At 66.3% G+C, this 445,580-nt stretch carries 448 protein-coding genes, 2 tRNA genes, 1 pseudogene and 1 riboswitch (2 of these 452 only partly in view); of the genes and pseudogenes, 227 read left to right on the top strand and 224 right to left on the bottom strand.

The window, feature by feature from the left end; translation table 11 throughout:
* Both HHL13_RS16375 and HHL13_RS16370 read right to left on the bottom strand, forming a co-directional pair.
* Positions 1-350 carry the 5' end (the start) of an MFS transporter gene (locus tag HHL13_RS16375; RefSeq protein WP_169556662.1) on the bottom strand. It extends 961 nt beyond the left edge of the window, so 350 of the gene's 1,311 nt are visible here — the first part of the coding sequence; it begins with the start codon at positions 348-350; its stop codon lies beyond the left edge, outside the window.
* A complete protein-coding gene (locus HHL13_RS16370) occupies positions 347-667 on the bottom strand; it encodes an antibiotic biosynthesis monooxygenase (protein WP_169556661.1) in 321 nt (106 codons plus the stop codon). The genes HHL13_RS16375 and HHL13_RS16370 overlap by 4 nt, the downstream gene beginning before the upstream one ends.
* A gap of 221 nt (positions 668-888) precedes the next feature.
* Between HHL13_RS16370 and HHL13_RS16365 the strand changes: the two genes are divergently transcribed.
* From HHL13_RS16365 to HHL13_RS16355, 3 genes are all read left to right on the top strand, one after another.
* Positions 889-1,401: a methyltransferase gene (locus HHL13_RS16365; RefSeq protein ID WP_240953877.1), complete on the top strand. Its 513-nt coding sequence runs from the start codon at positions 889-891 to the stop codon at positions 1,399-1,401.
* A 50-nt stretch (positions 1,402-1,451) separates the two neighbouring features.
* Positions 1,452-1,856, top strand: a complete 405-nt coding sequence (gene msrB, locus HHL13_RS16360) for a peptide-methionine (R)-S-oxide reductase MsrB (RefSeq protein ID WP_169556659.1) — start codon at positions 1,452-1,454, stop codon at positions 1,854-1,856.
* Between the two features lie 76 nt (positions 1,857-1,932).
* A complete protein-coding gene (locus HHL13_RS16355) occupies positions 1,933-4,101 on the top strand; it encodes a PBP1A family penicillin-binding protein (RefSeq protein ID WP_169556658.1) in 2,169 nt (722 codons plus the stop codon).
* On the opposite strand, the gene HHL13_RS16350 is transcribed toward HHL13_RS16355, so the two are convergent.
* Genes HHL13_RS16350 through HHL13_RS16340 form a run of 3 tightly spaced genes read right to left on the bottom strand, consistent with a single transcriptional unit; the run spans position 4,098 to position 5,829 of the window.
* Positions 4,098-4,772 (bottom strand): SprT family zinc-dependent metalloprotease, encoded by a 675-nt coding sequence (locus tag HHL13_RS16350; RefSeq protein ID WP_169556657.1) that lies wholly within the window; start codon positions 4,770-4,772, stop codon positions 4,098-4,100. The genes HHL13_RS16355 and HHL13_RS16350 overlap by 4 nt on opposite strands.
* Entirely contained in the window at positions 4,769-5,215 is a 447-nt protein-coding gene (locus tag HHL13_RS16345; RefSeq protein ID WP_169556656.1) for a YcgN family cysteine cluster protein, read from the bottom strand. Before HHL13_RS16345 ends, HHL13_RS16350 begins: the two co-directional genes overlap by 4 nt.
* Positions 5,203-5,829, bottom strand: coding sequence for an SCO family protein (locus HHL13_RS16340; protein ID WP_169556655.1), 627 nt, complete (start codon positions 5,827-5,829; stop codon positions 5,203-5,205). Before HHL13_RS16340 ends, HHL13_RS16345 begins: the two co-directional genes overlap by 13 nt.
* A gap of 131 nt (positions 5,830-5,960) precedes the next feature.
* Here HHL13_RS16340 and HHL13_RS16335 point away from each other — a divergent pair, with 131 nt between their 5' ends.
* Positions 5,961-6,572, top strand: coding sequence for an ankyrin repeat domain-containing protein (locus tag HHL13_RS16335; RefSeq protein ID WP_169556654.1), 612 nt, complete (start codon positions 5,961-5,963; stop codon positions 6,570-6,572).
* A 4-nt stretch (positions 6,573-6,576) separates the two neighbouring features.
* On the opposite strand, the gene HHL13_RS16330 is transcribed toward HHL13_RS16335, so the two are convergent.
* The 11 genes from HHL13_RS16330 to HHL13_RS16280 all read right to left on the bottom strand — a co-directional run bounded on the left by HHL13_RS16330 (position 6,577) and on the right by HHL13_RS16280 (position 13,426).
* Positions 6,577-7,071, bottom strand: coding sequence for an MmcB family DNA repair protein (locus HHL13_RS16330; RefSeq protein WP_169556653.1), 495 nt, complete (start codon positions 7,069-7,071; stop codon positions 6,577-6,579).
* A 61-nt stretch (positions 7,072-7,132) separates the two neighbouring features.
* On the bottom strand, positions 7,133-7,693 hold the full coding sequence (locus HHL13_RS16325; protein WP_240953728.1) for a cell wall hydrolase: 561 nt from the start codon (positions 7,691-7,693) through the stop codon (positions 7,133-7,135).
* Between the two features lie 234 nt (positions 7,694-7,927).
* A complete protein-coding gene (locus HHL13_RS16320) occupies positions 7,928-8,269 on the bottom strand; it encodes a DUF1491 family protein (RefSeq protein ID WP_169556651.1) in 342 nt (113 codons plus the stop codon).
* Positions 8,266-8,751, bottom strand: a complete 486-nt coding sequence (locus tag HHL13_RS16315) for a PaaI family thioesterase (RefSeq protein ID WP_169556650.1) — start codon at positions 8,749-8,751, stop codon at positions 8,266-8,268. Before HHL13_RS16315 ends, HHL13_RS16320 begins: the two co-directional genes overlap by 4 nt.
* The gene (locus HHL13_RS16310) at positions 8,738-9,205 is read right to left on the bottom strand and encodes a PTS sugar transporter subunit IIA (RefSeq protein WP_169556649.1); all 468 of its coding nucleotides are present in this window, start codon (positions 9,203-9,205) and stop codon (positions 8,738-8,740) included. Before HHL13_RS16310 ends, HHL13_RS16315 begins: the two co-directional genes overlap by 14 nt.
* A gap of 54 nt (positions 9,206-9,259) precedes the next feature.
* Positions 9,260-9,853 carry a ribosome-associated translation inhibitor RaiA gene (gene raiA / locus HHL13_RS16305; protein ID WP_169556648.1) on the bottom strand — a complete coding sequence of 198 codons (594 nt, stop codon included), beginning with the start codon at positions 9,851-9,853 and terminating at the stop codon, positions 9,260-9,262.
* 55 nt (positions 9,854-9,908) lie between these two features.
* Positions 9,909-10,601, bottom strand: a complete 693-nt coding sequence (gene dnaQ, locus HHL13_RS16300) for a DNA polymerase III subunit epsilon (RefSeq protein ID WP_169556647.1) — start codon at positions 10,599-10,601, stop codon at positions 9,909-9,911.
* 11 nt (positions 10,602-10,612) lie between these two features.
* Positions 10,613-11,206, bottom strand: coding sequence for a dephospho-CoA kinase (coaE, locus tag HHL13_RS16295; RefSeq protein WP_169556646.1), 594 nt, complete (start codon positions 11,204-11,206; stop codon positions 10,613-10,615).
* On the bottom strand, positions 11,203-12,012 hold the full coding sequence (locus tag HHL13_RS16290; protein WP_169556645.1) for a shikimate dehydrogenase: 810 nt from the start codon (positions 12,010-12,012) through the stop codon (positions 11,203-11,205). Before HHL13_RS16290 ends, coaE begins: the two co-directional genes overlap by 4 nt.
* Positions 12,009-12,605 carry a nucleoside triphosphate pyrophosphatase gene (locus tag HHL13_RS16285; protein WP_169556644.1) on the bottom strand — a complete coding sequence of 199 codons (597 nt, stop codon included), beginning with the start codon at positions 12,603-12,605 and terminating at the stop codon, positions 12,009-12,011. Before HHL13_RS16285 ends, HHL13_RS16290 begins: the two co-directional genes overlap by 4 nt.
* Positions 12,602-13,426 (bottom strand): pyruvate, water dikinase regulatory protein, encoded by an 825-nt coding sequence (locus HHL13_RS16280; protein WP_169557018.1) that lies wholly within the window; start codon positions 13,424-13,426, stop codon positions 12,602-12,604. Before HHL13_RS16280 ends, HHL13_RS16285 begins: the two co-directional genes overlap by 4 nt.
* Positions 13,427-13,725: 299 nt before the next feature.
* Here HHL13_RS16280 and hemE point away from each other — a divergent pair, with 299 nt between their 5' ends.
* The 5 genes from hemE (at position 13,726) to HHL13_RS16255 (ending at position 17,939) form a co-directional block, all read left to right on the top strand.
* Positions 13,726-14,766, top strand: coding sequence for a uroporphyrinogen decarboxylase (hemE, locus tag HHL13_RS16275; RefSeq protein ID WP_169557017.1), 1,041 nt, complete (start codon positions 13,726-13,728; stop codon positions 14,764-14,766).
* Positions 14,763-15,215, top strand: coding sequence for a CopD family protein (locus HHL13_RS16270; RefSeq protein ID WP_169556643.1), 453 nt, complete (start codon positions 14,763-14,765; stop codon positions 15,213-15,215). Before hemE ends, HHL13_RS16270 begins: the two co-directional genes overlap by 4 nt.
* A 17-nt stretch (positions 15,216-15,232) precedes the next feature.
* Positions 15,233-15,580 (top strand): hypothetical protein, encoded by a 348-nt coding sequence (locus tag HHL13_RS16265; protein ID WP_169556642.1) that lies wholly within the window; start codon positions 15,233-15,235, stop codon positions 15,578-15,580.
* 158 nt (positions 15,581-15,738) lie between these two features.
* Positions 15,739-16,995, top strand: a complete 1,257-nt coding sequence (gene rho / locus HHL13_RS16260; protein ID WP_169556641.1) for a transcription termination factor Rho — start codon at positions 15,739-15,741, stop codon at positions 16,993-16,995.
* Positions 16,996-17,255: 260 nt separating this feature from the next.
* Complete coding sequence (locus tag HHL13_RS16255; RefSeq protein WP_169556640.1) at positions 17,256-17,939, top strand: TerC family protein; 684 nt, start codon at positions 17,256-17,258, stop codon at positions 17,937-17,939.
* A gap of 57 nt (positions 17,940-17,996) precedes the next feature.
* Here HHL13_RS16255 and HHL13_RS16250 read toward each other — a convergent pair whose 3' ends face one another.
* Together HHL13_RS16250 and HHL13_RS16245 are read right to left on the bottom strand one after the other, a co-directional pair.
* A complete protein-coding gene (locus tag HHL13_RS16250) occupies positions 17,997-18,689 on the bottom strand; it encodes a dienelactone hydrolase family protein (protein WP_169556639.1) in 693 nt (230 codons plus the stop codon).
* Positions 18,686-19,162 (bottom strand): methylated-DNA--[protein]-cysteine S-methyltransferase, encoded by a 477-nt coding sequence (locus HHL13_RS16245; RefSeq protein WP_206376944.1) that lies wholly within the window; start codon positions 19,160-19,162, stop codon positions 18,686-18,688. The genes HHL13_RS16250 and HHL13_RS16245 overlap by 4 nt, the downstream gene beginning before the upstream one ends.
* Before the next feature lie 40 nt (positions 19,163-19,202).
* On the opposite strand from HHL13_RS16245, the gene HHL13_RS16240 reads away from it, so the two are divergent.
* Genes HHL13_RS16240 through HHL13_RS16215 form a run of 6 tightly spaced genes read left to right on the top strand, consistent with a single transcriptional unit; the run spans position 19,203 to position 24,905 of the window.
* A complete protein-coding gene (locus HHL13_RS16240; RefSeq protein ID WP_169556638.1) occupies positions 19,203-19,433 on the top strand; it encodes a DUF6489 family protein in 231 nt (76 codons plus the stop codon).
* An 11-nt stretch (positions 19,434-19,444) separates the two neighbouring features.
* A complete protein-coding gene (gene mnmE / locus HHL13_RS16235; RefSeq protein ID WP_169556637.1) occupies positions 19,445-20,722 on the top strand; it encodes a tRNA uridine-5-carboxymethylaminomethyl(34) synthesis GTPase MnmE in 1,278 nt (425 codons plus the stop codon).
* A gap of 58 nt (positions 20,723-20,780) precedes the next feature.
* Positions 20,781-22,613, top strand: coding sequence for a tRNA uridine-5-carboxymethylaminomethyl(34) synthesis enzyme MnmG (gene mnmG, locus HHL13_RS16230; RefSeq protein WP_169556636.1), 1,833 nt, complete (start codon positions 20,781-20,783; stop codon positions 22,611-22,613).
* Entirely contained in the window at positions 22,610-23,230 is a 621-nt protein-coding gene (gene rsmG / locus HHL13_RS16225; RefSeq protein WP_169556635.1) for a 16S rRNA (guanine(527)-N(7))-methyltransferase RsmG, read from the top strand. The genes mnmG and rsmG overlap by 4 nt, the downstream gene beginning before the upstream one ends.
* The gene (locus HHL13_RS16220; protein ID WP_169556634.1) at positions 23,227-24,012 is read left to right on the top strand and encodes a ParA family protein; all 786 of its coding nucleotides are present in this window, start codon (positions 23,227-23,229) and stop codon (positions 24,010-24,012) included. Before rsmG ends, HHL13_RS16220 begins: the two co-directional genes overlap by 4 nt.
* Positions 24,009-24,905, top strand: coding sequence for a ParB/RepB/Spo0J family partition protein (locus tag HHL13_RS16215; RefSeq protein WP_169556633.1), 897 nt, complete (start codon positions 24,009-24,011; stop codon positions 24,903-24,905). Before HHL13_RS16220 ends, HHL13_RS16215 begins: the two co-directional genes overlap by 4 nt.
* A 25-nt stretch (positions 24,906-24,930) precedes the next feature.
* Here the strand turns inward: HHL13_RS16215 and holA are convergent, their stop codons facing one another.
* From holA to HHL13_RS16195, 4 genes are all read right to left on the bottom strand, one after another.
* On the bottom strand, positions 24,931-25,950 hold the full coding sequence (gene holA / locus HHL13_RS16210; RefSeq protein WP_169556632.1) for a DNA polymerase III subunit delta: 1,020 nt from the start codon (positions 25,948-25,950) through the stop codon (positions 24,931-24,933).
* The gene (lptE, locus tag HHL13_RS16205) at positions 25,947-26,468 is read right to left on the bottom strand and encodes an LPS assembly lipoprotein LptE (protein ID WP_169556631.1); all 522 of its coding nucleotides are present in this window, start codon (positions 26,466-26,468) and stop codon (positions 25,947-25,949) included. The genes holA and lptE overlap by 4 nt, the downstream gene beginning before the upstream one ends.
* A complete protein-coding gene (leuS, locus tag HHL13_RS16200) occupies positions 26,465-29,038 on the bottom strand; it encodes a leucine--tRNA ligase (protein ID WP_169556630.1) in 2,574 nt (857 codons plus the stop codon). The genes lptE and leuS overlap by 4 nt, the downstream gene beginning before the upstream one ends.
* Positions 29,039-29,138: 100 nt before the next feature.
* Positions 29,139-29,570, bottom strand: coding sequence for a DUF3576 domain-containing protein (locus tag HHL13_RS16195; RefSeq protein ID WP_169556629.1), 432 nt, complete (start codon positions 29,568-29,570; stop codon positions 29,139-29,141).
* 186 nt (positions 29,571-29,756) lie between these two features.
* Here HHL13_RS16195 and HHL13_RS16190 point away from each other — a divergent pair, with 186 nt between their 5' ends.
* Positions 29,757-30,461, top strand: a complete 705-nt coding sequence (locus HHL13_RS16190; RefSeq protein WP_346775576.1) for a hypothetical protein — start codon at positions 29,757-29,759, stop codon at positions 30,459-30,461.
* A 59-nt stretch (positions 30,462-30,520) separates the two neighbouring features.
* Here the strand turns inward: HHL13_RS16190 and HHL13_RS16185 are convergent, their stop codons facing one another.
* The 3 genes from HHL13_RS16185 to HHL13_RS16175 all read right to left on the bottom strand — a co-directional run bounded on the left by HHL13_RS16185 (position 30,521) and on the right by HHL13_RS16175 (position 31,861).
* On the bottom strand, positions 30,521-30,952 hold the full coding sequence (locus tag HHL13_RS16185; RefSeq protein ID WP_169556628.1) for a VOC family protein: 432 nt from the start codon (positions 30,950-30,952) through the stop codon (positions 30,521-30,523).
* Positions 30,953-30,962: 10 nt separating this feature from the next.
* Positions 30,963-31,499, bottom strand: coding sequence for a hypothetical protein (locus HHL13_RS16180; RefSeq protein WP_169556627.1), 537 nt, complete (start codon positions 31,497-31,499; stop codon positions 30,963-30,965).
* Positions 31,500-31,561: 62 nt separating this feature from the next.
* Positions 31,562-31,861, bottom strand: coding sequence for an alkylphosphonate utilization protein (locus tag HHL13_RS16175; RefSeq protein WP_169556626.1), 300 nt, complete (start codon positions 31,859-31,861; stop codon positions 31,562-31,564).
* A gap of 61 nt (positions 31,862-31,922) precedes the next feature.
* Here HHL13_RS16175 and HHL13_RS16170 point away from each other — a divergent pair, with 61 nt between their 5' ends.
* Positions 31,923-32,534 (top strand): DUF6445 family protein, encoded by a 612-nt coding sequence (locus HHL13_RS16170; protein ID WP_169556625.1) that lies wholly within the window; start codon positions 31,923-31,925, stop codon positions 32,532-32,534.
* 10 nt (positions 32,535-32,544) lie between these two features.
* Here the strand turns inward: HHL13_RS16170 and HHL13_RS16165 are convergent, their stop codons facing one another.
* A complete protein-coding gene (locus HHL13_RS16165) occupies positions 32,545-33,762 on the bottom strand; it encodes a UbiH/UbiF/VisC/COQ6 family ubiquinone biosynthesis hydroxylase (RefSeq protein WP_169556624.1) in 1,218 nt (405 codons plus the stop codon).
* Between the two features lie 118 nt (positions 33,763-33,880).
* Here HHL13_RS16165 and HHL13_RS16160 point away from each other — a divergent pair, with 118 nt between their 5' ends.
* From HHL13_RS16160 to ribA, 4 genes are all read left to right on the top strand, one after another.
* A complete protein-coding gene (locus HHL13_RS16160; protein WP_169556623.1) occupies positions 33,881-36,178 on the top strand; it encodes a DNA translocase FtsK in 2,298 nt (765 codons plus the stop codon).
* Positions 36,179-36,267: 89 nt separating this feature from the next.
* Positions 36,268-36,882 carry an outer membrane lipoprotein carrier protein LolA gene (locus HHL13_RS16155; protein WP_346775575.1) on the top strand — a complete coding sequence of 205 codons (615 nt, stop codon included), beginning with the start codon at positions 36,268-36,270 and terminating at the stop codon, positions 36,880-36,882.
* Between the two features lie 230 nt (positions 36,883-37,112).
* Positions 37,113-37,901 carry an exodeoxyribonuclease III gene (locus HHL13_RS16150; protein ID WP_169556622.1) on the top strand — a complete coding sequence of 263 codons (789 nt, stop codon included), beginning with the start codon at positions 37,113-37,115 and terminating at the stop codon, positions 37,899-37,901.
* Positions 37,898-38,944, top strand: a complete 1,047-nt coding sequence (gene ribA / locus HHL13_RS16145; protein ID WP_169556621.1) for a GTP cyclohydrolase II — start codon at positions 37,898-37,900, stop codon at positions 38,942-38,944. The genes HHL13_RS16150 and ribA overlap by 4 nt, the downstream gene beginning before the upstream one ends.
* On the opposite strand, the gene HHL13_RS16140 is transcribed toward ribA, so the two are convergent.
* From HHL13_RS16140 to HHL13_RS16130, 3 genes are read right to left on the bottom strand one after another with little or no spacing between them, the layout of a single operon-like run.
* Positions 38,941-39,615: an HAD family phosphatase gene (locus HHL13_RS16140; RefSeq protein ID WP_169556620.1), complete on the bottom strand. Its 675-nt coding sequence runs from the start codon at positions 39,613-39,615 to the stop codon at positions 38,941-38,943. The genes ribA and HHL13_RS16140 overlap by 4 nt on opposite strands.
* Positions 39,612-39,845, bottom strand: coding sequence for a hypothetical protein (locus tag HHL13_RS16135; RefSeq protein ID WP_169556619.1), 234 nt, complete (start codon positions 39,843-39,845; stop codon positions 39,612-39,614). Before HHL13_RS16135 ends, HHL13_RS16140 begins: the two co-directional genes overlap by 4 nt.
* A gap of 7 nt (positions 39,846-39,852) precedes the next feature.
* A complete protein-coding gene (locus HHL13_RS16130) occupies positions 39,853-40,521 on the bottom strand; it encodes a YggS family pyridoxal phosphate-dependent enzyme (RefSeq protein ID WP_169556618.1) in 669 nt (222 codons plus the stop codon).
* Between the two features lie 22 nt (positions 40,522-40,543).
* Here HHL13_RS16130 and HHL13_RS16125 point away from each other — a divergent pair, with 22 nt between their 5' ends.
* The 3 genes from HHL13_RS16125 (at position 40,544) to HHL13_RS16115 (ending at position 43,759) form a co-directional block, all read left to right on the top strand.
* Entirely contained in the window at positions 40,544-41,050 is a 507-nt protein-coding gene (locus HHL13_RS16125; RefSeq protein ID WP_169556617.1) for a thiamine phosphate synthase, read from the top strand.
* A gap of 50 nt (positions 41,051-41,100) precedes the next feature.
* Positions 41,101-42,261: a GGDEF domain-containing protein gene (locus tag HHL13_RS16120; RefSeq protein WP_169556616.1), complete on the top strand. Its 1,161-nt coding sequence runs from the start codon at positions 41,101-41,103 to the stop codon at positions 42,259-42,261.
* A 91-nt stretch (positions 42,262-42,352) separates the two neighbouring features.
* Positions 42,353-43,759 carry a S41 family peptidase gene (locus HHL13_RS16115; RefSeq protein WP_240953874.1) on the top strand — a complete coding sequence of 469 codons (1,407 nt, stop codon included), beginning with the start codon at positions 42,353-42,355 and terminating at the stop codon, positions 43,757-43,759.
* Here the strand turns inward: HHL13_RS16115 and HHL13_RS16110 are convergent.
* The 10 genes from HHL13_RS16110 to HHL13_RS16065 form a co-directional block, all read right to left on the bottom strand.
* Positions 43,756-44,322 carry a hypothetical protein gene (locus HHL13_RS16110; protein WP_169556615.1) on the bottom strand — a complete coding sequence of 189 codons (567 nt, stop codon included), beginning with the start codon at positions 44,320-44,322 and terminating at the stop codon, positions 43,756-43,758. The two genes, HHL13_RS16115 and HHL13_RS16110, sit on opposite strands and share 4 nt — an antisense overlap.
* 13 nt (positions 44,323-44,335) lie before the next feature.
* Complete coding sequence (locus HHL13_RS16105) at positions 44,336-44,758, bottom strand: nuclear transport factor 2 family protein (RefSeq protein WP_169556614.1); 423 nt, start codon at positions 44,756-44,758, stop codon at positions 44,336-44,338.
* Between the two features lie 130 nt (positions 44,759-44,888).
* A complete protein-coding gene (locus tag HHL13_RS16100) occupies positions 44,889-45,293 on the bottom strand; it encodes a VOC family protein (RefSeq protein WP_169556613.1) in 405 nt (134 codons plus the stop codon).
* A 2-nt stretch (positions 45,294-45,295) separates the two neighbouring features.
* Positions 45,296-46,219, bottom strand: a complete 924-nt coding sequence (locus HHL13_RS16095; protein WP_169556612.1) for a hypothetical protein — start codon at positions 46,217-46,219, stop codon at positions 45,296-45,298.
* Positions 46,220-46,227: 8 nt separating this feature from the next.
* On the bottom strand, positions 46,228-47,262 hold the full coding sequence (locus HHL13_RS16090) for a hypothetical protein (protein ID WP_169556611.1): 1,035 nt from the start codon (positions 47,260-47,262) through the stop codon (positions 46,228-46,230).
* Position 47,263: 1 nt separating this feature from the next.
* Positions 47,264-47,710, bottom strand: coding sequence for a hypothetical protein (locus HHL13_RS16085; protein WP_169556610.1), 447 nt, complete (start codon positions 47,708-47,710; stop codon positions 47,264-47,266).
* A 98-nt stretch (positions 47,711-47,808) separates the two neighbouring features.
* Complete coding sequence (locus HHL13_RS16080) at positions 47,809-48,273, bottom strand: DUF1579 domain-containing protein (protein WP_169556609.1); 465 nt, start codon at positions 48,271-48,273, stop codon at positions 47,809-47,811.
* 51 nt (positions 48,274-48,324) lie between these two features.
* Positions 48,325-48,831, bottom strand: a complete 507-nt coding sequence (locus HHL13_RS16075) for a 2'-5' RNA ligase family protein (RefSeq protein ID WP_169556608.1) — start codon at positions 48,829-48,831, stop codon at positions 48,325-48,327.
* A gap of 47 nt (positions 48,832-48,878) precedes the next feature.
* Positions 48,879-49,100, bottom strand: coding sequence for a hypothetical protein (locus HHL13_RS16070; protein ID WP_169556607.1), 222 nt, complete (start codon positions 49,098-49,100; stop codon positions 48,879-48,881).
* A 160-nt stretch (positions 49,101-49,260) separates the two neighbouring features.
* A complete protein-coding gene (locus tag HHL13_RS16065) occupies positions 49,261-50,283 on the bottom strand; it encodes a beta-propeller fold lactonase family protein (protein ID WP_169556606.1) in 1,023 nt (340 codons plus the stop codon).
* 415 nt (positions 50,284-50,698) lie between these two features.
* On the opposite strand from HHL13_RS16065, the gene HHL13_RS16060 reads away from it, so the two are divergent.
* The gene (locus tag HHL13_RS16060; protein ID WP_277346995.1) at positions 50,699-50,971 is read left to right on the top strand and encodes a Txe/YoeB family addiction module toxin; all 273 of its coding nucleotides are present in this window, start codon (positions 50,699-50,701) and stop codon (positions 50,969-50,971) included.
* A gap of 17 nt (positions 50,972-50,988) precedes the next feature.
* Here the strand turns inward: HHL13_RS16060 and HHL13_RS16055 are convergent, their stop codons facing one another.
* The 8 genes from HHL13_RS16055 to HHL13_RS16020 all read right to left on the bottom strand — a co-directional run bounded on the left by HHL13_RS16055 (position 50,989) and on the right by HHL13_RS16020 (position 58,986).
* Complete coding sequence (locus HHL13_RS16055; protein WP_169556605.1) at positions 50,989-52,305, bottom strand: putative sensor domain DACNV-containing protein; 1,317 nt, start codon at positions 52,303-52,305, stop codon at positions 50,989-50,991.
* Positions 52,302-54,197 (bottom strand): phosphomethylpyrimidine synthase ThiC, encoded by a 1,896-nt coding sequence (thiC, locus tag HHL13_RS16050; RefSeq protein ID WP_169556604.1) that lies wholly within the window; start codon positions 54,195-54,197, stop codon positions 52,302-52,304. The genes HHL13_RS16055 and thiC overlap by 4 nt, the downstream gene beginning before the upstream one ends.
* A 37-nt stretch (positions 54,198-54,234) precedes the next feature.
* A riboswitch (TPP riboswitch) is annotated at positions 54,235-54,345 on the bottom strand.
* A gap of 41 nt (positions 54,346-54,386) precedes the next feature.
* Positions 54,387-55,544: a tetratricopeptide repeat protein gene (locus tag HHL13_RS16045; protein ID WP_169556603.1), complete on the bottom strand. Its 1,158-nt coding sequence runs from the start codon at positions 55,542-55,544 to the stop codon at positions 54,387-54,389.
* A 30-nt stretch (positions 55,545-55,574) separates the two neighbouring features.
* Positions 55,575-56,069 (bottom strand): DUF2569 family protein, encoded by a 495-nt coding sequence (locus HHL13_RS16040; RefSeq protein WP_169556602.1) that lies wholly within the window; start codon positions 56,067-56,069, stop codon positions 55,575-55,577.
* Between the two features lie 76 nt (positions 56,070-56,145).
* Positions 56,146-57,009 carry a MipA/OmpV family protein gene (locus HHL13_RS16035; RefSeq protein WP_346775574.1) on the bottom strand — a complete coding sequence of 288 codons (864 nt, stop codon included), beginning with the start codon at positions 57,007-57,009 and terminating at the stop codon, positions 56,146-56,148.
* 102 nt (positions 57,010-57,111) lie between these two features.
* The gene (locus HHL13_RS16030; protein WP_169556600.1) at positions 57,112-57,492 is read right to left on the bottom strand and encodes a DUF2141 domain-containing protein; all 381 of its coding nucleotides are present in this window, start codon (positions 57,490-57,492) and stop codon (positions 57,112-57,114) included.
* Positions 57,476-58,246, bottom strand: coding sequence for a sterol desaturase family protein (locus tag HHL13_RS16025; protein WP_169557012.1), 771 nt, complete (start codon positions 58,244-58,246; stop codon positions 57,476-57,478). Before HHL13_RS16025 ends, HHL13_RS16030 begins: the two co-directional genes overlap by 17 nt.
* Before the next feature lie 149 nt (positions 58,247-58,395).
* The gene (locus tag HHL13_RS16020) at positions 58,396-58,986 is read right to left on the bottom strand and encodes a DUF2585 domain-containing protein (protein WP_169556599.1); all 591 of its coding nucleotides are present in this window, start codon (positions 58,984-58,986) and stop codon (positions 58,396-58,398) included.
* A gap of 100 nt (positions 58,987-59,086) precedes the next feature.
* Here HHL13_RS16020 and HHL13_RS16015 point away from each other — a divergent pair, with 100 nt between their 5' ends.
* Positions 59,087-59,485 carry a hypothetical protein gene (locus HHL13_RS16015; protein WP_169556598.1) on the top strand — a complete coding sequence of 133 codons (399 nt, stop codon included), beginning with the start codon at positions 59,087-59,089 and terminating at the stop codon, positions 59,483-59,485.
* Positions 59,486-59,564: 79 nt separating this feature from the next.
* Here HHL13_RS16015 and HHL13_RS16010 read toward each other — a convergent pair whose 3' ends face one another.
* On the bottom strand, positions 59,565-60,170 hold the full coding sequence (locus HHL13_RS16010; protein WP_169556597.1) for a TetR/AcrR family transcriptional regulator: 606 nt from the start codon (positions 60,168-60,170) through the stop codon (positions 59,565-59,567).
* Positions 60,171-60,238: 68 nt separating this feature from the next.
* Between HHL13_RS16010 and HHL13_RS16005 the strand changes: the two genes are divergently transcribed.
* The 6 genes from HHL13_RS16005 to HHL13_RS15980 all read left to right on the top strand — a co-directional run bounded on the left by HHL13_RS16005 (position 60,239) and on the right by HHL13_RS15980 (position 65,553).
* Positions 60,239-60,850 (top strand): glutathione binding-like protein, encoded by a 612-nt coding sequence (locus tag HHL13_RS16005; RefSeq protein WP_169556596.1) that lies wholly within the window; start codon positions 60,239-60,241, stop codon positions 60,848-60,850.
* Between the two features lie 241 nt (positions 60,851-61,091).
* Positions 61,092-62,255 (top strand): lycopene beta-cyclase CrtY, encoded by a 1,164-nt coding sequence (gene crtY, locus HHL13_RS16000; protein WP_169556595.1) that lies wholly within the window; start codon positions 61,092-61,094, stop codon positions 62,253-62,255.
* Positions 62,252-63,730 (top strand): phytoene desaturase, encoded by a 1,479-nt coding sequence (locus HHL13_RS15995; RefSeq protein ID WP_169556594.1) that lies wholly within the window; start codon positions 62,252-62,254, stop codon positions 63,728-63,730. The genes crtY and HHL13_RS15995 overlap by 4 nt, the downstream gene beginning before the upstream one ends.
* Positions 63,727-64,308 carry a TIGR00730 family Rossman fold protein gene (locus HHL13_RS15990; RefSeq protein ID WP_169556593.1) on the top strand — a complete coding sequence of 194 codons (582 nt, stop codon included), beginning with the start codon at positions 63,727-63,729 and terminating at the stop codon, positions 64,306-64,308. Before HHL13_RS15995 ends, HHL13_RS15990 begins: the two co-directional genes overlap by 4 nt.
* A gap of 5 nt (positions 64,309-64,313) precedes the next feature.
* A complete protein-coding gene (locus tag HHL13_RS15985) occupies positions 64,314-65,249 on the top strand; it encodes a phytoene/squalene synthase family protein (protein WP_169556592.1) in 936 nt (311 codons plus the stop codon).
* 91 nt (positions 65,250-65,340) lie between these two features.
* Positions 65,341-65,553: a hypothetical protein gene (locus HHL13_RS15980; protein WP_169556591.1), complete on the top strand. Its 213-nt coding sequence runs from the start codon at positions 65,341-65,343 to the stop codon at positions 65,551-65,553.
* Positions 65,554-65,565: 12 nt separating this feature from the next.
* Here the strand turns inward: HHL13_RS15980 and HHL13_RS15975 are convergent, their stop codons facing one another.
* On the bottom strand, positions 65,566-65,958 hold the full coding sequence (locus HHL13_RS15975; protein WP_169556590.1) for a hypothetical protein: 393 nt from the start codon (positions 65,956-65,958) through the stop codon (positions 65,566-65,568).
* Between the two features lie 89 nt (positions 65,959-66,047).
* Positions 66,048-66,281, bottom strand: a complete 234-nt coding sequence (locus HHL13_RS15970; RefSeq protein ID WP_169556589.1) for a hypothetical protein — start codon at positions 66,279-66,281, stop codon at positions 66,048-66,050.
* Between the two features lie 92 nt (positions 66,282-66,373).
* Here HHL13_RS15970 and HHL13_RS15965 point away from each other — a divergent pair, with 92 nt between their 5' ends.
* From HHL13_RS15965 to HHL13_RS15955, 3 genes are all read left to right on the top strand, one after another.
* Positions 66,374-68,194: an ABC transporter ATP-binding protein/permease gene (locus HHL13_RS15965; protein WP_169556588.1), complete on the top strand. Its 1,821-nt coding sequence runs from the start codon at positions 66,374-66,376 to the stop codon at positions 68,192-68,194.
* A gap of 8 nt (positions 68,195-68,202) precedes the next feature.
* On the top strand, positions 68,203-69,144 hold the full coding sequence (locus HHL13_RS15960) for an alpha/beta fold hydrolase (protein ID WP_169556587.1): 942 nt from the start codon (positions 68,203-68,205) through the stop codon (positions 69,142-69,144).
* Positions 69,145-69,236: 92 nt separating this feature from the next.
* On the top strand, positions 69,237-70,214 hold the full coding sequence (locus tag HHL13_RS15955; RefSeq protein ID WP_169556586.1) for a right-handed parallel beta-helix repeat-containing protein: 978 nt from the start codon (positions 69,237-69,239) through the stop codon (positions 70,212-70,214).
* A gap of 46 nt (positions 70,215-70,260) precedes the next feature.
* On the opposite strand, the gene HHL13_RS15950 is transcribed toward HHL13_RS15955, so the two are convergent.
* The 3 genes from HHL13_RS15950 to HHL13_RS15940 form a co-directional block, all read right to left on the bottom strand.
* Positions 70,261-71,142, bottom strand: coding sequence for a hypothetical protein (locus HHL13_RS15950; RefSeq protein ID WP_169556585.1), 882 nt, complete (start codon positions 71,140-71,142; stop codon positions 70,261-70,263).
* 43 nt (positions 71,143-71,185) lie between these two features.
* On the bottom strand, positions 71,186-72,646 hold the full coding sequence (locus HHL13_RS15945; RefSeq protein WP_169556584.1) for an ATP-binding protein: 1,461 nt from the start codon (positions 72,644-72,646) through the stop codon (positions 71,186-71,188).
* A 95-nt stretch (positions 72,647-72,741) separates the two neighbouring features.
* Positions 72,742-73,017, bottom strand: coding sequence for a GNAT family N-acetyltransferase (locus tag HHL13_RS15940; RefSeq protein WP_169556583.1), 276 nt, complete (start codon positions 73,015-73,017; stop codon positions 72,742-72,744).
* 40 nt (positions 73,018-73,057) lie between these two features.
* Here HHL13_RS15940 and recQ point away from each other — a divergent pair, with 40 nt between their 5' ends.
* Genes recQ through HHL13_RS15915 form a run of 5 tightly spaced genes read left to right on the top strand, consistent with a single transcriptional unit; the run spans position 73,058 to position 76,574 of the window.
* Entirely contained in the window at positions 73,058-74,830 is a 1,773-nt protein-coding gene (recQ, locus tag HHL13_RS15935; protein WP_169556582.1) for a DNA helicase RecQ, read from the top strand.
* Positions 74,827-75,357: a hypothetical protein gene (locus HHL13_RS15930; RefSeq protein ID WP_169556581.1), complete on the top strand. Its 531-nt coding sequence runs from the start codon at positions 74,827-74,829 to the stop codon at positions 75,355-75,357. Before recQ ends, HHL13_RS15930 begins: the two co-directional genes overlap by 4 nt.
* The gene (locus HHL13_RS15925; RefSeq protein ID WP_169556580.1) at positions 75,354-75,779 is read left to right on the top strand and encodes a hypothetical protein; all 426 of its coding nucleotides are present in this window, start codon (positions 75,354-75,356) and stop codon (positions 75,777-75,779) included. Before HHL13_RS15930 ends, HHL13_RS15925 begins: the two co-directional genes overlap by 4 nt.
* A 10-nt stretch (positions 75,780-75,789) precedes the next feature.
* Complete coding sequence (locus HHL13_RS15920; protein ID WP_169556579.1) at positions 75,790-76,218, top strand: TIGR01244 family sulfur transferase; 429 nt, start codon at positions 75,790-75,792, stop codon at positions 76,216-76,218.
* Positions 76,215-76,574: a hypothetical protein gene (locus tag HHL13_RS15915; protein WP_346775573.1), complete on the top strand. Its 360-nt coding sequence runs from the start codon at positions 76,215-76,217 to the stop codon at positions 76,572-76,574. The genes HHL13_RS15920 and HHL13_RS15915 overlap by 4 nt, the downstream gene beginning before the upstream one ends.
* Here the strand turns inward: HHL13_RS15915 and HHL13_RS15910 are convergent.
* Both HHL13_RS15910 and HHL13_RS15905 read right to left on the bottom strand, forming a co-directional pair.
* A complete protein-coding gene (locus tag HHL13_RS15910) occupies positions 76,571-76,966 on the bottom strand; it encodes a DUF1761 domain-containing protein (protein ID WP_169556578.1) in 396 nt (131 codons plus the stop codon). The two genes, HHL13_RS15915 and HHL13_RS15910, sit on opposite strands and share 4 nt — an antisense overlap.
* 15 nt (positions 76,967-76,981) lie before the next feature.
* Complete coding sequence (locus HHL13_RS15905; protein WP_169556577.1) at positions 76,982-77,596, bottom strand: TetR/AcrR family transcriptional regulator; 615 nt, start codon at positions 77,594-77,596, stop codon at positions 76,982-76,984.
* 127 nt (positions 77,597-77,723) lie between these two features.
* On the opposite strand from HHL13_RS15905, the gene HHL13_RS15900 reads away from it, so the two are divergent.
* The 4 genes from HHL13_RS15900 to HHL13_RS22755 all read left to right on the top strand — a co-directional run bounded on the left by HHL13_RS15900 (position 77,724) and on the right by HHL13_RS22755 (position 80,727).
* Positions 77,724-78,638 (top strand): sterol desaturase family protein, encoded by a 915-nt coding sequence (locus tag HHL13_RS15900; protein ID WP_169556576.1) that lies wholly within the window; start codon positions 77,724-77,726, stop codon positions 78,636-78,638.
* Entirely contained in the window at positions 78,635-78,928 is a 294-nt protein-coding gene (locus tag HHL13_RS15895) for a hypothetical protein (RefSeq protein ID WP_169556575.1), read from the top strand. The genes HHL13_RS15900 and HHL13_RS15895 overlap by 4 nt, the downstream gene beginning before the upstream one ends.
* A gap of 87 nt (positions 78,929-79,015) precedes the next feature.
* The gene (locus HHL13_RS15890; RefSeq protein WP_169556574.1) at positions 79,016-80,602 is read left to right on the top strand and encodes a GMC family oxidoreductase N-terminal domain-containing protein; all 1,587 of its coding nucleotides are present in this window, start codon (positions 79,016-79,018) and stop codon (positions 80,600-80,602) included.
* A complete protein-coding gene (locus HHL13_RS22755; protein ID WP_277346994.1) occupies positions 80,599-80,727 on the top strand; it encodes a hypothetical protein in 129 nt (42 codons plus the stop codon). Before HHL13_RS15890 ends, HHL13_RS22755 begins: the two co-directional genes overlap by 4 nt.
* Before the next feature lie 235 nt (positions 80,728-80,962).
* Here the strand turns inward: HHL13_RS22755 and HHL13_RS15885 are convergent, their stop codons facing one another.
* Both HHL13_RS15885 and HHL13_RS15880 read right to left on the bottom strand, forming a co-directional pair.
* Positions 80,963-82,414 carry an ammonium transporter gene (locus HHL13_RS15885; protein WP_169556573.1) on the bottom strand — a complete coding sequence of 484 codons (1,452 nt, stop codon included), beginning with the start codon at positions 82,412-82,414 and terminating at the stop codon, positions 80,963-80,965.
* Positions 82,415-82,428: 14 nt separating this feature from the next.
* Positions 82,429-82,767, bottom strand: a complete 339-nt coding sequence (locus HHL13_RS15880; RefSeq protein WP_169556572.1) for a P-II family nitrogen regulator — start codon at positions 82,765-82,767, stop codon at positions 82,429-82,431.
* 210 nt (positions 82,768-82,977) lie between these two features.
* Between HHL13_RS15880 and HHL13_RS15875 the strand changes: the two genes are divergently transcribed.
* On the top strand, positions 82,978-83,928 hold the full coding sequence (locus HHL13_RS15875; RefSeq protein ID WP_169556571.1) for a hypothetical protein: 951 nt from the start codon (positions 82,978-82,980) through the stop codon (positions 83,926-83,928).
* 3 nt (positions 83,929-83,931) lie between these two features.
* On the opposite strand, the gene HHL13_RS15870 is transcribed toward HHL13_RS15875, so the two are convergent.
* Entirely contained in the window at positions 83,932-84,486 is a 555-nt protein-coding gene (locus HHL13_RS15870; protein ID WP_169556570.1) for a pyridoxamine 5'-phosphate oxidase family protein, read from the bottom strand.
* Positions 84,487-84,495: 9 nt separating this feature from the next.
* Positions 84,496-85,431: a DUF5996 family protein gene (locus HHL13_RS15865; RefSeq protein WP_169556569.1), complete on the bottom strand. Its 936-nt coding sequence runs from the start codon at positions 85,429-85,431 to the stop codon at positions 84,496-84,498.
* A gap of 62 nt (positions 85,432-85,493) precedes the next feature.
* Between HHL13_RS15865 and HHL13_RS15860 the strand changes: the two genes are divergently transcribed.
* Positions 85,494-85,739, top strand: coding sequence for a type II toxin-antitoxin system CcdA family antitoxin (locus tag HHL13_RS15860; RefSeq protein ID WP_169556568.1), 246 nt, complete (start codon positions 85,494-85,496; stop codon positions 85,737-85,739).
* On the top strand, positions 85,739-86,035 hold the full coding sequence (locus HHL13_RS15855; protein WP_169556567.1) for a CcdB family protein: 297 nt from the start codon (positions 85,739-85,741) through the stop codon (positions 86,033-86,035). The genes HHL13_RS15860 and HHL13_RS15855 overlap by 1 nt, the downstream gene beginning before the upstream one ends.
* A gap of 7 nt (positions 86,036-86,042) precedes the next feature.
* On the opposite strand, the gene tldD is transcribed toward HHL13_RS15855, so the two are convergent.
* The 3 genes from tldD to HHL13_RS15840 are packed head-to-tail and all read right to left on the bottom strand — an operon-like array spanning position 86,043 to position 88,287.
* Positions 86,043-87,470 carry a metalloprotease TldD gene (gene tldD, locus HHL13_RS15850; RefSeq protein WP_169556566.1) on the bottom strand — a complete coding sequence of 476 codons (1,428 nt, stop codon included), beginning with the start codon at positions 87,468-87,470 and terminating at the stop codon, positions 86,043-86,045.
* Positions 87,471-87,524: 54 nt separating this feature from the next.
* The gene (locus HHL13_RS15845) at positions 87,525-88,067 is read right to left on the bottom strand and encodes a hypothetical protein (protein WP_169556565.1); all 543 of its coding nucleotides are present in this window, start codon (positions 88,065-88,067) and stop codon (positions 87,525-87,527) included.
* Positions 88,051-88,287 (bottom strand): zinc-finger domain-containing protein, encoded by a 237-nt coding sequence (locus HHL13_RS15840; RefSeq protein ID WP_169556564.1) that lies wholly within the window; start codon positions 88,285-88,287, stop codon positions 88,051-88,053. Before HHL13_RS15840 ends, HHL13_RS15845 begins: the two co-directional genes overlap by 17 nt.
* A 65-nt stretch (positions 88,288-88,352) precedes the next feature.
* On the opposite strand from HHL13_RS15840, the gene HHL13_RS15835 reads away from it, so the two are divergent.
* Positions 88,353-89,276 (top strand): ABC transporter ATP-binding protein, encoded by a 924-nt coding sequence (locus HHL13_RS15835; RefSeq protein ID WP_169556563.1) that lies wholly within the window; start codon positions 88,353-88,355, stop codon positions 89,274-89,276.
* A complete protein-coding gene (locus HHL13_RS15830; protein ID WP_169556562.1) occupies positions 89,269-89,766 on the top strand; it encodes a hypothetical protein in 498 nt (165 codons plus the stop codon). The genes HHL13_RS15835 and HHL13_RS15830 overlap by 8 nt, the downstream gene beginning before the upstream one ends.
* 10 nt (positions 89,767-89,776) lie before the next feature.
* Here HHL13_RS15830 and HHL13_RS15825 read toward each other — a convergent pair whose 3' ends face one another.
* Positions 89,777-90,820, bottom strand: coding sequence for a hypothetical protein (locus HHL13_RS15825; protein WP_169556561.1), 1,044 nt, complete (start codon positions 90,818-90,820; stop codon positions 89,777-89,779).
* A 47-nt stretch (positions 90,821-90,867) separates the two neighbouring features.
* Between HHL13_RS15825 and nadB the strand changes: the two genes are divergently transcribed.
* The 3 genes from nadB to HHL13_RS15810 all read left to right on the top strand — a co-directional run bounded on the left by nadB (position 90,868) and on the right by HHL13_RS15810 (position 94,374).
* Positions 90,868-92,463 carry an L-aspartate oxidase gene (nadB, locus tag HHL13_RS15820; protein ID WP_169556560.1) on the top strand — a complete coding sequence of 532 codons (1,596 nt, stop codon included), beginning with the start codon at positions 90,868-90,870 and terminating at the stop codon, positions 92,461-92,463.
* Entirely contained in the window at positions 92,460-93,896 is a 1,437-nt protein-coding gene (locus HHL13_RS15815) for a mannosyltransferase (RefSeq protein ID WP_169556559.1), read from the top strand. The genes nadB and HHL13_RS15815 overlap by 4 nt, the downstream gene beginning before the upstream one ends.
* Positions 93,897-93,960: 64 nt before the next feature.
* Complete coding sequence (locus tag HHL13_RS15810; RefSeq protein WP_169556558.1) at positions 93,961-94,374, top strand: DUF6326 family protein; 414 nt, start codon at positions 93,961-93,963, stop codon at positions 94,372-94,374.
* Here HHL13_RS15810 and HHL13_RS15805 read toward each other — a convergent pair.
* Positions 94,371-94,844, bottom strand: coding sequence for a DUF3828 domain-containing protein (locus HHL13_RS15805; protein ID WP_169556557.1), 474 nt, complete (start codon positions 94,842-94,844; stop codon positions 94,371-94,373). The two genes, HHL13_RS15810 and HHL13_RS15805, sit on opposite strands and share 4 nt — an antisense overlap.
* 184 nt (positions 94,845-95,028) lie before the next feature.
* On the opposite strand from HHL13_RS15805, the gene bla reads away from it, so the two are divergent.
* A complete protein-coding gene (gene bla, locus HHL13_RS15800; RefSeq protein ID WP_346775572.1) occupies positions 95,029-96,216 on the top strand; it encodes a class A beta-lactamase in 1,188 nt (395 codons plus the stop codon).
* 15 nt (positions 96,217-96,231) lie between these two features.
* On the opposite strand, the gene HHL13_RS15795 is transcribed toward bla, so the two are convergent.
* Complete coding sequence (locus HHL13_RS15795; RefSeq protein ID WP_169556556.1) at positions 96,232-97,842, bottom strand: type IV secretory system conjugative DNA transfer family protein; 1,611 nt, start codon at positions 97,840-97,842, stop codon at positions 96,232-96,234.
* Entirely contained in the window at positions 97,839-98,519 is a 681-nt protein-coding gene (locus tag HHL13_RS15790; RefSeq protein WP_169556555.1) for a hypothetical protein, read from the bottom strand. The genes HHL13_RS15795 and HHL13_RS15790 overlap by 4 nt, the downstream gene beginning before the upstream one ends.
* 128 nt (positions 98,520-98,647) lie before the next feature.
* Here HHL13_RS15790 and HHL13_RS15785 point away from each other — a divergent pair, with 128 nt between their 5' ends.
* The 5 genes from HHL13_RS15785 to HHL13_RS15765 all read left to right on the top strand — a co-directional run bounded on the left by HHL13_RS15785 (position 98,648) and on the right by HHL13_RS15765 (position 104,912).
* A complete protein-coding gene (locus HHL13_RS15785; RefSeq protein WP_169556554.1) occupies positions 98,648-99,340 on the top strand; it encodes a 2OG-Fe(II) oxygenase in 693 nt (230 codons plus the stop codon).
* Between the two features lie 76 nt (positions 99,341-99,416).
* Complete coding sequence (locus HHL13_RS15780; RefSeq protein ID WP_169556553.1) at positions 99,417-100,034, top strand: hypothetical protein; 618 nt, start codon at positions 99,417-99,419, stop codon at positions 100,032-100,034.
* Between the two features lie 57 nt (positions 100,035-100,091).
* The gene (polA, locus tag HHL13_RS15775; protein ID WP_169556552.1) at positions 100,092-102,875 is read left to right on the top strand and encodes a DNA polymerase I; all 2,784 of its coding nucleotides are present in this window, start codon (positions 100,092-100,094) and stop codon (positions 102,873-102,875) included.
* 12 nt (positions 102,876-102,887) lie between these two features.
* Positions 102,888-103,355, top strand: coding sequence for a hypothetical protein (locus HHL13_RS15770; RefSeq protein ID WP_169556551.1), 468 nt, complete (start codon positions 102,888-102,890; stop codon positions 103,353-103,355).
* A 60-nt stretch (positions 103,356-103,415) separates the two neighbouring features.
* Entirely contained in the window at positions 103,416-104,912 is a 1,497-nt protein-coding gene (locus HHL13_RS15765; protein WP_169556550.1) for a lipopolysaccharide biosynthesis protein, read from the top strand.
* Between the two features lie 51 nt (positions 104,913-104,963).
* Here the strand turns inward: HHL13_RS15765 and purH are convergent, their stop codons facing one another.
* Entirely contained in the window at positions 104,964-106,553 is a 1,590-nt protein-coding gene (gene purH / locus HHL13_RS15760) for a bifunctional phosphoribosylaminoimidazolecarboxamide formyltransferase/IMP cyclohydrolase (protein WP_169556549.1), read from the bottom strand.
* Between the two features lie 119 nt (positions 106,554-106,672).
* Between purH and HHL13_RS15755 the strand changes: the two genes are divergently transcribed.
* From HHL13_RS15755 to HHL13_RS15735, 5 genes are all read left to right on the top strand, one after another.
* A complete protein-coding gene (locus tag HHL13_RS15755) occupies positions 106,673-107,800 on the top strand; it encodes a CaiB/BaiF CoA-transferase family protein (protein WP_169556548.1) in 1,128 nt (375 codons plus the stop codon).
* Between the two features lie 10 nt (positions 107,801-107,810).
* Positions 107,811-108,974 carry an acyl-CoA dehydrogenase family protein gene (locus tag HHL13_RS15750; RefSeq protein WP_169556547.1) on the top strand — a complete coding sequence of 388 codons (1,164 nt, stop codon included), beginning with the start codon at positions 107,811-107,813 and terminating at the stop codon, positions 108,972-108,974.
* Between the two features lie 164 nt (positions 108,975-109,138).
* Positions 109,139-109,411 carry a hypothetical protein gene (locus HHL13_RS15745; protein WP_169553748.1) on the top strand — a complete coding sequence of 91 codons (273 nt, stop codon included), beginning with the start codon at positions 109,139-109,141 and terminating at the stop codon, positions 109,409-109,411.
* Positions 109,412-109,544: 133 nt separating this feature from the next.
* Positions 109,545-109,913: a hypothetical protein gene (locus HHL13_RS15740; protein ID WP_169556546.1), complete on the top strand. Its 369-nt coding sequence runs from the start codon at positions 109,545-109,547 to the stop codon at positions 109,911-109,913.
* Between the two features lie 113 nt (positions 109,914-110,026).
* Positions 110,027-110,350 (top strand): hypothetical protein, encoded by a 324-nt coding sequence (locus HHL13_RS15735; RefSeq protein ID WP_169556545.1) that lies wholly within the window; start codon positions 110,027-110,029, stop codon positions 110,348-110,350.
* 39 nt (positions 110,351-110,389) lie between these two features.
* Here HHL13_RS15735 and HHL13_RS15730 read toward each other — a convergent pair whose 3' ends face one another.
* Complete coding sequence (locus HHL13_RS15730; RefSeq protein WP_169556544.1) at positions 110,390-111,871, bottom strand: aldehyde dehydrogenase family protein; 1,482 nt, start codon at positions 111,869-111,871, stop codon at positions 110,390-110,392.
* Positions 111,872-111,948: 77 nt separating this feature from the next.
* On the opposite strand from HHL13_RS15730, the gene HHL13_RS15725 reads away from it, so the two are divergent.
* Genes HHL13_RS15725 through pdeM form a run of 3 tightly spaced genes read left to right on the top strand, consistent with a single transcriptional unit; the run spans position 111,949 to position 114,564 of the window.
* Positions 111,949-113,361, top strand: a complete 1,413-nt coding sequence (locus HHL13_RS15725) for a M20/M25/M40 family metallo-hydrolase (protein WP_169556543.1) — start codon at positions 111,949-111,951, stop codon at positions 113,359-113,361.
* Between the two features lie 56 nt (positions 113,362-113,417).
* Positions 113,418-113,870 (top strand): hypothetical protein, encoded by a 453-nt coding sequence (locus tag HHL13_RS15720; RefSeq protein ID WP_169556542.1) that lies wholly within the window; start codon positions 113,418-113,420, stop codon positions 113,868-113,870.
* Between the two features lie 31 nt (positions 113,871-113,901).
* Positions 113,902-114,564, top strand: a complete 663-nt coding sequence (gene pdeM / locus HHL13_RS15715; RefSeq protein WP_169556541.1) for a ligase-associated DNA damage response endonuclease PdeM — start codon at positions 113,902-113,904, stop codon at positions 114,562-114,564.
* On the opposite strand, the gene HHL13_RS15710 is transcribed toward pdeM, so the two are convergent.
* From HHL13_RS15710 to HHL13_RS15685, 6 genes are all read right to left on the bottom strand, one after another.
* Positions 114,561-115,256, bottom strand: coding sequence for a DUF2807 domain-containing protein (locus HHL13_RS15710; RefSeq protein WP_169556540.1), 696 nt, complete (start codon positions 115,254-115,256; stop codon positions 114,561-114,563). The genes pdeM and HHL13_RS15710 overlap by 4 nt on opposite strands.
* Before the next feature lie 144 nt (positions 115,257-115,400).
* On the bottom strand, positions 115,401-116,162 hold the full coding sequence (locus tag HHL13_RS15705; protein WP_169556539.1) for a head GIN domain-containing protein: 762 nt from the start codon (positions 116,160-116,162) through the stop codon (positions 115,401-115,403).
* A 115-nt stretch (positions 116,163-116,277) separates the two neighbouring features.
* Complete coding sequence (locus tag HHL13_RS15700) at positions 116,278-116,811, bottom strand: CarD family transcriptional regulator (RefSeq protein ID WP_169556538.1); 534 nt, start codon at positions 116,809-116,811, stop codon at positions 116,278-116,280.
* 275 nt (positions 116,812-117,086) lie between these two features.
* On the bottom strand, positions 117,087-117,425 hold the full coding sequence (gene fdxA / locus HHL13_RS15695; RefSeq protein WP_169556537.1) for a ferredoxin FdxA: 339 nt from the start codon (positions 117,423-117,425) through the stop codon (positions 117,087-117,089).
* Between the two features lie 231 nt (positions 117,426-117,656).
* On the bottom strand, positions 117,657-117,920 hold the full coding sequence (locus HHL13_RS15690) for a S4 domain-containing protein (RefSeq protein ID WP_169557009.1): 264 nt from the start codon (positions 117,918-117,920) through the stop codon (positions 117,657-117,659).
* An 11-nt stretch (positions 117,921-117,931) separates the two neighbouring features.
* Entirely contained in the window at positions 117,932-120,409 is a 2,478-nt protein-coding gene (locus HHL13_RS15685) for a helicase-related protein (RefSeq protein WP_169556536.1), read from the bottom strand.
* A 247-nt stretch (positions 120,410-120,656) separates the two neighbouring features.
* Here HHL13_RS15685 and HHL13_RS15680 point away from each other — a divergent pair, with 247 nt between their 5' ends.
* On the top strand, positions 120,657-122,123 hold the full coding sequence (locus HHL13_RS15680) for a M23 family metallopeptidase (protein WP_169556535.1): 1,467 nt from the start codon (positions 120,657-120,659) through the stop codon (positions 122,121-122,123).
* Positions 122,124-122,490: 367 nt separating this feature from the next.
* Here HHL13_RS15680 and HHL13_RS15675 read toward each other — a convergent pair whose 3' ends face one another.
* The 5 genes from HHL13_RS15675 to HHL13_RS15655 all read right to left on the bottom strand — a co-directional run bounded on the left by HHL13_RS15675 (position 122,491) and on the right by HHL13_RS15655 (position 128,467).
* Positions 122,491-124,158, bottom strand: a complete 1,668-nt coding sequence (locus HHL13_RS15675; RefSeq protein WP_169556534.1) for a DUF87 domain-containing protein — start codon at positions 124,156-124,158, stop codon at positions 122,491-122,493.
* 162 nt (positions 124,159-124,320) lie between these two features.
* Positions 124,321-125,085 (bottom strand): TIGR02186 family protein, encoded by a 765-nt coding sequence (locus HHL13_RS15670; protein ID WP_169556533.1) that lies wholly within the window; start codon positions 125,083-125,085, stop codon positions 124,321-124,323.
* Between the two features lies 1 nt (position 125,086).
* Positions 125,087-126,001 carry a sulfite exporter TauE/SafE family protein gene (locus HHL13_RS15665; protein WP_169556532.1) on the bottom strand — a complete coding sequence of 305 codons (915 nt, stop codon included), beginning with the start codon at positions 125,999-126,001 and terminating at the stop codon, positions 125,087-125,089.
* Positions 126,002-126,047: 46 nt separating this feature from the next.
* Positions 126,048-127,076 (bottom strand): hypothetical protein, encoded by a 1,029-nt coding sequence (locus HHL13_RS22570; RefSeq protein ID WP_240953727.1) that lies wholly within the window; start codon positions 127,074-127,076, stop codon positions 126,048-126,050.
* Positions 127,073-128,467: a glycosyl transferase family protein gene (locus HHL13_RS15655; RefSeq protein WP_206376941.1), complete on the bottom strand. Its 1,395-nt coding sequence runs from the start codon at positions 128,465-128,467 to the stop codon at positions 127,073-127,075. Before HHL13_RS15655 ends, HHL13_RS22570 begins: the two co-directional genes overlap by 4 nt.
* 243 nt (positions 128,468-128,710) lie before the next feature.
* Between HHL13_RS15655 and HHL13_RS15650 the strand changes: the two genes are divergently transcribed.
* Together HHL13_RS15650 and pbpC are read left to right on the top strand one after the other, a co-directional pair.
* Positions 128,711-134,479, top strand: a complete 5,769-nt coding sequence (locus HHL13_RS15650; protein ID WP_169556531.1) for an MG2 domain-containing protein — start codon at positions 128,711-128,713, stop codon at positions 134,477-134,479.
* Positions 134,480-134,627: 148 nt separating this feature from the next.
* Positions 134,628-136,724 (top strand): penicillin-binding protein 1C, encoded by a 2,097-nt coding sequence (pbpC, locus tag HHL13_RS15645; RefSeq protein WP_346775581.1) that lies wholly within the window; start codon positions 134,628-134,630, stop codon positions 136,722-136,724.
* 268 nt (positions 136,725-136,992) lie between these two features.
* Here pbpC and HHL13_RS15640 read toward each other — a convergent pair whose 3' ends face one another.
* Positions 136,993-137,478, bottom strand: a complete 486-nt coding sequence (locus tag HHL13_RS15640) for an RcnB family protein (protein ID WP_169556530.1) — start codon at positions 137,476-137,478, stop codon at positions 136,993-136,995.
* A gap of 119 nt (positions 137,479-137,597) precedes the next feature.
* Positions 137,598-138,077, bottom strand: a complete 480-nt coding sequence (bamE, locus tag HHL13_RS15635) for an outer membrane protein assembly factor BamE (protein WP_169556529.1) — start codon at positions 138,075-138,077, stop codon at positions 137,598-137,600.
* A 153-nt stretch (positions 138,078-138,230) separates the two neighbouring features.
* Between bamE and HHL13_RS15630 the strand changes: the two genes are divergently transcribed.
* Both HHL13_RS15630 and HHL13_RS15625 read left to right on the top strand, forming a co-directional pair.
* A complete protein-coding gene (locus tag HHL13_RS15630) occupies positions 138,231-138,743 on the top strand; it encodes a ubiquinol-cytochrome C chaperone family protein (protein ID WP_169556528.1) in 513 nt (170 codons plus the stop codon).
* Positions 138,740-139,285, top strand: a complete 546-nt coding sequence (locus HHL13_RS15625; protein ID WP_169556527.1) for a DUF177 domain-containing protein — start codon at positions 138,740-138,742, stop codon at positions 139,283-139,285. Before HHL13_RS15630 ends, HHL13_RS15625 begins: the two co-directional genes overlap by 4 nt.
* 169 nt (positions 139,286-139,454) lie before the next feature.
* On the opposite strand, the gene HHL13_RS15620 is transcribed toward HHL13_RS15625, so the two are convergent.
* On the bottom strand, positions 139,455-140,138 hold the full coding sequence (locus HHL13_RS15620; RefSeq protein WP_169556526.1) for a TetR/AcrR family transcriptional regulator: 684 nt from the start codon (positions 140,136-140,138) through the stop codon (positions 139,455-139,457).
* A 114-nt stretch (positions 140,139-140,252) separates the two neighbouring features.
* On the opposite strand from HHL13_RS15620, the gene HHL13_RS15615 reads away from it, so the two are divergent.
* Together HHL13_RS15615 and HHL13_RS15610 are read left to right on the top strand one after the other, a co-directional pair.
* Entirely contained in the window at positions 140,253-142,577 is a 2,325-nt protein-coding gene (locus tag HHL13_RS15615; protein ID WP_169556525.1) for a TonB-dependent receptor, read from the top strand.
* Positions 142,578-142,662: 85 nt separating this feature from the next.
* Positions 142,663-143,925, top strand: a complete 1,263-nt coding sequence (locus HHL13_RS15610; RefSeq protein ID WP_240953726.1) for an MFS transporter — start codon at positions 142,663-142,665, stop codon at positions 143,923-143,925.
* A gap of 76 nt (positions 143,926-144,001) precedes the next feature.
* Here the strand turns inward: HHL13_RS15610 and HHL13_RS15605 are convergent, their stop codons facing one another.
* The 10 genes from HHL13_RS15605 to rpmI all read right to left on the bottom strand — a co-directional run bounded on the left by HHL13_RS15605 (position 144,002) and on the right by rpmI (position 154,655).
* Complete coding sequence (locus HHL13_RS15605) at positions 144,002-145,573, bottom strand: peptide chain release factor 3 (RefSeq protein WP_169556524.1); 1,572 nt, start codon at positions 145,571-145,573, stop codon at positions 144,002-144,004.
* Between the two features lie 17 nt (positions 145,574-145,590).
* Positions 145,591-146,475, bottom strand: coding sequence for an aldose 1-epimerase family protein (locus HHL13_RS15600; RefSeq protein WP_169556523.1), 885 nt, complete (start codon positions 146,473-146,475; stop codon positions 145,591-145,593).
* Positions 146,454-147,836: a pyridoxal-dependent decarboxylase gene (locus HHL13_RS15595; protein ID WP_169556522.1), complete on the bottom strand. Its 1,383-nt coding sequence runs from the start codon at positions 147,834-147,836 to the stop codon at positions 146,454-146,456. Before HHL13_RS15595 ends, HHL13_RS15600 begins: the two co-directional genes overlap by 22 nt.
* A 54-nt stretch (positions 147,837-147,890) precedes the next feature.
* Positions 147,891-148,637, bottom strand: coding sequence for an SDR family NAD(P)-dependent oxidoreductase (locus HHL13_RS15590; protein WP_169556521.1), 747 nt, complete (start codon positions 148,635-148,637; stop codon positions 147,891-147,893).
* 132 nt (positions 148,638-148,769) lie between these two features.
* Positions 148,770-151,181 carry a phenylalanine--tRNA ligase subunit beta gene (gene pheT, locus HHL13_RS15585; protein ID WP_169556520.1) on the bottom strand — a complete coding sequence of 804 codons (2,412 nt, stop codon included), beginning with the start codon at positions 151,179-151,181 and terminating at the stop codon, positions 148,770-148,772.
* Positions 151,178-152,266 (bottom strand): phenylalanine--tRNA ligase subunit alpha, encoded by a 1,089-nt coding sequence (gene pheS / locus HHL13_RS15580; protein WP_169556519.1) that lies wholly within the window; start codon positions 152,264-152,266, stop codon positions 151,178-151,180. Before pheS ends, pheT begins: the two co-directional genes overlap by 4 nt.
* 57 nt (positions 152,267-152,323) lie before the next feature.
* Positions 152,324-153,328 (bottom strand): hypothetical protein, encoded by a 1,005-nt coding sequence (locus tag HHL13_RS15575; protein ID WP_169556518.1) that lies wholly within the window; start codon positions 153,326-153,328, stop codon positions 152,324-152,326.
* A 34-nt stretch (positions 153,329-153,362) separates the two neighbouring features.
* On the bottom strand, positions 153,363-153,986 hold the full coding sequence (locus HHL13_RS15570; RefSeq protein WP_169556517.1) for a LysE family translocator: 624 nt from the start codon (positions 153,984-153,986) through the stop codon (positions 153,363-153,365).
* 84 nt (positions 153,987-154,070) lie between these two features.
* Complete coding sequence (gene rplT / locus HHL13_RS15565; protein WP_169556516.1) at positions 154,071-154,436, bottom strand: 50S ribosomal protein L20; 366 nt, start codon at positions 154,434-154,436, stop codon at positions 154,071-154,073.
* 15 nt (positions 154,437-154,451) lie between these two features.
* Entirely contained in the window at positions 154,452-154,655 is a 204-nt protein-coding gene (gene rpmI / locus HHL13_RS15560) for a 50S ribosomal protein L35 (protein WP_044334398.1), read from the bottom strand.
* A 161-nt stretch (positions 154,656-154,816) separates the two neighbouring features.
* On the opposite strand from rpmI, the gene HHL13_RS15555 reads away from it, so the two are divergent.
* Positions 154,817-156,919, top strand: a complete 2,103-nt coding sequence (locus HHL13_RS15555) for an AsmA family protein (protein WP_169556515.1) — start codon at positions 154,817-154,819, stop codon at positions 156,917-156,919.
* Here HHL13_RS15555 and HHL13_RS15550 read toward each other — a convergent pair.
* Entirely contained in the window at positions 156,916-157,284 is a 369-nt protein-coding gene (locus HHL13_RS15550) for a DUF2809 domain-containing protein (protein ID WP_206376939.1), read from the bottom strand. The two genes, HHL13_RS15555 and HHL13_RS15550, sit on opposite strands and share 4 nt — an antisense overlap.
* Positions 157,281-158,063, bottom strand: coding sequence for a histidinol-phosphatase (gene hisN, locus HHL13_RS15545; protein ID WP_169556514.1), 783 nt, complete (start codon positions 158,061-158,063; stop codon positions 157,281-157,283). Before hisN ends, HHL13_RS15550 begins: the two co-directional genes overlap by 4 nt.
* 233 nt (positions 158,064-158,296) lie before the next feature.
* Here hisN and HHL13_RS15540 point away from each other — a divergent pair, with 233 nt between their 5' ends.
* The 4 genes and pseudogenes from HHL13_RS15540 to HHL13_RS15525 all read left to right on the top strand — a co-directional run bounded on the left by HHL13_RS15540 (position 158,297) and on the right by HHL13_RS15525 (position 162,571).
* Positions 158,297-159,364 carry a phospholipase A gene (locus tag HHL13_RS15540; RefSeq protein ID WP_169556513.1) on the top strand — a complete coding sequence of 356 codons (1,068 nt, stop codon included), beginning with the start codon at positions 158,297-158,299 and terminating at the stop codon, positions 159,362-159,364.
* Between the two features lie 79 nt (positions 159,365-159,443).
* Positions 159,444-159,992, top strand: a complete 549-nt coding sequence (locus HHL13_RS15535) for a redoxin domain-containing protein (protein WP_206377091.1) — start codon at positions 159,444-159,446, stop codon at positions 159,990-159,992.
* Between the two features lie 192 nt (positions 159,993-160,184).
* Positions 160,185-161,159: a diguanylate cyclase gene (locus tag HHL13_RS15530; RefSeq protein WP_346775571.1), complete on the top strand. Its 975-nt coding sequence runs from the start codon at positions 160,185-160,187 to the stop codon at positions 161,157-161,159.
* Between the two features lie 561 nt (positions 161,160-161,720).
* A pseudogene (locus tag HHL13_RS15525) lies at positions 161,721-162,571 on the top strand (SDR family oxidoreductase).
* A 204-nt stretch (positions 162,572-162,775) separates the two neighbouring features.
* Here HHL13_RS15525 and HHL13_RS15520 read toward each other — a convergent pair.
* The 7 genes from HHL13_RS15520 to argH are packed head-to-tail and all read right to left on the bottom strand — an operon-like array spanning position 162,776 to position 168,700.
* Entirely contained in the window at positions 162,776-163,390 is a 615-nt protein-coding gene (locus HHL13_RS15520; protein WP_169556510.1) for a YbhB/YbcL family Raf kinase inhibitor-like protein, read from the bottom strand.
* Between the two features lie 4 nt (positions 163,391-163,394).
* The gene (locus HHL13_RS15515) at positions 163,395-164,066 is read right to left on the bottom strand and encodes a glutathione S-transferase family protein (RefSeq protein ID WP_169556509.1); all 672 of its coding nucleotides are present in this window, start codon (positions 164,064-164,066) and stop codon (positions 163,395-163,397) included.
* Positions 164,067-164,087: 21 nt separating this feature from the next.
* Positions 164,088-165,041 (bottom strand): zinc transporter ZntB, encoded by a 954-nt coding sequence (locus HHL13_RS15510; protein ID WP_169556508.1) that lies wholly within the window; start codon positions 165,039-165,041, stop codon positions 164,088-164,090.
* Positions 165,038-165,799: an NAD(P)-dependent oxidoreductase gene (locus HHL13_RS15505; protein WP_169556507.1), complete on the bottom strand. Its 762-nt coding sequence runs from the start codon at positions 165,797-165,799 to the stop codon at positions 165,038-165,040. Before HHL13_RS15505 ends, HHL13_RS15510 begins: the two co-directional genes overlap by 4 nt.
* Positions 165,800-165,802: 3 nt before the next feature.
* Positions 165,803-167,065, bottom strand: coding sequence for a diaminopimelate decarboxylase (lysA, locus tag HHL13_RS15500; RefSeq protein WP_169556506.1), 1,263 nt, complete (start codon positions 167,063-167,065; stop codon positions 165,803-165,805).
* A 7-nt stretch (positions 167,066-167,072) separates the two neighbouring features.
* Complete coding sequence (locus HHL13_RS15495; protein ID WP_169556505.1) at positions 167,073-167,324, bottom strand: hypothetical protein; 252 nt, start codon at positions 167,322-167,324, stop codon at positions 167,073-167,075.
* Positions 167,321-168,700, bottom strand: a complete 1,380-nt coding sequence (gene argH / locus HHL13_RS15490) for an argininosuccinate lyase (RefSeq protein WP_169556504.1) — start codon at positions 168,698-168,700, stop codon at positions 167,321-167,323. Before argH ends, HHL13_RS15495 begins: the two co-directional genes overlap by 4 nt.
* Positions 168,701-168,716: 16 nt before the next feature.
* Between argH and HHL13_RS15485 the strand changes: the two genes are divergently transcribed.
* Positions 168,717-169,307, top strand: a complete 591-nt coding sequence (locus HHL13_RS15485) for a TlpA disulfide reductase family protein (protein WP_346775570.1) — start codon at positions 168,717-168,719, stop codon at positions 169,305-169,307.
* 2 nt (positions 169,308-169,309) lie between these two features.
* Here HHL13_RS15485 and HHL13_RS22750 read toward each other — a convergent pair whose 3' ends face one another.
* On the bottom strand, positions 169,310-169,435 hold the full coding sequence (locus HHL13_RS22750) for a hypothetical protein (protein ID WP_277346993.1): 126 nt from the start codon (positions 169,433-169,435) through the stop codon (positions 169,310-169,312).
* A gap of 102 nt (positions 169,436-169,537) precedes the next feature.
* Positions 169,538-169,611: transfer RNA gene (locus tag HHL13_RS15480), tRNA-Gln, on the bottom strand.
* Positions 169,612-169,787: 176 nt separating this feature from the next.
* On the opposite strand from HHL13_RS15480, the gene HHL13_RS15475 reads away from it, so the two are divergent.
* Positions 169,788-170,822, top strand: coding sequence for a Ppx/GppA phosphatase family protein (locus HHL13_RS15475; RefSeq protein ID WP_169556503.1), 1,035 nt, complete (start codon positions 169,788-169,790; stop codon positions 170,820-170,822).
* The gene (locus HHL13_RS15470) at positions 170,819-171,505 is read left to right on the top strand and encodes an RlmE family RNA methyltransferase (RefSeq protein WP_169556502.1); all 687 of its coding nucleotides are present in this window, start codon (positions 170,819-170,821) and stop codon (positions 171,503-171,505) included. Before HHL13_RS15475 ends, HHL13_RS15470 begins: the two co-directional genes overlap by 4 nt.
* On the opposite strand, the gene HHL13_RS15465 is transcribed toward HHL13_RS15470, so the two are convergent.
* Positions 171,502-172,578, bottom strand: coding sequence for a transcriptional regulator (locus tag HHL13_RS15465; protein WP_169556501.1), 1,077 nt, complete (start codon positions 172,576-172,578; stop codon positions 171,502-171,504). The two genes, HHL13_RS15470 and HHL13_RS15465, sit on opposite strands and share 4 nt — an antisense overlap.
* A gap of 117 nt (positions 172,579-172,695) precedes the next feature.
* Between HHL13_RS15465 and HHL13_RS15460 the strand changes: the two genes are divergently transcribed.
* On the top strand, positions 172,696-173,106 hold the full coding sequence (locus HHL13_RS15460; RefSeq protein ID WP_169556500.1) for an EF-hand domain-containing protein: 411 nt from the start codon (positions 172,696-172,698) through the stop codon (positions 173,104-173,106).
* A 73-nt stretch (positions 173,107-173,179) separates the two neighbouring features.
* Here HHL13_RS15460 and rpoZ read toward each other — a convergent pair whose 3' ends face one another.
* A complete protein-coding gene (rpoZ, locus tag HHL13_RS15455) occupies positions 173,180-173,524 on the bottom strand; it encodes a DNA-directed RNA polymerase subunit omega (protein WP_169556499.1) in 345 nt (114 codons plus the stop codon).
* 121 nt (positions 173,525-173,645) lie between these two features.
* On the opposite strand from rpoZ, the gene HHL13_RS15450 reads away from it, so the two are divergent.
* From HHL13_RS15450 to gltB, 10 genes are all read left to right on the top strand, one after another.
* On the top strand, positions 173,646-174,815 hold the full coding sequence (locus tag HHL13_RS15450; protein ID WP_169556498.1) for a phosphatidylserine/phosphatidylglycerophosphate/cardiolipin synthase family protein: 1,170 nt from the start codon (positions 173,646-173,648) through the stop codon (positions 174,813-174,815).
* On the top strand, positions 174,812-175,288 hold the full coding sequence (locus tag HHL13_RS15445) for a lasso peptide biosynthesis B2 protein (RefSeq protein ID WP_169556497.1): 477 nt from the start codon (positions 174,812-174,814) through the stop codon (positions 175,286-175,288). The genes HHL13_RS15450 and HHL13_RS15445 overlap by 4 nt, the downstream gene beginning before the upstream one ends.
* Positions 175,289-175,301: 13 nt before the next feature.
* Positions 175,302-176,213: a DMT family transporter gene (locus tag HHL13_RS15440; RefSeq protein WP_169556496.1), complete on the top strand. Its 912-nt coding sequence runs from the start codon at positions 175,302-175,304 to the stop codon at positions 176,211-176,213.
* An 87-nt stretch (positions 176,214-176,300) separates the two neighbouring features.
* Positions 176,301-176,852: a hypothetical protein gene (locus tag HHL13_RS15435; RefSeq protein ID WP_169556495.1), complete on the top strand. Its 552-nt coding sequence runs from the start codon at positions 176,301-176,303 to the stop codon at positions 176,850-176,852.
* An 81-nt stretch (positions 176,853-176,933) separates the two neighbouring features.
* Positions 176,934-177,866: a complex I NDUFA9 subunit family protein gene (locus HHL13_RS15430; protein WP_169556494.1), complete on the top strand. Its 933-nt coding sequence runs from the start codon at positions 176,934-176,936 to the stop codon at positions 177,864-177,866.
* Between the two features lie 71 nt (positions 177,867-177,937).
* Positions 177,938-178,738, top strand: a complete 801-nt coding sequence (locus tag HHL13_RS15425) for an undecaprenyl-diphosphate phosphatase (RefSeq protein ID WP_169556493.1) — start codon at positions 177,938-177,940, stop codon at positions 178,736-178,738.
* Between the two features lie 122 nt (positions 178,739-178,860).
* A complete protein-coding gene (locus HHL13_RS15420; protein ID WP_169556492.1) occupies positions 178,861-180,300 on the top strand; it encodes an NAD(P)-dependent oxidoreductase in 1,440 nt (479 codons plus the stop codon).
* Between the two features lie 12 nt (positions 180,301-180,312).
* Positions 180,313-181,092 carry a DUF2059 domain-containing protein gene (locus tag HHL13_RS15415; RefSeq protein WP_169556491.1) on the top strand — a complete coding sequence of 260 codons (780 nt, stop codon included), beginning with the start codon at positions 180,313-180,315 and terminating at the stop codon, positions 181,090-181,092.
* Entirely contained in the window at positions 181,092-181,778 is a 687-nt protein-coding gene (locus HHL13_RS15410; protein WP_169556490.1) for a hypothetical protein, read from the top strand. The genes HHL13_RS15415 and HHL13_RS15410 overlap by 1 nt, the downstream gene beginning before the upstream one ends.
* Before the next feature lie 5 nt (positions 181,779-181,783).
* On the top strand, positions 181,784-186,301 hold the full coding sequence (gltB, locus tag HHL13_RS15405; protein WP_169556489.1) for a glutamate synthase large subunit: 4,518 nt from the start codon (positions 181,784-181,786) through the stop codon (positions 186,299-186,301).
* Positions 186,302-186,305: 4 nt separating this feature from the next.
* On the opposite strand, the gene HHL13_RS15400 is transcribed toward gltB, so the two are convergent.
* The gene (locus HHL13_RS15400) at positions 186,306-186,662 is read right to left on the bottom strand and encodes a hypothetical protein (protein WP_169556488.1); all 357 of its coding nucleotides are present in this window, start codon (positions 186,660-186,662) and stop codon (positions 186,306-186,308) included.
* 50 nt (positions 186,663-186,712) lie between these two features.
* On the opposite strand from HHL13_RS15400, the gene HHL13_RS15395 reads away from it, so the two are divergent.
* Positions 186,713-187,411, top strand: coding sequence for an NAD-dependent deacylase (locus HHL13_RS15395; protein WP_169556487.1), 699 nt, complete (start codon positions 186,713-186,715; stop codon positions 187,409-187,411).
* Here the strand turns inward: HHL13_RS15395 and HHL13_RS15390 are convergent.
* The 6 genes from HHL13_RS15390 to lepB (HHL13_RS15365) form a co-directional block, all read right to left on the bottom strand.
* Positions 187,408-188,574, bottom strand: a complete 1,167-nt coding sequence (locus HHL13_RS15390; protein ID WP_169556486.1) for a low temperature requirement protein A — start codon at positions 188,572-188,574, stop codon at positions 187,408-187,410. The two genes, HHL13_RS15395 and HHL13_RS15390, sit on opposite strands and share 4 nt — an antisense overlap.
* A gap of 159 nt (positions 188,575-188,733) precedes the next feature.
* The gene (locus HHL13_RS15385; protein ID WP_169556485.1) at positions 188,734-189,711 is read right to left on the bottom strand and encodes a nitrilase-related carbon-nitrogen hydrolase; all 978 of its coding nucleotides are present in this window, start codon (positions 189,709-189,711) and stop codon (positions 188,734-188,736) included.
* Positions 189,708-190,613, bottom strand: a complete 906-nt coding sequence (gene era / locus HHL13_RS15380; RefSeq protein ID WP_169556484.1) for a GTPase Era — start codon at positions 190,611-190,613, stop codon at positions 189,708-189,710. Before era ends, HHL13_RS15385 begins: the two co-directional genes overlap by 4 nt.
* A 10-nt stretch (positions 190,614-190,623) precedes the next feature.
* Positions 190,624-190,935: a GIY-YIG nuclease family protein gene (locus HHL13_RS15375; RefSeq protein WP_169556483.1), complete on the bottom strand. Its 312-nt coding sequence runs from the start codon at positions 190,933-190,935 to the stop codon at positions 190,624-190,626.
* A gap of 54 nt (positions 190,936-190,989) precedes the next feature.
* Positions 190,990-191,667 carry a ribonuclease III gene (gene rnc / locus HHL13_RS15370; RefSeq protein WP_240953725.1) on the bottom strand — a complete coding sequence of 226 codons (678 nt, stop codon included), beginning with the start codon at positions 191,665-191,667 and terminating at the stop codon, positions 190,990-190,992.
* Positions 191,664-192,482, bottom strand: coding sequence for a signal peptidase I (gene lepB, locus HHL13_RS15365; protein WP_169556482.1), 819 nt, complete (start codon positions 192,480-192,482; stop codon positions 191,664-191,666). Before lepB (HHL13_RS15365) ends, rnc begins: the two co-directional genes overlap by 4 nt.
* 138 nt (positions 192,483-192,620) lie before the next feature.
* On the opposite strand from lepB (HHL13_RS15365), the gene pgi reads away from it, so the two are divergent.
* A complete protein-coding gene (pgi, locus tag HHL13_RS15360; RefSeq protein ID WP_169556481.1) occupies positions 192,621-194,114 on the top strand; it encodes a glucose-6-phosphate isomerase in 1,494 nt (497 codons plus the stop codon).
* Between the two features lie 143 nt (positions 194,115-194,257).
* Positions 194,258-195,601: a glutathione-disulfide reductase gene (gene gor, locus HHL13_RS15355; RefSeq protein ID WP_169556480.1), complete on the top strand. Its 1,344-nt coding sequence runs from the start codon at positions 194,258-194,260 to the stop codon at positions 195,599-195,601.
* Positions 195,602-195,605: 4 nt separating this feature from the next.
* Here the strand turns inward: gor and HHL13_RS15350 are convergent, their stop codons facing one another.
* Together HHL13_RS15350 and HHL13_RS15345 are read right to left on the bottom strand one after the other, a co-directional pair.
* Complete coding sequence (locus HHL13_RS15350) at positions 195,606-195,998, bottom strand: response regulator (RefSeq protein WP_169556479.1); 393 nt, start codon at positions 195,996-195,998, stop codon at positions 195,606-195,608.
* 76 nt (positions 195,999-196,074) lie between these two features.
* Positions 196,075-197,424, bottom strand: a complete 1,350-nt coding sequence (locus HHL13_RS15345; protein WP_240953724.1) for a dicarboxylate/amino acid:cation symporter — start codon at positions 197,422-197,424, stop codon at positions 196,075-196,077.
* 56 nt (positions 197,425-197,480) lie between these two features.
* Between HHL13_RS15345 and glmM the strand changes: the two genes are divergently transcribed.
* The 4 genes from glmM (at position 197,481) to HHL13_RS15325 (ending at position 200,999) form a co-directional block, all read left to right on the top strand.
* Entirely contained in the window at positions 197,481-198,824 is a 1,344-nt protein-coding gene (glmM, locus tag HHL13_RS15340; RefSeq protein WP_169556478.1) for a phosphoglucosamine mutase, read from the top strand.
* Positions 198,824-199,048, top strand: coding sequence for a DUF1272 domain-containing protein (locus HHL13_RS15335; protein ID WP_169556477.1), 225 nt, complete (start codon positions 198,824-198,826; stop codon positions 199,046-199,048). The genes glmM and HHL13_RS15335 overlap by 1 nt, the downstream gene beginning before the upstream one ends.
* Before the next feature lie 153 nt (positions 199,049-199,201).
* Positions 199,202-200,395, top strand: a complete 1,194-nt coding sequence (thiD, locus tag HHL13_RS15330) for a bifunctional hydroxymethylpyrimidine kinase/phosphomethylpyrimidine kinase (protein WP_169556476.1) — start codon at positions 199,202-199,204, stop codon at positions 200,393-200,395.
* A complete protein-coding gene (locus tag HHL13_RS15325) occupies positions 200,388-200,999 on the top strand; it encodes a ribonuclease HII (protein WP_169556475.1) in 612 nt (203 codons plus the stop codon). Before thiD ends, HHL13_RS15325 begins: the two co-directional genes overlap by 8 nt.
* Here HHL13_RS15325 and HHL13_RS15320 read toward each other — a convergent pair.
* On the bottom strand, positions 200,996-201,721 hold the full coding sequence (locus tag HHL13_RS15320; RefSeq protein WP_169556474.1) for a folate-binding protein YgfZ: 726 nt from the start codon (positions 201,719-201,721) through the stop codon (positions 200,996-200,998). The genes HHL13_RS15325 and HHL13_RS15320 overlap by 4 nt on opposite strands.
* Positions 201,722-201,765: 44 nt before the next feature.
* Between HHL13_RS15320 and HHL13_RS15315 the strand changes: the two genes are divergently transcribed.
* Together HHL13_RS15315 and HHL13_RS15310 are read left to right on the top strand one after the other, a co-directional pair.
* Entirely contained in the window at positions 201,766-203,091 is a 1,326-nt protein-coding gene (locus HHL13_RS15315) for a dihydroorotase (protein WP_169556473.1), read from the top strand.
* Positions 203,088-203,564, top strand: a complete 477-nt coding sequence (locus HHL13_RS15310) for an SRPBCC family protein (RefSeq protein ID WP_169556472.1) — start codon at positions 203,088-203,090, stop codon at positions 203,562-203,564. Before HHL13_RS15315 ends, HHL13_RS15310 begins: the two co-directional genes overlap by 4 nt.
* Here the strand turns inward: HHL13_RS15310 and HHL13_RS15305 are convergent, their stop codons facing one another.
* Together HHL13_RS15305 and HHL13_RS15300 are read right to left on the bottom strand one after the other, a co-directional pair.
* The gene (locus HHL13_RS15305) at positions 203,565-203,825 is read right to left on the bottom strand and encodes a DUF1294 domain-containing protein (RefSeq protein ID WP_346775569.1); all 261 of its coding nucleotides are present in this window, start codon (positions 203,823-203,825) and stop codon (positions 203,565-203,567) included.
* 11 nt (positions 203,826-203,836) lie between these two features.
* Positions 203,837-204,577, bottom strand: coding sequence for a DUF1134 domain-containing protein (locus tag HHL13_RS15300; protein ID WP_169556471.1), 741 nt, complete (start codon positions 204,575-204,577; stop codon positions 203,837-203,839).
* A gap of 206 nt (positions 204,578-204,783) precedes the next feature.
* Here HHL13_RS15300 and HHL13_RS15295 point away from each other — a divergent pair.
* The 3 genes from HHL13_RS15295 to HHL13_RS15285 all read left to right on the top strand — a co-directional run bounded on the left by HHL13_RS15295 (position 204,784) and on the right by HHL13_RS15285 (position 207,343).
* Positions 204,784-204,873, top strand: a tRNA-Ser gene (locus HHL13_RS15295).
* Between the two features lie 49 nt (positions 204,874-204,922).
* Positions 204,923-205,666 carry a FadR/GntR family transcriptional regulator gene (locus tag HHL13_RS15290; RefSeq protein ID WP_346775568.1) on the top strand — a complete coding sequence of 248 codons (744 nt, stop codon included), beginning with the start codon at positions 204,923-204,925 and terminating at the stop codon, positions 205,664-205,666.
* A gap of 102 nt (positions 205,667-205,768) precedes the next feature.
* Positions 205,769-207,343 (top strand): aldehyde dehydrogenase (NADP(+)), encoded by a 1,575-nt coding sequence (locus HHL13_RS15285; RefSeq protein ID WP_169556470.1) that lies wholly within the window; start codon positions 205,769-205,771, stop codon positions 207,341-207,343.
* A 55-nt stretch (positions 207,344-207,398) separates the two neighbouring features.
* Here the strand turns inward: HHL13_RS15285 and HHL13_RS15280 are convergent, their stop codons facing one another.
* Genes HHL13_RS15280 through HHL13_RS15265 form a run of 4 tightly spaced genes read right to left on the bottom strand, consistent with a single transcriptional unit; the run spans position 207,399 to position 213,195 of the window.
* Positions 207,399-208,409 (bottom strand): aldose epimerase family protein, encoded by a 1,011-nt coding sequence (locus tag HHL13_RS15280; RefSeq protein WP_169556469.1) that lies wholly within the window; start codon positions 208,407-208,409, stop codon positions 207,399-207,401.
* On the bottom strand, positions 208,406-210,853 hold the full coding sequence (locus HHL13_RS15275) for a glycoside hydrolase family 3 protein (RefSeq protein WP_240953723.1): 2,448 nt from the start codon (positions 210,851-210,853) through the stop codon (positions 208,406-208,408). The genes HHL13_RS15280 and HHL13_RS15275 overlap by 4 nt, the downstream gene beginning before the upstream one ends.
* Positions 210,854-210,910: 57 nt before the next feature.
* The gene (locus tag HHL13_RS15270; RefSeq protein WP_169556467.1) at positions 210,911-212,434 is read right to left on the bottom strand and encodes an ABC transporter permease/substrate-binding protein; all 1,524 of its coding nucleotides are present in this window, start codon (positions 212,432-212,434) and stop codon (positions 210,911-210,913) included.
* Positions 212,431-213,195, bottom strand: coding sequence for an ATP-binding cassette domain-containing protein (locus HHL13_RS15265; RefSeq protein WP_169556466.1), 765 nt, complete (start codon positions 213,193-213,195; stop codon positions 212,431-212,433). The genes HHL13_RS15270 and HHL13_RS15265 overlap by 4 nt, the downstream gene beginning before the upstream one ends.
* Positions 213,196-213,247: 52 nt before the next feature.
* Between HHL13_RS15265 and HHL13_RS15260 the strand changes: the two genes are divergently transcribed.
* On the top strand, positions 213,248-214,027 hold the full coding sequence (locus tag HHL13_RS15260) for an SDR family oxidoreductase (protein ID WP_169556465.1): 780 nt from the start codon (positions 213,248-213,250) through the stop codon (positions 214,025-214,027).
* 3 nt (positions 214,028-214,030) lie between these two features.
* On the opposite strand, the gene HHL13_RS15255 is transcribed toward HHL13_RS15260, so the two are convergent.
* Positions 214,031-214,318, bottom strand: a complete 288-nt coding sequence (locus HHL13_RS15255) for a 4a-hydroxytetrahydrobiopterin dehydratase (protein ID WP_240953866.1) — start codon at positions 214,316-214,318, stop codon at positions 214,031-214,033.
* Between the two features lie 47 nt (positions 214,319-214,365).
* Here HHL13_RS15255 and HHL13_RS15250 point away from each other — a divergent pair, with 47 nt between their 5' ends.
* From HHL13_RS15250 to HHL13_RS15240, 3 genes are all read left to right on the top strand, one after another.
* Positions 214,366-214,758 (top strand): metallopeptidase family protein, encoded by a 393-nt coding sequence (locus tag HHL13_RS15250; RefSeq protein WP_169556464.1) that lies wholly within the window; start codon positions 214,366-214,368, stop codon positions 214,756-214,758.
* A complete protein-coding gene (gene ccmA, locus HHL13_RS15245) occupies positions 214,755-215,312 on the top strand; it encodes a heme ABC exporter ATP-binding protein CcmA (RefSeq protein WP_169556463.1) in 558 nt (185 codons plus the stop codon). The genes HHL13_RS15250 and ccmA overlap by 4 nt, the downstream gene beginning before the upstream one ends.
* A 115-nt stretch (positions 215,313-215,427) precedes the next feature.
* Entirely contained in the window at positions 215,428-216,072 is a 645-nt protein-coding gene (locus HHL13_RS15240) for a heme exporter protein CcmB (RefSeq protein ID WP_169556462.1), read from the top strand.
* Here the strand turns inward: HHL13_RS15240 and HHL13_RS15235 are convergent.
* The 12 genes from HHL13_RS15235 to coxB form a co-directional block, all read right to left on the bottom strand.
* Positions 216,069-216,206: a hypothetical protein gene (locus tag HHL13_RS15235; protein ID WP_169556461.1), complete on the bottom strand. Its 138-nt coding sequence runs from the start codon at positions 216,204-216,206 to the stop codon at positions 216,069-216,071. The genes HHL13_RS15240 and HHL13_RS15235 overlap by 4 nt on opposite strands.
* Positions 216,206-217,078, bottom strand: coding sequence for a class I SAM-dependent methyltransferase (locus HHL13_RS15230; protein WP_169556460.1), 873 nt, complete (start codon positions 217,076-217,078; stop codon positions 216,206-216,208). The genes HHL13_RS15235 and HHL13_RS15230 overlap by 1 nt, the downstream gene beginning before the upstream one ends.
* A gap of 9 nt (positions 217,079-217,087) precedes the next feature.
* Positions 217,088-218,479, bottom strand: coding sequence for a threonine synthase (thrC, locus tag HHL13_RS15225; RefSeq protein WP_169556459.1), 1,392 nt, complete (start codon positions 218,477-218,479; stop codon positions 217,088-217,090).
* Positions 218,480-218,541: 62 nt separating this feature from the next.
* Positions 218,542-219,180 carry an SURF1 family protein gene (locus HHL13_RS15220; protein WP_169556458.1) on the bottom strand — a complete coding sequence of 213 codons (639 nt, stop codon included), beginning with the start codon at positions 219,178-219,180 and terminating at the stop codon, positions 218,542-218,544.
* Complete coding sequence (locus HHL13_RS15215) at positions 219,180-219,539, bottom strand: DUF983 domain-containing protein (RefSeq protein WP_346775567.1); 360 nt, start codon at positions 219,537-219,539, stop codon at positions 219,180-219,182. Before HHL13_RS15215 ends, HHL13_RS15220 begins: the two co-directional genes overlap by 1 nt.
* A 30-nt stretch (positions 219,540-219,569) precedes the next feature.
* On the bottom strand, positions 219,570-220,451 hold the full coding sequence (locus HHL13_RS15210; protein WP_169556457.1) for a cytochrome c oxidase subunit 3: 882 nt from the start codon (positions 220,449-220,451) through the stop codon (positions 219,570-219,572).
* Positions 220,452-220,494: 43 nt separating this feature from the next.
* Positions 220,495-221,034: a cytochrome c oxidase assembly protein gene (locus HHL13_RS15205; RefSeq protein WP_169556456.1), complete on the bottom strand. Its 540-nt coding sequence runs from the start codon at positions 221,032-221,034 to the stop codon at positions 220,495-220,497.
* Positions 221,031-221,177 (bottom strand): hypothetical protein, encoded by a 147-nt coding sequence (locus HHL13_RS15200; protein WP_169556455.1) that lies wholly within the window; start codon positions 221,175-221,177, stop codon positions 221,031-221,033. Before HHL13_RS15200 ends, HHL13_RS15205 begins: the two co-directional genes overlap by 4 nt.
* Entirely contained in the window at positions 221,174-222,070 is an 897-nt protein-coding gene (locus tag HHL13_RS15195) for a heme o synthase (RefSeq protein WP_169556454.1), read from the bottom strand. Before HHL13_RS15195 ends, HHL13_RS15200 begins: the two co-directional genes overlap by 4 nt.
* A 72-nt stretch (positions 222,071-222,142) precedes the next feature.
* Positions 222,143-222,733, bottom strand: coding sequence for a hypothetical protein (locus tag HHL13_RS15190; protein WP_169556453.1), 591 nt, complete (start codon positions 222,731-222,733; stop codon positions 222,143-222,145).
* Between the two features lie 108 nt (positions 222,734-222,841).
* Positions 222,842-224,515: a cytochrome c oxidase subunit I gene (ctaD, locus tag HHL13_RS15185; protein ID WP_169556452.1), complete on the bottom strand. Its 1,674-nt coding sequence runs from the start codon at positions 224,513-224,515 to the stop codon at positions 222,842-222,844.
* A gap of 4 nt (positions 224,516-224,519) precedes the next feature.
* On the bottom strand, positions 224,520-225,611 hold the full coding sequence (coxB, locus tag HHL13_RS15180) for a cytochrome c oxidase subunit II (protein ID WP_240953721.1): 1,092 nt from the start codon (positions 225,609-225,611) through the stop codon (positions 224,520-224,522).
* Here coxB and HHL13_RS15175 point away from each other — a divergent pair.
* The 8 genes from HHL13_RS15175 (at position 225,610) to HHL13_RS15140 (ending at position 232,355) form a co-directional block, all read left to right on the top strand.
* On the top strand, positions 225,610-225,774 hold the full coding sequence (locus tag HHL13_RS15175) for a hypothetical protein (RefSeq protein WP_169553747.1): 165 nt from the start codon (positions 225,610-225,612) through the stop codon (positions 225,772-225,774). The two genes, coxB and HHL13_RS15175, sit on opposite strands and share 2 nt — an antisense overlap.
* Before the next feature lie 33 nt (positions 225,775-225,807).
* Positions 225,808-226,389: an orotate phosphoribosyltransferase gene (pyrE, locus tag HHL13_RS15170; protein WP_169556450.1), complete on the top strand. Its 582-nt coding sequence runs from the start codon at positions 225,808-225,810 to the stop codon at positions 226,387-226,389.
* Entirely contained in the window at positions 226,386-227,114 is a 729-nt protein-coding gene (locus tag HHL13_RS15165) for a pyridoxine 5'-phosphate synthase (protein WP_169556449.1), read from the top strand. Before pyrE ends, HHL13_RS15165 begins: the two co-directional genes overlap by 4 nt.
* Positions 227,111-227,512: a holo-ACP synthase gene (gene acpS, locus HHL13_RS15160; protein WP_169556448.1), complete on the top strand. Its 402-nt coding sequence runs from the start codon at positions 227,111-227,113 to the stop codon at positions 227,510-227,512. The genes HHL13_RS15165 and acpS overlap by 4 nt, the downstream gene beginning before the upstream one ends.
* Positions 227,512-228,396: a signal peptidase I gene (gene lepB, locus HHL13_RS15155; RefSeq protein WP_169556447.1), complete on the top strand. Its 885-nt coding sequence runs from the start codon at positions 227,512-227,514 to the stop codon at positions 228,394-228,396. Before acpS ends, lepB (HHL13_RS15155) begins: the two co-directional genes overlap by 1 nt.
* On the top strand, positions 228,393-229,541 hold the full coding sequence (locus HHL13_RS15150) for an AI-2E family transporter (RefSeq protein ID WP_169556446.1): 1,149 nt from the start codon (positions 228,393-228,395) through the stop codon (positions 229,539-229,541). The genes lepB (HHL13_RS15155) and HHL13_RS15150 overlap by 4 nt, the downstream gene beginning before the upstream one ends.
* 67 nt (positions 229,542-229,608) lie before the next feature.
* Positions 229,609-230,229 carry a maleylacetoacetate isomerase gene (gene maiA, locus HHL13_RS15145; RefSeq protein ID WP_206376938.1) on the top strand — a complete coding sequence of 207 codons (621 nt, stop codon included), beginning with the start codon at positions 229,609-229,611 and terminating at the stop codon, positions 230,227-230,229.
* A gap of 98 nt (positions 230,230-230,327) precedes the next feature.
* Positions 230,328-232,355 carry a TonB-dependent receptor gene (locus HHL13_RS15140; protein ID WP_169556445.1) on the top strand — a complete coding sequence of 676 codons (2,028 nt, stop codon included), beginning with the start codon at positions 230,328-230,330 and terminating at the stop codon, positions 232,353-232,355.
* On the opposite strand, the gene HHL13_RS15135 is transcribed toward HHL13_RS15140, so the two are convergent.
* Positions 232,337-233,434, bottom strand: coding sequence for a glycosyltransferase (locus tag HHL13_RS15135; RefSeq protein WP_169556995.1), 1,098 nt, complete (start codon positions 233,432-233,434; stop codon positions 232,337-232,339). The genes HHL13_RS15140 and HHL13_RS15135 overlap by 19 nt on opposite strands.
* A 269-nt stretch (positions 233,435-233,703) precedes the next feature.
* Between HHL13_RS15135 and HHL13_RS15130 the strand changes: the two genes are divergently transcribed.
* Complete coding sequence (locus HHL13_RS15130) at positions 233,704-234,543, top strand: hypothetical protein (RefSeq protein WP_346775566.1); 840 nt, start codon at positions 233,704-233,706, stop codon at positions 234,541-234,543.
* Between the two features lie 7 nt (positions 234,544-234,550).
* Entirely contained in the window at positions 234,551-235,753 is a 1,203-nt protein-coding gene (locus HHL13_RS15125) for a glycosyltransferase (RefSeq protein ID WP_169556444.1), read from the top strand.
* A 1-nt stretch (position 235,754) separates the two neighbouring features.
* Here the strand turns inward: HHL13_RS15125 and HHL13_RS15120 are convergent, their stop codons facing one another.
* Positions 235,755-237,221, bottom strand: a complete 1,467-nt coding sequence (locus tag HHL13_RS15120; protein WP_169556443.1) for a hypothetical protein — start codon at positions 237,219-237,221, stop codon at positions 235,755-235,757.
* Positions 237,222-237,347: 126 nt separating this feature from the next.
* Between HHL13_RS15120 and HHL13_RS15115 the strand changes: the two genes are divergently transcribed.
* Positions 237,348-238,970, top strand: a complete 1,623-nt coding sequence (locus HHL13_RS15115) for an alkaline phosphatase D family protein (protein ID WP_169556442.1) — start codon at positions 237,348-237,350, stop codon at positions 238,968-238,970.
* Between the two features lie 124 nt (positions 238,971-239,094).
* Here the strand turns inward: HHL13_RS15115 and pepN are convergent, their stop codons facing one another.
* On the bottom strand, positions 239,095-241,695 hold the full coding sequence (gene pepN / locus HHL13_RS15110; protein ID WP_169556441.1) for an aminopeptidase N: 2,601 nt from the start codon (positions 241,693-241,695) through the stop codon (positions 239,095-239,097).
* 122 nt (positions 241,696-241,817) lie between these two features.
* Here pepN and HHL13_RS15105 point away from each other — a divergent pair, with 122 nt between their 5' ends.
* The 4 genes from HHL13_RS15105 to HHL13_RS15090 all read left to right on the top strand — a co-directional run bounded on the left by HHL13_RS15105 (position 241,818) and on the right by HHL13_RS15090 (position 246,879).
* On the top strand, positions 241,818-243,500 hold the full coding sequence (locus HHL13_RS15105; protein WP_169556440.1) for a M28 family metallopeptidase: 1,683 nt from the start codon (positions 241,818-241,820) through the stop codon (positions 243,498-243,500).
* Between the two features lie 72 nt (positions 243,501-243,572).
* Entirely contained in the window at positions 243,573-245,183 is a 1,611-nt protein-coding gene (locus HHL13_RS15100) for a M28 family metallopeptidase (RefSeq protein ID WP_169556439.1), read from the top strand.
* 111 nt (positions 245,184-245,294) lie between these two features.
* Complete coding sequence (locus HHL13_RS15095) at positions 245,295-246,074, top strand: uroporphyrinogen-III synthase (RefSeq protein WP_169556438.1); 780 nt, start codon at positions 245,295-245,297, stop codon at positions 246,072-246,074.
* A 1-nt stretch (position 246,075) separates the two neighbouring features.
* Complete coding sequence (locus HHL13_RS15090; protein ID WP_169556437.1) at positions 246,076-246,879, top strand: NAD(P)-dependent oxidoreductase; 804 nt, start codon at positions 246,076-246,078, stop codon at positions 246,877-246,879.
* Here the strand turns inward: HHL13_RS15090 and HHL13_RS15085 are convergent.
* The 5 genes from HHL13_RS15085 to HHL13_RS15065 all read right to left on the bottom strand — a co-directional run bounded on the left by HHL13_RS15085 (position 246,789) and on the right by HHL13_RS15065 (position 253,576).
* A complete protein-coding gene (locus HHL13_RS15085) occupies positions 246,789-247,703 on the bottom strand; it encodes an EamA family transporter (protein WP_169556436.1) in 915 nt (304 codons plus the stop codon). The genes HHL13_RS15090 and HHL13_RS15085 overlap by 91 nt on opposite strands.
* 22 nt (positions 247,704-247,725) lie before the next feature.
* Positions 247,726-248,727 (bottom strand): beta-eliminating lyase-related protein, encoded by a 1,002-nt coding sequence (locus tag HHL13_RS15080; RefSeq protein WP_169556435.1) that lies wholly within the window; start codon positions 248,725-248,727, stop codon positions 247,726-247,728.
* Positions 248,728-248,769: 42 nt separating this feature from the next.
* Complete coding sequence (locus HHL13_RS15075) at positions 248,770-251,121, bottom strand: transglycosylase domain-containing protein (RefSeq protein WP_240953719.1); 2,352 nt, start codon at positions 251,119-251,121, stop codon at positions 248,770-248,772.
* Between the two features lie 106 nt (positions 251,122-251,227).
* Positions 251,228-252,820, bottom strand: coding sequence for a serine hydrolase (locus HHL13_RS15070; protein WP_169556434.1), 1,593 nt, complete (start codon positions 252,818-252,820; stop codon positions 251,228-251,230).
* 189 nt (positions 252,821-253,009) lie between these two features.
* A complete protein-coding gene (locus HHL13_RS15065; RefSeq protein ID WP_169556433.1) occupies positions 253,010-253,576 on the bottom strand; it encodes an HNH endonuclease in 567 nt (188 codons plus the stop codon).
* A gap of 101 nt (positions 253,577-253,677) precedes the next feature.
* Between HHL13_RS15065 and gluQRS the strand changes: the two genes are divergently transcribed.
* The 5 genes from gluQRS (at position 253,678) to egtD (ending at position 257,796) form a co-directional block, all read left to right on the top strand.
* Positions 253,678-254,646 (top strand): tRNA glutamyl-Q(34) synthetase GluQRS, encoded by a 969-nt coding sequence (gene gluQRS, locus HHL13_RS15060; RefSeq protein ID WP_169556432.1) that lies wholly within the window; start codon positions 253,678-253,680, stop codon positions 254,644-254,646.
* 9 nt (positions 254,647-254,655) lie between these two features.
* On the top strand, positions 254,656-254,886 hold the full coding sequence (locus HHL13_RS15055; protein ID WP_240953718.1) for a twin transmembrane helix small protein: 231 nt from the start codon (positions 254,656-254,658) through the stop codon (positions 254,884-254,886).
* Positions 254,887-254,896: 10 nt separating this feature from the next.
* Positions 254,897-255,463 carry a cob(I)yrinic acid a,c-diamide adenosyltransferase gene (locus HHL13_RS15050; protein WP_169556431.1) on the top strand — a complete coding sequence of 189 codons (567 nt, stop codon included), beginning with the start codon at positions 254,897-254,899 and terminating at the stop codon, positions 255,461-255,463.
* Between the two features lie 61 nt (positions 255,464-255,524).
* The gene (gene egtB / locus HHL13_RS15045; protein ID WP_169556430.1) at positions 255,525-256,817 is read left to right on the top strand and encodes an ergothioneine biosynthesis protein EgtB; all 1,293 of its coding nucleotides are present in this window, start codon (positions 255,525-255,527) and stop codon (positions 256,815-256,817) included.
* Between the two features lies 1 nt (position 256,818).
* Positions 256,819-257,796, top strand: coding sequence for an L-histidine N(alpha)-methyltransferase (gene egtD / locus HHL13_RS15040; protein WP_169556429.1), 978 nt, complete (start codon positions 256,819-256,821; stop codon positions 257,794-257,796).
* 15 nt (positions 257,797-257,811) lie between these two features.
* Here egtD and HHL13_RS15035 read toward each other — a convergent pair whose 3' ends face one another.
* Positions 257,812-258,783 carry a DUF1176 domain-containing protein gene (locus HHL13_RS15035; protein ID WP_169556428.1) on the bottom strand — a complete coding sequence of 324 codons (972 nt, stop codon included), beginning with the start codon at positions 258,781-258,783 and terminating at the stop codon, positions 257,812-257,814.
* A 39-nt stretch (positions 258,784-258,822) separates the two neighbouring features.
* A complete protein-coding gene (locus tag HHL13_RS15030; RefSeq protein ID WP_169556427.1) occupies positions 258,823-259,863 on the bottom strand; it encodes a DUF1176 domain-containing protein in 1,041 nt (346 codons plus the stop codon).
* 67 nt (positions 259,864-259,930) lie between these two features.
* On the opposite strand from HHL13_RS15030, the gene HHL13_RS15025 reads away from it, so the two are divergent.
* Together HHL13_RS15025 and HHL13_RS15020 are read left to right on the top strand one after the other, a co-directional pair.
* Positions 259,931-260,800, top strand: a complete 870-nt coding sequence (locus HHL13_RS15025) for a 3-hydroxybutyryl-CoA dehydrogenase (protein ID WP_169556426.1) — start codon at positions 259,931-259,933, stop codon at positions 260,798-260,800.
* A gap of 25 nt (positions 260,801-260,825) precedes the next feature.
* Complete coding sequence (locus HHL13_RS15020) at positions 260,826-261,308, top strand: hypothetical protein (RefSeq protein WP_169556425.1); 483 nt, start codon at positions 260,826-260,828, stop codon at positions 261,306-261,308.
* Between the two features lie 45 nt (positions 261,309-261,353).
* On the opposite strand, the gene HHL13_RS15015 is transcribed toward HHL13_RS15020, so the two are convergent.
* Both HHL13_RS15015 and HHL13_RS15010 read right to left on the bottom strand, forming a co-directional pair.
* Positions 261,354-262,238, bottom strand: coding sequence for a PilZ domain-containing protein (locus HHL13_RS15015; RefSeq protein ID WP_169556424.1), 885 nt, complete (start codon positions 262,236-262,238; stop codon positions 261,354-261,356).
* A 262-nt stretch (positions 262,239-262,500) separates the two neighbouring features.
* On the bottom strand, positions 262,501-263,802 hold the full coding sequence (locus HHL13_RS15010) for a nucleoside transporter C-terminal domain-containing protein (protein ID WP_169556423.1): 1,302 nt from the start codon (positions 263,800-263,802) through the stop codon (positions 262,501-262,503).
* Positions 263,803-263,963: 161 nt separating this feature from the next.
* Between HHL13_RS15010 and HHL13_RS15005 the strand changes: the two genes are divergently transcribed.
* The 7 genes from HHL13_RS15005 (at position 263,964) to HHL13_RS14975 (ending at position 268,510) form a co-directional block, all read left to right on the top strand.
* Positions 263,964-264,641 carry a queuosine precursor transporter gene (locus HHL13_RS15005; RefSeq protein WP_169556422.1) on the top strand — a complete coding sequence of 226 codons (678 nt, stop codon included), beginning with the start codon at positions 263,964-263,966 and terminating at the stop codon, positions 264,639-264,641.
* A gap of 148 nt (positions 264,642-264,789) precedes the next feature.
* Entirely contained in the window at positions 264,790-265,689 is a 900-nt protein-coding gene (argB, locus tag HHL13_RS15000; protein WP_169556421.1) for an acetylglutamate kinase, read from the top strand.
* Between the two features lie 96 nt (positions 265,690-265,785).
* Positions 265,786-266,079, top strand: a complete 294-nt coding sequence (locus HHL13_RS14995) for a YggT family protein (RefSeq protein WP_169556420.1) — start codon at positions 265,786-265,788, stop codon at positions 266,077-266,079.
* Positions 266,080-266,083: 4 nt separating this feature from the next.
* Positions 266,084-266,395, top strand: a complete 312-nt coding sequence (locus HHL13_RS14990; protein ID WP_169556419.1) for a DUF167 family protein — start codon at positions 266,084-266,086, stop codon at positions 266,393-266,395.
* Complete coding sequence (gene folD / locus HHL13_RS14985) at positions 266,392-267,267, top strand: bifunctional methylenetetrahydrofolate dehydrogenase/methenyltetrahydrofolate cyclohydrolase FolD (RefSeq protein WP_169556418.1); 876 nt, start codon at positions 266,392-266,394, stop codon at positions 267,265-267,267. Before HHL13_RS14990 ends, folD begins: the two co-directional genes overlap by 4 nt.
* Positions 267,268-267,272: 5 nt before the next feature.
* On the top strand, positions 267,273-267,869 hold the full coding sequence (locus HHL13_RS14980; RefSeq protein ID WP_240953717.1) for a hypothetical protein: 597 nt from the start codon (positions 267,273-267,275) through the stop codon (positions 267,867-267,869).
* A complete protein-coding gene (locus HHL13_RS14975) occupies positions 267,866-268,510 on the top strand; it encodes a MarC family protein (protein WP_169556416.1) in 645 nt (214 codons plus the stop codon). Before HHL13_RS14980 ends, HHL13_RS14975 begins: the two co-directional genes overlap by 4 nt.
* Here HHL13_RS14975 and HHL13_RS14970 read toward each other — a convergent pair.
* Positions 268,452-270,332 carry an AcrB/AcrD/AcrF family protein gene (locus HHL13_RS14970; protein ID WP_240953716.1) on the bottom strand — a complete coding sequence of 627 codons (1,881 nt, stop codon included), beginning with the start codon at positions 270,330-270,332 and terminating at the stop codon, positions 268,452-268,454. The genes HHL13_RS14975 and HHL13_RS14970 overlap by 59 nt on opposite strands.
* Positions 270,333-270,396: 64 nt before the next feature.
* On the opposite strand from HHL13_RS14970, the gene HHL13_RS14965 reads away from it, so the two are divergent.
* Both HHL13_RS14965 and HHL13_RS14960 read left to right on the top strand, forming a co-directional pair.
* Entirely contained in the window at positions 270,397-270,825 is a 429-nt protein-coding gene (locus HHL13_RS14965) for a GtrA family protein (protein WP_346775565.1), read from the top strand.
* 1 nt (position 270,826) lies between these two features.
* Positions 270,827-271,558, top strand: coding sequence for a methyltransferase domain-containing protein (locus HHL13_RS14960; RefSeq protein WP_169556415.1), 732 nt, complete (start codon positions 270,827-270,829; stop codon positions 271,556-271,558).
* 48 nt (positions 271,559-271,606) lie between these two features.
* On the opposite strand, the gene HHL13_RS14955 is transcribed toward HHL13_RS14960, so the two are convergent.
* The gene (locus tag HHL13_RS14955) at positions 271,607-272,707 is read right to left on the bottom strand and encodes a glycosyltransferase family 2 protein (RefSeq protein ID WP_169556414.1); all 1,101 of its coding nucleotides are present in this window, start codon (positions 272,705-272,707) and stop codon (positions 271,607-271,609) included.
* 124 nt (positions 272,708-272,831) lie between these two features.
* Here HHL13_RS14955 and HHL13_RS14950 point away from each other — a divergent pair, with 124 nt between their 5' ends.
* Both HHL13_RS14950 and HHL13_RS14945 read left to right on the top strand, forming a co-directional pair.
* Positions 272,832-273,581 carry a GDSL-type esterase/lipase family protein gene (locus tag HHL13_RS14950; protein ID WP_169556413.1) on the top strand — a complete coding sequence of 250 codons (750 nt, stop codon included), beginning with the start codon at positions 272,832-272,834 and terminating at the stop codon, positions 273,579-273,581.
* Between the two features lie 4 nt (positions 273,582-273,585).
* A complete protein-coding gene (locus tag HHL13_RS14945; RefSeq protein ID WP_169556412.1) occupies positions 273,586-274,704 on the top strand; it encodes an acyltransferase family protein in 1,119 nt (372 codons plus the stop codon).
* Between the two features lie 5 nt (positions 274,705-274,709).
* On the opposite strand, the gene HHL13_RS14940 is transcribed toward HHL13_RS14945, so the two are convergent.
* The 3 genes from HHL13_RS14940 to HHL13_RS14930 form a co-directional block, all read right to left on the bottom strand.
* Positions 274,710-276,506: a DUF885 family protein gene (locus tag HHL13_RS14940; protein WP_169556411.1), complete on the bottom strand. Its 1,797-nt coding sequence runs from the start codon at positions 276,504-276,506 to the stop codon at positions 274,710-274,712.
* 106 nt (positions 276,507-276,612) lie between these two features.
* Positions 276,613-278,703, bottom strand: a complete 2,091-nt coding sequence (locus HHL13_RS14935) for a bifunctional (p)ppGpp synthetase/guanosine-3',5'-bis(diphosphate) 3'-pyrophosphohydrolase (RefSeq protein WP_169556410.1) — start codon at positions 278,701-278,703, stop codon at positions 276,613-276,615.
* Between the two features lie 127 nt (positions 278,704-278,830).
* The gene (locus HHL13_RS14930; protein ID WP_169556409.1) at positions 278,831-279,145 is read right to left on the bottom strand and encodes a hypothetical protein; all 315 of its coding nucleotides are present in this window, start codon (positions 279,143-279,145) and stop codon (positions 278,831-278,833) included.
* Between the two features lie 149 nt (positions 279,146-279,294).
* Between HHL13_RS14930 and HHL13_RS14925 the strand changes: the two genes are divergently transcribed.
* Entirely contained in the window at positions 279,295-279,780 is a 486-nt protein-coding gene (locus HHL13_RS14925; protein WP_169556408.1) for a helix-turn-helix domain-containing protein, read from the top strand.
* 4 nt (positions 279,781-279,784) lie between these two features.
* On the opposite strand, the gene HHL13_RS14920 is transcribed toward HHL13_RS14925, so the two are convergent.
* From HHL13_RS14920 to HHL13_RS14910, 3 genes are all read right to left on the bottom strand, one after another.
* Positions 279,785-280,198 (bottom strand): thioesterase family protein, encoded by a 414-nt coding sequence (locus tag HHL13_RS14920; RefSeq protein WP_169556407.1) that lies wholly within the window; start codon positions 280,196-280,198, stop codon positions 279,785-279,787.
* Between the two features lie 155 nt (positions 280,199-280,353).
* Positions 280,354-282,111 (bottom strand): sensor domain-containing diguanylate cyclase, encoded by a 1,758-nt coding sequence (locus HHL13_RS14915; protein ID WP_169556406.1) that lies wholly within the window; start codon positions 282,109-282,111, stop codon positions 280,354-280,356.
* A gap of 122 nt (positions 282,112-282,233) precedes the next feature.
* Positions 282,234-283,439 carry an LL-diaminopimelate aminotransferase gene (locus HHL13_RS14910; RefSeq protein WP_169556405.1) on the bottom strand — a complete coding sequence of 402 codons (1,206 nt, stop codon included), beginning with the start codon at positions 283,437-283,439 and terminating at the stop codon, positions 282,234-282,236.
* 128 nt (positions 283,440-283,567) lie between these two features.
* Between HHL13_RS14910 and phaC the strand changes: the two genes are divergently transcribed.
* From phaC to clpS, 7 genes are all read left to right on the top strand, one after another.
* On the top strand, positions 283,568-285,289 hold the full coding sequence (gene phaC, locus HHL13_RS14905) for a class I poly(R)-hydroxyalkanoic acid synthase (RefSeq protein ID WP_169556404.1): 1,722 nt from the start codon (positions 283,568-283,570) through the stop codon (positions 285,287-285,289).
* A 119-nt stretch (positions 285,290-285,408) separates the two neighbouring features.
* Positions 285,409-286,203 (top strand): phasin family protein, encoded by a 795-nt coding sequence (gene phaP / locus HHL13_RS14900; protein WP_169556403.1) that lies wholly within the window; start codon positions 285,409-285,411, stop codon positions 286,201-286,203.
* Between the two features lie 124 nt (positions 286,204-286,327).
* Positions 286,328-287,008 (top strand): TetR/AcrR family transcriptional regulator, encoded by a 681-nt coding sequence (locus tag HHL13_RS14895; protein ID WP_346775564.1) that lies wholly within the window; start codon positions 286,328-286,330, stop codon positions 287,006-287,008.
* A 71-nt stretch (positions 287,009-287,079) separates the two neighbouring features.
* Positions 287,080-287,892, top strand: coding sequence for a TauD/TfdA family dioxygenase (locus tag HHL13_RS14890; protein WP_240953715.1), 813 nt, complete (start codon positions 287,080-287,082; stop codon positions 287,890-287,892).
* On the top strand, positions 287,889-288,749 hold the full coding sequence (locus HHL13_RS14885) for an SDR family NAD(P)-dependent oxidoreductase (protein WP_169556401.1): 861 nt from the start codon (positions 287,889-287,891) through the stop codon (positions 288,747-288,749). Before HHL13_RS14890 ends, HHL13_RS14885 begins: the two co-directional genes overlap by 4 nt.
* A gap of 11 nt (positions 288,750-288,760) precedes the next feature.
* The gene (locus HHL13_RS14880; protein ID WP_169556400.1) at positions 288,761-289,321 is read left to right on the top strand and encodes a nuclear transport factor 2 family protein; all 561 of its coding nucleotides are present in this window, start codon (positions 288,761-288,763) and stop codon (positions 289,319-289,321) included.
* 228 nt (positions 289,322-289,549) lie between these two features.
* Positions 289,550-289,885, top strand: coding sequence for an ATP-dependent Clp protease adapter ClpS (gene clpS / locus HHL13_RS14875; RefSeq protein ID WP_169556399.1), 336 nt, complete (start codon positions 289,550-289,552; stop codon positions 289,883-289,885).
* Positions 289,886-290,158: 273 nt separating this feature from the next.
* Here the strand turns inward: clpS and HHL13_RS14870 are convergent, their stop codons facing one another.
* Entirely contained in the window at positions 290,159-290,893 is a 735-nt protein-coding gene (locus HHL13_RS14870) for a Crp/Fnr family transcriptional regulator (protein WP_169556398.1), read from the bottom strand.
* Between the two features lie 122 nt (positions 290,894-291,015).
* Between HHL13_RS14870 and murA the strand changes: the two genes are divergently transcribed.
* The 4 genes from murA to HHL13_RS14850 all read left to right on the top strand — a co-directional run bounded on the left by murA (position 291,016) and on the right by HHL13_RS14850 (position 296,258).
* Positions 291,016-292,299, top strand: coding sequence for a UDP-N-acetylglucosamine 1-carboxyvinyltransferase (gene murA, locus HHL13_RS14865; RefSeq protein ID WP_169556397.1), 1,284 nt, complete (start codon positions 291,016-291,018; stop codon positions 292,297-292,299).
* A gap of 33 nt (positions 292,300-292,332) precedes the next feature.
* Positions 292,333-293,886: an MFS transporter gene (locus tag HHL13_RS14860; protein ID WP_169556396.1), complete on the top strand. Its 1,554-nt coding sequence runs from the start codon at positions 292,333-292,335 to the stop codon at positions 293,884-293,886.
* A gap of 88 nt (positions 293,887-293,974) precedes the next feature.
* Positions 293,975-295,177, top strand: coding sequence for a diguanylate cyclase (locus tag HHL13_RS14855; protein ID WP_169556395.1), 1,203 nt, complete (start codon positions 293,975-293,977; stop codon positions 295,175-295,177).
* 31 nt (positions 295,178-295,208) lie between these two features.
* Positions 295,209-296,258: an SGNH/GDSL hydrolase family protein gene (locus HHL13_RS14850; protein ID WP_169556394.1), complete on the top strand. Its 1,050-nt coding sequence runs from the start codon at positions 295,209-295,211 to the stop codon at positions 296,256-296,258.
* Positions 296,259-296,643: 385 nt separating this feature from the next.
* On the opposite strand, the gene HHL13_RS14845 is transcribed toward HHL13_RS14850, so the two are convergent.
* From HHL13_RS14845 to lgt, 5 genes are all read right to left on the bottom strand, one after another.
* Positions 296,644-297,960 carry a cystathionine gamma-synthase family protein gene (locus HHL13_RS14845; RefSeq protein ID WP_169556393.1) on the bottom strand — a complete coding sequence of 439 codons (1,317 nt, stop codon included), beginning with the start codon at positions 297,958-297,960 and terminating at the stop codon, positions 296,644-296,646.
* 240 nt (positions 297,961-298,200) lie between these two features.
* The gene (gene pgeF / locus HHL13_RS14840) at positions 298,201-298,968 is read right to left on the bottom strand and encodes a peptidoglycan editing factor PgeF (protein WP_169556392.1); all 768 of its coding nucleotides are present in this window, start codon (positions 298,966-298,968) and stop codon (positions 298,201-298,203) included.
* On the bottom strand, positions 298,965-299,477 hold the full coding sequence (locus HHL13_RS14835; protein ID WP_169556391.1) for a GNAT family N-acetyltransferase: 513 nt from the start codon (positions 299,475-299,477) through the stop codon (positions 298,965-298,967). The genes pgeF and HHL13_RS14835 overlap by 4 nt, the downstream gene beginning before the upstream one ends.
* Positions 299,474-300,493, bottom strand: coding sequence for an SAM-dependent methyltransferase (locus tag HHL13_RS14830; RefSeq protein WP_169556989.1), 1,020 nt, complete (start codon positions 300,491-300,493; stop codon positions 299,474-299,476). Before HHL13_RS14830 ends, HHL13_RS14835 begins: the two co-directional genes overlap by 4 nt.
* 73 nt (positions 300,494-300,566) lie before the next feature.
* Positions 300,567-301,436: a prolipoprotein diacylglyceryl transferase gene (lgt, locus tag HHL13_RS14825; protein WP_169556988.1), complete on the bottom strand. Its 870-nt coding sequence runs from the start codon at positions 301,434-301,436 to the stop codon at positions 300,567-300,569.
* Positions 301,437-301,581: 145 nt separating this feature from the next.
* Between lgt and HHL13_RS14820 the strand changes: the two genes are divergently transcribed.
* The 4 genes from HHL13_RS14820 to HHL13_RS14805 all read left to right on the top strand — a co-directional run bounded on the left by HHL13_RS14820 (position 301,582) and on the right by HHL13_RS14805 (position 306,911).
* Positions 301,582-303,858, top strand: coding sequence for a molybdopterin cofactor-binding domain-containing protein (locus tag HHL13_RS14820; RefSeq protein WP_169556390.1), 2,277 nt, complete (start codon positions 301,582-301,584; stop codon positions 303,856-303,858).
* On the top strand, positions 303,855-304,856 hold the full coding sequence (gene hemH / locus HHL13_RS14815; protein ID WP_169556389.1) for a ferrochelatase: 1,002 nt from the start codon (positions 303,855-303,857) through the stop codon (positions 304,854-304,856). Before HHL13_RS14820 ends, hemH begins: the two co-directional genes overlap by 4 nt.
* A 34-nt stretch (positions 304,857-304,890) precedes the next feature.
* On the top strand, positions 304,891-305,613 hold the full coding sequence (phbB, locus tag HHL13_RS14810; RefSeq protein WP_169556388.1) for an acetoacetyl-CoA reductase: 723 nt from the start codon (positions 304,891-304,893) through the stop codon (positions 305,611-305,613).
* Positions 305,614-305,936: 323 nt separating this feature from the next.
* The gene (locus HHL13_RS14805; RefSeq protein WP_240953714.1) at positions 305,937-306,911 is read left to right on the top strand and encodes an esterase-like activity of phytase family protein; all 975 of its coding nucleotides are present in this window, start codon (positions 305,937-305,939) and stop codon (positions 306,909-306,911) included.
* Positions 306,912-307,040: 129 nt separating this feature from the next.
* Here the strand turns inward: HHL13_RS14805 and rpmB are convergent, their stop codons facing one another.
* Positions 307,041-307,337: a 50S ribosomal protein L28 gene (rpmB, locus tag HHL13_RS14800; RefSeq protein ID WP_169556386.1), complete on the bottom strand. Its 297-nt coding sequence runs from the start codon at positions 307,335-307,337 to the stop codon at positions 307,041-307,043.
* A 171-nt stretch (positions 307,338-307,508) separates the two neighbouring features.
* Between rpmB and HHL13_RS14795 the strand changes: the two genes are divergently transcribed.
* The 5 genes from HHL13_RS14795 to HHL13_RS14775 all read left to right on the top strand — a co-directional run bounded on the left by HHL13_RS14795 (position 307,509) and on the right by HHL13_RS14775 (position 310,443).
* Positions 307,509-307,796: a hypothetical protein gene (locus HHL13_RS14795; RefSeq protein WP_169556385.1), complete on the top strand. Its 288-nt coding sequence runs from the start codon at positions 307,509-307,511 to the stop codon at positions 307,794-307,796.
* Positions 307,796-307,978 (top strand): YqaE/Pmp3 family membrane protein, encoded by a 183-nt coding sequence (locus HHL13_RS14790; protein ID WP_169556384.1) that lies wholly within the window; start codon positions 307,796-307,798, stop codon positions 307,976-307,978. Before HHL13_RS14795 ends, HHL13_RS14790 begins: the two co-directional genes overlap by 1 nt.
* A 52-nt stretch (positions 307,979-308,030) precedes the next feature.
* The gene (locus HHL13_RS14785) at positions 308,031-308,462 is read left to right on the top strand and encodes a nucleoside deaminase (RefSeq protein WP_169556987.1); all 432 of its coding nucleotides are present in this window, start codon (positions 308,031-308,033) and stop codon (positions 308,460-308,462) included.
* Positions 308,463-308,540: 78 nt separating this feature from the next.
* Entirely contained in the window at positions 308,541-309,848 is a 1,308-nt protein-coding gene (locus tag HHL13_RS14780; RefSeq protein ID WP_169556383.1) for a hemolysin family protein, read from the top strand.
* 37 nt (positions 309,849-309,885) lie between these two features.
* Positions 309,886-310,443, top strand: coding sequence for an STM3941 family protein (locus HHL13_RS14775; RefSeq protein WP_169556382.1), 558 nt, complete (start codon positions 309,886-309,888; stop codon positions 310,441-310,443).
* A 3-nt stretch (positions 310,444-310,446) separates the two neighbouring features.
* Here HHL13_RS14775 and HHL13_RS22565 read toward each other — a convergent pair whose 3' ends face one another.
* Together HHL13_RS22565 and HHL13_RS14765 are read right to left on the bottom strand one after the other, a co-directional pair.
* Positions 310,447-311,592, bottom strand: a complete 1,146-nt coding sequence (locus HHL13_RS22565; RefSeq protein WP_240953713.1) for a helix-hairpin-helix domain-containing protein — start codon at positions 311,590-311,592, stop codon at positions 310,447-310,449.
* Between the two features lie 66 nt (positions 311,593-311,658).
* On the bottom strand, positions 311,659-313,425 hold the full coding sequence (locus tag HHL13_RS14765) for a VWA domain-containing protein (protein WP_169556381.1): 1,767 nt from the start codon (positions 313,423-313,425) through the stop codon (positions 311,659-311,661).
* A 138-nt stretch (positions 313,426-313,563) separates the two neighbouring features.
* Here HHL13_RS14765 and HHL13_RS14760 point away from each other — a divergent pair, with 138 nt between their 5' ends.
* Both HHL13_RS14760 and HHL13_RS14755 read left to right on the top strand, forming a co-directional pair.
* Positions 313,564-313,938 (top strand): ribonuclease HI, encoded by a 375-nt coding sequence (locus HHL13_RS14760; protein ID WP_169556380.1) that lies wholly within the window; start codon positions 313,564-313,566, stop codon positions 313,936-313,938.
* On the top strand, positions 313,935-314,474 hold the full coding sequence (locus HHL13_RS14755) for a pseudouridine synthase (protein ID WP_169556379.1): 540 nt from the start codon (positions 313,935-313,937) through the stop codon (positions 314,472-314,474). The genes HHL13_RS14760 and HHL13_RS14755 overlap by 4 nt, the downstream gene beginning before the upstream one ends.
* A 106-nt stretch (positions 314,475-314,580) precedes the next feature.
* On the opposite strand, the gene purD is transcribed toward HHL13_RS14755, so the two are convergent.
* Positions 314,581-315,843 (bottom strand): phosphoribosylamine--glycine ligase, encoded by a 1,263-nt coding sequence (gene purD / locus HHL13_RS14750; protein ID WP_169556378.1) that lies wholly within the window; start codon positions 315,841-315,843, stop codon positions 314,581-314,583.
* Here purD and xseA point away from each other — a divergent pair.
* The 3 genes from xseA to HHL13_RS14735 are packed head-to-tail and all read left to right on the top strand — an operon-like array spanning position 315,842 to position 318,362.
* Positions 315,842-317,221, top strand: a complete 1,380-nt coding sequence (xseA, locus tag HHL13_RS14745; protein WP_169556377.1) for an exodeoxyribonuclease VII large subunit — start codon at positions 315,842-315,844, stop codon at positions 317,219-317,221. The two genes, purD and xseA, sit on opposite strands and share 2 nt — an antisense overlap.
* 23 nt (positions 317,222-317,244) lie before the next feature.
* The gene (locus HHL13_RS14740) at positions 317,245-317,442 is read left to right on the top strand and encodes a DUF2093 domain-containing protein (RefSeq protein ID WP_169556376.1); all 198 of its coding nucleotides are present in this window, start codon (positions 317,245-317,247) and stop codon (positions 317,440-317,442) included.
* Positions 317,442-318,362 carry a M23 family metallopeptidase gene (locus HHL13_RS14735; protein ID WP_169556375.1) on the top strand — a complete coding sequence of 307 codons (921 nt, stop codon included), beginning with the start codon at positions 317,442-317,444 and terminating at the stop codon, positions 318,360-318,362. Before HHL13_RS14740 ends, HHL13_RS14735 begins: the two co-directional genes overlap by 1 nt.
* 59 nt (positions 318,363-318,421) lie before the next feature.
* Here HHL13_RS14735 and HHL13_RS14730 read toward each other — a convergent pair whose 3' ends face one another.
* A complete protein-coding gene (locus tag HHL13_RS14730; protein ID WP_169556374.1) occupies positions 318,422-318,934 on the bottom strand; it encodes a hypothetical protein in 513 nt (170 codons plus the stop codon).
* A 198-nt stretch (positions 318,935-319,132) separates the two neighbouring features.
* Here HHL13_RS14730 and HHL13_RS14725 point away from each other — a divergent pair, with 198 nt between their 5' ends.
* The 5 genes from HHL13_RS14725 to HHL13_RS14705 all read left to right on the top strand — a co-directional run bounded on the left by HHL13_RS14725 (position 319,133) and on the right by HHL13_RS14705 (position 328,443).
* Positions 319,133-322,213, top strand: a complete 3,081-nt coding sequence (locus HHL13_RS14725) for a TonB-dependent receptor (RefSeq protein WP_169556373.1) — start codon at positions 319,133-319,135, stop codon at positions 322,211-322,213.
* Positions 322,214-322,299: 86 nt separating this feature from the next.
* A complete protein-coding gene (locus HHL13_RS14720; RefSeq protein ID WP_169556372.1) occupies positions 322,300-323,931 on the top strand; it encodes a sulfotransferase in 1,632 nt (543 codons plus the stop codon).
* Positions 323,928-325,082: an aspartyl/asparaginyl beta-hydroxylase domain-containing protein gene (locus tag HHL13_RS14715; RefSeq protein WP_240953712.1), complete on the top strand. Its 1,155-nt coding sequence runs from the start codon at positions 323,928-323,930 to the stop codon at positions 325,080-325,082. The genes HHL13_RS14720 and HHL13_RS14715 overlap by 4 nt, the downstream gene beginning before the upstream one ends.
* A 14-nt stretch (positions 325,083-325,096) precedes the next feature.
* The gene (locus tag HHL13_RS14710; RefSeq protein WP_169556371.1) at positions 325,097-326,584 is read left to right on the top strand and encodes a tetratricopeptide repeat protein; all 1,488 of its coding nucleotides are present in this window, start codon (positions 325,097-325,099) and stop codon (positions 326,582-326,584) included.
* A complete protein-coding gene (locus tag HHL13_RS14705) occupies positions 326,581-328,443 on the top strand; it encodes a tetratricopeptide repeat-containing sulfotransferase family protein (protein ID WP_169556370.1) in 1,863 nt (620 codons plus the stop codon). Before HHL13_RS14710 ends, HHL13_RS14705 begins: the two co-directional genes overlap by 4 nt.
* 37 nt (positions 328,444-328,480) lie before the next feature.
* Here the strand turns inward: HHL13_RS14705 and clpB are convergent, their stop codons facing one another.
* Positions 328,481-331,060, bottom strand: a complete 2,580-nt coding sequence (gene clpB, locus HHL13_RS14700) for an ATP-dependent chaperone ClpB (RefSeq protein WP_169556369.1) — start codon at positions 331,058-331,060, stop codon at positions 328,481-328,483.
* 104 nt (positions 331,061-331,164) lie between these two features.
* Between clpB and HHL13_RS14695 the strand changes: the two genes are divergently transcribed.
* Positions 331,165-333,294, top strand: coding sequence for an acylase (locus HHL13_RS14695; RefSeq protein WP_206376937.1), 2,130 nt, complete (start codon positions 331,165-331,167; stop codon positions 333,292-333,294).
* Positions 333,295-333,327: 33 nt separating this feature from the next.
* Here HHL13_RS14695 and HHL13_RS14690 read toward each other — a convergent pair whose 3' ends face one another.
* On the bottom strand, positions 333,328-334,977 hold the full coding sequence (locus tag HHL13_RS14690; RefSeq protein WP_169556368.1) for a M20/M25/M40 family metallo-hydrolase: 1,650 nt from the start codon (positions 334,975-334,977) through the stop codon (positions 333,328-333,330).
* A 169-nt stretch (positions 334,978-335,146) separates the two neighbouring features.
* On the opposite strand from HHL13_RS14690, the gene HHL13_RS14685 reads away from it, so the two are divergent.
* Together HHL13_RS14685 and HHL13_RS14680 are read left to right on the top strand one after the other, a co-directional pair.
* Entirely contained in the window at positions 335,147-338,011 is a 2,865-nt protein-coding gene (locus HHL13_RS14685; protein ID WP_346775563.1) for a pitrilysin family protein, read from the top strand.
* Positions 338,012-338,031: 20 nt separating this feature from the next.
* A complete protein-coding gene (locus HHL13_RS14680) occupies positions 338,032-338,334 on the top strand; it encodes a hypothetical protein (protein ID WP_169556367.1) in 303 nt (100 codons plus the stop codon).
* A 90-nt stretch (positions 338,335-338,424) separates the two neighbouring features.
* On the opposite strand, the gene HHL13_RS14675 is transcribed toward HHL13_RS14680, so the two are convergent.
* The 7 genes from HHL13_RS14675 to HHL13_RS14645 form a co-directional block, all read right to left on the bottom strand.
* Positions 338,425-339,492, bottom strand: coding sequence for a 5-(carboxyamino)imidazole ribonucleotide synthase (locus HHL13_RS14675; RefSeq protein ID WP_169556366.1), 1,068 nt, complete (start codon positions 339,490-339,492; stop codon positions 338,425-338,427).
* A gap of 10 nt (positions 339,493-339,502) precedes the next feature.
* Positions 339,503-339,985 (bottom strand): 5-(carboxyamino)imidazole ribonucleotide mutase, encoded by a 483-nt coding sequence (purE, locus tag HHL13_RS14670; protein WP_169556365.1) that lies wholly within the window; start codon positions 339,983-339,985, stop codon positions 339,503-339,505.
* A gap of 52 nt (positions 339,986-340,037) precedes the next feature.
* Complete coding sequence (gene gpmA / locus HHL13_RS14665; RefSeq protein WP_169556364.1) at positions 340,038-340,724, bottom strand: 2,3-diphosphoglycerate-dependent phosphoglycerate mutase; 687 nt, start codon at positions 340,722-340,724, stop codon at positions 340,038-340,040.
* An 88-nt stretch (positions 340,725-340,812) separates the two neighbouring features.
* Positions 340,813-341,268 (bottom strand): GNAT family N-acetyltransferase, encoded by a 456-nt coding sequence (locus tag HHL13_RS14660; RefSeq protein WP_169556363.1) that lies wholly within the window; start codon positions 341,266-341,268, stop codon positions 340,813-340,815.
* A 101-nt stretch (positions 341,269-341,369) separates the two neighbouring features.
* Positions 341,370-341,828, bottom strand: a complete 459-nt coding sequence (locus tag HHL13_RS14655) for a GNAT family N-acetyltransferase (RefSeq protein ID WP_169556362.1) — start codon at positions 341,826-341,828, stop codon at positions 341,370-341,372.
* Positions 341,828-342,946, bottom strand: coding sequence for a carboxypeptidase family protein (locus HHL13_RS14650; RefSeq protein WP_169556361.1), 1,119 nt, complete (start codon positions 342,944-342,946; stop codon positions 341,828-341,830). Before HHL13_RS14650 ends, HHL13_RS14655 begins: the two co-directional genes overlap by 1 nt.
* Complete coding sequence (locus HHL13_RS14645; protein WP_169556360.1) at positions 342,943-343,551, bottom strand: DUF4136 domain-containing protein; 609 nt, start codon at positions 343,549-343,551, stop codon at positions 342,943-342,945. The genes HHL13_RS14650 and HHL13_RS14645 overlap by 4 nt, the downstream gene beginning before the upstream one ends.
* A gap of 148 nt (positions 343,552-343,699) precedes the next feature.
* Between HHL13_RS14645 and ykgO the strand changes: the two genes are divergently transcribed.
* Complete coding sequence (gene ykgO, locus HHL13_RS14640; RefSeq protein WP_169556359.1) at positions 343,700-343,825, top strand: type B 50S ribosomal protein L36; 126 nt, start codon at positions 343,700-343,702, stop codon at positions 343,823-343,825.
* Positions 343,825-344,439 carry an HAD family phosphatase gene (locus HHL13_RS14635; RefSeq protein ID WP_169556982.1) on the top strand — a complete coding sequence of 205 codons (615 nt, stop codon included), beginning with the start codon at positions 343,825-343,827 and terminating at the stop codon, positions 344,437-344,439. Before ykgO ends, HHL13_RS14635 begins: the two co-directional genes overlap by 1 nt.
* Before the next feature lie 9 nt (positions 344,440-344,448).
* Here the strand turns inward: HHL13_RS14635 and pyk are convergent, their stop codons facing one another.
* A complete protein-coding gene (gene pyk, locus HHL13_RS14630) occupies positions 344,449-345,921 on the bottom strand; it encodes a pyruvate kinase (RefSeq protein WP_169556981.1) in 1,473 nt (490 codons plus the stop codon).
* Positions 345,922-346,008: 87 nt separating this feature from the next.
* Between pyk and HHL13_RS14625 the strand changes: the two genes are divergently transcribed.
* From HHL13_RS14625 to ruvC, 5 genes are all read left to right on the top strand, one after another.
* Positions 346,009-346,383, top strand: coding sequence for a DUF1244 domain-containing protein (locus tag HHL13_RS14625; RefSeq protein WP_169556358.1), 375 nt, complete (start codon positions 346,009-346,011; stop codon positions 346,381-346,383).
* Between the two features lie 62 nt (positions 346,384-346,445).
* A complete protein-coding gene (locus HHL13_RS14620; protein WP_169556357.1) occupies positions 346,446-347,780 on the top strand; it encodes an amidohydrolase family protein in 1,335 nt (444 codons plus the stop codon).
* Between the two features lie 160 nt (positions 347,781-347,940).
* On the top strand, positions 347,941-348,180 hold the full coding sequence (locus tag HHL13_RS14615) for a DUF2312 domain-containing protein (protein ID WP_169556356.1): 240 nt from the start codon (positions 347,941-347,943) through the stop codon (positions 348,178-348,180).
* Between the two features lie 26 nt (positions 348,181-348,206).
* Complete coding sequence (locus tag HHL13_RS14610) at positions 348,207-348,950, top strand: YebC/PmpR family DNA-binding transcriptional regulator (RefSeq protein ID WP_169556355.1); 744 nt, start codon at positions 348,207-348,209, stop codon at positions 348,948-348,950.
* Positions 348,947-349,441 (top strand): crossover junction endodeoxyribonuclease RuvC, encoded by a 495-nt coding sequence (gene ruvC, locus HHL13_RS14605; RefSeq protein ID WP_169556980.1) that lies wholly within the window; start codon positions 348,947-348,949, stop codon positions 349,439-349,441. Before HHL13_RS14610 ends, ruvC begins: the two co-directional genes overlap by 4 nt.
* Here the strand turns inward: ruvC and HHL13_RS14600 are convergent.
* Positions 349,438-349,884, bottom strand: a complete 447-nt coding sequence (locus tag HHL13_RS14600; protein WP_169556354.1) for a hypothetical protein — start codon at positions 349,882-349,884, stop codon at positions 349,438-349,440. The genes ruvC and HHL13_RS14600 overlap by 4 nt on opposite strands.
* A gap of 95 nt (positions 349,885-349,979) precedes the next feature.
* Here HHL13_RS14600 and ruvA point away from each other — a divergent pair, with 95 nt between their 5' ends.
* The 3 genes from ruvA to ruvB are packed head-to-tail and all read left to right on the top strand — an operon-like array spanning position 349,980 to position 351,945.
* The gene (gene ruvA / locus HHL13_RS14595; protein ID WP_169556979.1) at positions 349,980-350,576 is read left to right on the top strand and encodes a Holliday junction branch migration protein RuvA; all 597 of its coding nucleotides are present in this window, start codon (positions 349,980-349,982) and stop codon (positions 350,574-350,576) included.
* On the top strand, positions 350,573-350,929 hold the full coding sequence (locus tag HHL13_RS14590) for a hypothetical protein (protein ID WP_169556353.1): 357 nt from the start codon (positions 350,573-350,575) through the stop codon (positions 350,927-350,929). The genes ruvA and HHL13_RS14590 overlap by 4 nt, the downstream gene beginning before the upstream one ends.
* The gene (gene ruvB, locus HHL13_RS14585; RefSeq protein WP_169556352.1) at positions 350,926-351,945 is read left to right on the top strand and encodes a Holliday junction branch migration DNA helicase RuvB; all 1,020 of its coding nucleotides are present in this window, start codon (positions 350,926-350,928) and stop codon (positions 351,943-351,945) included. Before HHL13_RS14590 ends, ruvB begins: the two co-directional genes overlap by 4 nt.
* Here ruvB and HHL13_RS14580 read toward each other — a convergent pair.
* Together HHL13_RS14580 and HHL13_RS14575 are read right to left on the bottom strand one after the other, a co-directional pair.
* Positions 351,942-353,384, bottom strand: a complete 1,443-nt coding sequence (locus HHL13_RS14580) for a hypothetical protein (protein ID WP_169556351.1) — start codon at positions 353,382-353,384, stop codon at positions 351,942-351,944. The genes ruvB and HHL13_RS14580 overlap by 4 nt on opposite strands.
* Positions 353,381-354,121, bottom strand: coding sequence for an ABC transporter ATP-binding protein (locus HHL13_RS14575; RefSeq protein WP_169556350.1), 741 nt, complete (start codon positions 354,119-354,121; stop codon positions 353,381-353,383). The genes HHL13_RS14580 and HHL13_RS14575 overlap by 4 nt, the downstream gene beginning before the upstream one ends.
* An 85-nt stretch (positions 354,122-354,206) precedes the next feature.
* Between HHL13_RS14575 and HHL13_RS14570 the strand changes: the two genes are divergently transcribed.
* From HHL13_RS14570 to HHL13_RS14525, 10 genes are all read left to right on the top strand, one after another.
* Positions 354,207-354,665, top strand: a complete 459-nt coding sequence (locus HHL13_RS14570; RefSeq protein ID WP_169556349.1) for a YbgC/FadM family acyl-CoA thioesterase — start codon at positions 354,207-354,209, stop codon at positions 354,663-354,665.
* Positions 354,666-354,672: 7 nt separating this feature from the next.
* A complete protein-coding gene (gene tolQ / locus HHL13_RS14565; RefSeq protein ID WP_169556348.1) occupies positions 354,673-355,359 on the top strand; it encodes a protein TolQ in 687 nt (228 codons plus the stop codon).
* Between the two features lie 6 nt (positions 355,360-355,365).
* Positions 355,366-355,821: a protein TolR gene (tolR, locus tag HHL13_RS14560; RefSeq protein ID WP_169556347.1), complete on the top strand. Its 456-nt coding sequence runs from the start codon at positions 355,366-355,368 to the stop codon at positions 355,819-355,821.
* 64 nt (positions 355,822-355,885) lie between these two features.
* Positions 355,886-356,632: a hypothetical protein gene (locus HHL13_RS14555; RefSeq protein ID WP_169556346.1), complete on the top strand. Its 747-nt coding sequence runs from the start codon at positions 355,886-355,888 to the stop codon at positions 356,630-356,632.
* A 13-nt stretch (positions 356,633-356,645) separates the two neighbouring features.
* Positions 356,646-358,025 carry a Tol-Pal system beta propeller repeat protein TolB gene (tolB, locus tag HHL13_RS14550; protein WP_240953711.1) on the top strand — a complete coding sequence of 460 codons (1,380 nt, stop codon included), beginning with the start codon at positions 356,646-356,648 and terminating at the stop codon, positions 358,023-358,025.
* 69 nt (positions 358,026-358,094) lie between these two features.
* Complete coding sequence (gene pal / locus HHL13_RS14545) at positions 358,095-358,601, top strand: peptidoglycan-associated lipoprotein Pal (protein WP_169556344.1); 507 nt, start codon at positions 358,095-358,097, stop codon at positions 358,599-358,601.
* 119 nt (positions 358,602-358,720) lie between these two features.
* Positions 358,721-359,629, top strand: a complete 909-nt coding sequence (locus tag HHL13_RS14540; protein WP_169556343.1) for an SPFH domain-containing protein — start codon at positions 358,721-358,723, stop codon at positions 359,627-359,629.
* A 10-nt stretch (positions 359,630-359,639) separates the two neighbouring features.
* A complete protein-coding gene (locus HHL13_RS14535) occupies positions 359,640-359,849 on the top strand; it encodes a toxin-antitoxin system HicB family antitoxin (protein WP_169556342.1) in 210 nt (69 codons plus the stop codon).
* Between the two features lies 1 nt (position 359,850).
* Positions 359,851-360,063, top strand: coding sequence for a PF20097 family protein (locus HHL13_RS14530; protein WP_169556341.1), 213 nt, complete (start codon positions 359,851-359,853; stop codon positions 360,061-360,063).
* Between the two features lie 129 nt (positions 360,064-360,192).
* Positions 360,193-360,429: a hypothetical protein gene (locus HHL13_RS14525; protein ID WP_169556340.1), complete on the top strand. Its 237-nt coding sequence runs from the start codon at positions 360,193-360,195 to the stop codon at positions 360,427-360,429.
* Here HHL13_RS14525 and HHL13_RS14520 read toward each other — a convergent pair.
* The 3 genes from HHL13_RS14520 to HHL13_RS14510 all read right to left on the bottom strand — a co-directional run bounded on the left by HHL13_RS14520 (position 360,426) and on the right by HHL13_RS14510 (position 363,572).
* Positions 360,426-361,271 (bottom strand): S1/P1 nuclease, encoded by an 846-nt coding sequence (locus HHL13_RS14520; protein ID WP_169556339.1) that lies wholly within the window; start codon positions 361,269-361,271, stop codon positions 360,426-360,428. The genes HHL13_RS14525 and HHL13_RS14520 overlap by 4 nt on opposite strands.
* 142 nt (positions 361,272-361,413) lie before the next feature.
* Positions 361,414-362,361: an isoaspartyl peptidase/L-asparaginase gene (locus HHL13_RS14515; protein ID WP_240953861.1), complete on the bottom strand. Its 948-nt coding sequence runs from the start codon at positions 362,359-362,361 to the stop codon at positions 361,414-361,416.
* Positions 362,362-362,396: 35 nt separating this feature from the next.
* Complete coding sequence (locus HHL13_RS14510; RefSeq protein ID WP_169556337.1) at positions 362,397-363,572, bottom strand: acyltransferase family protein; 1,176 nt, start codon at positions 363,570-363,572, stop codon at positions 362,397-362,399.
* Between the two features lie 86 nt (positions 363,573-363,658).
* Here HHL13_RS14510 and HHL13_RS14505 point away from each other — a divergent pair, with 86 nt between their 5' ends.
* Positions 363,659-364,489: a LytTR family DNA-binding domain-containing protein gene (locus tag HHL13_RS14505; RefSeq protein WP_169556336.1), complete on the top strand. Its 831-nt coding sequence runs from the start codon at positions 363,659-363,661 to the stop codon at positions 364,487-364,489.
* On the opposite strand, the gene HHL13_RS14500 is transcribed toward HHL13_RS14505, so the two are convergent.
* Positions 364,436-365,644: an acyltransferase family protein gene (locus HHL13_RS14500; protein WP_169556335.1), complete on the bottom strand. Its 1,209-nt coding sequence runs from the start codon at positions 365,642-365,644 to the stop codon at positions 364,436-364,438. The two genes, HHL13_RS14505 and HHL13_RS14500, sit on opposite strands and share 54 nt — an antisense overlap.
* A 129-nt stretch (positions 365,645-365,773) precedes the next feature.
* Here HHL13_RS14500 and HHL13_RS14495 point away from each other — a divergent pair, with 129 nt between their 5' ends.
* From HHL13_RS14495 to HHL13_RS14465, 7 genes are all read left to right on the top strand, one after another.
* Entirely contained in the window at positions 365,774-367,051 is a 1,278-nt protein-coding gene (locus HHL13_RS14495) for an EAL domain-containing protein (protein WP_169556334.1), read from the top strand.
* Positions 367,052-367,123: 72 nt separating this feature from the next.
* Positions 367,124-368,248, top strand: coding sequence for a flavodoxin-dependent (E)-4-hydroxy-3-methylbut-2-enyl-diphosphate synthase (gene ispG, locus HHL13_RS14490; RefSeq protein ID WP_169556333.1), 1,125 nt, complete (start codon positions 367,124-367,126; stop codon positions 368,246-368,248).
* Positions 368,245-368,499 carry a hypothetical protein gene (locus HHL13_RS14485; protein WP_169556332.1) on the top strand — a complete coding sequence of 85 codons (255 nt, stop codon included), beginning with the start codon at positions 368,245-368,247 and terminating at the stop codon, positions 368,497-368,499. Before ispG ends, HHL13_RS14485 begins: the two co-directional genes overlap by 4 nt.
* A 53-nt stretch (positions 368,500-368,552) precedes the next feature.
* Positions 368,553-368,870: a hypothetical protein gene (locus tag HHL13_RS14480; protein WP_169556331.1), complete on the top strand. Its 318-nt coding sequence runs from the start codon at positions 368,553-368,555 to the stop codon at positions 368,868-368,870.
* Complete coding sequence (locus HHL13_RS14475) at positions 368,867-369,763, top strand: DMT family transporter (RefSeq protein ID WP_169556330.1); 897 nt, start codon at positions 368,867-368,869, stop codon at positions 369,761-369,763. The genes HHL13_RS14480 and HHL13_RS14475 overlap by 4 nt, the downstream gene beginning before the upstream one ends.
* Positions 369,760-370,233, top strand: a complete 474-nt coding sequence (locus HHL13_RS14470; protein WP_169556329.1) for a GNAT family N-acetyltransferase — start codon at positions 369,760-369,762, stop codon at positions 370,231-370,233. The genes HHL13_RS14475 and HHL13_RS14470 overlap by 4 nt, the downstream gene beginning before the upstream one ends.
* Complete coding sequence (locus HHL13_RS14465; protein WP_169556328.1) at positions 370,233-370,592, top strand: TfoX/Sxy family protein; 360 nt, start codon at positions 370,233-370,235, stop codon at positions 370,590-370,592. Before HHL13_RS14470 ends, HHL13_RS14465 begins: the two co-directional genes overlap by 1 nt.
* Here the strand turns inward: HHL13_RS14465 and HHL13_RS14460 are convergent.
* The 4 genes from HHL13_RS14460 to HHL13_RS14445 are packed head-to-tail and all read right to left on the bottom strand — an operon-like array spanning position 370,589 to position 374,428.
* Positions 370,589-371,239, bottom strand: a complete 651-nt coding sequence (locus HHL13_RS14460; RefSeq protein WP_206376936.1) for a DUF1345 domain-containing protein — start codon at positions 371,237-371,239, stop codon at positions 370,589-370,591. The genes HHL13_RS14465 and HHL13_RS14460 overlap by 4 nt on opposite strands.
* Positions 371,240-371,249: 10 nt before the next feature.
* Positions 371,250-372,032: a hypothetical protein gene (locus HHL13_RS14455; protein WP_169556327.1), complete on the bottom strand. Its 783-nt coding sequence runs from the start codon at positions 372,030-372,032 to the stop codon at positions 371,250-371,252.
* Positions 371,942-372,496 carry an inorganic diphosphatase gene (ppa, locus tag HHL13_RS14450; RefSeq protein ID WP_169556326.1) on the bottom strand — a complete coding sequence of 185 codons (555 nt, stop codon included), beginning with the start codon at positions 372,494-372,496 and terminating at the stop codon, positions 371,942-371,944. Before ppa ends, HHL13_RS14455 begins: the two co-directional genes overlap by 91 nt.
* Before the next feature lie 30 nt (positions 372,497-372,526).
* Positions 372,527-374,428 carry a collagenase gene (locus HHL13_RS14445; protein WP_169556325.1) on the bottom strand — a complete coding sequence of 634 codons (1,902 nt, stop codon included), beginning with the start codon at positions 374,426-374,428 and terminating at the stop codon, positions 372,527-372,529.
* A 141-nt stretch (positions 374,429-374,569) separates the two neighbouring features.
* On the opposite strand from HHL13_RS14445, the gene HHL13_RS14440 reads away from it, so the two are divergent.
* Positions 374,570-375,871, top strand: a complete 1,302-nt coding sequence (locus tag HHL13_RS14440) for an isoprenylcysteine carboxylmethyltransferase family protein (protein WP_169556324.1) — start codon at positions 374,570-374,572, stop codon at positions 375,869-375,871.
* Between the two features lie 3 nt (positions 375,872-375,874).
* Here HHL13_RS14440 and HHL13_RS14435 read toward each other — a convergent pair whose 3' ends face one another.
* From HHL13_RS14435 to HHL13_RS14410, 6 genes are all read right to left on the bottom strand, one after another.
* On the bottom strand, positions 375,875-377,248 hold the full coding sequence (locus HHL13_RS14435; protein ID WP_169556323.1) for a glutamate--cysteine ligase: 1,374 nt from the start codon (positions 377,246-377,248) through the stop codon (positions 375,875-375,877).
* Between the two features lie 95 nt (positions 377,249-377,343).
* A complete protein-coding gene (locus HHL13_RS14430; protein ID WP_169556322.1) occupies positions 377,344-378,087 on the bottom strand; it encodes a 16S rRNA (uracil(1498)-N(3))-methyltransferase in 744 nt (247 codons plus the stop codon).
* Positions 378,087-378,482 (bottom strand): acyl-CoA thioesterase, encoded by a 396-nt coding sequence (locus HHL13_RS14425; protein WP_169556321.1) that lies wholly within the window; start codon positions 378,480-378,482, stop codon positions 378,087-378,089. The genes HHL13_RS14430 and HHL13_RS14425 overlap by 1 nt, the downstream gene beginning before the upstream one ends.
* Before the next feature lie 17 nt (positions 378,483-378,499).
* Positions 378,500-379,009 (bottom strand): MliC family protein, encoded by a 510-nt coding sequence (locus HHL13_RS14420; RefSeq protein ID WP_169556320.1) that lies wholly within the window; start codon positions 379,007-379,009, stop codon positions 378,500-378,502.
* Positions 379,010-379,117: 108 nt separating this feature from the next.
* The gene (locus HHL13_RS14415; protein ID WP_169556319.1) at positions 379,118-379,534 is read right to left on the bottom strand and encodes a biopolymer transporter ExbD; all 417 of its coding nucleotides are present in this window, start codon (positions 379,532-379,534) and stop codon (positions 379,118-379,120) included.
* Between the two features lie 161 nt (positions 379,535-379,695).
* Positions 379,696-380,835, bottom strand: a complete 1,140-nt coding sequence (locus tag HHL13_RS14410) for a GNAT family N-acetyltransferase (protein ID WP_169556318.1) — start codon at positions 380,833-380,835, stop codon at positions 379,696-379,698.
* 97 nt (positions 380,836-380,932) lie between these two features.
* Between HHL13_RS14410 and HHL13_RS14405 the strand changes: the two genes are divergently transcribed.
* On the top strand, positions 380,933-381,838 hold the full coding sequence (locus tag HHL13_RS14405; protein WP_169556317.1) for a hypothetical protein: 906 nt from the start codon (positions 380,933-380,935) through the stop codon (positions 381,836-381,838).
* 228 nt (positions 381,839-382,066) lie between these two features.
* Here the strand turns inward: HHL13_RS14405 and HHL13_RS14400 are convergent, their stop codons facing one another.
* The 3 genes from HHL13_RS14400 to HHL13_RS14390 are packed head-to-tail and all read right to left on the bottom strand — an operon-like array spanning position 382,067 to position 385,334.
* Positions 382,067-383,338: a mechanosensitive ion channel domain-containing protein gene (locus HHL13_RS14400; protein ID WP_346775562.1), complete on the bottom strand. Its 1,272-nt coding sequence runs from the start codon at positions 383,336-383,338 to the stop codon at positions 382,067-382,069.
* Complete coding sequence (gene metC, locus HHL13_RS14395) at positions 383,335-384,516, bottom strand: cystathionine beta-lyase (protein ID WP_169556315.1); 1,182 nt, start codon at positions 384,514-384,516, stop codon at positions 383,335-383,337. The genes HHL13_RS14400 and metC overlap by 4 nt, the downstream gene beginning before the upstream one ends.
* A complete protein-coding gene (locus HHL13_RS14390; RefSeq protein ID WP_169556314.1) occupies positions 384,513-385,334 on the bottom strand; it encodes a sulfurtransferase in 822 nt (273 codons plus the stop codon). The genes metC and HHL13_RS14390 overlap by 4 nt, the downstream gene beginning before the upstream one ends.
* Before the next feature lie 53 nt (positions 385,335-385,387).
* Between HHL13_RS14390 and queF the strand changes: the two genes are divergently transcribed.
* From queF to HHL13_RS14375, 3 genes are all read left to right on the top strand, one after another.
* Positions 385,388-385,834, top strand: coding sequence for a preQ(1) synthase (gene queF / locus HHL13_RS14385; protein ID WP_169556313.1), 447 nt, complete (start codon positions 385,388-385,390; stop codon positions 385,832-385,834).
* 140 nt (positions 385,835-385,974) lie between these two features.
* Positions 385,975-388,245, top strand: a complete 2,271-nt coding sequence (locus tag HHL13_RS14380; RefSeq protein ID WP_169556312.1) for a glycosyltransferase family 4 protein — start codon at positions 385,975-385,977, stop codon at positions 388,243-388,245.
* Positions 388,246-388,294: 49 nt separating this feature from the next.
* On the top strand, positions 388,295-389,578 hold the full coding sequence (locus tag HHL13_RS14375; protein WP_169556311.1) for a glycoside hydrolase family 130 protein: 1,284 nt from the start codon (positions 388,295-388,297) through the stop codon (positions 389,576-389,578).
* 267 nt (positions 389,579-389,845) lie between these two features.
* Here HHL13_RS14375 and HHL13_RS14370 read toward each other — a convergent pair whose 3' ends face one another.
* Positions 389,846-391,792, bottom strand: coding sequence for an oligopeptide transporter, OPT family (locus tag HHL13_RS14370; RefSeq protein WP_169556310.1), 1,947 nt, complete (start codon positions 391,790-391,792; stop codon positions 389,846-389,848).
* Between the two features lie 226 nt (positions 391,793-392,018).
* On the opposite strand from HHL13_RS14370, the gene HHL13_RS14365 reads away from it, so the two are divergent.
* Entirely contained in the window at positions 392,019-392,927 is a 909-nt protein-coding gene (locus HHL13_RS14365; protein WP_169556309.1) for an MBL fold metallo-hydrolase, read from the top strand.
* On the opposite strand, the gene HHL13_RS14360 is transcribed toward HHL13_RS14365, so the two are convergent.
* From HHL13_RS14360 to HHL13_RS14345, 4 genes are all read right to left on the bottom strand, one after another.
* Positions 392,924-394,585 (bottom strand): helicase HerA-like domain-containing protein, encoded by a 1,662-nt coding sequence (locus HHL13_RS14360; RefSeq protein WP_169556977.1) that lies wholly within the window; start codon positions 394,583-394,585, stop codon positions 392,924-392,926. The genes HHL13_RS14365 and HHL13_RS14360 overlap by 4 nt on opposite strands.
* 134 nt (positions 394,586-394,719) lie before the next feature.
* Positions 394,720-396,243, bottom strand: coding sequence for a Do family serine endopeptidase (locus HHL13_RS14355; protein ID WP_169556976.1), 1,524 nt, complete (start codon positions 396,241-396,243; stop codon positions 394,720-394,722).
* A 113-nt stretch (positions 396,244-396,356) separates the two neighbouring features.
* Positions 396,357-397,217: a protease modulator HflC gene (locus HHL13_RS14350; RefSeq protein ID WP_169556308.1), complete on the bottom strand. Its 861-nt coding sequence runs from the start codon at positions 397,215-397,217 to the stop codon at positions 396,357-396,359.
* Entirely contained in the window at positions 397,214-398,365 is a 1,152-nt protein-coding gene (locus HHL13_RS14345; RefSeq protein WP_169556307.1) for a protease modulator HflK, read from the bottom strand. The genes HHL13_RS14350 and HHL13_RS14345 overlap by 4 nt, the downstream gene beginning before the upstream one ends.
* Before the next feature lie 71 nt (positions 398,366-398,436).
* Between HHL13_RS14345 and HHL13_RS14340 the strand changes: the two genes are divergently transcribed.
* Both HHL13_RS14340 and HHL13_RS14335 read left to right on the top strand, forming a co-directional pair.
* On the top strand, positions 398,437-399,402 hold the full coding sequence (locus tag HHL13_RS14340; RefSeq protein ID WP_169556306.1) for an Mrp/NBP35 family ATP-binding protein: 966 nt from the start codon (positions 398,437-398,439) through the stop codon (positions 399,400-399,402).
* 1 nt (position 399,403) lies between these two features.
* Complete coding sequence (locus HHL13_RS14335; protein ID WP_169556305.1) at positions 399,404-399,835, top strand: CoA-binding protein; 432 nt, start codon at positions 399,404-399,406, stop codon at positions 399,833-399,835.
* Positions 399,836-399,875: 40 nt separating this feature from the next.
* Here the strand turns inward: HHL13_RS14335 and HHL13_RS14330 are convergent, their stop codons facing one another.
* Positions 399,876-401,456, bottom strand: coding sequence for a winged helix-turn-helix domain-containing protein (locus tag HHL13_RS14330; protein WP_169556304.1), 1,581 nt, complete (start codon positions 401,454-401,456; stop codon positions 399,876-399,878).
* Between the two features lie 176 nt (positions 401,457-401,632).
* Between HHL13_RS14330 and HHL13_RS14325 the strand changes: the two genes are divergently transcribed.
* Positions 401,633-401,926: a UrcA family protein gene (locus tag HHL13_RS14325; RefSeq protein WP_169556303.1), complete on the top strand. Its 294-nt coding sequence runs from the start codon at positions 401,633-401,635 to the stop codon at positions 401,924-401,926.
* A gap of 58 nt (positions 401,927-401,984) precedes the next feature.
* On the opposite strand, the gene HHL13_RS14320 is transcribed toward HHL13_RS14325, so the two are convergent.
* Together HHL13_RS14320 and HHL13_RS14315 are read right to left on the bottom strand one after the other, a co-directional pair.
* On the bottom strand, positions 401,985-403,130 hold the full coding sequence (locus tag HHL13_RS14320; protein ID WP_169556302.1) for a class V aminotransferase: 1,146 nt from the start codon (positions 403,128-403,130) through the stop codon (positions 401,985-401,987).
* Complete coding sequence (locus tag HHL13_RS14315) at positions 403,127-403,879, bottom strand: tryptophan 2,3-dioxygenase (protein ID WP_169556301.1); 753 nt, start codon at positions 403,877-403,879, stop codon at positions 403,127-403,129. Before HHL13_RS14315 ends, HHL13_RS14320 begins: the two co-directional genes overlap by 4 nt.
* Before the next feature lie 143 nt (positions 403,880-404,022).
* On the opposite strand from HHL13_RS14315, the gene HHL13_RS14310 reads away from it, so the two are divergent.
* Entirely contained in the window at positions 404,023-405,870 is a 1,848-nt protein-coding gene (locus tag HHL13_RS14310) for a DUF885 family protein (protein ID WP_169556300.1), read from the top strand.
* A 22-nt stretch (positions 405,871-405,892) separates the two neighbouring features.
* Here the strand turns inward: HHL13_RS14310 and HHL13_RS14305 are convergent, their stop codons facing one another.
* From HHL13_RS14305 to HHL13_RS14295, 3 genes are read right to left on the bottom strand one after another with little or no spacing between them, the layout of a single operon-like run.
* The gene (locus HHL13_RS14305; protein ID WP_169556299.1) at positions 405,893-406,555 is read right to left on the bottom strand and encodes a hypothetical protein; all 663 of its coding nucleotides are present in this window, start codon (positions 406,553-406,555) and stop codon (positions 405,893-405,895) included.
* 4 nt (positions 406,556-406,559) lie between these two features.
* On the bottom strand, positions 406,560-407,360 hold the full coding sequence (gene dapD / locus HHL13_RS14300) for a 2,3,4,5-tetrahydropyridine-2,6-dicarboxylate N-succinyltransferase (RefSeq protein WP_346775561.1): 801 nt from the start codon (positions 407,358-407,360) through the stop codon (positions 406,560-406,562).
* A complete protein-coding gene (locus HHL13_RS14295; RefSeq protein ID WP_169556297.1) occupies positions 407,357-408,028 on the bottom strand; it encodes a pyrimidine 5'-nucleotidase in 672 nt (223 codons plus the stop codon). Before HHL13_RS14295 ends, dapD begins: the two co-directional genes overlap by 4 nt.
* A gap of 215 nt (positions 408,029-408,243) precedes the next feature.
* Between HHL13_RS14295 and HHL13_RS14290 the strand changes: the two genes are divergently transcribed.
* Both HHL13_RS14290 and HHL13_RS14285 read left to right on the top strand, forming a co-directional pair.
* A complete protein-coding gene (locus tag HHL13_RS14290) occupies positions 408,244-410,514 on the top strand; it encodes a S8 family peptidase (RefSeq protein ID WP_346775560.1) in 2,271 nt (756 codons plus the stop codon).
* A gap of 49 nt (positions 410,515-410,563) precedes the next feature.
* The gene (locus HHL13_RS14285; RefSeq protein ID WP_169556296.1) at positions 410,564-411,547 is read left to right on the top strand and encodes an LLM class flavin-dependent oxidoreductase; all 984 of its coding nucleotides are present in this window, start codon (positions 410,564-410,566) and stop codon (positions 411,545-411,547) included.
* On the opposite strand, the gene HHL13_RS14280 is transcribed toward HHL13_RS14285, so the two are convergent.
* Entirely contained in the window at positions 411,544-413,322 is a 1,779-nt protein-coding gene (locus HHL13_RS14280; RefSeq protein WP_169556295.1) for an ATP-binding cassette domain-containing protein, read from the bottom strand. The two genes, HHL13_RS14285 and HHL13_RS14280, sit on opposite strands and share 4 nt — an antisense overlap.
* Before the next feature lie 202 nt (positions 413,323-413,524).
* Between HHL13_RS14280 and HHL13_RS14275 the strand changes: the two genes are divergently transcribed.
* The 3 genes from HHL13_RS14275 (at position 413,525) to HHL13_RS14265 (ending at position 415,942) form a co-directional block, all read left to right on the top strand.
* On the top strand, positions 413,525-413,839 hold the full coding sequence (locus HHL13_RS14275; RefSeq protein WP_346775559.1) for a hypothetical protein: 315 nt from the start codon (positions 413,525-413,527) through the stop codon (positions 413,837-413,839).
* Positions 413,840-413,874: 35 nt separating this feature from the next.
* Entirely contained in the window at positions 413,875-414,543 is a 669-nt protein-coding gene (locus tag HHL13_RS14270; RefSeq protein ID WP_169556293.1) for a response regulator transcription factor, read from the top strand.
* Positions 414,544-414,634: 91 nt separating this feature from the next.
* Complete coding sequence (locus HHL13_RS14265; RefSeq protein ID WP_169556974.1) at positions 414,635-415,942, top strand: HAMP domain-containing sensor histidine kinase; 1,308 nt, start codon at positions 414,635-414,637, stop codon at positions 415,940-415,942.
* Here the strand turns inward: HHL13_RS14265 and HHL13_RS14260 are convergent.
* The 5 genes from HHL13_RS14260 to HHL13_RS14240 form a co-directional block, all read right to left on the bottom strand.
* Entirely contained in the window at positions 415,939-416,748 is an 810-nt protein-coding gene (locus tag HHL13_RS14260; RefSeq protein ID WP_169556292.1) for an ATP-binding protein, read from the bottom strand. The two genes, HHL13_RS14265 and HHL13_RS14260, sit on opposite strands and share 4 nt — an antisense overlap.
* 112 nt (positions 416,749-416,860) lie before the next feature.
* On the bottom strand, positions 416,861-418,963 hold the full coding sequence (locus HHL13_RS14255; protein ID WP_169556291.1) for a tetratricopeptide repeat protein: 2,103 nt from the start codon (positions 418,961-418,963) through the stop codon (positions 416,861-416,863).
* Positions 418,947-420,323, bottom strand: a complete 1,377-nt coding sequence (prsR, locus tag HHL13_RS14250; RefSeq protein ID WP_169556290.1) for a PEP-CTERM-box response regulator transcription factor — start codon at positions 420,321-420,323, stop codon at positions 418,947-418,949. Before prsR ends, HHL13_RS14255 begins: the two co-directional genes overlap by 17 nt.
* Positions 420,320-422,359: an XrtA/PEP-CTERM system histidine kinase PrsK gene (gene prsK / locus HHL13_RS14245; RefSeq protein WP_169556289.1), complete on the bottom strand. Its 2,040-nt coding sequence runs from the start codon at positions 422,357-422,359 to the stop codon at positions 420,320-420,322. Before prsK ends, prsR begins: the two co-directional genes overlap by 4 nt.
* On the bottom strand, positions 422,359-423,744 hold the full coding sequence (locus tag HHL13_RS14240; RefSeq protein ID WP_169556288.1) for a TIGR03013 family XrtA/PEP-CTERM system glycosyltransferase: 1,386 nt from the start codon (positions 423,742-423,744) through the stop codon (positions 422,359-422,361). Before HHL13_RS14240 ends, prsK begins: the two co-directional genes overlap by 1 nt.
* Positions 423,745-423,943: 199 nt before the next feature.
* On the opposite strand from HHL13_RS14240, the gene HHL13_RS14235 reads away from it, so the two are divergent.
* Entirely contained in the window at positions 423,944-425,002 is a 1,059-nt protein-coding gene (locus HHL13_RS14235; RefSeq protein ID WP_169556287.1) for a mannose-1-phosphate guanylyltransferase/mannose-6-phosphate isomerase, read from the top strand.
* On the opposite strand, the gene HHL13_RS14230 is transcribed toward HHL13_RS14235, so the two are convergent.
* Positions 424,980-426,197: a sulfotransferase gene (locus tag HHL13_RS14230; protein ID WP_169556286.1), complete on the bottom strand. Its 1,218-nt coding sequence runs from the start codon at positions 426,195-426,197 to the stop codon at positions 424,980-424,982. The two genes, HHL13_RS14235 and HHL13_RS14230, sit on opposite strands and share 23 nt — an antisense overlap.
* 34 nt (positions 426,198-426,231) lie before the next feature.
* On the opposite strand from HHL13_RS14230, the gene HHL13_RS14225 reads away from it, so the two are divergent.
* Complete coding sequence (locus HHL13_RS14225) at positions 426,232-426,861, top strand: aspartyl/asparaginyl beta-hydroxylase domain-containing protein (RefSeq protein ID WP_206376932.1); 630 nt, start codon at positions 426,232-426,234, stop codon at positions 426,859-426,861.
* On the opposite strand, the gene HHL13_RS14220 is transcribed toward HHL13_RS14225, so the two are convergent.
* On the bottom strand, positions 426,858-428,990 hold the full coding sequence (locus HHL13_RS14220; protein ID WP_169556285.1) for a TonB-dependent receptor: 2,133 nt from the start codon (positions 428,988-428,990) through the stop codon (positions 426,858-426,860). The two genes, HHL13_RS14225 and HHL13_RS14220, sit on opposite strands and share 4 nt — an antisense overlap.
* Before the next feature lie 150 nt (positions 428,991-429,140).
* Between HHL13_RS14220 and HHL13_RS14215 the strand changes: the two genes are divergently transcribed.
* Entirely contained in the window at positions 429,141-429,866 is a 726-nt protein-coding gene (locus tag HHL13_RS14215) for a response regulator transcription factor (protein WP_169556972.1), read from the top strand.
* 2 nt (positions 429,867-429,868) lie between these two features.
* Entirely contained in the window at positions 429,869-431,185 is a 1,317-nt protein-coding gene (locus tag HHL13_RS14210) for an ATP-binding protein (RefSeq protein ID WP_169556284.1), read from the top strand.
* A 19-nt stretch (positions 431,186-431,204) separates the two neighbouring features.
* Here HHL13_RS14210 and pepF read toward each other — a convergent pair whose 3' ends face one another.
* Positions 431,205-433,064, bottom strand: coding sequence for an oligoendopeptidase F (gene pepF / locus HHL13_RS14205; protein WP_169556283.1), 1,860 nt, complete (start codon positions 433,062-433,064; stop codon positions 431,205-431,207).
* 231 nt (positions 433,065-433,295) lie between these two features.
* Between pepF and HHL13_RS14200 the strand changes: the two genes are divergently transcribed.
* A complete protein-coding gene (locus tag HHL13_RS14200) occupies positions 433,296-434,801 on the top strand; it encodes a winged helix-turn-helix domain-containing protein (RefSeq protein ID WP_169556282.1) in 1,506 nt (501 codons plus the stop codon).
* Between the two features lie 66 nt (positions 434,802-434,867).
* Here the strand turns inward: HHL13_RS14200 and groL are convergent, their stop codons facing one another.
* Positions 434,868-436,511 carry a chaperonin GroEL gene (gene groL / locus HHL13_RS14195; protein WP_169556281.1) on the bottom strand — a complete coding sequence of 548 codons (1,644 nt, stop codon included), beginning with the start codon at positions 436,509-436,511 and terminating at the stop codon, positions 434,868-434,870.
* A gap of 81 nt (positions 436,512-436,592) precedes the next feature.
* Positions 436,593-436,880: a co-chaperone GroES gene (gene groES, locus HHL13_RS14190; RefSeq protein WP_169556280.1), complete on the bottom strand. Its 288-nt coding sequence runs from the start codon at positions 436,878-436,880 to the stop codon at positions 436,593-436,595.
* Between the two features lie 244 nt (positions 436,881-437,124).
* Here groES and sppA point away from each other — a divergent pair, with 244 nt between their 5' ends.
* The 3 genes from sppA to HHL13_RS14175 are packed head-to-tail and all read left to right on the top strand — an operon-like array spanning position 437,125 to position 440,020.
* On the top strand, positions 437,125-439,020 hold the full coding sequence (sppA, locus tag HHL13_RS14185) for a signal peptide peptidase SppA (RefSeq protein WP_169556279.1): 1,896 nt from the start codon (positions 437,125-437,127) through the stop codon (positions 439,018-439,020).
* The gene (locus HHL13_RS14180; protein ID WP_169556278.1) at positions 439,017-439,580 is read left to right on the top strand and encodes a GNAT family N-acetyltransferase; all 564 of its coding nucleotides are present in this window, start codon (positions 439,017-439,019) and stop codon (positions 439,578-439,580) included. The genes sppA and HHL13_RS14180 overlap by 4 nt, the downstream gene beginning before the upstream one ends.
* A gap of 41 nt (positions 439,581-439,621) precedes the next feature.
* Positions 439,622-440,020, top strand: coding sequence for a hypothetical protein (locus HHL13_RS14175; protein ID WP_169556277.1), 399 nt, complete (start codon positions 439,622-439,624; stop codon positions 440,018-440,020).
* Between the two features lie 29 nt (positions 440,021-440,049).
* Here HHL13_RS14175 and HHL13_RS14170 read toward each other — a convergent pair whose 3' ends face one another.
* Entirely contained in the window at positions 440,050-440,967 is a 918-nt protein-coding gene (locus tag HHL13_RS14170; RefSeq protein WP_169556276.1) for an SRPBCC domain-containing protein, read from the bottom strand.
* A gap of 55 nt (positions 440,968-441,022) precedes the next feature.
* A complete protein-coding gene (locus HHL13_RS14165) occupies positions 441,023-441,652 on the bottom strand; it encodes a trimeric intracellular cation channel family protein (protein WP_169556275.1) in 630 nt (209 codons plus the stop codon).
* A gap of 62 nt (positions 441,653-441,714) precedes the next feature.
* Here HHL13_RS14165 and HHL13_RS14160 point away from each other — a divergent pair, with 62 nt between their 5' ends.
* A complete protein-coding gene (locus tag HHL13_RS14160) occupies positions 441,715-442,407 on the top strand; it encodes a YoaK family protein (protein ID WP_346775558.1) in 693 nt (230 codons plus the stop codon).
* Here HHL13_RS14160 and HHL13_RS14155 read toward each other — a convergent pair.
* The 5 genes in view from HHL13_RS14155 to odhB are tightly spaced (at most 29 nt apart) and all read right to left on the bottom strand, a layout consistent with a single transcriptional unit that may run on beyond the window.
* Positions 442,395-442,895, bottom strand: a complete 501-nt coding sequence (locus HHL13_RS14155) for a DUF2314 domain-containing protein (RefSeq protein WP_169556274.1) — start codon at positions 442,893-442,895, stop codon at positions 442,395-442,397. The two genes, HHL13_RS14160 and HHL13_RS14155, sit on opposite strands and share 13 nt — an antisense overlap.
* Before the next feature lie 28 nt (positions 442,896-442,923).
* Positions 442,924-443,424 (bottom strand): DUF2314 domain-containing protein, encoded by a 501-nt coding sequence (locus HHL13_RS14150; protein ID WP_169556273.1) that lies wholly within the window; start codon positions 443,422-443,424, stop codon positions 442,924-442,926.
* A 29-nt stretch (positions 443,425-443,453) separates the two neighbouring features.
* Complete coding sequence (gene lpdA, locus HHL13_RS14145; RefSeq protein ID WP_169556272.1) at positions 443,454-444,848, bottom strand: dihydrolipoyl dehydrogenase; 1,395 nt, start codon at positions 444,846-444,848, stop codon at positions 443,454-443,456.
* Between the two features lie 29 nt (positions 444,849-444,877).
* The gene (locus HHL13_RS14140; protein ID WP_169556271.1) at positions 444,878-445,222 is read right to left on the bottom strand and encodes a hypothetical protein; all 345 of its coding nucleotides are present in this window, start codon (positions 445,220-445,222) and stop codon (positions 444,878-444,880) included.
* Positions 445,223-445,232: 10 nt separating this feature from the next.
* Positions 445,233-445,580: the final stretch of a 2-oxoglutarate dehydrogenase complex dihydrolipoyllysine-residue succinyltransferase gene (odhB, locus tag HHL13_RS14135; protein WP_169556270.1), read on the bottom strand. The gene runs 855 nt beyond the window's last position; only the last 348 of its 1,203 coding nucleotides appear in the window; its start codon lies off the right edge, out of view; it ends in the stop codon at positions 445,233-445,235.

The following is a 445,580-nucleotide window of genomic DNA, read 5'->3' as shown; positions in this document are numbered from 1 at the left end:
ATCGCGCGCGCGCAGATGAACCCGGCAAAGGTCGCGAACGGCGCCAGCCAGCCATTGATTCCCGCAAAGAGGAACATGCCGCACAGAAACAGCGAGATGGTGAAACCGCCGATGCCGAGCAGCACCATCGCGCGCCGCCCCTGCCGGTCCGACCGGTTGGCCCAATAGGGCGCAGCGACCACCCACAGCAGCGCCGATACCGAAAAGACCCCGGCCACCACCGTATCCGGCGCGCCGAGCCGCCGGCCGAGCGCGGGCAGCACCGTCTGCAACGCAGTGTTCCCCATCGCGATGGCCAGCATCACCATGAACAGCAGCGCGAAGGTCAGATCGGTGCGGACCGGCTTCATGGCCGCCGCCAGTCGTAACCCCGGACCACTTCGGTCACGAAGAGATCATAGCTTGCGTACCAGATTCCGCGCCCGCGATCGCGAATCTGCGCATGTTCGGCATCGTTGCGCCACGCAACCGCGCTTTCGTGATCGGCCCAATAGCTCACGGTGATGCCCAGGCCGTCGCCATCCCGCACACTGTCCACCCCGCAATAGCCCGGCTGGGCCGCGGCGAGCGTTGCCATCGCTTCGGCGGCGTCGGCATAGCCTTCGGGATCCGCCCCGGTGCGCTGCGAGACGAAGATGACCGCAATCTGACCCTTGCGCAGTTCCATGCGACCTCCGACCTTGGTACGAATCCCGGTTAATCGCTTTGCAGCCCGGCGCAACCGGGCGCGCATTTACCCGTTACCTCTCGACGTGCGCCGCAACATCCTGCAATGGAACCGTCATGAATTCGTCGACCCGTTCGATCGGCCGCTCCAAGCGCCGCGCCTCCGCCGCCAGCCCCTCCTCACGCGGGCTGTTCCTGCGGAACTTCATCAAGCACCCGGCAATGGTCGCCTCGATCGTGCCGTCCTCGGGACGGACGATCCGGCGGATGCTTGCGCCGGTGGACTGGGCGAACACCAACGTGTTCGTCGAATATGGTCCCGGCGTCGGCACCTTCTGCCAGGCGGTGCTCGACCGGCTGAAGCCCGACGCGACCTATATCGCGATCGATCCGAACCCCGATTTCGTCCAGCATCTGCGTCAGATGATCCATGATTCGCGATTCGTGCTGGTGCAGGGATCGGCCGAGGATGTGATGGAAATCCTCAAGGAACGCGGCTTCGATCACGCCGATTACGTCCTGTCGGGTCTGCCCTTCTCGACCCTGCCGCCGGGCGTGGGCGATTCGATCGCGCGCGAAACGGCCAAGGCGCTCCGTCCTGGTGGCGCGTTCCTCGTCTATCAGTTCAATCCCAAGGTCCGGAACTTCTTCGAACCGCATATTCCCAAGATCGACGCCGCGATCGAATGGTGGAATGTTCCCCCCGCCCAGATGTGGTGGGCCTGGAAGGAATAGGACTCACCTGGATCATTGACGGCACGGCCGCCGCATCACACATCCCCGTCATGGACCATATCAATCTCCCCGAATCCGAGTGGCGCAAGAAGCTCACCGCGGACCAGTTCCACGTGTTGCGCGAAGCCGGTACCGAGGCACCGTTTTCGGGGCGTTACGACAACAACAAGGCCGATGGCGTCTATCGCTGCTCGGGATGTCAGCTCGAATTGTTCGATTCGATCGACAAATATGATTCGGGATCGGGCTGGCCCAGCTTCACCCAGCCGGTTGCGGCCGATCATGTCAGCGAGCATCACGATGTGAGCCACGGCATGCGCCGCGTCGAGGTGCGCTGCGCCCGTTGCGATGGACATCTGGGTCACGTGTTCCCTGACGGCCCTCCGCCGACCGGCCTGCGCTACTGCATCAATTCGGTCAGCCTGGACTTCCGTTCACGCGGCGCTAACGGCTGAAGCGGTAGCAGGAACGGGCGCAAGGCTCTCGAATTGCTTGTGAGCCGAAGGATCAGGGCGTAATCCACACCCACCCATGGCGACCATCAAAAGCTATCTTCCGAAACGCTGGCCCACCAAGGCCGAGTGGAAACGCTACGGCCTGTGGACCGCGGGCGGCGCGGGCGCGCTGGGCCTGCTGGCCTTCATCGCGCTGCTGATCGCGGTCTTTTCGACCAAGGGGTCGCTGCCCAGCTTCGGCGAACTCCAGCGCTCGCCCAACGGCCAGATGATCCGCGTCCATGCCGCCGACGGCACGGTGCTGGTCTCGCTCGGGCCAAGCTATGGCGAATGGGTCTCGTACGAGCAGATTCCGCAGGTGATGAAGGATGCGATCATCGCCGTCGAGGATCGCCGGTTCGAATCGCACTGGGGCATCGATCCGCGCGGCATGCTCCGCGCGGTTCGCCTCGGCATCGCCAACAGCGGCAGCGACCGGCGCCTGCAAGGCGCATCGACCATCACCCAGCAGGTCGCACGCACCATCTTCCTGTCGAACAAATATGATTTCGGCCGGAAAATGCGCGAAGCCGTGCTCGCGCTGGCGATGGAGCAGAAATTCTCGAAGGAGCAGATCCTCGAGCTGTACCTGAACAAGGTCTATTTCGGCGGCGGCGCCTATGGCATCGATGCCGCATCGCGCCGCTTCTTCGGCCATCCCGCAACCAAGCTGACCCTCTCCGAAGCCGCGATCATCGCCGGCCTGGTCAAGGCGCCGTCGCATTATTCGCCCACCGCCGACGCGCAGGCCGCGATCGATCGCGCCGCCGTGGTGCTGCGGGTGATGGAGGAAACCGGCAAGATCACGGCAGCGCAGGCTGCCGGGGCCGATCCGAAGATGGTCAAGCTGGCGCCCGAGCCCAAGCAGAACAGTATCCGCTATTTCACCGACTGGGCACTGCCCCAGCTCGAAGTGCTGATCGACGAGACCGAAGCACCGCTGGAAGTGTGGACCACGCTCGACCTGGGGATGCAGCGCGCCGCCGACGATGCGATCCGCGCCAATACGCCGGGTTCGGCGCAAGGCGCGCTGGTGAGCCTCGACCGCGACGGCGCGGTGCGGGCGATGGTCGGCGGCAAGGATTATGTCGCGTCGATCTACAATCGCGCGACCAAGGCCGAGCGTCAGCCCGGTTCGGCGTTCAAGCTGTTCGTCTATCTCGCAGCCCTCGAAGCCGGGCACCGCCCCGACGATCTGGTGATCGACGAGCCGGTTACGATCCGCGGCTGGACCCCGCGCAACAATAGCGGGCGCAACAGCGGCGAAATGACGCTGCGCGCGGCCTTCGCCTATTCGATCAACACCGTCGCGGCGAAGCTGGGACAGGAAGTCGGGTTCGGTACCGTCGCCGACATGGCGCGCCGTTTCGGCATCACGACTCAGATCAACACCCAGCCGGCGATGGTGCTGGGCACGTCCAACGTCCGCCTGATCGACATGACCCGCGCCTTTGCCTCGGTCAGCCAGCGCGGCGTGGCGGTGACGCCCTATGGCATCACCCGCGTCACCGCGAACGGCGCGGTGATCTATCAGCACGAAGTCGATACCAGCCGCGTGCTGGTGGGCGAGCATGTCGCGGCGCAGATGATCGATCTGCTGCAGACTGCGGTGAATACCGGCACCGGCAAGGCCGCCCAGATCGGCCGCCCGGTTGCGGGCAAGACCGGCACGACGACGTCGAACAAGGATGGCTGGTTCCTCGGCTTCTCCTCGGGTCTCACCACCGGCGTGTGGATGGGCCGCGACGATGCGAAGGCCGTTCCCGGCCTGCAGGGCGGCACCGCCCCGGCGCGCGCCTTCTCGGCCTATATGCGCAAGGCAGTCGCCGGCCGGGCGGTCGAGAATTTCGATACGCAGGTCACGCTGCCGGAATGGCAGGGCGACAACGAGACCGAATATTTCTCCGGCCCCGACAACAGCGTATTCGTCGACGAGGACGGCAATCCGATCGAGCCCGATGCACCCGCGCCGGGTTCGAGCGAGAACGAGAAGCTCGATCAGGAGTGGCTCGACCGGGTGACCGGCAACGATCCGCCGCAGCAACAGCCGCAGCAACAGCAGCAGCCCGCCCCGGGGCCGCGCGATATTCCTCGTCCGCCCGCGACCGCGCCGTCGCCGCGTCCCGATAGCGGTGGGCGTGACGATCGGAGTGACCGGGATCGGGGCGAGCGCCTGGCTGATCCGGCGCGGCGTCCGGCAAACTAGGCCGCGCGCCCGATCCAGTGCAGCGCCGAGCCGTGGCTGCGCAGCCAGGCTCTTGCGGGATCGGGATCCGCATCGAACAATTCGCGCACCACGCGGTGGAACGCGGGGCTGTGGTTCATGTGCACCCGGTGCGCCACTTCATGCGCCACCGTCGCGCGCCGCACGAAACTGGGCGCTAGAATCAACCGCCAGCTATAACGGATTTCGCCCGATGCGGCGCAGCTGCCCCAGCGGCCGCGCGGATCGCCGATGCTGACGCCGGTGACGCGGACCCCGGCCTTTTCGGCATATTCGGCGGTCTCCTCGCTCAGGATGCGCAGCGCCTCGGCGCGGAACCAGCGTTCGATCCGCTTCTCCAGCCCTTCGCGTGGCCCGCCGCAGAGCAGCCGGTCGCCGTCGAGCCGTGGAACCCGGCCCACCGTGGTCGGCCACACGATCTCGATCTCGTCATCCTCCAGCGGCACCCGCGCGCCGGGCTCGAACGGCCGTCCGTGCGGCAGCTTGGCCTGTTGCCGCTCGATCCAGCCGCGCTGCTCCTCGGCCCAGGCCAGCGCGGTACGCAGCGACGCGCGCGGCGGGATGGTCAGGCGCACCCGTCCGCTGCGCGGATCGACCGCCAGCCGCATCCCGCGCGACCGGGCGTTACGCACCACATCGACATCGACGCTCAAAGCTCGCGGTCCACGATATGGTGCTCGAAATCGCCGGCATCGTCTTCGGAGATGGTCCAGCCGCGCGTCGATTCGCCCGCGCGGTGCACCGCCTCGCGATCGCCGCACACCAGATAATGCCACTCGGGCAGCTGCTCGCCCGCCGCGCGCAGGCGATAGGCGCAGGTGCGGGGCAGCCACTCGATCGTATGGACGTTGCTGTTGGTCAGCCGCACGCATTCGGGGACATAGGCGCGGCGGTTGCGATAGTCCTTGCACTGGCCCATGCGCCGGTCGAGCATCCGGCAAGCGATGTTGGTCGCCATCAGCTCGCCGGTTTCGTCATCCTCGAGCTTGTGGATGCAGCATTTGCCGCAGCCGTCGCACAGCGCTTCCCACTGCGCGCGATCGAGCTTGTCGAGCGGCGTGTCTTCCCAGAATTTGCCCGAGCTCATTTCGCCCATTTTCGGATTTCGGCGATCATCTCCGCCTCGGTCATTTCGCGCGGCATGATCACCAGCGGTTCACCCCTGGGGCCCATCAGATAGACCATCGCGGCGTGATTCATCAGATAGGCGCCACCCGGCTGGGCCGGCGGCACCTTGGCGAAGAACGCCGCATAGCCCTTTGCGACGGCGGAAATCTGCGGGAGCGGGCCGGTGAGGCCGATCAGGCGCGGATGAAAGGCCGAGACGAACTGTTTCAACACCGCCGGCGTATCGCGCTCGGGATCGATGGTGATGAAGATCGGCTGCACCTTCGCCGCCAGCTGCGGATCTTCCTTGTCGAGCGTCCGCATCACCAATCCGATCTTCTGCACGTCGGTCGGGCAGATGTCGGGACAAAAGGTGTAGCCGAAATAGATCAGCCGGTATTTTCCGGCGAAATCCGTATCCCTTACGGTCTTGCCGTCCTGATCGGTCAGCGCGAACGGCGCGCCGATATTCGTCCTGCCGGCGATGTCGATCGCATTGTGGCGTCCGCTGTTCGCGGCCGGTCCCGCCGGAGCGTTCAAGGCCTGCCAGCCGAACGCCGAGGCCAGCACCAGCACGATGAGGGCGATCAATCCCCACAGCATCAGGCGGAGGCGACGAAGCGGAGCAGGGGGGGGCACTGTATTCATGGCGTGGCCAGCCTTGATCTGATAGGGGGCAGCTTGCAAGGTTTCGCGCCGTTTCCGGCGTATTCTAAGGGTGTGTGCTTACCATGATGCTTCGTTCCGCTCTCGCCGCGGCTACCGCGGCCGCCGCGCTGCTGATCACCGCTGCACCCGCCAGCGCGCAGAGTTTCTCCGACAGCTACCAGTTTCTGGAAGCGGTGCGGAAAGGCGACGGCAGCAAGGTGATGAAGCTGATCACCGATACCAATGGCAGCATCGTCAACACCAAGGAGCGCGACAGCGGTGAAGCCGCGCTGCACATCATCGCGAAGAACGGCGATACGGTCTATCTCCGCTATCTGCTGCAGAAGGGCGCCAACCCCAATATCCAGGACCGCGCCGGCAACACGCCGATGATGATCGCGGTCAATGCCAATTTCGTCGAAGGCGTGCTGATCCTCATCGCCTACAAGGGCGATGTGAATGTCCGCAATTCGAGCGGCGAGACCCCGCTGATCCGAGCGGTGCAGCTGCGCAATGCGGAAATGGTGCGCGAGCTGCTGAAGGCTGGCGCGGATCCGGACCGTCCCGACAATATCGCCGGCCTTTCCGCGCGCGACTATGCCAAGGCGGACCGGCGCTCGCCGACGATCCAGAAGCTGCTGGCCGATGCGCCGCGGCTGGGCGCCCGCACCACGACTACGGCGGGCCCGGACCTCTGACGCCCTAGAAGCCGGGTTCGGCTTCCGGATCGAGCATGGTGATGACCCGCCGCGCGGCGCGGCGGGCAAAGGCGAGGGTGCATTTCTTGCGCGTGGCCGCCGCCAGCGGCACCGTGTTCGCTTCGCGCAGCACCGCGGCGTCGTAGCGATCGGCGACGATCAGGCCCGCGCGATCGGGCAGGAATCCCTGCTGTTCGAACGGGCGCAGATCGAATCCCTCGGGCACCGCCCAAAAGAAGCGGTCGCAATGGGCGAGATAGTCGTTCCATTTGGCGTCGCCCAGCAGATCGGCGCGTGACACCTTGATCTCGACGATGATGATGTTGCCGCGCGCATCGAGCGCCATCAGGTCGGCGCGGCGGCCGTCGCTGAGCGGCACTTCGGCGATCGCGACGCAATCGTGGCGCAGCAGCATCCGGCAGACGCCGCGCGCCACATCCGCCGCCATGAGGGGGAGGTCAGCCAATATGGGCGCGGCGGGGGACAGCTGTGTAGCCATCCCCGTTCTTTAGAACATTAAGCGAACGAACAAAAGGCCCGGAAAGGCCTTTCGTCTCATTTCAGCGGTAGAAGATGTGGTTGCCCACAGCGCCGACGCGCGGACGCTTCCAGCCCGGCGAGACGTAGCGCGCGTGGAAATAGAGCGCGTTCTCGACGGGGCTGTCCCACAGATCCTTCTGCGCGACCTGGGCGACCGCCATTGCGCGACGCCACTGGGCGTTTTCGGGCGGAGTGGGGATCACGCCGCCGCGAACGAACGAGAACTGGCCGCGCTGGGTCAGCACGCCGCACACCGAGCGGGCGAAACGGCCCGATTCAGCGCGGTTGAGAATGACTTCGGCAACCGCGAGCTGGCCGGCCAGCGGCTCGCTCTTGGCTTCGTAATAAACGCCCACGGCCAGGCAATGCAGCTCGCGATCCACCGCTTCGGGGTGGTCCTGCGCAGCGACAGCGGCGGAAAGGCTGGAGAATTCGGCGGTCTCGCTCTCGTCGGCCGGAAGCGGCTGGACGATCTCGCCGGCTTTGGCCAGCGGCGCCACCGGAGCCGGCGGCATCGGAACAACATGATGTTCCTGCGAGTTGATATCCTGAACTTCCACGTCGGGAAGCACGTCGCTCATTTCGAGCGTAGCGGCGTTGGCAATCGCGCCAGCGCAAAAAGTCACAGCCGCGAGAAACGCGGCGCGTGGCAAGAACTTCATTCCGAATAACTATTATGCGGTTGGTGTGCGGCCGGCCCTTGGAAATGATGGGCCGCCGGACTTCCCCCCGACTGCGTAACCGTTCGACTTCACACCCCGAACGACACAACGCGGTTTATCGTGCGCGGCCTTTCGGGACCACGCGGTTAAAAGTCAATGAAAACCCATCGTTTCGGCGATGAACCGTTCTGCCTGCGCGATATCCAGTTCAACGACCCATAAGTCGGAATCGCGATCGCGGCGCCGTTTCCAGTACGCCGAGACCTCGCTTTCGTCGGCGATCGCCGCCGGTCCCGACGCAACCAGTGCGGCTTCTCCGTCCGGTCCGATGCCGCGCTCGAAAAAGCGCGGATTGGCGGCTTTCTCATAGGTTATCAGCAGGATGGCGCCCGCGGTGGGATCGCCTTTCGCGAGGATCATCGCGGACCCGCCTTGCTGATTCACCCGGCGAACCAGCGCATTGACCATGATGGCGCTGGTGACCCGGGCGGTCATGCTTCGGGGCTGGCCGACCGGTAGCCGGGCAAGCCCGCCAGGGGGATGCGGGATCGCATGAAGGTGCCGGTGCCGCGCGCCGCTTCCTCGCCGGTCACATCGATCAGCCGCGCCTCGGCCACGAACACCCGGCGCTGGCCGCTCACCCAGCGCCCTTCCGCGATCACCGGTCCGGCCTTTAGCGGCTTGGTGAGCAGCAGGTTGAAGGCCGTGGTCAGCAGGAAACGATCGGTGACGAGGCTGTTCGCCGCATAGAAAGCGGCATCGTCGAGCATCTTGAAATAGCTGGTGCCATGCGCCGCGCCCGCCGCGTGATAATGGCGATCGTCGATCTCGAAATGGATCCGCGCGACGCCGGGCGCGGGGATTTCCAACCGCGAATGGAACAGCTGATTAATCGGCGCGGCAGCGTAGAGCGATTCCAGCGCGCGGAAATGCGCCGCCTCGCCCGACGCCTCGGGCGTCGCGTCAGGCTGCGTCACGCGCTTCGACGCCGGTCAGCAGCACGTAAAGCGCATCGGGCGAACCCGCGCCGCGAAGCTTGGCCGCAAAGTTGCGATCACGCAGCCGGCGCGAGACGCGAGCCAGCGCCTTGAGGTGCTCGCCCCCCGCATCGACCGGAGAGAGGAGGGCGAACACCAGGTCGACGGGAAGTTCGTCCACTGCGGCGAACTCGATCGGCTGGGGCAGGCGAGCGACGATCGCCACCACCTGCCGCAACCCGTCGATCTTGGCATGGGGGATGGCGATGCCGCCGCCAAATCCGGTCGATCCCAGCTTCTCGCGCGCCGCCAGCCGCTCGGCGACCAGCTTGGCGTCGAGGTCATAGGCGCGCGCCGCCACCGCTCCCAGTTGCTGAAACAAGGTCTTCTTGTTGGCAACAGGGAGCGCGGAGACGGTCGCCTCCGGCGTGAGCAGGTCACTGAGATCAGTCATGTAGCATCCGGATTGGCGTCCCCCCGAACCGCCATTGAGTCAGGCCACCTAAATTCAGGCGGCCCGGTTCGGTTCCACCCAGCCGATCGTCCCGTCGCCGCGGCGATAGACCATGTTGAACGCGCCGGTGCCGGTATTGCGGAACAGCAGCGCCGCGGTGTTGCGCAGATCGAGCATCATCACCGCGTCCGAAACCGTGGCTTCGGGCACATCGACTCGCGTCTCGGCGACTATCAGCGGCGCGTCGGCTGCTTCTTCCTCGTCCACCGGCTCGGCGAACAGCGTGTAGCCTGCATTGTCATAATCGTCATAGGCGCCGTTCTGCTGCGCCGCGATGGCCGCGCTGTTGTTGCGGTCCTTCAGCCGGCGCGTGTAGCGGCGCAGCTGCTTCTCGATCTTGTCGGCGGCGCCGTCGAAGGCGCCATTGGCTTCGGTGCCCGAGTTCGAGGATTTGAGCACCAGCCCCTGCATCACATGCGCGACGATGTCGCAGGTGAAGCCGTAATCATGCGGTCCCTTGCCGAAGGTGACGTGAGCGGAGATGGCTCGCGAGAAATATTTGTTCGCGATGCCCTGGAGCCGGTCGGAGACCAGCTGATTGAGCGCTTCTCCGGTGTCGACCTGGTGGCCGGAAACTCGGATATCCATCGATTTTACCTCCGCACTAAACGAGGCGTGGACCTAGGGATGGGCCTGCCAAGCGTCAACCGGACGCGGCCTGGCCCCAGATCGGCTCCTCCAACTTCTTCAGAAACGCTGCGTGGCGCTCAAGTTCCGCTTCGGACGGCGCGAAATGGCGCGCCGGCCGCACATGAACCCGGCTCGTCGCTTCGGCCGCCGTCTCGCGCATGACCGGCACGTCGACCGCGAGGCCCATGCTGATCTGGCGGCCGCCGGTCAGCTCGACATAGACCTGCGCAAGCAGCTGCGCATCGAGCAATGCGCCGTGCAGCGTACGCGCCGACAAATCGATTCCATATCGGCTGCAAAGCGCGTCGAGCGTGTGTTTCGCGCCCGGATGCCGGGTCCGCGCGATCACCAGCGTATCGACCATCCGGTCGAGAGACACGATGGGACGGCCGCACCGGGTCATCTCGCCATTGATGAAGCCGAAGTCGAAATTGGCGTTATGGGCGATCATCGGGCTGTCACCGATGAAATCGATCAGATCCTCGACCACATCCCGGAACAAGGGCTTGTCCGACAGGAACACGTCGCTGAGCCCGTGCACGCGAAACGCCTCGACCGGCACCGGCCGTTCGGGATTCAGATAGACGTGGTAGTGACGCCCGGTCATCACCTTGTTGACCAGCTCGACGCAGCCGATTTCGACTAGACGATCCCCGCCGGAGAAACTGAGCCCCGTCGTTTCGGTGTCGAAAACAATCTCGCGCATATGTGAGTCGCTTATCCTCCCGCCGGAGCCGAGAGGCAAGCGATGACCGCACGAACCGCGTCCCGCGTCTCCGCAAGCGAGCCGCCGGTGGGGATGACGAAGTCGGCCCGGGCCCGCTTTTCCGCGTCGGGAAGCTGTTTCGCCAGAATCGACTCGAAACGCTCGACCGTCATGCCCGGCCGCGCCAGCACCCGCGCGCGCTGCACCTCGGCAGGGGCGGACACGACGGCAATCTTGTCCACCTGCCGCCAGCCGCCAGCTTCGAACAGCAGAGGCACGTCGAGCACCACCAGCGGACGGCTGCCACTCCGCTCGAGGAACAGGTTTCGCTCATGCGCCACCGCGGGATGAACGATCGCCTCCAGCCGCTTGAATGCTTCCGGCTTCCCGAACACCGCTTCGCCCAGCAGGGTGCGGTTCACGCCCAGATCGCTGGTCGTGTCGGGAAACTCGGCTTCGATCTCCGCAACGATCCGGCCGCCCGGACCCTGGAGCTTGTGGACTTCGGCATCGGCATCGAACACCGGCACGCCTTCGTCGGCGAACATCGCCGCAACGGTCGATTTGCCCATGCCGATCGACCCGGTAAGGCCCAAGACGATCATACGGTGAGCATTGCGCGGAGTTCGTCGTCGCGATCCCGCGGCGGGGCAGCGTCGAAGAAGAGTTCGAACGCCAGCGCCGCCTGCCCGATCAGCATGTCGAGCCCGTCCACCGTATCCAGTTCGCGCGCATCGGCCTGCAGCAGCAGATCGGTCTCCAGCGGCGAATAGACGATGTCGTAGACCACCGCGTCGTCCGGCAGTGGCGTCAGGTCGATATCGAGCGGCGGCTGACCGCCCATCCCCAGCGCACTGGCATTCACCAGCAATTTCGCTTCGGGCAGCTTCGTCCCCAACGGCACCGCATCGCCCTTGATCCCGAAGCTCGACAGCAGCGCCGCAGCCTTCAGCACGTTGCGGTTCTGGATCGTCACCCGGCCGATCCCGACCTTCGACAGCGCGAACAGGATGCCCCGGGCGGCGCCGCCCGCGCCGATCACCACCGCATGGGCCCCCTCGAGATCGAGGCCCGCGATCGGCGCATAGAAGCCGCCGGCATCGGTATTCGTCCCGATCAGCACGCCGTCATCGGCGCGAAACACCGTGTTGATCGCGCCGATCGTCGCGCGGACGCCACCGCGATCCTCGATCAGATCGAGCGCGGCCTGCTTGTGCGGAATGGTGATGTTGCACCCGCGCCAGGCGGGATCGCTCCGCCGCGCGTCGAAATAGGCCGCGAGGCCATCGGGCGTGACATGGGTCGCGCGATATTCGGCGTCGATATCGAGCGCTTCGAGCCAGAATCCGTGGATTGCCGGGCTTTTCGAATGGCTTATCGGATCGCCGATAACTTCGGCATAAGGCGTCATGACGTCATAATCCCACGTGTGCGCAGATAATCGAGGATCGGGAGCAAGGGCATACCGAGGATGGTGAAATGGCTGCCGGTGGTCTGGGCGAAAAGCTGGACGCCCGGCCCCTCGATCCGGAAACAGCCGACGCACCACGAAATGGCGGGCCATTCCTTGTCGAGATATTCCTCGATAAAGGCTTCGGATAACGGACGCACCACCAGCCGCGCGCGTTCGACATGGCGCCACACGGGGCGGCCCCCTTCTGCAATCACCGCGGCGCTGTAGAGATCGACATTGGTTCCCGACATCATCCGCAGATGTTCGGCGGCATTCTCCCGGCTCACCGGCTTGTCGAGCAAGGTGCCGTCGGCCAGCGCCACCAGCGAATCTCCACCCAGCACCAGCGCGGTCGGATCGAGCTGCGAAAGCTTGAGCGCCTTCAGTTCGGCCAGCGCATCGGCCAAGTCGCGCGGCGCGACTCCCTCGGCCTTCAGCGCGGCCTTGGCCGAGTCCTCGTCGACCTGGGGCGAAACCGCTTCATAGGGGACGCCCGCCGCATCGAGCATTGCCCGCCGCGACGCGCTTTGCGACGCCAGAACCAGTTTCATTCGTCCGCCTTCGCCAGGGTTCGCTCGTTGCACAACTGGATGATCGCCGCCGCGGTCTCTTCGATCGATCGCCGGGTCACGTCGATCACCGGCCACCCATTATCGGCGAACATGCGCCGGGCGAAGGCGATCTCGCGGCTGACCGATTCCTGATCGACATAGGCGGTCTCGGGGTGCTGGTTGAGCGACAGCAGCCGGTTGCGGCGGATCGCGACCAGCCGGTCGGCGCTGGTGGTCAGCCCCACCACCAGCGGGTGCTTCAGCCGGAACAGTTCGGGCGGGGGCGGGGATTCGACCACGATCGGGATGTTCGCGGTCTTGTAGCCCCGGTTCGCCAGATAGATCGAGGTCGGCGTCTTCGACGATCGAGACACGCCCGCCAGCACGATATCGGCTTCCTCCCAATCCTCGGCGGCGATGCCGTCGTCATGGGCAATGGTGAACTGGATCGCATCGACGCGCGCGAAATAGGCAGCGTCGAGCATATGCTGGCGCCCGGGCCGCGCCTTGGCTTCCTGTCCCAGCAACTGCGACAATGCATGGTTCACCGGATCGAGCGGAGCGATCGCCGGCAAGCCCATCGCGCGACAGCGGCTCTCCAGCGTCCGCCGGGTATCGGGGTTCACCAGCGTGAAGAGCACCAGCCCCGGATTCTGGGCGATCTCGCGCAGGATCCGCTCGAGATGCGCTTCGCTGCGGACCATCGGCCAGAAGTGACGCAGCGTCTCGACATCGTCATATTGGGCAAGCGCGGCCTTGGCGATATTCTCCAGCGTCTCGCCGGTGGAATCGGAGAGGAGATGAAGGTGCAGCCGCATCAGCGGGATGGATCTGTGGAAAACATCAGGGACAAGCGCTAGCGCAACACCGGGCACGGGCCAAGCATCCGAAAACCGGCCGAGTCAGCCGCGGAACATCCACAACCCCGTCCCCAGCCCCGGGTTTCCCATCGGGTCCTGTGGAAAACGGGGATGACGGACTCGAATCCTGGGGAGTCCGCGGGGCCGGACGAGTCAAGCTGTTGGCAGAATCCGGATGAGCGAATAAGCCCCGGCATCCACGCGCCAACAGACTCCATCAATCCTTAGATTCTCTTCTTTATAGTAATAGGAATCGTCCGCTGACCCGTTCCGATGCCCCCAAGCCGCTGCTCGAAACGCTGAAAGGCGTGAAGCAGTCCGTCCCTCCGATCTGGCTCATGCGCCAGGCGGGACGCTATCTGCCGGAGTATCGCGCGCTTCGGGCCGAGAAGGGCGGGTTTCTCGCACTGGTCAACGATCACGACGCCGCGGCCGAGATCACGCTTCAGCCGATCCGCCGCTTCGGCATGGACGGCGCGATCCTGTTTTCCGACATCCTGATCGTGCCGATGGCGCTGGGCCAGGATCTGTGGTTCGAAACTGGCGAGGGCCCGCGTCTCGCGCCCAAAATCGAGAACCGTGCCGTTCTCGACGCGCTCAACCCATCGCCAGAGCCGCTCAAACCCATCTACGAGACCGTTAAGCGCGTCGCGGCAGCCTTGCCCGCGTCGACGACCTTTCTGGGCTTTGCGGGCAGCCCCTGGACCGTCGCGACCTATATGATCGCCGGACAGGGCAGCCGCGAACAGGCCGAGGCGCGCCGCCTCGCTTATGCCGATCCGGGGATGATGAGCGAGCTGGTCACGCGGATCGCCGATGTCACGATCGACTATCTGGTCGGCCAGATCGAAGCCGGCGTCGAAGCGGTCCAGCTGTTCGACAGCTGGTCGGGCAGTCTTTCTCCCGCGCAATTCGAGCAATGGGTGATCGCGCCGACTGTCCGGATCGTCGCGGGGTTGCGCGCCCGCGCGCCCGGCGTGCCGATCATCGGTTTTCCGAAAGGCGCCGGGGGCAAGCTCGCTGCCTATGCGCGTGAGACCAAGGTCGATGCGATAGGGCTGGACGAGAGCGTCGATCCGGTCTGGGCCAATGACGCGCTGCCGAAGGATTTGCCGGTGCAGGGCAATCTTGATCCGCTGGCGCTGATCGCCGGCGGCGACGTGCTGGCCAGCGCTGTGGACCGCATCCTTGCCGCCTTTGCCGAGCGCCCTCATATCTTCAATCTCGGTCACGGCATCCAGCAGGATACGCCGATCGTGCATGTCGAAGCGCTTCTGGCACAGGTGAGAGGCACGAAATGACGGGGTTCCTCGGTCTCGCCTATCTGTGGGTGAAGGCCGCCCATATCATCTTCGTGATCTTCTGGATGGCGGGCCTGTTCCTGCTGCCGCGCTATCTCGTCCATCATCAGGAATCGCTCGGCACGCCCGAGGCGGAAAAATGGGTTCATCGCGAAGCGCTGCTCCGCAAGATGATCCTGACGCCTTCGATCGGCGCGGTCTGGCTGCTCGGCATCGCGCTTGCGCTCAATGTCGGGCTGTTCGACGGCCAGCCGGGGCTGGGCTGGCTGCATGCCAAGCTGGCAATCGTGTTCGCGCTTTCGGGCTTTCAGGGCTGGGCTGTGGGCTATTCGAAGAAGCTGGCGGCAGGGCTGGGCAGCATCGCCCCGCGCAAGCTGCGGATGATCGGCGAAGTGCCTGCGCTGGCGGTCATCGCGATCGTCATTCTGGCTGTCGTGAAACCCTTCTGATTCGGGTATAAACGGAGATGTCGCTTCTAGCTCTGGCCCTTGCCGCTACGCTTGCCGGCCAATCCGCACCCGATCCCAATACTGACGATGCGCGATGCATCGCGGTTGTCGCGTTGATGATAGCGCAAGCGAAGGATGATCAGGAAAAGACACGCTTCTCAGCTGGCCTGATGTATTTTCTGGGAAGGATCGATACCCGGACGCCGGGTTATGATCTGGAGGCTGCGCTGCGTCGCATTCTGGACGCGGTCGAAAAGGGCGATAGCCTCAGTGACGATGCAATCCGTTGTGGGGGAATCCTGCGGCAGCGTGGTCAATATATGATAGAATTCGGCCAGCGGATGCAGAACGGCCCCAAGAACTAGCTTCTTCCTGCCTCAGGCTGGTTGACTTGGTGATGGCCGCCACCTAATTCGCGATCATACCCCGGTCCTCCGGGCGTATCCCTCCTGTCAGCACCGTCCGAGCAGATATTTCGCCGGCCATCGCTCTCCCCATATTCCGCCAAGACCGGACTCCCAAAATGCATCTCAAAGACCTCAAGAAAACGCCCCCCGCACAGCTGGTCGAAATGGCCGAGGAGCTCGGTGTCGAAGGCGCCTCGACGCTCCGCAAGCAGGACCTGCTGTTCGCCATTCTCAAGGCCCAGGCCGAAAATGGCGAAATGATCATGGGCGAAGGCACGATCGAAGTGCTTCAGGACGGCTTCGGCTTCCTGCGCTCGGCTCAGGCGAACTATCTCGCCGGCCCCGACGATATCTACATCTCGCCGAACCAGGTCCGAAAGTTCGGCCTGCGCACCGGTGACACCGTCGAAGGCGAAATCCGCGGACCCAAGGACGGGGAGCGCTATTTCGCGCTGACCCGCCTCGTCTCGGTCAATTTCGACGATCCCGAAGCGGTCCGTCACCGCGTCAATTTCGACAATCTCACGCCGCTTTACCCAGAGAGCAAGCTGACGCTCGATCCGTCGGATCCGACGATCAAGGACAAGTCGGCTCGCGTGATCGACATCGTCTCGCCGCAGGGCAAGGGCCAGCGCACGCTGATCGTCGCGCCGCCGCGCGTCGGCAAGACGGTGATGTTGCAGAACATCGCCAAGGCCATCACCGACAATCATCCCGAGGTGTTCCTGCTCGTCCTGCTCATCGACGAGCGGCCCGAGGAAGTCACCGACATGCAGCGCAGCGTGAAGGGTGAGGTCGTCTCCTCGACCTTCGACGAACCCGCCACGCGCCACGTGCAGGTCGCCGAAATGGTGATCGAAAAGGCCAAGCGCCTGGTCGAGCACAAGAAGGACGTGGTGATCCTGCTCGACTCGATCACCCGCCTCGGCCGCGCCTACAACACCGTGGTCCCCAGCTCGGGCAAGGTGCTGACCGGCGGTGTCGACGCCAACGCGCTACAGCGGCCGAAGCGCTTCTTCGGTGCCGCGCGCAATATCGAGGAAGGCGGCTCGCTCTCGATCATCGCAACCGCGCTGATCGATACCGGCAGCCGCATGGACGAAGTCATCTTCGAAGAATTCAAGGGCACCGGTAACTCGGAAATCGTCCTCGACCGCAAGGTCGCCGACAAGCGCATCTTCCCGGCGCTCGACGTCGGCAAGAGCGGCACCCGCAAGGAAGAGCTGCTGGTCGACAAGGCCAAGCTTTCCAAGATGTGGGTCCTGCGCCGCATTCTGATGCAGATGGGCACGATCGACGCGATGGAGTTCCTGCTCGACAAGATGAAGGATTCGAAGACCAACGAAGACTTCTTCGACAGCATGAATCAGTGACCGAGCATGGCCTGAATTAGAAAAGCCAATTCAGGACAAGCGCTGGTCCGGCCGGCGGGTCGGCAAAGCCGAACCCGACCGACGGCATGGGCTTTGCCCATGCCCGGCCAGAAACGAAAAAGAGCCGTATCCCCCAGGGTTGCGGCTCTTTTCGTATCCACCATCCGGCGCCATTCGCGCGAGTTGCGGAGACTGACTCTCGCAGCACTTGACCCGCGCGGGGCAAACCGCTTTGGCAAGTGCCGGAATGAGGGAACGCGATGACTGAGATCTGGGCGCATATCGTCAACGACTTTGCCGGCCTCTTTTCGGGCAGCGGCTCGGCCTGGCTGGCCTTCGGACAGGTGATCCTGATCGATATCGTGCTGGCCGGCGACAATGCGATCGTCATCGGCGCGCTGGCGGCGGGTCTGCCGGCGGATCAGCGCAAGAAGGTCATCCTGATCGGCATCGTCGCGGCACTGGTGCTGCGCATCGGCTTCGCGCTTGTCGTGACTCAGCTTCTTCAGGTGGTCGGCCTCGTGTTCGCGGGCGGCGTGCTGCTGCTGTGGGTGGGCTGGAAGATGTACCGCGAGATCGTTCAGGTCCCCGCGGGCCACAGTCCCGGCTCGCCCGAGATCGAAGGCGACGAGCATAGCGGCGTCCGTCCGGCCAAGAGCTTTGCTGCGGCTGCCTGGGCAGTCGCGATCGCCGACGTGTCGATGAGCCTCGACAATGTGTTGGCGGTCGCCGGCGCGGCGCGAGAGCATCCCGGCATCCTGATGGTCGGTCTGGTGATCGCCGTCGCGCTGATGGGCATCGCTGCCAACATCATCGCCAAATATATCGAGCGCTATCGCTGGATCGCGTGGATCGGCTTGCTGGTGATCCTCTATGTCGCCGGATCGATGATCTATACCGGCATTATCGATCACGACGTGGGGCTGCTTCAGCTGTTGAGCTGATCGGCTTCGGAGCGCCAAAAAAGGGGCTGTGCCGAGAGGCGCGGCCCCTTTTTTCTGTCAGGCGAGATTGCCGGCAAAGAATTCCGCCGTCCGTTCGTCCGCAAGATCGGCCGATTCCGGCGAGCGGCGCTTGCCCATCTCGGTGGCGAAGCCGTGATCCTCGCCGGGATAGTCGTAGATCGTCACGCGCGGGTGATCGTCCAGGCCTTCATGGATCGCGGCCTGTGCGGTCTTGTCGACGAAATGATCCTCTTCCGGGATGTGGAGCAATAGCGGGTTGGCGATCCCGTGCTTTTCGCCGAGCAATCCGTTGAGCCCGACGCCATAATAGCCGACGCTCGCGTCCACATCGGTGCGCGCCGCAGTCATATAAGCGAGACGCCCGCCGAGGCAGTAGCCAACCACGCCCACCTTGCCGCCGCTCTTCTCGCGCGCGAGGCGGATCGTCGCTTCGATGTCGCGGATGCCGGCGTCCTGGTTGAACTTGCCCATCCAGCCCAGCGCCGTCTGGAACTCTTCGGGCACGTCGGGATCGAGCTGGATGCCGGGCTGGAGCCGCCAGAAGAGATCGGGTGCGAGCGCGAGCCAGCCATCGGCGGCAAGGCGATCGCATTTTCGTCTAATCCCTTGATTAACCCCGAAAATCTCCTGAATCACGATGATCGCGCCACGCGGTGCGCCTTCGGGTTCGGCACAATAGGCCTCGAAGCTGGCATCGCCTTCGAGCGTCGTAACCGAAATCATCGTCATGCTTTGCCTCCGTGGCGGCGCTCATGGTCGAGCAGCCATTGCTTGGTGGAAACGCCGTCGCCGGCGGAATAGTGCCCGATATTGCCGGTGCCGAGCACGCGGTGACACGGCACGACGATAGGGAAGAGATTGCGCGCGCAAAGCTGGCCGATCGCGCGGGCGCTGGACCCCAGACGTTCGGACAAGCCGCCATAGCTGATCGTCTCGCCATAGCCGACTGCGATCAGCCCGTCGCGCAGCACCAGCCCGCGTGGCGTGCCGGGCGGATTCAGCGCCAGATCGAAGGCCTTGAGTTCGCCTTCGAACCAGGATTCGAGCTGCTCCGCCGCGGCCAGCACCGCGGGCCGGTCCGGCCGCCGCGATTCCTCGCGTTCGCGCAGGACGTTGATGCGATGGATCGTTCGATCATCGCCTTCGATCCGGATCGATCCGATGGGCGTTGTCACCACGCCCCAGTCGCGCGCATAGATCATGGTTCGGACCCTAGCACAGCCGGGCCGGTGGAGAAGCGCCATGAAGATCAATGTCGAAGTCGATTGCACGCCCGAAGAAGCCCGCCGCGCGATGGGCCTGCCTGATCTCACGCCGCTCCATGACCGCTATATCGCGATGATGACCGAAACGATGGAGAAGGGCGTGAGCCCCGAATTGTTCGAGACGATGACGCGCGCCTGGGCACCGATGGGCGAGGCGGGCATGAACATGTGGCGCGGCATGTTCGACGCGGCGACCAAGAAAAGCTGAACCCACCGGCGATGGATACGATCTTTGCGGTCTCGAGCGGCCAGCCTCCTGCCGCGATTGCGATTCTTCGCCTGAGCGGGGCAGGGGCGCTCGACGCGGTTCGCGCGCTTGCCGGCGACGTGCCTGCACCGCGCCGGGCAGCCTTGCGGGCGCTTCGCCAAGACGGCGAGCTGCTCGATCGGGCGCTGGTGCTGATCTTTCCGGGCCCGGACAGCGCGACGGGCGAGGATCTCGCCGAGCTGCATCTTCATGGCGGCCGCGCGGTGGTTCGCGCGGTAGAGGCGGCGCTTGCATCGATACCGGGTCTCCGTTCGGCAGAACCGGGCGAGTTCACCCGGCGCGCGCTGGCCAATGGCCGAATCGACCTGAGCGAAGCCGAGGGACTGGGCGATCTGCTGATGGCGGAAACCGAAGCCCAGCGCCGCGCGGCGATCCGATCGGCCGAAGGCGCGGTTCGCCGCGAAGTCGAAGGCTGGGCCAGCCGCACGCTGGGGGTGGCCGCGCAGATCGAAGCGATGCTCGATCACTCGGACGAAGAGGATGTCGATGCCGAAGCCGAGGTGATGCCGGGAATCCGTGCCGCCGCGCTGGCGTTGGCGGCTGAGATCGAAGCGATCGTCGCGCAGCCCCCGGTCGAGCGGCTGCGCGATGGGATCCGCGTGGTCCTTTCCGGGCCGCCCAATGCGGGCAAGTCGACGTTGCTCAATGCGATGGCCGATCGAACCGCGGCGATCGTGTCGCCGATCGCAGGGACGACTCGCGACCGGATCGAAGCCCCGGTGGTCCGCGACGGGATCGCGTGGCTGTTGATCGACACGGCTGGACTGACCGAGACCGAGGATGTCGTCGAGCGGATCGGCGTGGGGCTGGCGCGTGATGCGATGGACGAAGCCGATATCGTGTTGTGGCTTGGCGACGACGCACCGCCCGAGCATCCGGCGCTGATCCACGTGAAACCGCGCAGCGATCAGCCGGGCAGGGGAGAGGGCGGTGATCGGCTTCCCGTGTCCGCGGCCACGGGGGCGGGGATGGAGCGGCTTTGGCAGGCGATGCGCGAGCTGGGTGAAGACCTGTTGCCGCGTAGTGATCGGCTCGCACTGAATCGCCGCCAGCGCGATCTGACGGCAACCGCCGGGCGCGCGCTTCGCGCTGCTGCATCGGAAGGGGATATGCTGCTTACCGCCGAGCAGCTCCGCACGGCATTGCGAGCTTTCGACGCCATTACTGGGCGGGCGGACGTCGAAGCGATGCTCGATGCGCTGTTTTCGCGCTTCTGCATTGGCAAATAGGCGCTGTTCCACGTGGAACAGTTTTGACGTGAGCGGCGCGCTCCAGTAGCGGGCGGGCATGGAATTCGACGTTATCGTCATCGGCGGTGGCCATGCCGGCACCGAAGCGGCCGCGGCCTCGGCGCGGCGTGGTGCGCGCACGGCATTGCTCAGCTTCGATCTGGCGAAGGTCGGCGCCATGTCGTGCAATCCGGCGATCGGCGGATTAGGCAAGGGCCATCTGGTTCGCGAGACCGATGCGTTCGATGGCCTGATTGCGCGCGTCGCCGATGCTGCGGCGATCCACTACAGAATGCTCAATCGGAGCAAGGGAACGGCGGTACAGGGGCCGCGCGTGCAGGCGGACCGGGTACGCTATGCCGCGGCGATCCAGGCGATGCTGCGTGCGCAGCAGCGGCTGACGTTGATCGAGGGCGAAGCGGCGTCGCTGATCCTTGAGGGTAGCGCGATCGCCGGGGTCGAGCTGGCCGATGGCACCCGCCTTGCTGCTCGGGCGGTCGTGCTGGCAACGGGCACCTTCCTCGGCGGCCGTATCTTCCGTGGCGAAGAGCGGCTCGACGGCGGCCGGATCGGGGAAGCGTCGTCGCATCGGATGGCGGAGCAGCTCCGCGCGCTCGACCTGCCGATGGCGCGGCTGAAGACCGGCACCCCGCCGCGGCTTGATGGGCGGACCATCGATTGGGCCAATGTTGCGGAGCAGCCGTCGGACCAAGAGCCGTGGACCATGTCGCCGCTCTCGACAGGCCGTCTGCTCCCCCAGCTCCATTGTGGCGTGACGCGCACCAACGAAGCGACGCACGACGCCATTCGGGGCGGGCTCGATCGTTCGCCCTTGTTCACCGGAGCAATCGACGCGCAGGGGCCGCGCTATTGCCCGTCGATCGAGGACAAGATCCACCGATTCGGCGATCGCGACGGGCATCAGATTTTTCTCGAGCCGGAGGGGCTGGATACGCATCTGGTCTATCCGAACGGTATGTCGACCTCGCTGCCGGTCGATATCCAGGTTGCGATGGTGAATTCGATTCCGGGGCTGGAGCGAGCGGAGATCGTCACGCCGGGCTATGCAGTCGAATATGACCATATCGATCCGCGCGCGCTGGCATCGACCCTGGGTCTTCCCGCGCTGCAGGGTCTGTTTTGTGCCGGGCAGATCAACGGGACGACCGGCTATGAGGAAGCGGCGGGGCAGGGACTGATCGCGGGGCTGAACGCGGCGGCGCACGCCTGTGCGCTAGCGCCGCTTATCCTGGATCGTGCGACGAGCTATCTTGGCGTCATGATCGACGATCTCGTGCTGCAGGGGGTGACCGAACCCTATCGCATGCTGACCGCACGGGCCGAGTATCGCCTGCGCTTGCGCGCCGACAATGCCGAGACGCGGCTTGGGCCTATCGCCGAGGCGCTGGGATGCCTTGGCGAGGTACGCACGGCCCGGCTAAAGGCGCGGCGCGACGAACGGGCGCGCCTGGACCAGATTTTCTCCGAACAGATCACTGCGAGCGCGATCCATGCGCGTGGCGCGCCGGTCGGCCTCGATGGCGCGCGACGGCCTGCACGGGAATGGCTGCGCTTCTCGGGCGTCGACCTGAGCCATGTCGCGGGTCCGATCGATACCGATCCGGCGCTCCTGGCCGAATATGTCGAAGATCAACGCTATGCGCCTTATCTGGAGCGCCAGGAAAGCGAAGTCAGCCAGCTCCGCGCCAACGATGCGGTGCGTCTTGACGTCAATCTGCAGTTCTCAGCCGTTCCGGGCTTGTCCAACGAGATGGTAGAGCGGCTCACTATCGCGCGCCCGGAAACGCTGGGCGCAGCGTCGCGCATCCGGGGGATAACGCCGGCGGCGCTGTCCGCCATTCTGCTCCACGCCCGCAAGAGCGCCGCATGACCGAAGATGAAGCCAGAAACTGGCTGCGCGAACGCTTCGATGTTTCACGTGAAACGCAATTATCGCGCTTCGCAGATATCCTGACCAGAGGAGCCAGCGAGCAGAACCTGATTGCCGCATCCACGTTGGCGGAGCTGTGGGCACGCCATCTGGTCGATTCCGCCCAGCTGATATCCCTTGCGGGCGACGGAGAAGGAACATGGCTCGATATCGGTTCGGGAGCCGGTTTGCCGGGTCTCGTGGTCGCCGTGCTTACGGATCGGCCCGTTATTCTCGTCGAACCCCGAGGGAAGCGCGTTGAATTCCTGCGGTCGGCCGCCGATGAGCTGGGTATAGCCGATCGCGTTGAAGTGATCGGCAGCAAGGTGGAATCCTACAAGCCGGAGCGACCCGCGGCGGTGGTTTCGGCCCGAGCGGTGGCTGAACTCGGCAAACTGTTCGCCGGGGCACAACATTGCACGGACTCATCCACAGTCTGGGTGCTGCCAAAGGGTCGAAATGTGCAATCGGAGGTGGAAGCGGCGCGCCGCGCATGGCAGGGTGCGTTTCACGTGGAACCGAGCATCACCTCCCCGGATTCCGGTATCGTGGTCGCCAAAAGGGTACGCCCGAGATGATCTGCATCGCAATCGCCAATCAGAAGGGCGGGGTGGGTAAGACCACCACGGCGATCAACGTCGGCACGGCACTCGCTGCGATCGGCAAGCGCGTGTTGCTGGTCGATCTCGATCCGCAGGGCAACGCGTCGACCGGCCTCGGTATCGCCCGCGCCGATCGCGAGCGTTCGAGCTACGATCTGCTGGTTACCGACGACATCACCTTGGAAGAAGTTGCGATTCCTACCCGGGTGCCGGGCCTCGACATCATCACCGCGACCCAGGATCTTTCGGGTGCGGAGATCGAACTGATCGAGTTCGAAGCGCGCACTCATCGGCTCGATGCGGCGCTTTCGCGCGGTAATGCCGCGCGATGGGATGTGATCCTGATCGATTGTCCGCCCTCGCTGGGTCTGCTGACGATCAACGCGATGGTCGCTTCACACGCCTTGCTGGTACCCCTCCAGTGCGAGTTCTTCGCGCTCGAGGGGCTCAGCCAGTTGCTCAACACCGTCGAGCGGATCCGCAGCCGGTTCAATCCCGGCCTGTCGATCCTCGGCGTGGTGTTGACCATGTATGACCGGCGCAACCGGCTGACCGATCAGGTATCGGACGATGTCCGCGCCGTGCTCGGTCGCGTGGTGTTCGACACGGTGATCCCGCGCAACGTTCGCTTGTCGGAAGCGCCCAGCCACGGACTGCCGGCGCTGATCTACGATTATAAATGTCCCGGCTCGGAAGCCTATATCGCGCTCGCCCGCGAAGTGATCGAGCGTCTGCCCAAGCTCAAGAAGGCCGCATGACGGAAGAAACGCCCGCAAACCCCGCCGCTGCCCGCAAGCCTCGCCCTGGCCTTGGCCGTGGTCTCAGTTCACTGCTCGGCGATAATGTTGCCGAAGCGCCGGTTTCCGGTACGCCTGATGCGGGTTCGGGCATTCGTATGCTGCCGGTCAGTTCGCTGACGCCGCATCCCGATCAGCCGCGCCGCCATTTCGACGATGATGCGTTGGAAGAGCTGGCGAAGTCGATCGCATCGCGCGGGCTGATCCAGCCGATCTTCGTGCGCCCGCACGGCCATAACTATCAGATCGTTGCCGGTGAGCGCCGCTGGCGGGCGGCGCAGCGGGCGCGGCTGCATGAAGTGCCGGTCATCATCCGCGAGCTGAGCGACGCCGATACGTTCGAAATCGCGCTGATCGAGAATATCCAGCGGCAGGATCTCAACGCGATCGAAGAAGCCGAGGGCTATTCGCGACTGATCAAGGAATATGGGCATACCCAGGAAGCGCTGGGCAAGATCGTTCACAAATCGCGCAGTCATGTCGCGAACCTGCTGCGCCTGCTCGATCTGCCGGGCGGCGTGCGCGAGCTGCTCGTCGCGGGCGCGATCGAAATGGGGCACGCCCGCGCGCTGATCGGTGCACCGGATGCGGAGAAGCTCGCGCGGCTCGTGGCGGACAGGGGACTGACCGTACGCGAGGCCGAGAAGCTGGCGCGCGACGCCAAGCCGAAGCGCAAGGGCGAGGCTCCCGCGCGCGATACCGACATCCAGGCGCTCGAACATCAGCTCGGCGATGTGCTGGGGCTCAATGTGCGGATCAATCATGGGCCGAAGGGCGGCACGCTGATGCTCAGCTATTCGACGCTCGACCAGCTCGACATGGTTTGCCAGAGGCTGAGCGGCGAGCGGATCTGAACCGCTCGTTTCACGTGGAACGGCGTTAGCGCATCCGCGCCGAAGCGCGCGCGATCGCGACGCATTCGGCTTCCGCCAGCACTTCTCCGGCGCTTGCCGAACTCATCATCGCCCGCTCGGCAAGCCGGGTGCGTTCGATCGCCCGGGCAAGCTGCTGCGCGTTCCAGCGGCGCAGCGCACGGCTGGTCGAGCCGCGCTCCTTGAAGAATATACGATGTTTTTCAATAACATCGTCTACTCTAGCGCCTGCATCGACTTCGGCGCGGAGTTCCGCGAGCGTGACAAGACGGCGAGCCAGGCTGCGGAGCAGGGGGATAGCGGAGGCGCCGCCTTCGCCGATCCCGGCCAGCTCCGCGCCGATTTCGGCAACGCGGCCGTCGATCACCGCTTCGATCGCACCGAACATGTCGTCCTCGCCGATATCCGCGCCGATCTCGTCGATCGCATTGGCATCGGCGTCGCGCGGGCGATCGGGCGCTGCGTCGAGGTAGAGCGCCAGCTTCTCGATTTCCCGGCTCAGAATGGCGCGATCGCCGGCGCAAGCCGTTGCGAGGCGCTGCGGCACATCGCCCATCAGCCGCAACCCATGTTCGCGCGCGACCATCTGGACGAGCTGAACCGCGTTGGCGCCTTCCGGAACGTAACAGGCGTGCGCCATTGCCGAGGAAGAAGCGATGGCCAGCTTGACCAGCTTGCCGCTGGCCTTGAGGCCGGGTCCGATCGCGACGACCGGATTGCCGGCGCGCTCGGCGCTCAGCAGCAACGTCATCGCTTCGACGGTGAATTCGTCGGCGCCGATGACCCGGATCAGCCGGGCGCCGCCGAACAGCGACATCGAGGCGGCTTCGTCGGCGAGGCGGCCCGGATTGGTGCGCAGTTCCTTGCCGTCGATGTCGATCCGTTCGGCATCGGGGCCAAGCGCGCGGGCGAGGCGCGTGGTCAGTTCCGCCGCGCCGGATTCGTCCGGCCCGTGGAGCAGATAGAGGCGCGTTTCCGGCTTGGGCGCATCCATTGCCGCGCGAATCTGCGGCGCGGTCGCCTTCACTTGGCGGCCGGAGCCGGAGGATTCTGTGCGAAGCGCGCGACCCGCGCGACGATCTGGTCGGCGACGATGTCGGAAAGCCGTTCGAGCGCCGAACGCTCGGCCGCGATGGTGGCGTACTCGGAACCGACCACGTCGATACCCGCGTCCGAGCCTGCCGTGGCGTCGAGCACCACCGCACCGGTCGACAGATCGATCAACTGATAGCGCGCGCGCAGCGTCCGGCGTTCGCGGGCAACCGAATCGTCGCGGCGAACGCCCAGGCCGGCGATGCGATCGTCGAGCCGCACATCGAGCCGGTAGCGGGGCGTCGCGTTCTGGCCGCGATCCAGCCGGTCGCGCAGCGCGTTGGAAACGAACCAGCCCGATTCACCTTCGATCGGCGAGACCTGCACCGCGGCGAGAGTCGACTGGACCGGCCCGGCGGCGCCGCCGCCATAGAGCGGCCGCAGCCCGCAGCCCGAAAGGGCGAGGGCGGAGACGGCGAGCAGCGCGACGCCAAGGACCGGGGGGCGGATCACGCGACGATATTCACGAGACGATCGGGAACGACGATCACTTTCTTCGGCGCCTTTCCTTCAAGCGCGCGCTGGACGTTGGGAGACGCCAGCGCAGCGGCTTCGGCGACATCCTTCGCCGTGCCCTTCGCCAATAGCAGCGTGTCGCGCAGCTTGCCATTCACTTGCACGGCCATCGTCACCTCGTCATCCACCAGCAGCGCCGGATCGACCTCGGGCCAGGGTGCGTCGGCGATCAGGCCGGCATTCCCCATCATCGCCCAGGCTTCCTCGGCAAGATGCGGAACCATCGGCGCGACGATTCGTGCCAGAGTGCGGATCGCATTCGTACGCGAAGCGCTGGGCGCCGCCTTCTCGATCGCCGCGGTCAGCTCGTAGAGCTTGGCGACCGACTTGTTGAAGGTCAGCGCCTCGATATCCACGGCAACGCCAGCGATGGTGCGGTGGAGCTTCTTGTCGAGCGCGGTGTCGGTGCCTTCGTGGCTCGCCGTTTCGCCCGAGGCGACCGCTTCGAACAAGCGCCAGAGCCGCTGGACGAAGCGCCATGCGCCGTCGATGCCGGCTTCGCTCCACTCCAGATCGCGTTCGGGCGGAGAATCGGAAAGCATGAACCAGCGCGCGGCGTCCGCGCCATACTGATCGACGATTTCGGTCGGATCGACGGTGTTCTTCTTCGACTTCGACATCTTCTCGATGCGCCCGACGATCACATCCTCGCCGGTATCGGTGAGATAGGCAGTCCCGTCGGCGCGGCGCGAGATCTGCGCGGGCTCGAAATAACGCTTCCGCTCCACGCCATCGACCGATTCCCGGCTATAATAGCTGGCGTGCGTCACCATGCCCTGGGTGAACAGGCCGGCGAACGGCTCCGCCACGTCGAGCATCCCCATATGATTGAGCGCGCGCGTCCAGAAGCGGGCGTAGAGCAGGTGCAGGATCGCGTGCTCCACGCCGCCGATATATTGCGCCACCGGCAGCCACTGTTCCGCCACGGCCTTGTCGAACGGCTTGTCCTTGGGCTGGCTGGCGAAGCGGATGAAGTACCAGCTCGAATCCACGAAGGTGTCGAGCGTGTCGGTTTCGCGCCGGGCCGCAGCGCCGCACTTCGGGCAATCGACATTTTTCCAGGTCGGATGACGGTCCAGCGGGTTGCCGGGAATGTCGAAGCTGACATCCTCGGGCAGCACGATCGGCAGCGATTCGCGCGGGGCGGGGACCACGCCGCAGCTTTCGCAATGGATGATCGGGATCGGCGTGCCCCAGTAACGCTGGCGGCTCACGCCCCAGTCGCGCAGGCGCCATACGGTGGTGCCGTTGCCCCAGCCGCCATTCTCGGCGCGGACGATCACCGCGCGCTTGGCATCGGCCACGTCCATCCCGTCGAGGAAGTGCGAATTCACCAGCGTGCCGGGACCGGTATAGGCCTCGGAATCGGTGAATTCGGAGGCTTCCTTGTCGCCTTCCGAAACCACGCGGCGGACCGGCAGCTTGTACTTGGTGGCGAACTCGAAATCGCGCTGGTCGTGTGCCGGCACGCCGAACACCGCACCGGTGCCATAATCCATCAGCACGAAATTGGCGATATAAACCGGCAATTCCCAAGCTGAATCAAAGGGATGTGCCGCACGGATGCCAGTGTCGAAGCCAAGCTTCTCCTGCGTCTCCAGCTCGGCGGCGGTGGTGCCGCCCTGCTTGCACAGCTCGATGAACGCCGCGGCTTCGGGGTTCGAAGCAGCCAGCGCCTGCGCGATCGGGTGATCCGCCGCGATCGCGACGAAGCTCGATCCGAAGATCGTGTCGGGCCGCGTGGTGAAGACTTCCACCTCACCGGCGCCCGAATCATTGGCGCTCAGCTTAAACCGGAACTGCAGCCCCTCGGACTTGCCGATCCAGTTTTCCTGCATCAGCTTCACCTTGTCGGGCCAATGCTCGAGGCCCTGTACGCCTTCCAGCAGCTCGTCGGCGAACTGGGTGATCTTGAGGAACCACTGGCTCAGCTTGCGCCGTTCGATCAGGGCGCCCGAACGCCAGCCGCGCCCGTCGATCACCTGCTCGTTGGCCAGCACGGTCATGTCGACCGGATCCCAGTTGACCGCCGATTCCTTGCGATAGACCAGCCCGGACTCAAGCAGATCAAGGAACAGCGCCTGCTCATGCCCATAATATTCGGGCTCGCAGGTCGCGAGTTCGCGCGTCCAGTCCAGCGCGAAACCGAGGCGCTTCAGCTGCGCCTTCATCGTCGCGATATTCTCGCGGGTCCAGCCGCCGGGATGGACCTTCTTTTCCATCGCCGCATTCTCGGCAGGCATGCCGAACGCGTCCCAGCCCATCGGATGGAGCACTTCCATGCCCTGCATCCGGCGGAACCGCGCCAGCACGTCGCCCATCGTGTAGTTGCGGACGTGACCCATATGGATGCGCCCCGAAGGATAGGGGAACATCTCGAGGACGTACGACTTGGGCTTGGGCGAATCGTCGCGCGCGGCGAAGGTGCGGGCATCGTCCCACACCTTCTGCCAGTGGCTATCGGCTTTCAGCGCGTTGAAACGCGACACGGGTTTTCCTTCGGTCATGGGCTCGAATCACTAGGGGAGGGCATGGGACCCGATCAAGCAAAAGGGGCGGACTCCGTCTCCGGAGCCCGCCCCTCGAAAATTCGGGTTACGGCGCCGGTCAGTCGGCGATCGCGGCGCGACGAAGGTCGCGGGCGCGGGTAAGGATGATGTCTTCGAGCTTCTGCACCGTCGCGGCCTGCACCGGGGCAGTCACCCATGCGCCGTTGCGGTTCACTTCGCGCAGTGCGGCGACGCGCAGCGCATCGGCGCGCAGATCCTGGTCGAGGATGGTAACGGTCACCTTCATCCGCTCGGTCGGGACGTTCGGGTTCACATACCAGTCGGTCACGATCACGCCGCCGTTCGAATCGGTCTGCAGCAGCGGCATGAAGCTCAGCGTGTCGAGGCTGGCGCGCCACAGATAGGAATTCACGCCGATCGTGGTCACCTTCGAAGCGGCGATATCGGTCTCGGGACGTTCACGGCCACCGCATGCGGCGAGGGGAAGAATGAGCGACCCCAGGATCGCAGTGCGCAACAGGCGGTTCATCAACAGCTTCCTAAAGGCAGAATAAGGCAAGGCCAGCATCTATAGAGGGAGATATGGCCGGAGCAAGGCGGGCCGCGCGCGCGGCGATTCTGTGGGTACTGTGCAACACCTGACTCGGAAAATGGCTGCCCATGTGGAACCACTCTTCCGAATCGTGGTAGAAGCCCCCAATTGGGAGGGATGAAGATGCGACTCGGACGCGTTGTGACGGGACTGGGACTGGGGGCGCTGTGCGCTGCCGGCCTTTTCGTTGCGCCCGCGCTCCAGGCGCAGGAGAATCGCCAGGTCGTCCAGGCCAAGCGCGCGCCGCTCCGGACCGGAATCGGTATCTTCACCCCGGCGGCCGCCGATCCGAAGCTCGCCGCCGTTCTGTCGCGCAGCGGCCTGTCGGAAACCGGCTTCCGCTTCACGCCTTCGGCCAATCGCAATGGCAACAATCGCGCGGTGATGGTCGCGGTTCGCGCCAATTCGACGCGCAATGCGGTTGAGCGCAACGCGGCGCCGACGGTCAACGTCGCGCCGATCGCCTATAATCTGGGCGTGTCGGTCGGCTGGAAGCGCTTCGCCGTTTCGGGCGATGTGACTCGCGTCGATCTGGTGTCTCAGCCCGGCGGCCGCGAAACCACCGATCTGAACCTCAGCTATTCGGGCAAGAAGGCCAGCGGCCGCGTCTCGGCGATCGCCGATCGTCCGCTGACCAACACGCCGGCGCTGATCGGCGACAAGCCCAGCTATTCGATCGACGTGGGCGGCAGCTATTCGCTGACTCGCAACCTCGATGTCACCGCAGGCGTCCGCTACAAGAGCGAGCGTGAGCGGATCGACCCGAGCCTGACCGACAACCGCCGTGACAGCCAGGCGGTCTATGTCGGCACGGCGTTCCGCTTCTAAGCTTCGATACGCATTGTAGGCCCGTACCCCCGGATCGCTCCGGGCCCGTCGCTTTGCGTTCAGATCCAGCCCGGCGCGTGGACCAGTTCGAGCTTCATCCCGTCGGGATCCTCGAAGAACACCGCATAATAGTCGCCCGAATATTGCGGATAATGCGCCGGCGGATCGAGCACCGGGATTCCATGTCGGATCAGCAGCGCGTGGAGCCGGTCGACATCCTCGCGGCTCTCGGCGCGCCAGGCCAGATGATGCAGGCCCGGTGCATAGCGGCGATGGCGATGCCCGGCTTCGGCCGGATCGCAGGCGCGCAATCCGATCGACGCGCCGCGACCGTCGCCGGGCTCCTTCAAGTCCCATTCGTATCCGTCGCTATCCTTGACCTGCTCATAGCCGAGGAATTCGAGCACCGGCCCATAGACTCGCCGCGACGCTTCCAGATCGGTGACGTTGAGGTCGATATGATGGACGGCGCCGCGGATCGATCGGGGCATTGCTATCGCCTCAGTGCGCCCAGCGCTCGGTCAGCACCTCGGCCTTGCCGTCCTTCACCCGCACTTCCATCGCCGGTTCCTTCGGCTCGCCGGGCTTGAACAGCTCGTAGATCACGCTGCCGTCGGTCTGGGTGCTTTCGATCACGCGCGCCGGAGCGAAAACACCGGTCTTGGCCTTTGCCGCGGCCTGCGCGATCAGCGGCGCGTCCTTCCACGCGATATCGCGCTGGATCTCGACGACGCGGAACGCGCCCTTCTCCTCGATAATGTCGATTTCGATCTCGCTGCCGTCGGGTTTCGTGCCCTCGACGTCATAATAGACCCGGCCCTCACGTTCCTTACGCTCGGCTTCGTTCACCTTCATGCCGGGCACCGCAGCTTCGATCACCGGCGCGAGGCCCGCGGGCAGGTTGACCGCGGCAACGGCATCGATGTTGGTGATCGGCCCCGCCGCCAGCACGCCATTGTCCGCAGCGGCTTCGTTTGCCGTTTCCGGACCGTTGCACGCCGCGACCGCCAGTCCGGCAACGATGATGAAGCGCTTCATATGTCTCTCCTGTCCACCGGTTACCGCACCTATGCCGCAGACGGTGGCGCTCCGTCGAGGGTTCAGCGTTTGCGGACGAATTCGGCGCGCAGCACCAGCCCCTTGATCCCTTCGTAGCGGCAATCGATCTCCTGCTCGTCGCCGGTCAGCCGGATCGACTTGATCAGCGTGCCGCGCTTCAGCGTCTGTCCCGCGCCTTTCACCTTCAGATCCTTGATCAGCGTCACCTGATCGCCATCGGCCAGCAAATTGCCCACCGAATCGCGGACTTCCACCGCAGGCGCGCTGGCGGCTGCATCTTCGGCGCTGATCCATTCGCCGGTCGCTTCGTCATAGACATAGGAATCGTCGCCGCCGCTCATTCGGTCCTCCGTTGCGCCGCGCTATTCCAAGCCGCGGCCAAAACTGCCAATCCTTGCCGCCATGCTCCCTTCGCTGATCATCGTCGACGATTTCCTGACCGACCCGCACGGCTTTCGCGCCCATGCGCTGGCGCTCGATTACGATCCGCAGTTCAAACAGGGCAATTATCCGGGTCTGTTATCCACCCGGCCGCTGCCTGTGAACGGCCTCGATGCCGAAGCGGGCGCGCGTGCCGGGGTGAAGCTTCAGCCCGCCGCCGGGACGACGCACCAGCATTGCCGCCTGACGCTGAAGGGCGACAAGGGCATCAGCGGGGTCCATATCGATCCCTGCTATTATTCCGGCATCCTCTATCTCAGCCTGCCCGAGCATTGCCGGGGCGGTACCGAATTCTTCCGTCACAAGCCGACCGGGCTGGATCGCGTGCCGCTGACTCCGCTCGAGCTGGCGAAAAGCGGCTATTCGGACGTCAACACGCTGATCGAGGACGTCGTCAATCGCGACACGCTGAAGCCTGCGCGCTGGGAACGGACGATGACCGTGCCGATGCGCTTCAACCGGCTGATCCTGTTCAGTCCGTGGATGTTCCACAACAGCGCGCCGGGGTTCGGTGACCGGCCCGAAAATGGCCGGCTGGTGCATCTGATGTTCTTTGCCGGGGCGTCCGCCTGAACCGCAGGCCCTAGACCATCAACCCCTGCAGCAGCTTGGGCACATCCCCGCTTTCGCCGCGCGCTTCGCTCATGAAGGCGCGCTTGAGCGGAGGCAGGCGATCGACTGCCGACAGGCCGAAGCGGCGCGCCGCCGACACGGTCTTGCCCGGCATGCCGAACAGGCGGGTCAGGCCATCGGTCGCGGCGGCGACCATGAAGGTGTCGAGCCCGCGCCAGCGCTGGTAGCGCGCCAGCAATTGGGGATCGCCCATGTCGAGGCCGACGCGTTTGCCCTCGACCAGCACTTCGACCAGCGTCGCCACGTCGCGGAAGCCGACATTGACGCCCTGTCCCGCGATCGGATGGATGCCGTGCGCCGCGTCGCCGACCAGCGCCAGCCGGTCGCTCGTGATCCACGCGGCGTGATGGAATCCAAGCGGATGGCTGAACCGGGCGGTCAGCCGATCGAGCTTGCCCAGGAACCCGCCCATCCGCTTTTCCGCTTCGTGCAGATAGGCGCGGTCGGACAGCGCCATCATCGCGGGCGCATGTTCGGTCTTCACCGTCCACACGATCGCCGACCGGTGACCATGTTCGTCATCGACCAGCGGCAGGATCGCGAACGGCCCTTCGGGATAGAAAATTTCGTAGGCGATGTTCTCGTGGGGACGCTCGTGATGAAGCGAGATCACCATCGCGACATGATCGTAGCTCCACCGCGCGACCTTAAGCCCGGCGGCCTCGCGAGTCGGCGAATTGCGGCCCTCCGCGGCGATCAGCAGTTCGCCGCGTACCGTCGCGCCCGAATCGAGCAGCGCCGTGACGCCATGCGGCCCGCGTTCGACCGAAACCGCGCGCGTTTTCATCCGCACGTCTGCCAGCGGCGCGGCCTGCGCAGCTTCGAGCAGCGCGCGGCGCAGTTCGCGATTCTCGAACATATAACCCAGCGCGCCGTCGTCATCGGCCGGTGCGAAGTCGAGCTTGCCCGGCGCCAGCCCGTCCGACACGCGGATGCCCTGGATCGGGCAGCCCAGCCCTGCCAACCGTTGCGAAACGCCGATCGCTTCGAACATGCGATGGGGCGCGCTGGCGATCGCAGAGGCCCGGCCGTCGAAGGAGGCGGCGAGAATCTTTTCGGGATCTGCGGTGTCGATCACGATCGACGAGAGGCCATGCGCATCGAGCGCCGTCGCGAGCGCGCTGCCGACCAGCCCGCCGCCGAGGATGATAAGGTCCGCGCGGTCCATGCGTTGCCCGTAGCGGTTCGCTGCGGACCGCACCAGCCCACACCCTCCAACCCTTGACGCGGGACTCGCGAGACGCGATGATTCCCGCGCACCCCCTGCAAATTCCGGAGGCTGGACGATGGCGTCCCGCGCAAAGGCGCCGCAATGGCGCGACACGATGAAGGCTGGCGCGCGCCGTAGCGGCGCACTGATCGGGGGCGTTGCGCTCTTTCTCGGCGTGCTGCTGCTCAGCCTCGCGCTGATCAGCTATCACGCGCAGGATCCTTCGCTGAACACTGCGGCCGCCGGCCCCGCCCGCAACATGGTCGGCGGACTGGGCGCGTGGGTGTCGGACATCCTCTTCTCGTTGCTCGGCGCGCCGGTGTGGCTGTTGATGCCGGTTGGGCTGATCGCGGCGAATCGACTGTGGCAGGATCGCCCGCTCACCGGGTTCGGCACGATGCTGCGCTGGGGCACGTTCGGCGCCGTGCTGTTCGGCGCGTCACTGGCGTTCGTGCCGGTCGATTCGACCCTGCCGGCGGGCCGCGCCGGTCTTGCCGGCATGATGATCGCCAAGACGCTGAGCTCGGGCCTCGAATATATCGCGGATGCCGGCGTGGCGTTGTGGATCGGCCGCGGCATAGCGCTGGTGCTGGGTTTTGCCGGCCTGTGGATCTGGGCGCGCGCGCTCGACTTCACCTTGCCCGAACGCAATTGGGCCATCCCGCAAATCCCGTTCAAGCCCAAGACGGCGGAGCGCGAACGCGATTATGACGAGCCGGCCCGCGCCGACGATTCGCCCAAGCCGCAGCCGCGCAAGGTGGCGATGCCCGATGCGCGTCCCGGCCCGGTTATCGCCGATCGCCAGATCTCGCCCAGCCCGGCGCGCAGCAAGCCGCCGAGCCAGACCAGCCTCGATTTCAAGGACAGCTACAAGCTGCCGCCGCTCGATCTGCTCAAGGCCGCGCCGCCCAACAGCAACGCCGCGATCGACAAGGCGGCGCTCGAGCGCAACGCCCGCCTGCTCGAAAGCGTGCTCGACGATTTCAACGTGAAGGGCCAGATCGTCGAGGTCCGCCCCGGCCCGGTCGTCACCATGTACGAACTGGAACCTGCGAGCGGCATCAAGGCCAGCCGCGTGATCCAGCTCGCCGACGATATCGCGCGCAACATGTCCGCCATCTCCGCCCGCGTCGCGACCATCCCCGGCCGCAGCGTTATCGGCATCGAACTGCCGAACGCGAAGCGCGAGGGGGTGAACCTCCACGAACTGATCGGCAGCGAGACGTTCGAGGATCAGGGTGCGTCGCTCCCGCTGGTGCTGGGCAAGAATATCGCTGGCGAGCCGATCATCGCCGATCTCGCGCCGATGCCGCATTTGCTCGTCGCCGGCACCACCGGTTCGGGCAAGTCGGTCGGGCTCAACTGCATGATCCTGTCGCTGCTCTACCGGCTCACCCCGGATCAGTGCCGCATGATCATGATCGATCCCAAGATGCTCGAACTGAGCATGTACAAGGGCATCCCGCACCTGCTCGCCGAAGTGGTGACCGAGCCGCCCAAGGCCGTCCGCGCGCTCAAATGGGCGGTCGAGCAGATGGAGGACCGCTACCGGATGATGGCTTCGGTCAACGTCCGCAGCCTCGCCAGCTTCAACGACAAGGTGCGCCAGGCCAAGGCAAAGGGCCAGAAGCTCGGCCGCAAGGTGCAGGTCGGCTATGACGAGAATGGCCGCCCGATCCATGAGGAAGAGACGCTCGACCTCTCGCCGCTGCCGCAGATCGTGATCATCGTCGACGAGCTCGCCGATCTGATGATGACCGCGGGCAAGGAAGTCGAATTCCTGATCCAGCGCCTTGCGCAAAAGGCGCGCGCGGCGGGCATCCACCTGATCATGGCGACGCAACGCCCCTCGGTCGACGTCATCACCGGGGTGATCAAGGCCAATCTGCCGACCCGGATCAGCTTCCACGTCACCTCGAAGATCGATTCGCGCACGATTCTGGGCGAACAGGGCGCCGAACAGCTGCTGGGCAAGGGCGACATGCTCTACATGCCCGGCGGCAAGCAGCTCACCCGCGTCCACGGCCCCTTCGTCAGCGATGACGAAGTGCAGGCGGTGTCGGACTTCTGGCGCGGCCAGGGCGAGCCCGATTACATCACCGCCGTCACCGAGGAACCCGAGGATGGCGGGTTCGCGCTCGAGGGCAGCCCGGAGGGCGACGACAGCCCCGAGGAACAGACCTATCGCCGCGCGACCCAGCTCGTCGCGGAGAGTCAGAAGGCGTCCACCTCGTGGCTCCAGCGCCAGCTCCGCGTCGGCTACAACACTGCCGCGCGCCTGATCGAGCGAATGGAGAAGGATGGCCTCGTTTCGCGTCCCGACCATGTCGGCCGCCGCGAAGTGCTGATGGATACCGACGGCCGGCCGCTCTAGACGGGATCGAAACGACCCGCTCGCGGGTTCACGGGGCATTCAAGCCGCGGGCTTTAGGGCCGCCGGCCAAGACAGATTCGGAGAATTACGTGTTTCGACTGCCGACCCTACTGACCCTCGCCGTGGCGACGCCGCTGCTGGTCGCCGCAGCGCCCGAGAATGATCTGGTGAAGGTGCAGGGCCATCTTCAGTCGGTCAGCAGCATGACCGCCAGCTTCAGCCAGGAAGACCGCAACCGTCGCGTCCTCACCGGCACGATGACGCTCAAGCGTCCGGGCAAGATCCGCTTCCAGTATCAGAAGGGCGTACCCCAGCTGATCGTCGCGGACGGCAGCTCGCTGTTCTTCATCGATTATCAGGTGCGCCAGGTCCAACGCTGGCCGATTGGCAACTCGCCGCTCGCGGTGCTGCTCAACCCGAAGCGCGACATCACCAAATTCGCGAAGCTGGTGCCGACCGGCGATTCGCGCGTCGTCTCGGTCGAGGTGCATGACAAGGCGCATCCCGAATATGGCCGGATTACCTTGATCTTCCAGCGCTCCGAATCCGCGCCGGGCGGGCTGATGCTTCAGGGCTGGGTCGCGCTCGATTCGCAGAACAATCGCACCACGATCCGGCTGTCGAACCAGAAGTTCAACGCGGCGATCGCCGACGGAGCGTTCCGTTGGAACGACCCGCGGAGGAGTGGCGCCAACCGTCCCTGAATTTCGTTCATGTAGCGTGCAGGAAGCCGACACTAGAACGGTTGTTGCGGAAGTGAGGCGTACCCGGGATTTTCCCCCTGTTGCCTGGGATCTCACCTCCCGCCTGCGTGACGAACGCCAGGTCGGCCCTCGCTCCAATGCCCCCGGAGCGGGGGCCTTTCCTTTTTCGACCGGCTCGCACCGTAGCCGCTGGGCTGGAACCGCGCCGTAAACGCGCTACATGCGCAGCGATGACGACGACAATCGCTTCCTGGAACATCAATTCGGTCCGCTTCCGGATCGACATCGTTCAGCAATTCCTCCGCGAGGAAGCGCCCGACATTCTCTGCCTTCAGGAAACCAAGGTGATCGACGGCGATTTCCCCGCCGCGCCGTTCCGCAAGCTCGGCTATGATCATGTGATCATCCACGGCCAGAAGATGCATCACGGCGTCGCGATCATCAGCCGGATCCCGATCGTCGAGGATGACCGGCTCGACTGGCAGGCCAATGGCGAGGCGCGCCATGTCGGCGTTCGGCTACCCAACGGGGTTCGGCTCGAGAATGTCTATGTTCCCGCCGGCGGCGACATTCCGAACCGCGATCTGAACCCCAAGTTCGGCCAGAAGCTCGATTTCGTCCAGCGCATGACCGAATGGTCCGCCGGCCTCGACGTGCCGACGATCCTCACCGGCGATTTCAACATCGCCCCGCTCGAATGCGATGTGTGGAGCCACAAGCAGCTGCTCGACGTGGTCAGCCACACGCCGATCGAAGTCGAGGCGCTTGCCCGGCTTCAGGCCGCGCACGGCTGGGTCGATCTCGGCCGCCGGTTCATCCCGGCTCCCGAGCGGAACTTCACCTGGTGGAGCTATCGCGCGAAGGATTGGGAAGCCTCGGATCGGGGCCGCCGGCTCGATCATATGTGGGCCAGCCCCCCGCTCGCCGAAAAGGCGCTGTCGCACCGCGTGTGCGAGCCGTGCCGCAGCTGGCTCAAGCCCTCGGATCACGTGCCGATCGTCACCGAGTTCGACTTTTGAGCGATCCGCGCGCTGCTGCCCGCGCCATCGACGCGCTGCGCCGCGGCTGGCCGGTCGCGATCGAAGGGCTGGCGCTGCTCGCGGTCGAGACGGCCGATGCCGGGCGGCTGCGTGCGTTCGATCCCGGGAACCAGGCCCCTTTGCTCCTGTCCGCCGGCCGGGCCGCGACGCTCAAGCTGGCGAACCAGCGCGACGCCGCAACGCCCGATGGCCCGGTGTTGGTCGAGCGCGTCGCATGGCTCGATTTCGATACCGCGACTGCGCTCGCCGATCCTCAGCTCGATCTGGCGACGCCGCTGAAGGGGCCGTTCCGCGCGATCCCGGTCGTGCAGCCCGATGCCGCCGCCGCCGCGCTGCGCCTCGCGCGGATCGCGGGGGTGCTTCCGGCCTTTTTCGCGCGCCCTGCGGCTGGGGAGGATGAGATCTCCATCGCCGATATCGACGCGCACGAGGATGCCGATCGCCTCCGCATCGTCGCGCGCGCACACCTGCCGGTGGCGGGCGCCGAAGACAGCGAGATCGTCGCCTTCCGCACCGACGAGATGCCCGGCGAGCATGTCGCGCTGCTGATCGGCCAGCCCGATGGCAATCCGCCTCTTGTCCGGCTGCACAGCGAATGCCTGACGGGCGACGTGCTCGGCAGCCTGAAATGCGATTGCGGGCCTCAGCTTCACGCAGCGGTCCGCGCGATCGAGGCGAGCGGCTGGGGCATCCTGCTCTATTTGCGTCAGGAAGGGCGCGGCATCGGCCTGATCAACAAGCTGCGGGCCTATGCGCTGCAGGATCAGGGGTTCGACACGGTCGACGCCAATACCCGTCTCGGCTTCGCGATCGATGCGCGCAATTTCGCCGTTGCCGGACGCATGTTGACCCTGCTCGGCCAGCGCACGGTGCGCTTGCTGACCAACAATCCGGAAAAGGTCGCCGCGCTCGAAGCGGCTGGCGTCAAGGTTGCCGAGCGGGTCGCACACAAGCTGCCGCCCAATCCGCACAACGAACGCTATCTGGCGACCAAGCGCGACCGCACCGGGCACCAACTCTAGGCGATCAGCCGAGCCACTTCGTCGAAATCATGCGCGATCTCGGTCACGCCCAGCGCACGCAGGCGATCGGCATGGTCCAGCGCGCAATGCCGTCCCGCGCACAGCCCGATGACATGCGCGCCCGACGCGACGGCGCCGGTCACGCCTACCGGCGAATCCTCCAGAATCACGCAGCGGCGAATATCCGCGCCGATCGCCTGCGCGGCGTGGAGATAGATGTCCGGCGCGGGCTTGCCGTTGGCCACATGCTCGCGGCCGGAGAAGATCCGCCCCTCGAACGCATCGCGAATGCCGAGATGGTCGAGATGCGCGCCGATCCAGCGCGTCGTGCTCGACGAAGCGATCGCGCGGGGCAGTTCGGGCGGCATCGACCGGACGAAGGCGATCGCGCCGAGCACTTCCTCCAGCCCTTCCTCGATCGCGCGCTTGTCCTCGACCGCTCGGGCATCGTGGAAGTCGTCGGGGATGGCGCGGCCGATCCAGCGCTCGATCGCGGCGAGGAAATCGCCCCCGGCCAGCCCCATGAAGTTCGCCATCGATTGCTCGGGCGTGGTCGGATGGCCGATCCCCGTCAGATATTCCGCGATCTGGCGGTTCCCCGCGAACTCGCTTTCAAGCAGCACGCCGTCGAAATCGAACAGGATGGCGTCGAACCGGGTCGTCAGGGTCATGCGTCACTCCGCCGGCGATAGATGCGCCCGATGCTGGTGGTACGGCACGACCTGCAACGGATCGGGACGCGGGGCTCACCGCTCGCACGATAGCGCACGCCGCCCGTGTCCCACACCGATCGCTCGCCGCCGCAGCGGACGCAGGCGATCTTCCATTCGCGCGATTCGCGTTCGATCGCCCCGGCCCAGCGGCGCGGCAACAATCGGACGAGGCGTTGGGTCAGGCCCATCCGCGCCTCAACTCCGCTGACCGAACAACGCGGTGCCGATCCGCACATGCGTTGCGCCGAGCCAGATTCCGGCTTCGAAATCGCTCGACATGCCCATGCTGAGGCCCGTGACGTCATGATCACGCGCCAGCTTCGCCAGCAGCGCGAACCACGGCGCGGGTTCGAGATCGAGCGGGGGTACGCACATCAGCCCGGCGAGCGGCAGGCCGGCGGCGCGAGCTTCGGCCAACAGGGCGGGCAGATCGGCAATCGCACAGCCGCCCTTCTGGTCTTCCTCGCCGATATTGACCTGGATGAAGCAGGCGGGCCGCTTGCCGGCCTTGTCCATCGCTTTCGCCAGCGCCGTCACCAGCGAAGGCCGGTCGACCGAATGGATCGCGTCGAACAGCGCAACGGCTTCCTCGGCCTTGTTCGACTGGAGCTGGCCGACGAGGTGGAGTTCGATGTCTGAAGTCGTCTCGCGCAACTCCGGCCATTTCGCCGCGGCCTCCTGGACGCGGTTCTCGCCGAATACGCGTTGCCCCGCCGCGATCAGCGGGCGGATGGCGTCGGCGTCATGCGTCTTGGAGACGGCGATCAGCGTGACGTCGGCGGGATCGCGGCTCGCGGTCTTCGCGGCGCGGGCGATCTGGTCGCGAACAGTGGCGAGGCGAGAGGCGGCATCGTCGGACGGCATGGGGGCCGCTATAGGAGGGGCCATGCCGCGCCGCCACCCCCCGATTCCGACCCGCTGGCTGATGACCGACGCGCGGATGGGCAATGGCCTGTGGACCGCGCTCGAACGCTTGCCGCGCGGTGGCGGCGTGGTCTTTCGCCACTATGGCGCGCCGGACCGCGCGACTCTGCTCCGGCGAGTGGAGAAGGTCGCGAAGCGGCGGGGGCTGATCCTCGTCGTTGCCGGCGGCGGCACCGCGAACGTCCATAATGCGCGCCCGAGCGGGCGGGGGCTCACCACCGCGTCGGCCCATTCGCGGCGCGAAGCGATCGGCGCGATCCGGCGCGGCGCCGACGCGTTGTTCGTCTCTCCGGTCTTCGCCACCCGCTCGCATCCCGGTGCGCGCGCGCTAGGCCGGGTCCGCTTCGGTCTGCTGGTTCGCGATCTTGGCGTGCCGGTGATTGCGCTGGGAGGCATGGATGCCAGGCGGCTGCGTGGCCTGCCGGCGCATGGCTATGCCGCGATCGACGCCTGGCTAACCCGATCTTAAGCCAGGGGGCTCAGTATTATCCCCGAGACACCGCTCGGGGGGACGGACGCTTGGGATCGACGCGCGACACGATGCTGCCGCAAGTGCCGCCCGAGGTGCGCGACTCGCTGTCCGCCTTCCAGTTCGACAGCACCCGGCGTCAGATTCCTATCCTCCACGGCATTGCGCTCACCAACGTCCTGATCGTCGATTTCGTGCTGTGGCACGACGGGCAACCCGTCGGCGCCTATGCCTGGACGCCGATCATCGCATTGTTCAGCCTGTGGCGGCTGATGCTGTGGCGGCGGCGTAATCATCGCGAGCGGCCCTCGCTCGAGATCATCCGCCGCCAACTTGAGGGTACGCATGTCGCCGCGCTCGCGTCGGTCGGGCTGGTCAGCGCCTTCACCGTCCTCACCTTCCTGATGGGCGGCTTCGGCCATCCGATCCTGATCCCGGTCAGCTTCGCCTTCGGAACCTTCAGCATCGCGCATTGCTTGGCGTCGCTGCGCCGCACCTCGGTTGCGGTGCTGGTGATCGGCATCGCACCGAGCGGCATCGCGATGTTGGCCGCCGGCGATTTCACCGAGCGGGCGATCGCCTTCAGCATGCTGACCGTGGCGGCGCTCAAGATCGGCTTCCTGCGCGATTCGCAACGCCACATCATCGGGATGCTGACGCTGGAAAAGCAGATCCGCGATCTCGCCACCTTCGATCCGCTCACCGGCCTGCACAATCGCCGTGCGTTCGAGGAAGCGGTGGAGGCGCGCATTGCCGGCGGCTCGGCCCGGACGCGCGATCGCTTCGCGCTGGCGCTGGTCGACCTGGACGATTTCAAGGGGATCAACGACACGCACGGCCACCATGCTGGCGACGCCGTGCTCAAGGCAGTCGCGGGCCGATTGAAGGAACATGCCGGCGGCGACGGCACCGCCGGACGGCTCGGCGGCGACGAGTTCATCGCAATGCTTCCGGCGCCGCCTGCCCGCAGCGCGCTCGACGGACGGATGACCGCGCTGGTCACCCGATTGTGCCTGCCCGCCGCCATCGACAGCGGCGTGGTGCCCGTGGGCGCCAGCCTTGGCTTCGCGGTGTTTCCCGACGATGCCGACAGCTATGACGGTCTCGTCCGGCTGGCGGACCAAGCGCTGTACGCGGCGAAGCGCGACGGCAAGGGGCGGGCGCTGGGCCGGAGGACGCCGCCGGTGCTGGAAAAATCCCGCGCTGCGTGAGACACTTACGGCGATAGACGCAGGCCCCGTTCTTCCGCTAGGTTATACGCCAGGTGGGAGAAATCACGTGAAGCCAGGTCGTTTCGGAGCCTTGTTGAGTCTGGCCGCAATGCTGTCCGCTTGTGGCGGCAGCGGAGGCGGCACCGTTGCCGGTGGCGGAGGAACCGGAGGCTCGACTCCGACGCCGACCAGCAGCGCCTGTTCGCTGGCCGATCGCAAGGCCTGGGTGCTTGCCCAGATGAACGAATGGTATCTCTTCCCCGAGACGCTGCCCGCCAGCCTCAATCCCGCCGGCTATGCGACCGTCCAGGACTATCTCGACGCGCTTACCGCCACCGCGCGCAGCCAGCGGCGCGATCGCTATTTCACCTATATCACCTCGATCGCCGAGGAAGATGCCTATTACAATTCGGGTTCGAGCGCCGGATTCGGTTTCCGGCTGAGCTACGATACGGTCAACCGCCGCGTCTTCGTATCGGAGACGTTCGAAGGCACGCCGGCGCTGACCGCGGGGATCGATCGCGGGGCGGAAATCTACTCCATCGGCACCAGCGTGGCCACGCTGCAGACGGTTTCCGATCTCATGGCGTCGGGCGGGCCGCAGGCCGTGGTCGATGCGATGGGGCCGAGCACCCCGGGCACCACGCGTGTGCTGCGGGTCCATGATTCCAGCGGGCAACGCAACCTGACGGTGGCCAAGGCGGACTATTCGCTGACGCCGGTCTCGTCACGCTATGGCGCGCAGATCATCACCGAAGGCGGCCAGCAATATGGCTATGTGAACCTGCGCACCTTCATCAACACCGCCGATCCGGCGCTGCGCAGCGCCTTCGCCAATTTCCGGGCGGCCGGCATCACCAACATCATCGTCGACTTCCGCTATAATGGCGGCGGGCTGGTCTCGATTGCCGAGTTGATGGGCGACCTGCTGGGCCGCAATCGTTCCACCTCGGATGTCTTCGCCTACACCACCTTCCGGTCGAGCAAGTCGGCCAACAACGAGACCGACTATTTCGGCGTACAGTCGCAATCGATCGCGCCGACGCGAGTCGCGTTCATCGGCACCGGGGGTACGGCATCGGCCAGCGAACTCGTGATCAACGCCTTCATCCCCTATCTCGGGACCAATTCGGCGCTGATCGGCACGAACACCTATGGCAAGCCGGTCGGCCAGATTGCGCTCGACCGTTCGGCCTGCGACGACCGGCTGCGCGTGATCGCCTTCGCCGTCGAGAATCGCGACCATCAAAGCGCCTATTTCGATGGCCTGGCGACGGTGATGCCGCGCACCTGCCGGGCGAGCGACGACCTGACCCGGCCGATGGGCGATCCCAATGAAGCATCGACTCGCGCGGCGATCGACTTCCTTGCCGGGCGCAGCTGCACCGCGATCAGCTCGGGCGGCGGGATCGGCACCCTGTCGGTGACCGGACGGCAGGAACTGCTCCAGCCCGAGCGGCCGAGCACGGTGCAGCGCGAGACGCCGGGGGCGTTCTAACCCTTCGGCACCGGGCAGAGCCCGAGCCACTCGATCACTGCGCTCGCCGCACCGGCATCACCGCCGATCGCCGCGTCGATCCGGGCCCCGGTGGCGGCCTGCTCCGCCGCGAGATCGGCTTCGGACACGCCCTTCGGCTTCAGCGCGGCAAGCCAGCCCTGCGCAGTCTTCTGTGCCGCTGGCAAGCGCACCGCCGTGGGCAGCGGCCGGAGGTCGGCAGCCGAGAGCCGGTTGGCCTTCAGCGCCTTCGCCCAGTTCGTCCAATAGGCCGCGCAGGTGGCATATTCGCCGCGCGTCTGGGGCGAAGTGCCCGAGGTGCGGGCGCGTTGATACGCCGGAGCCGCCGTTGCCCAGTGCGCGGAGGGCGCCGACAATTCCTGTCCTCCGCCGCCGTCGAACGGCTTGACGTGCGGCCGGCCGCCACCGCCCGAGGGCTTTGGCGTCGGAGTCGGTTTGGGCGTCGGATAGACGTCGGGCAGCGCGGCAGGCGCCATCGCAGGAAGACCGGTAGCCAGCGCCGCGACCGATGCGGCGGCCAGGGTGGTCAGGGCAGTGAGGCGCATGACTCTCTCCTGTTCAGATCATCCGGTTGAGCCGGGCGAAGCCGAGCGTGTCGAACATTTCGAGGATGGTGACGGCCTTGCCGTCGCGGAAACGCCAGACATCGACCTTGACGGTCTCGGTCTCCTTGCCCGAGGCACGATCGCGCCAGCGGCAGCTGCCGATCCAGACCACCGTATCGCCGCCATCGACCACTTCGTCGGTGGGAAAGGCAAGCATGTCGAGATTGAGCGGCAGCGATTCGAGATAGTCGCGGGCGAACGCCTTGCCCACGCGCTCCCGCGCCATCGGATGATCCTCCAGCGGCGAGAGCGCGGTGGCGGCGCGGACATCGTCGGCCATCAGGTCGAGGAAGCAATCGGCGCTGGCGCCCTTCGTCGCTTCCCATTGGACATAGGCCCGGCGGACGCGTTCGGCTGGGCTCTGCGCTTCGCTCATGGACCGGCTCTCCTCGGAACAGGGGCTAACATGGATCAAAGTCGTAACGCCAGCGGAACAAGATCGATCGCGCCATTGGTGATGCGATCATGAAGATACGGTCCGCGATTGTCACGTCGCGCGAGGCGGGTCAGCCGGGTTCGGCGAATTCGATCAGGTCCCAGCGATTGCCGTAGAGATCGAGAAAGACCGCGACCTTGCCATAGGGCTGGACTTGCGGCGGGCGAATGAACTCGACGCCGGCGGCGGCATATGCGGCGAAGTCGCGATCGAAATCGTCGGTGGCGAGGAACAGGAAGACGCGGCCGCCGGCCTGATCGCCGATGAAGCGTTCCTGGTCGGGCGTCGCGGCGCGGGCGAGGAGGAGGGTAGTGGCGTGCTCCGGCGCGCCGGGCGGGCGGATGAGCACCCAGCGCTTGTCCTGCTCGGGCTGATATTCGTCGGCGACGAGCGTGAAGCCGAGCTTGTCGCGATAAAAGGCAATGGCGTCGTCATAGTCGCGGACGACCAGGGCGATATGAGCGAGCCGGGGCATGTTCAGGGCGCTGGCCGGTCGCCTGTTTCGCTTCCGGCGTTTGTCCCTTGCTTCAAATCCCGCGCAATCCGCCCGCGCTGCGCCGGCGCGCGCAGATTGGGCGGCGCGGCGTACAGGCCGCGGAGGAAGCCCAGATCCCACGCCGTCATGCTGTTCGGGATTTCGCTGCCGATCGGCGCTTCGACAATGGTGAGGATCGTGGGGACGCCGGCATTGCGGACGCGATCGGGGTTGGCGCCGGTGAAGGCGCGCATCGCGGCATAGTCGGCGATCTGGGTAATGGTGAGACCCTCGACCGCAGCGATCTCGATCACCAGCACCGACATGCGGTAGATCGGGCGCATCGGGTTGGTGAGGCGCGAGACCGAGCCGGAGGATTCGAGGACATACTGCCCCGTCTCGGTATCGATCGGTACGGCCACACCTTCGCTGTCGACGAAATCGCTGATCACCCATGAGGTGACCGGCTCCTTCTTGTCGCGCAGGCGGACCGGGGCGCCGGTCGGCTGGTAGAAGAGCTGGGGATAGCCCTTGCGCAATGCGCGGATCGTCGCGTCCTTGTCGGCGGCGAAGATGACCAGCGCATTGGCGCGGCACCCTTCGCGCGCGACGCGGATGTTCGCGGCCATCGCCACGCGGCGCAACCGGGTCGTGATCGCGGCGTCGAAGGCGGGGGTGAGGCCGAGCGAGACCGGGCACAGCTCGGCATCGACGAAACGCGGAAGCGGATCGCTGCCGATATTGCCGGTGAGGCCCGAGACGAAATCGCGAACCTGATCGTCGCGGACCTCACGACCGGTAACGACGATCTCGCCATTGTCTTCGGCGGCGGGCGGCGCGGTAGCCGGCTTGTCCTGCGCGGCGGCGGGGCACGCGAAGAGCAGGGCGGTTGCGAGCAGGGCGAGGGCGAGAGGGCGGGGACGCATGGTGGCGCTCAATTGTCGAAAGGGAAGATTTGCGGGATCTGGTCGACCGAGTTCAGGTCGGGAACGTCGCGAATCCGGTCGACCATCGTCTTCCGTTCGACGCGGCCGACCTTGTAAACCGCCTGCCATGAGCGGCCTTCCAGCCCATGCTCGCGCACTTCGCGGACGAGCCGGTCCAGCGCGTCGTCCTCGCCGAATACCGCACGCGCGGCCGAGGTGCCGGGACCATGCAGGCCGCCGACGATCAGCACACGCTTGATCCTGCTGTCGTCCGACGCGGCGACCAGCCTGTCACGCTCGCGCTGATAGGCTTCGGTCTGGCGCTCCTCGCGAGGGCCGTTGACGAGCTGCTTCAGCGCCGCGCGCGCGCGCAGGCAGGCTTCGGTCTCGGACGAACACATATTGGGCACGTTGGAGACGACGAGATAATCCTCGAGCAATTGCCCGTCGCTGTTCAGCCGGGGTGTGCGGATCTCGCGCTCGCCCTTGTGGTTCTCGATCTCCAGCGTCCAGTTGGCTTCCCGATAGCCGAGCGAGCCGAGACGCTCCACCTGCGTCTCGTCGCCTTCGCTGCCATTGCCGAAGACGACGCGGGCGCGGCCGTGGGTGAGCGGCTCGGGCCTGAGCTCCATGTCCTTCGCCTCGAGTGCGTAGCCGAGCGAGCTGCGCGAGACGAAATTGGAATGCGGGCTGCCGAAGGTGACGGCGTGGGTGAGGATATCCTCGCTGACGATCTGGTCGACGACCTGGAGGCTGTTCGGACCGCGGACGTTGCGGATCGCCGACTGGAACACGCTCCACGCGTCGCTCATCGACGGGCCGTAGCGCGGCAGTTTGGGTTGTGCCTCGTACGCCGAATGGGCGATGCCGTGCTGGAACGAGGTTTCGCCGAACAGATCGAAGCCCAGCGCATTGTGGATATTGCGCAGCCGGGCTTCGAAATCGGCCCGGGTGACGAAGCCGTCGTCGATCTGGCCGCTCTTCCCCTTCCCCTTGAGCCAGGCGATCAGGTGGAATTTCTTCTTGGCCGTCTCGATCGCCATCTCAACTCTCCACGCGCCGGCAGAGCCGGCCGGCCAATGCATAAACGACGCACCAGACCAGCATCAACACCGTGGTGGGGATCAGCAGTCCGGCTTCCTTTCGCGCCGTGAGATGATGCGAATAATGGCAATAGTCGAAGGTCGCGAACGGGATGAGGACCAGCGCGATCTTGACCAGCTGCAGGGCCATCTGGGCGCGGCGCTGGGGCGTGCTTTCGTACATCAGGCAGGCCGCGAGCTTCCGGCACGACCAGATATAATACATGAAGAAGACGATCGCGCTGGCGAACCATGCCGTCGATCGCGACGCGGCGGCGAGGTCGCGCCAGTCGATCCGCATGTCGGTAAAGAAGCTGTACTGGATGAACGACGCCAGGACGAGATTCACGACGATCTCGACCGCGAGGAAGATTCGCAACTCGACATCGTCAAGATAGCCCCGCGCCATCGCTCTCCCCCGGCAGAACCTGCACCGGCGCGCAGTCTAGGGGCATCCGGATCGCGGGTGGAACAAAAATATTCCGGTCCGGCACGATGCGGCGCGGGTCAGGCCCGGGTGAAGTCCATCGTCCAGTTGGTCTCCCAGCTCTCTCCGCCATCGGCCGACAGCGCCTGTTCCCAGCGTGGCGCGCCGGTATCGGTGCCGAGCCAAAGGAAGCGCATCCGCACCGGGCGGCCTTCATGCACATCGTCGGCATGGAAGCTGCCCGCGCCACCTTCGAACCGGCCGATCACCGGCACGTCGATGGCATGGGGATTGCGCCCGTCGAGCCACCAGATCGCCCAGGCGCCGCCGGCGGGATCGAATGAGCGCAGCGCGACCGCGCGATAATCGCCATCGGGCAAGTGGAGGAGATTATCCTCGATATTGCCCGCGCCGCCGAGGATCGGGCGCTGTTCGCACGTGCCGTCGAACTCGTCCCAATCGGTGCACCCGGCCAGCCGCGCGCGGAGGCGGCGGTGCTTCACCTGCCAGCGGCCCTGCTGGAAATCGAAATCGCTGGCGGGCATCGGACTCTCCGGGTTGCTGGCGGATCAATGTTCCTTTTATGTTCCGACGTGTCAAGCGCCGCGCAGGGGCCAGCGGCCATGCTCGACATGAGTCGTCTTGCCGACCACGCTTTCGACCAGAAGGATCTCGGTCACGGTCCAGCCGATCGCCGGCATCTTCTGCGCGCGGAGGCGGTCGCCATGATAGTTGATCGTCACATGCGGCTCGGGCGTGGTGCCGAGCATCATCGGCGCACGCCGTTCGAGCAGATGGCGAACGAGCGCGGCCTGGAAGGCGCGGGCCTGCGCCAGCGGATCGCGGGTGCGCAGCGTGACGGCCTTGCGGTTCTCGATCCGGTCGAAGGCGAGCGGAAAGGCCGGAGCGTCGAACCCGTCGAGCGCGGCGATCACCTGAGGCAGCCATTCGGGCGGGGCGTAGTGGAGATCGAACAGCGAAAGTAACGTAACGTGCAACAATTCCGGGGGCCGGCCGGGATCGTTGCGGGGCAGCGCGGCGATCAGCGCCTGCGCCTCGGGCGGCGGCTTGGCCATGACGTAGAGCGGGTTGCGGGCGCGCATGGGCGGAGCCTAGCAGCGGTGCGGGCGCGGCGCGAAAGTTGACACCATCACGCCCCCTGCCGGCGGCCCCGTGCGCAGGCGCGGACGGCGGCGGACGGGGACCCAGCGATAGTCGGCGGGGGCGTAGGGTCGGGCGGGGCGTCGTCGGGGTCTTCGGTGACGACGAGCGCATTGGCGCTTGCGGGCGCGGGCGCCGGATCGGCGAGGGTGGCGGGATCGCTGAGGCCGGTGGCGCGCGCGAAGCCTTCCGGATCTGGTCGCTTGCTCATCTGTGAGTGCGGAGCAGGTGAAATCCTACGTTGAAAGGGTTTTTTGGGGCCGCTCTGTCGAGCGCGGGAGTGGCGCATTGCGGCGCGAGGCGAAGCCGCCTCCCGGCCGCAGCCGGGAGGCGGACGCCAAATCCGTGAGAATCAATGCTGGCTGGCAAGCCTAGCTGGCCGCCACGATCGCGATGCCGAGGATATCCGCGGCCCGGTCGGTCGAGACGATGATGAGCTCTCCCAGCGTGTTGTCCGCAACCGTGATGGGGGTCAGCGTGCCGTTGCCGTTACCCACGATATAGGCCCTGGCACCGTCGGGCGTGAAGGCGATCCAGTGCGGTTGGGTCCCCGCGACAACATTGATTGCCGGCCCGGCAGTGGCGGGCCTGGACGTCAGATCCAAGGGAACCACTGCGTCGATAGCGTTCCCCGCAACATCGGTCCCCGCAACCGCGATGTACGCCAGCTTGCCGTCGGGGCTGATCTCGATCTGGATCGGCTGTCCGGTCAATTCGATTGGGGTCCCGGCGGTGTTCGTGGCGACATCGATCGGCGTGACGCTGCGGCTGCCCTTGTTGGCGACATAGGCCGTGGCGCCGTCCCTGGTGATGGCAACCCAGTTCGGATTGAGCCCGACCGTGATCGACGGCTGGACCGTGCCCGACGCGCCATCTCCGGTCACCTGAATCGGCGTCACGATGTTACCGGCCGCGCTGTCCGTCCCCCAGTCCGCGACGTAGCACGTCTTGCCATCGGGCGTGAAAGCGACCGTGTTGGCGCCCGACCCCGGAACCGAAATCGTAGTGCCCACCTTGCCGTCGGCCAGGTTCACCGTCGTGACCGCACCGCCCTTGTAATTCGCGACCCAGGCCCATGTTTCATTGGTGTTCGGGACGAACTCGATGTCGACCGGCTCAGCGCCGACGGTGACCGACCACAGGACCGTGCCTGAAGCCAGGTCGATCTTGGAGACCGTGCCATCCGAAGCATTCGAGAACTCGTTGCTGACGAAGGCGGTTTTGCCATCCGACGTGACGATGATGCAGTTGGTCCCCGATCCTTCGCCCATCGGGATAGGCGCCAGCGCCTTTCCCGTCGCGAGATCGACCGGAATGACCGATCCGACGCCGGCCGAAGCACCATTGTCCTGCGCGTTCGTCACATAAGCCAAGAGACTGGCGGAAGTCGTCATTACAGTCGCTTTCATGAAATGGGTTGATGGAAATCCTTTGAAACCCAAATCAGTCCGCGATGCAAAGCCTTGTTGCGATCGATATCGAAATTCTCTGCCATGTGTCTGACAGCGGAGGATGAGAACAGAATCCAGCCGCTAAAGTCATTGGTCTCGTTCGGGTGCAGGACACCACACTAAAAAGCCGACCCACATGTTTCCGGTAATTCGAAGGAATTTGAATGTGTCGGTCCTCAAACTGCCATCAACGCAGCGACGTGCGTCCGAGCATATGATGCAGGCCCGGAAGCGGAATATGGCGCCGTAAAACCAGCGCATTGTCTCTCGCGTAAAAAAGGCGTCCAAGATAATCCAGCCACGGTGTGCTTTAGCGTCGTGGCAATCATTCTCGCGTGCGAGCGGACACTTCCAACTGTTGGCAATAGGCTGTTGCAACCACCCTCAGGCGTGCTCGCGGCCGCGGCTGTCCGAGAAGCTCAATGCGCTGATTGAGGACTGTCGGCGCTTTCCGTTCACGGGCACCGGCAAACCCGGGCCGTTGGGCGGCAACCTGTCAGACTGGTGGTCGCGGCGGATCAACCATGAGTATCGGTTGGTGTATCGGGTGACAGGACCGGGAAGGATCAGACGCTGCAGGTGGCGAAGTGCCGGTATCATTATTGAGGGCCAGAATCGATCGATTCGGTAACCGTCCCACCAATATTCTTATGCCCACGGGATGTTCATGTTCCCCAGCGGCACACCTTTTCGGACCATAATTGATTTCTCACCAGCCCATACCGCACTGACAGGTCCATCCTGTGAAACAGCTAGCACACAAGTCTTCGGCAACTTGCTGACGAGCTTTATTGCCGATCTGTGGCGCATTCCGAATTGTTCGATGTCACACGGGATGCACGATTGGCTGAGTTCATTCGTTACTTCAGATACCGAAAAATCGCTAGCCATCTCCGCTCGAATTTCGGCGCCGAAGCCGAGGAGCTTGAGGTCCGTAGTAAGCAGGATTGCCCCATCGCAACCAGATAATTGCGCGACAAATCTGATGGCTTCCACCAAACGCTCTGTGGCATTTGCCAATATTAGTTCCGCACCCTGCGCGTCCCCCGGCCTGGGAAGCCCACTTTCGACCGCGCACCAGAAATCAGCAGTTGTGTTTCGAGCATTAATGAACTGAACAAAGGCGTCACGTAGAGCTGAAGATTCACATGGATACTTCATTCTTACGTGATCAAGAGGATCTTCACTATCAACAGAAATAATAACTAGTAACCCACCATGCTCTAGGGCGCTTATAGAATTAGCTATAGCTGAGAACACGTTGCACAGCGCGGTAAACCAAAAATCTTCAAATTCCCTCGGTTCTTCTATTTCAGGTACAGTAAAATGCCTGGCAATATTTTCAAAACCATCGTGCGCTGCTGTGTGAAGAAAAAATGGTATATCAATGCGCGAGGTTACGAGTTTCCCATCGGTCAGAGAGGCTATTGCAAACTCTCCCTGATACACTTTGATCTTACCAGGCCGATCAACTTGGACAAGTAGCGCAGGCGGCACTTGATAGCTATAACTCAAACCGAGTCGCGCTCGATGCCAAGATGTTCCAAGATCGCATACGCCAGCTACGTAGCACTCTTCTGTATTGAACATTATCCAAATTGCAGACTTTTTAAAATCCGTCGCGGGTGCCAGCCGCCTTATCTCCTCTGCGCAAACGGCTCTATTTTTCGAAAATCTATAATAAATCGCGCCTTTGCGGTCATCGTCTGAAAAATTCTCTTCCGTAACCATCACGTTGAACCGCGGGTATCGACCCTCGTCCGGAGACCCTGCAGCAATATAGCAAGCCTCTAATATTTGTTTCAGAAGGCTCTGGGACGGACATACGGGTGCAACGTATTCGCCGCTGACGATATTATCCCAGCTTTCAAAGACTGACTTTGCAAGGTCTTTAGGGAATTTGGCCATATCAATCTGCTTCGCAGTTTTCTTGCTTTCACGCTCTACAAGAAAACCCTCTCTCAATCCCGCTCCCGTCCCCCACTCCCCATATACAGCTCGCTGCCCGTCTCCTTGAACACCTTGCTCATCTCCGCCATCCCGGCGAGCGCAGCCGCCTTGCTCGCGGCGGCGGTCTCCGCAGCGCTCGGGCCGGTCGCCAGGAACCCTTCGACGCCCTGATTCTGCTTGCCGGCGAAGTCGCGGACTTCCTGGGTGATCTTCATCGAGCAGAATTTGGGGCCGCACATCGAGCAGAAATGGGCGGTCTTGGCGCCTTCCGCCGGTAGCGTCTGGTCGTGATACTGCTCGGCGGTGTCGGGATCGAGCGACAGGTTGAACTGGTCGCGCCAGCGGAATTCGAAGCGGGCGCGCGACAGGGCGTCGTCGCGGACCTTGGCGGCGGGGTGGCCCTTGGCGAGATCGGCGGCGTGGGCGGCGAGCTTGTAGGTCACCACGCCGACCTTCACATCGTCGCGGTCGGGCAGGCCGAGATGCTCCTTGGGCGTGACGTAGCAAAGCATCGCCGTGCCGTACCAGCCGATCTGGGCCGCGCCGATGCCGCTGGTGATGTGATCGTATCCCGGCGCGATGTCGGTGGTGAGCGGCCCGAGGGTGTAGAAGGGCGCTTCGCCACAGACTTCGAGCTGCTTGTCCATATTCTCCTTGATCTTGTGCATCGGGACGTGGCCCGGGCCTTCGATCATCACCTGCACGTTCTGCTTCCACGCGCGATGGGTGAGCTCGCCAAGGGTGTAGAGCTCGGCGAACTGGGCTTCGTCATTGGCGTCGGCGATCGAGCCGGGGCGCAGGCCGTCGCCGAGCGAATAGGCGATGTCGTACGCCTTCATGATCTCGGTGATCTCGTCGAACCGCTCGTAGAGGAAGCTCTCGCGGTGATGCGCGAGGCACCATTTGGCCATGATCGATCCGCCGCGGCTGACGATGCCGGTGACGCGCTTCGCGGTGAGCGGAACGTAAGGCAGGCGGACGCCGGCATGGATGGTGAAATAGTCGACGCCCTGTTCGGCCTGCTCGATCAGCGTGTCGCGGAAGATTTCCCAGGTGAGGTCCTCGGCGATGCCGCCGACCTTCTCCAGCGCCTGATAGATCGGGACGGTGCCGATCGGCACGGGCGAGTTGCGCAGGATCCATTCGCGGGTGTCGTGGATGTTGCGGCCGGTGGAGAGATCCATGACCGTGTCCGCGCCCCAGCGGATCGACCAGACCATCTTGTCGACTTCGGACGCGACGTTCGAAGCGACGGCGGAATTGCCGATATTGGCGTTGATCTTGACCAGGAAATTGCGGCCGATCGCCATCGGCTCGGATTCGGGGTGGTTGATGTTGTTCGGAATGATCGCGCGGCCGCGGGCCACTTCGTCGCGGACGAATTCGGGGGTGACGTAATCGGGGATCGACGCGCCGAACGACTGGCCGTCGCGGACATATTCGGCGAGGCGGGCTCGGCCGAGATTCTCGCGCTCTGCGACATATTCCATCTCGGGCGTGATGATGCCCTTGCGCGCATAGTGCATCTGGCTGACGTTCGCGCCGGGCTTTGCGCGGAGCACGCGCTTGCGGACATTGGGAAAGGGCTGGACGCCGCCGGAGCGGTCCGGGCCGAGCTGGCCGTTATCCTCCGGGCGAACCTCGCGCTGGGCGATTTCCTCGACATCGCCGCGATCGCGGATCCAGTCGCGGCGCAGCTCGGGGAGGCCCGCCATGATGTCGATGCGGGCGTTCGGATCGGTATAGGGGCCCGACGTGTCATAGACGCGGATGGGAGGCTCGCCCGACGACGGCTCGAGATCGATCTCGCGCATCGCGACCCTGAGCGGGCCGACATGAATCTTGCGGCTGCCGCGGATGGCGCCGGTGGTGACGGCGAGTTCGGTGCGCGCGGGGATGTCGGCCATGTGTCTTCTCCAATCATCGCGGGAGAAAACGGACCTCGGATGAAGCCACGCCCACTCCCTACGCCGGTGTCAGCCGGATCAGGTTCAGCGGGTCGAAGGCTGCTGCCTCCCTCTCAACCGCGCGTCAGCGGTCCCCCGGGGATGGCCCTTGTTAGCCGCGAAGGCGGCGCGGGGGAAGGGTCAAGCGCGTCAGGGCGCGACACCGAGCCGCTTGAGCGCATCCACGGCTTTCGTGTCGCCCTTGGCAGCGGCCTTGCGATACCAGCCGATCGCGTCGTCACGGGTGCCCGGGACGAAGCCGCGCTCGATCGATCCGGCGAGCAGGAACATGGCCTGCGGATTGCCCAGATCGGCCGACTTTTGCAGCCAGACATAGGCTTCCGCCTGCGGCACCGCCTTGCCCTGGCTCCGCGCGAAGGCATAGACCAGCTCGAGCATGGCGGCTGCGTCGCCCTTTTCCGCCGCCGGGCGCAGCCAGCGCACCGCTTCCTCATGGTTCACCGGCGTGCCGATGCCGTTCAGGTGCATCACGCCGAAGATCGCCATCGCATCGCTTTCGCCGCCCGCCGCGGCGATCCCGGCATAATGGAAGGCCAGCTTCGGATCCTGGTCCGTGCCGGTCAGCAGAAGCAGCGCGGCGCGCGTGGCCGACAGGTTGCTGCCCTTGTCGGCGGCGGCACGGTGAAGCTGGAGCGCGCGCGCCGGATCGCGGGGCACGCCGTCGCCGCGCTCGTACAGGAAGCCGAGCATGGTCATCGCCGCCCGGTCCCCGCCCTCGGCGGGCGGAGTCAGCCAGCGGACGGCGGCGGCGTGATCGAGCGGCACGCCGCGCCCGCTGGCGAGGACGATGCCGTACCAGGTCATTCCTTCCTTGTCCCCGGCCTCGGCCGCGATCTTGAGCAGGCGCGCCGCTTCGGCATCGTCCCGGGCGACGCCTTCGCCGCGCATGTAGTAAGTGCCCAGCGCCGCCGCCGCCCCGCCGCGCCAGGGCGAACCCGGACGGGCGCCGTCGAACAGTCGGCGATACCAGCGGATGTTCTCCGCCGAGTCGCGCGGGACGCCATAGGCGCCGTCGCCATAGATGGCGCCGAGCAATATCGTCGCCAGTTCGTTGTTCTTCCCGGCTTCTTCGCGCAGCAGGCGAAGGCCGCCGGCGGTATCCCGCGCGCCCTTGCCCCCGCCGAGCTTCTCCAGCGCGACCAGCACGGGCCCGGCTTCGCGTTCGGTCGCGGCGAGAAGCTCGGGGCTCATGCGCGCGGCCGAAGGCACGTCGGCGGATAGCGGCGCGGTCTGCGAAAGAGCGGGCCCGGCCCAGGCGAGCGCGGCGGCGGCGGCGAGATATTTCATGGGAGTCCTTTTGGGAGATTGCCGGCGGGATCAGCGGAACACGCGCGCCAGCTCGGCCTGGTCGGCGTCGGGATCGCCATAGGTGTTCGCGACGCGGCGGGAGCGGAGCAGATAGGCGGTCCAGATCGCGCTGTAGAGGATCGGACGGATCAGCGCGGGGATCATCTGACTGACCAGCGCGCGGAACGGGATGTTGCCGAACAGCGAGACCAGCAGCGGCGCGACGAGGATGCTGAGCGCGCACAGCAGCCACAGGCCGGCGACGCCGATTCGCACCGTCCGCCAGTTGCGGACCAGCAGGAACCGGCCGACGATGAACCAGCCGATCAGGATGCCGGCGGCGGACAGCGCGACGGCGCTGGTGCGGACCGCAGGCCAGCGGGCGCCATAGGCGCGGGCGATGTCGGGGTTGGTCAGCTGTGCGACGATGCCGGCGATCTCGAGCAGAGGCCCGAACACGGCCAGCGTCAGGAGGAAGAAGGCCAGCCATCCGCCGACCCCGCGCGGGCCATCCGTATACGCCATCCTAATCCCCCCTTTTTGGTTCAGCAAGCTGAACCGTAAACCCTAGCGGGGACTCACGGGCAGGGGAACGGCGTCGTCAGAAGGCGTAGGCGAGGCCCGCCATGCCGGTCCACTGATTGCGCGATCCGGCGATGCTGACGATCGGCGTCTCGGCGAAATCGTTGAGCATCCGGCGGTACGAGCCCGCGACCATCAGCGAGAGGCCGCCGGTCAGGTCGCCGGTCAGCGCGTGGAGGCCGAAGGCGCTGAGCGTCCAGTCCTTCCACCCCTTGCGTGCGCGATAGGCGGGCAGGCCGCTGGCGATGCTGTCTGCGGGCGTGACGGTGAAATAGGCGTCGGCAAAGCCCTGGCCCTCGTAATTGGCCTGGAGATTGAAGCCGACATAGGCCTTTGTGCTGAGCGGCGTGCCGTAATCGATCGCGGGGGTGATCGACTGGCTGCTGTGCACGCCGTTGATGTCATAGGTATAGGCGACGCTGACGCTGAGCTTGTCATAGTCGCTGGTGATCACGCCCTGCTTGCCGATCCCGACGAACCCGCCGACTTCGACCGCGATGTTGCGCAGGGGCAGGCGGCGGACCTGCGGATCGGTGACCGTGCCGCGATATTTGCGGTTGAAGTTGAGGCTGACGATCGGGCCGAGCTGGACGTCCCAGCCGGGGCCGCCGCTGGTGGGAATGACATCGGCCCAGAGGCGGTTGCCGCGCAGCGCGAAGTTGATGCCCGAGACGCGGCCCTGGATGCCGGGCACGGCGGTGAGCACCAGATCGTCGGACCCGTCATAGCTTGGGGTGAAGCCCACCGCCGCGCCGATGCGCAGCGAATCGCCTTCGAGCTTGGCGGGATCGATCAGCGGCGCCGGAGCGGGTGTGGCGTCGTCCTGCGCGAAGGCGGGGGTGGCGAGCAGCAGGGGGAACAGGAACGCGGCGCGATACGACACTGGCGGCCTCCGACGGGATATTGCAACTGCGAAACGCCGCTCAGGTCTATTGGCTCCCCGGGCGATTACAACCGGTAACGAACGCAGCCCCGCCGCCATGCCCTAGAGCAGATATTTCATGCGGACCTGCTGATGCTCCACGGTGGCGCCGACCGTGAAGCTGGTCGATTTGAACTTGGGCGGGCCGAAGCCGATGCCGGGGTTGTTCGAGAAGCCGAAGCCTTCCTTGGGCATCCCCAGCACGGTGTCGAGCTTCGAATTGCCGTTCTCGTCATGGATGACGGCTAGGCCATAGGTGCCGGGCGGCAGCCCTTCGAAATTGATGCGCGTCGTGGTGGCGGGAACGCTGTGCTTGACCGCATTGGCGCCCTTGCAGTCGGGGAAGTTCTTCGGATCGGTGGTCAGGCAGAGGCGGATGATACCCTTGTTCGAGCGCAGCTTGACGATCTCGACCTGCAGGCTGCCGCTATGCCCCGGGGCCATCCCGGGTAGCAGGAGCAGTGCGGCGCCCAGAAGCGCGGCCCTGGAAGCTGCCGATGCCGCGATCCGTGCCGCAGATGCGGTCCCAGAAACGGAAATAGAGGCCATAGTTGCACCTGTACTCGTCATGGTGCCGCTGATGGTGGCTCGCCGTGATCAGCCAGCCCCCCAACACCCCCCGCCACATGAAGCGCGGGAACAGCTCCCAGCCCATATGATTGGTCACACCCATAACCGTCATGATCGTGAGGACCAGCCCGAGTGCGGCGACATGGATCGGAATCGCGAAGACCAGTAGCGGAATTACCACAGCGCCGGTGATTGCTTCCCAGGGGTGGAAGCTCATCGCTGCCCATGCCGTCGGCGGACGGCTGGCGTGATGGACGGCATGCGCGACGCGGAACAGCGCCGGCCGGTGCATCCAGCGATGCGTCCAGTAGAACCAGGTATCGTGCGCGAAGAGATAGAGCAGCACCGACAGCGGCAGATACCAGAGCGGATATGCCGAAGCGTCGGTGTAGATCAGCGTCCAGCCGCGATTCTGCCAGCCCCAGGCGACCAAGCCCGCGGGCACGCCGTAGATCGCGGCGCTGGCGAGGCTCCATCCGATCTCCTTGCGGATCTGCGGCGCTAGGCCGCGATAAAGGCCGGGAACGCGCGCGCGGGTGGCGAGATCGAACGCGCCGCTGACAATCAGATAGCGCACCCCGACGATCAGCGTCATCGCGATGGCGGAAAGGAGGATGGCGAGGGCGATGCTCACCGGGTTGCTCTAGCCCCTGCATCTGCGACCGTCACCCCGGACTTGTTCGCGTTTATCCCTCTCGCGCACGAAAACGACCACCTGGTCGAAAGGGATATGCACCGAACAAGTCCGGGATGACGGGTGGGAGCGTGACGAAGCGGTCAGCTCAACAGGGCCGCGCCCTGCCACACCTTGATCGCTTCGACCGGCCAGACGAGCATTAGCACGTTGAGCGTCAGATTGTCGCGGATCAGGATCAGTGTCATCAGTTCGAACGCGATGGCGATGCCGATGGTGACGCGCGCGGAAAGGCGCGTGGCGAGCCAGAAGCCGAAGCTCATCCAGCCGATATCGGCCATAGAATTGACGATGCTGTCCCCCGAATAGCCCAGTGCCATCGTCGCTTCGCGATAGCGGTTGATGATGATCGGGGAGTTCTCCAGCACTTCCCACGCGCCTTCGGTCAGCACCGCGGCGGGAAAGGCCCATCGTCGCGCATCGCCCTTCAGCCAGAAATGTGCGGCGGCGTAGAAGATGAAGCCGTGGATGATGTGGCTGAAGGTGTACCAGTCGGCGAGATGCTGGCTGTTCTCGCTGCTATGGACGACGCCGTGCCAGAGCTTGACCGTGCCGCACGCGCAGATCGGCGGGCGCTGCATGAGGATGAGGACGACTGCGAAGATGGCGGCGAGCGCCAGCGCAGCGTAGAGGGCGGGGCGTGGGATACGGAGCGGCTGACGGAGGGAAGTCATCGGCTGTGTATAGCCACCTCCCGCCTTCGCGGGAGTGGGCGATTGCGATCCATCGCGCAAACGCCTGTAAACCTGACGGCTGGCAGCTTATCGTATCGACATGACGAGACTTGTCGCCCTTTTTGCTGCGGTGGGACTTTGCGCCTGTGATCAGACTCGCACCGTCGACCACGGCCTCAACCTGGAACGGAAAGACGAAACCGCGCGCCTTCCGTTCGAAAATTCTATCGAGGTTACCGGCGGCTTTTCTCTGAGAGTATCGCGCGAAGGTAATCTCTTTTGGAATGAAGTACCTGTCAGCGAGGCGGTGTTGAAAGACTATATCCGTCAGTTTTCGGCGTTATCGCCGGAAGCTGACCGCCTCTTTGTTGCATTCGAGCCTGGTGTCTCGCGCACCCGCTCCGATTGGGTTCGACGGCAAGTGACCAGCAGCGGCCTCTGCGAGCAACGGCGCTGTGCGGAGGTCAGCTGGAGTGCAAAATGGCCCGTGGTGAACTGACCGCATCCCGCGAGTGACGTGCGAAGGGCAGGTCGCCGAACCGTTCCGCTTCCTTCCCCGTAAAATCGGCGAAGGGAGGTTATCTCGGACCCGCCACCAGATCGACGCAGCTTGCCGCGATCGCTTCCATCTCTTCGCGCGGGCGGCCGGTGCGGGCGCGGATGCTCAGCGCCTGGATGACCGAGGTGACCAGATGGGCATGGGCTTGTGGGGTGGGGCTGCCGGCCTGGACCATCAGCGCGCCGATCGCGCGGTCTTCGAGATCGAGGACGCGGGCGAGCATCGCGCGGATCTCGGGATCGACCACGGCTTCGACCACGGCGGTGTTGAGCGCGATGCAGCCCGAGGGGCCTTCCTCGCCGCCGAGATAGACGTTGATCGTGTAGCGGAACATGCGTTCGAGCGTCTCGCGCAAGGGCAATTTCGCGTCGATCAGCCCGGCGAAACTCTGTTCGAGCCATGCATAGGTGCGTTCGAGGGAGGCCAGGTACATGTCGCGCTTGTCGCCGAACGCCGCGGCGAGGCTGGGGCGGTTGACGCCGGTCGCCTGCGACAATTCGTCGAGCGACGTCCCTGAAAACCCACGGGTGCGGAACCGCGATGCCGCTGCCTGCAACGCTTCGTCGCGATCGAAGGCGCGCGGACGGCCGCGCGGCTTTTTCGATATTTCTGTGCGATTCTGCATAAAATTCCTTGACGCTCTTATTTCTATGCGGGATTGTATAAAAATCAAGTGTGAGGGAGTCGCGTGCTGTGAAGTTGTATTTCAAGCCCTTCGCCTGCTCGCTGGCCGCGCGGATCGCGCTGGAGGAAGCCGAGCTCGACGCCGAATTCATCGAAGTGCCCGCCGATGGCCGCTTGCCCGACGGACGCCATTTCACTGCGCTGAGCCCGATGGGCTATGTGCCCGCGATCGAAACGCCGGGCGGGTTCGTGCTGAGCGAGGGGCCGGCGGTGCTGACCTATATCGCCGAGCTGGCGCCCGAAGGCGCGCTGTCCTTCACCAATTTCTCCGACGCGCATTACCGCATGCTGGCATGGCTGAACTTCGTGTCGACCGAGCTGCACAAGGCGGTGTTCATGCCGCTGCTGGGCTATGCGAGCGACGCCGAGCGCGAGGCGGCGAAGGCGCGGGCGGGCAAGCCGCTCGGCGTGCTGGAGCGGCAGCTGGCGGGCCGCGAGTTCCTCGAGGATCACTTCACCGTGGCCGATGCCTATCTGCTCGCGGTGCTCAACTGGTGTGAACATGCCGGAGTGGCGATCGCCGACTATCCCGCGCTGAAAGCCTATCGCGCGAAGCTGCGCAGCCGCCCCTCGGTGGCGCGGGCGATGGCGCAGGAATGGCCGCTGCTGAAGGCGGCGTAACGAAGGCCACCGTCATCCCGGCCTAAGTGCCGGGATCCACCGGGAGGCATGGGACGGGCAAGAAGCCTGAGGGCTGCCCAAGATGCCTGGTGAGCTCCGGCACAAGGCCGGGGTGACGAACGATTTTGAATTGGAAGTGGAGTGGGGCCGCATCACGCCTCCCTCCCACCACCCTGCCCCTCCGGCACTCGTGTCGGAGGGGGCATTTGTCAGCGACGAATCGTTGCGCTAGTCGCTTGACATGCCATCCATTCACCATTGCGACGTTGCGATCGTAGGCGGTGGACTCGCGGGCGCGCTGATCGCGCTGGGGCTGGCGAAGAAGCGGCCCGATTGCACCGTGCGGGTGATCGAAGGCGGGCCGCGGATCGGGGGCAATCATCTCTGGTCGTTCTTCGGCAGCGACGTGTCGGCGGCGGACCGCTGGCTGGTCGCGCCGCTCGTCTCCTATGGCTGGTCGCAGTACGACGTGGCCTTTCCCGCGCACGAGCGGACGCTGCGTTCGCCCTATTATTCGATCGAGTCCGAGCGGCTCGACGCGGTGATGCGCGAGACGCTGCCGCCCGAAGCGCTGATGACGAAGCGCAAGGTGCTGGCGGCGAGCAGCAAGGCGGTGGTGCTGGCGGATGGCGACCGGGTCGAGGCCGGGGGGGTGATCGATTGCCGGGGGCCGGCGGATCTGGGGCTGCTGGAGTTGGGCTGGCAGAAATTCCTTGGCCGCGAATTCCGGCTGCACGAGGCGCACGACGTCGCCCGGCCGATGGTGATGGATGCGACCGTCGAGCAGATCGACGGCTATCGCTTCATGTACGCGCTGCCCTTTGCCGCGACGCGGCTGTTCCTCGAGGATACCTATTACAGCGACGATCATGTGCCCGACATCGAAGCGATGAAAGGGCGGATCGACGATTATGTCGCGGCGCGCGGCTGGCAGGTCGAGCGGGTGCAGCGCGAGGAAGCCGGGTCGATCGCAGTGGTGTTGGGCGGCGATTTCGACGCCTATTGGCAATCGGGCGGCAACAAGGTGGCCAAGGCGGGGATTCGCGCCGGGCTGTTCCACCCGCTGACCAGCTACTCGCTGCCCGACGCGGTGCGCACTGCGGCTTTGGTGGCGAAGGCCGGGGACCTGAGCGGCAACGCGCTGCACGACCTGCTCTATCGCCATGCGAAGCGGACGTGGAAGGCGCGCGGATTCTACCGGATGCTGGCGGCGATGCTGTTTCACGCGGCCGAGCCGGATCAGCGCTATCGCGTGCTCGAACGCTTCTATAGGCTCGACCCGAAGCTGATCGCGCGATTCTATGCGGGACAGTCGACCCATTTCGACCGGCTGCGCGTATTGAGCGGAAAACCGCCGGTGCCGATCGGCCGCGCGGTCGCAGCGATACGAAGGAATGCGAAGTGAGGCGTGCGATTGTCATCGGTGCGGGATTCGGCGGGCTGGCGCTCGCGATCCGGCTGCAATCGGCGGGCGTCGATACCGTGCTGATCGAGGGCCGGGACAAGCCGGGCGGGCGCGGATACTATTGGGAGCGCGACGGCTTCACCTTCGATGCCGGGCCGACGGTGATCACCGCGCCGGATACGCTGCGCGAGCTGTGGCGTCTGTCGGGCCGCGACATCGGCGAGGATGTGAAGCTGGTGCCGGTTTCGCCCTTCTATCGCCTCAGCTGGCCGGACGGGACGGTGTTCGATTACACCAACGACGATGTGAAGCTGCGCGGCGAACTGGCGCGGCTCGCGCCGCACGATATCGAGGGCTATCGCCGCTTCCTCGGCTATTCGGCGGGCGTCTATGAGGACGGCTATGTCAAGCTGGGGCAGGTGGCGTTCCTCGACTTCATGTCGATGGTGAAGGCCGCGCCGGCGCTGGTGCGCAACCAGGCGTGGCGATCGGTCTATTCGATCGTGTCCAGTTACGTGAAGAACGAGAAGCTGCGCGAGGCGCTGAGCTTTCACACGCTGCTGATCGGCGGCAATCCGATGAAATCCTCGGCCATCTATGCGCTGATCCACAAGCTGGAGCGCGATGGCGGCGTGTGGTGGGCGATGGGCGGCACCAACCGGCTGATCGCAGGCATGGTCGCGCTGTTCGAGCGGCTGGGCGGCGTGGTGAAGCTGGGCGATCCGGTGACCGCGATCGATACGCTGGGCGACCGGGTGACGGGCGTGCGGACGAAGAGCGGCGCGGTGTATGAAGCCGATGCGGTGGCGAGCAACGCCGATGTGGTCCACAGCTATCGCGACCTGCTGAAGGGATCGCGCAGCGCGCAACGGACCGCGGCGAAGGTCGAGCGCAAGCGCTTCTCGCCCTCCTTGTTCGTGCTGCACCTGGGGCTGAAGGGGAGCTTCCCCGACATTCCGCACCATTCGATCCTGTTCGGGCCGCGCTACAAGGGGCTGCTCGAGGATATTTACGATTCCGGCGTGTTGAGCGAGGATTTCTCGATCTATCTCCACCATCCGACCGCGACCGATCCGGCGATGGCGCCCGAGGGGCATTCGACGATGTACGCGCTGGTGCCGGTGCCGCATCTGGGCAAGTTCCCCGCGGACTGGAACCAGGTCGCGCCGGTGCTGGAGCAGCGCATCCTCGACGTGCTGGCCAAGCGGGTGGCGCCCGATATCCGCGAGCGGATCGTGACGCAGTTCAGCTTCGCGCCGCCCGATTTCAAGAGCGAGCTCAACGCGCATCTCGGCTCGGCCTTCAGCCTCGAGCCGATCCTGACCCAGAGCGCGTGGTTCCGGACGCACAATCGCGACGACGCGATCTCGAACCTGTATTTCGTGGGTGCGGGAACGCATCCCGGCGCCGGTATTCCCGGCGTGGTCGGCAGCGCCAAGGCGACGGCCGATTTGATGCTTGGAGAATTAAAGTGAAGCGCATCGCAGTCTATTGCGGGTCGGCGACCCCGGCAGACCCCGTCTATATCGAAGCTGCGCGGATGGTGGGGCATGGCCTCGCCAAGCGCGGGCTGGGGCTGGTCTATGGCGGCGGCAAGCTGGGGCTGATGGGCGCGGTGGCCGATGCCGCGCTGGAGGCCGGGGGCGAAGTGATCGGGATCATCCCGACCTCGCTGGTCAATGCCGAAGTGGCGCATCAGGGGCTGACCAGCCTCGAAATCGTCAACACGATGCACGAGCGCAAGGCGCGCTTCGTCGAGCTGGGCGACGGGTTCATCAACCTGCCCGGCGGCACCGGAACGATGGACGAATTGTGGGAAGCGCTGAGCTGGGCGCAGCTGGGCTATCACACCGATCCGATCGGGCTGCTCAACATCGCCGGCTATTACGACAAGCTGGTCGAGTTCTGGGAGCATATGGGCAATGTCGGCTTCGTCCGGCCGCAGCATCAGCCGCTGTTGCTGGTCGACGACGATCTCGACGGGTTGCTGGAGAAGATGGCGAACGCCCAGCCGATCGTGCCGATCATCAATATGAAGAGGGAAGATCTCTGAGCGGGATGCTCCCCTCGCGCGCGGCGATCGTCGCGACGGCGGGCGAGTCGATCGCGCGGGGCTCGAAGAGCTTTGGCGCGGCGAGCAAGCTGTTCGACCGCAAGACGCGCGAGCGGGCGTGGCTGCTCTATGCCTGGTGCCGGGCGTGCGACGATCTGGCCGATGGGCAGGATCACGGGCACGGCATGACGGCGGTCGAGGATGCCGATGCGCGGCTGGCGGTGATGCGCGAGAAGACGCAGGCGGCATTGGACGGGCATTGGGTCGGCGATCCGGCGTTCGACGCGCTGCGGATCGTGGTGACCGAGACCGGAATTCCGCACCGGTTCGTGTGGGACGTGATCGAAGGGTTCGCGCTCGATGCGGCGGACTGGCACCCGCGTTCGGAGAACGACCTGTACCGTTATTGCTACCATGTCGCCGGCGCGGTCGGCTGCATGATGGCGGTGGTGATGGGCGTGAAGCCCGACGACGAGGCGGTGCTCGACCGCGCCTGCGATCTCGGGCTGGCGTTCCAGCTTTCCAATATCGCGCGCGATATCGAGGAGGATGACCGCGCCGGGCGCTGCTATCTGCCCGACGAATGGCTGGTCGAAGTCGATATGCCGCCGGGGCAGCATATGAAGCCGCCCTTCCGCCAGCGGCTGGCGATGCTGGCGCGGCGGCTGGCGACCCATGCCGGCGAATATGAGGAAAGCGCGCGGGCGGGGACACCTGCGCTGGGCTTTCGGTCGGCATGGGCGGTGCTGGCGGCGGCGGGCATCTATGGCGACATCGCGCGCAAGGTGGCCGAGCGCGGCGAACATGCCTGGGATCACCGGGTGAAGACCAGCGCGTTCGAGAAGATCGGCTGGATCGCGCGATCGTTCGTACAGGCGGCGCGGCGCAAGTCGCTTTATCCGCCGGTCAGCCGCAACGGATTGTGGAACCGGCCGAGATAGGTTGAGCTGCGTTAACCGCGTCCGGCAGGATTTCGGAAAGGCGGCGCGGGGCATTTTAGGGAAGGCCCCCCGACCCCAAGGTTATCGCCCAGTGACGCTTCTTTCGGTCCAGCTTTCCCGCGCCATGTCGCGCGGCCGTGCAACCCCCGCTCCGCCGCAGACCCGCGCCGACCTGCTGGTCACGCTGCTGCGCAAGCGCGCGGCGGCGCACAATGCCGGCGCCGAGAATCTCGAATCGCTGCTGCGCGACCAGATCCGCTGGGCGCTGCCGATCGTGCGCGAGCCGGTGCCCGCCAACGACTGACCCGCTCCGGCGTCAGGCCGGACCCGTCGTGCCCTTCACGATCAGCCCGGCGAGAAGCGGGGCTACGACCCCGGCGACCCACATCCAGACCGGCAGGCCCGGAATCAGCGCCGCATTGGCGACGCAGGCGAGTAGGATCAGCCCGGCGACGATCCAGCCCGATAGCGGCCAGTTCGAAATCTGCGTCGCGACCAGCCCGCCAATCAGCGGCGCGAGAAACCAGCCGCAGGCGAGGATCACTTTCGCGGTGAGCGGCGCGGCGGCGATCGCGGCCGCGATATCGGCATAGTCCATCGACCGCGCGACGCTTTCCGGAAACAGAGTGTGGCTGAGCGCGTCCATGCCGGTGACCACCAGCATCGCGACCAAGATGCCCGCTAGCGTGCCCAATATCTTCCTCAACATCGGAATGCCCCTCCGTGTTTTCGTTACGAAGGCGGAAAGATACCGGAAATAAAAGGGTTAGGCCAGCATCGTGCGGTTTGTCGCGCGGTTCAGCTGCCGGGACGGACCGGAGGGCGATTGTCCGCGAGGCGTCCCGCCTTGGCCTGGCACGATGCGCCGACCACGGGGAAATCGAGATCGGTGTGCTTGGGGAGGACACCGCCGACCGCTGCGTTGCACTGGGCGGCGCTTTCGTAGCGGACCGGCTCGATACGCGCCTGTTGGCACGACATGCCATCGTCGCTGCATCCCAGGATCGCCATCACGAAATAGACCGGGTCCATCGCTCGCTCCTCTCGAAGTGTTAACGGATGGAAGCGGTCCCTGTTCCGCCGAAGCGTTGCATCCGCGCGCCAGCCGCCCCAAATGCGGCTTGATGCCTCCGCAAACTTCTGAATCTGCACCCGAGCGGCCGCTCTGGGCCACCATGAAGCGCTTCCTGCCCTATCTGTGGCCCGCCGATGCGCCGGGCCTGAGGGCGCGGATCGCGATCGCGATGCTGCTCGTCGTCGCATCGAAGCTGGTGCAGGTCTATGGCGCGCCGTTCGCGTTGCAGGGCGCGATCGACCGGATGGCGCTGGGGTCTCGCGACGCGGTGTGGCTCGTGGTGGCGCTGGTGGTCGGCTATGCCGCTGCGCGGTTGGGCAGCACGGTGTTCGACAATCTGCGCAACGTGGTGTTCGAGCGGGTCGGGCAGGATGCGACGCGGCGTCTGGCGGCGGACGTGTTCCGCCATCTCCACAATCTCTCGCTGCGCTTCCATCTGGAGCGGCGCACGGGGGCGGTGACCAAGGTGGTCGAGCGCGGGACCAAGAGCATCGATACGATGCTGTATTTCCTGCTGTTCAACATCGCGCCGACCATCCTCGAGCTGGGGCTGGTCGTCGGCATCTTCTGGACGCGGTTCAGCGGTTGGCTGGTGGCGGGCACGCTGGCGATGGTGGTGGTCTATATCGCCTTCACCCGCTGGGTTACCGACTGGCGGGCGAAGCTGCGCCAGCAGATGAACGATCTCGACACCGGCGCCGTGGCGCACGCGGTGGATTCGCTGCTGAATTTCGAGACGGTGAAATATTTCAACGCGGAGGCGCGCGAAGCGAAGCGCTACGAGGATGCCGTGACCGCCTATGCCCGCGCGGCGACGGTGAGCGAGAATTCGCTGGCGTGGCTCAATATCGGGCAGAGCCTGATCACCAATGCGATGATGGGCGCGGGCATGGCGCTGATCGTGTGGGGATGGAGCACGGGCCAGTTCACGCCGGGCGATGTGGTGCTGGTATCGACGCTGCTTGCCCAGCTGTTCCGTCCGCTCGACCTGCTCGGCATGGTCTATCGCACGATCCGGCAGGGCGTGATCGACATGGGCAGCATGTTCGACCTGATCGATACCGACGCCGAAGTGAAGGATGCGCCCGGCGCGCCCGCGCTGGCGGTCGGCAGCGGCCATGTGCGGTTCGAAGGCGTGCACTTCGCCTATGATCCCGAACGCGAAATCCTCAAGGGGATCGATCTGGACGTGCCGCCGGGGAGCACACTGGCGGTGGTCGGGCCATCGGGCGCGGGCAAGTCGACGCTCGCGCGGATCCTCTACCGTTTCTACGACCTGACCGGCGGACGGGTGACGATCGACGGGCAGGACATCAGCCAGGTGACGCAGAGCAGCCTGCGCGCGGCGATCGGGATCGTGCCGCAGGACACGGTGCTGTTCAACGATACCATAGGCTACAACATCGCCTATGGCCGCGAAGGCGCGACGCCCGAGCAGGTCGCCAATGCCGCGCGCGGGGCGGCGATCGCCGGGTTCATCCAGGCGCTGCCCGAAGGGTTCGACACGCGCGTCGGCGAGCGCGGGCTGAAGCTGTCGGGCGGCGAGAAGCAGCGCGTGGCGATCGCGCGGACGCTGGTGAAGGATCCGCCGATCCTGATCCTCGACGAAGCGACCAGCGCGCTCGACAGCCGGACCGAGGCCGATATTCAGGCGACGCTGGAAGCGATCGAGCGCGGACGCACGACCATCGTGATCGCCCATCGCCTGTCGACCGTGGTCCATGCCGATCAGATCGTCGTGCTGGAAAGCGGCCGGGTCGCCGAGAAGGGGACGCATGGGGAATTGTTGCGTCTTGGCGGGCTTTATGCCGAGATGTGGGCAAGGCAGGCTCAGGAAGCCGAGCAGGGAGGCGATGTCGCTTCCGGATAGGAGAGGCGATGTCGATCTTGTTGTGGGTGCTGGTGGCGCTGGCGGTGCTGATCGCCGGGCTGGCATGGTGGGCCGGGTTCATCGCGAAGGGCGTGGAGAAGCTCGTTCCCGCCGACGGCCAGTTCGCCGAGGTGATGGGCGGGCGGATCCATTATACCGACAAGGGCGAGAGCGCGCCGGGCGCGCCGGCGATCGTGATGATCCACGGCATCCTTGGCGGGATGCGCAACTTCGCCGATCTGGCCGAGGCACTGGCGAAGGACCATCGCGTCATCGTGATCGACCGGCCCGGCTGGGGCCATTCGAGCGTGTACCGGCCGCGCCCCGATATCCAGTTGCAGGGCGAGATCGTCGCCGGGCTGATCGAGCGGCTGGGGCTCGACCGGCCGGTGCTGGTCGGCCATTCGATGGGCGGTGCGGTGGCGCTGGCGGTGGGGCTGGCGCATCCCGACAAGGTGCGCGGGCTGGCACTGATCGCGCCCTATACCCAGCCGATCGACCGGCCGCCCGAAGCCTTCAAGGCGATGAACGTGCCCCCGGCAATCAGCGGACTGATCGGCTGGACGCTCGCGACCCCGATCGGGATGCGCACCGGCAAGACCAAGACGGTGCAGGTGTTCGCGCCCGATCCGGTGCCCGCCGATTTCGCGACGCGCGGCGGCGGTGCGCTGGTGCTGCGCCCGCGCGGCTTCCAGTCGGCGGCGTTCGAGCTGAGCATGGCGAAGGAGTCAATGACGCGGCAGGCGGCGCTCTATGCGGGGATGAAGGCGCCGGTCGCGATCCTCTATGGTCATGGCGACGCGATCCTCGCGCCCGCGCTGCACGGCACCGATACGGCTGCGGCGATCCCCGGCGCGACGATCCGGCTGATCGACGGCGGACACATGCTGCAGGTCGTCTATTCCGAAGCGACCGAGGCGTGGCTGCGCGAGACCATCGCGGCTTGGTGACTGGCCCCTATTTTCCGTTCGTCGCGGCGTATTTAAGGGAGTAGTTACGCCCCCGGTTCGCTGGACTCGAACCGCGAATAGGGGATTTTGAAATGGCTATCACGAGCAAGCGCATTGCGCTGACTACTGCCGCGTTCATCGGCTTCGGCATGTTGAGCGCGCCGGCCTATGCGCAGGCGACGCGCACCTGGGTCTCGGGCGTGGGCGACGACGCCAATCCGTGCAGCCGCACCGCACCGTGCAAGACCTTTCAGGGCTCCATCTCGAAGACTGCCGCTGGCGGCGAGATCAACTGCCTCGATCCGGGCGGCTTCGGCTCGCTGACGATCACCAAGTCGATCAGCATCATCTGCGACACGACCGAGGGCGGCGTGCTGGTGGCGGCGACCAATGCGTTCGTCATCAACTCGACCACCGCGCATGTGCAGATCAGCGGCCTCGATTTCGAAGGCCTGGGCCAGACGGGTTCGTCGGGCATCAACGGCATCAACATCCTCAACGCGGCATCGGTGACGATCCGCAACGTCAAGATTCGCGGCTTCCGCAACGGCTATGGCATCAATGTCCAGCCGCAGAATGTCTCGACCAAGGTGTTCATCGACAATGTCCAGATCAGCGAAAGCGGCGGCAGCGGCAATGCCCTGACCGGTGGGATCGGCTTCTTCCCCGCATCGGGCTTTGGCGCGCAGGCGACGATCACCAATACCCAGGTGATCAACAATCTGAACGCCGGTGTCCGGATCGAGGCGCTGGCCGCTGCATCGTCGCCGATCAGCGTGACCATCCGCAACAGCGTGATCGATCAGAATGCCAGCGGCATCCTCGTCAAGGGTCCGGCGGGCGCCGTGGCCAAGCTGCTGGTGACCGATTCGAGCGTGTCGGGGAATACGACCTTCGGCATCGTCGCCAATGGCGCCGGCGTGGTCGGTCAGGTCGGCGATACCGCGATCGGCCAGAACGGCACGGGCGTGCTCGTCGCCGGCGGCGCGACGCTGAACAGCTTCGGCACCAACGAAGTGGCCGGCAACACCAGCGACGGCGCGTTCAGCGCGGTGATCGCACCCAAGTAAGGCACACGGCACCCGCCGCCTGCCCGTTGCGGGCGGCGGGCGACCGTCAACGGCAGCTGAGCGTGAGCAGCTTGGCCGGCTTGTCGAACAGGATCGACGAGCAGCGATCGAGATGATCGCGGCCGATCACGAGCCCGAGATCGCTTTTCTTCGCCTTCTTGCCGCCGGTCACGACGATCTCGTCGGGATCGGGTTCGGGCTGGGGGCCATCGGGAATGCTCGCGGCGCTGCCGAAATCGCCGGTGCGCACGAACAGGCCGGTGATCGACAGCGGGCCGATCGTCAGCGGACTGGCCAGCGCCAGATGGCGCACCGGGCGCTGGACGCCGAGATAGACGATCCGGGTTTCGGCGGGCCGGTCGAACGATCCGCGATGATTGGCGGCGATCACCGCGCCCGCGCTGGCGGTGGCGAGGCTTTCGGCGCGGTCGAGCGAGAAGCGGATGGTCACCGGCCGGTCGCCGACCATCACCCGCACGCCCATCCCGGCCCAGCGCATGTCGAGCAGCGGCAGCGACACGGTCCGCTCGCCCGGTTGCGGCGCGCGCAGATCGAAGCGGACGACATCGGCGGGCATCCCGCCCGGGCCGATCGCGCCATCCACGTCATCGGCCCAGTTCGCTTCGAACCAGGTGGCGCGGCGCTTGAACGGGCCGCTGCCGGCCAGATCGAGCGTGGAGATCGAGGATTTGCCGCTCAGCCGGATCGGTCCGATCGCGACGCGAGTGCCGATCAGGCTGCCGTTCAGCCCGATCCGCGCGGCAAGGCCGGGATTGATCACCGGCATCGACGGCGCGCCGGGATCGATGCGGAGCCGTGCGGGGACGCCATCGATCACCGCGTCATAGATGCGATCGCCGCTGACGGTCAGCGGGGCCGCGGCGTCGGCGGCGAGGAGGAGCGGGGCGAGAGCTGCGAAGCGGATCATGCCGCGATCGTGAAACGCGATACGGGCAGGATCGCGGCGAAACTCAGGCCGCTTCGGCGGGCTGCGTCGTCCAGCCGAGGCGCGGAATCGTGATCGAGCGCTTGCCTGCCAGATCGACGCGGCACACGAACAGCTCGCGGCTTTCGATATAGGCGATCAGGCGGCGGGCGCGGCCGAGCGAGCTGGTGCCGTAGGTCGCGGCGATCTCCGCATCGCTCGGGCAGGGCAGGCCTTCGCGCGCGGCGCGGGCGACGAGCAGGAACGGGCCCAGCATGTCGTCAGGCAGCGCGCGGGCGGCGTCGAGCGCTTCGCCCCATTCGCCCGAGGGCTCGCCGTGAATGCCCGCGCGCGCGGCCGAGAGGCGGCGGACGAAGCCCGACAGGTCGAGCTGGGGCCGGGGGAAGCCGGCCATGCGGCAGCGGACGAGAAAGTCCTGATACAGCACCGACGCCGAGCGGAAGGCGGACTCGTCATCCTCGACGATCGCGCGAAGTACGTCGGCGACGGCAGCGGCGGCTTCCTCGGGATCGCGTTCGGGCTCGGCTTCGGCGCGGGCCGGGACCGTGGCGGCGAGCGCTTCGAGCAGCGATTCCGAGGCGAGCTTGGGCGCGGCCGGAGCGGCGGGCGGCGCGGGCGGGCTCCATGTCGGCTCGGCCGGCGCGAGCAGAAGGTCCTTCAGATCCTCGCTCGGCGCGCTGGGCAGGGGGACCAGCTTGGGGCTGCCGCTGCGCGCGCTGGTTTCGACCGCGCCGATGCGGATCGAGACGGGACGGCGCGACACGGCGGGGCCGAGCGCGAGGAATACGCCGCGATCGAGGTCGCGGATCGCTTCGGCCTGCCGCCGCTCCATGCCGAGCAGATCGGCGGCGCGGGCCATGTCGATGTCGAGAAAGGTGCGGCCCATCAGGAAGTTCGACGCTTCGGCAGCGACATTCTTGGCGAGCTTGGCGAGGCGCTGGGTGGCGATGACGCCGGCAAGGCCACGCTTGCGGCCGCGGCACATCAGGTTGGTCATCGCCGAGAGGCTGGCGCGGCGGACTTCCTCGGCCACTTCGCCGCCGCCCGCCGGCGCGAACAATTGCGCTTCGTCGACCACGACGAGCGCGGGATACCAGTGATCGCGCGGGGCATCGAACAGGCCCGAGAGGAAGGCGGCGGCGCACTTCATCTGGCCTTCGGCTTCGAGGCCCTCAAGGCTGAGGACCACCGAGGCGCGATGCTCGCGGATGCGCTGGGCGAAGCGGGCGACTTCGCGTTCCGAATAGTCGACCGCTTCGATGACGACATGGCCGTAGCGATCGGCGAGGGTGACGAAATCGCCTTCGGGATCGATCACGACCTGCTGGACATGGCCGGCGCTGCGTTCGAGCAGGCGGCGCAGCAGGTGCGACTTGCCCGAGCCCGAATTGCCCTGGACGAGCAGGCGCGTGGCGAGGAGCTCCTCGAGATCGATCGGGACGACCGCTCCCGATCCGTCCTGCCCCATGTCCACGCTTACCGTCATCGCGGGAATCCTTGGGCAAGCGGTGTTGCAGGGGCAAGACCGGAAATGCCCGGTTGGTCGATTAGCTGGGGATTAGCGGGGTGACGGAAGGGGGATCACGCCAGCAGGTCGCGTTCCTCGGGATGCTTTTCGATATAGGCCGCCACGAACGGGCATTGCGGGATCACTCTCAGCCCTTTCTCGCGGACATCGGCCAGCGCGAAGCCGATCAGCTTCGTGGCGATGCCGCGCCCGCCCAGTTCCTTGGGCACGATGGTGTGGGTGAAGGTGATCACCGCGTCATGCAGTTTGTAGGCGGCATAGGCGGTGCGGCCTTCCACCTGCATCTCGTAGCGGTTCTCGGCGGGGTTGTTGGCGGGTTCGCTGCTCATGGGGCTGGCTAACACGGGCGAGGCGAACTAGGCCAGCCGCGTGACTGCCGACCCGCTCGATCTCCTGCACAAGATTTTCGGTTTCCCCAATTTTCGCGGGGTGCAGGCGCGCGTCGTCGATCGGGTGATGGCGGCGCAGAACACGCTGGCGGTGATGCCGACCGGGGCGGGCAAGTCGCTCTGCTATCAGCTGCCGTCGGTGGCGCTGGACGGAACCTGTCTGGTCGTGTCGCCGCTGATCGCGCTGATGCACGACCAGTTGCGCGCCGCCGAAGCGGTGGGCATTCGCGCCGCGACGCTGACCAGCGTGGACGAAAATCGCGACGAGACGATCGCGCGGTTCCGCGCGGGCGAGCTCGACCTGCTGTATGTCGCGCCCGAGCGGGCGTCGGGCGAGGGGTTCCGCAACCTGCTTCGCCAGTCGAAGCTTGCGCTGTTCGCGATCGACGAAGCGCATTGCGTGTCCGAATGGGGGCATGATTTCCGCCCCGACTATCGCCTGCTCCGCCCGATGCTCGACGCGTTTCCGGAGGTGCCGCGGCTCGCGCTGACCGCGACCGCCGATGCGCATACCCAAGCGGATATTCTCGATCAGCTCGGCATTCCGCGCGACGGGCTGATCGTCGCCGGGTTCGACCGGCCCAACATCCGCTACGACATCAGCCCCCGCGAGAACACGACCGCGCAGGTGGTGGATTTCATCGCCGGGCAGAGCGGGCCGGGCATCGTCTATGCCCAGACGCGCAACGGGGTGGAGAAGCTGGCCGAGAAGCTGGCGTCCACCGGGCGGCGGGTGCTGCCCTATCATGCCGGGCTCGATCCCGACGTGCGCCGGCGCAATCAGGCGGCGTTCGTGGCGAGCGAGGATATGGTGATCGTCGCGACGGTCGCGTTCGGGATGGGGATCGACAAGCCCGATGTGCGCTTCGTCGTCCATGCCGGGCTGCCGAAATCGATCGAAGCCTATTATCAGGAAACCGGCCGCGCGGGCCGCGATGGGGATCCGGCGGTAGCGCAGCTTTACTGGGGCGCCGACGATTTCGCGCGGGCGCGGCAGCGCATCGCCGAAGTCGAGCCGCACCGGCAGACGGGCGAGCGGACGCGGCTGACCGCGCTGGGTGCGCTGGTCGAGACCGCGACGTGCCGCCGGCGGATTCTGCTCAGACATTTCGGCGAGGACGCGCCCGAGACCTGCGGCAATTGCGACAATTGCCTCAGTCCGCCCAGCGCGATCGACGCGACGGTGACCGCGCAGAAATTCCTCTCGGCGGTGTTCCGCACCGGCATGAGCTTTGGCGTGGGCTATATCGAGAGCATATTGCTCGGCCAGTCGACCGAGCGGAGCATGACCAACGGGCATGAAGCGCTGTCGGTGTTCGGGATCGTCCAGGGCGACGAAGCGGCCCTGATCAAGCCTGTGGCGCGGGCGCTGCTGCTGAAGGATGCGCTGCGCGCCAATGAATTTGGCGGGTTGGAGTTCGGCCCGGCTGCCAAGGCGATCCTGAAGGAAGGTGCGACCGTATCGCTGGTGCTGCCGCCCAAGCGCGAGCGGAAGCGGCGGGGCAGCAAGGCAGGCGGTGCGCCCAATCCCGTCGGCGATCCGCTGTTCGAGGCATTGCGGGCGAAGCGGCGCGAGCTGGCGATGGAAGCGCAGGTGCCGCCCTATGTCATCTTCCACGATTCGGTGCTGCGCGACATGGCGACCGAGCGGCCGGGGTCGATCGATGCGCTGGGCCGCATCTCGGGCGTTGGCGCGCGCAAGCTGGAGGCGTATGGCTCGGCCTTTCTCGACGTGATCCGGGAGGCGGCGTGAGAGGATTGGCCTATCTGGCAGCGGCAGCGATGCTGGCGAGTTGCGCGCCCGCGAGCCGGGTACCGGTGGCGGCGGAAGCGCCCGTGCCGGTTTCGGCCGAGATGCGCAGCTGGGGCACGGTGGTCTTCCTGTGGCAGGTCAGCCCTTCGGGCGAAGTGCAGCATACCAGCGCCGAGCGGCCCGCGGGGCAGCAGAGCATGTTCGCTTACTGGGCGGTGACGCGGCGCGCGCAGGTGGGGCCCGAAGGCTATGTGAAGATCCGCGCGCTGTTCGATCCGGTCGCGCGGCTGCGGCCCGGCGCGTGGACGTGCGGGCAGGGCTATACCGATGGGCCCTATGGCATGGCGCGCTGGGGCGCGGGGGAGCGCGCGACCGCCAGCTACCATTCGGGTTGCCCCTCGCGCGGCGCGACGGCGTTGTTCGCCGCGCTCGATCCGGCGACGAAGCAGGTCGAGGCGTGGACCGCGAACGGCGAAGTGATTTCACGCGAATGGATGGGGCCGCCGGGCGAGGAGCCGAAGCGGTGAAGCCGGGAATGGTCCTTCTCGCGCTGGCCTGTGCCGGGTGCGGCGGTGGCGGCAGCGTGGTCGTGGAGAATGTCGCGGCGACGCCGGTCGCGGTGACGAACAGCGCGCCGCTTGTGACGCGTGTCGTCCCGCCGGAGCCGGTCGCAGCGGTCGAACCGGCGCTGACCGAGAATGAGCTGGCCGTCTATCCCGAGGCGCGCGGGATGCCTGCCGATGTGCAGCGCTATCTGGTGAAGCGCGCCGATTGCGAGCATTGGGCGGGCGAAGAGCCCTATGATGCCGATCGCAAGGCGGAGATCGAGCGCAACGTCGCCGAAAGCTGCACCGGGATCGACGCGCAGACGGCGGCGCTGCGCACGCGCCATGCGAACGATTCCGTCGTTGCCGGCATGCTCGGCGAGCTCGACCCCATCGGAATGTGAAGGAAGACCCATGATCCGCACCATCGACGACAGCATCTCGGTTGCTCCCCAGATTTCGCCCGAGGATGTGGCGGGGCTTGCCGCGGCGGGGTTCACCGGCATCGTCAACAACCGCCCCGAAGGCGAGGAAGCCGGCCAGCCCGAAGGCGACGCGGTCGCGGCGGCGGCGAAGGCCGCGGGACTGAGCTATGTCGCGATCCCGATCACCCATGCCGGCTTCTCCGCGCCGCAAGTCGAAGCGATGGCCGCCGCGCTTGCGAGCGCATCCGGGCCGGTGCTGGCCTATTGCCGCTCGGGCACGCGCTCGTGCAACCTCTGGGCGCTGGCCGCGGCGAGCACCGGCGGCGATCCGGATACGCTGACCGCCAAGGCGGCCGGCGCGGGCTATGACATTTCGGGCATCCGGCCGCTGCTCGACGCGCTGTCGTCGCGGGCGTGAAGATCGCGATCGTCCTTGGCGGGTCGCTGGTTGCCATCCTGTTGCTGGCGCTGGCGGCGAAGCTGCTCCGGCTGGGTGGCGGGCGGATCGCCGGTGAGGACGAAGCGATGCGGGCGGCGGAGGATATCCTGTCGGGCTTCGACGCGGTGCGCGCCGTGGTTGCGTCGGACGGTCAGGCGGCGATCGTACATGGCCGCGACGGCGGCATCGCGCTGCTCAAGGTGCATGGCGCGCGGGTCGCCGGGCGGCGGCTGCCCGCGCCGGTCGATGCGATTGCGACCGGCGACGGGCTGCGCGTCGCGAGCGGCGAAGCGCGGTTCGGAACCGTATTGGTGCGCGGAGTCAGCGCACTTTAGTGCCACACCCCGAGGATCGCGCCGATCAGGGTGAACTGCACCGTGTGATAGCCGCCGTTGATCAGGGTCAGCGCGATCGGTTTGCGTTCGAACAGGCCGTTGATGCCGAAGCTGGTGGCGACCCAGCACAGGCCGGCCGAGAACCCCGCCGCGGTGGCCGGGCCGGCCGTCATCGGGCCGATGAACATCGCGAACATGGCCGACGCTATAGCCGCGAGGACGAACGATCCGCCGAAGATGATCGCGGGATTGCCTGCCTTGAGCGTTTCGTCGGAAAGCCCCGCGGCAGCCTGCCATTTCTTCCCGAACAGGACCGGCGAATACCATAATCCGCCAAGGACGAACGAAGCCAGTGTCGCGGCGAGGACCGCGAGCCAATTCACGTCGGGCATGTCACTTCCCCCAGGTTAAGCTGGCATCCGCTCCGTTGCGGCCTTGGCCAGCAGCATGTCGAAATGATCGCGCAGCGCGGCGATGCTGCGGTCGAATGCGCCGACGTCGCGATGCGTTCGCGCCTGCATCACCCCGCCTTCCATCGTGGTCAGCACGAACTCGCCCAGCGCGCGGCGGTCGAGAGTCTGCGGCAGCCGGTCGGCCGCGTCGCTCAGGCAGCGCTCGATCGCGCCGACCCATGCGTTGAAATTCGCCGCGAGCAGGTCGCGCACCACCGGATCGGCTTCGTGCAGCTCGAGCGCGAGACTGCCGATCGGGCAGCCATAGGTGCATTCGGTTTCGAGGATCATCGCCCGATAGGCGGCGAGCAGCGCGAAGATGCGCTCGATCGGATCCTCCACCCCATCCCATGCCGGATCGATCAGCATCGGATAGATGCCGTCGCGATACGCTTCGAGCACCGCGACGAGGATGTCCTGCTTGCCGGGAAAGGCGTGGTAGAGGCTGCCCGAATTGAGCTGGGTACGGCTGAGAATGTCGGAAACCGAGGTGGAATTATACCCCTTCGCCCAGAACAGCTCCATCGCCGCCATCACGATCCGCTCCTTCGCGCTGCGCCCGCTACTCATCTCGTCCTCGATTCCTCGGTTACTTGATTGATCATTCAATCAACGTCGTCAAGCGGATTCTTGATCGATCGTTCAACAGTATGATTTGGCTTTTGCGGGCAACTTACATTGATGTAAGGAATGGCCAATGGAGAGGCTGCCCAACCCGGTCGATTTCGCGATCCCGGCGTTCGTCCTGCTCGTGCTCGCCGAGATGGTCGTGGCATGGGCGAAGGACCGGACGCGCTATTGCCCGCGCGATACGCTGACCTCGCTGGCGCTGGGACTTGGCAGCACGGTGGCGGGCCTGATCACGGGCGGCGCGGTCCTTGCGCTGGGCGTGTGGCTCTACCAGTTCCGCCTCTTCGACATCGGCTATGCCTGGTACTGGTTCGCACTCTGCTTCGTGATCGACGATCTGGCCTATTACGCCTTCCACCGCTCGGCCCATCGCGTGCGCTGGTTCTGGGCGAGCCATGTCATCCATCACAGTTCGCAGCACTACAACCTGTCGACGGCGCTGCGGCAGACCTGGACCGGGTTCATCTCGATCGCCTTCATCTTCCGCATCCCGCTGTTCCTGATCGGCTTCCCGCCGGCGATGGTGTTCTTCGTCGGCGGGCTGAACCTGATCTACCAGTTCTGGATCCATACCGAGGTGATCAAGCGGATGCCGGCATGGTTCGAGGCAGTGATGAACACGCCTTCTCATCACCGCGTCCACCACGCGACCAACCCGCGCTACCTCGACAAAAATTATGCAGGCGTCTTCATCGTGTGGGACAAAATGTTCGGAACCTTCGTGTCCGAACGCGATGACGACAAGCCGCGTTATGGCATCGTCAAGGATCTCGGCAGCTTCAACCTGATCTGGGCCGCGACGCACGAATGGGTCGGCATCGCCAAGGATGTGTGGAAGGCGCCGGGGCTGCGCGCCAGGTGGTACTATATGGTGAAGCCCCCGGGCTGGAGCCATGACGGCAGCCGCGACACCAGCGAGACGATCAAGGCGCGCTGGGAAGCGAAGCAGGCGAACCTCCCGCAGGCTCAGCCGGCCGAATGAGCGAGACGCATCCCGGACAGGTGGCGCTGGGATTGGCGGCGGCGTGTGCGATGCTGATGGCCGTGGTTGCGATATTCGATCCGCGGCAGGCGTGGCTGCTGCCGGTGCCGGCATTCGGGGTTGCCTCCTTATTCTACTGGCTGGGAGCGATCGGGGCGGCTGGCTTTTCGGTTGCGGCGCTGTGGCGGCGGCAATGGGCGTGGGCGCTGGGTGCGCTGGCGACGATCGCCGTGACGCTGATCCCCAGCGGGGCGCTGGTTTACGAATGCGCGCGGGGGAACTGCCTCTGAGCGGCACAGCGCGGTTGGAATAACGCTTGGACGCAAGGATCAAGCGGCTAGTCTGGAGAGGGACAAAGCGTGGATCAGGGGCGCCCGGTGGAAGAATCCGATATCGTCGTCATCGGTTGCGGCTCCGGGGGGAGCGCGGCGGCGGGGCGGCTGAGCGAGGACGGCAAGTACAAGGTCACCGTGCTCGAAGCGGGCGGGCGCAACACCAGCCTCAAGACGATCATGCCCGGCATGATGCCGTTCCAGCCCGACAAGGTGAACTGGCGCTTCGAGACGGTGCCGCAGCCGGGACTGAACGGGCGGCGCGGATACCAGCCGCGCGGGCGCGGGATGGGCGGCTCGTCGGCGATCAACGCGATGCTCTATCTGCGCGGCCATCCGCAGGACTATGACCAGTGGCGCGATCTGGGCTGTACCGGCTGGGGCTGGGACGAGGTGCTGCCGGTGTTCAAGCGCGCCGAGCATAATGTGCGCGGCGCGGACGCATTCCACAACGATAGCGGACCGCTCTGGGTCAGCGACCAGGACTGGGCCAATCCCGGCGCCCATGCCTTCGTCCAGGCGGGCGCGGCGTTGCAGCTTCCGGTCAACGAGGATTTCAACGGCGCGCGGCAGGACGGCGTCGGCATCTATCAGGTGACCCAGCGCAATGGCGAGCGCTGGACCGCGGCGCGCGCCTATCTGGGCGACGCGAAGAATCGCGACAATCTGGAGATATTGACCGACGCGATGGTCGAGCGCGTGCTGTTCGAGGATGGCCGCGTATGGGGCGTGGCCTATCAGCGCGACGGCCAGCAGAAGATGATCCGGGCGAAGCGCGCGGTGGTGATGGCCGGGGGCGCGTTCCAGACGCCGCAACTGCTGATGCTCTCGGGCATCGGGCCGGCGGCGCATCTCAAGGAAATGGGCCTAGCGGTGCAGGTCGATGCGCCCGGCGTCGGCGCGGACCTGCAGGACCATATCGATTATGTCGCGGCGTTCGAGACGAAGGGGACGGCGTTCCTCGGCAGCTCGCTGACCGGCACGTTCAAGTCGATCGGTGCGATCTTCCAGTGGCTGGCGACGCGCGAGGGAGCGATGACCACGCCCTATGCCGAGGCCGGCGGATTCCTCGCCACCGATCCCAATTCGGACGTGCCCGATATCCAGTTCCACTTCGTCGTCGCGATCGTCGAGGATCACGGGCGGGCGAAGGTGAAGAGCCACGGCTATTCTTGTCATGCCTGCGTGCTGCGGCCCGAGAGCCGGGGGACGGTGCGGCTGCAATCGCTCGATCCCAACGTGCCGCCGCTGATCGACCCGAACTTCCTGGGCGACCAGCGCGACGTCGAGACGTTGAAGCGCGGCGTGCGGGCGATGTACCGCATCCTCGAGACGCCGCCGATGACCGGGTTCCACGGCAAGGACCGCTATCCGATCGACCTGAACGACGATGCCGCGCTGGAGCGGCTGATCCGCGCGCGATCGGACACGGTGTACCATCCGGTGGGCACCGCGCGGATGGGATCGGACGCCGGTTCGGTCTGCGATCCGCGGCTGAAGGTGCGCGGGGTCGAGGGGCTGTACATCGCCGACGCTTCGATCATGCCGCGGCTGGTGGGCGGCAACACCAATGCGCCGAGCATCATGATCGGCGAGCGCTGCGCGGACTTCGTGCGCGAGGATCTGGCATGACGTTGTGGCTTTTCGGGTTCGCTGCCGCGACGCTCTGCTGTGCCGTCCGCGCGATTTGGGACCTGAAACAGAGGCGTTATGGCTGGGCGCTGGCCGGCTTGCCAGCGCGGCGGCACTGGCGCTGATGCCCTTCCCGACGCACGCCGTGAAGACCGATATTCCCATCACCGACGCGCGCTGACGTTCAGCCTCACGCCTGCCGCCTGCGATCCCCCCTTTCGCGGGGATGCGTGGCGCGGCTGCGCCGCCGTTACGCAAAAAAAGGGCCGGTGGATCGCCACCGGCCCAGTGTGTCCGCAGGAGGAACCTGGGGAGGACGCCGCACCTGTTCGGAGAGGTGCGGTGCGGCGTCCAAACTTGTCAGTAGTTGTAGGCGCGCTCGCCGTGGGCGTTGATGTCGAGACCTTCGACTTCGACTTCCACGCTGGGGCGCAGGCCGATGGTGTACTTCAGCACCAGGAACAGCACGAGCGAGACGGTGCCGGTCCACACGATGGTGAGGCCGACTGCCCATGCCTGGGTGATCACCTGGCCGACCAGATCATAGACGCCTGCCTTGGCGACCGGAGCGGTGTAGTCGATCCAGCCCTGGCCGCCGAGGGCCGGGTCTGCGACGATGCCGGTGCCGATGGCGCCGACGATGCCGCCGACCGCATGGATGCCGAAGACGTCGAGCGTGTCGTCATACTTCAGCAGCTTCTTCACCGTGGTGACGAAGAAGAAGCAGACCACGGTAGCGACTGCGCCTAGGATGATCGCAGTGCCGGGGTGAGCGAAGCCCGCCGCCGGGGTGATCGCGACCAGGCCGGTGACCACGCCCGAAGCCGCGCCCAGCAGCGAAGGCTTCTTGTGGACGATCTGCTCGATCAGCGCCCAGGTGGCACCTGCCGCCGCCGTCGCGGTGAGGGTGTTGATGAAGGCCAGCGCGCCGAACGCATTGGCTTCGAGACCCGAGCCGGCGTTGAAACCGAACCAGCCGATCCACAGCAGCGAAGCGCCGATCATGGTCATCACCAGGCTGTGCGGCGGCATCGGTTCGCTGTTGAATCCGGTACGCTTGCCGATCACGAGGCAGCCGATCAGACCGGCGATGCCCGCATTGATGTGCACCACGGTGCCGCCGGCGAAGTCGAGTGCGCCCCAGCTCCAGATCTTGCCGGTATCGGTCGGCGCGGCGTGCAGGAAGTCTGGGCCCGGCCAGTACCAGACCATGTGCGCGATCGGGAAATAGGCGAGCGTGAGCCACAGCACCGTGAAGATGATCAGCGGGGTGAACTTCACACGCTCCGCGAACGCCCCGACGATCAGCGCCGGCGTGATGCAGGCGAAGGTCATCTGGAAGATCACGAACACATATTCGGGCAGATAGACGCCGTTCGAGAAGGTCGCGGCGAAGGTCGAAGGATCGACGCCCTTCAGGAACGCCTTGTCAAGACCGCCGAACAGCGACGGATAGGGGCTGCCGGTCGAGGTGAAGGCCATCGAATAGCCCCAGGAGAACCAGACAAGCGCCGCAACGCAGACGATGGTGAGCACCTGCATCAGCACCGACAGCATGTTCTTGGTGCGGACCAGGCCGCCATAGAAGAGGGCGAGCGCGGGTACCGACATCATCAGCACCAATGCCGACGCGACCAGCATCCAGGCGACGTCGCCCTTGTTGACCATGTCGGCGGTCGGCACGAACGGCGCGGCGGCGGCGGGTGCCGCTTCGGCGACGGTGGCGGCCGCTTCGGCCACATTGGCCCATGCGGGCATTGCCGCGAGCATCGCGACTCCCGCTCCGGCCGCAAATTTCAATGCGTGCTTCATGTTGCTCCCCTTGCTCACAGCGCCGTCTCGTCGGTCTCGCCGGTGCGGATCCGCACCGCCTGACCCACGTCGAGGACGAAAATCTTGCCGTCGCCGATCGCGCCGGTGTTTGCCGAAGACTGGATGGCCTCGACCGCGCGGTCGACCAGATCGGCCCCGCACGCGATCTCCAGCTTGATCTTGGGCACCATGTTGGTGCTGTATTCCGCGCCGCGGTAAATCTCGGTCTGGCCCTTCTGGCGGCCGAACCCCTTCACCTCGGTTACGGTCATGCCGGTGATGCCGACCCCCGTCAGCGCTTCACGGACATCATCCAGTTTGAATGGCTTGATGATGGCGATGATCAGTTTCATGCCGCCCCCTCTTCTCGCGAGTTTAACCCGGGCGGCAGAGCAGCAATTGCCGTGCCAGAGGCAAGAATCGCGCATTTCTGCGGGTTTCGGGCGCAATCAAATGTTACCCGAAGGTAAATTTTTGTGCAGTTGCGAAAGGGTGCCTAAAAATCAGGCAGAATTGACGCTGTGCGCGGGATCGGCCAGTTGCCGGGGCAAGGGGGGCAGATCATGGCCTATGCGCGCGATCATCTGGATTACGACGCGGAGGATGGCTGGTCGATGGGCCGGGCGGTCTTCGCGCTGCTGGTCGCGGTATTGGTCATTGGCGGCGTGGCTGCGTCCGTGCCGCCGGGCGATCGCATCGCGATCGTGATCGGTCAGGCGGCGGGCACGGCCGCGCTGGTCTATGCCGTGGTCTATCTGGTCGCGTTGCGCGGCGCGACGGCCGGGTGGAAGATCGGGGCGTTTCTCTTCCTCGCGGTGATCGCCGGCGGCTTTCAATATGTCCGCGGCCTCGACGCGCGCAATGCGCGCGAACAGGCCGAATTCCTGCTGGTCCGGCAGGATGCCGAGGCGATGCTGGCAGGCCGCGAGATGCCGCCGGCTCCGGGTCTGAAGCCGGATACGCCCGTAGGCGTCATCCGCGTCATGCTCCGTTCGTTGCAGCGCGAGCAGCGCGCCTATGAGAAATCGATGACCGACAGCGGCATCCATGCGTTGCTCGATCCGGCGAAGCTGGGCGTGAACTCGGCAATCCTGCGGGATTGCACGGCGACCGAACGGCAGCGCGGCCGTGTGAAACAGTATCGCACGGCGACCGAGCGGCTGATGAACGACACGCGCGCGGCATTGAAGGCGATGAGCGGGATGTCCGACACGGCTACGGCGATGGACGTGCTGGATGGGCTCGAGCGCGGCATGGCCGATAACGGCGCCGAGAATGCCCGGCGCTGGGAACTGGGCGATCAGGCGCTGGTCGAGCTGGGCGCGATGTGCCGCGTGCTGGCGCGCCGCAACTGGCGGATGGAAGGCGAGATGGTGGGCTTTACCAGCGACGCCGATCTCTCGGCATTCCAGGCGGTGACCACCCGCTACAATCGCATTTTCGACGAGCAGTCGGCATTGGAGCAGGCGATGCAGGCCCGCGCCCAGGCATCGTTGCGGAAACTGCCGCGCTAAGGCTCAGCCGGCGACGGGCACCGTGGGATTGCGCACCGGCAGGCCGTCGATGCTCTTTGTGCGGACGGCATATTTGCCGAAGCGCTCGGCGTCGTTGGACTTCGCGTGATATTTGCTGAGCGTCGTGCGCTCGCGGTCGAAATTCATATGGGGCACGCCCCAGCCGCAAGAGGTCTGCACCTGATCGAGTTCGACCACGAAGATCTGGCGGGTGCCGGGCAGCAAAGTGAAGTGCGGGGCGAGTTCGGCCCAGCGATCGTCCTGCGGCAGCACGGGGACACCCCGGCCATAGACGCGGAAGATCAGCGCCGGACTTTCGAACGCGCAGAACATGATCGTGATGCGCCCGTCGGCCAGCAGGTGCGCGTTGGTCTCGTTGCCCGATCCGGCGACGTCGAGATACGCCACTGTCTTGTCATCGAGCACCCGGAAGCAATCCATCCCCTTGGGGCTGAGGTTGATCCGCGCGCCCTCGGCTGCGGTGGCGACGAAGAAGACCGGCTGCTTCGCGATGAAGGCGCGGTGGTCGTCGGTGAGCGCGTCGAAGAATTCGGCCATGTGCAGATGCTAGACCTTGCGGGGCCTTCCGGGAACACCCGGTTCGCAATCGAGCGCAGCGCGGTCCCACTGCGCGAGATCGGCGGCGGCGTCATAGGTGGATTGCAGAAAGTCGGCGATCGCGGCTTGCGGATCGGCGGCCGTGCGGACGGCGTCGTAATCGAGGATGAATTCGCCCAGTGCTGAATCGAACCGCGCGTCGTCGGGGCAGACCTGCGCTTCGGCGAACCCGGCGGGCGCGGGATAGGCGTAGGAATAGAAGGCGGCCTTGGGGTAGGCGTCGCTGCCAGGCCAGAAGCCGGCGCTGGACACTTCATGGCTATAGGCTTCGCGCGTCACGTCGTCGGGCAGGCCGGGAACACCGCCGGGGTGCGGCGGGGCGACGCGGCCGGAGAAGCGAGTGACGGCGAGATCGAAGCTGCCCCAGAAGAAATGGACCGGGCTGGCCTTGCCGAGAAAACCGGTGCGGAAGGTCTTGAAGGCGTGATCGACATGGGCGAGCGCGGTGTGGAACGCTTCGACCGCGGCGGGGTCATAGGGGCGGACCGCATGATCGTCGGGGAAGCGGACCGGATCGGGCATCTCGTTGGGCAAAGTGGCGATCTTCACCGAAACGCCGAGCTCGGCCAGCGCCGCCATCACAGCTGCATAGAAATCGGCGATGCTGCCCGCCGCCAGCGGCAGGCTGCGCGTTTCGCCGCCAATGCAGGCGATGCGCAGCTGGTGCGCCTGAAAGTCGAAATCCACCTCGAATGCACCTGCGCCCGAAGGGATCGGCGAACTGCCGAGGCCGCGCGGGGTGACGTAGAGCGGCACGTGCCAGCCGTGGTTGAGCCACGGTGTCAGCGCGATGCGGACCTTGCCGACGATCTGCGTCATCAGCTGGAGATGGATCGCGGTTTCGCGCCACTGCGGCCAGTCGAGGCGGGGCCAGTCCTGCGCCATGCGTATCACTCCTTCCAAATGGCCAGATTGACGCGCATTAATCATGCGCATAATTTCCGCGTATGAAACACGACTCCATCGTCTCGGGCAAACGCAAGCCGGTCAATCTGTCGATCGATACCGGCGTGGTCGAGGCGGCCCGAGCGCTGGGAATCAACTTGTCGCAAGTGTGCGAGGCGGCGCTGCGAACCGCAACCGCCGTCGAGCGCAGCCGGAAGTGGCAGGAAGAGAATCGAGCGGCCATCGAAGCGAACAACGCCTGGGTCGAGAAGAACGGCCTGCCGCTCGCCAAATATCGCATGTTCTGATGGCGAAGTTCGACATTTACCGGACGACGGACGGCACGATGCTGCTCGATTGCCAGAGCGACGTGCTGGCGCATCTCAATACCCGCTTCGTCGTCCCGCTCGCTTCACCCGACAATGCCGTCCAGGTCGATCAGCGCCTGACGCCACTGCTGCATGTCGCCGGCGAAGAACTGCTGATGCTCACCCATTTCGCGGCTGCCCTGCCCGTCACGGCGCTGGGCAGACTGACCGGATCGGCGGCGGATCAGGATTTCACGGTATCGAACGCGCTCGACATGCTGATCAGCGGCTACTGACGGCCTCTCAGGCCGCAGTTCCGCCCACCGTCAGCCCCTCGATCAGCAAAGTCGGCTGGCCGACGCCAGCGGGGACGCTCTGCCCGCCCTTGCCGCACATGCCGACGCCTTCGTCGAGGGCGAAGTCGTTGCCGATGCCGATCACCTTTGTCAGCACGGTCGGGCCGTCGCCGATCAGGGTCGCGCCCTTGATCGGGGCCCCGATCTTGCCGTTTTCGATGCGGTACGCCTCGGTGCAGGAGAAGACGAACTTGCCCGAGACGATGTCGACCTGACCGCCGCCGAAGGATTTGGCGAAGACGCCCTTCTTCACGCGGCTGAGCAGCTCGGCGGGATCGTCGTTGCCGCCCTTCATGAAGGTGTTGGTCATGCGCGGCATCGGGGCGTGCTGGAAGGATTCGCGGCGGCCGTTGCCGGTCGGCGCGACGCCCATCAGCCGGGCGTTGAGCCGGTCGTGGATATAGCCTTTCAGGATGCCGTCCTCGATCAGGATATTCTCCTGCGTCGGCGTGCCCTCGTCGTCGATCGACAGCGAACCGCGGCGGGCGTCGATCGAACCGTCGTCGATGACGGTGACGCCGGGCGCGGCGACGCGCTCGCCGACGCGGCCCGAAAAGGCGCTGGTGCCCTTGCGGTTGAAATCGCCTTCGAGGCCGTGGCCGACGGCTTCGTGGAGCAGCACGCCGGGCCAGCCGGGGCCGCACAGCACGGTCATCTCGCCCGCCGGAGCATCTTCCGCATCGAGATTGACCAGAGCCTGCGCCAGGGCTTCGTCGATCGCGCGGTTCCAGGTCTCGGGCTGGAAGAGATTGTCGTACAGGGTGCGGCCGCCAAGGCCGAAGCTGCCGGTTTCGCGGCGGCCGTTTTGCTCCACGACAATGGACACGTTGAGGCGGACCAGCGGGCGGACGTCGGTGGCGACGAAGCCGTCGGGGCGGACGACTTCGATCACGCTCCACTGGCCGGTCAGGCTGGCCGAGACCTGCACCACACGCGGATCGCGAGCGCGCGCCGCGGCGTCGATCGTCTGGCACAGGTTCACCTTGTCGGCGAAGGGCACCAGATCGAGCGGATCGGCAGCGGTGTAGAGATGGCGGTTGTTCTTGCGCGGTGGCGCGGCCTTCGCGCCCTTGGCCGGATCGATCAGCGCCATCGTTTCCGCCGCGCGGCGGATCGCCTCGGGCGTGATCTCGTTGGCATGGGCAAAAGCAGTCGTCTCGCCCGACACGGCGCGCAGGCCGAAGCCCGATTGCGTGTCGAAGCTCGCGGTCTTCAGCCGCCCGTCGTCGAAGCCGAACGCTTCGGTCTTGCGATACTGGAGATAGAGTTCGCCATCCTCCGCCTTGCCCAGCGCCTCGGCGGTCAGCTTCAGCGCGGTGTCGGGGTCAAGCGTGTCGCGGTACAGGAAGCCGCGCGGATCGGTGAACTGGCTCATGCCCCCGGATATAGGAGGCTTCGCGCGACCGTACACCCCGCTCGCGACCGGACGTCAGTCTTCCGCGCCCACCTCATGCGCGATCGACAGGGTAATGTACTGATAGGTCGGATAGGCATCCGAAGGCGCGGATTCGATCAGGACCAGATCGACTTCGGTCTTGCCACCGGGAACGGCGATCGTGCTGGTGCTCCGGCGAAGCGCGGTCGCGCCACCATAGTTGGACGGGCCGGCATAGGGCTGGATTCCGTTCAGGCAGATGCTGAATCGCGCGAACAGCGCGTCATAGGCCGTGGCGGTCGCCGCCGGATCGCCCGGGCGCCAATAGCAGGTGAAGCCGACCGACTCCTCGTCGGCGTTCATGTCGCAATTCTCGGGAGTCGGCAGCGCGATATTCTTGCCGGTGCGGATCGTCAGCCGATAGGGCTTGCGCGTGATGCCGAACGACAGGCCGACGAAATTGCGGCCATCGGCGTTGGTCAGCGCGCGAAGATCGTCGCATTGCGCCCCGGCTTGTGCCGCCGGCGCAGCTGCAAGCGACATCAGGAGCAGCGCCGGCGCGAACCGGCGCGTGAACCCCTTATTGCGGGCTGGCACCGGACGCGATGTCGGGCAGGCCCGCCTGGTCCACACCATCGGCAGGCCCGCCGATCAGCACGAAGCGGCGATCGCAATAGCCGCAATCGACATAGCCATGCTCATCGATCTGCAGGAACACGCGCGGGTGGCCGAGCGCCGCGCCGCCGGGAATGTCGGTCGCGCCATCGCAGGCGACGCGGGCGGTGGTGACGCGGGAGAGTTCGGGCGGTGCGATCATGGAGTCGCCGTTAGCAAAGGCAAATGCGGCTCGCAATCACAGTCACACGGTCCTAATGGGCGAACATGACCAATGCGGCGATAGCGATCGAGGGTCTTTGCAAGACCTATTCCGGCGGCAAGCGGGCGCTGGACGGGGTGAGTTTCGACGTGCCCCAGGGTTCGGTGTTCGGGCTGCTCGGGCCAAACGGCGCGGGCAAATCGACGCTGATCAACATCCTCGCGGGGCTGGTGAACAAGACCGACGGGCGCGCGTCGATCTGGGGCTTCGACATCGACCAGCATCCGCGCAACGCCAAGGCGAGCATCGGGATCGTCAATCAGGAAATCCTGTTCGATCCCTTCTTCTCGCCGCTGGAGACGCTGGAGATCCAGGCGGGCCTGTACGGCGTGCCCAAGGCGAAGCGGCGTTCGATGGAGCTGCTCCGCGCGGTGCATCTGGAAGACAAGGCTCATGCCTATGCCCGCACGCTTTCGGGGGGCATGAAGCGCCGGCTGATGGTCGCCAAGGCGATGGTCCATTCGCCGCCGGTGCTGGTGCTCGACGAGCCGACCGCGGGCGTCGATGTCGAGCTTCGCCAGCAGCTCTGGGCCTATGTCCGCGAGCTCAACCAGCGCGGCGTGACGGTGGTGCTGACGACGCATTATCTGGAGGAAGCCGAGGAGCTTTGCGACCGGATCGCGATCATCAATCACGGCAAGCTGATCGCCAACCAGCCGACCCGCGAGCTGGTGGGCATGGCGCAGGAAAAGGTGGTCGAAGTGACCGTCGACCGCGACGTGCCCGCGACGCCGCAGAACGCCTGCTTCCAGAAGATCGAGCTGAAGGGCGAGCGTACCCTGGTCATCACCTATCGCAAGGATCAGGCGAATGCCGGTCAGGTGCTCGATGCGGTGCAGAAGGACGGCTACGGCATCGTCGATGTGAGCACGCGCGAAGCCGATCTGGAGGATGTGTTCCTCAATCTGACGCGGGCGGCGAATGGGTGATATGCTGGCCCTCGCCGCGCTGATGCTGGCGGCACCGGCCAAGCCGATCATAGTCGACGATCTGGTCAAATTTTCCGATCGCTCGCGTTGCGAACCCGCCGAGCCGTTTCGCCGGATGCTGGACCAGCTCTGGGCGATGCGGGGAGATAGTCGCCTGAGCTTTCGCGGGGCGGTATCGCGAGCCTATCAACCGGCGTTCGGCGCGACCTGGAGCGCGATCGGCAATAATGGCGCGACCGATATGGTGGTGGAAACCAACGCGACCTGGCATGGCTTGCCGCTGACGAGCATCGCACTGATCACGCGCTACGGCGTGCCGGGGATCAGGCTGGAGCTGACCGTTGACGCCACGGCCAGACGGACGCGCAGCATGCTCAATCCGCTGGGGTTCAGGTTCGCCGGGCGCGACGAGGGCGTTGCCGCGCCGTGGGACTTGAAGCACGGTGAGCGCGTCAAGACCGTCCTGAGTTGCACCTTGCCGCAAGACTGACGTGGCGGCGTTACCCGATTCCGCGCATCATCACCGGACCGATGTCGAGCAGCCATTCGGCGCCTTCGGGCCGGATCATGAAGGGGCGGCGGAAGGTGTCGAGCACCGCTTCGGACCGGTCGAGGAACGCCTGACGGCGGATTCGGACGTCCGGCACGCGGCACTCGCTGGTCGAGCGATAATGGAGCTGGATGCGCAGCCAGCCGGTGGGGCAGGGCCGCGCGGCCACGAAATCGCGGGCGGTCGCGTCGCGCGCTTCGGCTTCGCCGCGCATGTCGAGGCGCAGCGTTTCGGTGATGTGATCCCAGCGCGGGCGGAACGGACCCGGGCCGGGCCAGCGCGCGAAGGCGGGGTCTTCGGGATAGTCGAGCCGGTAGCGGATCCCGGCGGCGGCGATCCGGCGCAGTTCGGACAGCAGCGCGTTCCGCCCGGCGCGGCAGGCGGCGCGCGCGGCTGTCCGTTCGGCGGGCGTGGCGGGCTGGCCCTCGAACGCGTCGATCACGCCGGTCATGTCGAGCCGGATGATCCAGTCGTGCGGCGGGGAGAGGATCCACACGTCGCGATATTCGGGCATCGCTGCCAGCGCGGCGGGCAGATGGCGCAGCGCGACCGGCTTCGACACGCGCAGCGCCATCCAGTAATCCTGATAGACGATCAGCGCCGGCGCATTGTCGTTCGCCAGTTCGTCGAGCCATTGCCGGGCGGTGGCGTCGCGCAGCGCGATGTCCGGCTCGGGGGAGTCGTGCGGCCACCAGCGCAGCCCGCGCACGACCGGGGCGAGATGCCAGGGCATTTCCGACCAGCCCCACGGCACCCAGCCGGGGATCCAGTCATGAACCTGCGACATGTCGACCAGCTCATATGGGTCTCCGGCTGCTTCGAGCGGATCGAGGACCGGCGTCAGCGATGCGCGCAGGCCGGTCTTCCATTCCTGCTTCGCCTGCGCCCGTTTGCGGGCTTCCATCTCGGCGAGGCGGCGAGCGAGTTCGGCGCGGCGGGCTTCGGTCATCCGCGCCTGATAGCAGCCCTGCGCGCCCGAGAAGAAGCGTACCATTGCGAAGCCGCGCGGCAAGCGCGATAGCCGGGGCCAAGGAGACGGACTTGGCCGGTAGCGAACAGCGCAACAGCGACATCCTCATCATCGGCTCGGGCGCGGCGGGGCTGACCGCGGCGCTCAACCTGGCCGACCGGTTCAAAGTGACCGTGCTGGCCAAGGGCGCGTTGAACGAAGGCGCCACGGCATGGGCGCAGGGCGGGATCGCTGCGGTGCTGGAACCGGGCGACACGTTCGAGAGCCATATCGAGGATACGATGATCGCCGGGGCCGGGCTGAACGACCGGGCGATCGTGGAATTCGTGGTCGAAAGCGCGCCGGCGGCGATCGCGCAGCTCGAGAAGCTGGGCGTGCCGTTCAACCATGAACAGGACACGCTGCATTTGACGCGCGAGGGCGGGCACAGCCATCGCCGGATCGTGCATGTCAACGACGCGACCGGCTGGGCGGTGCAGGAAGCGTTGCTCAACGCCGCGCGCGCCAATCCGAACATCACTTTGGTGCCCGACATGGTGGTGGTCGATCTGGCGACCAGCCGCCACGAGACGCGCTATTCCGGGGCGGGCAATGTGTGGGGCGTCTATGCGTTCGACCGCACGACCAGCCGCGTCGAGCTGTTCACCGCGCGGGCGACGATCCTGGCGACGGGCGGGGCGGGGCGGACCTATCTCTTCTCCACCGCGCCGCGCGGGGCGACCGGTGACGGGATCGCGATGGCGTGGCGCGCGGGGGCGCGCATCTCGAACATGGAATTCATGCAATTCCATCCGACCTGCCTCTACAATCTTGAGGTCAAGAACTTCCTGATCACCGAGGCGGTGCGCGGCGAAGGCGGACATCTGATCAACCCGCAGACCGGCAAGCGCTTCATGACCTTCTATGATGCGAAGCGGATGGAGCTGGCGCCGCGCGACGTGGTGGCCCGCGCGATCGACGCCGAGATCAAGCGCTACGGTCTCGATTACGTCCATCTCGACATCAGTCATATGCCGGCGGAGTTCGTGAAGGGGCATTTCCCCAACATCCATGAGAAGCTGCTGGGTCTGGGCATCGACATGACGACCCAGCCGATCCCGGTGGTGCCGGCGCAGCATTATACCTGTGGCGGGATCGTGATCGATCGCGACGGGCGCACCGACCTGCCCGGGCTGTACGCGGCGGGCGAATGTACCCAGTCGGGCCTGCACGGCGCGAACCGGCTTGCCAGCAACAGCCTGCTCGAATGTTTCGTGTTCGGCGAGAGCGCGGCCAATCACATTGCGGCGCATTGGGAAACTTTCCCAAATCCACCCGCGATCCGGCCGTGGGACGAGAGCCGGGTGACCGATTCCGACGAGGAAGTGGTGATCAAGCAGAACTGGACCGAGATCCGCCGGTTCATGTGGAACTATGTCGGCATCGTCCGGTCGACCAAGCGGCTCGAGCGCGCGGCGCACCGGATCAAGATGCTGCGCGACGAAGTGAACGACTATTACGGTCATTTCCGCGTGACCGCCGACCTGATCGAGCTGCGCAACCTGCTGGAGAGCGCCGACCTGATCGTCCGCTCTGCGCTCCACCGCAAGGAAAGCCGGGGGCTGCATTACACGATCGACTATCCCGAGACGCTGCCCGACGCGATCGATACGATCCTCGTCCCGTGATCGCTCGCCTGCGCACCGTCGACCGGGCGCTGCTCGGCATTCTGCTGCTTGCGCTGGCGCTGCGCGTGGCGATGGCGTTCTGGCCGACGATCCACCACGCCGACGAGCTGTGGCAATATATGGAGCCGGCGCGGCGCGTGCTGGGGCTGGACTGGGTTCATAGCTGGGAAGCGGAATCGGGCACGCGATCGTGGATGATCCCCGCGTTCCTCGCGGTGCCGATGGGTGTGGGGCAGGCCGCGCCGGGGTTGTGGCTCGATCTGCTGCTGCCCCGCCTGTTGTGCGCCGGGATAGCGATGATCGGTGTGGTGGGCGTGGCGAAGCTGGGCTGGCGCATCTCGCGCACCCACGGGCTGGTCGCGGCGTTCGTCGCGGCGATCTGGTTCGAGCTGGCCTTTTTCGGCGCGCGGACCCTGTCCGAGCCGCTGGCGACCGCGCTGATCCTCGGCGCGGCATGGCTGTTGCTCGACCCGGGCAGCTCGCGGCGGCGCATCGTGCTGGTGGGGCTGATGCTCGGCCTCGCCTGCCTTGCGCGATTCCAATATGGCCCGGCGATCGCGGTGCTGGCGATCGGCGCGGTGCGCGGCGATTTCGAACGCTGGAAATGGCTGGTCGCGGGCGGCCTCGGCGCGGCGGCGATCAGCGGGTTTTCCGAACTGGCGATGGGCGCGCCGCCCTTTCTGTGGATCTGGAATGCGGTCCACGCGAACCTCGTCGAAAATCGCAGCGCGGCGTACGGCGTGTCGCCCTTTTGGGGATTCCTGACCGAATATTGGAAGCTCTGGGGACTGGCCGGGCTGCTGGTGATCGGCTTCGCGGCGCTGGGTGCGCGGCGCTATCCGCTGTTGCTGGCGGTGGCGCTGACCAATCTCGCGGTCCATTCGCTGATCCCGCACAAGGAATATCGCTTCATCCTGCTGACGACGGCGATCCTCGTGGCGCTGGCGGCGATCGGCAGCGTCGATCTGCTCCAGCGGCGGTACGCGTCGAAGCGCGCGGTGATCGTGCTGTGCGCGGGCTGGCTGATGCTGTCGGGCGCGACCGCGGCGCTGGGCGCGCAGGCGAAGCTGTGGGGCACCAACACGCGGATGATCATGGCGTGGCGCAGCGCGGGCGCGCAGCCCGGCCTGTGCGGCGTCGGCGTCTATCGCAGCCGGGCGACCCTGATGGCGAGCAAGGCGCTGCTCGGCCACGACGTGCCGATCTATCAATATGACGACGCCACCGCGCCCCGCGCGCTCCAGTCGCGCGCGTTCAACGTCGCGATCGCGCCGCGCGCGTTTGGCGGCGAACTGACCGGCTATCGCTTCGCCGAATGCGGCAGCGCGAAGGAGCGCAACTACTGCGTCTATGTGCGCGAGGGCGGCTGCACCACGGCGCCGGGGGACGCATCGGACGCGATCCAGCCCTTCCTGAAGCGCGCGGGCAAATAGCGCCGTCCACTTGCCAGAACCTGCATGTGTATTATACAGGCAATACACAAAGGGGAGGCAATCGATGGCGGGCAAGCTCGAGGATTTCAGGCCACCGGCAAAGCTGAAACTGTCGGCGCTGTGGGCGGCGACGATGTTCTGCTACGTCTATGGCGACTTTTTCGGGCTGTTTCGCCCGGGCAAGCTGATGGCGATGAATGCGGGGAATATCGGCCCGCTGGGCGAAGCGACGCCGGGGGTGCTGGTCGGCGTATCGATCCTGATGGCGATCCCGGCGCTGATGGTCGCGCTGTCGCTGCTGCTGCCGCCCTTCTTCTCGCGATGGCTCAATATCCTGTTCGGGCTGGCCTATACCGGGATCATGCTGCTGACCATGCAGGGTGCGCAGCCCTTCTATGTCACGCTCGGCGTGATCGAAGTGATGCTGACGCTGGGCGTGGTGTGGGTTGCGGCGAGCTGGCCGAAGACGGCGGATTAACGTCGCGGGAAATACATCGCCCGGGTCGATCCGCCTTCGGGATAGCGCTGGTCGAAGATCCGCCAGCCCTGGCCGGTCCAGACGAGCGTATAGCCGATCGTCATCTCGTCCCCGCCGAAATCGAAGGTGACCGATGCGGTGGCGCGATCGCCGGTGATCGTCACGTCATGAACGCGTGCCGCCCTTAGCCCGATGAAATCCTGACAATAGCAGAAGGGATCGGCGTCCATCTTCTGGATGTCGCCGCGCTTCTCGGCTTCCTCGGCGTCGCTCCTTATCGCGCGGGCCAGCACGGGTTCGTAATAGCGTTCGGGCCGGGCGAGCGAGACGCCGTTGCCGTCCTTGTTCTCATATTGCCTGTAGATCGACAGGAGGAAGGCGCGGACCGAGGCTTCGTCGCGGGCAGCGAAGGCGGGCGCCGGCGCGTGGATCGCGGGAACCGCGAGCAAGGCGAGAACAAGTGCGGGCATCGAAGCGTTTACTCCCCGGAATTGTCCCGAAACGATAGCATGAGGGGAAATCCGGTGCTTGGCATTTCCGCTGCGTTCACGCTTCATCGCTACAAAAGGGGGAATCGTCGCAATGCGGCAATTGCGGACTTTTGTACCGAGTCCGATCGCCGCATGGTCGAATGCGGGGCAAGGGGCGGATAACGTGACGAATTTTTCGCGACTCGCGAACATGAAAGAACATGCGGTGCTTGAGGCCGCCAAGATGCGGTACGAGTTTGGCCGCTGGTGGATGGCGCAACCGCCCTTCACGCGGGTGCAGCGCGCGGTGACGCTCGGCGGACTGGGCCCGGCGATGCTGATGGGTTGCGCGGTGCATGACGGCTCGCGCACCTCGCTGCTGGTTCCCCCCGCAATGGCCTCGACGGTTTCCGAAGCGCCGGTGGTGAAGCGCGCGCCGACCGCGCCTGCGCCCGATGCGCTGGTCAGCATCATCGAATCGCTGACGAAGAATTTCAGCGGCACCGTCGGCGTGTCGGTGATGAGCATCGACGATGGCTGGACCGTCGCCGCGAACGGCGATCTCAAGCTGCCCCAGCAGAGCGTGAGCAAGCTGTGGGTGACGATGACCGTGCTCGACGCGATCGACCAGGGCCGCATCCGTCTCGACGATCCGATCACCATCACCGAAGCCGATTTCACCGTGTTCCACCAGCCGGTGGCGTCGCTGGTGAAGGATGGCGTGGGCTATACCGCCACCGTGGGCGAGATCATGCGCCGCGCGATGACGATGAGCGACAATACCTGCAACGACAAGCTGCTCCGGCTGGTCGGCGGTCCGCAGGCGGTGCGCGACTTCATCGCGCGCAAGCAGCTTGGCGCGATCCGCTTCGGTCCGGGCGAGAAATTGCTGCAGGCGGCGACCGCCGGTCTCCAGTGGAAGCCCGAATATTCGCGCGGCAACGCTTTTGCCCAGGCGCGCGCCCAGCTGGCGCCCGGCGTCCGGCTGGCGGCATTCGAAACCTATGTGTCCGATCCGCCCGACGGCGCGGCGCCCAATGCGATCGCCGGCGCGCTGGCGCGGCTGCATCGCGGCGAACTGCTGTCGCCCGCTTCGACGGCCTGGCTGATCACCACGATGCAGAGTTCGCACACCGGCAAGCAGCGCCTGCGCGGCGCGGTGCCGCCGGGCTGGCAGTTCGGCCACAAGACCGGCACCGGGCAGGATCTGCGGGGGCGCACCGCCGGCTATAACGATGTCGGCATCCTCGTCGCGCCCGACGGCCGTTCCTATGCCGTCGCGGTGATGATCGGCGACACACCGCGTCCGATCAAGGAACGGCAGGAGCTGATGCAGGCAGTGGTCGCCGCCGTGGTCGCCAACCACCGCTGACCGTTTCGCGGCCCGTCAGGGCTTGGCGTCGTGATCTCCCTTGCCGGGCGTGCCGCTCACGCGCCGGGCCAGATCGTCGAGCGCGCCGTTGCGCCGCTCGCGGCGCTTGGGCGGGTTGGTGAAGAAATTCTCGAACGGCGGCAGCGGCGTTTCCTCCGGTGCGCTCGTCGCGAGCTGGGCTTCGGGGCGGCTGGGCGTGCCATCGGGCAGGCGCTCGAACAGCTTGATGCGCGGACTGGGCGGCGGCAGCACCGGCCGCGCCTTGTCGTGGAACGGATTGGTATCGAAGGCGCCGCGGAACGCCGGATCGTTGAGATAGTCGGGTTTGCGCGCGACCACCACCTGCTCGCCCGCGATCTGCAGCAGCATCTCGTCGTCGGTCAGGTCGAGCACCGCTCCGGGCAGGCCATAGCCGGTGATTTCCGCCATCGTCCCGGCGGCGCGCATGTTGAGCGCGCCGAAGCATTGGACGACCTCGCAATTGTTGAGCATCGTCTCCCAGTCGCGCGGGTAGAGCAGCTGGAGCTGGCTGACGTCCTGCCAGAAGCTCCAGGTCTGCACTCCATAGCCGCGCAGCAGCGTCACCGCCTGGCGAAGCTGGGCCAGCGTGCCGAGCTGGGCGGCTTCGTCCAGCAGGAACAGGGTGGGCCGCGCCGGCCGCGCGCGGCGCCGGGTGATCAGCGAGATCAGCGCCATCACCCATAGCCGCAGCAGCCGGCCATGACTCTCCATCATGTGCGGCGGCAGGACGAGATAGATGGACAGCGGATCGCCGCGCGTTACCGCGTCGATGTCGAAATCGCTCGATGCGGTCGCTTCGGCCACCTGCGGCCCGCGCAGGAAATCGATGCCGTCCTGCGCCATCGAGAGGATCGAGCCGAGGCCCTGCTGGACGCCGATGCCGAGGATCGTCGCGGCCATCCGCGCTTCGGGATGGGGCGAATTCTCCAGATCGTGGCGCATCGATCCGGGGATGGCGAAGGGTTCGCCGGCTTCGGACACCAGCTTCGCCAGCGCCTCGCGCACGGCGGCGAAGTTGCGCGCCTCGCGCGGCGCGGTGGTCACGACGTGCAGGATCACGCCGATCAGCAATTGCTGGCCGCGCTGATACCAATAGGTATTCTCGGGATCGTCCTTGCCGTCGATCATCGCCGAAGCGAACATCGCCGCCAGATCGACGCCGTCGACGCTTTCGCCGTCGATCAGGTCGAGCGGGTTGAACCGCCCGGCGCCATCCGAAGCGACGCACATCGGATCGAGCACGACGACCTGCTGGCCCAGTTCGCGCCGCCGCCGGGCGGTGACCTGGACATTCTCGCCCTTGGGATCGATCACGATCACCGGGCCGTCATGGCGCAGCAGCGCGGGGATGATGCAGCTGCGGCCCTTGCCCTGTCCGGTCGGGGCGAAGGTGATCAGATGCCCCTCGCCGTCGAGCAGGATCGGATCGAGGAAGCCGGCGCCGGCATTGGGAAGCGGGCTGCCATAGCCGAAGCCGACGCGCGGCTCGCGATGATTGCGTTCCAGCGACCAGGCGACGAGCAGGCCGGGCTCGGCCACCGCGTCGGGCAGGCGGATCGTGCGATCGTCGCTGGCGCTGCTGCCGAAGGGAAGCTTCGCGCTCATTGCGTGCCTCCCGCCGGAAAGCGGTAGGGCGTGCCCCAGTCCTCGGGCAGGACCTCGACCTGATCGACCGGCTCGTCGTCGACCATCTCCATCATGCCGTTCGGCGCGATCTGGAACTTCGCGTAGAACAGGGTCGTGCCGTAGAGGACGGGCGCTTCGCTCTTCCACCCGCCTTCGGCGTTGCGGCTGAGCCTGATCGGGTGCGAGATGGTGGCGAGCACCGCATCGTCGGGCGTCGCGCCGGGCAGCCAGGGCAGCGGCTCGGGCATGGTCGCGATCTGGAACCGGCCGTCGCCGCCGCGCACGGTATTGCAGAACAGCAGCTGATAGTCGCGCACCTGCGCTTCGGTCTCGAGCGACAGCGTGCCTTCGGTCTCGTTGAGGCTGTGGAGCACCGCGCTGGCCCCGTCGAGCGTCACCAGACCCCAGCGGCCGTAGAGATGGTTGGAAAGGCCGCGCCGCTCGCCCACCAGGGCCTGCGCCTCGATCAGCATCGCGCCGGGATAGCAGGCGATGTCGCGCACCCGCAGCCGCTCGATCCGCGCGTCGGTGGTCAGATCGTCCCGTCCGCCGGTCGCCGCGCCGATCTCATAGGCCAGGGTCAGCGCCTCGGCGCCTTCGAGTTCGATCCAGTCGCCGCCGAAGACCGGCGGACCGCACCATGCGGGAATGTTCATGGCCAAAACCCCTCCCTGCAACGTCTTGCAGGGTGAAGTTAGGAAGTCCGGGACGGTTGCGCAACGATTCCCGGTTCGGGCGCAAGCGGCGGGATGCGGCGGCGGGCCCGGGGCCGCATTGCGTCGGCATGACCTTCGATCGCCATGACTGGACCGCCGTTGCGCGGGACCTCGACGCTTCCGGCCATGCGGTGCTGCCTCGCCTGCTCGATGCCGCCGCCTGCACGGATATGGCCGCGCGCTACGATTCGCCCGGACAGTTTCGCAGCCATGTGGTGATGGCGCGGCACGGCTTCGGGCGCGGCGAATATCGCTATTTCGCCTATCCGCTGCCCGATCCGGTGCAGCGGCTGCGCGAAGCGCTCTATTCGCGGCTGGTGCCGGTGGCGAATGGCTGGAACGCCCGGATGGGCATCGACCGGCGCTTTCCGGAACGTCATGCCGATTTTCTCGGACAATGCCGCGCCGACGGGCAGTCGCGGCCGACGCCGCTGCTGCTGCGCTATGGCGCCGGAGACTATAACTGCCTCCACCGCGACCTTTATGGCGAGCATGTCTTCCCGTTCCAGATGGCGGTCCTGCTGTCGCGGCCGGGCGAGGATTTCACCGGGGGCGATTTCGTGCTGACCGAACAGCGCCCGCGAATGCAGTCGCGCGCCGAGGTGGTACCGCTTAGCCAGGGAGATGCGGTGATCTTCGCGGTCAACCAGCGTCCGGTGCGCGGGACGCGTGGCTATTATCGCACCGCGATGCGCCACGGCGTCGGCACGATCCGCTCCGGAAGCCGCCACTCGCTGGGAATCATCCTTCACGACGCCTAATGATTCGAGTCCGCAATGATCTGGATTCAGCCCGCCATGCGCCTAGCATCGCGGCAAACCGGCGGAGAGGACGGACATGGATATCCAGCTCAACTTCATCAACAATTCGAACGACGCCAACAATTCGCAGATCGTAATCTTCCAGAAGAATGTCGCGGCGAATTATGGCGAACTCGCCGTGGCGTGGCACGTCATCCAGAATTGCGGCCAGAACGAGAATCATCCGTTCGTCTTCCCGATGTCGATGCAGGTCGGATCGAGCGACAGCTGGGGCAATTACACGCCCCAGCTGCCCGCGGCGCACGGCCAGGCCTTTTCGGTGGGCATGACGGCCGCGGGCGATGTGCTGAAGGCTTCCGGCGCGGCGACGTCCCAGAACGAGGTGCAGGTGCTCAATGCGCTGCCGCAAGGATCGGTCAGCGCCGGCATCTACAAGATGGGCAGGTTGCTTGCGACCAAGCCCAGCGTCGCGCCTGGCCAGACGGCGGCGTTTCAGTTCAAGCCGACGATCTGGATCGGCGTCGCGTCGCAGGTGGTGCAAGGCGAGGTGATGAATTCGGCGATCCTGTCCGAGATCAATACCGAGATTTCGCTGCTCGGCATCGCCAGCGCCGATATCGTCATGTCCGGCGGCGGTGCCGGCCCGACCGCGACGCCGTTCACCTTCTCGCTCCAGAATGTCGTGATGGCCTGAAGACCGCCTGTGCCGGGGGGCTTTGTTCCGTCCCCCGGCTCGGCTATCCCCTCGCCGATGCCACATCTCTATCTCGTCGACGGCTCCGGCTATATCTTCCGCGCCTATCATCAGCTGCCCCCGCTGACGAACCGGCATGGCACCCCGGCGGGTGCAGTCTATGGCTATACCGCGATGCTGTGGAAGCTGGCCGACGCGCTCGACAAGGCGGAAGGACCGACTCACCTTGCGGTGGTGCTCGACAAGGGATCGCACACCTTCCGCAACGATCTCTACGACAAGTACAAGGCGCAGCGCCCGCCGCCCCCGGAAGACCTGATCCCGCAATTCCCGCTGATCCGCGAGGCGACCCGCGCCTTCTCGCTGCCGTGCATCGAGGAGGAGGGGTTCGAAGCGGACGATATCATCGCGACTTACACCTGCCGCGCGGTCGAGGCTGGATGGAGCGTCACCATCGTCAGTTCGGACAAGGATCTGGCCCAGCTGATCCAGCCCGGCGTCGACATGCTCGACACGATGAAGAATGAGCGGCGCGGGCCGGAATATGTCGAGGCCAAGTTCGGGGTGCAGCCCGAGCAATTGGGCGACGTCCTCGCGCTGATGGGCGATACGGTCGATAACGTCCCCGGCGTGCCCGGCATCGGCCCCAAGACCGCCGCCAAGCTGATCGGCGAGTTCGGCAATCTCGACGCGGTGCTCGAAGCCGCGCCGGGGATGAAGCCGAGCAAGATGCGCGACAATCTGATCGAGCATCGCGACATGGCGTTGCTTTCGCGCAAGCTGGTCGCGCTCCATACCGACACCGCCGTGCCGATGACGCTCGACGAGCTGAAACTCGACGGCATCCCGCCCGAACCGCTGCGGGCTTTCCTCGAGGATCAGGGGTTCAAGACGCTGCTGTCGCGCATGGCCGCACATGCACCGGGGCGTGAGACCGCCGATCCGGTCGCGGCTGCGGTGGCGCTTTCCGCGTCGGACGCGCCGAACTTCGTCGAGCTGCCCCCGATCGACTGCAATGCCTATGAAACGGTGACCAGCATCGAGCGGCTGGAGGCATGGATCGCCGAGAGCCGTGCCAGCGGCACCATCGCGATCGATACCGAGACCGATTCGCTCGATGCCATGAACGCGGCGCTGGTCGGCATCTGCCTCGCGACCAAGCCCGGTCGGGCCTGCTACATCCCCATCGGCCACAAGAGCGGCGACGACATGTTCGCCGAGGCGCCGCCGCAGCTGCCGCTGAACGATGTGGTGCGGCTGCTCCGCCCGCTGCTGACCGATCCGAGCGTGCTCAAGATCGGGCACAACATCAAATATGACATCAACGTGCTGATCCGCCACGGCCTCGACGTGACGCCGATCGACGACACGATGGTGATGAGCTTCGATCTCGACGCGGGCCAGTCGCTCGCCGGGCACGGGATGGACGAAGTCGCGCATGCGGTGCTCGAACATAGCTGCATCGCATTCAAGGATGTGACCGGGACCGGCAAGAAAGCGATCAGCTTCGCGCAGGTGCCGCTCGACGCGGCCACCCAATATGGCGGCGAGGATGCCGACGTCACCTGGCGGCTGTGGACCCGGTTCAAGCCGCGGCTGGCCTATGAGGGCGCGACGCGCGTCTATGAGATGGTCGACCGGCCGCTGATCCCGGTGGTCGCGGCGATGGAGCGCGCGGGGATCAAGGTCGACCGCGATCAGCTGTCGCTGCTGTCGAGCCGCTTCGCGCAGGAGATGGCACGCCTGGAGGAAGAGATTCAGGCCGAGGCGGGCCAGCCCTTCCAGATCGGATCGACCCAGCAGCTTGGCGCGATCCTGTTCGACAAGATGGGCCTCAAGGGGGGCAAGAAGGGCAAGTCCGGCGCCTATTCCACCGACGTCACCGTGCTGGAGAAGATGAAGGCCGAGGGTGTCGCCATCGCCGGCCTCGTCCTCGAATGGCGCCAGCTGTCGAAGCTGAAGTCCACCTATACCGACGCGCTGCAGGCGCAGATCGACCGCGACACCGGGCGGGTGCATACCAGCTACTCGCTGACCGGCGCGCAGACCGGGCGGCTGAGTTCGACGGATCCCAACCTCCAGAACATCCCGATCCGCACCGAGATCGGCCGCCAGATTCGCGACGCGTTCGTGGCGGAGCCGGGCAACGTCATCCTCGCGGCCGACTATTCGCAGATCGAGCTGCGGCTGGCGGCGCATATGGCCGACGTGCCCCAGTTGCGCGAAGCGTTCCTGCGCGGCGAGGACATTCACGCCGCGACCGCCAACGAGCTGTTCGGCGAGGTCAATCGCGATACTCGCGGGCGGGCGAAGACGATCAACTTCGCGATCCTCTACGGCATCTCGCGCTGGGGTCTGGCGAGCCGGCTGGAAATCGACGCCGACGAAGCGCAGGCGATGATCTCGCGCTATTTCGAGCGCTTCCCCGGCATCTCGGCCTATATCAACGAGACGCTGGAGGGGGCCCGCCAGCGCGGCCACACCACGACCCTGTTCGGCCGCAAGACCTGGTTCCCGCAGATCAAGGCGCCGATCCAGCATGTCCGTCAGGGGGCCGAGCGCGCCGCGATCAACGCGCCGATCCAGGGCACCAGCGCCGACATCATCAAGCGCGCGATGGCGCGGATGGGGCCCGCGCTGGCCGAAGCCGGGCTGCCGAACGTGCGGATGCTGCTTCAGGTGCATGACGAACTGGTGTTCGAACTGCCCGAAGGCGATGTCGAAGCCGCCAGGCCCGTGATCGAACGCGTGATGGCGACCGCTGCCGAACCGGCGGTGAAGCTCAGCGTGCCGCTGGGCGTCGAGATCGGTGTGGGTTCCAGCTGGGGCGCGGCGCACTAAGGAGAGACGCAGATGCGGACGGGTTTGATGGCGTTCGGCATGGTCGTGGCATCCGTCGTCGCCGTGCCTGCGATGGCGCAGGAGCAGGCTCCGGATTTCGAAGCCGATGCCGCGATGGCGAGCAGCGCGCAGTTCTTCGCGTCGGTCACGCCCGCCGGTTCGGCCCCCGGCGGCCGCACACTCTATCTCGGGCGCGACGCGAAGGGCGAAGCGATCCTGGTCGGCATTTCGGCGGGGGCGCCCAATGCGGAGGTGGCGGCGCGCGACGAAGTCGTGGCGCTCGTCTGGATCCGCTCCGGCGGCAAGCCGCCTACGGCCGCGGACGGCACGCTGGCCGGACAGCTGGGCCGCAGTCTGTTCATCGTCGATGGCCCGCGTGCCGCGACGATGTGGGAGATCGGCCGCCGCGGCGGGACGATGCAGTATCGCAAGAGCGGCAAGAAGGCATCGGACTGGCAGGGCTGGAGCACGGAGCGTTGATTCCATTGGCTTTTGGCCGTCTTGGGCCTAATCCCGGGGCACGATGGGCAGCGACCGCGCGTGACTGAGAAACCCGACGACATCGCCCAGCTCGCCAAGGGCGGGCGGACCAATATCCTCGGATTCGTGATCCGTCTCGCGGGGCGCTTGCCGTTCCTGTTCATCGCCGGGCGCTGGTATGGTCCCGAAGTGGTCGGGCGGTTCGCGCTGGCGGTGCTGGTCATCGAGATCGCGGCGTTGCTGTCCACGCTCGGGCTCAAGCGCGGGCTGGCGCAAGCGCTGTCCACCACCAGCCGGCCGCACAACCACGTCGTCGCCGATGCGCTGGTGGTCGCGCTGATCGCATCGGTCTGCGCCAGTTTCGTGCTGGGGCTGTTCCCGCAGATCATGTTCCCCAACAGCCAGGCGACGGGGCTCGAATGGCTGCTGCCCAGCATCGTCTTCGCGCTGGCATGGTGCGACGTGGCCTTTTCGGCGCTGGCGTACCGGCACAATGTCGGCGCGTCGGTGACGGCGCGGGCGATCGTCGAGCCGTGGACGATCAGCGGCGCGGCGTTCGTGCTGGCATGGTATTCGTCGCGCGACGGGCTGATCATCTCGTACGTGCTGGCCACCTTCGCGATGCTGATCGCAGCGATGGTGCCGCTGATCCGCATGTATGGCGTGCCGCATGGCTGGCGGCCCCATCCGGTGAAGCTGTGGCAGATGGCGCGCGCCAACGCGCCGCTGGCCGGAGCCGATGCGCTGGAGTGGGGATCGCGCAACATCGATCGCTTCATCCTGGGCGTGCTGTTCTCGCCCGCCGTGGTCGGCATCTATTATATGGCGCAGCAGCTCGCTTCGCCGGCACAGCGGCTCAAGACCACCTTCGATCCGATCCTCGGGCCCGTCGTCACGCGCAGCCTTGCGGCGGGCGACATGGGCGCCGTCGCCAAGCAGGTGCGGCAGGTCGCCTTCTGGGTGATCGCGGTGCAGGCGGCGATCGCGATCACCATCGGCATCACTTCGGACGGGGTGCTCGGCTTGCTCGGGCACGGCTTCGTCGCGGGTTCGGCGGCGCTGTGCATCCTGCTCGCGGCCGAAGTGTTCGCGGCACCCGGTGCGATCGCCGAGGGCGGGCTGGTCTATATCGCGCGCCACCGCAATCTGATGATCTCTACGGGCATGCTGTGCCTTCAGGCCGTGCTCAGCTTCGTGTTCGTCATCATCATCCGCGATCTGGGCTATCCCATCGCCTATCAGGCCGTCGGCCCGGCGCTGGCGCTCGCCTTCTCGCTGCTGGTCGGATCGGTGATCAAGAGCTGGCTGCTCTCCAGCCTGCTCGGCCAGCGCGTGTCGGGGCTGCGCTGGGGCCTGTTCGCGGCGATGATCGCCTGTGCGGGGACCGGCGTGCTGATCAGCAAGCTGCCCGAATGGCTCCAGCTGACCGCGGGCATCCCGCTGATGCTGGCGGCCTATTTCGCGGTGCTGCTCAAGCTGGCCTTCGGCCCCGAGGACCGGGCGCTGTTCCAGAAGATGCCCAAGGAACAGACGCCGCGGATCGACGGCACGGTGTGATACCGTACCCCTCTCCCTCTCCCGCGAAGGCGGGAGAGGGAGAGGAAGCACTTAGTGCCGGAAGTGGCGCATTCCGGTGAAGATCATCGCGAGGCCCGCTGCGTCGGCTGCGGCGATGACTTCCTCGTCGCGGATCGATCCACCCGGCTGGATCACGGCGGTGGCGCCGGCTTCGACCGCCGCCAGCAGGCCATCGGCGAAGGGGAAGAAGGCGTCCGAAGCGACCGCCGAGCCGATCGTGCGCGGGGTTTCCCAGCCGGCCTTTTCGGCAGCGTCCTTGGCCTTCCACGCGGCGATGCGCGCGGATTCGAGGCGGTTCATCTGGCCCGCGCCAACGCCGGCGGTGCTGCCGCCCTTGGCATAGACGATGGCGTTCGACTTGACGTGCTTGGCGACCTTCCACGCGAACAGGCAGTCGGCGAGTTCGCTCGGGGTCGGCTGGCGCTTGGTCACAACCTTGAGATCGCTCTGCGCAACCGCGCCATTGTCGCGCGACTGGATCAGCCAGCCGCCGGTGATCGACTTGGCGGTGATCCCGCCGCGCGCCGGATTGGGCAGCTCGCCGGTCAGCAGCAGGCGGAGATTCTTCTTCGCGGCGAACACGGCAAGCGCCGCTTCGTCGGCGTCGGGTGCCACCACCACTTCGGTGAAGATGCCCGCGATCGCCTTGGCAGTCGCTTCGTCCAGCGTGCGGTTCAGCGCGATGATCCCGCCGAACGCCGACACGGTGTCGCAAGCAAATGCCGCGGCATAGGCTTCCTCCAGCGTCGCCGCGGTCGCAACACCGCAGGGATTGGCGTGCTTGACGATCACCACCGACGGATCGGCATCGCGGAACTCGCTGATCAGTTCGAGCGCGGCATCGGCGTCGTTGAGGTTGTTGTAGCTCAGCTCCTTGCCCTGCACCTGCCGCGCCTGGCCGATGCCGGGCGTCGAGGGGCCGGTCGCGGCATAGAAGGCCGCCTGCTGGTGCGGATTCTCGCCATAGCGCAGCGTGGCATTGTGCTTCAGCGTGATCGGCAGCGTTTCGGGGAACAGCTGTTGCTGATCGGCAAAGCCGAACCAGCTGGCGATCATCCCGTCATAAGTCGCGGTGGCGGCAAAGGCGCGCGCGGCGAGGCGCTTGCGGAAATCGAGGCTCGTCGCGCCACCATTGGCGTCCATCGCCGCGATCAGCTCGGCATAGTCGGCCGGATCGGTGACGATCGTGACGAAGGCGTGGTTCTTCGCCGCCGAGCGGACCATCGACGGGCCGCCGATATCGATATTCTCGATGATCGTGTCGCGGTCCGCGCCCTTCGCGACGGTAGCGGCGAAGGGGTAGAGATTGACCACGACCAGATCGATCATGCCGATCGCATGCTCGTTCGCCGAAGCCATGTGCCCGGCGTCGTCGCGCACCGCGAGCAGGCCGCCATGAACCTTGGGGTGGAGGGTCTTGACCCGGCCATCCATCATCTCGGGAAAGCCGGTCAGGTCGGAAATGTCGCTGACCGTCAGCCCCGCATCGCGCAGCGCAGTGGCGGTGCCGCCGGTGGAGACGAGTTCGACACCGTGGCGGGCGAGTGCCTGGCCGAGTTCGATGATTCCGCTCTTGTCGGAGACCGAGAGCAGCGCGCGGGCGATTTTGACCTGATCCATGAGCGCGCTCCTCTACGGATCATGGCCGCGCGCGCAACCCCATCCGTGACGGATTGCGGGGAAAGCCATGCTCACTTACACCGATGTAAGCGAGCGGTTCCACGCTCCGGGAGAGGATGATGGCCGGGGCGCTTGCGGGATTGCGCATCGTCGAATTCGCCGGGATCGGGCCGGGCCCGTTCTGCGCGATGATGCTGGGCGATCATGGCGCCGAAGTGATCCGGATCGAGCGGCACGGCGGCGGCTTCGGCCCGCGTTCGCTGGCCCGCTCGCGCCGGTCCGCGGTGATCGACCTCAAGACACCCGAGGGGGTGTCCGTGGCGCGCGACCTGTGCCGCAGCGCCGATGGCGTGATCGAGGGGTTCCGTCCGGGCGTGATGGAACGGCTGGGGCTGGGGCCGGAGCTGCTGATCGGCGACAATCCGAAGCTGGTCTATGGCCGGATGACCGGATGGGGGCAGGAAGGGCCGCTGGCGGACGCGCCGGGGCACGACATCAATTACATCGCCATAGCGGGTGTGCTGGAAGGGATCGGCATCCCCGGTCAGCCGCCCGTACCGCCGTTCAACTATGTCGCCGACTATGGCGGCGGGGGGATGATGCTCGCCTTCGGGATGCTCGCGGCGCTGCTGTCGGTGCAGCGCGGCGGCGCGGGGCAGGTGGTCGATGCCGCGATGACCGACGGCGCGGCGATGATCGCGGCGATGAGCTGGGGGATGCGTGCCGCCGGGCTGTGGCGCGACGGGCCGGGCGCGACGATGCTGAGCGGCGCGGCGCCCTTCTACCGCACCTATGCCTGTAGCGACGGCAAGTTCATCTCGGTCGGCGCGATCGAGCCGCAATTCTGGGCGGTGCTGGTCGAAGGGCTGGGGCTGAAGGACGATCCCGATTTCGCCAGCCAGCTCGATCCGTCGGGCTGGACGCGGCAGATCGCGCGGCTCGATGCGCTGTTCGCCACGCGCCCGCGCGACGAATGGGTCGATGCGTTCGATTCGACCGGCGCCTGCGTCGCGCCGATCCTGACAATGGCCGAGGCTGCGGCGCATCCGCACAACGCCGCGCGCGGCACCTTCATCGAAGTGGGCGGCAAGACCGAGCCTGCCCCCGCGCCGCGCCTGTCGGGCACGCCTGCCGATCCGCCCACGCCGCCGCGCGAGGTAGGCGAGGATACCGAGGCTTTGCTCGCCGGGCTCGGCTATTCCCCGGAGCGGATCGCCGAACTGCGCGCCGCCGGCACCTTTCGATAAGGAGACTCGCATGCCCGTACTCGACGTGCCGCCGCCTGCCTGTATGCGCGATCCCGAGATCGAATTGCTGGCCGACAGCGCTGCGCGCTTCTTCGAACGCGAAGCGACGCCCGAACGCATCCAGAAATGGCGCGACGAAGGGCAGGTCGATCGCAGCTTCTGGCGGCAGGCAGGCGAGGCCGGGCTGCTCGGCGTCGCGATTCCCACCGAATATGGCGGCGCGGGCGGCGATTTCCGCCACGATGTCGCGCTGGTCGAGCAAGTCGCGAAGCACGGCGTCGAGGGGTTCGCCCTGTCGCTGCACAATGTGATCATCCTGCCCTATGTGCTGGCGCACGGCACCGAGGAGCAGAAGCGGCGCTGGCTGCCCAAACTCTGTTCGGGCGAGAGCGTCGCGGCAATCGCGATGAGCGAGCCGGGCGCCGGATCGGACCTGCAGGCGATCCGCACCACCGCGCTGAAGGACGGCAACGGCTATCGCATCAACGGCGCGAAGACCTTCATCTCGAACGGCCAGATCGCCGACTTCATCATCGTCGTCGCCAAGACCGATCCGGCGCTGGGCGGCAAGGGCGTGTCGTTGCTGGTGGTCGAAGCGGACCAGGCCGAGGGATTCCGCCGGGGCAAGGCGCTCGACAAGATCGGGCAGGATGCGCAGGACACCAGCGAGCTGTTCTTCGACGATGTGTGGGTGCCCGCCGACAATCTGCTGGGCGACCGCGAAGGGCAGGGCTTCCGCCAGCTGATGGCCGAGCTGCCGCGCGAACGGCTGATCATCGCCGTCGGCAGCGTCCAGACGATGGAACGCGCGCTCGAAACCACCACCGACTATGTCAAGGAACGCGAGGCGTTCGGCCAGCGCATCTTCGATTTCCAGAACACCCAGTTCAAGCTGGCCGAATGCAAGGCCAAGGCGACGGTGGCCAAGGTCTATGTCAACGATTGCGTCCAGCGCTATGTCGACGGCACGCTCGACCTGACCACCGCCGCGATCGCCAAGCTGTGGGTGACCGAGACCGAGTGGGAGATCGTCGACGCCTGTCTCCAGCTCCACGGCGGCTATGGCTATATCAACGACTATCCGATCGCGCGGATGTTCCGGAACAGCCGCGTCCAGCGCATCTATGGCGGATCGAGCGAGATCATGAAGCTGCTGATCGCGCGGTCGCTTTAGTAAGCATCCAAGATAAAATACTGATAGATCGAAATAAACACGAGAACTATATTTTGATACATCCAATTCCGACCGAATAGTCTGCCGAATATCGCGATGGTGTGGAACTAATTAACGATTCCGCCACTTCTGACTGGAGGCGCAATCTGGCAGGGATGAAACTCATGCGGAGCGGATTTGGACGGATCGACGACGACATCCAGCGGCGGGCAAGGCGTATTCGGCACGAGCAGGGCGAACAGGCCGCTCAGGAATTCGAGGCGCGCGAATATGAGCGTGCGGCAGGCGGCCTGGTGCCGATCGGTACGGGCGCGGCGATCGGCGCGGCTGTCGGTTCGATCGTTCCGGGCATCGGCACGGCCATCGGCTTCGCGATCGGGGCGTATCTCGGTGGCGGCGCCGCGATCTACAAGGATCATCTCGACAGCAAGAAATAAGCGCTGCCGTCCTTGATAGGGGCGACGTGACCGGTGGCTTCCGCTCGCGCAGATCGAGCGGCTGCTTGCCGGTCATGTCCGTTCGACCGCTGCCCGGGTCGCTTTTTCGGCCCCGATACCCTATAGTCCGAGCGTGACCCTCGAACGCTTCCGTTCGGCAGGCACCGCGTTGCTTTGCTTCGCGGTCGCGCTGTTCCTTGCCGTCCTGCCCGATCCGGGCGGGGCGCCGGGCAGCAATGGCGTCACGATCGTCAGCGCCCAGTCGCCGGCTCCCCATGCGCTGCAATCGCAGGACCGCCATGTCGATGCGCGGCGGACCGTTCATGGATCGAAGCCCGGTTCGGGCCGCGATTTCGACGATGGTCCGGCGCTGCTTCCGCTGGCGCCGGCGCTTGTCCATGTCGCGAGCGCCCCGGTCGCTCCGGTCGCCGCGGCCGGGACGATCCAGCAGCCGCTGCGCTGGCGCATCGCCGCGCAGCCGCGCGCGCCGCCACTGGCCTGATCCTTCCCCATTTCAAGCAATTCGCCTGCCCGGCCTGATCGGGCGGGCGCTCAATACGATGCGTGCGCCGGGCTGCCACGGGCAGCGGCGCGCGCCATGCAAGGCAGTATCCGATGATTATCGAACATGAATCCAACCCCGAATGGACCGTTCCGCGCGACGCGGCCGACACCACCGTCGCGGCGGTCGAGGACATTCTCCGGCGCTATCCCGATGTGATGCCCGCCGAAGTCGAACGCGCATTGCTGTTCATGACCAGCGCCCCGATCCTCCAGCGCGGCTCGCTGTCCTCGCGGCCGGGGATGCAGGCGAAGATGGACCAGCTTCGCGCCGATCATCCCAAGGCGTTCAAGCCGTCGATGACCGGCTATGCCATCGCCGCTTTGCTGGTGGTCACCGTGGTGGTGATCGCCTTCCTGATCGCCGATATCGGCTGAAGCGAGGGGCGGGGTGCTTCGGCGCCCCGCCCTTTCCCGTCACAGGTCGAATTCGACGCCCTGCGCCAGCGGCAGGGTGCGGCCGTAATTCACGTTCTGGGTCTGGCGGCGCATATAGGCCTTCCAGCTGTCCGATCCGGACTCGCGCCCGCCGCCGGTTTCCTTCTCGCCGCCGAACGCGCCGCCGATCTCGGCGCCGCTCGTGCCCATATTGATATTGGCGATGCCGCAATCGGAGCCCGTGGCCGACAGGAACGCCTCGGCTTCGCGCAGATCGTTGGTCAGGATCGACGAGGACAGGCCCTGCGGCACGTCGCGCTGAAGCGCGATCGCTTCGTCGAACTCCGAATAGCGCAGGACATAGAGGATCGGGGCGAAGGTCTCCTCGCGCACCAGATCGCTCTGGCCCGGCATCTCGGCCAGCGCCGGCGCGACATAGCAATCGCCCAGCCATTCGCCGCCGGTCACTTCGCCACCTTCGGCGCGCGCGCGTTCCAGCGCCGCGCTCATCGCCTTGACCGCGCCGGCATCGATCATCGGACCGATCAGCGTGTCGCCCTTGCGCGGATCGCCGATGCGCAGCGATCCGAACGCCTTTTTCAGGCGCGGCAGCAGCGCGTCGTAGATGCTGTCATGCACGATCAGCCGCCGCATCGTGGTGCAGCGCTGGCCGGTCGTGCCCGCCGCGCCGAACGCGATGGCGCGCAACGCCAGTTCCAGATCGGCGGTGGGGGCGACGATCGTCGCGGCATTGCCGCCCAGTTCGAGCAGGCTGCGGCCCAGACGCCCGGCGACGACCGTGGCGACCGCGCGGCCCATCGGCACGCTGCCGGTCGCCGAGACGAGCGGGATGCGCGGATCGCGGGCAAGCGCCTCGCCCGCATCGCGTCCGCCGGTGACGAGTTGCGACAGGCCCTCGGGGGCGCCGAAGTCCTTCACCACCCGATCGAACACCGACTGGACGGCCCATGCGGTGACAGGCGTCTTCTCGCTCGGCTTCCACAACACGCTGTCGCCGCAGACCAGCGCGAGGCAGGCATTCCATGCCCAGACCGCGACCGGAAAGTTGAACGCGCTGATCACCGCGACCGGCCCCAGCGGGTGCCACATCTCGCGCATGTGATGGCTCGCGCGCTCGCTGGCGATGGTCAGGCCGTAAAGCTGGCGGGAAAGGCCGACCGCGAATTCGCAGATGTCGATCATCTCCTGCACTTCGCCGACGCCTTCGGAAAGCGGCTTGCCGGTCTCGATCGTCACCAGCCGGCCCAGCGCGTCGCGATGCTCGCGCAAGGCTTCGCCGAACAGCCGGACGAGCTGGCCGCGCACCGGGCCGGGCACCGAACGCCACGCTTCGAACGCAGTGACCGAGCGGGCGATGGCGGCATCGACCGACTCGCATTCGGGAACGGCGGGCATGGTCGATCCGTCGACCGGCGAGGTGCGCCCGGCGGCGGTGAGGGGGCAGCCGAGCGCGGCCAGGATGTCGGCGGCTTCGGTGCCGGCGGGGGAAAGACTGGTCATGGGCAGGGTGGTGGATCAAGCGTCGTGCGGAGGCAAGCGGGGTTGTTCGCCCCCGTCGTGAGGCCTATTTCCCGGCGATGAAAAACAGCGACACCGCAGCGCTCGATTATATCGAGACGCATCTCGACGACACGCTCGAACGCCTCTTTGCGCTGATGCGCGTCCAGTCGGTTTCGACCGACCCCGCTTATGCCCGGGAATGCCAGAAGGCCGCCGCGCTGCTCGCCGCCGAGCTGTCCGATATCGGTTTCGACGCGCGTGTGGCGCAGACGCCGGGGCATCCGATGGTGGTGGCGCATCATGATGGACCCGGCCCTCATGTGCTGTTCTATGGCCATTACGACGTCCAGCCGGTCGATCCGATCGAGCTGTGGCGGCGCGATCCGTTCGATCCCTCGCTCGAGGATGGCGCGAATGGCGGCGAGATCATCGTCGGCCGCGGCGCCAGCGACGACAAGGGCCAGCTGCGCACCTTTGTCGAGGCGTGCCGCGCCTGGAAGGAAACCACGGGCGCGCTGCCGTGCAAGGTCACGATCCTGTTCGAAGGCGAGGAGGAATCGGGTTCGGTCAGCCTCGAGCCGTTCCTGCGCGAACATGCCCAAGAGCTGAAGGCCGATTTCGCGCTGATCTGCGACACGCTGATGTGGGATGCCGACACGCCCGGCCTGACCATCGGCCTGCGCGGCATGGCCGCGGGCGAAGTGACGATCAAGGCGGCGCGGCGCGATCTCCACTCCGGCCTGTATGGCGGGGCGGCGCGCAACCCGATCCAGCTGCTCGCGACGATCCTCGGCGAGATGAAGGACAAGGACGGCCGCGTGACGCTCGACGGCTTCTACGATGGCGTCGATCCGGTGCCCGCCGGGGTGCGTCAGTCGTGGGACGCGCTCGGCTTCGACGATGCCGAATTCCTTGGCGATGTCGGGCTGCGCGTGCCGGCGGGCGAAGCGGGCACGGACGCGCTGGAACAGATCTGGGCGCGGCCGACCGCCGAAGTGAACGGCATCTGGGGCGGCTATACCGGCGAAGGCTTCAAGACGGTGATCCCGGCCGAAGCGCATGCCAAGATCAGCTTCCGTCTCGTCGGGCGGCAGGATCCGGACAAGGTGTGGGCGGCGTTCGAACGTCATGTCCGCGACCGGCTTCCCGCCGATTGCGAAGCCGTCTTCACCTCGCGTGGCCCCGGCAGCCCGGCGGTGACCGTGCCGAGCGACAGCCCGGCGGTTGCGGCGACGCGCGGCGCGCTCGATGCAGAATGGGGCAAGGCGGCGCTGATCGGCTGCGGCGGCGGCATCCCGGTGGTGACTTCGATCCGCTCGATCCTCGACATGGATACGGTGCTGGTCGGCTTCGCGCTGGCCGACGACAATATCCATTCGCCCAACGAGAAATACGAGTTGAAAAGCTTCCACAAGGGGATGCGCAGCTGGGTGCGAATCCTTGGCGGACTGGGCGAAATGGCACAGGCGAAGCAGGTCGAGGCCGCCTGATCCGTCTACCGCGCGCCGTCCCGATCGGTTAGACGGGCGGCAAGGGAGTGGGGATCATGGTGAAGCGGGTTCTGCTGGCGGCGACGGTTCTGGTTGCCCTGTCCGCGTGTCAGGAACAGGCCCCCCAGCCGAAGAACGAAGCGGTGACGCCCACTGCGCCCAATGCACCGCCTACCGGTGAGCCGGATGGGAACAGCATGGCGCCCGCGGGTGACCTGGCGAGCTGGATGATCGGCACCTGGTCGTTCGCCGGCGAATGCTCGACCGATCTGGTCGTCACTTACGAAGCCGATGGGCGGCTGGAGAATGCCGGCAATATCGGCACGTGGAAGCTCGACGGCGATACCGTGACCGAAACGATCCATGAGCGCGTCGCACTGGACAGCGAATATGGCGGAGTCGAAAAGCTGAAATCGCCTGAGCAATTGCGCTACACCGTGTCGCGCACTGATCAGAAGCATGGCGTACTGACGATCAATGGCCGCGCGGTGCCGATCCAGCGCTGTTGACGTGAGCGGTAGCGGCGACGATAGCGGGGAAATGGTTCCCCTTTCGTTCGCTGGCCACGAGTTGATGGCGCTGCCTCAGGGCGCGCTCTACTGGCCGGCGCGGCGCGCCTTGCTCGTCGCCGATCTCCATTTCGAGAAAGCCAGCTGGTTCGCCGCGCGCGGGCAGATGCTACCGCCCTATGATTCGATTGCGACATTGAGCGCGGTCGCCGATCTGGCGGACCGTACCGGCGCGGCAGAGCTGTGGTGCCTCGGCGACAGCTTCCACGATTCGGGCGGCGCCGAACGCTTGCCCGAAGCCGCGCGCGACCTGCTGCTTGGGCTGACCGCGCGGCTCGATTGGCGCTGGATCACCGGCAACCATGATGTGGCGCTCGACGATCCGTTCGGCGGCACGATCCATGAGGAAGCCGAAGTCGAAGGCCTGTTGCTGCGCCACGAAGCCGATCCGCGCGAGGTGCGGCCGGAGCTTTCGGGGCATTTCCACCCCAAGCTGCGCGTGCAGGTGCGCGGGCGCAGCGTTGCGCGGCGCTGCTTCGTCGCGACGCGGACCAAGCTGATCCTGCCGGCGTTCGGGGCGCTGACCGGGGGGCTGGATGCGCACCATCCGGAGATCGTTCGCGCAGTGGGTCCGGACGCGCAGGCGCTGATTGCGGTCGAAGGGAAGCTGCTGCGCTTCCCGATTGCTGCCTAGCGCCGAACCACTTTGCCTTGGCATAGCACCGGGCCATTGCCGCTGATCCGGCATTCGGGCGTGCCGAGGATCTGCACCGTGCCGAGGCCCATAGCGAAGATCTGGCTGGTGTAGCGCACGCCGATCCTGAGGCCGCCGGCGCTTTCCCACAATAAGGTGGCGTCTCCGGCGGTCAGGCCGCTCGCGTCGATCCCGCCCGCGCCGTTCGACCGGATGCGCGCGCGCCGCGCCGTGCCGCCCAGCGTCATCGCGCCGGTGCCGCTCAGCGTGACGTTGAGGTCCTCGGTCTGGATCGCGCCGACCGTCACCGTGCCGCCGCCGTTCAGTCCGATCTCGACTCGCGCACCCTTCATCGCCGCGGCGCGCACCCGCCCGCCGCCATTGACCAGCAAGGCGCGCAGGGCAGGGGTGGCGACGATGATCCGGGGCGTGGCGATCTGCTGGCCGGTCGGCTGCGTCCAGCCCTCGGCGCCCGCGCTGACGACCAGCGTTCCGCCATCGACGCGCAGCGACAGCCGCTGAAGCGCCTTGGTATCGCCGATCGCGACCGCGCGGGTCGATCCGGTCCGGACTTCGACTTCGAATGGCCCGTCGATGCGGACGCGGTCGAAGCCGGAGACAAGGAACGTTTTCTCGTCCGGCGCGGCCGACGCCGTCAGCAGGAACAGAAACAGGGAGGCGAGCCAGCGCATGCCGCAGACTCGCACTTCGTGGTTTTCGGCGCAATGACTTGCGCAAACGGTGCCGGCCCGCTCCCCACCCGGCCACCCAAACTGTTTACGCTCGTGGGTGGCCGGGTGGGGGAGCGGGCCGGCACCGCCCAAATCAAGGACCTGTCAGCTGCACTTGGCTTCGCCGGACCCCATGATGCTGCTGTTGCACTTCGCGCCGCCGCTCAGCTCGGCGTCGCCCGATCCCATGATCGAGACCTTCGCCTCGCCCTTGACCGTGCCATAGACGCTGCCCGATCCCATGATGTCGACCTTGGCGGCGGTCGCCGCGAGGCCGCGCGCGTCGATGTCGCCCGATCCCATCACATCGGCTTCGATGCGGGTCGCGGTGCCCGAGATCTTGATGTCGCCCGATCCGGTCGCTTCGAGATCGACATTGCCGCCGGTCAGCGCCGCGATGGTCAGATTGCCCGAACCGGTCAGTTCGGCGTCGAAATCGCCTTCGCCCTTGTCGGCGTTCAGGTCGCCCGATCCGGTCAGCTTGGCGCCGGTCAGCTTGGGCAGGGTCACCGTCACGCGCACCGCGGCGCCGTCCGACCGGTTCCAGCCCCAGCCCTGGCTCTTGCGGCCGATGCGCAGCGTGCCGTTGCGGACGGTGATGTCGAGTTCGTCGAGCATCTTCGCATCGCCCTCGGCGCGGACCGAGAAGGTTTCGCCGTATTTCACGTCGACATTGTCGGGGCCGAACAGCTCGACTTCGGTGAAGTCCTTCGCGGCGAAGGTGCGCGCGCCGCCGGTGCCCTGCGCCGGAATCGCGTCGCGGCTGGCATGGCTGGTGCCGTTGCCCTGGCTCGCGCCGTCATGATCCCAGCTCGCATGGCAGCCGGCCAGCGGCACGAGCGCGGCGGCGAGAAGCAGAATGCGCATGGTCGATCCTCCCGTTTCAACTGTATTGCATAACCAATACACTTGTTCGCGGGCAAAGAAAAGGGGCGGCGGATCGCTCCGTCGCCCCTTTCCGGAAAGTCCGGTGAAACCGCGCTTATGCGGGCACCTTGTCCTTGTTCCAGGTCACCGCGGCCTTGCGCAGGATTTCCAGGAGCTTTTCGAGCGCGGCCGGCTCGTCAATCTCTTCCATCGCCGCGAGTTCGCGGGCGAGGCGGCTCGCGGCCGCTTCGAAGATCTGGCGCTCCGAATAGCTCTGCTCGGGCTGGTCGTCGGCGCGGAACAGGTCGCGGACCACTTCGGCGATCGACACGAGGTCGCCCGAATTGATCTTCGCTTCATATTCCTGGGCGCGGCGCGACCACATGGTGCGCTTGACCTTGGGCTTGCCCTTGAGCGTGTCGAGCGCTTCGCGAAGCGTCTTGTCGCTGGAGAGCTTGCGCATGCCGACGCTTTCCGCCTTGTTGGTCGGAACGCGCAGGGTCATCTTTTCCTTTTCGAAGCGCAGCACATACAGCTCAAGCTGCATGCCCGCGATTTCCTGTTTCTGAAGCTCGATCACACGGCCAACGCCGTGCTTGGGGTAAACGACATAATCGCCGACGTCGAAGGACAGCGCCTTGGCAGCCATAATGCGTACAGCCTTTCCGTGAATTTACAGGCCCCGGGTGAATGCGGCAAAGCCCGGACGCGGCAGGCGCGGCGAGCTTGCTGAACGGGGCATATGTATTGCGTTCTCCGGGCGGAGGGCGAATCTACCTCCGTCTCAGGGTATTTAACACGATTGCAATAAAATTACCAGCGTTACGACGCTGATACACACAGAAATCTGCGCATTCCGGCGGATTTATCGCCGGGCCTCGGAGGATTCGACCGGATCGGGGGCGCGCCGCGAGCGCGCGCGGATCAGCTGCCGGTGCCGGGCTCGGGCGAGAAGAACTTCTCGAACTTGTCCTTCACGTCCTTCATTTCGTCGGCATCGGCGGGAACGTCGCCCTTCTGGGTCACGTTCGGCCATTCCTCCGAATAGGTCTTGTTGAGCTCCAGCCACTTTTCCAGGCCGTTCTCGGTATCCGGAAGGATCGCCTCGGCGGGGCATTCGGGCTCGCACACGCCACAATCGATGCACTCGCTGGGATTGATGACGAGCATGTTCTCGCCTTCATAGAAGCAGTCGACCGGACACACCTCGACGCAGTCCATATACTTGCAGCGGATGCAGGCATCGGTGACGACGTAGGTCATGGAGAAAGGCCCCTAAAGCGCGAAAATCAGGCTCCTGCTATGCCTGCGATTCCGACGCGTCAATCAATAGGACCTTCCTGCGAGACGTTCTCAGCTTTAGCGTCTTGTCGGCTATGCCGTGTCGGCACCGGCCCGCTCCCCCACCCGGCCACCCATAGAATAGCCTTCCGTCGGGTGGCCCGATGGGGGAGCGGGCCGGTGCGGGCCCCGTTTCGGCAACGCTGAAACGGCTCAGGACTCGCCGGTTACGAGTTGCTGATAGCAGGCCTGGGCTTCCGCCGGTGGTCCACGACGGGCGGGAAGCGCTTCGACGCGGATCACTTTCACCCGCCGGTCGTGCCCGACGAACGCGATGATATTCCCCACGCGCACCGGCGCATGGGCGCGATCGATGCGGCGGCCGTCGATGCGCAGACGACCGCCCTCGGCCAGATCCTGCGCCCAGTTGCGCGTCTTCGCCAGCCGGACGAACCACAGGAAGCGGTCGATCCGCATCGTCTCGCCGCTCACTTGCCGATCCCGAGTTCGGCCAGCGCGGCGAAGGCATTGTCCTTCGGCGCGGCCTTGGGCGCGGCCTGTGGCGTCAGGCCCTGCCAGATCCAGCGTGGCGGCTGTCCCTCGGCGCCGCGCGCGGTGCGGAAGCCGAGCTGCGCCATCAGCCGCGCGAACGTCTCGGGCTGAAGCCCCATCGACGTGGCCAGCGCCGGATCGGGGGCGAAGGGCTTGCGGCCCCTCCTGCTGTCATGGGCGGCGCGGGCGATGCGCTCGACCAGATCGACGCGCACCGCCTGCGCGCCCAGCGGCCGGTAGCCATGATCGAGGCCGGCACCCGGCGCATTGCGCGGCAACACCGTCGCCCCGTCGCGCGGCGCCACGCCAAGACCCATCAGCATCCGCCGCCAGCGCGCCGCGGCGGGCTTGAGCAGGGCCGGGGCGAACAGGTCGAGCGTCCCGATGGTGACGCCCATCGCGCGCAGCGCCTTGCGCGCCTGCGGATCGAGCGCTTCGACCATCTGCCCCGCTGCGCGGCGCGGCAACAGCCCGCCCGCTTCGATCAGCGCGCCTGCGATGGCGCGCAGCGGCGCCCCGGCTTGCGGGTCGCGGGTCGCGGCGTCGAGCTTGGCGAGCACCGGCAGATGGCGCGCGAGATGCGCCGCAAACCAGCGGTCGAGCCGCGCCTGGATCGCCGATCGCGCCTGCGCGTCGAGCACGTCCAGGGCGCGGTCGAGCAGGATCTTCGGACGGACCAGGCTGGGCCCGGGGGTGAGCCGGGCGACCGCGACGCCGCGCCACACCAGCGCTTGCCCGTCGAACGACAGTTCGCGGTCCTCCGCCTCCAGCAACGCTGCGCCGCGCTTGCGCAATTCGCTCGCCAGCCGTTTCTCCGCTGCCGCCAGCAGCATCCTCTTGTCGCTGGCGCGAGCGTCGGGCGTCACCGTGAAGCGAAATCCCTCCAGCGTCCCCAGCACATGCTCCTCGACGCTGACTTCGCCCTCGGGCCCGATCTCGACCGGCAGGTTCGACGCGTCCGCGCCGATCTGGCGCAGCAGCACCGTGGTCCGCTTGTCGACGAAGCGCTGGGTCAGGCTGGCGTGGAGCGCGTCGGACAGTTTCTCCTCGATCGCGCGGGTGCGCTCGGCCCAGTGGAACGGGTTCTCCAGCCAGTCGGCGCGATGGGCGATATAGGCCCAGCTGCGCGCCGCGGCGATCCGCCCGGCCAGCGTCTCGACATCGCCGCCCATATTGTCGAGCCGGGCGATCTCGTCGGCGAACCATTGGTGCGGGATATGGCCGCGCCCTTCGCTCAGATGGCCGAAGATGCGCCCGACGAAGCGGGCATGGGGGTCGGCGCCCAGCTTGCGGAAATCGGGCAGGCCGCATGCCGACCAGAGCCGCGCGACCATGCGCGGATCGCGCACCCGCTGGCGCACCCAGTCCTCGCCCGCCAGCCGCTTGAGCACGGCGAGATCGACTGCTTCGGGCGCGGCGCGCAACACGGGGCTGTCGGGCTTGCGCTCCAGGCTGCCGATCAGATCCTCGATGCTGGCGAAATCGGGCTCCCCTTCGCGCCAGTAGAGATGCTCGAGCCGCGGCACCTGATGCGCTTCGATCGCCAGCACTTCCTCGGGCGTGAAGCTGTCCGGCCCCTGTTCGTTTAGCGCGCCGAAGCTCCCGTCCTTCTGGTGCCGCCCCGCCCGCCCGGCGATCTGCGCCATCTCGGCGATGGTCAGGCGGCGCTGGCGGCGCCCGTCGAACTTGTGGAGGCTGGCGAAGGCGACATGGTGGACGTCCATGTTCAGCCCCATGCCGATCGCGTCTGTGGCGACGAGATAATCGACTTCGCCGGCCTGGAACATCTCGACCTGCGCGTTGCGGGTGCGGGGGGAAAGCGCGCCCATCACCACCGCCGCGCCGCCGCGCAGCCGGCGCAGCGTCTCGGCCACGGCATAGACTTCCTCGGCGCTGAACGCGACGATCGCCGAACGGCGCGGCAGGCGGGAAATCTTCTTCGCCCCGGCATAGCTCAGCGTCGAGAAGCGCGGCCGCCCGACGATCTCGGCATCGGGGACCAGCGCCTTGAGCATCGGGCGCAGCGAATCCGAACCGAGGATCATCGTCTCCTCGCGGCCCCGCGCACGCAGCAGCCGGTCGGTGAAGACATGCCCGCGCTCGGGATCCGCGCCGATCTGCGCCTCGTCGAGGGCGACGAACGCCGTTTCCCGCTCCAGCGGCATCGATTCCGCGGTGCACAGGAACCAGCGCGCCTTGGGCGGTAGTATCTTCTCTTCGCCGGTGATCAAGGCGACCTGCTCCGCGCCCTTGATCCGCACCACCCGGTCATAGACTTCGCGCGCCAGCAATCGCAGCGGGAAGCCGATCATGCCGCTGGCATGACCGCACATCCGCTCGACCGCGAGATGGGTCTTGCCGGTGTTGGTGGGACCAAGGACCGCAGTGACGGGAGAACGCGCGAACCGACTCATAACTAAGCGGAACATCGTTCCGAGTCGTCCCTTACGCAACACCCCTCTGTTGCCGAATCGCTCTAAGCATATGAGATTGGTTAGCGAATTTGGTGAAAGCTTCCCTTCATCTTTGCTGTGGCACAAGTCGTCGCACGGGAGCGCGCCCAAGGGGCTACTTAATTTGACTTTAAACCCTGCCTTACACAGTGATCGCACCCGTGCCGGGGGTGTCGGCATCACTGACGACTTTTGGGGGCAGCGCGCCTTGTTCCTGCGCAATGACCATGAGCTGGATGTCGGCGGCGGATCGGTTGCGATTCCGTATGCGGCTGCCCCTGCACCTGCCGCAAAGTCGCGCTTCGCCGATTTCGATTTCACGCCGGACCTCGGTTCGCGGATCGGTTCGGTCACCTGGTTCCGCGGCGCCGCCACCTGCATCGGTCTGTGCGCGCTGACATTCCTTGCTTCGCCCGGCTTCGAGAACCCGATCTACGGCTATGTGCCCGCCGCGCTGCAGGGCGCCGAACGCGAAGCCGCCAAGGCTCAGGCGATCGCGCCGCTGGCGCAGGGCGCCAAGAGCGGGCGTCACATGGCCGCGACCGGCCTGGTTGCGCCGCTGAGCGACACGCCCGAGCGCCCGGAGATCAATACCGTCGCCAAGCTCGCTTCGGGCGGCACGCTGATGGGCGCGCTCCAGCGCGCCGGAGTCGGCGGCGGCGACGCCGACCGCGTAGTCGATCTGCTCGGCGATGCGATCACGCTGGCCGATATTCCTGTCGGCACCCCGCTCGACATCACCCTGGGCCGTCGCGAGAACAAGTCGCAGCCGCGACCGCTCAAGGAAGTCGAGTTCCGTGCCCGCTTCGACCTGAGCGTCAAGGTCGTGCGCAACAATGGCGAGCTGGCGCTGATCCAGACGCCGATCGCGATCGACAATACCCCGCTGCGCATCCAGGGCGCGTTCGGCCCCAGCCTCTATCGCTCGGCCCGCGCGGCCGGTGCCCCGGCCAAGGCAGTCGAAGCCTATATCCGCTCGGTCAACACTCGCATTCCCGTCGGCCGCATCGGCTCGGGCTGCAAGTTCGACATCATCGTCGAGCAGGCCCGCGCCGCCACCGGCGAAGTGAAGATGGGCAATCTTCTCTATGCCGGCGTTGCGGGATGCTCGAACCAGATGCAGCTGGTGCGCATGGAAGTCGACGGGCGCGACAGCTGGTTCGACGGATCGGGCCGCGGCGCGAAGACCGGCATGATGGCGATGCCTGCCGCCGGCCGTATTTCCTCGGGCTTCGGCATGCGCCGCCACCCGATCCTGGGTTATGCCCGGATGCACAAGGGTCTCGACGTGGCTGCGCCGTGGGGCGCGCCGGTCTATGCCGCGACCGACGGCGTGGTGGTGATCGCCGGCCGTTCGAGCGGCTATGGCAATTTCATCAAGCTCAACCATGCGGGCGGCTATGGCACCGGCTATGGCCATCTGAGCCGCATCCTTGTCCGTTCGGGCCAGCGCGTGCGCAAGGGCCAGCAGATCGGCGCGGTCGGATCGACCGGCATGTCGACCGGCCCGCACCTCCATTACGAGCTGTACCGCAATGGCGTGGCGGTGAACCCGCGCTCGGTCAGTTTCTCGGTGGTGCAGCAGCTTGGCGGCAACGATCTCGCCACGCTCCGCTCGCGGCTTGGCCGCCTGATGGCAGTCCCGGTCGGCGGCTCGCGCGACGACGACGAATAGTCGAAATTCCCCTCCCGCTCCGGGAGATGCCTGGCTGAATGTCGATACGGGTCAGGGCCGGTCTATCCGGTCGGCGATGGCCGGTCGCAGCTTGCAATGTAGGATTTCGGCTGCTTGGCTGGGGAGGCCGGGGGAACACCCGCCGCTCTTTGACTTGTCGTAAGCCTCATTTTTCGCGGGAAGCCGGTTTTTCGCGATATTGGTGTCAACCGTGTCAACCAGCACTGTCCCAAGTGCCTGTTTTTGAACGACACACGCAATCTCCGCCCAGACCGCGACTGTCGATCAACCTGGGCTGGGCCTTTCCTCCCCCCGCAGCACAGTCCCTCCCCGACCCCTCGCGCAGGCGGAGGGGGAGGAAGAAGAATTACTTCCCCTGCGAACGCCAGCGTTTGATCGTGCGCTCGAGGATACCTTCCTCGCCGCCGGTCTCGCGCCACAGCTGCGAGAAGAGCGGATCGGCCGAGGCCGGGCGCTTATTCTCGTCGAGATTATCGAACAGCAGGCGGATCGGCGTCGCCACGCCTTCGCCCACCGCGATGCATTCGCGGTTCCGCAGCGCGGGAATCGAATCGAGAAAGCCGCGCGCGCCTTCGGGCATCGCCGCCTTCACGAAGGCCTGGTCGCGTTCGTTGTTCAGGCGCATCGACAGGATCGTGCCGCACTGGGAAAGCACGCCTTCGGCCAGATCCGACGGGCGCTGGGTGATCAGGCCGAGGGAGACGCCGTATTTACGGCCTTCCTTGGCGATCCGGCTGAGGATGCGGCCGACCGACGATCCATCGGCGTTGCGCTCGTTGGGGACGTAGCGATGCGCTTCCTCGCAGACGAGCAGGATCGGGCGCTTGGGCTCGTTGCGCGACCAGATCGCGAAATCGAACACCATGCGGCTGAGCACCGCGACCACCACCGAAGTGATTTCGCTCGGCACGCCGGACACGTCGATGATCGAGATCGGCTTGCCGTCGCCGGGCAGGCGGAACACGCGCGCCAGGAACTGCGACATGGTGTCCGCCACGAGCATGCCCGAGAACATGAAGGCGTAGCGCGGATCGGCCTTGATCTCGTCGATCTTGGAACGGAGGCGGAGATAGGGCGCCGTGTCGGTCGCCTTGTCCATCTTGCCCATTTCGTTCTGCAGGATCGTGGTCAGGTCGCTCAGCAGATAGGGGATCGGCGCATCGACGGTCAGCTTGCCGACTTCCGCGGCGAGCCGGTTCTTCTGCTTCGCCTGAAGGATGCACTTGGCGAGGATGTCCGCATCCACCTGACGCGCCGAACCCTCGGTCGTCAGGAAGACTTCGCAATGCTCCTCGAAGTTCATCAGCCAGTACGGCATCTGCAGGTTCGACACGTCGTACAGCGCACCGTTCGATTTGAACGCGCTGCCATATTCGCCGTGCGGGTCGATCATCACGATGTGACCCTGCGGCGCGAGGTCGCAGATGCGGTGGAGGATCAGCGCGGCGCTGGTCGATTTGCCGGTGCCGGTCGATCCGAGCAGCGCGAAATGCTTGCCCAGCATCGCGTCGATATACAGCGCGGCGCGGATGTCCTTGGTCGGATAGACATTGCCGATCTCGATATTGGCCATGTCCTGCGCAGCGTAGATCTGCTTGAGGTCGGCGGTCGAGACGGGGAACACCTCGGTTCCGGGCGTGGGATAGCGGGTGACGCCGCGGCGGAACTTGTAGAGCTTGCCGGTGAGCTTCTCTTCGTCGCCTTCGCCGAGGAAATCGATCTGCGCCGCGATATGGCCGTCATCGGCGAGCTTCAAAGCGCGGACGTTCGCGATCAGCCAGGTGCTGCCGACGCGCAGTTTGACCTGGCTGCCGACCTGCCCGGCATGGGCCACGGCGACGTCGCTGCTGGTGCTCAGCGCTTCGAGCGCCGCAGCGTCGAGCATCACCTGGCTCGACGAACCGGCGATCTCGATCACCCGGCCGATCACGCGACTATGCGCGGGCGGGGAAAAATTCTCTCCCGAAACTGGCGCCGCGTTTTCGAAACCCCGCGCGCCGAACTGGCCTTCCATCGGAAACTCCCCGTTGCCCGTCGGCCTTATTGCGCCCCGAGGAGTAAAGAATATGTGTGTTTGAAGGCTCTTATCGACGGCGCCGACCCGCTCCCCCGCCCGGCTTCCCGCCAGGATATGCCTTGGGAGGCAGGGCGGGGGAGCGGGCCGGCGCCGTAGCCTTCAAAAGCGCCGCCAGATCGCGCCTGCGCCCCAGCCGAACAGGACTGATAACGCTACCGCAACAAGGCCATAGAGGATGGAATTGCGTTCGGCGGAGCGCGCGACGAACCGTTCGAATCCCGACTTTCTGATGTCGATCGGGCGTACCGCGGCGGCGAGGACGCGGCCATCGCGAATCAGGAAGGTCTCGGCGGTGAAGCGTCCCACGGGCACGCGCGCCGGGATGTTCAGCCGCGCGCGATACAGCACGCCATCGGTGATCTCCACCGTGCCGGGCGATTCGTAATAAAGGCCGCGCCGTTTGAGCAGATCGACCAGTCCCGCGTCGAACCGCTTCTGCACCTCGGGCACCGCGCCCGATGCGGGCGAGAGCTGCAGGCTGTCGACGCCGAGTTCGTAGATGTCGCGGGTGCGCTGATCGACCAGCTGGCTGATCGGCTTCGACGATGCGATCGCGTAGAAGCTGGGAGCCGAACGATAGCGCATCCGGTCGGCATTGACCCAGATGCCCGCCACCTTCTCCTTTTCGCGCACCAGCACCGATTGCGTCGGGCCCTTCACCACCACCACGATATCGGCGGGCTTGTCGCCCTCGGCCGGGGCGCGGCCGCCGGGATAGACGATCGCGCCGAACAGCAGCAGGTCCGCGCCGGTGAAGGAATAGGCGATCTGGATGTCGCGCTGCGACACGTCGGGGACCAGCACCGGCTTGGCCTGTCCCAGCAGCAGCGGGGCGATCAGGAGCAGGGCGAGAGCTTTCCTCACCTCACAACAACTCGACCGAATAGATTTCGTCCGGCCGCCAGGCGAGGCCGAGCAGCATGCGCGCGCCGACCAGCAGCACGATCACCGCGAGCGCGAGGCGGAGATGCTCGGGCCGCGCCTTCGACGCCATCCGCGCGCCCAGCTGCGCGCCGACCACCGATCCGAGCAGCAGCAGCGCGGCGAGGACGATGTCGACCGCCTTGGTGGTGGTCGCATGGACCATCGTCGCCCAGGCGGTGACGATCATGATCTGGAACAGCGACGTGCCGACCACCACCTGCGTTCCCATGCCGAGCAGATAGAGCATCGCGGGGACGAGGATGAAGCCGCCGCCGACGCCCAGCAGCATCGTCAATATGCCGGTGAAGAAGCCGAGGATCAGCGGGGCGAGCGGCGAGATGTACAGGCCCGAACGATAGAAGCGCCAGCGGAAGGGCAGCATCGCGATCATCGGATGATGCCGCCGCTTGCGCGCCCTGATCGTGACGCCGGCGCGCTGCGCCCGCAGCGTCTGAAGCGATTCGGTGAGCATCAGCCCGCCGATCGATCCGAGCATCAGGACATAGAGGATCGCGATCACCGTATCGATCGCGCCGGTCGATTGCAGCCAGGCGAAGATGCCCGCGCCCGCGAAACTGCCGATCACCCCGCCCGCGACCAATACGCCGCCCATCTGCATGTCCACCCCGTCGCGGCGCAGATGCGCGAACACGCCCGAGACGCTCGCGCCGGTCACCTGGCTGGCGGAGGATGCCGCGGCGACGGTCGGCGGGATGCCGTAGAAGATCAGCAGCGGGGTGGTCAGAAACCCGCCGCCCACGCCGAACATGCCGGAGAGCAACCCCACGCCGAGCCCCAGCGCGACGATCACCAGCGCATTGACCGAGAGATTGGCGATGGGGAGGTACAGGTCCACGGCTTCGCCGATACCCTGCCTTGCCGTGCAGCAAAAGGCAGGCGCGTCAGAAATCGCTTCCCAAGGTTAGCGCCAATCCCGAACCCGGTCGTGCGTCGCCCGCGACCCGCTGCCGCCAGTCGAGCGCGACGCGCAGATTCTGTCCGGCAAGCGGCACTTCCAGCGTCGCCGACGGCCCCACATCGAGCCGCTGCGCATCGCGTTGCGCAGCGCCCCATACGCCGCCGCCCAGCGCCAGCCGGGCCGGGCCGAGATGGGCGACGGTGCGTGTCGCGCGGGCTGCGCCATCGGCATAGGGTTCGATCCGGTCGCGGCGGATCGCACCGGCCTGCGCATAGGTTTCGAGGCGGAACCCGGCGGGGATGCGGCTGTCGGTGCCCGCGACCAGCCCCAGGCCGGGTCCGCTTCGCCCGCCGTCGATGGCGAAGCGATATTCGGCGACGAGCCGGACCGGCGCGCGGCCGGGCTGCCATTCGACGCCAAGTGCAGCTTCGCGGCCCTTGCCCTGGAGCGGTGTCACCGCGCGTCCGAACAATGCGATGCGCCGGTCGGGGTCGATCAGCCAGGCGATCCGCAGTCCCGCTTGCCCGCCGCCGATCTGCCCGCCGGGCGCGGCGCCGAGGCCGTTGCCCGGGCGAGCCACCAGCCATGCGCTGCCCGACCAGCGCGAGACCATCGGGCGAAACGGCTGTTGCGCCACCGCCGCCGGTACGGGCAGCGCGAAGGGCGTGGCGGCGCGCGGCTTGTCGACATATTCGGCTGGGCCGAACCGGATCGTGCTGAGCAGCGCCATTTCGAGGCGTTCGCGATCGGCGCGCGGCTTCGGCGGAGCGGCCGCGCGGGCCGCCGGAGCGGTGCGGGGCAGGGGCGGCGGGCGATGCTTCGCGGCCGGCGCGGGTTCGGGAGGCTCCCGTGGCGGCAGTGACGGCAGGCCGGCCGGGACGAACTCGCGGATCGCTTCGGGCAGGGATCCGGTCTGCAGCCACAGGAAAGCGATCCGCACGCCCACCCAGACGACGCAGACCAGCGCGAGGAAACGTAGCGGCCGGCCGCGTCCGGTGACGAAGGCGGTCACGCGGCTGCGCGCTCGGGATCGTCCGGGAAATGATGCGCGGTCTTGTCCCATTTCGGGACGGAGCCGCCGAGCATCCGGACATAGGCGAAGATCGCCCGCCGCGCCGCAGCCAGCGCGATGGCATTGCCAACCGCCAGCCGCGCGGGCGCCCAGCAGGCTTCGCGCCAGCCATAAGCGCGCGCCACGAACAGCGCACGCACCGCGATCCGCCACCCGAGCAGCGCGAAGTTCACGATCAGCAACCAGCCGATCCACGCTGGATAATCGGGTGTCGGAGAGTTCGCGATCAGATGCGCGCCGAGCGAGGTGACCCACATCACCAGCGCCAGATAGGCGGTCGCCAGCACCGGGATTTCGAGGATCGCGCGCCGGTCACGCATCCGCATCCAGTGATCGCCGAACGCACCTGCGCGGCCCCAACCGGTCCGGTCCCACCCCGCCAGCGCGATGCCTGTCATCCAGCGCGCCTTCTGCTTGGACGCGGCTTTGAACTCATGGGGGAAATAGGCGCGTACCGCGACCGGCGGCCCACCGGCCGTTTCAGAGATCCGCGCGAAGACCGTCCGTCCACCCATCGCCGAAACGGTCAGCCCAAGCTCATAATCTTCGGTCAGGCTGTCCTTATCAAACGGCGCGCCGCCTCGCGCCTCGGCGATCCGCCCGATCATATCGCGCCGGATCGCGCAGCCGACACCGGCAAAGGGCAGCCCGGCGCGCAAAGTCTGGCGCACGAGCATCTGCTTCCCGTGTGCTTCCGCGAATTCGTCGAGATAGTGTCCCGAGACGAGCGGAGACCCCGCGCTGCGCAGTGGTACCACAGGCAGTTGCACCGCCTCGTGACGCATCAGCTCATGCGCGAAGACTCTCAGCTCGAGCGGGTGGACCAGATCCTCCGCATCGTGGAGCGCCACCGCCAGCACCTTGCTGCCGTCGCGGATTTCGTCGCGCAGCAGCGCGCGCCACAGGGCGTTGAGGCAATCGGCCTTGGTCGTCGGCCCCGGTTTCGGCCCGATCACCAGCCGTATCCGGCGATCATGCTCGGCGACGCCGGCCACGGCATCGATCGTCGCTCGGTCGTTTGGATAGGTGCCGATATAGATGCGGTAGTCGGGATAATCGAAGCGCGCGAGCGCGGTGCGCAGCATGTCGCCGATCACATCGGATTCGTCCCATGCCGCCACGAACACCGCGATCCGCCCCGGCGCCGCCGCGTCGGTCACGGTCTCCTGTTCTGGGGGACCGGCCCACCAGATCCGCAGCCGCCGCCAGCCGTAGACGAGATCGACCATCGCATCGTCGAGGCCGCCGATCAGGAACCAGATCGCCGCGAACAGCATCGCTTCGCGCGCAACGGCATCGATGCCGGCGATGATGAACGCCGCAGCCCCCAAGCGACCCCTCCGATTCGGATGGGCGACTATCCGTTCGCCTTCCTGAAGGTTCAAGGATCGTCAGGGACTTAGCCCGACTATTCAGTCCATTATGGAGTCTATTGACCATGATCGGACGAGGCCCCGGCGCCGCGTCCGGCAACGGTTCCCGATGTCCGCAAGGGAACCATGACGCCAAAATGTTCGCTGGACACGGCAGGGCGCGCGGCTATCGTCACGCGCTGCCTGTAGGGGGAAGATGCCATGAAGCTCGGTGCTCGTGTCGCGTTGCTGGCTCTGGCGCTCGCGCCAATCGGTGCGGTCGCTGCGTTCGGAGACAACAGCCCGCAGGTCGAAATGGCCACCCCCGGCATCGGCGACGGCGCGATCGAGCGCTTTACCGTCCGCTTCACCCATCCGATGGTTCCGCTGGGCGATCCACGCGCCGAGGGACCGTTCAAGGTCGAATGTCCGGTCGCGGGCGAGGGCCGCTGGGTCGATCAGACGACCTATGTCTATGAATTCGCCAATCCGCTCCCCGGCGGCGTCACCTGCAAATTCGCCTTCCGCGACAAGCTGAAGACCCTGTCGGGCTATGACGTGGCCGGCCAGCGCGAATTCACCGTCGATTCGGGCGGCCCGATCGCCCGCGCGGTGCTGCCCAGCCGCTATGGCAGCGAGATCGAGGAGGATCAGGTCTTCCTCGTCGCCGCGAACATGGGCGTCGATCGCGCGTCGGTCGCCACCGGCGCCTATTGCTCGGTCGACGGCGTGGGCGAGAAGATCCCGGTCGAGGTGCTCGGCGCGGACGTGGCCGCCAAGCTGCTGACCGATCTCGGCACCGATCGCTGGGAAGTGCGCAGCTTCCTGACCGATGCCGGCTTGCCCCAGACGCTCCCGGCCAAGCCCGAGGACCGGGCGAAGGCGACCCAGAGCCTCGTCGCGCTGAAGTGCGGCCGTCCGCTGCCCGCGGGCAAGGACATGGCGCTGATGTGGGGCAAGGACATCAAGAGCCCCACCGGCCGCCTCGCCGGGGCCGATCAGCGCTTCGACTTCACCGTGCGCAAGCCGTTCACCGCGCGCTTCGAATGCTCGCGGGTCAATCCGCAGGCCGGGTGCAGCCCGGTGCAGGAAGCCTGGGTCCGCTTCTCCTCGCCCATCCCCAAGGCGCAGGCCGAGGCGATCCGCATCACCCTGCCCGATGGCAAGCAGCTGACTCCGACGCTGAACGACAGCGACAAGAACAACGCCAATGTCAGCGACGTGAAGTTCAAGGCGCCGCTGCCCGCCGACATGACCGCGAAGCTGATCCTGCCCGCGGGCATCGCCGACGAAAGCGGCCGCAAGCTGAGCAATGGCGAGCGCTTCCCGCTCGAGGTGCGCTTCGATTCCCCGCCGCCGCTGGTGAAGTTCGCCGCGACCTTCGGCATTCTCGAGGCGAAGGAAGGCGGCACGCTGCCCGTCACCGTCCGGAACGTGGAACCACAGCTGGCGACCAGCCGCCTCGCCTTGTCGGGCCAGACGCTCAAGGTCGAGAGCGACGGCGATGTCGCCAAATGGCTGCGCACCATCGACGACGCCGACGATTACAAGAGCGACGAGGTCAAGCGCGGCAAGGAAAGCGTGCGGATCAACCAGACGGGTGCGAAGTCGATCCTCGCCGGCGTCGCGGGCGCCTCGAATTATCAGTTCGGCCTGCCCAGCGCGGGCAAGGAATTCGAAGTCGTCGGCATCAATCTGGGCAAGCCAGGCTTCTATGTCGTCGAGATCGCGTCCCCGCGCCTCGGCGAAGCGCTGCTCGGCCGCAAGGCGCCGCGCTATGTCGCCGCCGGCGCGCTCGTCACCAACCTGTCGGTCCATTTCAAATGGGGTCGCGAAGGCTCGCTCGTCTGGGTGACCGCGCTCGACAGCGGCGCGGGCGTGGGCGAAGCCGACGTCCAGATCACCGACAGCTGCACCGGGCAGTTGCTGGCCAAGGGCAAGACCGACGCCTCGGGCCGCCTCGGCGTGCCTGCCGGGCTGCCTCAGCCCGAAACCTGGGAAAGCTGCGACGATGGCGGCGCGCATCCGCTGATGATCTCGGCGCGCAAGGCCGATGATTTCAGCTTCAACCTTACCAGCTGGGGCAACGGCATCCGCCCGACCGATTTCGACCTGCCCTATGGCTGGGAAGCCGCGGGCGAGATTTTCCACACTGTGTTCGATCGCTCGCTCGTCCGTCAGGGCGAGGCGATCCACATGAAGCACATCGTCCGCAAGCCGGTGGCCAAGGGCTTCGGCGCGGGCAGCCCGATCACCGGCACGCTGCGCCTGTCGCATCGCGGTTCGGACACCAAGTTCGAACTGCCGGTCACGATCGACGCCAACGGCAATGGCGAGACCGACTGGACCGCGCCGCAGGGCGCGCCGATGGGCGATTACGACCTGCAGGTCGTCTATAAGGACAAGGCGGGCGACGAGAAGACGATCTGGACCGACCAGTCGTTCAAGATCGACGAATATCGCCTGCCGACGATGCGCGCGAGCGTGAACGGGCCGAAGGATGCGCTGGTCCGCCCGGCCAGCGTGCCGCTCGACCTGTTCGTCGGCTATCTCGCGGGCGGCGGCGCGTCGAACCTGCCGGTCGAGATCCGCGTCGGCTATTTCCCCGGCTATCGCACCCCCTCGGGCTATGAAGGCTACACCTTCGGCGGCCAGCCGATGACCGAAGGCGTCAAGCCGATCGACGGCAATGACGAGGAATATGATGCCGGGCCGACGCTCCCGCCGACCCAGACGCTGCCCTCGACGCTGAACGCCGAAGGATCGGCGCGCACCAGCATCGACGTGCCCCAGACGCTCACCGACACCACCAACATGGTGGTCGAGATGGATTATCAGGACGCGAACGGCGAGATCCTGACCGCGTCGAAGCGTATCCCGATCTACAGCTCGGCGATCCAGCTTGGCGTGAAGACCGATGGCTGGCTGATGAAGCAGGACGATCTGCGCCTGCGCTTCGTCGCGCTCGATACCTCGGGCAAGCCGATCGTGGGGCAGGCCATTTCGGTCGAGCTGTACAGCCGCGAGATCCTGACCGCGCGGCGCCGCCTGATCGGTGGCTTCTACGCCTATGACAATCAGATGCGCACCACGCGTCTGGCGGCGACTTGCTCGGCGACCAGCGACGCGCAGGGCCTCGCCACGTGCCAGGTCGATCCGGGCGTGTCGGGCGAAGTCTATGCCGTCGCCACCGCCAAGGACGCCAACGGCAATGTCGCGCGCGCGGTCCAGTCGGTGTGGCTGGCGGGCGAGGACGAATGGTGGTTCGGCGGCGACAATGGCGACCGGATGGACGTCATTCCCGAGAAGCAGGAATACAAGGCGGGCGAGACCGCCAAATTCCAGGTCCGTATGCCGTTCCGCGAAGCGACCGCACTGGTCACCGTCGAGCGCGAAGGCGTGCTCAACAGCTTCGTCGTGGGCCTGACCGGCACCGATCCCGTAATCGAGGTGCCGATGCCGGGCGACTATGCGCCCGACGTCTATGTCTCGGTCATGGCCGTGCGCGGCCGCGTCGACGGCTGGCAGACCTGGCGCGCGGACATGGCGCGCGACTGGGGCACCAACATCTTCTCCAAGGATGGCGGCAAGCCGACCGCGACGGTCGATCTCGCCAAGCCGAGCTACCGCGTCGGTATCGCCAAGGTGAAGGTCGGCTGGGATTCGCATCGCCTCGGCGTCGCGGTGAAGGCCGACAAGGAGAAATATGCCGCGCGCGACACCGCGACCGTCGAGGTCCAGGTGAAGACGCCCGACGGCAAGCCCGCCGCGCAGGCCGACGTCGCCTTCGCCGCGGTCGACGAAGCGTTGCTCCAGCTTTCGCCCAACGACAGCTGGGACGTGCTGACCGCGATGATGGGCAGCCGCCCGCTCTCGGTGCTCACCTCGACCGCGCAGATGCAGGTCGTCGGCAAGCGGCACTACGGCAAGAAGGCCGTCGAGGCAGGCGGTGGCGGCGGCGGCGATCTCTCGGGGTTGAACCGCGAGAATTTCCAGCCGGTGCTGCTGTGGAAGGGCAAGGTCGATCTCGACGCCAATGGCCGTGCCAAGGTGCAGGTGCCGCTGTCGGATGCGCTGACCTCGTTCCGCCTCGTCGCGATCGCCACCAACGGCGCGGCGCAGTTCGGCACCGGCGAAGCGGTGATCCGATCGGCGCAGGATCTCAGCATCTTCTCGGGCATCCCGCCCTTGGTCCGCACCGGCGACCGGTTCGGCGCGACCTTCACGCTGCGCAACGGCTCGGACAAGCCGATGAAGGTCACCGCGACCGTCAAGCTCGATCCGCAGGTCGCCACCGGCAATCCGCTCACCGTCGATATCCCGGCGGGCGGCGCGGTGCCGGTCGCGTGGAACCTCACCGCCCCGGCCAATGAAGGCAATCTCAGCTGGACGGTCGAAGCGAAGAGTGCCGACGGCAAGTCGGTCGACAGGGTCACGGTGACGCAGGAAGTCGTGCCCGCCGTGCCGGTCGAGACCTGGGCCGCGACGCTTGCCCGCGTCGGCGGCAATACCAGCTTCACCATTGCGCCGCCCGCCGGGGCGTTGCCGGGCCGCGGCTCGGTCGACGTGCTGCTCGCCGATACGCTCGCGCCGCCGCTCACCGGGGTGCGCGACTATATGGCGCGCTATCCGTATAATTGCCTCGAACAGCGCACGTCGCGTGCGATCGCGACGGGGGATAGCGGGGCGTGGACGCTGATCGCATCCGAACTGCCGGCCTATCTCGATGGCGACGGTCTGGCGCGTTATTTCACCAACAATGCGCTGCCGGGATCGGAAGCGCTGACCGCCTATATCCTGTCGATCACCGCCGAGGCCGGGCTGCCCTTGCCCGACGCGCCCAAGGCCAAGATGATCGAAGCGCTCAAGTCCGTCCTCGATGGGCGCCTGCGCCGCGAGGATTATGGCGATGTCCGGCTCCAGCGCGTCGCGGCCTTCGCCGCATTGGCGCGCAACAATGCCGCCACGCCGGCGATGCTCGGCCAGCTCGGTATCACCCCGGCCGACATGCCCACTGCGACGCTTGCCGACTATATCGGCGGGCTGAACCGGGTTCCGGGCCTTGCCAACGCCGCGGCGCTGCGCGCCGATGCAGAGAAGGTGCTGCGCACCCGCCTGGTCTATGAAGGCACCCGCGTCGACCTGTCGGACAAGGGCAACAGCCCGTGGTGGCTGATGTCGTCGGACGACGAAGCCGCGCTGAAGGCCGTGCTGGTCACGCTCGGCCGCCCCGGCTGGGAGAATGACTCGGGCAAGATGATGGTCGGCGTGGCGATGCGCCAGACGCGCGGCCATTGGGACACGACCACCGCCAATGCTTGGGGCACGGTCGCGGCGCGGCGCTTCATGGCGCTCTATCCCGCCGAAGCGATCGCCGGCGTCACCAACGGTACGCTGGGTGGCCAGTCGATCCTGCGCAACTGGCCGTTGGCCGAGCCGGAGCGCAGCTTCAGCTTCGCGCTGCCCGCCGCCAGCACCCCGCTGGTGATGACCCAGTCGGGCGGAACGGGCCCCTGGGCGTTCGTCTCGGTCAAGGCGGCGGTGCCGCTCACCCAGCCGCTCCATGCCGGTTACAAGATGACGAAGACGACCGAAGTGATCCAGGCGTTCAAGCCCGGCACCCTCTCGCGCGGCGATGTCATCAAGGTGACGATCACGGTCGAGGCCAGCGCCGAACGCAACTGGGTGGTCGTCAGCGATCCGGTGCCCGCGGGTGCGACGGTCGTCAGCAATCTCGGCGGCCAGTCGCAGATGCTCGGCGAAGCGGCCGGATCGGGTTCGGGCGTGCAGCCGAGCTATATCGAGCGCGGACGCGACAATTGGCGCGCCTATTTCGGCTGGGTCCCGCGCGGCAGCTTCACCGTCTCTTACGTGATGCGCCTGAACGCGGCGGGCACGTTCAGCCTGCCGGCAACCCGGGTCGAGGCGATGTATTCGCCCGAGATCCGTTCGCAGGTGCCCAACCAGGCGGTGACCGTGGCGCAACGGTGAGTGTGGTGTGAACTGGCTTGAAACGGTTCGAAGCCATCCGCTTGCGCTGAAGGCCGGACGTGCGGCCGCTGCGGTTCGCGGATGGGGCGATCGGCTGCGCGATGACTGGGACGAGCGCGGCTGGCGCGGGCTGGCCACGCCGCCGCGCATCGTCGCCTCGGTCGCGGCGCTGTTGATCGCCGGCTACGCCACGGTCGACTGGATCACGCTGCCGCCGCATCTGCCCGACTATGCCGGGCAGCGCGCGCGCTACACCGCGTCCGAAGCGTGGCTCTACGATCGCAACGGCGTGCTGCTCGACAGTTCGCGCGTGGACTATCAGGTCCGCCGCCTCGGCTGGACGAATCTGTCGGACATTTCGCCTGACGCACGCGAGACGATCCTCGCCGCCGAGGATCGCCGCTTCCGCGATCATGGCGGGGTGGACTGGCTGTCGCTCGGCGGCTCGATCCGTGACCGGTTCGAGGGAAAGCGCTCGCGCGGGGCCTCCACCCTGTCGATGCAGGTGGCGGGATTTCTCTCGCCCGATCTTGCCGCGCCGGGCCAGCGCGGCAATCTCGACAAGCTGCGCCAGATGCGCGCGGCCTGGGCGCTCGAATCGCGCTGGAGCAAGGATCAGATTCTCGAGGCCTATCTCAACCTCGCCGGGTTTCGCGGTGAGGCGCAGGGGATCGGCGCCGCCGCGCTCGGCCTGTTCGGCAAGACCCCCTCGGCGCTGACTCGCGACGATGCGCTGCTGCTCGCGGCGTTGCTGCCCGAACCCGGCGCGCCCGCGCCCAAGGTCGCGCAACGCGCTTGTGCGCTGTCGAAGGAAAAGGACTGCACCCGCTTCCTCCCCGCCGCCACCACGATGCTCGGTCCCGCGCGCAGCCTGGCGCTCGATCCCGGCCTCGCGCCGCATCTGGCCGACATGCTGCTGCGCAAGCCCGGCGCGAAGGTCACCACGACGATCGACGTCCGCATCCAGCGCGCGGCGATCGCGGCGCTGCGTCGACAGTTGCAGGGCCTTGGCGGAACGCGCGCGCGCGATGGCGCGGTGGTGGTGGTCGACAATGCGACCGGCGACATATTGGCGATGGTCGGCGGGATCGGCGGCGCATCGACCGCGCCCGCGGTCAACGGCGCGACGGCCTATCGCCAGGCCGGATCGACGCTGAAGCCGTTCCTCTACGCGCAGGCGATAGAGAAGGGCTATCTCACCGCCGCGTCGATCCTCGACGATTCGCCGGTTCAGCTCGACACCGCTTCGGGCCTCTACGTCCCCCAGAATTACGACAAAGGCTTCAAGGGACCCGTCTCCGCTCGCGTCGCGCTGGCGGGCTCGCTCAACGTGCCCGCGGTGCGCACCCTGCTGCTTGTCGGGGTCGATGCCTTCCGCGACCGGCTGTTCGACACTGGCTATGCGGGGCTGGTCGAGGACGGCCAATATTATGGCTTCAGCCTCGCACTGGGGTCGGCCGAAGTGACCTTGGTGGAGCAGGCCGCCGCCTATCGCAGCCTGGCCCTTGGCGGCCGATGGACGCCGGTGCGCATGATCCTTGGCGAGAAGCTGGGGAGCAGCCGCCGCACCACTACGCCCGAAGCGGCATGGATCGTCGCCGACATGCTGGCCGATCCCAACGCCCGCGCCGCCACCTTCGGCCTCGATTCGGCACTGCGCCTGCCCTTTTGGGCTGCGGTGAAGACCGGCACGTCGAAAGCGATGCGCGACAATTGGTGCGTCGGCTTCTCCGATCGCTTCACCGTGGCGGTGTGGGTCGGCAACATGGAAGGCGATCCGATGCGCGCGGTCTCGGGCACCAGCGGGGCGGCGCCGGTGTGGCGCGACGTGATGATGGCGCTCCATGCCGGGTCGCCGGGCAAGGCGATCGCGCGTCCGGGCGATGTCGAGGAACGCCAGATCCGTTTCACCGGCGGGCTGGAACAGCCGCGCCGCGAATATTTCCTCCGGGGCACGGGGATGACCCTTGTCGCCAGCGCCCCGCCCGAATCGCGGCGCCCGCGCATCGTCAATCCGGCCTCTGGCGCGGTCTATGCGCTTGATCCCGATATCCCGCCCGATCGCCAGAAGCTGTCGATCGCGGTGTCGGGCGATGTGCTGGGGCACCGGCTGGTGCTCGACAAGACCGATCTGGGGCTGGCGAGTTCGGGGCCGATGATCGCCGCCGGACGGGGCCAGCATCGCCTTCGCCTGATCGATCTCGGCGGGCGTGTCGTCGATCAGATCGTCTTCACGATCCGTTGATTGCGCTTTGATCTTGCCGCGCCGGCCCGCTCCCCCACCCGGCCACCCATAGAATAAACTTCCGTTGGGTGGCCGGGTGGGGGAGCGGGCCGGCACCGCATCCGCGCGAGCGGATCAAGCCAATTGCACACATACTGAACCAAAGTGATTCTGCCGCGTTTCGCGATTCGGTCCCACCCCCTTTCGGGACCCGTGGCCGATCGTCCGGACACGACGAGGCCCCGGCCGGCGCATGCCGTCCGGGGCCTCTTTTCTACTGGGTTATCGCTTACCAGTAGAAGCCGCGGATCACCCGGATGACGCGGCCGCGGCGGGTATCGACCAGCAGCAGATCGTCATAGTGGCGCACCCAGGCCTGGTTGTAGCCCGGCTGGGGCAGGCGATAGCGCCACGGATCCGAGATGCGATAGCGCGGGCCGTAGAAGCTCACGCCGATGCTCACGCCCGGGCGGAACGAGTTGTAGCGGAACGGCGCACGCCAGTTGCCGCGCGAATAGAGGCCGCGGTTGCTGTTGCGCCAGCCGCGCCAGTCGTCGTCGCCCCAGCGGCGATCGCGGCGGTCATCGCGATAGTCCCGACGGTCGTTGCGGCGATCGTTGCGATAATCCCGGCGGTCGTCCCGGCGATCCTGACGATAGTCCCGGCGATCGTCGCGATAATCGCGGCGCTGTTCGCGCGACTGGGCCTGCGCCGCCGGAATGGCCACCGGCATGGCGACGGCTGCGAGCAGCGCGGCGGTGATAAACTTTTTCATTGTCCGTCCTCCTGACATTTCCCGACCGGAAGCGCGGGAGCACTTGCCGGTTGATGCCGTTCTAGGAGGGGCAGACTGAACCGCGCGGGAACGCGCGCTTCATGCGCCAGACAGGAAGGTTACTGGCCGCCGCCGGCCGGACCGCCGGTGCCCGGCGCGCCGACCTGACCGATATTGCCGAACAGATCCTGCAGGAAGCTGCGGTGACGGCCCAGCGTCGGGGTCTTCTTGCCGGTCGGATCGACATTGGCGACCAGCTCGACGCCGCTGCGGTCCACCGCGGTGACGTTGCCTGCGCCGTCGAAGCGGACACGCAGAGTCAGCTGTTCCTTCACGCGCGGCGAATTGAAGCCGTAATTGCGGCTGTCGCGCGACACATAATACCAGTCGCCCTTCTGGCCTTCGAACTGGCTGGTCAGCGTCGGCTGGCCGAGCGTCTTGAGCACCGAATCGCGGTTGTCGATGCCCGGCTGGATCGAATCGACCAGTTCCTTGTCGACGATATAGCCCTGATGCGTGCGCACCGGCGCGCAGGCCGACGTGCCCAGAAGAGCGAGCACCGCGGCCGAAGCCAGCGCGCGGACAGGAAACATCGACATCAACTTCTCCAGGCAATAACGCCGCACACGCGCGATTGCATCGCGCACCGATCGTCTCAATATGCGCGGAATTGCGGCCAAACAAGGTCGAGGAACGCCAGAGTGCGGCGCCGCGACCCCTCGGTGCCGCCGAATCAGGAATTGGAACCCGTTATGAGCCTGCTTCAGCGTCTGTTCGGCAAGCCCGATCGCGGCACCGCGCCGGTGCTGTACGCGGCGATCGTCGCGCGCGCCCGCCAGCCGCACTGGTATGTCGAGGGCGCCGTGCCCGACACGGTCGACGGCCGGTTCGATATGATCGCGGTGGTCATGACGCTCGTGCTGCTGCGGCTCGAAGGGGAGCCCACTGCCACCTTGCCCAGCACTCAGCTCGCCGAAGTGTTCATCGACGACATGGATGGCCAGCTGCGCGAATGGGGCGTGGGCGACATCGTCGTGGGCAAGCGAATCGGCAAGATGATGGGGATGATCGGCGGCCGCCTCGGCGCCTATCGCACCGCGCTGGAGGCCGGCGACCTCAAGCCCGCGCTGGTCCGCAACCTCTATCGCGGCGCGGCGCCCGATCCGGCCGAACTGGCGCATGTCGAATCGGCGCTGCTCGAGTTGCGCCATTGCCTTGCCGCGACTCCGGTCACGACCCTGCTCGACGGGGAACTGCCCGCGTGACCACGCCCGAATTTCACCGGCCCCATCGGCTCGACCAGATCGGCGCGGGCGACAGCAATGTGAGCGTCACCGCCGCCGCCGCCGAGCGCGTGGCGCTGGCCGAACGCTTCGATCTCCAGTCGATCGGCGCGCTCGAGGCATCCTATAAATTGCGCCGCGATGCCGCCGGCGTGCGTGCAGCGGGCCATCTTTCGGCGAGGGTCGTGCAGAGCTGCGTCGTCACCGGCGATCCGGTGCCCGCCACGGTCGATGAGGATTTCGACATCCGCTTCGTGCCCGAAGGCGAGGCCGGAGACGAGGTCGAACTGTCCGAGGACGAGTGCGACATCGTATTCTACACCGGCGGCGCGATCGATCTGGGCGAAGCGGCGGCGGAAACCCTCGCGCTCGCGCTCGATCCCTTTCCGCGCAGCGGGGGGGCGAGCGAGACGCTGAAGGCGGCCGGCGTCATCAGCGAGGACGAAGCCGAAGCGCTCGCGGCAAGGAAGGAATCCAGCCCGTTCGACGCGCTGGCGGCGCTGAAGGACAAGCTGGGGAAGTAAGCCTTTCCTTCCCGTCACCCTGGGCTTGTTCGGCGTCCATCCCTTTCGAACACCTAAGGGTGCTCCGGCCTTTGCCCGAGCACGAAAACGCCTATTTGGTCTACAGGGATATGCCCCGAACAAGTCCGGGGTGACGATCGATATGGACCGGACGGGAAATTCCGATGCCTCAGCCCTTCGCGGCAATCCCCCGCGCCAGCATTGATGCGATCGTATCGGCGATCGCTTCGGGATCGCTATCGTCGGCCCATACCGAATAGCGCAGCCCCAGAAACACGTTCATGCCCATGATCGCCCAGGCATGGACCTCGGAAATGTCGTCGCGCACTTCGCCGCGATCGGCGGCGGCGCGAAGGCGGGCCGCGATGCGATCGGCGGTGGTCGCATAGTGCATGCGGAAGCTCTCGGGATCGACGAACTCGGCTTCGTCGATGATCCGGTAGATTTCCTTGTGCGAGCGGGCGAACTTGATGAACTCCAGCAGACCCGCGCGCTCGGCATCGATCTGGCCGGTCGCGGCGCGGATCGCGGGGCCGACATGCTCCTTCACCTGCTCGGACATGTCGCGGACGAGGGCGCGGAACACGTCGTCCTTCGAATCGAAATAGGTGTAGAAGCTGCCCAGCGCGACGCCCGCCCGGCGGGTGATCCCCGCGATCGAGCCTTCGTGGAATCCCTTCTCGCCGAATTCGACCGCCGCCGCGTCGAGAATCGCGCGCAGCGTCTTGCGGCCGCGCGCGGTGCGCGGCTCCTTGCCCGCGCTCGCTTCGCTGTGCGGCACGCTGGTCGAATCGGTCGGATCACTCGCCCCCGGCGCCGGTGATGTGGCCGCGATGCCACGCCCGTCTGCCATTTTTCACTCTCCCGCTCGATCCAAGTTGAAACTTGGTTCAGGTTTCAGTATTGCATCCTCCAACAACCTGCAACCCGTACGTAAGCACGGGTCATAATTGGGGAGGAACACCTGATGTCACGCATGATTCCGTCCGTTCGCACGATTCTCTACGCCGGCGCCGCCTTCACCGCGCTGAGCGCCGTTCCCGCTTATGCGCAGGACGCGGCCGGCGACGCGACCGTCGCCGAGGATAATGGCGAGATCGTCGTCACCGCCCGCCGCCGCGAGGAATCGCTGCTCGACGTGCCGATCGCGGTCACCGCGTTCAGCGGCGAGCAGCTCGAAAAGAACGGTGCGATCGACATCACCGATATCGGCCAGACCACCCCGAACGTTACCGTCGAAGTCTCGCGCGGCACCAATTCGACCCTGTCGGCCTTCATCCGCGGCGTCGGCCAGCAGGATCCGGTCGCCGGCTTCGAAGCAGGCGTCGGCCTCTATCTCGACGACGTGTACCTCAATCGTCCCCAAGCCGCGGTCCTCGACATCTATGACGTCGAGCGGATCGAAGTGCTGCGCGGCCCGCAGGGCACGCTCTATGGCCGCAACACGATCGGCGGCGCGGTGAAGTATGTCACGCGCCGCATCGGCAACGATCCCACGATCAAGCTGCGCGGCACCTATGGCACGTACAACCAGGCCGACATCGTCGTCAGCGCCTCGGCCCCGATCGGCGATACCGGCCTGAAGGTCGGCGGCGCGTTCGCTCGCCTGTCGCGCGGCGGCTTCGGCGAGAACCTCACCACCGGGCAGGACAATTACAACAAGGACATCTGGGCCGGCCGCGCCACGATCGAGTTCGAGCCTGCGACCAGCGCCTATTTCCGCGTCAGCGGCGACTATACCAAGGACAAGAGCAACACGCGCGGCGGCCATCGCCTGATCCCGGGCATCGCCAGCGGCACCCCGGTGCTTGCCGATGTCTATGATTCGCGCGGCGGTCTCGTCAGCCCGACGCAGGATGTCGAGAGCTGGGGCATCACCGGCCTTGCCGAGCTGAAGCCCGCCGACTGGCTGACCTTCCGCTCGATCACCGGCTATCGCAAGGACGACAGCGCCTCGCCGATCGACTTCGACGCGCTCGCCGCGGTGCAGGTCGACGTGCCGGCCTATTACAACAACGAACAGTTCAGCCAGGAAGCGCAGTTCCTGATCGACACCGGGTCGTTCTCGGGCCTGGTCGGCATCTATTATCTCGACGCCAAGTCGCGCACCGTGTTCGACGTGCGCCTGCCCGGCGGCGTCACCGCGCTGACCTTCGGCAACGTCTCGACCGACACCACCGCCGTGTTCGGCGACTTCACCTACGACTTCAACGACATGTTCAGCGTGTCGGCCGGCGGCCGCTACACCTGGGATACGCGCCGCGCGACCGTGATCCGCAACACCTATCTCGGCGGCGGATCGCCCTATTTCGGCGGCACCGGCACGTTGTTCGCACAGACCTCGAACTTCTCGGGCATCGGCAGCTTCGAGGAATTCACCCCGCGCGCCTCGCTCAGCTTCAAGCCGACCGCCGATCACCAGCTCTACGCAAGCTGGTCGAAGGGCTTCAAGGGCGGCGGCTTCGATCCGCGCGGCCAGTCGAGCGCGTGCCGTACTCCGCTGGGCGGCGCCTGCAACGACCAGCAGGTCTATGACTTCATGTCGTTCGATCCCGAGAAGGTCACCACCTACGAAATCGGCTGGAAGGCTTCGATGTTCGATCGCCGCCTCAGCTGGGCGCTCGCGGTGTTCAATTCGGACTATACCGACGTGCAGGTTCCCGGCTCGATCGGCACCACCGTCGGCGGCATCCAGACCTTCATCGGCGTCACCACCAATGCCGGCAAGGCGCGCATCCGCGGCGTCGAGTTCGAAGGCAATGCCGTTCTCGCCCGCGATCTGGGCGCGACCGGCGGCCGCCTGAACCTCAGCTGGTCGCTGGGTTACATGGACGCCAAGTATCTGCGCTTCATCGACGCCCGCGGCATCGACGTCGCCAGCCGCCGCAAGATCCAGAATACCCCGGACCTGACCGCCAGCGCTACGCTCGGCTATTCGGTGCCCGTCGGTGACGGATCGATCAGCGTCAGCGGCACCTGGTCGTACCGCAGCGACTCGCAGCAGTTCGAACTGCGCACGCCGATGCTCGACCAGCCGGCCTATTCGCTGTTCGACGCCAACTTCGTCTGGGAGATCAACGACAATTTCTCGATCGGCGTCCACGGCAAGAATATCTTCGACAAGCGCTACATCGTCGCTGGCTACAACTTCCTCAGCCAGAATCCGGACACCGGCAATTTCAACCTGACCGGCGCGGGCGCCTATATCCCGACGCTGGGCACCGAAGGCGTGCTGACGGCCTATTACGGCAATCCGCGCCAGGTGTTCGTCACGGGCACGATCAAGTTCTGATCTGACGCGGAAACTCCCACGTAACGCGTAAACTCCGGGCCGGGCGTCTCACGACTCCCGGCCCTTTTCCTGCCAGGGAAGTTCGATGACCCAGACCGCCGAAACTGCCTCGCCTCCCACGCCCGTCTATCGCGGGGTGGTCCTTGCGATGCTGCTGCTGGTCTATACGTTCAACTTCCTCGACCGGCAGATCCTCAGCATCCTCGCCCAGCCGGTGAAGGCGTCGCTCCAGCTGACCGACACCCAGCTGGGCCTGCTCGGCGGGCTGGCTTTCGCGGCGCTCTATTCGACGTTGGCGATCCCGCTGGCGCTGCTGGCGGACAAGACCAGCCGGACCTGGGTCATCACCATCTCGCTCGGCGTGTGGAGCGGCTTCACCGCCTTGTGCGGCGTGGCCCAGAATTTCACCCAGATGTTCCTGTTCCGCCTCGGCGTCGGCGTCGGCGAAGCGGGCGGGGTCGCGCCTTCCTATGCGCTGATCGGCGACTATTTCCCGCCCGAGAAGCGCGCACGGGCGCTTTCGATCTATTCGCTCGGCATCCCGCTGGGCGCAGCCGGCGGCGCCCTGCTCGGCGGCTATATCGCGCAGACGGTCGAGTGGCGCACGGCGTTCATCGCCATCGGCCTTGCCGGCGTCGCGATCGCCCCGATCTTCCGCCTGATCGTCAAGGATCGTCCGCGCCCCGCCACCCCGCAGGCGCAGATCCCGGTGGCTCAGGTGTTCGGCATCCTCGCGGCCAAGCCCAGCTTCTGGCTGATGGCGTTCGGCGCGGCGGCGGGATCGATGTGCGGCTATGGCGTCGCCTTCTGGCTGCCCAGCCTGCTGATGCGCAGCTTCGGGCTGAACCTGATCCAGGTCGGCCAGTTCTTCGGCGCGCTGCTGCTCACCGGCGGCGTGTTCGGTGTGCTGTTCGGCGGCTGGATCGGCGACCGGATGGGCCGCCGCGACCGCAAATATTACGCGCTGATCCCGGCCATCTCGTACATCGTCGGCACGCCCCTGTTCATTGCGGGTGTCATGTCGAGCGGCTGGGCGATGGCGCTCGCGCTGTTCATCGTGCCGCAGGCGCTGGTCTATGTCTGGCTCGGCCCGGTGCTGACCGCGGTCCAGCACCTCGTCCCGGCCCATATGCGCGCGACCGCTTCGGCCAGCTTCCTGCTGATCAACAATCTGATCGGGCTGGGGCTGGGCTCGACGGTGATCGGCCTGATCTCCGACCAGCTCGCGCCGACCTATGGCGTGGACGCGCTGCGCTACGCCATTGCGATCGGGCTATGCTCCTATCTCGTCGCGGGCCTACTGATGATCTTCGCGAGCCGGACGCTGCACAAGGATTGGGTGGAGTAAGCCGCAGCCGTCATGCCGGCGAAAGCTGGCATCTCAGGCAGATGGAGACCCCGGCTTTCACCGGGGTGACGGCCTTCTACCGCTCCCGCGTCGCCATGAACTTCACCTTGGAATAGCGATCGGCAATATAGCCGACTTCCCAAGCGGATTTCGCCATGAACACCGGGTTGCCGTCGCGATCCTTGGCCATCGCGCCGCGATTGAGCTCCACGAACTCCTTCATCGCCGCCGGGTCCTCGCTCGAAATCCAGCGCGCGGTCTCGAACGGCGCCATCTCCAGCGCCGCCGCGACCTTGTACTCCGCGTCCAGCCGGCTGAGCAGTACGTCGAGCTGGAGCTGGCCGACCACCCCGATCACCCAGTTCGATCCGATGTCGGGATAGAAAACCTGCGTCACGCCTTCCTCGGCCATGTCGTCCAGCGCCTTGCGCAGCTGCTTGGTCTTGGTCGGGTCTTTCAGCACCACGCGGCGCAGGATTTCGGGCGCGAAGTTGGGCAGCCCGGTGAAGCGCACGTCCGCACGCTCGCTCAGCGTATCGCCCACGCGCAGCACGCCATGATTGGGAATGCCGATGATGTCGCCGGGAAAGGCTTCGTCGGCCAGTTCGCGTTCGCGCGCGAAGAACAGGATCGGCGAATGGATCGCGATCGGCTTGCCGTGGCCGGTCGGCGTCAGCTTCATGCCGCGCCGGAACGTCCCCGACACCAGCCGCATGAACGCGATGCGGTCGCGATGGTTGGGGTCCATGTTCGCCTGCACCTTGAACACGAAGCCGGTGACCTGCGATTCGCCGGGCGAGACGGGCGCGGGTTCGGCGGGCAGGGCGTGCGGCGGCGGCGCGTGCTGCGCCAGCGCGTCGATCAGCGAATCGACGCCGAACTCCTTCAGCGCCGATCCGAAATAGACCGGCGTGAGGTCGCCGTTGCGATACGCCTCGGCATCGAACGGGACATAGCCGACGCCCGCCAGCTCGATCTCCTCGCGCAGCTTCGCTGCATTCTCGGCCGAGACCAGGGCATCGAGCTGCGGATCGTCGAGCCCGGAAAGCTGCACAACCTTGCCCTGAAACTCACGGCTGTCGCCTTCGGCCAGCAGCAGGCGATGGTCGACAAGGTCGTAAATGCCCTGGAAGGTACCGCCCATGCCGACGGGCCAGGTCATCGGCGTCACGTCGAGCGCGAGCAGATTGGCGATCTCGTCGAGCGTCTCGAACACTTCGCGGCCTTCGCGATCGACCTTGTTGACGAAGGTGATGATCGGCACGCTGCGCAGGCGGCAGACTTCGAACAGCTTGCGCGTCTGGCTTTCGATGCCCTTGGCGACGTCGATCACCATCACCGCGGAGTCGACCGCGGTCAGGGTGCGGTACGTGTCTTCCGAAAAGTCTTCGTGGCCCGGCGTGTCGAGCAGGTTGAACGTCACGTTGTTCCGCTCGAACGTCATCACGCTCGACGTCACCGAAATGCCGCGCTGCTGCTCGATCTTCATCCAGTCCGAACGCGCGCGCCGTGCGGCGCCGCGCGCCTTGACCTCGCCGGCAAGATGGATCGCGCCGCCGAACAGCAGCAGCTTTTCGGTCAGCGTGGTCTTGCCCGCGTCGGGGTGGGAAATGATCGCGAAGGTGCGGCGTTCGTTCGGGGAAGGCATCGCGGGCCTCTAGCGAGTTATGCGGCCAACGTCACCCGCATCGTCGCGCGCGCTTCGCCGCCCGGTTCGACGCTGAAGACACCATGCTTGCCGGCGAAGTCGCCGGTGAAGCCTTCGCTGTCGGCGATTCCCCGCCAGGGCTCGATGCACACATAGCGCGCGCCCGGTTTGGTCCAGATGCCGAGCATCGGCATGTCGGGGAAGTCGACCACCAGCTGCGGCCCGTCGCTCGCGCCATAGGTGACGCGGCGCGACGCCACGGGATCCCAGATCAGCGCGTCGTCGGTGAACAGCGAATCGGCGAGGTGCAGCGTCCTTCCGTCGAGCGGGGAGGGGCGCTCGCCCGGCGCGATCAGCCCGCCGGGCGTCAGCGCGCGCAATGCGCCGGGCTCGTCGGCGTCGAAGCGGATGCGATGATCCGCGCGGTCGCGGCCATAGGGCAGGGGCCATGCGAAAGCCGGATGGAAGCCGAAGCTGGCAGGCATTGCGGCCTCGCCCCGATTGCCGATCCGGGCCTCCATGCTCAGCGTCGCGCCCGAGAGTTCGAAGCCGATGTCGAGCGAGAAGCGCCAGGGATAGGCTTTCAGCGTCTCCGCATCGGCTTCCAGCCGGCAGCTGGCGCGAGACGGTGTCGCTTCGGTCACCGCGAACCCCATCCGCCGCGCAAAGCCGTGCTTGGGCAGGCTGTATTCGCGCCCGTTCGCTCGCAGCACATCGCCGTTCAGCGCGCCGACGACCGGGAACAGCAACGGTGCTCGGCCGGTCCAGAAGGCCGGATCGGCATCGGTCATCAGTTCGCGGCCTTCGCCATCGCGCAGGCTGGAAAGCTCCGCCCCGAACGGGTTGATGGCCGCGCTCAGCGTCCCGCTGGAGATTTCGATCATCCGCGTATCGTCCGCCATGCGTCGATCACGGCGTCCACCGCGACATCCGCTTCCGCCATCGTCGTCGCGATCGACGTGACCGACACGCGCATCACCCAATTGCCGCGCCATAGCGCCGGTCCGATAAAGGCGATCTCGTCGTCCTGAACCCGCTTCACCGTGGCCAGAGTCGCATCGTCGCGGCCGCCGAAGCGGACCATGAGCTGGTTCAGCTCGACCGGCGCGATCAGTTCGATCCCGGCTTCGTCGGCCAGCCGCTCGCCCATGTGCCTTGCGATCTGGCAATGGCATTCGACCATATGTGCGATCCCCTCGCGTCCCAGCTGGCGGATCATCGCCCAGGTCGCAAAGCCGCGCGCGCGCCGCGACAGTTCGGGCACATAGGCCGAAGGGTCACGCTCGGATCCCTCGGCGGGCGGCAAATAGCTCGCGGAGATCGCCATCGCCCGCCGGTGCGCCTCGGCATTGCGCACGATCGCGAAGCCGCAATCATAGGGCGTCTGCAGCCATTTATGCCCATCGGTCGCCCAGCTGTCCGCCGCTTCGACCCCTGCGGTCAGGTGCGCCCGCGCCGGCGCGGCCTGCGCCCACAGCCCAAATGCGCCATCGACATGCAGCCAGGCACCGGCCGCCGTCGCGATGGGGGCGATTTCGGCAAAGGGATCGCACGCCCCGGTGTTGATCTGCCCCGCCTGCGCGATCGCGATCACCGGCCCGGTACAGGTCTTCACCACCCGCTCGAATTCGCTCGCGATCATCCGCCCGGAGGTATCGGCAGGCACGATCTTCACCCGCTTCGCGCCGAGCCCGAGATATTTGAGGCCCGAATAGACCGTCGCATGCGCGTCCGCGCCGATCACCACCTCGATCGGCGGCGCGCCGAACATGCCGTCCGCTTCGACATCCCATCCCGCGCGCGCCAGTACCTCGCTGCGAGCCGCCGCCAGACATACGAAATTGGCGACCGTCGCGCCGGTGACGAACCCCACCGAAGCCTCGCCCGGCAGCCCGAGCAGGTCGAGCAGCCAGTCGGCCGCGACCTTCTCCACCGCCGACGCGGCGGGCGCGGCGATCAGATTGCCGCCATTCTGCCCCCAGGCCGAAGTCAGCCAGTCCGCCGCGACCCCGGTGGGATGCGAATTGCCGATCACCCAGCCGAAGAAGCGCGGGCCGGTCGAAGCGCGGATGCCGGGGGTCGCCTTGCCGATCAGCTCCGCGATGATTGCGTCCGCCTCGCCACCGGTTTGGGGTACCGGCCCCGCGAATGCCGCCAGCATCGCGGCATAGTCCGCCACCGGCGTGGTCTCCGCTCCCGCAATTCCGCGGCGATAGGCGATGGCGGCATCGGCCGCGCGGCGCATGGCTTCATAGTCGCTCATGCTCGCCTTTTAGCCGGAGGTGGAGCGATCCGCATCCCGCGACGTGCGGTGAAACTAGCCCTCGCGGTGGACGAGGAAGGGCGAGAAGGCCTGATTGACCGGCATCAGCTCGATCGTGTTGATGTTCATGTGCGGCGGCAGCGTCGCGACCCACAGCATGGTCTCGGCAATGTCGTCGCCGGTCATCGGGTTCACGCCGCCATAGAGCTTGTCCGACGCGGCCTGATCGCCGCCGGTGCGCACCACGGTGAATTCGGTCTCGACCATGCCCGGCTCGATCGAAGTGACGCGCACCCCGGTGCCGTTCAGGTCCGATCGCAGGTTCAGGCTGAACTGGCGGACGAACGATTTGGTCGCGCCATAGGCGTTCCCGCCCGGATAGGGATAGCTGGCCGCCACCGACGAGAGGTTGATGATCGCCCCCTTCCGCTCGATCAGCCCCGGCAGCAGCTTGTGGGTGATCGAGACGAGCGAGGTGATGTTGGTGTCGATCATCGTCTTCCACTGATCGAGCGACGCTTCCTGCGCGGGCTTGAGCCCCAGCGCGAGCCCGGCATTGTTGATCAGCAGGTCGATGCCCCGAAAGGCTTCCGGCCGCGCATCCAGCGCAGCATCGCGCGCCGCTTCGTCGCGCACGTCGAACACCGCCGCGTGGAATCGCTCGCCCAGCTCGGCCGAAAGCGCCTCGAGCCGCTCGGCCCGCCGCCCGGTGCCGATCACATGCCAGCCGGCATCGACGAACGCGCGCACGGCCGCTTCGCCGATCCCCGCGGTGGCGCCGGTGATGAGGGCTACGGGCATAGATCCATCCTTCCAAACGTCACCCCGGCCTTGTGCCGGGATCCACTCAGCTTCACGCACGGCGCAGCAGGCTCAAGTGCAGCCCTTGCCTCCCGGTGGACCCCGGCACAAGGCCGGGGTGACGGAAGGGGTTCATCCCCGCAACACCGCCCCGATCTTCGCTGCCGCCGCGACGACCTTGTCGGCCAGGGCCTTCAGCTCCGCGTCGGTGAAGCTCTTCTCGCCCGGCTGCAGTGTGACTTCGATCGCGACGCTCTTCTGACCCTCGGGCACGCCCGCGCCGGTGAAGATGTCGAACAGTCGCGCATCGACGATCGCCGCCTTGTCCGCGCCCTTCGCCGCGCGCACCAGATCGCCCGCCGCCATTTCGGCGGGAACGAGGAAGGCGAAGTCACGCGTCACTGCCTGCAGCGCCGGGGGCGTATAGGCCGAGCGCATGAAGCCGGTGCCGCCGCGCCTGGCGGGCAGGGCGTCGAGATAGAGTTCGACCGCCGCGACATCGCCGTCGAGATCGAACGCCTTGAGCACGCTGGGGTGCACCATCCCGAACGCCGCCAGCACCGTCTTTGGCCCCAGCCGCAGCGTGGCGGACTGGCCCGGGTGATAGACTTCGCCCGCTTCGCCCATCACTTGCAGGTTGGCGACCGGCGCCCCCGCGGCTTCGAGCAGCGCCAGCGCTTCGGCCTTGGCGTCGAATGCGGTGAAGCCCTGTGCCTTGCCGCCCTGCCAGCCGCGCGGGGTCTTGGATCCCGCCAGCACCACGCCCAGCGTCGGCCGCTCGACATCGGCGAGGTAACGCCGCCCGATCTCGAACAGGCGAACCCCGCTCGCGCCGCGCTTCAGGTTGCGCTCCGCCGCCGCCAACAGGCCGGGCAGCAGCGAGGGCCGCATCACCTTCATGTCCTCGCTGATCGGATTGGCGAGAGTCCATGCTCCGCCGCCGAAGGGCGCGGCTTCGGCTTCGGAGATGAAGCTCCACGTCACCGCTTCGTTCAGCCCGCGCGACGCGGCGGTGCGGCGCACCTTGCGTTCCAGCTTCTGCTCGGGCGTCGCGGTCGGCCGCGCCACGCCGGGCGCGCGGTCGAGCGGGGTCGAGGGCACATTGTCGATGCCTTCGATGCGGATCACTTCCTCGACCAGATCGGCCGGACCTTCCACATCGCCGCGCCAGCTCGGCGCGGTCACGCGGAAGGCATCGAAGCCGCGTCCGATCTCGGTCGGATCGCCATTCGCGTCGAGCGCGCCGACGGTGAAGCCCAGGCTCTCGAGAATGTCCTTCTGACGTTCAGCGGGAATAGCCAGCCCGCCCAGCGTCTCGGCCATCGCCGGATCGTAACCGGTGGTGATCCCGACATGCGGCGCCTTGCCGACGCGGGTCACTTCGCTCGCGGTGCCGCCGCAAATCTCGGTCACCAGCCGCGTCGCGATGGCCAGGCCGTCGTCGAGGAAGGCGGGATCGACACCGCGTTCGAAGCGGGTGCGCGCATCGCTGGTCAGCGTCAGCTTCTGGCCGGTGCGGGCGATATGGTCGGGATCGAAATAGGCGCATTCGATCAGCACGTCGGTGGTGGTCTCGCTGCACCCCGAATGTTCGCCGCCCATGATGCCGCCGATATCGTGCGCGCCTTCGTCGTCGGCGATCACGGTCATCGTGGCGTTGAGCGTATAGGTCTTGCCGTTCAGCGCCAGTGCCTGCTCGCCATCCTTCGCCTTGCGCGCGACCAGCCCGCCCTTGAGCTTCGCCCGGTCATAGACGTGGAGCGGGCGGCCAAGGTCGATCATGATGTAATTGGTGATGTCGACCAGTGCCGAGATCGGCTTCTGCCCGATCGCGGTCAGGCGACGGCGCATCCATTCGGGCGCCTCGCCATTGGTGACGCCCGACACGGTCTGGCCGTGATAGGCGGGGCAGCCTTCGCTGTCCTCGATGCGGATGTCCGGCCCCGGGCCTTCGCCCGCTACCGGTTCGATGTTCAGGGGCTTGAGCGTGCCCAGGCCCGCTGCCGCCAGATCGCGCGCGATGCCGCGCACGCCCATGCAGTCCTGACGGTTCGGCGTGATCGACACATCGATCACCGGATCGTTGAGGTCGGCATAGTCGGCGAAGCTCGTGCCGACCGGCGCGTCGCCGGGCAGCTCGATGATCCCGTCATGATCGTCGCCCAGCTCCAGCTCGCGCGTCGAGCACATCATGCCGTTGGATTCGACCCCGCGCACCGCCGCGACCTTCAGCACCATGCCATTGGCCGGAACGACGGCACCCGGCGTGCCCAGCACGCCGACCAGCCCCGCGCGCGCATTGGGCGCGCCGCACACGACCTGCAGCACTTCGCTGCCGGTATCGACGGTCAGCACCTGCAGCTTGTCCGCTTGCGGATGCGGATCGGCGGTCAGCACCTTCGCCACGCGGAACGCGGCGAGCTTCTCGCCCGGATTTTCCACGCCTTCGACTTCGAGGCCGACCTTGGTCAGCGTCTCGACCACCTGATCGAGCGTCGCGTCGGTCTCCAGATGCGCCTTGAGCCAGTTCAGGGTGAACTTCATGCGCCGACTCCTCCGCTGAGCGTGGGCACATCCAGCGCCGAGAATCCGTAATGCTTGAGCCAGCGGATATCGCCGTCGAAGAACGCCCGCAGGTCGTCCATCCCGTATTTGAGCATCGCGAGGCGATCGATCCCGCAGCCGAATGCAAAGCCCTGCCACTCGTCGGGATCATAGCCGCCGGCTTCCATCACGCTGCGATGGACCATGCCGCTGCCCAGCACTTCCATCCAGCCTTCCGACCCGCCGATCACGCGCTTGCCGTTGACGAGGGTGTAACCGACATCGACTTCCGCGCCCGGTTCGGTGAAGGGGAAATAGCTCGGGCGCAGGCGCAGGACGATGTCGTCGCGCTCGAAGAACGCCTTCAGGAAGGTCTCCAGCGTCCATTTCAGGTGACCCAGCGTGATCCCCTTGTCGATCACGAGGCCCTCGACCTGATGGAACATCGGCGTGTGCGTCGCGTCGCTGTCGCTGCGATAGGTGCGGCCCGGCGCGATGATGCGGATCGGCTGCTTGCCGCCCGCTGCCTTCATCGCGCGGATCTGCACCGGGCTGGTGTGGGTGCGCAGCAGCATCTTGCGCTCCGCGCCTTCTTCCTCGGGGAAGTAGAAGGTGTCGTGCATCGCCCGCGCCGGATGGCTCTCGGGAATGTTGAGCGCAGTGAAATTATGCCAGTCGTCCTCGATCTCCGGGCCGGTCGCCACGGCGAAGCCCAGATCGGCGAAGATCTCCGCCAGCTCGTCCATCACCTGGCTCACCGGATGGACGCTGCCCGCGCCCGCGCCGTCGACCGGCAGCGTCATGTCGAGCGTCTCGCTCGCCAGCTTCGCGTTCAGCGCGGCGGATTCGAGCGCCGCCTTGCGCGCGCCCAGCGCCTCGGTCACCGCTTCGCGCAGGCTGTGGATGCGCGGACCCTGCACCTGACGCTCCTCGGGGCTCATACCGCCCAGCGTCTTGAGCAGGCCGGTGATCGCCCCCGCCTTGCCGAGCGCATGGACGCGCAAGCTTTCGAGTGCGTCGAGCCCGGCGGCGGCATCGATGGAGCCGAGCAGGTCGGCGCGAAGTTGGTCGAGATCGGTCGTCATGCGCGTTCCCCAAGCAGAAGCACGGCCTTGCCGCAACCTGCGCGATCATATGGTGGCCTAATCATGGACGGCGGCGTCCCTCAAACTGCGGCGGCCCAGTCGGAACCGCGTCCGGCGTTCCCATCCGATGAGCAGGAACACTGCCCCTGCAAACCCCGATATGAGGAATGCGACAAACCCTTGCTTCGTGACGGACAAGTAGAGCGCGATCAGGTTGAGCGTCAGGCCCAGGGCAATCATGCCGTACGCCATGAACGCTTCGGTTACCGGATTTGGCTTGGGCGTGGCTTCGGCGCCAGCCAATAGCGTGGTTTGCCGATCGGCCTTACGCCACGCCTCCAGAGCCTCATTCGAACGCTCAAAACGCGCGAGATCGACATCGTCGAACAAGCCGGGGCGCTGATACTGTATGATGCCGAGCAATGTCGACATCGACGCGGGATGGATTGCATCGAAATCCACACCGCCGTCGGTGAGCGCTGCCCATGCCGTTCGATAGTGCGGATTGATGGCCTGAAGCGATTGAAGATACTCAAGGTCCGCCAGTCGATCGACTGCAATGGTGATCGGATAGGGACAATTGTGATCCTCGGCCCGCTCGCCCCACTGAAAGCCGGAAACCGCGGGTCTCAACATTCCGTTGGATCGCGGGACGCCGTTGAGAATTGTCGTGGCGATCGAGGACTCGATCGCGATGGACCCGGCGATGTCGCTCGCATGAGCGCGGGCCACCAGTTGCTCGGTCAAGGCTGCGAGCGGAGCGAAGATCGTCTCTCGGCTCTGTTCGCCGAAGATCAAGGTTTCGAAAGCCCCCATGTCGATGTGCTGTACGGGTGCCGCGATGGGAGACTCCGCATTGAAGACGGCATCATCCCACGTTTCAACCGGTCGATACGGTGCCACACCCCGGGCCGCGTCATAGGCGGCCCGAAGCGCGATAAAGGCTTGCGGATCCGCCTGGACGTCGATTGCCTTCAGCTTCGCCGCATAGGCGCGCCGGATCACCGCCAGCTCGTCGGTCGGTGCGATCTCCAGAACATTCCAGTAATCCGAACCGTCCATCCGCCTTCCCCCGAAAGCCACAAGGCAAGACAGCCTATACCTTGCTGCCGAGCAACGCCGCACCGAAGCCGAAGAACAAGGTGCCCGATACGCGGTTGAACAACAGCTTGCGATTGGCCGGGGCCAGCCAGTGCGACAGCGATCGCCCGCCCAGCGCATAGACGCTGAACCAGAACAGTTCGATCACCATGAAGCTGCCGGTCAGGATCGCCAGCTGTGTCCCGAACGGGCGGCCGGTGTCGATGAACTGCGGCAGCAGCGCAGTGGCGAACAGGATCAGCTTGGGATTGGACAGGCCGGTGCCGAGGCCGGTCAGGTACAGCGCACGGATCGATCGCCGCGCATGCGGCTCGATCGCGCCGTCGCCGCTGCTCACCGGCGCGCGCCATGCCTTGATCCCCAGCCACACCAGATAGCCGACGCCGACATAGCGCAGCACTTCGAACAGCATCGGCGATGCCTTGAGCAAGGCGCCCAGACCCGCGGCGGAGGCGATCAGACAGGTCAGGTTCGCGGTCATCAGCCCGGCCATCGACGCCGTGGTGCGCCGCGCGCCCTGCTGAATGCTCTGTACCATCACGTGCAGCATGTTCGGGCCGGGCGTGGCCGCGATCAGGAATACGGCGGTGACGTAAAGCCACCAGGTCTTCATCGCCATTCGGATGGTCCGTGCGGGAGGAGGAAAAGAAAAGGGCGCCGGTGTTGCCACCGACGCCCCTTGTTTCTTGCGCTACAGGTCGCCTCAGGCGGCCTGGGGCAGAGCCGCCTTCGCCTGAGCGATGATGGCGGTAAACGCCTCGCTTTCGTTCATGGCGATGTCGGCCAGGACCTTCCGGTCCAGTTCGATGCCGGCGAGCTTCAGCCCGTGCATGAACTGCGAATAGGTCAGGCCTTCGGCGCGAACGCCGGCGTTGATGCGCTGGATCCAGAGACCACGGAAGGTCCGCTTCTTAACCTTGCGGTCGCGATACGCGTACTGGCCGGCCTTTTCGACGGCCTGCCGCGCGACGCGGATCGTGTTCTTGCGACGGCCGCGATAGCCCTTCGCCTGTTCGAGGATGTTCTTGTGCTTTGCGCGGGTGGTAACACCCCGTTTGACGCGTGCCATGTGTCCTGGCCCTCCTTACTTCAGGCCGTACGGCGCCCACTGGCGCACGTGGGCAACATCGGCATCGGCGAGCACAGACGTGCCGCGATTCTGGCGGATATACTTCGCGTTGTGCGAAATCAGGCGGTGGCGCTTGCCGGCGACTCCATGCTTCACCTTGCCAGTGGCGGTGAACTTGAAGCGCTTCTTCACGCCGCTCTTCGTCTTGAGCTTGGGCATTTTGGTCTCCTTTATAGCTCGAACAGACAGATTGCCGCGGCAGCCCTTGATGGCCGGGCGATCCCAGATGTCCGAGGAAAGGCGGGCGCTTAGACGAAGCGCCGGGGCTTTGCAACCTGAGTCGCGGGGAACTTCGCGTGGTTACCGCGCTTTAGACCCCGATGGCAGAAGAAACCGCCCCCGCGCACCCGGTGCGAGCGCTGGGCAAGCCGTTGGCCGCCACGATTTCGGTCGTCGCATCGCTGATCGGCCTGATCGTCCTCGCATGGGCGATTCTCTTCGTGACCAAGGGGCGATTCCTCAAAGGGCCGTTCGAACGCATCGTCAGCTCTCAGACCGAGCGTCAGGTGAAGGTCGGCGGCGATTTCCAGCTCTATTTCGCGCCGTTCAACGTCAAATTCCTCGCCGAAGACATCAGCGTCACCAATCCGGCATGGGCCAAGGGCCGGTTCTTCGAAGCCAGGAAGGTCGATTCGGTCATCTCCACCTGGTCGCTGATCACCGGCAACCGTCGGATCAACTGGCTCTCGCTCGATGGCGCGCATCTCGATCTGGCGTGGGACGAGAAGCACCGGCGTAACACCTGGACGCTGGGCAACCCGGACAAGAAGGGTGAGCCGCTCGATCTGCCGTTGATCCGTGCCGCGCGCGCGGCGGGCACCGAGATTCGCTACAGCGATCCGGCAATGGCGCTGATGGCGGCGATCGGGCTCGAGCCGGTCGAGGCAAGCCAAAGCAAATTCTCCACCGCGATCCGTTTCGAGGGGCGCGGCCTCGCGCGCGGCACGCGCTTCACTGTCAGCGGTGGGCTGTTGACGCCGAATGCGACGGCGGGCGGCGGCGAAAACAAGCTCGAACTCCATATCCGCGGCGCCAACACCGTCGCCGACGTCACCGGCACCTTGCCCGGCGCGACCGAGATCGAAGGCGCGAACCTCCATGTCGACGTGCGCGGCGGCAATCTCGCCGATCTGTTTTCGGTCCTCGGCGTCGCGGTGCCCGATACGCGCAGCTACCGGATGCGCTCGGCGCTCACCAAGCGCGGCCCCGAATGGCGCTTTACGGGCATGAAGGGCCGGTTCGGCGCGAGCGACTTGTCGGGCAAGTTCACGATAGAGAACAGGCAGCCCCGGCTGATGATCACCGCCGCGCTCGACACGCGCGTGCTCGACATCGTCGATGCCGGACCGTTCATCGGCTACAATCCGAACCGGCTGGCGGCGCAGGGCGCGATCACCACCGTCAACGGCGCGCCGCGCGTCCTGCCCGATGCGCCGCTGCGCGCCGAAGCGCTGAAGAATTTCGATGCCAGGGTCGACTGGCACGTCCGCGCGGTGCGCGCCCCGGGTCTGCCGTCGATCTCGGATATCACGCTCGGGCTGGCGCTGGACGACCGGTTGCTGACGCTCAGTCCGCTCAACTTCGCGCTGTCGCGCGGCCGGATCAGTTCGGACATCGTCATCAACGCCCGCGATCCGCGCGTCCTGACCGATTACGACATCCGCTTGTCACCGACGCCGATGGGAACGCTGCTCGCGGGGTTCGGCGTGGCCGAAGCGGGCACCAGCGGCACGATCAAGGCGCGCGCGCAACTCAAGGGCACTGGCGACACCGTGCATGATTCGCTCAGCACCGCGAACGGCCGCATCGCCTTCATCATTCCCAAGGGGTCGCTCTGGACCCGCAACGTCCAGCTTTCCGAGCTCGATATCGGCGTCTTCATCCAGAAGATGTTCGAGAAGAAGCTGAAGGAGCCGGTACAGATCAATTGCGGCCTGATCGCCTTCACCGTGCGCAACGGCATCGGCGCGGCGGATCCGATCCTGATCGACACCGCCGGCAATGTCGTCGCCGGGCGCGGCGGATTCAGTTTCAAGAACGAGTCGCTCGATCTCGCGATCGAAGCCGATTCGAAGAAGTTCAGTCTGTTCTCGGGCCAGTCGCCGGTGGGCATCGGCGGCTGGTTCGCTGCGCCCAGGATCAACCCGATCAGCGGCGAACTGGTGGCGCGTGCCGGGATCGGCCTCGGCATCGGCGCCTTGGTCAGCCCGATCGGGGCGATCATCTCGTTCGTCGATGTCGGCGATGCGAAGGCGGCCGATTGCGGCCCGGTCCTCGCCGGCGCCTCGGCCCACCGCCAGCGCGACACCAAGGGCCGCCCGCGCGACGATGTGGGGAAGGGCACCACCGCCAAGTCGGAAAGCGGCAAGCAATCGAAGGGCGAGCGCCGCGAACAGCGCAAGAAGTTCCTCGGGATCTTCTAGGCGCGGCGCATCCGCTCGACGATCAGGACGATGGCCGCGCCCGCGCCATAGGCGGCGAAATCCTGCCATTCGAACGATCCGCCCAGCACCACGCGCCCCACGCCATTGCCTCGCAGTCCCAGCAGATCGAGCAGCCCGATCAACTGCCCCAGTTCGACCAGCACCGCGATCCCGAACGCAATCGCCACCGCCGGACCCACGCGCAGCACCGTCACTGCCCGCAATCCGCAATAGACCAGGATCACCGCCAGCACGTCCCCGCCATAGGGCCGCACGAACGCGTCCCGCACGAACAGCGCAATGCAGATTTCGACCGCGAACAGCGCCAGCGTGGCCAGCGCATAGCCCGGCCGGACCGCGATCAATGCCCCCGGCACGCCATTGCTTCGAGGATTTCCTCCACCCGCGCCGGATCGCCAGCCGCGATCACTTCGCCGTTGCTCCCGGCGTGGAGCGGATCGCCCGACCAGTCGCACATCCGTCCGCCGGCTCCTTCGACCACCGGCACCAGCGCGGCGAAGTCGTGCAGCTTCAGCCCGGCCTCGACCACGATGTCGAGCCAGCCGCTCGCCACCGCGCCGTAATTATAGCAATCGCCGCCCAGCACCGTGCTGCGCACCTGTGCGTCGAGATGCTCGAACGCGTGGAGCTGATCGTCTTCGAACAGGGCAGGGGAAGTCGTGCCGAGCAGCGCATCGCCCAGCTCGCGGCACCGTTTCGTGGTCGCAGGCGCGCCGTTGAACAGGGTCTGCTGCCCGACCACGCCGACCCAGCGTTCCTTCAGGATCGGCTGATCGATGATCCCCAGCACCGGCCAGCCATCCTCGATCAGCGCGATCAGCGTGCCGAAGATCGGCCGCCCGGCGATGAAAGCGCGGGTGCCGTCGATCGGATCGAGCACCCATTGCCGCCCGCTGCTGCCTTCGCGGACGCCGAATTCCTCGCCGATGATCCCGTCCATCGGCCGCTCGGCAACGATCAGCCGCCGCATCGCGTCCTCGGCCTCGCGATCGGCCAGCGTCACCGGCGACTGGTCGCCCTTGGTCTCCAGCCCATAATCGGCGCGGAAACGGGGACGGATCGCCGCGCCCGCCGCATCGGCGAGGCGTTCGGCAAGGTCGATATCGGTCTGGGAGACGGGCATGGGCTGGCCCTAGCCAGTTGTTTGGCGCGGTGCCACCCTCCGCAGCCATTCCAACGATGCTTCGCATCGCCGGAACCGGGGGCCGCTCCGCCCCCTCTCCCACCCGGCCACCCATGGAGTGAACTTCCGTCGGGTGGCCGGGTGGGGGAGCGGGCTGGCACCGCCTGTTTCAGCTCTGCCGAAACCAACAAATTGACTCGCAAACGTCATGAACCGCTGCCAAGCCCCGCTCAATGCGCCCGCTGATCCTCGCCGCCGCCCTTCTCGCCGCAACGCCTGCCGCCGCACAGCTGCGCGCGGTGCCCGAGCAGGTCGCCGACGAGCGAGAGGCGCTGAACGGGGTCGAGGTCTTCCTGATCAACGAAGGCGCCGAACCGCTTGAGGCGGAGGGTCCGCGCGAAATCGAGCTGACCGCCACCGACGGCACGCGCCTGATCCTCCAGCGTATGCCCGCGCCGAAGCGCAGCGTCGCGCCGGGCGGCTTCGTCAAGGCGCGCTACGTCCCGGTCGGCCTCGCCGGCGTGGCGATTCCACCCAACGCCGCGCATCCGCCCGCCGACATGCCCGGCCCGGGCGAAGTCGCGGTCAGCAGCTCGACCGTCTCCTCCTCGGCCTTTCTCGACCGGTTCGCGCCGCACGAGCCGATCTATGCCGCCGCCGGCCTCAACGATTCGGGCGCCAAGCTGCAGGTCAGCTTCGCCTTCCGCCCGTTCGCCGAAGACGCGCCGCTCAAGCTCGGCAATCTGCGCTTCGCCTATACCCAGACGATGTTCTGGGCGCTCGACAAGCCGTCGGGTCCGTTCCGTTCGACCATCTACAGCCCCGAAGTCTATGCCGATGTGCCCGTCGGCGAGGACACCGTCTTCGCGCTCGGCTATCGCCACGACAGCAACGGGCGCGGCCTGCCCGGCTCGATCGACGTCAACCGCCTGTTCGTCCGCGCGCAGCACAGCTTCGATCTGGGCAACGACTGGCGGCTCGACGTCGCGCCGATGGGCTGGATCTATGTCGGCAACGAAGGCCCGTGGGGGCGCAATGTGCGCCGCACCTGGGGCAACAGCGCGATCACTGCCGCGATCCGGCAGCAGGACGGGCTCAAGCTCTCCGCCACCGCGCGCGGCAGCTTCGAGACCGGCCGCTATTCGGGCGAGCTCTTCGCCAGCTATCCGATCGGCCGGATCACCGGCGGGGGGCTGGGCATCTATCTCTTCGGCCAGGCCTTTACCGGCTGGGCGGAGACGCTCGACGATATCGACGTGCGCGACACCCATGCCCGGATCGGCATCGCCCTCACGCGTTAGGCTTCTCTCGCTGACGCTTCCGTTAGACTTCGCAGCGCCGCCCGCCTAAAACTCGGACAAACATATCGGGAGAGACATGATGCGCCCCTATGCCTTCGCTGCGATTGCCCTGACGCTTTCCCTGCCCGCTTCGGCCGCGCTCGCGCCCGGCGTGAAAGCGCCCGATTTCACCGCCAACGGCGCGATGGCCGGCAAGCCGTTTCAGGTGAAGCTCAGCAACGCGCTGAAGAAGGGGCCGGTCGTGCTCTATTTCTTCCCCGCAGCATTCACCGGCGGCTGCAATATCGAGGCGCAGGCCTTCGCGAAGGCGATTCCCGATTTCAAGGCAGCCGGCGCCACGGTGATCGGCATGACCGCGGGCAATGTCGACAAGCTGGTGGCCTTTTCCAGCGAACATTGCGCGGGCCAGTTTCCCGTCGCGGTGGCCGATGCGGCGATCGTGAAAGGGTATGATGTTGCGCTGCCAAATGCCGGGGGGCGTACTGCGGGCTGGACCAGCCGGACCAGCTACGTCATCGCGCCCAACGGCAAGATCCTGCTCGCGCATACCGACATGAATCCCAACGATCACATACAGATGACCCTGCAGGCAGTGCGCGATTACAAGAAGGGCCCGGCCCGGCGCTGATCCTCACGCGGCGGTGAACCTTCTCTTTACTGAAGGTGAATCCCGTACAAACCGGATATTAGCAGTTCGGCCTTAACCCTTCCGGCGGATATGGATGCGGCGTCCTCTTGCGCTGCTGCTCTGGGGGTTGTTGAGGCTATGGCCGCTGTTAGGGCCGTTCGGGCTGTTGGCGAGGGTGAAACCCCCCGGCGCTTGTACGACCGAATCGGAAATTTCCTGATCGATCAGCGGCTCGAGATCGACCCGGCCAACTTCGCGTTCGCCTATCATCTGCTGAGCGATCCGAACGGCGCGCTCGCGCGGGCGGTGGCATCGCTAACCGATGGCGGCGTGCGTCTTACCCAGCGCGACATCGAGACGCTCGGCTGCGAGATGAAGCCTGTCTCCGGTGTTGCCGCCGCCAAGGAAAAGGCCGACGGCCTCGTCGCCCAGACGCAGATGCAGGTCGAAGGGTTCGAGGACATGGTCCACGCCATGCGCGCCGAGACCGAAGGCTTCGGCCGCGATCTCGCCGCCAGCGCCGAAGCGATCACCCGCTCGGCCGGCGACAATGCCGTGGCGCTGGGCGAAGTCGCGCGGATCACCGCCGAGATGCTCGAACGCGTCCGCACCGCCGAAAGCCGGCTGGAAAGCGTAACCAACGAAGCCAGCGAACTGCGCACCAAGCTGGAGGAGGCGCGCGACAATGCCCGTCGCGATCCGCTGACCGATCTGCCCAATCGCCGCGCGTTCGAGGAAGCCTTCGCCGCGCATTCGGATGCCGATCAGCCGGTCTGCCTCGCGGTGTGCGACGTCGATCACTTCAAGTCGGTCAACGACCGCTTCGGCCATGCCGTGGGCGATCGCGTGCTCAAGGCGATCGCCGAATCGCTCACCAAGACCTGCGGCGAACATATGGTCGCCCGCTATGGCGGCGAGGAATTTGCGGTGCTCTTTGTCGGCGTCGATCTCGAAACCGCCAAGGCCACCCTCGATACCGCGCGCGCCACCGTGTCGGCCAAGAATTACCGGCTGCGCGAAAGCGACGCGCCGCTCGGCGCGGTCACCTTCTCGGCCGGGATTTCGCCCTCGCGCGGGGGCGAAATGTGCTCGACCGTGTTCCAGCGCGCCGATCGCCTGCTCTATGCGGCGAAGGAATCCGGAAGAAACTGCGTTCGCGTAGGATAATTCGCCGGATAGTGGTGAAATTCACTGCGCAACTTCCCAATATTTCCGGTCTCCGTATTTGCCCTTAGGCACGGTTTGTTGTTTTTCAATAACTTAGAGAAACTGGCACGCTCCCTGCAATCCAGTCTGGCATCGGCAGCCGGATGGTCCGGCCAGACCGAACAGACCAGGGAGTAATTACAATGACCGTCACCAACACGCTTCAGCAGACCGTCGCCGTCTTCGGTGCGCTTCTCTTCACCACCATCCTCGTGATCGCTTCGACCCCCGTTCTGCCGATCGCCTGATGCAGCCCGAACAGAAGACAGGAGACAAAGACATGGCACGCCAGATTGCCTTCGGCATCACGTCCTTCGCGATGACCGCCTTCCTCATCGTCGTCACCAGCGCGCACGGTTCGAGCCTGATCGCTTGAACCGTCGCCCTGGGGCGGCGCCCCAGGCCGGAATGCGCGGCGAGAGCCGCCGCCAGGAATGAAGTGCGGTGAGAAGCCGCCCGGTTTAGCGGAACCCCGGAAGGTCCGCAGCGGTTGACTGGCCAAGCAAATTCAGGAGCTTGGTCATGGTCGACACCGCCGAAATGATCCACGAGGACGCGCTGCCGGGAGAGGAGCGCACCCTGGACCCCCAGCCCGAATATGAACCGCGCTATCCCGGTTCCGGCCGCCTCAAGGGCAAGGTCGCGCTGGTCACCGGCGCCGACAGCGGCATCGGCCGCGCCGTCGCCGCGCTCTATGCCCGCGAAGGCGCCGATATCGGCATCCTCTATCTGCTCGAAGACGCCGACGCCGAGGAAACCAAGCGCATCGTCGAAGCCGAGGGCCGCCGCGCGCTGCTGATCAAGGCCGATGTGGGTTCGAAGAAGATGTGCGACCGCGCAATCGAACAGTTACTGTCCGAATTCGGACAGATCGACATCCTCGTGAACAATGCCGGCGAGCAGCATCCCGACAAGGACATCACCGACATCACGAGGAGCAATTGGTCCGCACCTTCCAGACCAACATCTTCGGCATGTTCTATCTGACGCAGGCCGCGCGCCCGCACCTCAAATCCGGCGCGGCGATCGTCAACTGCACCTCGATCACCGCCTATCAGGGATCGAAGGAGCTGCTCGACTATAGTTCGACCAAGGGCGCGATCGTCGCCTTCACCCGCAGCCTCTCGGAAAATCTGGTTGGCGAAGGCATCCGCGTAAACGCCGTCGCGCCCGGCCCGATCTGGACTCCGCTCAATCCCTGCGGCGGCGCGTCGCCCGAAAAGCTCGAGACGTTCGGCGAAAACACCCCGATGGGCCGCCCCGGCCAGCCCAACGAAGTCGCCCCCAGCTTCCTGTTCCTCGCCTGCGACGACGCCAGCTATATGAGCGGGCAAGTGCTCCACCCCAATGGCGGGACGGTGGTGAACGGGTGAAGCTCACCCGAACCGTCACCCCGGCCTTGCAATGTTGGATTTCGCCTGCTTCGCTCGCACGGGCCGGGAAAGCCCGCCGCTCTTTGAACGGATCCGAAAAATCCTGCTTTTGCCGGAAACCGGCTTTTCCCGATCCAGGTGTCAACCGTGTCAACCAGCGCCACACCAGGCGCCTGTCTCAAACGCCATATTCCGGTCCGGCGGTCAGGCGGGCACGGCAGCCCCCACCAGCCCGGTCGGCGCTTCCTCGCCGCGCGAATAGGTTCCGGTCAGCAGTCCCGCAGCGATCACGCGTCCGGCCATCGCCTTCAGGATCGCATTCTTTCCCGGCGTGCCGCTGACATCGGGTCCGGGGCCCAGCGCGAACAGCTGGAAGGCGTAGTGATGCACGCCATGCCCGGTCGGCGGATCGGGGGCGAGCCAGCCTTCGCCGAAGAAGCTGTGGCGGCCCACATCGCTGCCATCCGCGCCGCCATCGCCATCGGCGCGGATCGCGCCTTCCTTCAGCTCGCCTTCGATCGGCAGGCCCCACACCACGGCATGCACCGTCGGCGCGGGCGTCATCGCGTCGGGATCTTCCACGATCAGCACCAGCCGCTCGGTCCCCTCGGGAACCTGCGTCCAGAACAAGGGCGGGGAGACGCCTTCGCCATCGGCGGTGAAGCGTTCGGGCAGCCGGTCGCCATTGCCGAAGGCCATGCTGGCGAGGTGCAGCGATTCGAAGCTGCCCAGTTCGGGCTGGACGATGGCCAGCTTGTGCTGCCCCGCGCGCAGCCCTTTCAGCGCCGCCCCAAGCCAGTGCGGGACGTGCTCGAGCATCGGATCAGAGGTCCAGCTTCTCGTAATCGGCGGGCGGGGCGATCCCGTCCATCCGCTCGGTCAGCAGCATCCGGAAGCTCGGCCGGCTCTTCATGCCGACATACCAGCGCTTGGCCTGCTCGTGGCTCTTCCAGTCGATTCCGCCCAGATAGTCGGCGACCGAAATCTGCGCCGCCGCGGCAAGGTCGGCGAGGCTCATCATCGGCCCGGCCAGCCAGGTCCGGTGGTCGAGCAGATAGTCGATATAATCGAGATACTCGACCGCGGCCTTCATCGCGGTGCGCAGCGCGGTGCCGTCGGGCGCCTGCTTGTACACGATCCGCTTGAGCATCCGCTCCTGCAGCAAAGGCGCAGTGATGTCGCGATAGAAGTACGTGTCGAACCAGATCACCAGCCGGCGGATTTCGGCGCGGTCCGGCGCGGTGCCGTTGAGCATCGGCGACTTGGTCACCGTCTCTTCGAAGAACTCGCTGATCACGGTCGAATCGATCAGCGTCACGCCGCGTTCGCTGTCGACCATCACCGGCACCTGGCCCGTCGGGTTCAGATCGAGAAACTCGTCGCGCCGTTCCCACGGCGATTCGCGCACGGGCTCGTAACCGACGCCCTTCTCGCTCAGCAGCAGGCGAACCTTGCGGGAGAAGGGGCAGAGGGGGAACTGGTAAAGCTGCCACATGGGCTCAGCTTTAGGCTCAGCTTATTTCGGAAACCAGTGGCGCTGGAGGAAATAGCCGGTGATCGACACCGCAATCGCGACGCACAGCCAGAACACGCCCCAGAAGGCCCAGGGCGCATGGGCGAAGGGGATGCCCGCGACGTTCATGCCGAGCAGCCCGGTGATGAAGGTCAGCGGCAGGAACACCATCGCCGCCACCGCGATGATCAGGGACCGCTGGTCGATCAGCTCGGCGCGCAGATCGGTCAGCGTCTCGTGGATCAGCGCCGATCGCTCGCGGATGCTCTCCAGTTCCTCGGCCATGCGCGCGGCGCGGTCGGCGGCGGAATTGAGGTGCAGCCGATCGTCGTCGCGCAGCCAGTCGCCGGGCAGCGCCGCCAGCTTCTCCAGCGCGATCCGCTGGGGATAGAGGAAGCGGCGATAGCCGATCGCGGTGCTCCGGGTGAGGTTCACCTTGCGGCGCAGCTCGAACGCATGATGCGCCGCGATCTGCGCCTCGCAGTCGTCGAGCGAATCGCCCAGCTCGGCGACGACCGGATCGAGTTCCTCGGTGATCTCCTGTGCCAACGCGGCGATCAGGTCGCCCGGATCGAGGATCTGCCCGGCCTCGACGCGCTTCTGCACCGGATCGAGCGCGCTGAACGGCTTGCGGGTGACCGAGAAGACGCAGCCGCCCAGCGCATACATCCGGATCGAGGCGAGCGGGTCGGACGCGGTCATCTCCTCGGTCGAAAGCCCGCGAAGGTTGATCACCGCGCCATCCTCCACCGGATCGCAGCGCGGCCGCGTCTCGGCGGCGGTCAGCGCTTCGGTGACATAGGGCGACAGGCCAGCCTCGCCGCCCAGCCAGGTCTTGGCGTGTTCGTCGGTGGTGGTCAGGTGGACCCAGACGAGGCTGCCGGGCCGCCCGATCGCCTGCTTGATCCCGACCGGTTCGGCCTTTCCGTCGCGGACGACCCAGGCGAAGCCGCTCATGGCGCCATCTCCAGATCGACCGACAGGCCGGGGCCGGGAGCGGCGGGCGGCGTGTCGCAGGCGATTCGGGCGGCGTCGGCGCGGGCACGGTTGAGGATCTGGGTCGGCACGCCGCTACGATGATAGATGCGATCAGCCGCGGCAAGCGCGCGCGCCTGCCGCAGGGTCAGATCGTCGGGATCCGGCGAGGTCAGGGTGAAGCGGAGCAGTTCGTCGCCGCGCTTCGCTTCGGGCGCGGCCAGCCAGATGGCGACGGCTTCGCCATCATGCTCGTTCAGCGGATCGAGCAGCCCGCCCTCGGCCAGCACCGCGCCGATCGCGCGCCGCCGGTCGGCAATGTCGGGCCAGCGCTGGCGGATGGCGCCACGCGCGGTATTGAGCGCCCAGGCGAGCTTGCCGAGCTTCACCGGCAGCATCGCCTCGAACCGCTGGCGCAGCGCCGCCGCCAGCCCCGCCGATGCGCCGCCAGTGCCGATCGCGATCAGCACCGGATCGCGATCGATGATCGCGGGCAGGGTGAAGTCGCACAGTTCGGGCCGGTCGACGGTGTTGACCAGCACGCCCTCGGCCCGCAGCCGCGCGACGGTTTCCTCGGGCTCGGGCAGGGCGACGATCGCCAGCGCCGCGCCGCGATCGACGATGCGCGCGCCGGCGCGTTCGAGCAGGCGGCGCTTGGCTTCGGCCGCTTCGCCGCTGCCGATCAGGATCACCGGCCGCCCGGCCAGCTTCACGAACAGCGGCAGGGCGGCGAGGCTCATCGGTCAGTCCGCGAGCCAGTCGGGGATCGGTTCCTGATCCATGATCGATTCGGCCGAGATGCGCGGTGCGACCACCGCATATTTGTCGCCCGAGACGAGCACTTCGGGCACCAGCGCGCGGCTGTTGTAGGTGCTGGCCATCGTCGCGCCATAGGCGCCGGCGGAGTGGAGGACGATCAGGTCGCCGCTCTTCACCAGGTCGATCTCGCGATTCTTGGCGAACACATCACTCGATTCGCACACCGGGCCGCAGACATTGGCGACGAAGGTCTCGCCGCTCGGCTTCACCGCCGAAATGTCGTGATGCGCATCGTACAGCGCGACGCGAGCCAGGTCGTTCATCGCCGCATCGACCACCACCCAGGGATTGGTCACGCCGGGCTTCACCCACAGCACGTCGGTGACGAGCACCCCGGCATTGGCCGAGAGCACGCGGCCGGGCTCGAACATCAGCTCGACGTTCCAGTCCTTGGTCACCCGGGCGACCATCGCGCCATAGGCGTCCATCGTCGGCGGCACGTCGCCATCCTTGTAGCGCACGCCAAGACCGCCGCCGAGATCGACATGGGTGATCTGGTGGCCGCGCGCGCGCAGTTCGGCGACGAGTTCCCCGATGCGCGCGAACGCCTTTTCCAGCGGATCGAGGCTGGTGAGCTGGCTGCCGATATGGATCGCCACGCCGCGCAGGTTCAAGCCTTGCAGCTTGCCCAACCGGTCGAAAATGTCGGGGGCCTGATCGATCGGCAGGCCGAACTTGTTCTCGGCCTTGCCGGTCGAGATCTTCTCGTGCGTGCCCGCGTCGACATCGGGGTTCACCCGCAGCGTCGCAGGCGCGATCATGCCCTTGGCGCGAGCGATCTCGGCAAGGACGACGCCTTCTTCTTCCAGCTCGAGGTTGAACTGGCCGATCCCGGCATCAAGGCCCGCCGCCAGCTCGGCGCGGGTCTTGCCGACGCCCGAGAAGACGATGTCCTTCGCCGCCATGCCCGCGGCCAGCGCGCGCGCCATCTCGCCGCCCGACACCACATCGGCGCCATAGCCTTCATTGGCCAGCAGGCGCAGCACCGCGAGATTGGGATTGGCCTTGATCGCGAAGGCGAGGTGGACGCGGCCCGCCTGCTCCACGCCCTTGCGGAAGTCGCACGCGCGCTTTCGGAAGGCTTCGGCCGAATAGACATAGACCGGCGTGCCGACTTCGGCGGCGATGCGGGCGAGCGGGGTGGCTTCGGCGTGAAGTTCGCCGTCAATCAGAGCAAATTCGGTCACATGAAACTCAGTTCGGAGGAGGCAGGTCGTAATCGTCGCTGCGGCGTTCCTGGGAGCTTTCGATCAGGTCGTCGCTGCGCGCGGGGCGGGTCTGGGGCGGCGCCGCGAGGAGGTCGGCCGCTTTGGGCTCCTCTTTCGCGGCGTAAGGTTTGACCGGCAGCGCTTTGCCCGAAGGCGGGATCAGCGCCTCGCGCGCACCGCAGCCGGCAAGGGCAGCCGACGCGACTGCCATCAGGCCCAGCACCACGATCCGCTTCATCGCCCTTCCTCCTCGCGCAGCGCTCGTGCCGCCGCGATCGCCTGACGCACCTGCGCCGGAGCCGTACCGCCGAAGCTGGTCCGGCTTGCGACCGACGCATCCACGCTCAGAACGCCGTACACCCGGTCATCGATCCTGTCGTCGATTTCCTTGAGCGCGCCAATATCGAGTTGATCGAGGCGTATGCCCTGCGACTCTGCCTTCGCCACCGCGCGGCCGGTAATGTGATGCGCCTCGCGGAACGGAATGCCGCCCTCGCGCACCAGCCAATCGGCCAGATCGGTCGCGGTCGAGAAGCCTGCTTCGGCCGCGGCGCGCATCCGTTCCAGCCGGAAGGTCGCGCTGTCGATCATGCCGGTCATCGCGGCGATGCTGAGCCCCAGCAGGTCGTGCGCCTCGAACACCGGCGGCTTGTCGTCCTGCATGTCCTTCGAATAGGCGAGCGGCAGGCCCTTCATCGTGATCATCAGGCTGACGAGGCTGCCAGTGATGCGGCCCGAATGCCCGCGCACCAGCTCGGCGGCGTCGGGATTGCGCTTCTGCGGCATGATCGAGCTGCCGGTCGACCATTGGTCGCTGAGCGAGACGAAGCCGAAGGGCTGGCTGGCCCAGATCACGAACTCTTCCGCCAGACGGCTGAGGTGCAGGCTGCACTGGGTCGCGCTGGTCAGATACTCGATCGCGAAGTCGCGGTCGGAGACCGAATCGAGCGAATTGCGTGTCGGACCGTCGAACCCAAGGGCCGCGGCCGTCGCTTCGCGATCGATCGGGAAGCCCGTGCCGGCCAGGGCCGCGCTGCCCAGCGGTGACAGGTTCATCCGTGCGCGGGCATCCTTCAGGCGGCTGCGGTCGCGCGAGAACATCTCGACATAGGCCATCAGGTGATGGCCCAGCGTCACCGGCTGCGCGACCTGCAGGTGCGTGAAGCCCGGCATCACGCTGTCGGCATGTTCCTCGGCCCGCACCAGCAGCGCATCGACCAGCGCCCCCAGTGCCGAATCGGCTTCGTCGATCGCGTCGCGCACCCACAGGCGGAAATCGGTCGCGACCTGATCGTTGCGCGAACGCGCGGTGTGGAGGCGTCCGGCAGTCGGCCCGATGCCGGCCGCGAGCTTGCTCTCGGAGAGCATGTGGATGTCTTCGAGCGCGAGATCGACGGGAACGCCGTTCGCTTCGAACTCCGCCGCCACGTCGGCAAGGCCGGCCGAGATCGCCGCGGCGTCGTCCGCCGGGATAATGCCCTGCTTGCCCAGCATTGCGACATGCGCCTGGCTTCCGCGCAGGTCCTGCCGCCACAGCCGCTTGTCGAAGGGGATCGAGGCGTTTATCTCGCGCATCACCGCGGAAGGACCTTCAGCGAAGCGTCCTCCCCACATCGTATTGGAGCTGTCCTTGCGCCCGGTAATCGCGCTTCTCCTGCTGGCGGCTCTGGGAATCGGCGGTTGCGATAGGCAATCGGACGCCGGAAGCCAAGCAAACGAAACTATCGCCGCCCCCGCGTCCAACGATGCGGCGGCGAACGAGACCGTCGAAGCGGAAGTGATCGGCACGCTCGATCGCAGCCACAAGGGCGAATCGGCGCCGACGATCCCGTTCGAAACGCCGGGCGGGGCGAAAGGCAGCCTTGCCGATTTCCGGGGCAAGCCGGTGCTGCTCAACCTGTGGGCGACCTGGTGCGTGCCCTGCGTCAAGGAAATGCCGACGCTCGACGCGCTGGCTGTGTCGCTGGGCGACACGGCGCAGGTGGTGGTGCTCAGCCAGGATCTGGATGGCGCGGCCAAGGTCACGCCTTTCTTCCAGAAGGCGAACTTCAAAAAGCTCCAGCCCTATCTGGATACTGATGCCGCGTTCAGCCTGAGCATGGCAGTCAACCTGCCGACGACGATTCTCTACGATTCGAACGGCAAGGAAGTCTGGCGGATGCTGGGCGGCATGGACTGGACCGGCAAGACCGCGCGCGAGCTGATCGCCGAAGCGAAATAGGGTCAGAAGAACAGCCAGACGATCCCGGCCCACAGCGCGAGGCTGATGGGGATGACGATCGCTATGCCGAGCAATGGCCCGGAACCGCGCGAGCGGCCTTCCGGATCCGGATTTTCCGCGCCTGCCAATTCTCTCCGGGCGGAATCTTCCATCGCAACATCTTATCGGTGAGCGAGTCGCGATCCACTACGATCTATGCCGTTTCGGCGGGAATGGAGGATCGAGGGAAGTGGATGCCCGACAAGGACTCGAACCTTGATTGACGGAGTCAGAGTCCGCTCTCTTACCATTAGAGGATCGGGCAACGCAGGGCGGCGCAGATAAGCGGCGCTGCGATTCGTGTCAACACCGTCCGAACATCCCGCCGGTTGCTCCGTGCGGCAGGCTGCGCTAGCCTCGCTCCCAAGCACCGGACGGCGCGCAGGCGCCGAGACGGAAAGAACATAAGAGAGTGACACGATGGGCGATGGCGCTGCCAGAATGCCCCACGGACCGGCGCCGAAGCCTGTCCAGACGGGAACCCCGCCCGCCGCCGAGCGGGCAGGCCGGCCACGCTGGCCCGAGCCGCGCCATTTTGCCGCGCTCGATCTCGGCACCAACAATTGCCGGCTGCTGATCGCCCGGCCGCAGGGCGGCGGGTTCGCGGTCGTCGATGCCTTTTCGCGCATCGTCCGTCTGGGCGAGGGGCTGGCCACCACCGGCCGCTTGTCGGACGCGGCGATCGACCGGACCATCGCCGCGCTGCGCATCTGCGCCGACAAGTTGAAGCGCCGCCGCGTCGCGCTCGCCCGCTCGGTCGCGACCGAAGCCTGCCGCCGCGCCACGAACGGGCAGGAGTTCATCGAGCGCGCCTATCGCGAAACCGGCATCGCGCTCGATATCATCACCGCCGAGGAAGAGGCGCGGCTGGCGGTGCTGGGCTGTCACGCGCTGCTCGAACCCGGCGATGGCCCGGCTTTGGTGTTCGACATTGGCGGGGGCTCGACCGAGCTGGTGCTGCTCGATTCGACCGAACCGACGCCGCGCATTCTCGACTGGCACAGCGCGCCCTGGGGCGTGGTCTCGCTCACCGAAGCGGTCGGGCATGGCGAGGGGCCGGACGGCCGCGCCGCCGCCTATGCACGGATGCGCGCCGAAGTGGCGCAGGCGTTCGCGCCGTTCGTCGCCCGGCTCGATCCGCCGCCGGGAACGCGGCGCCTGCTGGGCACCAGCGGCACGGTGACGACGCTGGCCAGCGTGCATCTCGGGCTGGCGAGCTATGACCGTTCGGTCGTGGACGGACTGATCGTCCCCTCGGTGGCGATGCGCGGGGTCAGCCAGCGGCTGGCGCATCTCAGCCTTGCCGAGCGTAGCCAGGTGCCGTGCATCGGCAGCGAGCGCGCCGATCTGGTCGTGGCGGGCTGCGCGATCCTCGAAACGATATTGGACTTGTGGCCGGCCGAACGGCTGGGCATCGCCGATCGCGGCATCCGCGAGGGCATCTTGCGGCGATTGATGAATGGAAGAGTGGCATGAGCAGGGGCGGCGCTAGAGGGCATACGCGGGTCAAGACCGCGCGCGGCCGCACGACCCAGTCGACGCGCTGGCTCGAACGCCAGCTCAACGATCCCTACGTCAAGAAGGCCAAGGCCGAGGGCTATCGCAGCCGCGCGGCGTACAAGCTGACCGAGTTGGACGAGCGATTCGGCTTTCTCAAGGGCTCGAAGCGCGTGATCGACCTCGGCATCGCGCCGGGCGGCTGGAGCCAGGTCGTGCGGCGCGTGATTCCCAAGGCGAAGGTCGTGGGTATCGATCTGCTGCCGGTCGATCCGATCGACGGCGTGACGATCCTGCAGATGGATTTCATGGCCGACGAAGCGCCCGACCGGCTGATCGAGGAACTCGGGGGGCGGCCCGATCTGGTGCTGTCGGACATGGCGGCGAACACCGTCGGCCATCCGCAGACCGATGCGCTGCGCACGCTGGGGCTGGTGGAGACCGCGCTGGATTTCGCGGTGCAGGTGCTCGAGCCGGGCGGCGCGTTCGTGTGCAAGGTGTTCGCCGGCGGCACCGATTCGGCGCTGGTCGCGCAGATGAAGCGCAATTTCGCGACGGTGAAGCATGCCAAGCCCCCGGCCAGCCGCAAGGGCTCGGTCGAATGGTTCGTGGTGGCACAGGGGTTCAAGGCGCGGCCCGAGCCGCAGGACGACGAGGACTAGCGCTCCAGATCGCGCCGCGCGATCAGCATGGCGCCGACGATGCATCCGGCGAACAATGCGCCTTCCAGTCCGCCCGTCACGACTTCGCTGACGCGCCCGAAGCCGCTTTCGCCGAAGATCGCGCCGATCTGGTCGAGCCGCAGCCGCGAATCGGGAAATTGCCGCGACAGCAGGTCGAGGCTGCCCGCCATCAGCCTGCCGCCGGCCAGCGTGATGAGTACCCCGGCCGCCGCGCCGGTCAGCGCGGCGATTCCGGCCGCGTGGCGCAGCGACCGCGCTTTCGCCCCCCGGCTCGCCAGCCACGCGCCAAGACCCACCGCGCCGCCCAGCGCCGCGCCTTCGATGCCGCCGGTAATGTCGCCCGGCGACTGGCCGAACAGCAGGTTGAAAGCATCCAGCCCAAGCAGCTTCACGATCCCGCCGACGACCAGCCCGCCCGCCGCGCCGCCCAGCATGCGCAACCACGGCCGGTCCCGCGCTGCGTCCGCCGCGGCGATCCCGGCGGCAACGCCCGCGCCGCCGATCAGCGCCATCAGGATGGTCACGCACAACAGCACCAGCAGCACCGACGCCGCGCCCATGCCCGGCTGTAGCGGCTGCGACGCGCCCGCAAAGCCATAGACCAGCCCCCCGATCAGCCCTGCCATCCCCGCGCCGATCGTCCCCGCTCCGGCAAGCAGGGCGATCTTCGGCCAGAGCCGGGCCGGTGCGGCCTGCGGTTCGGGCAAGGCTCGCGGAGCCGGTTCGATCGCTTCCTCGGCCGCCATCGCGGCGATGAAGCGATAGCCATGCTTGGGCACGGTCTCGATGAAGCGTGGATTGCCCGCATCGTCGCCCAGCGCCCGGCGCAGCGTGCGGATGCACTGGGTCAGCGCTTCGTCGGTCACGGGTACGCCGCGCCACACTTCGTCGAGGAACCGGTCCTTCGACACCAGCCTGCCCGCTTCGCTTGCCAGCAGGACGAGCGCGTCGAGATAGCGTGCGTTGAGTTCGACCGCCGCGCCGTCGCGGCTCAGCCGCCGATTCGCCGAATCGAGCAGAAAGCCTTCGAAGCGGAAGCTGCCGGACGTCATGTGCCGGTCAAACCCCAGGATCGCCGCGCGCGCAAGCTGACAAAGTTTTGCGACACATGGCGCGCATAATCCGTTCAGTCCGCCCAAGCCCTTTTCGGGCGGCAAGGAGTTTGCAGGATGAAGAAGCTGATTCTCGGCGCTGCGTTGGCGGCCGCTCCGCTGACCATGCTGGCCGCGCCCGCTGCCGCGCAGGACGGTGGTGCGCTGATGGCGGCGATGTTCCCCGATCCCGATGGCGATGGCGCGACGAGCCGCGAGGAGATGCTGACCGCCAGCGCCACGCGTTTCGCGCAACTCGATACGAACAGGGACGGCAAGCTCAGCGAAGCCGAACGGAGCGCTGGGCCGGGCGGTCGGATGCTGGGCCGCGCCGACAGCGATGGCGATGGCTCGGTGAGTCTGGACGAGATGAAGGCCTCGGCCACGGCGCGGTTCGACCGGCTCGACACCAGCAAGGATGGCAAGATCGACGCCGCGGAGCGCGAGGCGGCGATGGCGCGGATGCGCGAGCGGCGTCCGGGTAACTGAAGCGGGCGCGAACCAAATGAAAAGGCCGGGGATCGCTCCCCGGCCTTTTCAGTTTCGGTCGTGTCCGAACGGCTCAGCCGTCGTAGTCGCCGCCCAGATTCTGGTTGCGCGGCGGGGCTGCGGCGGTGAGGCGCAGCGCCTCGGCCGATGCCGACAGCGAGCCGATTTCGTCCGGCGCTTCCTCGTCGTCGATCTGGACGCGCTGCAGGCCGGAAACCACGGCTTCCTCGAGATGATTCGGGCGCACCGTCTCTTCCGCGATCTCGCGCAGGGCGACGACCGGGTTTTTGTCGCGATCGCGATCGAGCGTCAGTTCCGCGCCGCCCGAGATCTGGCGAGCGCGCTGCGCCGCGAACAGGACGAGGTCGAACCGATTGGGGACCTTGTCGACGCAATCTTCGACTGTGACGCGCGCCATCTTACGCAATCCTTGGAAATTGAATGTCCGGGAAAGGCGGCGACTTAGGTGCGGGGGTCCGCAAAGTCAAGAAAATGCCGCCGCTTGCCCTTTGCGCCGCTGCCCGCCATCACCCCCGGCAATGGCCGATCCCGCCCCCCAGCCGAGCTTCATGGTCGACGGCAACCGGCTGCGGCTGCTCACCGAAGGGCCGGAGCGGCTCGCCGAACTGCTCGATCTGATCCGTTCGGCACAGCGCTCGCTGCGGGTGCTCTATTATATCTATGTCGACGACGAAGCGGGGGCCGCGATCCGCCAGGCGCTGATCGACGCGGCGAATCGCGGCGTTGCGGTGTCGCTGATCGTCGACGGGCTGGGCAGCGAACATGCCGCCAGCCGCCATTTCTTCGATCCGCTGGCCGAGGCAGGCGTCGACATGTGCCGGTTCGTGCCGCGCTGGGGCCGCCGCTATCTGTTGCGCAACCACCAGAAGCTGGCGCTGGCGGACGAGGAACGCGTCATCATCGGCGGGTTCAATATCGAGAGCAGCTATTTCGGCACCGCCGACGATGCCGCGTGGCGCGATCTCGGCCTGCTGGTCGAGGGACCGGCGGCGGCGAGGCTGGTCGGCTATTTCGATGCGCTGTCGGCCTGGGCCAAGAATCCGCGCCCGTCGCTGCGCAAGCTGGGCAAGACTCTGCGCAACTGGAGCGAGCCCGAAGGCCCGGCGCGCTGGCTGCTCAGCGGTCCGATGCGGCGGCTCTCGCCCTGGACCCGGGTGATCAAGAAGGACATGAGCCTGTCGCGCTCGATCGATCTGATCACGTCCTATTTCGCGCCCAATCCGGCGATGCTGCGGCGGCTCGACAAGGCGAGCAAGCGCGGGCGGGTGCGGCTGGTGCTGCCGTCCAAGGTCGATCACACCGCGTCGCTCTGGGCCGCGCGCTTCACTTATGCCGGGCTGCTGCGCAAGCGCGTCCAGATCTACGAATATCAGCCGACCAAGCTGCACACGAAGCTCTATGTCATCGATGGCGTCGTCCATATCGGATCGGCCAATTTCGACATCCGCTCGCTCTATCTCAATCTCGAACTGATGCTGCGGGTGGACGATCCCGCTTTTGCCGCGCATGTGCAGGCCTATGTCGACGGCGAGATCGCCAATTCGGAGCTCATCACCGTTGCGGTCTATAAGTCGCGGACGGGGCCGTGGACGCGGTTCAGGCAGATGATCGCCTATTTCGTGATGGCCGTGCTCGACTATAATGTGACGCGGCGGCTCAATTTCGGTCGCGAGGGACGGCGACGGTGAAGCGTAGACGCAGTTGGAAATCGAAGCTCGAACGCGCGCGCACGGTCGACTGGCGCGAACGCGGCCTGCTGGTCGAAGCTGCTGCGCAGCTGCTGGCCGCGCGCGTGCGCATCGCGATCCTGCCCTTCCGCACCATCGCCAAGGATCTCGGCACCTTCGTCCCGCCGGCCGACAAGCGCATCGCCGATTGCCGCGCCGCGGCGCCGGTCGAGCGTCGCGGCATGGCGGAGAAGGTCAGCTGGGCGGTGACTCGCGCCGCGGTGCACGTCCCGTTCCGTGCGGTGTGCCTGCCCCAGGCGATGGCCGCGCACGCGATGCTTCGCCGGCGCGGAATCGAAAGCGCAGTCCATTTCGGCGCGCGCCGGGGCGAGGAGAAGCCGATCGACGCCCATGCCTGGGTCGATGCGGCCGGAGTCGAAGTGACCGGCTATCCGATCGATGCGGGGATGAAGGAGATCGGCGCGTTCGTCTGAACCGCCGCCTGCCATGCTGAAATCGCCAACCACCCGCGCTTATGCGATGCTGACCATCGTCATGCTGCTATGGGCAGGCAATTCGATCGTCGGTCGCGCGGTGCGCGACGATATCCCCGCGCTGACTTTGGCCTGGTTCCGCTGGAGCGGCGCGCTGCTGATCCTGCTGCCCTTCGCGTTCGCTTCGCTGAAGGCCGATCGCGCCGTGATCCGCGCGCACTGGAAGCCGATCCTGCTCCTTGGCCTGCTCGGCGTCGCGGCGTTCAACGCGCTGCTCTATTCGGGGCTGCGCTATACGCCGGCTTCGAACGCGATGCTGATCCAGGCCGCGATTCCCGCGCTGGTGCTCCTGTTCGACCGGCTGCTGTTCCGCGAACGACCGCGCGCCCTGCAATTGCTCGGCGTGACCGCTTCAACGCTGGGCGTGCTCTTCGTCGTCGTCCACGGCGACTTCGCGGCACTGCTCGCGCTGCGGCTGGGGCCGGGCGAGCTGCTGGTGCTTCTCGCGGTCAGCTTCTGGGCGCTCTACACCAGCCTGCTCCGGCTCCGTCCGGAGGTGTCGCCGCTGTCGTTTCTTGCGGTTACCTTCGCGATCGGCGCGCTGGCGATGAGCCCGCTCGCGCTTTGGGAAGCTTCGGCCGGGCGGCATGTCGTGTGGCAGGCAAGCACGGCCGGCGCGATCTTCTATGTCGCGATCTTCCCCTCGCTGATCGCCTATCTGCTGTTCAACCTCGCGGTGACCCAGCTCGGCGGGGCGCGCGCGGGCCAGTTCTCGACGCTGCTGCCGCTGTTCGGCGCGTTCCTTGCGGCGTTCTTCCTCGGCGAGACGCTGCATCTCTATCATTTCGCCGGGATGGCGCTGATCCTTGGCGGCATCGCGATGACCGCGCTCAGCCGTCCGAAGGCGCCAGTCGCGGCATCGTGATGATCTCGGCGATCGCCTTCGCCGTCTCGGTCTGCCGCACAAACGCCTGAAATCCCCGTCAGCATCGGGGCAATCCGGAGGCTGGTCATGCGCATCGCTCTTGCTTCGCTCGCTCTCGCCGTTTCTGCGCCGGCTCAGGCCCAGCCGGCCGAGACGGCGGTCCGTGCGGTGATCGGCAACTGGTATGCCGAACTGGCGAAGCGGGGCGATGGCCGCCCGTTCAGCCTGTTCGCGCCGGGCCATATCGATGCGTCGCCGCCGATCGGCCATCGCGACACCGGCTCGGCGGCGCTCGGCCCGCCGGTCCATGAGTCGCTCGCCGCCACCGCGCTCGAATTCCGGTACGAGATCGACGCGATCCGGCTGGATGCCAATTTCGCCCGGGTCGAGGTTTGGGAACGCGGCTATTTCTACGCCTTCGCCGCGCAACAGACCTATGAGCGCGCGGCGAGCACGACCTTCGTCCTCGAACGGCAGAAGGACGGGCGGTGGCTGATCCTCGCCCATCGTTCGGACACGGTCGGCATCCCGCCGAACCGGATCACCCGCCCGATGCCCGATCTGCGCGAGCGCTTCTACGCGACTCAGGGCAAGGATCGCGATCCGGCGGCCGATGCGCGAAACGTGGGCCGCTTCTAGCCGTGCGGACGAACGCGAACTTGCCGTTTCGCCACGCGCGGGGCATTGGGCGTCTCCTGTAGATTCCGTATCGAGGCGAGCATGAAGGACAAGCTGGTAACCCTGATCGGCGGCGGCGGTTTTGTGGGCCGTTACGTCGCGCAGGAATTGCTGAAGGCAGGCGCGCGGATCCGCGTCGCCCAGCGCCGCCCGCGCGATGCGTGGTTCCTGAAGCCGCTGGGCGGCCTCGGCCAGACCCAGTTCGTCGCCGCCGACGTGACCCGGCCCGAGACGATCGCCAATGCGGTCGTCGGCGCCGATGCGGTCGTGAACCTCGCCGGCACCTTTTCCAAGGCCGATTACTGGAAGGTCCATGAAGAAGGCGCGCGCAACGTGGCCGAAGCGGCGAAGGCCGCGGGCCTCGAGGCGATGGTCCATCTCTCGGCGATCGGCGCCGATGCCGAATCGCCCGCCGAGTATGGCCAATCCAAGGCCGCAGGCGAAGCCGCGGTGCTCAAGGCGTTCCCCGGGGCGACGATCCTGCGCCCCTCGACCCTGTTCGGCCGCGAGGACCAGTTCGTGAACCGGTTCGCCGGGATGATCGCCAATTCGCCGGTGCCGTTCGTGCCGGTGCTGCGCGGCGAAGCGAAGTTCCAGCCCGCCTATGTCGCCGATGTGGCGCAGGCGGTGGTCGCCGCGCTTTCCGATCCCGACGCGTTCGGCGGCAAGACCTTCGAGCTGGGCGGCCCCGACGTGATTTCGATGGCCGAGCTGCATCGCTGGATCGCGAGCGAGATCGGCCGCGACGTGACCCTGGTCGAGCTGCCCGATCCGATCGGCGCGGGCATCGCCATGCTGCCGATGACGCCGATCACCGGCGACCAGTGGAAGATGCTGAGCCGCGACGCCGTGGTGGCGCCGGGCGCGAAGGGCTTCAAGGCGCTGGGCATCACACCCCAGCCGCTGGCGACGCTTGCGCCCGCATGGCTGATCCGCTTCCGCCGCAACGGGCGGTTCGGGCGCAAGGCGGCCTGATCCTCATATCCGCATGAATGTCGGGGCGGCTCCGCACCGGGGCGGCCCGGTGAAGGGGGCGTATTTCCGTCATGACCGAACTGATCGTCGCCATCCTGCTCGGCATCGTCGAAGGGATCACCGAGTTCCTGCCGGTTTCGTCGACCGGCCATCTGATCCTCGCGTCCGAACTGATGGGCTACAACGCGTCGCAATGGGCGCTGTTCAACGTCGCGATCCAGCCCGGCGCGATCCTCGCGATCGTGGTGCTGTACCGGAAGACGTTCCTCGCGGTGATTCGCGGGCTGCTGAAGTGGGAAGCCGAATCGGTCGCCTTCGTGCGCAACCTGCTGATCGCCTTCATTCCTGCCGTCGCGCTCGGCCTGGCCTTTGCCGAGGAGATCGACGCGCTGCTCGAGAACGCCACCGTGGTCGCCTGGGCGCTGATCGTCGGCGGCATCGCGATCATCCTGATCGAGAAGTTCGTGAAGCAAGGCGAAGCAGTCGGCATTGCCGGCGTCACGGTCGGCCAGTCGATCAAGATCGGCCTCGTCCAGTGCCTCGCGATGATCCCGGGCGTCAGCCGTTCGGGCGCAACGATCATGGGCGCGATGTCGCTCGGCATCGAACGCCGCACCGCCGCCGATTTCAGCTTCTTCCTCGCGCTGCCCACGCTGACCGGTGCGACGGTGCTCCAGCTCTACAAGCATCGCGATGCGATCACCTCGGACGGAATGGGGCTGATCGCGGTCGGCTTCGTCGTGTCGTTCGTCACCGCGCTGGTGGTGGTGAAGGCGTTCCTGACGGTGGTTCAACGCCACGGATTCGCGCCGTTCGGCTGGTATCGAATCATCGCCGGAAGCGCGGCTCTGATCTGGCTCGCGCTGAGATAGGACCGGCACGGCCATAAAAACCGGCATAAATATCTAAGATCGATTCTCAAAAAGGCTTATTTCGACAAATAGGACAGCAATACTGTCTTTAATTTAATGCTGCGGCGCGATAGGCGGCGCGCATGGCTGAAGACATGCTCAAATTCGTGGGAACCGGGCAGGACTATCCGTCCAAGCGCCCTGCCGACCTTCGCGCCGAGGATTTCCTCGAAATTGCGAACCGCTACGCCACGCCCAAGGCCGAAGAGCAGGCAAGCCGCTGCTCGCAATGCGGCGTGCCCTATTGCACGGTGCATTGCCCGCTCCACAATCATATCCCGGACTGGCTGCGCCTCACCGCCGAAGGGCGTCTGCGCGAAGCCTATGAACTGTCGAACAGCACCTCGACCATGCCCGAGATTTGCGGCCGCATCTGCCCGCAGGACCGGCTGTGCGAAGGCAATTGCGTGATCGAATTCTCCGGCCACGGCGCGGTGACGATCGGATCGGTCGAGAAATACATCACCGACACTGCCTGGGAGGAAGGCTGGGTCGAGCCGCTGGTGCCGGGCCGCGCCACCGGCATGTCGGTCGGCGTGATCGGCGCGGGGCCCGCGGGTCTCGCCGCCGCCGAATATCTCCGCGTCCGCGGCTACGAGGTTCATGTCTATGACCGGCACGACCGCGCCGGCGGACTGCTGACCTACGGCATCCCTGGCTTCAAGCTGGAGAAGCATGTCGTGATGCGCCGGATCGACCGACTCAAGGCCGGCGGCATCGTGTTCCATCAGGGGTTCGAAATCGGCCGCGACGCGACGCTCGCCGAACTGCGCCAGAAGCATGACAGCCTGCTGATCGCCACCGGCGTGTACAAGACCCGTGCGATCCGCGCGAAGGGCGCCGATGCCGAAGGCGTGGTCGAAGCGCTCGACTATCTCACCGCATCGAACCGCAAGGGCTTTGGCGACGCCGTGCCCGCGTTCGACGATGGCAGCCTGAATGCGCAGGGCAAGCATGTCGTGGTCATCGGCGGCGGCGACACCGCGATGGACTGTGTTCGCACCGCCGTCCGTCAGGGCGCGGCCAGCGTGAAGTGCCTCTATCGCCGCGACCGCGCCAACATGCCCGGCTCGCAGCGCGAGACCGCCAATGCCGAGGAGGAAGGCGTCGAGTTCGTCTGGCTCTCGGCGCCCGAAAGCTTCACCGGCGGGGCGAAGGTCGATGGGGTGAAGGTGTCGCGGATGCGCCTCGGCGCGCCCGACGCCAGCGGCCGCCGCGCGCCCGAAGTCGATCCCAGCGGCGGGTTCGACCTGAAGGCCGATCTGGTGATCAAGGCGCTCGGTTTCGATCCCGAGGAACTGCCGAAGCTGTTCGGCGCGCCCGAGCTCGGCGTGACTCGCTGGGGCACTGTCCGCACCGCCGGCAAGACGATGATGACCAGTCTCGACGGCGTGTTCGCGGCGGGCGATATCGTTCGCGGTGCGAGTCTGGTGGTCTGGGCGATTCGCGATGGCCGCGATGTCGCGGACCATATGCATTCCTGGATGCGCGCCCGCGCAGCCTCTACCCCGCGCGCGGCCTGAGGGGGTATTTCGATGAAGCTGCTCCTTGCCGCCGCCGCCATCGCGCTGACGCCGTCGCTGGCTCTGGCCCAGACCGCACCGGCTGCCGCGCCGCCCCAGGCTGCTACCGCGGCGACAGTCGATCCCGCTCGTCTCGCCGTGGCGCGCCGGGTGGTCGGCAAGCTGATGCCGGAGGGCGTCTATGTCGAGATGTTCGACGGTGTCTTCGGCAACCTGATGGATACGATGATGGACTCGTTCGACGAGATGCCGCTTGCGGACATCATGCGGATCGGCGGGCTCGACGAGGAACAGGCCAAGGCGCTCGGCCCCACGAAGGTCGCAGAGATCATGGCGATCTATGACCCGCACTGGAAAGAGCGGACGAAGGCCATGATCGATGCGATGGGCGAGATGATGGGCGGCATGATGGCCGAATATGAGCCCAAGATGCGCGACGCGCTGGCGCTGACTTATGCCCGCGAATATTCGCTCGAGGACCTGAACGAGATGGACCGGTTCTTCTCGACGCCCGCCGGCGGACGCTATGCCTCGAAGTCGATGCTCCTGTTCATGAGTCCCGAGCTCATGGCGTCGATGCAGGACATGATGCCCGAGATGATGAAGCGGATGCCGGACATGATGGCGCTGGTCGAATCCGCGACGGCCCATATTCCGCCGGCGCGCAAGATCAAGGATCTGTCCCCCGCCGATCGCAAGCGTCTCGCCGAACTGCTCGGCATCGAGGAGAAGGATCTGGCCGATCCTGCCGAGACGGTTGAGGTCGAGCAAGAGCTGGAGAAGCTCGACTGATGGCACGTTTCGCTGCCCTTGCCACGGCGCTGGCCGTGATGACCCCGGCCGTGGCGCCGGTCCCCGCGCAGGCGCAGACGGCCGCGCCGTCCGAAGCGCATGTGCAGGCGTCGCGGCTTGCTGCGCTGCTGATCCCGGACGGCATCTACGACCGGCTGGTCGGGCCGATCTTCGATGCGATGATGATGCGCGAGATCGAGCAGAATTCGGTCTTCCGCACCGCGATCGAGACTCGTCCCGAAATCCTGTCCGAGCTTCGCGAGGCGATGGTGCCGGCGATCATCGCGATCATGCGCGAGGAACTGCCCTCCTATCGCGCCGATGTGCGCGACCTGATCCTCTCGCGCGCGAAGCCGGAGGAAGTCCGCACGCTTGCCGACTTCTTCGATTCGCCCACCGGCCGCAAATTCTATTCGACGCTGATGGGCATGATGGCGGCAAGCGGCGGCGAACGGCCGGACAACAAGGCGGTCGAGGATATGATCGCCAGCATGTCGCCGGCTGAACTGGCCGAACTCGAACGCATCGGCCGCAGCCCGGCGATGGCGACGTTCGGCGAGATTTCGCGCGGCCTCGGCCCGATCAGCGACGGCTGGTCGAAAGGCCTGGTTACCAAGCACGGCCACCGTATCGAGAGCGCCGTTCGCGACGCGCTCGCACCCCTGCTTAAAAAGCCCCGGAAGTAATGACCATGACCACCGACTCCGCTCTCCACGCCCAGCGCGACCGTCTTGCCGCTACAGGCATGTACCGCCCCGAATTCGAAGGCGATGCCTGCGGTGTGGGCATGGTCGCCGCGACCGATGGCGTCGCCTCGCGCCGCGTCGTCCAGTCGGCGATCGATGCGCTGAAGGCAGTGTGGCATCGCGGCGCGGTTGATGCCGATGGCAAGACCGGCGACGGCGCGGGTCTCCATGTCGATCTGCCGGTGCGCTTCTTTGACGACGCGATCGCCGCGTCGGGTCACCGCGTCCTGCCGAACCGGCTTGCGGTCGGCATGATCTTCCTGCCGCGTACCGATCTGGGCGCGCAGGAAGCGTGCCGCACGATCGTCGAGAGCGAAGTGATCGAAGCCGGCTACACCATCTATGGCTGGCGTCAGGTGCCGGTCGATGTGAGCGTGATCGGCCAGAAGGCGCAGGCGACACGTCCCGAGATCGAGCAGATCATGATCGCCGGTCCCGAGGACCAAGACGCCGCCGAGTTCGAAAAGCATCTCTATCTGGTCCGCCGCCGGATCGAGAAGAAGGTGATCGCCGCGCAGATCAGTGGCTTCTACATCTGCTCGCTCAGCTGCCGCTCGATCATCTACAAGGGGCTGTTCCTCGCGGAGAGCCTGTCGGACTTCTATCCCGATCTGCGCGATGCGCGGTTCGAGAGCCGGGTCGCGATCTTTCACCAGCGCTATTCGACCAACACCTTCCCGCAATGGTGGCTGGCCCAGCCTTTCCGCTGCCTCGCCCATAATGGCGAGATCAACACGATCCGCGGCAACAAGAACTGGATGCTGAGCCACGAGATCAAGATGGCCAGCCTCGCGTTCGGCGAGCAGAGCGAAGACATCAAGCCGGTGATCCCGGCCGGCGCGTCGGACACCGCCGCGCTCGACGCCGTGTTCGAAGCGATCTGCCGTTCGGGCCGCGACGCGCCGACCGCCAAGCTGATGCTGGTGCCCGAGGCATGGGACGAACAGACGCCCGAAAAGCATCTGGCGATGTACAAATATCTCGCTTCGGTGATGGAGCCGTGGGACGGCCCGGCCGCGCTGGCGATGACCGATGGCCGCTGGGCCGTCGCGGGCGTCGATCGCAACGCGTTGCGCCCGCTGCGCTATACCCAGACGTCGGACGGGCTGCTGATCGTCGGCTCCGAAGCCGGGATGGTCGTGGTGCCCGAAGGCAATGTCGTGGCCAAGGGCCGGATGGGCCCGGGACAGATGATCGCGATCGATCTCGATCAGGGCGTGCTGCTCGAAGACCGCGCGATCAAGGACCGCATCGCAGGCGAAGCCGATTATTCGAAGATGATCGGCAAGTTCCTGTCGATCGGCGATCTCGCGGCGCCCAAGGCCGATGCGACGCCGAACTGGACCCGCGCCGAACTCACGCGGCGCCAGGTCGCGGCGGGGCAGACGCTGGAGGATATGGAGCTGGTCCTCGCCCCGATGGTCGAGACCGCCAAGGAAGCCATCGGTTCGATGGGCGACGATACGCCGCTGGCCGTCATCAGCGACAAGCCGCGCCTGATCAGCCAGTTCTTCCGCCAGAATTTCAGCCAGGTCACCAACCCGCCGATCGATCCGCTGCGCGAGCGGCAGGTGATGACCCTGCGCACCCGCTTCGGCAATCTGGCGAACATCCTCGACGTCGAGGGTACGCCTGCCCCGGTGCTGGTGCTCGAAAGCCCGGTGCTGACCTGTGCCGACTGGGCGCGGCTCAAGCATCATTTCGGCGATCAGTCGGCCGAGATCGATTGCACCTTCGACGCCAATGGCGGGCCCGACGCGCTCAAGACCGCGATCGCGCGCATCCGCTACGAAGCCGAACAGGCAGTTCGCGCCGGCTGCACCGAATTGTTCCTGACCGACGAGCATGTCGACGAGAACAAGGTGGCGATCGCCGGTGTTCTGGCTGCGGCTGCGGTCCACACCCACCTCGTCCGTCGTGGCCTGCGCTCCTACGCCTCGGTCAATGTCCGTTCGAGCGAGTGCCTCGACACGCATTATTACGCCGTGCTGATCGGCGTCGGCGCGACGACGGTGAACGCCTATCTGGCCGAAGCTGCGATCGCCGACCGCCAGTCGCGCGGCCTGTTCGGCAAGCTGACGCTCGAAGAATGCCTCTATCGCCATCGCAAGGCGATCGACGAAGGCCTGCTCAAGATCCTCTCCAAGATGGGGATCGCGGTCATCTCGTCGTATCGCGGCGGCTATAACTTCGAAGCGGTCGGATTGAGCCGCGCGCTGGTCAACGATTTCTTCCCGGGGATGCCGGCGAAGATATCGGGCGAAGGCTATGCCTCGCTTCAGCTCAACGCGAAGATGCGCCACGATGCGGCGTTCGATTCCGCCGTCGCGACTCTGCCGATCGGTGGCTTCTACCGCCATCGTCAGGGCGGCGAGACTCATGCCTATTCGGCGCAGCTGATGCACCTGCTGCAATCGGCGGTGTCGAGCGACAGCTACTCGACCTATCTGCAATTCTCGCGCGGCGTGCGCGATCTCCCGCCGGTCTATCTGCGCGATCTGCTCGAATTCAATTTCCCGAACGACGGCATCGCGATCGATTCGGTCGAAGCGATCACCGAAATCCGCAAGCGCTTCGTCACCCCCGGCATGTCGCTCGGCGCATTGTCGCCTGAAGCGCACGAGACGCTGGCGATCGCGATGAACCGCATCGGCGCCAAGGCCGTGTCGGGCGAGGGCGGCGAGGATTCGGCGCGCTACACGCCGTACGAAAATGGCGACAACGCCAACTCCGTCATCAAGCAGATCGCTTCGGGCCGCTTCGGCGTGACCGCGGAATATCTCAACGCTTGCGACGAGATCGAGATCAAGGTCGCCCAGGGCGCCAAGCCCGGCGAAGGCGGCCAGCTGCCCGGCTTCAAGGTGACCGAATTCATCGCCAAGCTGCGCCATGCGACGCCGGGCGTGACGCTGATCTCGCCGCCGCCGCACCACGACATCTACTCGATCGAGGATCTGGCGCAGCTGATCTACGACCTGAAGATGATCAACCCCAAGGCGAGGGTCGCAGTGAAGCTGGTCTCGTCGGCTGGCATCGGTACCGTCGCTGCGGGCGTCGCCAAGGCGCATGCCGACGTGATCCTCGTCGCCGGCCATGTCGGCGGCACCGGCGCGTCGCCGCTCACTTCAGTGAAATATGCCGGCACGCCGTGGGAAATGGGGCTTTCCGAGGTCAACCAGACCCTGACGCTCAACGGCCTGCGCGGCCGGGTGAAGCTGCGCACCGATGGCGGGCTCAAGACCGGCCGCGACATCGTGATCGCCGCGATCCTCGGCGCCGAGGAATTCGGCATCGGCACGCTCAGCCTCGTCGCGATGGGCTGCATCATGGTCCGCCAGTGCCATTCGAACACCTGTCCGGTGGGCGTCTGCACCCAGGATCCCAAGATGCGCGCCAAGTTCGTCGGCACGCCGGAAAAGGTCATCAACCTGATGACCTTCATCGCCGAGGAAGTCCGCGAGATCCTCGCGCGTCTGGGCTTCAGGAGCCTCGACGAAGTGATCGGCCGCACCGAGCTGCTCCGTCAGGTCAGCCGCGGCGCCGAGCATCTCGACGATCTCGATCTCAACCCGATCCTCGCCAAGGTCGATGCCGATGAGGATAATCGCCGCTTCAGCCTCGATACGTGGCGAAACGAGGTGCCCGACAGCCTCGACGCGCAGATGATCAAGGACGCCGCGCCCGTCTTCGCGCGGGGCGAGCGGATGCAGCTGACCTATACGGTGCGCAACACGCATCGCGCGGTCGGCACGCGCCTGTCGAGCGAAGTGACCAACAAGTTCGGCATGTCCGCGCTTGCCGATGGGCATGTCCATGTCCGCCTGCGCGGATCGGCGGGCCAGTCGCTCGGCGCCTTCCTGTGCAAGGGCATCACGCTCGAAGTGTTCGGCGAGTCCAACGACTATGTCGGCAAGGGCCTGTCGGGCGGCGTCATTGTCGTGCGCCCGATGGTCAGCTCGCCTTTGGTCAGCCAGGACAATACGATCATCGGCAACACCGTCCTGTACGGCGCGACTTCGGGCCGTCTCTATGCGGCGGGTCAGGCCGGCGAGCGGTTCGCGGTGCGCAATTCGGGCGCCGATGTGGTCGTCGAAGGCTGCGGCGCGAACGGCTGCGAATATATGACCGGCGGCACCGCGGTGGTGCTGGGCAAGGTCGGCATGAACTTCGGCGCGGGCATGACCGGCGGCATGGCGTTCGTCTATGACGAGGACCAAAGCTTCGCTTCGCGCGCCAATCCCGAAAGCATCGTGTGGCAGCGCATCGCGTCGGCGCACTGGGAAGCGCGGCTGCGTTCGATGGTCGAAGCCCATGCCGAAGCGACCGACAGTGAATGGTCGAAGAGCCTGCTGGAGGAATGGGACCGTGCGCTCGGCCATTTCTGGCAGGTGGTGCCCAAGGAGATGCTCGAGCGGCTTCCGGTTCCGCTGAACGACAATGCGGAAGCGGTGGCGGCGGAGTAGCCGGTCAGCCCTTGACGATCGATGCAGCGATCCGGGGCGGCGGCGCCGCTCCGGCGAAAAGGAAGCACAGCAGCCCGATCAGGAAGTTGCCGGCGCGTTCCCCCGCCTCCAGACGGGGGACTTCGGCTTCGGCCGAGGCGTCGGCGGCTTCGCCCAGTATCTCCCGCGCTTCGGCCGCAGCCTCGCGCGCCACCCGAATCGGAATGCCGCCCAGCGCCAGCGTCAGCGGCGCGCTGTTCCGCGCCATCTCGATGTTCATGGCGTAGGCCGGAATCCCGTTCCATTCGAACAGGGAGAGGATCACGCCCGCCTGAGACTGGCTGTACGCGATCACGACGGTCTCGAAGGGATCATCGCTCATGCAGGCGAGTGTGACTCGAAACTGCACCGCCGTCCAGCTAGGTTCCCGCCATGACCCCCATACGCAACATCGTCATCCTCACCGGCGCGGGCGTCTCCGCCGAAAGCGGCATCGCCACTTTTCGCGGCCCCGGCGGACTGTGGGAGGGGCACCGGGTCGAGGATGTCTGCACCCCGCAGGCGCTGCGCCGCGATCCCGAGCTGGTGCATCGCTTCTATGACGAGCGCCGCGCGAAGTTGGCCGAGGTCGAGCCCAATGCCGCGCACCGGGCGCTGGCGCGGCTCGATGCCGAATGGGCCGGCGAGCTGCTGCTGGTGACGCAGAATGTAGACGACCTGCACGAGCGCGCGGGTTCGAAGCGGCTGATCCACATGCATGGCGAACTGAAATCCGCGCTTTGTGCGGAATGCGGCAAGCGCGCGCCGCACGAGGGATCGCTGCCGCCCGGCTCGGCCTGCCCGACATGCGCTTCGCCCGCGCTGCGCCCGGACATCGTGTTCTTCGGCGAGATGCCGTACGCGATGCACGTCATCGAGCGCGCGCTGGAGCAGGCAGATCTGTTCGTCTCGATCGGCACGTCGGGTGCGGTCTATCCCGCCGCCGGCTTCGTCCATTCGGCGCGGCGGATGGGCATCGCCACGCTGGAGATGAACCTGGATCCGTCCGAAGGCAGCATGATGTTCGATGACAGCCGCCGCGGCCCCGCCGGTGAGCGCGTGCCGGAATGGGTCGACGAGATGCTGGGTTAGGATTTCCGCCCGCGCCGGTAGGACAGGGTCTCCCACATCGCGACCAGCACGAGGATCGCGGTCGATCCCATCGAGAGGTGCAGTGGCGTCGGGTGCAGCACGAACGACGCGCCGAGCGCCGCCGAGAGGCCGAGGCCGATCAGATGCGACAGCGGCACGCGATTGCCGATGGCGCGCTTGAACAGTAGGTTGCCGAGCAGATACAGCGCCGGACCGCCGACCAGGCAGAATGCGGCCAGCACGGTCAGGTGGCCATCGGGATGCGTCAGCACCATCTCGTCGGATGCGGCGACGAGGACGATGCCCGCGCCGATCGGCAGATGGAGATAGGTGTACGCCAGCCGGGCGATGCTGCCGGGGTCGTCCGAATGCTCGATCCGGTGGCTGCCGCGCTCCGCGCCGATGTTGAAATAGATCCACCACATCGCGATCGTCGAGGCGAAGGCCGAAACGAAGCCGAGCAGGACCGGGGTGTTCCAGACGAGATCGCTGAAGGTCGCACCGGTGATCAGGATCGATTCGCCCAGCGCGATGATCACGAACAGGCCGCACCGCTCGGCGACATGGCCGCCCTCGACCACCCAATCCCTGCTGTCGGACTTGCCCATGCCGGGCAGGCGGTAGCCGAACGCCGGAGCGCTGCTGTCGAGCAGCAAGGCGATGCCCCAAAGCGCGATCCGCATCTCGGGAACGAACGCACCCGCCAGCCAGAAGACCGCGCCAGCCGCCGCCCACACGGTGATGCGGATGAAATTGACGTAATTGGCAGGGTCCTGCCGCCGTAGCGCCGCCATCATGAACAGCGATCGTCCGACCTGCATCACCGAATAGCCCACCGCGAACAGCGCGGCGCGATCGCCGAACGCCTGCGGAATCGCGATCGACATGGCGAGGCCGCACGCCATCAGCCCGAACAGCATCAGCCGCACCGGGGTGCGCTCGGGATCGAGCCAGTTGGTGCACCATGCGGTGTCGATCCAGCACCACCACACCGCGAGGAACAGCATGCCCGTCTCGACGAACCCCATCGGCGTGGGATGTGCGAGCAGCCCGTGCGAAAGCTGGGTGACCGCGAACACGAAGACGAGATCGAAGAACAGTTCGGCGAAGGACACGCGGGCATGATTGCCGTCGCGTTGCCTGAGCAGGTTTCGTGTGGTCATGCGCTATCCCCCATTTGCGACGGAGGTAGAAGGAAAGACGGCCCTTCGACAAGCTCAGGGCGAACGGTTTGCGGGGAGCGCGATCCTCTCCAATTTCCCGTTCGCCCTGAGCTTGTGGAAAGGCCGTTCTTCTTCTCGCGAAAAGCCGAGTCCGAAGCGTTACGCCGCTTCCGACGCTCCGTCGTCATTGTCGACGATGCCCTTGCGCGGGCGGCGATCGATGCGCAGTTCGAAGATGTCGGGGCGGGCGTGCTGGCCGTCCACGTCCATCACCGACAGCGCCTGCTCGACTTCGGAGAGGTCCAGGTCGGCGACGAGGCATTTGGGGTCCTCGCCGGTCTGCGCGATCATCACGCCATCGGGAGCGATGATCGCGCTGCGGCCCTTCTGGACATAGCCGTCGGGCAGCCGTTCGAGGATCTCGCGCCCCGGGCCCTTGCCGCCCGCCATGCGATAGCCCTGAAGGATGTCGATCTTGTGCTGCACCGTGCCCGCGGCGAGTACGAAGGTTCGGCCCTCGAATGCGTAATGCGACGAAGCGAGCAGGTTGATGTCCTCCACCGTCGGCCACGCCGCGACGTGGACGCTTTCGCCGGTGTGATGCATCGCCGCGCGGGTCAGCGGCATCCAGTGCTCGTTCGAGGCGAGCTGTCCGATCCGCCCCCACGGCGCTTCGTGGACATCGAGGGTCGAGCCGTCGCCGCTGCCGAACAACAGCCGCTCGCCATGACTGGGCAGCAGCTTGCGGTGGACCAGCACCGGCATCTTGGGGCGGAACAGGAACTGGGTGTTGAACAGGCTGGAGCGGACTCGTGAATAGCCGCCGATCGAAACGACCACGCCAGCGATGTCGACTACCCATTGCAGCTGCTGGAAGCGCGGATCCTCGCCGCGGATTGCCTGATCGAGCAGCAGCGCGTGCAGTTCCTTGGTGCCGGGATGCTCCCACAGCGCGGGCGCCGAGACGTGCTGGAGCCAGGCGGGGTATCCGCCGAGGAAGCACTCGCCGAACGCGATCAGCTTCGCGCCGCGTTCGATCGCATCCTTGACGTAGCCGACGGCGCGTTCGAGCCCTTCGGTGATCGCCAGCGGCAGCGGCGTTTCCTGAACGATTGCAGCCTTGAGGATCTTCGTCATTCGACCCAGTCCAACCCTATCTCACGGTAAAGCGAGCGGTCATCTTCCCAGCCCGGCCTTACTTTCACGTGAAGATAGAGATGGACTTTCACTCCCATAAGTTGGGAGAGTTCCTGACGTGCGCGCGCGCCGATTTCCTTGATCCGGCTGCCGCCCTTGCCCAGCACGATCGCCCGCTGGGTCTCGCGGCCGACCAGGATCTGCTGGTGGATCTCGACCGATCCGTCCTCGCGCTCCGAATATTTCTCGGTCTCGACCGCGCTCGCATAGGGCAATTCCGCCCGCAGCTGGAGGTAGAGCTGCTCGCGCGTCACTTCGGCCGCGATCATCCGCTCGGTCGCGTCGGACACCTGATCCTCGGGGAAATGCCACGGGCTTTCCGGCAGGCGCGCGGCGAGCGACGCCTTCAGTTCGGCCACGCCGTCGCCGGTCGAGGCCGAGACGAAGAAGGTCTCCGCGAACGGGATGATCTCGTTGAGCTTCGCCGCGGTGCCGAGCAGACGCGGCTTGTCGGCGATGTCGACCTTGTTGAGGATCAGGATCAGCGGCTCGCTGCGCCCCTTCAGGCTGTCGAGCACGGCATGGACCTTCGGCCCGATCCCGCCCTTGCCATCGACGACAAGCGCGATCGCGTCCGCCCCATCGGTGCCTTCCCACGCGGCGGCCACCATCGCCCGGTCGAGCCGCCGCTCGGGCGTGAAGATGCCCGGCGTATCGACGAGGAGAAGCTGGGTGTCGCCTTCGATCGCGATGCCCATCAGCCGCGCGCGCGTCGTCTGCGCCTTGGGGCTGACGATCGCCACCTTCTGGCCGACCAGCGCGTTGACGAGCGTGGACTTGCCGGCGTTCGGGGCACCGAGGACGGCGATGAGGCCGCAATTCTGGGTTGTTTTAGAGGACATTCGCTACCCCCTACTCCGTTCGCCCTGAGCTTGTCGAAGGGCCGCTCTTCTTTTTCGCGAAAGCCGAGATGAGATCCCAGTCGCCGCGGATCAGCGCCATCTTCTTCGTCCGGCTCCAGCCCTTGATCTGGCGTTCCGTCGCAATCGCTTCGTAGCGTGTGGGGAAGTCCTGACACCATACGAGTTTCACCGGCCGTAGGTTCGACGTGAAACCATCCACGGCCCCGGTCTCGTGTTGAGCGATACGACGCTCCAGATTGTCGGTGTGGCCGGTGTAGAACACACCGCCCCGGCAATGGAGAATATAGGCCCAGAAGCTCATCCGGGCGGAGTAAGAAGGAAGAACGGTCCTTCGACAAGCTCAGGACGAACGGAATTATTTGGCAGCCGCCAGCTTCTCCAGCAACGCCGCGGCTGCCGCGGTCTCCGCCGCGCCCTTGCTCGCGCCTTCGCCGGTGGCGTCGGCCAGCTTGCCGATCGAGACCTTCACAGTGAAGTGCGGGGCGTGGTTCGGGCCGGAGCGGTCCACGATGAGATATTCGGGCGGGCGGCGATTGTTCGCGGCCGCCCATTCCTGCAACGCCGATTTGGGATGCTTGGGCGCCTGCGCATGCGCTTCGATCCGCGTCGCCCATGCCTTGCGGATGAAGGCGCGGACCGCGTCGAGACCGGCATCGAGGAAGAAGGCGCCGATCAGCGCTTCCATCACGTCGCCCAGTACATTGTCGCTGTCGTGCGCGCCGTCCTCGCGGGCCTGCTTGCCCAGCCTGAGGTAGGTCACCACGCCCAGATCGCGCGCGACATCGGCGCACACCGGCCCGGTCACCAGCGCGTTGAGCCGCCGGGACAAGGCACCTTCGGGTTCTTCCGAAAACCGCTCGAACAGCCATTCGGCGATGACCAGCCCGAGCACCCGGTCGCCGAGGAACTCAAGCCGCTCATAATTGGCCGCGGCCTGGCTGCCATGCGTCAGCGCGCGCTCGAACGGCGCGATGCTCGCGGGCGCTCTTCCGAAAGTCTGTTCGATCCATCCCCCCAGCGCGAGGGCCGTCAAAACCCTTCCCCGATCCGGCCCCAGCGCGCGGCGCTGAACCAGGTCCAGGGTAGGAACCAGTTGGCGCTGCCGTCGGTCGACCAGAAGCTGACCACTGCCTTGCCCTGCACATTCTCCAGCGGAACATAGCTGATCCCGCCATCGATATGCGCGACGCGGCTGTCGGCGCTGTCGTCGCGATTGTCGCCCATCAGGAAGACGTTGCCGGCGGGTACGGTGAAGACATCAGTATTGTCGTTGACGTTCGGGCCCTGATCGAGAACCTCATAGGTCTTTCCGTTGGGCAGGGTCTCGCGGTAGCGCGGGATGCTGCACAGCGACGGATCTTTTTCGTCGATGAATGCGCCGCACTTCGCCGCCGGGAAATTGGGCGAGAGCGGCAGGACGAAATTGGCGATCCGCTCCTTCGGGATCGCCTTGCCGTTCAGGATCACCACGCCGTCCTTCATCTGCACCGTATCGCCGGGCAGGCCGATCACGCGCTTGATCCAGTCGGTGTTGTTGGCAGGCGGCGCCTTGAACACCACCACATCGCCCCGCTCGGGCGTGCCTTCGAACACCCGGCCGGGGATCAGCGGCACGCTGAACGGCAGCGAGTGCTTCGAATAGCCGTAGTTCCATTTCGTGATGAACAGATAGTCGCCGATCAGCAGGCGCGGCAGCATCGACTCGCTGGGGATGCTGAACGGCGAGAAGATGAAGCTGCGGACGATGAAGACGACGATCGCGAGCTTGAGCAGGAACGACGCGAGGTCGCGCCATTCGGACTGTGGCTTCTCGGGCGCGAGCGGATCGACGGTATAGCCTTTTTCCATGCGGGCTAGCTCTGCTTGGGCGGGCGGTTGCCGTCAAGCAGGACAATCCTGCCATTGGCCTGCAACTTGCCCCGAACCGGTCTTGTGAAGCGCGGGTTGTGCGACGATAGGACAGGCGACGAAGACAGGAGTTCGAACATGGCGACGCCCGACTGGTCCACGATCCGCGCGCTGGAGGACAAGCCGCTGACGGTGTTGTTCGCGGAGGATTCGGCCCGGCTCGACTTGCTTGGTCTCGACGTCAGCGGTATCCGCTTCGACTGGTCGAAGACTCACCTGACCGGTGAAGCCATCGCCGCCTTCGCCAGGATCGCCGAATCGATGGGCCTCGCGGCGAAGCGCGACGCGCTTTACGCCGGCGAAGCGATCAACGTGACGGAAGGACGCGCCGCCGAACATGGCGCCGAGCGGGGCGAAGGCGCGCCGGAAAGCGTCGCCCGGTCGCGCATGTTCCACGCCCGGATGCGCGGGCTGATCGATGTGATCGAAGCCGAGGCGCTGGGGCCGGTGCGGCATATCCTGCATATCGGCATCGGCGGATCGGCGCTGGGGCCGGACCTGCTGGTCGACGCGCTGGGCCGCGACGCCGATCGCTACGATGTCGCGATCGTCTCCAACGTCGATGGCGTTGCGATCGAGGATGCGATGGACCGGTTCGATCCGCAGGCGACGATCGTCGCGGTCGCGTCGAAGACCTTCACCACTACCGAGACGCTGCTCAACGCACAAAGCGCGCTGGCCTGGCTGCAGGAAGGCGGGGTGGACGATCCCTATGGCCGGATGATCGCGCTCACCGCCGCGCCGGACAAGGCAGTCGAATGGGGCATCGACGAGACTCGCGTGCTGCCCTTCTCCGAAAGCGTCGGCGGGCGTTACTCGCTGTGGTCGTCGATCGGCTTTCCCGCGGCGATGGCGCTGGGCTGGGATGCGTTCGAGGAACTGCTCGAAGGCGCGGCCGAGATGGACCGCCACTTCCGCTTCACCGAGCTTTCGAAGAACGCGCCCGTGCTCGCCGCCTTCGCCGACCTTTATTACACCCAGAAACGCGGCTGCGAGACGCGCGCGGTGTTCGCCTATGACCAGCGATTGAAGCTGCTCCCTTCCTATCTCCAGCAGCTCGAGATGGAATCGAACGGCAAGCGCGTGACGGCGCAGGGCGAAGCGGTCGCCTGGCCGACCTCGCCGATCACCTGGGGCGGCGTCGGCACCGATGCCCAGCACGCGGTGTTCCAGCTGCTCCATCAGGGCACGCATCTCGTGCCGGTCGAGTTCGTCGCCTCGATCGAGGCCGGTGACGCGCAGGACCCCGATCATCACCGCCAGCTGCTGCTCAACGCCTTCGCACAGGGCGCCGCGCTGATGGCGGGGCGCGCCAATGAAGACGAAGCGCGCGCCTATCCCGGCAACCGCCCGTCGAGCACGCTGCTGCTCGATCGCGTGGATCCGCGCACGCTGGGCGCGCTGATCGCCTTCTACGAAGCACGGACCTTCGTGAACGCGGTGCTGCTCGGCATCAATCCGTTCGACCAGTTCGGCGTCGAGCTGGGCAAGGAAATGGCAAAGGCGGCCGATCGCGGCGGGCAGGATTTCGACGCCTCGACCACCGATCTGATCCAGCGCGCGTTCGGCTGAAGCTGGCGCGCAGGCCAACGCACCCTTATCTCCGTTCGTGCTGAGCTTGTCGAAGCACCGTTCTTTCTTCTGGCCGGCGTCAAGAAGGACGGCCCTTCGACAAGCTCAGGGCGAACGGTAATTATCTGAGGAATCCGGGTCTCATGACCAGCTACGACTACGACCTCTTCGTCATCGGTGCAGGCTCCGGCGGCGTCCGCGCATCGCGCATCGCGGCGGCTTACGGCGCGAAAGTCGCGGTGGCCGAGGAATATCGGGTCGGCGGCACCTGCGTCATCCGCGGCTGCGTGCCCAAGAAGCTGCTCGTCTATGGCGCGCATTTCGCCGAGGATCTGAAGGACGCGCGCAAGTTCGGCTGGGACGTGCCCGAATGCGGGTTCGACTGGCCGCTGCTGCGCGACAATGTGCTGGGCGAAGTCGACCGGCTCAACGGCCTCTACAACCAGACGCTGGAGAATAACGGCGTCGAGGTGATCCTTGAGCGCGCCACCCTTTCCGGGCCGCACGAAGTCACGCTGGCTTCGGGCAGGACGATCAGCGCGAAATATATCCTGATCGCGGTCGGCGCGCATCCGCAGACGCCCGATTGCCCGGGCAGCGAGCTGGGCATCACGTCGAACGAAGTCTTCCATCTGGAAACCCTGCCGAAGCGCGTGCTGATCGCCGGCGCGGGCTATATCGCCAACGAGTTCGCCGGCATCTTCAACGAATTCGGTTCGAAGGTGACGCTGATCAACCGCAGCGACGTGATCCTGCGCGGCTATGACGAGCAGATCCGCGACCGGCTGCTCCAGATCTCGATCGCCAAGGGGATCGAGTTCCGCTTCAACGCGGCGTTCAAGGGAATCGAGAAGGTCGAGGGCGGGTTGAAGGTCGAGATGACCAATCACGAGCCCATCGAAGTCGATTGCGTCCTCTTCGCCACCGGCCGCGCGCCGAACACTGCGGGGCTGGGGCTGGCCGAGGTCGGCGTCGAACTCGACGTGGTCGGCGCGGTGAAGGTCGATGCCGACAACAAGTCGAGCGTCGACAACATCTATGCGGTGGGCGACGTGACCAACCGGGTCCAACTGACCCCGGTCGCGATCCGCGAGGGGCAGGCGTTCGCCGACACCATCTTCGGCGGCAAGCCGCACCAGGTCGATTACGAGAATATTCCGGCCGCGGTGTTCAGCCATCCGCCGATGGCGGGTGTGGGCCTTACCGAGAGCGCGGCGAAGAACAAGTTCGGCACGGTAAAGGTCTATACCTCGGACTTCCGCGCGATGAAGAATGTGCTGGCGGGCCGCAACGAGCGCGCGCTTTACAAGATGGTCTGCGATCCGGTGACGAACCGGGTGCTCGGCCTGCACATGATCGGTCCCGATGCGCCGGAAATCCTTCAGGCGGCTGCGATCGCGGTGAAGGCCGGCCTGACCAAGGACGCCTTCGACCAGACCGTGGCGCTGCATCCCAGCATGGCCGAGGAACTGGTGCTGATGAAATAGGCGATCAGGCCGCGTCGCGCAGCTTGGTCAACTTACCCTCGGCAGCCTTGTGGACCATCTTCACCAGCCGTTTCGAATCCTTGAGGATCTCGGACTTGATGAAGAAGCCGAGCGCGCCGCGCTCGATCGCGTCCTTCGCGGCTTCGGCATGGCTGGTCAGCATGATCGCATGGGTCTGAAGATGGATCGTGTCGAGCAATGCGAGGCCGTCGACGCCGGGCATCGCGATGTCGAGCGTCGCCACATGCGGGTGCAGCGTGTGGACCATGCGGATCGCCGTCGCCGCATCGGCGGCCGATCCGACCAGCTCGATGTCCGGCTCGCGCCCCAGTACTTCCTCCAGCATGGCGCGGATCGTCACCGAATCATCGACGATCAGCACTCGAATCGGCACCATGATTCCACTCCTTCGAGCCTCCGCCTTACGGCGACAACGCACGAGAGGGGAGTTCGGGGAAACCCGGGGCGGGCGCTTAAGATTCTGTTTTGATTACATCCTGTTGCAGCAGCGCGTCGGCTTCGGTCATTTCGACCTTGCCCGCACCGCGCTTGAGCCATGCCGTCGTCGCCAGATCCCAGGTCACGTTGCCCACCGTACGCATGATATCCGGCAACGTCTCGACCGCGACGAGCAGACCGAGCGGCGACAGCGGTGCGCCGATGGTCGATGAAACCGGTGCGATCGCGCTCACATAGCTCACGGTGCCCGGCAGGCTGACCGAACCGAGCGAGGTCAGCGTCGCAACGACCGCGCCGATCGCCAGCGTCGCCGGGCTGAGCGGCACGCCGAACCAGGTAGCGACATAGATCGCCACCGCGAAGTTCATCGCCGGCCCCGTCGCGCGAAAGATTGCCACCGCCAGCGGCAAGGTGACGCCCGATACCGAGACCGGAACATCCAGCTCCGCCGCGCCTTCGATCATCACCGGCAGCGTGGCCAGCGAGGATTGCGTGCTGAGCGCCACGGCCTGGCTGGGCAAGGCGGCGCGGGCATAGCGCACGAAACGGATGCGTCCGCCGAAGATCGCCACCGGATAGGCGAAGAGCGTGACGACGAGACCGACCCCGGCGACGACAAGGATATAGTGGATCAGCGCGCCGAACGCGCCGGTGCCCGCCTCGGCGCCGACCACCATCGCCAGCGCGAACACGCCGATCGGGCCGACCCACAGCACCCAGTTGATCACCACCAGCATCACGTCGCGGATCGCCGCGAAGAAACCGACCAGCAGCTTGCGCGCATCCTCGGGCACCCGCGTCATCGCGAAGGCGAAGATCAGCGAGAAGATGATCAGCGACAGGAACGCATTCTCCGCCGCCGCCTTGATGATATTGGCCGGGATGATCGCCGCGAAGAAGTCACCCAGCGGGGGCATCGGCCCAACCTGCTCGGCGCCCGATAGCGCCGCGCGCAGGCTCGCCGCCGATTCCTGCGGCAGCGGCCACAGTTCGAGGAACAGCGGGGTGAGGATCGCCGCCGCGACGGCCGACAGGAACAGCACGGTGACGTAGAGCGCGATCGCGCGCCCGGCGAGCTTGCCCGCCCGCGCCGCCTCGGCCGTGGCGGTCACGCCGGTGATCAGCAGCGCGACGACCAGCGGCACGATCGTCATCTGCAGGCCGTTCAGCCACGCCTTGCCGACCGGATGCACCCAGTCGGCGATCGGCATGCCGGTGCGCGGCACGAGCAGCGCTCCGGCAAGCAGGCCGATGACCAGGCCGAGCAGGATTCGCACGGGTTGCGGCTTGCTCGCGCTGCCCAGAAGCACTTGTACGACCGAATTCAATATGCCCAGCAACAGCGACATGCTCGCCCTCTTCATGTTTCGGCGCTATTCAGTCGCGCGGCCGGGCGTAACAAGGCCGCGAGAGACGGGGCATGGCAAGAAAATATTTCGGTACCGACGGAATCCGCGGCGCGACCAATGCGCATCCGATGACGGCCGCGATGGCGATGAAGGTCGGAATGGCCGCCGGAGCGCATTTCGTGCGGGGCGACCACAAGCATCGCGTGGTGATCGGCAAGGACACGCGCCTGTCGGGCTATATGCTCGAAAACGCGATGGTCGCGGGCTTCACCAGTGTGGGCATGGACGTGGTGCTGGTCGGCCCGATGCCGACGCCCGCGGTGGCGATGCTGACCAAATCGATGCGCGCCGATCTGGGCGTGATGATCTCCGCCAGCCACAATCCCTACGCCGATAACGGCATCAAGCTGTTCGGCCCCGACGGCTACAAGCTCTCCGATGCTGACGAGATGGCGATCGAAGCGATGATCGATGGCGAAGTCCCGCTGGCCGCGTCCGAGAATATCGGCCGCGCGCGCCGCGTGGAGGATGCGCGCGGCCGCTATATTCATTTCGCCAAATCGACCTTTCCCGACGATCTGCGGCTCGATGGCCTCAAGATCGTGGTCGATTGCGCCAATGGCGCGGCCTATCAGGTCGCGCCTTCCGCCTTGTGGGAACTGGGCGCTGAAGTGATCGCGATCGGCGTGTCGCCCAACGGCAAGAACATCAATGACGGCGTCGGCTCGACCGCGCCGAACACGCTTTGCGAGACGGTGGTCCTGCATGGTGCGGCGATCGGGATCGCGCTGGACGGCGACGCCGACCGGCTGATCGTCGTGGACGAGAATGGCAAGGTGATCGACGGCGATCAGCTGATGGCGCTGATCGCCAGCGGCTGGGCGCGGCAGGGCCGGTTGCAGGGCGGCGGGCTGGTGGCGACCGTCATGTCCAATCTGGGCCTCGAACGGCATCTCGCCGCGCAGGGCCTCGGCCTCGTCCGCGCCTCGGTCGGCGACCGCTACGTGCTCGAGAAGATGCGCGGCTCGGGCTATAATGTCGGTGGCGAGCAATCGGGCCACATCATCCTGTCCGATTACGCGACCACCGGCGACGGGCTGGTCGCGGCGCTTCAGGTGCTGGCCGAGCTGGTCCGTTCGGGCGCGCCGGCCAGCGAAGTGCTGCACCGCTTCGATCCGCTGCCGCAGATTCTCAAGAATGTCCGCTTCAAGGGCGGCAAGCCGCTGGAGGACGAGACGCTGAAGGCGGTGATCGCCGAAGCCGATGCGGATATTTCGGGCAAGGGCGGCCGCCTGCTGATCCGGCCTTCGGGCACCGAGCCGGTGATCCGGGTGATGGCGGAAGGCGATGACCGGGGTCAGGTCGAAGCCGTGGTCGATCGGGTGTGCGACGCGGTGCGGAAGGCGGCGGCGTAATGCTGGACATGCGCCCCGATTGCGAACGCTGCGGCACTACGCTTCCCGCCAGTCAGGGCGGCGCATTCATCTGCTCGTTCGAATGCACCTTCTGCGCGTTGTGTGCCGATGCGCTGGACGAGCGCTGCCCCAATTGCGGCGGTGAGCTGCTCGACCGGCCGACCCGGGTGGGTGCCGCGCTTGCCCGCAACCCCGCCAGCACCGAAAGCAGGTTCAAGGGCTGATCATTTCGCGCTGTCCTACAGCCCGCGACTTGTGCCAGAGACTCAGGTCATGACCCTTTCCCTCGCCTTTCCCGCAGCGCCATGCCCGGCGGCCGGGAAGGACCGGTTTTTCCCTATATTGGTGTCAACCGTGTCAACCGGATCGCCGATCTCATGACGCCCCGCATTCTCATCATCGCAGGCTCGGATTCCGGTGGCGGGGCGGGCATCCAGGCGGACATCAAGGCCGTCACCATGCTCGGCGGCCATGCGATGACCGCGATCACCGCGATCACCGCGCAGAACACGCAGGGCGTCGATGGCGTCCATCCGATCCCGACCGAGATGGTGATCGCGCAGATCGATTCGGTGGTGCGCGATATCGGCGTGGACGCAGTGAAGATCGGGATGATCGGCTCCGCGCGCACCGCGCTGGCGGTGGCCGAGAAGCTTGAGGAATTGCGCGGCATTCCGATCGTGTTCGATCCGGTGATGGTCGCTACCAGCGGCGCGGCGCTGGCCGACGACGCGACGATCGCCGCGTTCGAGCGGCTGATGCGCATCTGCACCGTCTGTACCCCGAACCTGCCAGAGCTGAAGGCGCTTTCGGGCATGTCGGTGGTCGACAAGGCCAAGCAGCGCGAGAGCGCGCAGTCGCTGGTCAACCGGCGCGGTTGCGCGGTGTTGGTCAAGGGCGGCCATGCCAAGGGGCGGCAGGTGACCGATCGGCTGTTCGCCCCCGCCACCAGCGATCATCCGCCCGAAACCGAATGGACCAACGCCCGGATCGACAGCGAAAGCACCCACGGCACCGGCTGCACATTGGCCTCGGCGATCGCGACCGAACTCGCCAAGGACTGGTCGCTGGTCGAAGCGGTGACGCACGCGCGGCGCTTCGTCCGCATGGCGATGCACGAAGCGCCGGGGCTGGGCGGGGGGCATGGCCCGATGGGGCAGCAGGGCGTCCGGCTCGATCTCAATCTCAGCCGCTTCTCGCCGATGCTCAATCAGGTGACCGTGCCGGCGAGCGACCTGACCGCGAGCGAGCATTTCTATCGCGCTTTGGGTCTCAAGCAGATCGTCCAGTCCAAGCCGCGCTATGCCCGGTTCGAAACCGAAGGCGGCGCGACCTTCTCGATTGCCACCGACGAGAGTTACACCGGCCCCGTCGTCTATTTCGAATGCGGCGATCTCGACACGGCGGTCACCTTCCTCAAGCAGCAAGGGATCGTCTTCGAGCAGGAACCGGCCGATCAGACCTGGGGCTGGCGCGAAGCGCGGCTGCGCGATCCGGCGGGCAACGCAGTCTGTCTCTATCAGGCCGGCGAGCAGCGCCGCTTTCCGCCTTGGCGGATCAACGATGCTTAAACCTTCCGGGCCTGATTATTCGTTTGAATCCAGACATATCGGACCCGTCGCCGGGGTGGACGAAGCCGGACGCGGGCCGCTCGCCGGGCCGGTCGTGGCCGCGGCGGTGGTGCTCGATCCGGACTGCATTCCCGAGGGCCTGAACGATTCGAAGGTGCTGACTGCCGCGAAGCGCGCTGCATTGTGCGCGCGGCTGCTGGAATGCGCGAAGGTCGGCGTGGGCATCGCCACGGTCGAGGAGATCGACGAGCTCAACATATTGTGGGCGACGATGCTGGCGATGACTCGCGCGGTCGAGGCGCTCGGCTTCCGTCCGGCGATGGTGCTGGTCGACGGCAATCGTTGCCCGCGCTGGAATCACCAGTCCGAAGCGATCGTCAGCGGCGACGCGCTGTGCCTGTCGATCGCGGCGGCCTCGATTGTCGCCAAGCATCGCCGCGACACGATGATGGCCGAGTACGACCTGATCTATCCGGGCTATGGCTGGGCCAGCAACAAGGGCTATGGCGCGAAGGTCCATCAGGAAGCGCTGCGCACGCTCGGGCCGACTCCACTCCACCGCCGCAGCTTCGCGCCGGTGGCGCAGGCGTTTCTGGATTTCTAGGCCTCGGCGCCGAGCGCTTCGCTCAGCCACTCCGGCACCAGCGCATCGCCGAGCGATTCGACGCGGCGCAATTCGATCATCAGGCCGAGTTCGGGATAGCTGGCGCGGGTCCGGTCGCCCGCTTCGCCGAGCGGTGCGACCACGAGGCGGCGGTTCACCTTGGCGCGATAGTGCATCCGGGCGGTGTTCTCCTGCCCGATATAGCAGCCCTTGGCGTAGCTCACGCCGTTCAGCTCGGCGGCGTTGCATTCGAGCCAGAGCGTCTTGTCCTGCCCCAGTTCCGCGACCCCTTCGGCCACGCCGAGCGACAAGCGGTGTGCAAGCCAGCCGGTGGCAATCTCGCCCTCCGCGCTGCCCAGCCAGCGGCGGCCAAGTTCGGGGAGGCGCGGATCGGGAACGCCCTCGCTGCCGCCCTGCGACCAATGGACGCCGCCTTCGACCGGCTGGATCGTGATCGGCCGGCGCAGGCGATACAGCGTCAGCCGCTTGGCCAGCGCCTCGCGCTGATCGGCTTCGCAATCGATCAGCAGGTCGTCGCCATCCGCCCACAGGATGAAATCGAACAGTGCCTTGCCCTGCGGGGTCAGCAGCGCGCTCCATTGCGGCGCACCTTCGGTGACCGCAGTCACATCGTTGGTGAGAAGCCCCTGAAGGAAGCCGCGGATATCCTCTCCCGCAATCCGGAGGAGGGCACGGTTCGGGAGCAGGGTGGCATCGGTCATCGCCAAGAGGTAGGAGGCCGCACACTCCAGTGAAAGAGGCGGATATGGCGAGCGTCGATCTCAAGCTGACGGGCGGAACGGTCCATCTTCCGGGCGGGCCTGCTCAAGTCGATGTCGGCGTCTCCGGCGGCAAGATCGTTGCGATCGGTTCGGTCGGCGATGCGGGCCAGACGATCGACTGCACCGGCCTCGACGTGCTGCCCGGCGTGATCGACAGCCAGGTCCATTTCCGCGAGCCGGGCCTGGAGGCCAAGGAAGATCTGGAAAGCGGCGCGCGGGCGGCGGTGCTCGGCGGCGTGACCGCAGTGTTCGAGATGCCGAACACCAAGCCGAACACCGATTCGGCCGATGCGGTGAACGACAAGCTTGCCCGCGCCAAGCATCGCATGTGGTGCGACCATGCCTTCTATGTCGGCGCGACCGCCGCCAACGCGCCCGATCTGGCCGAGCTGGAGCGGTTGCCGGGCACGGCGGGGGTCAAGATCTTCATGGGCGCCTCGACCGGCGACCTTCTGGTGGCCGAGGACGATCAGCTGGCGCGCGTGCTCGCTTCGGGCCATCGCCGCGTCGCGATCCATGCCGAGGACGAAGCGCGGATGAACGCGCGGATGGGCGAGCGGATCGCGGGCGATCCCTCCTCGCATCCGGTGTGGCGCGACGACGAGAGCGCGATGCTGGCGACCCAGCGCATCCTGCGGCTGGCGCGCGCTGCGCGGCGGCGGATCCATATCCTGCACGTCACTACGCCCGCCGAACTCGAAGTGATCGGCCGGAACAAGGATGTCGCGACGTGCGAAGTCACGCCGCAGCATCTGACGCTGGCGGGCGAGGATGCCTATCCGCGCCTCGGCAGCTTCGCGCAGATGAACCCGCCGATCCGATCGGGGGCGCATCGCGACGGGTTGTGGGAATGGCTGCGTCAGGGCGTGCCCGACGTGATCGGTTCGGACCATGCGCCGCACACGCTGGAGGAAAAGGCGAAGGAATATCCCGCCTCGCCCAGCGGCATGCCCGGCGTCCAGACTTTGTTGCCGCTGCTGCTCAATCATGTCGCCGAGGGGCGGCTGACGCTCCAGCGGCTGATCGACTTGACCAGCGCGGGTCCCCAGCGCGTGTTCGGCATCGTCGGCAAGGGCCGGATCGCGGTCGGCTATGACGCCGATTTCTCGGTGGTCGATCTCAAGTCGCGCTGGACGATCGGGGAAGACTGGCTGGCGTCGCGCTGCGGCTGGTCGCCCTTCACCGGCATGGAGATCACCGGCCGCCCGGTCGGCACGATCGTTCGCGGCAACCGGGTGATGTGGGAAGCGCAGCTTGCCGACGCCGCGATCGGCGAGCCGGTGAAGTTCGAATCGGTCGCGTTCGGATGACCGACGAGACCGGGCGCAAGCGCACCGATTCGGCGTTCCGCGTGATCGCGGCGTCGCCGATAAAGCTCTATGGCGCGCTGACCGATCCGGAAGCGATGGCGGCGTGGCTACCGCCCAGCGGCATGACCGGGCGGATCGAGGCGTTCGATCCGCGTCCCGGCGGCGCTTATCGCATGATCCTGAGCTATCAGGACGACCCCGAGGGTCAGGCCAAGTCGAGCGAGGATTCGGACGTGGCCGAAGGCGTATTCGTCGAACTGGTCCCCGGCGTACGCATGGTCCAGCGCGTCGAGTTCGATTCAAAGGACCCGGCGTTCGCGGGTGCGATGACGATCACCTGGCGGCTCGATCCGGTGGACGAGGGCACGCGGGTTACTGTCACTGCGGAGGATGTGCCCGTCGGCATCCGCAAGAAGGACCATCTCGACGGTCTGCGCTCGACGCTGGAAAATCTGGCCGCGTTCGTCGGCTAGTCAGCGCAGCGCAAGCATCAGGATCGCCGCGGCCTGAAACGCGACGATCAGCCACAGCAAGGTCGAGAAGGGCTGCTTCCGCGTCTTGTGTCGGTAGAGATGCCGCGCAAGCAGCGCGCCGGGCGACCCGCCGATCAGCGCAAGGCCGAGCAACTGGCGTTCGGGAACCCGCCGCGTGCCGATCCGCGCGGCGCGCTTGTCTTGGCGGAAGCGCAGGATCGTCCAGAAATTGATTGCGACGAGCGCAGCGACTGCGAGCACCGGGCCATTCGTCAGAATGGCAGCCAGCGCTTCTTCTCGGTGAACTTCATATAGCCGGCGTTGATGCCGACGCGCCACCCGACGCCCAGCCGGACCGGGATCAGCACCACGTCGCCGCGGCGCAGATAGGTGGCCGAGAAGCCGCCGACCAGAAACACCCGGCCCTCGCCCGCGGGGAAGCGCTTGTACAGCTCCTGGCTGTCGTAGAGATTATAGACCAGCACGAAGACGTTGCTGGCGTCGCCGCCCACGTCGAAGCCGATCGACGGGCCGGTCCAGTAAACCTTCCGCTCGCCTTCCACCTTGTGGAACATCGTGCCCGAGCCGTAGCGCACGCCCAGCGCGATCGCGCCGCCGGCTTCGCGGCCGGCGATATAGGCGTTGGGCTCGCCCTGTTCCTTCAGGATATTCTCGATGATGCCCGCAAGGCCCGATGCGCCCTTGCCGAACACGCCTTCCGCCGCGCCGATCAGGTCGTCGCGCTGGAAGGTGCCGGTTGCCTGCGCACGAGCGCCGACGGCGGGGGCGTTCACTGGCTCGGACGGCGATTGCGGATTGGACGCGGCGGGATCCTGATAGGGATCGTCGGCCGGCTGGGCGGGATATTGCTGCTGCGGCACCGGCGGCGGGGTTTCGATGTCCGAATCGATCTGGGTGTTCGGATCGATCCTCGTCACCTGTGCGCCTGCCGGCACCGCACTCAATCCGAGCGCAGCGCTCGCCGCCCACAGCAACAGCGAACCCAGTCGCATACCCATCCCCACGCAAATTACAGCGGAGAACGCTATGCCCCGCTACCTGACGCGGCAATGAACGGGCGACGACCCGAGTCGAAAACGGGCCGGGGCGGGGTTTTGCGGGGAAGACCGGCCGAAAACGACTTCGTGAGAAATCGACGCAAAGTCCGGTTGAACGATCCGATTCCGCCTTCTATAGGCCCTTTCTTCAAGGCCCTGCCGGAGACGTGGGTGAGTGGCTGAAACCAACGCTTTGCTAAAGCGTCATACGGGAAACCGTATCGAGGGTTCGAATCCCTCCGTCTCCTCCATATCACTCCGCCCGGTGAAACGCGGCAACGAACCCGGAGGGGAGCCGGCGTGATACAGCCTATTCCACGACCTTCGCGCCGCAAGCCTCGCCCCAAGTCGCTGCGCCTGCATGGCACGGTGGCGCGCGAACTGGGCATCCGCATCGTGACCGGCGTGCTGCTGCCCGGCGAATTGCTCGAAGGGGAGATCGCCGCGAGCGAACAGTTCAAGGTCTCGCGCACCGCCTATCGCGAAGCGATCCGGATCCTGGCGGCCAAGGGGCTGGTCAATTCCCGGCCCAAGATCGGGACGCAGGTCAGCCCGCGTACCGCGTGGCACCTGCTCGATCCCGATGTGCTCGGCTGGATGTTCGCCGATATCGCGCCCGATCCCAAGCTGATCGAGGCATTGTTCGAGCTGCGCCGGATCGTCGAGCCCGATGCGGCGCGGCTGGCGGCGCTGCGGCGTACGCCCGAACAGCTCGAGCGGATGCGCGCGGGGCTGGAGGGGGTGGCGAGACACAGTTTCGCGACCGAGGAAGGCCGTGCCTGCGACCATGAATTCCACGCGGCTCTGCTCGAAGCGTCGCATAATGACTTCGTCATCTCGCTGACCAATGGCGTCGCGACCGCGATCGAGCTGACCACCGCGTTCAAGCAGGACAAGCTGCCCGCGCCGCGCGATGCGCTGCCCGTCCATCTGCGGGTGTTCGAAGCGATCGAGGCGCAGGACGCGCAGGTCGCCCATGACGCGATGGCCGATCTGGTCGAGCGGGGCCTCTCCGACACCTTGGAAGCGCGCGGCTGCTGCTAGGTTTTGCGCACGGGGAGTTGAACCCGCAGGCGCTACCCCCTAAATCCGTTGGGCATTCATGTTACCGCTAACTTTTTGCGGATATCCAGGAGGGATCTTGCCATGTCGCTGACCGGCGAATTGTTCATCGCATCGCAGCGGGTAAAGGGCGCAGGCGACGGTTTTCGGGCGGTTTCGCCCGCTACGGGCGCCGAGATCGAGCCCAGCTTCAGCGTCGCGACAGTCGCCGACGTCGAATCGGCGGCGGCCGCCGCCGAAGCTGCATTCCCGGTCTATTCGGCGCTTCCGCGCGGGAAACGGGCCGAATTCCTCGATGCGATTGCTGACGAGATCGATGCGCTTGGCGAAACGCTGACCGAACGCGCGATGGCCGAAACCGGCCTGCCGCACGCGCGCCTGACCGGCGAGCGCGGCCGTACCAGCGGCCAGATGCGGATGTTCGCGCGCGAGCTGCGCCTTGGCGAATATCTCCGCGCCCGCATCGATCACGAGATTCCGGACCGCCAGCCGGCGCGCAAGCCCGACCTGCGCCTGCGCATGGTGCCGCTCGGTCCCGTGACAGTGTTCGGCGCGAGCAACTTCCCGCTCGCCTTCTCCACTGCCGGCGGCGACACCGCTTCTGCGCTGGCGGCAGGCTGCCCGGTGATCGTGAAGGGTCATTCGGCGCATCCGGGTACGGCAGAGCTGGTTGCAGGCGCGATCACCCGCGCAGCCGAGAAGACGGGCATGCCCAAGGGCGTGTTCTCGCTGATCAACGGCCCCGGTAATTCGGTCGGTTCGGCTTTGGTCACCGATCCGCGGATCAAGGCGGTCGGCTTCACCGGCTCGTTCGGGGGTGGCACCCAGCTGATGAAGCTGGCGGCCAACCGTCCGGTCCCGATCCCCGTCTATGCCGAAATGAGCAGCATCAACCCGGTCCTCCTCCTCCCCGCCGCGCTCGAAGCGCGCGCCGAGGCGCTGGCCGCTGGTTTCGTCGGCTCGCTGACGATGGGCGCAGGCCAGTTCTGCACCAATCCCGGCCTGTTGCTCGCGATCGAAGGCCCGGCGCTCGACCGATTCCTGACCGCTGCTTCGGACGGTGTGGGCGGTGCGGCGGCGCAGACCATGCTGACCCCCGGCATTCACAAGGCCTATGAGAGCGGCGTGGCGCGGATGGCATCGGCCCCGGCGTTCAAGCAGCTCGCCGAAGGCAATGAAGCCGGCGGCCTGCATTGCGGCCGCGCGGCTTTGTTCACGATCAGCGCGAAGGATTTCATCGCCGATCCGGAACATGCCGAGGAAGTGTTCGGCGCGACCGCGATGGTGGTGCGCTGCACCGATATCGACGAAGTGCTGGCGGTGCTCGCCTATCTCGAAGGCCAGCTCACCGCGACGCTGCACTTCGACGAAGCCGATACCGACCTCGCGCGCAAGCTGGTGCCGGTGCTCGAGCGCAAGGTCGGCCGCATCCTCGCCAATGGCTGGCCCACGGGCGTCGAAGTGACCGACGCGATCGTTCATGGCGGGCCCTTCCCGTCGACCTCGGACGGCCGCAGCACCTCGGTCGGCACGCTGGCGATCGACCGTTTCCTGCGGCCCGTAAGCTATCAGGACCTGCCCGACGCGCTGCTCCCCGAGGAGCTGCGCGAAAATTACACCGGCGTCCCGCGCCGCGTGGACGGCAAGCCGACGCTTTGAGTGGCGTCGTGATCGAATAAGCGAAAGGCCGGGGAGCGATCCCCGGCCTTTTTCGTCAGAAGGCTTCGGCTTGGTTCGCCGCCGAGCGGAAGCGGAATGCCAGCCGGTGTTCGTAACGTTCGCCTGGGTTCAGGCGCGCCGACGGGAAGTCCGATTGGTTCGGGCTGTCTGGAAACAGCTGCGGCTCGAGGCACAGGCCCTCGCGTGCCGCATATATGCGGCCTGACGTCCCCGGCGGGCCATCCGCCAGATGGTTTCCCGAATAGAATTGCAGGCCCGGCTGGTTCGAATGGAGATCAAGTACGCGGCCCGAGGCGGAGTCGTAGAGCGTCGCCACATGGCCAGTCCTATCGACTACCCAATTGTGATCGTAACCCAGCCCGCGCACGAGTTGCGCGTCATCCTGCGCGATGTCGCGGCCGATGGGCTTGGCCGAGCGGAAATCGAACGGCGAGTTGCGGACCGGACGAAGCGCGCCGGTCGGGATCAGATCCGCATCGACCGGCGTGATGTCGTTCGCGCGGATGCGCAGCCGGTGGTCGAGGATCGACTGGCCGCTATCCTCCCCCGCAAGGTTGAAATAGGCATGATGGGTGAGGTTCACGACCGTCGGCGCGTCGGTCTCCGCGCTCAGCGTGATCGCCAGCCCGTCTTCTTCCATCCGGTACAGCGCTTCCACCTGCAGATTGCCGGGAAAGCCATTCTCGCCATCGGAGCTGAGCAGGGTGAACCGCGCGCTCTCCGCATCGGCATCCGCCAGCACCCAGTCGCGCTGGTCGAAGCCGGGCGCGCCGCCGTGGAGCGTGTTCGGCCCGTCATTGGCGGGCAGGCGATGCTCGGTTCCGTCCAGCACGAAGCGCGCGCCGCCGATACGATTGGCGTAGCGGCCGACCACCGAACCATAGAAGCGCGCGACGCGGCGATAATCGTCCAGATCGCGGCAGCCGAGGACGATGTTCGCCGCCCGGCCGTCACGATCCGGCACCTCGAGACGGCGCAGCGTCGCTCCAAGCGTCAGGAGTTGCGCGCGGAACGGTCCGCGCGCGATCTCGATCGTGTCGATCACTTCGCTCCCGGGCACACCGAATTATTGGGATCGGACACGATCCGTACATCGGCGATGGTGACGCTGAACGGCCCGCTGGCCTGCAGCACGAACGGCGCGGTGACCTTGGTCAGATCGACGCCGTTGGTGGTGTAGCATTTCAGGAAGACCTTGGCGGTCTGCCATCCGTCAGGCTTGGCGAACAGGCTGGTCGCGTCGATCGATCCGGTGTTCGCGCCGCCCTCCATCAGCAGCCGCACCGGGCCGGTGGGCGCGGTATCGACGCGGTAGCTGATCTGGATCGACAGATCGGCATTGGCTTCGCGCGTGAGGTCCAGATCGCCGCCGCCGATCCGGATCGTCGCGGGGCCGGCGGGCCAGGTCAGCCTGACCCCGCCTTCCTGCTGCGCCGGACCTTCGGCCACCGCACGAGTGACGCGGCTGTCGGTCGCGAACGAGAACGGCGCGGGCACCTGCCCGCGCGCGAAGTAAATCGTGGTGTTGGCCAGGCTCGCATCGACCCCGGCATCTTCGTTCAGCTTCGCGACCTTGCCCGGCTTGGCGTAGGACAGGCCATAGCCGAAGGCGAACAGCGGATCGTAATTCGCATCGCCCTTGTTCAGCAGGAACTGGCCGGCGGTCTTGGGCCAGCTGAACGACAGGCGTCCGCGGAAGTCCGTGCGCGGCTTGCCCGATTTGTCGCCGATGATGACGTCGGCGATGCCGCCGCCTTCGGTGCCCGGCAGCCATGCCGCGACGAACGCGTCGGAAGCGTTGAGCTCGGGATTCACCCACATCGGACGGCCTGAGAGGAATACCGCGACGGTCGGGATGCCCTGCGCGCGGAGTTTGGTGAGGGTCGCCAGCGCCTGTTTGTCGCCCGGCTGGAATTCCAGCGTGCGCACGTCGCCGCGCATTTCGGCATAGGGCTGTTCGCCGAACACCACGATCGCGACATCCGGCTTTTTCGCGAAGCTGCCATCGGCGGAAAGCGTCGCGGCGCCCCCATCCTTCTTCACCGCTTCGGCGATGCCGGCATAGATGGACTGGCCATTGGGGAACAGTTCGTTGCCGTTGCCGTCACCCTGCCAGCTCAGCGTCCAGCCGCCGCTCTGCATCCCGATCGAATCCGCGCCGGGGCCGGTGACGAGGATGTTGGCGGTGGATTTGAGCGGCAGCACGCCTTCATTCTTGAGCAGCACGATCGACTTGCTGACCGCTTCGCGCGCCACGGCGCGATGTTCGGGCTTGCCGAGCGCGTCGGTGCCCTCGACCGGGCGCGCCGGATCGAACAGGCCCAGCCGTGCCTTCACGCGCAGGATGCGGCGCACCGCGTCGTCGACGCGCGACATCGGGATCGTGCCGTCGCGGACGTGGCGGACCGTGCTTTCGAACAGGCCCTTCCAGCTGTCCGGCGCCATCGCCATGTCGAGACCGGCGTTGAAGGTCTGCGGGCAATCGGTCGCGGTGCAGCCGGGGATCTGGGCATGGCCGTTCCAGTCGCCGACGACGAAGCCCTGAAAGCCCATCCGGCCTTTCAGCACATCGGTGAGCAGCGACTTGTTGCCGTGCATCTTCACGCCGTTCCAGCTGTTGAACGACGCCATGATCGTCATCGCACCGGCATTGATCGCGCCCGGATAGCCGGCGGCGTGGATGCGGATCAGCGTGACTTCGTCGACCTGGGTATCGCCCTGGTCGATGCCGTCGGTGGTGCCGCCATCGCCGAGGAAATGCTTGGCCGATGCCGCGACATGGCCCTGCTGGATGCGGCCCTGACCGGGCTTGCCCTGCAGCCCCTCGATCATCGCACCCGAATAGCTGGCGACGAGCGCGGGATCTTCCGAATAGCCTTCATAGGCGCGGCCCCAGCGATCGTTCTGCGGCACGGCGAGAGTCGGGCCGAATGCCCAGTCGGGGCCGGCGGCGGCGGTCTCGATCGCAGTGACATGGCCGATGCGGCGGATCAGGTCGGGGTCATTGGCGGCGCCGAGACCGATATTGTGCGGGAAGATCGTCGCGCCGATCACGTTGTTGTTGCCGTGGACCGCATCGACTCCGAAGATCAGCGGGATGGTGACCCGGCCGGGACGCGCTTCCATCGCCACCGCGCGGAAGGCGCGGGTGGTTTCCACCCAGTCCTTCGCGGGTGAGCGATCGTTGCCCGAAAGCGGCGGCGAGTTGCCGCCCGCCAGGATCGAGCCGAGCGGATAGGTGCGCAAATCCTCGGGCTTGATGCTGGCGATATCGGCCTGAATCATCTGGCCGACCTTCTCCTCCACGCTCATCCGCGCGATCAGGCCGTCGATCATCTTTTCGGTCGCGGGATCGAGAAGTCCCTGGCTGGCGGCGGCGGGCCATTTCTCCGGGTCGGCGGTGGTGGGGCCAGACAGCGCTGTCGGTGCATGCTGCGCGATCGCCGGCGCGGCGCAAAAAATCGTGGTGGCCAGCAAGAGCTTCCGCATCATTCTCTCCCAGGGAATTCGTTATCGCTAACAGGATAGCGCGTTGAACGAGGAAATCTAGCGGCGGAGCCGCGCTGCCAGCCATGCGGCGGCAGCATCGGGGCTTTGCTTGCCGGTGTCGCGATCGACCATATAGTTCGCCTGCCGCATATCTTCGACTCGGATCGCGCCGATCAGCGGGCGCAGCGCGGCCTGAAACCGGGCGTCGTTCGCGCGCTTCGGCGCCAGGACGAGGATCGCGTCATAGCCGGGGATCGCGCCCTTGGGATCGGACAGGATCGCGAGTCCGGACGCAGCGATCCGGCCATCGGAGGAGAAGGCGGGGATCACATCGGCTTCGCCGCTGTCGAGCGCCTTGTACATGAAGGTCGGCTGATAGGGGTGGGCGGACTTGAACTTCAGCCCATAGGCGTCGCGCACCGATCGCCATTCGGGGCGTTCGAGGAATTCGATGTCGGTGGCGAGGTTGAGCCCCGGCGCCTGCGCCGCGAGGTCGCTCAGCGAGGTGATGCCGCGCTTGCGGGCATCGTCGCCGCGCATCGCAAAGGCATAGGCGTTTTCGAAGCCGAGCGAGCCCATCGAGTACAGCCCATGCTTGTCGCGCATCCATTTGCCGCTCTGGGCGACGATCGCTTCGCGGCTGGGCACATCGGTGCGGTGCATCTGGTTGGTCCAGACCGTGCCCGAATAGTCGACATAGACGTCGATGCCGTTGCCCGCTGCGGCATTGAACGCCACCGCCGAGCCGAGCCCCTCGCGATATTCGACGGTATAGCCTGCGGCCTCGAGGCGGCTGCCGATCAGCCGGGCGAGGATATATTGCTCGGAGAAGCCCTTGGCGCCGATGACGATCGTGCCCTTGCCGCTGGGCATGGCGGGGGCCAGCGCGATCAGCGTGGCGACCAGCAGCGCGCCCAGACTCCCCCAGACGAGGCGGCGCTTGCGATTGGCGATGCCATGTTCGGCAAGCCCCAGCAGCGCGTCGACGGTGAGCGCGAGGCCCGCGGCGGCGATGCAGCCCGCCAGCACCAGCGTCCAGTTCTGCGTCTGGAGGCCCGCGAAGATCATGTCGCCAAGGCTCGGCTGGCCAACCGTGGTGGAAAGGGTCGCCGCGCCGATCGTCCAGACGGCGGCGGTGCGGATACCGGCCATCAGCACGGGAAGGACCAGGGGCGCTTCGACCAGCCACAGCTTCTGCCACCGCGTCATGCCCATCCCATCGGCAGCTTCCAGCACCGCAGGGTCGAGCGTGGCGAGGCCGGTGACCCCGTTCCGCAGAATCGGCAGCAGCGCGTAGAGCATCAGCGCCAGCAGCGAGGGCAAGAAGCCGAGTGCGGGAATCCCGCCACCGACCAATGCCGAGAGCGACAGCAGGATCGGATAGAAGAGCGCGAGCAGTGCGAGGCTGGGGATGGTCTGGACGAGGCTTGCGAACCCCAGCGCGATCCGCCCGACTGTCCTGTTGCGCGCCGAGAGGATCGCCAGCGGCAGGCTGATCGCGAGGCCCAGCAGCAGCGCAGCGAAGGCCAGCAGCAGATGCTGCGCCAGCAGCTCGGGCACCCGGGCGAAGGCTTCGCTCACGCGCCCAGCTCCGCCAGCCGGTGCGCCTGTTCGCGCGGGATCGCGACCAGCGCCTGTGCTTCGGCGCCACCCTCACCGGCGAGTAGTTCCTTCGGCGTCGCATCCGCCACGATCCGCCCGCCGGCCATCACCAGCACGCGATCGGCCAGCAGCAGCGCTTCGGCCATGTCGTGGGTGACGAGGATCGTGGTGAGTGCCATCCGCTCGTGCAGCGCGCGGATCGCCTTTCCCAGGCCATCGCGCGTCACCGGATCGAGCGCGCCGAACGGCTCGTCCATCAGCATCAGCCCCGGACCGGTAGCCAGCGCCCGCGCCACGCCGACCCGCTGGCGCTGCCCGCCCGACAGCGCGTCGGGCATCCGCGCGGCGAAGTCGGCCGGCAGCTCGACCAGCGCCAGCAGTTCGGCCACCCGTGCGGCCGTATCCTTCTCGCCCGCCAGCTTCAGCCCGATCGCGACGTTCTCGCCCACAGTCATGTGCGGGAACAGGCCGATATTCTGGAAGACATAGCCGATCCGTCGGCGCAGCAGCGGCGCGGGCTGCGCAGCGACCAGCTCCCCGCCGACCAGCACTTCGCCTTCGCTTGGCTCGATCAGCCGGTTGACCGTCTTGAGCAGGGTCGACTTGCCCGATCCCGAAGCGCCGACCAGCGCGACGAAGCTGCCCGCGGCGATCTCCAGCGACACGCCGTCCACCGCCGTTGCAGCAGCATATCGCTTACTGACATTTTTGAAGGTAACGGTGCGGGATTGCTCTGGCATCTCGCAAGGTTGTGCGGGATGGTGGGGCAAAGGTCAAAAAGGGGAGAGGGGCATGGCCAAGGCGGCGTTCATCACCGGCGGTGCGTCGGGTATCGGGCTGGCGGTGGCGAAGGATCTGGCGGCAGACGGCTGGCTGGTCGGACTTGCCGACGTCAACGCAGTGGCGCTGACCGAGGCCAAGGCGGCGATGCCCACCGCCGAAACCTATCAGATGGATGTACGCGACCGCGCGGCATGGGACGCTGCGCTCGCGGCCTTCGCCGAAAAGAGTGGCGGACGGCTCGATTTCTTCTTCAACAATGCCGGGATCGCGGTGGGCGGGCCGCTCGACGTGATGACCGACGACGAGATCGAGCGCGGGCTTTCGATCAATATCAACGGCATGGTCTATGGCGCCCGCGCGGCGCATGCGCTGCTCAAGGCCACGCCGGGATCGGCGATGATCGTCACCAGCTCGGCCGCCGGCATTTCGGGCAATGCCGGCATGTCGATCTACAGCGCAGGCAAATTCGCGATGCGCGGCTTCGCCGAATCGCTGAATGCCGAATGGGCGCCCGAGGGGATCTATGTCGGATCGCTGATGCCCAGCTTCATCGAGACGCCGTTGCTCAACAAGGTCATGCCCGATTCGAACCGCAACGTGCGTGAATCGGTGCGTAGCGCGGGGCTGGAAATCACCCCGGTCAGCGAAGTGGTGAAGACCGTGCGCGGCATCCTCGCCAGCCGCAAGGCGGTCCATACCCGCGTCGGCAAGACCGCGCACCGGCTTTGGTTCATGGCGCGGTGGATGCCGGGAACCTTGCGCAAGCTCTCCGGCAAATCGTTTAAGTAAGGATCACAGCATCCCGTCGATCGCCTGCGCCATCTGGATGTCGCGGATCGAAAGGCCATCGGCGTCGTGGGTGGTGAGGAGGATATCCACCCGGTTCCATACGTTCGACCATTCGGGATGATGGTCCGACTTGTCCGCCAGCAGCGCGACGCGGGTCATGAAGCCGAATGCTTCGTTGAAGTCCTTGAAGACGAATCGGCGCGTGATCGCATCGCGCTCGGCGTCGTGGGTCCATTCGGGCAGTGCCGCCAGCGATTCGCTGCGCAGTCCTTCGGTCAGCCGCGTCACCATCATCGCCTCCTTGCTCTTGGCAGAGCGCACGGCCTATGCCCGGCGACATGAGCGGGCAAGCCCCAGACGCGGCAGCGATCGAACGAATGGCGCGGGAAGCGATGTCGCTGATCCCCGAACCGTTCCAGTCCCATCTGGCCGACGTGGTGCTGATCGTCGAGGAATTCGCCGATGACGAAACGCTCGACGCGCTCGGCATCGAGGATCCGCTTGACCTGACTGGCCTCTATCATGGCCGCCCGATCGGCGAAAAATCCTCGTTCGAATCGGGCGCATTGCCCGATCGCATCCACCTGTACCGCGTGCCGATCCTCTACGAATGGGCGACCGGGGGCGAGATGCTCGAACGGCTGGTGTGGCATATCGTCGTCCATGAGGTCGGCCATCATTTCGGGTTGAGCGACGACGACATCCATGCGCTCGAGGATATGGTCGAGTGAGCCTGCTGGCGTTTCGCGACGTCAGCTGCGCGCGCGGCGGACGAATGTTGTTCGAGGGGCTGAGCTTCGCGGTCGAAGCGGGCGGCGGCTGCCTCGTCACCGGACCCAATGGCACCGGCAAGTCCAGCCTCGTCCGGATCGCGGCGGGGCTGCTCGATCCCGTCGTCGGCGAAGTCGTGTGCGACGACCGGGCGCTGCTCGGCGAAGCCTCGGCGCTCGATCCCGAACTGCCGCTGGACAAGGCGCTCGCCTTCTGGGCCGGGATCGATGGCGGCGACGTCGCGGCCGCGCTGGCGGCGGTCGGCCTGTCCGATCTGGCGCAGGTGCCGGTGCGCTTCCTCTCGACCGGTCAGCGCCGCCGCGCGGGGATCGCGCGGATTGTGGCGAGCGGCGCGAAGCTCTGGCTGCTTGACGAACCCGCCAACGGTCTCGATCTGGCGTCGGTGACGATGCTCGAAGGGCTGATCGCAGCGCATCGCGCGAACGGCGGCGCGGTGCTGGTCGCGACGCACCTGCCGGTGGCGATGCCCGGCGCGGTCGAGGTGGCGCTGTGAACGCAGCCCGTTCCACCGTTCGCCCTGAGCTTGTCGAAGGGCAGCCCTCCTTCTCTCCGGCGGGAGGAAGAAAGAACGGTGCTTCGACAAGCTCAGCACGAACGGAGTGGGGGAAGTGAACGCCTTCACTGCCATCGTGGTGCGCGAATTGCGCCGCAGCTGGACCAGCGGTGGGCTGGTGCTGCCGGTCGCCTTCTTCCTGCTGGTCGCGATCCTGTTTCCCTTCGCGGTCGGGCCGGACGGCAAGTTGCTCGCGCGGATCGGCGGCGGGGTGATCTGGGCGGCGGCGCTGCTGGCGGCGCTGCTTCCGGTCGAGCGGCTGATCACGCCCGACGCCGAAACCGGGGTGCTCGATCAGTTCGTGGTGCGCGGGCTTTCCGATGCGGCGGTGGCGGCGGCGAAGATGGTCGGCCACTGGCTGGGCTTCGCGCCTGCATTGCTGGCAGCGACCGTAGTCGCGGCGGGGCTGCTCCGCCTGCCGGGCCAGACATTGGTTCAGGTCGAACTCGGCCTGCTGATCGGCACGCCGGGGCTGGCTGCGCTCGGCGTCATCACCGCCGCACTGGTCGCGGGCCTGCGCAGCGCGGGGGCGCTGGCCGGCCTTGTCATGCTGCCCTTCGCGGTGCCGCTGCTGATCTTCGGCGCGGGATCGATCGACGGCGAGCCGGGCGCGCTCAAGCTGCTCGGCGCGGTCAGCCTGTTGCTGGTTGCGGGATGCCCGTTCGTGGCGGGCGCGGCGATGAAGATGGGGCGGAGTTAGCCGAGATAGTACCAGTATGCGATCGGAACGGCCGACAGCACGAGAACGATGACGAGTATGGCTGCGATATAGCCTGTGACGGTTCCGAACCGCTCTTCGACCCAGGCGACAAAACCCGAAAAGTCTTCAGTCATCAATTCCGGCTCCACCGCGCAAAGATCGCGGTCGGCAGCATCAGCCCGCGCGATTCCTCGCGCACCGCCAGTTCGCCACATTCCACCTTGCCCGGCAAGTCGCCGAAATGCTGGCGGACCAGTTCTCCGATCGCCAGCGCCGACATGCGCACCGCATAGACGGTCAGGAACAGGAAGCGCGACTCCGCGTCGATCAGTGCGCGGCAATCTTCGATGAGTCCCGGCAGGCCGGTTTCCAGCACCCAGCGCTCGCCGGTCGGGCCACGGCCGAATTTCGGCGGATCGAGGATGATCCCGTCATAGCGCTTGCCCCGGCGCACTTCGCGCGCAGTGAACTTGCCGCAATCGTCGATCATCCAGCGGACGGGCTTGTCGGCCATGCCCGAAAGCTCGGCATTGGCCTTGCCCTCGGCGACCGATTTCTTCGACGCATCGACATGGGTCATCCGCGCGCCCTTCGCCGCCAGCGCGAGCGTGCCGACGCCGGTATAGCCGAACAGGTTCATGCACTCGGGCGTGTCCATCCCGTCGATCCGCCCGCGCATCCAGTCCCACACCGGCGCCATGTCGGGAAAGAAGCCGAGATGGCGGAACGGCGTGGTCTGTGCGGTGAAGCGCACCTCGTTCCACGTCAGCGGCCAGCCTTCGCGCGGCGTCGGCTTGGTGAAATGCCAGCGGCCGCCGCCCTCGTCGTCGGGGGCGGGGAGGAACTCGCCATGCGCGTCCCAATCGTCGCTGGCCGGCGCCCACATCGCCTGCGGCTCAGGGCGGATGAAGCGATAGTTGCCGTAGCGCTCGAGCTTTCGCCCATGCCCCGAGTCGATCAGGCCATAGTCCGCCCAGGGTTCGCCGGTGAGGGTAATCAGATCCATCGCCACCCCTTAGCGGGGTTGGGCGCGCTCGGCGATATAGGCCGTGACGGCTTCGAACGTGCCGGGAAGCACGTCGTAGCGCTCCTCGCGCTCGAACAGATCGCCGATCCGCGCGGGTAGCGAGGGACGTTCGCCGGTCGCGCGCTCCACCGCGTCGCGGAACTTGGAGGGGTGCGCGGTCGCCAGCGTCACCACCGGCGCGTTGCCCGTCTGCGCGCGACGCGCGGCGGCCAGACCGATCGCGGTGTGCGGATCGATGATCTCGCCCGAATCGGCGGCCCAGCGCATCGCCTGCGCCATCTCGTTCGGATCGATCCGGTCGCTGGCGAAGATCTTCGCGGCTTCGGTCTGCTGCGCGTTCGTCAGGCGCATCGCCTTGCTCGCTTCGAACCCGCGCATCTGCTCGGCCAGCGCCAGCCCGTCGCGGCCGCCCGCGTCGAACAGCAGGCGCTCGAAATTCGAGCTGACCTGGATGTCCATGCTGGGCGCGGCGGTCGGCGTGACGGTGCCGGTCGAATAGTCGCCGGTCGACAGCGCACGATGAAGGATGTCGTTGACGTTGGTCGCGACCACCAGCTGCTCGATCGGCAGGCCCATGCGCGCGGCGGCGTACCCTGCGAACACGTCGCCGAAATTGCCCGTCGGCACCGCGAAGGCAACCTTGCGCTCGGGCGCGCCGAGGCGCGATGCGGCGTAGAAATAATAGACGATCTGGGCGAGCAGGCGGGCCCAGTTGATCGAGTTCACCGCCGAAAGCCGGAAGCGTCCCGAGAAGTCGGCGTCGTTGAACATCGCCTTCACCAGCGCCTGCGCATCGTCGAAGCTGCCTTCGATCGCGATGTTGTGGACGTTGGGCGCCAGCACCGTGGTCATCTGGCGGCGCTGGACGTCGGACACGCGGCCCTTGGGGTGCAGCATGAAGATATCGACGCCGTGGCGTCCGGCGACCGCATCGATCGCAGCACTTCCGGTATCGCCAGATGTCGCGCCGACGATCGTCAGATGCGCGTCGCTGCCGGTCAGGAACTTCTCGAACAACAGGCCCAGCAGCTGGAGCGCCACGTCCTTGAACGCCAAGGTCGGGCCGTGGAACAGTTCGAGCAGCCAGTGGCGCTGATCCAGCTGGACGAGCGGGGTCACCGCCGCATGGGCGAAGCGGCCATAGGCTTGCGTGCACAGGTCGCGCAGCTCGGCTTCGGACAGGTCGTCGCCGACGAACGGCTTCATCACCCGCACCGCGGTCTCGACGTACGAAAGGTTCGCCATCGCCGCGATCTCGTCGCGGCTAAACTGCGGCCATTCGGTGGGAACATAGAGGCCGCCGTCGCTGGCGAGCCCGGTCAGGGTCACGTCACGGAAGCCAAGCGTCGGCGCGGTGCCACGGGTGCTCTGATAGCGCATGGTCGCGCGTTAGCGGCGCGATTGTTACGGAGCAAGGACAGCGCTTCTTTAGCGCCGCCGCATCAGGCTTTGGGAGGGGCCGGCGTGGCCTTCTTCTCGCGCCACTTCAGCGCCAGCAGATAGATCACCACTGCCACCAGTGCGAACAGGAACCATTGTACTGCATAGGCCAGATGGTTGTTCGGCACGCTCGATAAATCGGGCTTGGCAGTCACCTCCAGCCCCGGCGCGGCGAGATCGGCGATCAGCATCAGCGATTTGGGCCGGCGGTCGAACAAAGATCCGATCAGCGTGCGCGAATCCGGGGCATGGGTGATCGTGCCGGTGATCGGTCCGCCGCCCCATTCGGGCTTGAACTTGGGGTCCTTCGCCACCCCCACATCGATCAGCAGTACCGGACCTTCCGCACCGGTGCGGCACTGGGCGATCTGGCGCCAGCCGGTCTCGCCCTTGCGGTTGCGTCCGCCCTGCTGCTGCCAGCCGATCACTTCGAGGCACATCGCGCTGGCCTTGCGGAAAAGATACTGGTCCCCCACCGGCAGGCGGGGGAAGGCCATTGCCGGCTTTTCCATATTCTGCGCGTAGGTGATGAGCGCGGCGTTCTTCTCCTCGCGGCGCTGGAGCTGCCAGATGCCGAGCGCGATCATCGCAGCGACGGCAAGGGTGACGACGATCGTCGGGATCAGGGGCAGGCGGGGCATCATTTCTGAACGCGTCCCTCACGTGCATCGTTGCGATATTCGAGCGCGAGCAGCAGGCCCTTGGCGAAGCGCAGCGTGGCGAAGACCAGCACCGTGGTCAGTGGGATCCACAGCAGCGCGTGGATCAGCAGGCCGGGCTCGAACTTGAGCTCGGTGATCAGGGCAAGAACGGTGACGATCGTGCCGACGCCCAGCGTCAGGAACACCACCGGCCCGTCGCCGACATTGAATCTGGTGAAATCGAATCCGCACTTCGCGCAGGTGTCGGCGAAGGCGATCCATCCCGAAAACATCTTGCCCCCGCCGCAGCGGGGGCAGACGCCTTTCAGCGCAGCTTCGGCGGGCGCCGGCTCAGTCACAGGGACCACCGGTATGCCCGCCGAGCCGGATCAACCGTGGACCGGAGCGCCCCAGCCGCCCCAGACATAGATCGAGGCGAAGAGGAACAGCCACACCACGTCGACGAAGTGCCAGTACCAGGCCGCCGCTTCGAAGCCGAAATGCTGGCGGGGGGTGAAGTGGCCCTTGTACGCGCGAATCAGGTTCACGATCAGGAAGATCGTGCCGACCAGAACGTGGAACCCGTGGAAGCCGGTGGCCATGAAGAATGCGCCGCCATAGCTGCTGCCGCCTTCGCTGGTCGCCTTGAACGGGAACGGCGAGTGGACATACTCGTAAGCCTGGATCGCGGTGAAGACCAGGCCGAGGATCACGGTGAGCCACAGGCCCTTCTTCACGCCGTCATTCTCGCCGACGCCGATCAGGCCCCACAGGCCCTTCAGGTCGCCGCCACGCTGACCGTGGATCAGCGCATGGTGCGCCCAGGTCACGGTGGTGCCCGAAGCGAGCAGGATCAGCGTGTTGAGGAGCGGCAGCTCCCAGGCGTTGATCACTTCCATGCCCTTGGGCGGCCACTGGCCGCCGACCGCCTCGACCGTCGAGGGGAAGAGCGAGAAGTCGAACCAGGCCCAGAACCAGCCGACGAAGAACATCACTTCCGAAGCGATGAACAGGATCATGCCGTAACGCAGGTGGAGCTGCACGATCGGCGTATGGTCGCCGGCATGCGCCTCGGCGATCACCTTCGACCACCAGATGAAGAAGCTCGCGATCACCAGCGCGGTGCCGGCGAAGAACACCAGGCCGCCGCTGGATGCGCTGTGCATCCACATGATCGCGCCGACCGCCATCACGAACGCCGCGAACGAGGCGAAGATCGGCACCGCGTCGGGCGGAAGGATGTGATACTGGTGGTTCTTGGCTCCGGCCATGATCGGTCCCTGTTACGAAAATTTGGCTCTATTCGGCGCTGCCTTAGCCCGGTGTCTTCGCGGAATCCACAGGGTAAAATGTGTAGGACAGCGTGATTTCGCGCACATCCTTCGTATCCGGATCGTCGACGATCTTCGGATCGACATAGTAGATCACCGGCATCCGCATCTCTTCGCCCGGGGCAAGGGTCTGCTCGGTGAAGCAGAAGCACTGGATCTTGGTGAAATATTTGCCTGCCTGGGTGGGCGTCACGTTGAAGGTCGCGGTGCCGGTGACCGGCTTATCCGAGAGGTTCTTCGCGGTGTAGAAGGCGATGTCGCGCCCGCCGATCTCGATCGTGCTGACGCGCTGCTCGGGCTTGAAGATCCAGGGCAGTTTCTGGCTGGTATTGGCGTCGAATGCGACGCGAACGGTCTTGCCGACGCCGCCAGGCGCCTCGGTGCCGCGCATCGTCGTGCCGTTGAACCCGGTCACTTCGCAGAACATGCGGTAGAGCGGCACGCTCGCGAAGCCCAGTCCGCCCATGAAGCAGACGAACAGGCTGCCGAGCAACGCCGTCCGGAGCTTTGGACTGACCGTCATCCGTGGAGGCCCATTTTGATCTTCACGATCGAGATCGCGAAGACGAGGATCACGAAGCCGCCGAGCAGCCACGCCATCACCTTCGCGCGGCCCAGCTGGCGCGCACGGACCTGGGCTTCGGTCGTCTCGGGAAGATCGTTCATGCAAACCACCGGTCGGCGACCACAGCGCCGAACATGAGGAACAGATAGAGGATCGAGAATTTGAACAGGCGCTTCTCGGGCGCCATCATGTCCTCTGGCTGGGTCGAGCGGAACGTGACTTGCGCCGCGAACAGCAGGAACAGCGCATTCAGGACAAGCGCTGTCACGCCATAGATCGCGCCCGTCTTGCCCAATGCCCAGGGCGCGATCGCTGCTGCGACCATCGGCAGGGTATAGAGGCCGATCTGGGTGCGCGTGGTGCGCTCGCCCGCCACCACCGGCAGCATCGGCACGCCGGCATTGGCGTAATCGGTCTTCACGAACAGCGCGAGCGCCCAGAAATGCGGCGGCGTCCACAGGAAGATCAGCGCGAACAGCAGCACGGGCAGCGTCGCCATGTCGCCGGTCGCGGCGGCCCAGCCGATCATCGGCGGGAAGGCGCCGGCAGCGCCGCCGATCACGATGTTCTGAGCGGTGCGGCGCTTCAACCAGATGGTGTAGATGAAGACGTAGAACAGGATCGAGACGGTCAGGATGGCCGCCGCGACCAGATTCAGCGCGAAATACATCAGGATGACGGAGAAGCAGGCGAGGCCGACGCCGAAATGCAGCGCCGACTGGCGATCCATCCGGCCCGCGGGGAGCGGGCGGCCCTGGGTCCGCTTCATCTTCGAATCGAGATCGGATTCGTACCACTGGTTCAGCGCGCCGGCAGCGCCCGCCCCCAGCGTAATGCACAGGATCGCGGTGAAGCCGAGAACCGGATGGATGGGCACCGGAGCAACCAGCATCCCGCACAGGCCGGTGAAGACGACGAGCGTCAGGACGCGCGGCTTGGTGAGCGCGAGGAAATCGCGCCAGTCGGCGGGAAGCGGGGTCGCGGGAGCGGTCATAGGTGCTGCGGAAGCCATAGGAATCGAGGCGCTATAGGCCGGTACGTCTTTGGGGGAAAGGCGGGATGTGGTTCAGGAATCCGGGAAGGTCCGGCGGCGAAATTCGGCGGCGCGCTGAACAGCATCCACGCTGGACGCTTGATCCCATTTGAACCGCAGCAGCTTCTGATCGCCCTCCGATGAGTAAGACAGCAGGATCAGGCCGGCCTCGATTCTGGCTGACGCCCAATCAAACGCGTACTTGCCGTCGAGGATGGTTCCGGCGAACATATCCCCTACTTCGCGTTCGACCGTCCGATCCAGCGTTTCCCATGACCGATCGACCTCAAACCGGGTGTGCTCCGCGTCATATTGGGCGGCGTCGAAGGCGACGCTGACGGGTCCCCCGATCCATTCGACTGTGGTGCCGTACCGGTAGATTCGCACGACGGTGTCGGAACAGCCCACGCACCCGCAACTGCATCGTCCGACGATGGCGGACACCGGCTCGACAGCTACGACTGCCTGCTGCGGTTGCTCGCGCCGCAATTGATTCTTCAACTCGGGTGGGTCGAGCCCAAGAGCATCTGGCCCGAGCCAGTCCACGCCATCGACAAGGATGCGAGCCTGATGGTCGTTCGAGGCGGGGCTTGAGCTGACCAGAATGTCCAGGCGCTTCGTCATCGCCAATCGATAACCGACGCGCGGGTGAAGCGCGAGCAAACCTCACAAACGAAAACGCCCCGGAGTTTCCTCCGGGGCGCTTCGTTTCCGCCTCAGGCGACTTGCACCTTAGTGGTGCTTGTCGTCCTCGATGACCGGCAGGGTCTCGAACTGGTGGAACGGCGGCGGACTGGACAGGGTCCATTCCAGCGTCGTCGCACCTTCGCCCCACGGATTGTCAGGAGCCGGCTTGCCCGCGATCAGCGACCAGATGACGTTCACGAAGAACACACCCATGCCGACCAGCATGATCAGATAGCCGTAGGAAGCGACCTGGTTCCAGTGCTGGTACGCCGGGGTATAGTCCGGGATACGGCGCGGCATACCGTCGGTGCCGAGGAAGTGCATCGGGAAGAACAGGATGTTCACGCCGATGAAGAAGATCCAGAAGTGCAGCTGTCCGAGGAACTCGCTGTACATCTTGCCCCACATTTTCGGGAACCAGTAGTAGAAGCCGGCGAACAGGCCGAACACTGCGCCCAGCGACAGCACATAATGGAAGTGCGCCACGACATAGTAGGTGTCGTGCATATAGTCGTCGACGCCGCCGTTCGCGAGGACCACGCCGGTGACGCCGCCCACGGTGAACATGAAGATGAAGCCGATCGCCCAGACCATCGGCGTGCGGAAGGTGAGCGAGCCACCCCACATCGTCGCGACCCACGAGAAGATCTTCACGCCCGTCGGCACCGCGATCACCATCGTCGCGGCGGTGAAGTACATCTTCACGTTCACGCTCATGCCGGTGGTGAACATGTGGTGCGCCCACACGACGAAGCCGACCACGCCGATCGCGACCATCGCATAGGCCATGCCGAGATAGCCGAAGACGGGCTTGCGGCTGAAGGTGGCGATGATCTGGCTGACGATGCCGAAGCCCGGCAGGATCATGATGTACACTTCGGGGTGGCCGAAGAACCAGAACAGATGCTGGTAGAGCACCGGATCGCCGCCATATTGCGGATCATAGAACGCAGTGCCGAAGTTGCGGTCGGTCAGCAGCATGGTGATCGCGGCTGCGAGGACCGGGAGGGCCAGCAGCAGCAGGAAGGCGGTGATCAGCACCGACCACACGAAAAGCGGCATCTTGTGCAGGGTCATGCCCGGCGCGCGCATGTTGAAGATGGTGGTGATGAAGTTGATTGCGCCCAGGATCGAGCTGGCGCCCGCCAGGTGGAGCGACAGGATCGCCATGTCCACCGACGGCCCCGGCTCGCCATAGGTCGAGAGCGGCGCATAGACCGTCCAGCCCGTGCCCGCGCCCGCGCCGAAGAAGCCCGAACCCAGCAGCAGCAGGAAGGCCGGAATCAGCAGCCAGAACGAAATGTTGTTCATGCGCGGGAACGCCATGTCCGGCGCGCCGATCATGATCGGGACGAACCAGTTGCCGAAGCCACCGATCATCGCCGGCATGACCATGAAGAACACCATGATCAGGCCGTGCGCGGTGATCAGCACGTTCCAGAAGTGGAGCGCCTGATCGAGCGACTGCTCGCCGCCATGCAGCATCGAAGCCCAGGTCTGGAGGTGCTGGATGCCCGGCTCGGCGAGTTCCCAGCGCATCAGACCCGAAATGCCGCCACCGATGATCCCCGCGACGATCGCGAAGATCAGGTACAGCGTCCCGATGTCCTTGTGGTTGGTCGACATGAACCAGCGGGCGAAGAAGCCCGGCTTGTGGTCGCCGTCATGATGGTCATGCGCATGGTCATGGCCATGCGCGTCGAGGGTGGTGGTGCTCATGGTATCAGTTGCCCGTGGAGTTGGCGGCGGGTTCGGTCGCGTTCACGACCGGGCCGAGGCCGTTGGCGGGAGTGGTCGTGTCGTCGGCTGCATCGCTGCCCGGCTGGGCGGGCGCCGCGGCGCTGGGCTTGCCGATAGCCGGCATCGTGCCGCCCTTGGCCTTGACCCAGGCTTCGAACTCGGCGGGCGAAACCGCCTGGACGACGATCGGCATATAGCCGTGACGCGCGCCGCACAGTTCCGAACACTGGCCGAAATAGACGCCCGGCTTCTCGATGATGAAGCTGGTCTCGTTCAGCTTGCCCGGGACCGCGTCGATCTTGGTCCAGAAGGCCGGCATCGCCCAGGCGTGGATCACGTCGTTGGCGGTCGCGACCAGGCGGATCGGCACGCCATAGGGCAGGATCACGCGGGTGTCGGTGGCGAGCAGCTTCGGGCCGTCGGCATCGGTGCGGAAGCGCTGGCCGGCCGGAACCTCGTTCTTTTCCTTCAGCATGTTCGCGGTCAGCTGGATGCCGCCATGATCGGGATATTCGTACGACCAGAACCACTGGTTGCCGATCGCCTTGATCGTGACCGCGCCGTCCGGAGCCGGCTCGAACTGATGCGCCAGCAGGCGGATCGAGGGGACCGCGATCGCGACCAGGATCAGCACGGGGAGCAGCGTCCACACCACTTCGATCGCGGTGTTGTGCGAGGTCTTCGACGGCACCGGGTTCGCCGAGCGGCGATAGCGGACGATCACCCACAGCAGCAGGATGAGCACGAAGATCGAGATCACCACGATCAGCGGCATCAGCACGCTGTTGTGGAACCAGTGTGCTTCACGGCCGGTCGGCGTGAACTGCTTCTGCATTCCGATCAGGCCGGGTTCGGGCTGGCCGATACCGGGAACCGGCGCGGTCTTCTGCGAACCGTCCGCATTGAGCAGCGGATCGGGCGTCGCGGGCGCCGCGGCGGTCGCGTTGGCCGGAGCCGTTGCGTTCGCGGTGGCGGCCTCGTCGGCCGGAGCAGCCGTGGTCTCGGCTGCGGGAGCGGCGGGAGCCGCGGTGTTCTGGGCAATTGCCGGGCCGGCAAGGGCAAGCCCCGCAGCCATGACAATCGCAGTCAACCCAAGCTTGCGCATCGTCGATATTCACCCTGTTTCGAAAGCGCCGGAAGCTGGCGGAAACCAGCCAATTGCTGGGGCCTATACGCTGACGGACCCCGTTCTCAATAGCTTTTTGCGCGTGGTTGCGGCCTTGGCAGGCGAGTCCTAAGTACGCGCGAGCCTTTCTGAACGTGGAGTTCGCGTGACCGACGACCCGATTCTTGCCGAATTCCGCGATGCCGGTGCGCTGATGGAAGGCCATTTCATTCTCTCGTCGGGCCTGCGCTCGCCGGTGTTCCTCCAGAAGATGCGAATCTTCGAGGACCCCGCGCGGACCGAGCGGGTATGCGGCGCGCTTGGAGCACTGATCCGCGAATCGTTCGGCCAGGTCGACATGGTGGTTTCGCCCGCGATCGGCGGAATCATTCCGGGCTATGAGACGGCGCGGGCGCTGGGCTGCCTCGCGGTGTTCGTCGAGCGTGAGGATGGCGAATTCCAGCTGCGCCGCGGATTCGAAATTCCCGAAGGCGCGCGAATCGTGATGGTCGAGGATATCGTCACCACCGGGCTTTCGTCGCGCGAATGCATCGCGGCGATTCGCAAGCATCCGGGCAATCTGCTGGGCGCGGCGTGCATCGTCGATCGTTCGAACGGCAAGGCCGACATCGGCGTGCCGCTCGTCTCGCTACTCAAAATGGACGTGCCGGCTTATCCGGCGGACCAGCTTCCGCCCGAACTCGCCGCGATTCCGGCGATCAAGCCGGGGAGCCGGGCAATAGCGTGACCGGAAAGCTGCGCCTGGGCCTGAACATCGATCATGTCGCGACCGTGCGCAACGCGCGCGGTAGCGGCTATCCCGATCCGGTGCGGGCCGCCTTGCTCGCCGCAGAAGCCGGGGCCGACGGCATCACCGCGCATCTGCGCGAGGATCGCCGCCACATCACCGACGACGACATCGCCCGCCTCTCGGCCGAGCTGACCATTCCGCTCAACCTCGAAATGGCCGCGACCGAGGAAATGCTCGCCATCGCGCTGCGCCATCGCCCCCATGCGGTGTGCATCGTCCCCGAGAAGCGCGAGGAACGCACCACCGAAGGCGGGCTCGACGCCGCCGGCCAGCACAACCACCTCGCGCCGATGGTCGCAAAGCTGCTCGACGCCGGATGCCGCGTATCGCTGTTCATCGAGCCCGACGAACGCCAGATTGACGCCGCCCTGCGCCTCCGCGCGCCGGTGATCGAGATCCATACCGGCCGCTATTGCGAACTGGCCGAGGACGCGCGCGAAGCCGAGCTGAAGCGAATCGCCGATGCGGCGGCGCTGGCGGTTAAGGCGGGGCTGGAGCCTCATGCCGGCCACGGCCTGACCTTCGACAATGTCATCCCCATCGCCGCGATCCCGCAGCTGATGGAGCTGAACATCGGCCATTTCCTGATCGGCGAGGCGATCTTCGACGGACTGGTCCCGGTGGTGAAGCGGATGCGCGCGCTGATGGATGAGGCGCGGTGATCATCGGCCTCGGATCCGACCTCTGCAATATCGAGCGGATCCAGAATTCGCTCGACCGGTTCGGTGAACGCTTTGAAAACCGTGTCTTTACCGATGTCGAGCTATTGAAGGCGCGGCGGCGGCCGCATACGCGGGCCGGAACGCTCGCCAAACGCTTCGCGGCCAAGGAGGCTTTTTCGAAAGCCGTGGGGACGGGATTCCGCAAGGGCGTGTTCATGAAGGATATCGGAGTGGTCAATTCGCCCAGCGGCGCGCCGACGCTGTCGCTTTCCGGCGGAGCGAAAGCCGCGCTCGATCGTCTGGTGCCCGAGGGCCATATCGCAAAGGTGCATCTGACGTTGACCGACGACCATCCCTGGGCCCAGGCCTTCGTCATCCTCGAAGCGCTTCCTGCCTGATGTCCGAGGAAATGGCGCTGCCCTATCAGGATTATGAAGCTGAGGAAGAAACCCGCCGCCGCACCGACTGGTGGGGCGAGGCGAAGGGTATCTTCTGGCTGGTGATCGCGGTGCTCGGCTTCCACAGCCTGATCGCCAAGCCTTTCTATATCCCCTCCGAATCGATGATGCCGGGCCTTCTGGTCGGCGATCGGCTGGTCGTGACCAAATATCCCTATGGCTATTCGTTCGTGACCCCGACCTTCCACCTGCTGCCCTTCATGAAGGGCCGACTGCTCGGCCGCATGCCCGAACGGGGCGACGTAGTGATCGTCACCCCACCGGGATCGGATACCGACTATATCAAGCGCGTCGTCGGCCTGCCGGGCGACAAGCTGGCAGTGCAGGGCGGCATATTGTTCATCAACGGCAAGGCCGTGCCGCGCGTCTATCAGGGCGATCGCATGATCCCGGTCGACGGCAACACCCGATGCCTGCCCGAGGAATATCCCGGACGGCTCGTGCGCGGCGCCAACAACAAGCTCTATTGCAGCCTGCCCATCTATCGCGAGACGCTGCCCAACGGCGTTTCGTACGATACGGTTGACCTCGGCGTGCGCCCCGACGACACCTATGCCGAACGGACCATTCCGAAAGGCCATGTCTTCCTGATGGGCGATAATCGCGACAAGAGCGCCGACAGCCGCTACCCGACCGGCGCGCCCTTCAACGGGCTGGGCGGGCCGGTGCCGTGGGAGAATATCGGCGGCCGCGCCGAATTCATCACCTTCTCGCTCGACGGCAGCGCGGGCATGAACCCGATGAGCTGGTTCGGATCGTTCCGTTCGGGCCGCGCGGGCAGTTCGCTCCATCCGACCGCGACGCCGACCCCGGTCGCGCCGTGAGGGAATTCGCCGAGGAAACCGCCGCCGCCGAGTCCGTCTCGGTGGTCCACGAACCCGGTCCCAACGAGCTTCGCGATCCGGTGGTCCGCGCCGAACTGCGCAAGGCCAGCGTCTGGTTCGGCTGCGCGATCGCCATTGCCCTTGTCGCCCTGCTGATCCAGCCCTTGCTGATCATCTTCGGCGCGCTGGTCTTTGCCTCGATGCTCGATGGCGGCGTCCGCCTGATCGGCAAAGTCGCGCCACTGCCGCGCGGTCTCCGGCTGCTGATCGTGGTCGTTCTCGTCATCGCCTTCATTTCCGGCGTGTTCTACCTCACCGGCGTCCAGATCGCGCAGCAGGCGGAACAGCTTCGCGCCACGCTGGAGGTGCAGGCGGACCGGGTTACCGGATGGATCTCCGATCTCGGCCTGATGCCGGGCCGGTCGGACCTGACCGGTATCGCCCAGCAGGCGCTGGGTTCGGTCGGCAAGCTCACCTCGGCGGTGGGCACCGTGCTGGGCGCCGCGGGCAGCCTCGTCATGGTCATGACGATCGGCCTGTTCATCGCGATCGAGCCGCGCCTGTACGAGCGCGGGCTGCAATGGATGGTCCCGGTCGAGGCGCGCGACGAATTCTCGGTCACGCTGGCCCGCATGGCGCGAACGATGCGCGTGCTGCTCGCCGGGCGCCTGCTCGGCATGTTGTTCGAAGGCGTGCTGACCTGGATTCTGCTGTGGACGGCGGGCGTGCCGATGGCGCTGCTGCTCGGCATCATCACCGGCATCCTCGCTTTCATCCCCAATATCGGCGCGTTTGTCTCGGGCATCCTGATGGTCGCGGTCGGCTTCAGCGCCGGGTACGAACAGGGCCTGTGGGCGATCGCCATCTATTTCGGCGTGCAGACCTTTGACGGCTATGTGCTGATCCCGCTGGTGGCCAAGCGCACCGTCGATCTGCCGCCCGCGCTGACCCTGTCGGCGCAGATCCTCGCCTCGACCCTGTTCGGGGTGATGGGCCTCGCTCTCGCCGATCCGATGGTGGCGATGATCAAGGTCGCGCTGGAACGCGAATCGGAACGCGCGGCCCGGGCGGGAGTCAGCAAGGAGCGAAAGCTCCGATGGCGGCGCAATCCCGAGCCTGAGCCGCAGCCGGAGCCGCCGGTCTAGAGTTTGATCCGCTCGCGCGGACGCGGTGCCGGCCCGCTTCCCCACCGCCCAAAACAGAGGCATCGCAATGCTGCTCTACGATTATTTCCGGTCTTCCGCCGCCTATCGCGTGCGGATCGCGCTCAACCTCAAGGGGCTGGCCTATGAGCGGCGCGACGTGCTGCTGCTCGAGAATCAGCAGCGCAGCCCCGAGCATCTCCGGCTGAATCCGCAGGGCTTCGTGCCCGCGCTGGAAGTCGACGGGCTGGTGCTGACGCAGAGCCTGTCGATCATCGACTGGCTCGACGCGACCTGGCCCGAGCCGCGCCTGATCCCCGCCGATCCCGCCGCGCGCGCCGCCGCGACCGCACAGGCGCTGCTGGTCGCGTGCGACATCCATCCGCTGAACAATCTTCGGGTGATGCGTTACCTCACCCACGAGCTGAAGGTCGACGAGCCCGCGCGCAACGACTGGACGCGTCACTGGATCGCCGAAGGCTTTACCGCACTGGAAGCGATGGCCGGGAGCGGCCCGTTCCTCGGTGGCGAGACGCCCGGGATCGCCGACATCTGCCTCGTCCCCCAGATGTACAATGCCCGCCGCTTCGAAACGCCGCTCGACGCCTTTCCCAGGCTGGTCGCCGCCGACGCCGCTGCGACCGCGCTGCCCGCCTTTGCCGCCGCCCATCCGGATGCGGTGAAGGCGTGAAAAGCCCCTCCTCTTCAGAGGAGGTGTTGGGATGGAGGATATGTTCCCGGCCCCGGTCCCTGCGAAACGATGACTGCCCTACTCACCCTCTGACGGGCATGCGCTTGTTATGGCTCGCGCTCCTCGCGCCGCTTCCTGCCTTCGCGCAAGAAGCGAATCCCGAGATCGTCGTCACCGGGCAGGGCCTCGAAGCCCCGCGAGGCGATGCCGCCTATGCCGTCGTCACGCTCGACGCCGACCAGTTGAAGGGCACCGCCAGCAACCGGCTGGAGGATGCGCTGCGCGAGGTCGCCGGCCTCGCCCAGTTTCGCCGTTCGGACTCGCGCTCGTCGCATCCCACGGCGCAGGGAATCACCCTGCGTGGCCTTGGCGGCAATGCGTCGAGCCGGGTGCTGCTGCTGCTCGACGGTGTGCCGCAAACCGATCCGTTCGGCGGCTGGGTCGCCTTTCCCGCCTATCTCCCCGCCGGTCTCCAATCCGCGCGCGTCACTCGCGGCGGGGGCAGCGGCTATGCCGGGCCGGGCGCGCTCGCGGGCATGATCGAGTTGAGCAGCGCAGGGCCGGGGCCGGTCGCGATGGGACTGGCCTATGGTAGCCGGAACAGCGTCGAGGCCAATGTCACCGGCTCGGCGCGGGCGGGCGGCGGCTTCGCGACGATCGCCGCGCAATATGCCCGGGGCGACGGCTTCATCCCGGTGATCGAGGGACAGCGAGGGATTGCGGATCGCCCCGCGCCCTATGAACAGGCCAGCCTCGCCCTGCGCGGCGTGATCGATCTGGGCGGAACCGAGCTTCAGGCCAACCTCTCGGGTTTTCGCGACCGCCGCGACCGGGGCGTCGATTTCACGCCGGTGAAGAGCGACGGTGTCGACGCCAGCGTCCGGCTGGTCGGCGCGCGCTGGTTGGCGCTTGGTTATGTTCAGACGCGCCAGTTCGCCAGCGGCTTCGCCAGCGTCGATGCCGCCCGCACCGCCGCCACGCCGACGCTCGACCAGTATAATGTCCCTGCCACCGGCATCGGTGGGCGGTTCGAGATCGAGCCGGTGACCGGCGCGCTCACCCTTCGGCTCGGCGCGGACATCCGCGCGGTCTCGGGACGGACGCAGGAGCTCTACACCTATGTCGCGGGCCTGCCGACGCGGCGGCGCGAAGCGGGCGGGCGGAGCCTCACCTTTGGCGGGTTCGCCGATGCCAGCTACGAAAGCGGCCCGCTGACGCTCAGCGCCGGGGGGCGGATCGATCGCTGGCGGATCGGCGGCGGGCATCTGCTCGAAACCCCGCTCGCAGGCGGGACCGCGCTGACCGATCAAGCCTTCGCCGACCGCAGCGGCTGGGAAGCGACCGGCCGGATCGGCGCGGCGGTAGAGGCAGGTGAGGGCGTCACGTTGCGCGCGGCGGCGTATCGCGGCTGGCGATTGCCGACGCTCAACGAACTCTACCGCCCGTTCCGCGTCGGTGCCGATGCCACCGCCGCCAACGCGCTGCTCGATCCCGAGCGGCTGACCGGCGCCGAGATCGGCGTCAGATTCGCCCCGCTCGACGCGCTCAGCCTGTCCGCCACCGGCTATTGGAGCCGCCTCGACGGCGCGATCGCCAATATCACGCTGGCCAATGGCCCCGGCAATTTCCCCGGCGTGGGCTTCGTCTCGGCGGCGGGGGTCTATCGCCAGCGTCGCAATCTCGATTCGGTCGAAGCACGCGGGATCGAACTCGATGCGCGCTTCGCCAGCGGCCCGGTCTTCCTCAATGCCTCCTATGCATTCACCGATGCGCGGGTACAGGGTTCGGGCGCGGCAGCGCCGCTCGACGGCCTCCGCCCGGCCCAGACCGCGCCGCATCAGGGGTCGGCGACCTTGGGCTGGCAGCGCTTCGGCGCGCGCGTCGCGGTCACCGCGCGCTATGTCGCGCCGCAATTCGAGGACGATCAGAATCAGCGGCTACTCGCCGATGCCTTCACGCTGGACGGCATCGCCCGGATCCCGATCGCCGGCGGTTTCGGTATCGAACTGCGCGGCGAGAACCTGTTCGATTCGCGAGTCGAAGCCGGGATCAGCGGCCCCGGCATCATCGAGCGCGCCAGCCCGCGCACCCTGTGGATCGGCCTGTCCTATTCGCCGCAGCGCTGAGTCACGACCCGGTCGAACAAGGCGAGATATTCGGCGATCGGATCGCCCTGATGCGTTGCGGGTTCCGGCCGCGCCGCGCCGGGAGCCAGCCAGCGATCGAGCGCGGCGACCAGCCCATCGGCATCGTCGCGCGCGATCACGTCGCCCGATGCGGGCGACGCCACGATCTCGCGCACCGACACGCTCGAATCGGTCGCGACAACCGGTGTTCCCTGCGCCAGCGCCTCGCGCAGCACGCCCGGCACGCCCTCATAGTCGGATGTCAGCGCCACCACCGCCGCGCCAGCCATCGCGGGCAGAGGATCGCCGACATGGCCCGGCATCGTCACTCGCGCCGTCAGCCCCAACGCCGCGACTTGAGCCGTCAGGGCCTCGCGCAGACTGCCTTCGCCGAGAATCACCAGCCGCACCTCGCGGTCCGCCAGCCGGGGCAGGGCGGCGATCAACCGTTCCCAGCGTTTCTGCGCTTCCAGCCGCCCCACGCCGAGGATGTACCGTCCCTCGGGCAGCGCCACGGCTTCGGCATCGGGCAGGGGCAAAGCAGGCGGATTGGCGATCGTGCTGATCCGATCGGCGGGCAGGCGCATCTCGCGCATCGCTTCGGCTGCAGTCGCATCGGTCATCGCCACGACATGGTCGAGGAAACATGGGTGCAGCCGCAGCCAGCGGCGATAGCCCCATGCCTCGATTCCGCCCATGTCGGGCCGCACCAGCGCATTGGAGACCTTGGCGACGATCGGGGGGCAATCGCGGCCCAGCGCCAGCCGGGTCCAGCCCGCGACTGCACTGTAATGATTGCCGGGGCAGAAGATCAGGTCGGGCCGGGTTTCGCGGATGATGCCAGGCATCGCGCGCCGCAATGCGGCATAGCTCGCGCTGCCGAGTTCGCGCACCGCCACGCCCTCCGGCAATTCGCGTGACAGCGGCCCCTGCCTGTCGCCGATGACGAGGATGATTTCGCGGCCCTGCGCCTGCCATCCGTGCGCCATCCGCAGCAGCGCGCGCTCCACCCCGCCCCCCCGCAAACTTTGCGCGAAAGCCAATATTCTACCGGCTCCGAAACGGTTGCAGTGCGGCATGATCTTGCGGAACGCCTTCCTAACGCCCAAATCGCCCCCAAAGAAACCGCAATCTGCTTTCAGAGGGGCGTTTGCGGACCCTTACGTGCTCTTACGTAGTTTAGTGTCGATTGTGTCTCGAAATTTTCATTTCGGAAGCGGAATTTCGTCCTGTGAGTAATGCTGGACCTGAAGCGTCAATCCAGAATCCCGTCGAGGCGGCTCTTCAAAAAGCGCCTGATTTGGCGGGCTTAGAGCCCATTGAGAAGATCCGGCGACGGTGGCCGCTGGTGCTGGGCAGCGCACTGACGCTGCTCATGATCGCCGCGCTCGCGCGCGAACTGTTCGGCTCCGGCCTGGCCGGCCTGCAGCAGGCGATCCCGACGCATCCCGGCTTCTACATCGCGTTCGCGCTGTTTTATCTGGGGCCGCCGACCTTCGATTACATTATTTTTCGTCGACTTTGGGCCATTCCGCTAGATGGCATGGCTGCGCTGCACAAAAAGCGCATCGCGAACGAAGTGGTGGTCGGCTATTCGGGCGAGGCCTATTTCTATGCCTGGGCGCGCCAGCGTACCCAGATGGTCGCGGCGCCCTTCGGTGCGGTGAAGGACGTCACGATCCAGTCGGCGATCGCGGGCAACACCTTCACCCTGATCCTGATCCTGCTGACCATCCCCTTCATGGAAATGCTTCCGAAGGATCTGGTGAACTTCAACACCGTCGCCGGTTCGGCCGCGCTGATGGTGGCGATGAGCCTGCCCTTTTTCCTCTTCTCCAAGCGTGTCTTCTCGTTGCCGCGCAATTCGCTCTGGTGGGTGTTCGCCATCCACATGGTCCGTCTGGCGCTGGGCACGTTCACGCTGGCGCTCGCCTGGCACTTCGCGATGCCCGCGGTTCCCGTCGGCACCTGGCTGTTCCTTGCCGCCGGCCGAATGCTCGTCTCGCGCATCCCGCTGCTCCCGAACAAGGAACTGGTGTTCGCGTCGGTCGCGATCCTGCTGATCGGTTCGGGCGATTCGCTCACCGAGCTGATGGCGCTGATGGCTGCGCTGACCCTGCTCGCGCACGTCGCGCTGATCGGCGTGTTCAGCGCGCAGGCGCTGGCCAAGAAACTCGACTGGATCTGAGGCCCGGATGCGCGTCGTCGACGTCAACGAATTCTATTCGCCCACGGGCGGCGGGGTTCGCACCTATCTCGATCGCAAGATGGGCATCATGGCCGATCTCGGCCATGAGCTGATCGTCGTCGCCCCCGGCGCGAAGGACGCGGTCGAGGAACGTCCAGGCGGCGGCCGCATCCACTGGATCAAGTCGCCGCCGCTGATCGTCGATCGCAACTACTGGATCTTCGTTCAGGAAGAGCCGATCTGGAACCTGCTCGACGAGCTGAAGCCCGATGTGGTCGAGAATTGCTCGCCGCACATGCCCGCCTGGACCGTGGGCAACTGGCAGGGCGATGCGCTGAAGGTGTTCTTCGCGCACAACGACAATATCGGCGCCTATCCGCAGCGCTGGCTCGACGGGATCGCCACCACGGCACAGGTCGAGAAGGCGTTCGGCTGGTACACGCGCTACATGGCGCGCTTCCTCGACAAATACGACGCCTTCGTCACCAACGGGCCGGCGCTGGCCAAGCGCCATGAGCGGCGCGGGCTGAAGGTCAATGCGTCGATGCCGCTGGGGATCGATCGCGGCTTCTTCTCGCCCGAACTGCGCGACGAAAAGCTTCGCGCGGCACTGCTCGCTCAGTGCGGCTTGCCGCCCGAGGGGCATCTGCTGCTCGGCCTTGGCCGCCATCACCGCGAAAAGCGCTGGTCGCTGGTCATCGACGCGGTCGAGGCGGCGGGCGCCGACATGCCGGTCGGCCTGATCATGCTCGGCGATGGGATGGATCGCGGCCGGCTCGAGATGCGCGTCGCCGGGTCGCCGCATATCCGCATGTTCCGCCCGGTTTATGATCGCGAGCGGCTGTCGCGGATCATGGCCAGCTGCGATGCGCTGATCCACGGTTCGGATGCCGAGCCGTTCGGTCTGGTCGCGTCCGAAGCGCTGGCGTCGGGCCTGCCGCTGATCGTGCCCGACGAAGGCGGTTGCGCCGAGATCGCCGAGCCCCAATTCGCCGAAACCTATGCCGCGCGCGACGCCCGCGCCGCCGCCGACGCGATTCGCCGCATGTTTGCCCGCGAGCCCCGCATCCTGCGTGCCGCCGTCACCCATGCCGCGGGCAAGGTCCGCACCGATTACGACCATACGGTCGACCTGATGGCCTATTATCAGAGCCTGATCGACGCGAAGAACGGCGTCGTCGCGCCCGCCGATCTGGCCGGGGTCGCCTAACCTACTTCCGGCGATAGACCGAGATTTTCAGCCAGCCGACCTTCACTTCCTTCGCGGGCTGATAGTCCCGCGTCACTTCGGCGAGCACCAGCGCGCGCATTTCCTTATACTCGCCATGATAGGGCGGGCGCATCACCACGATCTCGGGCTTGTCCTGCGTGAAGATGCGGCGGATCTCGACGTCCGACGGCACCCCGATCGCCCCGGATTCGCGCAAGCGGCTCAGATGGCTCGGGAAGATCCACGGCGTGACCCGGCACCGCCCGGTCGAGCTGTAGAGGAATGAGGGGCCGGAATAGACATACATGCAGCCCGGTCCGTGCCCGATCGTCTCCACCAGTTGCGCATATTCCGCGCTCGTGCCGCGATCGTGGAATTTCTTGGCCACCAGAACGAAGCCGCCGAGCATCACGAAGATCAGGACGTACGGCGCCCAGCGCTTGCCATTGTGATGGTGCCCGAGAAACCCCGCCGCGCAGGCCGCAAGCGGCGCGAGCAGCGGCAGGGCATAGTGATCGAACCACGATCCGAACACCAGCAGCCCCAGCGTCGATGCGATCAGCCAGCCATAGAGGAAGCGCCGCTGCACCTGCTCGTTGCCCAGCCCCTTGGGCATGATCCATCCGATGATCGCCATCGCGAACAGCATCGAGGTGATCAGCGCGATCTTGAGCAGGTTGCCGAGCTGTTCGAGCATCGGATCGGGCTGGCGCGCCATGATCGAGGTGAAATTGGCGAAGACGAATGCCTCGCCATGTCCCATCGCCTGATAGGCGCCCCATGCGGCTGCGGTGGGGATCAGCGCGATGCCGGCCCATGCCGCCGCCATCGGCAGGATCGCGATCACGCCGCGTCCCAGCCGGAATTCGCGCCACATCAGCCACAGGCCGATGAAGAAACCTTCGAACACCACCGAATATTTGATCTGGATCGACAGGCCGACCAGTGCCATCGCGCCCAGCCCGCTCCAGAAGCGGCGAGCGGCGTTGCTCGCATCGTCGCTGCGCGGCGACGCCAGCAGGCACGCGCCGACCATCAGCAGATTGTAGAAGACCGGCGCCTGGCCGCCCTGACCCTCGAGCAGGTTGAGCCAGAATAGATAGGCGATCCCTGCAGCCGTCGCGCCCTTCGCCCATCCTGCGCGCTCGGCCAGCCGGGCGATGCCCAGCGCGGTCAGCACCACGCAGGCGAACGCCATCATCTGATAGATCCACACGCCTGCCTTCACGCCGAAGAATGCGGGCACGGCGTAGATCAGGAACAGTCCGATCGGCTTGCGGTCCCACACATCGACATAGGGCACCGCGCCCTTCAGCATCAGATCGGCGGTCTCGAGGTAGAAGGCCTCGTCGACATGCAGCGTGGGATTGCCGAAGGTGATCGCCCGCGCGAGCAGGGCAATGCCGAGCAGGATCGCCCAGCGCGGCCAACTGGCAGGCGCGCGCAGCAGCGCGGCGGTCGCAGTCATCTCGTATATTCCCCACTCAGCCCGTTGGTTGCGAGCCCCCGCGACAGCGCTTAGCCTCGCAGCGCCGCGCTGTCACGAACCCGCCACGAGACGGGTGCAGCAACGCGGGACTAGGGGAGCCTGCCCATGACCTTGCGTATCGATCGCCGTTCCTTGCTTCTTACCGGCGGTATCGGCCTGACCGCCTTCGCCATCCCCGGATTCGCGAGCGCGATGACGGTGGCAGACCTGACCGGCTTCACCCATTCGGTGGCCAGTGGTGAGCCCGGTCCGGACACGATGCTGCTCTGGACCCGCTATGTCGGTGCGGGCAGCGCCGCGAAGCTGAAGGCGGAAATCTCGGAGACCGCCGACTTCGCCCGGATCGTCTCCGGCGGCGAAGCGATCATCGGCCCGTGGCGCGACTGGACCGCGAAGATCGTGGTGCAGGGCCTGCGTCCCGGCACCCGCTATTTCTACCGCTTCGTCGCCCCCGACGGCAGCGTGTCGCCGGTGGGCCGGACGAAGACCCTGCCCCAAGGCAATGCGAAGCGCTTCGGCATTGCGGTCTTCTCCTGCACCAACATGCCGTTCGGCTATTTCAACGCCTATGCCCATGCCGCGGCGCGCGACGATGTGGATCTCGCCATCCATCTCGGCGACTATCTCTATGAGTATCCGAAAGGCGCCTATTCGCCCGAGCGCGGCGCGATCGACGGCCGCGTGCCGCTGCCCGAAGGCGAGATGATCGCGCTCGCCGATTACCGCCTGCGCTATGCCAGCTATCGCGCCGACCCCGATCTACAAGCGCTTCACGCGAACAAGCCGATGCTGGTCCAGATGGACGATCACGAATCGGCCAACAACAGCTGGGAAGGCGGCGCGCAGAACCATCAGGCGAACGAAGGCGAATGGTCGGTCCGCCGCGCCGCCGCGTTGCAGGTGTGGCGCGAATGGATGCCGGTGTCGGACCGACCCTGGGCCAGCTACGATATCGGCACGCTCGCCACGCTGTTCCGCACCGAGAGCCGCTTGCTCGGCCGCAGCGCCTCGCCCGATCTCGAGCCGCTGTTCCGATCGGCGAATCCAATGAAGGCGCTCACCGACTTCCGCGACGGCGCATGGATGGATCCCGCCCGCTCGATGCTCGGCAGCGAACAGGAAACATGGCTCGGTCATGCGCTGGCGCAGTCGGTGCGCAGCGGCCGGCGCTGGCAGGTCACCGGCTTCGGCACGATCATGGGCAAGACCAGCGCGCCCGAGGAATCGACGCAGTGGCTCAAACCGGGCACGTCGGAACGCGTGCGCAACTATGTCGCGGCAGGCGTGCTGGCGGGCAAGGCCGGGCTGCCCAACGATCCCGACAATTGGGGCGGCTATCCCGCCGCCCGCGCGCGCTTCCTCAAGTCCGCGCAGGCAGCCGGGGCGAACCTGATCGTGCTCGCCGGGGACAGCCATAATGCCTGGGCCTATGATCTCGCGCAGGACGGCAAGCCCGCCGGCGTCGAATTCGCCGGCATGAGCGTGACTTCGCCCGGCTTCGAGGGCTCCACCGCCGCCGACCCAAAGGTGATCGCCGCCGCCATGATCGCCCGCAATCCCGAGCTGAAATGGTGCGACACCAGCCGCCGCGGCTACATGGCACTGACGCTGACGCCGGAGAAGGTCAGCAACGACTGGATGTTCGTCGATACGATCCTCGAGCGGAACGCAAAGGCGAGCATCGGCCACACCGCGACGGTAACGCGCGGGCGGAATGTGATGGCATAGCGACTAAAAGCCCCTCCCCTTCAGGGGAGGGGTTGGGGTGGGGCAGTCATCGCCTCGCAGAGACCGGCGCCAAGAATATATCCTCCACCCCAACTTCACCTCTGAAGAGGAGGGGCCAAGAAGTTTAATCCAGCGACTTCGACGCCTGCTCGAACATATCCTTGCTCAGCCCCGGCGTTGCGACGATCCGCTCCAGTTCGGCACGCATCTTCGCCGCGCGGGCCGCGTCGAAGCGTTTCCACCGGCCCAGCGGTGGCAGCAGCTTCGCGGCGGTCTGCGGGTTGAGCTTGTCGAGTGCCAGCAGCTGGTCGGCGAGGAAGCGGTAGCCCCGGCCCGACGCATCGTGGAACGCGCGCTGGTTCACGCTGAACGCGCCGATCAGCGAGCGGGCGCGGTTCGGATTGGCCAAAGTGAAGTCGCGATGTTTCGCCAGTGCTTCGACCGCGTCGATCGCATCGTCGCGAGTCGAGAGCGCCTGGGTCTGGAACCATTTGTCGAGCACGAGGCCGTTATCGGCATAGCGCTGGTAAAAGGCCTGGATCGCCGCCGATCTTTTCTCCGCCGCGCTCGAATTGACCAACGTGCCCAGCGCGCCCTGACGGTCGGTCATATTGTCCGACGCTTCGAACTGGGCGAACGCCAGATCCGCCGCGTCCGCGGCCCCGCTCGCCGCGATATAACCGAGCGAGACGTTCTTGATCCGTCGCGCGCCCTTGCCCGCAGGCGAATATTCGAAGCGGTTGGTGCGAACCGCGTCATAGGCTTCGCGCCACAGTGGCTCGAGCTGGCGGCCCAGATCGCGCCGCAGCGCCTCGCGCGCGCCGTAGATCGCGTCGGGATCGACCACGGCCATCTGGTCGCCGATGAAGCTGTCCGACGGCAGCAGCACCGCTTCGGCGATGAACGCCTGATCGAGACTCGTGTCGGTCAGCGTGTTCTTCACTGCGTCGATCACCGCGCCATGATCGGCGCGGCCATTGGCGACCGAACCCACCAGCGTGTCGAGCATCAGCTGCTGCATCGCTTCGTAGCGCGCGAACGGATCGTCGTCATGCGCCGACAGGAAAGCGAGATCGTTCGCGGTGCGGTTGGTATCGAGCACGATCGGTGCGCTGAAACCGCGATTGATCGACAGCACCGGTGTTTCCGGAATGCCTTCGAACACGACTTCGCTGGTTTCGTCCTTCAGCAGCACCAGCTGCTCGTCGCACAGCGGCCGGCCGGTGATCGCGCCGAACAGCTTGAGCTTGAGCGGCAGCACCATCGGCTGCTTGTCGCTTTGCCCCGGCGTCGGCGGCACGGTCTGGCGCAGGGTCAGCCGGGCGCGGCCGCCTTCCTGCACCAGCGAAGCCGAGACGCGTGGCGTCCCGGCCTGCGAATACCATAGCCGGAACTGGGTCAGGTCGGTCCCGCCGGCTTCCTCCATGCACTGGACGAAATCCTCGCAGGTCGCCGCCGTCCCGTCGAACCGGTCGAAATACAGATCGCAGCCTGCGCGGAATTTCTGCGGACCCAGGATCGTGGCGATCATGCGGATCACCTCCGCACCCTTGTTGTAGATCGTCGCGGTGTAGAAATTGCCGATCTCGATATAGGAGTCCGGCCGGATCGGATGGGCCAGCGGGCCGGCATCCTCGGGGAACTGGCTGGCGCGGAGGCCTCGCACATCCTCGATCCGCTTGACCGCCTTCGAACCCTGATCGCCCGAGAAGCTCTGGTCGCGATAGACGGTGAAGCCTTCCTTCAGCGAAAGCTGGAACCAGTCGCGGCAGGTGACGCGGTTGCCCGACCAGTTGTGGAAATATTCGTGCGCCACCACCGCGGCGATCGCGTCGTAATCATAGTCGGTGGCGATATCCGGGTCGGCGAGGATGTAGCGGCTGTTGAAGACGTTCAGCCCCTTATTCTCCATCGCGCCGAAGTTGAAATCGTCCACGGCGACGATGTTGAACACGTCGAGATCATATTCGCGGCCATAGACCTGCTCGTCCCACGCCATCGACGTCTTGAGCGCGGCCAGCGCGTGATGGGTGCGGTCGAGATCGCCCGCGCGGACCCAGATGCCGAGCTGCACTTCGCGCCCGCCCATCGTGGTGAAGGTCCCGCGATTGGCGACCAGATCGCCCGCGACCAGCGCGAAGAGATAGCTCGGCTTGGGGAAGGGGTCGTGCCACTCGGCCCAGTGCGTGCCGTTCTCGCCCTCGCCCGAAGCGATCGGATCGCCATTGCACAGCAGCACCGGGAAGCGCGTCTTGTCGCCGGTCATCTTCACCCGATAGACGCTGAGCACGTCGGGCCGGTCGGGGAAGAAGGTGATGCGGCGGAAGCCCTCGGCCTCGCACTGGGTGCAGAGCATCCCGTTCGAGGCATACAGTCCCTGGAGCTGGGTGTTGCGCTCCGGGGCGATCTCCACCTCGGTTTCGATCACATGTTCATCGCCGTTCAGCGCGATCACCAGATCGCTGCCGTCCATGTGCCATGTCGCGGCGTCGCCATCGGCCCGCACGGAAAGGGCGGTCAGCCCGTCGCCAAGGAGCCTCAGCGGTGCGTCATGCGCGCCATTGCGCCCGACCTTCAGCGTCGCCCGGACCCGCGTCGCTGCCGGGTCGAGCTCGAAATCGAGCGAAATCTCGGGGACGCGCCACTCGGGTGCGCGATAATCCTCGCGGCGGGTTACGTGGGGCGCTAGGGTCGGCGCCGCGGTTGCACTCTGAACATCTGCCATGACGTCCCTGCATATAGGCAGCTCGTCACAGGCCGCCAGCCAAAACCGGCCTCTCACGCTTGCGCAAGATTATTGCCGTGCTACCCCGATGCCACACAGAGATTTCCGGGGATTCCGCACCTATGCTTCGTTATTTCGCGCCGCTGACGCTTGCCGCGCTCATCGCCATGCCGGCGATGGCCCAGAACGCCGTCCCGACCACGCCCGCCGAAAAGAACGCGATCATCAATGCCGAGCTGCCCGCCGATCAGGCGGCGATGAAGGCGCATGTGATGTTCCTCGCTTCGGACAATCTGCGCGGCCGCGACGCCGGCAGCCCGGAATATGACATCGCGGCGCAATATGTCGCCGCGCAGTTCTACGCCGCCGGCCTGCGTCCCGCGGGCGATGACGGCAGCTATCTCCAGCGCGTTCCGTTGCTGTCTTACAAGCCGTCGGACAAGGGCAGCTTCACCATCACGCCCAAGGGCAAGGGCGCGACACCGATCAGCCTCGAATTCGGCAAGGACTATCTGCCCTCGGCCGATCCGACCAAGGCCGAGACCGATGTCACGGGCCAGGTCGTGTTCGTCGGCTATGGCATCTCCGCGCCGTCGCTGGGCCGTGACGACTATCGCGGCGTCAACACGAAGGGCAAGATCGTCGCCTTCTTCGCGGGCGCGCCGTCCAACCTCGGCGGCGAGGAGCGCGCGCATCTCGGCAGCCCGGCCACCAAGGCGGTGATCGCGCAGGAACATGGCGCGATCGGCTATATCACCATCGAATCGCCCGTCACCGCCAAGACCCGGCCGATGGCCGCCAGCAGCGCGGGCTGGGATCGCACCCGCATGACGTGGCAGCGCGCCGACGGCTCCGGCTTCTTCGCCGCGCCGAACACGCCGGGCCTCGGCACGATCAGCATCGCCGCCGCCGAAAAGCTGTTCGCCGGATCGAAGACCCCCTGGGCCACCGTGGCGAAGCTCGCCGAGACCGAGAACCCGAAGTACAAGGCCGAAGTCCTGCCCGCGACGCTTAGCGTCTCGCTCAAGACCGAGACCAAGCAGGTCGTCAGCTACAATGTCGCCGGCATCATCCCCGGCAGCGATCCGACGCTGGGCAGCGAAGTCGTCGTCCTTTCGGCGCATCTCGATCATGTGGGCGTCGGCCGCCCCAATGCGAAGGGCGACACCATCTATAACGGCGCGATGGACAATGCGGTCGGCATCGCCTCGCTGATCGAGGAAGCCAAGCGCTTCAAGGCATCGGGCAAGGCCCCGCGCCGCACGGTCATGTTCCTCGCGGTCACCGCCGAGGAAAAGGGTCTGGTCGGCGCGGATTACTTCGCCAACAACCCGACGGTTCCGAAGGACAAGCTGGTCGCCAACGTCAATCTCGACATGCCGATCATCACCTACAAGTTCAGCGACATCATCGTGTTCGGCGCACCGCGCTCGACGCTCGGCCCGATCGTCGAAACTGCCGCAAAGGGGATCAACGTCACCATCTCGCCCGATCCGATGCCGGAACAGGGCCTGTTCGTCCGTTCGGACCATTACCGCTTCATCCAGCAGGGCATCCCCTCGGTGTTCCTGTGGCCGGGCGCGGCCGGCCCGGGCAAGCCGGCGATCGATACGTTTTTCGCGGGGAACTACCATCAGCCTTCGGACGAGATCGTCCAGGGCCCGCCGATCGACTGGGAATCGGGCGTCCGCTTCATCGAGATCAACTATACGATCGCGCGCGCCATCGCCGATGCCGACCAGCGCCCTGTCTGGAACAAGGGTGACTTCTTCGGTACCACCTACAAGGGGCCAATGGCGAAGTAACGCGCCGACACTCCCTCATGCCAATCTGCCCGGACGGCGTTCGCGCCGCCCGGGCGCTTTGAAAGTCGCCTGATGCTGCGTTCGCTGTTCGCTTTGCCTCTGCTTCTGGTCGCTCCGCTTGCCGCTGCGCAGTCGATCCCCGCCGATCAGGCGGCGATCAAGTCGCACGTCCAGTTCCTTGCGTCGGATTCGCTGCGCGGGCGCGAAGCGGGCACGCGCGACTATGACGTGGCGGCCGAATATGTCGCGTCGCAGATGCTGCGCTACGGCCTCAAGCCCGGCGGCGAGAACGGCACCTGGTTCCAGGCGGTCAACCTCGCTTTCTACAACCCGACCGGCAAGGGCGAAGTCAGCCTGACGCGCGGCAAGACCACCGAGCCGCTGGTCCACGGCAAGGATTACCTTCCCTCGCCGGTGCCGAGCTCGCCCGAATTCAGCGTCTCGGGCAACATGGTCTTTGTCGGCTGGGGCATCGTCTATCCCGAGGGTAAGCGAGACGATTATCGCGGGCTCGACGTCCGCGGAAAGATTGTGGTGATGATGCCGGGCGTGCCCAAGGGCCTGCCCGCCGAAGTCACCGCGCACCTCAGCGACGACGACCAGAAGGCCCGCATCGCCCAGTCGCGCGGTGCGCGCGGCGTGCTGATCCTCGAATCCGCGGCGAACCGGAAGGACTTCGCCTTCGATGCGATCGTGCCCTATTGGGAATATCAGCGCACGACCTGGGCCGGCCCCGACGGCAAGGCGCACGACGTGTCGCCCGGCGCTCCGGTCGCGGCCTATATCAGCCAGGCCGGCGCGGATAAGCTGTTCGCCGGCTCGAAGATGAAGTTCGCCGACGTGCTCAAGGCCGAGACGACCGGCGGCCGTATGCCCACCGGCAATCTCGTCGGCAGCATCTCGCTCTCTACCAAGACCCGCGTCCGCACCGCCGCCACGCGCAACGTGATCGGCGTGCTCGAAGGGGCTGATCCCACGCTCAAGGCCGAATATATCGTCCTTTCCGCGCATCTCGATCATGTCGGCGTCGGCGATCCGGTCAATGGCGACCGCATCTATAACGGCGCGATGGACAATGCCGTCGGCACCGGCTCGATCCTCGAGGTCGCGCACGCCTTCCAGGTCTCGGGCAAGCGCCCGCGCCGCTCGGTCATGTTCATCTCGCTCGCGGCCGAGGAAAAGGGCCTGATCGGCTCGGACTATTTCGTGAACTACCCCACCGTGCCCAAGGAACAGCTGGTCGCGAACATCAATCTCGACATGCCGATCCTCACCTATGACGTGAAGGATCTGGTGGTGCAGGGCGGCGAGCGTTCGAGCATCGGCCCGGTGGTCGCGCAGGTCGCCAAGGCAGAAGGCCTCGCGGTCGTCCCCGATCCGAGCCCTGAGGAAATGTTCTTCGTGCGCTCGGATCACTACAGCTTCGTCAAGGCGGGCATCCCCGCGGTCTCGGTCGATACCGGCCCCGGCGGCGAAGGCGCGGTCGCGCAGAAGAAGTTCCTCGCCGACAATTATCACAAGCCCTCGGACCAGATCGACCTGCCGTTCAACTGGGCGTCCGCGGCGCAGTTCGTCCGCATCAACTATGGCGTGGCGCGCGTGCTGGCCGACGCCGACAAGCGCCCGAGCTGGAACAAGGGCGACTTCTTCGGCGTGACCTTCGAAGGCTTTGGCGCGAAGTAGCGGCACTTCTTAGCCCCTCCCCTTCAGGGGAGGGGTTGGGGTGGGGCCTGTCCATCTGCTCTGCGGCGCCAAAACTTGCACCAAGCCGTCCCCACCTGCCATGAACGCCAGATGTCGGTCTGGATCACCCGCTCGTCCCCGGACAATCTCGCCACGGCGCGCCGCCTGCGCAGCGCCGGCCTGCACCCTTTGCTCTTTCCGGTGATCGAAACGCGCGCGCTCGCCGCGCCGCTCATGGGCGTCCGCCCCGATGCGCTCGTCTTCAGCAGCATCCATGCGGTGCGCCACCATCTTGCCGAGCCCGGACTGCTCGACGTACCGGTCTTCGTCCGGAACGAAGAGATTGCGGAGGCGGCGCGCGGCGCGGGCTATCTGTCGATCACCTCGACCAGCGACGACGAATCGCTCCTCGCATCGCTGGTCCGCTACGCGGTCCCCGCCGCCGGGACGATCGGCTATTATTGCGCTGAACGCACTTCGACGGCAGTCGAGCGCGCACTTCTGCCGGAGCATGGCCGGATCGAGCGGCGCAACGTCTATCGTTCCCAGCCGATCGGCGAGGACCGGATGCGCGAACTGGTCGAGCGCCTGTCGCGCGTCGGTTCGATCGTGCTGCATTCGAGCCTGTGCAGCGACACGGTGCGCGAAGCGGTGCAGCGAGCGAACTGGCGCGGCGATCTGTGGTGCATTTCGGAGCAGAGTGCGCGCGGGTTCGCCGATCTGAGCGGCGTCCGGACGCGCATCGCCCGCCACACCACCGAAACCGCGCTGCTCGACATGATCTGCAGCCGCGACTGGCGCGGGCGGCGCAAATCCGATGTGGTGCTCATGACCCGCCAATTCGATCGCAACGCCAATGACAATGAGCCCGGCTGGGACGAATTCAACTAGGATGCATCTCTTCGTCTTCGGCCCCGGCTACACTGCGTCGCGCATCGCCGATGCCGTCCGCGCAAAGGGCTGGGCGGTAAGCACCGCCACGCGCGAGACGTTCGAAGGCCGCGCGAGCGATCTCGCCGCCGCCACCCATATCCTGTCCTCGATTCCGCCCGGCGAGAGCGATCCCGTCCTCGACGCGTACCGGGATCTGCTTGCCCGTCACCCCGGCTGGCTGGGCTATCTTTCCTCGACCGGCGTCTATGGCGATAGGCAGGGCGCATGGGTCGATGAAAGCGCGCCTACCGGCACCGGCCGCCGCTCCGCACGGGCGCAGGCCGATGTTGCATGGCTGGCGCTGGGCGCGCGCGTGTTCCGCCTGCCCGGCATCTACGGCCCCGGCCGCTCGCCGCTCGACCGGATCGCCACGCAGCGCGTCGATGTGCCGGGGCAGGTGTTCAGCCGCGTCCATGTCGACGATATCGTCTCGGGCGTGATCGCGGGGTTCGACGCGCCGCCCGGGGCGTACAACCTCGCCGACGACGAGCCCGCGCCGCAATCGGTCGTGCTGGCCTGCGCCGCGCGCCTGCAAAACCGCGACCCCGCGCCGCTGGTGTCGCTGGAGGACGCCAATCTCAGCCCGCAGGCCCGCGCCTTCTGGTCCGAAAACCGCCGCGTCGCGAACCGCAAGGCAAAGCGCGTCCTCGGCTGGACGCCGCGCTATCCGAACTACCGGTTGGGCCTGCGCGCTCTCAACGCGATCACCAGTCCGCCCAGCACCAGCACTGCGCCCGCCGCCGCCAGCAGCGACCAGCGATAGCCTTCGAAGAGGGTCGAAAAGATCATCGCCACCACCGGAATCGCCACGCTGCTATAGGCGGCCTTGGCCGGTCCGATCTCGCGGATCAGCGCGAAATACAGGCTGAAGCTCAGCGCCGATCCCAGCACGCCGAGATAGATCAGCCCGGCGATATAGCCGATCCGCATCTCGAACACCGGCGGCCCGGACACGCCCCATGCGAACGCTGCGTCGATCATCGCGCCGCTCAGCATCGCCCATCCGATCACGCTCGCCATCGGCCATGCTTTCGACGTCTCGCTCGCCTGCATCACGTTCGCGGTCGAGGCGCACATCACCGCGCACAGCGCCAGCGCGATGCCGGTTATCGCCTGTTCCGGCCCGACCGGGCTCAGCCGCGCTTCGTGGATGAACAGCAGCGCCACGCCCGCGATCGCCACCGCCGATCCGGCGAGCAATTGCCTGCCCATCCGCTGGCCGAGGAAGATGCGCGAGAGGATCGCATTGGGCACCAGCAGCAGCGCGAACACGATCGCGACCACGCCCGAAGTGATGTACTGCTCCGAGCGATAGACGAGGTTGAAGTTCAGCACGAACTGCATCAGCCCGAGCAGCGCGGCAAAGAGCATCCCCTTGCGCGGCAGCCATAGCGGCTCGCGCCGGATCGCTGCCCAGACCAGCATCGTCGCCCCGCCCAGCAGGAAGCGATAGGCGACCGACCAGCTCGGCGGCACGATCGACAGTTGATCGCGGATCACGATCCACGTCGTCCCCCAGATCAAAGTGACGATCGCGAAGGGGACGAGGACGCGCAGCCGCGTCGAACGGGGCTTTTCGCCGATCATGCGACCCTCTTTTCGGTGAAAATCACAGCGCCGCGATCGCATCGGCCAGCGGGCGGATCGCGTCCTCGCCCTGATTCCAGGAAATCACCAGCCGCGCTTCGCCCACGCCCCAATCGTAGAAGTCGAAGCCCAGCGCGCGCAGCGACGCAGCTTCCTCGGGCGTGACCTTGAGGAACACTTCATTGGCCTGCACCGGATGCACCAGCCGCTCGCCCGCGGCCCGAGCCAGCAATAGCGCCCCGGCATTGGCCGCGCGGCCATTGGCCAGCCACAGATCGTCGTCGAGCATCGCGAGGATCTGTGCGGCCAGATAGCGGCCCTTGGAGAAGAGCAGCCCCGCACGCTTGCGGCGGAACAGCGTCGATTCCATCAGTTCGGGCTTGAAGAACACCAGAGCCTCGGCGCTCATGCCGCCATTCTTGACGAAGCCGAAGCTCAGCGCATCCACCCCCGCGCGCCACGTCACGTCGCCGGGATGACAGCCGAGATGCGCCACGGCATTTGCGAAGCGCGCGCCGTCCATGTGCAGGCCCAGCCCGCGCGATTTCGCCAGATCGCCGATCGCCGCGACTTCGTCCGGCGAATAGGCGAGGCCATATTCGGTCGCATTGGTGATCGAGATGGCGTGCGGCTGCACCTGATGCACGTCGGGGCGGATCGGATCGATCACCGCGCGGATCGCATCGGGGGTCAGCTTCGCGCCTTCGCCTTCGCCCAGCAGCAGGCTTGCGCCGCCGGTGTAGAAGACCGGCGCGCCCTGCTCGTCGACCTGGATATGCGCGTCGCGATGGCAGACGATCCCGCCATAGGGCGGGCACAGCGCGGCGAGCGCGAGGCTGTTCGCCGCCGTGCCGGTCGGCACCCAGATCGCGCGGCATTCGGTGCCGAACAGGTCGGAAAATCGCCCGTCCAACTCCTTGCTCCACTTGTCGCCATCATACGCGGTGTCGAGCTGGTTCACTTGTCCCAGCGCGGCCATCACCTGAGGGCAGACGGCGGCGGCGTTGTCGGAAAAGAAGCGCATGGTCATGCCCATGCGACCGCGTTCCGGTCAGGTCAACCGGCGCTATTGCCCGTCGGGAAGGCGCCGCGAGGGCTCGGGTGCCGGACGCCTCGCCCCGCGATCGTCAACGCCGGGCCGCGCCGGGATGGTCAGCTCCTCGCGCCGCCGGTCGTCCGGAATCGGCGGCACATCGCCGGGAACGGGTTCGACTTCGGTCTGGACTTCGCCCCCGCCCAGGATCTCGCCCAGCACGTCGCCCAGATCGGGCGCATCGTCCTCGATCGTGTTGTCGATCACTTCCTCGGGCGGCGGGGCGGCGCGGATGTCGAGTGCGTCGATCATGAAGTTGCGCCACACCCGCGCGGGCACGCCTCCGCCCGACAGGCCCGGGATCGGCGTATTGTCGTCGTTGCCGACCCACACGCCGACCACCAGATCGCCCGCATAGCCGACGAAAAGCGCGTCCTGCCCGTTCTGCGTCGTCCCGGTCTTGCCGAAGGCGGGGATGGAAAGCGCCGCGCTGCGCCCGGTGCCGCCGCTCACCACGCCGCCCAGCAGCTCGTGGAGATCGTCGAGCGTGCGCGACGGGAAGCGGCTCGGCCCGCCCAGCTGGCGTGACAGCCAGTCCTGATCCTCGCTGTCTTCGGCCAGCCCGCGCGGGCGCACCGGATAGCTGCCCTCGGCGACCGAGGCGTAGGCGGCGGTCAGCTCGAGCAGCGATACGGTCGACGTGCCCAGCGCGACCGACGCGTCGTTGCCGATCGGGGTGGAGATGCCCAGATCGCGCGCCGCTCGCGTAACGTTGGCGATGCCCACCTGCTGCGCCAGCCGCACCGCCGCGACATTGCTCGATTTGGCGAAGGCCTGCCGCAGGGTGATCCGGCCCGAATAGCGCTTGCCGCTATTCTCGGGCGACCAGTCGCCGATCGTCAGCGGCGTATCGTCGACCATCGATTCGGGCGTCATGCCGGAGCGAAGCGCGGCGAGATAGACGAACAGCTTGAAGGTCGAACCCGGCTGGCGCCGCGCCATCGTCGCGCGGTTGAAGGGGCTGGCGGCATAGCTGTTGCCGCCGACCATCGCGACGATGCGCCCATCGGGCTTCATTGCCACCAGCGCGATCTGCGTCGAACGCAGCCCCGCGCCCTTCACCGCGCGCTCGGCGGCGCGCTGTATGCCGGAATCCAGCGTCGTGCGCACGCGCTGCTCGGTCGCGATCTCGCCCGCCCGGTCGCGCGCCTGCGGCAGCACCCAGTCGGCGAAATAGCCGCCGCTGGGCAGTTGCTTGACCTTGTCGACCCTGAGCACTGCGGGCCGCACTTCGGCCGCTTCCTCCTTGGTCAGGAAACCGGCGGCGACCATCGCGGCGATCACCAGCTTCTGCCGCTCGCGCGCGCCCTTCAGATTGCCGGTTGGGGCAAGCCGCGACGGCGCCTGCACCAGGCCCGCCAGCATCGTCGCCTGGCTGATGGTCAGATCCTCGACATCGACGCTGAAATAGTGCCGCGCCGCGGCGCGCAGCCCGTACACATTGTCGCCGAAATAGACGTAGCTCAGATAACGCGACATGATCTCGTTCTTCGTCAGCCACGCTTCCAGCCAGAAGGCGATCAGCACCTCCTGAAACTTCCGCCCCGCGGTGCGGTTCGAATTGAGGAAGGCGTTCTTCGCCAGCTGCTGGGTGATCGTGCTGCCGCCCTGCGATCCGCCGTCATTGCTGATATTATGGACGAAGGCGCGCATGATCCCGCGCGGATCGACGCCCCAATGGCTTTCGAACCGCCGGTCCTCGATCGCCATAAAGGCTTCCTGCACATGCTTGGGCAGTTTCGACGCGTCGACCGGTTTCTCGATCACCGCGCCGCGCCGGGCGATCTCCTTGCCATCGGAATCGAGCAAGGTGATCGAGGGCGGGGCAGGCGGCTGGAGCGATTTGGACAAGGGCGCAGTGAAGGCCAGCCACGCCACCGCGAGAATGAAGAAGATCAGGAACGCGCCCAGCCCGCGCATCGACCAGCGCCACCAGTTGAACCGGCGGCGGACGACGGGAAGATTGGTGGTGTAGCCGCCCGCCGGCACTGCTTGCGGGAAGTCGATCGGCGGCGGCGCGGGCGGGGGAGGGGGGAGCGGCGCGGACCGCGCGCGTTCCTTCCGCGCATCGGGCGGGGGCATCCCGCCGGAAAGCTCCAGCGGCTCGGGCGTCTCGAACCAGTTCTGGACCGCGGCGATCGCTTTCTTCGCCTTTTCGGTCGCCACTTCGGCGGCTTTCTTCGGCTTCTCCTCGGCGGGCGGGAACACCGCCTTCTTGACGGCCGGCTTTACCGGCGCCGGCGTCGGCCGCGCGCGCGCCGGCTCCTGCGGGGCCGCTGGACGCCGCAGGGGGAAACGTTGTTCGAAATTGTCGTCGTTCGCCATCCGCGCTCAAATAGCTGTATTGTTCATATAATACACGCTGCCGCCATCCGCGCAAACCCTAGCGCGCTCGCTTCGCCGCGCCAATTCCGGGTTGGGCGTATCCCGCTCAGCGGACCGGCACGAACTCGAGGTGGTGATAATCGTAGCTGAAGTCCGCCAGCGGCGAGAGCGCCTTCATCGTGACTCCGGTCACCTTGCCGTCCCTCACCGCGAAGCTGACCACCGCATCCTCGCCCGCTTCCTTCGCGAAGCGCGTCCGGAACGCGTCCGGGCCCCAAGGCTCCAGCACGCTCTTGAACACCGGCGTCGGGGTGAAGTCGATCGACAGCTTGCCGCCCTTCTCGCTGACTACAATGTCGCCATACCAGGGATCGCGATAGCGCCCGGCATAGGATTTGAGCGGCAGGCTCGGCGCACCCGGCGGGGCCTTGTCGATCCCGCCCGATACTTCGGCCAGCGCGTCTTCCTGCCCCTTCTTGGTCCGCGCGACATAGCTGCCGACCCAGTCGAACGCCGGCGCGCCGATCAGCGCATCGAGCAGCGCGTTGCGGATCCCGCCGGACACCGCATCCTCGGTATTGCTGAACACCGCGACGCCCACGCCCTTGGACGGGATCATCGCCGTCTGCGTCACCTGGCCCGACAGCCCGCCGCTGTGCGACACCAGCCGGATCCCGCGATAATCCTGCACGAACCAGCCCAGCGCATAGCTGCTGGTCACCGCGCGGGTCGGATTGGTCTCGGTCGGCCCGTCGCTCGATCCGACGATCGTCTGCGGCGTCCACATCTCTTTCGCCTGCGCCGGGCTCCACAGCAGCTTGCCGTCGGGCAGCTTGCCCCCGGCGAGCTGGACCTGCAGCCACTTGGCGATGTCGCTCACGCTGGCGTTGATCCCGCCCGCCGCGTCGATCATCGGGCTTTCGTCGGGCTGCATCACTTCCATCTTGCCGATCCCGCGCACCGGCGGCCCCAGCCGTGCGTGGCGCCCCACGACATTGTCGGTCTTCAGGTCGCCGCGCGTCGTCACCGCATCGTCCATGCCCAGCGGCTTGAGCAGCCGCGCCGAAACGAACGCACCCCAGCTCATGCCCGACACCCGCTCGATCAGCAGTCCCGCGACCAGATAAAGGATATTGTCGTAATCATAGCCGGCCCGGAATCCGCGCGCCGGCTTCAGATGCGGTAGCGCCTTGAGCACATCCGCCGCGACATGGGTCGATTCCGGAAAATACATCAGGTCGCCCGCGCCCAGCGGCAGGCCCGAACGATGCACCAGCAGATCGCGCACCGTCATCATCGCGGTCACGGCGGGATCGTGCATCCTGAACTCGGGGATATGCTTCACGACCGGGTCTTCCCAGCCGATCTTCCCCTCCCCGACCAGCAGCGCCAGCGCGGCGCCGGTAAAGCTCTTCGAGTTGGACGCGATCCCGAACCGGGTATGCGTATCGACGGCCGCGGGCTTGCCCATCGTCCGCACGCCATAGCCCTTGAGGAACGGCGCCGCCCCCGGCCGCACGATCGCCACCCCGATCCCCGGCGTCTCGAACGCCGCCATGAACGGCTTCACGATCGCATCGACGCCCGCTTCGTCCAGCTCGGCCGCGGCAGCCCATGCCCATGACGGGATCGCGGCCAGCGCCGTCGCGCTCAACCCGAACGCAAGCGCCTGCCGCCGACTGACCTGAAATCCGCTCATTCTATGCTCCCCGCCGGACGCGATGCGTGGATGCTAGCCGGGAGGGCAAGGCAGGACCATCCCCATCCACGCCGTCGCCCTGAACTTGTTTCAGGGTTCATCGTGCGGCAGGCAGCGCAATCGTTTGCGGAGCGATTGATGCTGAAACTAGTTCAGCATGACGGCATCAGAAAAGGTTCCGAGAACCGATCAGGCCTCCAGCTCGACGTCCCAATACAGCCAATCATGCCACGTCTCGTGCAGATGCCCCGGCGGGAAGCGCCGGCCATGTTCCTGCAGGTGCCAGCTGGTCGGGCGGATCGGCTGGATGTGGAGCGGCATCGCGGCCTGTTTCGGGGTGCGTCCGCCCTTGCGGAGATTGCACGGCGCGCAGGCGGTGGCGACATTTTCCCAGGTGGTGCGTCCGCCCTGGGCGCGGGGAATGACGTGATCGAACGTCAGATCCTTCGGAGAGCCGCAATATTGGCAGACGAACTTGTCGCGAAGGAACAGGTTGAAACGGGTAAAGGCCGGGAATTGGGACGGTTTGACATATTGTTTGAGCGCGATGACCGAAGGCAGCTTCAGCCTCGCGCTGGGACTTCGGATCTCGCGCTCGTAGTGCGAGACGATGTCCACCCGGTCGAGGAACACCGCCTTGATCGCGGTCTGCCACGGCCACACGCTCAGCGGATAATAGGACAAAGGGGTATAGTCGGCATTCAGAACGAGCGCAGGGCAACTGTCCGGATGGCGGATCAGATCGGGATGGTACATGCGTGCGTCATGCCCCCTGTTGCTACGCCCGCTCCAGTCGCCCGGAAGCGTGACGCTGTCATGACAGCATATGCCGCGACTCGCGGTCAAGGGCCGGTTTGATGGTTATCCACACCCGATTCGCGCCAAGCCCCACCGGTCGGCTCCATATGGGCCATGCCTACTCGGCAATCCTCTCGCACGACTATGCCCGTGCACGGGGCGGCGTGTTCACGCTGCGCATCGAGGATATCGACGGCACCCGCTCGCGCCCCGAACATGTCGCAGCGATCCTCGCCGATCTCGAATGGCTCGGGCTAAGCTGGGACGGCGAAGTGACGTTCCAGTCGCAACGCCTCGCTTTGTACGACGCTGCGATGGACCGCCTGCGCGGCATGAGCCTGCTCTATCCCTGTTTCTGCACCCGTGCCGACATCGCCGCGAGCCTCTCCGCCCCGCACGGTCCCGAAGGCGCGCTCTATCCCGGCACCTGCCGCGGTCTCGAAGCGCCGGACCTGAGCAAGCCCCATTGCTGGCGGCTGGATATGGCGCGCGCGCTAAACTCCCTCTCCCCTTGTGGGAGAGGGAAGGGGCCCGCCCGCGCAGCGGGTGGGAAGGGTGAGGGGGACGTCGCAGGTCGAACTCCCCCTCACCCTTCCGCCGACTTCGTCGTCTCCCTCCCTCTCCCACAAGGGGAGAGGGAGTTATTCTGGCACGACCACGGCGTCCCGATCCCCGCCGATCCCGCCTCGCACGGCGATGTCGTCCTCGCCCGCAAGGACGCGCCCGCCAGCTACCATCTCGCCGTCACCGTCGACGACGCGGCGCAGGGCGTCACCCACATCATTCGGGGAAAGGATCTCTTCACCGCCACTCATGTCCACCGGCTGCTGCAGGCGCTGCTCGATCTGCCCACCCCCGAATATCGCCACCATGACCTGCTCACCGGCCCCGACGGCGCCCGCCTCGCCAAGCGCCACGGCGCTCCCACGCTCGAGGCGATGCGGCTTTGCGGCATCGACGGCCGGGCGCTGGCGGAGAAGCTTCGCCGCAGGGAGCTTCCGGTTGGAATCGCCGCCGCAAAGGACTAGAGGCGATTCATGCTGCTGTTCCTCTCGATCCTGCTCGTCGCCGCGGTGCTCGCGGTCCTGTTCGTCCTCATCAAGGGGCTGGTGAACATGGCCGGCACCACCACCGCCGATCTGGAAGGCGAGGGCATCAGCAAGCGCGCGCTCCGCTCGAACAAGCTGATGCAGCAGCGCATCATCCTTCAGGCCGGCGCGATCGCGATCATCGCCCTGATCCTGCTGATCATGTCGGCCGGCCGCTGATCCGCGGTCCGTGGTCAAGCTCAACAAGATCTACACCCGCACCGGCGACGACGGCACCACCGGGCTTGTCGATGGCTCGCGCGTCGCCAAGTCCGACGCGCGCATGGCCGCGATCGGCGATGTCGACGAAACCAATTCGGCCATCGGCGTCGCTCGCACCCATTTCCTCGATTCCGAGAGCTTCGACATGATGCTCGCGCGCATCCAGAACGACCTGTTCGATCTGGGCGCCGATCTCGCCACGCCGCTCGACGGCGATCAGACCTATGCGCTGCGCGTCACCGCCGCCCAGTCCGAATGGCTCGAACATTCGATCGACCGGATGAATAGCGCGCTCGAGCCGCTGCGCAGCTTCGTGCTGCCGGCGGGCGAGCCGGGCGCCGCCGCGCTCCATATGGCCCGTTCGATTGCGCGCCGGGCGGAACGCTCGACCGTCGCCGCCGGAGCGATCGCCGATATCCGTCCCGAAGTGCTGATCTATTTGAATAGATTGTCGGATTTTCTGTTCGTCGCCGCGCGCGCGGTGAACCAAAGCGGGGCTGGCGACGTTCTGTGGGTTCCGGGGGCGTCGCGCTGAACTATATTTGATGTTCCCGCCGGTTGACGAATTGGGTTTCGGCACCGATATGGAGAACATAATGCGAACGGATACTGGCCCGGCCCCGGCATCCCCCGCGCTTGCGCAGCGCTATGCGGCTACACGCACGCTCAGCGTCGATCTGGTCGCCCCGCTCTCCGACGCTGACGCCACGATCCAGTCGATGGACGATGCCTCGCCCGCGAAATGGCATCTGGCGCATATCACCTGGTTTTTTGAAACCTTCGTCCTGCGCGATCATGTGCCCGGCTATGTACTCCATGACGATCGCTTCCCGTTCCTGTTCAACAGCTATTACGAAGCCGAGGGGCAGCGCTATGCGCGTCCTCGCCGCGGCATGTTGTCGCGGCCGACGCTGGCCGAAATCCTCGACTATCGCGCCGCAGTCGATGCCGCGCTGATCGCTGCGCTGCCTGGCCTTCCTGCGGAGGCGCTGGCGCTGGTCGAACTCGGCATCAATCACGAGCAGCAGCATCAGGAACTGCTCCTCACCGATATCCTCCATCACTTCTCGGTAAACCCGCTCGAACCCGCCATCTGGCCCGGCGATCCCAAGGTTCCGGTCGCGATGCCCGGCCCGATCAACTGGATCGAGGGCCGATCAAGTGAAGCGCATGTCGGAAAAGATTTTTCCGCAATGGCGGTGTCAACCGTGTCAACCGGATCGGGCTTCACTTTCGATTGCGAAGGCCCCCGTCACCGGGTTCTCCTGACGCCCCACGCAATTGCCGACCGCACGGTGACCAATGGCGAATGGGCCGCTTTCATTGCTGATGGGGGCTATGCCGATCCGCGCCTTTGGCTCAGCGATGGCTGGGCGTGGGTCAAGACCAACGGCATCTTCGCCCCGCTTTATTGGGAGCGGCAGGGGGACGCCTGGACTCGCTTCGGCCTCGACGGCCGCCGCGGAATCGATCCTGCCGCGCCGGTGACGCATATCAGCTTCTTCGAGGCCGATGCCTATGCCAGCTGGGCCGGCGCGCGTTTGCCGACCGAGTTCGAATGGGAAGCGATGGCTTCGGCGCATGATCCCGATGGCGGCAATCAGCTCGACGCCGCCGGTCCGGTCGAGCCGCGCCCGTCGCCGGGCGGCCCCGCCTTTTTCGGCGATGTCTGGGAATGGACCGGCAGCGCCTATCGCCCCTATCCCGGCTTTGCGGCGGCCGAAGGTGCAGTCGGCGAATATAACGGCAAGTTCATGAGCGGGCAGTTCGTCCTGCGCGGCGGCAGCTGCGCCACGCCGCGCGGCCATGCGCGCGCGAGCTACCGCAATTTCTTCTACCCCCATCAGCGCTGGCAATTCACCGGCGTGCGTCTGGCAAGGGACGGTTGAGATGCTCAAGCAGGAAATCGAAGACGGCCAGTCGAGCCTCGCGGATCCCAATTTCCGCGCCGATGTGCTGAACGGCCTTGCCGCGACGCCGCGGGCGATCCCCGCGCGCTGGTTCTACGACCGGCGCGGTTCGGAACTGTTCGAAGCGATCACCGATCTGCCCGAATATTACCCCACTCGCACCGAAACCGCGCTGCTGCACCGGGTTGGTCCCGAACTCGGCGCGCTCGCCGCGCGCAATGCTGCGGTGGTCGAATTCGGCTCGGGCTCGTCGACCAAGACGCCGATCCTGCTCCGCGCGATCGAACCCGCCGCCTATGTCCCGATCGACATTTCCGGCGACTTCCTCCGCCAGTCCGCGCGCGAATTGTCGCAGGCGTTTCCGGGGCTGCCGGTCCATCCGGTCGAAGCCGATTTCCTTCGCCCCGTGCCGCTCCCGGTGCAGGTCGAGGGGCTGCCCAAGCTCGGCTTCTTCCCCGGATCGACCATCGGCAACATGAATGCGTGGCACGCGGTCGATCTGCTCCGCGCGATGCGCGAATGGCTGGGCGAGGGGGCGCGGCTGCTGATCGGGATGGATCGGGTCAAGTCGCCCGACATCCTCGTCCCCGCCTATGACGATGCGCAGGGCGTGACCGCAGCGTTCAACCTCAATTTGCTCGAACGGATCAATCGCGAACTGGACGGCACGATCCCCGTGGACGCCTTCCGCCACCGCGCCATCTGGAACGCCGACGCCGCCCGGATCGAAATGCACCTCGAGGCGCTCCGCGACATGCGCTTTGAAGTGGAGGGGCGTCCCTTCGCGATGCAGGCGGGCGAGACGATCCACACAGAGAACAGCCACAAATACGGTCCCAATGGCGGGCGGATGCTGCTCCGCGCCGGCGGCTGGACGCCGATCGCCGAATGGACCGATCCGCAGGACTGGTTCGCGCTGGTCCTGTGCGAGGCCCAGTCGATCCGCCGCGCGCCTTGATGGGGGGCTAGGCCGTCACTTCCATACCGCATCCGCGCGGTAGCTGGTCAGCCACAGGCCCGAGCGCCAGCACGCCCCCAGCTCGTTGGTCAGCGTCATGCGGAACCGCTCGCCGTCCCACACCCAGATCCGCGACGCGCCGCAGTCGCCGGCATTGTTCTTCACGCCGCTCACCAGCTCGCCATTGCTCCAGGCATAGTTGGTGATCGTCACCACCGGGGCGGCGTCCTGATTGTCCGGCGTCCGGTCGAACCGGGCAGGCGTCGCCTTGCCGCCGCGCACGGTGAAGACACGATGCTGCGTGTTGGTCGGTCCGGCCGAACAGGGCAGCATCGCCAGCACGGTCCGCGCATCCAGCCGGTGATAGACTGGCTTCAGATCGCCCGCGCGGCACCCGCCCTGATCGCTCAGCGTCCGCAGCGTCGCGGCATCCAGCGGCTTGGCGGTGCCGCGCGGCGGGCGGATCGCGGCGATGCGCGGCAGCGGCTGGGCGGCGGGCACCGTTGCCGCCGATTTCTTGCCCTTCGCCACCAGCGCGGTCACGCCATCGGCGCGGCCCTGCTGGGCGTCGATATAGCGCAGCATCGCCGACGATCCGGTCAGCGAGATGCGAGCCAGAACCTGCCGTCCCGATCGCAGCGACAATTCGCGCCCCGTCGCCATCGCCCGCGCCACGCCCTCGGCGGTCGCGCCGGTCAGCCGCACGCTGTCGCCGCGCAACATGCCCGTGGCCATCAGCTTGCCGTCGATCAGCACGTCGATGATCCCGCCCGTGCGCGCTTCGGGCCACAGTTCGATCGTCACCGCGCCCGCCGGACCCGGCTCGCGGCTCAGCCGCGTCTCACGATACTGGTCGGAATCCCGTCCCGCCGTCTGCAATGCGGTCGCTTCGCAGCGTTTCACATTGTCGCAATTGACTGCCCAGTTGCCGAACAGCTTTTCGGTCTCGGGCGCGGCGATCAGGGCGAGCAGGATGGTTAAGAACATCTTCCCCTCCATAGGGGAGGATGCGGCCAAGTCGATACGCTATTGCGCAACCATATTGGTACGCCACACGGTCAGCCAGTTGGACGAGCCGCGGCAATCGGGCATCGTCCGCGAACCGGCGAGGCGGAAGCGCGTGCCGTCCCACACATAATCGTCGCCCGCGCCGCAATCACCGACGCCGCGCCCCTTGGCATAGCTGCTCAGAATGCCGGTCTTCGCATCGAATGCGGCATTGACCAGTTCGGGACTGCCCTCGGTGCTGCTCATCCCCTCGGGCTTGCGATCGAACGGCGCGATCACCGCCTTGCCGCCGGAAAGGATGAAGGGGATGGTCGAATAATTATAGGCGCCGCTGCCGCACGGCAGCAGTACGAGCGTCTTGCCGCCGCCCAGCGCGAAGGTTTCGACCGCGGGCAATGGCCCGGTGCCGCCTTCATAAACGGCGCCGCACTCGGTCTGCTTGTCGAGCGCCTTGCGCAATGCCGCCGGCACCGGCTCGGGTCGGCCCGCCGGCCGCACGAAGCGGATTTGCGGGGCGGGAGCCGCCATCGGCACCGTGGTCGCAGGCTTGCCGCCCTTCGCGACTACTGCGGTGACGGTGCCCGCCCGGCCCTGTCCCGCATCGATGAAGCGCAAGGCGGCGGAGGACCCCTTGAGCGACACCAGCCCGATCAGCGTATCCGCAATGTCGGTGACATTCATCTCCTTGCCGTTCGCCATTGCTGCGACGATCTTCGCCGCATTGGCGCCGGTGAAGCGGATCAGGCCATTCTTCGGGACAGCGCCGGCGATGATCGCGGCGTCGATCCGGATCGACACTTCGCTGCCGTCCTCGGTGTCGGGCATCTGCACCTCGACAGTGAACCCGCCCGCCGGCCCCGGCATCCGCTCGACCGAGAAGGAGACTTCGTCATAGCCCGCCGCGGGTTCGGTCCCGTCGCCGGGGATCAGCGACGTCATCTCGCAACGCTGGATATTGTCGCAGCCCACCGCCCAGTCGCCGAAGATCTTCACTTCGTTCGGCGTGGCCGAATTCTGGAGCAGCAGGAGCGGGGCAAGGATAAAAGGCAGCATCGGCATGGCCAGACTCCTAGCGAAGCCAGTGTACGGCAGCTAGGAAGCCGCAAATTTCACGGGAGCACAAGCGATGAAGACGGTTGGCGTGATCGGCGCGGGTCAGATGGGCGCGGGCATTGCCCAGGTCTCGGCGCAGGCGGGGTATCGCGTGCTCCTGTCGGACGTCGATCTGGCGCGGGCCGAGGCCGGCAAGGCGGGTATCGCGAAGCAGCTCAACCGTGCGGTCGAAAAGGAAAAGATCTCGGCGGCCGATCGCGACGCGGCGCTGGCCAATATCGAGCCGGTCAACGATGTTTCGGCCTTCGCCCCGTGCGAACTCGTGATCGAAGCCGCGACCGAGCGCGAGGCGATCAAGCGCACGATCTTCGAAACCGTCGGCAAGGTGCTCTCGTCCACCGCGATCCTCGCCAGCAACACCTCGTCGATCCCTATCACCCGGCTGGCGCAGGCGTCGCCCGATCCGGCGCGCTTCATGGGCGTGCATTTCTTCAATCCGGTGCCGGTGATGGGCCTGATCGAGCTGATCCGCGGCCTCGCCACGTCCGATGCGACGGTCAAGGCGGTGGAAGCCTATGGCCAGTCGCTCGGCAAGCGGATCGTCCATGCCAATGACGCGCCGGGCTTCATCGTCAATCGCGTGCTGCTGCCGATGCTCAACGAAGCCTGTTTCGCGCTGGGCGAAGGCGTGGCGACGATCCCCGACATCGACGCCGCGGTCCAGCTTGGCCTCAACCATCCGATGGGCCCGCTGACGCTCGCCGATTTCATCGGCCTCGATACCTGCCTCGAGATCTGCCGCGTTCTGTTCGAAGGCACCGGCGATCCCAAGTTCCGCCCGGCGCCGCTGCTGATCAAATATGTCGAGGCCGGCTGGTACGGCCGCAAGACGGGCCGGGGCTTCTATGATTACAGCGGTGCCGAACCGGTGCCGACGCGCTAGAGCGGGAAGCAAAAGGGGGACGACTATGATTCGGCGGTTTCTGATCCTGTGCGCGCTGTTCTTCGCTGCGCCTGCCTTCGCGCAGGCGAACGGCCCGCTCAGCGCGAAGGATCCCGCGGCTTTCGCCGCGCAGCTCAGGGCGATGGGCTACAAGCCCGGCGAGATCGACAAGAGCAACGACAAATTTCCGGCGCTCATCTTCGAATATCGGGATTGGCCGATCAACATCACCTTCGGCGGCTGCACCAACGGCACCAATTGCCGTTACATCGTCCTGGTCGGCATCTTCAGCGATGTGCTCAATCCGCCTGCCGACTGGGTGGCGGAGCTGAACGTCGATTTCGACCTTATCAAGGTCTGGGTCGGCGACAATGGACGGCTGAGCTTCAGCGCGGGCGCGATCGTCGAGGGCTGGCCGCCCTCCGCGTTCAAGACGCTGGTGGATGAACTGATCAATGGCGGCGACGAGCTCGCCGACGAAGCACGCAAGGCGAAGCTGGTCAAATAAGGAACCGCGCCCGCTCCGCCGCGCGGAGCGGGTGACGCGCGGCCGCTATCCCGCGTGCGGTTCGGCGTCGGCCTGACGCTCCACCGCCCATCGCGCCAGCTTGTCGAACGGGATCGAGGCCATGAACGCCACGCCCGCCCGGCCATCGCGGATCCAGCGCACCGTGCCTCGGCGCGGATCGAGCCCGTGAATGCTCAGGATCACGTCGTCACCCGCGCGCAGGAAGTCGCTCTCGATCTTCGCGCCGCCTTGCGAGACGTCGATCAGCGTCACCCGCTGCGACTGGCCCTCGATCTGCAGGCTGGTCGGGCTGGCGATGCGCAGCCGCGGCATCCGCTGCACCGCGCCCGGTTCGCCGGTCGACGGCGCTTGCAGGACCTGAAGCACGTCGATCCGGTAGTCGAACCGGACGCCGGTCATCTCGTCGCGCGACCAGGCGACATGGCCCGGAATGAAATGGCCCGAGCGGATCTCGACCGTCACCCGCTCGCCGACGGGGAGCGCCTTGTGCAGGATGCCCATCATCCCGCCGGGCGAGATGTTGCGGATCAGGCACAGCGCCTCGAACGACCCCCAGCGCAGCGTGGCCGAGCGATAGACCGACAGGGTCGCGCGGTCGTCGCTGCGGCGTTCCGTCGGCGCGGTGTCGGTCGGCACGTCGGCGAAGGAGATTTCGGTCAGGTCGATGGCATCGTCCGCTGCGGCGGTCGCCGCGCTGATATGATGTTCGATCGTCACCGATGTCGCCGGCAGCTTGAGCACCGGCGAACGGCGCGGCCGTGCGCCCTGCCACGCGAAGATCGCGGCATTGCCGCCCCCGGGCACCGGATAGGCTTCCTTGAGGCAGTTGCGGATCCAGGCGGTTTCGTCCTCCGCCTGGCCAGCCATATTGTCCGGGTGGCTGTCCCGGTTACGCTCCTGATTATACACCCTGCTCGCTCCTCGGTTCCGTGAACCAGAGAGGCGCATTCCGGCCGAGGACCCTCGCGATCGCCGGAATACCGGCAACCGGATCATCGAAGAAACACGCGCGATCCCGCTCTCCGGCCAGAATATTTCTTGGCCGATACTGCCTCGCGCTGCGCGTTCTTGTGCTATTCTGCGGGCCAGCTCGCGTTAATTATCACGAGGCAATGTGCATCACCATGCAGGAACATGGTGAATTAAGCGTTACGCATAATATTCGCGAAGGTCAGGGAAGTAATAGCCCCGCCAGCGCCGCGCTCATCAGGTTGGCGAGGCTGCCCGCGATCAGCGCGCGAATGCCTAACTTGGCGATCATCGGCCGCTGGTTGGGAGCAAGACTGCCCGTTGCCGCCATCTGGATCGCGATCGAGCTGAAGTTGGCAAAGCCGCACAGGGCAAAGGTGATGATCGCCTTGGTGCGCGGCGCCATTTCGGTCATCCCGCCCAGATCGATGAAGGCCACGAATTCGTTGAGCACTACCTTGGTGCCGAACAGACCGCCCGCCTGCACCGCTTCGTTCCACGAGATGCCGAGGAGGTACATTACCGGCGCGAAGATGGTGCCGATGATCTTCTGGAAGCTCAGATCGGCAAACCATTGCGCCCAAGGCGCATTGCCGCTGGCATAGACGATCCAGTTGCCCGCGCCGCCCAGCAGCCCGTTGGCCAGCGCGACCAGCGCGACGAACGCCAGCACCATCGCGCCGACCGCGACGGCGATCTTCACGCCGGTCGACGCGCCGGTGGCGGCGGCCATGATCAGGTTCGCGGCGCGCTCTTCCTCGATGTCGTGCTCGACCGCCTTGATGACCTGCTCCTCCTCGGGCTGCGATTCGAGCGGAAGCTCGCCCGCGGGTGCTTCCTTGGTGTCCGGCATCATGATCTTGGCCATCAGCAGGCCGCCCGGCGCCGCCATGAACGATGCGGCGAGCAGATAGGGGAGCGACTGCGGCCCTAGGAAGCTGGCATAGGCCGCCAGGATCGTGCCCGCGACGCCCGCCATGCCCACGGTCATCACCGCGAACAGCTGCGACGGGGTGAGGCGCGCCAGATAGGGGCGGATCACCAGCGGCGACTCGCTCTGGCCGACGAAGATGTTCGCGGCCGAGCAAAGCGATTCCACCTTCGAGACGCCGATCACCTTCTCGATGCCGCCGCCCACCCAGCGGATGATGAACTGCATCACGCCGAGATGGTACAGGATCGACACCAGCGCCGCGAAGAAGATGATCACCGGCAGCGCCGAAATCGCGAAGGTGTTGCCGCCCAGCTCGGGCTTGGCGAGATTGCCGAACAGGAATTCGGTGCCGGCATGGGCATAGCCCAGCAGCGCGGTTACGCCGTTCGACAGGCCCTGGATCGCGTTCACGCCCACGCTGGTGCGCAGCACGAAAAAGGCGATCAGCGCCTGCAGCGCGAAGGCCGCGCCGACCACGCGCAGGTTGATCCCGCGCTTGTTGCTCGAAAACAGGAAAGCGATTGCGAGAATCGCCAGCACGCCGAATATGCCGATGGGGAAGCCGTTCATGCGCGAACGGACTCGATCTGGAACTGGCTGGCGCGCATCACTTCATTTCCCCCTGAACAAGCGGCGGAGATTGGCGCGGGGCGCGGTGCTTGGCAAGCCGTTGAAACCGCTTGGGGTCCGCAGGGGCTTTACGAGGCGGCGATTCTGGTTAGCGTTGCGTCATGGATACCCATTCTCCCGCGATCCCGCGCTCGATCTTCGTCCTTTCGATCTTCTATGGCGGCATGGTCTGCATCGCCGGCGTGCTCGGCAACAAGCAGGTCTCGCTCGGCCCCGTGTCGGATATCGGCAACTGGGTCGGCGTCGGGCCGCTCGCGGTCGAGGCCGGCATCTTCGCCTTCCTGCTGCTCGTCGCGGTGTCGAGCGCGGTCGCCGAACTGCATGGCCGCGCCACCGCCAACCGGCTGGTGATGTTCGGCTTCATTCCGCTGGTCGCGTCGATCCTGCTCTCCCTGCTGGTGCTGGCGCTGCCGGCATCGGCGCATATGGAGCCCGCGCGGCTGACCGCGTTCGAGCTGATGATGGGCGGCACGCCGCGCATCTGGGCCGGCGGCATCATTGCCTATGGCATTTCGCAGATTCTCAACGTGACCATCTTCAGCGTGATGAAGAAGGGCAGCGGCGGCCTGTTGTGGCTGCGCTCGGCGGTGGCGGGTGTGCTTAGCCAGATCGTCGACACGCTGATCTTCATCTCGGTCGCCTTCTACGGCGTGTTCCCGATCGGCGAGCTGCTGGTGGGGCAGATGGTGACCAAGGTGGTCCTCTCGATCGTGCTCATCCCGGTGCTGATCTACGCATTCGTCGGCATCGGCAGGGCGCTCGGTACGCGGCCTTCCTGAGCGCTTTGGCACATGCGGCGCCGGCCCGCTCCCCCACCCGGCCACCCAGCACGATAGTAACCTATGGGTGGCCGGGTGGGGGAGCGGCCCGGTGCCGCACCGAAACTCGCTCTTTCGCGAGTTTCGAAAGAGTCCTAATGCCCCGCGCATGACCAACAATGCTCCCGATCCGGCGCTGCTCGCCAAGGCGGAAACGCTCACCGAGGCGCTGCCCTATCTCCAGCGCTACAAGGGCGCGACCTTCGTCGTGAAATATGGCGGCCACGCGATGGGCGATCCGGAGCTGGCGCGCGATTTCGCCGAGGACGTCGTGCTGCTCAAGGCGATCGGGATCAATCCGGTGGTGGTGCATGGCGGCGGGCCGCAGATCGGCGCGATGCTCAAGCGTCTCGGCGTCGAATCGCAGTTCGTCGGCGGCCTGCGTGTCACCGACGCTGCCACCGCCGAAGTCGCCGAGATGGTTCTGGCCGGCAAGATCAACAAGGAAATCGTCGGCTGGATCGGCGAAGCGGGCGGCAGTGCCGTCGGCATTTCGGGCAAGGACGCGCAGCTCGTCGTCGCCGAAAAGGTCACGCGGACCGAGCCGGATCCCAATTCGGGGATCGAGCGGCATGTCGATCTGGGCTTTGTCGGCGATCCGGTTTCGGTCGACCCGACGATCCTCAACACGCTGGCCGCCGCAGGCTTCATCCCGGTCGTGGCGCCGGTGGCGCTCGGCCCGGGCGGCGCGACCTACAACATCAATGCCGACACGATGGCCGGCGCGATCGCCGCGGCGTGCAAGGCCTCGCGCTTCTTCCTGCTGACCGATGTCGCGGGCGTGCTGAGCAAGGACGGCGTGCTCCAGACCGATCTCGATCCGGCGGGCATCGCTGCGCTCAAGGCTGACGGCACCATCTCGGGCGGGATGATTCCCAAGGTCGAGACCTGTGTGAACGCAGTGCAGGCCGGGGTCGACGCGGCGGTCATCCTCGACGGGCGCGTGCCTCATGCGATGCTGCTCGAAATCTTTACCCGGCGTGGCGCGGGTACGCTGGTTCACGCCTGATCGGCCTGCGGGCGCCGGTCGCGATGTGAGTTACTCTTGTAATACACGTGGGGTTTCCGCTAGGCTGCCCCGCAAGCCCGTCTGTGGAGACCCGATTTGATCCTCGTCCTCTACCAAATCATCCAGGTGCTGCTGAACGTCGTCTGGTGGATCATCTTCGTCCAAGTCATCCTTTCGATCCTGATCTCGTTCAACGTCATCAACACCTATAACGACTTCGTCCGCTCGCTGTGGACGGGGCTCGACCGGCTGACCGAGCCGATGTACCGGCCGCTGCGCCGCATTCTGCCCGATGCCGGGCCGCTCGATCTGGCGCCGATGGCGGCCTTGCTCATCCTCTTCATCCTCCGAACGATCCTGGTTCCCGCGATCGCCAACGCCCTGATCTGATCCGATGCCCGATCCCTGTCCGTGGCGCATCGTCGCGGACGGGATCGTCATCGCGGTCCGCGTCACGCCACGCGGCGGGCGCGACGCCTTCGCCGCCGCGACGCCCGAACATTTCGCTGCCCGGCTTGCCGCCGCGCCGGTCGATGGCGCCGCCAATGCCGCGCTGATTCCCCTCGTCGCCCGGGCGTTCGGCGTGGCGAAGCGCGACGTGACGCTCCACAGCGGCGACACGTCCCGGCTCAAGCGCCTCCACATCGCCGGCGACCCGCAGGCGCTGGCGGATTGCGCGGCAAATCTCTATGGCTCGCGGCCATGAGTGCAGATCTGATCGACGGCAAGGCCTTCGCGGCCGGATTGCGGGCGCGTGTCGCCACCCATGTTCCGGGTTTCAAGGCCGCGACCGGCCGCACGCCGGGTCTCGCGGTGGTGCTGGTCGGCGACGATCCCGCCTCCGGGGTCTATGTCCGATCCAAGGGCAAGATGACTCGCGAAGCCGGCATGGAGAGCCTCGAGCACCGCCTGCCGGACACAATCACGCAGGATGATCTGATCGCGCTGGTCGATCAGCTCAACGCCGATCCGACGGTCGACGGCATCCTCGTCCAGCTGCCCCTGCCGCGCCATCTCGATGCCGAGGAAGTGCTGCTGCGGATCGATCCCGAAAAGGATGTCGACGGCTTCCATCCGGTCAATGCCGGCCGCCTCGCGACCGGGCTTCCCGCCTTCGTGCCCTGCACCCCGCTTGGCTGCGTCATGCTGCTCGAGGACCGGCTGGGCGATCTGTCGGGGCTCGACGCGGTGGTGATCGGCCGCTCGAACATCGTCGGCAAGCCGATGGCGGCGCTGCTCACCGCGCGCAGCTGCACCGTCACGCTGGCCCATTCGCGCACCCGCAATCTGCCGCATTATCTCCGCCATGCCGATATCGTCGTCGCCGCCGTCGGCCGCGCCGATTTCGTCAAGGGCGAATGGCTCAAGCCCGGCGCGACCGTGATCGACGTCGGGATCAACCGGGTCGAGGGCGGCCTGCGCGGCGATGTCGATTTCGAGAGCGCGGCGTCGGTCGCGGGCGCGATCACCCCGGTGCCCGGCGGCGTCGGTCCGATGACCATCGCCTGCCTGTTGCGCAACACATTGGTTGCGGCGCACCGCCGCGAGGGCGTGCCGCTCGACGAAAGGGCGATCTGATGCTGATGGCGCTGATGCTTCTCGCGGCTCAGGATCCCGAAACCGCGATCGAGGCCGAACGCGCCTTCAACCGCTCGACCCAGACCGAGGGGCAATGGACCGCCTTCCGCAAATATTCGACGCCCGACGCGGTGATCTTCACGCCGCAGCCGGCCAAGGCGCACGAAGTGCTGCCCAAGGCCGATCCGAAGCTGACCGTCCAATGGTGGCCCGCCGAAAGCATCGTCTCGTGCGACGGCTCGGTGGCGGTGAACACCGGCCCCTGGGTGCGTCCGAAGGGCGTCGGCTATTTCACCACCGTCTGGGTCCGCCAGAGCGACGGCCATTACAAATGGGTCTATGACGGCGGCGACGAACTCGCCGTGCCCCGCGCACTGCCCGAGAAGCCCGTGGTCCGCCGCGCGTCCTGCACCGCGCCGGGCGCCGTGGCGACGCGGATCCCGCCCGCGCCGCTCAAGTCGGACAGCGGCGCATCGGCCGATGGCTCGCTGGTCTGGTCGTGGCAGGTCGATCCGCAGGGCGCGCGCATCTTCGAAGTCCGCATGTGGAACGGCAAGCGCTTCGAGACCGTGCTGCGCGACGATGTGGCGGCCGCGAAATGATCGAGCTGTTCGTCTCCGCATTCGTCACCCTGTTCGTGGTGATCGATCCTCCGGGCTGCGCCCCGATCTTCGCCGGGCTGACCCAGGGCGCGACATCGGTGCATCGCCGCGCGATGGCCGTGCGCGCCGTGGTGGTCGCCGCGATCATCCTGTTCGTCTTCGCTCTGTTCGGCGAAGCACTGCTGCGCTCGCTCGGCATCAGCCTCGAGAGCTTCAAGATCGCCGGCGGCATCATGCTGTTCCTGATCGCGCTCGAAATGGTGTTCGAAAAGCGCACCGAGCGCCGCGAGGACCGGGCCGAGAAGATCAAGGCGTCCGAAGTCGCCGACGTGTCGATCTTCCCGATGGCGATGCCGATGATCGCCGGTCCGGGCTCGATCGCGTCGATCATGCTGCTGATGTCGCAGAACACCGGCACCGATCGCACTCTCGTGGTGCTCGCGGCTTTGATCTCGATCCTCGGCCTGACGCTGGCCGCGCTTTTGCTCTCCGCTCCGCTGATGCGGATCGTGGGCGCCAAGATCGAAGCGGTGATCTCGCGCCTGCTCGGCGTACTGCTCGCCGCGCTCGCGGTTCAGTTCGTCATCGACGGGATCCGGGCGAGCCTGATTGCGGGGCGGGCGGCGGGGTTACCGGCTTAGCATCGTCGGGCAGGTCGTAGCGGATCTTCCACAGCCGATACGGCGCACCCTCCGGCAGCGTGACCGGCTCAAGCCAGCCCGGTGCCTTGCCCGGCTTCAGCATCGTGTAGAACCCCTGCGGGCTGCGCGCGCGATACACCGTGGTCTCGGCCAGGTTCGGGCAGGTCAGCACATATTGCGCGCCATGCGCCTTCGCGATGGGACGGAACTGCGCGGCGGTGCCGGTGAACGCCTTGTGCACGTCGAGGATTGCGCGCCCGTTGCGGTGATACGGCCCGGCGATGGCGCTGTGCCGCGTCATCACGATCAGCCGCGGCCCCAGATCGACATGGGTGAACAGGATCGAGGGCGTCGGCAGCGCCTTGTCCAGCATCCGCATCGACGTCATCCGCGCGCACATGGCATTGGCGTTGTTGACTCGCGCGGTGCCCTTGGCCGCCGGCTTGTCCTCCTTGGGCAGATACTGGATCACATATCCGGCGAAGAGGCCCGACAGGATCAGGAACGCCGCGACCGGCCCGATCACGCGCACCACCATCCATTTCTGGCGCAGGCACCACGGCACGATGATCCACACCAGCGCCGTCGATCCGGCCACGCCCAGCAGCTGCGCCGCCGGGCCCGCGCGGACCTGCCACAGCAGCATCGCGCCGGCAAAGGCGGTGAACAGCGCGATCGCCGCCCAGCCGGCAACCTTCTCGCTTCCACGCCAGCGCCACGTCGCCGACAGCGCGCCGATGATCCCGATCACCGGCAGCGCTGCGATGGGGAAAGCGGTGTCCAGCGCGTGGCGATAGATCGGCCGCGCCTCGCGGACATTGTTGAGCCAGACCTGCTGCAATTCCTCCGAAACGCCCTCGGGCCGTCCCAGGCATTGCGGAAACATCCAGGCGAAGCCGCCCGCGATGACCGCGCCGGCCGCGACGCCCAGCCCAAGGCGGACCCAGCGATTGGCCGGGTTGAGCCGCGACAGCACGAACAGCAATCCGCCTGCCACGACCGTCACCGACAGCCATACCGGAGTCAGCGCGTCGCAGCGCATCGCCTGATTGGCGTTCGACGCGAACAGCGCAAATCCGATCGCGCTGCCCCCCGCCAGCGTGATGCCGTAAACCTGCATCCGCCGCGCATCGCCGGCATCCCACACCCAGCGCAGCGCGATGATCGCTCCGGCCATCGCGCAATAGGGCAGCATTTCCAGCCCGATCGTCAGCGACACCGCGCTCGATATCCCCACCGTCGCGCCGCCGCGCGCGCGGCGCGGATCGGCGAGGCCTGCGACGGTCATCGCCAGGCAGGCGAGCTGCCAGCCATGATGGTCGATCCGCATCGGCGCATACATCATGATGGTCGAGGTGCAGGCGAGCACCAGCACGACCAGTGCGACCGGCCAGGCCTGCGGCGCGATCAGGCGGCGCACGGTCAGCGCCACGCCGATCATCGTCACCGCCAGCGGCAGCATCGGCGCGATGCCGCACGCCCATTTCTCCGCCTGCGCCGTGCCGATGAACGGCTGGAGCAGCAGGATCAGCCCGGCGATCGGCAGGTCGACGAGGCGCGACCAGTGGATGTTGAACCCGCCCAGCGCCGGATCGAGCCGGTAGTTGGTCAGATCGTACCAGCCTTGTCCGGCCAGCAGCGCGCGGACCTGCATCAGCCGCATATTGTCGTCGGTATCGCCCAGGGCCAGCCACTGGATATTGGCGTTGCGATCCCACAGGAAATACGCGCACACCGCTACCCAGAACAGCAGGGCCCAGTTGAGCCAGTGCCTGTCCAGTTCCTGCGCAATCCGATAGTCGCCGTATTTACCGAGCTTCAAAACCGCTTCCCCTATCCCGTGCAGAGCTTTAGTGCGCACGGCGGCCAAGAGGCAAAGGCAAACAGTGACGGCGATCCTTCGACAGGTTGAAACTTTGTGGACCAGCGGGATGCTTGGCCAGCTGATCCGCTTCGGGATCGCGGGCGTCATCTCCACGCTGATCTATTCGGCGGTGTATCTGCCGCTCGCCTACTACGTCCTGCCGGGCAAATGGGCGGTGGCCGCGGTGCCGCCGGCGTTCCTCGTCGCCGCGACCGCCGGTTTCTTCATGCACAGCTTCTGGAGCTTCAAGGGGCACGGCACGCGCGATTCGAGCGGGCGCCAGCACGCCAAATTCTTCCTCGTCCAGGGATCCGGGCTGCTGCTCAACGCCTTCTTCACCTGGATCATCACCGGGCCCTATCACGGCCCCCAATGGTTGCCGCTGATCCCGATCGTGCTGGTGACTCCCCTCGCGACCTTCGCGCTCAACCGCAAATGGGTATTCGGATAAGATGGACCGCGTCGTTTATGACCGCATGGCTGCGCACGACACCACCCACTGGTGGTACCGCGCGCGCCGCGAGATCCTGTCGGACTATCTCTCGCGCTACGCCGCGCTGCCCCGCGATGCGAAGATCCTCGAGATCGGCTGCGGCACCGGCCACAATCTCCCGATGCTCGCCAGCTTCGGCGATGTCGACGCGATCGAGATCGACGAGACGGCGCGCGGCTTCGCCAGCGAACGGCTGGGCAAGCCGGTCGGCTCGTCGCCCTTGCCCGAACTGACCGGCGTCGAGCCGGGCAGCTACGATCTGGTCGCGGTGCTCGACGTGGTCGAGCATGTCGAGGACGATGTCGCCGCGCTCAAGGCGATGGCGAAGGCGCTCAAGCCCGGCGGCAAGATCCTGATCACCGTCCCCGCGCACCAGTGGATGTGGAGCGCGCACGACGTGGTGAACCACCACAAGCGCCGCTATTCGAAGGGCACGCTCCAGGCCGCGCTCGATGCCGCCGACCTCAAGTCGAAGAAGCTGCGCTGGTTCAACTCGCTGCTCTTCCCCGCAGCGGTCGCCGCGCGGCTGGCGGGCAAGCTCACCGGCAAGGACGACAGCGACGATTCGCCGCCGCCCAAGGCACTGAACGCGGTGTTCGAGAAGATTTTCGGGCTCGAACGCCATTTGCTCGGCCGCGTGCCGATGACGCCGGGCCTTTCGATCATCGTGCTGGCGTCGCCCAAGGGCTGAGCGCGCTTCTTGGCCCTCTCCCATCTTCATGGGAGAGGATAGGTTGGCTTAAGCCTTCGTCCGGGGCGTACGGCGGCGCGGCGAGGCGGGCAAAGGCGGGATCGGCGCCGTGGCGGGCTCGCTCGCTTCCAGCTCCTGACGCGGCGTGACCGGCGAAACGCTGACTTCGCCCGAATCCTCGAAACGATAGCCCAGCGACGCATGGCCCTTCACCGGCCCGGCGACATCGGCGACCAGATAGAGCGGCCGCCGCTTCGATTCGACGTACAGCCGGCCGAGATATTCGCCGATCATCCCCAGCACGAACATCTGCACCGCGCCGAGCACCAGCACGACCAGCATCAGCGAGGTCCAGCCTGGCTGGATCGCGCGGCCGGTCAGCCAGGCGAAGGCGACGTACAGTACCAGCAGGCCCGCCGCGCCGGTCAGCGCGAGGCCGGCATGGCTGGCGAAACGCAGCGGCGCGGTGGAGAAGCCGGTCACCGCGTCCAGCGCGAAGCGGATCATCTTGCTCAGCGGATATTTGCTCTCGCCGGCATGGCGCTCCTGCCGGTCGTAGAGGAACGGCACCTGCTTGAAGCCGACCCACGCGACCATCCCGCGGATGAAGCGCGCCTGTTCGGGCAGCGACAGGAATGCGTCGAGCGCACGCCGGCTCATCAGGCGGAAATCGCCGGTGTCGAGCGGGATCGGCGTGTCGGTCACGCGATCGAGCACGCGGTAGAAGGCGGCGGCGGTCGCCAGCTTGAAGACGCTCTCGCCATCGCGCTTGCGCCGCACCGCGAACACCACGTCGGCGCCTTCGGCCTTCATCGTGTCGCGCATGTCGTTCAGCAGTTCGGGCGGGTCCTGCAGATCGGCGTCGATGACGAGGATCTCCTCGCCCGCGCACAGGTCGAGTCCGGCGGTCAGCGCGAGCTGATGGCCGTGGTTGCGCGACAGGTTGATCGCGACGAGATGCGGATCGGCGGCCGACAGCCGCTGCATCACCTGCCAGCTCTTGTCGCACGATCCGTCGTTGATCAGGACGATCTCGTAATCCTCGCCCACCGCCGAGCGCGCCGCGTCCGAGACGCGCGCGTGCAGCATCTCGAGGCACGCCTCTTCATTGTAGCAGGGGATGACGACGGAGAGTTTGGGCCGGTTCATGACTGGGGCGTTAGCGCGATTCGTGAAGCTAGTCATCGGGGGATTCGCGGGCGTGTCACGCCGCGCTTACCTTCGATTAAACCTGATCCGCTACCCTGCCGCCCGCGCGAGTCAGGAACTGAGTATGCAGAGTAAACCAGCAGCATCGGACGGCTCGGTACTGCGTAAAGGCATGTTCGCGCTCGCGATCTTCCTTGCGGTCATGACCGGATGGATCTTCGGCCAGAATTCCGAACGCAACCGCTTCATCGCTGAAGCCGCGGCTTCGCCGCTGCCGACCGCGCCCGTGCCGGCTTCGTCGCGGGGGTGCTCGATCTGGTTCATCGGCAGCTCGTCGATCGCCAACTGGCGCACCATGCCGGAGGATATGGCGCCGTGGGAAGCGCGCAACCGCGGGATCGGCGGCGCGACGATGAAGGAGATCACCCAGCGCTTCAAGAACGAGCCGGACAGCGTGAAGCCCGCCGCGATCGTGTTCTACGCTGGCGAGAACGACATTGCGTTCGGCGGGACCACCGATCATGCGATGGACGATCTGAAGGCCTTCATCGCCGCCAAGCGCGCTCGTTACGGCCGGTTGATGATGGTCATCGTGTCGCTCAAGCCTTCGCCGACGCGGTGGGACGAGCGGCCGTTGCAGATCGAATTCAACCGGCGGGCCCTGGCCCTCGCCGCCGATCAGCCCGATCTCGCCTTTCTCGACATCGCCTCGTCGCTGCTCGTCGATGGCCGCCCCGGCCCCTATTATCGCGACGACGGCATCCATCTGAACGCGGACGGCTATCGCCTCTGGGCACGCGCGATCGATGGCGCCTTGCCGCGTATCTTGCCCGAGGCAGCTAGGCGCTGCGCCGTACCCGTCAAGCAGGGCTGAGCCCTTGGCCGAGCGGCATATCGTCGGCCTCGATGCGTGGCGCGCGGGGCTGCTGACCGGAGGCTTGCTCTTTCACGGCACGATGCTGCACGGGGAGCATCTGGCGTTCGACCTGATCGAAATGGTGTCGACCGCGTTCCGCATGGCGGCATTCTTCGCCATCGCCGGGTTCCTTGCCGAACGATCGCTGCGCAACCGACGGCCGGTGGACTGGATCGCGAACCGCTCGTTGCGGATCGGCATCCCCGCGATCTTCGGCGTCGCCGTGATCTCGCCGCTGATCTGGGTGATGCTCGCCTTCAATCTGCCCGCCGATCGCCTGGCGGCCGAGCTGCCGTTCCAGTGGCACCATCTCTGGTTCCTCTACGCGCTGCTGCTCTATCAGGTCGTCGCCTATCTGCTGGCCGAACGGGTCGCGCCGCGCCGCATCGCGCGCGTCATCGCGGTCGTCCGCAATCTGGGGCAGGCGTCGGTGGTGGTCGCGCTCTCGGTGCTGTCGCTGACCGTGATGATCCTGATTTCCTGGCTCGTGCTGAGGTTCGCGCCGCCGGTCTATCAACGGATGCTAATGGATATGCGGCTGATCCTTGGCTATCTGCCGCTCTACCTGTTCGGCATGGCGCTTGCCGCGTCGCCAGCTCTGCGCGGGCGCCTGCTGTCCGATGTGCGGCTGCCGGCGATCGTGCTCGCACTCAGTGCCTGCGCCTATCTCGTCTGGCGGTTCGCCTATGCGCCGTACTCGGACGACGTCGAGGGCGCGGAAATCCAGATCCGGTTCGTCGTCGCCGCCTTGTGTCCGCCGGCTGCGGTTATCCTCGTGATCCGTTCTGCGCTGCGCATCCGCACCGCGTCGCCGCTGACGCGCCGGCTCTGCGACGCGTCCTTCACCATCTATGTCGTGCACTTTCCCCTGTTGTTCGCGACGAACCTGCTCGCCGCGCGCTATCAATGGCCAGTGCTGATCGAATATGCGGCGGCCATTCTGGTGGTGGGCACCGTTTCCTACATCTTCCATGTCGCGGTGGTGCGGCGGTCGCCGCCGCTCGCATTGCTGCTGAACGGTCAGCTTCCGGCCACATGGTCCAGCCGCAAGCCCTCAGGCACGCAGCCGCTTGAGCTGTAGGGGCTTTACGCCCAGCTTCTCGCGCGTTCCTCCACCAGCCGCTCGAGGATCGTCAGCGGCACCGCGCCGGCGCGGATCACTTCATGGAACTGCTTCAGGTCGAACTTGCCGCCCGCGATCCGCTGCGCCTTCTCGCGCGCGCGCACCCAGCTGATATGGCCGATCTTGTAGCTGCACGCCTGACCCGGCGCGGTGCAGTAGCGCTCGACTTCGCGCTGTGAGCGCGGCCGGGCAAAGCCCACGGTCCTGACCATGTAATCGGTCGCCTGCTCGCGGCTCCAGCGCTTGGTGTGGATGCCGGTGTCGATCACCAGCCGCGCCGCGCGGAACAGGAAGGACTGGAGATAGCCCGCCCGCTCCAGCGGGCTCTGATATGCGCCCAATTCGTCCGCCACCTGCTCGGCATAGAGCGCCCAGCCTTCGCTGTACGCGCCGAAGAAGGTCGTCTTGCGGATCAGCGGCCCCTCGGCTTCCTGGCTGGTCGAGATCTGCAAATGATGCCCCGGATGCCCCTCATGATAGGTCAGCGAGGGCAGGGTATATTTGGGCCAGTCGCCCACGCTCTTCAGGTTGATGAAGTAGATCGCCGGGCGCGAGCCATCCAGTGCTGCGCGGCGGTAATAGCCGTTCGACGCCCCGTCCTGGATCTCGACCGGCACCGCGCGAATCTCCAGCGGCGCCTTGGTCACGTTGAGGAACGCCTTGGGCAACAGCCCGGTCACCCGCTCCAGATCGCGGTTCAGGCTGGCGATCAACTCGACCCGCCCTTCGGCGGTATCGGGATAGACCTGTTCGGGCTTCACGTTCAGCGCGGTCAGCCGCTCGGCCACCGACCCCTGCGTCATCCCCTGAGCCTTCAGGATCGAATCGAGCTCGGCGGTGATGCTCGCCACTTGCTCCAGCCCCATCTCATGGACCTCGGCGGCAGTGAATTTGGTCGTGGTCGATGATTCCAGCGCGGCGGCATAGATCGCTTCGCCTTGCGGTATGTCCCACACGCCAGCACTCGTCCGCCCCTTGGCGCGCAGCTTCTGGATCAGCGCATATTGCCGGTCGAGCGCGGGATAGACTTTCTCCGCCACGATCTTGGTCGCTCGTGCTTCCCAGTCGCCCGGAATGTCCTTGGTCCGCCGCACCAGCGACCGGGTCAGCCCGCTGTCGCCCGCCGCCGGCTTGCGCAGCGCTTCCATCTGCCCCAGCGTCAGCTCGAGGCAGAAACCGGGCGCCACCACCCCGCCCGCCGCATCGGCTTCCTGCTCGTGCGTCTCCTGATCGAGCACCGTCGCGAACGCCGACAGCCGGTCGAGATAGGCTTCGGCATCCTCGGCATTGGTCACGGTATGCGCCGAATTGAGGAAGTCGGGCGTCGAGAAATAGGCCCCGCCCTGCTGGAAGATGGTGAAGGGGCGCACCGCCGAATCGAGCCCGAACTTCTCCGGCGCCACGGTCCGCCCGTTCAGCGAATAGAGCACGACTTCGCGGTCCAGCTTCGACTGCGCCGACAGTCCCGCGGGATCGATCGCCTCGATCGCCCCAATCGCCCAGCGCGTCCGCTCGAGGTTGCGCTTGCGCGCGGCGGCGGTGCGGTCCGACAGCTTATGCTTCAGCCCGGCATCCGCGCCCTTGTCGAGCCCCAGCTGGGTCGCCGCTTCGGGCGAAGCTAGGATGCCCGCGCGAAAGGCGGCGTCGAACGCGGCGTTGAGCTTCGCATCGTCGCCCGAAGCCGCGGCGCGCGCGGCGTAGGGCGCGAGCGAAAGCGCGGCGGCGGCGCTGCCGGTATGCAGAAAGGAACGGCGGTCCATAGAGATGCCCCTCGTCATGGCTTGGATGGGGCGAGCCTAACGGCTGGTCCGGGGGGCACAAGCCGATGTGACGAAACGGTGCCGGGGGGCGTCGATCCGGGCGGGCTCAGACCCGCTCGGCCGAACTCACCGCGTCCGCCGCGCGCAGGCCGGCGAGCAGCTTCATCAGATGCGGCAGGTTGCGCACCTCGACGTCGATCGTGTTGGTGTGGAAGGTCGTGTCGCGATTATCCATGCGCAGCCCGAGGATGTTCGCCTTGTGCTGCCCGATCAGCGTCGCGACGGTGCCCAGCGCTCCCGGCTCGTTCTTCAGCGTCACGTTGATCCGCGCGACCCCGCCCTCGGCCTTGTCGCCCCAGGTCAGGTCCACCCAATCCTCGTCCTCGCCCTGCGACAGGTCCGAACAGGTGATCGCATGCACTTCGATCGGCTGGCCCGGCCGCCGCACGCCGACGATGCGGTCGCCCGGCACAGGGCGGCAGCCTTCGGAAAGCGTGAACGCCACGCCCGGCGTCAGTCCCTTGATGTCGATCGCATGGAGCTGGGGCGGGTGCTCCTCATGCTCCAGCCCCTCGGCGGAGCCCGGCATGATCGCTTCCATCACCTGCGCATCGGTCAGCTTGCGCCGCGCGATCGCTTCCATCAGCGAGGCTTCGTCGGCCAGCTTGAGTCGCTTGAGCGCGTCCTTCAGCGCCGAAGCGCCGGCGCGAGTGGGCAGGCGCTGGAGGATTTCCTCGTACAGCTTGCGCCCCAGCGCCACCGTCTCCTCGCGCTCCTTGTGGCGGATATGGCGGCGGATCGCCGCACGGGCCTTTCCGGTGATCGCGAAGTTCAGCCAGTTGGCCTGGGGCTGCTGCGCCTTGGAGCGCAGGATCACGACCTGATCGCCCTGCTCGATTTCGGTGCGCAGCGGCACGACGCGGCCATTGACCTTCGCGCCCACCGCCTGATCGCCGATGTTCGAATGGACCGCATAGGCGAAGTCGATCGGTGTCGCGCCCTTGGGCAGCTGGATCAGCTCGCCTTGCGGAGTGAAGGCGAAGATCCGGTCCTGATACATCGCCATCCGGGTATGCTCGAGCAGCTCTTCCGGGCTTTCGGCATGTTCGAGGATTTCGATCAGGTCGCGGACCCAGCTCACCTGCGTGTCGGGGCGGACGCTGTCCTGCTTGTACGCCCAGTGCGCGGCGAGACCGAATTCGGCGCGCGCGTGCATGTCGCGGGTGCGGATCTGGATTTCGACGCGCAGGTCGCCGGCATGAATGATGCTGGTGTGAAGCGACCGGTATCCGTTGCGCTTCGGTGTCGAGATATAGTCCTTGAACCGTCCCGGAACCATCGGCCAGCGGCGATGGATGATCCCCAGCGCGCGATAGCATTCCTCCTCGGTCTCGACGATCGCGCGGAACGCCATGATGTCGCTCAATTGCTCGAGCGACACGTGCCGCTCCGACATCTTCTTCCAGATCGAGAAGGGGTGCTTCTCGCGCCCGGTCAGCTCGGCTTCGACGCCGCCGCGCGAAAGGAGCAGCTTCAGGCCCGACGCGATCTTTGCGATCCGGTCCTCGCCCTCGATCTTGAAACTGTCGAGCCGCCGGGTGATCGATTCATAGGCTTCGGGTTCGAGTTCGCGGAAGGCGAGCGTCTGCATCTCCTTCATGAACTCGTACATGCCGATCCGCTCGGCGAGCGGGGCATAGATATCCATCGTCTCGCGGGCGATGCGGCGGCGCTTCTCCTCGCTCTTGATGAAGTGCAGCGTCCGCATGTTGTGCAGCCGGTCTGCCAGCTTCACCAGCAGCACGCGCACATCGTCCGACATCGCCAGCAGGAACTTGCGCAGATTCTCCGCCGCGCGCTCATTCTCGCTCTGCGCTTCGATCTTGGAGAGCTTGGTGACGCCGTCCACCATCCGCGCGACATTGTCGCCGAACAGCCGCTGGATTTCCTCGGGGGTGGCGACGGTGTCCTCGACGGTATCGTGCAGGATCGCAGTCGCGATCGTCTCGTCGTCGAGGTGCAGGTCGGTCAGGATGCCGGCCACTTCGATCGGATGGCTGAAATAGGGGTCGCCGCTTGCGCGCTTCTGGGTGCCGTGGGCGTTGACCGAGAAGACATAGGCGCGGTTGAGCAGGGCTTCATCCGCCTCGGGATCGTAGCTCAGGACCCGATCGACCAGTTCATATTGACGCAGCACAATCGCTAGATGGAGCGCCTAAGTGTTGCTTTGCAATAAATTCATGGGATTTTCTGCCGGCGTGGCCCGGAGGACACGCTTTCGGCCCCGCGCGCCGGATGGCGCGGGGAGCCGAAATCGCATCAGATCACTTGGCGCGGGCGTTGCACTTTTCCAGCGCTTCGGCGTCGAACGCCTGGCCCTTGACGGTGAACGACGACAGCTGGCCGACTTCACGAGCGACCAGTTCGCACATGATCGCGTCGCGCGAGGTCGCCTTGGCGGCGACGCAAGTGCCTTCGCCGCAGCGCCACACGGTGCTGCGCGTCACGATGCTGTTCTTGGCGGGCGCGCTCACGGCGACGGCGGTGTAATAGCCGTTCGTGGTCTGCGCGATGCCGGCCGCGGGGGTGAGCGCCAGCGTTGCCGCGGCAGCTGCCGCGACGGCGAGAAAACGGGTCATGATTGCCTCCTGGGGTACGTCCGACTTGCAACTAGGTTGCGAATCACTACCTAATTGACATAAGGGTAAGTTGCAAGCAGAAACTGTTGTTGCGGCGCAATAAGTTATGCCGTTTCGCCCGCGGGCTTTATGGGTTAGGGTGATAGATCATGGGTGCGAACGGACTGAGAGAAGATCTGGCTGCCTTGTGCAGCCTTCCCGCCGCATTGGAGGCGATGGGGGAGCGCTGGTCGTTCCTGATCCTTCGCGGCTCGTTCAACGGGCTCCACCATTTCGAGGAATTCCAGTCCGAGCTGGGGATCGCCCGCAACATCCTGGCGAACCGTCTCGCGCGCCTCGTCGGCCACGGCATCCTCGAACGCACGCCCGATCCCAGCGATCGCCGCAAGATCGAATACCGTCTGACCGACAAGGGCTTTGCGCTGCTGCCGACGATGATCGCGCTGCGCCAATGGGGCGAACGCTGGGAGACGGGCATGCCCGCCAGCCCGATCCTGGTCGATGCCCGTGATCGCCGGCCGATCGCGCAGGTCGCGGTTCACGCGCATGACGGCCGCGTGCTGACCAAGGGCGATCTGCTCTGGTCGCTGCCCGAAGACGTGGTGTGGGAAGAGGACGCGAAGGCGGCCGAATAAGCCGTCAGTTCCGGCCCAGCTTCTCCAGCCGCTCGCGAACGCTCTGCGGAATCGGCGCCGATTTGCGCGCTTCCAGATCGACATGGACGCTGATGATTTCGATGCTGGTGTGCAGCTCGCCGGTCTTGGCGCTGCGCAGTTCGACCAGATGGGTCAGGCTGGAATTGCCGACGCGCTCGACCCATGCGGTGCCGTCCACCGTGTCACCCAGCCGGAAGGGCTTTTTGTAGTCGATCGTCGCGCGGACGATGTTGAACTCGGCGTCCAGCCAGTCCGGCCCGATCTCGCTCAGGTCGGCCCAGCGCCAGAATTCGCTCAGCACCACATCGGCATATTCGAGGTAGCGCGAGTTGAAGACGATCTTCTGACCATCGATCTCGGCATAGCGGACGCGGAACTGGGTGGAGAAAGCGCTCATGGGCAGACTTTTTGTTTGGGTTCAGCTCTACTGAACTGAGCGGCACCGGCCCGCTCCCCCACCCGGCCACCCATAGAATATACTTCCGTTGGGTGGCCTGGTGGGGGGAGCGGGCCGGTGCGGAACCCGGTATCAGCCGCGCGCTCCTAACGCGGCTAGGCGGCTTCCGCCAGTTCCACGCGGTTCCGCCCATGTGCCTTGGCGGCATAGAGGGCGCGGTCGGCCGCCTGATAGGCTTCCGAAATATTGCCCTCCAGTGCGACCAGCCCGACGCTGACCGTCACGAAGATCGGCCCGTCCATGCCCATCGCCAGCGGCTGCGCGGCAACTGCCGCACGCAGGCGCGCGCAGGCAGTTTGCGCCTGAAGCACGGTCATGCCGTTGAACACCACGGCGAATTCCTCACCGCCGATCCGCCCCACCGCGTCGTCGCCGCGCAGGCTGTCGTGCAGTAGATCGGCGAAGGCGAGCAGCACCGCGTCGCCGGTCGGATGGCCGTGGCGGTCGTTGACCTGCTTGAAATGGTCGAGGTCGAACAAGGCGAGCGCGGCGGGCGCGTCGCTTGCCGCCGCCTGATCGATCCGGCGGCGGATCGCGCCGCGGTTGAGCAGGCCGGTCAGCGGATCGGTGGTCGCCTGACGATAGAGTTCGGCTTCGCGCGCCTTGCGCACGCCCACCGCGCGGATCACGCTCACCGCGCTCGTCACCACGCCGTCTTCCTCGGCCACCGCGCGCATGTTCGATTCGAACCAGCTGATCTCGCCATTGGCCTTGAGCACGCGATACTCGACCGAGAAGCTTTCGTCCGGCCGGGCGAGCGCGGCGTAATGGACTTCGCGAACCCGCTCGCGATCCTCCTCGACGATCAGCGACAATGCGCTGCGGCCGACCAGGCTGCGGGGCTCGAAGAAGCCGAGTTCGCGCGTCGCCGCGCTGGCGAAGCGGATCGTGCCGTCGGGGTCGAGCGTCAGCATCGCGTCGGTCGCATTGTCGGCCAGCAGGCGATAGCGCGCCTCGCTCTCGCGCAGCGCCCGGAACAGCGATGCGCGTTCGGACAGGATCGCCGCGACCGGCAGCGCGATCAGGAACTGGACCGCGAGGAACAGCTGGAAGAACTGGAGTTGCGCCGCCTCGCTGACATGCACCAGCATGATCGGTCCCGCGCCGCGCAACGTCATATAGCCGCCGATCACCGCAACGATCGCGACGCTGCTCGCCGCGCCGAGGCGGTGGAGACGCATTGTCGCGATCAGCACGGGGAGGCTGATCAGGAACAGCAGGGGCAGGGTATTCTGGCTGAAGGTGCCGAAGGTGACGGCGGCGACCAGCAGCATCAGCCCGGCGGCTTCGAGGATATGGACGCGGCTGGCGAATTTCTCGACCATCCGGCCTGGCTGGAGCACCAGCAGCGCGATCGGCGTCGCGATCAAACTGCCCAGGCCGTGGCCGATCACCCAATCGACCCAGATGCCGCCAAAGCTGTGATTCACGATCATGCTGGTGAAGGCGGCCGCTGCGATGCCGCTCAGCGCCGGCGCGATTGCCCCTGCGGCCAGCACGAACAGTGCGACCGATCGCGCGCTCGCCAAGGGCGGATCGAACACGTTCCAGCGGCGCAGCAGGGCCGCGGCGATTACCGCTTCGGCCATGTTGGCCACGACGAAGAGAAAGGCGACGCTCGCCAGTGGCGAGACGATCAGGCTTGCTGCCATGCTGCCGATCGCGGCGGCGAGGACCGGGCCGCGCCAATGCACCGGACGAAGCATTGAAAGCGCCACCAGCAGCGGCGCATTGGCCACCCATAGCAGCGCCACGCCGCCGCTCAGCCGGGTGAGCGAGATGGCGAGCGCCGCAAGCAGGCCGTAACCGGCTCCCAGCGCAAGCAGGAACGGCAGGCGGTATTCACGCGACATCGACATGCCGGCAGCATTGATCTGATACAGCTAAAAGCGGGTTATTCGTTGCTTACGGGCAATCCCTTAGAAGCAACGGTCCGGCGCATTTTTTGGGGTGCGCCGGACCGGAATCGCGTGAATCAGCCGGTCTTGGCGGGCGTATTCACTCCCATCGACTGGAGATACTTCTTCACGTTCCGCGCCGCCTGCCGCAGGCGCTGCTCGTTCTCGACCATCGCGATGCGGACGAAGCCTTCGCCATTCTCGCCGTAACCGACGCCCGGCGCGACCGCGACCTTGGCATGGGTCAGCAGCTGCTTGGTGAACTCCAGGCTGCCGAGATGCGCCAGCGCTGGAGGCAGCGGTGCCCAGGCGAACATCGACGCGCTGGGCGAAGGGATTTCCCACCCGGCGCGGCCGAAGCTCTCGACCAGCACGTCGCGGCGCTTGTGATAGAGGACACGGTTCTTCTCGACGATGTCCTGCGGCCCGTTCAGCGCGGCGCAGGCGGCGGCCTGAATCGGCGTGAACGCGCCATAGTCGAGATACGACTTCACTCGCGTCATCGCTGCGATCAGCTGCTTGTTGCCCACCGCGAAGCCGATGCGCCACCCGGCCATCGAATAGGTCTTGCTGAGCGAGGTGAACTCGACCGCAACGTCCTTCGCGCCCTTCACCTGCAGGATCGAAACGGTCGGCTTGCCGTCATAATAAAGCTCGGAATAGGCAAGGTCCGAGATGATCCAGACCTTGTTCTCCTTCGCCCACGCCACCAGCCGCTCGTAGAAGGCGAGGTCCACCGTTTCCGCGGTCGGATTCGACGGATAGTTGACCACGAGGATGCTCGGCCGTGGCACGGTGAACGCGATCGCGCGCTCGAGGCTCTCGAAATAGGCTTCGTCGGGCGTGGTCGGCACGGCGCGGATCGTCGCACCGGCCAGAATGAAGCCGAAGGTGTGGATCGGATAGCTCGGGTTCGGCGCCAGCACGACGTCGCCCGGTGCAGTGATCGCGGTGGCGAGGCTGGCCAGCCCCTCCTTCGATCCCATCGTAACCACGACTTCGGTTTCGGGATCCACCTCGACGCCGAAGCGGCGGCCATAATAATTGGCCTGCGCCTTGCGGAGTCCGGGAATGCCCTTTGACGCCGAATAGCCATGCGCGTCGGGCTTGCTCGCCACTTCGCAGAGCTTTTCGATGACGTGCGGCGGCGGCGGCAGGTCGGGATTGCCCATGCCGAGATCGATGATGTCCTCTCCCGCCGCTCGCGCCGCTGCCCGCATCGCGTTTACTTCGGCGATGACATAGGGGGGCAGACGCTTGATGCGGTAGAAGTCTTCGGACATTTCCTCGGTCTTTCGGGTTGGATGGCGACACGTCCTTGTGCCGTGCCGGTTCCCTAGATCATTCGCGCGCGGACGGGAATGACGAACCGGCATGCGGGCGCTAGAGTGGCTGCAGAAGAGGATCGCCGATGCCCGAGACGACCGAGCCCCCCAAACTGGAAGACCTGCAGCACTGGACCTGGGTGCTCGGCCGGGCGCAGCAGATGATGCTGGAAAACGGGCTAGACGCGATGAAAGGCGCGCCTGCCGTCTCCGCCATGTTCGATCCGGCGAAAGCGCTTCAGGCGACCACCGATTTCTGGTCGGATTCGATGGCGCTGTGGCAGCGCTTCCTCGATCCCGAGCATAGCAAGCCGTTCGAGGAAACCCCCGAACAGGCCCGCGACAAGCGCTTCAAGGCGAAGCAGTGGCGCGAGGAGCCGGTGTTCGATTTCCTCCGCCAGAGCTATTTCATGATCGCCGATCACCTGCTGCGCGGTGTCGAGGGAATCGAGGGCGTCGACGATCGCCAGAAAGAGCAGATTCGCTTCGCCACAAAGGGGTTCATCGACGCGGTCAGCCCGTCCAACTTCCCCGCGACCAACCCCGAAGTGATCGAGAAGGTGATCGAGACCAAGGGCGAGAGCCTGTTGAAGGGTCTCCAGCACATGATGGCCGATCTTTCGAAGGGCCAGATGACTCAGGTCGATCCCGACGCATTCGAGGTCGGCCGCAACCTCGCCACGACCCCTGGCAAGGTGATCCACCGCACCCCACTGTACGAGCTGATCCAGTATGCGCCGGTCACCGATAGCGTCCACGCGACGCCGCTGATCATCTTCCCGCCCTGGATCAACCGCTTCTACATCCTCGACCTCACGCCCGAGAAAAGCTTCATCCGCTGGGCGGTCGAACAGGGGCTGACGGTGTTCGTCGTCTCGTGGAAATCGGCCGACGCCAGCATGAAGCATGTCCGCTGGGACGATTATATCGAGCGCGGCCAGATCGACGCGATCGACACGGTCCGCGATCTGCTCAAGGTCGATAGCGTCCATACCATCGGCTATTGCGTCGCCGGCACCACTTTGGCCGCGACGCTGGCCGTGCTCGCGGCGCGCGGCGAAGCGGCGAAGGTGAAGAGCGCGACCTTCTTCACTGCGCAGGTCGATTTCAGCCAGGCCGGCGAGCTCACCCATTTCATCACCGACGAACAGCTCGAGATGATCCGCAGTCTGGGCGGCGAGGGTTTTCTCGACGGGCGCTACATGGCGATGACCTTCAACCTGCTGCGCGGCCGCGACCTGATCTGGAGCTATGTCACCAACAATTATCTGATGGGCAATGATTATGCCCCGTTCGATCTGCTCCACTGGAATTCGGACGTCACCAATCTGCCCGCCGAATGGCACATGAGCTATCTCACCGACCTGTACCGCGACAACAAGCTGGCTCAGCCCGGCGCGATCACGATCGGCGGCACGCCGGTCAATCTCTCCGCGGTGACCACGCCGGTCTATATCCAGGCCGGCCGTGAGGATCATATCGCTCCGCCCGAGAGCGTGTGGAAGGTCACCCATCACTTCAAGGGGCCGCTCAAGTTCGTGCTTGCGGGCTCGGGCCATATAGCCGGCGTGGTGAACCCGCCCTCGGCCGGAAAATATCAATACTGGACCAATGACGGGAACGCCGGGACGCTCGCCGAGTTCGTTGCAGGCGCAAAGGAGACCAAGGGCAGCTGGTGGCCGGACTGGATCGAATGGATCGCCGGCGTCGATGATGCGAAGGTCCCTGCCAAGGGTGCTCGCGTGCCGGGCAAGGGCAAGCTGAAGCCGCTCGGCGATGCCCCGGGGGACTACGTACGGGCGCGGTAAAGAGCTGATTTCACTTCGAATTACGGCTATGCTGCACTGCACAATAATGCTCTTGCATTGTGCGGCGCACAATCATATATGCGGCATTGCAGCAACAACTCTTTTCGAGGTGAAGCCAGATGGCAAGCAAGGGTCCCAAGGGCACGGGTAAGCCCGCAGCTCCGAAGGCGCCGGTTCGCCCCAAGGTGGAATCGAAGCCGAAGGTTGCTGCCGTCGCGGTTGAAAAGAAGCCCGTGCCGGTCGCCGTCGAGGCCCCAATGGTCCCGTTCGTGTCGCCCGAGCCGGTCGCAGCCGTCGAAGCAGCGCCGCAGGTAGTGGAAGTATTGGCCGAAGCGCCCGTCGTGACGGTGGAAGCCGTCGTCGAGGCAGCCGAGGCCGCAGTAGAAGCAGTTCAGCCCGAGGCTCCGGCCCCGGCAATCGAGACCGTCACCGAGGCCGTCGAAACCGTCGTTCCGGCCGCACTGAAGGAAGACAAGATCATGGAAACCATCGAAACCAACGTCGCCAAGGCGCAGGCTTTCTTCGCTGACTTCAACGACCGCACCAAGGCTGCCGTCGAGAAGTCGACCAAGCTGGCCGAGGAAGCCAACGAGTTCGCCAAGGGCAATCTCGAAGCCGTCGTCGAATCGGGCAAGATCACTGCCGCGGGCCTGCAGTCGTTCGGCCAGGACGCCGCCGACTACAGCCGCAAGTCGTTCGAAGCCGCGACCGCCGCGCTGAAGAGCATGTCGGCCGTCAAGTCGCCGACCGAGCTGTTCAAGCTGCAGAGCGACTTCTTCCGCACCTCGTTCGACTCGTATGTCGCCGAAGCGTCGAAGACCACCGAAGCGCTGATCAAGCTGGCCGGCGACGCCGCCCAGCCGCTGTCGAGCCGCGTCGCGCTGGCCGCCGAAAAGGCGAAGCTGGCCGCGTAAGCGACTTCAGTACCGCGTAAGGAAGGGCGTCCGCGAAAGCGGGCGCCCTTTTTGCGTTCGGGGCGAGGGCTGCGAGCGTGTCGAATGCGCTGACGGCTTTTCGCGCCGATTGCGGTCGTTCGGCGTGGTTTTGCCGATCCCGAAAGCGGGCGCTGAAAACGCGGCGGACACGAAACTTGTGCACGGCGGGTGCATCGCGCATTCCTTTCGGATGAAGGAGAAGCGAAGGGTCGGCAGCGAGCGCTCCGCAACACGCGCGACGATACTCGATGCGACACAGGCCGTGATGGTCGAGGAGGGCTATGCCGCGGTGAGCACCCGGCGCGTCGCCGATCGCGCGGGGATCAAGCCCGCGTTGGTGCAATATTATTTCCCGACGATGGATGACCTCCTCCTCGCTGTTTACCGGCGCGCCGCCGAGCGCTCCACGCAGCAGCAAAGGGAAGCAATGGCGTCCGGCGACCCGCTCCGCACGCTATGGACGCAATCCACGGATCCGGATGTCAGTGTTCTTGCGGTCGAATTCATGGCGCTGGCCAATCACCGCAAGGTCATCAGGCTGGAGATTGCGCAGCACATCGAGCTGACGCGCACGTTGCTGGCGGAGGCGTTCGCGCAATTGCTTCCGGAAGCCGGCATCGATCCCGCCCTATATCCACCTGCCGCCGTCTCGCTGCTGATCGAAGGCGCTGCGCGAGCGCTGATCATGGAACAGGGTCTGGGCGTCAGCATCGGCCATGATCAGATGCGCCTGCTCGTCGAGCGCTGGCTGCACAGAATCGGCTCGCCTCCCGGCGCGGTTTGACTCGCACGCACGATGCTATACAACTGTATGGCATTCGCTCCCTGAATGGGGCGGGAGTCAGGAGCAGGATGATGGCTACACGGACGCAGCTTCGGAAGGTCGAGCTGAGCGCGCGTATCGGGACCGAGGTGCGGATCGACGCGGATGCGTTGCTTTCCGGCGAGCATGGCGCGGAAATCCGGTCGCTGCTTGAAGATCGCCGCGTCGTGCTGTTCCGCGAGCTCAATCTGACCGACGAACAACAGTCTGCCTTCACGCAAACGCTGGGCGCGATGGCGCAGGGCATCTTCAAGATCAGCATGGATCCCAATGAGAATCCGCTGTTCGCCTACACCAAGGGCGCCTTCTTCTGGCACATCGACGGCACCATGTCCGACGTGCCGATCTTCGCGTCGATCATGAGCTGCCGCCGCCGGTCGCCCGTCGGCGGACAGACTGAGTTCGCCAACACCTATGCCGCATTCGACGATCTGCCCCCTTCGGAACAGGCCGCGCTCGAGAAGCTGCGCGTCGTCCATATGTTCGAGACTTCGCAGCGCTATGTGAATCCCGAACCGGCCTATGCCGATCTGCAGGACTGGCAGCGTTTCGCACCCGCGGTGCTGCCGCTGGTGTGGAAGCACCGGTCGGGCCGCAAATCGCTCGTGCTGGGCTCTACCGCGTCGCATGTCGAGGGAATGGACCTGCGTGAGGGCTGGGCCTTGCTGACCCGGCTGCGCGAACACGCCACGCAGCCGCAATTCGTTTACAGCCACGAATGGACCGTCGGCGACCTTGTCATGTGGGACAACACCGGCACGATGCATCGCGTGCTCGCTTATCCGCATGACAGCGGCAGGCTGATGCATCGCACGACTCTCCAGGGCGACGAGCCCTTCGCATGAACGCCGCACCGGTCGCTGTCGTCACCGGCGCAAGCCGCGGCGCAGGGAGGGGCATCGCTATCGCACTCGGCTCGCATGGCTGCACCGTGTACGTGACCGGCAGGTCCGAGAAGGCAGGCGACGCGGCATTGCCCGGCACGATCCATGAGACCGCAGCTGCGGTGACCGCGGCTGGCGGCAGGGGTATGGCGGTGCGCGTCGATCATGGCGACGACGCCGAGGTCGAAAGACTGTTCGACCGTGTATCGAAAACGGAGCGGCGGCTGGACATTCTGGTCAACAATGCCTGCGCATTGCGCGACGAGCTGACCCAGCCGGGCCATTTCTGGGAGAAACCGCTGGCGCTGGCGGACATGCTCGATGTCGGCCTGCGCAGCTCCTATGTCGCAAGCTATCATGCGGCGCCGTTGATGATCGAGCGGCCCGGCGGGCTGATGGTCTTCACCTCGGCTTCGGGTGCGGTCCATTATGTGTTCGGTCCAGCCTATGGCGCACACAAGGCCGGAATGGACAAGTTCGCCGCCGACATGGCGGTGGATCTGCGGGAGTTCGGCGTCGCTGCCCTTTCGATCTGGATGGGCGCGCTGCGGACCGCCCGGCTTGAGGCGCTGATCGCGTCGGAGCCCGCGAAATATGGGTATCTGGAGAATCGGACCGAGACGTCCGAGTTCACCGGCCATGTCATCTGGGCGCTGTTCAACGATCCCGATGTGATGGCGCGCAGCGGCGAAACCGTGATCGGCGCCGAGATGGCGAAACATTACGGCATTGCCGATGCGGGCGGACGGCAGCCCGCCTCCTATCGCGACACGCACAAGGTAGAGCCCCGCGTGCAGTACCCGATCATCATCCGCTAGCGAGAGGCAGTATGACCCAGGCTGACGCGATCACCCAGCTCCAGCGCGATGTGCGCTACCTGAATGACAGGCTGCAGATTCAGGACGTGATTGCCAGTCAGGCACGCGGCCACGATCGGCTCGACGCCGACATCATCACCGCAGCCTATCATCCGGACGGCGTTGACGAACATGGCTACGCCATCAATGCGGGGCCGGCCTATGCCGAATGGGCAAACCGCGTGCATGCGCAGGGCTCGTTGCTTCATCTCCACAACATCACCACGCATCTGTGCGAGATCGACGGCGATATCGCCCATTGCGAAAGCTATGTGCTTGTCGGCCTGCTCAACAATGACGGCAAGACCGCGCGACTGATCAACGGTCGATATGTGGACCGGCTGGAGCGGCGCGACGGGGTGTGGAAAATCGCGCTGCGGCGCGCGACGGTCGATCTGCTGCTGGCGGGCGATGCTTCGATCCTCCAGTCGCCGCTGTTCGTCGAGCAAGGGTACACCAGGGGTACCCGTGACAAGGAAGACATTTCATACAGCCGTCCGCTTACGCAGGAAGCTCCGGTGAGCCGCTGGTGACACAAGCTGCCGACGGCCGGTCAGTGACCGGCGGGCAGGTACGGCGACTCTCGCTTTCGAACAGTTTCCAAACTCCGCTCTTGCGGCTTCGCTTCCGGATACCTCCCGATCCGCTCGCCGATTCCCCCCACCCCACCCCCAAATCATGGTTCACGCCGCGCCTCGGGGTTGCCTCTCCGGGGTGGGCATCATATTTTCACTTCCGTGACATCACCCCTTCAGATCCGAATGGCCGAAGACGGCGACGATAACGACCGGCGGGGCGACGATCCGTCGGTCGGGATCGCCACGCGTACGCGCACGCGCACCAAGAAGCCGACGCCCTATCGCGTGCTGATGCTCAACGACGATTACACGCCGATGGAATTCGTCGTGCTCGTCCTCCAGCGCTTTTTCCGCATGACGATGGAGGAAGCGACGCAGGTGATGCTCCATGTGCATCAGCGCGGCGTCGGCGTGTGCGGGGTCTTCAGCTACGAAGTCGCCGAGACCAAGGTCACGCAGGTGATGGACTTCGCCCGTGAGAACCAGCACCCGCTTCAATGCACGCTCGAAAAGGCGTGACGCTTACAGGCTGACCGGTCCCGGACTGCTCTCCCTCCGTCCCCTTGCAATGTTGGATCTCGCCTGCTTGGCTCGGCGCGCCGGGAAGCCTGGCGCGCGCTCTTTGACATCGCGAATCCCCGAGACCGGCAATGCGATAGCCGCGTCCGCGAACCCCGCGCGATAGTGTCAACTTCGTGTCAATTTCCGCTTCGCGCGACCGGCGAAGCCCGCCGCGCCTGCGGACCCTGCGCGATAGTGTGACCCTGGTGTGACCTCGTCATTCCGCGCCGTTCAGGCCGGAGTCGGCAGCCAGCCCAGATCGAGCCGCTCGAACCGGTTCACATAGTTCGCCGCGCGGGCGAGGCCGCGTTCGTCCAGCAGGGTGACCTTGCCCGCTTCGCGCGCGATCATGCCTTCTTCCTCGAGCTGGCGCAGCATCCGGTTGACGTGCACCGCGGTCAGCCCGGTGGCGTCGCCCACTTCCTCCTGCGTCAACCCGAGCAGGAAGGCGTTGGTCACGCTCTTGTCGGTCGCGCGCAAGCGGTTGCGCAGTTCCAGCAGCAGGGCCGCGACGCGCGCTTTCGCGCTGGTGCGGCCAAGCGCGGCCAGCCGGTCGGTCAGCGACACGCGCTCGACTTGGCTATAAACCAGCACCATCGCCGAAAGGCGCGGGTGGGCGACCATCAGATCGGCCAGCACGCTGCGGTCGAACGGGCTGATCACGCAGTCCGACAGGGCGCACAGCGTCTCGGGCGCTTCGCGATAGATCATCGAGGACAGGCCAAGCATGTCGCCGGGGAACAGGAAGCGCAGGATCTGCCGGCTGCCGTCGTCCAGCAGCACATAGCTCATCATCAGTCCCTTGCGCAGGACGAAGAGCTCGGAGCATTTCTCGTTCTCACGCTGAACGATCGCCCCGCGGCGCACTTGCCGCTGGCGTTCCTCCAGCCGTTCGAGCGCCGCTTGTTCGAGCGGCGTCAGATCGACCAGTTCACTCAGCACATCGGCAAAACAACTACCGGACACGCAATCGCTTCCCCCCACCGCGCAATGCAAAGCATCGCTGTGGAATCAATGCATTAAAGTCGATCAATGCTACCCAAAACGACCGAGCTTGCGCGTGCCGCCCGAAGGACTAGAAGCCCGACATGGACCGTATTCTGATCCGCGGCGGAAACAGGCTCTCCGGACGCATCGCAATTTCCGGAGCGAAGAACTCCGCGCTCACGCTGATGCCTTGCGCATTGCTGACTGACGAACCTCTGACGCTCAGGAATCTACCACGGCTCGCCGACGTGGACAGCTTCGGTCATCTACTTAACCAGTTCGGGGTCTCGACCACGATCGAAGGCGGCCGGCCCAGCGACTTCGGCCGGGTGATGACGATGCGGGGTCAGCAGCTGACCTCGACGGTCGCGCCCTACGACATCGTCCGCAAGATGCGCGCCTCGATCCTCGTGCTCGGCCCGCTGGTCGGCCGAATGGGCGAAGCGACCGTGTCGCTCCCAGGCGGCTGCGCGATCGGCAACCGCCCGATCGACTTGCACCTCAAGGCGCTCGAAGCGATCGGCGCCGAGATCGAAGTCGCGGCGGGCTATGTGAAGGCCAGCGCGCCCGGTGGCCGCCTGACCGGCGGACGCTTCCGCTTTCCCGTGGTTTCGGTCGGCGCGACCGAGAATGTGCTGATGGCCGCAGTGACGGCGAAGGGCACCACGATCCTCGAAAATGCGGCGCGCGAGCCCGAGATCGTCGATCTGTGCAACCTGCTGGTCGCGATGGGCGCGTCGATTTCGGGGATCGGCACCGAGACGCTGGAGATCGAGGGCCGCGACCGGCTGCACGGCGCGACCTATGCGGTGATGCCGGACCGGATCGAAGCGGGCAGCTATGCCTGCGCCGCGGCGATCACTGGGGGCGATCTGGACCTCGTCGGCGCCAACGCCACCGACATGCGCGCCACGCTGGACGCGTTGATCGACGCGGGCGTGACGGTCGAGGAAAAGAAGGACGCAGTCCGCATCGCGTCGGACGGGAAGTTCAAGCCGCTGACGCTCAGCACCGCGCCGTTCCCCGGCTTCGCCACCGACATGCAAGCGCAGTTCATGGCGATGCTGCTCAAGGCCGATGGTGCCAGCGTGCTGACCGAAACGATCTTCGAGAACCGCTATATGCACGTGCCCGAACTGGCCCGCATGGGCGCGCATATCGACGTGCGCGGCCGTACCGCGGTGGTCCACGGCAATGCCAGCCTGGTCGGCGCGCCGGTGATGGCGACCGATCTGCGCGCGTCGATGAGCCTGATCATCGCCGGTCTGGCGGCAGAGGGCGAGACCGAGGTCAACCGCGTGTACCACCTCGATCGCGGCTACGAGCGGCTGGAAGAGAAGCTTCAGGGCGTCGGCGCCGATATCGAGCGCGTCGGCGACGGCTAAGGGGCGGCCGGCCGGGCCTTGGGAGGGGGCGGCATGCAATTGAGCAATACCTTGTCGGAACGTCAGGCCGTCTGGGCGTTCGCGCTCGGCTGCGTCGCCGTCACCATCGGGGTGCTGATGCACATCCCGATGTTCATGATGGGCCGCGACATGCACTTCATGCTCGCGGGCATGGAGATGGGCTGGGACATGGTCGCCGGCATGGGGCTGATCGTCGGCGGCGTGCTGGTCGCGGCCTGGGGCCTGCTCCCGCGCAACCTGAAGCAGCAACGCGAGGCGGCCGAGGATATCGTCGTCGCGGCGCCCGAAGATGCCGTCCTGGGACCCGCGCATTGGGGCCTGATGGTCGTGCTGGTCGTCGCGCTGGTGATCGACGTGATGAAGCCCGCCTCGCTCGGCTTCACCGTGCCCGGCATGGTCGCGGAATATGGCGTGGCCAAATCGACCGTCTCGCTGGTGCCCTTCTTCGCGCTGATCGGCACGGTCGCCGGATCGGTGCTGTGGGGCATCATCGCCGACGTCTATGGGCGCAAGGCGTCGATCCTGCTTTCCGCGGTGATGTTCGTCGGCACCTCGATCTGTGGAGCGATGCCGTCGCTCCAGTGGAACATCTATATGTGCTTCATGATGGGCGCGGCGGCGGGCGGCATGTTGCCGGTCACTTACGCCCTGCTCGCCGAGATGATGCCGACGCGCCATCGCGGCTGGGCGCTGGTGCTGGTCGGCGGGCTGGGCGGCGTCGGCGGCTATTTCGCGGCGAGCGGCTTTTCCGCGCTGCTCCAGCCCGAATTCGGCTGGCGGATTCTGTGGCTGCTCAACTTGCCCAGCGGGCTGATCCTCGTCCTGCTCGGCGCCTTCATCCCCGAATCCGCCAAGTTCCTGCTGGCGCGCGGCCGTACCGCCGAAGCGGCGGCGGTGATGCGCAAGTTCGGATCGGTCGCGCGCAAGGCCGAAGCGGCTCCGGCGGCAGCCGCGGGCCATTCGCACGGCGCGCTGACCGGCCGGAAGCTGATCGGCAAGCTGGCGGCGCTGTCGATCGCGGCGATCGCGTGGGGGCTGATCAATTTCGGGCTGCTGCTGTGGCTGCCCGCCGATCTGGTGTCGAAGGGCTATTCGGTCGAATTGTCGAGCTGGCTGCTGGCCCAGTCGGCGCTGATCGCCTTCCCCACGGTGTTCGTCTGCGCGCTGATGTACAGCCGCTGGAGCACCAAATGGTCGCTGGTGACGATGATCGCGATTACCCTGATCGGGCTGATCCTCGTGCTGCGGCTGGAACTGGCTGGCGATGGCAGCCCGGTGATCCCGGTCGCGCTGCTGATCGTCGGATCGAACGGCATCCTCGCGATCCTGCTGCCCTATACGGCGGAGAGCTTTCCGCTCCGCGTGCGCGGCCGCGCCACCGGCTGGGTCGCGGCGTGCACCAAGGGCGGCGGCGTCGCGGCGCAGGCATTGTCGATCACCGCGCTGGTGCCGGCGATGGGCGCGGCGGCGGCGATGATCATCGCGCCGACCGTGGCCGCGCTGGGGCTGGTGGCATGGTTCGGGCGGGAGACGCGGGGCGGGGATCTCCGGCAACTCGACGTCTAGGCGCTATCCGCAAGGCGCTGGCAGGAGTTCCTTTACCTGCATCAAGTAGATCGAACCCGGGCGGGGGCAGAGCCCGGGAGTGTGCGTAATGGTCGATACCCCCCTGAACGACGCCGCGGTATGGCGCGGGCGCAAGCGGCGGCTCGCGTTCGGCTTTGGCGCATTGCTGGTGCTGGCCGCCTTGTTCGGCGCGATCATCGGCAATGCCAACAGCGCAGCCGAACAGCGCCGGCAGGCGCAGGCCTGGTATGTCCACACCCTCGAAGTGATCGTCGCGGCCGAGGGGCTGAAATCGGCAATCAACATGATGATGCGCGGGGAGCGTGGCTATCTGATCACCGGCGACGAGAAGTTCCTCAAATCGTACAAGCAGGGTCTGGCGGAGGCGCCGGCACTCGTCTCGCGGCTGGAAGAGAGCACCGGCGACAATCCGCTCCAGCGCCGTCAGGTGGCGGACCTCAAGCAGCATATGACGAGCTATTATGCGGTGCTCGATCATGTCATCCGGTTGCGGCGCGAAGGGCGCGAGGCCGAAGCGGTGGCGATCGTGCAGAGCGGGTCGGGCTACAACCAGATCGAAGGGCTGCTGGCGGTGCTGGGCGGGATCGAGGCCGAGGAGCGGCGTCTGCTCGCCGAGCGCGGGCGGCTGAACGAGATCGCGGAGCAGGCGATCCAGCGGCATTATTATGCGCTGGCCACGGTGGGTGGCGTGCTGCTGCTGATTGCTGGAGCGGCGGGTATTTCCACCGCACGGGCGCAGAAGCGCGCGCGGGCAGCGAACGAGCGGCTGCGGGTCAGCGCGACCACCGACGAACTGACGGGACTTGCCAACCGCCGCAGCTTCATGAGTTCGCTCGAGATCGAAGTCGCGCGGGCGAAGCGGAGTGGGTCGCCCTTATCGGTGGCGGTGGCCGATGTCGATTTCTTCAAGAAGATCAACGACAGCTACGGCCATGCCGGGGGCGACGAAGTGTTGCGCGTGCTGGCGCGGACCGCGCGCGAGACGATGCGCACAAGCGATGTCGTCGGGCGGCTGGGCGGCGAGGAATTCGCGATCCTGATGCCCGATACCGACGAGCATGAAGCGCGGATCGCGTGCGAACGCCTGCGCGGCGCAATCGCCGGCCGCAAGGTGCGGCTGGATGACGGAAAGGAAACTGCGGTAACGCTCTCCACCGGCATCGCGCTGCTGGTGCCCGGCGAGGATCGCGACCGGCTGGTGAGCCGTGCGGACGGTGCGCTGTACCGAGCCAAGGAAGGCGGGCGGAACCAGGTGCGGCTCGCGGCCTGACACGCTATCCTGCCCGAAACGGGAGGATGGGATGAAGCGGATCTGGGCGATTGCGGCGCTGGCGCTGGTCACGATGGCGTGCGCCGATACCGGCCGGCCGCTGGCGGTGCACGAAGGCGGGCGTTCGGTGCGCGATGCCGATGGCGCGCTGCGCTCGGGCTGGCCCGGTGTCTATTACGAGGCGCGGTTCAGCGGCACGTCGGTAAATGTCGGCGTCGAGACTCGCCGTGAGACGGTGCGCGTGCTGATCGACGGGGTCGAGCGGTCGCGGATTGCACGGCCCTTCTCCGGACAGTTGATCATCGACGAACTGACGCCGGGCGAACATCTCGTGCGGCTCGAGAGGCTGACCGAGAGCCAGCCGGGCGAAATCCGCTTCCTCGGCTTCTTCACTGCGGAGGGGCAAGCACTGTCCCCGCCGCCCGCGCGGGCGAAGCGGATCGAGTTTATCGGCGATTCGCACTCGGTCGGCTATGGCAACACTTCGCCGACCCGCGACTGCGACGGCGCGCGGGTGCATGTGACCACCGACACGCAACAGGCCTATGGCCCGCTGCTCGCGAAGCGGCTCGACGCCGATTACCGCGTCATCGCATGGTCGGGCTTCGGCGTGGTGCGCAATTATGCGGGCAATATGCCGGGCGAAAGCCTGCCCTCCATCTACTGGCGCGCGGTGCCGGGCGAGGCCGTGCCGCTGGCTAATGACGGGTGGAAGCCGCAGCTGATCGTCATCTATCTCGGCACCAACGACTTCTCGACGCCGGTGAAGGCGGGCGAGGCCTGGGCCGACGAAGCCGCACTGCGGACGGCATGGCGGACGCGCTATGCCGGGTTCGTCAGGGAACTGGCAGCGAAACAGCCTCAGGCGCGTTTCGTGCTGATCGGCGGGCCGTCGTTCGACGCCGATACGCGCGCGGTGGCGGCGGCGCTGAATGGCAGCATGGCGCGCCCGGTTGTCACGGTCACGACGCCGGCGATGGAGTTGACCGGATGCAACTGGCACCCCTCGCTGAAGGATCAGCGCAGCCTTGCCGATCTGCTCGAAGGCGCGATCGGCAGGATGCCCGGTTTGTGGGACTAGGCCGGATCGGGCGGAAGCTGTGAATCGTTCAAAAACAATCGCTTGGAACCGTGCTGGTTGACACGGTTGACACCAATATCGCGAAAAACCGGTTTCCCCCAAAAAATGAGATTTTCCGACGAGTCAAAGAGCGGCGGGGCGTCCCCCCGGCCTCTCCAGCCAAGCAGCCGAAATCCTACATTGCAAGCCGCGACCGGCCATCTCCGGCCGGTTAGACAGGATCTGACCTGTATCGACATTCGGCCGCCACTTTCCCCGAAGCGGGAGGTGGCGGCCGAAGGCTGACGGAATGGGAACGCCACGCGCGTTGCCGCCCGGGCCAGGCCCCTCCCCCCGCGCGGGGGATTTTTCATTGCAACGCTGAATGCCGATACAGCCTGAGGCTTCAGACCGCTCTCAGCGCTTCCTCGAAATCGGCGACCAGATCGTCGGCATCCTCGACGCCGATCGAGATGCGGACGAGATTGTCGGTGATGCCCAGCGCCTTCTTGCGCGCTTCGGGCACCGAAAGGTGCGTCATGCCCGCCGGATGCGACGCGAGCGTCTCGGTGCCGCCGAGCGACACGGCGAGCTTGGCGATCTTCAGCGCGTCGAGGAAGGCGAAGGCTTCTGTTTCGCCGCCCTTGAGATAGAGCGAGAAGGTCGATCCCGCGCCGATGCAGTGGCGGCGATAGATATCCGCCTGGCGCGCATCGTCGCCGCCTTCGAGGAAGCCAAGATAGCCGACCTTCTCGACCTTCGGATGGTCCTTCAGGAACGCGCAGACCTTGGCCGCATTCTCGCCGGCGCGGCTCATGCGCAGTTCGAGGGTTTCGAGGCTGCGCAGCAGCATCCATGCGGTGTTGGGGTCGCAGATCGTGCCGATCGTGTTGCGCATCAGCCGGATGGTGTTGATGTGTTCCTTCGAGCCCAGCACGCCGCCCGCCACCAGATCGCTGTGCCCGCCGGCATATTTGGTCAGCGAATAGACGACGATGTCCGCACCCTGCTTGAGCGGCTGTGCCCAGATCGGGCCGAGGAAGGTGTTGTCGATCGCGATCGGCGGCTTGTTCGCGCCCGTGAAGATCGCGTCGCGGCTGGCAGCGACGGCTTCGACATCCACCAGCGCATTGGTCGGGTTGGCCGGGCTTTCGAGATAGATCAGCGCGACGTTTCCGGTCGCGGCCTTGCTCAGCACCGCGTCGATTTCCTCGCGGGTCGCGCCCGCCGGGAAGTCGAGCCAGTGGACGCCGAAGCGGCCGAGGATGCGCGCGATCAGCGTCTCGGTCGCGGCATAGAGCGGCCCCGAATGGACGATCGTGTCGCCCGGCTTGACCATCGAGAGGAACAGGGTGGCGATCGCCGACATGCCCGACGAGAAGGCCAGCGCATCCTCGGCCTCTTCCCACACGGCGAGGCGATCCTCCAGGATTTCCTGATTCGGGCCGTTGAAGCGCGAATAGACGAGGCCGTCGGCACCGCCCGGACGCTTGCCCGTGACGCCTTCGAAATGGCGCTTGCCCGCGGCGGCATTGGGGAAGACGAAGGTCGAGGTGAGGAAGATCGGCGGCTTCAGCGAGCCTTCCGAGAGCATCGGGTCATAGCCGTGACCCATCATCATCGTGGCTGGGCGCAGCTTGCGCCCGCCGACCTTTTCCACGGGCGCCTTGGCGCGGCGGCGCGGGGTGGCGCCGGTCAGATCGGCTTCGGTTTCGTCGGTCATTCTAAAGTCTCCTTGGAACCCCTCTAGCCGAAGCGGGGCGGGGGAGGAATGTCTCAGATGTTACCATTTTGATGGGGACGGCGCGGAAGGCTGCCCCATATACACCGTCACCCCGGACTTGTTCCGGGGGCCACGCTAGGCGAGCGCAGCGCAAGAGGCTCGAGTCCGGCGCGCGAGGGTAGGTGGACCCCGGAACAAGTCCGGGGTGACGGGTTGGGTTGCTGGGGTGAGGTGAGAGCTTTAGCCGATCCCGATGATCGAGATCTGCCGCCCGTAATCGGGTTCGGCGCGATGCGTGGCGCGGCGGTAGCTGTAGAAGCGCGCTTCCTGCGAATAAGTGTCCTCGCCCAGCGCCTCGACCTTGCGGATTCCGGCCGCGGCGAGGCGGTGGGCGACATAGGCTTCGAGGTCGAACTGGTAATGGCCGGGCTTGCCGTCCGCGAAGAAACGCTCATTCTCCGGATCGGCTTCGGCGAAGCGGCGCAGGAACGCGTCGTCGACTTCGTAGCTGGCGCGGGCGATGCACGGGCCGATCGCGGCGACGATCCGGTCGCGTTGCGCGCCGAGGCTCTCCATCAGCGAGATCGTCGTGTCGGTGACCCCGCCGATCGCGCCCTTCCACCCGGCATGGGCCGCGCCGACGACCTGCGCTTCGCGGTCCGCGAACAGCACCGGCGCGCAATCCGCGGTGAGGATGCCGAGCGCGAGGCCGGGCCGGTCGGTGACCAGCGCATCGGCATGGGGGCGCAGGCGATCCTCATAGGGCTCGATCACCGCCACGCCGTCGGGCGAGTGGACCTGATAGACGGTGGCGAGGCGCGCGCCGGGCAGCACCGCATCGGTCGCGCGGCGGCGATTTTCGGCGATGGTCGCCGGATCGTCGGCCGATCCGGTGCCGACGTTCAGGCTGGCATGGATGCCGGTCGAGACGCCGCCGGTACGCCCGAGAAAGCCGTGGGCGACGCCATCGAGCGCCTTTGCGCGGACGAGGGTGACGGATTCGCTCACAGCTCGAGCCGCATCAGATGATCCTCGTCGAGGTGATTGCCGACCTTGAAGGCGTAGATGCCCTGCGTTTCGAACCCATAGCGTTCGTAGAATCGCCGGGCGCGGTGATTGTCGACATAGACCGAGAGCCACAGCTCGTCCGCGCCGCGTTCGCGCGCGGTGTCGATCACCCAGGCCATCAGCGACTGCGCCACGCCGCCGCCCTTCGCGCGTTCGGTCAGATAGAGCTGGCGTAGCTCGACGGTCTTCGCTTCGGTCTGAGCGGGCAAGGTCAGGTCGCCGATCTTGGCGTAGCCGATCATGCCGCCGGCATCCTCGGCGACGCGGAAGCGATGATCGGCGGACTCGAATTCGCGCGTCCAGGCGGCCAGCGTGAAGTCGGCGAGGAACGCCGCGAGATCCTCGGGCTTGTAGAGATGGCCGAAGGTCGCGACGAAGCTCTCGCGGAACAGCGCGTCGATCGCGGGCAGGTCGGCGGCGGTGGCGTCCCGGGTCGTTGGGCCAGTCACCGGAACCCCTCCGGCGCCGGCCAGCCGGGCGCGGTGAGCGCGATCACCTTGAACAGCTCGCCCATCTGCTCGTCATCGACCAGCCGCTCGCGATCGAGCGCGATGCTGGGCGCGCGATCGGGATGCGCGCGCGACAGGCTGTCGGCGCGGGCGTCGATGCCCAGCGCCTTGAGGAATGCGCCCTGGGTGACCGGGCCGTGTACCACCAGCCCCTCGACCTCGGCGGCTTCCTTCAGCGTCGCGAAATCGACATGGGCGGTCAGATCGGCTTCGCCCGGCTGGTCGAACGGATTGACATATTCATGGCCGCGCACCGCCTGCAACGTGTCGCCGATCGCCGGGCCTTCATAGCCATAGTCGATGATCAGCGCAGCGCCGCCCTGTTCGAGCAGCCGCTTCGCCAGCGCGCGGAGGATTGCGACGGTCGGCGGCGAGGTTTCGAGGATCGAACCGAACTCGGCGTCGCGCAGATGCTGCGGGATGATTTGATCGAAGCCGCGATCGCCGACGATCGGCAGGAACAGCGTGTCCTGACAGGCGACCAGCCGCTCGCGCCAGCCCATGTCGGTTTTGACCAGCTGGCGGATCGGCAGCGCGTCGAAAAATTCGTTGGCGACGACGAGCAAAGGCATGTCTTCCTCGACCCCGATCAGGTCGAGGCTCCATTCGGCATGGGGTACGCGCTCGGCCTGCGAGGCGCGCAGCACCGGGCTGGTCTCGACGAAATTGACCGGGGGCTCGAGCCCCGCCTTCGCCATCGCCCGCAGCGCATCGGCGGCCAGCGTGCCGCGGCCGGGACCGAATTCGACATAGCGCGCCGCGGGACGCCCGGCGCGGTCCCACATGTCCGCCAGCCACAGGCCGATCAGCTCGCCGAACATCTGGCTGATCTCGGGCGCGGTGGTGAAATCGCCGCGCTCGCCCAGCGGATCGCGCGTCGCATAATAATGGGCGTTGGCCGCGCCCATATATTGCGACAGCGGAATCGGTCCGGCGAGGGTGATCGCGCGGGCCATGCGTTCGGCGAGCAGCGGTTCGGCGGCGTTGGCGCCGCGCTCCTCCGGGTTGGCGTCGAGCGGGTTGCTCACCTCAGGCCACGCTCTCCGATCCCGCGATCGGCTCGACCCGCTCGCGGCGCTTTTTCGCGGTGGCGATCAGGTAGATGCCGCCCGCGATCATCGGCAGGCACAAAAGCTGGCCCATATGGATCGTGGTCGCGAGGAAGGTGCCGGCGAACTGCGAATCCGGCTCGCGGAAGAATTCGACGAAGAAGCGGAAGCTGCCATAGCCGAGCAGGAAGGTGCCGACGAGCTTGCCCGGCTCGTAGCGCGCCTTGGTCTTCCAGAAGAGGACCCACAGGATCGCGAACAGGACCAGCCCTTCGAGGCCCGCTTCGTAGAGCTGGCTGGGATGGCGCGCGGGTTCGATCATGCCCGAGGGGACGGTGTTCTGGAACACGATCGCCCAGGGCACGTCGCCCGGCTTGCCCCACAATTCACCGTTCACGAAGTTCGCCAGACGCCCGAAGAACAGGCCGAACGGCGCGACGACCGCGACATAGTCATGGACGCGCAGCCAGCTCAGCCCGTTGCGCCGGCACAGCCACAGGATCGCGATGGTCGTACCGATCACGCCGCCGTGCAGCGACATGCCGCCGTCCCACAGCTTCAGCACCTGAAGCGGATAGGCCAGCATCCCGATATCGTAGAACAGCACATAGCCCAGGCGCCCGCCGATGATGATTCCCAGCGTGGCGTAGAAGACGAGATCGTCGGCATGGCGGCGCGACATGGGCGCGCCCGGCTGGGCCAGCAGGCGGAGGAGATACCACCAGCCGACCAGAATACCGGCGATATAGGCCAGCGAATACCATTTGATCTCGAAGAAGCCGAGGTTGAGCGCGACCTTGCTGAGATGCAGGTCGGCGAACTGGATATGCTCCGCGGCGGCGGAAAGCATGGAAAGCTGCAAGGTCACTCGGTCCCCCGGTGTGGTGTTCGCGCCCTCATTAGAGCGGCGGTGGGATAAACCCAAGTGTGTTATTGATATAATACGCGAATGGTGCGGCTGGCGCGGGCGAGCGGGGCGCGATAGAGCAGCGGCGATGGCCGATACGCGCGATCAGAACCCGGCGAAGCAGAACAGGGCGAGCAAGCTCCTGAACGAAGGGTTGAGCCGGCGGTCGCTGCTGATCGGCGGCGGCGCGGGCGTGGGCCTGCTGCTCGCATGGGCGGTATGGCCGCGCACCTATCTGCCCAACCTTACCGCCGATTCGGGCGAGACCCTGTTCGGCGCCTGGCTCAAGATCGGGACCGACGGGCACATCACTGTCGCGGTGCCGCAGGCCGAGCTGGGGCAGGGCGTGTTCACGGCGTTTCCGCAGATCGTGGCCGACGAGTTAGGAGCAGCGTGGAGCGCGGTGGGCGTCGAGGCCGCGCCACTCAATCCGCTCTATGCCAATGCGCTGGGCGCGGCGACCTTGTTCGAAGCGGCGCTGGGCGGGCTTTCGGAATCGCTGCAGCGGACCCATGCGACGCGATCGGCGCTGGTGCTGACCGGCGGTTCCTCGTCGATCCGCAATTTCGAGGAGACGCTGCGCAAGGCCGGGGCGGCGGCGCGGGCGATGCTGTGCAAGGCGGCGGCGCGGCAATGGGGCGTCGACTGGCAGGCGTGCGGCACCGCCAATGGCGAAGTGATCCACGGCAACCAGAAACTGCGCTTCGGCGAGATCGCGGCGGCGGCGGCGAGCGAGGATGTGCCGAACCCGTTGCCGATGCGGGGGGGCGAGGCGAACCGCCTCTATGGCCAGAAGGTGCCCCGGCTCGACGCGCCGTCCAAGGTGGACGGCAGCGTCAACTTCGCCGGGGACGTGCGGCTGGAGAATATGGTCTTCGCTTCGATCCGGCAGGGGCCGGTGGGCACGGCGGGGCTGGCGAAGATCGACGAGGCGGCCGCCAACAAGGTGCTGGGGATGCGCGCGGTGGTGAAGACCGAGCGCTGGGTCGCCGCGGTGGCCGACAATTGGTGGGCGGCGGACCGCGCGATCGATGCGATGAAGCCGCGGTTCCAGGTGCCGGGCGATGTCGTCAACGACGATACGATCGCCGATGCGCTCACCGCGGCGCTGGACGGCGAAGGCAAGCGCATCGCCGAGACGGGCGATCTCGCCGCGCAGTTCAAGGGCGCGCGGCTGGTATCGGCGGAATATCGCGTCGGGCTGGCGCTGCACGCGCCGATCGAGCCGATGACCTGCACCGCCAACTATGCCGATGGCCGGATGTCGCTGTGGCTGCCGAGCCAGGCGCCGGGACTGGCGCGCGCGGCGGCGGCGCGGGCGGCGGGGCTGAGCGAGGACAGCGTCACCGTCTATCCGATGATGGCGGGCGGATCGTTCGGCGCGAAGCTGGAACATGCCGTGGCAGAGCAGGCGGCGGTGATCGCCAAGCAGATCGGCCGGCCGGTGCAGCTCACCTGGTCGCGGGTCGAGGATTTTCGCCACGATTGCTACCGCCCCGCCGCCGCCGCGCGGATGGCGGGCAAGCTGGGACCGAACAAGTCGCTGGCCGGCTGGCTGGCCAAGATCGCGGCGCCATCGGCCGGGCGCGAGCTCTCGGAACGGCTGCTGGGCGGCGACCCGCTGGTCGCGGCGACGCTGGCGGTGTCGGGGGGCGATCCGTCGGCCGTGGCGGGGGCGATCCCGGCCTATGCGATTCCCAACTATGCGGTGGATCATCATCCCGCGGCGATCGGCGTCCCGAGCGGGCACTGGCGATCGGATGCGCACAGCTACACCGCCTTCTTCAACGAAAGCTTCATCGACGAGCTGGCGCATGTCGCCGAGAGCGACGCGGTGACGTTCCGCATGGCGATGCTGGGCAGCCAGCCGCGCCTCGCGCGCTGCCTGCAACTCGCGGCACAGCTCGGCAACTGGCAGGGCGGGGCGCAGGGATCGGGACAGGGCATCGCCTGTCACAGCTTTCGCGGATCGCATATCGCGGTGCTGGCCGAAGCGCGGCTGGGTGCCGGTCGCAAGGTGAAGGTCGAGCGGATGGTCGCGGTGGTCGATGTCGGCCGGGTGGTGAACCCCGACCTTGTCGAACAGCAGATCGAGGGCGGGCTGATCTTCGGCATGGCGGCGGCGATCGGCGGATCGACCGGCTTCACCGACAATGTCGCATCGGTGATGGACATCGCCGATCTCAACCTGCCCCGGCTGGCGGACATGCCCGACATCACCGTGGAGATCATCCGCAGCGATGCCGATCCCGGCGGCGTCGGCGAACTGGGCGTGCCGGCGGTGGCGCCCGCGATCGCCAATGCGCTGCAAGCCGCGACCGGAGTCCGCTTCCGCGCGCTCCCCTTGCTTTCGGACGTCGAATGACCCTTGCTTCAGATCATCCGCCCGTGGCCACGCGCAAGGTCGGCGTGCTGCTCGTCAATCTCGGCACGCCCGATGCGCCAACGCCGGGAGCGGTGAAACGCTATCTGGCGGAATTCCTCTCCGACCGGCGCGTGGTCGAGATCCCGCCGATCGCCTGGCAGCCGATCCTGCGCGGGATCATCCTGAACACGCGGCCGAAGAAATCGGCGCACGCCTATTCGCTGGTGTGGCGCGAGGACGGGTCGCCGCTGGCCGCGATCACCCGCTTGCAGGCCGAAGCGCTGAGCTTCGGCGCGGAGGTGATCGTCGATTGGGCGATGCGATACGGCAATCCGGCGATCGGCGACCGGCTGGCGGCGCTGAAGTCGGCGGGCTGCGAACGCATCCTGATCGCGCCGCTCTATCCGCAATATTGCGCCGCGACGACCGCGACGGCGAACGATGCGGCATTCGCGGCGCTGGCGAAGATGCGCTGGCAGCCGGCGGTGCGGACGCTGCCGCCCTATCATGACGATCCGGCCTATATCGGCGCGCTGAAGGCGTCGGTGGAAGCGTCGCTCGCCGCGCTCGATTTCGAGCCCGAAGCGATTGTCGCCAGCTTTCACGGCATGCCGCAGCGGACGCTGGAACTGGGAGATCCCTATCATTGCCATTGCCGGAAGACCGCGCGGCTGCTGTCCGAAGCGCTGGGACGCGAGCTGACGGTGACCTTCCAGTCGCGATTCGGCCGGGCGAAGTGGCTCGAGCCGGCGACCGACGTGACGCTGGCGAAGCTGGCGGCGGACGGCGTGAAAAAGGTCGCGATCTTCGCGCCGGGCTTTTCCGCCGATTGCCTCGAGACGCTGGAGGAACTGGCGATCCGCGGGCGCGAGACCTTCCTCGCCGCGGGCGGAATCGACTTTGCTTATCTGCCCTGCCTGAATTCCGATGGCGCCGGCATGGAAATGCTGCGCAACATTATCGGGCGGGAGCTTGCGGGCTGGATCGAGGGCCCCTAGCGTTCATACGATTGAACAACGAGAGGAATTGCTCATGGCGCGCGTCGCGATCGTAACCGGCGGTACTCGTGGCATCGGCGAGGCGATCAGCCTGGCGCTGCAGGAGAAGGGCGTGACCGTCGCCGCCAATTATGGCGGCAACGACGACGCGGCAAAGGCCTTCACCGATCGCACCGGCATCCGCTCGTTCAAATGGGACGTGGGCGATTTCGAAGCGGTGCAGGCAGGCGTGGCGCAGGTCGAGGCCGAACTGGGGCCGATCGACATCGTCGTGAACAATGCCGGCATCACGCGCGACGGCACGATCCTGAAGATGACCCGCGACATGTGGGAAGACGTGATCCGCATCAATCTGGGCGGCTGCTTCAACATGGCGCATGCGACTTTCCCGGGCATGCGCAACCGCAAGTGGGGCCGCATCGTCAATATCGGCTCGATCAACGGTCAGGCGGGCCAGTACGGCCAGGTCAATTATGCTGCCGCCAAATCCGGCATCCACGGCTTCACCAAGGCGCTGGCGCAGGAGGGCGCGAAGGCGGGCGTGACCGTGAACGCGATCGCGCCGGGCTATATCGACACCGACATGGTGGCGGCGGTGCCGGCCGAGGTGCTCGAAAAGATCGTCGCGAAGATCCCCGTCGGCCGTCTGGGCCAGGCGAGCGAGATCGCGCGCGGCGTGACCTTCCTTTGCTCGGAAGAGGGCGGCTTCGTCACCGGATCGACGCTGTCGATCAACGGCGGACAGCATATGTACTGACCGGCGCAGGCGCGGCTACGGCCGGGCCGATGCGCGAAGCGCAGCGACGGGCACGGCCGGCGGCCAACCCGTCTCCGACGGCGGCTTTGCCGTCGTCGCGACCCTGCCGGGGAGCGGCTTTTCCAAAAGGGAAATGGAAACGAAGAGGGCCGGTCCCGAAGGACCGGCCCTCTACCCTCGATACGCAACGCGAGGGAGTCTCGTACGCCTACAACACCTCTGGCCTAGCGGAGTTCCCTTGATCGCTGGCTGAACGGCGCCGTTATCTGAGGTTCATGTTCCAGTGGGTGTCCCGCGCCCCGACTTCGCCTATGATCGCCGCGATGCGCGTCTGGCTCTCGGTCCTGTTCCTGCTGTTCCTCAATCTCTCGGCTTCGGGCGAGGAGCCGCTGGAGCGGTTCCGCTCGGGCGCGACGATGTCGGTCGATCGGGTCGCGCTCGATCCCGCCGATCCCGCGCGGGTGCGGGTGGGGCAGCTTACCTATCTGGGCGGACTGAGGCTGACCGGATCGCAGCATGTGTTCGGCGGCTTCTCGGCGATGACGCTGGTGGGGGATCGCTTCACGCTGCTGAGCGATGGCGGGCATCTCGTCGCGTTCAGCCTCGGCAGCGACTGGCAGCCGCGCAATGTCTGGTTCGGCGCGCTGTCCGCCGGGCCGGGCACCGGCTGGTACAAGGCGCAACGCGACAGCGAATCGATGACTCGCGACCCCGCGACCGGCAGGGTCTGGGTGGGGTTCGAGCAATATGGCGCGATCTGGCGCTTCGGTCCGGACGGCAAGGCCGAGGCCCATGCCCAGCCGGCGTCGATGCGCCGCTGGAACGACAATGGCGGTCCGGAATCGATGGTGCGCCTGCGGTCGGGGGCGTTCATCGTCATCAGCGAGACCACGCCGGGGCCGGGCAGGAAGGGCCGCGCGGCGGTGCGGTTCGCCGGGGACCCGACCGATCCCAAGGTCGCGACGATGCTGTTCGGCTATCAGCCGCCCGCCGGATACGATCCGACCGACATGGCCGAGCTGCCCGATGGCCGCTGGCTGGTGCTCAATCGCCGGGTGAGCTTTTCCGAATTCTTCACCGCGAAGCTGGTGATCGTCGACCCGGCATGGGTTCGCGCGGGCGCGGTGGTGAGCGGACGCGAGATCGCGACGCTGGCCGCGCCGCTGCTCCACGACAATTTCGAAGCGCTGGCGGTGGTGCGGGAAGGCGATTCGACCATCGTCTGGATCGCGTCGGACGATAACCGGATGTGGTTCGAGCAATCGTTGCTGCTCAAGTTCCGGCTGGAGAAGGAGTAGCGGCGGTTTTTGTTAGACGGTGCCGGCCCGCTCCCCCACCGGTTCAGCTCCGCTGAACCAGCCAAACGCGAAAAGCCCGCTCTCCGGCTGGAGAACGGGCCCGCTACTCGCCGTTAAGCGAGAAAGGAGTTAGGCGGCGGCCTTCTCGGCCGACGCCTTGCGCACGTCGCGCTTCAGGCGGCGGCAGCGCAGCGAGAGATCGTCGTCGCTGGTCTTGAGCAGCCAGTTGTCGAGGCCGCCGACATGCTCGACCGAACGCAGGCCGTGGGTCGAAACGCGCAGCTTCACGCTCTTGCCGAGCGCGTCAGACAGCAGGGTCACATTCTGCAGGTTCGGCAGAAAGGTACGCTTGGTCTTGTTGTTGGCGTGCGAAACGTTGTTTCCCACCTGCCGGCCCTTGCCGGTCAGCTCGCAAATGCGCGACATCGCTGTAAATCCTGGCTTTGGCCCCAACACATTTGGAGCCGGAAAGGGCGTCCCGATAGTCGGAATGGGACGGGGCGTCAACCGATTCGCCCCGAATAAGCCTTGTGCCCACGCAACCCGCATGGTGAATGATGCGTTATTACGCAAACGGATCAATTGGGGAAACGAACCATGCGTGGAATTCTTGTCCTTCTCGGCCTCGTGGCTCTTGGCGCCGTCGTCCTGATGTCGCTGGGAATGCTCAATATTCAGATGCAGCAGGGCCAGTGGCCGCAAGTCAGCTTCGACATGAAGGGCGGCCAGCTGCCCAAGGTGAAGGCCGATACCGGCTCGATCGACCTCACCACCACGAACACCGTGGTGCAGGTGCCGGTGGTCGAAATGAAGAACACGACCGTCACCCTGCCGACCATCGAAGTGAAGCAGGCCAATTCGACTGCGCCTGCCGAGAAGAAGTAATGAACGCGTCGCCGGGCCGGATCGCGGCGGCGGCATTGGCGCCGCCGCTGGGGGTGTATCTCGCCCGTGGCGGCGACGGCGCCTTCCTGATCGCCTGCGGGCTGACCGTGCTCGGGTTCGTGCCAGGCATGGTCTATGCGTTGTGGACCGTGCTGGACGGACGGCGGCTGTTGCCGGCGTGACGGATCGGGGCGGGGCCGCTAAGCCCCGTCCATGTTCCCGCTTCCCGAACCGATGCGCGCTGCGCTGGACGCGGCTCGCGCCGCCGCCGATGCCGGCGAAGTCCCGGTCGGCGCGGTGCTGGTGCATCGCGGGCGGATCGTCGCCAGCGCCGGCAATGCGCCGCGCGACCTGCACGATCCGACCGCCCATGCCGAGATGCTGGTGATTCGCGAAGCGGCTAAGCTGCTGGGCCGCGACCGGCTGGAAGATTGCGACCTGTGGGTGACGCTGGAGCCATGCGCGATGTGCGCGGGGGCGATCGCCCATGCCCGGATCTCGCGCCTCTATTATGGCGCGGCGGATCCCAAGGGCGGCGCGGTGGAGCATGGACCGCGTTTCTTCTCCCAGCCGACCTGCCATCACCGGCCGGAGGTGTATCCGGGGATCGGCGAAGGCGAGGCGGCGGCGCTGCTGCGTGACTTTTTCAGGGACCGGCGCGCCTGAAATCGTCCTCTCGAGCCGAATTCCGCAGGGCGTTGTTGTGATTCGGGGCGGGTTGCCGCTATGGAGAGCGCACCTCCGATGGACCCTCTCCCTTCCTTTCCCTGGATCGACGTCGCGATCATCCTCGCGCTGATCGCGCTCAACGGCGTTTTCGCCATGTCCGAACTGGCCATTGTGTCGGCGCGCACCGCAAGGCTCGATGCTCTGGCGCGCGCGGGCAAGGGCGGCGCGAAGACCGCGATGGAGCTGGCGTCCGATCCGGGCAAGTTTCTCTCGACCGTCCAGATCGGCATCACCCTGATCGGCATCATTGCCGGCGCCTATTCGGGATCGAGCCTTGGCGGGCCGGTCGCGGCACGGCTGGAATATCTCGGGCTGGAGGCCGAAACGGCGGAGACGGTGGGCCTGACCCTCGTCATCGCGCTGACCACTTATGCCTCGCTGATCGTCGGCGAACTCGTGCCCAAGCAATTCGCGCTGCGCTCGCCCGAGCCGATCGCGGTGCTGGTCGCTGTGCCAATGCTGTGGCTCAGCAAGGTGACTGCACCGATCGTGTGGCTGCTCGACAAGAGCAGCGGGCTGATCTTCCGCCTGATCGGGCTGAACCGCGAATCGGAAAATCGCGTCACCGCGGAAGAACTCCATCTGATCGTCGCCGAAGCGACCCGATCGGGCGTGATCGAGGAGCATGAGCGCTCGATCATCTCCAGCGTGGTGCGCCTTGCCGATCGGCCGGTGCGCGAAGTGATGACGCCGCGCACCGATGTGGACTGGATCGACGTCAATCTCGACGATGCCGGCATCCGCGAGGCTTTGCTCCAGACGCCGCACACCCGCCTGCCGGTGGGCGAAGGGTCGATCGACACGGTGATCGGCGTGGTCCAGGCGCGCGACATCGTCGGCGCGCTGTTCCGCGGCGAGACGCTCGATCTGCGCAAGCTGACGCGCACCGCGCCGGTGCTGCCCGATCAGGTCGATGCGATGGACGCGCTGGGTGCGCTGCGCCGCGCGGAAGTGCCGATGGGGCTGGTCCATGACGAATATGGCCATTTCGAAGGCATTGTGACTCCGGCGAACCTGCTGGCCGCGATCGCGGGCGAGCTTTCGTCGGACAAGGTTCCGGGCGAGAATCCCAACGTGATCGTGCGCGAGGACGGTTCGTTCCTCGTCTCGGGCCAGATGCCTGCCGATGGGCTTGCCGAGCGGCTGGGCATGGATCTGGACGAGGACCGCGATTACGCGACCGTCGCGGGTCTGGCGCTGGCGGTGCTCAAGCATCTGCCCAAGGAAGGCGAACATTTCGTCGAGCAGGGCTGGCGCTTCGAGATCGTCGATATGGACGAACGCAAGATCGACAAGCTGCTGGTGAGCCGCGCGGACGACTGAGGCGGCTGCTCCGAAGCATGGCGTTGGGGGGACGTGGATGCATTTCGTGGCGGAGACATCGAAGGCCAGGGTCGCGCCGATGATGCTGGGCAGTATCGCGTTCGTCGCGGCCGGCGCGTGGATGGTGACGCGCTTTCCCGATGATCTGGCGAGGCTGCCGTTCGGAATCCTGATCCCGGTGCCGTGGCTCGGTTGGGCGGCGATCGTCTTTTTCGGGCTGGCGGGCGTCGCCTGGTCGCGCCAGTTCTTCAGCGGCGGTCCGGTGATCGAGATGAGTCCCGAGGGCCTTTATTACCGGCGCTGGTCGGAAACGACGATCCCGTGGGACGCGTTCGACCGCGCGGCGATCGGCGAAATCCAGCGCCAGCGCATGCTGACCCTGTGGCTGCGCGATCCGGCGGACTATCCCTCGACGACGTTGCAGGGTCGTACGGCAGGCGCGAACAAGGCGATGGGCTTTGGCGACATCAGCCTGAGCGCGATCGGGCTCGATCGCAGCTTCGACGAGATCGTCGCTGCGTTCGAAGCCAATGCTGGGGCGCTCAACCGCCAGGCCTTCAAAAATCCTCCTCTGGAGGGGGGAGGATTTACGTAAGCGTCAGAGCTTGCCGAACGTGCCTTCGAAGCCCTCGATATCGCCGCTGGCGAGATAGCCGGCCTGATCGATCCACCGGTCGCGCGACAGGCGGCCCTGGAAGTCGCCCAGCTTGGCGTCGAGCGCGGCGGCTTCGTCGGGCGAGAGCGCGGCGATCTGGGCAAAGCTGGTCACGCCGACGCTGTTGAGCCGTTCGGCGAGGCGCGGGCCGACGCCCTTCATGCGCGTGAGATCGTCCGGGCCACTGGCGGCAACGGGTGCCGGGGCGGGTTCGGGTGCCAATTCCGGCTCCGGCTCCGGCGCGACTGCCTCGGCCGGCAGTTCGACGGCGGCGAGTTCGGGCGCGGTCTCGGTGGCGATATGCTCGACCGGAGCGGCGACCGGTTCGGGTTCGATCGCGGGCGCGGGCGCGATTTCGGTGACGGGCGCTTCTTCCGCGACCGGCTCGGGCTGGGGCGCCGTTTCGACGACAGGCTCGGGTTCCGGAGCGGGCTCGGCCAGATCGGCGGCGAGCGTGGCCGGGCTGGCGTCGAACGGCGCCGCGGCCGCGATCGGTTCGTCGGCCAGCGGCTCGGGTTCGGGCGCGGCTTCGACGGCCGTTTCCACGACCTCAGCTACGGGTTCGGGTTCCGGTTCAACGACCGGCTCCGCTACGGTTTCGATCGCTTCCGGTTCGGCGGCAGGCGCTTCTTCGACCGTCTCGGCTTCGGCGAGGGCTTCCGGCTCCGGCGCGGCTTCGATCACCGGCTCGACGGCTTCGACAACCGCCTCAGGCTCGGGTTCCGGTTCGGGGGCGATCTCCGCGACCGGCTCGGGTTCCGGCGCTGCTTCGACGGCCGGTTCGGGGACGATTTCGGCCAGCGGTTCGGGCGTGGGGAGCGGGGGCAGCGGCGGGGCGACCGGGATCGCGGCCAGCGGCGGCGGCGGGGTGATTGGCCGGGTCGGCGGCACTTCCTGCTCGAGCTGCCATGCCGCTTCGTTCTCGGCTTCCTCTCGGCGGATGCGGGCACGGCGCGCGGCGGCCATCGTGATCCACCACAGGATCAGCAGCACGACGAGCACCACCGCGCCGATCAGCGCGAAGGGCAAGGTGAGCCAGTCCGGACCGCCCGGCACCAGCGGGGTGGTCGATTGCAGCGATTTCATCATGGCGCCCTCCCAGCGCTAAGCCCCGAGTCTTATCCGAGACATAGCGCTGGTTCGGGCCGCGTCCAGCTAGTCGTCGCGCCTCGAACGCGGGTTTTGTGCATCTGCGAGACGGACCAGCTGGCCGAACTCGGTGCGCCAATAGTTGTTCGAGCTGCCCGCGAGGCCCAGAATCTGCGAGTAACCGAAGTTATTCAGATACTTGTCGCCGCGAAGCCGCTGTCCGAAGGCGGCCACGGCGGTGATGAACGCCATGTCGCCGCGCGGAGCCTGTGCGGTGCGAATCAATCCGGCCGGAACGGGGCGCGAGATCAGTCGCGACGTCTCGTTTCCGGGCAATTTGTAGCGCAGCTTCACGAACGCCGCTTCGCCGCCGGCCGAAGGCGCGGGCGCGGGGCGATTCGCGTCGTAGCGGCGATCGGGCAGCCAGCCCGGGCCACTCGCCGGCACGATCTCGTACAAGGCGGTCACCTGATGCCCCGCGCCGATGTCGCCGGCGTCGACCGTGTCGTTGTCGAAATCCTCTTCCTTCAGCGCGCGGTTCTCATAGCCGATCAGGCGATATTCCTTCACCTGCGCCGGGTTGAACTCGACCTGGATCTTCACGTCCTTGGCGATGGTAAAGAGGGTGGCGGAAAGCTCGTCGTCGAGCACTTTCTGCGCTTCCATCGCGCTATCGATGTACGCGTAGTTGCCGTTCCCGACATCGGCGATCCGCTCCATCATCGCTTCGTTGTAATTGCCGGTGCCGAAGCCGAGCGTGGTCAGCGTGATCCCGTCGTCGCGGTTGCGCTTGACCAGTGCCTCCAGCGCCTTGTTGTCGTTGATCCCGACGTTGAAGTCGCCATCGGTGGCCAGCAGGATGCGGTTGATCCCGCCCCTGATGAAGTTCGCGCGGGCGACGTCATAGGCCAGCTTGATGCCAGCTCCGCCCGCGGTCGATCCGCCGGCCGAGAGGCAGTCGATCGCCTGCTTCACATATTCGGGGCGCGAGGTGGGTTCGAGGACGACGCCGGCAGCGCCCGCATAGACCACGATCGAAACCTTGTCCTGCGGCCGCATCCGTTGCGCGACCAAAGTGAGGGCGTGCTTCACCAGCGGCAGCTTGTCGGCCGATTCCATCGATCCCGACACGTCGATCAGGAAGACGAGATTGGCGGAGGGCCGTCCGCGCGCTTCCACGTCATAGCCGCGCAGGCCGATCCGCATCAGGCGGGTGTTCGGGTTCCACGGCGTCTGCGCGACATCGGTGGTGACGCTGAACGGCACGTCGCGCGACGTGGGGCGCGGATAATCGTAGCGGAAATAGTTGATCATCTCCTCGGTACGCACTGCTTCCGCCGGGGGCGTAGCGCCCTGCTTCAGGAAACGGCGGACGTTGGCGTAGGCGCCGGTGTCGACATCGACCGAGAAAGTGGAGACGGGCTGCGCCAGCACCGACTGGATCGATCCGACGTCCTTGCCGTCATAGCGCTCGGTGTTGCCCGGCGCGCCATAGGGTGCGGCGGTATAGCCTCCCGGCGCGGCGACCTTGCCCGTGGCGACAGGCGTGCGGACGCGATTGCCGGTGACCGTGGCTTCGGAGCGCATCATGACCGGCGGCGGCGGTGCGGAGGGTGGCGGCGGGGGTGCCGGCGGCGGCGCATAGGCGGGCGGCGGCGTGTAGCGCGGCTGGCTCCGATATTCGCCATTGTCCGCGACGGTCCGGCAGCGGACCGGCGAGCGGTCCTGACGGTCCTGCGCGCGCTTGCCGTCCTGAACGGGCGGCGGTGGCGGCGGCGCGGCGGAGGTGAGAAGCAGGGCGGAAGCCCCGAGCATCAAGGCGGAACGCGGCATGTGACTCTCCCCTAATGGCGCCCGCGAAGGGCATCCGGGTCGGAATGTCCGCTTTCCTGCATGACTGGTGGATGAACAGGATATAACATATCATTTGACGATGGTTGCGATGGCCGGTCCGCGCGGTAGAGGGGAGGGATGGCTTCGCCTCTCAAGGTCTTTTTCGACGGCGGTTGCCGGCCCAATCCAGGGGCGATGGAGCTCGCGGTGGTCGCGGGCGGGCGGACGCATGTCGTGCGCGATCTGGGGCAGGGGACGAGCGCTGACGCCGAGTGGCTGGCGCTGATCCATGCGCTGGAAGTGGGGCAGTCTTCTGGGCGCGATTTCGTGCTGATGGGCGATTCGGCGAGTATCGTCGGACAGGCCAACGGGACGGTGAAGCCGCGCGGCTCCGGCATCGCGCATCTCGAACGGTTTCGCGCGCTGGCGGGCGAAGCGCCGCCGCGTATCCGCCAGATCAAGCGCACGCAGAATCTCGCCGGGATCGCGCTGGCAAGGCTGCACGACCGGTGACGCTGATTCTGCTCAACAAGCCTTTCGACGTGCTGTGCCAGTTCACCGACGAGGCCAATGGACCGAAGCGGCGCACGCTGGCCGATTTCGTCGAGGTGCCTGGCGTCTATCCAGCCGGACGGCTCGACCGCGACAGCGAGGGGCTGTTGCTGCTGACCGATGACGGGCGGCTACAGGCGCGGATCGCCGACCCGAAATACAAGATGGCCAAGACCTATCTGGTGCAGGTCGAAGGCGATTCGGACGAGGCCGCGCTGGCGCAGTTGCGACGCGGGGTGCGGCTGAAGGACGGGATGACGCTGCCCGCCGAGGCCGAGCGGATCGACGATCCCGCGCTCTGGCCGCGCGATCCGCCGGTGCGGTTCCGCAAGACGGTGCCCGATTGCTGGCTGAAGCTGACGATCCGCGAGGGCCGCAACCGCCAGGTGCGGCGGATGACCGCCGCGGTGGGCCTGCCGACGCTGCGGCTGGTGCGCTGGTCGATAGGGGACTGGAGCGTCGAGGGGCTGGCGCCGGGGAAATGGCGCGCGGTTTAGCGCTGCCCGTTCAAACCAATTGTGCTCCGGCGAAGGCAGGAGCGTTGGCCAATATGGGCTGCGACGGCCACGGCTCCGGCCTTCGCCGGAGCACGAATCAGCTAGATCAGCCTTCCCGCTCAACCTCACGCCAGCCGATATCGCGGCGGCAAAAGCCGGTCGGGAAGTCGATCGCATCGACTGCGCGATAGGCGGCGGCCTGCGCTTCGCGCACGGTCTTGCCCGTCGCGGTCACGGTCAGCACGCGGCCGCCCGAGGCGACCAGCCTGCCGCCGTCCAGCTTCGTACCTGCGTGGAAGACCTTTGCGCCGGTCGCTTCAGCTGCTTCGATCCCGGCGATCTCGCCGTCGGTCTCGGGCGTACCGGGATAGTTGTTCGCGGCCATCACCACCGTCAGCGCGGTGCCTTCGGTGAAGACCGGGGCGGGCATCCCGCCCAGCGTACCCTTGTCGCAGGCGATCATATATTCGAGCAGATCGCCTTCCAGCCGGGTCATCAGCACCTGGCATTCGGGATCGCCGAAGCGGGCGTTATACTCGATCAGCTTGGGACCCTCGGCGGTCAGCATCAGCCCGGCATAGAGCACGCCCGAATAGGGATGCCCCTGCCGCGCCAGCGCCTCGACCGTGGGGCGGACGATCTCGTCGATCGCCTGCTGCTCCAGCGCGGCAGTGAGGACCGGGGCGGGGCTGTACGCGCCCATGCCGCCGGTGTTGGGTCCGGTATCGCCTTCGCCGACGCGCTTGTGATCCTGCGCCGATCCGAACGGCATCAGGCAGGTGCCGTCGGTCAGGACGAACAGGCTGGCTTCCTCTCCGGTCAGGAATTCCTCGATCACCACGCTGGCGCCGGGTGACGAGAAGATGTCGAGGATCGCGGCTTCGGCCTGTTCGCGCGTCTCGGCAACGGTGACGCCCTTGCCCGCGGCGAGGCCATCGGCCTTCACCACCACGGGAATCCCGAAATCGTCGAGCGCCGCAAGCGCGCCGTCCTTCGTTTCGGCGCGGGCATAGGCGGCGGTGGGGATCTTCTCGCGCTGGCAGAGATCCTTGGTGAAGCCCTTCGATCCCTCGAGCTGCGCGGGGAAACGGTTCGGGCCGAACACGCCGATACCCATCGTGCGCAGATTGTCGCCAAGGCCTTCGCACAGTGGCGCCTCGGGACCGACCACGACGAACTGGATCGAATGGCGGATGCAGAAATCGATTAGCGAGCGATGGTCGCTCGCCGAAATATCGGCGATTTCGGCGACCTGGGCGATGCCGGGGTTGCCCGGCGCGGCATAGAGGGTATCGAGCAGCGGCGATTGCGCGAGCTTCCACGCCAGCGCATGTTCGCGTCCACCCGATCCCACCAGCAGGACGTTCATGCCCGATCCCTTTTCAGAAAGCTCATCGGGGCGGCTGGTAGCCGAGGCGGTGCCCGGCGACAACGCCGCGCCGCTCAGCATCAGCGAAATGTCGTCGAAGCTGAAGCGGATGGTCGAGGGCGAGTTCGGCCATGTCCGCCTGCGCGGCGAAATTTCGGGGTGGAAGCGCGCGGCGTCGGGCCATGCCTATCTGGCGCTGAAGGATGCCGACGCAGTGATCGACGGGGTGATCTGGCGCGGCGCCGCCAGCGCGTTGCCGTTCCAGCCGCAGGACGGTCTCGAAGTGATCGCGACCGGCAAGCTTACGATCTATCCCGGCCGCTCCAAATACCAGATCGTGATCGAGCGGATGGAACTGGCGGGCGAAGGCCAGCTGATGGCGCTGCTCGAGAAGCTCAAGGCGAAACTGTCCGCCGAGGGCCTGTTCGATCCGCGCCGCAAGAAGCCGTTGCCGTACATGCCCAAGGTGATCGGCGTGGTCACCTCGCCCACCGGCGCGGTGATCCGCGACATTCTCCACCGGCTCGAGGATCGTTGCCCGACGCATGTGATCGTCTGGCCGGTCAAGGTGCAGGGCGACGGATCGGCGATGGAAGTCGCCAATGCGGTGCGCGGGTTCGATTCCATCCAGCCCGGCGGCAAGGTGCCGCGCCCGGACCTGCTGATCGTTGCGCGCGGCGGCGGCTCGATCGAGGATCTCTGGTCGTTCAACGAGGAAGTGGTGGTGCGCGCCATCGCCGATTGCTCGATTCCCGTGATCTCCGCGGTGGGGCACGAGACCGACACCAGCCTGTCCGATCATGCCGCCGATCTGCGCGCGCCGACGCCGACCGCCGCCGCCGAGATGGCGGTGCCGGTGCTGGCCGAACTGCGCCACGGCATCGCCAGCATGGCGCTGCGGGCCGAGCGCTGTGCGCGGCGCTATCACGAGCGCGGCGGCGAGCGGCTGGCGGCGCTGGTGCGCGTGCTGCCCCGGCGCGATGCGCTGCTCGGGCCGCAGCGGCAGAAGATGGATGATCTGGGCGGACGGCTCGACCGGGGGCTGGAGCGCAAGGTCCAGCGCTCTCGCGGCGAGCTCGACCGGGCGGGCGGCGCGCTGCGCCCCGCGGCGCTCGAGCATCGGCTGGAAGCGGCGCGGCACCGGTTGCTCGGCGCGTCGCGGCTGCTCGATTCGGTCAATCCCGACAATCTGCTCCAGCGCGGTTATGTCCGCGTCGGGGCGAAGGCGAGCGGCAAGGTGGTGATGACCGCCGAGGAAGCGCGCGCCGCGGGGGCCATTACGCTCCAGTTCAGGGACGGGCCGGTAGATGCGCGGGTTGAGCGTGCGGGCGGCAAATCCTATGACGGGGCCAAGCCCGAACAGCCAAGCCTGTTGTAAACCCGAATAGCCGGAAACCTGCCATGCTGATGTCGAACAACACCCGCGCCGCGCGGCTCCATTACATGGCCAACGGCTTTCGCGTGCTGTCGCCGGGCGACCATGTCGTCTGTTCGGTCAGCGACGAGCGGATCCCGCTCGACATGCTGCGCTACTGGAGCGTGGCGAAGCAGGAACCCTATGCCAGCGCGGAGCTGGCCGCGAAGGCGAGCGGATACTGATGGGCTTTTTCGCGCGGCTGCCCGCCGTCACCGCCGTGTTCGTGCTGCTGGGCAGCGGCCATATGGCGGGCGCGCCGGCCGGGAACGAAGCGGTCGCGGCGATGGTCGCGCCGGAAAGCGTCGAGGCGGGCGAACCGATCCAGGCCGCGCCGCGCGGTGCGTTCGGCCTGCGCGGACAGATCGTGCAGGGCGGCGTCGTGATCGGCGCCGCGCCGCGCGGCACGACCATGCTGACCTTCAACGGCGATCCGGTGACGGTGGCGCGTGACGGCGCGTTCCTGATCGCGTTCGATCGCGATGCCGGGCCGGGCGCACAGCTCGTCGCGACGCTGGAGAATGGATCCCGGATTGCCGAGACGCTGAGCGTCGCGCCGCGTGCCTGGAACATCTCGCGCTTGCCGACCCTGCCCAAATATCCGGTGCCCACGGCCGAGTTCCAGCGGCTGCGCCCGGGCGAGCTCGCCCAGATCAACGGCGCGCGGCGGATGCAGACCGATGCCGAGGGCTGGCGTCAGCCTTTCCTGTGGCCGGTGACCGGACGCATCTCGACCCGCTTCGGATCGCAGCGTATCTATGCCGGGGAGCCCGGGGCCTATCATTCGGGAGTCGATGTCGCGCGGCCGGTGGGCACGGTGGTGATCGCGCCGGCCGATGGCGTGGTCATTCTCGCAACTGCGAAACCGTTCACGCTCGAAGGTCATCTGCTTATGATCGATCATGGCGCGGGGCTGAACAGCGCCTTCATGCATCTTTCGCGGATCGATGTGACCACCGGCGCGCATGTCCGCCGCGGCCAGCCGATCGGCCTGGTCGGCGCGACCGGGCGGGCGACCGGGCCGCATCTCCACTGGGGGATGAAATGGCGCGACGCGCGGATCGATCCGCTGCTGCTCGCCGGCCCGATGCCCGCCGCAGAGTAAAAATCGCGCGTTTTACTTTACGGAAACTTGGCCGCGCGGGTGCGGCCAAGTTGTTCCGGTCAATTTACCCGCGCGACTCGCACTGCGATGCCGCCGCGAAACTTTGCAAAGAAACTACCCATAGCGGCGCGGGTCAGCGTGACTTTTGTGCCGGGGCGAACGCCGACCACCGTGCGGTCGTCGGTCTGGACCCAGCGGGCGCCGTCCTCGAGCGTGAAGAACACCCGGCCCGCGCCGTTGCGGTCGATCGTCTTTATGGTCGACTCGATCTCGTTGACTTCCTCTTCTCCGCCGCCCGCGAACAGGCGGATTCGCGGCAGCGACAGACCGAACACCGAACGTCGTGCTTCCTGCACCTGCTCGCGATCGATAACGACAACTTTCTTATCCTTTTCAGCGACATCGAGCTCGCCGACCGCCTTGTCGTAACAGTCCAGACGCTCCGCGGAATCGGCGATCTTGCGGCAATCGACGACGGCGGTAAGGGTCTTCGAGCGCTCCTGCGCGAGGGCGGGCGTGGCGATCAGAAGCGCGGGTAGCAGCGCGCCGGGCGCGGTCCATATCAGTCGCATTTCAGGCGTCCTCCTGGCCGCAACTAGTGGTCCAGGGCTTAGTCGTGTCAAGTTATGCTGTGTTGCAAAATGCCCACAGGTGTTTCGCCATGTGTCCTTGATGTGACTAAGTAGATTTACATGGGCCGCGCCGCCTGCTTCATCCGCGGAATCCGGTGCTTTAAAGGGGGCACCTAGGATTCAGGGAAAGGACGTTCCATGAAGAAGAATTTGGCAGGGCATCTGAAGCTCAGTGCCGCGCCGCTTGCGATGGGCTTCGCGCTCATCGCCGCGCCGGCATTCGCGCAGGATAGCGCGCCCGTCGACGGGCAGGCCGCCGAAGAAGGACAGGAAATTCTTGTCACCGGCTCGCGTATTCCGCAGCCCAATCTGACCTCGACCAGCCCGGTCACGGTCATCAACTCGGCAGAAATCAAGCTCACCGGCACCACCCGTGCGGAAGACCTGATCAACGCGCTTCCGCAGGTTTTCGCCGAATTCGGCGGCAACGTGTCGAACGGCGCAACCGGCACCGCCACGGTCAACCTGCGCGGCCTCGGCTCGCAGCGCACGCTCGTGCTGATCAACGGCCGCCGTCTCGTCCCGGGCGATCCCTCGGTTCCGTCGCCGGATCTTAACGCGATCCCGGCAGCGCTGATCAGCCGTGTCGACGTGCTCACCGGCGGTGCTTCGTCGGTTTACGGTGCAGACGCGGTCGGCGGCGTCGTCAACTTCGTGATGGACACCGACTTCACTGGCTTCAAGATCGATGGCCAGTACAGCTTCTACCAGCACAACAACGATTCGAAGACGGGCATCCGCAACGCGCTCAACGCGCGCGGCTTCCCCTATCCGGATGGTTCGGTCACCGATGGCGGCACCGTCGATGCGACGGCCACGATCGGCGCATCGTTCGATGACGGCCGCGGCCATGTCGTCGGTTATGTCGGCTATCGCAAGATCAACGCGGTCACCCAGGATCGTCGCGACTATTCGGCTTGCGCCACGCAGGCTCGTGCAGTTCCGAACAACAGCGCTACCTCGCTGTTCACCTGCGGTGGTTCGGCTACGTCGCCCCAGGGTTCGTTCATCGTCTATGATGGCGGCACCTCGACGATCTTCCAGGTCGGTCCGAACCGCACCTTCATTCCGGGTTCGACGCCGTACAACTTCGCGCCGACCAACTATTATCAGCGTCCCGACGAACGCTACACCGCCGGCTTCTTCGCGAAGTATGAGATCAGCGACGCGCTGCAGCCCTACCTCGAAGGCATGTTCATGGACGATCGCTCGATCGCCCAGATCGCGCCGTCGGGTAACTTCGGCAACACGCTCTCGATCAACTGCAACAACCCGCTTCTGTCGGCTCAGCAGCTCAGCATCGTTTGCGATAACGAGAACCTGCTCAACGCGGATGGCGAAGCCATCGGCGCTCCCGGTTCGGCCGGCGGCCCGGCTGCTGTGTTCATCGATCCGACCACCGGCACGACCTACAACCGCGGCTTCCTGCAGCCGCTGCGCCGCAACGCCGAAGGCGGTCCGCGTCGCGACGACCTGCAGCACACCAGCTACCGTATCGTCGCTGGTATGAAGGGTAATCTGGGTAACGGCTTCAGCTATGACTCCTACTATATGTATGGTCGTACGAACTTCGCCGAGACCTATTACAACGACGCTTCGGTCAGCCGCATCACCAAGGCGCTGGATGTCGTCGACGATCCGAACCAGCCGGGCATCAACCCGATCTGCCGTTCGGTGCTGTCGGGTGAAGATCCGAACTGCCTGCCGTGGGACATCTTCGCGGCTACGGGTCCGAGCGCGGGTTCGGTCAACTACATCACGATCCCGGGCTTCCAGCGCGGCAACACCGAAGAGACCGTCGCGTCCTTCTCGGTCACGGCCCTGCTGGGCGAGCATGGCGTCAAGACTCCGTGGGCCAATGGCGGCCTCGCGGTGAACCTTGGCTTCGAGTATCGCAAGGAAGCTCTCGAACTGAACACCGACATCGCATTCCAGACCGGCGACCTCGCCGGCCAGGGTGCGGCGACGTTGCCGGTTACCGGCAGCTTCAACGTGAAGGAGTTCTTCTTCGAAGGCCGCATGCCGCTCGTCCAGGACGGCTTCATCGCCGACCTCTCGATCGAAGGCGGTTATCGCTATTCGGACTATGACATCGCCGGCCGTTCGTTCCAGACGGACACCTACAAGCTGGCGGCGGAATTCGCTCCGGTTCGCGACATCCGCTTCCGCGCTGCGTACAACCGCGCAGTCCGCTCGCCGAACATCCAGGAGCTGTTCGCTCCGCGGCGTGTCGCACTGAACGGCAACGGCGATCCCTGTGCGGGTACGGCTGCTGACATCCTTGCTTCGGGTGTCACCCAGCTCCAGTGCGCAAACACCGGTGTGTCGGCTGCCCAGTTCGGCACCATCGCGGGCAATCCGGCAGGCCAGTATAACGGCCTGATCGGCGGTAACCCGAACCTGACGCCGGAAATCGCGGACACCTACACGGTGGGCGTGGTCTTCCAGCCGACGTTCGTCCGCAACTTCGCGCTGACGGTCGACTACTTCGACATCACCGTCGACAACACCGTCGCCAATATCGGCCAGGACACGATCATCGAGACGTGCCTGCGGACCGGCGACGCTTCGTTCTGCAACCTGATCAATCGTGACCAGTTCGGTTCGCTGTGGCGTACCCCAGGCGGTTACGTGACCGATACGACGCAGAACGTCGGCAGCCTGAAGACCACCGGTGTCGATATCGGCCTCAGCTACAGCCACGAGCTGGGTTCGATGGGCAGCCTCGCGCTGAACGTGAACGGCACGTATCTGGACTCGCTGGTCACCAACAACGGCGTGTCGGCTCCTTATGACTGCACGGGCCTTTATGGTCTGCAGTGCGGGACGCCGACTCCGGAATGGCGTCACAAGGCTCGCCTGACCTACACTTCGCCTTGGGGCGTGGGTCTGTCGCTCGGCTGGCGTTATTTCGACGCCGTCTCGATCGACCGTTCGAGCACCAACCCGACTCTGACCGGCGCCTTCGCGCCGCTTAACGCGAAGATCCCGTCGCAGAGCTACCTCGATCTGTCGCTCTCGGCGACGGTCGGCAAGCACTACTCGTTCCGCCTTGGCGTGCAGAACCTGCTCGACAAGGAGCCGCCGATCATCGGTGCTAACGGCACGAGCGCAGTCATCAACGCCTGCGCCAGCGTGTATTGCAACGGTAACACCTACCCGGTCGTCTATGACGCGCTGGGCCGGTACATCTACGCAGGCGTGACGCTGGACTTCTAAGTCGGCACTCGCCTACGAATACGGGCCGGCAGAGCGATCTGCCGGCCCATTTTTTTATCTCAGCCAATTCCAGAAAAGGCCGAGCCTTGTCCGGCATATCCTCCGCAACTGGCGCAACGACCGCCCCCCGCGACATCGAGGCGGACCGCGCCACGCTACGCGCGATCCACGCCACCCTGACCGGGGGCAACATGGTCCGCGCCCAGACGATGGCGGCGCAGGCGCTGGCGAGCGGAATCGAACATCCGATGGTGCTCGATCTGGCCGCGGGCGGGCTCGAAGCAGCGGGCCGGATCGAAGATGCTGCCGCCCTGCTTGCCCGCGCCGCCGAGATCGCGCCGCAGGCGCACGGCATCCGCAATGCGTTCGGCCTGATCCTCCATCGGCTCGACCGGTCGGCCGAAGCCGCGGCCGAATTCGATGCTGCGATCGCGATCGACGCCGGTTTCGCACCGGCATGGTCGAACCGTGGCACGGCGCGCATGGCGATCGCCCAGCTGGTTGACGCAAAACAGGATTTCGAGCGCGCCATCGCGCTCCAGCCCGGCAATCCGATCGCGCTGAACGGCCTTGCCCAGCTGGCGATCCGCCGCGGCGCGGCCGATGAGGCGCGCGCACTGGCGCTTCAGGCGCTGGCCCGCGCCCCGGGATTTCCGCCCCTGCTGCTTACGCTGGCCGAAGCCGAATCCGCGCTGGGCGATCCTTCCGCCGAACCCCGCCTGCGCGAGCTTGCCGCCGCTGTGGCGCTGCCGGCATCGGACCGGGCGATTGCGCTGGGCCTGCTCGGCGATACGCTCGACCGCGCCGGGCGTTTCCCCGAAGCGTTCGATGCATGGACGCAATCCGGCGTGCTTTCGCGCCAGGCCCATGCGGCCGAATATGGCGAGCGTCAGGGCATTGTCGCGCTGCTGAACGAAACGACGGCGCTGCTGGGCGGACGCCGGCTCGCGGTTCAGCCCGGCGCGGGCAAGGGGCCCGCGCGCACCCATGTCTTCCTTGTCGGCTTTCCCCGCTCGGGCACGACGCTGCTCGAACAGGTGCTCGAACAGCATCCCGAAACGGTGACGCTGGCCGAGAAGGAATGCCTGGTCGATGGCGCGCGCGCGTTGCTCGCGTCTCCGGAAAAGTTCGGCGCGTTCATGGATCTGCCCGATGCGGCGCTCGACGAATATCGTTCGGCCTATTGGGCGCGGGTGGCGGAACAGGGCGTCGATCCGGCGGGCAAGGTGTTCGTCGACAAGCATCCGTTCCACAGCTTCAAGCTGCCGCTGATCGCGCGCCTCTTCCCCGACGCGCGCATCCTGTTCGCCGAGCGCGATCCGCGCGACACGGTGCTGAGCTGCTTCCGCCGCCGCTTCCGGATGAACGACGCCAATTACCAGATGCTCACGCTGGAAGGTGCGGCGACGCTCTTCGCGGCGGCGATGGCGCAGCGCGAAGCGACCGAGGCCGCCGCGCCGGTACATGGGCTGCGCTGCGCGCTGGAGGAGATGATCGCCGATTTCGACGGCACCACGCAGGCGGTGTGCGCGCATCTCGGCATCGAATGGACGCCGGAACTGCGCGCCTTCGCGGACAAGGTCGGCGAGCGCGGGGTCTTCACGCCCAGCGCGCCGCAGCTTGCGCGCGGCCTGAATGCCGAAGGCGTGGGCAAGTGGCGCGACTATGCCGATCGGATGGCGCCGGTGCTGCCGCTGCTCGAACGCTGGGTGAAATGACGCCGGCCGAGCTCAGCCGCGATGCGGACCGCGCCGCGGCGGCAGGCGATATCGGTCGCGCGCGCGCGCTGCTCGAACAGCTGGTCGCGGCCGAACCGGAGACGATCGATCACTGGATGAAGCTGGCGGCGATGCGCCGCGCGGGCGGCGATCTGCCCGCCGCGCTGGACGCGGTGCACCGCGCGCTGGCGCTTTCGTCGCTCGATTTCATGGCGCTGCTGATGCGCGCCAGCCTGCTCGAACGGCTCGATGATGCGGAAGCGGGCGAAGCCTATGGCCGCGCGCTCGCCCAGCGGCCCGAGGGTGCGCTCGCGCCGCAGATCCTTGCCGCGCTGGCGCATGGCAAGACGCGGTACGATGCGCATATCGCCGCGAACGAAGCGAAGCTGGCGCGGGCGATGGGCGATGCCGAAGCCGGCGCGAGCGACGAGGAAGCGAAGCGGATCGCGCGCTTTCGCAGCAATGCGCTGCGGCTGACGAAGGTGTTCCATTCGAAGCCCACCCATTTCCACTTTCCGGGCCTTGTCGAGCGCGAGTTCCACGATCGCGGTGCCTTCCCCTGGCTCGCCGAGCTGGAAGCGGCGACCGACACTATCGCAAGCGAACTGGATGCGGTGATGGCCGCCGAGCGGGCCGAGCTGGTCCCCTATATCCAGTATCCCGAGCACGAGCCGTTGCAGCAATGGCGCCCGCTCAACCATTCGCGCGACTGGACCGCGATCCATCTGTGGCAGAATGGCCGGACGATCCGCGCCAATGCCCGGCATTGCCCGCAGACGATGGCGCTGCTCGAGCGGTTGCCCCAGCCCCGGATCGCGGGCTGCTCGCCCAATGCGATGTTCTCGCTGCTGGCGCCCGAAACCAGCATTCCGCCGCATACCGGCGTGGCGAACACCCGGCTGGTCTGCCACTTGCCGCTGATCGTGCCGGAGGGCTGCTGGTTCCGCGTCGGCGCGGAGACGCGCGAGTGGAAGCGCGGCGAGGCGTTCGTGTTCGACGATACGATCGAGCATGAAGCGGCCAATCCCAGCAAGGCGCTGCGCGTCGTGTTCATCATCGACGTGGTGCATCCGGGGCTGAGCCGGGCGGAGCAGGCGGCGGTCAAGGCGCTGATGGAAGCGCAGACCGGAAGCGGCGTGGGCGGGCTGTGAGCTTTTCCGAGGCGATGACGCGCGCCGAGCGCAATCCGGGCGACGCGACCGCGGCGATGCTGCTCGCCAAGGTTGCGCTGGAGGAAGGGCAGGAGGCCCGCGCCATCCCGCCGGTGAAGGCTGCGGCCGAGACCGTGCGCAACAACGCGCAGCTGTGGCAATGGCTCGGCCTGCTCTATCGCGGGCTGGACGAACATGCACTGGCGATCCCGGCCTTCAATGCGGCGGCGATGCTCGCCCCGCAGGACGCGAAGATCGCGCTGGGCCGCGCGCAGACTGCGATGGAAGCGGGGCTCGACGCCGAAGCGCTGTACCGGGCGGCGATCCAGATCGCGCCGGGCGATGGCGACGCGCTGCTGAGCCTGGCGGCGGCACGGCTCCAGCGCGGCGACGGCGAAGCGGCGCTGGCCGAACTTGCGGCGATCGTCGAAGCCAATCCGGGCTGGACCACCGGCCATGAGCAGCTCGCGCGTCTGCGCTTCATCCTGGGGCAAAAGGATGTTGCGATGGCGTCCTTCGATCGCGCGCTCGCGGTGCAGCCGGGCAACGAAGCCCTGTGGCAATCGCTGATCCTGACGCTGATGGCGGCGGACCGTTATGCCGAGACGCTGCCGGTGATCGACCGCGCCCGGCGGATGCTGGGCAACAGCGTGTTCCTCGACGCGAATGAAGCCGTGGTCCATTCGGAGACCGGTGCGGTGGCGCAGGCCGATGGGCTCTACGCGAAGCTGGCGGGGCTCAACGACGTTTCGTTCGCGGTGCGCCATGTCCGCCATCTGCTGCGCACCGGCCGCGCCGAAGCGGCGCTGCCCCTCATCGACCATTGGACGCCGCATCCCGAGGGGCGGCTGATGTGGCCCTATGCCTCGCTTGCCTGGCGGATGACGGGCGACCCGCGCTGGCAATGGATGGAAGGCGATCCGCGACTGGTCGGCATCTATGACCTGACCGCCAAGCTGCCCCCGCTCGACCGGCTCGCGGAGGTGCTGCGCGGAATGCATCGCGCGAACGACCAGCATCTCGACCAGTCGGTGCGCGGCGGCACGCAGACCGATGGACCCTTGTTCAGCCGGATCGAGCCGGAGATCCGCCAGCTGCGCGCTGCGATCGTCGATGCGGTGCGCGGGCATGTCGCCCAGTTGCCGATGCGCGATCCCCGGCACCCGACGCTTGCGCCGCGCCGCGACCGTACGCCGCGCTTCTCCGGCAGCTGGTCGGTGCGGCTTGGCGGATCGGGGCGGCACGCCAACCATATCCACCCGCTCGGCTGGTTCAGTTCCGCGCTCTATGTCGCGCTGCCCGAGGGGCGCGAGGGACATGAGGGCTGGCTGACGCTCGGCGCGCCGCAGGAATCGCTGGGTCTCGATCTGCCGCCGGTGCGGATGATCGAGCCCAAGCCCGGGCGGCTGGTGCTGTTCCCGTCGACCATGTGGCACGGCACCGTGCCGTTCGCGTCGGGCGAGCGGCTGACCGTGGCGTTCGATGTGGCGCCGCCGCGTTGAGCCCGCCACCCGAACTCGCGCCGGTGATCGAACGCTATCGCCGTGGCGACCTGCCCGGCGCGCGCGTGGCGGCGGAGGCCGCACTGGCGGCGAATCCCGGCCTGCTGCCGCTGCGCGCGCTTGCCGGCATGATCGCGTGCCAGATGGGGGATCCGGCGGGCGGCGCGAAGCATTTGCGGATTGCGCTGGCAGCCGCGCCACAGGATCGCGCGACGCGCGCCAATCTGGCGATGGCGCTGGTCTCGACCGGCGATCTGGACGAAGCGCGTGACGTGATCGGCGGATCGGACGATCCGAAGCTGATCCGGCTGCTGGCCTATATCCACCAGCAGCAGGAACGGCCCGCAGCGGCGGGGGACGCCTATGCGCGGGTGGTTGCGGCTTTCCCCGAGGATTTCGAGAGCTGGAACAATCTCGGCAATGCCCGCGCCGCGACCGGCGATGTCGAAGGCGGGATCGCCGCGTTCGAGCGGGCGATCAACCTGCGGCCCGATCTGCCCGCGATGTACATCAATCTCGCCCGGTTGCTGACCGGGGCCGACCGGCAGGACGCGCGGCAGACGACGATGCGCGCAGCGGCGAAGGCTGTGCCGGGCGATGCCGAAGTGCAGCTGGAGCTGGGGCTGGCCGAAGCGGGCGTGCGCGATTATCCGGCTGCCGAGGCGGCGTTCCGGGCGGCACTGGCGATCGATCCGGCGCTGACGCCAGCCTATCTCGAGCTGGGGCTGCTGCTCGAGAATCTCAACCGGATCGACGATCTGGAAGCGCTGACGGAAACCGCGGCGGCAAACGGCGCGGGCGGGGCCGAACTCGATTTCCTGCGCGCATGGATGCTGCGGCGGCGCAACGATTTCGCGGGTGCGCTGCCGCTTGCCGAAGCGACGCCCGAGACGATCAACCCGATCCGGCGCTGGCAGTTGCTGGCCGAGATCGCCGACCGGCTGGGCGACACCGGCCGCGCTTTCCCTGCATTCGAGGCGATGAATCGTGCGTCGCTGGCGGCGGCGGGGCCGTCCGACGAGGATTATCATGGCGAGGTAGCGGCCGAGATCGCGCGGCTGACTCCGGCGAAGGTCGCGGAATGGTCGCGTATCGCGGTGCCGGATACGCCACCGGCGCCCGTCTTCATCCTGGGCTTCCCGCGTTCGGGCACGACCCTGCTCGACACGCTGATGATGAACATGCCGGATCTGCACGTGCTGGAGGAGCTGCCGGTGATGCGGCAGGTCGAGGCGATGATCGATCCCGATGCGCTGGCGGACATCACCGGCGAACAGGCGGCAGCGATGCGCGCGCGCTATTTCGAAGCGCTCGACATCATCTCCAAGCCGGAGCGGCCGGGACAGACGGTCGTCGACAAATATCCCCTGCACATGGCGCGCGTGCCGCTGATCCACCGCGTGTTCCCCGACGCGAAGCTGATTCTGGTCGAGCGCCACCCGTGCGACGCGGTGCTGAGCTGCTTCATGTCGAACTTTCAGCTCAACAAGGCGATGCGCGAGTTCGTCACGCTGGAAGGCGCGGCGCGATTGTACGACGCGGCCTTCACCTGCTGGGAACGCGCGACCGCGCTGCTGCCGGTGCAGGTCCACCGCGTCCGCTACGAGCGGATGGTCGAGGATCTCGAAGGCGAGATGCGCGCGTTGCTCGGCTTTCTCGACATGCCGTGGGACGACAAGATCCTCGACAATCGCGGCGCGGCGGCGAAGCGCGACCATATCCGCACCGCCAGCTACGCGCAGGTCGGCGAGGCGATCTACAAGCGCTCCGCCGGGCGCTGGGAGCGATATCGCGAGCAGATGGCTCCGGTATTGCCGGTACTGAAACCCTGGGCGGAGCGGATGGGATACGAACTCTGACCAGGCCCCTCCTCCACAGAGGAGGGGCCCGGCAGCCTCACGCCACCTTCAGTTCCAGCTTCCCGTCGCCTTCGTCGACATGGACGGTTGATCCGTCCTTCACGTCGCCGCGCAGGATCAGGTCCGCCAGCGGATCCTGAAGATAGCGCTGCACCGCGCGCTTGAGCGGACGCGCGCCATAGACCGGATCATAGCCGACCCGGCCCAGCCACGCCCGGGCCGCATCGGTCAGCTCGATGCGGATCTTGCGATCGGCCAGCAGCTTCGACACGCGCGCGACCTGGATGTCGACGATCGGCGCCATGTGATCCGCCGCCAGACGGTGGAACAGGATGATCTCGTCGAGCCGGTTAAGGAATTCCGGGCGGAAATGTGCGCGGACGATCTCCATCACCTGCGGCTCGACATCATCGACCTTCTGCCCCTCGCCCAGATTGGTGAGGAACTGCGAACCGAGATTCGAGGTCAGGATGATGATCGTGTTCGAGAAATCGACCGTGCGGCCCTGGCCATCGGTCAGCCGCCCGTCGTCCAGCACCTGCAGCAGCACGTTGAACACGTCGCCATGCGCCTTCTCGACTTCGTCGAACAGCACGACCTGATAGGGGCGGCGCCGCACCGCTTCGGTCAGCACGCCGCCTTCCTCATATCCGACATAGCCCGGAGGCGCGCCGATCAGCCGCGCGACCGAATGCTTCTCCATGAACTCGCTCATGTCGATGCGGACCATCGCATTGGGATCGTCGAACAGGAATTCGGCGAGCGCCTTGGTCAGCTCGGTCTTGCCGACGCCCGTCGGCCCCAGGAACAGGAAGCTGCCCAGCGGCCGGTTCGGGTCCTGAAGCCCCGCCCGCGAACGGCGCACGGCAGTGGAGACGGCCTTCACCGCGTCCGACTGGCCGATGACGCGCTTGCCGAGCATTTCCTCCATGTTGAGGAGCTTCTCGCGCTCGCCTTCCATCATCCGTTCCATCGGGATTCCGGTCCAGCGTGCGACCACCGCCGCGATGTCGTCGGCGGTCACTTCCTCGCGCAGCATCGCGCCGCGGGTAGTGGCCTGTGCCTCCTCCAGCTGCTTCTCCAGTGCGGGGATGGTGCCGTATTGCAGCTCGCCCGCCTTGCCGAGATCACCCGCGCGCTGCGCCTGATCGAGCTGGACGCGCGCGGCGTCGAGCTGTTCCTTCAGCTTCGCTTCGCCGGCGATCTTGTCCTTCTCGCCCTGCCAGCGGCTGGTCAGCTCGGCGGATTGCTGTTCGAGGTTCGCAAGCTCGGATTCGAGCGTCGCCAGCCGGTCCTTCGACGCAGCGTCGCTTTCCTTCTTCAGCGCCTCGCGCTCGATCTTGAGCTGGATGATGCGCCGGTCGAGATTTTCGATTTCCTCGGGCTTGCTCTCCACTTCCATGCGGATGCGCGACGCGGCTTCGTCCATCAGGTCGATGGCTTTGTCGGGCAGGAAACGATCGGTGATGTACCGGTTCGACAGGGTTGCCGCCGCCACGATCGCGCCGTCGCTGATCCGCACGCCGTGGTGCAGATCATATTTCTCCTTGATGCCGCGCAGGATCGAGATCGTATCCTCGACCGTGGGCTCGCCGACGAACACCGGCTGGAAGCGGCGCTGGAGCGCAGCGTCCTTTTCCACATACTTGCGATATTCGTCGAGCGTGGTCGCGCCGATGCAATGCAGCTCGCCGCGGGCCAGCGCGGGCTTGAGCAGGTTGCCGGCGTCCATCGCGCCTTCGGTCTTCCCCGCGCCGATCAGCGTGTGCATCTCGTCGATGAAGAGGATGATGTCGCCCTCGGCGGCCTTCACTTCGTCGAGCACGCCCTTCAGCCGTTCTTCGAACTCGCCGCGATATTTGGCGCCCGCGATCAGGCTGCCCATGTCGAGCGACATGAGGGTGCGGTCCTTGATCCCGTCGGGCACGTCGCCATTGACGATGCGCAGCGCGAGCCCCTCCGCGATCGCGGTCTTGCCGACGCCGGGTTCGCCGATCAGCACGGGATTGTTCTTGGTGCGGCGGGCGAGGATCTGGATGGTGCGGCGGATTTCCTCGTCGCGGCCGATCACCGGATCGAGCTTGCCCGCACGCGCATCGGCGGTCAGGTCGCGCGCGAACTTCTTCAGCGCATCATAGCGATCCTCGGCGCCTGCCGTGTCGGCGGTCTTGCCCTTGCGCAGCGCATTGATCGCGGTGTTGAGCGCCTCGGGCTTCACGCCCGCGGCCGCGAGCGCCTTGCCGGTCGCAGTGGTGCTGGCCAGTGTCAGCGCGAGCAGCAGCCGCTCGACGGTGACGAAGCTGTCGCCTGCCTTGGTCGCCACCTGTTCGGCCTGATCGAGCACGCGGACCAGATCATTGTCGAGGCCCGGCGTCTGCTGCGCCCCGCCGCCCGACACCGCAGGCACCTTCGCCAGCAGCGCATCGGTTTCGGCCAGCGCGCGCTTCGCATCGCCGCCCGCGGCCGCGATCAGGCCCGAAGCCATGCCCTTCTCGTCCTCGAGCAAAGCCTTCAGCAAATGTTCGGGCGAAATCCGCTGATGGTTCATGCGGATGGCGACGGTTTGCGCCGACTGGAGGAAACCCTTGGCGCGGTCGGTAAATTTGTCGAGATTCATGGTCGTCCCTGTTACCCTTCGCGGAAACAGATGGTGTTGCATTTCGGCAACACAAGGGGAGGCGTGATGATCCTGGCTTTTGCCCCGCTTTGGGCCTCGCTGCAATGAAGTGGCTTCGCCGTATCGGCCTGTCGCTGGTCGCGCTGATCCTCGTCGCCGCATTCGGCCTCGCCACATGGGAGCCGTTGCTGGCGCGGCGCATGGCGCCCCCGCCGGACCGAACGTACGACGTCGAGATCGTCCGCGACGATTTCGGGGTGCCGCATATCTTCGGGAAGACCGATCCCGATGTCGCGTACGGCATCGCCTATGCCCATGCCGAGGATGATTTCTCGACGCTTCAGGAAGTGCTGGCGATGACGCGCGGGCGGCTCGGCGCGATCAACGGGCAGGAGGGGGCGAAGACCGATTATGTCGTCGATCTGCTCGGCGCGCGGGCGACGGTGGCGCGGGATTATATGAAGCAGCCGGCAGACGTGCGGGCGCTGCTCGACGGCTATGCGGCCGGGCTGAACCGCTATGCCGAGAAGCATCCGCAGGAGATCCGGCTGGCGAAACTGTTCCCGGTCAATGGCGAGGATATCGCGACCGGCTTCGTCGTGCGCTCGCCCTTCTTCTTCGGGCTGGACGCGTATCTCGGCGCGCTGGGCGGGGACAAGCCGCTACCGGTCGAAAGCGCGGGCGCGCTCGATGCGCCGAACTTCTCGCCGCTTGGGCCGGAGCCGGGCCAGGCCGGGTCGAACGCGTTCCTTGTTGCGCCAAAGCGATCGGCGGACGGTGCGACGCGGCTGGTGTCGAACTCGCACCAGCCGTGGCGCGGCGGGGCGGCATGGTACGAACTGGTGGTGCATTCGAAGACGGGCTGGAATTTCGCCGGCGCGACCTTCCCCGGCGCGCCCTATCCGCTGATGGGGCATAACGAGCATCTCGGCTGGACGAACACGGTCAACCGGCCGGACATGATCGACGTGTACAGGTTGGTGCTGAACGAAGGCGGCGACCAGTATCGTTACGATGGCCAGTGGCGCCGACTTGAGAAGCACACCGTCTGGCTGCCGGTGAAGCTCTGGGGGCCGTTCGTGCTGCCGGTGCCGCGCAGCGTCGAGCGCGCGGTGCAGGGGCCGGTGATGCGCAACAGGAGCGGGGCCTATGCGCTGCGCTATGGCGGTGCGGACCAGTTGAGAATGGTCGAGCAATATTACCGCATCAACCGCGCACGGGACTTCGGTGCGTGGCAGGCGGCGATGGCGATGCAGGGCGTGCCGGGCACCAACTTCCTCTATGCCGACAAGGCTGGGAATATCGCCTATTTCTACAATGCCAGCTTCCCTAACCGGAAGCCGGGCTATGACTATGCCAAGGTGCTGCCGGGCGACACGTCAAAGGCGTATGCGCCGGGAACGGTGCCGTGGAGCATGGTGCCGCGGAACGTGAATCCGGGTTCGGGCTTCCTCCAGAACGCCAACAATTCGCCCTATCAGGCGGCGGGCGAGGGCTCCGAAATCCCGCTCCAGCCGCCTTTGCTGGGCGTCGAGACCGACACCACCAATCGCGGCACCCGCGCGCTGGAACTGCTCGCGGCGGACGGTTCGATCAGCGACGCGGATCTGGTGGCGATCAAGTTCGACAGTGGGGTGAGCCGGACCGGCTATCTCGGGCGCTGGTATGACGAGATACTGAAGGTCGATCCCAGGGGCGACAAATTGCTGATCCGCGCCCGCGATCTGCTGGCGGCATGGGACTGGAATTTCGACGGCAAGGGTGCGGCGGATTCGCTCGCCTACTCGATCCTGCGCGTGCCCAATCGCTGGCATTACGAGCGCAAGCCAAAACCCGATCCGCGCACGGTGCTGACCGAAGCCGCGACTTATCTGGAAAGGCATTTCGGCCGGCTGGACCTGCCGCTGGGCAGCTTCATCCGGCTGCGTCAAGGCAATGTCGACCTGCCGATGGACGGCGGCCCGGATTCGCTGCGCGCCGCGACCAGTTACGACGAACTGCCCGATGGCCGCCTCGCGATCCGCCACGGCGACAGTTTCATCATGTTCGTGACCTGGGACACGTCCGGCAAGGTTTCGTCGCGGTCGATCCAGCCCTTCGGATCGGCGAGCACGCGGCCCGCTTCGAAACATTATACCGATCAGGCGCGGCTGTTCGTCGCGCACCGGTTCAAGCCGGTCTGGTTCGATCCCGCCGGGCTGCGCGGGCATACCGAGAGAAGGTACCGGCCCTGAATCCCTCTCCCATTGGGAGAGGGAGATCAGTGCTTACTTCTTCGCCGCGGGCTTCTCCGCAGGCTTTTTCGCGCGGGGCTGGCCCGGCGCGTACTGGTCGCCGTACTTGTTGCCTTCGTACCAGCGCGGGGCTTCGGCCGCGTCGGCGATTTCGCGAGCGATCAGATAATTGATCTTCGCGAACTTGGCCCCGGCTTCCCAGTTGAACGGCAGGTTCGTCTGGTCGCTGACCTTGTGATAGTCGGTCGCGAGGAACTTCTGGAAGGCTTCCTTGCCGCCATTGGCCCAGCCGGTCACGAGGAACACCGACGGCACGCCCGCCTTGACGAAGCTGTAGTGATCCGAGCGGACGAACAGATTCTCCTCGGGCATCGGATCGGGCGAAAGCGTCACACCCATCCGCGCGCCGGCGCGCTCGACGATCGGGCCCAGCGTCGAATGCTCCGCGCCGAACGCGACCACGTCGGTGAAGTCGTAGAGCAGGATCGGCATGTCGAGATTGACGTCGGCGACCACCTTGCCGCTGCCCACCACCGGATATTTGGCGAGATATTCCGAGCCGAGCAGCCCGTCTTCCTCGGCGGTCAGCGCAACGAACAGGATCGAGCGCTTGGGCCGCTTTCCGCTTTCGGCGAAGCCGCGCGCGACTTCGAGCATCGTCGCGACGCCCGCGGCATTGTCCATCGCGCCGTTATAGATCTTGTCGTCGCCCTTCAGGTCAGGATCGACGCCGTCATGGTCGAGATGCGCCGAGAGCACGACATATTCGGCGGCGAGGCGCGGATCGGAACCGGGCAGGATGCCGATCACGTTCGGGCTGTTGACGATCATCACCTTGCTGGTGCGCTCGGTGGTGACCTTGGGGGTGAGCGCAAAGCCCTTGGGGCGCTCGCCCGCGGCGACCGATGCGAAGATCTGGTCGGCAGTCTTCGGGCTGCCCGCGAACAGCGCGGCGGCCACATTCGGATTGATGTACGATCCGATCTTGATCCCCGGATCGTCCCCGCCCGGCGCACCGTTCGGCCCGAGCCAGGTCATCTGCGAGCGCAGGACATAGCCGCGCGCGCTGGCCCAGGACATGCGCTTCAGATTGTCCGGGCTGACGATGTAGAGGATGCCGAGCGCGCCGTGCTTGCCCGCACTGGCGTCCTTCTCTTCGGCGCCGGCGGCTTCCGCATCGGCTTCGCTCATTCCGCGCGGCGAGCCGAGCAGCACGGCCACGAACTTGCCCTTCACGTCGAGGCCCGCATAATCGTCGTGCAGGCCATAGCCCGCGAATACCACTTCGCCGGTCAGCACTTGCGCGGTGCTGCCGTAGCGCGGGGAGGCCGCGATCAGCACATCCTCGCCATTGGCGAACTTCTTGCCGCCAACGGTGATCGAAGCAGGCGCGGACGCATCCAGTGCATAGTCGGCGAGCGGCACCTGCTGGTACCAGCTGCCATTGGTCCCGCCCGGTTTCAGCCCGAGGGCTTCGAATCGGGTCGCGACATAGCGCGCGGCGATGTCGTAGCCGCGCGTGCCGGCATTGCGCCCTTCCAGCAGATCGTCGGCGAGGAACTCGACATGCGCCTTCACCGCCGCCGCGGAGAAGGTCGGCTCGGCCGCCTTCGGCGCGGTCTGGGCCATCGCGGGCGCGGCGAGCCCGAGCGAAAGTGCGATGAAAATCAATGGGATGCGCATGAAATCTGTTCCCCCGGAACCAGGATCGAACGCTCAGGCTAGTGCAAAAACCGGAGGACATAAAGATGCTGCGCAGGTGCGTTGCCCGGGCAAGGCGGTTTGGGTTGCAGCCCCGTCTCGCCGCGCTATGGTCACGGCCATCCACCTTCTGGTGAAAAGGACTTCCGCAGTGAAATCGTTCCTCATGTTCTGCAGCGCGGCGACCTGCGCGCTCGCCGTTTCCGCTCCCGCATATGCGCAGCAGGCGGCAACCCCGGCCGCCCCCGCCGCGAAGCCCGCGCCGGTCTCCGAACTCGCCAAGTCGGTCGACATTCCGTACGAGGAATTCACGCTCGACAACGGCCTGCGCGTGATCGTCCACACCGATCGCAAGGCCCCGATCGTCGCGGTCTCGACCTGGTACGATGTCGGCGCGAAGCACGAGCCCGAAGGCAAGACCGGCTTCGCCCATCTGTTCGAGCATCTGATGTTCAACGGTTCGGAAAACGCTCCGGGCGATTTCTTCGAGCCGCTGCGCCAGGTCGGCGCGACCGATTTCAACGGCACGACCAGCTTCGATCGCACCAATTATTTCGAGACGGTGCCGACCCCGGCGCTGGAGCGCGCATTGTTCCTCGAAAGCGATCGCATGGGCTTCCTGCTCGGCGCGATCACGCAGGAAGTGCTCGATGAGCAGCGCGGCGTCGTCCAGAACGAAAAGCGCCAGAACGACAACAATCCCTATGGTCTGGCCTTCTACCGGATCGTCGAGAATGTCTTCCCCAAGGGTCATCCCTACAGCCACCTGCCGATCGGCTCGATGGCCGATCTCGACGCCGCCAGCCTCGACGATGTGAAGGGCTGGTTCCGCTCGCACTATGGCCCGAACAACGCCGTGCTGGTGCTGGCGGGCGATATCGACGTCGCCACCGCGCGCCCGCTGGTCGAGAAATATTTCGGCCGCATCGCGCGCGGCCCGGAAAGCCATCTTCCCACTGCGCCGGTAACGCCGCTCGCCGCACCGAAGAGCGAGACGATGAAGGATCGCGTCGCCACCACCCGCGTCTATCGCGTGTGGGCGGTGCCGGGCCTCAATGATCCCGATGCGGTGCCGATCGACGTGTTCGCCAGCGTGCTGGGCGGCCTGTCGTCGTCGCGGCTCGACAATGCGCTGGTGCGCAAGGAGAAGCTGGCGGTGAATGTCAGCTCGGGCGTCCAGTCGCTGTCGCAGGGCGGCATGTTCCTGGTCGTGCTCGACGTGGCGCCGGGCGTCGATCCCGCCAAGGCGGTCAGCCGCCTCGACGAGATCATGGCCGATCTGATCAAGAATGGCCCGACCGCCGATGAAGTAACCCGCGTCGCCACCAACAATATTTCGGGCCGCATCTCGGGCCTCGAATCGGTGGGCGGCTTCGGTGGCAAGGCCGTGGCGCTCGCTTCGGGCGCGCTCTATTCCAACGATCCGGGCTTCTACAAGAAGCAGCTCAACCGCCTCGCCTCGACCACACCGGCGCAGGTGCGTGCGGCTGCCAGCCGCTGGCTGACCAAGCCGGCCTATACCCTGACCGTCGAGCCCGGCGCACGCGAAGGCGCCTATGCCGAGGCAGCCAAGCCCGCCGCCGCGCCGGCCAAGCCGGCCGAAGCGAAGAAGGAAGAAGTGTCGCTGAACACCCGGCCGGAAAAGATGCCGGACGTCGGCAATATCGGCGATCTGGACTTCCCGGACGTGCAGCGCGCGAAGCTCTCGAACGGCGTCGAGATCGTCTATGCCCAGCGCAAGGCGGTTCCGATCACCCAGGTCGTGATCAGCTTCGACGCCGGCGTCGTTGCCGATCCCGCGGGCAAGCTGGGCCTCCAGTCGCTCGCTCTGTCGGTGATGGACGAAGGCACGACCCATCTCGATTCGATCCAGATCGCCGAGGCCAAGGAACGGCTGGGCGCGCGGATCGGCACCGGCAATTCGGCCGACCGCACCTATGTGACCCTGTTCTCGCCAAGCCCCAATCTTGGCGGTTCGCTCGATCTGCTCGCCGATGTGGTGCGCAACCCGGCGTTCGCGCCGGCCGAGCTGGAGCGCGTCCGCGGGCAGGTGCTTGCCGGCATCCAGCAGGAACTGACCAGCCCGCAGGGCCTGGCCCAGCGCACCACGCCGAAGGTGCTCTACGGCAATTCACCCTATGCCAAGCTGGCGGCAGGCAGCGGCGACCCCGAAGCGATCAAGACGCTGACCCGGGACGATCTGGTCGGCTTCCATCAGGCATGGATCCGCCCGGACAAGGCGAAGATCTTCGTCGTTTCCGATCGTCCGCTGGCCGAGGTCCAGACCGCGCTCGAGGCGCGGTTCGGCAAGTGGCAGGGCACCGGCACGGCGGGCGTGAAGGCGCTCGACGTGGCGCCGGCCCAGTCGAGCCCGAAGATCATCCTGATCGACCGGCCGCAGTCGCCGACTTCGCTGATCATCGGCGCGCAGTTGACCCCGCTGGTCAGCACCGCCGACCTGCTCGACGTGATGACCGCGAACGAAGTGCTCGGCTCGGGCTTCCTGTCGCGCATCAACATGAACCTGCGTGAAGACAAGCACTGGTCGTACGGCGTGCGCGGCGGCTTCACCCGCATGGAAGGCACCGTGCCCTATGTCATCAGCGCCCCGGTTCAGGCCGACAAGACCGGTGCGTCGATCACCGAACTGCGCACCGATGTGCGCAACTTCCTGACGACCAAGGGGATCACCCCGGCCGAATTCGAGCGGACCATCAACGGCGAAACGCGCGAGCTGCCGGGCACGTTCGAGACGTCGGGCGCGGTGCTCAACGCGATGCAGTCGAACGACATGTTCAAGCGCCCGGACAATTATTACGACACCATCGCCGCGCGGTATCGCGCAATGAAGTCGCCGGATCTCGATGCGGCCGCCCGCGCCGCGATCGACCCGGACAAGTTCGTGTGGATCGTGGTCGGCGATGCGTCGGTCGTCCGGCCGCAGCTCGACGGTCTCGGCCTGCCGGTCGAAGTCGTCGCCGCACCGGCTCCGGCGCCCAAGCCCGCCGCCAAGTAATAATCAAAGGAGAGAAGATCATGGCCAATGTCGATGGAAGCTGGGACACGCTGGTCCGCTCGCCGATGGGCGACCAGAAGGCGACCCTGACGATTGCTAGCTCGGGCGACACGTTCACCGGCACCTATTCGGGTGCGATGGGCAATGCCGAGATCAAGGACGGCAAGGTCGATGGCGACAAGCTGACCTGGAAGCTCGACATCAGCGTGCCGATGCCGATGACGCTGGACGCCGAAGCCACGGTGGATGGCGATGCGATCACCGGCACGGTGACCGCGGGCGCGTTCGGCGCCTTCCCGCTGACGGGCACGCGCCTGGGCTAAGGCCCGCCGCGACGCTGAAACGAAAAGGCCCGCTTCCGGAAGGAGGCGGGCCTTTTTTATTCCTCCCGAGCTTGCTCGGGGAGGAGCCGATCAGCGTTCCAGCCGGGTCACATGGCCCATTTTCCGGCCGGCGCGGATCTCGTGCTTGCCGTAGAGGTGCAGATGCGCGCCCGGCTCGGCGAGGAATTCGGCCCAGCGCGTGGCGTCGTCGCCAATCAGGTTTTCCATCTCGACGCGCAGCGCGGTCGGTGCGGTGCTGCCCAAGGGCAGGCCGCAGATCGCCCGGATATGGTTCTCGAACTGCGAGGTCTCGGCGCCTTCGATCGTCCAGTGGCCGCTGTTATGCACGCGCGGCGCCATCTCGTTGAACACCGGTCCATCGGCGGTGGCGAAGAATTCGAGCGCGATCACCCCGACATAGTCGAGCGCTTCGGCGACGCGACCGGCGAGCGCGGCGGCTTCGGTCCATTGCGAGGCGATCTCGGCTGGGGCGGGGATGCTGGAAAGATGCAGGATGCCGTCGCGATGCTGGTTCCACGGCGGCGGATAGCTGGTGGTGGTCCCGTCCGGCGCGCGGGCGAGCAGAATCGAAAATTCGTGGCTGAAGGTGACAAAGCCTTCGAGGATCGAGGGCTGGCCCTTCACCGCGTCCCAGGCTTGAGCAGCTTGCGCGGGATCGTCGATCCGCGCCTGACCCTTGCCGTCATAGCCGAGCGATACCGTCTTCAGGATCGCGGGCGTACCGATCGTCTCCAGCGCGGCGGTCAGGTCGCCAAGGCTGTTTACCTCGGCAAACGGCGCGGTGCGGCCACCCAGATCGCGGACGAACGCCTTTTCTGTGTGCCGTACCTGCGCGACTTCCAGCGCTTTCAGCCCCGGCCGCACCGGCACCTTGTCGGCGATCGCGGCAAGCGCGGTAAGGGGGACATTCTCGAACTCATAAGTCACGACGTCGCAGGCGCGGGCGAAGGCGGCGAGTTCGTCCGCTTCGTGATAACCGGCGCGAGTGAAGGCCGAGCTGATGTCGTTCGCCGGCCCGCTCTCGGGCGCGAACACATGGATGCGATAGCCGATCTGTGCCGCGGCCACGCCCAGCATCCGGCCGAGCTGGCCGCTGCCAAGGATGCCGATCGTCGCGCCGGGGGGAAGGGTGGTCATGTCCGCCAGCTTACTCGGGATCGGTCGCCACGCCGTCGGTCTGCGCCGCGCGCCACGCCTGAAGCCGCTGCGACAGCGCTTCGTCGCCGGTGGCGAGGATCGCGGCGGCGAGCAGCCCGGCATTGGCCGCGCCCGCCTTGCCGATCGCCAGCGTGCCGACCGGGATGCCCGCGGGCATCTGCACGATCGAGAGCAGGCTATCCATGCCCTTCAGCGCCTTGGATTCGACGGGCACGCCCAGCACCGGCAGGTGCGTCATCGACGCCGCCATGCCCGGCAGATGCGCGGCGCCGCCGGCTCCGGCGATGATCACCTTGAGGCCACGGTCCGCAGCCTCGCGCGCATAATCATAAAGCCGCTGCGGCGTGCGATGCGCGGAGACCACCCTGGTCTCGTGCGCAATGCCCAGGTCCGACAGGCGATCGGCGGCATGGCGCATCGTCTCCCAATCGGACGTGCTGCCCATGATGATGCCGACAACCGGGTTGGTCATTTCGCCGTCCCCTTGGAGGAAGCGCCGTCCCTAGTGGGCGCGCTTCCTCAGATCAACGCTCGCTCAGATAATAGCGGTCGGTCGCAACCAGATTGTCGTCCAGCTCGTACACGATCGGCTGGCCGGTCGGGATTTCCAGTTCGGTGATTTCCGCGTCGGGAATGTTCGACAGATGCTTCACCAGCGCGCGGAGCGAATTGCCGTGGGCCGAGATCACCACGCGCTTGCCTGCCTTCAGATCGGGCGCGATGGTCGATTCCCAATAAGGCTGGACGCGAGCGATCGTGTCCTTGAGGCTCTCGGTCGAGGGGATCGCGATCCCCGCATAGCGGCGATCCTTCGTCAGATCGAACTCACCGCCCGGCTCCAGCACCGGCGGCGGCGTATCGAAGGCGCGGCGCCAGATCTTGACCTGCTCGTCGCCATGCTTGGCCGCGGTCTCGGCCTTGTTGAGCCCGGTCAGGCCGCCATAATGCCGCTCGTTCAGCGCCCAGTCCTTGGTGACCGGCAGCCATAGCCGGCCCATTTCCTCCAGCGCCAGGTTGAGCGTCTTGATCGCACGGGTCTGGAGGCTGGTGTAGCACTGGTCGAAGTCGAAGCCCTTCTCGGCAAGCAACCGGCCCGCGGCCTTGGCTTCCTCGATGCCCAGATCGGTGAGGTTCACGTCCCACCATCCGGTGAAGCGGTTCTCGAGATTCCAGGCCGACTGGCCGTGGCGGATCAGGACGAGCGTGGGCATAGGGGTCTCCTTTGTCGCGGCCCTCTTAGCCGCGCGGAGGCGGAGCGCAACCGGAGCGGAACTATCGCGCGTGTTACAGCGGCTTGTGTTACAGGGGCTTGGTCATGAACCGGCTCAACGGGTGCGCAGCATAGTCGCCGAACGGATCGCACCAGGTGAAACCGAGCTGGCGGTACAGCGCCTGGGCAGGCTCGAACTCGGGCGTCGCGCCGGTTTCCAGGCTCAGCCGCCGATAGCCCCGCTGGCGGGCGACGCCGAGCATATGCGCCATCAGCGCCGCGCCCGCGCCGCGGCGGAGCTGATCGGGAGCGGTGCGCATCGACTTGATCTCGCCATGCGCCGGATCGAGTTCGCGGAGCGCGCTGCAGCCGAGCAGGTTGCCGTCGCGCCATGCGCTCCAGAAGCTGATGTCCGGACGCTTCAGGCCGCTGCGGTCGAGAACATGCGCGCCGCCGGGCGTGGGCTTTTCGCGCACATCGTCGAGATGCACGCGCAGCAGGTCGATCACCTGCGGCTCGTCGAGGCCGCCCTCGCGAATCTCCATAACCCTGTGCCCCCCGGCGCCTTCATCGTGACGCAATCGAATCGATATCGTCCGGTCGTCGCAGGCAAATGCTGCCGTGCGGTAAATGCGCGATCGTGAAGTTAAAGCTGTCGCGTCATGAAGCGGCTGAACGGATCGTCCGCCGGATAATCGCCGAACGCATCGCAATAGGTGAAGCCGAACTTGCGATAGAGGGCGTGCGCCGCGTCGAATTCCGCCGAAGAACCGGTTTCGAGGCTCAGCCGCGAGAGGCTCCGCTCGCGCGCCGTGGCCATGATCCGTTCGAGGATCGCGGCCCCGACACCCTTGCCGAGATGCTCGGGCGCGGTGCGCATCGACTTGATCTCGCCGTGCCCGGCATCGATCTGCTTCATCGCGCCCATGCCGAGCAGCGCCTCGCCGTCCCATGCGGTCCAGAAGGTCACGTCGGGCGTCTCCAGCCCCGACAGGTCGAGAAAGTGACAGCTTTCCGCGGGGGAACTGGCGAGCATCCCCGCGGCGTGCAGCTCCAGCAGCGCGATCGTGCGCGGATCGCGCAATCCCCCCTCGCGGATTTCCATCAGAGTTCGTCGATCATCCCGGCCAGCGTCTCCAGACATGCATGCGCCAGCACCTTGCACCGTTCCGGCGACCAGGCGAATTCGGGATCGGCATTCGCTTCGTGATCCTTGAACGGCATTTCCAGCGTCATCGACACCGCGCCGAAGCGCTCGGCGAGCTGGTTGGTCGACATCGACAGATTGGCGGTGCCCGGCGCCGACTTCTCATAGCCGAGATCGGTCTGGAACTCCGGCGTGGTCGCGGCGAGGCGGCGGCCGAATTCGTAGAATTTCTCGCCGAATGCGTCGGTCCAGCTCGGAATGCCTTCATAGCCCGCGAGGAAATTGGCCGGGATCGCTTCGTCGCCGTGGATGTCCATCGCGAAAGCCACGCCGGTCTCGTCCATCGCGTCGCGCACGGCGAGGACTTCGGGGCTCTTGTCCGCCGTGGGCGAGTGCCATTCGCGGTTGAGGTTCACGCCGGCGGCATTGGTGCGCAGATGGCCGCGGCGCGATCCGTCCGGGTTCATGTTCGGCACGATGTGGAAGGTCGCCTTCTCGCGCAGCAGCTTCGCCGTCGCGTCGTCCGCGTCGGTCAGCTTCTCCAGCGCGCCTTCGGCCCACCATTCGGCCATCGATTCGCCGGGATGCTGGCGGGCATAGATCCACACCTGCTTCTCGCCCGTGCCCAGGGTCAGGCAATCGAGCGGCTGGCCGTCGAGCGTGGTGCCGAGCTGCTTGTGCGTGACGCCCGGCTTCAGCGCGATGCGGCTGACCAGATCGTGGTGCCGCTCCATCGAATAGGGCGCGAAATAGGCGAACCAGACGAGATCGGTGTCGATCGCCCTGGTGAAGCTCAGCACGCCGTCGTCATAAGACGAGTCGGCCACGCGCCACGCTTCGCGGTCGGCGCTCCAGCGCGTCTTGTAGCCCGGCCAGCCGAACGCGTAGGCCGCGCCCGCCGCATTCAGGATGCGGAAGGTCAGCGTCCGCCCCTTCGCGCCGGCGACGCGGAAGTGGAACCATTGATAGAAGTCGGACAGGTGATCGCTGACGATCTCAAGGTCGACGCGGTCGCCCTCGATTGCAACGAGACGGATATTGCCGCTGTCGAACGCGGCGTTGATGCTGATGGTCATTTGACCGTGATAGTGATCCCGCTTTCGCCGGGGAACCCCTTGAAGAGCGCCTTTGCGAGCCGGTCGGCGGTCGCGGCGGGCTGAGTCGTCGGGCCGTTGCCGACGGTCTCGGTGACCGCGCGGCCTTCCCACACGATGCTGTTGTCGCTGCGGCGCTTGAGCTGGACGCGCAGTTCGGTGGCGATCACTTCGTCGCTGCGGCCGCTGCCCACCGGCACGCTCACGCCGCCGCCGATCCCCACGCCGCCGCGCCGTCCGCCGCTGAAGCCGCCGCCGCCGATTCCGATCGAGACCGGCGACTGGCGGCGGACGAAGCCGCGCGAGGTGCGCGTATAGGAAAAGGCCGCGACATAGGCGGAGGGGCCGCCGGGCGAAGCCGCGAAGCCGATCCGCGAGAGTTCGGCGCGGATCGCCGCGGCATAGACCTGATCCTCGGGGCTGACCCCGGCAAAGCCGGTCAGCGGCTCGACCGCGATCGTATCGGCGGCGACCGGATTGCCGAGATGGTAGCGGGTGACGTCGATCGGCCCGGTGCGCGGCCCGGCCATGCAGCCGGACAGCGCCACAGCAGCTCCGATCGTTGCCAGTGCCTTGATCCGTCCCATATCCCAGCCTCCTGTTTTCGGCTTCAACACGAGTCAGGCCGAATCGGTTCCGTAACGGCTTTACCGGTTTCTCAGGTTGACTTGGAAGGGAGAGGCCACTAGGCGGGCGCCTCTTTTCCAGCATTCCAATTCGAGAAGCGAATCGGTCATGAAGATCGTGAATTCATTGAAGTCGCTCAAGGACCGTCACCGGGAGAACCGCGTGATCCGTCGTCGCGGGCGCACCTACGTCATCAACAAGACGAATCGCCGGTTCAAAGCCCGCCAGGGCTGATTCCCGTGCAGCCACACGCCGTCATCTTCGATGTCGGCAATGTGCTGTTCGATTGGGATCCGCGATTCCTCTACGAGCGCCTGATCGAGGACGATCGGGCGCTCGATGCGTTTCTGGCGGATGTCGTCACGAAACAATGGCACTTCCAGCACGATGAAGGCCGTCCCTTCGCCGAGACTTCGGCGGAGCTGAGCGCGCTATACCCGCAGCATGCCGATCTGATCGCCGCCTGGGGGCCGCGCTTCAACGAATCGGTCGGCGGGCCGATTCCGGGGATGCTCGAGATCGTCGCGGAACTGGCCGCGCGCGATGTGCCTTTGTTCGCCATCACCAATTTCTCGGGCGAGTTCTGGCCGCCCTTCCGCGCGTCGCAGGAAGCGGTGTTCGCGCCGTTCCGCGATGTGGTCGTCTCGGGCGACGAGAAACTCGTGAAGCCCGATCCCGCAATCTACGCGCTGGCGCTGAAGCGCTTCGGGCTGGACGCGTCGCAGGCGGTGTTCGTCGACGACAACCTCGCCAACGTCGAATCGTCGCGCGCGGCGGGCATCCACACGGTGCATTTCACCGACGCGGCGGCCTTCCGCGCGGAGCTGGAGCGGCTCGAGCTGCTCTGACGCCGGCGCTCAGCCCGTCGGATCGCTGCCCTTATAGGTCTTCAGCTCGTCGCCCAGCAGGCGGACCACGTGCAGCACGTTGGTGGATCCCGGCGTTCCGAACGGCACGCCGGCGCACACGATCACGCGGTCGCCCGCGGCGGCGATGTGATGGCGCAGCGCCATGCGCTTGGCCTTGGCGACCATTTCCTCGAACGATGCGACGTCGCGGGTGTGGACCGCATGGACGCCCCACAACAGGCCGAGCCGCCGCGCGGTTTCGATCTTCGGGGTCAGCACCATGATCGGCACGTTGGGCCGCTCGCGCGCGATGCGCCGCGCGGTCGAACCCGAAGTGGTGAAGCACAGGATCGCCGCGGCGCTGACGGTGTGGGCGATGCCCTTGGCGGCTTCGGCCAGCGCGTCGGCGGTGGTGGGATCGGGGCGAGTGACGGTGAAGTGGACGCGATCGCCATGCGTCGGATCGCGCTCCACCGCGTCGGCGATCGAATTCATCATCGCCACCGATTCGACCGGCCAGTCGCCCGCGGCGCTTTCGGCCGAGAGCATGATCGCATCGGCGCCGTCATAGACCGCGGTCGCCACGTCGGAGACTTCGGCGCGGGTCGGCGAGGGCGAAGTGATCATCGATTCGAGCATCTGCGTCGCGACGATCACCGGGCGACCGAGGCGGCGGGCGCTCTCGACGATCCGCTTCTGCAGCGGCGGCACGCTCTGCGGCGGCAATTCGACGCCCAGATCGCCGCGCGCGACCATCACGCCGTCGCATTGCTCCAGCAGTTCGTCCAGCCGGGCAATGGCGCTCGGCTTCTCGATCTTGGCGAGCAAAGCCGCCTTGCCGCCGATCAGCCGGCGGGCTTCCATCAAATCCTCGGGCCGCTGGACGAAGCTCAATGCGATCCAGTCGACGCCCTGTTCGACCGCGAAATCGAGATCGCTGCGGTCCTTCTCGGTCAGCGCGGCCAGCGGCAGCACCATGTCGGGCACGTTGAGGCCCTTCGAGTTCGACAGCACGCCGCCGACTTCGACGATCGTCGTCATCCGGTCGGGCGTATGGCTGATCACGCGCAGCACCAGCTTGCCGTCGTCGAGCAGCAGGCGCGCGCCGTCCTCGGCAGCTTCGAAAATCTCGCGGTGCGGCAGCTGGACGCGCGTGGCGTCGCCGGGCGCGGGATCGCGGTCGAGGATGAATTCATGGCCGGTGACCAATGTCACCTTCCCTTGAGCGAACTTGCCGACGCGCAGCTTGGGGCCCTGAAGATCGGCGAGGATCGTGGTCGGGCGGCCCAGCTTCTTCTCGAGGCTGCGGATCGCTTCGATCACCGGAATCTTCGATTCCTGATCGCCGTGACTCATGTTGATGCGGAACGCGTCGGCGCCGGCATCGAACAGCCGTTCGATCATTTCGGGTGTCGAACTGGCGGGGCCGAGAGTCGCGAGGACGCGAACCTTTCGCGAGCGCGGGCTGATCGCCTTTGTCATCGGTGTCATGTCCCCAAAAATCTGGCGCAAACTTGTACGGTCCCGCCTCTACCCTCATATGAAAATGGATCAACCGTGGAGACGAAGATGGCGACGCTCGAAACGCTGGACGATGCGATTGCGGCTCAGGCGTTTCGGCGACTCGTGCGCCATTTGCGGCATCGCACGGATGCTCAGAATGTCGATCTGATGGGGCTGGCGGGCTTCTGCCGGAACTGTCTGGGCGATTGGGTGCATGAAGCGAGCAAGGGCGCGTACGACAAGGCGGCGGCGCGCGAGATCGTTTATGGCATGCCGCATGAGGCGTGGAAGGCACGCTACCAGATCGAGGCGACGCCCGAGCAGCTCGAGCGGATGGCCGAAAGCCTGACGCGCAATCATCGCGAGGAGATGCTCGACGATGCGCTCGACGACAGCTTCCCGGCGAGCGACCCGCCCTCGATGACCGCGCCGAACGGCTGACCCCGCCGCACCCGTTGCTCGCGGGAAGGCCTGCCCCTAAGCTCCGCGCAAAGGGGAAGAGGATGATCCGCAATCTGATCGCGGCCTTCGCGCTGCTGTTCGCCGCACCGGTTCTGGCCCAGAGCGCACCGCCAGCGCCCAAGACGGTCTATATCCATGCCGGTACGTTGCTCGACAAACCGGGCGAGAAGCCGCGCGGCAACAGCACGATCATCGTCCGCGACGGCAAGGTCGTCGAAGTGCGCGACGGCTTCGTGCCTCCGGCCGAGGGCGCGACCGTCGTGGATCTGCGCAATGCGTTCGTCCTGCCCGGGCTGATCGACCTGCACGTCCATCTCTTCTTCGAAGGGGACCCGATGAAGGCGCGGCTCGAGGCGATGACGCGCACCGATGGCGACGAATTCGTGATCGGGGTGGAGAATGCCCGGCTCGATCTCGAAGCCGGCTTCACCACCGTTCGCGATCTGGGCAGCACGCCCGAGCTGATCCGCGCGCTGCGCGACGGGATCGATCGCGGCGCGATCGCCGGGCCGACCGTGGTCAATGCCGGGCTGATGATCTCGGTCACCGGCGGGCATGGCGACGGCAGCAACGGGCTGGCCGAACCCTGGGCCAGCACCGTGCGCGATCACCAGCTCAACACCTGCGACGGCGCCGACGATTGCCGCCGCGCGGTGCGCGCGCAGATCGGCATGGGTGCGCTGGTCATCAAGTTCGCGGGCACCGGCGGCGTGCTGTCCAACGTCGCTGGCGGGCTGGGCCGGCAGATGACGCCGGACGAGATGAAGGCGATCGTCGAGACTGCGCACAGCTTCGGCCGCCGCGTCGCCGTCCATGCCCATGCCGAGGAAGGCATTCGCGCCGCGGTAGAGGCCGGAGTCGATACCGTCGATCACGGCACCTTCCTGACCGATTCGACCATCGCGCTGATGAAGTCGCGCGGCACCTGGCTGGTCCCGACGATGCTCGCGCCGCAGACTGCGCTGAAGGCGGCGCGCGCGGGCCTGTTGCCCCCGGCGACGGTACCCAAGGCCGAGCAAGCCGCCGCTGCTGCGATCGACAGCCACCGCCGCGCGATCCGCGCCGGGGTGCGCATCGCCTTCGGCACCGATACCGGCGTGTCGCGCCACGGCATCAACGCGCAGGAATTCGGCCTGATGGTCGGCGCGGGTATGACCCCGATGGGCGCGATCCGCGCCGCGACGATCGACGCCGCCGATGCGCTGGGCCGCAAGGACCAGATCGGATCGATCGAGCCGGGCAAATGGGCCGACATCATCGCGGTCACCGGCGATCCGCTGGCCGATGTCACACGGCTGGAGCGCGTCGATTTCGTCATGCGTCGCGGTGTGGTCCACAAGCTTGGCGGCAAGCGGCAGGCGTTTCCGGCTGATTGATGGCGGTGCCAGCCCGCTCCCCCACCCGGCCGCCCATAGAATAAACTTCCGTTGGGCGGCCGGGTGGGGGAGCGGGCCGGTACTGCAACGGCGGCTTGAGCCGCCGCAACCGATGCCCTAGACGGCCCCCTTTCTATCCAGATTCGAGAGCGGACTTCCCATGAGCGACAATATTTCGGCCGAACAGCTGCGCCTTTTCATCGAGCGCATCGAGCGGCTGGAGGAAGAGAAGAAGGGCATCGCGGACGACATCAAGGACGTCTATGGCGAAGCCAAGTCGACCGGTTTCGACGTGAAGACGATGCGTTCGATCGTGCGCCTGCGGAAAATGGAAAAGCATCACCGCGACGAGGCCGAAGCGCTGCTCGAAACCTACAAGAACGCGCTCGGCCTTAGCTGAGACGACCTAAGGAGAGGGAGCCGCTCATGGCAGGCCATTCCAAATTCAAGAACATCATGCACCGCAAGGGCGCTCAGGATAAGAAGCGCTCGGGCATGTTTTCCAAGCTCAGCCGCGAAATCACCGTCGCGGCCAAGATGGGCCTGCCCGATCCGGACATGAACCCGCGCCTGCGCGCGGCGGTCAACGCCGCCAAGGCGCAGTCGATGCCCAAGGACAATATCCAGCGCTCGATCGACAAGGCGAGCAAGGGCGACGCGGAGAATTACGAGGAAATCCGTTACGAGGCGTTCGGCCCGGGCGGCGTCTCGCTGATCATCGAAACGCTGACCGACAACCGCAACCGCACCGTCACCAATGTGCGCACGATCATCGCCAAGAATGGCGGTAATCTGGGCGCACCGGGTTCGGTGAGCCATGCGTTCGACCGGATGGGCCTGATCAACTATCCGGCCAAGGCGGGTGACGGCGACAAGGTGTTCGAAGCGGCGCTGGAAGCGGGCGCGGAGGACGTGTCGTCGTCCGAAGACGGCCACGAGATCTGGACCGGGCAGGGCGATCTGCACGAAGTCGCCAAGGCGCTCGAACCGGTGCTGGGCGAAGCCGAAGGCGCGAAGCTCGCCTGGCGTCCGCAGACGATGGTGTCGGTCGACGAAGGCGACGCCGCGACCCTGCTCAAGCTGATCGACCTGCTCGACGACGATGACGACGTGCAGACCGTGTGGGGCAATTACGAAGTCTCCGACGAAGTGATGGAGAAGCTGGGCTGATCCTTCTCGGCCTCGACCCCGGGCTTGGCACCACCGGCTGGGGGTTGATCCGGGCCGAGGGGAATCGCCTGAGCCATATCGCCAACGGCCGGCTGAAGACCGACACCGCGGCATCGCTGCCGCGCCGGCTCGCGCATCTCGACATGCAGCTTGCCGCGCTGATTGCGGACCGAAATCCCGATGGCGCGGCGGTCGAGGAAGTGTTCGTCAATTCCAACGCGCAATCCACGCTCAAGCTGGGTCAGGCGCGCGGGGTGGTGATCTGCGCGGTGGCGCGGACGGGGATCGAGGTCGGCGAATATACGCCTTCGGTCGTCAAGAAATCGGTGGTCGGCGTGGGCAATGCCGAAAAGGCGCAGGTCCATGCGATGGTCGCGCGGCTGCTGCCCGGTGTGAAGATCGACGGCGCCGACGCCGCCGACGCGCTGGCGGTGGCGATCTGCCACGCGCATCACCTGGCGACGGCGCGGCGGATGGGGCGCCAAGGCTAGGCCGTCAGCGCAAAGGCCGGTCCTTCGCCATCGTCGTTGGCGGCGGGCTTGCGCGGAGTGCGGGTGCGGCGTGCGCGGGGGCTGCGCGGAGCGGCGCGTTGCGGCAACAGCGCGCGGATCGCGCGCCAGCTGCTGCTCGCGGCGCCCGCGACCACCACCAGCGCGATATCGAGCATCACGCCCAGATCGATCATCGCCAGCGCGGCGGTCAGCTCGGGCAGCGCCATGCTGTAGATCAATATGCCTTCATGCCCGATCACCCACCACGCCGCGAGCGCGGTGACGATCAGCACCGCTGCCGCGAGCATCGTCTGGCGGTGGATGCGCGAAAGCGCGGCGGCGGGCTTCGCGACCAGCCAGCGGTTCAGCGTATCGCCAACCGGCGTGTCGCGCGCGGCGATCAGCGCCGCCCATAGCCCGACCATCCCCATCAACAGCGTCATGCGCAATCCTTCCCTTTCCCTCGAAATGGGAAGGGCGGCAGCGATTTCCAGAGGCGGGGATGACGGCGGAACAAAAGGTGGCTAAGCCTGTCGACATGATCGCGCATCTCCACGGCCAGCTCGCCGCCACCGGCATGGATTATGCGGTGATCGACGTGAACGGCGTGGGCTATCTGGTCGGCGCGTCGGCGAAGACGCTCGATGCGCTCGGCCCCGCGGGCGGCACGGTCACGGTGCACACCGAAATGCTGGTCAGCGAGGATTCGATCCGGCTGATGGGATTCGCTTCGGCCGACGAGCGCGACTGGTTCAAGCTGCTGACCAGCGTGCAGGGCGTCGGCGCGAAGGTGGCGCTGGCGATCCTCTCGATCTTTGCCCCCGCCGAGCTGCAGACGGCGATCGCGCGCAGCGATTCGGCGATGATCGCACGCGCCAACGGCGTCGGCCCGAAACTGGCGCAGCGCATCGCCAACGAACTGAAGGACAAGGCAGGCGGGATCGCGACCGGCGGCGTCGGCGCGGCGTCGTCCCCGGCGGGCGGCGCAGCAAAGGACGCGGTGTCGGCGATGCTCAATCTGGGCTTCAAGCCCGCCGAAGCGAGCAACGCGGTGAGTGCGGCCAGCGACGAACTCGGGCCAGGCGCGACGCTCGACGCGCTGGTGCGGCTGGCGCTGCGGAAGGCGGCGAAGTGAGCGGTGCAGTTGCAACGGCATCGGCGTTCCGCGCCGGGCTGCTTTTGCGCGGCCTTGAGATTATCGGGACGATCGTCCCGGTCATCATCTGCATAGTCTCTCCGAGCTGGACGCTCAGTATCCTGGCAGCGCTCCTGCTGGTCAGCCCGGTCTTCAATCCGCTTGTCGGAAGTTCGTTCGAGCATGTCCCGCGCGAGACGCTTCTCCACACGCTGTTCCACAAGATGGGCTGGACGAAGTGCGGGCAGTGCGGCCGGTCCGTCTTCGAGGCTGGCGAAGCCGACCGTTATTATGGCGGAGGGCCGTATTTTCTGCCGCAGAGAAGCTGCATGACCTGCGGGAGTGCATTGTGACCGACGACCGCATCCTCGCCCCAGAGCGCCGCGCCGATGACGTGGACGCAGCCCTGCGCCCCAAGCTCCTCGACGAGTTCGTCGGGCAGAAGGCGGCGCGAGAGAATCTGCGCGTCTTCATTCAGGCGGCGCGGTCGCGTGGCGAAGCGCTCGATCATGTCCTCTTCTTCGGCCCGCCCGGGCTCGGCAAGACCACGCTGGCGCAGATCATCGCGCGCGAGATGGGCGTGGGGTTCCGCGCCACTTCCGGCCCGGTCATCGCCAAGTCGGGCGATCTCGCGGCGCTGCTGACCAATCTCGAGGATGGCGACGTCCTCTTCATCGACGAGATCCACCGCCTCGCACCGCAGGTCGAGGAAGTGCTGTATCCCGCGATGGAGGATCGCGCGCTGGATCTGATGATCGGCGAAGGGCCATCCGCCCGGAGCGTGCGGATCGATCTGCCGCGCTTCACCCTTGTCGGCGCGACCACGCGGCAGGGTCTGCTCACTCAGCCGCTCCGCGACCGGTTCGGCATTCCCGTCCGCCTCAATTTCTACACGGTGGACGAACTCGAAAAGGTCGTCAGCCGCGCCGCGCGCCTGCTCGATCTGCATGTGGCGGAGGATGGCGCGCGCGAGATCGCGCGGCGCTCGCGCGGTACCCCGCGCATCGCCGGCCGCCTGCTGCGCCGGGTGCGCGATTTCGCGACGGTACTCGGCGAAGCGACGGTGCATGCGAAGGTCGCGGACGCTGCGCTGACCCGGCTCGAAGTCGATGCGTTGGGCCTCGACGCGATGGACCGGCGCTATCTGATGATGATTGCCGACATCTATCGCGGCGGCCCGGTGGGTGTGGAGACGCTCGCCGCGGGCCTGTCCGAACCGCGCGACACGATCGAGGAAGTGATCGAGCCGTACCTGATCCAGATCGGCATGATCGCCCGCACCGCGCGCGGCCGCTGCCTCAACGGCATGGCGTGGAAGCATCTCGGCCTCGATCCGCCCGCCAACGCGCAGGACGGGCTGTTCGACTAGAGGAAATAGACGGCGACGCCGGCGACCGCGCCCAGAAAGCCGCTGATGACGAAGTTGAAGATCGCCATGACGAAGGACCCCTGCGACCGGCGCTGAAAGGTCGATCGCGGCGCGGGCGTGGCGTTGCTCACTTCCAGATAGCCGGTCAGCCATCCGGCCAGCGCGGTGATGGCGATCGTGACCAGCGCGCCGGGGATCGTTTCGAACGCGATGACGATCGGCAGCAGCAATACGACCGGTGCCGACATCGCCAGCGCCGCAAGCAGCTTGGCATTGTCGACATCGTCCTTCGTGACCGGAGCGGCGCTGATGAGATCGGGCGAATCCTCCGCCGCCGCGGCAAGCCAGGCGAGGCTGCTCGCCACTTGCCCGGCGACGATGACGCTGACGAATGCGAAAGAGGGCGCGAGCGGGATCGCGCCGTCGCTCTGCATGCCGATAAGGAATATCGGCGCGAGATAGACGAGGCGTAGCAATATCTGAAATGTCAGCGCCGGATCGCGGGCAAGCAGCCGCCATTCCTTGGCGAAGATCGTCGCGAACAGTCCGGTGCGGAAATGGCGGGCGATCCGTCCGGTCGCCGGGCGGGTGCGTCCCGAAAGGCGCATTCCTCCCGCGCGATAGCTGGAAAGGAACAGGGTCTGCATCGCCCAGGCCGTGAAGGCGAAGACCAGCGCCGCGCCGCCGAAGAGCAGCAGGATTGCGATCGGATCGCCCAGCGCCGCCTGACCCGGCCAGGCGCCGGGGCCGCTATCGACCAGTCCGGTCCGCTCGATCTGCTGGAACAGAAGGTCGATGCCGCCTTCGTCGCGATTGCGGTTGTTGTAGATCTGGACGGTGAGGAACGCCGCGCCGCCGGACAATGCGGCTGCGATCTGGCCGACGGTGCGCGCGGCGCGGGGACCGGCGACCCGGGCCAGTGCAAGGGTTATGGCCAGCCCGGAACAGGCGCCGAACAGCGCGAGGGCCACCAGCAGCGCGACCGCGCCGAGCAGCTCGGCATGGCCCAGCAGCGCCATCGGCAATACGATCGGCAGCAGGATCACGGCATAGGTCAGCAGGATCGAGCCGGTGATCCCGGCCAGCTTCGCTGCGATCACGGTGCGCGGGGGAAGCGGTGCGGAAAAGAGCAGGTCGAGATCGCCTGCCTCGTACAAGGTGCGCTGGCTGGTGACGATCGCCTGCGTGACCATCAGCGTGAAGAGCCAGGCCGATACCAGCAGCACGATTGCGCGGGTGAAGGGGCCGCCGTCGATCGGAACGCCGCGCATGGCCAGCGCGATCACGATGCCGATCAGTGTCCACAGGATCAGGAATACATAGGCGAGCGCGGCTTGCCAGTCCTTACGCTGATAGGCGAGCATCGCCAGGCGAAGCTCGTTGAGCGTCAGCCAGACAAAGCCCCCCGGCGCCATGCGCTGCATCAGCCAGCCGATCATGCGGCGGTGGGCGTGGTCAGGCGGATGAAGGTGTCCTCGAGGGTCATGTCATCCGACCCGGCCTGTTCGCGCAGCTGGTCGAGCGTGCCTTCGGCCAGCAGCTTGCCGCCAGCGATGATCCCGATCCGGTCGGCCAGCCGCTCGGCCACGTCGAGGATGTGGGTGGTGACGATCACCGTCTTGCCGCTGTCCACCGCCGCGCGCAGCGCGTCCTTCACGCTCCGCGCCATCGCTGCGTCGAGGCCGGTCAGCGGCTCGTCGAGGATGAGCAGTTGCGGATCGTGGATCAGCGCCCCGGCCAGCGCGACCTTCTGCTTCATGCCGCGCGAAAAGCCCTCGCACCGATCGTCGCGCACGTCCCACAGCTCGAGCCATTTGAGCAGGCGCTCGGCTTCGGGCGCGGCGACGGTAGGCGGGATGCGCCACAGCCCCGCGACGAAGCCGAGATATTCCGACGGCGTCAGCTTGTCGTAGATCATCGGATCGTCGGGCAGCCACGCCGTAATCGCCCGCGCCGCCAGTGGGTCGCGCCGCGCATCGACGCCGTAAATCTCGATCCGCCCGCCATCGGGCTCGGTCAGCCCCACCGCCATGCGCAGCGTCGTGGTCTTGCCCGCGCCATTGGGGCCGAGCAGGGCATAGAGTTCGCCCGCGCGGACTTCGAGATCGAGACCCGCGATGACGGGTCGATCGAAGGATTTGCGGAGGCCGGTGATACGAAGCGCGGGTGCGGTCATCCGTGCCAGACTAGAGATGGATGCGGCTTCGTCCAGAGGGCGAACGGGGTTCCCCATCGCGGCCCCGTGGGCTACGGCCCCTGCGATGGACAGCTTGCAAGCGACCCTGTCGGCGTTAGGCCGCTTCGTCGGCCACGAGCATCATTTTGTCCTGCGTGTCTATTTCGAGGACACCGACCTGACCGGGGTCGTCTATCACGCCAATTATCTGCGGTTCATGGAGCGCGCCCGCTCCGATATGCTGCTGGCTGCCGGGATCGATCAGCGCGCGGCGTTCGAGGCTGGCGAGGGTGCGTATGCAATCGCCTCGCTGTCCCTCAAATACCGCGCGCCGGCCCGTCTCGGCGACGAACTCACGGTCGTCAGCCATCTGAAGCGTTTGCGCGCCGCTTCGGTGGATATTCATCAACGAGTCATGCGCGAGGGTACCATAGTGGCGGAAGCGGAGGTCGAGGCGGCATTTGTCACCCCGGCCGGGCGTCCCCGGCGGCAGCCATCCGAATGGATGGCGGCATTCACGCCACTGGTGTGCAAGGGAAACTGAGCCGGATATGGATTTTCTGACCAACGCCGATCCGACGTCGCTTGTCGGTCTCATCGTACAGGCGCACTGGATCGTGAAACTGGTTATGGCGGGGTTGTTCCTCGCCAGCCTGTGGAGCTGGGCGATCACGATCAGCTTCGGATTCCGCATCAGCGGCGTGCGCAAGGCGATCGACAAGTTCGAGGGCGAATATCGCGAAGCCGACGATATCGACGAGTTCCACCGCCGCGTCGCCGGCCGGGATCAGCCGATCGCGCGCGTCTTCTCGGCGGGCGTCACCGAATGGCGCCGCTCGACTTCGGGCAAGGCGATCGACCGTGAGGGCACGCGTGAGCGTCTCGCGACCGCGATGGGCGCGACGATCGCCAACGAAATCGATCGCCTGGCCGACCGGCTGAACTTCCTCGCCACGGTCGGCTCGGTCGCGCCGTTCGTCGGCCTGTTCGGCACGGTGGTCGGCATCATGAACAGCTTCACCAAGATCGTGGCGACCGAAAGCTCGTCGATCACGGCCGTGGCGCCGGGCATTGCCGAGGCGCTGTTCGCCACCGCGATCGGCCTTGCCGCCGCGATCCCTGCGGTCATCGCCTACAATGCGTTCAGCCACCGCATCAATCGCGTCGAGCAGCGGCTGAACCGCTTCGCCGACGGCTTCCACGCGACGCTCAGCCGCCGGCTCGAGCTGGAGGCGTAAGCCGCGATGGCGATGCACCTTCCCTCGAAGCGCGGCCGCGGCCGGCGTGCGCCGATGGCGGAGATCAACGTCACGCCGCTGGTCGACGTGATGCTGGTGCTGCTGATCATCTTCATGGTCACCGCGCCGTTGCTCAACGCCGGCGTCGCGGTGAACCTGCCGGAGAGCAAGGCCAAGGCGCTGGAGCAGGACAGCAAGCCGGTGCAGATCACCGTCGATCCGACCGGTCAGGTCTATATCGACGATCTGCCCGTGGCCGATGCGGCGCTGAGCGGCGAGCTCGATACGCTGGCCAAGCGCACCGATGCGGATGGCAAGCCGCCGCTCATCTTCCTGCGCGCCGATCAGGCGCTCGACTATGGCAAGGTGATGAAGGTCATGGGCGAGCTCAACCGCGCCGGGCTGAACCGCGTGTCCCTCGTCACCAATTCGAGCAGCGCGAAGAAAGACGCCAAGAAGTGATGCGGAGGGTGACCTGATCCGCTCATCGGAATGGGGCGGCCTCGCGGCCGCGATCGTCGGTCATGTGGGACTGCTGGCGCTCGTCATCTTCTTCGCCGGGCGCGAGGAGGACGAGACGCCGCGTAACGATCCGATTCAGGTCACGCTGACCGACGAGATCGGCATGGTCAGCGCCGCGCCCGATCCCAGCGACGAGCCGCCTGCGCCCAAGGCCGGCGAGGAAGCCACGCCCGACGATACCGAGATCGCGCCGCCCGATTCCGAACCGGAGCCCGAGCCCAAGCCGCAGCCGCCCAAGCCTGCGGCGAAGCCCGAGCCGCAGCCCAAGTCGACCCCGCGCCCGCCGAACAGCGCGAACGCGTCGAGCAAGCCGAACCAAAAGCCGAACAACAAGCGCGACACCAGCGGCCTTGCCGGTCTCGACGTGTCCGGTCCGGCGGAGGAAAAGACCAATGGCAAGGGCGACCGTTCGCAAGCCTCGGCAACCGGCGCGGAGCAGGCCAATTTCCTGTCGGCGGTGAAGCGTCAGGTCCAGCCCTGCGCCGACCGTCAGAATATCCCCGCCGCCGAAGCCGAATCGATCGTCGCGATCGTCCAGCTCCGGCTGAAGCCGAACGGCGCGCTGGAGAGCGTTCGCATCCTGCGCCACGAAGGGGTCAACGACGGGAACCAGCGTTACGTGACGCGCGTCGACGATGCGGTCGAGGCCGTGTTCAAGGGCTGCACGCCGCTGCGCGGGCTTCCGGCGGACCTGTATGATGTAAAAGGTGGCTGGAAGAGCCTGACCTTCCGGTACCAATTGTCGAGTTGAAGTGGAGAAGATGATGCGGAAACTCTTGCTGATCGGCGCGGCGCTTGTCGCATGGTCCGGCGTGGCGAACGCCCAGACGCCTCCCGCGCCCGTCGCGACGCCCACGCCGACGCCGGGTGAGGACGACGAGGGGCCGATCATCGATCTGCGTGGCGGCCAGCGCAGCGAACTCCCGATCATCATCCCGGTGATGCCGACCAACCAGTCGGCCTCGACGCCCGCCGGCACCACCGACGAGCTTGGCCGCCAGCTCTCCAAGATCATCGACGACGATCTGCGCAACACCGGCATCTTCAAGACCGTCGGGCCGACCGCGGCGCGGCCGATCGCCTATTCCGAAGTCAACACGCCCGACTACGAAAGCTGGGGCGCCTATGCCTCGCAGGCGCTGGTGCAGGGCTATGTCCGCGCCAATGGCAACGGCACGCTGACCGTGGGCTGCTATGTCTATGACGTGGCGTCGCGGCGCGAGCTGATCCGCGAAGGCTTTGTCGTATCGCCGGGCGAATGGCGCCGCGCCGGCCACAAATGCGCCGACGCCATCTATGCGCGCCTCACCGGCGACGGCCCCTATTTCGACAGCCAGGTCGTCTATGTCGCCGAGCGCGGGCCCAAGAACCGCCGCATCAAGCAGCTGGCAATCATGGATCAGGACGGCGCGAACCACCGCTTCCTGACCAATGGCCAGACGATCGTGCTCACCCCGCGCTTCTCGCCGGACCAGAGCAAGATCGTCTATATGAGCTACGAGCAGCGCAAGCCGGCGATCTACATCTACACGATGGGCACGCGCCGTTCGCATCTCGTGGCGTCTAACGTGAACCTCAACTTCGCGCCGCGCTTCTCGCCGGACGGGCGCTGGGTGCTGTTCTCGATGGCGGTCAACGGCAATGTCGATCTCTATCGCGTCGGTTCGGGCGGGGGCGGCACGCCGCAGCGGCTGACCACCGCCCCGGGCATCGATACCGGCGGCAGCTATTCGCCCGATGGCAACAGGATCGTGTTCGAAAGCGATCGCGGCGGCCGCCAGCAGCTCTACGTGATGAATGCCGATGGCTCGAACCAGAACCGGATCAGCTTCGGCGGCGGCAATTACGGCACCCCGGCATGGAGCCCGCGCGGCGATCTGATCGCCTTCACCAAGATGGGCGGCGGCGCGTTCCGCATCGGCGTGATGAGCCCGGGCGGTAGCGGGGAGAAGCTGCTGACCAACAGCTGGGGCGACGAGGGGCCGAGCTGGGCGCCCAATGGCCGCGTGCTGATGTTCTTCCGTTCGGCACAGGGTTCGGGCCGTCCGGATCTGTGGTCGGTCGACGTCAATGCGGGCCACTCGCGCAAGATTCCGACCCCGCTGGACGGCTCCGATCCCAGTTGGGGACCGATTCGCCCCTGAAACGTTACAGCAATCCATGCTATGCCCGGCGCGGACGGGCTTGTGACAATAGCCAATGAGGAGACCAACATGGCCAAAATCCTGACCAGCATGATGCTCGGCGCAGCGCTGATCGCGACTTCAGCCTGCACCAAGAAGCCCCCGGTAACGGTGGTGCCGCCGAGCGAGGAAGGCCCTGTCGTCGACAATGGCGGCAATGGCGACGACATCGCCGGTCCGCTGAACGAGCGCTTCAAGCGCGAAGTGAGCAGCGACACGATCCATTTCGCGCTGGATCAGTATGACATCGATCCCGAAGCGCGCTCGATCCTCGACAGCCAGGCGCGCTGGCTGGTGGCGAACCCGCAGGCCCGCGTGACGCTCGAAGGCCATTGCGACGAGCGCGGCACCCGCGAGTACAACCTCGCGCTGGGCGATCGCCGCGCCAATGCCGCGAAGAACTATCTCGCCGCGCGCGGCGTCTCGCCGAGCCGGATCAGCACGATCAGCTACGGCAAGGAGCGCCCGCTGGCGCTGGGTTCGGACGAACGCAGCTGGGCGGCCAACCGCCGCGCGGTGACCATCGTCATCAACTGATCCGGTCTCCGGACCTGAATCGAAGGCCGTCGGAGCACCCGCTCCGGCGGCCTTTTCGATTCCGCTTGACCGTCACCCGGAACGATATAAATACGATATCATAATTTCGGGAGGTAAGAATGAGCGACATCAAGAGCGGCGGCCCCGCGCTCCGGCAGAGCAGCGAGAGTTCCGCGAGCACCGCCAGCGGCTATGGAATGCTGATCCTGCTGCTCGTGATCCTCGTCGGCGGTCCGGCCTTCGGCATCTGGGCGGCGCAGCGGAATATGGATGCGGCGGCCGGCATCACGCTGGTGGTGGGCAGCATCGCTTTCGCGTTCATCGCGATCGGCTTCTACCTGCTCCAGCCCAACCAGGCGGTCGTGATCACCCTGTTCGGCGACTATAAGGGCACCGATCGCACCACCGGCCTGCGCTGGACCTGGCCGTGGATGATCAAGAAGAAGCTGTCGGTCCGCGCCAACAACATCATCTCCGAACGGATCAAGGTGAACGATCTGCGCGGCAACCCCATCGAGATGGCGGCGCAGGTGGTGTGGCGCGTGACGGACTCGGCGCAGGCGCTGTTCGACGTCGACGATTACAAGGCATTCGTGAACGTCCAGATCGAAGCGGCAGTCCGCACCATCGGCTCGCGCTATCCCTATGACGATTTCGAACATCAGGAAGTCACGCTGCGCGGCAACCACGATCAGGTGGGTGCGGAACTGCGCCTCGAACTGATCGAGCGGCTGAAGGTGGCGGGCATCACCGTCGACGAATGCGGCTTCACGCACCTTGCCTATGCGCAGGAGATTGCCGGCGCGATGCTGCGGCGTCAGCAGGCGCAGGCGGTGGTCGCGGCGCGCCAGACCCTGGTCGAAGGCGCGGTCGGCATGGTCGAGATGGCGCTCGACCAGCTCAGCGCGAAGAATGTCGTCGAGCTCGACGACGAACGCCGCGCGGCGATGGTGTCCAACCTGATGGTGGTGCTGTGCGGCGAGCGCGACACCCAGCCGATCGTCAACGCAGGGTCGCTGTACCAGTAAGGCGGCTGGCGTGTCGGCTCCCCCCAAGAAGGCGTTTCCGCTCCGCCTCGATCCCGCGCTCTACGCGGCGATCGAGCGGTCGGCGGCGACCGATCTGCGCAGCGTCAACGCCCAGGTCGAATGCCTGCTGCGCGAGGCGCTGGGCAAGCGCGGCGTGAAGCTGGCGGACCCGGTCCGGGCGAAGCGCGGGCGTCCGCCCAAGGATAGCAAGGACGAATGAAATGCGTACGAACACATGCCCCAAATGCCAGGGTTCGATGGTCCAGGGCTTCATGCTCGAAGAGAATCAGGGCCTCAAGTCGGTCAGCAGCTGGGTCGAAGGCGCGCCGGTAAAGGGCTGGTTCGGGGTGAAGCTCGGCCGGCAGGCGAAGTATGAGATCCAGACGTGGCGCTGCGGCCGGTGCGGTTTCCTCGAAAGCTATGCGAAGGGCTGAGCCCTCCAATCCATCGAAACGGGAGGACGGGATGATGTTCATGATGGCTCATGCGAAGCCCGGGCGGGTGAAGCTGCTCGTGGTCGCCGCGATCGCCATGATCGGGATCGGCGCAGGGGTGATGTTCCTGTGACCGGTTATTGGTTCCGGGCGAAGCGCTTCGGCTGGGGCGTGTCGCCGGCGAGCTGGCAGGGCTGGGTCGCCACGCTGGTCGTGGCGACGCTGAGCGTCGCGATCGCGTTCCTCGCCAAACGGTTCGGTACGGCGTTCCTGGCGCTGCTGATCCCGGTCCTCGCCATCTATGTGATGCTGTGTGTCAACAAGACCGAAGGCGGGATGCGCTGGCGCTGGAGCGGTGAAAACTAACCCAGCGCTTCGTCCAGCAGCCGTGCCAGCCGCAACCCGCCGCGCACCACCTGCAACCGCGACGGATCGACCAGCCGCTCGATCGTCGCTTCGTCCAGCCGCACGCGCTGCGGCGTCGGCCCGCACGGATCGCCGCCCAGCGCGGTCGCATAGGTAACGTCGCGGGCGATGGTCCAGCTCTCGCGGCTCCACTCCTCGACGGTGCCGGCCATGATCGGCGTGCGCTCGGCCTGCGGATAGAGGCGGACGAGCGACGGCGGGGTCGAGATGGCGCGTTCGGCAAGCCATCCGTCCCACACGCTGTGCAGGTTCAGCCGCTCGGGCGCGTAGATGCCATAGGCCGCGCGGACTCGGTTCCCGCCCAGATCGTCATGATCGCCGGCATGGAGCGGCATATGCAGGTCGCCGACGAAATGGATCAGGAAGGCGAGCGCCTGGATCCGTTCGCGCAGCGGCACTTTCGGATCCTTGAGCAGCTTCATGTCGCGCTCGACCTGCGCCGACACGCAATTGCCGTCGCGGCAGGCGCTTTTCAGGTCGAACGGCTTGCAGACATTGACGTTCTGATAGTGCCACGACGAGGTGTAGCTGAAACGGGGCCCCAGCTTCTTGAGGCAATCGGCCCAGACGCTGGCTTCCTCGATCGTCCGCGCCGGGCATTCCGGCGTCTCCAGCATCGAGGATCGCGCGAGCATCCGCTGGATCGCGACGCGCGTCTGCGGCTTCACGTTGCGATAGGCGATCTGGGCAACGGTCTCGTGCCCATATTCCCAATAAGCGAAGGCCGGGCTGGGGAGCAGGGCGGCGATTGCCGCGAGCAGCGGAAGGAGTGCGCGAATCATGCGGGAAGCCTTACTCAATCCTCCCCCGGAGGGGGAGGGGGACCGCGAAGCGGTGGGAGGCTTGCCCCAAGCGATATCGCCTGTGGCGCTCCCCCTCCGTCAGCTGCGCTGCCACCTCCCCCTCCGGGGGAGGATTTGAACTTCACTGCTCGCCGTAAAATTCCACGACGCGTTCGCCGTTCGACGATGCCTTGCCCCGGTACATGCCAGGGGTGTTGAAGCTCCACGCCATCTCGCCGGTCGGCCCGGTGACGATCACCCCGCCGGTGCCGCCCAGATCGCGGGTCTCCGCCATCACCGTGTCGGCGGCCTGCTTCAGCGTCTCGCCCTTGAAGCGCACCCTTGCGCAGATCTCGTGCGCCACGCCTTCGCGGATGAAGAATTCGCCCGCGCCGGTGGCCGAGACCGCGCAGGCGCGATTGTCGGCATAGGTGCCCGCGCCGATGACCGGCGAATCGCCGATCCGGCCCCAGCGCTTGCCGGTCAGCCCGCCGGTCGAAGTCGCGGCGGCGACATTGCCGTGGCTGTCCATCGCCACCGCGCCGACCGTGCCGTATTTCAGGTCGACGTCGAACCAGTTGGCCCGGCGCGACTTGAGCTCGTCGAGCTGGCGGCGGCGCTCGGGGGTGCCGAACCAGCTATTCTCCACCTGCTCCAATCCCTGCTCGCGCGCGAACTCGTCGGCGCCTTCGCCGCTCAGCATCACGTGCGGGCTATGCTCCATCACCGCACGGGCCAGCGCTACGGGATGGCGCGTGGTGGTCGATCCGGCGATCGAACCCGCCGCGCGGGTGCGGCCGTCCATGATCGCCGAATCGAGTTCGTTGATCCCGTCCCAGGTGAACACCGCGCCGCGCCCGGCGTTGAAATGCGGATCGTCCTCCAGCACCTGCACCGCGGCCTGCACCGCGTCGAGCGCGGTTCCGCCCTCTTCCAGCACCTTGGATCCGGCGGCCAGCGCTGCCTCGAGCCCAGCGCGGACGCCTGCTTCGGCTTCGGGCGTGATCCGGCTCTTTTCGATGATCCCGGCCCCGCCGTGGATCACCAGAGTCCATTTGGGGCGCTCCTGCGCACTGGCGGGGTTGGTCATCAGAAAGGCTCCGAGCAGTATCAGGAAGAGGCGCATCACGGCACTCCCACGGGTTGCGCCGCCGCCTTAGCAGATCGTCCGGGCCGTGCCAGCCGCAGCCCGATCAGCGGCCGCAGGAACGTGATTTCGCGCCCGATCAGATAGAATGCCCAGCATCCCGCTACGGTTGCCGCGACGAGGATGACGAACTCCGCGCCCGGCGAAAGCGCGAAGGACAGCAGCCACCATCCGGCCAGCACGATGATGCTCTGATGGATGATGTAGAAAGGGAACACCGCCTCGGTCAGCATCGGCCGCCATTTGTGATCGCGGTTCCAATAGCGATCGGCGATCCCGATCAGCGCGAGCACCGCGCACCAGCCTTGCATCAGCCGCGCGGCGCGGAACAGCATCGCCCATTCGGCGGGCGCGCGGGTGTCGCCCGGCCACGCCATCTCGATTCCCGCGACGACTCCATAGCCGAGCAGCGCCAGTATGGCGGCGACCTTCCACCAGCGCCGGATCGCGGCCCAGGTGCCGGGCGCATCGCGCAGGAAAAAGCCGAAGACGAAGGCGGGAAAATACATGCGGTGCGCGACCATATCGTCGACCAGCGCATGGGTTTCCTTCGCATCCGGTCCGCTGATCGCCATATGCACCGCCAGCCATGCGATCGGCACGATCAGCAGCCCCGGACCGCTCAGCAGATCGTCCATGAACCGCGCGAAACTCTCCTGCGCGCGGGCGGGCGTCACCGCGATGATCCCCACCACCAGCATGGTGTACACCCACAGATAGACCACGAACCACAGATGCTGCCATGTCGGCACGACGATCCCGTCGATCGCCTCGAAGCGGAAATAGTCGCGCGTCCAGAAACGCGCGAAGCTGCCCGCATAGCCGTGCTTGAACATCAGTTCGATCCACGGCTGGACCGGGATCAGGAGGATCATCGCGAAGACCAGAGGGATCAGCAGCCGTGCCGCGCGCGACGTCACGAACGCCGCGACGCTTTCCTTTCCATACAGCGCCGCGCTGGCATAGCCCGCCACCACGAACAGCAACGGCAGCCGCCATGCGTTGGCCGCCAGCATCGGCACCGCCACCCAGTCGAGCGGCTGCGCGGTCTTCACGTGCCACCCCCAGGGCACGAAGAACATGCCGATATGATAAAGGATCAGCAGCGCGAACGCCCCGATCCGCAGCCAGTCCATCCCGTAATGCCGGTCCATCCGGTCCCTCCTCTTGCGATGCGCGATGGCTAGCGGGCGGCCCGCCGCGCCTCTATCGAAGAGGGAGGAATGGCGGCGGGCGCGGGATGGCGGATCGGGCGGCAGGGACGAACGGCGGGGGAGGCGGGGCGAGCGGCGATGCGCTGCGCCGCCGGCATCTGCTGTGGCTGATCGCGGGCGGGATCGCTTTCATTGCGATCCAGTCGGTCGCCAATGTCGAATCGACGATCGAGGACATGGCCAAGCTGGGCGTCGCCGAGACGCGCGCGCACGTCTGGACGTGGCAGCTGACCAGCGTCGCGGTGTGGATCGCGCTGATCCCCTTGCTGTGGTGGCTCACCGCGCGGCTGCGGCCGCCGCGTTTCTCATGGGGCATGGCGGTGCTGCTCCACGCGCTGGCGACGGCGCCGGTGTCGCTGGTCCATGTCGTCGCGATGGTCGCGCTGCGGAAGCTGGTCTACGCGAGCGGCGGCGAGAGCTATGCGTTCGACGACTGGCCGATGGCGCTGCTCTACGAATATCGCAAGGACGTCGCGACCTATGCGATGGGGCTGGCGTTCGTCGGATTCGGCCAGTGGCTTCTCGCCCGGCCGTTGCCGGAGAGCGATGCCGCCACGATCCTCGAAATCCCCGACGGGAACATGGTCCATCGCGTGCCGGTCGACGAGATCGACTGGGCGGCGTCGGCGGGCAACTATGTCGAGATCGCCTGGGGCCAGCGGATCCTGCTCCACCGTTCGACGCTGGCGGCGGTGGAAGACCAGCTCGGCAGCGGCTTCGCGCGGATCCATCGCGGGCGGCTGGTCCGCCGCGCGGCGGTGCGCTCGGTCGAAACCGACCGCAGCGGCGACTTTACCGTGACTCTAGCCGGCGGGACCGAGCTGCGCGGCAGCCGCCGGTTTCGCGAGGGGCTTTGACGAAAGCCCGATGAACGGGCGCAGCCAGCCAATGTCGCGACCGATCAGGTAGAAAGCGAGGCAGGCTGCCGCCGTGCCAGTGAACAGCAGCACGAATTCCGCGCCCGCGCTCAGCTTCAGCGGCAGGCTGTACCAGGCCAGCAGCACGATCACCGGATGGTGGATCAGGTAGAAGGGGAACACCGCTTCGGCCAAAGTCGCGCGCCACGGATGGTCTCGATTCCACCATGTCTGGGCGATGTGGAACAGCGCGACGATCATGAACCAGCCCATCGCGATCCGCGCCGCCCGGTCGATCGCCATCGCGCCATGCCCGATCGGCGTCGCGCCGGGATAGTTGAGCTCCATCGCCACATCGATCGCGCCCGCCACGGCGGCGAGCAGCAATGCCGGTTTCCACACCCGCGCAATCGCTGGCCACAACGAAAGCGTGCCGCCAAGGACGAAGCCCGCAAGGAAGATCGGCAGATATTGCGCATGGCCGGACCAGTCGCGGAACAGCCCCTGCCGCTCGGGCACGACGAACAGCAGCGCCAGCTTCATCGCGACCAGCGCGAGGGCCGGCGCCCACAGGATGCGGTTGCCCGTCGCCAGCCACGCGGCGGCCTTGTCGAACAGTGCGAACACCCGTTCGCCGCGCCATGCCAGCGCACCGGCCAGCAGGAAGGTATAGGCCGCCAGATAGGCGACGAACCACAGATGCTCCCAGCTCGGGAATTCGCGGCCGTGAAATTCGCCCCAGCGCCAATAATCGCTGGTCCAGAAATGGAGGTACGAGCCGGTATAGCCGCCCTCCATCACCAGCACCCACATCTCCAACGGCACCAACACGACCATGCCGAAGCCCAGCGGAATCAGCAGCCTTCTGACTCGGGATCGCGCGAACGGCCCGGCGCTGCCCGACTTGTCGAACAACGCGCGCGAGGCATAGCCCGAGACCGCGAACAGCAACGGCAGCCGCCACGGCGTCAGCAGCGCCATCGGCCCGATCAGACCGGGGAAGTGATAGGCGGTGTGGATCACCCACTGCCACGGCGCGAAGGCCATGCCGATATGGTAGAGGATCAGCAGCGCGAACGCAGCGATGCGCAGCCAGTCGAGCCCATAATGGCGCTGGCTTGGGGTACTGCTCGAACTGGCGCCACTCGGGTGCATCGCCATTCCCTTAGCGGCGGCGCGTAAGGGAAGCGTTACGGGAACGTTCCGTACGCAGTTTCCCTTAGCTTCATGCTTTCGCAACCGGTTCGCCCCGAAAGGGTGGCGAAGGGTGCGGGAGGAAATTCGATGACGATCAATCCGTTAAACGGATTCCTGAGCGCAAGCGATCTGCCGCCGCCGGCGCCCGGCCGCTCGCAGATCGACGCGATCCTCGACGCCGTGCGCCAGCATCTCGGCATGGAAATCGCCTTCGCCTCGCGATTCGTCGGTGACCGGCGGCAATTCACGCATATCAGCACCGATATCCCGGTGCCGTCCAAGCCCGGCGATTCGGAGCCGAGCGAAGACACGTTCTGCTATCATATCCTGCACGGCCGCTTGCCCGAACTGATCGCCGATGCCGGCGAAATCCCTTTCGCCCGCACCTTGCCGATCACCGATGCGCTGCCCGTCGGCGCGCATATGAACGTGCCGCTGCGGCTCAAGGACGGCAGCGTCTATGGCAGCTTCTGCTGCCTCAGCCGCACGCCCAACCATACGCTCAACGCACGCGACCTCAGCACGCTGCGCGCGTTCGCCGACCTCGCGATCGACCAGATCGAGCAGCAGCGCGACGCCGATCGCGCGCAGGCGCTGATCGGGGCGCGCGTCGAGGAAGCGATCGACCTCGGTCAGCCCGCCATCTTCCTCCAGCCGATCCACCGGCTGGCAACTGGCCGCAGCGCCGGGTGCGAAGCGCTCGCCCGCTTCGCCGACGCAGGCCAGCGTCCGCCCAACGAGTGGTTCGAGGAAGCGTTCGAAGTCGGTCTCGGCATCGATCTTGAACTGGCGGCGGTGCGCAACGCGCTCGCCGCCAGCGCTTATGTGCCGGGCGATCATTATGTCTCGATCAACGTTTCGCCCGAGACGGTGCTTTCGGGCCGGTTGCTGCCCTTCCTCCGTGAGGCGCAGGTGCCGAACCTCGTCCTCGAACTGACCGAACATGCGCGGGTGGAGAATTACAGCGAGCTGCGCGGATCGCTCGACCGGCTGCGCGAATATGCGCGGATCGCGATCGATGATGTCGGCGCGGGCTATTCCAGCCTGCGGCACATCATCGCGCTCGAGCCCGATATCCTGAAGCTCGACATGAGCCTCACCCGCGACGTTGACCGCGATCTCGCCCGCCGCGCGCTGGCCAGTGCGCTGGTGGGTTTCGCTACCCGCATCGGTGCGTCGATCGTGGCGGAGGGGATCGAGCGTTGCGAAGAACGCGACGTGCTGCGCGAACTCGGGGTCACCTATGGGCAAGGCTATCTGTTCAGCCGCCCGATGCCGCTGGTGGCTGCGCAGCAGCATATGCTGGGGGTGGCGGCGACCGCCGAACCGCATGCGCCGGCGACGCCTTCGCGGCGTGTCGCGTAGATTTCGTCCGCTTTCGGTGCAGGCGCACGCCGGGCGTTCCCTTGAGACCGCAGCGCGAGTATAGCGCCACCCATGTCCATCCGTCCCTGGCGCGATATCCATCGCCGCACCTCGCGGCAGATCATGGTCGGCAACGTCCCCGTCGGGGGCGATGCCCCGGTGACGGTCCAGACCATGACCAACACGCTCACCTCCGACGCAAAGGCGACGATCGACCAGATCCGCCGCTGCGAGGATGCCGGCGTCGACATCATCCGGGTGAGCTGCCCCGATGTCGAATCGACTGCCGCGCTCAAGCAGATCGTCCGCGCCAGCCGCGTGCCGATCGTCGCGGACATCCATTTCCACTATAAGCGCGCGCTCGAAGCTGCCGACGCCGGCGCCGCCTGCCTGCGCATCAATCCGGGGAATATCGGCTCGGCCGCACGCGTGAAGGAAGTGGTCGATGCGGCCAAGGCCAATGGCTGCGCGATTCGCATCGGCGTGAATGCCGGTAGCCTCGAAAAAGACCTGCTCGAGAAATATGGCGAGCCGTGTCCGGAAGCGCTGGTCGAGTCCGCGATGGATCACATCAAGCTGCTCCAGGACCATGACTTCCACGAATATAAGGTCGCGGTGAAGGCCAGCGATCTGTTCCTCGCGGTCGCCGCCTATCAGCAGCTTGCCGAGATGGTCGATTGCCCGCTGCATCTGGGCATCACCGAAGCGGGCGGGTTCGTCGGCGGGACGGTCAAGTCGTCGATCGGGATCGGCTCGCTGCTCTGGTACGGCATCGGCGATACGATCCGCGTCAGCCTCTCGGCCGAGCCGGAAGAGGAAGTCCGCGTCGGCTTCGAGATTCTGAAGGCGCTGGGCATTCGTAACCGGGGTGTCCGCGTCGTCTCCTGCCCCAGCTGCGCGCGGCAGGGCTTCGACGTGATCCGCACGGTGCAGGCGCTGGAGGAACGGCTCCAGCATATCCGCACCCCCATGTCGCTTTCGGTGCTCGGCTGCGTGGTCAACGGCCCCGGCGAAGCGCGCGAGACCGACATCGGCATCACCGGCGGCGGCAACGGCAAGCATATGGTCTATCTGTCGGGCGTGACCGACCATCACGTGCAGGATGCCGGGATGATCGATCACATCGTCAAGCTGGTCGAAGCCAAGGCCGCCGAGATCGAAGCGACGAACGACAGCGCGGCGCAGGCGGCCGAGTGAAGGGCAAAGCCGTCTCGCACAAGCAGGACGGCGCAACCGCAGTCGGCGCCACGGCCACCGGCGCATCCGCGACGGGCATCTCGACCGCGACGGCGGTAGCGGTCGGCGCGATGGCGATGGGGGCGCTCGCGCTCGGCGCCTTCGCCATTGGCCGGCTGTGGATCGGCAAGGCCCATATCCGCACGCTGCGCATCGACGAGCTGCAGTTGGGCCGGATCACTCGCTTCGATCCGGACGACGAGACGGCATAGCTTCCGCAAGCACCCTCTCGCCTTTGTTACGCCCCCGCGCTAGGCGGCGATTCATGCCCGCGACCGAACCCATTGCCGTGCTCGGCGATACGCTGATGCTTGTGGCGGCGCTGCTCGCCGCGCGCTGGGCGATCGTCGCGGCGAAGGGGGCGGAGGGCTGGTCCGGCTGGGTCGCGATCTGGCTGCGGCGCGTCGCGGTCGTCTCGATCCTGCTGCTCGCGCTGCGCCTCGTCACCATCGCCGCCAACCGGCCCGAGATCGCAGCGCCGGTCAGCGGGTTCATCGCGATGATCCTGTTCGGCGGCATCGCGGCGCTGGTCGCCGATCACTGGATCGTCCGGCTGATCGAGACGCGGGCGCGCCGCTCATGAGTGCGAAGTCTCAGGTCGTCCCCGCCTATCTCGCGGCATGCGCGGGCATCGCGCTCTATTCGGTGATGGACGCGGTGATGAAGGCCGTCTCGCTTCAGATCGGCGCGTACAACACGCTGATCTGGCGGCTCGGCGTCGCGGTGGTGCTGACCGGCATCCTCTATGCGGCCACGCGCCCGGTGATGCCGATCCGCTCGACGCTCAGGGTCCATTTCTTCCGCGCGATCCTTGTTGCGGTGATGGCGATGGCGTTCTTCTGGGGCATCGTCCGCGTGCCGCTGGCCGAAGCGATCGCGCTGTCGTTCATCGCGCCGCTGATCGCGCTGGCGCTGGCCGCGCTGGTGCTGAAGGAAAAGGTCGGCCCGCGCTCGGTGCTGGGCTCGCTGCTCGGCCTCGCCGGCGTGGCGGTGGTCGTGGCCGGGCGGATCGGCGGCACGCACAGCCACGAGACATTGCTCGGCATGGGCGCGGTCCTGGTGTCGGCGGTCTTCTATGCCGTGAACCTCGTCGTCGCGCGGCATCAGGCGCAACTCGCCAAGCCGCTGGAGATCGCCTTTTTCCAGAATATGTTCGTCACCGGTCTGCTCGCGCTGGCCGCGCCGTGGTTCCTCGAACTGCCCGCCGCGCCGCACTGGCCGGGGATCGGCGCGGCCGCTCTGCTCGCCACCGCATCGCTGCTGCTGCTCAGCTGGGCCTACGCCCGCGCCGAGGCGCAGATCCTCGTGACGGTCGAATATACCGCCTTCATCTGGGCGGCGATCATGGGCTGGATCTGGTTCGACGAGCCGCTGACACTGGCGACCATCGCCGGCACCTTGCTGATCGTCGCGGGCTGTTTGATGGCGGTGCGCAAACAATCGGGTGCGCCCGAAGCGGAGGCTGGACTGCAATGATCACGATACGCGCAGCGGGACCCGAGGATTTCGACCTGATCGCGAGCTTCATCCGCAAGCTCGCCGATTACGAGAAGCTCCTCCACGAAGTCGTGTTCGACGACGAAACGCTGCGCCGCCATCTGTTCGGCGACCGCCCCGCCGCCGAAGTGATCATCGGCGAGGTCGATGGCGCACCCAAGGGCTTCTCGCTGTTCTTCCAGACCTTCTCCACCTTCGAAGGCAAGCCCGGCATCTGGCTGGAGGATCTGTTCGTCGAACCCGACGCGCGCGGATCGGGCCTCGGCCGCGCGCTGCTGTCGAAGCTGGCGTCGCTGGTGGTCGAGCGCGGCGGGGCGCGGCTCGAATGGGCGGTGCTCGACTGGAACGAACTGGGCAAGGGCTTCTACCGCACCATCGGCGCGGCGCCGGTCGAAGGCTGGGAGCGCTGGCGGATGGAAGGCGATTCGCTGCGGAGCCTCGCCGGCTGATGGCGTTCGATGCCGGTCTCGTCGACTGGGTGATCGAGGCGCTGGAACCGCTCGGTACCGTCTCGATGCGCCGGATGATGGGCGGCGCGACGCTCTATCTCGACGGCATCGTCTTCGCCGTGGTCGACGACAGCGAGGTCTGGTTCAAGGCCGATGCCGTCAGCGCGCCGGTATGGGACGAAGCGGGATGCGATCGCTTCACCTTCACCGGCAGCGACGGCAAGGTCGAGACGATGAACTATCGCCGTGCGCCGGCGGACGTCTATGACGATCCCGACGCGATGCGCGAATGGGCAGCGCTCGCAGTGGCTGCCGGGGAACGCGCGCCGAAGAAGAAGCCTAAAAAGCCGAAAGCCTAGCCGCCGCCCAGCACGTTGATCGTGAAGGCGATCACGCCAAGATTGAACACGAACGCCGCCAGACAGTGCAGCGTCACCACCTGCCGCATCCGGCGATCGGTCACCGACACGTCGCTCGTCTGGAAGGTCATGCCGAGGCAGAAGGCGAAGTAGAGAAAGTCCCAATAATCGGGCTCGGGCGTTTTCGGATATTCCAGCCCGCCCGCGTCGCTGCCGTCCGCATCCTTGTAGAAGAGATGGGCGTAGTGGAGCGCATAGATCAGGTTGGAGAAGACCCAGCTGATCGACAGCGTGCCGATGATCTTCGCCAGCGTCAGCGGATGACGCTCCCCGCTTTCCATCAGGATGCTCGCGATCGACGCCAGCACGACGAGGCTCACCGCTATGGTCAGCAGCAGCAGCAACACCCGGTTGGCGTCGTTGCGCAGCGCAGAGACGCGCATCCGCTCGGACTCATGGCTCAGCAGCGGCAGGCAGGCGAGGATGAACAGCAGCGCCGCACCGTCGAACGCCAGCATCGCGCCATAGCGCAGGCCGTAGAGCGGAATGGCGAGCCAGCAGCCGCCGGCCAGCGCGAGGATGAACAGGATGAAGCGCGGCGGCGCGATCAGGTTGCCGATGCTCCAGCGATGCTTCCGGGCCGCCATACCGGACAGGCTACGCCTTATCGCGCCCCGCGACCAGAGTGGGCCGGATCGCCGCGACGATCGCGACGATCAGCAACGCGGTCCAGGCCCAGCGATGCCCTTGCATCATCAGCGGGCTGCGCGGGTCGGCAAGGATCATCCACAGGGCCACCGCACCGCCCAGCGCGACCGGCACCGCCCCGGCGCGCGCCAGCCATGTGCCTTTCACCAGCAGCGTCGCGATCATCAGTTCGCCCAGCGCCAGCAGCACGAACTTGGCGTGCACCGCCAGCCAGAGCGGGGTGAACCAGTGCGCATCGCCGGGGAAGCCGTTCGGGATGCCGAACAGCGCCACGCCCTCGATCTCGTCGAACAACCCTGCGAGCGGCAGCACCGCCACTGCCGCCAGCGCCAAAGAGCGATGGACCGGCCGCAGCGCCCAGGCGGCCAGCGCTAGAAAGGCGGTGTAGGCGGGAATGAACCACGCCATGTCGAGCCACAGCCCGGCGCGCTGCGCCGCGATCATCGTCGTGCGGCACGGCTCGTCGCCGAACAGCGACAGCATGTCGGCGGAGGAGCGGACCAGCTCGAATGCGATGATCGGCCCCGCGCCCCAGGTCGGCCCGCAGGCCGTGCCGAGGTGCGGGATCGCGCCGAACCCGAAGGATGCGGCGGTGGTCGCCAGCCCGGCGAGTGCGCAGACGCGCCAGGCCAGCGCCGGGGTCAGGCTGCGGCTGCCTTGGCGGCCTTGGCCACCTTCGCGGCCTCGATCGCTTCGAGCACGATCCGCTTGGCTTCCTCGGCATCGCCCCACTGGCCGATGCGCACCCACTTTTCGGACTCGAGGTCCTTATAGTGTTTGAAGAAATGCTCGATCTGCTGGAGCACGATCGAGGGCAGGTCCTGCCGCTCGCCCACGTCCGAATAATAGGGGAAGGTGGTGTCGACGGGGACGCAGATCAGCTTCTCGTCGCCGCCGGCTTCGTCTTCCAGCTTGAGCACGCCAATCGGACGCGCGCGCACGACGCAGCCCGGGATGAAAGGCGATCGCGAGATGACCAGCGCGTCGAGCGGATCGCCATCGGGCGACAGCGTGTGCGGCACGAAGCCATAGTTCGCCGGATAGCGCATCGGGGTGTGCAGGATGCGATCGACGAACAGCGCGCCCGATTCCTTGTCGAACTCATACTTTACCGGCTCGCCGCCGGTCGGCACTTCGATGATCACATTCAGGCTGTTCGGTGCGTCGTCGCCGACCGGAATCATATCAATACGCATGTCAAACCTATGCAGGATGCGCTGCCCCGCTCATTTGGGCTGAAGCAGCTTGTCGAGACCGGCCTCTCCTTCACCGATCTTTTCGAGGTGCGGATAGCGCAGGCCTTCGCGATAGTCGATGACGACTTCGCGGTATCGGTCGCCGCTTTTCAGCAGCAGCCGGATCGGCTCCTTGCCGTCCTTGTTGCCGACCACCGCAGCCTTCAGCCGGTCCTGCGTATAGCCGCGTCCGTTCACGGCGATGATCTCGTCGCCCAGGTCGATCCCGGCCTTGAACGCGGGGCCGTCCCACATCACCTGGCTGATCCCGCTGGCGCCCATCATCAGGCCCAGCGAGTACATCAGGTCCAGACTGGTCTTCGGCGTCGCCTTGTTGGGCTTGTCGGTATAGACCAGCCGGTATCCGTTGCGGACGAACCCGTCGAGCGGCGCATGCTCGGTCGTCGAATAGACCTGCTCGTTCAGCAAGGTGCGCCAGTCATAGGGCACGATGTCGTTCAGCGTCTTGACGATGTCCTCGATGGTGAAGGGCAGCACGCCATAGTCGCCGTCGCGCATCCCGTAGAAGGCGCGGTCGTAATCGTCGATCGACTTGGTCCCGCCGCTCTTCTCGCGCAGGATCGAATCGATCGCCATCCACGTCATCAGCCCGTCGACATAATAGTCTTCCGAACGCTGCCAGCTCAGCCAGCCCTTGGGCGCGCGGGCGGTGATGATCGGATCGTTGGTGGTGTCGAGGATCGAACGCCAGTGACGGCCGGGGCGCGTGTCCTGAAGCGCGGCGTAACCGGCCAGCACTTCCAGCGTATCTTCCTTGGTCATCAGGCCCGAACGGGCGCCCAGCACATATCCGATGAACTGGTCGTGCCCTTCATAGGCCCACAGCATCGAATTGCGCATCGGCTGGCGGAAATCGACCACGATCTGATCCGCGCCGCGGCGATATTTGCCGACCCAGCTATGGGTATATTCGTGCGAGAGCAGGTTGCGCGAGGTGTTCTGATCGTCCCACTTGGCGAAATAGCCGAGACCCACACCATTTTCCGAGCTGCGGTGATGCTCGACGCCGATGCCGCCCATTTCCGCGCTGATCGCGAACAGGAATTCGTAGCGGTCGTAATGCTGCGACCCGAACAGCTTGATCGCCTGATCCACCAGATTGCGGTGCTTCTGGATATGCTCTTCCTTGGCTTCCAGCTCCTCGGGGCTGTCGGCAAAGACGTTCAGGTCGACGCGCTCGCCCAGGTTGAACTCGCGATAATAGCGGCCGGCGAAGACGGGCGAATCGACCAGCACTTCGAAATCCACCTTGTCATAGGTGTAGGTCGCGCCGTCGGTCTTGGCGGGAATCGCGGAGGCGGCGGTCCAGCCCTCGGGATAGGTCGCGCTCGCGATCACCGGGATACGGCGCGCGTAATAGCCGGCGGGATAGAGGGCGAGCGAATACCATTGCAGGTTCATCATCGCCGGAGTCATCACGATGCGGCCCTGATCGGATTTGGTGGCCGACAGGAACTGGAACTCGACGTCCAGCGTCTTCACGCCCCTGGGCACTTCGATATGGAAGGCAAACACGTCCACCGGATCGCGCCGCCATGCCAGCCGCTGGCCGTTGGCGAAAATCTGGAGGCCCGCCATCTTGTCGATCTCGCCGCGTGGGCCGTGCTTGCCGGGAATCCATTTCGGATAGAGCAGCACCATATGCCCGCTCTTCGCGACCGGGATGGTCTGCTTCACCCGGAAGATGCCCTGCTGCACATTGGTCGCATCGACATACAGCATCATCGTGCCGGGATAGGCGACGTCGCGCGGCGCGGGGATGGTGTCGCGGAAGGGCACGCGGTGCGGCGCGGAGTTTCCGGGGACGTTCTGGGCGATTGCGGGTGCCGCGCTGGCGAGCAGAGCGGCGGTAAGGAGGATGGGGCGGAACATGATCGGGGAGCCTTTCGGCGGAATGGGGAGATGCCGGAGGTCATAGGCAATTGAAAGCGGGGCGGTAAAGCTTGGGGCGCACCAGCTCGTCCCTGACAGAGTTCACGGCTCACTAACCATTCGCCGTTACGTCTCGCAGCCATGTATCACGATCCCGAACTGGCCCTTCAGGCAAAGGCCGATCCCCGCCCCAAATCGGCGGTGAGCGGCGCAGTCGGGTTTATCGGTCTGGCGGGCATGGTCGCGTGGATCGTCATCGCGCGGCACTATGGCCTCGATGGCCCGTTCTCGGCACTGGTCAATGTCGCCGCGGTTGGCGTGCCGATGATCCTCTGGTCGATCTTCGTCGACAAGGTGCATCGCAATCCCTCCACCGGCATCGACTGGTCGAACGTCCGCCCGTGGCGCGAGACGCTGGAGATCAGCGGCACCAAGCTTGCCGGGCTGTGGCTCACTTGGGGCGGCATCGCGATCATCTATGCTGGCGGCAAATTCTGGTGGGAAACGCGCTACGCCAATTTCCCCTTCGCCATGTGGTGCTTCGAAATGGTTGCGCCCTGGCTGTTCCTCGCTTCGATCCCCTATGTGATGTGGCTAGACCGGCGGCTGGTGAACCCCAAGGATGGCGCCTATGCGCTGGGCAGCTGGGCGATGGGCAATGGCGAGGCCGACAAGCCCGCCATCTACAACCATCTGCGCAGCTGGGCGGTGAAGGGCTTCTTCCTCGCCTTCATGGTCTCGATCGTCCCGCCGGGCTTCGGCGAGTTCGTCCGCTGGGACGCGGCGACGATCTTCCAGAACCCCGTCGCGCTCGCCAGCTTCTGCATCACCTTCATGTTCGTGATCGACGTCGCCTTCGCGACCGCGGGGTACATCCTTACCTTCCGCCCGCTCGACAGCCATATCCGCACCGCCAATCCCTATGCGGCGGGCTGGATGGCGGCGCTGATCTGTTATCCGCCCTTCCTGATGATGGGCGATGGCGGCCCGCTCGACTATCACGAAGGCACCGCCGACTGGGCCTATTGGTTCGCGGGCCATCCTTGGGTGCTGAGCGTGTTCGGCGTGGTGCTGGTCGTGCTGACCGGCATCTATGCCTGGGCGACAATCGCCTTCGGGATGCGCTTCTCGAACCTCACGCATCGCGGCGTGCTGACCCACGGACCTTATGCGTGGACGCGCCACCCGGCCTATCTCGCCAAGAACAGCTTCTGGTGGATCTCGACCCTGCCGTTCCTCGCGACCACCGGCAGCTGGTACGACGCGGCGTCGAACAGCTTCATCATGGCGCTGGTCAGCGGCGTCTATTACTGGCGCGCCAAGACCGAGGAACGCCATCTGAGCGAAGACCCGGCCTATATCGCCTATGACGAATGGATGACCCGCAACGGCCCTGTCCCGCGCGCGTTCGCATGGGCAGGCGGGCTTATCGGCCGGAAGTAAGCGTCAGAACTTCGCTTCATCGTACACCCGCGAGATATCGCCGCCCCAGTCGCCGTTGAACCGGTCGAGCAGCACCTGCGCCGGCACCTTGCCCGTCCGCACGATCTCGCGCAGCGGATCGAGAAAGCCGGTTTCGTTGTCGCCCGAAGCGTTGAACCGCTGGCGCGCGGCAAGGCCCGCGCCCGCAATGTCGAGCACCTCTCCGGCAATGTCGCGCAGCTTGCGCCCGCCCGGTACCGGCGCGTCGAGCGCCAGTTTCGGCACCGAATCGCGCAGCGTCTGGCGCTCATCGATGGTCCAGCCCTTCACCAAGTCCCACGCCGCATCGAGCGCACCATCGTCATAAAGCAGCCCGACCCACAAGGCGGGCAGCGCACAAATCCGCCCCCAGCGCCCGCCATCGGCGCCGCGCATCTCGAGGAACTGCTTCATCCGCACTTCGGGGAACGCGGTTGAGAGATGGTCCGCCCAATCGTCGATCGTCGGCTTGTGGCCGGGATAGGCGGGCAATTCGCCCTTCAGGAAGTCGCGGAAGCTCTGCCCGGCGGCATCGATATATTTCCCGTCGCGATAGACGAAGTACATCGGCACATCGAGGGCGTACTCGGCGTAGCGCTCATAGCCGAAGCCCTCCTCGAACACGAAGGGCAGCATACCGGTGCGCGCCGGATCGGTGTCCGACCAGATGTTGCTGCGGAAGCTCAGGAACCCGTTGGGCTTGCCCTCGGTGAAGGGCGAATTGGCGAACAGGGCAGTCGCCAGCGGCTGGAGCGCGAGGCCGACGCGAAACTTCTTCGCCATGTCTGCTTCGGATGCGTAGTCGAGATTCACCTGGATCGTGCAGGTGCGCAGCATCATGTCGAGGCCCAGCGATCCCACGCGCGGCATGTGGCGCAGCATGATCTCGTAGCGGCCCTTGGGCATGATCGGCAGCTCGGCGCGCGTCTTGTCGTGCCACATGCCCAGCCCGAGGAAGCCGATACCGAGCTGGTCGCCGATCGCCTTCACCTGCTCCAGATGCCGTCCGGTCTCGGCGCAGGTCAGGTGGAGATTGTCGAGCGGCGCGCCCGAAAGCTCGAACTGGCCGGCCGGCTCGAGGCTGATCGCCCCGTCGGGGCCGGACAGGGCGATGACGTTCTCGCCCTCATAGACCGGCTTCCAGCCATATTTGGTGAGGCCGATCAGCAGCGCATGAATGCCGCCGGGCTCCTCATAGGAAGGCGCGCGATGGCTGTCCTTCCAATAGACGAACTTCTCGTGCTCGGTGCCGATGCGCCAGCGCTCGCGGGGCTTCTCGCCGCGTGCGAAATAGTCGACCAACTGAGCACGGTCTTCGATGACCGGCGAGTTGCTGTTCGAAACGGTCTTCGTGCTCATTTCGCGCATTTAGCGATTGGGCAGGCGCTTCGCCAGAGGTGTTGCCCTTATGATTTCATAAGCGTCACAAACCAGATCGTCCCCCTTGCGGGGGATCACCAATCCCCCGCCGCCGCCATCCACACCGCAACCGCCGCCGCCGCTGCGGTCTCGGCGCGCAGGATGCGCGGACCCAGCGCGATGCCCACCGCCTGCGGGTGCGCGCGGATCGCGTCGCGCTCGGCATCGTCGAAGCCGCCTTCGGGTCCGATCAGGATCGCCGCTGGCCCCGGTCGCGCGCGCATCGCCTCGGCCGCGGGCAAACCACCCGCCTCATCGGCGAAGAACAGCGCCCGATCCTCCGGCCAGTCGCGCAGAAACGCCGTCAGCTTCACCGGCTCGTCCAGCGAGGGCAGGGCAGTGCGCCCGCATTGCTCCGCCGCTTCGATCATATGGCTGCGCAGCCGCTCGAGGTTGAGCTTGTCCACCACGCTCCGCCGCGTCAGCACGGGTCGCAGCCGGTCCACCCCCAACTCGCACGCCTTCTCCGCAACCCAGTCGATTCGCCCCTTCTTGATCGGCGCGGCGCACAGCCACAGATCGGGCACCGCCTCGCGCTCTCGCAACTGCTGGGTGATGTCGAGGATCAGGTCGCGCTTGCCGACATGTGCCGCCACGCCCAGCCATTCGCCGGTGCGATCGTCGAACAGTTTCACCGGATCGCCGATCTTCATCCGCATCACCGAGACGAGATAATGCGCCTGCCCGCCATCGATGCGGATCTGCTGCCCCTGCGCCAGCTCGCCTTCGACGAACAGGCGCGGTGTGGATTGCGGCGGCCAGGCGGGCGTCGCGGCCATCACTTTTCCAGAAACAGTTCGGTCAGCGCGGGCGGCACGCGCATGATGCGACCGGTGGCGCGATCGATGATCGCCCAGGTCGTCTTCGCCTCGACGCGGACCTTCCCGTCGCTGCCGGTGAAGCGCACATTGCGGTCGAACCTTGCCCCGCGCGGCGGATCGCTGACCCAAGTTTCGCCGGTCACCGTCTCGCCTTCGGCCACATTGCCGCGATAATCGATCTCGTGCCGCGTCACGACCCAGAAGCTGCCGTCCTGATCGGCCTGCGGCGCCCACGCTTCCCAATGCGCCACGGCGATGTCCTGAATCCAGCGGACCCAGACGGCATTGTTGACATGGCCGAGGATGTCGATGTCCTCGGGCATGGCGGTGAAGGTCATGGTGAAGCGCGTCATCGCGCTCCTGATGCCGCTCAGCGGATCGTGGTGCAAGCGAGCGGCGGCAGGTTCGGCTGGGTGAAGGTCATGTCATAGCCCTTGCCGCGCAGCTCGTGGCCCTGACCCTTGTACCAGATGCCCGATGCCGCGCGCTCCTGCTGCAATACCGCCAGCGTCTTGCCGCCGCGTGCAACCGTCGCCCGGCCATTGTCGGGATCGAAGCGGACCGCGATCTTGGTCCCGTCCATGCAGCGGAACCGCGCCGCCGAGCGATTGTCCTCGACCGGAGCGGGGGAGGGCGCCGGCGTGGCGCCAGTGGCATTCGCAATCGAGGCATTTTCGGCGGCAGCATTCGCTTCGGCTTGAGCGCGCTCCTCGGCGATGCGTTCTTCCTCGGCTTCGCGCGCGGCCTTCTCGCGCGCAATGTCCAGCGCTTCCTTGTCGACCGCTTCCAGATTGTACACGTCGGCGCCGGGATTGCGCGTATCGTCCGACGCGTTGCAGGCGGCGAGAGGCAGGCAGGCGAGCAGCAGGAAAAGGCGCATCCGGATCCTCGAAACGACGTTACGGCGACAAACCGAACGCGAACCAGATGCGCCTGTTCCGTCGATCCGGCCAGCCCTAATTCGGGCCGGGCCCGGTTCGGACCAGGCTCAGTCCGGGAACGGCTGGTTGCCGACAAAGCCGAGTTGGGTGATGCCCTGCTTCTTCACGATCGCCAGCACCTGGTCGAACCGGTCGTATCGCGTTTCGGGATCGGTCTGCATGTGCAGCGTGGTCCCCGCGTCGGCCAGCGGCGCGAGCAGCCCGGGAAGCTGGGTGTCGGTCACCGGCGCGCCATCCCAGAACAGCACGCCCCGCGCGTCGATGCTCAGCTTGTGCGGCTTGTCGACGGGCGCGCTGGCCGGGCCGCCCTGCGGCAGGTCGACCGGCACCTGATGGCTCTGGATCGGAATGGTGATGATCATCATCACCAGCAACACCAGCAACACGTCGATCAGCGGCGTGGTGTTCATCTCGCCGATCGGCGCGGCGGCGTTGAGGGGAACGGCACGGGACGCACTGGACATGGCACCTCTCCTTCAATTGATGATGTAACATCACATCGATGAGAAGGGAGGGCAAGTTATTTTCGTCACCCCGGCCTTGAGGCGGAGTCCCGCTTGCAGCGCTGACAGTGAGCGGGACCCCGGATTAAATCCGGGGCGACGCCGATATGATTGGTGCAGCCTCACCCGTCCCGCCGGAACGGCATCATTTCCCCGAAAAATTCCTGCTCTTGGCGCACCGCGTCGCGCTCGCGCTCCAGAAATTCGCTCACCGCGCGGCGGAATCCCGCATCGGGCAGATAATGCGCGGACCAGGTCGTGACCGGCGCATAGCCGCGCGCCAGCTTGTGCTCGCCCTGCGCCCCGGCCTCGACCCGGGCCAGCCCGCGCGCGATTGCAGCATCGATCGCCTGATAATAGCAAAGCTCGAAATGGAGGAACGGCACTTCCTCCACCGCGCCCCAATAGCGCCCGTACAGCGTGTCCGCGCCGATCAGGTTGAGCGCCCCCGCAATGGGCTGTCCGCCGCGCTCGGCCAGCATCAGCAGCACCTTGTCGCCCATGCTCTCGCCCAGCATCGAGAAGAAGTCGCGGGTCAGATAGGGCCGGCCCCATTTGCGGCTGCCGGTGTCCTGATAAAATGCCCAGAAGGCGTCCCAATGCGCTTCGCCGATTTCGCTGCCGGTCAGATGGCGGACCGTCAGCCCCTCCAGCGCGGCGGCGCGCTCCTTGCGGATCGCCTTGCGCTTGCGGCTGGAAAGCGCGGCGAGGAAATCGTCGAAGCTGGCATAGCCCGCATTCTGCCAGTGGAATTGCAGCCCCTCGCGGATCAGCCATCCGGCCGCCTCGAACGCGGGCAGCTCGGCTTCGTCGAGAAAGGTGACATGCGCGGAGGACAGCCGGTTCTGGTCGGTCACAGCTTCGATCGCAGCGATCAGCGCGGGGGCGAGCGCGGGATCGCGGGTCAGCAATCGCGGTCCGGGCACCGGCGTGAACGGCACCGCGACCTGCAGCTTGGGATAATAGCGCCCGCCCGCCCGCTCCCACGCATCGGCCCAGCCATGATCGAACACATATTCGCCCTGGCTGTGGCTCTTGCCATAGGCCGGGGCGATGGCGGCGGGCCGCCCGTCCGCGCCGTCGATCACGATCGGCAGCGGCTGCCACCCGGTTTGGGCGGTAACCGATCCGGAGCGTTCGAGCGCCGAGAGAAAGGCATGGCCGACGAACGGATTTCCCTCGCCCGCGCACGCATCCCAGTCGCTCGCGGCAATCGAGGCGACACCGGGAGCGATGCGGGCGGTTACGGGCGGGGAGGTCACGGGCGGAATGTAGTCAACCGGTCGGCGTGGGCAATGGTGCGTGGATATCCTACCCCGCCTACGCAACGCAGCAATTCAACCTTTGCACGGAGAGAATATGAGCGCTCCCGAGGAACCTGTAAGCGGCCGCTTTGGCCCAGTTGGGCAATGCATCTACTGTCGAAGTGACAACGTTACGCTGAACATTGAACACATCATTCCATATTCCTTGGACGGCACTCTCGAGCTTCTGGCGGCTAGTTGCGACATTTGTACCAAGGCGACACATGCTTTCGAAGGGCATGTCGCTGGTCAAATTTTCGGAGATTGGCGTTTTCAGGCGGATTTTCCGTCGCGCCGTCGCACCAAGCGGGCTGCGACAGTTGACGTAAATGTCATATCGGGTCGCACCAGCGGTGAAATTCCGATCGACAGGCAGGATTATCGGGCATTTGTGCCGATTATTCGGCTTGAACGCCCCAACATATTTGATCGCCGTTCGGAGCCCGAAGAATTTATAATGCACTGTGATTTCGCGGCTACCAAAGGTCTCTCGGCTAAGGACATGGGTGTCGATTTTGTTATAAGAAAAGGCCAAATTAATCCATCAAAATTCTGCAGAATGTTGGCTAAAATTGCGCATGGATATGCGGTGTTATCTCTCGGAATTGATGGATTTGATCATCTTCTCACCCCGATGATATTGAAGGAAGGTGAACGTATATTTTGGTACGTCGGAGGGTACCCGGAAATAGCTCCTGCACTAAATTTCGCTATATCAGACACCATCATTCATGCGCTTTTGATATGGCAAAAAGATTCGCCAGATGGCGAGTCACTCGTCGGTGTTGATATACAACTTTTTGCAAATCTTAGAGATGTGCATCCCGACGTCTCTGGTTCGGGAATGCCGATTTATTCCGTGGTGGTGGGTAATTCTAACAGCCTCACGGGCGAAAGGTTTGGATCGGGCTTTTTCTATCCAAAAGTATCCAAACGTAGCGGCTCAACTCCACGCGATTAATGAATGAGGACCAGCATGGTGTAGCGAGCGAAGCTTACGCGCTTGAAATGTTGGATTCCACCCGCTTCAATCGGCAGGCTTCAGCTGCTCTTTGAACCCGTCGATCCTTCCGCTCCATCCCGCCAGACAGGGCCGTGAACTGACACACCAAGTGGCACATTAGCCCAAATCGAGCCTCTCCCCGCCGAACATGCGCGATGGTGTAAAGTTAGTGTAAAGTTCGGGCGTTTACCGGCTCTCCGTCGCCTTCATCGTCACTACCGTCTGCGGGTACGGGATCTCGATTCCCTCCTCCTTGAACAGCAGCCACAGCCGGTTGAGCACATCGCTCTTCACATTGCCCACCCCGCTTTCGGGATCGCTGATCCAGGCGAGGATATCGTGCTCCACGCCATATTCGCCGAACGCGGTCAGCCAGACATTGGGTTTGGGATTGGTCAGCACGCGCGGGCTTTCCACCGCGGCGCGCATCATCAGTTCCTGCGCCAGCTTGAGGTCGCAGTCATAGGCAACGCGCACCGGAATGCGGACGCGGACGTTGCGGTCGGTGTACGACCAGTTCTCCACTTCCTGCGTCATCAGATTCTCGTTGGGAATCAAATGCTCCTTGCCGTCGCGGGTGATCACGCTGACCGCGCGCACGCCGATCTTGTTCACCCAGCCGAAGCTCTCGCCCACCACGATCACGTCGCCCGGCTTTATGGAGCGGTCCATCAGCAGGATGATCCCCGCGATCAGATTGCCGATGGTCTTTTGCAGGCCGAAACCGATGGCCAGGCCGAACGCGCCGCTGAACACGGCGAAGGCGGTCAGGTCGATCCCCAGCACGTCGATCCCGACGAAGAAGGCGAGGATGACGACCGCGATCGCGGCGAGCTTCTGGGCGAGCAGCTTCTGGGTCGGATCGAACCCGCGCGAGCGGCCGATCGACAGACCGACGACGCGGTTGACCAGCCGCACCGCCGCAAACAGCAGCACGAAGGTGACGACCACGGTCAGCACTGAAAGCAGGCTGAACCGCATCGAACCCACGTCGATGCCCACGCTGTCGAGGATCGCATTGATCCGCGCCAGCCCGCCCACCGCGCGGCTCAGGATCGCGGTGAAGGCGATCGCGGCCATCGTCCATGCCGCCCAGCGCGGCAGATGAAGCCCGCGAAGGATCGCCACCACCAGCATCGCCACTGCCGCGCCTTCGGCAAAGCCCAGCCCCAGCGCGGCGATCGGCTTCCACGGCCATGAAACGGCGATGATCGCCAGCAGGATCGCCGCGCCGCCGTGTCGCGAAATGGCCGACATGCGCGGCGCAAGCCCCTCCGGGTCCGCGCCGATATGCTCGGACCAGAAGCGTGCCAGCCAGTTGCCCAGCGTTCGCCCGGCATACCAGCCCGCCGCCAGCGCGAGCAGGGCAAGCCCCAGCGCGATGCCTGCTTCGGCCAGTTCGGCATTGCCCGGCAGGGTCAGGCCCTGCGCCGCAAGCCACTGACCAGGCCCGCTCACCGCGCGGCTCCGAACCGGGCGAGACCCGCTTCGAGATCGGCGATCAGATCGTCCGGATCCTCGAGGCCGATCTGAAGGCGGACGACCGGCCCCTCGGCGTGCCATCTGGTCGCGGTGCGGAACCGCTCGGGATCGACCGGGATCGCCAGGCTCTCGAACCCGCCCCAGCTATAGCCGATCCCGAAATGCTCCAGCCCGTCGATGAACGCGGCGCGGGCGGCTTCGTCCCCGCCGTCGAACACGAAGGAGAAGAGCCCGGCGGAACCCCTGAAGTCGCGCACGAACAGCTCGTGCCCCGGACATTCGGGTAGCGCCGGATGGAGCACCCGCGCCACTTCGGGCCGGGTCCGCAGCCAGTGCGCGATCTTCAGCGCGGCTTCGCCGTGATGCTTCATGCGGACCGCCATCGTGCGCAGACCCCGAGAGCCGAGCCAGGCATCATCCGGGCTGGCGGTCTGGCCGAGCTGATAGGTCGCGTCGCGCAGCTTCGCATAATGCCCTTGCGCGGCGGTGACCGAGCCGAGCATGATGTCGGAATGGCCGCCGATATATTTGGTCCCGGCGAGGATCGAATAGTCGATGCCCATCGCAATCGCGGGCAGCAGCAGCGGCGTGGCCCAAGTATTGTCGAGCAGGGTGACGATCCCCCGCGCCTTGGCAACGGCAATGATCGCGGGCAGGTCCTGCACCTCGAAGGTCAGGCTGCCGGGGCTCTCCATGAAGATCGCCTTGGTCTTCTCGGTGCAGAGATCGGCGATGCCCGTGCCGATCAGCGGATCGTAACAGGTGGTGGCGATGCCCATCCGCCGCAGCATCCCGTTGGCGAAATTGCGCGTGGGATCATAGGCGCTGTCGGGCACCAGCAGGTGATCGCCGGGCGACAGCACCGCCAGCAGCGCGCTCGACACCGCCGCCACGCCCGACGGGTAGAGCAGGGTCGCTTCCGCGCCGGGCTCCAGCTCGGTCAGCGCATCGGCCAGCGACCATTGGGTCGGCGTGCCGCGCCGGCCGTAGAACAGGCGGTGATGCGTGTCCTTGCCGCCGGACTCGCGCAGATGGGCGACCGAATCGTAGAGGATGGTCGATGCGCGCCACACTGGCGGGCTGACGATGCCTTGCGTCCATTCCTCGCGCCGCCCGGCGGTGACGATGCGGGTGGCGTCCTTCTTGTCGGTCATGCAGTCGCTTTCGGTGTCTCGGGATCGCCGCCCCATTCGGCCCAGCTGCCGTCGTACAGGCTGGCGGTGTGGCCCAGCAGATGCGCGGCGAAGACCACCACGGCGGCGGTGATTCCCGATCCGCAGGTCGCGGTGACCGGACGCTCGATTTCGATCCCCTCGCTTTCGAACACGGCGCGCAGGGCCGAGTCGCGCTTCCATGTGCCGTCTTCGTGAAAGAAGTCGCGATAGGGCAGGTTGCGCGAGCCCGGGATATGGCCGGGGACCACGCCGGGGCGCGGTTCGGGTTCCTGTCCGGCGAAGCGTGCGGGCGAGCGGGCGTCGACGATCTGGTCGGTCGTCGCCTTCATCTCCGCGAGCGATCGCACGCCCTGCGCCGGGTGGCGTGGGGTGAAGTGACGCAGCTTGGTATTGGCCTCGCCATGTTCGACCGGACGGCCCTCCGCCTTCCATTTGGCCAGCCCGCCATCGAGTATCGCGACATCGGGCGTGCCGAACGCGGTCAGCATGAACCATGCGCGCGCGGCGGTGTGCAGCGGGCTGTCATCATAAAGGACGATGCGGCAGCCATCGCCCAGCCCCAGCGCCGACATCCGGCTGGCCAACTGCTCGGGCGGGGGCATGGTGGAAGGCAGGGGACTGTTCTTGTCGGCAAAGGCGCCGAGATCCATGAACGCCGCGCCGGGGATATGGCCCGCCAGATACTCGGCCTTCGCGTCGCGGCCATGCTCGGGCAGGAACCAGCTCGCATCGGCGATCCTGAGGTCGCGGGCCTCCATTTCGGAAGCCAGCCATTCGGTGCTTACCAGCGCGTCCATCCTGCGATCCCTAGAAGGATGCAAAGCGCGCATCAAACGCTTACATGGCGGCGATGGACGCAAAACATCTCGGCAAGCAATCAGAGCTCCCGGCTTCTCCTGAAGCGGCAGTGCTCGATTATGTTCCCAATCCGCGCGCGGGCACGCGCTATCTGGTGCGCTTTGCCGCGCCGGAGTTCACCTCGCTCTGCCCGATCACCGGCCAGCCCGATTTCGCGCATCTGGTGATCGACTATGTGCCTGGCGAGACAATCGTCGAATCCAAGTCGCTCAAGCTGTTCCTCGGGTCGTTCCGCAATCATGGCGCTTTCCATGAGGATTGCACCGTCGGCATCGGCCAGCGGCTGTTCGACGAGATGAAGCCCGAATGGCTGCGGATCGGCGGATACTGGTATCCGCGCGGCGGGATTCCGATCGACGTGTTCTGGCAGTCGGGCGAGCCGCCGGCGGGCTTGTGGGTGCCGGATCAGGGTGTTCCGGGCTATCGCGGGCGCGGCTGATCGACTCATTTACAGCGTCTGACGCATGTGCGATGCTGCGTTGCAACAAATACGCAACCTAATTGAAAGCCGGGAGTTGGGAGGGGCTGAAAGGCAGGCTGAAAAGCCTCGCTTTAACGATAGTTAGCGGAAGGACAGGGATGGCGCAGCCTATCAACGCTCCGGAACTCCGGCACCTGGCCCTGATCGGCAACTTCCTGCCGCGCAAATGCGGCATCGCAACCTACACCACCGACACCTACAACGCGCTCAAGGGGCGTTTCCCGGACCTGACCGTCGACGTCTATGCGATGGACGATCATCCGGGGCGCTATGCCTATCCCCCCGAAGTGACCGGAGCGATCGCGCAGAACGACCGGGGCGCCTATCTCGACACCGCGCGCCGGATCGAAGCGAGCGGTGCGCAGGCGCTGTGGGTCCAGCACGAATATGGCATCTATGGCGGGCCGGCGGGCGAGCTGCTGATCGCGCTGCTCGATCGCGTCTCAATCCCCGTCATCGCGACGCTGCATACCGTGCTGGAGCGACCGAGCGCGGACGAGCGGCGCGTGATGGAAGCACTGTTGCGCCGCGCCTCGAAGCTGATCGTGATGGCCGAAAAGGGCCGCGACATCCTGACGCGCGTCCACGGCGTGGATAGCCGCAAGATCGAGACGGTGCCGCACGGTGTGCCCGATCGCGTGCTGGCCGACCCCGCGTCGTTCAAGCCGGCCTTTGGCTGGGAAGGGCGCGAAGTCATCCTGACCTTCGGTCTGCTGGCGCCGAACAAGGGCATCGAATCGATGATCGAGGCGATGCCCGCGATCGTCGCGCAGCACCCCCGGGCGCTCTACGTCGTGCTGGGGGCGACGCACCCCAATCTCGTCGCGCATGAAGGCGAGGTCTATCGCGAGCGGCTGACTGCGCTGGCTGCCGAACGCGGCGTAGCGGACCATGTCCAGTTCATCGACGCATTCGTCGAGCAGGACGAGCTGATCGACTATCTGCAGGGGGCGGACATTTATGCAACGCCTTACACCAACCCCGCGCAGATCACTTCGGGCACGCTGTCCTACGCCGTCGGCGTGGGCAAGGCGGTGGTTTCCACGCCCTATGTCCATGCGACCGAGATCCTGGCGGACGGGCATGGCGTGCTGGTCGGCTTCGAGGACAGCGCGGGCTTTGCGCGCGAGATCGGGCGCCTGCTGAGCGACGGCAACGCGCGGGCGGAGCTGTCGGCACGGGCCTATGCACGCGGGCGGACGATGTTGTGGCCGCGGCTGGCCGAACAGGCGGTGGCGGGAATCGAGGGCCTGCTGGGAAAAAAGCCCCGGCGCATCGCGAAGCCGGCGGCTGAGTTGCCGGCGCTGACGCCCGACATCGCAGCAGTCGAGCGGATGAGCGATGCGACGGGCATGCTCCAGCATTCGATCTATTCGATCCCCGATCGCCGCCACGGCTATTGCATCGACGACAATGCGCGGGCGCTGATCCTGATGAGCCAGCTGGCCGAAATCGATGCCGGGCTGCGCGACAAATGGACGACGGTCTATTCCAGCTTCGTCCAGCACGCCTGGAATCCCGATGCACGCCGGTTCCGCAACTTCATGAATTTCGATCGCAGCTGGTGCGAGGACGCCGGTTCGGAGGATTCGAACGGCCGGGCGATCTGGGCGCTGGGCGTGACCGCGCGCGATGCGAAGGCGCTGAAGCATCGCGACTGGGCGTCGGCGATGTTCGACATGACCGCGTCGATCGCGCTCGAGCTGGGCAGCCCGCGCGCCCACGCCTTCGCCATGCTCGGCGCGTCGGCGATGCTCGAGGCGCATCCGGGCCATTCGCTGTCGAAGCAGATACTGACGCGCTTCGGCGAGGAACTGATCGCGCTGCTCGACGCCGCGCGGCGGCCCGAATGGCAATGGTTCGAGATCGTTCTGGCCTACGATAACGCCCGGCTGCCCGAGGCGCTGCTGCGCGCGGGCAAGGTGCTGGGGCGTAGCGAGTTCGTCAGTGTCGGGCTGGAAACGCTCGAATGGATCGTCTCGCGCCAGACCTCGCCGGACGGACGCTTCCGCGCCGTGGGCACCGAGAGCTTCGGCCGCGCCTATCAGGAGCCGATGCAATTCGACCAGCAGCCGCTGGAGGCGCAGGCCACGATCGATGCGTGCGTCGCCGCGCTCGACGCAACCGGCGAGCCGCGCTGGAGCGAGGAAGCAATGCGTGCCTATCGCTGGTACCTCGGATCGAACGACCTCGATCTGCCGCTGGCGACGGTGCAGGACGGCGGCTGTTTCGACGGTCTGATGCCGACGGGCCTGAATCGCAATCAGGGCGCGGAGTCGATTTTGGCACTGCAACTGGCCAGCTGTGCGATTTCGAGGCTTTCAAAGGTCCGGACGATCGTGGCAGGACCGGAACGCGTCGTCGCCTGACCTCCCATAAAGCCGGTTCGCGGGGGCGGCCAAAATCCGGAGGGTATGAATGCTGGAACTGTTCAACCACGCGCTGCGGCTGAAGGCCGATCCTTCGCGCGTGGTGGTCCGGCCCTTTCATATCGCCTGGCAGTCCGATGGCACGGGGCCGAGCCGCAGCGAGCGGCTGGTGCGCGAAGTGCTCGACATGTCGCCCGGCGAGGCGCGCCAGCAGCTCGAAATCGTGCTCAAGGATTTCGAAGCGCGTCACTGGCAGACGCGGCGCGTGTTCATGACCCGCTATGACGAGATCGAGGGGATGCTTGGTCTCGACGGCAGCCAGATCGGCGACGAGAAGCGGCAGCTGATCGGCGCCTATTTCTGCCACGAATACAGCTATGCCGCCGCTGCGCTGATGAACCCCAGCGCGGTGCCGCATTACGATCAGTCGGGCATGCCCAAGGGATCGCTGCGCATCCTGATGAGTCTGCGCGCGGTGGGCGAGGGCCATATCTCGTCGGTGGCGTTCCGCGAGGGAATCATCACGTCCAAGAACCAGCTGACGCTGGCGCCCGAACCGCCCTTCGCGACGGCCGCGGATTCGCACGAGGACGAAGATCATATCCCCGAGGGACCGGTGACGGTCTATCGCCACCGCGACTCCACGCTTTCGGGCACGGTCATCTTCCCGATCACCCGCGCCCAGTCCAACGGGCTGGAGGATCTGCGCATCTGTCACTTCCATCACGACGACGGGAGCGAGGAATGGATCGGCACCTACACCGCCTATAACGGATCGCAGATCCAGTCCGAGCTGCTGATGACTCGCGACTGGCGCGAATTCCAGCTGGTGCCGATGACCGGCAGCGCGGCGCGGAACAAGGGCATGGCGCTGTTCCCGCGCAAGGTGGGCGGCAAGTACATGATGCTCGGCCGGCAGGATGGCGAGAACATCTTTCTCCATTCCTCCGACACCATCACCCATTGGGAGGGCGGCGAGAAATTGCTGACCCCGCACTATCCGTGGGAGCTGGTGCAGATGGGCAATTGCGGCCCGCCGATCGAGACCGAAGCGGGCTGGCTGGTGCTGACCCACGGCGTCGGCGCGATGCGCAAATACTCGATCGGCGCGGCGTTGCTCGACCTGGACGATCCCTCGAAGGTGATCGGGCGGACCAAGGATCCGATCCTCGCCGCCGCCGATCAGGACCGCGAAGGCTATGTGCCCAACGTGGTCTATACCTGCGGCGCGATCCGGCACGGGGACAAATTGTTCATCCCCTATGGCGTCGCGGACAGTTCGGTCGCCTTCGCCTTCGTGCCGATCAAGTCGCTGCTCGATCAGATGCGTTAGCGCAGCAGGCGAGAGCGAATTCCGCGCCCGCAAAATCAGGAGCCCGGACCTGTAATATTGCCGCGTGAGACGGGCGCCGGTTGACACGGTTGACACCAATATTGCGAAAAACCGGCTTCCGGCAAAAACGCGATTCGGACGAATTCAAAGAGCGGCGAGGCTTGCCCCGGCCCCTGCGAGCGGAGCAGGCGAAATCCAACATTGCAAGCTTCGCCCAAGGTCGAACCCGGAGGACGGCGATATTCCAGCGCCGTGCGAGTTCTCGCCCTAGCGCGCCTTCTTCTTCGTATAGGCGTAGAGGAAGGCGGTGAGCGCGAGGAAGACCAAAGTGCCGCCGACCAGCGCATAGGTCGCGAAGTCCGGACCGGCGAGCGCCAGCGGCGCATCGGTGCCGGTTTCATAGACGATGCCGGCGTAAAGAACCCCGAACAGGCTGTCGCCGACGATCATGCCGGTGGCCATCAGCACGCCCATCCGCTTGGCGAACTCCGGGTCGCGGGCCTTGTCGGCGGCGCGATCGTAGAAATAGCCCAACACCGCGCCGACCGCGACGGTGAGCGTCACTGCCATCGGCAGATAGATGCCCAGACCCACGGCGAGCGGGGGCAGGCGATGCTTGCTGACGCGCGCCAGCACTTCGTCGATCACGATGATGCCCAGGCCGATCAGTGCGCCTACGCCGATCAGGTTCCAGTCGAGATCGCCGCCGAGCACGCCCTTGGCGAGCGACGAGATCAGCGCGGCTTGCGGCGCGGCCAACGCGCTGTCGCCGGCGCCGGGCATGCCCGCGAAGCCGAACGACGCATGGAGGACGCTGAGCACCGGCGGGATGACAAGGCTGCCGAAGATCACGCCGAAGACGAGCGCGAGCTGCTGCTTCCACGGCGTCGCGCCGACGAGCTGGCCGGTCTTGAGATCCTGAAGATTGTCGTTCGAGATGGTCGCGACGCCGAAGACGACGCCGGTGACGATCAGCGCATAGGCGATCAGCGCCTGAGTGGTGCCCGGATCGACATCGCGGCCGAACATCGCGACGAGCAGCAGCGACGAAGCGAGGATGGCGAGGATGCCGACGCCCGAGACCGGACTGTTCGACGCGCCGACAAGGCCTGCCATGTAACCGCACACCGCCGCGATCACGAGGCCGATGACCAGCACGAACAACAGCGAACCGGCGATCAGCGGGATGGCCGAAGCGGCGAGCGGACCGCCCGCGATCACATCCCACAACAGCCAGGCGATCGGCACCATCACCGCGAGCGAGACGAGGCCGACGGTGCGGGCGGAAATGTCGCGTTCGGTGAGTGCGATGCCTTCGCCGCCTCGCGCCGCCTTCGATGCTGCGAGCGACGAGCGGATGCCGCCGACGACGGGACCGGCGATCTTGAGCAGGGTCCAGATCGCCGCAATGCCGATCGTGCCCGCGCCGAGGAAGCGGACTTCGCTGCGGAAGATGGTGCTGGCGACTTCCTCCGCCGCGCCGGGGACGCCCGCGCTGAGGATCGGGAGCGCGACCCACCAGCCAAGCGCGATGCCGACGATCATCGCGAAGCCCACAGTGAGCCCGATCAGATGCCCCGCGCCGATCAGGGCGAACGAGAGGCCGCCGATGACGCCGGTCGCGCCCGAGCCGACCTTGAAGAAGGTCGCCGCTTCCTCGACCGCGAGGCGCATCCGCGTGATGAGTGCGAAGCCCGCGGCGACGATCGAGCTGACCACGATCAGGGTCAGGCCCTTGCTGCTCTCCTCCGCGCCTTCGCGGCTGCCCGCGCCCACCTTGAGCACTTCGGCGGCGGCGCGGCCTTCGGGATAGGGGAGTTCGGGCGAATCGACGATCAGCGCCCGGCGCAGCGGAACCGAGAACATAACGCCCAGGATGCCGCCGGTCATGGTGATCGCGGCGGTGGTCACATAGGGGAAGCCGCTCCACCAGCCGATCATGACGAGGCCCGGCAGCACGAAGATGATCGCTGCCAGCGTGCCCGCCGCGCTGGCGACCGTCTGGACGATATTGTTCTCGAGGATCGAGCTATTGGGCAGGAAGCGCAGGATCGCCATCGAGATCACCGCCGCCGGGATCGACGTCGCGAAGGTCAGGCCGATCTTGAGCCCGAGATAGACGTTCGCCGCCGTGAACAGGATCGTGATGAGCCCCCCGAGCAGGATGGCGCGGAACGTGAATTCGGCGATCGGGCGAGTGGGTGCGGTGGCCATTATCGGGCTGCTCCGGAGCGTTCGGGACGGACGGTCATGGGATCGGGAAAGCCAGTGTCGCGAAAGTCCGGCAGACTCTGCTCGAAATCCCGGCGCGTTCCAGCGGCAAATTTACCCGTCCCGGACAGATTCCGTTCGGGAAACCGAGGTTGCGAGAGTGCGCGCATCGCCGCATCGTGACAGCGGAAGTCCGTGGAGGACAGTATTTTCTTGAGGGGCTCGGGCGATGCGGATCGGGTTTGCGGCATGGACTGCGGGGCTGGCGATCATGGCGTCGGGCGCGCATGCCCAGACGGTGACGCCGGTGACGCGCGATCTCCGGATCCTGACCGGAACCAGCGGCAATGTGGTGATGATGCGCACGAAGGACGGCGTGCTGATCGTCGATGACCAACGGCCGGCCGACGTGCCCGAGATCGTCGCGGCGGCGCGAGCGGCGTTCGACCTGCCGGTGCGCAGCGTGATCAATACCCATTGGCATATGGATCACAGCGGCGGGAACGAGGCTTTCCGCAAGGCCGGGGCGACGGTGATCGCGCACCGCAACGTCTGCATCCGGCGCAGCACCGACCAGTTCATGCCGGCATACAACCGCACCATCCCCGCAGCGGCTTCGGGCGCACTGCCCGACATGCTGTTCGACGCCGGACTGACCCTGTTCGTCGAGGACGAGGTCGTGACGCTGACCCACGCGCCGGCGGCGCATACCGATGGCGATGTGATCGTCCGGTTCGCCCGGGCGAATGTGATCCATATGGGCGATCTCTATTTCAATGGCATCTGGCCGTTCATCGATCGTGCGAGTGGCGGCAGCGTGCAGGGGGTGATCCGGTCGGTCGATCTGGCGCTGGGCATCGCGGACGCGGGGACGGTGATCGTGCCTGCGCACGGCCCCCTGTCCGACCGGGCGGGGTTGAAGCGCTATCGCGTGATGCTGATCGAAGTGACGGCGGCGGTGCGGCGGCAGATCGCGAAGGGAGAGACGCGGGATCAGGTCGTGGCAGCGAAACCCGCGGCTGCGTGGCGCGCGGGGATGGTCGGAAATGAGGACGGGTTTGTCGGGGCGGTTTATGACAGCCTGAAGGGGGAAGGCGCCAGCGCCCCCGCAATTCCTGCCGCAGGATCGTGCGGCTAGCGGCCCTTGAACAGCCCGCCCAGAATTCCCCGTACCAAGCCCCCGACCAGGCTTGCGCCGACACCGCTTTTCTTGCCGAAAACCGCCTTGGAAACTTCGCCCGCCACCGCGCGGCCTGCGGCTGAGGAGGCGCTGCGGGTGGCGGAGGTGATGGCGCGGTTCCACGGATTGTTGGCGGCTTCGCGTTCGGCCTGGCGCTGGGCCTGGGCGTCGAGCCGGGCCTGACGGTCCGCGTCCCGCTGTTGCGCGATGCGGGCGCGTTCGGCTTCCTTGGCGAGCCGGGCGTCTTCCTTCTGCTGCGCGGCGGCGGCCTTGTCGGCTTCGGTCTTCGCGGCGGCTTCGGCAGCGGCGGCGCTGGCTTCGGCACCCTTGGCGGCGAGCAGTTCCTCGGCGGATTCGCGGTCTACAGCCGTGTCGTATTTGTCGGCGACGGCGTCGGTCTGGACCAGAACGCCGCGCTCGACGGGCGTGATCGGGCCGACGCGCGAGCGGGGCGGTTTGATCAGAGTGCGTTCGACCGGCGAAGGCGCACCGTCGGGCTGGAGCAGCGAGACGAGCGCTTCGCCGACCTTCAGTTCGGTGATCGCGGTGGTAACGTCGACGCCCGGATTGGCGCGGAACGTCTCGGCGGCGGCCTTCACCGCGGCCTGATCGCGCGGGGTGAAGGCGCGCAACGCGTGCTGCACGCGGTTGCCGAGCTGGCCCGCGACGGTGTCGGGGATGTCGATCGGGTTCTGGGTGATGAAATAGACCCCGACGCCCTTCGAGCGGATCAGGCGGACGACCTGCTCGACCTTTTCCAGCAGCGCCTTGGGTGCGTCGTTGAACAGGAGGTGCGCCTCGTCGAAGAAGAAGCAGAGCACCGGTTTTTCGGGATCGCCGACTTCGGGAAGCGATTCGAACAGCTGGCTGAGCATCCACAGCAGGAAGGTGGCGTAGAGGCGCGGCGAGGCCATCAGCTTGTCGGCGGCGAGGATGTTGACCACGCCGCGGCCCTTGTCGTCGGTGGCGAGGAAGTCGCTCATGCTCAGTGCGGGTTCGCCGAAGAACGCCTCGGCGCCCTGCGAGCGGAGCTGAAGCAGCGAGCGCTGGATCGCGCCGACCGATTGCTTCGAGACGTTGCCGTAGGTGGTGGTCAGCTCGTCCGCCCGTTCCGCGCAATGTGCGAGCATCGACTGGAGATCGTCGAGATCGAGGATCAGCAGCCCTTCCTTGTCGGCGACGGTGAAGGCGATGGTCAGCACGCCTTCCTGCACGTCGTTCAGGTCCATCAGCCGGGCGAGGAGCAGCGGCCCCATCTCGCTGATCGTGGTGCGGATCGGGTGGCCCTGCTGGCCGTACAGGTCCCACAGCTGGGCGGGATTGTCGCCATAGGCCCAGTCGGCATAGCCGATCTCGGCGGCGCGGGCGGCGAATATCTCGTGGGTCTTGCCTGTGGGCGATCCGGCCATAGCGAGGCCGGACAGGTCGCCCTTCACATCGGCGACGAAGGTGGGGACGCCGGCGGCCGAGAGGCTTTCGATGATGCCCTGAATCGTGACGGTCTTGCCGGTGCCGGTGGCGCCCGCGATCAGGCCGTGGCGGTTGGCGCGCTTGAGGACCAGATCGATCGGCTTTCCGCCGCCCTGACCAATGAAGATCCCCGTGCCGTCCGTCATCGCCATGCTCCCGATTGGAGCCCTAGCCATGCGCCAGAGCAATGCGGCTCGCAAGGGATGCCGGGCAGCGGGTCTTGGCAAACAAAAAGGCCGGAGCGTGAGCCCCGGCCTTTCCTGTTTCGCTGACGCCCGGTTCAGCCTGCGATATCGAGCGGGACGAACTGGCCGAAGTTGCGGCGCTGGACATAGATCAGGACCTGCTTGCGCCCCGCACTCCTGGTGGCGGCGACGATCTTGGCGACGTCGCTGCCGTTGGTGACCGGCGTGCGGTTGACCGAGACGATCACATCGCCGCGCTGCAGGCCCTTGGCCGCGGCGTCGCTCGACGGATCCACCCGATCGATCACCACGCCCTGAGTCCGCGGATCGACGCGGAGCTCCTGCGCGATGCCGGGGGTCAGCGGGATGACGCTGACACCGAGCGATGCCGATGCGGTGCTATCCGCACCCGCACTGGGAGCACCACTATTGTCCTCGGGATCGAAATTGTTCGCGGCGAGCTGCTCGTCGGTCGGGCGGGTGCCGACGGTGACGGTCAGGGGGACGTTCTTGCCGTCGCGAACGACGACGATCGGCACGCGGGTACCGGGCTTCAGATTGGCGACCAGATAGCTGAGCGTCTGGTCGCGGGTGACGTCCTTGTCGCCGACCTTCACGATCACGTCGCCCTGCTTCACGCCGGCCTTGTCGGCGGCCTGGCCCGGCTCGACGCGCGAGATCAGCGTGCCGCGGCCCTTGGGCACGTCGAGCGCGGTCGCGATGTCGTCGGTCACGTCCTGCATCACCACGCCGAGATAGCCGCGGGTGACGCTGCCGCCCTTCATCAGCGTGTCGATGATCGGGCGCGCATCTTCGGCCGGAATGGCGAAGCCGATGCCGACATTGCCGCCGGTGGGCGAGAGGATCTGCGAATTGATGCCGATCACATTGCCCGAGAGATCGAACATCGGGCCGCCCGAATTGCCGCGGTTGATCGACGCGTCGGTCTGGATGAAGCGGTCGTTCGCGCCGCCCTGCCCGGTGACGCGATGGACCGCCGAGATGATTCCGGCGGTAACCGAGCCGCCCAGACCGAACGGGTTGCCGATCGCGACCACCCAGTCGCCGACGCGCGCCTTCGACGAATCGCCGAAGCGGACGAAGGGGAGGTCCTTGCCGTCGATCTTGAGCACCGCGAGATCCGATCCGGGATCGCGGCCGACCAGCGTGGCGGTGTATTCGCGGTTATCGGGCAGCGTCACCTTGATCGATTCGACCACCGCGCCGCGCGCGCCGGCCGAGATCACATGGTTGTTGGTGACGATATAGCCGTCGGCCGAGATGATGAAGCCCGAGCCGAGCGACTCGGCGGGGCGGGTGACCTGCTGGCCGTTCGGCGCCTGAGGCTGTTGCGGGACCATCCGCTCGAGCGGGGTGCCGGCGAAGGGATTGGTGTTCACCGGCACGCGCTGGGTGGTCGAGATGTTGACCACCGCGGGCTGGAGCTTGGCGACCATGTCGGCGAAGCTCATCGGCGCGCCGGGGCGGGGCGCCGAGGCGACTTCGATCGCGCCGGGCTCGTTCTGCGCGGTCTGCGCGCCGGCGGGCTGGTGGATGGCAAGCGTTGCCGCCGTGCCGCTGAGCAGCACGGCGGTGGCAAGGGCATAGGCGTAACGCACGGGGGCAATCCTCTTCAATCGGGCCTCCAAACAGGCAAGTCAGGTGCAGCGTTCGTCCGGGAGTCTCGCGCCGCAAATGTGAACGGCGATTGAATATGAACGAACGGACAGACTCATCGTTGCCCCATGAACTCCCGGAGATAGCTGTTCTGCGGCGACAGGATGATCGAGGTTTGCCCCTTGCCTTCCTGGTCGGTGAGGAAGGTCGTCCGGTACGACTGCATCGCGCGGAAGAAGCCGTAGAATTCCGGGTCCTTGTTGAACGCGGCGGCATAGATACGCGCGCGTTCCGCCTCGGCGGTCGCGCGGATGATCTGCGCGTCGCGACGGCCCTGGGCCTGGATCGTGGCGGCTTCCTGACGGCGCGCGGTGCGCATCCGCTCGAACGCGCTTTCCAGCGGCGAACCGGTCGGCAGATCGGCATGCTTGATCCGCACGTCGACGATTTCGACGCCGTACTGGCTGGCGAGCTTCTGCAGCGAGTTCTGGATATTCTCCATCACCTGGCCGCGCTCGGGGCTGAGCAGGGTGGCGAAGGGCACGCGGCCGAGTTCATTGCGCAGTGCCGAGCCGAACAGCGGCTCGAGCCGGGCGATGACTTCATTCTCGGTCTTCGCCGTCTGCCACATCAGCAGCGGATCGACGATGCGGAAGCGGGCAAAGGCATCGACTTCAAGGCGCAGCTGATCGGTGGAAAGCACCGGCTGGTTCTGAAGCTCGATGTCGAGCACGCGCTTGTCGACCCACACGACCTGATCGACGAACGGGATGCGGAAGATCACGCCCGCGCCGGTCTGGCCGAAGCTCTGGTTGCGCTGATATGCGTTGATCGGCTGGCCGTAAGGCGCGTTGAAGCGGAGGATCACTGCCTGCTTCTTTTCGTCCACCACGACGAATGAGCTGAACACCAGCAGGAGGAAGGCGATCGCGATCGCGCCCAGCGCGATCGGGTTGCGATACCAGCTATTGCTCATCGTCCGCCTCCCTGACGCGGCTGGGGTTGCGGTTGCGGTTGTGTCCGCGGCACCGGATCGGGTTCCTGACGGCGCGGCGACAGCGCCGGCAGCGGGAGATAGGTGTTGGTGCCCGGCGTCTCGACGATCGTCTTGTCGGTCTTCGACAGCACCTGTTCCATCGTCTCGTAATAGAGGCGGCGGCGAGTGACCTCGGGGGCGAGCTTATACTGTTCGTAGATCTTCTCGAACTCGGTCGCTTCGCCCTGCGCCTGCGCGATCACCTGCTGCGCATAGGCATTGGCATTGTTCTTCGCGCCCTGCGCCTGCTGCTGCGCGGCGCTGACAAGCTTGAATTCCTCATCGACCGCGGACGGCGCGCTGGCGTTCTTGATCGCCACGCCCTGAATGCGGACGCCCGAATGATATTCGTCGAGAATCTGCTGCATCATCGCCTGCACCCGCGCTTCGATACGCGCACGGCCATTGCCGATCGTGTCGTTGAGCGTGGTGGTGGCGACGACGGCGCGCATCGCGGTTTCAGCGGTGGCGCGCACGGTCTTTTGCGGTTCCTTGAACTGGAACACGAAATCGGGGGCGTTGCTGATGTCCCAGCGCACGGAATAGGCGAGATCGACGATGTTCTGATCGCCGGTGATCATCAGATTTTCGCCCGATTCGGGGAAATTCTCGGTCCGGATATTGCGCACGTCGACCACCGTCACCTGGGTGAAGGGGGCGGGCAGGGTGAAGCGGTAACCGGGCTCCAGCGTGCCGCTGTAGCGGCCGAGCGTGCTGACCACGCCGCGTTCCTGCGGGCTGATCGGATGGAATGCCGTGAAGCCGAGCCAGATCAGGATCACCGCCGCAGCGGCCAGATACCAGACGAGCGGGCCCGCCGGCAGGCCGGGCACGGCGCCGCCGCCGTTGAAGCCGCCGCCACCGCCGCCGCGACGGGCGCGCTTCAGCAGATCCTCGATCGACGAGACATTGCCGCGCGAGCCACTGCCGCGCTTGCCCTCGGGCGGGACGGACCAGGGATTGCGCGGACCGCTGCCACCCCCTCCGTTGCCGTCGTCATTGCCACCGCCACCGCTGCCCCAAGGGCTTTTCGGGGGCTCGTTCCGGAAGATGCCGGCCAGTGCGGGCCAGCCAAATCGTTTCGCCATACTGTCCTTTATAGGGGTGCCTCCGCAGAATTACAGTGGCGGACGCGAAATCCGTCCCTATGTCCGGCGCGATGACGGACAAATCGACGATCGAAGCCACCCTTGCCCCCCTCACCGCTGGCCGCGCGACGGCGCGGTTCGAGAATGGCCGCGCGAGCGTGGTGCTCGACGTGACCGGCCTCTCCACGGCGGCGCGCGACGAGATGGAAGGCGATGTGAAGCGCGTCGTCGCGGGGCTTCCCGGCGTGTCGGAAGTGCGCGTGCTGATGACCAGCGAGCGCCGCACCCGGCGGCTGATCGCCGTGGCCAGCGGCAAGGGCGGCGTGGGCAAATCGACCGTCTCGGCGAATCTCGCCATCGCGCTGCACCGCGCCGGGCGGCAGGTGGGCATGGTCGACGCCGATATCTACGGCCCGTCGCAGACGCGGCTACTCGACGTCGAGGGGCAGCGCCCGAAGCATCGCGAGGAAAAGCTGATCCCGGTCGAATCGCGACATGGCGTGCCGGTGCTTTCGATGGGCGGGCTGGTCGAGCCTGGCCAGGCGATCGCGTGGCGCGGGCCGATGGCGGGCAGCGCCCTCGGCCAGCTGGTGGACGCCGAATGGGGCGACAAGGATCTGCTGGTGCTCGATCTGCCGCCCGGCACCGGCGACGTGCAGCTGACGATGGTGCAGAAGCATCGCCCGGCCGGCGCGGTGATCGTATCGACCCCGCAGGATCTGGCGTTGATGGATGCGCGGCGCGCGATCGACCTGTTCCGCAAGATGAACATCCCGATCATCGGGCTGGTCGAGAATATGTCGGGCTATGCCTGCCCGCATTGCGGCGAAGTCTCCGATCCGTTCGGTCGGGGCGGCGCGGAAGCAGCGGCTGCGGAGCTGGGCATTCCCTTCCTTGGCCGGGTACCGCTGGAACTGGCGATCCGCACGGCTTCGGACGCCGGCGAGCCGCCAGCGTCCGGGAACGGGCCGGAAGCGCAGGCGTTCGTCGAGATTGCCGGGCAGGTTTCCTCCTGGCTGGAGAAGAACGGAGGCTGAGGTGCCGCTGACTCGCGACGAAGACATCAAGGAATTGCTTGAAGAGGTGCGGACGATCGCGCTGGTCGGCGCATCGGACCGGCCCGACCGGCCCAGCTATGGCGTGATGGCCTTTCTCCAGCGGCGCGGATACCGGGTGATCCCGGTCAATCCGCAGATCACCGGCGAGCATATCCACGGCGAGTTCGTGTTCCGCGAACTGAGCCAGATCGGGGAGCCGATCGACATGGTCGATATCTTCCGCCGTCCGATCGCCGCAGGCGAAGCCGTGGACGAAGCGATCGCGGCGGGCGCGAAATCGGTGTGGCTCCAGCTCGGCGTGATCAACGAGGACGCTGCGGCGCGCGCCGAGGCGGCGGGGCTGAAGGTGGTGATGGACCGCTGTCCCGCGATCGAGATCCCCCGGCTGGGCGTGGCGCGGGTCGCGAACTAGGCCTTTTCTTCTCCCTCTCCCGCCTTCGCGGGAGAGGATTTCAGGCGCGCTTATAATCCGGCAGGATGCCCGCTTCGCGCCAGTATTTCGTCAGACCGAGTTCGCCCACCAGCGCTTCGAAGCGCGGATCGGCGCGCATTGCCGCGGTCGAGGGCAGGAAGATGAAATGCGTCCGCCGGTTGATGCGCGAGTTGTAGGTGCGTTGTTCGGGGAAGCGCTGGTCGGATGTCTTGAAACCGCGCTCGAAGAAATAGGCGTTCACCACCTCGAACGCGGCATCGAGCCGGCCCAGCGCCGAAGCGAACTGGATCGTGTTCTCGGCATAGCCTGACGCGATCCGGGCGCCGGCGAGATTGAGCCGCATCGCTTCGTCGATATCGGCTTCCTTGCGCGACAGCATCGCGCGGGCCACCGCGACGATCATCGCGAAATTGCTGTCGGAAATCGCTGCCGGCCGGCCGTCGACATTCTCGTACATCGCCAGCGATTGCTCGGCGCGGCCGGTGTAGAGCATGAAGTAGAAGCGGGTGAACCACACCGCGAAATGGGTGGGGAACAGCGCATACGCCTCACCGATGGCGCGATCGGCGTCGTCGAGGCGGCCGGCCCCCCACAAGGTCTGGGCATAGGTATAGGCGATGCCGGGCGTGGGCGGCACCTTGCCCGCCAGCCCGTCGAGCAGGGTGGCGGCATCGCGGCAACGGCCGACGCTCATCATGGTGCCCGCCAGCGAGCCGGTGAGCAACGGGTTGCCGGGATGGCTGACAAGCGCGGGGCGCAGCACCTGCTCGGCGGCGCGCCAGCTGCCGATGTACGGGCGCAGGCCCAGCCGCGCGATCCGCACATAGATGTTGCCGGGGTCGAGCGCTTCGGCCCGGCGCATCGCTTCGTCGGCCCGGTCACGCAGGGTGCGCGACTGCTCGGGCGTGCGCGCGTTGGAGCCGCCGATATAGGTCAGCGCCAGCATGCCCCAGCCATCGGCATATTCGGGATGCTTCTCCACCACGCGGCGCAGCAGCCCGGCGGCCTGGCTGCCGCCCTCGGGCGTGCCCTGCTGGAGCATGAGGCTCGCCTGGAACATCAGGGGCGCCACATCGGCGGGCGGGGCGGGTTCGGCCGCGGGCGCGGTAAAGCGGCGATAGCTCCACCAGCCACCGGCGGCGACCACTGCAGCACCACTGCCGATCAGCATCGCGCGGCGATCGAGGCGGAGCTTGCGGGCTTCGTCACGCGCGGCGGCGAGTTCGGCGTCGATCGCGGGAATAGGCCCGGAGGCAGGGGCGGCGATGCCTTCGCCGGGGATCAGGCGATAGCCGACCTTGGTGATCGTCTCGATCCGGAAGGCAGCTTCGCCGATCCCCTCGGCCACGCGGCGCAGGCGCGAGATGACGCGGTTGATCGCATCCTCGCCGACGACGCGGCCTTCCCAGCAACTGGTGGTGAGGTCGTCGCGGCTGAGGATCGCGCCGGGTTCGCGGGCCAGCGCGACCAGCACCTGCATCACGCGCGGCTCGACCACTTCCTCCGCGCCGCCGTCATGCGCGATCTGCCGCAGCGCCGGACGAATCGTCAGGCTGCCGAGGCGAAGCTCGGGTTCGTGCGCAAGGTCGATGCGGTCCATCGCGCGCATTGAGTCGCCTTCCCCGCTCAAGCCAAGTCCCTGCGCCTCTTATCGGCGAATCATCGGCGTTTCATCAGGTCTTTGTCGTCTCCTCATCCTCTCGCGGCGGACTGCCCGGTGCGACTTTGGATGGGCAGGAAGCGGTCCCCCTCGCTTCCGCTTCGAGGAGACGAGACATGAAGAGCATTCTGATCGCGCTGGCCGCTTGCATCGCCGCTACCCCCGCAACCGCGCAGGATGTGCCGAAGACCGCGAGCGTGCGGCTGGACGATCTCGACCTGTCGCAGCGCGCCGGCGTGCTGACGCTCAACCGCCGCGTGGCCGCCGCCAAGGAAAGCGTGTGCGGATCCTATGCCGGCGCGCGTGACGGCGAGGAAACGCGGATCGAGGCGTGCCGCGCCGCGGTCGACCGGCAGGTGGAGCCGCGCCTCGCTGCGCTGGCTCGCGGGACGACGCTCGCCGCGCGCTGAATTCCGGGTTCGACGAGGCCCACTCGGCCGGGTGCCGCGCATGGCGCCCGGCTGCTTTTTACTTCTCCAGCCACTCCAGTTCGCCGAGCAACCGGTCGATGTCGCGATCGTCGTGATAGAGGCCGAGACCGATCCGCAGCACGTCGCCGCGAACGTCGGTGATGACGTCCTCGGCTTCGAGCTTCGCTTTCCATTGCGCTGCGTGCGGCGAGCGGAAGGCGAGGAAGCGGCCCTGCGAACCGGGACCCGGCGGATTGAGCAGTTCGGCTTGCGCCAGCGGCGTCGCGGCGATGCCCTCCAGCAGCTTCGTGCGCAGCCCGGCGACGTGATCGTTGATCGCAGCGGTGGTCAGCCCTTCGCCCGCCAGCATGTCGCGCACCGCGACGAAGCGGTACAGGCCCGAAGGGTCGAAGGTCGCGCCCATGTAACGCCGCGCGTCGGGGGCGTAGCCGACGCTGCCGGGCGGGAGCGACAGGTCGTCGAACTCGGCGTACCAGCCGGTGATCTCGGGCCGCGCGCCATAACCGGGCGGGGCGTGCAGGATCGCGACGCCTTCGCCGGCCATCGCATATTTATAGCCGCCGGCGAGGTAGAAGACCCGGTCCGCGATCGCAGACAGGTCGGTCTCGACCGCCATGAAGCCATGATAGCCGTCGATCACCACCCACGGCCCGTCGGGGCGGGCGAGCGCAGCGAGTTGCGCGATAACCCCTGAGCGGCGGCCGTTCGAGAAGAAGACCTGGCTGGTAAAGATCAGGTCGTGATCGCCCGATGCGGCGCGGTCGAGCAAGGCGGCTTCGTCGCCGTTGGGGATGGTCTCGAGCGTGATCGTCCCGCCTTCGACCCAGCGCGCGGCCTGACGGCGGAAGCTGTGGAATTCGGCATCGGTCGACAGGATGCGGACGGGCTTGCGGCCCATCGCAGAGACAATGCGCAGCAGAAAGTCGTGGGTGTTGCCCGCGAAAACGATGTTCTCCGGATCGGGCAGCTTCAATTCGCGCGCGACGTGGCGCTGCGCGGCGGGCCAGACTTCGCCCATCACCCGTTCCCATTTGCGGTCGGCGAGGCGGACGCCGTCCTGCCACGCGGCAAGCTGGCCGACATAGGACGCGTCTGGCCAGAGGTGATGGCTGTGTGCGGCGGCATGGAGTCGGTCCGGCGCGGCGGCGATGGCGCGCTGGAACAGGTGTTTGTAGCTGGTCATAGCTGCGTGCGCAGCGTCCAGAGTTCGGGGAAGGCGCGCTTGACCAAAGTCGATTCCAGATAGGGCACGCCGGGGGTGCCGCCGGTGCCGGGCTTCATCCCGATCACGCGGCTGACGGTGAGGACATGCTTGTGCCGCCAGGTGGCGAGCGCGTCGTCGATATCGACCAGCTTCTCCGCCAGCTGATAGAGTTCCCAATATTTGTTGGGCTCGCGATAGACCTGCGCCCAGGCATCCTCGACCGCTGGATCGGGGATATAGGGTGCGGACCAGTCGCGCGTGAGCGCTTCGGCCGGCACGTCGAACCCGGCGCGGGACAGCGCGGCATTGGCTTCGTCCCACAGGCTCGGGATCGCGAGATATTCGGTGGTCAGCGGCCCAGGCACCCCGCCGCCGCGAATGCCGAGCAGGGTTTCCACCGCGCGGAACTGGTCCGACTGGAAGCCCGAGCTGGGGCCGAGCACTTCGCGGAAATTGGTATAGTCGCTCGGCGTCATCGTCGCGAGCACGTCCCAGCTCAGCGTCATCACCGCCTGAATGCGGCTGACGCGGGCAAGACCCTTATAGGCTTCGACGGGCTTGTCCTCGCGGACCAGCCCCATTGCCAGGCGAATCTCCGAGATCGCCTGTTTGAGCCACAGCTCCTTGGTCTGGTGGATGATGATGAACAGCAATTCGTCGTGCCGGTCCGAGATCGGATGCTGGGCGGCGAGCAGCTGGTCGAGCGCGAGATAGCGCCCGTAGGTCATGGGAGGTTCTTGTGGCGTGTCGCGAGTTCCGGTCATGCCCGGACTATACGCCGCCCCGCGCGGCGCGTCAGTCCCCGTACGTGGGTTGCATTCTGCAGGTCCGCCGGGAAGTATCGGACAACTCCGGAACGCAAGGAACCGTCATGATCGATCGTCGTACGATGCTGCTGTCGACCGCCGCTGCAGCCGCCGCTTTCGCCAGCGCCCCGCTGTTTCCCGCATCGGCTCGGCCGCGCGCGTCCGAAGGCGGCGCGAAGCTGACCGCGCTGCTCGACCGGATGATGCAGGAGTTCCTGAAGGAATCACCCGAATTCATGACCATGCTCGGCATGGACAGCGGACCGAACGCTGCGGTGCGCTCGAAGCTCGACGACCGGTCGCAGGCCGCCACCGACAGGATCTTCGGCGCATTCCGGGGCTATGGCGCCGAACTGGCGACGATCGACCGCGCCGCGCTGTCGGGCATGGACGCAGTCAATTACGACACCACCAAATTCTTCATCGATACCGCCGCGCTTTCGGACCGGTTCGACTATGGCCAGCAATCGTCGATCGGCGGCGCGGCGCCCTATGTCGTCAGCCAGCTGACCGGCAGTTATGGCGGCATCCCGCAATTCCTCGACAACCAGCATCAGGTGAAGACTGCAGCCGATGCCGAATCCTATCTGGATCGGCTGAAGGCGTTCGCGACCGTGCTGGACGTCGAAACCGACCGGACCCGCGCCGACTATGCCAAGGGCGCGACGCCGCCCGATTTCGTCCTGCGCCGCACCGCCGAGCAGTTCGATGCGATCCTGAAGGTTGCGCCGGGCGAATCGAGCATGACCACGTCGCTGGCTCGCCGCGCCGCTGCCGCGAATGTATCCGGCGACTGGAAGGCGCGGGCGGAGGCGATCGTGCGCGACGCCGTCTATCCCGCGCTGAAGCGGCAGGCAGCGGTGCTGGCCGCGGCATTGCCCGGCGCGTCGAAGGATGCGGGCTGCTGGCGCCTGCCCGATGGCGAAGCCTATTATCGCTACGGCGTGCTCGCCTACACGACGACCGGCATGTCGGGCGATGATATCCACCGCACCGGACTCGCGCAGGTTGCCGAGCTGTCCGCTCGCGCCGATGCGATCCTGCGCAAGCAGGGGATGACACAGGGCACCGTCGGTGAGCGTATCGCGGCGATCGGCAAGCGTCCCGGCCAGCTCTATCCCAACACCGATGCCGGCAAGGCGCAGCTGCTCGCCGATCTGAACGCGCAGATGGCGGCAATGGCCAGGCGGCTGCCCGAAGCGTTCGGGCGCATTCCCAAGGCGTCGGTCGAGATCAAGCGCGTGCCGGTGGAGATCGAAGCGGGGGCGCCCGGCGGCAGCTATCAGCTGCCCGCGCTGGATGGCTCGCGCCCCGGCGCCTATTACATCAACCTGCGCGATACCGCGGAGTGGCCGAAATTCACGCTGCCCACGCTGACCTATCACGAAGCGAGCCCGGGCCATCACCACCAGATCTCGCTCGCGCTCGAAGCCGAGGGCATTCCGCTGCTGCGCAAGATGCCGCTTTTCTCGGGCTATACCGAGGGCTGGGGTCTCTATGCCGAGCAGCTTGCCGACGAGATGGGCATGTATGAGGGCGATCCCTGGGGGCAGCTCGGCTATCTCCAGTCGCTGATGTTCCGCGCCGCGCGGCTGGTGGCGGACTCGGGTCTCCACCACAAGCGCTGGACCCGCGAGCAGACGGTCAAATACATGGTCGATGCGCTGGGCGATTCGGAAACCACGCTGACGACCGAAGTCGAGCGTTACTGCGTGTGGCCGGGTCAGGCGTGCAGCTACAAGCTGGGCCATATCGTGTGGGAGCGCTCGCGCGAGGCGGCGAAGAAGACGCTTGGGCCGAAGTTCGACATTCGCGGCTTCCACGACACGGCGCTGGCCGCGGGCGCGGTGCCGCTGGATGTGCTGGAGAAGGCGATGGCCGACTGGGCGCAGGGCGTTCTGAAGAAGGGGTGACGCGGGAATGGCTGAGCGCGGGTCAGACCCGCGTCACGCCGCGCCGCTTCTTCCAGTCGAGCGGGACCGCGATTTTGCGGTTCCAACTGCCGTCCCATTCGGGCGTCAGGCCGTGGCGCTCGAGCTGGGCGACGATGTCGTGTCCCACGGCCAGCGCTGCGGCCTCGCCTTCCTCGCACGCGCCATAGCCGAGATAGACGCCGTGACCTTCCACGGCGCTTTCGGTGTCCTGGACATGATAGAAGGCATAGCCTCGCGCGGGCAGTCCGGCATCGGCGGCGGCCTGAATCTCGTCCCAGATCTCGGTCGATCCGCAGGTGCTGCAGCAGGTGAAGTTCTGGCGCGCGATCACGCCATCGGCTTCGAGCGCGTCGAACGCCGCGTCGAGCCGGTCGCAATCGGTGATTTCGGGCCAGCCTGCCGCCGCCGCCTTGTGCCGGGCAAGCGCTTCGCGGAGCAGGCGCGGGGCCTCGCGGCGGGTTAGCGCCGGATCGATCTCGCCTTCGAAATAGTCGGGCAGATTGCGGAGGATCACATCCTCGTCATCGAACCCGGCGGCGACATCGCGATCGATCTGATCGCGCAGCGTTTCGACAGGATCGGGGGCCGGTTCCTGCGCCGCCGACGGTACGGCCGGCGCATCGCCTTTCCCCCGGCCGAACAGCCGCGCGAAGAAGCCCTTCACCGGATCAGTCCCGCAGCAATTCGTTGATGCCGGTCTTGCTGCGCGTCTGGGCGTCGACCGTCTTGACGATCACCGCGCAATAGAGACCGGGCTTGCCTGCCTCGCCGGGCACGGTGCCCGGGACGACGACCGAATAGGGCGGAACATAGCCACGATGCACTTCGCCGGTGGCGCGGTCGATGATCTTGGTCGAGGCGCCGAGATAGACGCCCATCGAGAGGACCGCGCCTTCGCCGACGCGGACGCCTTCGGCCACTTCGGCGCGCGCGCCGATGAAGGCGCCGGCGCCGATGATCACCGGATCGGCCTGAAGGGGCTCGAGCACGCCGCCGATGCCGACGCCGCCCGAGAGGTGGACGTTCTTGCCGATCTGCGCGCAGCTGCCGACCGTGGCCCAGCCATCGACCATCGATCCTTCGCCGACATAAGCGCCGATGTTCACAAAGCTCGGCATCAAGATGACGCCCTTCGAGATATAAGCGCCGTGACGGACGATGCTGCCCGGTACCTGACGGAAGCCGGCCTCACGGAAGCGGGCATCGTCCCAGCCGGCAGTCTTGAGCGGCACCTTGTCGAAGCCGCCCGGCATGACGCTATTGTCGTTGAGGCGGAACGAGAGAAGGACGGCTTTCTTGAGCCACTGATTGACCTTCCAGCCGTCACCCTCCGGCTCGGCGACGCGGGCCGCACCGCTGTCGAGCAGGTTGAGCGCTTCGTTCACGGCGTCGCGGACTTCGCCCTGCGTGGCGGTGTTAAGGTCGGCGCGGGCTTCCCATGCGGTATCGATGGTCGTTTCGAGAGTCACGCGTCTTCCTCCAATATGTCGAACAGCCATTGGCCGATGTCGGTAGTGATATAGTCGATGAAGCTGCGGTCGGCGTCGCCGGGCAGCTGCTCCGAACCGTTGTCGATCCACACCGTCGCCATGCCGATCGCCTTGGCCGGCCGCAGGTTGCGCGCCATATCCTCGACGAACAGCGATTCATGCGGGTCCAGCCCATAGGCGTCGAGCAGGCCCTGATAGGCGACGGGATCGGGCTTGGGGCGATAGGAAGTGGCGTGGACGTCGTGGATCGCCTCGAACGTCCCGGCTAGGCCGAGACGGTCGAGCACTTTCGTCGCATAGGGTGCGTCGCCATTGGTGAAGACCAGCTTGCGGCCGGGCAGGCGGGCGAGCGCCGCGATCAGCGTCTCGTTGCGCTCCAGCGCGGCCATGTCGACGTCGTGGACATCGTCCAGATAATGATGCGGGTCGATGCCGTGTTCGGCCATCAGGCCCGACAGGGTCGTGCCGTGCGCGTGGAAATAGGCTTTCTGCACGCGCCATGCTTCGTCGGCATCGACGTTGAGCAGCCGGGCGACATAGGCGCCGATCCGCGCATCGATCAGCGCGAACAGATTGGCGCTGGCCGGATACAGCGTATTGTCGAGATCGAAGATCCAGTTGCGGATATGACGAAGTTCGGCGCGCATGGCGGGGGCACTAGGGCGGCGGGACGGCTCCGGCAAGGCGCGACAGGGATGCCAAATTAAGCTACTGTAAATACGCGCAAACATAACTGCATGGTTGCGCATCCGTGGGGCAGATTATCATGAAGCCGGGTTTTCGTTCGGGGTTGAACCGTTCCGCGGCGTTTGGCGCCCTGTTGTTCCTGGCCGCGTGCAGTGGCGGCGGCGGAGGCGGCGGCGTGGGGTCCACGCCCGCGCCTTCCCCGGTGCCGACGCCGACTCCCACGCCCGTGCCGACGCCCACGCCGGTTCCGACGCCGACCCCGACGCCTTCGGTGAACTACGACACGTCCGAATATCGCGCGACTGCCGGCGCGGTCTCGATGAACGCGCTGGCGGCGTATAATCGCGGAGCGACCGGACAGGGCATCCGTGTCGGCGTGATCGACAGCGGCATCGACTTGCAAAGCGAGGAATTCGGCGACTGTTCGGGCGGCGCGGGCACGGGCACCTGCCGCATTCTGGCCAGTTCCCGCGATACCGCCGGTAATACCAGCATCGACGATCAGGGCGGGCATGGCACCGCCGTGGCCTTCACCATCGCCGGGCGGCGCAACGGCGCGGGAACGCATGGCGTGGCGTTCGACGTCAGCCTGATCGTGCTGCGCGCCGACAATCCCGGCAGCTGCGCGACCGAGGTTGCGGGCGACGACACCACCGGCTGCAAGTTCGGCGACAACAACATCGCCACTGCCCTGGATACCGCGCGGACCAACGGCGCGCGGGTGGTCAATATCTCGCTGGGCGGCGGTTCGACCAACGGCACGCTCAACACAGCGATGCAGCGCGCGACCGCGGCGGGGGTGATCATCGTCCAGTCGGCGGGCAATGACGGCGGCGCCGATCCGGATCCATTCACCGCCAACGCGAGCAATGCGGCGATCTCCAACGGTCTCATCATCATCGCCGGATCGGTGGGCGAGAGCGGGACGATCTCGAGCTTCTCGAACCGCGCCGGCAGCGGGCCCCGGCGCAACTTCTACCTCGCGGCGATGGGCGAGCGGGTGCGTGCGCCGGACGAGAATAACACGCCGTTCCTGTGGTCCGGTACGTCCTTCTCGGCGCCGCAGATCACTGGCGCGGTGGCGCTGTTGGCGCAGGCGTTCCCGGCGATGACGCCGGCGCAGATCGTCGACCTGCTGTTCACCACCGCGATCGATGCAGGCGCGCCCGGCATCGACGACATCTATGGCCGGGGCATCCTCGACCTGACCCGGGCCTTCGCGCCGGTCGGCACCACCTCGATCGCGGGAAGCCGCGCGGTGGCGTCGAACGGCGTCAACGGGACGCTGTCCGCGCCGATGGGCGATGCGCGACAGGGGCCGCTCGGCACGGTGGTGCTCGACGCCTATGCCCGCGCCTTCACGATGGACATGGCCGGGACGATCAACCGCGACGGCCCGGCGCGGCAGCTGCCGCAGCTGATGGCGTCGCGCCAGCGCGGCTTTTCGGTGGGCGTGAAGGACATGAAGCTGATCGTCAGCCTCGTCCCCGGCTATGATGCGGTACGGATCGAGCGGCTGGCGATCGGCACCGGCGATGCGCGCCCCGCGCTGGCGGCTTCGGCATCGCTGAGCGGGAACCTCGGCTCGCGGATGCAGTTCGCGATCGGCGCTTCGGAGAGCGGCAATGCGCTGGCGTCGCGGCTGGCCGGCCGCGGCGAACCGGCGTTCCTCATCGCGCGCGATCCGGGCAACAATTCGGGCTTCGACGTCGATGTCGGCGCATCGGCGGCGCTGCGCCAGAGCTTCGGCCCGTGGGGCGTGACCGTTTCGCAGGAGATGGGCGATGTGCTCACCCGGCGCGACACGACGCTCTACGCGCTGATGCACCGGCCCGAGCGGTTCGGCTACAGCCGAGCGTCGCTGGGGGTGGATCGCCGCTTCGGCGGGCTGCGGCTGGGCGTGTCGGGCACCCGGCTGAGCGAACAGAATAGCGTGCTGGGCGCGCGCTTCTCGTCCGGCTTGGGCGGGGCGCGGGCGGACAGCCTCTTCCTCGATCTGGGCGCGCGGTTCGATGCGGGCGACGGCTGGAATTTCGGCGCCTCGATGCGGCAGGGCTGGACCCGCGCGACGCTGCGCGGCGGCGTGGAGGGCTCCGGCTCGATGCGCACCAATGGCTTCGCGGTCGATATGGGCAAGTGGGGCGTGTTCGACGGCGATGACCAGTTCGGTTTCCGTATCGCCCAGCCGCTGCGCGTGGCGAGCGGCGGGATCGACCTGAACCTGCCGCAGATGTGGGACTATGGTGCCGAAGCCGTCACCGAATGGCGCGTGCAGCGGATCAATCTGGCGCCCGATGGCCGCGAAGTCGATTTCGAGCTGAGCTATTTCCGGCCGTTCCTGGGCGGCGACGTGAGCGGCAACCTGTTCCTGCGGCGGCACCCGGGGAATTTCGCCGGGATTCCGGACGACAAGGGCGGCGCGGTGAGGTTCAGCTTCGGCTTTTGATGGACGAACTTTATAGCGCAGGCCGGGTGGCCTCCCCATCTTGTCTCCCATGACCGCCTATTCCCTGCTCGACCTTGTCCCCATCACCCAAGGCGGGAGTGCTTCCCAATCTCTCGCCAATGCCGCCGATCTGGCGCGGCATGCCGAGAGTCTCGGCTTCACCCGTTACTGGGTCGCGGAGCATCATGGCATGGCGGGGATCGCCAGCGCAGCCACTGCGGTGGTGATCGCGCATGTCGGGCAGGCGACCAGCACGATCCGGATCGGCGCGGGCGGGATCATGCTGCCCAATCATGCGCCGCTGGTGATTGCCGAACAGTTCGGCACGCTCGACGCCCTGTTTCCGGGCCGGGTCGATCTGGGCCTGGGGCGGGCACCGGGATCGGACCAGCGCGTGGCGCGGGCGATCCGGCGGACGCTGGAGAGCGATTCGAACGCCTTCCCGCAGGACGTGGTCGAGTTGCAAAGCTATTTCGCCGATGATGGGCGAACCGGCATCCGCGCGACGCCGGGCGCGGGCGCGAAGGTGGATTTGTGGATCCTCGGATCGAGCCTGTTCGGCGCGCAGCTCGCCGCCGCGCTCGGCTTGCCCTATTCGTTCGCGTCGCACTTCGCGCCCGGGCTGCTCGACGAAGCGATCGACGTCTATCGCCGCAATTTCCGTCCCTCGGCGGTGCTGGAGAAGCCCTATTTCATGGCGGGCTACAACGTGTTCGCGGCGGATACCGACGAAGAGGCCGAGCTGCTGGCGAGTTCGCAGCAACAGGCGTTCGTTGCGATCCGGACGGGCGAGGGCATCCAGCTGCCGCCGCCGGTGCCGGGCTATCTGGAGAGCCTTGGGCCGCATCGCGCGATCCTCGATCAGGTGCTGTCGGCCAGCGCAGTGGGATCGCCCGATACGGTGCGCGAGAAGATCGCGGCGTTCGTGAAGCGCACGCAAGCGGACGAACTGATCATCGGCAGCGCGATGTTCGATCATGCCGCGCGGCGGCGGAGTCTGGAGATCACCGCCGAGGTGATGCGCTCACTCTAACCGAGCGCTTCGACCATTTCCGCCAGCTCCAGCCAGCGCATCTCGGCGGCATCCTTTTCGTCGCGCGCCTTTGCCACCGCGGCCATCAGCGTGTCGAACTTCTTGCGGTCCGCGACGTAGAGATTGCCGTCCGCCAGCGCGGCTTCGTCGCGGAGAATCGCGGCTTCGAGTTCCTCGACCCGCTTCGGCAACAGATCATAGTCGCGCTGATCCTTGTAGCTGAGCTTGGTCGTCTTCTTCGGCGCTTCGACTGCGGGCTTTGCCGGTGCGGCTTTCTTCGCCGGTTCGGTGCGCTGCTTGCGCTGCGCGACCCAATCGGCATAGCCGCCGACCACCACATCGACATTGCCCGTTCCGTCGAGCCCGAGCGTCACCGTGACGGTGCGATCGAGAAAGTCGCGATCGTGGCTGACGATCAGGACGGTGCCTTCATAGTCGGCGATGACTTCCTGCAGCAGATCGAGCGTTTCGAGATCGAGATCGTTGGTCGGCTCGTCGAGCACCAGCAGGTTGGACGGGCGCGCGAATTCGCGGGCCAGCAACAAGCGCGAACGTTCGCCGCCCGACAGCGTGCCGACCTTGGCGTCGACCAGGCCCGGTTCGAACAGGAACTCCTTGAGATAGCCGTGGACGTGCTTCTTCACGCCGAGCACGTCGATCCATTCGCCGCCCTGCGTCAGCACGTCGCGGACGGTCTTGGCCGGGTCCATCAGGCTGCGCTGCTGGTCGATGACGACTTCGTCGAGCGTCTTCGACAGGCGGATGCTGCCTTCGTCGGGCTCGAGCTGGCCGGTCAGCAGTTTGAGCAGAGTCGTCTTGCCGGCGCCGTTCGCGCCGACCACGCCGATCCGGTCCCCGCGCGTCACGCGCAGCGTCAGGTCGCGGATGATCGTGCGGTCACCGAATCGCTTGATGACGTTCTTGGCGTCGATGACGACCTTGGTCTGGTTGTCGTCCGAACCGATGGCGAGCTTGGCCGCGCCCTGCGGACCCTGCATCGCCGCGCGCTGCGCGCGCATCTCCATCAGCTTGGCCTTGCGGCCTTCGTTGCGGCGGCGGCGGCCGGTAACGCCGCGCAGCAGCCAATGCTCCTCGATCTTGAGCTTCGCATCGAGCCGCTGGGCGTTGCGCTCTTCCTCGGCATAGACCTGATCGGTCCACGCCTCGAACCCGCCGAAACCAATCTCGGCACGCCGGATCGCACCGCGATCGAGCCACAAGGTCTGCCTGGTCAGGCGAGTGAGGAAGGCGCGATCGTGGCTGATCGCGATGAACGCACCATTGTAGCGGCTGAGCCAGTTTTCGAGCCAGTCGATCGCGGCGATGTCGAGATGGTTGGTCGGCTCGTCCATCAGCAGCACGTCGGGATTCTGCGCCAGCGCGCGCGCGATCGCGGCGCGGCGGCGCTCGCCGCCCGATGCCGTCGCGGCTTCGCGGCTGAGGTCGATGCCGAGCTGATCGGCGATCGCTTCGGCTTCGTGGCGCTCGGGCGCGTCGTCGCCGGCCAGGACGAAATCGAGCAGGGTGGCGAATCCGGCGACCTGCGGATCCTGTTCGAGCATCACGACATGCGTGCCCGGCTGGATCGTGCGGCGGCCCTCGTCCGAATCGATGCTTCCGGCGATCAGGCGCAGCAGAGTCGATTTGCCCGCGCCGTTGCGCCCGATCAGCGCCAATCGGTCGCGCGCGCCGATATAGAGATCCAGCCCGCGGAACAGCCAGCCGGATCCCTGGACCAGTCCCAGTCCTTCGTAACTTAACACAGGTGCAGCCATGCGGCGGCACCTAGCTGTTTGCCCTGGCTTCGCCAAGGGCGGCGCCGGCCCGCTCCCCCACCCGGCCTCCCATCCAGCATATTCTGCGGGTGGTCGTGTGGGGGAGCGGGCTGGCGCTGCGAGCCAAGTACAAGGTTACAGCCGCCTGACGCCGCTGTTCAGGGGCTATTCAATGCGCCAACCCTATGCCATCCCGATGTCAATGGTGTTGAAACCCGTTCTAGTTGCGTGTCTGGCGGCGTCCGCGCTCGCCAGCGGAACGGCATTGTACGCCCGCGACGGGTGGCAGGATGGCGGCCAGGAAGCCGCCAGCCAGCGCCGCCAGACGGGCGGGCTGCTGCCCGTGCGCGTTATCGAGGCGCGCGTGAAGCCGATGATGCCGGGTGCGCAATATCTGGGTTTCGACTTCGATCCGCAGACGAATATTTACACGCTCAAATTCCTGCGCAATGGATCGGTCATCTGGGTGGACGTCGATGGCCGCACCGGCCGGATACTCCGCAAGACCGGTAACTAAGCGTTCAAAGCACCCGATCGGGCGAGGACACATCAATGCGACTTCTGATCGTCGAGGACGAACCCACGCTGGGCCAGCAGCTCCGCAACGCGCTGGAAGGCGCAGGCTATGCGGTCGATCTGGCGACCGATGGCGAGGAGGGGCATTTCCTTGGCTCGACCGAGCAATATGACGCGATCATCCTCGATCTGGGCCTGCCCGAGATCGACGGGCTGACCGTGCTGGACCGCTGGCGCCGCGAGGGCCGTACCGCGCCGGTGCTGGTGCTGACCGCGCGCGACAGCTGGTCCGACAAGGTGGCCGGCCTCGATGCCGGTGCCGACGATTATGTCGCCAAGCCGTTCCAGACCGAGGAACTGATCGCTCGGCTGCGCGCGCTGATCCGCCGCGCTTCGGGCAATGCCTCGGCCGAGCTGACCGCGGGCGATATCCGCCTCGACACCCGTTCGGGCAAGGTCACCAAGGACGGCGAGCCGGTGAAACTGACTGCGCAGGAATACAAGCTCCTGTCCTATCTGCTCCATCACAAGGGCAAGGTGGTCAGCCGCACCGAGCTGATCGAGCATATCTATGATCAGGATTTCGACCGCGATTCGAACACGATCGAAGTCTTCGTGACCCGCATCCGCAAGAAGCTGGGTCCCGATGTGATCACCACCATCCGCGGGCTGGGCTACAGCCTCGAGGAACCCGCCAACGCCTGACGGCGGCTGCGGCCTCAAGGAGACGATGGTGGCCGACAGCGAGCCGCAACCCCGCACCTATGTCCGCGTGACCGGATCGGTCAGCCGCCGCATGATCTTCATCGCGGCGGGCTGGATCCTGCTGCTGCTGGTCGGCGGGGGCTATGCGCTCGATCGGGTGCTGGTGAACGCGGTCACCAAGAATTTCGACGAGCAGCTCAAGCTGCTGGTCAATTCGATGATCGTTTCGTCCGAGCTGGGGCCGACGGGCGAAGTGGTGCTGAGCCGCGAGCTGGCGGACCAGCGCTTCCTCGAGCCCAATTCGGGCGCCTATTGGCAGATCAGCGGCGTGGGGTTCGAGACGTTTCCGTCGCGTTCGCTGTGGGACCGGCGGTTGAAGGTGCAGCCGGCGCACAACGATCAGGACATCCATTATTACGACAGCGACGAGTTCGCCGACCAACGGCTGCGCATCGCCGAGATCGATCTGACGCTGCCCAATTCCAAGGTGCGCTGGCGATTCCAGGTGGCGCAGGCGCGCGATTCGCTCGACGCGCAGATCGGGGCGCTGCGGCAGACGCTGGTGCGGAGCTTCCTGCTGCTCGGTTTCGGGCTAATCGTGATGGCGGCGATGCAGACCTGGTTCGGGCTACAGCCGCTGCGCAAGATAAGGTCGGAAATCTCGCGGCTGCGCGCGGGGCAATCGACGCGGATCGAAGGCGCGATGCCGGCTGAGGTCGCGCCGATGGTCGAGGAACTCAACGCGCTGGTCGAGCATAACGACCGGCAGGCGGAGGAAGCGCGGCGGCATGCGGGCAACCTTGCCCATGCGCTGAAAACGCCGCTGAGCGTCATTATGAACGCAGCGGCGGCGGGGCAGGCGGATCTGGCACCGAGCGTGATTCGCGAAGCGCGGACGATGCGGCGGCAGATCGACCATCACCTTGCCCGCGCCCGAGCGGTCGGCCGTCGCGGCAGCGCACACAGCCGCGCGCAGGTCTGGCCCTCGATCGAAGCGGTCGAGCGGGCCGTGGCGCGGCTTTATCCCAATGTGCGCATCGATATCGACGGGACCAAGGATGCCGTGGCGCATATCGAGCGGCAGGATCTGGATGAGATCCTCGGCAATCTGGTTGAGAATGCTGCGAAATATGGCGGCGGCAGCGTGTTCGTGACCGCGAGCGTGCAGTCCGGATTCGTCGAGATCATGGTCGAGGACGATGGGCGCGGGATTCCGGAATCGGATCGTTTGCGCATTTTCGACCGCGGCGTGCGGCTGGATTCGGGCAAACCGGGCACGGGACTGGGCCTCGCGATCGTTCGCGATGTGGTGGAGATTTACGACGGCACCGTCAGCCTCGAGGAAAGCGAGGACCTTGGCGGCTTGCTCGTGCGGATGCGATTGCCCGCCGCGTCCTAGAGCTGCTTGCCCTCGCGGCCGGCGAGATCGACGACATATTGCCACGCCACCCGGCCCGATCGGCTGCCGCGCCGCGTCGCCCAGTTGATCGCCTCCGCCGGATCGAAGCTCAGCCCATAGGCATCGGCATAGCCCTGCACGATCCCGACATAGGTATCCTGATCGATGACGTGGAAGCCGAGCGACAGGCCGAACCGGTCGGCGAGCGCGAGGCTGTCGTCGATCGAATCGCGCGGATTGATCGCGCTGGCCTGCTCGGCGAGGTCGCGCGGGATCAGGTGGCGGCGGTTCGACGTCACGAGCAGGCGGGCATTGGCGGGCCGCGCCTCCGCCCCGCCTTCGAGCATCGAGCGGAGCGCGCGGGCGTCACCCGCCGCGTCGAAGCCGAGATCGTCGAGGAAGACGACGAACGCGCGCGGGATCGGCGCGATGTGCGCGAAGAGTTCGGGCAATTGGTCGAGATGGAGCGTCACCGCTTCGATCAGCGCGAGATTCCCGCCCTGCGCCTGCACATGGCCGACCGCGCTCTTGACCACCGCCGACTTGCCGGTGCCGCGCGCGCCCCACAGCAGCACGTCCTGCGCCGCATGGCCGGCGGCGAGGCGGGTTAGGTTGTCGACCAGCGCGTCGCGCTGCGCGTCCATGCCGTGAAGCATTTCGAGCGGCAGCGGGGCGAAGGCGCGCGCCGCGGTGAGGGTATGTTCGCGCCAGACATAGGCGGGGTGCGCGAGCGGATCGGCGGGCGCAGGCGGAGCCGGCGCGAGGCGTTCGAGGGCGGCGGCGATGCGTTCGAGCGGGTCGGTCATGGGCCGCGGCTTATCCGATCCTTCCCGGGAGCGGGAGGCAGCTTCTCTTTAGCCTTCCCCAGCGAATTCTCCCCTCCCTCGAAGGGAGGGGAATTCGGAAGGGCAAGAGTGGCTAGCCGGTCTTGCCGAGCAGGACCTGCGCGGCGGCGCGGTCGGTGAAGCTGGGGTCGGCGAGCGCCGCCTGGGCGTGGGCGCGGGCTTCGGGGAAACGCTTCATGTCGGCATAGATTTGCGCGAGGTGCCAGCGCAGGCCGGAATGGTTCGGCGCGAGACGGACGGCCTTTTGCAGCAGTTCGAGGCCCGCGCTCTGCGCGCCGCCCTGATAGAGCGCCCAGCCGAAGGCGTCGGCGATCGCGGGGTTGCCGGGGGCGAGGGCATAGGCCGCTTCGCCATAATCCTCGGCCTTTTCGGTTTCGCCGGCACCGGCATAAGCGGCGGCGAGCTCGGCATTGAGCGCGGCGTCGCGATCGCCGATGCGAACGCGCAGCCCCTCCAGCGTGTCGATCGCGGCGTCGAACTCGCCGCTGGCGAGCTGCCAGTGCGCGGAGAGGCGGAGCGCGGCGACGTTCATCGGGTTCTGCGAGAGGAACAGCGCCAGCGTGTTCGCCGCCTGCTCGCGATTGCCCGCGCGATCGAATGCTTCGACCAGCCGGAGCATGGTGGGTTCGTCGAAGCGGAGGGCGGCGGCATTCTTATAGGCCGCGGCGGCATCGGCGAACCGGTCCGACAGCATCATCAGATCGCCGACGAGGATATGCGCGGCGGGCGCGCCGGGATTGTCGTTGGCGATGGCCTGCGCCCGTGCGAGTGCGCCGCCGCGATTGCCGTCGGCGAGAAGCGCGCGGATCAGCGGGACGACCGCCGAGGGATCGTCGGGCCGGTTCTGCGCATCGGCGCCAAGCGCGGCGACGCTGTCATCGGCGGAGAAGGCACCGGCTTCGGCGCGCTTCGGCCATGCCGCGCGATCGAGGAACCGGGCGGCCTGCGCGCGATCGCCGATCCGTTCGAACCCGCGCGCGACCAGCGTCAGCGAATAGGTGTCGGCATCACCGCGCGCGACGACGGGGCGGAGGATGTCGATGGCGTTGCGCGCCGAATCGGTGCGCAGCAGCGCGACCGCGAGCAGCTTGCGCGCCTGAATGTTCATCGGCTGGCGGCCGACGAGCTGGCGCAGCTTCTCAATCGCCTGCTCATTCTCGCCAAACTGGAGATCGAGCGTGCTGCCGAGCAGGAGCGCGCCGGGGAGCGAATCGATCGCGCCATTGGTCTTTTGCAGCAGATTGCGGGCGAGATCGTAATTGCCGGCGCGCGCGGCGAGGACCGACTGGAGGTAGAAAGCCTGCGGGCTGCCGGGCTTCGCTTCGAGCGCCTTGCGCGTGGCGGCGAGCATCTCGACCGTGCGCCCGGCATCGCCGAGCGTCGCGGCATATTCGATCAGCGCGTCGTGATAATAGGGATCGCGCTTCAGTGCCTGTTCGAACCAGGGCAGCGCGGCGAGGAGACCATATTGGCTGCGGACGATCTCGCCGCGCAGCACCAGCGCATCGACATTGCCGGCGCCAAGCTCGACGGCCTTTTGCGACGCGAGGATCGCGCCGGAAATGTCGCCGGCGGTGTAGCGGAAGCGGCCGAGATCGGCCCAGGCATCGGAATCCTTCGGCGCGATGCGAACGGCTTCCTGAAGCGCCGCCGCGGCTTCGCTCCAGTTGTTGAGCGCGGTCATCGCGCGGCCGCGGATGCGCAGGCCATAGGCGCGATCGCGCGGATCGGTCTTTTCGGCTTCGGCGATGGCGCGTTCCGAATCGCCCTGAAGCAGCAGCGCATGGGCGCGGAGATGCGCGAGACGCTTCGGATCGTAACCGGCATCGGCCGCGCGCTTGAGCTCGGCTTCGGCGGCGACGCCGTCCTTGAGCTGAAGCTGCGAGAGGGCGAGGACATAATGCGCGTTGGGCGAACCCGGATCGCTGCGCACCGCATCGAGCGCGGCCTGTCGCGCGGCGCTGGCATTGTCGTTGCTCAGGAACTGCGCGGCCTTTTCGACCGAAGCGCGCGCAGCTTCGGGATTGGCGCGCGTCGGCGTCATCGCGAAGAAGGCATAGAGCGCGATGCCGAACGCACCGAGGCACGCCGCAATCACGAGGACGCGGCGGAGCAGCGGCCCGCGCGGGGACCCCGGCTTGGTATAGACGCGGCGGCGCTTAGGGCTGGAGGTCATAGGCCTTCATCAGGTCGTAGAGGGTCGGGCGGCTGATGCCGAGGAGGCGGGCCGTGCTGGAGATATTGCCCTCGGCGCGCGCGAGGGCGTGGCGGATCGCCTTGCGGTCGGCGGTCTCGCGGGCGGCTTTCAGGTTGATCGGAAAGGAAGAATCCGCGTCCGCCAGGTCGAGATCGGCGGCGGTGACATGCTTGCCGTCGGCCATGATCGCAGCACGTTTTACGCGATTTTCGAGTTCCCGGACGTTTCCGGGCCAGTTCCACGCGTCGATCGCAGCCAAAGCGTCGGGCGAAAAACTCTTCGCGCCGGTGTTCATCGCGGCGGCATATTTCTTGAGGAAATGGCGCGCGAGCAGGCCCGCGTCGCCGGGACGTTCGGCAAGGCTGGGGATCTTCACCACGATCTCCGCCAGCCGATAGTAAAGGTCTTCGCGGAAACGGCCGTCGGCGACCATCGCTTCGAGATTCTGGTGCGTCGCGCAGACAATGCGGGTGTCGACGGGAATCGCCTTGCGCCCGCCGATCCGCTCGATCACGCGCTCCTGCAGAAAGCGCAGCAGCTTGACCTGAAGCGGCAGCGGCACATCGCCGATTTCGTCGAGGAAGAGCGTGCCGCCATGCGCCAGCTCGATCTTGCCCTCGGTGGTTTTCACCGCACCCGTGAACGCACCCTTTTCGTGCCCGAACAGCTCGGATTCGAGCAACGTATCGGGGATCGCGGCGCAATTGATCGCGATGAAATTGCCCTTCTTGCGCGCGGACGTGTCGTGCAGGCCGCGTGCGAGCAATTCCTTGCCGGTGCCGCTGGCGCCGAGCAGCATCACCGTGACGTCGGCGCCCGCGACACGCTCGATCGTGCGGGTGACCTTGAGCATCTCGGGCGAAGCGGTGAGCATGCCGCCGAGCACCGCGCCGCCGCCATTCTCACTATAAAGCGCCCGCTCCGCCAGACGGCGATTCTCGGCTTCGAGCGCATGGACGTGGAAGGCGCGGGCGACGATCAGGCCGAGCGCGTCGATGTCGATCGGCTTCTGGTAGAAATCCCACGCGCCCATCTCGATCGCGCGCAGCATCGATTCGCGCGCGCCGTGGCCCGAAGCGACGATCACCTTGGTATCGGGGCGCAGCGACAGGATGGTTTCGAGCGTGGCAAAGCCTTCGGTGGTGCCGTCGGGATCGGGCGGCAGGCCGAGATCGAGCGTGACGACCGGCGGTTCCTCCGCGCGAAGGATCGTAATCGCTTCCTCGCGGGTCGATGCGGTGAGGATTTCATAGCCGTCATAGGCCCAGCGCAACTGGCGCTGGAGGCCGGCATCGTCCTCGACGATCAGCAGCTTCGGCAGGACCTTCTTCTCGCTCATGCCGCATGCTCCGTGACGGGGGCCATCGCCGGGCGCAGCGTCACGCGGAAGCGGCTGCCCGAGCCTTCGCGGCTGGTGACGTCGATACGCCCGTCCATCTGCGTGGCGAGCTGGCGCGCCTCGAACGCGCCGATGCCGAACCCGCCCGACTTTGACGAGACGAACGGCTTGAAGAGCTTGTCGCGGACGAAGCCGGGCGACATGCCGACGCCATTGTCGATCACGTCGATCGCGACGGCAGCATTGTCGGCAGCGACGGCAATGGTCACCGGTTCGCTGGCCGGGCTGGCATCGATCGCGTTCTGGACGAGATGGGCGAGCATCTGTTCGAGCGCGGCGGGATCGGCCAGCGCGATCGCGGGATGGCCGGAGACGACAACCGGATGCCGCGCGCGGTTCGTGGCGGCGATGCGCTCGACCAGCGGCAGGATCTCGACCGACTGGAGCGGCTCGGCGCGGCGTGGCCCATGCTGCGACAGGCGCGCGAGCAGCGCGGTCATCTTCTCGGCCGAATCGCGAAGGGTCTCGACCATGTCTGCCCGGAATTCGGGCTTGTCGGCATGGCGTTCTGCATTGCGCGCGGTGAGGGTCAGCTGGCTCACGAGATTCTTGATGTCATGGAGGATGAAGGCGAAGCGGCGGTTGAACTCGTCGAAGCGCTGGGCATCGGCGAGGGCCTCCTGCGCGCGGGATTCGGCGAGGTAGGATGCGACCTGACGGCCGGCGACCTTGAGCAGATCGAAATCCTCCCAGTCGAGCGGACGATCGAGCGGGGGACGGGCGAGCAGGATCGCGCCGGCGAGGCTGCCGAGATGCGGGAGGGGCACGAGCACCCAGGCATCGGTGCGATCGAGCGTCCATTGCGGCAGCAGCGCGGTTTCGACGCTGTCGGCCTTGCGCAGCATGTCGAGTTCGAGAATGCGACCGCTATTGGCGAGATGCCGGGCGAGCGCCGCATCGGCCGGACCGGTGGCGTCGCTGTCCCAGTTCCACGTCGCGCCGTGGCCGAGGCCCTGGCCTTCGGGAACCAGCAGGGTGCCGCCGGGTGATTCGACCAGATCGGCGATGGCCTTGACGATGCGCTCGTCGAGCGGCGCGGCGCCGGCCGGGGTGCCGAGCGTGTCGGTGAAGCGCATCCATTCGGCGCGATAATCATAGCGGTGGCGGAAGAAATGCTTGGCCAGCTTCACCTTGGTCCAGGCGCGCAGCCAGGACGAGGAGACGAGGGTGAGCATGGCCGCGGTCGATCCGAAGACGAACGCGGTCTGGAGCACGCGGGCATTCGCGCCGCCGACGGTGGCGATGGCGCTGGTCGCCAGCGCAAGCAGCGCGAAATAGGCGAGGATCGCGACGAGCGAGAGCGACTGATAGGCCACCGTGCGCGAAACGACGACGTTCCAGTCGTCCTTGCGCTGAAGCCCGGCCGCCATCGCGGCGGCGACGATGATCATGCCGAAGCCGCGCATCGCGACGAGCTGGGCGGGCCAGCTTGCGGTGAGATAGACCGCGCTGACGAGGTTGAAATCGATGAACCACATCGCGGCGAGCGCGAGCACGATCCAGCGCAGCCCGGTGCTGGCCTGTGCCGCGACAGCCTGATGCAGCGCGCGGACCAGTACCAGCGCAGCGACGGTGACGAGCATGCGCAGCAGCAACGACGCGGTGAGGAATTCCGCCGCGGCTTCGCTGTCGCCGGTGCCGATGATGTAGAGGACGACGGAGACGACCGAGACGAGCGCAACCACGCCATAGACGGTGCCGAGCGCGACCGGCGGGCGGACATTGCCGTCGCGCCGGTGGAGCACGATCATGAAGGCGAGCCAGCTGAGGTTGCGCAGCAGCTCGGCGAAGCGCGTGCCGGTTTCCGCGCCGCCGATGCCGGCGACGGACAATGCCCAGAGTGCCGTGGCGGCCAGCGCGAAAGCCAGCGGGCGGCGGGGAATGCCGCCTTCCTTGCGCTGCCACGCCCATAGCGCCAGCGCGCCGAACAGCAGGGCCGCCAGCGCGTGAGTCCACAGGCTGAGGACCGCCGCCATCAGCGCGCGCCTTCGGGGAAGAGCACCACCCTCATCGTCTGGAGGAGGATCAAGATGTCGAGGAAGGGCGAATAATTCTTTGCGTAATAGAGGTCGTATTCGAGCTTCTGGCGGCTGTCCTCGATCGACGCGCCATAGGGATAGTTGATCTGCGCCCAGCCGGTGATGCCCGGCTTCACCATGTGACGCTCGGCATAATAAGGCAGCTTCTGTTCGAGATCCTCGACGAACTGGGGGCGTTCGGGGCGCGGGCCGACGAAGCTCATCTCGCCCTTCAGCACGGACCAGCATTGCGGCAGTTCGTCGATGCGCAGCTTGCGGATGATCTTGCCGACGCGCGTGATGCGCGGATCGTCCTTTTCGGCCCAGACGGCCTGCCCCGCGACTTCTGCATCGATGCGCATCGAGCGGAGTTTGATGATGTCGAAGCCGGTGCCGTACAGGCCGACGCGGCGCTGGCGGTAGAAGGCCGGGCCCTTGGAATCGAGCTTCACCGCAAGCGCACCGAGCAGGACCAAAGGCAGCGACAGGACGATCAACAGGAGGCTGGCCGAGAGATCGAACAGCCGCTTGAACATGCTGGAGAACATCCGCCCCGACGAGAAACCGTCGGAGAAGATCAGCCAGCTGGGGTTGACCGAATCCAGATCGACGCGGCCGGTTTCGCGTTCGAGGAAGGTCGAGATTTCGTTGACGTGCACGCCGGTGGTCTTGATCCGCAGCAGATCCTTGAGCGGGAGGGCGTTGCGGCGTTCCTCGAGTGCGAGGACGACTTCGCTGGCGTTGAGCACGACGACATGGTCGGCGAGATTGTAGATAGCGTCGCGGGCGATCGCTTCGGGAATGACGCGGTGCGCGTCGCTCATCGAGATATAGCCGACGACGACGAAGGCCGAGCCGGGGGTCTTGGCAAGTTCCTTGAGGCGTTGCGCGCGGGCGCCGGCGCCGAGCACGACGATGCGGCGCTTGAACGCCTGACTGCCCAAAGTCTTGCCGAGCAGGACGCGCAGGAAGATCAGCAGCGTGATCGCCGCGCCCATCGCGTAGGCAAGGTTCGAGCGCCAGTAATCGAGCTGGAGGATGAAGAAGATCGCGCTGAGGAAGATCACGCCGAGCGAGATCGACACGATCAGCCGCGCGGTGGCGTGGCGGATCGACTGGACCGAATCCGCGCCATAGACGCCGATCGAGATCATCGCGATTTCCAGCGTGACCGCGAAGGCGGCAAGTTGCGGCGCGCGCGACAGGATCGGATCGGGGGTGAGCCCCAGCTGATGCTGACGCCAGACCCAACCCAACTCGCCAGCGACGAGCAGCAGGATGATATCCAGCACGCCGAGCAGCAGCACGGCATTGGGGACATAATGCTTGAACAGGCGGATCATGACGCACCCGTTCTAGGAGGTAAGTGTAAACAAATCCGACATGGGGCTTGTTTGTCTCGGCTGACGCCGAGAGGCGGTACCGGCCTGTCGCCTATCGTCACGAATTTTGCCTGCGGACATGGAAACCCGAACGGCGTCATGTGTTTGACGCGCGGGGCAATCACCACCATCACGGTCATCCACAGGAGGATCTTCTCGCATGCCGGATTCCAAGCCGATCATCCCAGTCATTCTTTCGGGCGGATCGGGAACGCGTCTCTGGCCCGAATCGCGCCCCGAGCGGCCCAAGCAACTTCTGGCGCTGACCGCCGAGGAGACGATGCTGCAGCTCACTGCGCGGCGGACCGGCGGCAGCGAGAAGTTCGGCAAGCCGATCGTGGTGGCCAATGCGGCGCATGCGGAAATGGTCGAGGACCAGCTGGGCCATGTCGGCGAGGATGCGCAGGCGCTGATCCTCGAGCCGATGGGACGCAACACCGCGCCGGCGATCGCGCTGGCGGCGCTGGCGGCGGGCGGCGGGGCCGATCCGCTGCTGGTGATGCCCTCGGATCACGTCATTACCGATGTCGATGCCTTCCACGCCGCGATCCATGCCGCGCTGCCTTTGGTCGAGCAGGGCTGGCTCGTCACGTTCGGGATCAGCCCGGATTCGCCCGAGACCGGCTATGGCTGGATCAAGGTGGGCGATGCGATCGGCGAAGGCGTGCACCGCGTCGAGAAGTTCGTCGAGAAGCCGCCGCTCGACAAGGCCGAGGCGATGCTGGCGTCGGGCGATCATGCGTGGAACGGCGGAATATTCCTGTTCCGCGCCGACATCTTCCTGGGCGCGCTGAGCGTCCACGCGCCCGACATGCTGGCCTCGGCACAGGCTTCGATGGACGTGGCGCGGCGCGAAGGCACGCGCATCTATCCCGACGCCGATCTGTTCGCGGCCTCGCCGTCGGACTCGATCGACTATGCGGTGATGGAGAAGGCGGAACGCGTCGCGGTGGTTCCGGTCGCGATGGGCTGGAGCGATGTCGGCAGCTGGGATGCGCTGCACGGGATCAGCGATTGCGACGGCGAGAAGAATGTCTGTTTCGGCGACGTGGTGATGGTCGAGACCGAAAACTGCCTCGTCCGCGCGGGCGCGGGGAAGAAGGTGGCGCTGGTCGGCGTGTCGGACCTGATCGTGGTCGCGCATGGCGACGACATATTGATCCTGCCGCGCGGGCGCAGTCAGGAGGTCAAGAAGATCATCGAGGCGATGAAGCGCTGAGTTCCTCCAGCCGGGCGTAGAGGCCGGCGAAATGCGTGGCGGCGGCAGTGCGGATGGCGTCGCTGGCTTCGGTCTGTTTCTCGGCGCTGTCCTGCTTGAAGGTGGCGTTGGGATCCTTGGCGTCGCGGCGCGAGGCAGCCTCCATCAGCGCGCGGGTATCGGCGTCGATCGTCACGCCGAAATGCGGGAGGATGCGGGTGAACAGCGCTTGGGGCAGCTCGTGATAGTTGACCATCAGGCCGCCGCCTCGATCCCAGTGCGCGATCGCGGCGGCGCAGGTGCTGGCGAGGACGCGGGCGGTATATTCCTCGCCCGGTAGCTCCGCTTCCTCCGGGCGGATGCCGAAGAGCTGCGCGGGGACGACGCCCGCCACGACCTGGCTGCCGGGCATCCGCGCCTGCGAGACCAGCACCTCGACCGGATCGCGATAGAGGAACACCCAGGGCGTATCGGGAAATGCCAGGCGAAGCAGCGGCAGGGCGAAGATGTGCCAGCTGTCGGTCTTGATGAAATAGCGTCGCGCGCCCCCGGCATGGTTGCGGCCATAAGCGAGGATCATCGCGCGGGCGGCCGCGACCTGGGTCTCGACCGGAACGCCCTCCACCATCAGCGGGATCTGGAGCATCGTGTCGAGCGGCGCGGGCTCCGACGCGACGATATGGTCCGGGGTGGCCGCGAGCATCTGGGCCGCCAGCGTCGAACCGCAGCGCGACATGTGGAAGATGAAGCCGCTGGGCGCGAGCGCGTCCGCATCCGCGCCGCTGACGAAGCTGTCGAACGCCGTGCGGTGGCGGAAGAGGCGGTTGAACGGAAGCACGCGGGCGTTGCGGATCGAGTCTCCGAAAAAAGGCCGGTCGAGCCGTGCGCCGGCGAAATGGGTCCAGTCGACCGCGAACCCCGCTTCGGGTGCGACATGGCTGGGCAGCCAGCCGCGCGACGGCCACGCGGGTTCGAGCGGCGGCGGCGACAGGACGCTGGCGAGGCCGAGCGGATCGGGCTTCCACGCGGCGGCAAGGGCGTCGTGCGTCAGGTCGATTCCCAGCGTCGCGGCGTGATCGAGCGCGCGTTGTTCGAAGATTCCGGTATCGATGGTGCCGGCGAGGTGCTGCTGGATCGCGGGATCGGTCATGACGGCGGCGCGGAAGCGATCGAGCGGGGTGTCCATCCGCCGGTCATCGCCGGGCGCGCGCCGCATTGCAATCGCGAGAGCCTGGGATAAGCATTGAAGCGTGACAGCGACGATCTCGACAGTGACCGAAATGCGGTTCGCCGACCGGGTGCGGCTGCCGCTCGCCTTCGATCCTGCGCGGCTGCAGGCCGATCTGGCGCGGATCGAGGGGGACGAATGGATCGCCCATTTCGTCAGCCAGAATTACGAAGGCGACTGGAGCGCGCTGCCGCTGCGTGCGCATGCCGGGGCGACGCATCCGGTGATGATGATCTACTCGCCGCCCGATGCGACCGAGTTCGTCGACACGCCCTTCCTCGCGCGGACGCCCTATTTCGCCGAAGTGATCGCGGCGTTCGGATGCCCTGTGACATGCGTGCGGCTGATGCGGCTGACGCCGGGATCGCGGATCAAGGAGCATAAGGATCACGATCTCGCGGTCGAGGCGGGCTGGGCGCGGATCCATGTGCCGGTGACCAGCAATCCGGGGGTCGAATTCTTCGTCAATCGCGAGCCGGTGACGATGCTGCCCGGCGAGGCCTGGTATCTGCGCCTGTCCGATCCGCACAGCGCGGCGAATCTGGGCGGTGAGGACCGGGTGCATCTGGTGATCGACGTGCAGGCCGATGACTGGCTGGAGGGGATGCTTGCGGGGGCGACCGAAGCCGCCCCCGAGGTCGCGCGCTCTTAGAAATCCACCGTCGCGGATAGCCAGAGGCGGCGGCCTTCCTGATTGTTGGCGTACTCGGCTGCGTACACCGTGGTCGCGCCGCTGCGGTAGGGCAGGTAGCTGACGAAATCGGTGTCGAGCAGGTTGAAGATCGTCGCGCCGAAGCGGAGCTTTTCGGTCACGTTGAGCGAGCCGCCGAGGTGGAACAGCGCATAGCCGCCGAAATCGCCGAGCGCATTCTGCGCCGCGCCCGCGCCGCGGAAGCGGCTGGAGCGGATTTCGGTACGGACCCATGCCGAAAGCTGATCGGTCGGGCGCCAGCGCAGATTGCCGTTGACCATGTGCTTGGGCGTGTTGGTCAGCGGCTGGCCGATCTCCGCGCCGCTCTTCTGCTCGCTCTCGGTGTAAGTATAGTTGAGGCCGAGCGTCAGGCGGGGCGAGAATTCGAACCGCACCGCGACTTCGCCGCCGCGCGTGGTCGCCTTGTCGATATTGATCGACTGACCGAACAGATCGACGTTCGGGAAGGCGCCGACATCGAGGCAGCCGGGGCGGTTGAGATTGCCGGCGAAGCGGCAGTTGGGGATGCCGGGGCCGCTGGCGATCTTGTCGTTGAAGTCGTTGTTGAAGACGGTGACGTTGCCGCTGACGATGCCGCCATCGTCGAAATAGATGCCGGCTTCATAGGTGGTGCTGGTTTCCGGGGTCAGGCCGGGGCTGCCGAGCAGCGGGATCGTGCCCTGTCCGCCGAAGCCGGTGATGCCTTCGGCGATCTGATCGAGGCGCGGGGTCTTGAAGCCGCGGCTGACGCCGCCCTTGACCGTGAGCGACGGCGTGGCGTTCCATACCAGATAGCCGCGCGGCGAGAGCTTGCCGCCGAAGGTGGAGTGATCGTCGTACCGTGCGCCGACCGTGAGGCGCAGCGTCTCGGCGATCTTGAGCTCGTTCTCGGCGAAGAGCGCCCATTGGGTGAATTTGTAAGGCTCGGGCGCGACGCCATCGATCATCTTCGCGTGCCAATATTGCCCGCCCAGCGTGAAGGTGAAGGCGCCGACATTGCCGACGAAGCGGGTGTCGGCGATACTGTTGGTCGCTTCGAGCGTGCGCGGAGTGCCGGCGGTCTTGCCCGGGGTGCCGGGCGGAATGGTGCGGCCGATCGTCTCGGTGACGTTGCGGGTCAGCGTGGTTTCGAGGCTGCCGAAACTGCCCATGCGCCAGGTGTGCGCCGCGACGTAATTGTCGCGGTTGAACTTCTGATAGGGACCATAGCCGCCCGCGACGGTGTAGGTGCCGAGCTGGCCGGCGGTGTTGTCATAGGTCTGTTCGGCGCGGTCGAATTCGAACCAGATGTCGTGATCGGCGCTGGGGGTCAGCGTCAGGCGGCCGCCATAGGTGTAGATATCGGCTTCGACCGGGCTGGGGCCGCGGGTGCTGACGACGACCGGGGTGCCGGCGACATTGTCATAGGTCAGCGCCGAGGCTTCGCGGCGATAGATGCTGCCGCGCACGGTGAGGCCGATCAGGTCGCGGACGATCGGACCCTGCGCAAAGGCATTGGCCGAGTAGATGTTACCGAACTGGTCATTCTCCTGGATCGTCACTTCGCCGCTGGCGGTGCCGACCCAGCGATCGCCGGTCTTGCGGGTGATGAGGTTGATCACGCCGCCCATCGCGTCCGAGCCGTAAAGCGTGGACATGGGACCGCGCACGACTTCGATCCGCTCGATCGCCGAGAAGGGCGGGAGGAAGCCGGTCGAGGTTTCGCCGAAGCCGTTGGGCGTGACGCTGCCCGGCGAATTCTGGCGGCGGCCGTCGACCAGCACGAGAGTGTAATCGCTCGGCATCCCGCGGATCGAGATGTTGAGGCCGCCGGTCTTGCCTGCGGTCGCGCCGACATCGACGCCTTCGACGTCGCCCAGCGCTTCGGCGAGGCTGCCGAACCGTTTGACCTGAAGATCTTCGCGCGTGATCACGCTGATGCTGGCGGGAGCGTTGGTGATCTTCTGTTCGAAGCCGGCGGCGGTGACCACGATCTCGCCATTGTCCTCGACCGCCTGTGCGAAAGCGGGCTGCGCCAGCGCCAGCGAAAGTGTAGCAAGCGCGGAACCCGCGCAGAGACGCGCCGTTTGACGAGCGGAAAGGCCGATCATTGAACCCCCTGATAATATTGCGAATGATTAGCAATTAGGTGGGGCGCGATTGGTCCGCAGCTGCGTCGCGGTCAATGTGCAAACCGTTCGCAACAAGGTCGGAGCAACACTTTGTTACAATTGAAGCCGCTGGCACCCGAAGCCGATCGCATGCGCGACGAGGCCCCGGCGCATATCGTGGTGGTCGAGGACGATGCCGGGGTGCGGGCGCTGCTGACGCGAATCCTGCGCGAATGCGGGTATGAAGTGACCGGCGCGGCCGACGGGGCCGAGCTGGAAACGGCGATGGCCGCGCGGCCGATCGACCTGATCCTGCTCGACATCATGCTGCCCGGGCCCAACGGGCTGGATCTGTGCAAGGCGATCCGGGCGCGCAGCAAGGTGCCGATCGTGATGGTCAGCGCGCGCGGGCAGGAAAGCGACCGGGTGGCCGGCCTCGATCTGGGCGCCGACGATTATATTGCCAAGCCGTTCGGCCGGCCCGAACTGCTGGCGCGGGTCCGCGCGGTGCTGCGCCGGGCGACCGACCTGCACGTGCCGCTCGATGTGCCGGCGCCGGAACATTTCGACTTTGCCGAATGGCGCTATCACGCCCGCCGCCGCGAACTGATTGCGCCGAACGGCGCCGAGGTCGAGCTGACCGCTGCCGAGCAGGAATTGCTGCTGACGCTGCTGCGGCACCCGCAGCGGATGATCAGCCGCGAGCGGCTGCTGGAGATGTCGCGCAGCCGGATCGGCCATTCGACCGACCGCAGCATCGACGTGCTGATCAGCCGGCTGCGCCGCAAGCTGGGGGACGGCCGCAGGACCCAGCCGATGATCCGCACGATTCGCGGCGTGGGCTATATGTTCGCCGCCGATGTCACGCGCAGCTGAACATGTGGCGGCGCCCGCGCGGCATGGTGGGCCGCATCGCGCTCGTGCTGATCGTGGCGCTGGCGCTCGAGTTGATCGGCAATGTCGCGCTCCATAGCTGGGAAGGGCGCGAGCTGACTTCGGCGGAGGAAACGCGGCGCGTTGCCGAGGCACTGGTCGTCGCGGGCGAAGCGGTTTCCGCCGCGCCGCGGTCCGATCGGGCGCGGATCGCCAACGACATGTCGCGGCCGGGGCTCGTGCTCAACTGGGTGCCGCGCACGGTGATCACCGATTTCACGCCTTCGCTTGACCGGCTGATCGAGAAGCGGGCGCGGATGAACCGCTTCGCACCGGCGCTGGCCGGGCGCGACCTGCGGCTGACGATCCTGCCGTCCCAGACGGGCGGGCAGCGCGACCTGGTGGGGGCGATGGAGCTGGCGGACGCGTCCTTCGTCACCTTTCGCGTGACACCCTATCTTGCCGCACCGCCGGGGCTGCTGGCTTCGACGCTGATGCATCTTGCGCTGATGGCATTCGTGCTGGTCGCCGCGCTGCTGATGGTCCGCACGCTGGTGCGCCCCTTGCGCGACCTTGCGCTGGCGGCCGACGAGACCGGGCGCGGGCAGGCGGCGGGGTTCGCGATTGCGGGACCGCACGAGGTGCGCCGCGTGGCCACGGCCTTTTCCGCGATGCAGACGCGGCTGCTCAAGCTGGTGGAGGATCACAGCCAGTCGCTGGTGGCGGTGTCGCACGATCTGCGCACGCCGATCCAGCGGCTGCGGCTGCGCGCGGCGTTGCTCGAGGATGCCGAGATACGCGATCCGATCGCCGCCGATCTGGCGGAGATGGAGCGGTTCATCGAATCGACGCTGGCCTATGTCCGCGACGATGCCGAGGAAGCGCAGCGCCTGATCGACGTGGCGACGATCGTCATCACCGCGGTCGACACTGCCTATGACAGCGGAGTCGATATCGAATATCGCGGCCCGGACACGCTGCCCTTGCCCTGTTATCCGATCGCGTTGAAGCGCGTGCTGGCGAACCTGATCGACAATGCCGAACGCCATGCGCCACGGATCGAAGTGACGCTGGCGCCGCGCGGCGCGGCGGGCCTCTTCCTTGCGGTGGACGATGATGGGCCGGGCATTCCCGAGGATCGCCGCGCCGAGATGCTGCTGCCGTTCCGGCGGCTCGATCCGGCGCGGGGCGGCGGGGCCGGGCTGGGGCTGGCGACCAGCGTGAAGGCCGTCGCGCGAATGGGCGGCACGCTGACGCTGGAGACGAGCCGGCTGGGCGGGCTGCGCGCGGTGGTGGTGGTGGAGCGGCCGCCGGCGGGATGACCGCCAGCGGCCGGAACGGTCAGCCGAGCAGCGCTTCGGCCTGATCGAGCACGTCCTTGAAGTTGGCGATCAGCGCCTGATACGGTGCCGGGGTCGCCATATCGAGGCCGGCGCGCTTGAGGATCTCGGTCGGATAGTCCGAGCCGCCTGCCTTGAGCACCGACAGGTAATTGTCGCGCTCCTTCGGCCCGCCCTTGAGGATCGCGCGCGAGAAGAAGCCCGCCGCCGAGACGCAGGTGGCGTACTGATAGACGTAGAAGGCGTTGTAGAAGTGGGGGATATACGCCCACTCGTTGCCGTACGCCGCCTCCATCTTCACGTTCGGGCCGTGATAGCGCTTGAGCAGGTCGAAATAGACCGCGGTGAACTTCTCGCCCGACAGGCCTTCGCCTGCCTCGGCCATGTCGTGCGCCTTCAGCTCGAATTCGGCGAACATCGTCTGGCGGAAGAAGGTGCCGCGGATATTCTCCATCTGCATGCCGAGGTAGAAGAGCTTCTCTTCCTTGGTCTTGGCGTTCTTGAGCATGTACGCGCTCAGCAGATCCTCGTTCAGCGTCGAGGCGATCTCGGCGAGGAAGATCGGATAATCGGTCTTCTCGTAAGGCTGGTTGGCGATGGCGAGCAGCGAGTGGAGGGCATGGCCCCATTCGTGGGTGTAGGTGCTCAGCCCGTCATATTTGTCGCTGAGATTGAGCAGCAGATAGGGATGCACGTCGGCGGCGCCGGGCTGCATGTACGCGCCGGGGCGCTTGCCGGGGCGCGGCCACGGATCCATCCACTTGGCCGCCGTCGCCTTGGTGATGCGGTCCATATAGTCCTTGCCCAGCGGCTTGCAGGACTCGAGCGTCAGGGTGCGCATCTGATCGAGCGTGAAGCTGCGGTCGAGCGCGACGAGCGGGGGATAGATGTCCCAATAGCCGAGGTCCGGCAGCTTGAGCATCTTGCGGCGCAGCTGGAAATAGCGGTGGAGCTGGGGCAGGCCCTTGTTCGCTTCGGCGACGAGGGTGCGATAGACGGCCTCGGGAATGTTGTTGCCCGAGATCGCGGCCTCCAGCGACGTCTTGTACTTGCGGGCCTTGGCGTTGAAGATGTCGCCCTTCACTTGGCCGTTATAGGTGGCGCCGAACGAGTTCTGGAACTTGCCGTGCGCGGTCCAGAAGGTGTCGAACACCAGCTTGCGATCGTCGCGGTTGGGCGCGTCGCGGTTGAGCGTATAGCCCTGAGAATCGAGGCGGACTTCCTTGCCGGTCGACAGCTTCACGCTCGGCCACGGAATGTCCGACGAGCGCAGCTGGCCCGAGACTTCGTCCGGGGTCTGCAGTGCCGCCGAGGACAAGGCGAGCAGTTCCTCGCCCTCCGCCGAGAGCGTGTGCGCGGCTTGGCGGATGGTGTTGGCGAGATAGAAATCGAAGCGCGTCTTGAGCACGTTGTTCGCGGCGACGAAGCCGTTGATCTTGTCCGCGCCCAGCGTGAGCAGTTCCGGACTGACCCATGCCGACGCCGCGCCGAACTGGCTGTAGAGATCGAAGGCCTGCGCGCCGCGTTCCTGCCACAGCGAGACGCGGACATCCTCGTCGCCCTTGAGGCTGGAATAGACGTACACGCGCGAGATGATCATCACGAGCTCCGACTGGAGCGTCAGCGCCTGCGCCAGCACATCGGCGCTTTCGCCAAGGCGCCCCTTATACTTCGCGATTTCGGGCAGACGGGCCAGCGCGCCCTTGCGGGCCGCGTCCCAATCGGCGTCGCTCTTGTAGAGATCGGTCAGATCCCATTCGGCGGCGGCCTTGGCAGTGTCCTGAGCCCAGGCAGGCGCGGCTGCGGCGAGCGTGACGAGCGCGGCGGCGGTCAGCGCCTCGCGGCGCGAGAGTTCGGTCATGTATGCGTCCCCGAAGATCAGGTTGAAGCGCTCAGTCTGGCGCGGCGACGCGGCCAAGGAAAGTGATTTGTTGGGCTAAGACACGGTGCGGCGTATTGGTACCCGAACTGATCGCTTGCCGATGAAGGGCTGATGGCGGGGGCGATACATCTGGCGTTCAGCCACCGGAACAACATTGGCCGTCTGCAACAATCGGGACATGCTGCTTTGGGGGATTTGCACCGCATCGAATTGGGAGAAGCGCGCGAGCTGCGGCTGGGCGGCGTGCGCGCGCTGCCGTCGTTGCGGACGCTGAAGCGCGACGACGGCGCGGAGGAAGTGATCGAGCCGCGCGTGATGCAGGTGCTGGTCGCGCTGGCCGAAGCCGGCGGCGCGGTGGTGACACGCGAGATGCTGACCCAGCGATGCTGGGAAGGGCGCGTGGTCGGCGAGGATGCGATCAACCGGGTGATCTCGCGGCTGCGGCGATCGGCCGACGGATTCTGTGGCGGCGCGTTCCGGATCGAGACTGTTACCAAGGTGGGCTACCGGCTGGTGATCGATGGCGAGGCACCCGGGGCTCAGGCGCCGACGAAGCTGGGGCGGCGCGGGGTGATCCTGGGCGGCGGCGCGGCGGGGCTGGCCGTGGCGGGCGGGCTGGCGTGGTGGGGATTGCGCGATCGCCACGAAGTGCCCGCCGATGTCGCGCCGTTCGTCGATCAGGCGATGGCGGCGATGCGCAAGGGCAGCGACAGCGGCTACAACGAAGCGATCAACCTGTTCCGCCATGTCGTGGATGTACGGCCCGGCTATGCCGATGGCTGGGGGATGCTCGCCTGCGCCTATGCGATGGCGTCGAAATGGCGCGGGCCGCCGTTCGACAAGCCGCTCGAAGGCTTTGCGCGCGCCGCAGCCGCGCGAGCGGACGGGCTCGAGCGCGGGAACGCGATGGCTCGCGTCGGCCTTGTCCTGCTGCTGACGCGCAGCGGCAACCATCTGCGGATCGAACGCGAACTGCGCGCGGCGCTCGATGTGCATCCGGATCAGGATCTGCTGCTGGGCGTGCTGGCCGGGCTGATGATGAGCGTGGGGCGATGCCGCGAGGCGGCCCGGCTGCTCGATCATGCGATGCTCAGCGCACCCCCCTCGCTCGGTACGCTCTATTCGCGAGTGCAGGCGCTGTGGGCGGCGGACCGGCTGGGCGAAGCGGACCGGGCGATCGAGCAGGTCTTTGCGATGTACCCGACCGACACGACGGTGTGGTTCACTCGCTTCTATCTGCTGCTGCATACCGGCCGGGCGGATCAGGCGCTGGTGCAGGGGCGCAATCTGGAGGCGCGGCCGCGCGGGGTGCCGGCCGACAATATCGAGATGGTGCTGGTCGCGGCCCAGGCAGCGGCGACCCGGACGAAAGCGGACATCGACGCAGCGATGCAGGTCAATGTCGCCGCCGCGCATCGCGGGGCGGGGTTCGCAGAGAATGCGATGCAGTTCGCGGTGACGCTGGGGCGGATCGACGCGGCCTTCGAACTGGCCGACGCCTATTATTTCGCGAAGGGCTTCTCGACCGGGGAGGCGCGGTTTCCGCCGCTGGCGGGCGGGTACACGCCGCAGAATGCGCGGCGGACGCATCTGCTGTTCATGCCCTCGACGCTGGCGATGCGGCGCGATGCGCGGTTCGCGCCGATCGTCGAGACGCTGGGGCTGACGCGATACTGGGACGAGGCCGGGGTGAAGCCGGATTATCTGGCGGGATGAGAAAAGGGCCGGCGGATTGCTCCGCCGGCCCTTTCTTGTTTTCGCCTGAGTGGCGAGGGTCAGGACTTAAAAGTCCATCCCCCCCATGCCGCCCATGCCGCCGCCGCCCATCGGCATTGCCGGCTTGTCTTCCGGCAGTTCCGAAATGGCAGCTTCGGTGGTGATCAGCAGGCCCGAGACCGATGCTGCGTTCTGCAGCGCGGTGCGGACGACCTTGGTCGGGTCGATCACGCCGGCGGTCACCAGGTTCTCGTACTTGTCGGTCGCGGCGTTGAAGCCGAACGACGTGTCGTTCTGGTCGAGCAGCTTGCCCGACACGACGGCGCCGTCATGGCCGGCATTCTGCGCGATCTGGCGAACCAGCGCGGTCAGCGACTTGCGGACGATGTCCACGCCGCGGGTCTGGTCCTCGTTCGCGCCTTCGACGCCTTCGAGCGCCTTGGTCGCGTACAGCAGTGCCGTACCGCCGCCGGGGACGATGCCTTCTTCGACAGCTGCGCGAGTTGCGTGCAGCGCGTCGTCGACGCGATCCTTGCGCTCCTTCACTTCGACTTCCGAAGCACCGCCGACCTTGATCACGGCAACGCCGCCGGCGAGCTTGGCGAGACGCTCCTGGAGCTTCTCACGGTCGTAATCGCTGGTGGTGTTCTCGATCTGCTGGCGGATCGCGTCGGTGCGGCCCTTGATCGCATCGGCTTCACCCGCACCGTCGACGATGGTGGTGTTGTCCTTGTCGATGGTGACGCGCTTGGCGGTGCCGAGCATGCCCAGGGTCACGGTCTCGAGCTTGATGCCGAGGTCTTCCGAGATCACTTCGCCCTTGGTGAGGACGGCGATGTCTTCGAGCATCGCCTTGCGGCGATCGCCGAAGCCCGGCGCCTTGACCGCTGCGACCTTGAGGCCGCCGCGCAGCTTGTTGACAACCAGCGTGGCCAGAGCCTCGCCGTCAATGTCTTCCGCGATGATCAGCAGCGGGCGGCCCGACTGGACGACCGCTTCGAGGATCGGCAGCATCGCCTGGAGCGACGAGAGCTTCTTCTCGTGGATCAGGATGTACGGATCGGCGAGCTCGACCGTCATCTTTTCCGGGTTGGTGATGAAATAGGGCGAGAGGTAGCCGCGGTCGAACTGCATGCCTTCGACGACGTCGAGCTCGAATTCGAGACCCTTCGCTTCCTCGACGGTGATCACGCCTTCCTTGCCGACCTTTTCCATCGCTTCGGCGATCTTCTCGCCGACTTCACGATCGCCATTGGCCGAGATGATGCCGACCTGCGCGACTTCCTGCGAACCCGAAACCGGCTTCGAGCGGGCCTTCACGTCCTCGACGACCTTGGCGACGGCGAGATCGATGCCGCGCTTCAGATCCATCGGGTTCATGCCGGCGGCAACCGACTTCATGCCTTCGCGCACGATCGCCTGCGCCAGAACGGTCGCGGTGGTGGTGCCGTCGCCGGCGACGTCGTTGGTCTTCGACGCGACTTCGCGCAGCATCTGCGCGCCCATATTCTCGAACTTGTCCTTGAGCTCGATTTCCTTGGCGACGCTGACGCCGTCCTTGGTGATGCGCGGTGCGCCGAAGCTCTTTTCGATCACGACGTTGCGGCCCTTCGGCCCCAGCGTGACCTTGACTGCGTCTGCGAGCGTGTCGACGCCGCGCAGGATGCGCTCACGCGCGTCGCGGCTGAATTTTACGTCCTTGGCTGCCATGTGACTGCCCTTTCAGAATGTAGAGTGGATTGACTGGAATTGCGTTCTGGTGGGCGCGGGACGGTGCCCGGCCCGACGGCCTCAGCCGACGATGCCCAGAATGTCCGATTCCTTCATGATCAGCAGGTCTTCGCCGTTGACCTTGACCTCGGTGCCCGACCACTTGCCGAACAGGATCTTGTCGCCGGCCTTGACGTCGAGCGGCGTGACCTTGCCGTCTTCGGCCTTGGTGCCGTTGCCGACGGCGACGACTTCGCCCTCTTGCGGCTTTTCCTTGGCGGTGTCGGGGATGATGATGCCGCCGGCAGTCTTCTCTTCAGCCTCTACGCGGCGAACGAGAACCCGGTCGTGCAACGGACGAAAGCTCATTGCCTGATCCTTTCCTGTGATGATTACCCTTTTAGCACTCAACTGGGCCGAGTGCTAACGGGCGGGGATATGCGGACGGCAAGTGGGTTCGTCAACCAGCGGGCGCAAGCATTTTTCGGCGGGCGGCGCGGATATCGGGACAGGCCCTCGGACGCTCTGTATTGTCGATATAATACGCCCGTTTACTCTTGAGCGACGCTCCCCTACCTATGGCGGACTTAAGTTCGCTGCGATGGAGCGGTTCGTGAAGCTGGTGAAGGGCGCCTGGAAGATTTTGGTGGGGATCAAGGACGGTCTGGTCCTGGTCTTCATGCTGCTGTTCTTCATTGCCCTGTTCGGGGTGCTTTCGGCCCGGCCGAACGGCACGTCGATCCGCGACGGCGCGCTGGTGGTCGCGCTCGACGGGATGCTGGTCGAGCAGCCCGAGGAAGCCGATCCGTTCGCATCGTTCGGCGGCGGCGACGTGATGAAGCAGCAGCGGCTGCGCGACGTGGTGCGCGGGCTCGACGCCGCAGTGAAGGACGACCGCGTCAAGGCGGTGGTACTCGATCTCGACCGCTTCATCGGCGGCTATCCCGCGGCGGTTTCCGAAGTCGCCAATGCCGTCGGCCGGGTGAAGGCCAGCGGCAAGCCAGTGCTGGCCTATGCCACCGCCTATACCGACGCGAGCTATCTGATCGCGGCCAATGCCAGCGAAGTGTGGGTCCACCCCTATGGGGGCACGCTGTTCGCGGGGCCGGGCGGATCGCGCACCTATTACAAGGGGCTGATGGACAGGCTGGGCGTCAACGTCCACGTCTATAAGGTCGGCAAGTTCAAGTCGGCAGTGGAGCCCTATATCCGCGCCGACATGTCGCCCGAGGCGCGCGAGGCGAATGCCGCGCTGTACGGGAACATCTTCGACCAGTGGAAGGCGGCGGTCGCCAAGGCGCGGCCCAAGGCGCGGATCGCCGATTACCTGACCAAGCCGGACGAAGTGATCGCGGCGTCGAAGGGCGATATCGCCGACGCCAACCTCGCGATGGGCGTGGTCGATCGCAAGGGCGACCGGCTTGCCTTCGGCAAGCGCGTGGCCGAGATCGTCGGCGCGCGCGACGACAAGCCGGCAGGCAATTTCAAGGGCATCCGCTTCGCCGACTGGCTGAGCGCGCATCCGCTGCCGACCAGCGGCGACAAGATCGGCGTCATCACGATCGCCGGCGAGATCGTCGACGGCAAGGCCGGACCGGGCGTCGCCGCGGGCGACACGGTGAGCAAGCTGCTGCTCGAGGGGCTGCAGAAGAACAACCTCAAGGCGCTGGTGGTGCGCGTCGATTCGCCGGGGGGGTCGGTGCTCGCCTCTGAGCAGATCCGTCAGGCGATCCTCGAAGCCAAGGCCAAGGGCCTGCCGGTGGTGGTCTCGATGGGTAGCCTTGCGGCGAGCGGCGGATACTGGGTTTCGACGCCGGGCGATGTGATCTTCGCCGAGCCGAACACGATCACCGGGTCGATCGGCATCTTCGGAATCATCCCGACGTTCGAGAACACGCTGGCCAAGATCGGCGTGACCACCGACGGCACGCCGACCACGCCGCTGACCGGCCAGCCCGACGTGATGGGCGGGACCAATGCGGTGACCGACCGGGTGCTGCAATCGGCGATCGAGCAGGGCTATTCGCGCTTCATCAATCTGGTCGCGACCTCGCGCAAGCTGACCCCGCAGCGGGTGGACGAGATCGGGCAGGGCCGCGTCTGGGTCGGCGGGACCGCGCACCAGTTAAAGCTGGTCGACCGGTTTGGCGGGCTGAACGACGCGATCGCCGAAGCGGCGCGCCGGGCCAAGATCGATCCGGCCAAGGTGCAGCCGGTGTTCTTCGAGAAGCAGCCCGACGGCTGGGCGACTTTCTTCGCCGGCCTGATGCAGGACAAGGAAGGCGATGACGAGTGGATCGATTCGCCGGCCGGTCCGGATGCCTATGCGCGGATCGCGGCGGTGCGCCGTTCGGTGTTCGTGCAGGCGATCGGCGATGCGCAGCGGCTGGCGCTGGGCAGTTCGGTGCAGGCACGCTGCCTAGAATGCGCCGCGCTGGGACCGGTGCGGACATCGGCGACCGACGAACGCAGCCTGCTCCAGCTCCTGTTCGCGCGGTTGATCGGATGATCGCTATCCGGGCTGCGACGCCCGATGACGCCGCCGCGATCGCTGCAATCTATGCGCCGCATGTGCTGACCGGCACCGTCTCGTTCGAAACCGATCCGCCCGATGCGCGCCAGATGCGCACGCGGATGGCGGCGAGCGAGGGGCTGTATCCGTGGATGGTCGTCACCACCGGCGGGCCCGAGGATGGCGGGGTGATTGGCTATGCCTATGCGACCCGGTTCAGGGATCGTCCGGCGTATAAATATGTCGTCGAGACTTCGATCTACCTGACCGAGGCATCGAGCGGGTCCGGCGTGGGGCGGTTGCTGTACAAGGCGTTGATCGACACGTTGCGTGCGCAAGGCTTTGTCCATGCGATCGGCGCGATCGCGCTGCCGAACGATCGCTCGATCCGGCTGCATGAAGGCGTGGGGTTCCAGCGCGGCGGCGTCTATCGCGAGGTCGGCTATAAGCACGGACAGTGGATCGATGTCGGCATCTGGCAGTGCGAGCTGAACGAGCCGCAGACTCCCCCGTTGGAGCCGAAGAAGTTCAGCGATGTGGGCGTCGTGCGCGCCTGAACCGAAACCTTTTCGCAGCATCTGGCCGCTATGGCGGGATCATGGAGAAGGTAGTTCCACTTCCCAACGTGTCGCACGAGGTGCGCGTCGATCGCGCCCGCAAGCTGGTCGAACTCAAGATCAGCGGCGTCGTGCCGCCCGAGGACGCCGCATGGATGGCCGAGGAGTTTCGCGCCGCGATCCGGTCGCTGGGTGACGATGTCGGCGATCATCTGTCGCTCTACGATTTCTCGGCGGTGCCCGTGGTGCCGCTCGCGACGGTCGAGCAACTGCGCGCGTCGCTGGTCAATCCCGAAGTGCGCAAGCTTTGGGCGCGCAAGCTGGCGATCGTCACCTCGACCGCGCTGGGGCGGATGCAGGCGCAGCGGGTGCGCGAGGTGCGGCCCGATATCGGCCTGTTCGATACGCGCGAGGAAGCGCTGGCGTGGCTGTTGAGCTGACTTAAGTCCTCTCCCTCCGGGGAGGAATTTCAATCGACCCGCGTGTAGCGGATATTGTGATTGAACTTCGGCGTGGGCGAGGAATCGCGCGCTTCGTAGATGTTCGGCGCGACGCGGACCCAGCGGGTGGTGATGGTGATGCGGGTGCCGTCCCTCGCGACATGATCTGTCGTGCCGAAATCGAGATCCTCGCCGTCGCGCCGTGCGGTGCCGCGCATCTCGCCGCCGCCCATGCCGGTATAGACGTAATCGATCCGCCGCTCGGCCGGGTTCCACGCATAGAGCGTCTCGCCGCCATAGACCTTCTTCCCCTCGCGCAGCACTTCGTGGCGGTCGCGGACCTGGCCTTCGGTGCGGTCGAAGCAATGGATATTGGCGTCGCCGGTGGGGAGCGTTCCCTTCCAGCAATGGCCGGCGAGGAAATCGAGCGGCGCGGTGCCGAACCGGGCGGCAAGCTGGTCGAGCGTCTGCTGGTTGCCGGTGACGAAGAAGCGCAGCAGCGTGTCGCCGGCGGGCCCGGCCGGATAGCCCGCGCCGGTCAGGCGGACGCGAGTGCCTTCGCCTTCGGGGATCAGCTCCATGAACTGGGTGACGCCGGCGAACTCGGCGGCATGGGGGAAGCCCGGCGGTGTCTTCGCGTTGCGGAACACGAGCAGGCGGCCGGGCAGGCGAGCGACGATCCGTTGCTGGATATTGTTTGCGCCACCGGGCTGCGCATCGGCGTCATAGCTGGTCTCGAGCAGATCGGGCGCGACATACCAGGCGGCGGGGACAGCCCAGCGTTTCCAGCCTTCGGCCGTGGTGACGGCTTCCCATACCGAAGCGGGCGCGGCCGGGACCCAGACGTCGGTCGCCAGCGTGCGGGTGCCGTCGGATTCGGTGCGCGTCTGTGCCGCGGCCGGCGCGGCGAGGGCAGCAATGGCAAGTGCGATGGCAGTCAGGCGCATGGAGTCTCTCCCTCGCGCGCACTCTTGGTTGAATGGTCAATCAAGTCAAGCCGGGCTAGTGCCGATAGGACGGCAGGCCGAGATTCCAGTGGATCGCCGCGCCGCGCAGGGCAAAGCCCGCCGAAGCGGCGATCAGGCCCGCGACGAAAGGTTCGAGCCCGGCCAGCGTAAGCCCGACCTGGAGCGCGGCAGCCAGCGCGGCGGCGGTGACATAGAGTTCGGGTCGCATCAGGATCGAAGGCTCGCCCGCCAGCATGTCGCGGATGATGCCGCCCGAGCAGGCGGTGACCACGCCCATCACCGCCGCGGGCACCGGCGGGATGCCGTAGCTCACTGCCTTGGCCGCGCCGAACGCGCCATAGGCGCCGATCCCGGCGGCATCGAGCCAGTCGAACACATTGCTGGTCCACCAGCGATGCGGGGTGAACCACACCGCGAGCGCGACGATGAGGCAAAGCGGCGCGACGCGCTCGTCATGCACCCAGAAAACCGGGGCGCCGATCAGCAGATCGCGGATCGCGCCGCCGCCGATCCCGGCGACGATCGAGAAGAAAGCCAGCGTGACGAAGGTCTGCTCGCGCCGTGCGGCGGCCAGGGCGCCGGTGGCGGCGAAGACGGCGATGCCGAACAGGTCGAGCCAGGGAAGGATCGGGCCGATCCTGGCGGCGGCGATGAGCGGGTCCATGACGGGCATGTTCCAGCTTGGGAGCGACAGGTCAAATCGGGCGGATCGCGCGGCGCGCGGCCTTGCTCCGTCGCGCCGCGCTGGGGCATGACGGCACCATGCACCGTACCGAACCGCCGCTTGCCGCCATCGCCATCTGCCTCGCGGCGCTGGCCGGATTTGTCGATGCGCTGGCGTTCACCAGCCTGGGCGGATTCTTCGCGTCGTTCATGAGCGGCAACTCCACCCGGCTGGGCGTGGGGCTCGGCAGCGGGCGGAGCGGCGATGCGATCATCGCGATCGCGCTGGTGATGAGCTTCGTGGCGGGCGTGATTCTGGCGAGCGTGATCGTCCGCGCACGGCCGCGGCACGACAAGGCGCTGGTGATGGCGGCGGTGACTGCGTTTCTGGCGATCGCGGCGGTGGTGGCGGGCATCGCGCCGGGATCGCTGGTGCTGATGCTGCTCGCGCTGGCGATGGGGACCGAGAACGGCATCCTCCACCGCGACGGCGAAGTCTCGGTCGGGCTGACCTATATGACCGGCGCGCTGGTGCGGACGGGGCAGCGGCTGGCGGGCGCGCTGATGGGCGATGCGGATCGCTGGGGCTGGGTCCCGTGGCTGCTGCTGTGGGCCGGGTTCGTCGCGGGCGTGGTGCTGGGCGTCGGCGCGCAGGCCTATATGGGCTGGAAGGCGCTGTGGTTCGCGGCGGCGGCTTCGGCGGTGCTCACGCTGCTGATCGGACGGATCGGCCGGGCGGCGCCCTACCAGCCGTAAGCCCGGCGCAGCGCTGCGGCTTCGGCGGGGGCCATGTGCGGCAGGAGGATACGGGTGGTGTAATTGCCCTGCATCACGCCGTTCTTCACATACCCCCAGTCGATGATGTCGGCATTGCGCACCGTGACCTGCTGGCCCTTGGCGAAGCCGGGCGCGCGGGGATTGTTGATCAGCCGGGCGATGGTCGTATCGCCCTTGTGCGCGATGACCTCGGCCCAGATGAACTCGGCCGTGCCCTGGGGCGTGAGGTTGTACTTGACCAGGAAGTAGGAATCCCCGGACTGCGGCGCAGCGGAGCGGGCGAAGAAGCCGGGCAGTTCGGCGCGCGCCTTCGCGATCGCCGCCTGCATCTCGGGATCGCCCTTCGCCACATCGACGATGCGGTCATGCGCGGGACGGGGTGTGGTTTTGGGGGTCGGCTGGCTCTGGGCGTGAGCGGCGACGGGTGCGGCGAGCGCGATCGCCAGCAGCATTGCAAACTTCTGCATCATTCCTCTTCCTGTCGCCGCGCGGAGCTTACCAGCCCAGATTGCGGCGGATCGGATCGGCCTCGGCCGCCGGCATGCGGTCGAGGATCACCCGCGTGGTATAATTGCCCTGCATCACGCCGTCCCGAACATAGGACCAGTCGACGATCTGCTCATCGCGGATGGTGACCGTCTGGCCCTGCTTGAAGCGATCGTCGAGCGGGACGTTGGAGAGCGTCGCGGTGACCGCGCCGGGCTGACGCGAGACGATTTCGGCCCAGATGAACTCGGCGTCGCCGTCCTCGGGCAGCAGGTCGTATTTGACCATGAAGCGATATTCATTGGGTCGCGGCGTGATCAGGTGGAGCAGGAATTCGGGGACTTCGGCCTGCGCGCGGGCGATCGCGGCGTTCATCGCCGGATCTTCCTCGGAGAAGAACATCACATTGTTGCGCTGTTCTTCCTCTTGCGGGCTTGCGGCCTTCTGCGCCAGCGCGGCGGGAGCGAAGGTCAAGGCCAGCCCGGCCAGTGCGATCATCAAAGCCCGCATCTTCGCTCCCCCCTCAAGTGCCTGTCCGGTCAGATGTGGATCGGCTTGCCCAGCACGCCCATTGCCGCTTCCTTGATCGCTTCGCTGTGCGTCGGGTGGGCGTGGCAGGTATAGGCGATGTCTTCCGACGTGGCGCCGAATTCCATCGCCTGGGCGACCTGCGCGATCATCGTGCCGGCGACCGAAGTGATGATCCACGCGCCGAGCACGCGATCGGTCTTGGCGTCGGCGATCACCTTCACCCAGCCGACCGTGTCGTCGATCGCCTTGGCGCGGCTGTTGCCGGCCATCGGGAACTTGCCGACCTTGATCTCGCCGCGTTCCTTGGCCTGCTCTTCGGTCAGGCCGACCCCGGCGATTTCGGGATGGGTATAGACCACGCTCGGGATCACATCGTGGTTCACGATGCCGGTGAGGCCGGCGATATTCTCGGCCACGGCAATGCCTTCGTCCTCAGCCTTGTGCGCGAGCATCGGGCCGGGGATGACGTCGCCGATCGCCCACACGCCGTCGACCTTGGTGCGGAAATCATGGTCGGTTTCGATCTGGCCGCGCTTGTTCAGCTCCAGCCCGATCGCTTCGAGGCCGAGGCCGTCGGTGTTGGGACGGCGGCCGATCGAGACGAGCACGGCATCGGCTTCGATCATCTCGGCAGCGCCGCCCGCGGCGGGCTCGACCGTGACGGTGGCCTTGCCGCCCTTGACGGTGACGCCGGTGACCTTGGTGGAAAGCTTGATCTCCATACCCTGCTTCTTGAAGATCTTGCCCGCTTCCTTGCGGACTTCGCCGTCCATGCCGGGCAGGAGCTGGTCGAGATATTCGACCACGGTGACCCTGGCGCCGAGACGGCCCCAGACCGAGCCGAGCTCAAGGCCGATCACGCCCCCGCCGATCACGACGAGATGCTCGGGCACCTTCTCCAGCGCGATCGCGCCGGTCGAATCGACCACGACCTTCTGGTCGATCTCGACTCCCGGAAGCGGCGTGACCGACGAGCCGGTGGCGATAACGATGTTCTTTGCCGTCACGGTCTTGCCCGCGACTTCGACGCTGTGCGCGTCCTTGAAGGTGGCGAGGCCCTTGAGCCATTCGACCTTGTTCTTCTTGAACAGGAATTCGATGCCGCCGGTCAGGCCGGTCACGGCCTTGGCCTTGTCCGCCATCATCGCCGGGAGATCGAGTTCGACCGAGCCGAGCTTCACGCCATGCTTGGCGAGCGCGCCCGAGGCGGCTTCATGGAACAGCTCCGACGCGTTGAGCAGCGCCTTGGACGGGATACAGCCGACATTGAGGCAGGTGCCGCCCAGCGTCTCGCGCGATTCGGCGCAGGCGGTGCGCAGGCCCAGCTGCGCAGCGCGGATCGCGGCGACATAACCACCGGGGCCTGCACCGATCACGAGAACGTCGAAGTCGTAGTCAGCCATTTCAAACTCCGTCGGCGAGAAGGCGCCGGTCACTCCACCAGGGAAAACTCTTGCCCGGAATGGGCCTCCCACGCCTCGCGATAGCTATAGGGCGTGGGAGCATTCGTCATTTGCCAAAATAGGAACTCGATCGCGTCGTGGCAAAGCGGGAATCGCGCAATTTCCCGCCAGCCGCCGCGCTCGCTGTAGCTCAGCACCCATGCCTCATCTTCGCGGAAGAGGCACAGGCAATCATCGACCGGGGGCAGGGCGGCGCGGACGCCAGCAGCCGCCCATGCGCCGCGCGGCACCCCCGCTTGGTCCATCGCGAACGCCAGCAAGTCGAGAGTCTTGGCTTCCTCTCGCTTGCGGATGCGTTCGCTGGCGAACCCCATCGCCACTGCCTTAAAGGTCGATCAGCAGCCGGGTCGGATCCTCGATCGCGTTCTTGAGTGCGACGAGGAAGGTTACCGCTTCGCGGCCGTCGATCAGGCGGTGATCGTAGCTGAGCGCGAGATACATCATCGGGCGGATGACGATCTGGCCGTCGCGGACCACGGGGCGTTCCTCGATGCGGTGGAGGCCCAGCACAGCGCTCTGCGGCGGGTTGATGATCGGGGTCGACATCAGCGAGCCGAACACGCCGCCGTTGGAGATGGTGAAGGTGCCGCCCTTCATCTCCTCCATCTTGAGCGTGCCGTCCTTGGCGCGCTTGCCGAAGTCGCCGATGGTCTTTTCGATGCCGGCGACCGA

The organism is Sphingomonas sp. G-3-2-10 (assembly GCF_012927115.1).
GTDB lineage: Bacteria > Pseudomonadota > Alphaproteobacteria > Sphingomonadales > Sphingomonadaceae > Sphingomonas.
The sequence above is the reverse complement of the archived record's forward strand: the minus strand, read 5'-3'. Positions and strand labels throughout refer to the sequence as shown.

Bases quoted from the DNA above. Each gene is read 5' to 3' on its own strand.
- HHL13_RS15195 (WP_169556454.1), bottom strand. From the start codon at position 222,070: ATGACCGCTCCCGCGACCCCGCTTCCCGCCGACTGGCGCGATTTCCTC.
- HHL13_RS14880 (WP_169556400.1), top strand. From the start codon at position 288,761: ATGACCCAGGCTGACGCGATCACCCAGCTCCAGCGCGATGTGCGCTAC.
- HHL13_RS14170 (WP_169556276.1), bottom strand. From the start codon at position 440,967: ATGCGCCTGACTGCCATCGCACTTGCCATTGCTGCCCTCGCCGCGCCG.
- HHL13_RS16190 (WP_346775576.1), top strand. From the start codon at position 29,757: ATGCGACTCGGACGCGTTGTGACGGGACTGGGACTGGGGGCGCTGTGC.
- HHL13_RS15205 (WP_169556456.1), bottom strand. From the start codon at position 221,034: ATGACGGTCAGTCCAAAGCTCCGGACGGCGTTGCTCGGCAGCCTGTTC.
- HHL13_RS15035 (WP_169556428.1), bottom strand. From the start codon at position 258,783: ATGTTCTTAACCATCCTGCTCGCCCTGATCGCCGCGCCCGAGACCGAA.
- HHL13_RS15920 (WP_169556579.1), top strand. From the start codon at position 75,790: ATGATCCGCACCATCGACGACAGCATCTCGGTTGCTCCCCAGATTTCG.
- HHL13_RS15265 (WP_169556466.1), bottom strand. From the start codon at position 213,195: ATGCCAGAGCAATCCCGCACCGTTACCTTCAAAAATGTCAGTAAGCGA.
- HHL13_RS14325 (WP_169556303.1), top strand. From the start codon at position 401,633: ATGAAGAGCATTCTGATCGCGCTGGCCGCTTGCATCGCCGCTACCCCC.
- HHL13_RS15515 (WP_169556509.1), bottom strand. From the start codon at position 164,066: ATGTGGCAGCTTTACCAGTTCCCCCTCTGCCCCTTCTCCCGCAAGGTT.
- HHL13_RS14510 (WP_169556337.1), bottom strand. From the start codon at position 363,572: ATGGACCGGCATTACGGGATGGACTGGCTGCGGATCGGGGCGTTCGCG.
- HHL13_RS14655 (WP_169556362.1), bottom strand. From the start codon at position 341,828: ATGGAAATCCGCGAGGGGGGATTGCGCGATCCGCGCACGATCGCGCTG.
- HHL13_RS15700 (WP_169556538.1), bottom strand. From the start codon at position 116,811: ATGGCTGCCAAGGCGCTGTCCTTCGACGTCGGCGATTATGTCGTTTAC.
- HHL13_RS14955 (WP_169556414.1), bottom strand. From the start codon at position 272,707: ATGAACCGGCCCAAACTCTCCGTCGTCATCCCCTGCTACAATGAAGAG.
- phaC (WP_169556404.1), top strand. From the start codon at position 283,568: ATGCCCGAGACGACCGAGCCCCCCAAACTGGAAGACCTGCAGCACTGG.
- msrB (WP_169556659.1), top strand. From the start codon at position 1,452: ATGGACCATATCAATCTCCCCGAATCCGAGTGGCGCAAGAAGCTCACC.
- HHL13_RS15735 (WP_169556545.1), top strand. From the start codon at position 110,027: ATGATTATCGAACATGAATCCAACCCCGAATGGACCGTTCCGCGCGAC.
- HHL13_RS14785 (WP_169556987.1), top strand. From the start codon at position 308,031: ATGCGCGCTGCGCTGGACGCGGCTCGCGCCGCCGCCGATGCCGGCGAA.
- HHL13_RS15210 (WP_169556457.1), bottom strand. From the start codon at position 220,451: ATGGCCGGAGCCAAGAACCACCAGTATCACATCCTTCCGCCCGACGCG.
- HHL13_RS15400 (WP_169556488.1), bottom strand. From the start codon at position 186,662: ATGAGCGATGATCCCTTCGAGACCGTCGTGATCGCGTACAGCCAGTCT.
- HHL13_RS14285 (WP_169556296.1), top strand. From the start codon at position 410,564: ATGACCGCCTATTCCCTGCTCGACCTTGTCCCCATCACCCAAGGCGGG.
- HHL13_RS15610 (WP_240953726.1), top strand. From the start codon at position 142,663: ATGACCCAGACCGCCGAAACTGCCTCGCCTCCCACGCCCGTCTATCGC.
- HHL13_RS16085 (WP_169556610.1), bottom strand. From the start codon at position 47,710: ATGGCGCGGGGCTATCTTGACGATGTCGAGTTGCGAATCTTCCTCGCG.
- HHL13_RS14570 (WP_169556349.1), top strand. From the start codon at position 354,207: ATGGACAGCTTGCAAGCGACCCTGTCGGCGTTAGGCCGCTTCGTCGGC.
- HHL13_RS15395 (WP_169556487.1), top strand. From the start codon at position 186,713: ATGACCCCCATACGCAACATCGTCATCCTCACCGGCGCGGGCGTCTCC.
- clpB (WP_169556369.1), bottom strand. From the start codon at position 331,060: ATGAATCTCGACAAATTTACCGACCGCGCCAAGGGTTTCCTCCAGTCG.
- HHL13_RS15575 (WP_169556518.1), bottom strand. From the start codon at position 153,328: ATGGACGGTTCGGATTACTGGAATGTTCTGGAGATCGCACCGACCGAC.
- HHL13_RS16160 (WP_169556623.1), top strand. From the start codon at position 33,881: ATGGCGTCCCGCGCAAAGGCGCCGCAATGGCGCGACACGATGAAGGCT.
- HHL13_RS15415 (WP_169556491.1), top strand. From the start codon at position 180,313: ATGAAGCTGCTCCTTGCCGCCGCCGCCATCGCGCTGACGCCGTCGCTG.
- HHL13_RS15080 (WP_169556435.1), bottom strand. From the start codon at position 248,727: ATGCGCTTCTTTTCCGACAACGCCGCCGCCGTCTGCCCTCAGGTGATG.
- HHL13_RS14150 (WP_169556273.1), bottom strand. From the start codon at position 443,424: ATGCGGGCTTTGATGATCGCACTGGCCGGGCTGGCCTTGACCTTCGCT.
- HHL13_RS14405 (WP_169556317.1), top strand. From the start codon at position 380,933: ATGAGCGCTCCCGAGGAACCTGTAAGCGGCCGCTTTGGCCCAGTTGGG.
- HHL13_RS16340 (WP_169556655.1), bottom strand. From the start codon at position 5,829: ATGCTGTGGGGATTGATCGCCCTCATCGTGCTGGTGCTGGCCTCGGCG.
- leuS (WP_169556630.1), bottom strand. From the start codon at position 29,038: ATGACCGAAGGAAAACCCGTGTCGCGTTTCAACGCGCTGAAAGCCGAT.
- thrC (WP_169556459.1), bottom strand. From the start codon at position 218,479: ATGCGCTATCAGAGCACCCGTGGCACCGCGCCGACGCTTGGCTTCCGT.
- HHL13_RS14600 (WP_169556354.1), bottom strand. From the start codon at position 349,884: ATGACGCTGTTGATGGGGATGGTCGGGCTATGGGCGGCGCTGATCGCC.
- HHL13_RS14915 (WP_169556406.1), bottom strand. From the start codon at position 282,111: ATGTCGCGTGAATACCGCCTGCCGTTCCTGCTTGCGCTGGGAGCCGGT.
- HHL13_RS16175 (WP_169556626.1), bottom strand. From the start codon at position 31,861: ATGAGCGGCGGCGACGATTCCTATGTCTATGACGAAGCGACCGGCGAA.
- HHL13_RS15620 (WP_169556526.1), bottom strand. From the start codon at position 140,138: ATGGCAGACGGGCGTGGCATCGCGGCCACATCACCGGCGCCGGGGGCG.
- HHL13_RS15115 (WP_169556442.1), top strand. From the start codon at position 237,348: ATGACCTTGCGTATCGATCGCCGTTCCTTGCTTCTTACCGGCGGTATC.
- HHL13_RS15350 (WP_169556479.1), bottom strand. From the start codon at position 195,998: ATGGTGCCGATTCGAGTGCTGATCGTCGATGATTCGGTGACGATCCGC.
- HHL13_RS14390 (WP_169556314.1), bottom strand. From the start codon at position 385,334: ATGGACGCGCTGGTAAGCACCGAATGGCTGGCTTCCGAAATGGAGGCC.
- HHL13_RS16030 (WP_169556600.1), bottom strand. From the start codon at position 57,492: ATGGCCCCGGGGCATAGCGGCAGCCTGCAGGTCGAGATCGTCAAGCTG.
- HHL13_RS14645 (WP_169556360.1), bottom strand. From the start codon at position 343,551: ATGGGACGGATCAAGGCACTGGCAACGATCGGAGCTGCTGTGGCGCTG.
- tolB (WP_240953711.1), top strand. From the start codon at position 356,646: ATGCGGAAACTCTTGCTGATCGGCGCGGCGCTTGTCGCATGGTCCGGC.
- purD (WP_169556378.1), bottom strand. From the start codon at position 315,843: ATGAACGTCCTGCTGGTGGGATCGGGTGGACGCGAACATGCGCTGGCG.
- HHL13_RS14360 (WP_169556977.1), bottom strand. From the start codon at position 394,585: ATGACGGACGGCACGGGGATCTTCATTGGTCAGGGCGGCGGAAAGCCG.
- HHL13_RS15320 (WP_169556474.1), bottom strand. From the start codon at position 201,721: ATGACCGATGCCACCCTGCTCCCGAACCGTGCCCTCCTCCGGATTGCG.
- HHL13_RS15650 (WP_169556531.1), top strand. From the start codon at position 128,711: ATGAAGCTCGGTGCTCGTGTCGCGTTGCTGGCTCTGGCGCTCGCGCCA.
- HHL13_RS14615 (WP_169556356.1), top strand. From the start codon at position 347,941: ATGAGCGACAATATTTCGGCCGAACAGCTGCGCCTTTTCATCGAGCGC.
- HHL13_RS14540 (WP_169556343.1), top strand. From the start codon at position 358,721: ATGAGCGACATCAAGAGCGGCGGCCCCGCGCTCCGGCAGAGCAGCGAG.
- HHL13_RS16100 (WP_169556613.1), bottom strand. From the start codon at position 45,293: ATGCCCCGGCTCGCTCATATCGCCCTGGTCGTCCGCGACTATGACGAC.
- HHL13_RS14460 (WP_206376936.1), bottom strand. From the start codon at position 371,239: ATGGCGGCCCGGAAGCATCGCTGGAGCATCGGCAACCTGATCGCGCCG.
- HHL13_RS15315 (WP_169556473.1), top strand. From the start codon at position 201,766: ATGGCGAGCGTCGATCTCAAGCTGACGGGCGGAACGGTCCATCTTCCG.
- HHL13_RS14440 (WP_169556324.1), top strand. From the start codon at position 374,570: ATGTATCACGATCCCGAACTGGCCCTTCAGGCAAAGGCCGATCCCCGC.
- HHL13_RS16320 (WP_169556651.1), bottom strand. From the start codon at position 8,269: ATGACCGCCCGGGTCACCAGCGCCATCATGGTCAATGCGCTGGTTCGC.
- HHL13_RS14425 (WP_169556321.1), bottom strand. From the start codon at position 378,482: ATGACGCGCTTCACCATGACCTTCACCGCCATGCCCGAGGACATCGAC.
- HHL13_RS15605 (WP_169556524.1), bottom strand. From the start codon at position 145,573: ATGCCTTCCCCGAACGAACGCCGCACCTTCGCGATCATTTCCCACCCC.
- HHL13_RS14730 (WP_169556374.1), bottom strand. From the start codon at position 318,934: ATGCGACTGATATGGACCGCGCCCGGCGCGCTGCTACCCGCGCTTCTG.
- HHL13_RS14295 (WP_169556297.1), bottom strand. From the start codon at position 408,028: ATGCGCGCCGAACTTCGTCATATCCGCAACTGGATCTTCGATCTCGAC.
- HHL13_RS14270 (WP_169556293.1), top strand. From the start codon at position 413,875: ATGCGACTTCTGATCGTCGAGGACGAACCCACGCTGGGCCAGCAGCTC.
- HHL13_RS15005 (WP_169556422.1), top strand. From the start codon at position 263,964: ATGGATACCCATTCTCCCGCGATCCCGCGCTCGATCTTCGTCCTTTCG.
- HHL13_RS14925 (WP_169556408.1), top strand. From the start codon at position 279,295: ATGGGTGCGAACGGACTGAGAGAAGATCTGGCTGCCTTGTGCAGCCTT.
- HHL13_RS15335 (WP_169556477.1), top strand. From the start codon at position 198,824: ATGCTGGACATGCGCCCCGATTGCGAACGCTGCGGCACTACGCTTCCC.
- pheS (WP_169556519.1), bottom strand. From the start codon at position 152,266: ATGACGACCGATCTCGACCAACTTCGCGCCGACCTGCTCGGCTCCATC.
- HHL13_RS14675 (WP_169556366.1), bottom strand. From the start codon at position 339,492: ATGACCACCCTTCCCCCCGGCGCGACGATCGGCATCCTTGGCAGCGGC.
- HHL13_RS15590 (WP_169556521.1), bottom strand. From the start codon at position 148,637: ATGCCCGTAGCCCTCATCACCGGCGCCACCGCGGGGATCGGCGAAGCG.
- HHL13_RS16365 (WP_240953877.1), top strand. From the start codon at position 889: ATGGTCGCCTCGATCGTGCCGTCCTCGGGACGGACGATCCGGCGGATG.
- HHL13_RS15100 (WP_169556439.1), top strand. From the start codon at position 243,573: ATGCTGCGTTCGCTGTTCGCTTTGCCTCTGCTTCTGGTCGCTCCGCTT.
- HHL13_RS15425 (WP_169556493.1), top strand. From the start codon at position 177,938: ATGACCGAACTGATCGTCGCCATCCTGCTCGGCATCGTCGAAGGGATC.
- HHL13_RS15345 (WP_240953724.1), bottom strand. From the start codon at position 197,424: ATGAAGAGGGCGAGCATGTCGCTGTTGCTGGGCATATTGAATTCGGTC.
- HHL13_RS16290 (WP_169556645.1), bottom strand. From the start codon at position 12,012: ATGACGCCTTATGCCGAAGTTATCGGCGATCCGATAAGCCATTCGAAA.
- maiA (WP_206376938.1), top strand. From the start codon at position 229,609: ATGCTGCTCTACGATTATTTCCGGTCTTCCGCCGCCTATCGCGTGCGG.
- HHL13_RS15950 (WP_169556585.1), bottom strand. From the start codon at position 71,142: ATGATCCGCTTCGCAGCTCTCGCCCCGCTCCTCCTCGCCGCCGACGCC.
- HHL13_RS14625 (WP_169556358.1), top strand. From the start codon at position 346,009: ATGGCGACGCTCGAAACGCTGGACGATGCGATTGCGGCTCAGGCGTTT.
- HHL13_RS14725 (WP_169556373.1), top strand. From the start codon at position 319,133: ATGAAGAAGAATTTGGCAGGGCATCTGAAGCTCAGTGCCGCGCCGCTT.
- HHL13_RS14920 (WP_169556407.1), bottom strand. From the start codon at position 280,198: ATGAGCGCTTTCTCCACCCAGTTCCGCGTCCGCTATGCCGAGATCGAT.
- HHL13_RS14950 (WP_169556413.1), top strand. From the start codon at position 272,832: ATGCAGAGTAAACCAGCAGCATCGGACGGCTCGGTACTGCGTAAAGGC.
- HHL13_RS16150 (WP_169556622.1), top strand. From the start codon at position 37,113: ATGACGACGACAATCGCTTCCTGGAACATCAATTCGGTCCGCTTCCGG.
- HHL13_RS15960 (WP_169556587.1), top strand. From the start codon at position 68,203: ATGTCGATCTTGTTGTGGGTGCTGGTGGCGCTGGCGGTGCTGATCGCC.
- HHL13_RS15085 (WP_169556436.1), bottom strand. From the start codon at position 247,703: ATGATCGGCGAAAAGCCCCGTTCGACGCGGCTGCGCGTCCTCGTCCCC.
- HHL13_RS15595 (WP_169556522.1), bottom strand. From the start codon at position 147,836: ATGAGCGACTATGAAGCCATGCGCCGCGCGGCCGATGCCGCCATCGCC.
- HHL13_RS15475 (WP_169556503.1), top strand. From the start codon at position 169,788: ATGCCCCACGGACCGGCGCCGAAGCCTGTCCAGACGGGAACCCCGCCC.
- HHL13_RS14340 (WP_169556306.1), top strand. From the start codon at position 398,437: ATGACGGACAAATCGACGATCGAAGCCACCCTTGCCCCCCTCACCGCT.
- egtD (WP_169556429.1), top strand. From the start codon at position 256,819: ATGCTCAAGCAGGAAATCGAAGACGGCCAGTCGAGCCTCGCGGATCCC.
- HHL13_RS14435 (WP_169556323.1), bottom strand. From the start codon at position 377,248: ATGAGCACGAAGACCGTTTCGAACAGCAACTCGCCGGTCATCGAAGAC.
- HHL13_RS15025 (WP_169556426.1), top strand. From the start codon at position 259,931: ATGAAGACGGTTGGCGTGATCGGCGCGGGTCAGATGGGCGCGGGCATT.
- HHL13_RS15745 (WP_169553748.1), top strand. From the start codon at position 109,139: ATGCGGAGCGGATTTGGACGGATCGACGACGACATCCAGCGGCGGGCA.
- HHL13_RS22565 (WP_240953713.1), bottom strand. From the start codon at position 311,592: ATGATGAAATCGCTGCAATCGACCACCCCGCTGGTGCCGGGCGGTCCG.
- HHL13_RS16110 (WP_169556615.1), bottom strand. From the start codon at position 44,322: ATGCGCCTCACTGCCCTGACCACCCTGGCCGCCGCATCGGTCGCGGCG.
- HHL13_RS15865 (WP_169556569.1), bottom strand. From the start codon at position 85,431: ATGGCGCAGGACTGGCCCCGCCTCGACTGGCCGCAGTGGCGCGAAACC.
- gltB (WP_169556489.1), top strand. From the start codon at position 181,784: ATGACCACCGACTCCGCTCTCCACGCCCAGCGCGACCGTCTTGCCGCT.
- HHL13_RS16325 (WP_240953728.1), bottom strand. From the start codon at position 7,693: ATGAGCGACGTGCTTCCCGACGTGGAAGTTCAGGATATCAACTCGCAG.
- HHL13_RS16215 (WP_169556633.1), top strand. From the start codon at position 24,009: ATGACGGAAGAAACGCCCGCAAACCCCGCCGCTGCCCGCAAGCCTCGC.
- coaE (WP_169556646.1), bottom strand. From the start codon at position 11,206: ATGATCGTCTTGGGCCTTACCGGGTCGATCGGCATGGGCAAATCGACC.
- HHL13_RS14165 (WP_169556275.1), bottom strand. From the start codon at position 441,652: ATGGACCCGCTCATCGCCGCCGCCAGGATCGGCCCGATCCTTCCCTGG.
- raiA (WP_169556648.1), bottom strand. From the start codon at position 9,853: ATGGATATCCGAGTTTCCGGCCACCAGGTCGACACCGGAGAAGCGCTC.
- HHL13_RS15140 (WP_169556445.1), top strand. From the start codon at position 230,328: ATGCGCTTGTTATGGCTCGCGCTCCTCGCGCCGCTTCCTGCCTTCGCG.
- HHL13_RS16010 (WP_169556597.1), bottom strand. From the start codon at position 60,170: ATGCAGAATCGCACAGAAATATCGAAAAAGCCGCGCGGCCGTCCGCGC.
- ppa (WP_169556326.1), bottom strand. From the start codon at position 372,496: ATGCGTATTGATATGATTCCGGTCGGCGACGACGCACCGAACAGCCTG.
- HHL13_RS14505 (WP_169556336.1), top strand. From the start codon at position 363,659: ATGGCGGATCGGGCGGCAGGGACGAACGGCGGGGGAGGCGGGGCGAGC.
- argB (WP_169556421.1), top strand. From the start codon at position 264,790: ATGACCAACAATGCTCCCGATCCGGCGCTGCTCGCCAAGGCGGAAACG.
- HHL13_RS14375 (WP_169556311.1), top strand. From the start codon at position 388,295: ATGCTGGAACTGTTCAACCACGCGCTGCGGCTGAAGGCCGATCCTTCG.
- HHL13_RS14330 (WP_169556304.1), bottom strand. From the start codon at position 401,456: ATGGACCGCATCGACCTTGCGCACGAACCCGAGCTTCGCCTCGGCAGC.
- prsK (WP_169556289.1), bottom strand. From the start codon at position 422,359: ATGGCGGCGGTCCTCAGCCTGTGGACTCACGCGCTGGCGGCCCTGCTG.
- ruvA (WP_169556979.1), top strand. From the start codon at position 349,980: ATGATCGCGCATCTCCACGGCCAGCTCGCCGCCACCGGCATGGATTAT.
- HHL13_RS14420 (WP_169556320.1), bottom strand. From the start codon at position 379,009: ATGCGCCTTTTCCTGCTGCTCGCCTGCCTGCCTCTCGCCGCCTGCAAC.
- HHL13_RS16065 (WP_169556606.1), bottom strand. From the start codon at position 50,283: ATGACGACTTCCGCCAGTCTCTTGGCTTATGTGACGAACGCGCAGGAC.
- HHL13_RS14520 (WP_169556339.1), bottom strand. From the start codon at position 361,271: ATGATTCGCGCACTCCTTCCGCTGCTCGCGGCAATCGCCGCCCTGCTC.
- HHL13_RS14530 (WP_169556341.1), top strand. From the start codon at position 359,851: ATGCGTACGAACACATGCCCCAAATGCCAGGGTTCGATGGTCCAGGGC.
- HHL13_RS15010 (WP_169556423.1), bottom strand. From the start codon at position 263,802: ATGAACGGCTTCCCCATCGGCATATTCGGCGTGCTGGCGATTCTCGCA.
- HHL13_RS14370 (WP_169556310.1), bottom strand. From the start codon at position 391,792: ATGGCCACCGCACCCACTCGCCCGATCGCCGAATTCACGTTCCGCGCC.
- HHL13_RS15325 (WP_169556475.1), top strand. From the start codon at position 200,388: ATGCTTAAACCTTCCGGGCCTGATTATTCGTTTGAATCCAGACATATC.
- HHL13_RS15870 (WP_169556570.1), bottom strand. From the start codon at position 84,486: ATGGCCGAATTCTTCGACGCGCTCACCGACGACCACCGCGCCTTCATC.
- HHL13_RS15235 (WP_169556461.1), bottom strand. From the start codon at position 216,206: ATGACTGAAGACTTTTCGGGTTTTGTCGCCTGGGTCGAAGAGCGGTTC.
- lepB (WP_169556482.1), bottom strand. From the start codon at position 192,482: ATGGAAAAAGGCTATACCGTCGATCCGCTCGCGCCCGAGAAGCCACAG.
- HHL13_RS16070 (WP_169556607.1), bottom strand. From the start codon at position 49,100: ATGAGCAAGCGACCAGATCCGGAAGGCTTCGCGCGCGCCACCGGCCTC.
- HHL13_RS15095 (WP_169556438.1), top strand. From the start codon at position 245,295: ATGTCGGTCTGGATCACCCGCTCGTCCCCGGACAATCTCGCCACGGCG.
- HHL13_RS15465 (WP_169556501.1), bottom strand. From the start codon at position 172,578: ATGACGTCCGGCAGCTTCCGCTTCGAAGGCTTTCTGCTCGATTCGGCG.
- HHL13_RS15300 (WP_169556471.1), bottom strand. From the start codon at position 204,577: ATGCGACTGGGTTCGCTGTTGCTGTGGGCGGCGAGCGCTGCGCTCGGA.
- HHL13_RS16370 (WP_169556661.1), bottom strand. From the start codon at position 667: ATGGAACTGCGCAAGGGTCAGATTGCGGTCATCTTCGTCTCGCAGCGC.
- HHL13_RS16125 (WP_169556617.1), top strand. From the start codon at position 40,544: ATGCCGCGCCGCCACCCCCCGATTCCGACCCGCTGGCTGATGACCGAC.
- HHL13_RS14315 (WP_169556301.1), bottom strand. From the start codon at position 403,879: ATGACCTACGGGCGCTATCTCGCGCTCGACCAGCTGCTCGCCGCCCAG.
- HHL13_RS14445 (WP_169556325.1), bottom strand. From the start codon at position 374,428: ATGTTCCGCCCCATCCTCCTTACCGCCGCTCTGCTCGCCAGCGCGGCA.
- HHL13_RS14830 (WP_169556989.1), bottom strand. From the start codon at position 300,493: ATGGCCCGCGCGATCACCCTCGCCGGACCGATTCCGCTGTCGCAATAT.
- HHL13_RS15940 (WP_169556583.1), bottom strand. From the start codon at position 73,017: ATGAGCAGCGAACCCGCCAACAACCCCGCCGAGAACCGCTACGAGATG.
- HHL13_RS15520 (WP_169556510.1), bottom strand. From the start codon at position 163,390: ATGCTCGAGCACGTCCCGCACTGGCTTGGGGCGGCGCTGAAAGGGCTG.
- HHL13_RS14790 (WP_169556384.1), top strand. From the start codon at position 307,796: ATGAACGCGTCGCCGGGCCGGATCGCGGCGGCGGCATTGGCGCCGCCG.
- HHL13_RS14415 (WP_169556319.1), bottom strand. From the start codon at position 379,534: ATGTCCAGTGCGTCCCGTGCCGTTCCCCTCAACGCCGCCGCGCCGATC.
- HHL13_RS15685 (WP_169556536.1), bottom strand. From the start codon at position 120,409: ATGAGTCGGTTCGCGCGTTCTCCCGTCACTGCGGTCCTTGGTCCCACC.
- HHL13_RS15540 (WP_169556513.1), top strand. From the start codon at position 158,297: ATGCGCCCGCTGATCCTCGCCGCCGCCCTTCTCGCCGCAACGCCTGCC.
- HHL13_RS14820 (WP_169556390.1), top strand. From the start codon at position 301,582: ATGGCCGATACGCGCGATCAGAACCCGGCGAAGCAGAACAGGGCGAGC.
- HHL13_RS16270 (WP_169556643.1), top strand. From the start codon at position 14,763: ATGACGGGGTTCCTCGGTCTCGCCTATCTGTGGGTGAAGGCCGCCCAT.
- HHL13_RS16165 (WP_169556624.1), bottom strand. From the start codon at position 33,762: ATGGACCGCGCGGACCTTATCATCCTCGGCGGCGGGCTGGTCGGCAGC.
- pepN (WP_169556441.1), bottom strand. From the start codon at position 241,695: ATGGCAGATGTTCAGAGTGCAACCGCGGCGCCGACCCTAGCGCCCCAC.
- HHL13_RS14690 (WP_169556368.1), bottom strand. From the start codon at position 334,977: ATGCGCATCCCATTGATTTTCATCGCACTTTCGCTCGGGCTCGCCGCG.
- HHL13_RS14350 (WP_169556308.1), bottom strand. From the start codon at position 397,217: ATGAGCAATAGCTGGTATCGCAACCCGATCGCGCTGGGCGCGATCGCG.
- HHL13_RS16240 (WP_169556638.1), top strand. From the start codon at position 19,203: ATGAAGATCAATGTCGAAGTCGATTGCACGCCCGAAGAAGCCCGCCGC.
- xseA (WP_169556377.1), top strand. From the start codon at position 315,842: ATGCCCGATCCCTTTTCAGAAAGCTCATCGGGGCGGCTGGTAGCCGAG.
- HHL13_RS15430 (WP_169556494.1), top strand. From the start codon at position 176,934: ATGAAGGACAAGCTGGTAACCCTGATCGGCGGCGGCGGTTTTGTGGGC.
- HHL13_RS14180 (WP_169556278.1), top strand. From the start codon at position 439,017: ATGATCGCTATCCGGGCTGCGACGCCCGATGACGCCGCCGCGATCGCT.
- HHL13_RS16355 (WP_169556658.1), top strand. From the start codon at position 1,933: ATGGCGACCATCAAAAGCTATCTTCCGAAACGCTGGCCCACCAAGGCC.
- HHL13_RS16265 (WP_169556642.1), top strand. From the start codon at position 15,233: ATGTCGCTTCTAGCTCTGGCCCTTGCCGCTACGCTTGCCGGCCAATCC.
- HHL13_RS15135 (WP_169556995.1), bottom strand. From the start codon at position 233,434: ATGCCGCACTGCAACCGTTTCGGAGCCGGTAGAATATTGGCTTTCGCG.
- groL (WP_169556281.1), bottom strand. From the start codon at position 436,511: ATGGCAGCCAAGGACGTAAAATTCAGCCGCGACGCGCGTGAGCGCATC.
- HHL13_RS16080 (WP_169556609.1), bottom strand. From the start codon at position 48,273: ATGCCCGCCAGCGATTTCGATTTCCAGCAGGGCCGCTGGCAGGTGAAG.
- HHL13_RS15420 (WP_169556492.1), top strand. From the start codon at position 178,861: ATGGCTGAAGACATGCTCAAATTCGTGGGAACCGGGCAGGACTATCCG.
- HHL13_RS14235 (WP_169556287.1), top strand. From the start codon at position 423,944: ATGCCGGATTCCAAGCCGATCATCCCAGTCATTCTTTCGGGCGGATCG.
- rpmI (WP_044334398.1), bottom strand. From the start codon at position 154,655: ATGCCCAAGCTCAAGACGAAGAGCGGCGTGAAGAAGCGCTTCAAGTTC.
- HHL13_RS16130 (WP_169556618.1), bottom strand. From the start codon at position 40,521: ATGCCGTCCGACGATGCCGCCTCTCGCCTCGCCACTGTTCGCGACCAG.
- HHL13_RS16310 (WP_169556649.1), bottom strand. From the start codon at position 9,205: ATGACTGATCTCAGTGACCTGCTCACGCCGGAGGCGACCGTCTCCGCG.
- HHL13_RS14215 (WP_169556972.1), top strand. From the start codon at position 429,141: ATGCGCGACGAGGCCCCGGCGCATATCGTGGTGGTCGAGGACGATGCC.
- HHL13_RS14365 (WP_169556309.1), top strand. From the start codon at position 392,019: ATGCGGATCGGGTTTGCGGCATGGACTGCGGGGCTGGCGATCATGGCG.
- HHL13_RS15755 (WP_169556548.1), top strand. From the start codon at position 106,673: ATGGCCGGGGCGCTTGCGGGATTGCGCATCGTCGAATTCGCCGGGATC.
- polA (WP_169556552.1), top strand. From the start codon at position 100,092: ATGCCACATCTCTATCTCGTCGACGGCTCCGGCTATATCTTCCGCGCC.
- HHL13_RS15725 (WP_169556543.1), top strand. From the start codon at position 111,949: ATGAAAAACAGCGACACCGCAGCGCTCGATTATATCGAGACGCATCTC.
- fdxA (WP_169556537.1), bottom strand. From the start codon at position 117,425: ATGACCTACGTCGTCACCGATGCCTGCATCCGCTGCAAGTATATGGAC.
- HHL13_RS15055 (WP_240953718.1), top strand. From the start codon at position 254,656: ATGCTGCTGTTCCTCTCGATCCTGCTCGTCGCCGCGGTGCTCGCGGTC.
- thiC (WP_169556604.1), bottom strand. From the start codon at position 54,197: ATGGCCGACATCCCCGCGCGCACCGAACTCGCCGTCACCACCGGCGCC.
- HHL13_RS15795 (WP_169556556.1), bottom strand. From the start codon at position 97,842: ATGAGCGCGAAGCTTCCCTTCGGCAGCAGCGCCAGCGACGATCGCACG.
- argH (WP_169556504.1), bottom strand. From the start codon at position 168,700: ATGTGGGGAGGACGCTTCGCTGAAGGTCCTTCCGCGGTGATGCGCGAG.
- HHL13_RS14910 (WP_169556405.1), bottom strand. From the start codon at position 283,439: ATGTCCGAAGACTTCTACCGCATCAAGCGTCTGCCCCCCTATGTCATC.
- gluQRS (WP_169556432.1), top strand. From the start codon at position 253,678: ATGGTTATCCACACCCGATTCGCGCCAAGCCCCACCGGTCGGCTCCAT.
- tldD (WP_169556566.1), bottom strand. From the start codon at position 87,470: ATGAGCCAGTTCACCGATCCGCGCGGCTTCCTGTACCGCGACACGCTT.
- pdeM (WP_169556541.1), top strand. From the start codon at position 113,902: ATGGTTCCCCTTTCGTTCGCTGGCCACGAGTTGATGGCGCTGCCTCAG.
- HHL13_RS16335 (WP_169556654.1), top strand. From the start codon at position 5,961: ATGCTTCGTTCCGCTCTCGCCGCGGCTACCGCGGCCGCCGCGCTGCTG.
- HHL13_RS15250 (WP_169556464.1), top strand. From the start codon at position 214,366: ATGAGCGGGCAAGCCCCAGACGCGGCAGCGATCGAACGAATGGCGCGG.
- HHL13_RS15175 (WP_169553747.1), top strand. From the start codon at position 225,610: ATGACAATCGCAGTCAACCCAAGCTTGCGCATCGTCGATATTCACCCT.
- HHL13_RS14885 (WP_169556401.1), top strand. From the start codon at position 287,889: ATGAACGCCGCACCGGTCGCTGTCGTCACCGGCGCAAGCCGCGGCGCA.
- HHL13_RS16330 (WP_169556653.1), bottom strand. From the start codon at position 7,071: ATGGCTACACAGCTGTCCCCCGCCGCGCCCATATTGGCTGACCTCCCC.
- crtY (WP_169556595.1), top strand. From the start codon at position 61,092: ATGCCATCCATTCACCATTGCGACGTTGCGATCGTAGGCGGTGGACTC.
- HHL13_RS15450 (WP_169556498.1), top strand. From the start codon at position 173,646: ATGGCCGATCCCGCCCCCCAGCCGAGCTTCATGGTCGACGGCAACCGG.
- HHL13_RS14975 (WP_169556416.1), top strand. From the start codon at position 267,866: ATGATCGAGCTGTTCGTCTCCGCATTCGTCACCCTGTTCGTGGTGATC.
- purE (WP_169556365.1), bottom strand. From the start codon at position 339,985: ATGACCAACCCGGTTGTCGGCATCATCATGGGCAGCACGTCCGATTGG.
- HHL13_RS14475 (WP_169556330.1), top strand. From the start codon at position 368,867: ATGAGTGCGAAGTCTCAGGTCGTCCCCGCCTATCTCGCGGCATGCGCG.
- HHL13_RS14220 (WP_169556285.1), bottom strand. From the start codon at position 428,990: ATGATCGGCCTTTCCGCTCGTCAAACGGCGCGTCTCTGCGCGGGTTCC.
- HHL13_RS15785 (WP_169556554.1), top strand. From the start codon at position 98,648: ATGACCTTCGATCGCCATGACTGGACCGCCGTTGCGCGGGACCTCGAC.
- HHL13_RS15385 (WP_169556485.1), bottom strand. From the start codon at position 189,711: ATGACGAAGATCCTCAAGGCTGCAATCGTTCAGGAAACGCCGCTGCCG.
- HHL13_RS15975 (WP_169556590.1), bottom strand. From the start codon at position 65,958: ATGTTGAGGAAGATATTGGGCACGCTAGCGGGCATCTTGGTCGCGATG.
- HHL13_RS15705 (WP_169556539.1), bottom strand. From the start codon at position 116,162: ATGCGCATTCTGCTTCTCGCCGCCGCGCTCGTGCCGCTGGCCGGCTGC.
- HHL13_RS15835 (WP_169556563.1), top strand. From the start codon at position 88,353: ATGACCAATGCGGCGATAGCGATCGAGGGTCTTTGCAAGACCTATTCC.
- HHL13_RS15440 (WP_169556496.1), top strand. From the start codon at position 175,302: ATGCTGAAATCGCCAACCACCCGCGCTTATGCGATGCTGACCATCGTC.
- HHL13_RS15075 (WP_240953719.1), bottom strand. From the start codon at position 251,121: ATGGCGAACGACGACAATTTCGAACAACGTTTCCCCCTGCGGCGTCCA.
- HHL13_RS15190 (WP_169556453.1), bottom strand. From the start codon at position 222,733: ATGACGAAGCGCCTGGACATTCTGGTCAGCTCAAGCCCCGCCTCGAAC.
- lgt (WP_169556988.1), bottom strand. From the start codon at position 301,436: ATGCTTTCCGCCGCCGCGGAGCATATCCAGTTCGCCGACCTGCATCTC.
- HHL13_RS15505 (WP_169556507.1), bottom strand. From the start codon at position 165,799: ATGAGCCTCGCCGCCCTGCCGCTGTTCGTGAAGCTGGCCGGGCGGCCG.
- HHL13_RS15895 (WP_169556575.1), top strand. From the start codon at position 78,635: ATGAGCGAGACGCATCCCGGACAGGTGGCGCTGGGATTGGCGGCGGCG.
- HHL13_RS14620 (WP_169556357.1), top strand. From the start codon at position 346,446: ATGATCCGCAATCTGATCGCGGCCTTCGCGCTGCTGTTCGCCGCACCG.
- HHL13_RS14310 (WP_169556300.1), top strand. From the start codon at position 404,023: ATGATCGATCGTCGTACGATGCTGCTGTCGACCGCCGCTGCAGCCGCC.
- rho (WP_169556641.1), top strand. From the start codon at position 15,739: ATGCATCTCAAAGACCTCAAGAAAACGCCCCCCGCACAGCTGGTCGAA.
- HHL13_RS16250 (WP_169556639.1), bottom strand. From the start codon at position 18,689: ATGACGATGATTTCGGTTACGACGCTCGAAGGCGATGCCAGCTTCGAG.
- HHL13_RS16170 (WP_169556625.1), top strand. From the start codon at position 31,923: ATGCTCCCTTCGCTGATCATCGTCGACGATTTCCTGACCGACCCGCAC.
- HHL13_RS14430 (WP_169556322.1), bottom strand. From the start codon at position 378,087: ATGGCCGCGACGCCCGCCTGGCCGCCGCAATCCACACCGCGCCTGTTC.
- mnmE (WP_169556637.1), top strand. From the start codon at position 19,445: ATGGATACGATCTTTGCGGTCTCGAGCGGCCAGCCTCCTGCCGCGATT.
- HHL13_RS14255 (WP_169556291.1), bottom strand. From the start codon at position 418,963: ATGACCTCCAGCCCTAAGCGCCGCCGCGTCTATACCAAGCCGGGGTCC.
- rplT (WP_169556516.1), bottom strand. From the start codon at position 154,436: ATGGCACGCGTCAAACGGGGTGTTACCACCCGCGCAAAGCACAAGAAC.
- purH (WP_169556549.1), bottom strand. From the start codon at position 106,553: ATGGATCAGGTCAAAATCGCCCGCGCGCTGCTCTCGGTCTCCGACAAG.
- HHL13_RS14175 (WP_169556277.1), top strand. From the start codon at position 439,622: ATGGAGAAGGTAGTTCCACTTCCCAACGTGTCGCACGAGGTGCGCGTC.
- gpmA (WP_169556364.1), bottom strand. From the start codon at position 340,724: ATGCCCACGCTCGTCCTGATCCGCCACGGCCAGTCGGCCTGGAATCTC.
- HHL13_RS14760 (WP_169556380.1), top strand. From the start codon at position 313,564: ATGGCTTCGCCTCTCAAGGTCTTTTTCGACGGCGGTTGCCGGCCCAAT.
- egtB (WP_169556430.1), top strand. From the start codon at position 255,525: ATGCGAACGGATACTGGCCCGGCCCCGGCATCCCCCGCGCTTGCGCAG.
- ispG (WP_169556333.1), top strand. From the start codon at position 367,124: ATGTCCATCCGTCCCTGGCGCGATATCCATCGCCGCACCTCGCGGCAG.
- HHL13_RS14345 (WP_169556307.1), bottom strand. From the start codon at position 398,365: ATGGCGAAACGATTTGGCTGGCCCGCACTGGCCGGCATCTTCCGGAAC.
- HHL13_RS14650 (WP_169556361.1), bottom strand. From the start codon at position 342,946: ATGACCATCAGCATCAACGCCGCGTTCGACAGCGGCAATATCCGTCTC.
- hisN (WP_169556514.1), bottom strand. From the start codon at position 158,063: ATGCCCGTCTCCCAGACCGATATCGACCTTGCCGAACGCCTCGCCGAT.
- HHL13_RS14495 (WP_169556334.1), top strand. From the start codon at position 365,774: ATGACGATCAATCCGTTAAACGGATTCCTGAGCGCAAGCGATCTGCCG.
- HHL13_RS14465 (WP_169556328.1), top strand. From the start codon at position 370,233: ATGGCGTTCGATGCCGGTCTCGTCGACTGGGTGATCGAGGCGCTGGAA.
- HHL13_RS16140 (WP_169556620.1), bottom strand. From the start codon at position 39,615: ATGACCCTGACGACCCGGTTCGACGCCATCCTGTTCGATTTCGACGGC.
- HHL13_RS15285 (WP_169556470.1), top strand. From the start codon at position 205,769: ATGTCGCTGACCGGCGAATTGTTCATCGCATCGCAGCGGGTAAAGGGC.
- HHL13_RS15770 (WP_169556551.1), top strand. From the start codon at position 102,888: ATGCGGACGGGTTTGATGGCGTTCGGCATGGTCGTGGCATCCGTCGTC.
- HHL13_RS14575 (WP_169556350.1), bottom strand. From the start codon at position 354,121: ATGACCGCACCCGCGCTTCGTATCACCGGCCTCCGCAAATCCTTCGAT.
- HHL13_RS14930 (WP_169556409.1), bottom strand. From the start codon at position 279,145: ATGACCCGTTTTCTCGCCGTCGCGGCAGCTGCCGCGGCAACGCTGGCG.
- HHL13_RS15640 (WP_169556530.1), bottom strand. From the start codon at position 137,478: ATGAAAAAGTTTATCACCGCCGCGCTGCTCGCAGCCGTCGCCATGCCG.
- HHL13_RS15570 (WP_169556517.1), bottom strand. From the start codon at position 153,986: ATGGCGATGAAGACCTGGTGGCTTTACGTCACCGCCGTATTCCTGATC.
- HHL13_RS14735 (WP_169556375.1), top strand. From the start codon at position 317,442: ATGGGCTTTTTCGCGCGGCTGCCCGCCGTCACCGCCGTGTTCGTGCTG.
- HHL13_RS14990 (WP_169556419.1), top strand. From the start codon at position 266,084: ATGCCCGATCCCTGTCCGTGGCGCATCGTCGCGGACGGGATCGTCATC.
- HHL13_RS14845 (WP_169556393.1), bottom strand. From the start codon at position 297,960: ATGACCGACGAAACCGAAGCCGATCTGACCGGCGCCACCCCGCGCCGC.
- HHL13_RS15090 (WP_169556437.1), top strand. From the start codon at position 246,076: ATGCATCTCTTCGTCTTCGGCCCCGGCTACACTGCGTCGCGCATCGCC.
- HHL13_RS14940 (WP_169556411.1), bottom strand. From the start codon at position 276,506: ATGGACCGCCGTTCCTTTCTGCATACCGGCAGCGCCGCCGCCGCGCTT.
- HHL13_RS15020 (WP_169556425.1), top strand. From the start codon at position 260,826: ATGATTCGGCGGTTTCTGATCCTGTGCGCGCTGTTCTTCGCTGCGCCT.
- HHL13_RS15125 (WP_169556444.1), top strand. From the start codon at position 234,551: ATGCGCGTCGTCGACGTCAACGAATTCTATTCGCCCACGGGCGGCGGG.
- HHL13_RS14210 (WP_169556284.1), top strand. From the start codon at position 429,869: ATGTGGCGGCGCCCGCGCGGCATGGTGGGCCGCATCGCGCTCGTGCTG.
- HHL13_RS14280 (WP_169556295.1), bottom strand. From the start codon at position 413,322: ATGGCTGCACCTGTGTTAAGTTACGAAGGACTGGGACTGGTCCAGGGA.
- HHL13_RS15675 (WP_169556534.1), bottom strand. From the start codon at position 124,158: ATGGAAGGCCAGTTCGGCGCGCGGGGTTTCGAAAACGCGGCGCCAGTT.
- HHL13_RS15220 (WP_169556458.1), bottom strand. From the start codon at position 219,180: ATGCCCCGCCTGCCCCTGATCCCGACGATCGTCGTCACCCTTGCCGTC.
- HHL13_RS15030 (WP_169556427.1), bottom strand. From the start codon at position 259,863: ATGCCGATGCTGCCTTTTATCCTTGCCCCGCTCCTGCTGCTCCAGAAT.
- HHL13_RS15690 (WP_169557009.1), bottom strand. From the start codon at position 117,920: ATGCGGATCGACCGCTTCCTGTGGTTCGTCCGGCTGGCGAAGACGCGC.
- HHL13_RS16185 (WP_169556628.1), bottom strand. From the start codon at position 30,952: ATGCCCCGATCGATCCGCGGCGCCGTCCATCATATCGACCTCAACGTC.
- HHL13_RS14860 (WP_169556396.1), top strand. From the start codon at position 292,333: ATGCAATTGAGCAATACCTTGTCGGAACGTCAGGCCGTCTGGGCGTTC.
- HHL13_RS14610 (WP_169556355.1), top strand. From the start codon at position 348,207: ATGGCAGGCCATTCCAAATTCAAGAACATCATGCACCGCAAGGGCGCT.
- HHL13_RS16020 (WP_169556599.1), bottom strand. From the start codon at position 58,986: ATGACTTCCCTCCGTCAGCCGCTCCGTATCCCACGCCCCGCCCTCTAC.
- lepB (WP_169556447.1), top strand. From the start codon at position 227,512: ATGTCCGAGGAAATGGCGCTGCCCTATCAGGATTATGAAGCTGAGGAA.
- HHL13_RS15630 (WP_169556528.1), top strand. From the start codon at position 138,231: ATGAGCCTGCTTCAGCGTCTGTTCGGCAAGCCCGATCGCGGCACCGCG.
- HHL13_RS15965 (WP_169556588.1), top strand. From the start codon at position 66,374: ATGCCTCCGCAAACTTCTGAATCTGCACCCGAGCGGCCGCTCTGGGCC.
- groES (WP_169556280.1), bottom strand. From the start codon at position 436,880: ATGAGCTTTCGTCCGTTGCACGACCGGGTTCTCGTTCGCCGCGTAGAG.
- HHL13_RS15905 (WP_169556577.1), bottom strand. From the start codon at position 77,596: ATGAGTAGCGGGCGCAGCGCGAAGGAGCGGATCGTGATGGCGGCGATG.
- HHL13_RS15255 (WP_240953866.1), bottom strand. From the start codon at position 214,318: ATGGTGACGCGGCTGACCGAAGGACTGCGCAGCGAATCGCTGGCGGCA.
- phbB (WP_169556388.1), top strand. From the start codon at position 304,891: ATGGCGCGCGTCGCGATCGTAACCGGCGGTACTCGTGGCATCGGCGAG.
- HHL13_RS15875 (WP_169556571.1), top strand. From the start codon at position 82,978: ATGGCCTATGCGCGCGATCATCTGGATTACGACGCGGAGGATGGCTGG.
- HHL13_RS15390 (WP_169556486.1), bottom strand. From the start codon at position 188,574: ATGACCACACGAAACCTGCTCAGGCAACGCGACGGCAATCATGCCCGC.
- HHL13_RS14155 (WP_169556274.1), bottom strand. From the start codon at position 442,895: ATGCAGAAGTTTGCAATGCTGCTGGCGATCGCGCTCGCCGCACCCGTC.
- HHL13_RS15750 (WP_169556547.1), top strand. From the start codon at position 107,811: ATGCCCGTACTCGACGTGCCGCCGCCTGCCTGTATGCGCGATCCCGAG.
- HHL13_RS16285 (WP_169556644.1), bottom strand. From the start codon at position 12,605: ATGAAACTGGTTCTGGCGTCGCAAAGCGCGTCGCGGCGGGCAATGCTC.
- HHL13_RS14140 (WP_169556271.1), bottom strand. From the start codon at position 445,222: ATGGGGTTCGCCAGCGAACGCATCCGCAAGCGAGAGGAAGCCAAGACT.
- HHL13_RS14660 (WP_169556363.1), bottom strand. From the start codon at position 341,268: ATGGAGATTCGCGAGGGCGGCCTCGACGAGCCGCAGGTGATCGACCTG.
- HHL13_RS14275 (WP_346775559.1), top strand. From the start codon at position 413,525: ATGGTGTTGAAACCCGTTCTAGTTGCGTGTCTGGCGGCGTCCGCGCTC.
- HHL13_RS15200 (WP_169556455.1), bottom strand. From the start codon at position 221,177: ATGAACGATCTTCCCGAGACGACCGAAGCCCAGGTCCGTGCGCGCCAG.
- HHL13_RS14715 (WP_240953712.1), top strand. From the start codon at position 323,928: ATGACGCCGGCCGAGCTCAGCCGCGATGCGGACCGCGCCGCGGCGGCA.
- HHL13_RS16105 (WP_169556614.1), bottom strand. From the start codon at position 44,758: ATGAGCGAAGCGCAGAGCCCAGCCGAACGCGTCCGCCGGGCCTATGTC.
- HHL13_RS15375 (WP_169556483.1), bottom strand. From the start codon at position 190,935: ATGAGCTTCTGGGCCTATATTCTCCATTGCCGGGGCGGTGTGTTCTAC.
- HHL13_RS15955 (WP_169556586.1), top strand. From the start codon at position 69,237: ATGGCTATCACGAGCAAGCGCATTGCGCTGACTACTGCCGCGTTCATC.
- folD (WP_169556418.1), top strand. From the start codon at position 266,392: ATGAGTGCAGATCTGATCGACGGCAAGGCCTTCGCGGCCGGATTGCGG.
- ctaD (WP_169556452.1), bottom strand. From the start codon at position 224,515: ATGAGCACCACCACCCTCGACGCGCATGGCCATGACCATGCGCATGAC.
- HHL13_RS15830 (WP_169556562.1), top strand. From the start codon at position 89,269: ATGGGTGATATGCTGGCCCTCGCCGCGCTGATGCTGGCGGCACCGGCC.
- pal (WP_169556344.1), top strand. From the start codon at position 358,095: ATGGCCAAAATCCTGACCAGCATGATGCTCGGCGCAGCGCTGATCGCG.
- tolR (WP_169556347.1), top strand. From the start codon at position 355,366: ATGGCGATGCACCTTCCCTCGAAGCGCGGCCGCGGCCGGCGTGCGCCG.
- HHL13_RS15470 (WP_169556502.1), top strand. From the start codon at position 170,819: ATGAGCAGGGGCGGCGCTAGAGGGCATACGCGGGTCAAGACCGCGCGC.
- prsR (WP_169556290.1), bottom strand. From the start codon at position 420,323: ATGAGCGAGAAGAAGGTCCTGCCGAAGCTGCTGATCGTCGAGGACGAT.
- HHL13_RS15900 (WP_169556576.1), top strand. From the start codon at position 77,724: ATGGAGAGGCTGCCCAACCCGGTCGATTTCGCGATCCCGGCGTTCGTC.
- HHL13_RS14230 (WP_169556286.1), bottom strand. From the start codon at position 426,197: ATGCGGCGCGCGCCCGGCGATGACCGGCGGATGGACACCCCGCTCGAT.
- HHL13_RS14320 (WP_169556302.1), bottom strand. From the start codon at position 403,130: ATGACCAGCTACAAACACCTGTTCCAGCGCGCCATCGCCGCCGCGCCG.
- pyk (WP_169556981.1), bottom strand. From the start codon at position 345,921: ATGACAAAGGCGATCAGCCCGCGCTCGCGAAAGGTTCGCGTCCTCGCG.
- HHL13_RS14680 (WP_169556367.1), top strand. From the start codon at position 338,032: ATGGCCAATGTCGATGGAAGCTGGGACACGCTGGTCCGCTCGCCGATG.
- rpmB (WP_169556386.1), bottom strand. From the start codon at position 307,337: ATGTCGCGCATTTGCGAGCTGACCGGCAAGGGCCGGCAGGTGGGAAAC.
- HHL13_RS15410 (WP_169556490.1), top strand. From the start codon at position 181,092: ATGGCACGTTTCGCTGCCCTTGCCACGGCGCTGGCCGTGATGACCCCG.
- HHL13_RS15065 (WP_169556433.1), bottom strand. From the start codon at position 253,576: ATGTACCATCCCGATCTGATCCGCCATCCGGACAGTTGCCCTGCGCTC.
- HHL13_RS14740 (WP_169556376.1), top strand. From the start codon at position 317,245: ATGCTGATGTCGAACAACACCCGCGCCGCGCGGCTCCATTACATGGCC.
- HHL13_RS15310 (WP_169556472.1), top strand. From the start codon at position 203,088: ATGACCGACGAGACCGGGCGCAAGCGCACCGATTCGGCGTTCCGCGTG.
- queF (WP_169556313.1), top strand. From the start codon at position 385,388: ATGGACGCAAAACATCTCGGCAAGCAATCAGAGCTCCCGGCTTCTCCT.
- HHL13_RS14500 (WP_169556335.1), bottom strand. From the start codon at position 365,644: ATGCACCCGAGTGGCGCCAGTTCGAGCAGTACCCCAAGCCAGCGCCAT.
- HHL13_RS14480 (WP_169556331.1), top strand. From the start codon at position 368,553: ATGCCCGCGACCGAACCCATTGCCGTGCTCGGCGATACGCTGATGCTT.
- rsmG (WP_169556635.1), top strand. From the start codon at position 22,610: ATGACCGAAGATGAAGCCAGAAACTGGCTGCGCGAACGCTTCGATGTT.
- mnmG (WP_169556636.1), top strand. From the start codon at position 20,781: ATGGAATTCGACGTTATCGTCATCGGCGGTGGCCATGCCGGCACCGAA.
- HHL13_RS15945 (WP_169556584.1), bottom strand. From the start codon at position 72,646: ATGACGGTAAGCGTGGACATGGGGCAGGACGGATCGGGAGCGGTCGTC.
- HHL13_RS15275 (WP_240953723.1), bottom strand. From the start codon at position 210,853: ATGCGGAAGCTCTTGCTGGCCACCACGATTTTTTGCGCCGCGCCGGCG.
- HHL13_RS14960 (WP_169556415.1), top strand. From the start codon at position 270,827: ATGGACCGCGTCGTTTATGACCGCATGGCTGCGCACGACACCACCCAC.
- dnaQ (WP_169556647.1), bottom strand. From the start codon at position 10,601: ATGCGCGAGATTGTTTTCGACACCGAAACGACGGGGCTCAGTTTCTCC.
- HHL13_RS16255 (WP_169556640.1), top strand. From the start codon at position 17,256: ATGACTGAGATCTGGGCGCATATCGTCAACGACTTTGCCGGCCTCTTT.
- HHL13_RS15840 (WP_169556564.1), bottom strand. From the start codon at position 88,287: ATGATCGCACCGCCCGAACTCTCCCGCGTCACCACCGCCCGCGTCGCC.
- HHL13_RS15495 (WP_169556505.1), bottom strand. From the start codon at position 167,324: ATGAAGCGGATCGTGGTGCTGGGCCTGATGGCAGTCGCGTCGGCTGCC.
- HHL13_RS16195 (WP_169556629.1), bottom strand. From the start codon at position 29,570: ATGAACCGCCTGTTGCGCACTGCGATCCTGGGGTCGCTCATTCTTCCC.
- HHL13_RS15435 (WP_169556495.1), top strand. From the start codon at position 176,301: ATGCGCATCGCTCTTGCTTCGCTCGCTCTCGCCGTTTCTGCGCCGGCT.
- HHL13_RS22755 (WP_277346994.1), top strand. From the start codon at position 80,599: ATGACGTTGTGGCTTTTCGGGTTCGCTGCCGCGACGCTCTGCTGTGCC.
- HHL13_RS14265 (WP_169556974.1), top strand. From the start codon at position 414,635: ATGATCTTCATCGCGGCGGGCTGGATCCTGCTGCTGCTGGTCGGCGGG.
- HHL13_RS14780 (WP_169556383.1), top strand. From the start codon at position 308,541: ATGGACCCTCTCCCTTCCTTTCCCTGGATCGACGTCGCGATCATCCTC.
- HHL13_RS16040 (WP_169556602.1), bottom strand. From the start codon at position 56,069: ATGGCGTATACGGATGGCCCGCGCGGGGTCGGCGGATGGCTGGCCTTC.
- HHL13_RS14695 (WP_206376937.1), top strand. From the start codon at position 331,165: ATGAAGTGGCTTCGCCGTATCGGCCTGTCGCTGGTCGCGCTGATCCTC.
- HHL13_RS15260 (WP_169556465.1), top strand. From the start codon at position 213,248: ATGGCCAAGGCGGCGTTCATCACCGGCGGTGCGTCGGGTATCGGGCTG.
- HHL13_RS14765 (WP_169556381.1), bottom strand. From the start codon at position 313,425: ATGCCGCGTTCCGCCTTGATGCTCGGGGCTTCCGCCCTGCTTCTCACC.
- HHL13_RS15460 (WP_169556500.1), top strand. From the start codon at position 172,696: ATGAAGAAGCTGATTCTCGGCGCTGCGTTGGCGGCCGCTCCGCTGACC.
- tolQ (WP_169556348.1), top strand. From the start codon at position 354,673: ATGGATTTTCTGACCAACGCCGATCCGACGTCGCTTGTCGGTCTCATC.
- HHL13_RS14240 (WP_169556288.1), bottom strand. From the start codon at position 423,744: ATGATCCGCCTGTTCAAGCATTATGTCCCCAATGCCGTGCTGCTGCTC.
- glmM (WP_169556478.1), top strand. From the start codon at position 197,481: ATGGCAAGAAAATATTTCGGTACCGACGGAATCCGCGGCGCGACCAAT.
- HHL13_RS15105 (WP_169556440.1), top strand. From the start codon at position 241,818: ATGCTTCGTTATTTCGCGCCGCTGACGCTTGCCGCGCTCATCGCCATG.
- HHL13_RS15880 (WP_169556572.1), bottom strand. From the start codon at position 82,767: ATGAAACTGATCATCGCCATCATCAAGCCATTCAAACTGGATGATGTC.
- HHL13_RS16095 (WP_169556612.1), bottom strand. From the start codon at position 46,219: ATGCGTCCCCGCCCTCTCGCCCTCGCCCTGCTCGCAACCGCCCTGCTC.
- HHL13_RS15855 (WP_169556567.1), top strand. From the start codon at position 85,739: ATGGCGAAGTTCGACATTTACCGGACGACGGACGGCACGATGCTGCTC.
- murA (WP_169556397.1), top strand. From the start codon at position 291,016: ATGGACCGTATTCTGATCCGCGGCGGAAACAGGCTCTCCGGACGCATC.
- lpdA (WP_169556272.1), bottom strand. From the start codon at position 444,848: ATGGCTGACTACGACTTCGACGTTCTCGTGATCGGTGCAGGCCCCGGT.
- HHL13_RS15555 (WP_169556515.1), top strand. From the start codon at position 154,817: ATGGCAGAAGAAACCGCCCCCGCGCACCCGGTGCGAGCGCTGGGCAAG.
- HHL13_RS16345 (WP_169556656.1), bottom strand. From the start codon at position 5,215: ATGGGCGAAATGAGCTCGGGCAAATTCTGGGAAGACACGCCGCTCGAC.
- HHL13_RS14795 (WP_169556385.1), top strand. From the start codon at position 307,509: ATGCGTGGAATTCTTGTCCTTCTCGGCCTCGTGGCTCTTGGCGCCGTC.
- gor (WP_169556480.1), top strand. From the start codon at position 194,258: ATGACCAGCTACGACTACGACCTCTTCGTCATCGGTGCAGGCTCCGGC.
- HHL13_RS14980 (WP_240953717.1), top strand. From the start codon at position 267,273: ATGGCGCTGATGCTTCTCGCGGCTCAGGATCCCGAAACCGCGATCGAG.
- bamE (WP_169556529.1), bottom strand. From the start codon at position 138,077: ATGTCGATGTTTCCTGTCCGCGCGCTGGCTTCGGCCGCGGTGCTCGCT.
- HHL13_RS15230 (WP_169556460.1), bottom strand. From the start codon at position 217,078: ATGGATCTGATTACCCTCACCGGCGAACCCTGGGCGGACTATGGCCTG.
- HHL13_RS15600 (WP_169556523.1), bottom strand. From the start codon at position 146,475: ATGGCGGACGATACGCGGATGATCGAAATCTCCAGCGGGACGCTGAGC.
- HHL13_RS14855 (WP_169556395.1), top strand. From the start codon at position 293,975: ATGGTCGATACCCCCCTGAACGACGCCGCGGTATGGCGCGGGCGCAAG.
- metC (WP_169556315.1), bottom strand. From the start codon at position 384,516: ATGACCGACAAGAAGGACGCCACCCGCATCGTCACCGCCGGGCGGCGC.
- coxB (WP_240953721.1), bottom strand. From the start codon at position 225,611: ATGGCTGCGGGGCTTGCCCTTGCCGGCCCGGCAATTGCCCAGAACACC.
- HHL13_RS16015 (WP_169556598.1), top strand. From the start codon at position 59,087: ATGACGAGACTTGTCGCCCTTTTTGCTGCGGTGGGACTTTGCGCCTGT.
- HHL13_RS15985 (WP_169556592.1), top strand. From the start codon at position 64,314: ATGCTCCCCTCGCGCGCGGCGATCGTCGCGACGGCGGGCGAGTCGATC.
- HHL13_RS14260 (WP_169556292.1), bottom strand. From the start codon at position 416,748: ATGACCGACCCGCTCGAACGCATCGCCGCCGCCCTCGAACGCCTCGCG.
- HHL13_RS14710 (WP_169556371.1), top strand. From the start codon at position 325,097: ATGACGCGCGCCGAGCGCAATCCGGGCGACGCGACCGCGGCGATGCTG.
- HHL13_RS14515 (WP_240953861.1), bottom strand. From the start codon at position 362,361: ATGACCAACCCCGCCAGTGCGCAGGAGCGCCCCAAATGGACTCTGGTG.
- hemH (WP_169556389.1), top strand. From the start codon at position 303,855: ATGACCCTTGCTTCAGATCATCCGCCCGTGGCCACGCGCAAGGTCGGC.
- HHL13_RS14775 (WP_169556382.1), top strand. From the start codon at position 309,886: ATGCATTTCGTGGCGGAGACATCGAAGGCCAGGGTCGCGCCGATGATG.
- era (WP_169556484.1), bottom strand. From the start codon at position 190,613: ATGTCCTCTAAAACAACCCAGAATTGCGGCCTCATCGCCGTCCTCGGT.
- HHL13_RS15510 (WP_169556508.1), bottom strand. From the start codon at position 165,041: ATGAGCGGCTTCGCCTGGGTCGTCCGCGACGGAAAGGCCGAACCGGTC.
- HHL13_RS14380 (WP_169556312.1), top strand. From the start codon at position 385,975: ATGGCGCAGCCTATCAACGCTCCGGAACTCCGGCACCTGGCCCTGATC.
- HHL13_RS15910 (WP_169556578.1), bottom strand. From the start codon at position 76,966: ATGCCCGACGTGAATTGGCTCGCGGTCCTCGCCGCGACACTGGCTTCG.
- HHL13_RS15710 (WP_169556540.1), bottom strand. From the start codon at position 115,256: ATGCGCTGGCTCGCCTCCCTGTTTCTGTTCCTGCTGACGGCGTCGGCC.
- HHL13_RS14805 (WP_240953714.1), top strand. From the start codon at position 305,937: ATGCGCGTCTGGCTCTCGGTCCTGTTCCTGCTGTTCCTCAATCTCTCG.
- phaP (WP_169556403.1), top strand. From the start codon at position 285,409: ATGGCAAGCAAGGGTCCCAAGGGCACGGGTAAGCCCGCAGCTCCGAAG.
- HHL13_RS16180 (WP_169556627.1), bottom strand. From the start codon at position 31,499: ATGAAGCGCTTCATCATCGTTGCCGGACTGGCGGTCGCGGCGTGCAAC.
- HHL13_RS15825 (WP_169556561.1), bottom strand. From the start codon at position 90,820: ATGGTACGCTTCTTCTCGGGCGCGCAGGGCTGCTATCAGGCGCGGATG.
- HHL13_RS15805 (WP_169556557.1), bottom strand. From the start codon at position 94,844: ATGCCCGCACTTGTTCTCGCCTTGCTCGCGGTTCCCGCGATCCACGCG.
- HHL13_RS16220 (WP_169556634.1), top strand. From the start codon at position 23,227: ATGATCTGCATCGCAATCGCCAATCAGAAGGGCGGGGTGGGTAAGACC.
- HHL13_RS15885 (WP_169556573.1), bottom strand. From the start codon at position 82,414: ATGAAGCACGCATTGAAATTTGCGGCCGGAGCGGGAGTCGCGATGCTC.
- ykgO (WP_169556359.1), top strand. From the start codon at position 343,700: ATGAAGATCGTGAATTCATTGAAGTCGCTCAAGGACCGTCACCGGGAG.
- HHL13_RS15120 (WP_169556443.1), bottom strand. From the start codon at position 237,221: ATGACTGCGACCGCCGCGCTGCTGCGCGCGCCTGCCAGTTGGCCGCGC.
- pgi (WP_169556481.1), top strand. From the start codon at position 192,621: ATGGCGACGCCCGACTGGTCCACGATCCGCGCGCTGGAGGACAAGCCG.
- HHL13_RS16045 (WP_169556603.1), bottom strand. From the start codon at position 55,544: ATGAAATATCTCGCCGCCGCCGCCGCGCTCGCCTGGGCCGGGCCCGCT.
- HHL13_RS14470 (WP_169556329.1), top strand. From the start codon at position 369,760: ATGATCACGATACGCGCAGCGGGACCCGAGGATTTCGACCTGATCGCG.
- HHL13_RS15810 (WP_169556558.1), top strand. From the start codon at position 93,961: ATGGCGGGCAAGCTCGAGGATTTCAGGCCACCGGCAAAGCTGAAACTG.
- clpS (WP_169556399.1), top strand. From the start codon at position 289,550: ATGGCCGAAGACGGCGACGATAACGACCGGCGGGGCGACGATCCGTCG.
- HHL13_RS15780 (WP_169556553.1), top strand. From the start codon at position 99,417: ATGGATATCCAGCTCAACTTCATCAACAATTCGAACGACGCCAACAAT.
- HHL13_RS14850 (WP_169556394.1), top strand. From the start codon at position 295,209: ATGAAGCGGATCTGGGCGATTGCGGCGCTGGCGCTGGTCACGATGGCG.
- rpoZ (WP_169556499.1), bottom strand. From the start codon at position 173,524: ATGGCGCGCGTCACAGTCGAAGATTGCGTCGACAAGGTCCCCAATCGG.
- HHL13_RS15720 (WP_169556542.1), top strand. From the start codon at position 113,418: ATGGTGAAGCGGGTTCTGCTGGCGGCGACGGTTCTGGTTGCCCTGTCC.
- HHL13_RS14890 (WP_240953715.1), top strand. From the start codon at position 287,080: ATGGCTACACGGACGCAGCTTCGGAAGGTCGAGCTGAGCGCGCGTATC.
- HHL13_RS15970 (WP_169556589.1), bottom strand. From the start codon at position 66,281: ATGGACCCGGTCTATTTCGTGATGGCGATCCTGGGATGCAGCGACGAT.
- pepF (WP_169556283.1), bottom strand. From the start codon at position 433,064: ATGACCGAACTCTCGCGCCGCGAGGCGCTGACCGCCGCCGCGCTCGTC.
- HHL13_RS14580 (WP_169556351.1), bottom strand. From the start codon at position 353,384: ATGATCGGCTGGCTGATGCAGCGCATGGCGCCGGGGGGCTTTGTCTGG.
- HHL13_RS15730 (WP_169556544.1), bottom strand. From the start codon at position 111,871: ATGACCAGTCTTTCCCCCGCCGGCACCGAAGCCGCCGACATCCTGGCC.
- HHL13_RS15790 (WP_169556555.1), bottom strand. From the start codon at position 98,519: ATGAACATTCCCGCATGGTGCGGTCCGCCGGTCTTCGGCGGCGACTGG.
- HHL13_RS15535 (WP_206377091.1), top strand. From the start codon at position 159,444: ATGCGCCCCTATGCCTTCGCTGCGATTGCCCTGACGCTTTCCCTGCCC.
- HHL13_RS16075 (WP_169556608.1), bottom strand. From the start codon at position 48,831: ATGCGCGCCCGCAACCCGCTCTACGTCATGGCCAAGCCGCCGCCCGAG.
- HHL13_RS15860 (WP_169556568.1), top strand. From the start codon at position 85,494: ATGAAACACGACTCCATCGTCTCGGGCAAACGCAAGCCGGTCAATCTG.
- HHL13_RS16245 (WP_206376944.1), bottom strand. From the start codon at position 19,162: ATGATCTATGCGCGCGACTGGGGCGTGGTGACAACGCCCATCGGATCG.
- thiD (WP_169556476.1), top strand. From the start codon at position 199,202: ATGACGCCCCGCATTCTCATCATCGCAGGCTCGGATTCCGGTGGCGGG.
- HHL13_RS16090 (WP_169556611.1), bottom strand. From the start codon at position 47,262: ATGGCGATCGAGACGGCCAAGAAGAAATTCCACCTGATCGCCTGGCTC.
- HHL13_RS15615 (WP_169556525.1), top strand. From the start codon at position 140,253: ATGTCACGCATGATTCCGTCCGTTCGCACGATTCTCTACGCCGGCGCC.
- pheT (WP_169556520.1), bottom strand. From the start codon at position 151,181: ATGAAGTTCACCCTGAACTGGCTCAAGGCGCATCTGGAGACCGACGCG.
- HHL13_RS15070 (WP_169556434.1), bottom strand. From the start codon at position 252,820: ATGAGCGGATTTCAGGTCAGTCGGCGGCAGGCGCTTGCGTTCGGGTTG.
- HHL13_RS16135 (WP_169556619.1), bottom strand. From the start codon at position 39,845: ATGGGCCTGACCCAACGCCTCGTCCGATTGTTGCCGCGCCGCTGGGCC.